This is a genomic window from Acinetobacter sp. YWS30-1 (assembly GCF_033558715.1).
Taxonomy (GTDB): Bacteria; Pseudomonadota; Gammaproteobacteria; order Pseudomonadales; family Moraxellaceae; genus Acinetobacter.
Window position 1 is genome coordinate 1,211,103 of sequence record NZ_CP114606.1, and the last position, 461,373, is coordinate 1,672,475.

General features: G+C 41.9%; 424 protein-coding genes, 8 tRNA genes, 1 other RNA gene, 11 pseudogenes and 1 riboswitch (1 of these 445 cut by a window edge). Of the genes and pseudogenes, 236 read left to right on the plus strand and 208 right to left on the minus strand.

Annotation, left to right across the window (positions count from 1 at the left end):
* The 3 genes from O4M77_RS05595 to clpB all read left to right on the plus strand — a co-directional run.
* Positions 1-402 carry the final stretch of an NADP(H)-dependent aldo-keto reductase gene (locus O4M77_RS05595; protein ID WP_323713985.1) on the plus strand. Its footprint begins 648 nt before the window's first position, so the window shows 402 of its 1,050 coding nt (coding positions 649-1,050); the start codon falls outside the window, past its left edge; it ends in the stop codon at positions 400-402.
* Between the two features lie 144 nt (positions 403-546).
* A complete protein-coding gene (locus O4M77_RS05600; RefSeq protein WP_323713986.1) occupies positions 547-912 on the plus strand; it encodes an antitoxin Xre/MbcA/ParS toxin-binding domain-containing protein in 366 nt (121 codons plus the stop codon).
* A 253-nt stretch (positions 913-1,165) separates the two neighbouring features.
* The gene (clpB, locus tag O4M77_RS05605; RefSeq protein WP_180139282.1) at positions 1,166-3,745 is read left to right on the plus strand and encodes an ATP-dependent chaperone ClpB; all 2,580 of its coding nucleotides are present in this window, start codon (positions 1,166-1,168) and stop codon (positions 3,743-3,745) included.
* 67 nt (positions 3,746-3,812) lie between these two features.
* On the opposite strand, the gene rlmKL is transcribed toward clpB, so the two are convergent.
* Positions 3,813-6,017, minus strand: a complete 2,205-nt coding sequence (rlmKL, locus tag O4M77_RS05610; protein ID WP_323713988.1) for a bifunctional 23S rRNA (guanine(2069)-N(7))-methyltransferase RlmK/23S rRNA (guanine(2445)-N(2))-methyltransferase RlmL — start codon at positions 6,015-6,017, stop codon at positions 3,813-3,815.
* Positions 6,018-6,671: 654 nt separating this feature from the next.
* Between rlmKL and O4M77_RS05615 the strand changes: the two genes are divergently transcribed.
* The 4 genes from O4M77_RS05615 to O4M77_RS05630 all read left to right on the plus strand — a co-directional run bounded on the left by O4M77_RS05615 (position 6,672) and on the right by O4M77_RS05630 (position 11,179).
* On the plus strand, positions 6,672-7,004 hold the full coding sequence (locus O4M77_RS05615) for a hypothetical protein (RefSeq protein WP_034170006.1): 333 nt from the start codon (positions 6,672-6,674) through the stop codon (positions 7,002-7,004).
* A 223-nt stretch (positions 7,005-7,227) separates the two neighbouring features.
* The gene (locus O4M77_RS05620) at positions 7,228-8,244 is read left to right on the plus strand and encodes an aspartate carbamoyltransferase catalytic subunit (protein WP_004782500.1); all 1,017 of its coding nucleotides are present in this window, start codon (positions 7,228-7,230) and stop codon (positions 8,242-8,244) included.
* A 10-nt stretch (positions 8,245-8,254) separates the two neighbouring features.
* Positions 8,255-9,493, plus strand: a complete 1,239-nt coding sequence (locus O4M77_RS05625; protein ID WP_323713989.1) for a dihydroorotase — start codon at positions 8,255-8,257, stop codon at positions 9,491-9,493.
* Positions 9,494-9,685: 192 nt separating this feature from the next.
* Entirely contained in the window at positions 9,686-11,179 is a 1,494-nt protein-coding gene (locus O4M77_RS05630) for an OmpA family protein (protein WP_004782497.1), read from the plus strand.
* A gap of 58 nt (positions 11,180-11,237) precedes the next feature.
* Here O4M77_RS05630 and O4M77_RS05635 read toward each other — a convergent pair whose 3' ends face one another.
* The 8 genes from O4M77_RS05635 to O4M77_RS05670 form a co-directional block, all read right to left on the minus strand.
* Positions 11,238-12,650 (minus strand): short-chain fatty acid transporter, encoded by a 1,413-nt coding sequence (locus tag O4M77_RS05635; RefSeq protein ID WP_004782496.1) that lies wholly within the window; start codon positions 12,648-12,650, stop codon positions 11,238-11,240.
* Positions 12,651-12,747: 97 nt separating this feature from the next.
* The gene (locus tag O4M77_RS05640) at positions 12,748-13,386 is read right to left on the minus strand and encodes a CoA transferase subunit B (protein ID WP_323713990.1); all 639 of its coding nucleotides are present in this window, start codon (positions 13,384-13,386) and stop codon (positions 12,748-12,750) included.
* A gap of 2 nt (positions 13,387-13,388) precedes the next feature.
* Positions 13,389-14,093, minus strand: a complete 705-nt coding sequence (locus O4M77_RS05645) for a CoA transferase subunit A (RefSeq protein WP_323713991.1) — start codon at positions 14,091-14,093, stop codon at positions 13,389-13,391.
* A 100-nt stretch (positions 14,094-14,193) separates the two neighbouring features.
* Positions 14,194-15,096, minus strand: coding sequence for a hydroxymethylglutaryl-CoA lyase (locus tag O4M77_RS05650; protein ID WP_313659199.1), 903 nt, complete (start codon positions 15,094-15,096; stop codon positions 14,194-14,196).
* On the minus strand, positions 15,093-17,087 hold the full coding sequence (locus tag O4M77_RS05655; RefSeq protein WP_323713992.1) for an acetyl/propionyl/methylcrotonyl-CoA carboxylase subunit alpha: 1,995 nt from the start codon (positions 17,085-17,087) through the stop codon (positions 15,093-15,095). The genes O4M77_RS05650 and O4M77_RS05655 overlap by 4 nt, the downstream gene beginning before the upstream one ends.
* 19 nt (positions 17,088-17,106) lie before the next feature.
* Complete coding sequence (locus O4M77_RS05660) at positions 17,107-17,901, minus strand: enoyl-CoA hydratase/isomerase family protein (RefSeq protein WP_323713993.1); 795 nt, start codon at positions 17,899-17,901, stop codon at positions 17,107-17,109.
* Between the two features lie 12 nt (positions 17,902-17,913).
* Positions 17,914-19,515, minus strand: coding sequence for a carboxyl transferase domain-containing protein (locus O4M77_RS05665; RefSeq protein WP_323713994.1), 1,602 nt, complete (start codon positions 19,513-19,515; stop codon positions 17,914-17,916).
* Positions 19,516-19,550: 35 nt separating this feature from the next.
* Positions 19,551-20,723 carry an isovaleryl-CoA dehydrogenase gene (locus O4M77_RS05670; protein WP_004782484.1) on the minus strand — a complete coding sequence of 391 codons (1,173 nt, stop codon included), beginning with the start codon at positions 20,721-20,723 and terminating at the stop codon, positions 19,551-19,553.
* Positions 20,724-20,869: 146 nt separating this feature from the next.
* On the opposite strand from O4M77_RS05670, the gene O4M77_RS05675 reads away from it, so the two are divergent.
* The 5 genes from O4M77_RS05675 (at position 20,870) to O4M77_RS05695 (ending at position 25,925) form a co-directional block, all read left to right on the plus strand.
* A complete protein-coding gene (locus O4M77_RS05675; RefSeq protein ID WP_004782481.1) occupies positions 20,870-21,505 on the plus strand; it encodes a TetR/AcrR family transcriptional regulator in 636 nt (211 codons plus the stop codon).
* A 97-nt stretch (positions 21,506-21,602) separates the two neighbouring features.
* Positions 21,603-23,291, plus strand: a complete 1,689-nt coding sequence (locus O4M77_RS05680) for an AMP-binding protein (RefSeq protein ID WP_004782479.1) — start codon at positions 21,603-21,605, stop codon at positions 23,289-23,291.
* Positions 23,292-23,533: 242 nt separating this feature from the next.
* The gene (locus O4M77_RS05685; protein WP_180033999.1) at positions 23,534-24,205 is read left to right on the plus strand and encodes a class I SAM-dependent methyltransferase; all 672 of its coding nucleotides are present in this window, start codon (positions 23,534-23,536) and stop codon (positions 24,203-24,205) included.
* A gap of 62 nt (positions 24,206-24,267) precedes the next feature.
* Positions 24,268-25,065 (plus strand): thioesterase family protein, encoded by a 798-nt coding sequence (locus O4M77_RS05690; protein ID WP_262738361.1) that lies wholly within the window; start codon positions 24,268-24,270, stop codon positions 25,063-25,065.
* Positions 25,066-25,148: 83 nt separating this feature from the next.
* On the plus strand, positions 25,149-25,925 hold the full coding sequence (locus O4M77_RS05695; RefSeq protein ID WP_323713995.1) for a F420-dependent NADP oxidoreductase: 777 nt from the start codon (positions 25,149-25,151) through the stop codon (positions 25,923-25,925).
* A 43-nt stretch (positions 25,926-25,968) separates the two neighbouring features.
* Here the strand turns inward: O4M77_RS05695 and trmB are convergent, their stop codons facing one another.
* A complete protein-coding gene (gene trmB, locus O4M77_RS05700; RefSeq protein ID WP_004782474.1) occupies positions 25,969-26,685 on the minus strand; it encodes a tRNA (guanosine(46)-N7)-methyltransferase TrmB in 717 nt (238 codons plus the stop codon).
* Between the two features lie 150 nt (positions 26,686-26,835).
* Positions 26,836-28,281: a SulP family inorganic anion transporter gene (locus O4M77_RS05705; RefSeq protein WP_323713996.1), complete on the minus strand. Its 1,446-nt coding sequence runs from the start codon at positions 28,279-28,281 to the stop codon at positions 26,836-26,838.
* Between the two features lie 216 nt (positions 28,282-28,497).
* Between O4M77_RS05705 and gstA the strand changes: the two genes are divergently transcribed.
* The 3 genes from gstA to O4M77_RS05720 all read left to right on the plus strand — a co-directional run bounded on the left by gstA (position 28,498) and on the right by O4M77_RS05720 (position 30,176).
* Entirely contained in the window at positions 28,498-29,109 is a 612-nt protein-coding gene (gene gstA / locus O4M77_RS05710; protein WP_323713997.1) for a glutathione transferase GstA, read from the plus strand.
* A 158-nt stretch (positions 29,110-29,267) separates the two neighbouring features.
* Entirely contained in the window at positions 29,268-29,849 is a 582-nt protein-coding gene (locus O4M77_RS05715; protein ID WP_323713998.1) for an NAD(P)H-dependent oxidoreductase, read from the plus strand.
* Positions 29,850-29,864: 15 nt separating this feature from the next.
* Positions 29,865-30,176, plus strand: coding sequence for a putative quinol monooxygenase (locus tag O4M77_RS05720; RefSeq protein WP_323713999.1), 312 nt, complete (start codon positions 29,865-29,867; stop codon positions 30,174-30,176).
* A 40-nt stretch (positions 30,177-30,216) separates the two neighbouring features.
* Here the strand turns inward: O4M77_RS05720 and O4M77_RS05725 are convergent, their stop codons facing one another.
* The 6 genes from O4M77_RS05725 to O4M77_RS05750 form a co-directional block, all read right to left on the minus strand.
* Positions 30,217-30,942 (minus strand): hypothetical protein, encoded by a 726-nt coding sequence (locus tag O4M77_RS05725; RefSeq protein WP_323714000.1) that lies wholly within the window; start codon positions 30,940-30,942, stop codon positions 30,217-30,219.
* 234 nt (positions 30,943-31,176) lie between these two features.
* On the minus strand, positions 31,177-31,959 hold the full coding sequence (locus tag O4M77_RS05730; RefSeq protein ID WP_034702140.1) for a thiazole synthase: 783 nt from the start codon (positions 31,957-31,959) through the stop codon (positions 31,177-31,179).
* A 17-nt stretch (positions 31,960-31,976) separates the two neighbouring features.
* Entirely contained in the window at positions 31,977-32,174 is a 198-nt protein-coding gene (thiS, locus tag O4M77_RS05735) for a sulfur carrier protein ThiS (RefSeq protein ID WP_005235073.1), read from the minus strand.
* Positions 32,175-32,213: 39 nt separating this feature from the next.
* A complete protein-coding gene (locus O4M77_RS05740) occupies positions 32,214-32,579 on the minus strand; it encodes a DUF423 domain-containing protein (protein WP_180013185.1) in 366 nt (121 codons plus the stop codon).
* A gap of 136 nt (positions 32,580-32,715) precedes the next feature.
* Positions 32,716-33,585 (minus strand): RNA polymerase sigma factor RpoH, encoded by an 870-nt coding sequence (gene rpoH, locus O4M77_RS05745; protein WP_004782464.1) that lies wholly within the window; start codon positions 33,583-33,585, stop codon positions 32,716-32,718.
* A gap of 141 nt (positions 33,586-33,726) precedes the next feature.
* Positions 33,727-33,960: a sulfurtransferase TusA family protein gene (locus tag O4M77_RS05750; RefSeq protein ID WP_323714001.1), complete on the minus strand. Its 234-nt coding sequence runs from the start codon at positions 33,958-33,960 to the stop codon at positions 33,727-33,729.
* Positions 33,961-34,342: 382 nt separating this feature from the next.
* Between O4M77_RS05750 and O4M77_RS05755 the strand changes: the two genes are divergently transcribed.
* Together O4M77_RS05755 and rhlB are read left to right on the plus strand one after the other, a co-directional pair.
* A complete protein-coding gene (locus tag O4M77_RS05755) occupies positions 34,343-34,558 on the plus strand; it encodes a cold-shock protein (RefSeq protein ID WP_004782461.1) in 216 nt (71 codons plus the stop codon).
* 96 nt (positions 34,559-34,654) lie between these two features.
* Complete coding sequence (rhlB, locus tag O4M77_RS05760) at positions 34,655-35,806, plus strand: ATP-dependent RNA helicase RhlB (RefSeq protein ID WP_004782458.1); 1,152 nt, start codon at positions 34,655-34,657, stop codon at positions 35,804-35,806.
* A 60-nt stretch (positions 35,807-35,866) separates the two neighbouring features.
* On the opposite strand, the gene O4M77_RS05765 is transcribed toward rhlB, so the two are convergent.
* Positions 35,867-36,244 (minus strand): hypothetical protein, encoded by a 378-nt coding sequence (locus O4M77_RS05765; protein WP_034170065.1) that lies wholly within the window; start codon positions 36,242-36,244, stop codon positions 35,867-35,869.
* A 265-nt stretch (positions 36,245-36,509) separates the two neighbouring features.
* Between O4M77_RS05765 and O4M77_RS05770 the strand changes: the two genes are divergently transcribed.
* The 13 genes from O4M77_RS05770 (at position 36,510) to O4M77_RS05830 (ending at position 49,443) form a co-directional block, all read left to right on the plus strand.
* Entirely contained in the window at positions 36,510-37,088 is a 579-nt protein-coding gene (locus tag O4M77_RS05770; protein WP_034169994.1) for a nitroreductase family protein, read from the plus strand.
* Between the two features lie 33 nt (positions 37,089-37,121).
* Complete coding sequence (locus tag O4M77_RS05775) at positions 37,122-38,195, plus strand: NAD(P)H-dependent glycerol-3-phosphate dehydrogenase (RefSeq protein WP_005235078.1); 1,074 nt, start codon at positions 37,122-37,124, stop codon at positions 38,193-38,195.
* 73 nt (positions 38,196-38,268) lie between these two features.
* On the plus strand, positions 38,269-38,724 hold the full coding sequence (gene sixA, locus O4M77_RS05780; RefSeq protein ID WP_200230420.1) for a phosphohistidine phosphatase SixA: 456 nt from the start codon (positions 38,269-38,271) through the stop codon (positions 38,722-38,724).
* Between the two features lie 29 nt (positions 38,725-38,753).
* A complete protein-coding gene (gene gspL, locus O4M77_RS05785; protein WP_323714002.1) occupies positions 38,754-39,896 on the plus strand; it encodes a type II secretion system protein GspL in 1,143 nt (380 codons plus the stop codon).
* Complete coding sequence (gene gspM, locus O4M77_RS05790) at positions 39,896-40,375, plus strand: type II secretion system protein GspM (protein ID WP_323714003.1); 480 nt, start codon at positions 39,896-39,898, stop codon at positions 40,373-40,375. The genes gspL and gspM overlap by 1 nt, the downstream gene beginning before the upstream one ends.
* A 90-nt stretch (positions 40,376-40,465) precedes the next feature.
* Positions 40,466-41,467: a quinone-dependent dihydroorotate dehydrogenase gene (locus O4M77_RS05795; protein ID WP_005235085.1), complete on the plus strand. Its 1,002-nt coding sequence runs from the start codon at positions 40,466-40,468 to the stop codon at positions 41,465-41,467.
* Positions 41,468-41,472: 5 nt separating this feature from the next.
* Positions 41,473-42,054, plus strand: a complete 582-nt coding sequence (locus O4M77_RS05800) for a CvpA family protein (RefSeq protein WP_005235088.1) — start codon at positions 41,473-41,475, stop codon at positions 42,052-42,054.
* 24 nt (positions 42,055-42,078) lie between these two features.
* The gene (gene purF, locus O4M77_RS05805) at positions 42,079-43,614 is read left to right on the plus strand and encodes an amidophosphoribosyltransferase (RefSeq protein ID WP_004782444.1); all 1,536 of its coding nucleotides are present in this window, start codon (positions 42,079-42,081) and stop codon (positions 43,612-43,614) included.
* 91 nt (positions 43,615-43,705) lie between these two features.
* Positions 43,706-45,595 carry a M48 family metalloprotease gene (locus O4M77_RS05810; protein ID WP_171431267.1) on the plus strand — a complete coding sequence of 630 codons (1,890 nt, stop codon included), beginning with the start codon at positions 43,706-43,708 and terminating at the stop codon, positions 45,593-45,595.
* 208 nt (positions 45,596-45,803) lie between these two features.
* Entirely contained in the window at positions 45,804-46,451 is a 648-nt protein-coding gene (locus O4M77_RS05815; protein ID WP_323714004.1) for a hypothetical protein, read from the plus strand.
* A gap of 22 nt (positions 46,452-46,473) precedes the next feature.
* Positions 46,474-47,454: a D-glycerate dehydrogenase gene (locus tag O4M77_RS05820; protein ID WP_323714005.1), complete on the plus strand. Its 981-nt coding sequence runs from the start codon at positions 46,474-46,476 to the stop codon at positions 47,452-47,454.
* 85 nt (positions 47,455-47,539) lie between these two features.
* Positions 47,540-48,982 carry a M48 family metalloprotease gene (locus O4M77_RS05825; protein WP_323714006.1) on the plus strand — a complete coding sequence of 481 codons (1,443 nt, stop codon included), beginning with the start codon at positions 47,540-47,542 and terminating at the stop codon, positions 48,980-48,982.
* 101 nt (positions 48,983-49,083) lie between these two features.
* On the plus strand, positions 49,084-49,443 hold the full coding sequence (locus tag O4M77_RS05830; protein WP_323714007.1) for a hypothetical protein: 360 nt from the start codon (positions 49,084-49,086) through the stop codon (positions 49,441-49,443).
* 79 nt (positions 49,444-49,522) lie between these two features.
* On the opposite strand, the gene O4M77_RS05835 is transcribed toward O4M77_RS05830, so the two are convergent.
* Both O4M77_RS05835 and rpsU read right to left on the minus strand, forming a co-directional pair.
* Complete coding sequence (locus O4M77_RS05835) at positions 49,523-49,969, minus strand: GatB/YqeY domain-containing protein (protein ID WP_180053543.1); 447 nt, start codon at positions 49,967-49,969, stop codon at positions 49,523-49,525.
* 33 nt (positions 49,970-50,002) lie between these two features.
* Positions 50,003-50,218: a 30S ribosomal protein S21 gene (gene rpsU, locus O4M77_RS05840; RefSeq protein ID WP_001136722.1), complete on the minus strand. Its 216-nt coding sequence runs from the start codon at positions 50,216-50,218 to the stop codon at positions 50,003-50,005.
* Between the two features lie 146 nt (positions 50,219-50,364).
* Here rpsU and tsaD point away from each other — a divergent pair, with 146 nt between their 5' ends.
* Positions 50,365-51,381 (plus strand): tRNA (adenosine(37)-N6)-threonylcarbamoyltransferase complex transferase subunit TsaD, encoded by a 1,017-nt coding sequence (gene tsaD, locus O4M77_RS05845; protein ID WP_323714008.1) that lies wholly within the window; start codon positions 50,365-50,367, stop codon positions 51,379-51,381.
* A gap of 39 nt (positions 51,382-51,420) precedes the next feature.
* On the opposite strand, the gene O4M77_RS05850 is transcribed toward tsaD, so the two are convergent.
* Positions 51,421-52,389 (minus strand): Lrp/AsnC family transcriptional regulator, encoded by a 969-nt coding sequence (locus O4M77_RS05850; protein ID WP_323714009.1) that lies wholly within the window; start codon positions 52,387-52,389, stop codon positions 51,421-51,423.
* A 97-nt stretch (positions 52,390-52,486) separates the two neighbouring features.
* On the opposite strand from O4M77_RS05850, the gene O4M77_RS05855 reads away from it, so the two are divergent.
* Together O4M77_RS05855 and O4M77_RS05860 are read left to right on the plus strand one after the other, a co-directional pair.
* On the plus strand, positions 52,487-53,782 hold the full coding sequence (locus tag O4M77_RS05855; protein ID WP_323714010.1) for an MFS transporter: 1,296 nt from the start codon (positions 52,487-52,489) through the stop codon (positions 53,780-53,782).
* On the plus strand, positions 53,779-55,122 hold the full coding sequence (locus O4M77_RS05860) for an amidase (RefSeq protein ID WP_323714011.1): 1,344 nt from the start codon (positions 53,779-53,781) through the stop codon (positions 55,120-55,122). Before O4M77_RS05855 ends, O4M77_RS05860 begins: the two co-directional genes overlap by 4 nt.
* A gap of 69 nt (positions 55,123-55,191) precedes the next feature.
* Here O4M77_RS05860 and O4M77_RS05865 read toward each other — a convergent pair whose 3' ends face one another.
* Positions 55,192-56,064, minus strand: coding sequence for an ATP-binding protein (locus tag O4M77_RS05865; protein WP_323714012.1), 873 nt, complete (start codon positions 56,062-56,064; stop codon positions 55,192-55,194).
* A 189-nt stretch (positions 56,065-56,253) separates the two neighbouring features.
* Here O4M77_RS05865 and O4M77_RS05870 point away from each other — a divergent pair, with 189 nt between their 5' ends.
* From O4M77_RS05870 to O4M77_RS05910, 9 genes are all read left to right on the plus strand, one after another.
* Positions 56,254-57,762 (plus strand): DUF3336 domain-containing protein, encoded by a 1,509-nt coding sequence (locus tag O4M77_RS05870; protein WP_323714013.1) that lies wholly within the window; start codon positions 56,254-56,256, stop codon positions 57,760-57,762.
* Positions 57,725-58,573 (plus strand): protein kinase domain-containing protein, encoded by an 849-nt coding sequence (locus O4M77_RS05875; protein ID WP_179993338.1) that lies wholly within the window; start codon positions 57,725-57,727, stop codon positions 58,571-58,573. The genes O4M77_RS05870 and O4M77_RS05875 overlap by 38 nt, the downstream gene beginning before the upstream one ends.
* A 107-nt stretch (positions 58,574-58,680) precedes the next feature.
* Positions 58,681-58,765 (plus strand) — tRNA-Leu (locus O4M77_RS05880).
* Positions 58,766-58,798: 33 nt separating this feature from the next.
* A tRNA-Trp gene (locus O4M77_RS05885) sits at positions 58,799-58,872 on the plus strand.
* A 40-nt stretch (positions 58,873-58,912) separates the two neighbouring features.
* Positions 58,913-58,997: transfer RNA gene (locus O4M77_RS05890), tRNA-Leu, on the plus strand.
* Between the two features lie 384 nt (positions 58,998-59,381).
* Positions 59,382-59,467, plus strand: a tRNA-Leu gene (locus O4M77_RS05895).
* Positions 59,468-59,819: 352 nt separating this feature from the next.
* A tRNA-Leu gene (locus O4M77_RS05900) sits at positions 59,820-59,904 on the plus strand.
* Positions 59,905-59,937: 33 nt separating this feature from the next.
* A tRNA-Trp gene (locus O4M77_RS05905) sits at positions 59,938-60,011 on the plus strand.
* Between the two features lie 39 nt (positions 60,012-60,050).
* A tRNA-Leu gene (locus O4M77_RS05910) sits at positions 60,051-60,135 on the plus strand.
* A gap of 145 nt (positions 60,136-60,280) precedes the next feature.
* Here O4M77_RS05910 and O4M77_RS05915 read toward each other — a convergent pair.
* Positions 60,281-60,484, minus strand: coding sequence for a hypothetical protein (locus tag O4M77_RS05915; RefSeq protein WP_004786362.1), 204 nt, complete (start codon positions 60,482-60,484; stop codon positions 60,281-60,283).
* Positions 60,485-60,902: 418 nt separating this feature from the next.
* On the opposite strand from O4M77_RS05915, the gene O4M77_RS05920 reads away from it, so the two are divergent.
* On the plus strand, positions 60,903-61,175 hold the full coding sequence (locus O4M77_RS05920; protein WP_323714014.1) for a hypothetical protein: 273 nt from the start codon (positions 60,903-60,905) through the stop codon (positions 61,173-61,175).
* Between the two features lie 11 nt (positions 61,176-61,186).
* On the opposite strand, the gene gloB is transcribed toward O4M77_RS05920, so the two are convergent.
* Together gloB and O4M77_RS05930 are read right to left on the minus strand one after the other, a co-directional pair.
* Entirely contained in the window at positions 61,187-61,921 is a 735-nt protein-coding gene (gene gloB, locus O4M77_RS05925) for a hydroxyacylglutathione hydrolase (protein WP_180139714.1), read from the minus strand.
* A 120-nt stretch (positions 61,922-62,041) separates the two neighbouring features.
* Positions 62,042-62,626: a flavin reductase family protein gene (locus O4M77_RS05930; protein WP_323714015.1), complete on the minus strand. Its 585-nt coding sequence runs from the start codon at positions 62,624-62,626 to the stop codon at positions 62,042-62,044.
* A 116-nt stretch (positions 62,627-62,742) separates the two neighbouring features.
* On the opposite strand from O4M77_RS05930, the gene O4M77_RS05935 reads away from it, so the two are divergent.
* On the plus strand, positions 62,743-63,564 hold the full coding sequence (locus O4M77_RS05935; protein WP_323714016.1) for a PhzF family phenazine biosynthesis protein: 822 nt from the start codon (positions 62,743-62,745) through the stop codon (positions 63,562-63,564).
* Between the two features lie 141 nt (positions 63,565-63,705).
* The gene (locus O4M77_RS05940; protein ID WP_323714017.1) at positions 63,706-66,471 is read left to right on the plus strand and encodes a pitrilysin family protein; all 2,766 of its coding nucleotides are present in this window, start codon (positions 63,706-63,708) and stop codon (positions 66,469-66,471) included.
* 215 nt (positions 66,472-66,686) lie between these two features.
* On the opposite strand, the gene O4M77_RS05945 is transcribed toward O4M77_RS05940, so the two are convergent.
* Together O4M77_RS05945 and O4M77_RS05950 are read right to left on the minus strand one after the other, a co-directional pair.
* On the minus strand, positions 66,687-67,751 hold the full coding sequence (locus tag O4M77_RS05945; protein ID WP_180016650.1) for an amidohydrolase family protein: 1,065 nt from the start codon (positions 67,749-67,751) through the stop codon (positions 66,687-66,689).
* 107 nt (positions 67,752-67,858) lie between these two features.
* Positions 67,859-68,254, minus strand: a complete 396-nt coding sequence (locus O4M77_RS05950) for a DUF3144 domain-containing protein (protein WP_004786347.1) — start codon at positions 68,252-68,254, stop codon at positions 67,859-67,861.
* 110 nt (positions 68,255-68,364) lie between these two features.
* On the opposite strand from O4M77_RS05950, the gene O4M77_RS05955 reads away from it, so the two are divergent.
* The gene (locus O4M77_RS05955) at positions 68,365-68,997 is read left to right on the plus strand and encodes a hypothetical protein (protein ID WP_004786345.1); all 633 of its coding nucleotides are present in this window, start codon (positions 68,365-68,367) and stop codon (positions 68,995-68,997) included.
* A gap of 22 nt (positions 68,998-69,019) precedes the next feature.
* On the opposite strand, the gene O4M77_RS05960 is transcribed toward O4M77_RS05955, so the two are convergent.
* Positions 69,020-70,471 carry a CYTH and CHAD domain-containing protein gene (locus tag O4M77_RS05960; RefSeq protein WP_323714018.1) on the minus strand — a complete coding sequence of 484 codons (1,452 nt, stop codon included), beginning with the start codon at positions 70,469-70,471 and terminating at the stop codon, positions 69,020-69,022.
* A gap of 120 nt (positions 70,472-70,591) precedes the next feature.
* Complete coding sequence (locus O4M77_RS05965) at positions 70,592-72,049, minus strand: inorganic triphosphatase (protein ID WP_180104808.1); 1,458 nt, start codon at positions 72,047-72,049, stop codon at positions 70,592-70,594.
* Between the two features lie 331 nt (positions 72,050-72,380).
* Here O4M77_RS05965 and O4M77_RS05970 point away from each other — a divergent pair, with 331 nt between their 5' ends.
* From O4M77_RS05970 to O4M77_RS05985, 4 genes are all read left to right on the plus strand, one after another.
* Positions 72,381-72,764, plus strand: a complete 384-nt coding sequence (locus O4M77_RS05970) for a DUF962 domain-containing protein (RefSeq protein WP_180104809.1) — start codon at positions 72,381-72,383, stop codon at positions 72,762-72,764.
* 835 nt (positions 72,765-73,599) lie between these two features.
* Entirely contained in the window at positions 73,600-74,220 is a 621-nt protein-coding gene (gene thiE, locus O4M77_RS05975) for a thiamine phosphate synthase (protein ID WP_034706393.1), read from the plus strand.
* A gap of 39 nt (positions 74,221-74,259) precedes the next feature.
* Positions 74,260-75,561: a glutamate-1-semialdehyde 2,1-aminomutase gene (hemL, locus tag O4M77_RS05980; RefSeq protein ID WP_323714019.1), complete on the plus strand. Its 1,302-nt coding sequence runs from the start codon at positions 74,260-74,262 to the stop codon at positions 75,559-75,561.
* Positions 75,562-75,688: 127 nt separating this feature from the next.
* Positions 75,689-76,105 (plus strand): heme-binding protein, encoded by a 417-nt coding sequence (locus O4M77_RS05985; RefSeq protein WP_323714020.1) that lies wholly within the window; start codon positions 75,689-75,691, stop codon positions 76,103-76,105.
* Positions 76,106-76,158: 53 nt separating this feature from the next.
* Here the strand turns inward: O4M77_RS05985 and O4M77_RS05990 are convergent, their stop codons facing one another.
* From O4M77_RS05990 to O4M77_RS06000, 3 genes are read right to left on the minus strand one after another with little or no spacing between them, the layout of a single operon-like run.
* On the minus strand, positions 76,159-76,533 hold the full coding sequence (locus O4M77_RS05990; RefSeq protein WP_180104811.1) for a hypothetical protein: 375 nt from the start codon (positions 76,531-76,533) through the stop codon (positions 76,159-76,161).
* Positions 76,533-77,075 carry a type VI secretion system amidase effector protein Tae4 gene (locus O4M77_RS05995; RefSeq protein ID WP_323714021.1) on the minus strand — a complete coding sequence of 181 codons (543 nt, stop codon included), beginning with the start codon at positions 77,073-77,075 and terminating at the stop codon, positions 76,533-76,535. The genes O4M77_RS05990 and O4M77_RS05995 overlap by 1 nt, the downstream gene beginning before the upstream one ends.
* 2 nt (positions 77,076-77,077) lie before the next feature.
* Complete coding sequence (locus O4M77_RS06000; protein ID WP_180104812.1) at positions 77,078-77,680, minus strand: PAAR domain-containing protein; 603 nt, start codon at positions 77,678-77,680, stop codon at positions 77,078-77,080.
* Positions 77,681-77,925: 245 nt separating this feature from the next.
* Between O4M77_RS06000 and O4M77_RS06005 the strand changes: the two genes are divergently transcribed.
* The 5 genes from O4M77_RS06005 (at position 77,926) to O4M77_RS06025 (ending at position 83,734) form a co-directional block, all read left to right on the plus strand.
* Entirely contained in the window at positions 77,926-78,636 is a 711-nt protein-coding gene (locus O4M77_RS06005; RefSeq protein WP_323714022.1) for a phosphopantetheine-binding protein, read from the plus strand.
* 130 nt (positions 78,637-78,766) lie between these two features.
* Positions 78,767-79,411, plus strand: coding sequence for an RluA family pseudouridine synthase (locus O4M77_RS06010; protein WP_166135116.1), 645 nt, complete (start codon positions 78,767-78,769; stop codon positions 79,409-79,411).
* A gap of 143 nt (positions 79,412-79,554) precedes the next feature.
* Positions 79,555-82,392: an RNA polymerase-associated protein RapA gene (gene rapA, locus O4M77_RS06015; protein ID WP_323714023.1), complete on the plus strand. Its 2,838-nt coding sequence runs from the start codon at positions 79,555-79,557 to the stop codon at positions 82,390-82,392.
* Between the two features lie 146 nt (positions 82,393-82,538).
* On the plus strand, positions 82,539-82,805 hold the full coding sequence (locus O4M77_RS06020; RefSeq protein ID WP_004786323.1) for a PAAR domain-containing protein: 267 nt from the start codon (positions 82,539-82,541) through the stop codon (positions 82,803-82,805).
* Positions 82,806-82,933: 128 nt separating this feature from the next.
* Positions 82,934-83,734 carry an alpha/beta fold hydrolase gene (locus O4M77_RS06025; RefSeq protein ID WP_004786322.1) on the plus strand — a complete coding sequence of 267 codons (801 nt, stop codon included), beginning with the start codon at positions 82,934-82,936 and terminating at the stop codon, positions 83,732-83,734.
* 47 nt (positions 83,735-83,781) lie between these two features.
* Here O4M77_RS06025 and fabR read toward each other — a convergent pair whose 3' ends face one another.
* On the minus strand, positions 83,782-84,459 hold the full coding sequence (fabR, locus tag O4M77_RS06030) for an HTH-type transcriptional repressor FabR (protein WP_004786319.1): 678 nt from the start codon (positions 84,457-84,459) through the stop codon (positions 83,782-83,784).
* Positions 84,460-84,612: 153 nt separating this feature from the next.
* Between fabR and O4M77_RS06035 the strand changes: the two genes are divergently transcribed.
* Together O4M77_RS06035 and O4M77_RS06040 are read left to right on the plus strand one after the other, a co-directional pair.
* The gene (locus O4M77_RS06035; RefSeq protein ID WP_125279328.1) at positions 84,613-85,677 is read left to right on the plus strand and encodes a ferredoxin reductase; all 1,065 of its coding nucleotides are present in this window, start codon (positions 84,613-84,615) and stop codon (positions 85,675-85,677) included.
* A gap of 14 nt (positions 85,678-85,691) precedes the next feature.
* Positions 85,692-86,786 (plus strand): fatty acid desaturase family protein, encoded by a 1,095-nt coding sequence (locus tag O4M77_RS06040; RefSeq protein WP_004786314.1) that lies wholly within the window; start codon positions 85,692-85,694, stop codon positions 86,784-86,786.
* Between the two features lie 53 nt (positions 86,787-86,839).
* Here the strand turns inward: O4M77_RS06040 and O4M77_RS06045 are convergent, their stop codons facing one another.
* Both O4M77_RS06045 and O4M77_RS06050 read right to left on the minus strand, forming a co-directional pair.
* Positions 86,840-87,505: an HAD family hydrolase gene (locus O4M77_RS06045; RefSeq protein ID WP_323714024.1), complete on the minus strand. Its 666-nt coding sequence runs from the start codon at positions 87,503-87,505 to the stop codon at positions 86,840-86,842.
* A complete protein-coding gene (locus tag O4M77_RS06050; RefSeq protein WP_323714025.1) occupies positions 87,472-88,677 on the minus strand; it encodes a DUF1615 domain-containing protein in 1,206 nt (401 codons plus the stop codon). The genes O4M77_RS06045 and O4M77_RS06050 overlap by 34 nt, the downstream gene beginning before the upstream one ends.
* 695 nt (positions 88,678-89,372) lie before the next feature.
* Between O4M77_RS06050 and O4M77_RS06055 the strand changes: the two genes are divergently transcribed.
* From O4M77_RS06055 to O4M77_RS06070, 4 genes are all read left to right on the plus strand, one after another.
* Entirely contained in the window at positions 89,373-90,242 is an 870-nt protein-coding gene (locus O4M77_RS06055; RefSeq protein ID WP_302699799.1) for an IS982 family transposase, read from the plus strand.
* A 209-nt stretch (positions 90,243-90,451) separates the two neighbouring features.
* Positions 90,452-90,847 (plus strand): transposase family protein, encoded by a 396-nt coding sequence (locus O4M77_RS06060; RefSeq protein ID WP_079281082.1) that lies wholly within the window; start codon positions 90,452-90,454, stop codon positions 90,845-90,847.
* A complete protein-coding gene (locus O4M77_RS06065) occupies positions 90,795-91,265 on the plus strand; it encodes an IS5/IS1182 family transposase (RefSeq protein WP_039254797.1) in 471 nt (156 codons plus the stop codon). The genes O4M77_RS06060 and O4M77_RS06065 overlap by 53 nt, the downstream gene beginning before the upstream one ends.
* Positions 91,266-91,390: 125 nt before the next feature.
* A complete protein-coding gene (locus O4M77_RS06070) occupies positions 91,391-92,695 on the plus strand; it encodes an IS4 family transposase (protein WP_159124039.1) in 1,305 nt (434 codons plus the stop codon).
* 949 nt (positions 92,696-93,644) lie between these two features.
* Here the strand turns inward: O4M77_RS06070 and O4M77_RS06075 are convergent.
* Positions 93,645-93,989, minus strand: a pseudogene (locus O4M77_RS06075) (site-specific integrase); the annotation flags it as partial.
* Between the two features lie 171 nt (positions 93,990-94,160).
* On the opposite strand from O4M77_RS06075, the gene dusB reads away from it, so the two are divergent.
* Positions 94,161-95,138, plus strand: coding sequence for a tRNA dihydrouridine synthase DusB (dusB, locus tag O4M77_RS06080; protein WP_323714026.1), 978 nt, complete (start codon positions 94,161-94,163; stop codon positions 95,136-95,138).
* 245 nt (positions 95,139-95,383) lie between these two features.
* Positions 95,384-96,061, plus strand: a complete 678-nt coding sequence (locus O4M77_RS06085; RefSeq protein WP_180016640.1) for a hypothetical protein — start codon at positions 95,384-95,386, stop codon at positions 96,059-96,061.
* 59 nt (positions 96,062-96,120) lie between these two features.
* On the opposite strand, the gene O4M77_RS06090 is transcribed toward O4M77_RS06085, so the two are convergent.
* A complete protein-coding gene (locus O4M77_RS06090) occupies positions 96,121-97,164 on the minus strand; it encodes an NAD(P)H-dependent flavin oxidoreductase (protein WP_180018679.1) in 1,044 nt (347 codons plus the stop codon).
* A 208-nt stretch (positions 97,165-97,372) separates the two neighbouring features.
* Between O4M77_RS06090 and O4M77_RS06095 the strand changes: the two genes are divergently transcribed.
* The gene (locus O4M77_RS06095; protein ID WP_159123756.1) at positions 97,373-98,632 is read left to right on the plus strand and encodes a putative DNA modification/repair radical SAM protein; all 1,260 of its coding nucleotides are present in this window, start codon (positions 97,373-97,375) and stop codon (positions 98,630-98,632) included.
* Positions 98,632-99,411, plus strand: coding sequence for a TIGR03915 family putative DNA repair protein (locus O4M77_RS06100; RefSeq protein WP_180018677.1), 780 nt, complete (start codon positions 98,632-98,634; stop codon positions 99,409-99,411). The genes O4M77_RS06095 and O4M77_RS06100 overlap by 1 nt, the downstream gene beginning before the upstream one ends.
* A 50-nt stretch (positions 99,412-99,461) precedes the next feature.
* Here the strand turns inward: O4M77_RS06100 and O4M77_RS06105 are convergent.
* Positions 99,462-99,872 (minus strand): annotated as a pseudogene (locus tag O4M77_RS06105) (transposase family protein); the annotation flags it as partial.
* A 37-nt stretch (positions 99,873-99,909) separates the two neighbouring features.
* The gene (locus O4M77_RS06110; protein ID WP_004783114.1) at positions 99,910-100,314 is read right to left on the minus strand and encodes a transposase family protein; all 405 of its coding nucleotides are present in this window, start codon (positions 100,312-100,314) and stop codon (positions 99,910-99,912) included.
* A gap of 111 nt (positions 100,315-100,425) precedes the next feature.
* Here O4M77_RS06110 and O4M77_RS06115 point away from each other — a divergent pair, with 111 nt between their 5' ends.
* Entirely contained in the window at positions 100,426-100,935 is a 510-nt protein-coding gene (locus O4M77_RS06115) for a hypothetical protein (RefSeq protein ID WP_180018675.1), read from the plus strand.
* Between the two features lie 45 nt (positions 100,936-100,980).
* Here O4M77_RS06115 and O4M77_RS06120 read toward each other — a convergent pair whose 3' ends face one another.
* The 3 genes from O4M77_RS06120 to metK all read right to left on the minus strand — a co-directional run bounded on the left by O4M77_RS06120 (position 100,981) and on the right by metK (position 104,290).
* Positions 100,981-102,192 carry a YeeE/YedE family protein gene (locus tag O4M77_RS06120; RefSeq protein ID WP_180018673.1) on the minus strand — a complete coding sequence of 404 codons (1,212 nt, stop codon included), beginning with the start codon at positions 102,190-102,192 and terminating at the stop codon, positions 100,981-100,983.
* Positions 102,193-102,442: 250 nt separating this feature from the next.
* Positions 102,443-102,787 carry a hypothetical protein gene (locus O4M77_RS06125; RefSeq protein ID WP_180013114.1) on the minus strand — a complete coding sequence of 115 codons (345 nt, stop codon included), beginning with the start codon at positions 102,785-102,787 and terminating at the stop codon, positions 102,443-102,445.
* A gap of 336 nt (positions 102,788-103,123) precedes the next feature.
* The gene (metK, locus tag O4M77_RS06130) at positions 103,124-104,290 is read right to left on the minus strand and encodes a methionine adenosyltransferase (protein ID WP_004786281.1); all 1,167 of its coding nucleotides are present in this window, start codon (positions 104,288-104,290) and stop codon (positions 103,124-103,126) included.
* A gap of 472 nt (positions 104,291-104,762) precedes the next feature.
* On the opposite strand from metK, the gene O4M77_RS06135 reads away from it, so the two are divergent.
* From O4M77_RS06135 to O4M77_RS06155, 5 genes are all read left to right on the plus strand, one after another.
* Positions 104,763-105,146, plus strand: a complete 384-nt coding sequence (locus tag O4M77_RS06135) for a pilin (protein WP_159123753.1) — start codon at positions 104,763-104,765, stop codon at positions 105,144-105,146.
* Positions 105,147-105,588: 442 nt separating this feature from the next.
* Entirely contained in the window at positions 105,589-107,577 is a 1,989-nt protein-coding gene (tkt, locus tag O4M77_RS06140) for a transketolase (RefSeq protein WP_180018671.1), read from the plus strand.
* Positions 107,578-107,712: 135 nt separating this feature from the next.
* Entirely contained in the window at positions 107,713-107,928 is a 216-nt protein-coding gene (locus O4M77_RS06145; RefSeq protein ID WP_004786275.1) for a hypothetical protein, read from the plus strand.
* Positions 107,929-108,110: 182 nt separating this feature from the next.
* Positions 108,111-108,566: a GNAT family N-acetyltransferase gene (locus O4M77_RS06150; protein WP_180018669.1), complete on the plus strand. Its 456-nt coding sequence runs from the start codon at positions 108,111-108,113 to the stop codon at positions 108,564-108,566.
* Between the two features lie 127 nt (positions 108,567-108,693).
* On the plus strand, positions 108,694-109,287 hold the full coding sequence (locus O4M77_RS06155; RefSeq protein ID WP_180018667.1) for a YceI family protein: 594 nt from the start codon (positions 108,694-108,696) through the stop codon (positions 109,285-109,287).
* 180 nt (positions 109,288-109,467) lie between these two features.
* Here the strand turns inward: O4M77_RS06155 and O4M77_RS06160 are convergent, their stop codons facing one another.
* Positions 109,468-110,187, minus strand: a complete 720-nt coding sequence (locus O4M77_RS06160) for a glutamine amidotransferase (RefSeq protein ID WP_323714027.1) — start codon at positions 110,185-110,187, stop codon at positions 109,468-109,470.
* A 225-nt stretch (positions 110,188-110,412) separates the two neighbouring features.
* Between O4M77_RS06160 and yfcF the strand changes: the two genes are divergently transcribed.
* Together yfcF and O4M77_RS06170 are read left to right on the plus strand one after the other, a co-directional pair.
* Entirely contained in the window at positions 110,413-111,060 is a 648-nt protein-coding gene (gene yfcF, locus O4M77_RS06165; protein ID WP_323714028.1) for a glutathione transferase, read from the plus strand.
* 197 nt (positions 111,061-111,257) lie between these two features.
* Positions 111,258-112,208: a cation diffusion facilitator family transporter gene (locus O4M77_RS06170; RefSeq protein WP_180018209.1), complete on the plus strand. Its 951-nt coding sequence runs from the start codon at positions 111,258-111,260 to the stop codon at positions 112,206-112,208.
* Between the two features lie 55 nt (positions 112,209-112,263).
* On the opposite strand, the gene O4M77_RS06175 is transcribed toward O4M77_RS06170, so the two are convergent.
* The 5 genes from O4M77_RS06175 to O4M77_RS06195 form a co-directional block, all read right to left on the minus strand.
* A complete protein-coding gene (locus tag O4M77_RS06175; RefSeq protein ID WP_180018207.1) occupies positions 112,264-113,241 on the minus strand; it encodes a fatty acid desaturase family protein in 978 nt (325 codons plus the stop codon).
* A 94-nt stretch (positions 113,242-113,335) separates the two neighbouring features.
* The gene (locus O4M77_RS06180; protein ID WP_180018205.1) at positions 113,336-114,124 is read right to left on the minus strand and encodes a PaaX family transcriptional regulator C-terminal domain-containing protein; all 789 of its coding nucleotides are present in this window, start codon (positions 114,122-114,124) and stop codon (positions 113,336-113,338) included.
* A 383-nt stretch (positions 114,125-114,507) separates the two neighbouring features.
* Positions 114,508-116,220 carry an electron transfer flavoprotein-ubiquinone oxidoreductase gene (locus O4M77_RS06185; protein ID WP_180018203.1) on the minus strand — a complete coding sequence of 571 codons (1,713 nt, stop codon included), beginning with the start codon at positions 116,218-116,220 and terminating at the stop codon, positions 114,508-114,510.
* A 114-nt stretch (positions 116,221-116,334) separates the two neighbouring features.
* A complete protein-coding gene (locus O4M77_RS06190; RefSeq protein ID WP_180018201.1) occupies positions 116,335-117,576 on the minus strand; it encodes an MFS transporter in 1,242 nt (413 codons plus the stop codon).
* Positions 117,577-117,633: 57 nt separating this feature from the next.
* Complete coding sequence (locus O4M77_RS06195; protein ID WP_180018199.1) at positions 117,634-118,788, minus strand: acyl-CoA dehydrogenase family protein; 1,155 nt, start codon at positions 118,786-118,788, stop codon at positions 117,634-117,636.
* Between the two features lie 307 nt (positions 118,789-119,095).
* On the opposite strand from O4M77_RS06195, the gene O4M77_RS06200 reads away from it, so the two are divergent.
* The 21 genes and pseudogenes from O4M77_RS06200 to O4M77_RS06295 all read left to right on the plus strand — a co-directional run bounded on the left by O4M77_RS06200 (position 119,096) and on the right by O4M77_RS06295 (position 139,958).
* Positions 119,096-119,875, plus strand: coding sequence for an enoyl-CoA hydratase (locus O4M77_RS06200; RefSeq protein ID WP_180018197.1), 780 nt, complete (start codon positions 119,096-119,098; stop codon positions 119,873-119,875).
* A 3-nt stretch (positions 119,876-119,878) separates the two neighbouring features.
* Positions 119,879-121,396 (plus strand): 3-hydroxyacyl-CoA dehydrogenase, encoded by a 1,518-nt coding sequence (locus O4M77_RS06205; protein ID WP_180018195.1) that lies wholly within the window; start codon positions 119,879-119,881, stop codon positions 121,394-121,396.
* A 12-nt stretch (positions 121,397-121,408) separates the two neighbouring features.
* Positions 121,409-122,611 carry a 3-oxoadipyl-CoA thiolase gene (locus O4M77_RS06210; protein WP_180018193.1) on the plus strand — a complete coding sequence of 401 codons (1,203 nt, stop codon included), beginning with the start codon at positions 121,409-121,411 and terminating at the stop codon, positions 122,609-122,611.
* A gap of 15 nt (positions 122,612-122,626) precedes the next feature.
* On the plus strand, positions 122,627-123,844 hold the full coding sequence (locus O4M77_RS06215; RefSeq protein WP_180018191.1) for a CaiB/BaiF CoA transferase family protein: 1,218 nt from the start codon (positions 122,627-122,629) through the stop codon (positions 123,842-123,844).
* Between the two features lie 130 nt (positions 123,845-123,974).
* Positions 123,975-124,826, plus strand: coding sequence for an IclR family transcriptional regulator (locus O4M77_RS06220; RefSeq protein ID WP_125279305.1), 852 nt, complete (start codon positions 123,975-123,977; stop codon positions 124,824-124,826).
* Positions 124,827-124,995: 169 nt separating this feature from the next.
* A complete protein-coding gene (locus O4M77_RS06225) occupies positions 124,996-125,634 on the plus strand; it encodes an autotransporter outer membrane beta-barrel domain-containing protein (protein WP_166135198.1) in 639 nt (212 codons plus the stop codon).
* 106 nt (positions 125,635-125,740) lie between these two features.
* Positions 125,741-127,045 (plus strand): IS4 family transposase, encoded by a 1,305-nt coding sequence (locus O4M77_RS06230; RefSeq protein WP_159124039.1) that lies wholly within the window; start codon positions 125,741-125,743, stop codon positions 127,043-127,045.
* A 326-nt stretch (positions 127,046-127,371) separates the two neighbouring features.
* Entirely contained in the window at positions 127,372-128,793 is a 1,422-nt protein-coding gene (cysS, locus tag O4M77_RS06235; RefSeq protein ID WP_200230531.1) for a cysteine--tRNA ligase, read from the plus strand.
* Between the two features lie 65 nt (positions 128,794-128,858).
* Positions 128,859-128,934 (plus strand) — tRNA-Gly (locus tag O4M77_RS06240).
* A 273-nt stretch (positions 128,935-129,207) separates the two neighbouring features.
* Positions 129,208-130,185, plus strand: coding sequence for a KpsF/GutQ family sugar-phosphate isomerase (locus tag O4M77_RS06245; RefSeq protein WP_004786235.1), 978 nt, complete (start codon positions 129,208-129,210; stop codon positions 130,183-130,185).
* 3 nt (positions 130,186-130,188) lie between these two features.
* Positions 130,189-130,728, plus strand: coding sequence for a KdsC family phosphatase (locus O4M77_RS06250; RefSeq protein ID WP_034170294.1), 540 nt, complete (start codon positions 130,189-130,191; stop codon positions 130,726-130,728).
* A 33-nt stretch (positions 130,729-130,761) separates the two neighbouring features.
* Positions 130,762-131,310, plus strand: coding sequence for an LPS export ABC transporter periplasmic protein LptC (gene lptC / locus O4M77_RS06255; protein ID WP_034705852.1), 549 nt, complete (start codon positions 130,762-130,764; stop codon positions 131,308-131,310).
* The gene (lptA, locus tag O4M77_RS06260) at positions 131,294-131,860 is read left to right on the plus strand and encodes a lipopolysaccharide transport periplasmic protein LptA (protein WP_159122791.1); all 567 of its coding nucleotides are present in this window, start codon (positions 131,294-131,296) and stop codon (positions 131,858-131,860) included. The genes lptC and lptA overlap by 17 nt, the downstream gene beginning before the upstream one ends.
* Positions 131,860-132,603: an LPS export ABC transporter ATP-binding protein gene (lptB, locus tag O4M77_RS06265; protein ID WP_004786227.1), complete on the plus strand. Its 744-nt coding sequence runs from the start codon at positions 131,860-131,862 to the stop codon at positions 132,601-132,603. Before lptA ends, lptB begins: the two co-directional genes overlap by 1 nt.
* 218 nt (positions 132,604-132,821) lie before the next feature.
* Positions 132,822-133,013 carry a hypothetical protein gene (locus O4M77_RS15920; protein ID WP_416359249.1) on the plus strand — a complete coding sequence of 64 codons (192 nt, stop codon included), beginning with the start codon at positions 132,822-132,824 and terminating at the stop codon, positions 133,011-133,013.
* Between the two features lie 54 nt (positions 133,014-133,067).
* A pseudogene (locus tag O4M77_RS06270) lies at positions 133,068-134,285 on the plus strand (TolC family outer membrane protein); the annotation flags it as partial.
* Entirely contained in the window at positions 134,282-136,420 is a 2,139-nt protein-coding gene (locus O4M77_RS06275) for a type I secretion system permease/ATPase (RefSeq protein WP_180018181.1), read from the plus strand. The pseudogene O4M77_RS06270 and the gene O4M77_RS06275, both read left to right, overlap by 4 nt.
* Entirely contained in the window at positions 136,417-137,604 is a 1,188-nt protein-coding gene (locus O4M77_RS06280) for an HlyD family efflux transporter periplasmic adaptor subunit (protein ID WP_004786223.1), read from the plus strand. The genes O4M77_RS06275 and O4M77_RS06280 overlap by 4 nt, the downstream gene beginning before the upstream one ends.
* Before the next feature lie 114 nt (positions 137,605-137,718).
* Positions 137,719-138,318, plus strand: coding sequence for an IMPACT family protein (locus O4M77_RS06285; protein WP_302700666.1), 600 nt, complete (start codon positions 137,719-137,721; stop codon positions 138,316-138,318).
* Positions 138,311-138,928, plus strand: coding sequence for an acyltransferase (locus O4M77_RS06290; protein ID WP_302699721.1), 618 nt, complete (start codon positions 138,311-138,313; stop codon positions 138,926-138,928). The genes O4M77_RS06285 and O4M77_RS06290 overlap by 8 nt, the downstream gene beginning before the upstream one ends.
* A gap of 187 nt (positions 138,929-139,115) precedes the next feature.
* Entirely contained in the window at positions 139,116-139,958 is an 843-nt protein-coding gene (locus O4M77_RS06295; RefSeq protein ID WP_034703837.1) for a universal stress protein, read from the plus strand.
* Between the two features lie 170 nt (positions 139,959-140,128).
* Here the strand turns inward: O4M77_RS06295 and O4M77_RS06300 are convergent, their stop codons facing one another.
* The 23 genes from O4M77_RS06300 to O4M77_RS06410 form a co-directional block, all read right to left on the minus strand.
* Entirely contained in the window at positions 140,129-140,794 is a 666-nt protein-coding gene (locus tag O4M77_RS06300; RefSeq protein WP_180018177.1) for an O-methyltransferase, read from the minus strand.
* Positions 140,795-140,926: 132 nt separating this feature from the next.
* The gene (locus O4M77_RS06305) at positions 140,927-141,640 is read right to left on the minus strand and encodes a D-Ala-D-Ala carboxypeptidase family metallohydrolase (protein WP_004786214.1); all 714 of its coding nucleotides are present in this window, start codon (positions 141,638-141,640) and stop codon (positions 140,927-140,929) included.
* 139 nt (positions 141,641-141,779) lie between these two features.
* Entirely contained in the window at positions 141,780-142,103 is a 324-nt protein-coding gene (gene fdxA, locus O4M77_RS06310; protein WP_004786212.1) for a ferredoxin FdxA, read from the minus strand.
* Between the two features lie 204 nt (positions 142,104-142,307).
* Positions 142,308-144,932 carry a DNA mismatch repair protein MutS gene (gene mutS, locus O4M77_RS06315; protein ID WP_180018175.1) on the minus strand — a complete coding sequence of 875 codons (2,625 nt, stop codon included), beginning with the start codon at positions 144,930-144,932 and terminating at the stop codon, positions 142,308-142,310.
* A gap of 276 nt (positions 144,933-145,208) precedes the next feature.
* A complete protein-coding gene (locus O4M77_RS06320) occupies positions 145,209-146,513 on the minus strand; it encodes an IS4 family transposase (protein WP_159124039.1) in 1,305 nt (434 codons plus the stop codon).
* A gap of 110 nt (positions 146,514-146,623) precedes the next feature.
* Positions 146,624-148,630, minus strand: a complete 2,007-nt coding sequence (locus tag O4M77_RS06325) for an esterase/lipase family protein (RefSeq protein WP_323714029.1) — start codon at positions 148,628-148,630, stop codon at positions 146,624-146,626.
* 124 nt (positions 148,631-148,754) lie between these two features.
* The gene (locus O4M77_RS06330) at positions 148,755-149,705 is read right to left on the minus strand and encodes an ABUW_2363 family tetratricopeptide repeat lipoprotein (protein ID WP_004786208.1); all 951 of its coding nucleotides are present in this window, start codon (positions 149,703-149,705) and stop codon (positions 148,755-148,757) included.
* Between the two features lie 122 nt (positions 149,706-149,827).
* Positions 149,828-150,637 carry a serine O-acetyltransferase gene (gene cysE, locus O4M77_RS06335; protein ID WP_159122783.1) on the minus strand — a complete coding sequence of 270 codons (810 nt, stop codon included), beginning with the start codon at positions 150,635-150,637 and terminating at the stop codon, positions 149,828-149,830.
* Positions 150,637-151,485 (minus strand): RNA methyltransferase, encoded by an 849-nt coding sequence (locus O4M77_RS06340; protein WP_034703830.1) that lies wholly within the window; start codon positions 151,483-151,485, stop codon positions 150,637-150,639. The genes cysE and O4M77_RS06340 overlap by 1 nt, the downstream gene beginning before the upstream one ends.
* A 35-nt stretch (positions 151,486-151,520) precedes the next feature.
* Positions 151,521-155,093, minus strand: coding sequence for a DNA polymerase III subunit alpha (dnaE, locus tag O4M77_RS06345; RefSeq protein ID WP_180131083.1), 3,573 nt, complete (start codon positions 155,091-155,093; stop codon positions 151,521-151,523).
* 396 nt (positions 155,094-155,489) lie between these two features.
* A complete protein-coding gene (locus O4M77_RS06350) occupies positions 155,490-156,236 on the minus strand; it encodes an IS5-like element ISAba31 family transposase (RefSeq protein ID WP_180033306.1) in 747 nt (248 codons plus the stop codon).
* Between the two features lie 314 nt (positions 156,237-156,550).
* Positions 156,551-157,246 carry a methionine ABC transporter permease gene (locus O4M77_RS06355; protein ID WP_004786199.1) on the minus strand — a complete coding sequence of 232 codons (696 nt, stop codon included), beginning with the start codon at positions 157,244-157,246 and terminating at the stop codon, positions 156,551-156,553.
* Positions 157,243-158,268: a methionine ABC transporter ATP-binding protein gene (locus tag O4M77_RS06360; protein ID WP_034170305.1), complete on the minus strand. Its 1,026-nt coding sequence runs from the start codon at positions 158,266-158,268 to the stop codon at positions 157,243-157,245. The genes O4M77_RS06355 and O4M77_RS06360 overlap by 4 nt, the downstream gene beginning before the upstream one ends.
* 72 nt (positions 158,269-158,340) lie before the next feature.
* Entirely contained in the window at positions 158,341-159,216 is an 876-nt protein-coding gene (locus O4M77_RS06365) for a MetQ/NlpA family ABC transporter substrate-binding protein (protein ID WP_005235248.1), read from the minus strand.
* 540 nt (positions 159,217-159,756) lie between these two features.
* Entirely contained in the window at positions 159,757-160,296 is a 540-nt protein-coding gene (locus tag O4M77_RS06370; protein ID WP_180130376.1) for a GNAT family N-acetyltransferase, read from the minus strand.
* A 127-nt stretch (positions 160,297-160,423) separates the two neighbouring features.
* Complete coding sequence (gene purD, locus O4M77_RS06375; protein ID WP_180130374.1) at positions 160,424-161,707, minus strand: phosphoribosylamine--glycine ligase; 1,284 nt, start codon at positions 161,705-161,707, stop codon at positions 160,424-160,426.
* 158 nt (positions 161,708-161,865) lie between these two features.
* The gene (gene purH, locus O4M77_RS06380) at positions 161,866-163,440 is read right to left on the minus strand and encodes a bifunctional phosphoribosylaminoimidazolecarboxamide formyltransferase/IMP cyclohydrolase (RefSeq protein ID WP_180068496.1); all 1,575 of its coding nucleotides are present in this window, start codon (positions 163,438-163,440) and stop codon (positions 161,866-161,868) included.
* A 94-nt stretch (positions 163,441-163,534) separates the two neighbouring features.
* The gene (fis, locus tag O4M77_RS06385; RefSeq protein WP_001086304.1) at positions 163,535-163,804 is read right to left on the minus strand and encodes a DNA-binding transcriptional regulator Fis; all 270 of its coding nucleotides are present in this window, start codon (positions 163,802-163,804) and stop codon (positions 163,535-163,537) included.
* Between the two features lie 401 nt (positions 163,805-164,205).
* On the minus strand, positions 164,206-165,066 hold the full coding sequence (locus O4M77_RS06390) for a DUF3426 domain-containing protein (RefSeq protein WP_180130373.1): 861 nt from the start codon (positions 165,064-165,066) through the stop codon (positions 164,206-164,208).
* 17 nt (positions 165,067-165,083) lie between these two features.
* Positions 165,084-165,989 carry a 50S ribosomal protein L11 methyltransferase gene (gene prmA, locus O4M77_RS06395; RefSeq protein ID WP_159122777.1) on the minus strand — a complete coding sequence of 302 codons (906 nt, stop codon included), beginning with the start codon at positions 165,987-165,989 and terminating at the stop codon, positions 165,084-165,086.
* A 123-nt stretch (positions 165,990-166,112) separates the two neighbouring features.
* Positions 166,113-167,012: a bile acid:sodium symporter family protein gene (locus tag O4M77_RS06400; RefSeq protein ID WP_323714030.1), complete on the minus strand. Its 900-nt coding sequence runs from the start codon at positions 167,010-167,012 to the stop codon at positions 166,113-166,115.
* Positions 167,013-167,099: 87 nt separating this feature from the next.
* Positions 167,100-167,987, minus strand: a complete 888-nt coding sequence (locus O4M77_RS06405) for a bile acid:sodium symporter family protein (protein ID WP_179992304.1) — start codon at positions 167,985-167,987, stop codon at positions 167,100-167,102.
* A 146-nt stretch (positions 167,988-168,133) separates the two neighbouring features.
* On the minus strand, positions 168,134-168,523 hold the full coding sequence (locus O4M77_RS06410) for a hypothetical protein (protein WP_051065385.1): 390 nt from the start codon (positions 168,521-168,523) through the stop codon (positions 168,134-168,136).
* Between the two features lie 249 nt (positions 168,524-168,772).
* On the opposite strand from O4M77_RS06410, the gene mnmG reads away from it, so the two are divergent.
* Positions 168,773-170,653 carry a tRNA uridine-5-carboxymethylaminomethyl(34) synthesis enzyme MnmG gene (gene mnmG, locus O4M77_RS06415; RefSeq protein WP_159122801.1) on the plus strand — a complete coding sequence of 627 codons (1,881 nt, stop codon included), beginning with the start codon at positions 168,773-168,775 and terminating at the stop codon, positions 170,651-170,653.
* A 42-nt stretch (positions 170,654-170,695) separates the two neighbouring features.
* On the opposite strand, the gene O4M77_RS06420 is transcribed toward mnmG, so the two are convergent.
* Positions 170,696-171,730, minus strand: coding sequence for a hypothetical protein (locus tag O4M77_RS06420; RefSeq protein ID WP_180130371.1), 1,035 nt, complete (start codon positions 171,728-171,730; stop codon positions 170,696-170,698).
* 118 nt (positions 171,731-171,848) lie between these two features.
* Here O4M77_RS06420 and O4M77_RS06425 point away from each other — a divergent pair, with 118 nt between their 5' ends.
* On the plus strand, positions 171,849-172,175 hold the full coding sequence (locus O4M77_RS06425; protein ID WP_323714031.1) for a hypothetical protein: 327 nt from the start codon (positions 171,849-171,851) through the stop codon (positions 172,173-172,175).
* 56 nt (positions 172,176-172,231) lie between these two features.
* On the opposite strand, the gene glnG is transcribed toward O4M77_RS06425, so the two are convergent.
* Positions 172,232-173,713 carry a nitrogen regulation protein NR(I) gene (glnG, locus tag O4M77_RS06430; protein WP_005235270.1) on the minus strand — a complete coding sequence of 494 codons (1,482 nt, stop codon included), beginning with the start codon at positions 173,711-173,713 and terminating at the stop codon, positions 172,232-172,234.
* Positions 173,700-174,809 (minus strand): nitrogen regulation protein NR(II), encoded by a 1,110-nt coding sequence (gene glnL / locus O4M77_RS06435; protein WP_125278343.1) that lies wholly within the window; start codon positions 174,807-174,809, stop codon positions 173,700-173,702. The genes glnG and glnL overlap by 14 nt, the downstream gene beginning before the upstream one ends.
* A 350-nt stretch (positions 174,810-175,159) precedes the next feature.
* Between glnL and rimO the strand changes: the two genes are divergently transcribed.
* The 12 genes from rimO to lpxA all read left to right on the plus strand — a co-directional run bounded on the left by rimO (position 175,160) and on the right by lpxA (position 187,604).
* Positions 175,160-176,503, plus strand: a complete 1,344-nt coding sequence (rimO, locus tag O4M77_RS06440; RefSeq protein WP_004786172.1) for a 30S ribosomal protein S12 methylthiotransferase RimO — start codon at positions 175,160-175,162, stop codon at positions 176,501-176,503.
* A 46-nt stretch (positions 176,504-176,549) separates the two neighbouring features.
* The gene (gene pyrH / locus O4M77_RS06445; protein ID WP_004786170.1) at positions 176,550-177,278 is read left to right on the plus strand and encodes a UMP kinase; all 729 of its coding nucleotides are present in this window, start codon (positions 176,550-176,552) and stop codon (positions 177,276-177,278) included.
* A 79-nt stretch (positions 177,279-177,357) separates the two neighbouring features.
* Positions 177,358-177,912 (plus strand): ribosome recycling factor, encoded by a 555-nt coding sequence (gene frr / locus O4M77_RS06450; protein ID WP_005235283.1) that lies wholly within the window; start codon positions 177,358-177,360, stop codon positions 177,910-177,912.
* Between the two features lie 7 nt (positions 177,913-177,919).
* Positions 177,920-178,672 (plus strand): polyprenyl diphosphate synthase, encoded by a 753-nt coding sequence (gene uppS / locus O4M77_RS06455; RefSeq protein WP_179992307.1) that lies wholly within the window; start codon positions 177,920-177,922, stop codon positions 178,670-178,672.
* Between the two features lie 5 nt (positions 178,673-178,677).
* Positions 178,678-179,502: a phosphatidate cytidylyltransferase gene (locus O4M77_RS06460; RefSeq protein WP_034702638.1), complete on the plus strand. Its 825-nt coding sequence runs from the start codon at positions 178,678-178,680 to the stop codon at positions 179,500-179,502.
* Positions 179,503-180,699 (plus strand): 1-deoxy-D-xylulose-5-phosphate reductoisomerase, encoded by a 1,197-nt coding sequence (ispC, locus tag O4M77_RS06465; protein WP_180130365.1) that lies wholly within the window; start codon positions 179,503-179,505, stop codon positions 180,697-180,699.
* Positions 180,700-180,702: 3 nt separating this feature from the next.
* A complete protein-coding gene (gene rseP, locus O4M77_RS06470; protein ID WP_004786165.1) occupies positions 180,703-182,058 on the plus strand; it encodes an RIP metalloprotease RseP in 1,356 nt (451 codons plus the stop codon).
* Positions 182,059-182,141: 83 nt separating this feature from the next.
* Entirely contained in the window at positions 182,142-184,682 is a 2,541-nt protein-coding gene (bamA, locus tag O4M77_RS06475) for an outer membrane protein assembly factor BamA (protein ID WP_416359252.1), read from the plus strand.
* Between the two features lie 80 nt (positions 184,683-184,762).
* Positions 184,763-185,254: an OmpH family outer membrane protein gene (locus O4M77_RS06480; protein WP_200230556.1), complete on the plus strand. Its 492-nt coding sequence runs from the start codon at positions 184,763-184,765 to the stop codon at positions 185,252-185,254.
* Positions 185,255-185,257: 3 nt separating this feature from the next.
* Positions 185,258-186,328, plus strand: coding sequence for a UDP-3-O-(3-hydroxymyristoyl)glucosamine N-acyltransferase (gene lpxD / locus O4M77_RS06485; protein WP_200230558.1), 1,071 nt, complete (start codon positions 185,258-185,260; stop codon positions 186,326-186,328).
* 5 nt (positions 186,329-186,333) lie between these two features.
* A complete protein-coding gene (gene fabZ, locus O4M77_RS06490; RefSeq protein WP_171064833.1) occupies positions 186,334-186,819 on the plus strand; it encodes a 3-hydroxyacyl-ACP dehydratase FabZ in 486 nt (161 codons plus the stop codon).
* Entirely contained in the window at positions 186,816-187,604 is a 789-nt protein-coding gene (gene lpxA / locus O4M77_RS06495) for an acyl-ACP--UDP-N-acetylglucosamine O-acyltransferase (RefSeq protein WP_004786156.1), read from the plus strand. Before fabZ ends, lpxA begins: the two co-directional genes overlap by 4 nt.
* Positions 187,605-187,672: 68 nt before the next feature.
* On the opposite strand, the gene O4M77_RS06500 is transcribed toward lpxA, so the two are convergent.
* Complete coding sequence (locus O4M77_RS06500) at positions 187,673-188,476, minus strand: YbgF trimerization domain-containing protein (protein ID WP_323714033.1); 804 nt, start codon at positions 188,474-188,476, stop codon at positions 187,673-187,675.
* Between the two features lie 295 nt (positions 188,477-188,771).
* On the opposite strand from O4M77_RS06500, the gene ffs reads away from it, so the two are divergent.
* An RNA gene (gene ffs, locus O4M77_RS06505) (signal recognition particle sRNA small type) lies at positions 188,772-188,868 on the plus strand.
* A gap of 307 nt (positions 188,869-189,175) precedes the next feature.
* Here ffs and O4M77_RS06510 read toward each other — a convergent pair.
* From O4M77_RS06510 to O4M77_RS06525, 4 genes are all read right to left on the minus strand, one after another.
* Entirely contained in the window at positions 189,176-189,790 is a 615-nt protein-coding gene (locus O4M77_RS06510; protein WP_180053924.1) for a regulatory protein RecX, read from the minus strand.
* A 75-nt stretch (positions 189,791-189,865) separates the two neighbouring features.
* Positions 189,866-190,909 (minus strand): recombinase RecA, encoded by a 1,044-nt coding sequence (gene recA / locus O4M77_RS06515; RefSeq protein ID WP_004786150.1) that lies wholly within the window; start codon positions 190,907-190,909, stop codon positions 189,866-189,868.
* A gap of 145 nt (positions 190,910-191,054) precedes the next feature.
* Positions 191,055-191,495 (minus strand): RNA-binding S4 domain-containing protein, encoded by a 441-nt coding sequence (locus tag O4M77_RS06520; protein WP_180104303.1) that lies wholly within the window; start codon positions 191,493-191,495, stop codon positions 191,055-191,057.
* The gene (locus tag O4M77_RS06525; protein ID WP_179992315.1) at positions 191,488-192,174 is read right to left on the minus strand and encodes an HAD-IA family hydrolase; all 687 of its coding nucleotides are present in this window, start codon (positions 192,172-192,174) and stop codon (positions 191,488-191,490) included. Before O4M77_RS06525 ends, O4M77_RS06520 begins: the two co-directional genes overlap by 8 nt.
* A 12-nt stretch (positions 192,175-192,186) precedes the next feature.
* Between O4M77_RS06525 and O4M77_RS06530 the strand changes: the two genes are divergently transcribed.
* The 3 genes from O4M77_RS06530 to O4M77_RS06540 all read left to right on the plus strand — a co-directional run bounded on the left by O4M77_RS06530 (position 192,187) and on the right by O4M77_RS06540 (position 194,092).
* The gene (locus tag O4M77_RS06530) at positions 192,187-193,038 is read left to right on the plus strand and encodes a 3'(2'),5'-bisphosphate nucleotidase CysQ family protein (RefSeq protein WP_180053926.1); all 852 of its coding nucleotides are present in this window, start codon (positions 192,187-192,189) and stop codon (positions 193,036-193,038) included.
* A gap of 60 nt (positions 193,039-193,098) precedes the next feature.
* Positions 193,099-193,848 carry a histidine phosphatase family protein gene (locus O4M77_RS06535; RefSeq protein ID WP_179992317.1) on the plus strand — a complete coding sequence of 250 codons (750 nt, stop codon included), beginning with the start codon at positions 193,099-193,101 and terminating at the stop codon, positions 193,846-193,848.
* 121 nt (positions 193,849-193,969) lie between these two features.
* On the plus strand, positions 193,970-194,092 hold the full coding sequence (locus O4M77_RS06540) for a hypothetical protein (protein ID WP_323714034.1): 123 nt from the start codon (positions 193,970-193,972) through the stop codon (positions 194,090-194,092).
* A gap of 140 nt (positions 194,093-194,232) precedes the next feature.
* Here the strand turns inward: O4M77_RS06540 and rpsT are convergent, their stop codons facing one another.
* A complete protein-coding gene (gene rpsT / locus O4M77_RS06545; protein ID WP_004786139.1) occupies positions 194,233-194,502 on the minus strand; it encodes a 30S ribosomal protein S20 in 270 nt (89 codons plus the stop codon).
* A gap of 213 nt (positions 194,503-194,715) precedes the next feature.
* Between rpsT and O4M77_RS06550 the strand changes: the two genes are divergently transcribed.
* The 5 genes from O4M77_RS06550 to O4M77_RS06570 all read left to right on the plus strand — a co-directional run bounded on the left by O4M77_RS06550 (position 194,716) and on the right by O4M77_RS06570 (position 199,630).
* Positions 194,716-195,381, plus strand: a complete 666-nt coding sequence (locus tag O4M77_RS06550) for an NAD-dependent epimerase/dehydratase family protein (RefSeq protein WP_034702612.1) — start codon at positions 194,716-194,718, stop codon at positions 195,379-195,381.
* A 12-nt stretch (positions 195,382-195,393) separates the two neighbouring features.
* Positions 195,394-195,903, plus strand: a complete 510-nt coding sequence (gene rraA, locus O4M77_RS06555; RefSeq protein WP_125278329.1) for a ribonuclease E activity regulator RraA — start codon at positions 195,394-195,396, stop codon at positions 195,901-195,903.
* A gap of 101 nt (positions 195,904-196,004) precedes the next feature.
* On the plus strand, positions 196,005-196,802 hold the full coding sequence (locus tag O4M77_RS06560; RefSeq protein ID WP_034702605.1) for a glutathione S-transferase N-terminal domain-containing protein: 798 nt from the start codon (positions 196,005-196,007) through the stop codon (positions 196,800-196,802).
* A gap of 222 nt (positions 196,803-197,024) precedes the next feature.
* On the plus strand, positions 197,025-197,708 hold the full coding sequence (locus O4M77_RS06565) for a LuxR C-terminal-related transcriptional regulator (protein WP_034702603.1): 684 nt from the start codon (positions 197,025-197,027) through the stop codon (positions 197,706-197,708).
* Positions 197,709-197,767: 59 nt separating this feature from the next.
* A complete protein-coding gene (locus O4M77_RS06570; protein ID WP_180053928.1) occupies positions 197,768-199,630 on the plus strand; it encodes an ATP-binding protein in 1,863 nt (620 codons plus the stop codon).
* A gap of 85 nt (positions 199,631-199,715) precedes the next feature.
* On the opposite strand, the gene O4M77_RS06575 is transcribed toward O4M77_RS06570, so the two are convergent.
* Genes O4M77_RS06575 through O4M77_RS06585 form a run of 3 tightly spaced genes read right to left on the minus strand, consistent with a single transcriptional unit; the run spans position 199,716 to position 201,886 of the window.
* On the minus strand, positions 199,716-200,885 hold the full coding sequence (locus O4M77_RS06575; protein WP_323714035.1) for a cupin domain-containing protein: 1,170 nt from the start codon (positions 200,883-200,885) through the stop codon (positions 199,716-199,718).
* Between the two features lie 24 nt (positions 200,886-200,909).
* Complete coding sequence (locus O4M77_RS06580) at positions 200,910-201,503, minus strand: Maf family protein (protein WP_034702599.1); 594 nt, start codon at positions 201,501-201,503, stop codon at positions 200,910-200,912.
* Entirely contained in the window at positions 201,503-201,886 is a 384-nt protein-coding gene (locus tag O4M77_RS06585; RefSeq protein WP_034170328.1) for a DUF2237 family protein, read from the minus strand. Before O4M77_RS06585 ends, O4M77_RS06580 begins: the two co-directional genes overlap by 1 nt.
* Before the next feature lie 141 nt (positions 201,887-202,027).
* Between O4M77_RS06585 and O4M77_RS06590 the strand changes: the two genes are divergently transcribed.
* The 4 genes from O4M77_RS06590 (at position 202,028) to O4M77_RS06605 (ending at position 205,741) form a co-directional block, all read left to right on the plus strand.
* Positions 202,028-203,215 carry a phosphoglycerate kinase gene (locus O4M77_RS06590; RefSeq protein ID WP_034702596.1) on the plus strand — a complete coding sequence of 396 codons (1,188 nt, stop codon included), beginning with the start codon at positions 202,028-202,030 and terminating at the stop codon, positions 203,213-203,215.
* 149 nt (positions 203,216-203,364) lie between these two features.
* Positions 203,365-203,643, plus strand: a complete 279-nt coding sequence (locus tag O4M77_RS06595) for a hypothetical protein (RefSeq protein ID WP_166136611.1) — start codon at positions 203,365-203,367, stop codon at positions 203,641-203,643.
* 120 nt (positions 203,644-203,763) lie between these two features.
* Positions 203,764-204,801: a class II fructose-bisphosphate aldolase gene (fba, locus tag O4M77_RS06600; protein WP_104426189.1), complete on the plus strand. Its 1,038-nt coding sequence runs from the start codon at positions 203,764-203,766 to the stop codon at positions 204,799-204,801.
* An 85-nt stretch (positions 204,802-204,886) separates the two neighbouring features.
* On the plus strand, positions 204,887-205,741 hold the full coding sequence (locus O4M77_RS06605) for a DMT family transporter (protein WP_034702593.1): 855 nt from the start codon (positions 204,887-204,889) through the stop codon (positions 205,739-205,741).
* Here the strand turns inward: O4M77_RS06605 and O4M77_RS06610 are convergent.
* Both O4M77_RS06610 and nfsB read right to left on the minus strand, forming a co-directional pair.
* A complete protein-coding gene (locus O4M77_RS06610) occupies positions 205,704-205,931 on the minus strand; it encodes a hypothetical protein (protein WP_004786112.1) in 228 nt (75 codons plus the stop codon). The two genes, O4M77_RS06605 and O4M77_RS06610, sit on opposite strands and share 38 nt — an antisense overlap.
* Before the next feature lie 107 nt (positions 205,932-206,038).
* Complete coding sequence (nfsB, locus tag O4M77_RS06615; protein ID WP_166136614.1) at positions 206,039-206,692, minus strand: oxygen-insensitive NAD(P)H nitroreductase; 654 nt, start codon at positions 206,690-206,692, stop codon at positions 206,039-206,041.
* Positions 206,693-206,937: 245 nt separating this feature from the next.
* On the opposite strand from nfsB, the gene hpaI reads away from it, so the two are divergent.
* Positions 206,938-207,732 (plus strand): 4-hydroxy-2-oxoheptanedioate aldolase, encoded by a 795-nt coding sequence (gene hpaI, locus O4M77_RS06620; RefSeq protein ID WP_125278322.1) that lies wholly within the window; start codon positions 206,938-206,940, stop codon positions 207,730-207,732.
* A 651-nt stretch (positions 207,733-208,383) separates the two neighbouring features.
* Positions 208,384-208,602, plus strand: a complete 219-nt coding sequence (locus O4M77_RS06625) for a hypothetical protein (RefSeq protein ID WP_004786100.1) — start codon at positions 208,384-208,386, stop codon at positions 208,600-208,602.
* A 37-nt stretch (positions 208,603-208,639) separates the two neighbouring features.
* On the opposite strand, the gene O4M77_RS06630 is transcribed toward O4M77_RS06625, so the two are convergent.
* Together O4M77_RS06630 and O4M77_RS06635 are read right to left on the minus strand one after the other, a co-directional pair.
* Positions 208,640-209,365: a UDP-2,3-diacylglucosamine diphosphatase gene (locus O4M77_RS06630; protein WP_180130346.1), complete on the minus strand. Its 726-nt coding sequence runs from the start codon at positions 209,363-209,365 to the stop codon at positions 208,640-208,642.
* A gap of 119 nt (positions 209,366-209,484) precedes the next feature.
* Positions 209,485-209,994: a peptidylprolyl isomerase gene (locus O4M77_RS06635; RefSeq protein ID WP_004786097.1), complete on the minus strand. Its 510-nt coding sequence runs from the start codon at positions 209,992-209,994 to the stop codon at positions 209,485-209,487.
* Positions 209,995-210,424: 430 nt separating this feature from the next.
* Here O4M77_RS06635 and O4M77_RS06640 point away from each other — a divergent pair, with 430 nt between their 5' ends.
* Both O4M77_RS06640 and O4M77_RS06645 read left to right on the plus strand, forming a co-directional pair.
* The gene (locus O4M77_RS06640; RefSeq protein WP_323714036.1) at positions 210,425-212,152 is read left to right on the plus strand and encodes a glutamine--tRNA ligase/YqeY domain fusion protein; all 1,728 of its coding nucleotides are present in this window, start codon (positions 210,425-210,427) and stop codon (positions 212,150-212,152) included.
* Between the two features lie 66 nt (positions 212,153-212,218).
* Entirely contained in the window at positions 212,219-213,130 is a 912-nt protein-coding gene (locus O4M77_RS06645) for a bestrophin family protein (protein ID WP_166136623.1), read from the plus strand.
* 117 nt (positions 213,131-213,247) lie between these two features.
* Here the strand turns inward: O4M77_RS06645 and O4M77_RS06650 are convergent, their stop codons facing one another.
* From O4M77_RS06650 to putA, 4 genes are all read right to left on the minus strand, one after another.
* Positions 213,248-213,811 (minus strand): lecithin retinol acyltransferase family protein, encoded by a 564-nt coding sequence (locus tag O4M77_RS06650; protein WP_125278319.1) that lies wholly within the window; start codon positions 213,809-213,811, stop codon positions 213,248-213,250.
* A gap of 382 nt (positions 213,812-214,193) precedes the next feature.
* Positions 214,194-214,418, minus strand: coding sequence for a hypothetical protein (locus tag O4M77_RS06655; RefSeq protein WP_004786091.1), 225 nt, complete (start codon positions 214,416-214,418; stop codon positions 214,194-214,196).
* 241 nt (positions 214,419-214,659) lie between these two features.
* On the minus strand, positions 214,660-215,742 hold the full coding sequence (trmA, locus tag O4M77_RS06660) for a tRNA (uridine(54)-C5)-methyltransferase TrmA (protein WP_180053849.1): 1,083 nt from the start codon (positions 215,740-215,742) through the stop codon (positions 214,660-214,662).
* 178 nt (positions 215,743-215,920) lie between these two features.
* Positions 215,921-219,676 carry a trifunctional transcriptional regulator/proline dehydrogenase/L-glutamate gamma-semialdehyde dehydrogenase gene (putA, locus tag O4M77_RS06665; protein ID WP_323714037.1) on the minus strand — a complete coding sequence of 1,252 codons (3,756 nt, stop codon included), beginning with the start codon at positions 219,674-219,676 and terminating at the stop codon, positions 215,921-215,923.
* A gap of 118 nt (positions 219,677-219,794) precedes the next feature.
* On the opposite strand from putA, the gene O4M77_RS06670 reads away from it, so the two are divergent.
* Positions 219,795-220,292, plus strand: a complete 498-nt coding sequence (locus O4M77_RS06670; RefSeq protein ID WP_004786082.1) for an Lrp/AsnC ligand binding domain-containing protein — start codon at positions 219,795-219,797, stop codon at positions 220,290-220,292.
* A 54-nt stretch (positions 220,293-220,346) separates the two neighbouring features.
* Here O4M77_RS06670 and putP read toward each other — a convergent pair whose 3' ends face one another.
* Positions 220,347-221,861, minus strand: a complete 1,515-nt coding sequence (gene putP, locus O4M77_RS06675; RefSeq protein WP_323714038.1) for a sodium/proline symporter PutP — start codon at positions 221,859-221,861, stop codon at positions 220,347-220,349.
* A gap of 413 nt (positions 221,862-222,274) precedes the next feature.
* Between putP and aspA the strand changes: the two genes are divergently transcribed.
* The 5 genes from aspA (at position 222,275) to O4M77_RS06700 (ending at position 230,002) form a co-directional block, all read left to right on the plus strand.
* Complete coding sequence (gene aspA / locus O4M77_RS06680) at positions 222,275-223,723, plus strand: aspartate ammonia-lyase (RefSeq protein WP_179992326.1); 1,449 nt, start codon at positions 222,275-222,277, stop codon at positions 223,721-223,723.
* 124 nt (positions 223,724-223,847) lie between these two features.
* Positions 223,848-224,207: a hypothetical protein gene (locus tag O4M77_RS06685; RefSeq protein ID WP_166136640.1), complete on the plus strand. Its 360-nt coding sequence runs from the start codon at positions 223,848-223,850 to the stop codon at positions 224,205-224,207.
* A 124-nt stretch (positions 224,208-224,331) separates the two neighbouring features.
* A complete protein-coding gene (gene mfd, locus O4M77_RS06690) occupies positions 224,332-227,793 on the plus strand; it encodes a transcription-repair coupling factor (RefSeq protein ID WP_323714039.1) in 3,462 nt (1,153 codons plus the stop codon).
* A 226-nt stretch (positions 227,794-228,019) separates the two neighbouring features.
* Positions 228,020-228,454, plus strand: coding sequence for an HIT domain-containing protein (locus O4M77_RS06695; protein WP_004786072.1), 435 nt, complete (start codon positions 228,020-228,022; stop codon positions 228,452-228,454).
* 57 nt (positions 228,455-228,511) lie between these two features.
* A complete protein-coding gene (locus O4M77_RS06700; protein ID WP_159122747.1) occupies positions 228,512-230,002 on the plus strand; it encodes an adenylate/guanylate cyclase domain-containing protein in 1,491 nt (496 codons plus the stop codon).
* Between the two features lie 72 nt (positions 230,003-230,074).
* Here the strand turns inward: O4M77_RS06700 and fdx are convergent, their stop codons facing one another.
* The 8 genes from fdx to O4M77_RS06740 all read right to left on the minus strand — a co-directional run bounded on the left by fdx (position 230,075) and on the right by O4M77_RS06740 (position 236,277).
* Positions 230,075-230,413, minus strand: a complete 339-nt coding sequence (gene fdx, locus O4M77_RS06705) for an ISC system 2Fe-2S type ferredoxin (RefSeq protein ID WP_034702567.1) — start codon at positions 230,411-230,413, stop codon at positions 230,075-230,077.
* Between the two features lie 15 nt (positions 230,414-230,428).
* A complete protein-coding gene (gene hscA, locus O4M77_RS06710; RefSeq protein WP_180068533.1) occupies positions 230,429-232,288 on the minus strand; it encodes a Fe-S protein assembly chaperone HscA in 1,860 nt (619 codons plus the stop codon).
* Positions 232,289-232,327: 39 nt separating this feature from the next.
* Entirely contained in the window at positions 232,328-232,843 is a 516-nt protein-coding gene (hscB, locus tag O4M77_RS06715; protein ID WP_104426170.1) for a Fe-S protein assembly co-chaperone HscB, read from the minus strand.
* Positions 232,844-232,974: 131 nt separating this feature from the next.
* The gene (gene iscA / locus O4M77_RS06720) at positions 232,975-233,295 is read right to left on the minus strand and encodes an iron-sulfur cluster assembly protein IscA (RefSeq protein WP_004786063.1); all 321 of its coding nucleotides are present in this window, start codon (positions 233,293-233,295) and stop codon (positions 232,975-232,977) included.
* Positions 233,296-233,331: 36 nt separating this feature from the next.
* Positions 233,332-233,718 carry a Fe-S cluster assembly scaffold IscU gene (iscU, locus tag O4M77_RS06725; protein WP_180068535.1) on the minus strand — a complete coding sequence of 129 codons (387 nt, stop codon included), beginning with the start codon at positions 233,716-233,718 and terminating at the stop codon, positions 233,332-233,334.
* Positions 233,719-233,822: 104 nt separating this feature from the next.
* The gene (locus O4M77_RS06730) at positions 233,823-235,040 is read right to left on the minus strand and encodes an IscS subfamily cysteine desulfurase (RefSeq protein WP_166136649.1); all 1,218 of its coding nucleotides are present in this window, start codon (positions 235,038-235,040) and stop codon (positions 233,823-233,825) included.
* Position 235,041: 1 nt separating this feature from the next.
* On the minus strand, positions 235,042-235,515 hold the full coding sequence (locus O4M77_RS06735) for an Rrf2 family transcriptional regulator (RefSeq protein ID WP_179992330.1): 474 nt from the start codon (positions 235,513-235,515) through the stop codon (positions 235,042-235,044).
* A gap of 111 nt (positions 235,516-235,626) precedes the next feature.
* Positions 235,627-236,277, minus strand: coding sequence for a hypothetical protein (locus O4M77_RS06740; RefSeq protein ID WP_323714040.1), 651 nt, complete (start codon positions 236,275-236,277; stop codon positions 235,627-235,629).
* Positions 236,278-236,482: 205 nt separating this feature from the next.
* On the opposite strand from O4M77_RS06740, the gene O4M77_RS06745 reads away from it, so the two are divergent.
* The 3 genes from O4M77_RS06745 (at position 236,483) to O4M77_RS06755 (ending at position 239,388) form a co-directional block, all read left to right on the plus strand.
* Positions 236,483-236,962, plus strand: coding sequence for a phasin family protein (locus O4M77_RS06745; RefSeq protein WP_323714041.1), 480 nt, complete (start codon positions 236,483-236,485; stop codon positions 236,960-236,962).
* 157 nt (positions 236,963-237,119) lie between these two features.
* Positions 237,120-237,392: an HU family DNA-binding protein gene (locus O4M77_RS06750; RefSeq protein WP_004786051.1), complete on the plus strand. Its 273-nt coding sequence runs from the start codon at positions 237,120-237,122 to the stop codon at positions 237,390-237,392.
* A gap of 130 nt (positions 237,393-237,522) precedes the next feature.
* Positions 237,523-239,388, plus strand: a complete 1,866-nt coding sequence (locus O4M77_RS06755; protein ID WP_323714042.1) for a SurA N-terminal domain-containing protein — start codon at positions 237,523-237,525, stop codon at positions 239,386-239,388.
* A gap of 113 nt (positions 239,389-239,501) precedes the next feature.
* On the opposite strand, the gene O4M77_RS06760 is transcribed toward O4M77_RS06755, so the two are convergent.
* Entirely contained in the window at positions 239,502-240,374 is an 873-nt protein-coding gene (locus O4M77_RS06760) for a DUF2797 domain-containing protein (RefSeq protein ID WP_323714043.1), read from the minus strand.
* Between the two features lie 35 nt (positions 240,375-240,409).
* Between O4M77_RS06760 and O4M77_RS06765 the strand changes: the two genes are divergently transcribed.
* Both O4M77_RS06765 and O4M77_RS06770 read left to right on the plus strand, forming a co-directional pair.
* Positions 240,410-240,880 (plus strand): DUF6231 family protein, encoded by a 471-nt coding sequence (locus O4M77_RS06765; RefSeq protein ID WP_004786043.1) that lies wholly within the window; start codon positions 240,410-240,412, stop codon positions 240,878-240,880.
* A gap of 113 nt (positions 240,881-240,993) precedes the next feature.
* Positions 240,994-241,668 carry a YidB family protein gene (locus O4M77_RS06770; protein ID WP_179992334.1) on the plus strand — a complete coding sequence of 225 codons (675 nt, stop codon included), beginning with the start codon at positions 240,994-240,996 and terminating at the stop codon, positions 241,666-241,668.
* A 58-nt stretch (positions 241,669-241,726) separates the two neighbouring features.
* Here the strand turns inward: O4M77_RS06770 and O4M77_RS06775 are convergent, their stop codons facing one another.
* Genes O4M77_RS06775 through O4M77_RS06785 form a run of 3 tightly spaced genes read right to left on the minus strand, consistent with a single transcriptional unit; the run spans position 241,727 to position 243,695 of the window.
* Positions 241,727-242,347, minus strand: coding sequence for an OB-fold-containig protein (locus O4M77_RS06775; RefSeq protein ID WP_323714044.1), 621 nt, complete (start codon positions 242,345-242,347; stop codon positions 241,727-241,729).
* Positions 242,348-242,367: 20 nt separating this feature from the next.
* Complete coding sequence (locus tag O4M77_RS06780; protein ID WP_323714045.1) at positions 242,368-242,691, minus strand: Rieske (2Fe-2S) protein; 324 nt, start codon at positions 242,689-242,691, stop codon at positions 242,368-242,370.
* Entirely contained in the window at positions 242,691-243,695 is a 1,005-nt protein-coding gene (locus O4M77_RS06785) for an adenosine kinase (RefSeq protein WP_323714046.1), read from the minus strand. Before O4M77_RS06785 ends, O4M77_RS06780 begins: the two co-directional genes overlap by 1 nt.
* Positions 243,696-243,956: 261 nt before the next feature.
* Between O4M77_RS06785 and O4M77_RS06790 the strand changes: the two genes are divergently transcribed.
* The 3 genes from O4M77_RS06790 (at position 243,957) to O4M77_RS06800 (ending at position 248,658) form a co-directional block, all read left to right on the plus strand.
* The gene (locus O4M77_RS06790; protein WP_034170350.1) at positions 243,957-244,406 is read left to right on the plus strand and encodes a GNAT family N-acetyltransferase; all 450 of its coding nucleotides are present in this window, start codon (positions 243,957-243,959) and stop codon (positions 244,404-244,406) included.
* A gap of 147 nt (positions 244,407-244,553) precedes the next feature.
* Entirely contained in the window at positions 244,554-247,493 is a 2,940-nt protein-coding gene (locus O4M77_RS06795; protein ID WP_323714047.1) for an insulinase family protein, read from the plus strand.
* A gap of 22 nt (positions 247,494-247,515) precedes the next feature.
* On the plus strand, positions 247,516-248,658 hold the full coding sequence (locus tag O4M77_RS06800; protein ID WP_159122738.1) for a phospholipase A: 1,143 nt from the start codon (positions 247,516-247,518) through the stop codon (positions 248,656-248,658).
* A 64-nt stretch (positions 248,659-248,722) separates the two neighbouring features.
* On the opposite strand, the gene O4M77_RS06805 is transcribed toward O4M77_RS06800, so the two are convergent.
* From O4M77_RS06805 to ilvA, 3 genes are all read right to left on the minus strand, one after another.
* Positions 248,723-250,063, minus strand: coding sequence for a TrkH family potassium uptake protein (locus O4M77_RS06805; RefSeq protein ID WP_004786026.1), 1,341 nt, complete (start codon positions 250,061-250,063; stop codon positions 248,723-248,725).
* Positions 250,060-250,716: a potassium channel family protein gene (locus O4M77_RS06810; protein ID WP_104426160.1), complete on the minus strand. Its 657-nt coding sequence runs from the start codon at positions 250,714-250,716 to the stop codon at positions 250,060-250,062. Before O4M77_RS06810 ends, O4M77_RS06805 begins: the two co-directional genes overlap by 4 nt.
* A 162-nt stretch (positions 250,717-250,878) precedes the next feature.
* Positions 250,879-252,417 carry a threonine ammonia-lyase, biosynthetic gene (ilvA, locus tag O4M77_RS06815; protein ID WP_323714048.1) on the minus strand — a complete coding sequence of 513 codons (1,539 nt, stop codon included), beginning with the start codon at positions 252,415-252,417 and terminating at the stop codon, positions 250,879-250,881.
* A gap of 104 nt (positions 252,418-252,521) precedes the next feature.
* Here ilvA and rpiA point away from each other — a divergent pair, with 104 nt between their 5' ends.
* The 8 genes and pseudogenes from rpiA (at position 252,522) to O4M77_RS06855 (ending at position 260,380) form a co-directional block, all read left to right on the plus strand.
* Complete coding sequence (rpiA, locus tag O4M77_RS06820; protein ID WP_159122734.1) at positions 252,522-253,193, plus strand: ribose-5-phosphate isomerase RpiA; 672 nt, start codon at positions 252,522-252,524, stop codon at positions 253,191-253,193.
* A 144-nt stretch (positions 253,194-253,337) separates the two neighbouring features.
* On the plus strand, positions 253,338-254,018 hold the full coding sequence (locus O4M77_RS06825; RefSeq protein ID WP_323714049.1) for a SprT family zinc-dependent metalloprotease: 681 nt from the start codon (positions 253,338-253,340) through the stop codon (positions 254,016-254,018).
* A gap of 199 nt (positions 254,019-254,217) precedes the next feature.
* A complete protein-coding gene (gene argC / locus O4M77_RS06830; protein ID WP_180003247.1) occupies positions 254,218-255,273 on the plus strand; it encodes an N-acetyl-gamma-glutamyl-phosphate reductase in 1,056 nt (351 codons plus the stop codon).
* A 76-nt stretch (positions 255,274-255,349) separates the two neighbouring features.
* Positions 255,350-256,096 carry a DUF6776 family protein gene (locus O4M77_RS06835; RefSeq protein WP_200230614.1) on the plus strand — a complete coding sequence of 249 codons (747 nt, stop codon included), beginning with the start codon at positions 255,350-255,352 and terminating at the stop codon, positions 256,094-256,096.
* Between the two features lie 18 nt (positions 256,097-256,114).
* Positions 256,115-256,528: an ATP-dependent Clp protease adapter ClpS gene (gene clpS / locus O4M77_RS06840; RefSeq protein ID WP_034170359.1), complete on the plus strand. Its 414-nt coding sequence runs from the start codon at positions 256,115-256,117 to the stop codon at positions 256,526-256,528.
* A gap of 9 nt (positions 256,529-256,537) precedes the next feature.
* Complete coding sequence (clpA, locus tag O4M77_RS06845) at positions 256,538-258,814, plus strand: ATP-dependent Clp protease ATP-binding subunit ClpA (protein ID WP_034702512.1); 2,277 nt, start codon at positions 256,538-256,540, stop codon at positions 258,812-258,814.
* A gap of 107 nt (positions 258,815-258,921) precedes the next feature.
* A complete protein-coding gene (locus O4M77_RS06850; protein WP_159122730.1) occupies positions 258,922-259,275 on the plus strand; it encodes a YnfA family protein in 354 nt (117 codons plus the stop codon).
* 142 nt (positions 259,276-259,417) lie between these two features.
* A pseudogene (locus O4M77_RS06855) lies at positions 259,418-260,380 on the plus strand (IS30 family transposase).
* A 53-nt stretch (positions 260,381-260,433) separates the two neighbouring features.
* Here O4M77_RS06855 and O4M77_RS06860 read toward each other — a convergent pair.
* The 3 genes from O4M77_RS06860 to O4M77_RS06870 all read right to left on the minus strand — a co-directional run bounded on the left by O4M77_RS06860 (position 260,434) and on the right by O4M77_RS06870 (position 262,696).
* Positions 260,434-260,907, minus strand: a complete 474-nt coding sequence (locus tag O4M77_RS06860; protein ID WP_179992341.1) for a hypothetical protein — start codon at positions 260,905-260,907, stop codon at positions 260,434-260,436.
* Positions 260,908-261,010: 103 nt separating this feature from the next.
* Entirely contained in the window at positions 261,011-261,931 is a 921-nt protein-coding gene (gene argF / locus O4M77_RS06865; protein ID WP_004786004.1) for an ornithine carbamoyltransferase, read from the minus strand.
* Positions 261,932-262,045: 114 nt separating this feature from the next.
* Complete coding sequence (locus O4M77_RS06870; RefSeq protein ID WP_323714050.1) at positions 262,046-262,696, minus strand: TetR/AcrR family transcriptional regulator; 651 nt, start codon at positions 262,694-262,696, stop codon at positions 262,046-262,048.
* A gap of 229 nt (positions 262,697-262,925) precedes the next feature.
* Here O4M77_RS06870 and prpB point away from each other — a divergent pair, with 229 nt between their 5' ends.
* Entirely contained in the window at positions 262,926-263,810 is an 885-nt protein-coding gene (prpB, locus tag O4M77_RS06875) for a methylisocitrate lyase (RefSeq protein WP_004785998.1), read from the plus strand.
* 4 nt (positions 263,811-263,814) lie between these two features.
* Positions 263,815-264,954, plus strand: a complete 1,140-nt coding sequence (gene prpC, locus O4M77_RS06880) for a 2-methylcitrate synthase (protein WP_005235399.1) — start codon at positions 263,815-263,817, stop codon at positions 264,952-264,954.
* 77 nt (positions 264,955-265,031) lie between these two features.
* Here the strand turns inward: prpC and O4M77_RS06885 are convergent, their stop codons facing one another.
* Together O4M77_RS06885 and O4M77_RS06890 are read right to left on the minus strand one after the other, a co-directional pair.
* Complete coding sequence (locus tag O4M77_RS06885) at positions 265,032-265,646, minus strand: aminotransferase (RefSeq protein WP_323714092.1); 615 nt, start codon at positions 265,644-265,646, stop codon at positions 265,032-265,034.
* Positions 265,647-265,753: 107 nt separating this feature from the next.
* Complete coding sequence (locus O4M77_RS06890) at positions 265,754-266,227, minus strand: CinA family protein (protein ID WP_323714051.1); 474 nt, start codon at positions 266,225-266,227, stop codon at positions 265,754-265,756.
* Between the two features lie 254 nt (positions 266,228-266,481).
* On the opposite strand from O4M77_RS06890, the gene O4M77_RS06895 reads away from it, so the two are divergent.
* Together O4M77_RS06895 and O4M77_RS06900 are read left to right on the plus strand one after the other, a co-directional pair.
* On the plus strand, positions 266,482-266,712 hold the full coding sequence (locus O4M77_RS06895) for a hypothetical protein (protein ID WP_034702487.1): 231 nt from the start codon (positions 266,482-266,484) through the stop codon (positions 266,710-266,712).
* 625 nt (positions 266,713-267,337) lie between these two features.
* A complete protein-coding gene (locus O4M77_RS06900) occupies positions 267,338-267,580 on the plus strand; it encodes a hypothetical protein (RefSeq protein ID WP_034705379.1) in 243 nt (80 codons plus the stop codon).
* Between the two features lie 93 nt (positions 267,581-267,673).
* Here the strand turns inward: O4M77_RS06900 and O4M77_RS06905 are convergent, their stop codons facing one another.
* The gene (locus O4M77_RS06905) at positions 267,674-268,015 is read right to left on the minus strand and encodes a hypothetical protein (protein ID WP_323714052.1); all 342 of its coding nucleotides are present in this window, start codon (positions 268,013-268,015) and stop codon (positions 267,674-267,676) included.
* A 581-nt stretch (positions 268,016-268,596) separates the two neighbouring features.
* Here O4M77_RS06905 and O4M77_RS06910 point away from each other — a divergent pair.
* The 4 genes from O4M77_RS06910 (at position 268,597) to O4M77_RS06925 (ending at position 270,355) form a co-directional block, all read left to right on the plus strand.
* On the plus strand, positions 268,597-268,743 hold the full coding sequence (locus tag O4M77_RS06910) for a hypothetical protein (protein ID WP_179992345.1): 147 nt from the start codon (positions 268,597-268,599) through the stop codon (positions 268,741-268,743).
* Between the two features lie 550 nt (positions 268,744-269,293).
* Positions 269,294-269,584, plus strand: a complete 291-nt coding sequence (locus O4M77_RS06915) for a type II toxin-antitoxin system HigB family toxin (protein ID WP_034706646.1) — start codon at positions 269,294-269,296, stop codon at positions 269,582-269,584.
* Position 269,585: 1 nt separating this feature from the next.
* Positions 269,586-269,987 (plus strand): helix-turn-helix domain-containing protein, encoded by a 402-nt coding sequence (locus O4M77_RS06920; protein ID WP_004785978.1) that lies wholly within the window; start codon positions 269,586-269,588, stop codon positions 269,985-269,987.
* A gap of 215 nt (positions 269,988-270,202) precedes the next feature.
* The gene (locus O4M77_RS06925) at positions 270,203-270,355 is read left to right on the plus strand and encodes a hypothetical protein (RefSeq protein ID WP_171431294.1); all 153 of its coding nucleotides are present in this window, start codon (positions 270,203-270,205) and stop codon (positions 270,353-270,355) included.
* A 97-nt stretch (positions 270,356-270,452) separates the two neighbouring features.
* Here the strand turns inward: O4M77_RS06925 and O4M77_RS06930 are convergent, their stop codons facing one another.
* From O4M77_RS06930 to O4M77_RS06940, 3 genes are all read right to left on the minus strand, one after another.
* Entirely contained in the window at positions 270,453-271,751 is a 1,299-nt protein-coding gene (locus O4M77_RS06930) for a Y-family DNA polymerase (protein WP_214001275.1), read from the minus strand.
* Positions 271,748-272,305: a translesion error-prone DNA polymerase V autoproteolytic subunit gene (locus O4M77_RS06935; RefSeq protein ID WP_323714053.1), complete on the minus strand. Its 558-nt coding sequence runs from the start codon at positions 272,303-272,305 to the stop codon at positions 271,748-271,750. The genes O4M77_RS06930 and O4M77_RS06935 overlap by 4 nt, the downstream gene beginning before the upstream one ends.
* A 119-nt stretch (positions 272,306-272,424) precedes the next feature.
* Positions 272,425-273,060, minus strand: a complete 636-nt coding sequence (locus O4M77_RS06940; RefSeq protein WP_323714054.1) for an SOS response-associated peptidase — start codon at positions 273,058-273,060, stop codon at positions 272,425-272,427.
* A gap of 320 nt (positions 273,061-273,380) precedes the next feature.
* On the opposite strand from O4M77_RS06940, the gene O4M77_RS06945 reads away from it, so the two are divergent.
* From O4M77_RS06945 to O4M77_RS06955, 3 genes are all read left to right on the plus strand, one after another.
* Positions 273,381-273,521 carry a hypothetical protein gene (locus tag O4M77_RS06945; RefSeq protein WP_323714055.1) on the plus strand — a complete coding sequence of 47 codons (141 nt, stop codon included), beginning with the start codon at positions 273,381-273,383 and terminating at the stop codon, positions 273,519-273,521.
* Positions 273,522-273,791: 270 nt separating this feature from the next.
* Positions 273,792-274,133, plus strand: coding sequence for a hypothetical protein (locus tag O4M77_RS06950; protein WP_034170370.1), 342 nt, complete (start codon positions 273,792-273,794; stop codon positions 274,131-274,133).
* A 2,662-nt stretch (positions 274,134-276,795) separates the two neighbouring features.
* On the plus strand, positions 276,796-277,962 hold the full coding sequence (locus O4M77_RS06955; protein ID WP_323714056.1) for an MFS transporter: 1,167 nt from the start codon (positions 276,796-276,798) through the stop codon (positions 277,960-277,962).
* A gap of 15 nt (positions 277,963-277,977) precedes the next feature.
* Here O4M77_RS06955 and O4M77_RS06960 read toward each other — a convergent pair.
* Positions 277,978-279,468, minus strand: a pseudogene (locus O4M77_RS06960) (amidase).
* Positions 279,469-279,517: 49 nt separating this feature from the next.
* Complete coding sequence (locus O4M77_RS06965; protein ID WP_180031401.1) at positions 279,518-280,948, minus strand: diguanylate cyclase; 1,431 nt, start codon at positions 280,946-280,948, stop codon at positions 279,518-279,520.
* A gap of 325 nt (positions 280,949-281,273) precedes the next feature.
* Between O4M77_RS06965 and O4M77_RS06970 the strand changes: the two genes are divergently transcribed.
* Entirely contained in the window at positions 281,274-281,720 is a 447-nt protein-coding gene (locus tag O4M77_RS06970; protein ID WP_171065466.1) for a hypothetical protein, read from the plus strand.
* A gap of 62 nt (positions 281,721-281,782) precedes the next feature.
* Here O4M77_RS06970 and accC read toward each other — a convergent pair whose 3' ends face one another.
* Genes accC through aroQ form a run of 3 tightly spaced genes read right to left on the minus strand, consistent with a single transcriptional unit; the run spans position 281,783 to position 284,060 of the window.
* Positions 281,783-283,153 carry an acetyl-CoA carboxylase biotin carboxylase subunit gene (gene accC, locus O4M77_RS06975; protein WP_180053626.1) on the minus strand — a complete coding sequence of 457 codons (1,371 nt, stop codon included), beginning with the start codon at positions 283,151-283,153 and terminating at the stop codon, positions 281,783-281,785.
* Between the two features lie 18 nt (positions 283,154-283,171).
* Positions 283,172-283,588 carry an acetyl-CoA carboxylase biotin carboxyl carrier protein gene (accB, locus tag O4M77_RS06980; RefSeq protein ID WP_004785952.1) on the minus strand — a complete coding sequence of 139 codons (417 nt, stop codon included), beginning with the start codon at positions 283,586-283,588 and terminating at the stop codon, positions 283,172-283,174.
* Positions 283,589-283,604: 16 nt separating this feature from the next.
* Complete coding sequence (gene aroQ / locus O4M77_RS06985) at positions 283,605-284,060, minus strand: type II 3-dehydroquinate dehydratase (protein ID WP_004785950.1); 456 nt, start codon at positions 284,058-284,060, stop codon at positions 283,605-283,607.
* 1,033 nt (positions 284,061-285,093) lie between these two features.
* On the opposite strand from aroQ, the gene ybaK reads away from it, so the two are divergent.
* The 3 genes from ybaK (at position 285,094) to O4M77_RS07000 (ending at position 287,584) form a co-directional block, all read left to right on the plus strand.
* Positions 285,094-285,561 (plus strand): Cys-tRNA(Pro) deacylase, encoded by a 468-nt coding sequence (ybaK, locus tag O4M77_RS06990; RefSeq protein WP_159122961.1) that lies wholly within the window; start codon positions 285,094-285,096, stop codon positions 285,559-285,561.
* A gap of 222 nt (positions 285,562-285,783) precedes the next feature.
* Positions 285,784-287,037, plus strand: coding sequence for a YncE family protein (locus O4M77_RS06995; RefSeq protein WP_034705621.1), 1,254 nt, complete (start codon positions 285,784-285,786; stop codon positions 287,035-287,037).
* Positions 287,038-287,101: 64 nt separating this feature from the next.
* On the plus strand, positions 287,102-287,584 hold the full coding sequence (locus O4M77_RS07000; protein ID WP_125279646.1) for a hypothetical protein: 483 nt from the start codon (positions 287,102-287,104) through the stop codon (positions 287,582-287,584).
* A gap of 109 nt (positions 287,585-287,693) precedes the next feature.
* On the opposite strand, the gene O4M77_RS07005 is transcribed toward O4M77_RS07000, so the two are convergent.
* Genes O4M77_RS07005 through tusD form a run of 4 tightly spaced genes read right to left on the minus strand, consistent with a single transcriptional unit; the run spans position 287,694 to position 289,085 of the window.
* Entirely contained in the window at positions 287,694-288,005 is a 312-nt protein-coding gene (locus O4M77_RS07005) for a TusE/DsrC/DsvC family sulfur relay protein (protein WP_005235445.1), read from the minus strand.
* A gap of 14 nt (positions 288,006-288,019) precedes the next feature.
* Positions 288,020-288,304 (minus strand): hypothetical protein, encoded by a 285-nt coding sequence (locus O4M77_RS07010; RefSeq protein ID WP_180017991.1) that lies wholly within the window; start codon positions 288,302-288,304, stop codon positions 288,020-288,022.
* Positions 288,305-288,321: 17 nt separating this feature from the next.
* Positions 288,322-288,672 carry a hypothetical protein gene (locus tag O4M77_RS07015; protein ID WP_005235449.1) on the minus strand — a complete coding sequence of 117 codons (351 nt, stop codon included), beginning with the start codon at positions 288,670-288,672 and terminating at the stop codon, positions 288,322-288,324.
* A 44-nt stretch (positions 288,673-288,716) separates the two neighbouring features.
* Positions 288,717-289,085: a sulfurtransferase complex subunit TusD gene (gene tusD, locus O4M77_RS07020; RefSeq protein WP_166135495.1), complete on the minus strand. Its 369-nt coding sequence runs from the start codon at positions 289,083-289,085 to the stop codon at positions 288,717-288,719.
* A 69-nt stretch (positions 289,086-289,154) separates the two neighbouring features.
* Here tusD and O4M77_RS07025 point away from each other — a divergent pair, with 69 nt between their 5' ends.
* The 7 genes from O4M77_RS07025 to O4M77_RS07055 all read left to right on the plus strand — a co-directional run bounded on the left by O4M77_RS07025 (position 289,155) and on the right by O4M77_RS07055 (position 294,839).
* Entirely contained in the window at positions 289,155-290,165 is a 1,011-nt protein-coding gene (locus tag O4M77_RS07025; protein ID WP_323714057.1) for an NAD-dependent epimerase/dehydratase family protein, read from the plus strand.
* A gap of 135 nt (positions 290,166-290,300) precedes the next feature.
* Positions 290,301-291,695 carry a class II fumarate hydratase gene (gene fumC, locus O4M77_RS07030; RefSeq protein WP_323714058.1) on the plus strand — a complete coding sequence of 465 codons (1,395 nt, stop codon included), beginning with the start codon at positions 290,301-290,303 and terminating at the stop codon, positions 291,693-291,695.
* A gap of 236 nt (positions 291,696-291,931) precedes the next feature.
* Positions 291,932-292,105: a hypothetical protein gene (locus O4M77_RS07035; RefSeq protein WP_005235541.1), complete on the plus strand. Its 174-nt coding sequence runs from the start codon at positions 291,932-291,934 to the stop codon at positions 292,103-292,105.
* A gap of 339 nt (positions 292,106-292,444) precedes the next feature.
* Positions 292,445-292,936, plus strand: a complete 492-nt coding sequence (locus O4M77_RS07040; RefSeq protein WP_005235543.1) for a hypothetical protein — start codon at positions 292,445-292,447, stop codon at positions 292,934-292,936.
* A 419-nt stretch (positions 292,937-293,355) separates the two neighbouring features.
* The gene (locus tag O4M77_RS07045; RefSeq protein ID WP_034706681.1) at positions 293,356-293,958 is read left to right on the plus strand and encodes a nitroreductase family protein; all 603 of its coding nucleotides are present in this window, start codon (positions 293,356-293,358) and stop codon (positions 293,956-293,958) included.
* A 131-nt stretch (positions 293,959-294,089) separates the two neighbouring features.
* Positions 294,090-294,455 (plus strand): hypothetical protein, encoded by a 366-nt coding sequence (locus O4M77_RS07050; RefSeq protein WP_034706678.1) that lies wholly within the window; start codon positions 294,090-294,092, stop codon positions 294,453-294,455.
* A 15-nt stretch (positions 294,456-294,470) separates the two neighbouring features.
* Positions 294,471-294,839 (plus strand): hypothetical protein, encoded by a 369-nt coding sequence (locus O4M77_RS07055; protein WP_034706676.1) that lies wholly within the window; start codon positions 294,471-294,473, stop codon positions 294,837-294,839.
* Positions 294,840-294,873: 34 nt separating this feature from the next.
* Here O4M77_RS07055 and O4M77_RS07060 read toward each other — a convergent pair whose 3' ends face one another.
* Positions 294,874-295,155, minus strand: coding sequence for a damage-inducible protein J (locus O4M77_RS07060; protein ID WP_323714059.1), 282 nt, complete (start codon positions 295,153-295,155; stop codon positions 294,874-294,876).
* Between the two features lie 681 nt (positions 295,156-295,836).
* Here O4M77_RS07060 and O4M77_RS07065 point away from each other — a divergent pair.
* Positions 295,837-296,604: an alpha/beta fold hydrolase gene (locus O4M77_RS07065; protein ID WP_323714060.1), complete on the plus strand. Its 768-nt coding sequence runs from the start codon at positions 295,837-295,839 to the stop codon at positions 296,602-296,604.
* A gap of 37 nt (positions 296,605-296,641) precedes the next feature.
* Here the strand turns inward: O4M77_RS07065 and O4M77_RS07070 are convergent.
* A pseudogene (locus O4M77_RS07070) lies at positions 296,642-297,596 on the minus strand (M15 family metallopeptidase).
* A 481-nt stretch (positions 297,597-298,077) separates the two neighbouring features.
* On the opposite strand from O4M77_RS07070, the gene O4M77_RS07075 reads away from it, so the two are divergent.
* The 3 genes from O4M77_RS07075 (at position 298,078) to O4M77_RS07085 (ending at position 304,265) form a co-directional block, all read left to right on the plus strand.
* On the plus strand, positions 298,078-299,340 hold the full coding sequence (locus O4M77_RS07075) for a carbohydrate porin (RefSeq protein WP_323714061.1): 1,263 nt from the start codon (positions 298,078-298,080) through the stop codon (positions 299,338-299,340).
* A gap of 166 nt (positions 299,341-299,506) precedes the next feature.
* On the plus strand, positions 299,507-301,909 hold the full coding sequence (locus O4M77_RS07080) for a glucose/quinate/shikimate family membrane-bound PQQ-dependent dehydrogenase (protein ID WP_323714062.1): 2,403 nt from the start codon (positions 299,507-299,509) through the stop codon (positions 301,907-301,909).
* Between the two features lie 232 nt (positions 301,910-302,141).
* Positions 302,142-304,265: a TonB-dependent receptor gene (locus O4M77_RS07085; protein ID WP_323714063.1), complete on the plus strand. Its 2,124-nt coding sequence runs from the start codon at positions 302,142-302,144 to the stop codon at positions 304,263-304,265.
* A 287-nt stretch (positions 304,266-304,552) separates the two neighbouring features.
* Here the strand turns inward: O4M77_RS07085 and O4M77_RS07090 are convergent.
* Positions 304,553-304,956, minus strand: a pseudogene (locus O4M77_RS07090) (tautomerase family protein).
* 183 nt (positions 304,957-305,139) lie between these two features.
* Here O4M77_RS07090 and O4M77_RS07095 point away from each other — a divergent pair.
* Together O4M77_RS07095 and O4M77_RS07100 are read left to right on the plus strand one after the other, a co-directional pair.
* Positions 305,140-305,430: a hypothetical protein gene (locus O4M77_RS07095; protein WP_004785797.1), complete on the plus strand. Its 291-nt coding sequence runs from the start codon at positions 305,140-305,142 to the stop codon at positions 305,428-305,430.
* Between the two features lie 182 nt (positions 305,431-305,612).
* Positions 305,613-305,993 (plus strand): annotated as a pseudogene (locus O4M77_RS07100) (IS1595-like element ISAcra1 family transposase); the annotation flags it as partial.
* A gap of 29 nt (positions 305,994-306,022) precedes the next feature.
* Here O4M77_RS07100 and tnpC read toward each other — a convergent pair.
* The 3 genes from tnpC to O4M77_RS07115 form a co-directional block, all read right to left on the minus strand.
* A complete protein-coding gene (gene tnpC, locus O4M77_RS07105; RefSeq protein WP_046890010.1) occupies positions 306,023-307,648 on the minus strand; it encodes an IS66 family transposase in 1,626 nt (541 codons plus the stop codon).
* Between the two features lie 74 nt (positions 307,649-307,722).
* Entirely contained in the window at positions 307,723-308,058 is a 336-nt protein-coding gene (tnpB, locus tag O4M77_RS07110) for an IS66 family insertion sequence element accessory protein TnpB (protein ID WP_035270816.1), read from the minus strand.
* Positions 308,055-308,438 carry a transposase gene (locus O4M77_RS07115; protein WP_019383553.1) on the minus strand — a complete coding sequence of 128 codons (384 nt, stop codon included), beginning with the start codon at positions 308,436-308,438 and terminating at the stop codon, positions 308,055-308,057. The genes tnpB and O4M77_RS07115 overlap by 4 nt, the downstream gene beginning before the upstream one ends.
* A gap of 86 nt (positions 308,439-308,524) precedes the next feature.
* On the opposite strand from O4M77_RS07115, the pseudogene O4M77_RS07120 reads away from it, so the two are divergent.
* Positions 308,525-308,815: pseudogene (locus tag O4M77_RS07120) on the plus strand (IS1595-like element ISAcra1 family transposase); the annotation flags it as partial.
* A 90-nt stretch (positions 308,816-308,905) separates the two neighbouring features.
* On the opposite strand, the gene O4M77_RS07125 reads toward O4M77_RS07120, so the two are convergent.
* From O4M77_RS07125 to O4M77_RS07140, 4 genes are all read right to left on the minus strand, one after another.
* Positions 308,906-309,355 (minus strand): BLUF domain-containing protein, encoded by a 450-nt coding sequence (locus O4M77_RS07125; protein WP_323714064.1) that lies wholly within the window; start codon positions 309,353-309,355, stop codon positions 308,906-308,908.
* Between the two features lie 215 nt (positions 309,356-309,570).
* On the minus strand, positions 309,571-310,578 hold the full coding sequence (locus O4M77_RS07130) for an HlyD family secretion protein (RefSeq protein ID WP_323714065.1): 1,008 nt from the start codon (positions 310,576-310,578) through the stop codon (positions 309,571-309,573).
* A 34-nt stretch (positions 310,579-310,612) separates the two neighbouring features.
* Complete coding sequence (locus O4M77_RS07135; protein WP_166137203.1) at positions 310,613-310,813, minus strand: DUF1656 domain-containing protein; 201 nt, start codon at positions 310,811-310,813, stop codon at positions 310,613-310,615.
* Positions 310,814-310,816: 3 nt separating this feature from the next.
* A complete protein-coding gene (locus O4M77_RS07140; protein ID WP_323714066.1) occupies positions 310,817-312,892 on the minus strand; it encodes an FUSC family protein in 2,076 nt (691 codons plus the stop codon).
* A gap of 424 nt (positions 312,893-313,316) precedes the next feature.
* On the opposite strand from O4M77_RS07140, the gene O4M77_RS07145 reads away from it, so the two are divergent.
* Complete coding sequence (locus tag O4M77_RS07145) at positions 313,317-314,111, plus strand: IclR family transcriptional regulator (protein WP_034170898.1); 795 nt, start codon at positions 313,317-313,319, stop codon at positions 314,109-314,111.
* 360 nt (positions 314,112-314,471) lie between these two features.
* Here the strand turns inward: O4M77_RS07145 and O4M77_RS07150 are convergent, their stop codons facing one another.
* Positions 314,472-315,401 (minus strand): LysR family transcriptional regulator, encoded by a 930-nt coding sequence (locus tag O4M77_RS07150; protein WP_323714067.1) that lies wholly within the window; start codon positions 315,399-315,401, stop codon positions 314,472-314,474.
* Between the two features lie 134 nt (positions 315,402-315,535).
* Here O4M77_RS07150 and O4M77_RS07155 point away from each other — a divergent pair, with 134 nt between their 5' ends.
* The 3 genes from O4M77_RS07155 to O4M77_RS07165 all read left to right on the plus strand — a co-directional run bounded on the left by O4M77_RS07155 (position 315,536) and on the right by O4M77_RS07165 (position 317,260).
* Positions 315,536-315,964 (plus strand): DMT family transporter, encoded by a 429-nt coding sequence (locus O4M77_RS07155; protein ID WP_034170896.1) that lies wholly within the window; start codon positions 315,536-315,538, stop codon positions 315,962-315,964.
* 12 nt (positions 315,965-315,976) lie between these two features.
* Entirely contained in the window at positions 315,977-316,441 is a 465-nt protein-coding gene (locus O4M77_RS07160; RefSeq protein ID WP_034170895.1) for a DMT family transporter, read from the plus strand.
* 120 nt (positions 316,442-316,561) lie between these two features.
* Positions 316,562-317,260 carry a DUF1826 domain-containing protein gene (locus O4M77_RS07165; protein ID WP_323714068.1) on the plus strand — a complete coding sequence of 233 codons (699 nt, stop codon included), beginning with the start codon at positions 316,562-316,564 and terminating at the stop codon, positions 317,258-317,260.
* A gap of 65 nt (positions 317,261-317,325) precedes the next feature.
* Here O4M77_RS07165 and O4M77_RS07170 read toward each other — a convergent pair whose 3' ends face one another.
* The 7 genes from O4M77_RS07170 to O4M77_RS07200 form a co-directional block, all read right to left on the minus strand.
* Positions 317,326-317,820: a flavin reductase gene (locus O4M77_RS07170; RefSeq protein WP_323714069.1), complete on the minus strand. Its 495-nt coding sequence runs from the start codon at positions 317,818-317,820 to the stop codon at positions 317,326-317,328.
* Positions 317,821-317,907: 87 nt separating this feature from the next.
* Positions 317,908-318,936 carry a methionine synthase gene (locus tag O4M77_RS07175; RefSeq protein WP_180001986.1) on the minus strand — a complete coding sequence of 343 codons (1,029 nt, stop codon included), beginning with the start codon at positions 318,934-318,936 and terminating at the stop codon, positions 317,908-317,910.
* 42 nt (positions 318,937-318,978) lie between these two features.
* A complete protein-coding gene (locus tag O4M77_RS07180) occupies positions 318,979-319,977 on the minus strand; it encodes a putative oxygenase MesX (RefSeq protein ID WP_323714070.1) in 999 nt (332 codons plus the stop codon).
* Between the two features lie 283 nt (positions 319,978-320,260).
* Positions 320,261-320,953, minus strand: coding sequence for a metallophosphoesterase (locus tag O4M77_RS07185; RefSeq protein WP_323714071.1), 693 nt, complete (start codon positions 320,951-320,953; stop codon positions 320,261-320,263).
* Positions 320,954-321,361: 408 nt separating this feature from the next.
* Positions 321,362-322,678, minus strand: coding sequence for a sorbosone dehydrogenase family protein (locus O4M77_RS07190; protein WP_323714072.1), 1,317 nt, complete (start codon positions 322,676-322,678; stop codon positions 321,362-321,364).
* Positions 322,679-322,855: 177 nt separating this feature from the next.
* A complete protein-coding gene (locus O4M77_RS07195) occupies positions 322,856-324,580 on the minus strand; it encodes a bifunctional protein-serine/threonine kinase/phosphatase (protein WP_323714073.1) in 1,725 nt (574 codons plus the stop codon).
* A gap of 52 nt (positions 324,581-324,632) precedes the next feature.
* Positions 324,633-325,442 (minus strand): formate/nitrite transporter family protein, encoded by an 810-nt coding sequence (locus O4M77_RS07200; protein WP_125278664.1) that lies wholly within the window; start codon positions 325,440-325,442, stop codon positions 324,633-324,635.
* A 280-nt stretch (positions 325,443-325,722) separates the two neighbouring features.
* On the opposite strand from O4M77_RS07200, the gene cynS reads away from it, so the two are divergent.
* Positions 325,723-326,172 (plus strand): cyanase, encoded by a 450-nt coding sequence (gene cynS, locus O4M77_RS07205; protein WP_323714074.1) that lies wholly within the window; start codon positions 325,723-325,725, stop codon positions 326,170-326,172.
* Positions 326,173-326,218: 46 nt separating this feature from the next.
* Here the strand turns inward: cynS and O4M77_RS07210 are convergent, their stop codons facing one another.
* Positions 326,219-327,523: an IS4 family transposase gene (locus tag O4M77_RS07210; RefSeq protein WP_004784488.1), complete on the minus strand. Its 1,305-nt coding sequence runs from the start codon at positions 327,521-327,523 to the stop codon at positions 326,219-326,221.
* Between the two features lie 400 nt (positions 327,524-327,923).
* Here O4M77_RS07210 and O4M77_RS07215 point away from each other — a divergent pair, with 400 nt between their 5' ends.
* The 4 genes from O4M77_RS07215 to O4M77_RS07230 all read left to right on the plus strand — a co-directional run bounded on the left by O4M77_RS07215 (position 327,924) and on the right by O4M77_RS07230 (position 332,651).
* Entirely contained in the window at positions 327,924-330,080 is a 2,157-nt protein-coding gene (locus tag O4M77_RS07215) for a TonB-dependent siderophore receptor (protein ID WP_323713246.1), read from the plus strand.
* Between the two features lie 72 nt (positions 330,081-330,152).
* Positions 330,153-330,764, plus strand: a complete 612-nt coding sequence (locus tag O4M77_RS07220; protein ID WP_323713247.1) for a DUF4198 domain-containing protein — start codon at positions 330,153-330,155, stop codon at positions 330,762-330,764.
* Positions 330,765-330,809: 45 nt separating this feature from the next.
* Positions 330,810-331,088 carry a hypothetical protein gene (locus O4M77_RS07225; RefSeq protein ID WP_166138842.1) on the plus strand — a complete coding sequence of 93 codons (279 nt, stop codon included), beginning with the start codon at positions 330,810-330,812 and terminating at the stop codon, positions 331,086-331,088.
* A gap of 3 nt (positions 331,089-331,091) precedes the next feature.
* On the plus strand, positions 331,092-332,651 hold the full coding sequence (locus O4M77_RS07230; RefSeq protein ID WP_323713248.1) for a PepSY-associated TM helix domain-containing protein: 1,560 nt from the start codon (positions 331,092-331,094) through the stop codon (positions 332,649-332,651).
* Between the two features lie 378 nt (positions 332,652-333,029).
* Here O4M77_RS07230 and O4M77_RS07240 read toward each other — a convergent pair whose 3' ends face one another.
* From O4M77_RS07240 to O4M77_RS07265, 6 genes are all read right to left on the minus strand, one after another.
* Positions 333,030-333,923: a copper resistance protein B gene (locus tag O4M77_RS07240; RefSeq protein WP_323713249.1), complete on the minus strand. Its 894-nt coding sequence runs from the start codon at positions 333,921-333,923 to the stop codon at positions 333,030-333,032.
* Positions 333,910-335,802: a copper resistance system multicopper oxidase gene (locus O4M77_RS07245; RefSeq protein ID WP_323713250.1), complete on the minus strand. Its 1,893-nt coding sequence runs from the start codon at positions 335,800-335,802 to the stop codon at positions 333,910-333,912. The genes O4M77_RS07240 and O4M77_RS07245 overlap by 14 nt, the downstream gene beginning before the upstream one ends.
* A gap of 39 nt (positions 335,803-335,841) precedes the next feature.
* Complete coding sequence (locus O4M77_RS07250) at positions 335,842-336,267, minus strand: hypothetical protein (RefSeq protein WP_179993033.1); 426 nt, start codon at positions 336,265-336,267, stop codon at positions 335,842-335,844.
* Between the two features lie 118 nt (positions 336,268-336,385).
* Positions 336,386-337,261 (minus strand): MBL fold metallo-hydrolase, encoded by an 876-nt coding sequence (locus O4M77_RS07255; protein ID WP_180012222.1) that lies wholly within the window; start codon positions 337,259-337,261, stop codon positions 336,386-336,388.
* A 2-nt stretch (positions 337,262-337,263) separates the two neighbouring features.
* Positions 337,264-337,680 carry a DUF6691 family protein gene (locus tag O4M77_RS07260; RefSeq protein WP_034170881.1) on the minus strand — a complete coding sequence of 139 codons (417 nt, stop codon included), beginning with the start codon at positions 337,678-337,680 and terminating at the stop codon, positions 337,264-337,266.
* A complete protein-coding gene (locus O4M77_RS07265) occupies positions 337,681-338,097 on the minus strand; it encodes a YeeE/YedE family protein (protein WP_179993036.1) in 417 nt (138 codons plus the stop codon).
* A 99-nt stretch (positions 338,098-338,196) separates the two neighbouring features.
* Between O4M77_RS07265 and O4M77_RS07270 the strand changes: the two genes are divergently transcribed.
* Complete coding sequence (locus tag O4M77_RS07270) at positions 338,197-338,508, plus strand: ArsR/SmtB family transcription factor (RefSeq protein WP_125278654.1); 312 nt, start codon at positions 338,197-338,199, stop codon at positions 338,506-338,508.
* A 63-nt stretch (positions 338,509-338,571) separates the two neighbouring features.
* Here the strand turns inward: O4M77_RS07270 and O4M77_RS07275 are convergent, their stop codons facing one another.
* The 3 genes from O4M77_RS07275 to O4M77_RS07285 are packed head-to-tail and all read right to left on the minus strand — an operon-like array spanning position 338,572 to position 341,739.
* Positions 338,572-339,303 carry an ABC transporter ATP-binding protein gene (locus O4M77_RS07275; protein WP_125279884.1) on the minus strand — a complete coding sequence of 244 codons (732 nt, stop codon included), beginning with the start codon at positions 339,301-339,303 and terminating at the stop codon, positions 338,572-338,574.
* Entirely contained in the window at positions 339,296-340,519 is a 1,224-nt protein-coding gene (locus O4M77_RS07280) for an ABC transporter permease (protein ID WP_323713251.1), read from the minus strand. Before O4M77_RS07280 ends, O4M77_RS07275 begins: the two co-directional genes overlap by 8 nt.
* Positions 340,516-341,739 (minus strand): efflux RND transporter periplasmic adaptor subunit, encoded by a 1,224-nt coding sequence (locus tag O4M77_RS07285; RefSeq protein ID WP_323713252.1) that lies wholly within the window; start codon positions 341,737-341,739, stop codon positions 340,516-340,518. Before O4M77_RS07285 ends, O4M77_RS07280 begins: the two co-directional genes overlap by 4 nt.
* Positions 341,740-342,117: 378 nt before the next feature.
* Between O4M77_RS07285 and O4M77_RS07290 the strand changes: the two genes are divergently transcribed.
* The 3 genes and pseudogenes from O4M77_RS07290 to O4M77_RS07300 all read left to right on the plus strand — a co-directional run bounded on the left by O4M77_RS07290 (position 342,118) and on the right by O4M77_RS07300 (position 344,231).
* Positions 342,118-342,987: an SDR family oxidoreductase gene (locus O4M77_RS07290; RefSeq protein ID WP_323713253.1), complete on the plus strand. Its 870-nt coding sequence runs from the start codon at positions 342,118-342,120 to the stop codon at positions 342,985-342,987.
* A gap of 228 nt (positions 342,988-343,215) precedes the next feature.
* Positions 343,216-343,379, plus strand: a pseudogene (locus tag O4M77_RS07295) (hypothetical protein).
* A 174-nt stretch (positions 343,380-343,553) separates the two neighbouring features.
* Complete coding sequence (locus O4M77_RS07300) at positions 343,554-344,231, plus strand: type 1 glutamine amidotransferase domain-containing protein (protein WP_323713254.1); 678 nt, start codon at positions 343,554-343,556, stop codon at positions 344,229-344,231.
* Between the two features lie 104 nt (positions 344,232-344,335).
* Here O4M77_RS07300 and aliA read toward each other — a convergent pair whose 3' ends face one another.
* The 4 genes from aliA to O4M77_RS07320 are packed head-to-tail and all read right to left on the minus strand — an operon-like array spanning position 344,336 to position 348,833.
* Complete coding sequence (gene aliA / locus O4M77_RS07305; RefSeq protein WP_323713255.1) at positions 344,336-346,003, minus strand: cyclohexanecarboxylate-CoA ligase; 1,668 nt, start codon at positions 346,001-346,003, stop codon at positions 344,336-344,338.
* A gap of 54 nt (positions 346,004-346,057) precedes the next feature.
* A complete protein-coding gene (gene aliB / locus O4M77_RS07310; RefSeq protein ID WP_034706207.1) occupies positions 346,058-347,215 on the minus strand; it encodes a cyclohexanecarboxyl-CoA dehydrogenase in 1,158 nt (385 codons plus the stop codon).
* Positions 347,216-347,227: 12 nt separating this feature from the next.
* Positions 347,228-348,010 carry a 2-ketocyclohexanecarboxyl-CoA hydrolase gene (badI, locus tag O4M77_RS07315; protein ID WP_262737504.1) on the minus strand — a complete coding sequence of 261 codons (783 nt, stop codon included), beginning with the start codon at positions 348,008-348,010 and terminating at the stop codon, positions 347,228-347,230.
* Positions 348,011-348,068: 58 nt separating this feature from the next.
* Positions 348,069-348,833 (minus strand): glucose 1-dehydrogenase, encoded by a 765-nt coding sequence (locus tag O4M77_RS07320; RefSeq protein ID WP_302700615.1) that lies wholly within the window; start codon positions 348,831-348,833, stop codon positions 348,069-348,071.
* 504 nt (positions 348,834-349,337) lie between these two features.
* Between O4M77_RS07320 and O4M77_RS07325 the strand changes: the two genes are divergently transcribed.
* Entirely contained in the window at positions 349,338-349,826 is a 489-nt protein-coding gene (locus tag O4M77_RS07325) for a MarR family winged helix-turn-helix transcriptional regulator (RefSeq protein ID WP_302700614.1), read from the plus strand.
* 43 nt (positions 349,827-349,869) lie between these two features.
* On the opposite strand, the gene O4M77_RS07330 is transcribed toward O4M77_RS07325, so the two are convergent.
* The 4 genes from O4M77_RS07330 to O4M77_RS07345 form a co-directional block, all read right to left on the minus strand.
* Entirely contained in the window at positions 349,870-350,739 is an 870-nt protein-coding gene (locus tag O4M77_RS07330; RefSeq protein WP_323714093.1) for an IS982 family transposase, read from the minus strand.
* Between the two features lie 153 nt (positions 350,740-350,892).
* Positions 350,893-352,128 (minus strand): MFS transporter, encoded by a 1,236-nt coding sequence (locus tag O4M77_RS07335; protein WP_323714094.1) that lies wholly within the window; start codon positions 352,126-352,128, stop codon positions 350,893-350,895.
* 255 nt (positions 352,129-352,383) lie between these two features.
* Positions 352,384-353,583 (minus strand): acyl-CoA dehydrogenase, encoded by a 1,200-nt coding sequence (locus tag O4M77_RS07340; protein WP_005235711.1) that lies wholly within the window; start codon positions 353,581-353,583, stop codon positions 352,384-352,386.
* A gap of 32 nt (positions 353,584-353,615) precedes the next feature.
* Positions 353,616-354,770 carry an acyl-CoA dehydrogenase family protein gene (locus tag O4M77_RS07345; RefSeq protein WP_323713256.1) on the minus strand — a complete coding sequence of 385 codons (1,155 nt, stop codon included), beginning with the start codon at positions 354,768-354,770 and terminating at the stop codon, positions 353,616-353,618.
* Between the two features lie 569 nt (positions 354,771-355,339).
* On the opposite strand from O4M77_RS07345, the gene O4M77_RS07350 reads away from it, so the two are divergent.
* The gene (locus O4M77_RS07350) at positions 355,340-356,176 is read left to right on the plus strand and encodes an IclR family transcriptional regulator (RefSeq protein WP_004785687.1); all 837 of its coding nucleotides are present in this window, start codon (positions 355,340-355,342) and stop codon (positions 356,174-356,176) included.
* Positions 356,177-356,339: 163 nt separating this feature from the next.
* Here the strand turns inward: O4M77_RS07350 and O4M77_RS07355 are convergent, their stop codons facing one another.
* From O4M77_RS07355 to betI, 5 genes are all read right to left on the minus strand, one after another.
* Positions 356,340-358,538: an OsmC domain/YcaO domain-containing protein gene (locus O4M77_RS07355; RefSeq protein ID WP_323713257.1), complete on the minus strand. Its 2,199-nt coding sequence runs from the start codon at positions 358,536-358,538 to the stop codon at positions 356,340-356,342.
* Between the two features lie 355 nt (positions 358,539-358,893).
* Positions 358,894-359,664, minus strand: coding sequence for a hypothetical protein (locus O4M77_RS07360; RefSeq protein WP_323713258.1), 771 nt, complete (start codon positions 359,662-359,664; stop codon positions 358,894-358,896).
* A 127-nt stretch (positions 359,665-359,791) separates the two neighbouring features.
* Positions 359,792-361,447, minus strand: coding sequence for a choline dehydrogenase (gene betA, locus O4M77_RS07365; protein ID WP_034585192.1), 1,656 nt, complete (start codon positions 361,445-361,447; stop codon positions 359,792-359,794).
* Between the two features lie 10 nt (positions 361,448-361,457).
* Positions 361,458-362,933 (minus strand): betaine-aldehyde dehydrogenase, encoded by a 1,476-nt coding sequence (betB, locus tag O4M77_RS07370; RefSeq protein WP_323713259.1) that lies wholly within the window; start codon positions 362,931-362,933, stop codon positions 361,458-361,460.
* Positions 362,934-362,954: 21 nt separating this feature from the next.
* Entirely contained in the window at positions 362,955-363,533 is a 579-nt protein-coding gene (gene betI / locus O4M77_RS07375) for a transcriptional regulator BetI (RefSeq protein ID WP_005235723.1), read from the minus strand.
* A 271-nt stretch (positions 363,534-363,804) separates the two neighbouring features.
* Between betI and O4M77_RS07380 the strand changes: the two genes are divergently transcribed.
* Complete coding sequence (locus O4M77_RS07380; protein WP_159122945.1) at positions 363,805-365,841, plus strand: choline transporter; 2,037 nt, start codon at positions 363,805-363,807, stop codon at positions 365,839-365,841.
* Between the two features lie 28 nt (positions 365,842-365,869).
* Positions 365,870-366,478, plus strand: coding sequence for a MarC family protein (locus tag O4M77_RS07385; protein WP_159122944.1), 609 nt, complete (start codon positions 365,870-365,872; stop codon positions 366,476-366,478).
* A 66-nt stretch (positions 366,479-366,544) separates the two neighbouring features.
* On the opposite strand, the gene O4M77_RS07390 is transcribed toward O4M77_RS07385, so the two are convergent.
* Together O4M77_RS07390 and O4M77_RS07395 are read right to left on the minus strand one after the other, a co-directional pair.
* A complete protein-coding gene (locus tag O4M77_RS07390; RefSeq protein WP_159122943.1) occupies positions 366,545-368,710 on the minus strand; it encodes a TonB-dependent receptor family protein in 2,166 nt (721 codons plus the stop codon).
* Positions 368,711-369,195: 485 nt separating this feature from the next.
* A complete protein-coding gene (locus O4M77_RS07395) occupies positions 369,196-369,348 on the minus strand; it encodes a hypothetical protein (protein ID WP_180002021.1) in 153 nt (50 codons plus the stop codon).
* Between the two features lie 393 nt (positions 369,349-369,741).
* Between O4M77_RS07395 and O4M77_RS07400 the strand changes: the two genes are divergently transcribed.
* Together O4M77_RS07400 and O4M77_RS07405 are read left to right on the plus strand one after the other, a co-directional pair.
* Complete coding sequence (locus O4M77_RS07400) at positions 369,742-370,320, plus strand: ANTAR domain-containing response regulator (RefSeq protein ID WP_004785667.1); 579 nt, start codon at positions 369,742-369,744, stop codon at positions 370,318-370,320.
* Between the two features lie 10 nt (positions 370,321-370,330).
* Positions 370,331-371,335, plus strand: a complete 1,005-nt coding sequence (locus O4M77_RS07405; RefSeq protein ID WP_159122941.1) for an ABC transporter substrate-binding protein — start codon at positions 370,331-370,333, stop codon at positions 371,333-371,335.
* Between the two features lie 71 nt (positions 371,336-371,406).
* On the opposite strand, the gene mtlD is transcribed toward O4M77_RS07405, so the two are convergent.
* On the minus strand, positions 371,407-373,533 hold the full coding sequence (mtlD, locus tag O4M77_RS07410) for a bifunctional mannitol-1-phosphate dehydrogenase/phosphatase (RefSeq protein WP_323713260.1): 2,127 nt from the start codon (positions 373,531-373,533) through the stop codon (positions 371,407-371,409).
* A gap of 405 nt (positions 373,534-373,938) precedes the next feature.
* On the opposite strand from mtlD, the gene O4M77_RS07415 reads away from it, so the two are divergent.
* The gene (locus O4M77_RS07415) at positions 373,939-374,649 is read left to right on the plus strand and encodes an HAD family hydrolase (RefSeq protein ID WP_159122939.1); all 711 of its coding nucleotides are present in this window, start codon (positions 373,939-373,941) and stop codon (positions 374,647-374,649) included.
* 69 nt (positions 374,650-374,718) lie between these two features.
* Here the strand turns inward: O4M77_RS07415 and O4M77_RS07420 are convergent, their stop codons facing one another.
* The 5 genes from O4M77_RS07420 to O4M77_RS07440 all read right to left on the minus strand — a co-directional run bounded on the left by O4M77_RS07420 (position 374,719) and on the right by O4M77_RS07440 (position 379,926).
* Positions 374,719-375,069: a hypothetical protein gene (locus tag O4M77_RS07420; protein ID WP_159122938.1), complete on the minus strand. Its 351-nt coding sequence runs from the start codon at positions 375,067-375,069 to the stop codon at positions 374,719-374,721.
* 250 nt (positions 375,070-375,319) lie between these two features.
* On the minus strand, positions 375,320-376,486 hold the full coding sequence (locus O4M77_RS07425; protein ID WP_166138677.1) for a fatty acid desaturase family protein: 1,167 nt from the start codon (positions 376,484-376,486) through the stop codon (positions 375,320-375,322).
* Between the two features lie 40 nt (positions 376,487-376,526).
* Entirely contained in the window at positions 376,527-377,549 is a 1,023-nt protein-coding gene (locus O4M77_RS07430; protein ID WP_180002026.1) for a flavin reductase family protein, read from the minus strand.
* A gap of 317 nt (positions 377,550-377,866) precedes the next feature.
* A complete protein-coding gene (locus O4M77_RS07435) occupies positions 377,867-379,504 on the minus strand; it encodes a long-chain-fatty-acid--CoA ligase (protein WP_104426117.1) in 1,638 nt (545 codons plus the stop codon).
* Positions 379,505-379,764: 260 nt separating this feature from the next.
* Positions 379,765-379,926: a hypothetical protein gene (locus O4M77_RS07440; RefSeq protein ID WP_162835335.1), complete on the minus strand. Its 162-nt coding sequence runs from the start codon at positions 379,924-379,926 to the stop codon at positions 379,765-379,767.
* Positions 379,927-380,115: 189 nt separating this feature from the next.
* Here O4M77_RS07440 and O4M77_RS07445 point away from each other — a divergent pair, with 189 nt between their 5' ends.
* Positions 380,116-381,537, plus strand: coding sequence for a PLP-dependent aminotransferase family protein (locus O4M77_RS07445; RefSeq protein WP_323713261.1), 1,422 nt, complete (start codon positions 380,116-380,118; stop codon positions 381,535-381,537).
* A gap of 42 nt (positions 381,538-381,579) precedes the next feature.
* Here the strand turns inward: O4M77_RS07445 and O4M77_RS07450 are convergent, their stop codons facing one another.
* From O4M77_RS07450 to O4M77_RS07460, 3 genes are all read right to left on the minus strand, one after another.
* Positions 381,580-382,941, minus strand: coding sequence for a DcaP family trimeric outer membrane transporter (locus tag O4M77_RS07450; protein WP_180069514.1), 1,362 nt, complete (start codon positions 382,939-382,941; stop codon positions 381,580-381,582).
* A gap of 112 nt (positions 382,942-383,053) precedes the next feature.
* Positions 383,054-384,424, minus strand: a complete 1,371-nt coding sequence (locus O4M77_RS07455) for an aromatic acid/H+ symport family MFS transporter (RefSeq protein WP_323713262.1) — start codon at positions 384,422-384,424, stop codon at positions 383,054-383,056.
* A gap of 229 nt (positions 384,425-384,653) precedes the next feature.
* A complete protein-coding gene (locus tag O4M77_RS07460; protein ID WP_166138516.1) occupies positions 384,654-385,565 on the minus strand; it encodes a LysR family transcriptional regulator in 912 nt (303 codons plus the stop codon).
* Positions 385,566-385,680: 115 nt separating this feature from the next.
* On the opposite strand from O4M77_RS07460, the gene O4M77_RS07465 reads away from it, so the two are divergent.
* The 12 genes and pseudogenes from O4M77_RS07465 (at position 385,681) to pcaD (ending at position 396,905) form a co-directional block, all read left to right on the plus strand.
* On the plus strand, positions 385,681-386,790 hold the full coding sequence (locus O4M77_RS07465) for a muconate/chloromuconate family cycloisomerase (RefSeq protein WP_180017345.1): 1,110 nt from the start codon (positions 385,681-385,683) through the stop codon (positions 386,788-386,790).
* A 15-nt stretch (positions 386,791-386,805) separates the two neighbouring features.
* Positions 386,806-387,096 (plus strand): muconolactone Delta-isomerase, encoded by a 291-nt coding sequence (gene catC, locus O4M77_RS07470; RefSeq protein WP_166138511.1) that lies wholly within the window; start codon positions 386,806-386,808, stop codon positions 387,094-387,096.
* Between the two features lie 155 nt (positions 387,097-387,251).
* Positions 387,252-388,172: a catechol 1,2-dioxygenase gene (gene catA / locus O4M77_RS07475; protein ID WP_104426110.1), complete on the plus strand. Its 921-nt coding sequence runs from the start codon at positions 387,252-387,254 to the stop codon at positions 388,170-388,172.
* 75 nt (positions 388,173-388,247) lie between these two features.
* Positions 388,248-389,636 (plus strand): annotated as a pseudogene (gene benA, locus O4M77_RS07480) (benzoate 1,2-dioxygenase large subunit).
* The gene (benB, locus tag O4M77_RS07485) at positions 389,633-390,124 is read left to right on the plus strand and encodes a benzoate 1,2-dioxygenase small subunit (RefSeq protein ID WP_323713263.1); all 492 of its coding nucleotides are present in this window, start codon (positions 389,633-389,635) and stop codon (positions 390,122-390,124) included. The pseudogene benA and the gene benB overlap by 4 nt, the downstream one beginning before the upstream one ends.
* A 90-nt stretch (positions 390,125-390,214) precedes the next feature.
* Positions 390,215-391,231: a benzoate 1,2-dioxygenase electron transfer component BenC gene (gene benC, locus O4M77_RS07490; protein WP_323713264.1), complete on the plus strand. Its 1,017-nt coding sequence runs from the start codon at positions 390,215-390,217 to the stop codon at positions 391,229-391,231.
* A 21-nt stretch (positions 391,232-391,252) separates the two neighbouring features.
* Positions 391,253-392,038: a benzoate diol dehydrogenase BenD gene (gene benD, locus O4M77_RS07495; RefSeq protein ID WP_323713265.1), complete on the plus strand. Its 786-nt coding sequence runs from the start codon at positions 391,253-391,255 to the stop codon at positions 392,036-392,038.
* Positions 392,039-392,096: 58 nt separating this feature from the next.
* Entirely contained in the window at positions 392,097-393,317 is a 1,221-nt protein-coding gene (gene benE, locus O4M77_RS07500) for a benzoate/H(+) symporter BenE (RefSeq protein WP_323713266.1), read from the plus strand.
* Positions 393,318-393,354: 37 nt separating this feature from the next.
* Positions 393,355-394,026 carry a 3-oxoacid CoA-transferase subunit A gene (locus O4M77_RS07505; RefSeq protein ID WP_323713267.1) on the plus strand — a complete coding sequence of 224 codons (672 nt, stop codon included), beginning with the start codon at positions 393,355-393,357 and terminating at the stop codon, positions 394,024-394,026.
* A gap of 15 nt (positions 394,027-394,041) precedes the next feature.
* Entirely contained in the window at positions 394,042-394,695 is a 654-nt protein-coding gene (locus tag O4M77_RS07510; protein ID WP_323713268.1) for a 3-oxoacid CoA-transferase subunit B, read from the plus strand.
* Positions 394,696-394,827: 132 nt separating this feature from the next.
* Positions 394,828-396,033 carry a 3-oxoadipyl-CoA thiolase gene (gene pcaF, locus O4M77_RS07515; protein ID WP_323713269.1) on the plus strand — a complete coding sequence of 402 codons (1,206 nt, stop codon included), beginning with the start codon at positions 394,828-394,830 and terminating at the stop codon, positions 396,031-396,033.
* A 92-nt stretch (positions 396,034-396,125) separates the two neighbouring features.
* Complete coding sequence (gene pcaD, locus O4M77_RS07520; protein ID WP_323713270.1) at positions 396,126-396,905, plus strand: 3-oxoadipate enol-lactonase; 780 nt, start codon at positions 396,126-396,128, stop codon at positions 396,903-396,905.
* Between the two features lie 56 nt (positions 396,906-396,961).
* On the opposite strand, the gene O4M77_RS07525 is transcribed toward pcaD, so the two are convergent.
* Both O4M77_RS07525 and O4M77_RS07530 read right to left on the minus strand, forming a co-directional pair.
* Positions 396,962-397,849 carry a DMT family transporter gene (locus O4M77_RS07525; protein ID WP_323713271.1) on the minus strand — a complete coding sequence of 296 codons (888 nt, stop codon included), beginning with the start codon at positions 397,847-397,849 and terminating at the stop codon, positions 396,962-396,964.
* A gap of 233 nt (positions 397,850-398,082) precedes the next feature.
* Positions 398,083-398,541: a GNAT family N-acetyltransferase gene (locus tag O4M77_RS07530; protein WP_323714095.1), complete on the minus strand. Its 459-nt coding sequence runs from the start codon at positions 398,539-398,541 to the stop codon at positions 398,083-398,085.
* A gap of 457 nt (positions 398,542-398,998) precedes the next feature.
* On the opposite strand from O4M77_RS07530, the gene O4M77_RS07535 reads away from it, so the two are divergent.
* A complete protein-coding gene (locus tag O4M77_RS07535; protein WP_159122920.1) occupies positions 398,999-400,087 on the plus strand; it encodes a zinc-binding metallopeptidase family protein in 1,089 nt (362 codons plus the stop codon).
* A 73-nt stretch (positions 400,088-400,160) separates the two neighbouring features.
* Here O4M77_RS07535 and O4M77_RS07540 read toward each other — a convergent pair whose 3' ends face one another.
* From O4M77_RS07540 to O4M77_RS07550, 3 genes are all read right to left on the minus strand, one after another.
* The gene (locus O4M77_RS07540) at positions 400,161-401,657 is read right to left on the minus strand and encodes a succinate CoA transferase (RefSeq protein ID WP_323713272.1); all 1,497 of its coding nucleotides are present in this window, start codon (positions 401,655-401,657) and stop codon (positions 400,161-400,163) included.
* A gap of 125 nt (positions 401,658-401,782) precedes the next feature.
* Entirely contained in the window at positions 401,783-402,958 is a 1,176-nt protein-coding gene (locus O4M77_RS07545) for a thiolase family protein (RefSeq protein ID WP_312209483.1), read from the minus strand.
* 78 nt (positions 402,959-403,036) lie between these two features.
* Positions 403,037-404,818, minus strand: a complete 1,782-nt coding sequence (locus tag O4M77_RS07550) for an acyl-CoA dehydrogenase C-terminal domain-containing protein (protein WP_323713273.1) — start codon at positions 404,816-404,818, stop codon at positions 403,037-403,039.
* A gap of 563 nt (positions 404,819-405,381) precedes the next feature.
* On the opposite strand from O4M77_RS07550, the gene O4M77_RS07555 reads away from it, so the two are divergent.
* Positions 405,382-405,990, plus strand: a complete 609-nt coding sequence (locus O4M77_RS07555; protein WP_323713274.1) for a TetR/AcrR family transcriptional regulator — start codon at positions 405,382-405,384, stop codon at positions 405,988-405,990.
* A 53-nt stretch (positions 405,991-406,043) separates the two neighbouring features.
* Here O4M77_RS07555 and O4M77_RS07560 read toward each other — a convergent pair whose 3' ends face one another.
* From O4M77_RS07560 to cysK, 4 genes are all read right to left on the minus strand, one after another.
* Positions 406,044-406,241, minus strand: coding sequence for a heavy-metal-associated domain-containing protein (locus tag O4M77_RS07560; RefSeq protein ID WP_034704558.1), 198 nt, complete (start codon positions 406,239-406,241; stop codon positions 406,044-406,046).
* A 54-nt stretch (positions 406,242-406,295) separates the two neighbouring features.
* Entirely contained in the window at positions 406,296-406,730 is a 435-nt protein-coding gene (gene cueR, locus O4M77_RS07565) for a Cu(I)-responsive transcriptional regulator (protein ID WP_159122916.1), read from the minus strand.
* Positions 406,730-409,420 carry a heavy metal translocating P-type ATPase gene (locus O4M77_RS07570; RefSeq protein WP_179992605.1) on the minus strand — a complete coding sequence of 897 codons (2,691 nt, stop codon included), beginning with the start codon at positions 409,418-409,420 and terminating at the stop codon, positions 406,730-406,732. Before O4M77_RS07570 ends, cueR begins: the two co-directional genes overlap by 1 nt.
* A 183-nt stretch (positions 409,421-409,603) precedes the next feature.
* The gene (cysK, locus tag O4M77_RS07575; protein WP_159122914.1) at positions 409,604-410,602 is read right to left on the minus strand and encodes a cysteine synthase A; all 999 of its coding nucleotides are present in this window, start codon (positions 410,600-410,602) and stop codon (positions 409,604-409,606) included.
* Positions 410,603-410,893: 291 nt separating this feature from the next.
* On the opposite strand from cysK, the gene O4M77_RS07580 reads away from it, so the two are divergent.
* The 5 genes from O4M77_RS07580 (at position 410,894) to O4M77_RS07600 (ending at position 415,948) form a co-directional block, all read left to right on the plus strand.
* Positions 410,894-411,214: an ArsR/SmtB family transcription factor gene (locus O4M77_RS07580; protein WP_104426093.1), complete on the plus strand. Its 321-nt coding sequence runs from the start codon at positions 410,894-410,896 to the stop codon at positions 411,212-411,214.
* 206 nt (positions 411,215-411,420) lie between these two features.
* On the plus strand, positions 411,421-413,169 hold the full coding sequence (locus O4M77_RS07585; RefSeq protein ID WP_323713275.1) for a SulP family inorganic anion transporter: 1,749 nt from the start codon (positions 411,421-411,423) through the stop codon (positions 413,167-413,169).
* A 313-nt stretch (positions 413,170-413,482) separates the two neighbouring features.
* Positions 413,483-414,679 carry a serine/threonine transporter SstT gene (gene sstT / locus O4M77_RS07590; protein WP_004785593.1) on the plus strand — a complete coding sequence of 399 codons (1,197 nt, stop codon included), beginning with the start codon at positions 413,483-413,485 and terminating at the stop codon, positions 414,677-414,679.
* 42 nt (positions 414,680-414,721) lie between these two features.
* A complete protein-coding gene (locus O4M77_RS07595; protein ID WP_104426089.1) occupies positions 414,722-415,396 on the plus strand; it encodes a YoaK family protein in 675 nt (224 codons plus the stop codon).
* Positions 415,397-415,411: 15 nt separating this feature from the next.
* A complete protein-coding gene (locus tag O4M77_RS07600; protein WP_104426088.1) occupies positions 415,412-415,948 on the plus strand; it encodes a DUF2058 domain-containing protein in 537 nt (178 codons plus the stop codon).
* A 195-nt stretch (positions 415,949-416,143) separates the two neighbouring features.
* Here the strand turns inward: O4M77_RS07600 and O4M77_RS07605 are convergent, their stop codons facing one another.
* Positions 416,144-416,473, minus strand: coding sequence for a hypothetical protein (locus tag O4M77_RS07605; RefSeq protein ID WP_257227194.1), 330 nt, complete (start codon positions 416,471-416,473; stop codon positions 416,144-416,146).
* A 385-nt stretch (positions 416,474-416,858) separates the two neighbouring features.
* Between O4M77_RS07605 and O4M77_RS07610 the strand changes: the two genes are divergently transcribed.
* From O4M77_RS07610 to O4M77_RS07630, 5 genes are all read left to right on the plus strand, one after another.
* Entirely contained in the window at positions 416,859-418,118 is a 1,260-nt protein-coding gene (locus O4M77_RS07610) for a mechanosensitive ion channel family protein (RefSeq protein WP_175967720.1), read from the plus strand.
* A 246-nt stretch (positions 418,119-418,364) separates the two neighbouring features.
* Complete coding sequence (locus tag O4M77_RS07615; protein WP_323713276.1) at positions 418,365-420,221, plus strand: ABC transporter ATP-binding protein; 1,857 nt, start codon at positions 418,365-418,367, stop codon at positions 420,219-420,221.
* A gap of 376 nt (positions 420,222-420,597) precedes the next feature.
* Positions 420,598-421,626, plus strand: a complete 1,029-nt coding sequence (locus O4M77_RS07620) for an AraC family transcriptional regulator (protein ID WP_313482804.1) — start codon at positions 420,598-420,600, stop codon at positions 421,624-421,626.
* A gap of 82 nt (positions 421,627-421,708) precedes the next feature.
* Positions 421,709-422,083 (plus strand): glycine cleavage system protein GcvH, encoded by a 375-nt coding sequence (gcvH, locus tag O4M77_RS07625; RefSeq protein WP_104426083.1) that lies wholly within the window; start codon positions 421,709-421,711, stop codon positions 422,081-422,083.
* 252 nt (positions 422,084-422,335) lie between these two features.
* On the plus strand, positions 422,336-423,511 hold the full coding sequence (locus tag O4M77_RS07630; RefSeq protein WP_323713277.1) for an MFS transporter: 1,176 nt from the start codon (positions 422,336-422,338) through the stop codon (positions 423,509-423,511).
* Positions 423,512-423,584: 73 nt separating this feature from the next.
* On the opposite strand, the gene O4M77_RS07635 is transcribed toward O4M77_RS07630, so the two are convergent.
* From O4M77_RS07635 to O4M77_RS07655, 5 genes are all read right to left on the minus strand, one after another.
* Positions 423,585-424,781, minus strand: a complete 1,197-nt coding sequence (locus O4M77_RS07635; RefSeq protein WP_005235842.1) for a PilT/PilU family type 4a pilus ATPase — start codon at positions 424,779-424,781, stop codon at positions 423,585-423,587.
* A 403-nt stretch (positions 424,782-425,184) separates the two neighbouring features.
* On the minus strand, positions 425,185-426,363 hold the full coding sequence (locus O4M77_RS07640) for a PilT/PilU family type 4a pilus ATPase (RefSeq protein WP_323713278.1): 1,179 nt from the start codon (positions 426,361-426,363) through the stop codon (positions 425,185-425,187).
* A 238-nt stretch (positions 426,364-426,601) separates the two neighbouring features.
* Positions 426,602-427,651: a 3-deoxy-7-phosphoheptulonate synthase gene (locus O4M77_RS07645; RefSeq protein WP_180011009.1), complete on the minus strand. Its 1,050-nt coding sequence runs from the start codon at positions 427,649-427,651 to the stop codon at positions 426,602-426,604.
* A gap of 552 nt (positions 427,652-428,203) precedes the next feature.
* On the minus strand, positions 428,204-428,734 hold the full coding sequence (locus O4M77_RS07650; protein WP_312087321.1) for a hypothetical protein: 531 nt from the start codon (positions 428,732-428,734) through the stop codon (positions 428,204-428,206).
* 208 nt (positions 428,735-428,942) lie between these two features.
* Complete coding sequence (locus O4M77_RS07655) at positions 428,943-430,055, minus strand: S-(hydroxymethyl)glutathione dehydrogenase/class III alcohol dehydrogenase (protein WP_323713279.1); 1,113 nt, start codon at positions 430,053-430,055, stop codon at positions 428,943-428,945.
* 120 nt (positions 430,056-430,175) lie between these two features.
* Between O4M77_RS07655 and O4M77_RS07660 the strand changes: the two genes are divergently transcribed.
* The 3 genes from O4M77_RS07660 to O4M77_RS07670 all read left to right on the plus strand — a co-directional run bounded on the left by O4M77_RS07660 (position 430,176) and on the right by O4M77_RS07670 (position 433,094).
* The gene (locus O4M77_RS07660; RefSeq protein ID WP_323713280.1) at positions 430,176-431,729 is read left to right on the plus strand and encodes a phospholipase D family protein; all 1,554 of its coding nucleotides are present in this window, start codon (positions 430,176-430,178) and stop codon (positions 431,727-431,729) included.
* Positions 431,730-431,992: 263 nt separating this feature from the next.
* On the plus strand, positions 431,993-432,430 hold the full coding sequence (locus tag O4M77_RS07665) for a hypothetical protein (RefSeq protein ID WP_125278624.1): 438 nt from the start codon (positions 431,993-431,995) through the stop codon (positions 432,428-432,430).
* 172 nt (positions 432,431-432,602) lie between these two features.
* On the plus strand, positions 432,603-433,094 hold the full coding sequence (locus tag O4M77_RS07670; protein WP_180011014.1) for a pyridoxamine 5'-phosphate oxidase family protein: 492 nt from the start codon (positions 432,603-432,605) through the stop codon (positions 433,092-433,094).
* A gap of 60 nt (positions 433,095-433,154) precedes the next feature.
* On the opposite strand, the gene O4M77_RS07675 is transcribed toward O4M77_RS07670, so the two are convergent.
* The 7 genes from O4M77_RS07675 to O4M77_RS07705 form a co-directional block, all read right to left on the minus strand.
* A complete protein-coding gene (locus O4M77_RS07675; RefSeq protein WP_180011016.1) occupies positions 433,155-433,739 on the minus strand; it encodes a uracil-DNA glycosylase family protein in 585 nt (194 codons plus the stop codon).
* Positions 433,740-433,771: 32 nt separating this feature from the next.
* Positions 433,772-434,482, minus strand: a complete 711-nt coding sequence (locus O4M77_RS07680; protein WP_323713281.1) for an SGNH/GDSL hydrolase family protein — start codon at positions 434,480-434,482, stop codon at positions 433,772-433,774.
* A gap of 208 nt (positions 434,483-434,690) precedes the next feature.
* Positions 434,691-435,749 carry a fatty acid desaturase gene (locus O4M77_RS07685; protein WP_323713282.1) on the minus strand — a complete coding sequence of 353 codons (1,059 nt, stop codon included), beginning with the start codon at positions 435,747-435,749 and terminating at the stop codon, positions 434,691-434,693.
* Between the two features lie 400 nt (positions 435,750-436,149).
* Positions 436,150-436,893 carry an SDR family oxidoreductase gene (locus tag O4M77_RS07690; RefSeq protein WP_004785546.1) on the minus strand — a complete coding sequence of 248 codons (744 nt, stop codon included), beginning with the start codon at positions 436,891-436,893 and terminating at the stop codon, positions 436,150-436,152.
* A 50-nt stretch (positions 436,894-436,943) separates the two neighbouring features.
* Positions 436,944-437,642 (minus strand): histidine phosphatase family protein, encoded by a 699-nt coding sequence (locus O4M77_RS07695; protein ID WP_166138154.1) that lies wholly within the window; start codon positions 437,640-437,642, stop codon positions 436,944-436,946.
* Positions 437,639-438,760, minus strand: coding sequence for a phosphotransferase family protein (locus O4M77_RS07700; RefSeq protein ID WP_302700568.1), 1,122 nt, complete (start codon positions 438,758-438,760; stop codon positions 437,639-437,641). Before O4M77_RS07700 ends, O4M77_RS07695 begins: the two co-directional genes overlap by 4 nt.
* A gap of 54 nt (positions 438,761-438,814) precedes the next feature.
* Complete coding sequence (locus O4M77_RS07705) at positions 438,815-440,056, minus strand: acyl-CoA dehydrogenase family protein (RefSeq protein ID WP_159122898.1); 1,242 nt, start codon at positions 440,054-440,056, stop codon at positions 438,815-438,817.
* Between the two features lie 94 nt (positions 440,057-440,150).
* Between O4M77_RS07705 and O4M77_RS07710 the strand changes: the two genes are divergently transcribed.
* Positions 440,151-441,068 carry a LysR family transcriptional regulator gene (locus tag O4M77_RS07710; RefSeq protein ID WP_125278631.1) on the plus strand — a complete coding sequence of 306 codons (918 nt, stop codon included), beginning with the start codon at positions 440,151-440,153 and terminating at the stop codon, positions 441,066-441,068.
* A gap of 161 nt (positions 441,069-441,229) precedes the next feature.
* Positions 441,230-441,847 (plus strand): thermonuclease family protein, encoded by a 618-nt coding sequence (locus O4M77_RS07715; protein ID WP_159122897.1) that lies wholly within the window; start codon positions 441,230-441,232, stop codon positions 441,845-441,847.
* Positions 441,848-442,042: 195 nt separating this feature from the next.
* Here O4M77_RS07715 and cydB read toward each other — a convergent pair whose 3' ends face one another.
* The gene (gene cydB / locus O4M77_RS07725; protein WP_034702762.1) at positions 442,043-443,047 is read right to left on the minus strand and encodes a cytochrome d ubiquinol oxidase subunit II; all 1,005 of its coding nucleotides are present in this window, start codon (positions 443,045-443,047) and stop codon (positions 442,043-442,045) included.
* The gene (locus O4M77_RS07730) at positions 443,044-444,489 is read right to left on the minus strand and encodes a cytochrome ubiquinol oxidase subunit I (RefSeq protein ID WP_159122896.1); all 1,446 of its coding nucleotides are present in this window, start codon (positions 444,487-444,489) and stop codon (positions 443,044-443,046) included. Before O4M77_RS07730 ends, cydB begins: the two co-directional genes overlap by 4 nt.
* Positions 444,490-444,749: 260 nt before the next feature.
* Between O4M77_RS07730 and O4M77_RS07735 the strand changes: the two genes are divergently transcribed.
* The 4 genes from O4M77_RS07735 to O4M77_RS07750 all read left to right on the plus strand — a co-directional run bounded on the left by O4M77_RS07735 (position 444,750) and on the right by O4M77_RS07750 (position 447,071).
* Positions 444,750-445,193, plus strand: a complete 444-nt coding sequence (locus O4M77_RS07735) for a MarR family winged helix-turn-helix transcriptional regulator (RefSeq protein ID WP_323713283.1) — start codon at positions 444,750-444,752, stop codon at positions 445,191-445,193.
* The gene (locus tag O4M77_RS07740) at positions 445,190-446,389 is read left to right on the plus strand and encodes an MFS transporter (RefSeq protein WP_323713284.1); all 1,200 of its coding nucleotides are present in this window, start codon (positions 445,190-445,192) and stop codon (positions 446,387-446,389) included. The genes O4M77_RS07735 and O4M77_RS07740 overlap by 4 nt, the downstream gene beginning before the upstream one ends.
* A 149-nt stretch (positions 446,390-446,538) precedes the next feature.
* Positions 446,539-446,745, plus strand: a complete 207-nt coding sequence (locus O4M77_RS07745; protein ID WP_034702754.1) for a helix-turn-helix transcriptional regulator — start codon at positions 446,539-446,541, stop codon at positions 446,743-446,745.
* Complete coding sequence (locus O4M77_RS07750; RefSeq protein ID WP_323713285.1) at positions 446,742-447,071, plus strand: hypothetical protein; 330 nt, start codon at positions 446,742-446,744, stop codon at positions 447,069-447,071. The genes O4M77_RS07745 and O4M77_RS07750 overlap by 4 nt, the downstream gene beginning before the upstream one ends.
* Positions 447,072-447,116: 45 nt before the next feature.
* On the opposite strand, the gene O4M77_RS07755 is transcribed toward O4M77_RS07750, so the two are convergent.
* On the minus strand, positions 447,117-448,097 hold the full coding sequence (locus O4M77_RS07755) for a GlxA family transcriptional regulator (protein WP_125278637.1): 981 nt from the start codon (positions 448,095-448,097) through the stop codon (positions 447,117-447,119).
* A gap of 78 nt (positions 448,098-448,175) precedes the next feature.
* Between O4M77_RS07755 and O4M77_RS07760 the strand changes: the two genes are divergently transcribed.
* A complete protein-coding gene (locus O4M77_RS07760) occupies positions 448,176-449,999 on the plus strand; it encodes an acyl-CoA dehydrogenase (RefSeq protein WP_323714096.1) in 1,824 nt (607 codons plus the stop codon).
* 56 nt (positions 450,000-450,055) lie between these two features.
* Here the strand turns inward: O4M77_RS07760 and O4M77_RS07765 are convergent, their stop codons facing one another.
* The gene (locus O4M77_RS07765; RefSeq protein ID WP_323713286.1) at positions 450,056-451,270 is read right to left on the minus strand and encodes an alkane 1-monooxygenase; all 1,215 of its coding nucleotides are present in this window, start codon (positions 451,268-451,270) and stop codon (positions 450,056-450,058) included.
* 188 nt (positions 451,271-451,458) lie between these two features.
* Between O4M77_RS07765 and O4M77_RS07770 the strand changes: the two genes are divergently transcribed.
* Complete coding sequence (locus O4M77_RS07770) at positions 451,459-452,409, plus strand: AraC family transcriptional regulator (protein ID WP_159122888.1); 951 nt, start codon at positions 451,459-451,461, stop codon at positions 452,407-452,409.
* Here the strand turns inward: O4M77_RS07770 and lpxB are convergent.
* A complete protein-coding gene (gene lpxB, locus O4M77_RS07775) occupies positions 452,398-453,570 on the minus strand; it encodes a lipid-A-disaccharide synthase (protein ID WP_159122887.1) in 1,173 nt (390 codons plus the stop codon). The two genes, O4M77_RS07770 and lpxB, sit on opposite strands and share 12 nt — an antisense overlap.
* 408 nt (positions 453,571-453,978) lie before the next feature.
* Between lpxB and O4M77_RS07780 the strand changes: the two genes are divergently transcribed.
* From O4M77_RS07780 to O4M77_RS07790, 3 genes are all read left to right on the plus strand, one after another.
* Positions 453,979-454,869, plus strand: a complete 891-nt coding sequence (locus O4M77_RS07780; RefSeq protein ID WP_159122886.1) for a sulfite exporter TauE/SafE family protein — start codon at positions 453,979-453,981, stop codon at positions 454,867-454,869.
* Between the two features lie 127 nt (positions 454,870-454,996).
* A complete protein-coding gene (locus tag O4M77_RS07785) occupies positions 454,997-456,088 on the plus strand; it encodes a 3-deoxy-7-phosphoheptulonate synthase (protein WP_125278643.1) in 1,092 nt (363 codons plus the stop codon).
* Positions 456,089-456,152: 64 nt separating this feature from the next.
* A complete protein-coding gene (locus tag O4M77_RS07790; protein WP_125278644.1) occupies positions 456,153-456,677 on the plus strand; it encodes a protein tyrosine phosphatase family protein in 525 nt (174 codons plus the stop codon).
* A 2-nt stretch (positions 456,678-456,679) separates the two neighbouring features.
* Here O4M77_RS07790 and ispF read toward each other — a convergent pair whose 3' ends face one another.
* The gene (ispF, locus tag O4M77_RS07795; protein WP_180054024.1) at positions 456,680-457,168 is read right to left on the minus strand and encodes a 2-C-methyl-D-erythritol 2,4-cyclodiphosphate synthase; all 489 of its coding nucleotides are present in this window, start codon (positions 457,166-457,168) and stop codon (positions 456,680-456,682) included.
* A gap of 99 nt (positions 457,169-457,267) precedes the next feature.
* On the opposite strand from ispF, the gene O4M77_RS07800 reads away from it, so the two are divergent.
* The gene (locus tag O4M77_RS07800) at positions 457,268-457,921 is read left to right on the plus strand and encodes a hypothetical protein (protein WP_323713287.1); all 654 of its coding nucleotides are present in this window, start codon (positions 457,268-457,270) and stop codon (positions 457,919-457,921) included.
* A 189-nt stretch (positions 457,922-458,110) separates the two neighbouring features.
* On the opposite strand, the gene O4M77_RS07805 is transcribed toward O4M77_RS07800, so the two are convergent.
* The 3 genes from O4M77_RS07805 to O4M77_RS07815 form a co-directional block, all read right to left on the minus strand.
* Complete coding sequence (locus tag O4M77_RS07805) at positions 458,111-459,355, minus strand: D-amino acid dehydrogenase (RefSeq protein ID WP_323713288.1); 1,245 nt, start codon at positions 459,353-459,355, stop codon at positions 458,111-458,113.
* 134 nt (positions 459,356-459,489) lie between these two features.
* Positions 459,490-459,577, minus strand: a riboswitch (glycine riboswitch).
* Between the two features lie 291 nt (positions 459,578-459,868).
* Positions 459,869-460,777 carry an AEC family transporter gene (locus O4M77_RS07810; RefSeq protein ID WP_323713289.1) on the minus strand — a complete coding sequence of 303 codons (909 nt, stop codon included), beginning with the start codon at positions 460,775-460,777 and terminating at the stop codon, positions 459,869-459,871.
* Positions 460,778-460,937: 160 nt separating this feature from the next.
* Entirely contained in the window at positions 460,938-461,372 is a 435-nt protein-coding gene (locus O4M77_RS07815; protein ID WP_180017441.1) for an Imm44 family immunity protein, read from the minus strand.
* Position 461,373 lies beyond the last annotated feature (1 nt).

Below are 461,373 nucleotides of genomic sequence, written 5' to 3' on the forward strand. Positions count from 1 at the left end.
ACTTATGAAATTGGTATGTCGGAAATTGCCAAATACGAAGGTATAGGTTTGCTGGCTTATTCTCCACTGGCATTCGGTTATCTGACTGGTAAATTCCGAAATGGTGCACGTCCAGCCAATGCACGTGTGACTTTATTTTCACGTTTTAGCCGTTATAGCAATCCGGAAAGCGAGTGGGCCGTCGAGCAATATGCACAACTGGCTGAGCAGCATGGCCTGACCTTAACCCAGTTGTCACTGGCTTTCATTAAACAGCAGTTCTTCGTGACCAGTACCATTATCGGTGCGACCAATCTGGATCAGCTCAAAGAAAACATTCAGGCGTTTGACGTGAATCTGTCTGAAGAAGTCTTGCAGGGCATTGAAGCCATTCACCGTCAGCAACCCAATCCGGCACCATAATTGTTCAAGTGTTCTCTTTAAATGCCCTTCAAGTGAGGGCATTTTTGTTTCAATAAAGGATCAAATTTAATGATAAACAACATAGCGAGAAAAGGATAAAGGCAGCATAATCAAAACAAGATTCATCAATAGGATTTAATAAAAATGAATAATGAAACGGATATTTCTAAATCCCAAGTATTAGCCAAAGCTATATTCAACTTAGCTGAACAGTTGCAATTGCAAGAATCCGAGCTTGCATTAGTTCTGGATCTATCTAAAGCAGAATTATCGTCAATCATAAATCAAAAAGAATTAGAACCAGATACTAGCGCAGGTAAAAGAGCAATAACTTTAATCAATATCTATCAAGCGTTATTTAGCTTGAATGGTGGGGATTTGAGCTGGATGCGCCAGTTTATCAATTCGCCTAACAAGCTTTTGGATGAGCAAACGCCAAGATCCTTGATGCAAACAGAATATGGTTTGAGTGCAGTATTGCGATTACTAGGACGCTTGCAACCGCACTAAAGGTCTTTCTCTATTTTCTACCCATCCGAAAAATAGCAGAGTAAATTAAATCAGATATTCATTATTGATCTTCACTTTAAAAATTCTACTTTCGCTCACTTGAAATATTTTCATTGAATACCAATATTAATACTGATAACTCTGTCTTTTATTTAATTAAATTTTTGAAAAATATATAAAAAATTATTTGAAATTTTATTTCCAGCACCCATATATCCATCAAGTAGAAAATTTGTTGTGAGGAATAACAAGAATGCGTTTTGAGAAATTTACCAATCGCTTACAGCAAACCCTTTCCGATGCGCAATCTCTGGCAATGAGCAAGGATCATGCTGCCATTGAAGGGATTCACATCTTGTCCACCTTGATGGAAGAAGCATCGAATGTGAGCTTGCTGCAACAGGCAGGAGCGAACCTGCGTGACCTGCAAAGCAAAGTACAAACTGCGCTGAACAATGTAGCTACGCTCGGTAATCCCTCTGCCGATATCAATATCAGTCAGGAAGCAGCCAAAGCCCTGCATCTAGCGGACAGTTATGCACAAAAAGCAGGAGATGAGTTCCTGTCCACTGACTGGGTATTACTGGCACTTGCAGAAACGGGTGCCACCAAAACCTTATTAAATAGTGTTGGCGTAAAAACTGAAACTTTACGACAGGTCATTAATCAAATTCGAGGCGATGAAAAAGTCATGAGCAATAATCATGAAGATCAACGGGACTCACTGAATAAATATACGATTGATTTAACTGAACGTGCCATGGCTGGCAAACTGGACCCGGTGATTGGTCGTGATGATGAAATCCGTCGTACAATTCAGGTGCTGTCACGCCGTACCAAAAACAACCCGGTACTGATCGGTGAGCCAGGTGTCGGTAAAACTGCGATTGTCGAAGGTCTGGCACAACGTATTGTTAACGGTGAAGTTCCTGAAGGCTTGAAAGGCAAACGTGTCTTATCTCTGGACTTAGGTTCATTGCTGGCAGGTGCCAAATATCGTGGTGAGTTCGAAGAACGTCTGAAAGCCGTTCTGAAAGATCTGGCTAAACATGAAGGCGAAATCATCCTGTTCATTGACGAGCTGCATACATTGGTCGGTGCCGGTAAAGGCGATGGCGCCATGGATGCGGGTAACATGCTGAAACCTGCATTAGCGCGCGGTGAACTACGCTGTGTCGGTGCAACGACTCTGGATGAATATCGTCAGTACATTGAAAAAGATGCAGCTTTAGAGCGTCGTTTCCAGAAAGTGCTGGTGGATGAACCAAGCGTGGAAGATACCATTGCGATTCTGCGTGGTCTGAAAGATCGTTATGCAACTCACCATGGTGTGCAGATTCTGGACTCAGCAATTATTGCTGCGGCGAAAATGTCGCACCGTTACATCACAGATCGTCAATTGCCGGATAAAGCCATTGACCTGATTGATGAAGCAGCATCTCGTATCAAAATGGAGCTGGATTCTAAACCTGAAGCGCTGGATAAACTCGAACGTCGTCTGATTCAGCTGAAGATGCAGCTTGAAGCGGTGAAAAAAGATGCAGACTCTGGTGCACAGGGCGAAGTGAAACATCTGGAAGAGCAGATTGCCACTGTAGAGAAAGAGTACAGCGAACTGGAAGAAATCTGGCGTGCCGATAAAGCGCTGGTAGCAGGCAACAAAGATATTCAGGTGAAACTGGATCAGGCTCGTATTGCCTTAGAAAAAGCACAGCGTGAAGGTGATCTGGCTGAAGCAGCACGTTATCAGTATGGTGTGATTCCGGAACTGCAAAAACAGTTGGAACGTATTGAAGCGGCTGAAGAAAGTGAAGCACCAAAACTGCTACGTGACAAAGTCACTGACAACGAGATCGCTGAAGTAGTCAGTGCTGCGACCGGTATTCCTGTAGCGAAAATGCTGCAAGGTGAGCGTGACAAACTGCTGCATATGGAAGACTTCCTGCATAACCGTGTTGTTGGGCAGGAAGAAGCCGTAGTGGCTGTGTCTAACGCTGTGCGCCGTTCACGTGCTGGCTTGTCAGATCCAAATCGTCCAAGCGGTTCATTCCTGTTCTTGGGCCCAACAGGTGTAGGTAAAACAGAATTGACCAAAGCCTTGGCGAACTTCCTGTTCGACAGTGACGATGCCATGATCCGAATCGACATGTCCGAATTTATGGAAAAACATTCGGTGAGCCGCTTGGTCGGTGCACCTCCGGGCTATGTCGGTTATGAAGAAGGTGGTGTGCTGACTGAAGCGGTGCGCCGTAAACCATATAGCGTGGTGTTATTCGATGAGGTCGAAAAAGCGCATCCGGATGTATTTAACATTCTGCTGCAAGTGCTAGATGATGGTCGTTTGACTGACTCGCAAGGTCGTGTGGTGGACTTTAAAAATACCGTGATTGTGATGACTTCGAACCTGGGTTCACAGGATGTCCGTGAACTGGGCGATAAAGCAACTCGTGAAGAAGTCCGTACAGTGGTGATGAACGCGGTATCGGAACATTTCCGTCCAGAATTTATCAACCGTATTGACGAGCTGGTGGTGTTCCATGCGCTAGAAAAAGACCAGATCCGTGGTATTGCCGATATCCAGTTGAACCGCTTGCGTCAACGTCTGGCAGAACGCGATATGCGTCTGTCTGTGGATGACAGTGCTTTCGATCAGTTAATCGAAGCTGGTTTCGATCCGTTGTATGGTGCGCGTCCATTAAAACGTGCGATCCAGCAACGTATTGAAAATGGTTTGGCACAAAGCATCCTGGCAGGTGAGTTTGGCCCTGGTGATACCATCGTCGTTCGTGGTGAAAGTGGCGAGCTGGTCTTTGAAAAAATGAAACTCAGCTAATAGAAGTTCTCCTCGCAACAAAAAAACCCAGCCTAGGCTGGGTTTTTCTTTATCTTATATTCACACCTTACATTTTTGGATGAGTAATTTTCCAGGCACGGTGAATTTTCTGGTTACGCTTGAAGTCTGGACCAATGGTTTCATGCGTGATTTCTTCCAAGTCATATAAACCTTCAATCATTTCATCCATTTCGAAACCACGGTAGTTGTTCGAGAAATACAACGTACCGTCAGTGGTTAAACGGTTCATGGCACGTTTCAATAAAGAGACGTGGTCACGCTGAACGTCGAAAGTCCCGTAGAATTTTTTCGAGTTAGAGAATGTCGGTGGATCGATAAAGATCAGGTCATATTGTTCATGACCTTCTTTCAGCCATTCAAAACAGTCAGATGCAAAGAATTGATGTTGCTGATCGGCATGGTCTACAGTCAGGCCGTTTAGAACAAAGTTCTCTTTTGACCAGTTCAAATAAGTATTAGACAAATCGACACTGGTGGTACTCGCTGCACCGCCTAAAGCTGCATGTAAGCTCGCGGTAGAGGTATAGCTGTACAGATTCAGGAAGTGCTTGCCTTTGGCTTCTTTGGCAATACGCAAACGCATCTGACGGTGATCCAGGAACAAACCGGTATCCAGATAGTCGGTCAGGTTGACCAGAATCTTGGCTTGGCCTTCCTGGACGATAAAACGTTTAGACGCTGTACTTTGTTTGGTGTACTGGTTTTTACCTTCCTGACGGGCACGCGTCTTGATAAAGATCGCATCACGGCCCAAACCGGTCACGGCACGAATTGCCTGTAGAGCCAGGTTAAAACGTTTTTTTGCTTTTTCAGGATCGATTTTTTTCGGTGGTGCATATTCCTGAACATGCAGACGTTCGCCGTATAGATCAACTGCTACATTAAAGTCCGGCAGGTCGGCATCATACAAACGCAGGCAGTGAATATTTTCTTTTACCGCCCATTTTTTCAGGGTTTGCATATTCTTGGTCAGACGGTTAGCAAATTCCATCGCACCTTCAATCGGCTCGAATTGTTGCGGCTGCCAGCTTTCCAGGAAAGGACGTGTGACTGCTGCCGGTTTTACCGTACCGAAACGGATATAGATCGGCAGTTTACCGTTCATCAAACGCAGAATTTGTGGATCATTGAACGCCAAGACATCGGCCTGTTCCACCTGAGCAGCAATGACTGCGGCTTTTTGATTCGGGAAATTCTTTTGCAGCAGATTAGACAAACCCAGATACAAGGCACGGTTAGATGCCTTATCGCCCAGACGCTCACCGTACGGCGGGTTGGTGACGAAGAAGACTTTTTTGCCTTCCGCCTGGAAATCTGGCCAGTCATTTAAAGTACGCTCTTCGATCTTGATCTGATCGAGGGCTGATTCAAAACCTGCCGCAATAATGTTCTGTTTAGTGGCTTTCACCGCTTCCCAGTCGGCATCAAAGGCATAGAATTTGGGTAATGGGTTTTCTAGCGCAGCTTTATGACGTTCAGCCGCTTCAGCTTTAATCCCCATCCATAATTCATGGTCATGACCATTCCAGCCATTAAATCCGAAACGACGCACCAGACCTGGGGCGCGATCCGTCAGAATCATCAGGGATTCAATAATAAACGTCCCTGAACCACACATTGGATCAACCACAATATCCGGGTTGATGTCTTTCAGGCCACCTTTTTGCAGGATCGCAGCCGCCAGATTTTCCTTGATTGGTGCTTCAGTCATAAAGCGGCGATAGCCACGTTTATGCAGGGAATCACCGGATAAGTCTAAACAATAAGTATGTTCTTTTTTACCTGCCAGAATATACATGGTGATTTCTGGCTGTTTGGTATCAATACTTGGACGTTTGCCCACAGCTTCCATAAAGGAATCGACAACACCATCTTTGGCACGTAGAGTTGCAAACTGGGTGTTGACCTTAATATCACGTTCAACGTGCAGACGAATTGCGAAGGTGCTTTGTGGTGCAAAAATCAGTGACCAGTCGAAGCTCATCGCACCTTCATAAAGCTCTTCTGCAACATCACGCGCATCGTGGGAGAATTCGATTTCATGCGTGTGAATTGGCATCAGGACACGAGAAGCCAGACGAGACCACATACAGATGCGGTAAGCATTTTCAAGCGTGCCTTTGAAGGTCAGACGACCTGGGAAACGTTCAATATCCTGAACACCTAAACCTTTGATTTCTTCTTCTAATAAGGTTTCCAGACCATCGGCACAGGTGACCCAATAATTGCTTAAACGTGAAGAGGTATTCATAAAATAGAGAGACCGGAAAAGAATAAATAAAAACTGCGCTCAGTTTAGCGTATTTTGCCTGTTAAAGCTTTGGAAATTTTTTAAATTCGAGCACATGCAGCCTAGTTTTACTCATCATAAAAAGCGCTAAATGTTGACTTAAAAAGCAAACTGAAAATTTACGAGATATGTAGAACTAAACAGTGACAGTAAGGCAAATTTATTGAGTAAATCTTTTTATTTTACAGATGGGTATGTGATGATTATTAAACTAATTCGCAATCTAGATCTTCAATTGCAGCCATGTTGTATGTGTGATTTAAAAAATAAATAATCGGGTTATTGATGTGATGGATCTGATGCCGGATCGTTTATATACACCTCATGGCATCAACATTACTCTAAAAGTAAAAGCTAAAATTTGGTCACTCATGTCAAGTGATCGAGACTAAGAATTGATTAGCCAGACGAGGAGTGAATCTAAAACAAAAAAGACACTGATCTACGATTGCTCGAGGTAGAACAATTTTCATTCATATCAATTTATAACTCACATAACTTATTTATTAATTTTGGTACGTTTATTGCTCTATCTAATATCAATGAAGCTGTAATGCTGAGGGGAATCATTACAGCTTCATCTTTATTCTTAATTATTATTTCGGAGGGGCTTAGATGTTGGATCTTCAATTACGCAGGAATGAGGCATTTTCAATCGCTACCTTGATCTATGCACGTTTAAGACGAGTGACTGGGCGAGTAATTGATGCCATGTATCTTGCAGAAAATATCCACTATGCAAAGCATGTGATTGGGCTGGCAGAGCAGACTGAAGATCCTGAGTTATTACATCTGGTCAATCGTTTAAAAACCACTCTGGATTTATCGTCATTTTCAGAACTGCAGGCTGAAGAACAGGCGGAAAAGGAACTGATTTCTGTGGAACCAAGTGAAGAAGATATCTATCGCGCACAGGTTTCACATCATTATATTGGCGCATTGCGCTAATTGGGGGATTGAGTGTGGATGCTCCAGACTGAAGCACTCATGTTTAAATGAAAAAACAAGCATATAGATAGACAGGTTAAATTATCTTATTGAAAAAATACATGGGAATTTTAATTTCCATTCTTATTACCGAGATGGTTTTTGTACAACCGAGCTCTTTATCAACTATAAAGATTCGCTAATCTCTGTATAATACGTTGACTTAACGTATAAGGAATCTCTCATGCACTTGGCGGCATTGCATACACCGAGCCAGATTCAACTCAACAAAGCAGGTAATCTTAAACATTTCCTGACCATCGAAGGTCTTTCTAAAGAAACTCTTACAAAAATACTGGACACTGCGTTGTCCTTTTTTAATGACCAAAATCAGCTGATCACCAATAATTTGCTCGAAGGCAAAACGGTGATGAACCTATTTTTTGAAAATTCTACCCGAACGCGTACTACTTTTGAGGCAGCGGCCAAACGTCTGTCTGCCAACGTGCTGAATATCGATATTGCCCGTTCAAGCACCTCTAAAGGTGAAACTTTACGTGATACCTTGTGGAATCTTGAAGCCATGGCGGCAGATATTTTCGTGGTACGTCATTCATCTTCAGGTGCAGCGCACTTTATTGCCAAAGATGTCTGTCCAAATGTCGCCATCATTAATGCAGGCGATGGCCGTCATGCCCATCCAACTCAAGCGATGCTGGATATGCTGACCATTCGCCGTGAAACCAATAAAAAATTCGAAGATATGTCGATTGCGATCATTGGCGATATCAAGCATTCGCGTGTAGCACGTTCAGATGTGGCGGCACTGCAAACCTTAGGCTGCAAAGATATTCGCGTGATTGCACCGAATACGTTATTGCCATACGGTTTTGATGACTACAGTGAAGATGTACGCCTGTTCAATAATATGGAAGATGGCATCAAAGACTGTGATGTGATCATTACCTTGCGTATTCAAAACGAGCGTATTGATTCGCCAGCGCTGTCTTCTCAGGCTGAATTCTACAAAATGTATGGCCTGAATAAAGAACGTCTCGCCATGGCCAAGCCGGATTGTATCGTGATGCATCCAGGACCAATGAACCGTGGTGTGGAAATTGATTCCAGTATTGCAGACGGTCCGCAATCCGTGATTCTGAAACAGGTTACTAACGGGATTGCAGTACGTATGGCGGTACTGGCTCTTGCGATGCAGGGTCAGTTACAGGAACAGGGTTTGATTGAAGCGATTGCGGTATAAGGAATAAGTCATGTCTATTGTAAAAATTGAAAATGTCCGTGTTCTTGACCCAATCCAAAACACTGATTCAGTCGAAACGGTTTATCTCGAAAATGGTAAACGTGTTGCAGAAACTGCCAACGTATCTGAAACCATTGATGGACAGGGCAAATGGCTGATGCCCACTATGGTGGATCTATGCGCACGTTTACGTGAACCGGGCCAGCAGCAACACGGAACTTTAAAGTCTGAAGGTAAGGCTGCACGTGAAAACGGTATTCTGCATGTCTTTACCCCGCCAGATTCCAAACCGATTGTGCAGGATAATGGTGCGCTGATTCATGGTCTGGTTGAAAAAGCCATGCTGGATGGCGGTATTTATTTACAGGTGATCGGTGCGCAAACCCAAGGTTTGCAAGGTCAGCAACCGGCCAATATGGCTGGTTTAAAAAAAGGCGGTTGTACTGCGGTTTCTAATGCCAGTGCGCCGTTTGCCAATGATGATGTGGTATTACGTACACTTGAATATGCAGCGGGTTTGGATCTGACTGTAGTGTTCTATGCAGAAGAGCCGCAAATTGCCAAAGATGGTTGTGTGCATGAAGGCTTTATTGCTTCACGTCAGGGCTTGCCAATGATTCCGGCACTAGCTGAAACTGTAGCAATTGCCAAATACCTGCTCATGATTGAAGCGACTAAAGTACGCGCTCATTTTGGCTTGTTATCTTGTGGTGCATCAGTAGAACTGATCCGTATTGCTAAAGAAAAAGGCTTGCCAGTAACTTGTGATGTTGCAATGCACCAATTGCATCTGACTGACCATCTGATTGATGGCTTTAACTCTCTTGCACACGTACGTCCACCATTACGTTCTGAATCTGACAAAGAATTACTGCGTCAAGGTGTGAAATCTGGTGTGATTGATGCGATCTGTACCCATCATGAACCCCTGAGCAGCTCTGCCAAAATGGCACCCTTTGCGGAAACACAGCCTGGCTTTACCGCGTTTGATACCTACGTACCGTTCGGTATCCAACTAGTGAATGAAGGCTTCTTTACGCCGTTGGAATGGGTGGAGAAAGTCACAGTTGCTCCTGCGAAAGTCGCCAGTATGTTTGAGCGTTGGAAAGCGGAAGCAGGCTGGGTACTGGTTGATCCAGAACAGGAGTGGACATTAAGCAAAGAAACGATCGTTTCTCAAGGTAAAAATACACCACTGCTCAATCAAAAAGTGAAAGGTAAAGTGCTGCAAACTTTTATTGCTGCATAACACTTACATTTCGCGTTTACAAAAGTCAGCTTCGGCTGACTTTTTTATATCTTAATTAAAATAGTAGAAAAGTTAGCCCTATATAAACAGTGAAACTTTATGATATCAGTACAATTATTAACATTCCAAAGAGGGGGGATCGCTACACTGATTAAATATTAAACATTATAAATCAGAATAATGGTGATCTTGATGAATACAGATTTAATTGAACGTTTAAAGAGTGATGTGACCGCCATTGTGCTGCAAGGTGAAACAGAACATCTATTTGCCAAGGATCAGGCCTTAGCCCAATTCTATCCTGTATTGTTAAGTATTCTTCGTGCAAGACCGGCCTGGATTGAAAGTCTGGGTCAGCAACTTAATCCCAAGATTGATGAATTATTTAATAATAATCCGACCCTAAAACAACAATTCCTGGCTCAGTTAGATTCAACTGCACCTCAAGATGAAATTGAACAGACCCTGAACCGGGCAATTGTTCCAACCATGAACTTCTTGCAAGCAGAAGCGGGTGCACCCACTGCTGAAGCAGTAGGCCATTTGCTAGATACCCATGCAGACTCGATTCAACGGGCATTACCAGTCTGGGCTGGCCCTATACTGGCATCTCTAGGCGTATCTCCGCTGGCGGGACAAAATCTGAACCGCGCACCGGGTCTGGCTTCCGAACCGGAAGCAGAACCAGTACTGACTGAAGAGAAAAAGGCAGTGGTGTTCTGGCCTTTTATTCTCCTCGTGATTATTGCGGCGATTATCTTATTCTTCTTCCGCGGATGCCTGCGTGATGATGATCCGGATGAATTGCGAAATGCCCAAGCAGTGAGTGAAGCTGCTGCAACGAACCCTGCAATTCTCAAAATCAGCACCGGTAGTCAGGGTGAAATCGTCAACTGTCAGGTACAGATGAATGATCCGAAATATATGCAGATTCTGCAAAATGAAATTAAACAGATATTTAACTACAGTATCGGCTGTGGTGCAGTAGCGAATGAAAATTACCATTCCGAATTCATTGATCAGGATACGATTCCTTCAGTACTGAAACTGCTGCAAGGTATGTCAAATGTGACTTTGACTTGGGCGGGTAATCAGGTATCTGTACAGGCAGCGAACAGTGCAGATGCACAACGTTTGGCGGGTCAGATTCGTGGTCTGGCTAAAAATGTAGAAGTCGTGACTCAAAAACCAGTTGATATGGATGAGGCAATCAATACAGCCAATACCGAGGCTAAAAAAGCTTTAGATGAACTTCAGATGGAAAATATTGAGGCATTGGATGTTGCTACTGCCTTAAACCTGCAACTTATTCATTTTGCGACAGGTTCTACTGAAATTCCTGAAGTGAATAAAAGCTTGCTGGATCAGACTGCAGCTTTATTGCAATATGCCAAAGATGTACGTCTAACCGTGATAGGCCATACTGATACAGAAGGCAGCAGCACTCAAAATCAGGAGCTATCTTTAAAACGTGCTCAAGCCATTGTGAATTATCTGGTACAGAAAGGGGTGAATCCGGCACAATTACAACCTGTCGGTATGGCGGCGAGTCAGCCAGCTCAACCGAATGCAACCTCGAACGGGCAGTATCAAAACCGCCGTGTAACTTTTGAAGTTATGAGTACCGAAGACGGTCGTGTCCATACTGTGGATAATGAAGGCGTAGTTGAAAAGAAAGCCAGCTAAATAATTCTTTCATCATAAAAAAAGGACGAATGATTCGTCCTTTTTTATTTGTTATGAATTAAGAGAAGACAGGTGGGGTATAAGTCAGGGTTCTTCCTAGGAACCAGAGCAAGAATAGTACCAATGGAAGATGAAAGACCAGTTGGGTCACTGTAAAACCAATCACATCTTTGGCTTTTAATTTTAAGATACCCAGCATAGGGAGCATAAAGAAAGGATTGATCAGATTGGGCAAGGCTTCGGCCGCATTGTAAATCTGGACAGACCAGCCCAGATGCACTTTCAGGTCATGTGCAGCCTGCATCACATAAGGCGCTTCAATAATCCATTTTCCTCCACCAGAAGGAATGAAGAAGCCTAGAATCGCTGAATAAATTCCCATCACCACTGCAAAGGTTTCCTGCGAGGCAATCGAAACGAAGAACTCGGCTATATAGTGCGATAGGGACAGGTCAGCAGAATTCAGGGCATTGGTCATCATAAAGGCGATGCTGCCATAAAGCGGAAACTGGATCAGCACCCCTGAAATGGCCGGCACAGCTTTGGACACAGCATTGAGAAAATTACGTGGTGTACCATGTAAAGCTACACCCAAAATCAGAAAGATAAAGTTATAGGTGTTTAAGCTGGAGATTGCCAGAATAGGATTACTTTTGGAAAACTCGTTAAACATCCAGACCAGACCCAGAACCACAATCAGAATACTTAAGATTGGCGAGTTTTCCAGCCAGTCACCCGGCCGTTTATGGGTCACGGTTTCAGTCTTTTCTTCTTCAATCTGGATCGGGAAGTGATCAATAGTTTTAATATGATTGCCTTTGGGCGCAGACCAGTAGGCAATGGCAATCGAAGCAATAATCAAGACTGCTGTCATGATCATGGATTGCGGCAGGAAAATCGTTTCAGTAAATGGAATCACACCAGTCAGATTATAAAGTGGTTCTGGTAGACTGGATTTGTTGGCTTGTAATTGCGCTGCTGAAGAGCTGATACCCAGTGCCCAGGTTGCGCCCATCCCGATAATCGCTGCTGCGGCAGCCGCACGGTAATCCATATTCAGTTCTTTACGCTGCGCTAGCGCAATCACCAGAAGTGCGGTTAGAACCGTACTCATCGCCCAGTTAATCAGGGAAATCAGTAGACTAACAGTGGCGACGAGAACGATGGCTCCACGTCCAGAATGAGGAATGCGCGCCATTTTTTGAATCAGTAATTGCATCGGTTTGGAAACCGAAACTACATAACCCACCACGATCAGCATACACATCTGTAAGGTAAAGGGAATCAGACTCCAGAATCCGTCACCAAATGAAATCGCGACGTCTTGTGCCGGCGCACCAATGCCAATCGCGGCAATCGCAACGATGATGACACCGAGTAGGGCAAAGATATAAGAGTCCGGAAACCATTTTTCAGACCAGTCGCTGACGCGCATGGCAAAGCGCTGCAAGATATTTTGTTGAGTTTGCATGATTAAAATCCATTTATTCTGCATTTGTTATTAAGAAGTGGCTTTCTTCAGCCAAAAAGAAACCCTTAAAAATTTTCATTTTAAGGGCTGGAAAAAATCAGGCTGCTTTACGGAGTAAAGGTACGCCGGTGACTTTCTGAATTTCATCAAAACTGACATCGGGTGCCAGTTCTACAAGTTGAATACCTTCAGGTGTGACATCCAATACACCTAAGTCAGTAATAATCCGGTTCACTACGGCCTGACCAGTAAGCGGAAGACTACATTGTGAGACAATTTTAGGCGTACCATCTTTGGCGCAGTGTTCCATCAGCACCACAACTTTTTGCACACCTGCGACCAGATCCATGGCACCACCCATGCCTTTGACTTTCTTGCCTGGAATCATCCAGTTGGCTAGATCACCATTTTCTGAGACTTCCATAGCCCCCAGAATGGCGATATTGACATGACCGCCACGGATCATGGCAAAGGAGTCGGCACTGGAAAAGAAAGATGCACCTTTGCGGGCAGTTACCGTCTGTTTGCCAGCATTGATCAGGTCTGCATCCACAGTATCGGCCGTTGGAAATTCTCCAATCCCCAGCAGACCATTCTCAGACTGAAGCCAGACATTCATATTCTCTGGAATATAATTTGCGACTAAGGTTGGCAGACCAATACCCAGATTCACATAGAAACCATCTTCAAGTTCCTGTGCGGCGCGCTGCGCCATTTGATTACGTGTCCAAGCCATGATCAAGCCTCCGCCTTTAAAGTCATCTGTTCAATGCGTTTTTCCGGTTGGGTATTCAGTACAATCCGGTTCACATAAATGCCGGGAAGATGAATTTCATCTGGATCAAGGGCACCGATCTCGACAATTTCTTCAACTTCAGCAATGGTCACTTTACCAGCCATGGCACAGACCGGATTGAAGTTCTGGGCAGTTTTACGGAAAATCAGGTTGCCGGCTTTATCGGCCTTATAGGCTTTCACCAAAGCTACATCAGCAGTTAAGGATTCTTCCAGAATATAAGACTTGCCATTGAATTCGCGGACATCTTTACCTTCAGCAATGACGGTTCCAACACCGGTCGCGGTATAGAAAGCGGGAATACCTGCACCACCGGCACGTAATTTTTCTGCCAACGTGCCTTGTGGAGTCAGTTCAACTTCGAGTTCGCCGCTTAAGTATTGGCGTTCAAATTCCTTATTCTCGCCCACATAGGAAGAGATCATCTTTTTAATCTGTTTGGTTTCCAGCAATAGCCCCAAGCCAAAGCCATCGACACCGGCATTATTAGAAATACAGGTCAGATTTTTGGCACCGGTTTCTTTTAAAGCTGCAATCAGGGCTTCTGGGATACCACATAGACCAAAACCGCCTACCGCCAGGGTATGTCCATCCTGGATGATGCCGTCTAAAGCGGCTTTTGCACTGTCATACACTTTATTTGACATTTTTACCTCGATTTATTCTTCTCTTACAGATCTCTTTTATCTAAAGATCTGCTGATTTCTATCCATGAGGACTTATAGAGTGTCCGGCTATTTCAAGTTTTTAAGCACAGGCTTTTTGCCAATAGGCATTGGCATAATTGGAGGGATTATTGCGTTGTAGAACCTCACTGATATTACGGCTGGTCTGCATCAGAGTATCCAGTTGAATACCGGTTTCAAAGCCCATCTTGGAGAGCAGGTAATACAGGTCTTCAGTTGAAACATTGCCGGAAGCACCTTTGGCATAAGGACAGCCACCGAGGCCGGCAATAGAGGAGTCAAATACCCGAATACCTTGTAATAGTGACTGGTAAATATTAGCGATGGCCATGCCATAGGTATTATGAAAATGGCCAGCCAGCACTTTACTATCAATTTCTGAAAGACAGGCATCCCAGACGTTCTTCACGCGATCTGGAGTTGCCGTACCAATGGTTTCACCCAGTGATACTTCATAGCAGCCCATATCTAGTAAGCGCTGCGTAACTTTTACGACCTGCTTCGGATCAATTGCACCTTCATAAGGGCAGTCCACCATGCAGGAGACATAGCCACGAACCTTGACATCATTAGCTTTGGCAGCGGCCATCACATCTGCAAACTTCTCAAAGCTTTCATCAATCGAGCAGTTGATATTCTTGTGGGTAAAGCTTTCAGAAGCTGCGGTAAATACCGCAACTTCTTTACAATCCACAGCCAGCGCTGATTCAAAACCTTTCATGTTTGGCGTCAGCAAACTGAACTGGATATTCGGATCTTTAGGCAAGCTGGCAAATAGCGTATCGCTATCTGCCATCTGTGGAACCCATTTGGCTGAAACACAGGAGCCGACCTCAATCGCCTGCAAACCTGTTTTCATCAGGTCCAGAATCAGATTTTTACGGTCATCTAGTGTTAAAGGTGTTTTTTCATTTTGCAGGCCATCGCGTGGCCCGACTTCTACGATTTTAACGAAATCTGTCATGCAACTTCCTCCGCTAGAGGCTGAAACTCAACCAGTTCATCACCGGCTTTAACCTGATCACCTTTCTGGAAGTATGAGTTTGCGATAATGCCATCATGCGGAGCGCGAATGGTATATTCGATCTTCATTGCTTCCAAGGTCAGCAGTACATCGTCTTTTTTCACTTTGTCATTTGCCGCGACCAGAACCTGAGTAATCACGCCAGGCATTGGCGCAGTCAAGTTATTTTCAGTCCCTTGTTCATCCTGGTTATTAAAGTCATTTTTCAAATAATTGAACTTGTAGCTTTGACCATTCTGGAACAGGGTAATGCCATGCTCAGTCTGGCTAAATGCCAGTTTCTGCTGCTGACCCGCAAGATTTAACTGGAGTAGGTGTTGATCAAGCAGCTCACCCTGGATGGTAAGTGTCTGGCCTTCATAATTTGCCAGGAAACTATTTTCTAGCGCTTTAAAGCTCACCACACGTAAAACGTCATTACATTGTAATTTAATTGTGTAGCTATTTTGCTGATTCAGACGCCAAAATGCCTTTTGCTGCCAGACGGGATTATTGCTAGTCGGGTTTTGAGCCAGACGCGATAACAGTTCAACCAAGGCTGCAGTGACCACTAATTCTGCACTGATATCAGCAGATGGTTTGAGTAGGAACTCTTCTTCACATTGAATCAGGCCAGTATCGAGATGGGCATTTTTAAATGAATCACATAATACTAAGCGATCAAGAAAAGCGATGTTATTGCCAAGACCATCGACATGAAACTGACCCAAGGCATGATGCATCTGGGTTAAAGCAGCTTCACGGTTTTTGCCCCAAACAATCAGTTTGGCAATCATCGGATCATAATAGGTGCTGATTTCATCACCTTCGACAATGCCACTATCCACACGCACGCTGTCATTTTGTTCTGGATAGTGCAAATAGCTGATCTGACCGATGGCAGGAATAAAACCTTTTTCTGGTTCTTCGGCATAAACACGGGCTTCCAGTGCATGACCGTGTATCTGTAATTCATGCTGCTGTTTCGGTAAAGGTTCACCGAACGCTACACGTAACTGCCATTCCACCAGATCCTGACCGGTGATCATTTCAGTGACTGGATGCTCAACCTGCAGACGGGTGTTCATTTCCATGAAGTAAGCAGTACCGTCTTGCTCAACGATGAACTCGACTGTACCGGCACCGACATAATTTACAGCACGTGCAGCATCAATTGCGGCTTGGCGCATCGCCTCAAGTTTGTCTTCTGGCATTTTAGGTGCAGGTGCTTCTTCCAGAACTTTCTGGTGACGACGCTGCACGGAGCAATCACGTTCAAACAGATGCACATAATTGCCATGTGTATCACCAAAGACCTGAACTTCAATATGGCGTGGCTGCACGACATAGCGTTCAATCAGCACATCTTCATTGCCGAAGCTGGAACGTGCTTCGCTTTTACAGGAAGCGAGTGAACTCAGGAAATCTTCACTACGCTCGACCAGTCGCATGCCTTTACCGCCACCGCCAGCACTAGCCTTGATCAGTACTGGATAGCCAATACTGTCAGCTTGTTGTTTCAAGAAATCGGCATCCTGATTGGTACCATGATAGCCGGGGGTTAAAGGTACACCAGCTTTTTCCATTAAGGCTTTAGAGGTCGCTTTCAGACCCATTGCTAAGATCGCATCCACTGGCGGACCAATAAAGACAATGTTGTTATCCTGACAGGCCAGGGCAAACTGGTCATTTTCAGACAGGAAACCATAACCTGGATGAATGGCCTGAGCACCGGTAGTTTTTGCTGCCTGAATAATACGTTCAATCTGTAAATAACTTTGTGCAGCAGGCGATTCACCAATATGGATGGCTTCATCTGCCAGTTTGACATGCTGTGCCTGTGCATCGGCATCGGAATATACGGCAACGGTGGCAATCCCTAACTTTTTCGCTGTACGAATCACACGGCAGGCAATTTCACCACGATTGGCAATTAAAATCTTTTCAAACATCCTACGATCCTTCTTGTTGTTATGCCGTGGTCTTAATCCAGGCCGGGCTTTGTTTGTTTAAAAATGCATTCAGTCCATTTTTCGCCTCATCTCCCTGGCGAACATGGGCAATATGCTGTGCGGTTTTAAACAGCAGATCTTCAGTCAGGACCTGTTGATCGACCAGTTGAATCAGCTGTTTTGAGGCGTTTTGCGCTGCTGGTCCACCGAGTAAGAGCGCTTCCACAATCTCATCAATTTTGCTGTCGAGCTGTTCTGGTGCAGTCACTTCATGTGCCAGACCAATGGTTTTCGCCTGTTCAGCTGAGATTCGCTCAGCAGTCAGGAAATAACGTGACGCCTGACGGGCGCCAATCGCACGAATCACATACGGACTAATGGTCGAAGGGGCTAATCCTAAACGTACTTCAGACGTTGCAAACTTGGCATCAGTGCTGGCGATACAGATATCACAAGCGGATGCCAGTCCCATACCGCCGCCAAAAGCAATTCCATGGACACGGGCAATCGTCGGTTGTTTTAATGTCGCCAGACTTTGCAACATTTTTGCCAGTTTGAGAGCATCGGCTTCATTGTCTGCCTGTGAGGCCTGACCGGCCTGTTTCATCCAGTTCAGATCTGCACCCGCAGAGAAGCTTTTGCCTCGGCCTGCCAGAATCACCACGCGTACGTCATCACGCTGATTTAAAGACTGGAAACAGGCATGTAGCTCTTCAATGACCTGGGTATTAAACGCATTATGCAGTTGAGCCCGGTTAATCCAGACCGTTGCCACCTGATTCTGCTGTTCGAGCTGTAAAAATTGATAGTCCATTTTTGTCACCTCTTACATGCGGAACACGCCGAATTTGGTTGGCTGGATTGGTGCATTCATCGCTGCAGCCAGACTTAGGGCCAGGACTTCACGCGATTGCGCTGGATCAATGACACCGTCATCCCATAAACGCGCAGAAGCATAATAAGGATGGCCTTGGCGTTCATATTGGTCACGAATTGGCTGTTTAAACTGGTCTTCTTCTTCAGCTGACCAGGTTCCACCTTTTTGCTCAATCTGATCGCGTTTCAAAGTCGACAATACGCTAGAGGCCTGTTCACCGCCCATCACTGAAATACGCGAGTTTGGCCAGGTCCACATAAAGCGTGGCGAGTAAGCACGGCCACACATGCCATAGTTACCGGCACCAAAAGAACCGCCAATCACCAGAGTCAGTTTAGGCACATTGGCTGTCGCGACGGCCATCACCAGCTTGGCACCATTTTTGGCAATACCTTCATTCTCATACTGACGACCCACCATAAAGCCGGTGATGTTTTGCAGGAAGATCAGCGGAATATTGCGCTGGGTACATAGTTCAATAAAATGCGCGCCTTTTTGTGCAGACTCAGAGAATAAAATTCCATTGTTGGCAATAATTCCAACTGGCATTCCATAGAGCTTGGCAAAGCCAGTGACCAGGGTAGTCCCAAAGCGTGCCTTGAATTCGTCAAAGCGTGAACCGTCGACAATACGCGCAATCACTTCGCGGATATCAAAAGGCTTGCGCGCATCACTCGGCACAATGCCATACAGCTCTGAGCTGTCAAAACGCGGTGCTTCGATTTCATCTGCAGTTTTATTTGGCTTTTTGTTCAGGTTCGCCACAATGTTGCGGGCAATGGCAATTGCGTGTTCATCATTTTCTGCCAGATGATCGGCAACCCCAGATAAACGAGTATGTACATCACCGCCACCGAGATCTTCACTAGAAACCACTTCACCAGTAGCTGCTTTCACCAGAGGAGGGCCACCGAGGAAAATAGTACCCTGATTACGCACAATAATGGTTTCATCTGACATCGCTGGCACATAAGCACCACCTGCAGTACAACTACCCATCACCACTGCAATCTGTGCAATACCTATACTCGACATACGTGCCTGATTGTAAAAGATACGGCCGAAGTGATCACGATCCGGGAATACTTCATCCTGTAAAGGCAAATAAGCACCGCCAGAATCGACCAGATAAATACATGGCAAATGATTCTGCTCAGCAATTTCCTGGGCACGTAAATGCTTTTTCACTGTAAGGGGATAATAAGTACCGCCTTTGACTGTGGCATCATTGGCCACAATCATGCAGGTCACACCATTCACCTGGCCCACACCAGCGACTACACCTGCTGCAGGAACATCATCCTGATAAACCTGATAGGCAGCCAGTTGACCGATTTCCAGAAAAGCCGTGCCTGGATCAATTAAATGATTAATCCGTTCACGCGGCAGTAATTTGCCGCGATCCAGATGTTTCTGGCGGGCAGTTTCTCCGCCACCCAAGGCAATTTTTTCTACTTTCTGTTTAAGATCATCGACCAGTTGCAGCATGGCAGCCTGGTTGGTCTTAAACTCTTCACTACGTATATTGATTTTGCTCTGTAACTGATTCATGACAAACATCCTTGTTTTATTCTAAGTGTTCAGGTTTAGGCTGTTTCGTTGAAGAGCTCACGGCCAATGAGCATGCGGCGGATTTCGGAAGTTCCGGCACCAATTTCATAGAGTTTGGCATCGCGCCATAAACGGCCTGCAGCAAATTCATTGATATAACCGTTACCACCTAAAGTCTGAATAGTTTCGCCTGCCATCCAGGTGGCTTTTTCAGCGGCATATAAAATGGCACTGGCAGCATCTTTACGCAGGCTACGGCTATGATCGGCCTTGTCACATTCAGCACCAACGGCATACACCAGTGCCTTACATGCCAGCCAGGTAGAGTACATGTCAGCAATTTTGCCTTGCATCAACTGGAATTCACCGAGTGCCTGACCAAACTGTTTACGGTCATGAATATAAGGAATCACGGTATCCATGCAGGCATCCATAATGCCCAGTGGACCAGCACTGAGAACCGCACGTTCGTAGTCCAGACCACTCATCAGCACTTTAGTCCCATTGCCGACACCGCCAAGCACGTTTTCTTTCGGAACTTCGACATTGTCAAAAAACAGGGGATAAGTATTGGAACCACGCATACCCAGTTTGTCTAAATGAGTGCCGTGACTAAAACCTGGCATATTTTTCTCAACCAGGAAGGCGGTCATGCCTTTGGCGCCAGCTTGTAAATCGGTTTTGGCATAGACGACAAGTACATCGGCATCACCACCATTAGTGATCCACATCTTGGAACCGTTGAGTAGATAATGATCGCCTTTGTCTTCAGCTTTCAGTTTCATGCTAACCACATCTGATCCGGCATTCGGCTCAGACATTGCTAATGCACCGACATATTCGCCAGAAATCAGTTTTGGCAGATAACGCTGTTTTTGTTCTTCATTACCATTTCGCTTAATTTGGTTTACACATAGGTTAGAATGGGCGCCATAGGACAAACCAATGGATGCTGAAGCACGGGAAATTTCCTGCATGGCAATAATATGGGCCAGATACCCCAGATTGGTACCGCCATATTCCTCACTGACCGTTAAACCAAGTAGACCCATATCACCAAATTTTTTCCAGAGGTGAGCCGGGAATTCATTGTCACGGTCAACCTGCTGGGCAATTGGGGCAATTTCCTTGGCGCAAAATGCGGCCACTGAATCACGAAGCGCAATAAGAGTTTCATCCAAACCGAAATCTAAGCTTTGTAAATTCATTCTTCATCCATCCTGAGATTATATTTGTTGTGTCCAAAAGCATTTTTGTTGTGCTTGTTTTTTTAACATACAACGAAAAATTAAAAAAGTGAACCTATATTCACAAAATGATTTACAATTCATTTTATCTGGTTGAGAATAAGATTATGAGTTATAAAAGATCATCACTGATGCAGGAACGAATGGAACAAAATCGTTTGTCGATTTTACAGTCTGCTCGTGAACTGATTACTCAAGGGGGCTTTAAAGAGGCGTCGATTCAGGCGATTGCAGAACGCGCAGGCGTTTCTACAGGGCTGGTCTATCGATATTTTGAAAACAAAAGCCAGATTTTGATTGAGGTTTTGTCGGCAGCGATTCAGCATGAAGTTGGAATTCTTGTTTCCATTGCCGGGTCGGATTTATCGCCAAAACTGAAATTGCAAAAATCTGTTACAACTTTTGTGAAACGTGCCATGAATAGCCCCCAGTTGGCGTATTCACTTATGTTTGAACCGGTTGATCCGGAAATGGAACATGAGCGTTTTCGCAGTAAACAGCTGCTTAAACAAAGCATTAAGGAAATCCTGGCCGAAGGAAAGGTGAATGGAGAGTTCGAGTTTGAAGATTTAAATACGGCAGCTTTGGGTGTGGTCGGTGCCATGACCTTTGTCGTGATTGAACCTTTAAATCCGTCCCGTAATGTAATGTTTGATCAGAACTACAAGGATCACTTTGTCAAACAGATTGCCGATTTTTGTGTTAACGCAGTACATCGACAGGAGGGAAATTCAGCAGCATAGACGCACAAAAACAGGCACATAGACAAGGTCGTCGTGGTCATAAAACAATTAGTAAAGTTGAAAATCAGAATTACAAAGAATCAAGGAGATCGATTCAATGACACAAGTACGGTTAAGCTATGCCTATGGAACCAGCAGCCAGCCTTTATTGGGTATGACGATTGGTGAAAAATTTGATCAGGCTTGCGAACAATATGCAGATCGCGATGCAGTTGTCAGTATGCATCAGAACATACGCCTGAGTTATCGGCAGCTACAGGATCAGGTCAATGCCTTTGCCTGTCAGCTGCTGAAATTGGGTATGCAAAAAGGTGACCGTCTGGCGATCTGGTCGCCGAACTGTGTGGAATGGACTATTACCCAGTTCGCAGCTTTCAAGGCAGGCATTATTCTGGTTAACCTGAATCCGGCCTATAAAAGCAATGAGCTGGAATATGTCTTGAATAAAGTGTCCTGTAAGGGACTGGTCATTGCATCGCAGTTTAAAACCACGGACTATCAGGAAATCCTGACCAAAATTGCGCCTGAATTAAAACAGGCTGAAAATAAATTACTAAATGCAGAACGTCTCCCACATTTAAAGCATGTCATTAAAATTGATGAGCAGCAGCATACTGGCATTCATCGTTTTCAGGATTTAATGCCTACACCAAGTGCTCAAGAGCTGGAACAGCTGCAACAGATCTCCACTGATTTGCAGTTCGATGAAACTATCAATATCCAGTTTACGTCGGGCACCACAGGGAATCCTAAGGGTACGATGCTGACCCATAACAATATTTTAAATAATGGTTACTTCGTCGGTGAAGCGATTCACTTAAGTCCAGAAGACCGTGTCTGTATTTCTGTTCCACTATTCCACTGCTTTGGCATGGTAATGGGCAATCTGGCCTGTATTACCCATGGTTCAGCCATGATTTATCCATCTGCCGTATTTAATCCGCTGGAAACCTTAAAAGCCATTCAGCAGGAAAAATGTACGGCAGCTTATGGCGTACCGACCATGTTTATTGCCGTACTGGAACATGAGCAGTTTGACGAATTTGATCTATCCAGTCTGCGTACCGGCATTATGGCGGGTAGCCCTTGTCCGCAGGAAATTATGCAGCGCGTGATTGAGCGGATGCATATGTCCGAAATTACCATCTGTTATGGCATGACTGAAACTGCTCCGGTAAGTGCCCAGAGTTCTACTGAAGACAGTGTTGAACGTCGTGTCAGTACAGTTGGCCGTGTCCATCCGCATCTGGAAGTGAAAATTGTCGATGAAAATGGCAAGGTGGTGCCGCGCGGTCAACTGGGTGAACTCTGTGTGCGTGGTTATTCCGTGATGCTCGGTTATTGGGAGGACCAGGACAAGACGCAGGAAGTCATTGATGCTGCGCGCTGGATGCATACTGGTGATATTGCCGAAATGGATGATGAAGGCTTTGTCAAAATCAAAGGTCGTATCAAGGATGTGGTCATTCGTGGCGGTGAAAACCTGTTCCCGAAAGAAATTGAAGATTTCCTTTATACCCATCCAGCGGTTTCGGATGTGCAGGTGATTGGTGTGCCAGACCATAAATATGGTGAAGAGCTTTGTGCTTGCATCATCTTACATGAAAATGACCCATGTACTGAAGAAGCCATCCGTCAGTATTGTGCTGAGCATATTTCTCACAATAAAGTGCCACGTTATGTGCGTTTCTTCCATGAATTCCCGATGACAGCTTCAGGTAAGGCACAGAAGTTCAAGTTGCGTGAATTTATGCGTGAAGAATTAAATTTAAAAGAGATTGCTTAAATTAATTAAAGCTAAGTTTAAATAGTATTTGATCAGATGACCTGGCGGCATGGATGCCGCCGTTTCATTGTATGGCAAGGATGCCATATCAATGAAACAGAGGGGTTTGGTTACTTTGCCCAGTCAAAGTAACGAAGCACCTGCACAATGGAAGAAGAATCCATCTTGCAAATTGAGGTCATGTATTTAGCAATTTCTTTAAATAGATAAAAATCTATTTCTATATAAATCAGAGTAAACAGATGGCAAAAAACTTTCACAGTGAAGTGGTGGTCGCCAGTTATGATGATCATATCCGTAAACTGATTCCTGGCTATGAACTGGTGCATCAACAGATTGAAGCAATACTCAGTACTGAGCTTCCAGAAAATGCACATATCCTGATCGTGGGTTGCGGTACTGGTTATGAGCTATCTTATTTATTGCAGCAGCATCCCAACTGGACATTTACTGCGATTGATCCTTCCGCTGCGATGCTTGAACAGGCAAGGAAGCATCTGGCTTCTATTGGAGCTGAACAACGAGTTCAGTTTATACAGTGCACCACTCAGGAACTGGATCAGCAGGATACTTTCGATGCTGCACTCGCTATTTTAGTCGCCCATTTTATTCCTGAACCTCAGAAATCTGATTTTTTTCAGGCTATCTATCAGAGCCTTAAAGCTGGCGGGATCGCATTGACCTATGATCTGATGCAGCCAGAAGGTGAGAATGAATTAAAGGTGATGCAAAAAATGGCACAGCAAACCGGACTTAGTGTGCAGCAAAGCGAAAATATGCTGGCCAGATTGCAGCAGGACTTTTTTCTGATTTCAGCGGAAGATTCAAATGAACTTTTAACAAAAGTCGGATTTAAACAGCACAAAATTTATAGTCAAATCATGAATTATTATGGTTTTTTACTCAGAAAATAAAGATCATGAAACTTTATATGAATTTTAAAGTTTAAGAGAATAATCAAGGAAGTTTAAGAAGAATGTCAGCATATTATAGTTTGATCCAGCGCGAGCAGCATACAGATGGCAGTACTACTGCCTATTATCGTTCCAATATTCATGCTCAAGGTGCGTGGAATCCTCATGAACAGCATATGGCACCGGCAACCGGTATTCTATGTGTTGAACTGGAACAGTTTCAGCCTAGATCAGAAATGCGCATTGGCCGGGTTGGACTGGATATTTTTGGGCTGATTGCATTTGGTGAATTTTCTATTACTACACGCATGATCCGTCCTGGCAAAACTATTGAATTGATTGAGGCAGAAATGTGTGCCAATGGAAAAACCTGTATTGTTGCACGTGCCTGGAGGATGTTGACTTCAGATAGCCGGGCCATTGCAGGTATCGAAGATTTTCCGATAGAAAGCCCTGATTCTTTACCGGTTTGGGAGGGTATGAGTTGCTGGCCGGGTGGTTATATTCAAAGTATTGAAACCCGTGCACATACCGACCATCGTGCAGGTAAAGGTATTGTCTGGCTTAGAAATTCATTGGATATGGTAGAAGGACAACCGACTACAGATTTTAGTCGTTTACTCGGTATGGTCGATACCGCGAATGGCATTGTGCCACGTCAGGATCCAAATGCGGGCTGGGGATTCCCGAATCTGGATTTGCAGATTCATATGCACCGTCTGCCGCAAGGTGAATGGCTGGGGCTGGAAGTGGTGCAACAGTATGGTGAAGATGGGATTGGTCTCACCAGCGGTGTGCTGCATGATATTCACGGGCCTTTCGGTCGCAGTGAACAGATTCTGACCTTACGAAAATTCTAAAACTGATTTAAAAGCAAAAGGATGAATTGATTCATCCTTTTTTTATTGGCATGCTGTGCGCAATGGTTCAGGAATATTGATGAATGCGGATTAGTATTATTGGGGCAGGGCGTGTGGCTTATCATCTTGCCCGTGTATTGTCAGCACAACATGAAATTGTACAGATCTACAGCCGGACTCTGGATAAAGCACAGCAACTGGCTGATCAATTTAAAGCGCAAGCCATCGCTCAACCTGAAAATCTGAATCAGGATATAGACTTGATGATCATTGCCGTGAGTGATCAATCAATTGCTGAGGTCATCAGACAAGTCTATTTTTACTTGCAAGATGTGCTGATTGTCCATACTTCAGGCAGTTCTCACCTGAATGTTCTAGCAGATGTACATGCAAAGTCTGGCGTCTTTTATCCATTGCAAACCTTTAGTCTGGAACGTGAAATTGACTGGGAAAATACGCCTTTATTTATTGAAGCGTCTGAGCCAGAAGATCAAGAAATCTTAACTCATTTAGCAAATAGCCTAAGCAAACGAGTTTATCAATATAGTTCGGACCAACGTTTGAGCTTGCATCTGGCTGCAGTATTTGCCTGCAATTTTAGCAACTACTGTTATGACATGGCCAAGCAGATTGTGGATGCACAGCAGGTAGACTTTAGCCTGCTTTATCCATTGATTCTGGAAACAGCCAATAAAGCGACGAAAAATGATCCTCGTCAGGGGCAGACTGGACCTGCGATGCGTGGTGATCAGAATATTCTGAATATGCATCAGCAGATGCTAGAGCAATCTGAACGACAAGACTTGGCAGATGTATATAAATTATTCAGTCAGCAGATTTTAGAACGCCATAAGAGCTAATAAAAAAGCGCTGAATAATCAGCGCTTTTTAGACTTATAGATATTAAGAAATTTTCTTAAAGATAAAGTCATTAATCTTGTGGCCAGCTTCGATCCCGCGACGTTCAAACTTGGTTTGTGGGCGCCATTCAGGGCGAGGGTAGCTGTTGCCTTTACCTGCCAGGTTTTCTAAACGTGGACGTTCTTCCAGAACTTCCAGCATCCACTCAGCATACGGTTCCCAGTCTGTTGCAGCATGGAAAGTACCGCCAAGTTCCAGCTTTTGCTCAACCAATGGCATGCGGTCATGAGATACAAAACGGCGTTTAAAGTGACGTTTTTTCTGCCATGGATCAGGGAAATACAGCTGAACGGTGTTGATGCTATTGTCTGGCATTTCACGAAGTACCTGAATCGCATCAGCATCCAGTACACGTAAGTTCGTCACGCCAGCCATACCTGCTTCATACACGCACTGCGCAATACCCGGTACATGCACTTCGATTCCGACAAAGTTACGCTCTGGATTCGCTTTCGCCATGAGAACCAGAGAGCGGCCCATACCAAAACCGATTTCGACAGTCAGCGGACGTTCAGGGTGTTCAAAATGCTGACGCAAATCACCTACCGGATATTCCAAAATTAAGTGACCATATTGTTCAAGCGCAGTACGTTGAGAGGTATTTAATGGCGCTGAGCGGCGCATAAACGTTACAATTTCACGGTGCTCGCTTAAATTGTCCAGCTCCACGACTTGCTGGTCTAATTGATCGTTCGACATAATTTTGGCAAATCTAAAAATTCAGAATGCGGTATTTTAAGTCCTGAGCGGTGCAAGTCAAACTTTTCTCGGTATTTCTCCATAAAAATCGAGCCAGAGATCTCAGACAAAATAAAAGAGCCAGTTGGCTCTTTTATAGATCAAGCTTGATTAGGTACTAAAACGGTCGATCAAAGTGCTACTGGCTTCATTTAAACCGATTACAGTCACGTCTATGCCTTGGGCTTTAAACTTCTGGATGACGTTATTGAGCATATTTACTGAAGTCACATCCCAGATATGTGCATACGTCAGATCCAGCTCAACATGATCCAGTTTTTCTTTAAAATCAAAAAACTGGTAGAACTTTTCTGTACTACTGAAAAAGATCTGTCCAGAAATCACATAGCTACGTGAATTAGGCTTATGCAAATAAGTCGAGACATGTACAGTTCTTTCCAGTTTATTAATAAAAAACAAGGCAGAGAGCAATACACCGACAAATACACCGAGCGCCAGGTTATGAGTAGCAAGCACAACAATAATCACCGCAATCATCACGGTATTAAATTCTAGCGGATGCTTGCCAAATTGTTTTATTGCACCCCACTGGAAAGTAGTAAATGACACCATAATCATAATGGCAACCAGCGCAGCCATAGGAATATAAGCCAGCCAGTCTTTCAGGAAGACCACCAGACACAGTAAAAACACCCCAGCCACCAAAGTGGATAAACGGGTACGTGCACCTGAAGAGACATTGATAATCGACTGGCCAATCATGGCACAACCGGCCATTCCGCCCATAAAACCGCTGACAATATTGGCCATACCCTGACCACGACATTCCTGATGTCGATCACCTTCAGTTCCAGTCACTTCATCAATCACTGTAGTCGTCATCATACTTTCAAGCAGACCTACAGTGGCTAAAGTAAAGGAATAAGGCAGGATAATCTGCAAAGTTTCCAGATTCAGTGGAATTTCTGGAAGAAGAAAGACGGGTAAGGTATCTGGAAACTGTCCCAGATCGCTCACGGTGCGTATATCCGCACCAAGCAATAACGCAAGTGCAATTAGCACGACGATACAGATCAGAGGCGATGGAATCGCTTTACCGATTTTCGGGATATAAGGAAACAGATAGATGATTACCAAACCTACTGCAATGAATAGATAACCCGTACTGTCCATCCGGTTAATTTCCGGGATTTGTGCCACAAAAATCAGGATCGCGAGGGCATTCAAGAAACCATACACCACAGCCTGCGACACAAAACGCATCAGTTTGGCAACTTTAAAAAAGCCAGCAATCACCTGAATGATTCCAGTCAAAATCGTAGCTGCAAGCAGATATTGCAATCCATGATCCTTGACCAGCGTAATCATCAATAGTGCCATTGCACCAGTCGCCGCAGAAATCATAGCAGGACGACCACCGAAAAAGGCAATGGACACGGCAATACAGAAAGAGGCATATAAGCCGACTTGCGGATCGACACCTGCAATCGCAGAAAAGGCAATAGATTCAGGAATCAGGGCCAGTCCAACCACCAGACCTGCCAGTACATCAGTCCGGATATTGGAAAACCATTCTTCTTTTTTCAGGTTAATCACGAAATATCATCTAAATTTTGAGAACCTGCGTATCTTAAACAGATACAGATAAAAATCTACACAAGATTGACTTGCAAAAGCCTGTAAATTCCTCAATATTGGATATGTAACTGTGCTGAATGACAGTTACGCTTTTTTGCAATTTACAGGTTTGATCACTTGAAAGTTTGTCAGAAGCGATTTAAAACATTGAGAAGTGTATAACAAGGATCAGAAATGAAGCTTTACTATTCGCCAGGCGCGTGCTCTTTGGCAGCTCATATTATTTTAAATGAAATTAATGTCGATTTTGATTTGGAACGTGTTGACTTAAAAACCCATAAAACAGAAAAAGGTGCAGATTATTACGAAATTAACCCAAAGGGTTATGTACCAGCATTAGAAATTAATCCGGGTTTAATTCTTACAGAAAATGTTGCAATTTTACCGTTTCTTGCTCAACACGATCCAAAACAAGATCTGATTCCACCTTCTGGCATGGGACGTGCCAAAGTGTTGGAGTGGTTAGGTTATCTCAACTCAGAACTGCATGATGCTTATGCTGTATTCTTCACTGGAAAATTATCAGATGAAGCCAAAGAAAAAGCCTATGCAGAAATTGACCGTTTATTGAGTTATATCGATAAGGCCATTGGTGAATCGGACAATGATTATCTGGTCGATGATAATTTCGGTCCGGCAGATGCTTACCTGTTTGTTCTGACCAACTGGTCGAACCAGATTGAACATGATCTGAGTTCATATAAAAATATTATTCATATCCGCAATAAGGTTGCAGAACGTCAGTCTGTACAGATTGCAATGCGTGATGAAGGTTTGATTCCTTAATCTCAAAATTTTGAAAAAGCGCCATAGGGCGCTTTTTTTTATTGCTTTCAAAGTGATTATTGATATTTAGTCAATAATGATTTGCAGATTTACTACTTTTTAGCAATAAGCAGAGTCTATATAGTGCCTGCATAAATTTTTGGTTTCAGGTTCTTCCTATGAAAAATATTTTATTAATTAATGGTGCTAAAGCTTTTGCCCATTCGAATGGTCAGTTAAATGATACTTTGGCCGAACTGGCACAAGAAGTATTAACAAAGCTCGGGCATCAGGTTCAGGTGACTCGTGCTGATAGTGAATATGATGCAAAAGCAGAAGTGGAAAAATACCTCTGGGCAGATACGGTCATTTACCAAATGCCAGGCTGGTGGATGGGTGCGCCGTGGCCAGTGAAAAAGTATATTGATGATGTTTTTACCGAAGGGCATGGCAGCCTGTATGCAAATGATGGTCGCTCACGTTCAGATGCTTCAAAAAAATATGGCTCAGGTGGCCTGATTCACGATAAAAATTATATGTTATCTCTTACCTGGAATGCACCTATGGATGCGTTTACGGATACCGAGCAATTTTTTCATGGCGTAGGCGTAGATGGCGTTTACCTACCTTTTCATAAAGCCAACCAATTCTTGGGGATGCAAGCTTTACCAACATTTATTGTGAATGATGTAATTAAAGCCCCTGAAGTTGAAGCGTATATCGCACAGTACCGTGAACATTTAACTCAAATTTTTGCTTAATCAGGAGATATGACCATGCTAACCGTTATTGCTGAAATCATCTGTCATTCGGAACAAGATATGAAAATAGTGCTGGATTCATTTAACAACATCCGCGCACAGGTATTACAAGAGCCGGGCTGTCATCTTTATGATATCTATATTGATCATCCAGCGGTTGAGAGCCGATTACAGACTAAAGTGCCTTTTTCAATCATGATGTTTGAAAAATGGGAAAGTATTCAGCATCTGGAAACCCACATGCATAGTGTAAATATGCAGCAGCATGCTAAGGCCACTAAAGGTGCGGTTGAGAGCGTAAAGATTCGAATTTTAGAAGCGCTTTAAGCTGTAAGTCTCAGTTTGAAAGAGTTTGTGATATTTAATTTTATTCGAACTCTTGTGGCTGATTAAATTGAACCTGTTCAAATTTTAATGCGTAGCGGTGTTTTAAGGTGGACCATTGAACTTTGGCAGGTTGCGTCTGTTCTGAAAATTCATTTTCATCTGTTGTAGTTTTTACCTTGCCTGTTAAAAAGTTAATGCTTCGTGCTGTACTCTCACCCGAGGCACGGTGAAAATCATCTACATCATAGCCAATCAATTTAAAAGCATTATCCTGGTATCGAAAGGTATAAGTATGATTGGTTACATACCATGAACCACAGCTTAGCCAGTAATGTAAATGAACCCGAAGTACACCTTTTTGAATGCTTAAGGCTTCGGATTCACCAAGTGGATCAGCGAGGCAAGGCGACTCTACATCACCTTCGGTTGGCAAAGTAGTATTACTAGCTACAAGCTGATAACTATTTTCTTGCTTGAATAAAATCAAAAGTTTTCGTTTGTTGCTATTCAGAACATGATTGCCTACACCTGCATTTGCAACAAAGTTTTCGGGATTAGTATCTTCAATAATCAGCGTTAGATCTGCTTGACCGTCCTGATTTAAATCGCCTTGCGCTGTTTCCAAAATTTTCCAATTTTTCGGAACAAATGACTGATAGCTTGATTTTAGAGAACTGCCTGTCTGAGGTGTTGCACATGCACTTTGTGTAAATGCTATACACAGCAGGGTGCTAAATAGGAAAGGCAGTTTGATCTGATGAAGCATCGGTTTAAATTCCTTTTATTTATAATTTTATTGATGGTCAAAGCTGAGTGATAAGTTTAGCAAAATAGGTTGAGTCATCTCTTTGAATATTGGATAGATATTTATGGTGAACTTTTAATATTCAATCTTCAAATTTAAATTGGGTATCTAAATTTAAAAGTTCAGGAGTTTGCTGGAAACTCCTGAACAGATTGATATGATTTAAATAATTTTTTGGGCCTCTAGCCTCGATTATTATTTAAAGAAATAACCGGTTTCAGGTGAGCTGGCATTGGCCATGCGTTTGCGTGGCATACGACCGGCTAGGAATGCTTCACGACCTGCTTCAACCGCTTTACGCATCGCAGAGGCCATTAAGACCGGATTTTGTGCTGCTGCAATGGCTGTATTCATCAGTACGCCGTCACAGCCCAGTTCCATGGCAATCGCTGCATCACTGGCAGTACCGACACCCGCATCGACCAGCACAGGCACTTTGGCATTTTCTTTAATGATTGAAATGGTATGTGGATTCAGAATCCCCAGACCAGAACCGATCAGGCTACCCAAAGGCATGATTGCTACGCAGCCCATACTTTCCAGTTCTTGTGCCACGATCGGATCATCTGAGGTATAGACCATGATTTCAAAACCGTCATCAATCAGGGTGCGCGCTGCTTTCAAGGTTTCAGTAATATTTGGATAAAGAGTCTTTTCATCACCCAGAACTTCTAGTTTCACCAGGTTATGACCATCCAAGAGTTCACGTGCCAGCATACAGGTACGTACTGCGCTATTGGCATCAAAACAGCCTGCTGTATTTGGCAAAATGGTGTATTTTTCTGGTGGAACCACTGAAAGCAGATTAGGTTGGTCTGGATGCTGACCAATATTCACCCGGCGAATAGCAACCGTTACAATTTCTGCACCGCTGGCCTGAATGGCCTGATCTGTTTCATTTAAATCTTTATATTTGCCTGTGCCTACTAAAAGACGAGACTGGAATTGGCGTGAACCGATCTGTAATAAATCTTGCATAATTGTTCCAAGTGTTATTAGCCGCCACCGACTGCGTGAATAATTTCTATTTTGTCCGCTTCACAAATGGGCGTTTCACCCAATCTGCTTTTAGAAATAATCATTTCATTGACCTCAACTGCAAAGCGCTTACCCTCAAGCGCCAGACTTTGAACCAGCTCCAGCAGGTTCTTGCATTGAGTTTCTTGTTGTTCGCCATTGATATATACCAGCATCTTGGCAACCCTCCATGATTATTGATTAAAGCATCAGACCTATTTGAGGTATTTTACGGCATTCCAGGCCAGAATTAACCAGCCAGCAATCATTAAGGCACCACCAATTGGCGTAATTGCACCTAAACCGCGCGGCAGACCCATTGCCATGACATAGAGTGAGCCACAGAACAGGAAAATTCCCGCCTGAATCAGGAGAAAACTCCATTTGATTGGCAATTCAGGAATCACTCGGCTGATCACTGCCAAAAGGAGTAACCCAAGAGCATGGTAGAAGAAATAATCTGTGGCCGTTTGCCACCAGGTCAACTGTGCTTCAGTCGCTCGAGTCTTTAAACCATGGGCACCAAATGCGCCGAGCATGACTGCAAGCGCAAGATTCAGTGCTGAAATCGCAATCCACATTTGAATTGATCTTCCCAATAAAGTTTGCGCTTAACCTTAGCATAAAAGCTAAGGCTGAAACACGGCATTAAAAGACAAAAAAGCCTTCATATATGAAGGCTTTTTCTTAAGATTAGTAGTTTATTAATTCAATACATCAGTTTGAAGACATTGCCACTTTGATTTTTTCCATTGCATTCTTTTCAAGCTGACGGATACGTTCGGCGGAAACGTTATATTCAGCTGCCAGTTCATGCAAGGTTGATTTTTCATCATCCAGCCAGCGACGCTGCAAGATATTGCGAGAACGGTCATCTAGCTGTTCCATCGCTTCATGCAGGGCAGAGGTACTTTGTTCCTCATAGTCTTCATTTTCAATCAGACGTGCCGGATCATAACGATTATCTTCCAGATATAGTGCTGGAGCAACGTGAGTTGAATTTTCGTCATCATCATCACCTGATGCTTCAAATGCTGCATCATAAGCCGTCAATCGGCCTTCCATTTCCAGTACCTGTTCTGGTGTTACATTCAGGTCATTGGCAATCGACTGAGCTTCTTCAAGCGTTAACTTTTTAGAAGACTTTTTCAAGCTACGTAAATTGAAGAACAGTTTACGTTGCGCTTTAGTGGTCGCAATTTTGACAATACGCCAGTTACGAATTACATATTCATGAATTTCAGCTTTGATCCAGTGCACGGCAAATGACACCAGACGTACGCCCATACTCGGGTCAAAACGCTTAACGGCTTTCATCAGGCCAAGGTTGCCTTCCTGAATCAGGTCACCTTGAGGCAGGCCATAACCTGCATAACTACGTGCAATATGTACCACGAAACGCAAATGAGACATGACCAGCATTTTTGCTGCGTCTAGGTCTTGGTCGTAGTAATAGCGTTCAGCCAACTCTTTTTCTTGTTCGGCCGTTAAAATAGGAATTTGATTGACAGTGCTAATATAAGCACCAAGATTGACACCTGGCGCCGATAATGACAGGGGCATCAATTGATTGCGGCTGTCACTCATGTGTTCTCCTTGAAGTGCGGGGGATTTAACCCTTAACTAGGTTTTATCTTAATCCAAACTCTCCTCAAATAATGGATATTTGGGTAGAGAAATGTAAATTTTTATACGAGTATGGAGAGCATCCAGTTTAATTGAAAATTTTTAAGATTCAATCAGGTAGTGATACTCGGTTGCAGAAATCTGTTGAGATTCGCATTTTAACTGATGCATATGGCAATACCGTGTAACATCAGTTTGACTATGTGGATCTGATGACTTTAGCAAGAATGTTTTGCCCTGATCTGCTTTTAATGCACGCTTTAACATCAGGAGCGGCATCGGACAGGGTTTACCCATGGCATCAATAATATGCGCTTGACCGTGGTTATCACTCATTTCCGTTTTATTCATATCGCAAAAAAGGCTATAAATATTAGCAAATAGGATGCCAAAACCCAACTATTTGGCTAAAAAGTTACATGAAATAATATATATAATTTTTCTGATATATATTGTGAAAAAAAATAACTAAATCAAAAGGAACAAAGCTAAAAAATATCTATTAATTGTCATAAACCCATGTTAAGCTCGTTGCGTATTTAGGATTTTAGATAAACAAATTGATTGTTTTTCGCCCTATACACAATGGATGTAACCGGGATTTTGTTAATAGTTTTACAGAATGATTACAAGCTTAAAAATAATATTTTCAAACTTGTTTGCTCTGCTGTTTGCAACACCGGGTGGTCCTTTTTTTAGTATCAATGAGGATTAACTTATGACAGCTGCTCGTGAACAAGGCGTAGTTAAATGGTTCAACGACACTAAAGGCTTCGGCTTTATTCAACGCAACGGCGGTGATGACGTATTCGTTCATTTCCGTGCAATCCAAGGTGAAGGCCACCGTTCACTTCGTGACGGCCAACGTGTTGAATTCAGTGTAGTTAAAGGCCAAAAAGGCTTCCAAGCTGAAGAAGTTCAACCATTAGACTAATCTTCGGATTAAGCTAATAAACGCCCCAATATAAATTGGGGCGTTTTTTGTTTATACTATTCCATCTTAGTGATTATCAAATTAGAGCAGCGCTTTATGTCATCTGGTTTTGAAACCTTAAATTTACATCCCCAACTGAAAAAGGCAATTGATGCTTTAGGCTTTACTTCCATGACGCCGATTCAGCAGAAGGTTTTAAAATTCACCTTGGCAGGACATGATGCTATTGGTCGTGCACAAACGGGTACGGGTAAAACAGCCGCATTCCTGATTAGCGTGATTAATGACTTGCTGAATAATCCGGTAAAAGAACAGCGTTATCGTGGTGAACCGCGTGCTCTGATTTTGGCACCCACTCGTGAGCTGGCATTACAGATTGAAAGCGATGCACATGAGCTGACCAAGTTTACTGACCTGAGTGTCGTAACACTTCTAGGTGGTGTAGATTTTGACAAGCAGAAAGCTCAATTGGATAAAGCGCCAGTGGATATCATGGTTGCTACTCCAGGGCGTCTGATTGATTTTGTCGAGCAAAAAGAAGTCTGGCTAGACCAGATTGAATTCCTGGTGATTGATGAAGCTGACCGTCTACTGGATATGGGTTTTATTCCATCAGTAAAACGTATTGTGCGTTTCTCGCCACGCAAAGAGCAGCGTCAGACGCTGATGTTCTCTGCAACTTTTAGCTATGATGTCTTGAATCTGGCACAGCAATGGTTATTTGAACCGGTCACTGTCGAAATTGAGCCAGAGAAAAAAACCAATGCCGACGTAGAACAGCGTGTGTATATGGTGGCGAAAGCAGACAAATATAAGTTGCTGCAAGACATTCTGCGTGATGAGCCGATTGAAAAGGTCATGATTTTCGCTAACCGTCGTGATCAGGTACGTAAGCTATATGATCATTTAAAACGTGATGGTTATAAGGTGGTAATGCTGTCAGGTGAAATTGCCCAAGACAAACGCTTAAAAATGTTAGACCAGTTCAAAAATGGTAAACATAACATCATGATTGCGACAGACGTTGCCGGTCGTGGTATTCATGTGGATGGCGTATCTCATGTGATTAACTTCACTTTACCTGAACAGTCCGATGATTACGTACACCGTATTGGTCGTACTGGTCGTGCGGGAACGCGTGGTGTAAGTATCAGTTTCCTGGCGGAAGATGATGCGTTCTATTTGCCAGAGATTGAAAAAGCGATTGGACAGAAATTACCGCTGACCCGTTTAGAAGGCTATTGCTAATCTAAACTGCAAAAAAACCGCTCTTCAAGAGCGGTTTTTTATTACTGCACATGTTGAAGCTTATTTTGCTTCACAGCGGAACGTTAAAACAGTCTGATAATCATCATTCTGGTTCAATCCGGTGTTGGTGCCGGCAATATTGCCTAATACAGTCGCAGCAGCCTGAATCATTTGTCCGGTCTGTTCATCGACTACACCTTTTAGTGCACCATCATAAGAAGTTTTTTCATCCAGAATAATCGCAGTTGCTTTGGAGCCACAGGTTTTGCTGGCGGCATTCACTGCATTATTTTTAGAGGTTAACTGGTTTTTACCTAATCCTGTTACTTCAAACTGATTATTTTCCTTTTGAACCGCCACTGAAGTCGGGTTAGATGCACAGGCAGTTAAAAGTAGAGCTGAAGCTGCTAATCCGCTGATCGCAATTGTTTTTTTCATCATAAAATCTCGCTTGAAAACAGAACTGGGAATATTGAAACACAGTAAAAAGCACAGAATTAGGAGCTGTTGTATAAGTTTGGCAATTTTTGATGTTGCTCTATGAGAGAAAAGTGAATGAAAGAGACCTTTTATTGATTCCATAGAAAATATTGTAATCTTTCTTAAATATTTTCAAGGTAGAGGTATTTGCAAGTTTCTAGAGTATTACTAGTGGAATATGCTAATCTTGACCGTAGTTTTTAAGTTATAGATCTATAAAGCAATGACGGAATCTGTGGTCGACATCGTTCATCAAAATATTCACCAACGTCAATCAATAGGACATTTGCTGGCACCTGCGCCGAATGCAGAACAGTTAGAAATGGCATTTAAAGCTGCTTTGACAGCACCGGATCATCACCGGTTAAAACCTACCACTTTTGTGATCATCCCGGATGCGCAACGTGAAGCATTTGGTGAACTGTTATCGCAAGCACTGATAGATCTGGGTCAAACTGAATCAGCTCAGATTGAACGGGTCAAGAATCATCCTTTTCGTGCACCTTTGCTGGTACTGGCATTAACCCGTTTGCAGGATCATCCGAAAGTGCCACATTTTGAGCAGATTTTGAGTTCAGGTGCCGCTATTCAAAACTTCTTGCTGTCTTTGCAGGCTCAAGGTTTTTCAACTATGTGGCGTAGTGGCGCAGTAGTAGAATCAAAATTTTTCAAGCAGTCGCTCGGCATTGGTAAGGATGATCTGGTTTCTGGCATTATCTATATCGGTACGGCGGCAAAAGCGATTGCACCACGTGCTGAAATCCAGACCCAGAATTATGTAAGTTATTGGAATCAAAACTAAGGCATTTCAAGACACAGGATATTAGAAAACAAGATGTCAGAATTAAATTTTACCAATTTGATTGAACCGGTTGCGGTCAACCAGAATACGGCTTTAAGAATTACAGTTTTAGGCGGTGGTAGTTTTGGTACTGCAATGGCCAATACCGCGGTTCGAAATGGCTGCGATACCATGATCTGGATTCGTGACCCGGAAGTAGCTGAAGATATTAATGCAACACATATCAATAAGCGCTATCTTCCGGATTTTAAGCTGGAAGAAAATCTGCTTGCTGTGTCCGATCTGGAGAAGGCTGTTCGTGATCGCGATATTATTCTAGTTGCGATTCCAAGTCATTCTTTCCGTGATGTATTACAGCAGATCAAGCCTTTTATCACATCTCAAGCGGTGATTTCCCTGACAAAAGGGATTGAGGCCAATACCTTCAGCTTTATGAGTGACATCATTCGTGAAGAATTACCGGAAGTGCCTTATGGTGTGTTGTCTGGTCCAAACCTGGCCAAGGAAATTGTCGCAGGTCAGCCGGCAGGTACGGTGATTGCCAGTGAATCTGAACTGGTACGTTATGCAGTGCAACAGGCACTCCATAGTGCATTATTCCGTGTCTTTGCCAGTGATGATGTGCATGGCGTAGAACTGGGTGGCGCATTGAAAAATATTTATGCGGTCGCGATGGGAATGGCGGCTGCCTATAATGTCGGTGAAAATACCAAAAGTATGATTCTGACCCGTGCGCTAGCTGAAATGAGCCGATTTGCAGTCAAGCTGGGTGCAAATCCGCTAACTTTCTTGGGGCTTTCTGGTGTAGGTGATCTATTTGCCACTTGTAACAGTCCGCTGAGTCGTAACTATCAGGTTGGTTATGCATTAGGTAAGGGTAAAACCTTAGAGCAGGCGACGACTGAACTAGGGCAGACGGCAGAAGGGATTAACACTATTGTGCAGGTAAAAGCACGTTCAGAGGAGCTGGATGTGTATATGCCGATTACAACTGCTTTGTATGAAGTGATCTTTGAAGGAGCGCCGCCGCTGACGATCGCTTTATCCTTAATGAAAAATGGTCATCGCAGTGATGTCGAATTTGTCTTGCCACATCATCAAGTCTGATCTATAACACAGGAAGTGCGATGATTATGATGCTGACTGATGATCGTGGCGACCAAATAAATAGGGAAATAAGATGCAACTGACTTTAGTGCGACATGGCGAAGCCGCGCCACCGGTGAATGGGAATGATACCAAACGTCCCCTAACGGAGCGCGGGCATCAACAGGCGGAACAGACAGCGCAGTATTTAAAGGACATCATCAAACCGGAAGTATTTGTGGTCAGTCCTTTATTGCGTGCACAGGAAACTCTGGCGCATTTACAGCACTATTTTAAAGATGTACCCGTTGTGATCTGTAATACTATCAAGCCTGATGATGATGCTAAAGTTGCAGTTGAATGGTTATCGCAGTTGCCGTATGAGTCCATTGCGGTGGTTTGTCATATGAATGTTGTGGCGCATATTGCCTCCATTCTCGTGACTGAGTCTTTTCATCCATTTCATTTATCAGAAGCACGTATTTATGATCAGGCCGTGATTGCACCAGGCTTATCAACACAAGTTAAAAGCTTTATTCCAACAGTATAAAAACCAATTAAAACGGTAGAACACAATCGATGTTGTATTTATGGATGCCGGAAGCCAATGGGGTTTGGCAATGGTCAAAGGGGGAGTTCTGGAACACTGCTGCAACACTTGAGCAGCTGATTCAGGATATTCAGGCTTATCATGGTGTAGAGGCGACGGTCTTTTTTCCAAGTCGTCATGTGCAAATTTTGCAGCAGACTTTGCCAAAAAGCCAATATAAAAAAATGGGCAATGATGGCATTAAATATCTGTTAGAAGAATATGTAGTACTGCCTGTCGATACCATGAAAGTGCTGCATCATTTTCAGCAGCCTGACCAGATCAGTATTCTGGGGATTGCAAATTCTACAGTTGAAACTTTGCAGCATGCTCTGAATTTGATTCCTGTTAAACTCGCTGCGTTACTGCCAGACTTTCTGGTTTTGCCAGTGCCTGAACATGCGCAGCAGCGCGTTATTGCACAAATTGGTGGGCATTTGCTGGTACGTGAAGCTGAATATATCGGCCAGTCAGTGGATGATCTGAGCCTTTATCTGGATTTTCAGTCTAAAGATCTGGAATATCAGGTCAGCAATCTCAGCCCTGAACAAATGAGCAGTTTTGAAGCGGTAGCAACACGTGAACAATTAAACTCGTTCCAATATACGTTGCCAATGCTAAAAAAACCGAAACAGCATCCATTTAATATCCTGCCAAAGGGTAAATCGGATCATACTGTTTCTGGTTACTGGAAAGCCTGTGCGGCGGTTTTTCTTGGGATTTTAGTACTACAGTTTACTTATGATGCGGTGCGCTGGTATCAATATAAAAAAGTCGCCAATACCACTGCGATGCAGGCGATTGACCAGTTTAAATACTGGTTCGGACAAAATTATCCGGTCACTGAGCAGAATATTAAAAGTCAGTTTGAAGCCCAGCTTCGTCAAAGTCAGACTGCGGATACTCAGGCTTTGCAGCTCATTAGCCGAGTCGGGCCGGTGTTGATGCAAAACCAGATTGTGGCACAGCGCGTCAATTATGATCCGTCTGGATTGAGTTTACAGTTACAGTCCACTTCATCTGAAGGTTTAAATACTTTGACCAAACAACTGGGGCAGCAGGGCTTTAAAGTAGAATTGGGGAATATACAGGCGAATGGAACAGGCGCCGTAGGACTGGTGAAAATACAATAATGAAAGCCATTGAAACCTTACAGAACCGCATGGATCTGCAAATTGAAAAATTGACCGATTATCTGGATCGTTTGTCAGCACGTGAACGCATTCTGGTAATCTTTACCACAATTTTTGTACTGGTTGCCGCTGTTGCGAGTGCACTCTGGGCAATGCATCAGGCAGCAGATACCCAACAAAAACGTTTAAATGATCTAAAAGATACGCTGGTCTGGATGCAAAGTAATGCTGTTACTATGAAGCCGGCAGGAGACTTGCAATTAGATGCAGCAGAAAAAGTGCAGCGTATTGCCCAGCAACAAGGTCTGTCGGTTGCATCGCAGCAAATGGATGGAAAAATTCAGTTGATGCTGTCTCACGAAAATTATTCTGTGCTGGCCAACTTCCTGACGCAGCTAGCACAAATGGGGCTAAGTATCGAGAAAATGGAACTAAATAATGAAGTAGGGCAGATTAAATTAACAGCGACTGTGCAATAACTGGTAAAAATAAAGATTTGCAAAGCATGGTTTTTTTGTCAGCCTATGCCTATAATATGCCGACTTAAAAAGCAGTAGACTTTTCTAGATATGTTGTATTCTCTAGCCCGCCCTTTGTTGTTTTCTTTAGCACCAGAGCGTGCACATGAGCTGACACTATCACTATTAAAATCATCCCATAAAATGGGCATGATGCGTCAAAATGTTGCTGTGAAACCTGTGACCTGTATGGGAATCGAATTTCCTAATCCGGTCGGTCTTGCAGCAGGGTTAGATAAAAATGGTGCCTATATTGATGCCTTGGCCAGTCAAGGCTTTGGTTTTATTGAAATTGGTACCATTACTCCACGCCCGCAACCTGGTAATCCTCATCCACGTTTATTCCGTCTTCCGAAAGCCAAAGCGATTATTAACCGTATGGGTTTTAATAATGATGGTGTGGACAAACTGATTGAAAACGTTAAAGCTGCAAAATTTAAAGGTGTACTGGGAATCAATATCGGTAAAAACGCTGATACTCCGGTAGAAAAAGCAGTAGATGATTACCTTATTTGTTTAGAAAAAGTCTATAATTATGCTTCCTATATCACCGTTAATATTTCTTCTCCAAATACCAAGAACCTGCGCAGTTTACAAAGTGGCGATGCACTGACTGAATTGCTGGAAACGCTAAAGAATCGTCAGCTGGAACTGGCTCAGGAACATCAGCATTACGTTCCTCTGGTATTAAAAGTTGCACCGGATCTTGAAGCTGAAGATATTGCCTTTATTGCCAAGCAGTTATTGCAATACAAGATTGATGGTCTGATCGTGACCAATACCACATTGTCACGTGAAGGTGTGGAAGGTCTGGAGCATGCAGAAGAAGCGGGCGGTTTATCAGGCGCGCCAGTCTTTGAGAAAAGCACGGCATGTCTGGCTGCATTTGCAGAGGAATTAAAGGGACAAATTCCATTGATTGGTGTGGGTGGTATTCTTTCAGGTGCGGATGCGCTGGCCAAGAAAAAAGCTGGTGCAAGCCTTGTACAAGTCTATAGTGGCCTCATATATACTGGGCCGGAACTGGTTAAAGACTGTGTAGCCGCGCTTTAAATCCTATGAATGCCATTGATATCTTTCTACTGATTATCTTGCTCATTGGAGGGCTCAACGGTTTGCGCCAAGGATTTATTAAAGCCTTTGCGAACTTAGTGGGATGGATTTTTGCCTTGATTATTGCGGCGAAATATTCAACACTACTTGCGCCCTCAATGGTTGCTCTCAGTACAGATCCAGTGGTACAGAAGATTGCAGCCTTTGCCTTTATCGTTCTGATGATTGTGGTACTCACCTGGATTGTCACCTTTCTGCTCAACCGCATTTTAAAAACCTTGAAACTTGGTCCGCTGAATCGTCTTGCGGGGGGTGTTTTCGGCAGCCTGAAAGGTTTGCTGATTGTCCTGATTACCATGCAGGGGATTGGCCCTTGGGTGGAAAGTTCGCCGCACTGGAAGCAGTCCAAATTTATACAGGTCTTATTGCCATATGCGCCTTGGGCAACAGAGCTCTCCAAAGAAGCCGCAAATGGCGCCCTGCAACATATCAAGTCTGAAGGGGCACAGAAACCTTCAGATTCCTCATCTGAACCGGCATCCAAGGCCAAGAGTTCAGATGCGTCAACGAATAATCCTTTTTATTAATCCTAGCTTGTCTGCGAGGTTGCTATGTGTGGAGTAGTTGGTATAGCTGGTAAATCACCTGTTAACCAAATGTTGTTTGATGCATTAACGATGTTACAACATCGTGGACAAGATGCAGCTGGGATTGTGACTTGTCAGGAAGGCCGCCTGTTCCTGCGTAAAGATGTCGGTATGGTCCGTGATGTATTCCATACCCGTCATATGCGTGCTCTACAGGGTAATTATGGTATTGGTCATGTGCGTTACCCAACGGCGGGTACTTCAAGCAGTGCCGAAGCGCAACCATTCTACGTAAACTCACCTTATGGGATTACACTGGCGCATAACGGTAACCTGACCAATGCTGAAGAAATTCATGATGACCTGTTCAAAACTGACCTGCGTCACATGAATACTGATTCAGATTCAGAAGTGCTATTAAACGTACTGGCGCACGAATTACAAAAACGTGGCAAGCTGGTACCAACATCTGAAGATATTTTCCAGGCTGTAACGCGTGTACATGAGCGTTGTAAAGGTGGTTATGCCGTTGTTGCGATGATTACCGGTCAAGGTCTGGTAGGCTTCCGTGATCCAAACGGTATCCGTCCATTAATTTACGGTTCGCGCGAAACAGAAAATGGTATGGAATATATCATTGCTTCTGAATCTGTAGCGATTACGGCACTAGGCTTTAAGGTTGAACGTGATATCGAACCAGGTGAAGCAGTTTTCATTGATTCTGACGGTAACTTCTTTACCCAGCAATGTGCAGCGAATCCAGAATATCGTCCATGTATTTTTGAATATGTGTACTTTGCCCGTCCAGATGCAACCATTGATGGGATCTCTGTCTATAAAGCCCGCCTGAAAATGGGTGAGAAACTGGCACAAAAAATCCTGCGTGAGTGGGGCGATGAGCATGACATCGATGTGGTGATTCCAATTCCGGATACTTCACGTACTTCTGCACTTGAACTGGCTAATATGCTAGGCGTGAAATTCCGTGAAGGTTTCATGAAAAACCGTTATATCGGTCGTACCTTCATTATGCCAGGTCAGCAACTGCGTAAAAAATCAGTACGTCAAAAACTGAACCCGGTTGAGCTCGAGTTCCAGGGCAAAAACGTTCTACTGGTCGATGACTCGATTGTGCGTGGTACGACTTGTAATGAAATTATTCAGATGGCACGTGATGCGGGTGCGAAAAAAGTATTCTTCGCTTCTGCGGCACCTATGGTGAAATATCCAAACGTATACGGTATTGATATGCCGGCGAAATCTGAACTGATCGCTTCTGAACGCAGTGTAGAAGAAATCCGTGAAATCATTGGTGCTGACCGTCTGATTTTCCAAGATCTGGAAGACCTGAAAGATGCAGTACGTACCAAAAAAGTTCCTCATTTGCGTGAATTTGACTGTTCTGTATTTGATGGTGTGTATGTCGCAGGTGGAATCAATGCTGAATACCTCGATCAATTAGAGCAAAAACGCAGTGATGGCGCCAAAAAAGGCGACAATTTTATTGATGTGAATATTGATGCAGCATCAGTTGACCTGACCGGTGTACGCGAAGTCTAAGCAATTAAAATCATGATGAAAAAGCGGGAATTTCCCGCTTTTTTGTTTTATGATGTGCCCAAGGAAAGACCAGATCAGTTAGGGTGGTAGATTGAAAAGCGTAGGATATGCTTTGGTCAAAAACAAGAATATGCTATTGCTAGCCAGCTTTTGTCTGATTGCGATACTATTAACAGTTCTGATTATCAATACAGTGGTTGGCCTGTTTGTTTTCTATGCTGATCCTGGCCAGTCGATATGGTGGCATGTCCTTAGTCCTTATCTGGTAGCACTGGTTTTGTTCTTGATGATTATTTCGGTCATCTATGAATTTTATACGTTTCGTGCCGGCGGCTATTCTTTAGCCCAGCAAATGGGCGCGCGTCGACTGAACCAGATGGAAAGTATCCCGGAAGAAAGTGCTGCACTACGGATCAATACTCAACTGGCAGATACGTTCCTGATTGAACCGCCAGCTATGTATGTCCTGCCGAATGAAGTCGGGGTCAATGCGTTAACAGCGGGTTTCAGTCCACGTGATACCGCTATTATTCTGACTTGGGGTGCATTACAGACTCTAGATGAAATTGAACTTTATGGCTTGCTTAGCCATGAATTTAACAAGATTCTATCTGGTGAAACAGCTGAAAATACCCGCCTGAAAATTCTATATAGTAGTCTGACCACTTTTAGCCAATGGGGCAGCAAGATTGCGAAGTTGGGGTTTTATCGAAATGATGTACCTCGCGAAAATAAGTTTGAAACTTTCTATGTTTCAATCGGAGCAGTCATCTGGTTGATTGGCAGCTTGGGTATTTTGATCACGCGTTTTATTAAATATATTTCATTGGGCGGACGTACCTATAAAAATGATCAGAAAACCCGACGCCTGATTCAGAATGATGCCAATATTCAGACTTTATTGCGCATTCATGTGCATCATTCAGGTTCACAGATTTATAGTGAATATGCCGAATCCATTTCGCATATGTGTTTTGCCAATTCTTTAAGTCCACAGAACTGGCTGAATATTCATCCAAATATTAATCAGCGTATTTATGAATTAAATCCTGCCTTGATTCAAGATCTGCAGCTTGAAAATCTGAAGAAATTAAAAAATCAGCCTTTGTTTAGTCTGTTTCGCTCACTCGAAGATGTTGTACCTGAAAGCACAGCAGTCTGGGAATCCCCACAGCCTTTACCTTTATTGCGTTTGTCCCCAATTAGCTTCGCCATTAAAGATGCCATCAAGCCATTGAATCCTGAACTACGTGCCAATATGCCGCGTCCGGAACTGATTGAGCGTGCTTTGCAAACTTCGACCGGTTCACGTGAGGTGATGGTCGCGATTCTGATGATCCGGCAATATCGTGAATTTATTCCAACCGAGGCAGAAGTCAGTCGTGCGATTATTGATTCATTATTAAATCTGGATGGACGGGTACATATCTCGATTTTCCAGCAAGCCTGTAAAAATATTGGTGGAATGCCAACCACGGTGGCACGGCAGTTTTTAATGAAGCTGGCAAGGATTATTCAGGAAGATGGTGAAATCGGTTTGCTGGATGCCTTATTGCTAGAGCGGGTGAAGTATGAACTGAATTTGCTGCCGATGCATACGCCAACGTCTTTAGATGAGGTCAAACCACAGATTGTACGTCTGATTGATGCCTTGCTGCATGTGCAGCAGATTAATAGCGATAATCAGCTGGAGGTTCGGGAAAAGATTTTAAATCGTATTCTTAGCCCGCGAGAACTTGATCTGTATAGTGAAATCTCAGATGAGCCGATTGATTTGGCTGAGATTTTAAATGATATTGCAGGATTGTTATTGCGTGATCGTCTGAGCATGTTAGGAATTGCAGAAGTTTGCCTCTGGAGCGACCGGATCATGACTCAGGATGAGCTGGATGTGATGGAGCTTTTATACTGGCGCTTGGGCTTTGAATCCAATGAAATTACCCAGCAAATGCTTAAGAAAAACAGCTTGATGATTATCTAGTATTTTTAAATTAATAAGATGTATTTAAGTCCAGTCTTTCCAGAACTGATCTATAAACAAACTTGCAGTAGAAAAAAGTAATCTTATAAACTGATTTCTATTTTGAGTTAAAATGACTCAAGATAGAGAGTGAAAAGCTGGAAATAGTTCGGCAAAGAAAAGCGAATCCCGTTAAAATGTTCAACCTGAAATAGGTGATGAAGAAAAGATGATTGGGCATCAGCGTGACATACTGGCAACATTAGGAATCGATATCTGGATTCCCAAGGGCGACGTATGTCAGCAGCATCAGGTTTCGATCTGGCGTGATCAGGCCCCAGCAGAATTACATAGCGAAATCATCCTGCCACAACCGACTCAGATTGCTCCGGTAGAAAAAGCTCCTTTAATTGCGCCTGAGCCTGTTACAGTTGAAGCAAAAGCTGAAGTTAAAAGTGAAGTACCAGTAATTGTTGCATCAATTCAGGAACAGCGGGAAATTCTGCATATTCAGCCATTCAACTTGCAGGCTTTAAGCTTGGAACATTGCACGATTGTCATCGATGCCACAGAAATGACCGAGCAAACCCAGCATTTATGGAGCAATATCCAGCGTGCTCTGCAAAGTGAATTTTATGAACTGAACTGGCCATTTCCATGGATGAATCTACAAGATGGCCGGGGTGTTGAATCTTATATTCAGGGTTTTCTGGACATGATGAGCCTGGAAAAAAATATCATTTCCCTTGGCTCTATTCCGCATGTGACACATAATAAAATGATTCAACTGGCATCTTTACAGGAAATGCTGGATCAGCCCATACTTAAAAAACGCTTATGGCAGTTTATGCAAAACAGGCCAGAGAACTCAGAATAATATTGATGTGGAATAGGGACATATGAAACAAAAAGTGATTGTATTTAGCCAGATCGATCAGGATGTCCAGAAAAAACTCGAACAAAATTTTAATGTAGTAACTTTACAGCCGAAACTGGGCAATGTACATGAACAGTTGCTGGAACATGTGCGCGATGCCGATGGCATGATTGGGGCAGGCCGACTGCTCAATCGCGATAATCTGGCACCAGCAACCCGACTTAAAATCATTTCTAGTGTCAGTGTAGGGTATGACAACTATGAAGTTGATTATCTGAATGAAAAAAATATCTATCTGACCAATACTCCACATGTCTTGACTGAAACCACGGCAGATCTGGGATTCACACTGTTAATGGCAGCTGCACGCAAAGTGGCTTATCTGGATCACTGGACCAAACAGGGACAATGGCACCGCACGACACGTGAAGCACAGTTTGGTATGGATATTTTCGGAAAAACGCTAGGGATAATCGGGCTAGGGCATATTGGGGCAGCAGTTGCACGCCGTGGGTTTTACGGTTTCAATATGAATATCCTTTACCATAATCGCCATGAAAAACCGGAATTGGCTCAAGGGCTCAGTGCACAGTATTGTTCTCTGAAGGAGCTTTTGCAGCGCTCAGATTTCGTGGTGGTTACCGTGGATTTAAATGCTGAATCAAAAGCTTTGATTGGAGTAGAACAACTGGCACAAATGCAGCCACATGCGGTGTTGGTGAATATCTCCCGTGGGCCTGTGATTGATGAGCAGGCTTTGATCGAAGCTTTAAAAGCCAACCAAATCTTTGCTGCGGGTCTGGATGTTTATGAGAAAGAGCCTTTAAAAGAATCAGAATTATTTGAACTGGATAATGTCATTACCTTGCCCCATGTCGGTTCGGCCACAGTGGCGACACGTCGAAAAATGGCTGAGCTGGCTTATCAGAATCTGGTTGATGTACTTGAAGGGCGGGTGCCACGCTATGTGGTGAATCCTCAAGTGATTGGTTCATCTAAGTAATATTAAATAACATTTCCCTGCATCTATGCTCATTTTTCGATGCTATATTCGAAACAGGTTGAAACTGAATTTTAGAGATTTTTCATTGAAACGTTTGGTATTGGCGTGCGGGTTAGGTCTGTGTGCAACGGCAGGACATAGTGATAATAATTATTTTAATCAGCCTGCTGCACAATTTTCTGTACCGGATATTGGTGCGGGCGTCGGATTGATCGATCAGCAAAAAGAACAAATGATCGGCGAAAAGGTCTATCGTCAAGTCCAGAAACAAATGCCTGTGATTCAGAATCCATGGCTTGAAGATCAGTTACTTTCCATATTTTCCCACATTCTCAGTCAGACCAAATTACAGCAGCCGATTGGGTTAATGGTAATCAATGATCCGCAAATTAATGCTTTTGCAGTACCCGGCGGATTATTTGCTTTAAATGCTGGCCTGATTAATTCAGCCCGGAATACAGACGAAGTGGCAGGGGTGATGGCACATGAAATTGCACATGTTACACAACGTCATTACAGTCGTTCGCAAGAAACCTTTAAAGGACAAGGGTTATTAGCCTTAGCAGGGATTCTGGTGGGGGCATTAGTCGCTTCACAGGCAGATGGTGATGCAGGTGCAGCAGTGATGATGGGTTCTCAAGCAGCACTACTGGATCAGCAATTGACTTATAGCCGTAATCAGGAACGTGAGGCGGACCGGATCGGGATGCAATATATGTATGCTGCCGGCTATAGTCCGCACAGTATGGCGGATTTCTTTGAAGTGATGCATCGTTCCACTAGCCGTTTAAGCTTTATGCCAGATTTCTGGCTGACGCATCCTTTAACTACTGAGCGTATGAGTGAAGCGCGTTTGCGCGCCAATCAGTTGCCTGCGGTTAAGCGTAATTTAAATGATCAGGATTTTGAAATCATTAAATGGTATACGCGGGTGCTATCACGTCAGACCACTGAACAACAGCTCAACTTAATGGTGCAACGTAATGATTTTCCTGGCCAGCTGGCTTTAACGGCTTATCAGCTTCAGCAGGGAGACTTTCAGGCGGCACAAGTCGCACTGGATCAAGCCAAAAAGCACAATAACATGCATCCTTTGCAGGTGTTATTTCAAACTGATATTTATCTGGGACAAAATCAGCTGGATAATGCGCTAAAAAGCATTAGTTCAGCCGCACGGATCATGCCGGAAAACCGTGCTTTAAATTATAAATATGCTGAAACCCTGATTCGTGCTAAACAGCCTGATCAGGCCAGAACGATTGTGCAGCGCTTTTTAAATAGCAATACCCGTGATGTTAGTGGCTGGAGATTAATGCAACTGGCAGCGAATGCAGCACCTGATTCATCGATAAAAACCGCGAATGTCTTGCGTTATCGGGCTGAAGTGGAGTACTGGTCAGGCTATGAAGAAACTGCGATTAAGTCCTTAATACATGCTCAACGCATCAGCAAAGGCAATCAGTCTTTATCGGCAACGATTGGCCAGCGTTTAAAACAGATGCAGCAAACGCGACAGTTTAAAATTTAAGTCTATTTTTCTAATGATTTTTAGCTTCAGTAGATATAGCCGAAGTTCACTAAATCACGCTACAATCCGGACAAAGCTAAGTTGTCTATTTTAATTATTTTATGAAAAAAATATTATTGGGTTTATTGATATTGGGGTGTAGCGGAAATGTATTGGCGGCTAGTGCGGCAGAATACGTGCAGTCCGTTGAGCAGATTAATGCTGATTATCAAAAAGAATCACGTCAGTTTTTAAAAGGTTTAAATCCGCAGCAGCAAGGTTTTAGCGCATCACAGAATCAGCAGTTTTGTGCGATTGTGCAGCGTTATGTGGATCGTTTGTATAAGGCGGCAGACCAGAACCGGGCTTATCTGGATCGTCAGTATCAAAATGTAGGCAAACAGGATGTCATACTGCAGGTAAAATCTTCAAAAGAGATGCAGTTGCTGAAACGTTATAATGTGGATTGTAATTTGCAGTAAGAATAAATAAGAAAATGCTGAGAACTGTCCGGAATGGAGGCAGTTCAACGCAGATTTAGATTTGAAATAGAATGGGAAATTAAGCAAGTTTTGCTTTAATTTTTGATGAAACTTGTGCAGGATCGGCGCGCCCGGCTATGAGCGGACGCAGAGAATTCATCACCTTACCCATATCTTTCATGCTAGTAGCTTGTTGCGCTTCAATTGTTTGCGCAATCAGGGAATCAAGTTCTTCCTCAGTCATAGCTTCTGGTAGAAATTGAGAGAGAACCTCAACTTCGGCTTGTTCCTTACTAGCTAAATCATCTCGACCAGCGCCTTCAAAGGCTTTGATCGATTCTTTACGTTGTTTAATTTGCTTTTCAATGACCGCAAGAACTTGAGCATCGTCAAGTTCTTTACGCTCATCGACTTCGATTTGCTTAATTGCTGCTTGCAGACTACGAATGACCGTCAACTTTGACATATCTTTGGCACGCATGGTGGCTTTCAATACGTCAGTAATCTGGTTTTTTAAAGTAGTCATTATTTATTCCAAGCAGTCAATCACAAATTAATCTTAGTAAAGGCGAGTAGTACGTACTGATTCACGCGCCAATTTCTTTTGGTAGCGTTTAACAGCAGCAGCTTTTTTACGTTTACGTTCTTGAGTTGGTTTTTCGTAGAATTCACGTTTACGAACGTCAGCAAGAACACCCGCTTTTTCGCATGAGCGTTTGAAACGACGGATAGCTACGTCTACTGGTTCGCCTTCTTTCAATTTAACTTGTGGCATGAAGAATCCTCATTAAGTTATGGATAAGATCAGGGCCGAATTGCCCTCGATCACAAGTGAAGGTCAGTATTTTACTCATTTACATCTCATATCACAAGTCTATAATAGTTGCTGCAATAGATTTGATACAGGTTATAGGCAGTTTAATGATCGTTTTAGGCTTGGAAACGTCGTGTGATGAAACAGGACTTGCGCTGTATGACAGCGAGTTGGGTTTGCGCGGACAGGTGCTGTACAGCCAGATTAAACTGCATGCTGAATATGGCGGCGTCGTACCAGAACTGGCTTCGCGCGACCATGTGCGTAAACTCATTCCCTTACTGAATGAACTGCTTGAACAAAGTGGCATCAAAAAATCAGAAATTGATGCGGTGGCCTATACCCGTGGTCCGGGCCTGATGGGCGCGTTAATGACTGGCGCACTGTTTGGTCGGACTTTGGCCTTTGCCTTAAATAAACCGGCAATTGGTGTGCACCATATGGAAGGTCATATGCTGGCACCATTACTTTCTAAAACTCCACCAGAATTTCCATTTGTGGCACTTTTAGTCTCTGGCGGACATACTCAATTGATGGCTGCTTATGGAATTGGTCAATATGAATTATTGGGTGAGTCGATTGATGATGCAGCAGGTGAGGCATTCGATAAAGTCGCTAAAATGATGGGTCTACCATACCCAGGTGGTCCAAATATTTCGAAATTGGCGATCAATGGCGACATCAATGCCTTTGAATTTCCACGTCCAATGCTACACCAAGGTTTAGATTTTTCATTTAGTGGTTTAAAAACTGCCGTTTCAGTTCAATTGAAAAAAGTTGAAGGCGAAGGTCGTGAGGCGGATATCGCTGCATCATTCCAAGAAGCGTTGGTTGATACATTGGTGAAAAAATCAGTGAAGGCCTTAAAACAAACGGGTTTAAAACGTTTAGTTATTGCCGGTGGTGTAAGTGCAAACAAGCGTTTACGTGAGCGCTTAGAAGCTGACTTGGCAAAAATCCGTGCAAATGTGTTTTATGCAGAACCTGCGCTGTGTACAGATAATGGTGCAATGATTGCGTTTGCAGGTTATCAGCGTCTTAAAGCGGGTCAGCATGATGATTTGTCTGTTACAACTACACCGCGTTGGCCGATGACGGAATTAAGTAATCCAAACGAAGCGTAAAAATCGTTAAAAAAAGAACCGCATTTGCGGTTCTTTTTTTTAATCTAAATTTGAAAATAACTGCGCGCTGCTGATTTTTCGCATAAATCCTGCACGTTTTAATGCCAATGTCACCATGTTGGTATTGCAAGATTGAATGCCTTCAAAATTACCAAGATCTTCTGTAATGAGTTTCCATAAATCACTTAAATCATTACATAGGACATGCCAGAAAAATTGTGAATCTCCACTAATGCCAAATAGGCAGCGTGTGTTTTTAAGTTCAGACAAGGTCTTGGCAATTTGATTTGCTGCATCTGGACGAGCTTTAATCAAAATAATCGCTTCGGACTTATAGCCCATCAAACTGGGTTCTACATCGACACGAATGTTGAAAATGCCTTCTTCCAATAAATCATTCAATAATTTCTGAGTTTTATGTTCACTGAGTTCGATTTGCTCTGCCAAACTTTTAATAGATGAACGCCCATCAATAGACAGAGCATGAATCAGTTTTAACTCTATTTCAGTCAAACTTCTAAAATTGACGTTTTTATCGCTTGTACCTTCTAAAGCTTTGGGTTTGCTTGCCCAAGTAAATGGTTTTAATACGGCTTGGGTTTCTACGGTTTTAATATCCGGAATATGCGTAACAAAATCATGCATCCAAACAGAGAGATCGGCGGCCTTTTCTAATCCAATTTCAAGGAAAATATCGGCAAGTCCTGTGGTTAGAAAAACAATGCGTACTTCTGGACGGTTTGCAAAAAATTGCGCAACTTCTTTTTCCTTCCCAAATTTCACACTGATCCAGACATGAACGGTGTAACCCTTATTAGCAACCACAGGATTTAATTCAATTGCAGTTCGTATAACTTGGTCATCTAGCAACTTACCTAGACGTCGAGACAACTTTTTTTCAGGGACATCACTAATCTGGCTCAGTTCTCGCCATGATCCTCTCGGATTGGAGATAAGAGCTTTGATGCATGCAGTATCGATTTCGTCGAAACTAGAAGATTCACTCATGATGATTGACTTGTCTAAAAACTAATTATAATCTAAATTTAAGTCTAGAAAATAAAATACAACCTGTATTTATGTCTAAATATTAAATGAGACGCTTATGGATGAGTCAAAAATGCAAAACTCAATTTCCACACAAGGAAATGTATCACAAAAGAAAGTTATTCTTGCAGGAACTGTAGGAAATGCTATCGAATGGTTCGATTGGACGATTTATGCAACTTTTGCAGTATTTTTCGCGAAACAATTTTTCCCATCAGATGATCCAACTGCATCCTTGCTTGCGACCTTCGCAATTTTTGCTGTAGGTTTCTTCATGCGTCCATTAGGTGGAATCGTATTGGGGATCTTTTCTGACCGCTATGGTCGAAAAGCAGCTTTGGCCGCAACCATCATAATGATGGCAGGTGGTTCTTTGATGATTGGTCTTTCACCAACCTATGAATCAATTGGTATTTTTGCGCCGATTATTTTGGTATTAGCGCGATTACTTCAAGGTTTATCTTTGGGTGGTGAGTTCGCTTCAGCGGCAACTTATCTTTCAGAGATGGCACCAAAAAATAAACGCGGATTCTATTCGAGCTTTATGTTTTTTAGTTCAGCGATTGGTATTTTGATGGCCTCAGGTCTTGCTTGGGCTTTAACAAGTGCTTTAACTGAAACGCAAATGAGCGAATACGGATGGCGTATTCCGTTTATTTTGGGTGCGATTGGCGGCTTAGTGGGTATGTGGATTCGTAAATCAGTACCTGATAGCGAAATGACCCATAAAAAAGAATCAGTGAAGAACCCTTTGGCCGTACTGATTAAACGTCATCCGAAAGAAACGCTTCGTATTGTGGGTATTTCTATCTTAACAACATTTGCATTCTATATTTTTGTGGTCTATGTCCCGACCTATGCCATTAAAGTTTTAGGCGCAGAGCCACAAACAGCCTTTGCTGCAAATACTGTTGGCTTAATTATCTTTATGCTGTGTCAGCCTGTATTTGGCTGGCTATCAGACAAAATTGGTCGTAAACCACAGTTGATCGTATTTGCCGTGGGATATTTAGTGTTCTTTTATCCAATCATTAAATGGATGGATGGTACTTTTGTATCTATTTTATTGGTCGAGCTTTTTGGCTTGGTTTTATATGCTTTATATACAGCCATTGGCCCAGCAGTCATGTCTGAACAGTTTCCGACAGAAGTTCGTGCAGTTGGCATTGGCGCACCCTACAACTTGATGGTGGCTTTACTCGGCGGCACAACACCGTATGTGCTAACTTGGCTACAAAGTATTGGTAAACAAGATTATTTCTACTTTATGGTATTGGTTGGCGCATTATTAACATTAATCACATTTATGAAAATGCCTGAAACGGCAGGAAAAGGTTTGGAAGATATAAAATGAATATTGTGAATTTATCTGCACTTGAACTTGGTCGCCAGATTGCCTGCAAAAAGATAACTTCAGTAGAGACAGTTCAATTTTATATTGATCGAAACCAAACATTTAAACATCTAGATTGTATTTCGGAATTATTTGAAATCGAGGCTTTGCAACAGGCACAACATTTAGATGAGTTGCTTCAGCAAGGCACACGATTGAGTCCATTTCATGGTGTGCCAATTTTACTAAAGGATAATCTGGATGTAGCGGGTCATATCACCTATGCAGGTACGGTTTATTTAGATCAAAAAGCGCAAGCGAACTGTAAACTGGTTGATCAATTGCAAGATTTAGGTTTTGTGATTTTAGGTAAAACTAAAATGACCGAGTTGGCTTTTGGTTTGTCTGGTCAAAATCCAATGCAAGGCACACCTAAAAACCCGTGGGCAGAGCAGCAATTTGCACCGGGTGGATCATCTTCAGGTTCAGCGGTTGCTGTGGCTAGTGGTCTTAGTCCTATGGCCTTTGGCGGTGATACAGGTGGTTCAATTCGCACACCAGCAGCGTTGAATGGCATATTTGGTTTTAAACCTTCAGCTCATAAAATTGTCGACACGGGTGCAGTACCTTTATCTAAAACTTTAGATACTCTTGGACCTTTTGCAAGATTTGCAGACGACATTAGTGCATTAGTGAAATTATTGACGGATGCAAATGTTAATGCGGTATCAAGTCAAAATGTAATTTATGCTCTAGATGAATCTGCATTTCCATATCCGCTTGAGCCTGATGTATTAACACTTTGGCGCGAAGGGCTAAAACGCATTGAATTATTGGGAATCGAAATTAAAAACTGGCAACCACCTGCACATTTCGATTTTCATAATTTATCGGACCGGACGTCTGACATTATTGCTTATGAAAGTTATTTATATCATGGCGATACAGCTGAAAATGCTGAAACACAGATGTGGGAATTAGTTCGTCAGCGTGTGCTGCGCGGTAAGAGTGTTACACAGGAAAAATACGAGTCATTGATTGCAGAACGAACTGAGTTTCAGCAAACATTTAAAGCTTCTTTAAATGGTCAATGTTTGCTGTTTCCAGTGAGCCCATTCCTTGCAGCTGTGTCAAGCTCAATGGATACCGAGTTTAGTCATGTGGGTGAATACACGCGTCCATTTAACTATTTAGATGCACCAAGTTATGCTTTTCCAATGGCTCAAAGTGAAAGCGGACTGCCGATGGGTATTCAGTTGGTTTCATATCAAGCTAATGATATTAATGTGGTAAACACAGTGCAGAAAATTGTCAATGGTTTAGGTATTCGTTCTGTGCTTCCACCTATTTGTCAGAATTAAAGAATCATTTGTCATATTCAATAATAAAGAACCGCTATAGCGGTTCTTTTTTTATTTAGTTTTTTGGCTCTAGGCTTGTTTAAGTTGTTCTGACCCAATCCAATGCTTTGAAAATTGATAAGCAGCACGCCCTGAACGTTGACCACGCGCCTGACACCAGCGTAATGCTTCAGCACGGGCTTCAGCTGTCATTTGCATATCTGCCTTTTTCAGATAATGCTCGACAATTTCCAGATACAGGTTTTGATCCATTGGGTAAAACGACAGCCATAAACCAAAACGATCCGACAGGGAAATTTTTTCTTCAATGGCTTCTTGTGGATGCAACTCGGTATATTGGGGTACATCCACTTTGGTTACCGGGGTATTTTCATGCATAAATTCCGGCAATAGATGACGACGGTTACTGGTCGCATAGATCACAAAATTACTTGAACCGGACTGTAATGAACCATCTAGCACACTTTTCAGACTGCGATAGTTTTCATCTTCCGCATTGAAGGCCAAGTCATCACAATAGACAATAAACTTTTCCGGACGACCGGCGATCAGTTGCTGAATTTGTGGAAGATCTGACAAATCATCGCGTTCAATTTCGATCAGACGTAAGCCCTGATCTGCATATTCAGTCAACAATGCACGCACAATCGAAGATTTGCCTGTACCGCGAGAGCCAGTCAGTAAGACATCATTGGCAGGTAATCCTTTTAGAAACTGCAAAGTATTCTGAATGACTTTTTCTTTTTGTCGCTCAATACCTTTTAAATCTGCCAGTTCAATCTGTTTGAGCTGGTGAATGGGTTTGAGTTCTCCAGCCTGCCATTTATAGGCATAAGCAGAAAAATCAGGACTTTGTTTTAATTCAGGCAGGCTTTGCTGGAGCTGGAGAAGAACAGTAGAAAGAGCATTTAAGATATTGTCAGGTAAATCAATTTTCGCCATGATTTGAGCAGTACTTTTACAATTATGGCTAGAATACTATCACTGTAAAATTCACAGTCAAAGTCTGGAAAGTGTGATAATTTGCTTAAAGTGGTGAATTTTCGTTATTGTAGTACAAAGAAAATAGATGCCTGTTTTTTGTTCATGGCTGCAGGATGTCTGAAAATTACAATATAGGGAAGAGGGCAGATGCTGTTTAAAGATTTTACTCAGGATATCAATCCACATCAGGCCTATCGTATCAAAAAGCTGAAGCAGCAATTGCAACAGGCTGAAACTTACGAAGAATGGAAATATATTGCCTTAAAGATCGACGAAGAATCTGGGGCACAAGAATGGAAACTGGATAATAGTTCACCGTATTTTGATGCCGAGGTGATTGCGCATCGACTGGGGAAATTAAGACGTTACCGTCAGCAGAAACGTACTCGTGATCTGATGTATATCCTGCGTGAAGGACTGAGTTACGATATTGCCAATATTGCCCATCCTTTATTATTTACCGTCACATATGTTGGCACTAAAAAAATTATTGAGGATTATGTAGAAGAAGTCAGTCTCGGCCTGGCTTATATTGCTTCTGCACAATGTACCTGTCTGACTCTTGAAGAGAAAATTGAATATTTTGAGCACTGCCAACGTGCTTATGGTCAGCCAGCTTTAATGTTCTCGGGCGGTGCAACCCTCGGCTTATTTCATACCGGTGTATGTAAGGCGTTAATGGAACAAGATCTGTTACCTCGAGTGATGTCGGGTTCCAGTGCTGGTGCAATTATGACAGCGATGTTAGGCGTCTCCAAACCTGCGCAGTATGTAGATATTTTAAAAGGCCATAACTTTTTCCATGAAGCCTTCCATTTCCGTACCATGAGTGAATTAATGAAGGGTAATGGTGGTCTGGCGGATGTCAAATACCTGAAAAAATTCCTGATTGAAAACCTGGGAGATATGACCTTTGAAGAAGCACTAAAAACTTCCGGTCTACATATCAATATTGCAGTCGCACCTTATGATGCTGCGCAGGATGCCCGGATCATGAATGCCTATACCTCTCCAGATGTACTGGTCTGGAGTGCGGTACTGGCATCTTGTGCCGTGCCGATTCTGTTCCCACCGGTACGTCTCACCAGTAAACGCCATGATGGTCAATATACGCCTTATATGGGCGCAACACGCTGGGTAGATGGCAGTGTCCGTAGTGATTTCCCGCAGGAGAAAATGGCGCGGCTGTACAATATCAATTACACCATTGCCAGTCAGGCCAATCCGCACATTGTGCCTTTTATGCAGGATGATATTTCACGCTTCCGTAAAGGGACTTTAAGCTGGCCGAAACGCATTGTACGCCGTCAGAGTGTGGTATTTACCAAAGGGATTATGGATTTTGCCCGTGAGCATGCGGGCAGTTTGCCGCCAGTCCGCCGTTTGCTGGATCATGGTTATGGCGTAGTGGATCAACGTTATTATGGTGATGTGAATATCGTCGGTAAATATAGCCTGCGTCATTACAGCTATATGCTGCAAAATCCTCGTCCGCATTTGTTCAAGGTGCTGCAACGTGAAGGTGAGCGGGCGACCTGGCCAAAAATCTCCCTGATCGAAACTCAGGAGCGGGTAGGTAAAACTATTCAGCATTGTCTGGAACTGCTAAATTATCAGCATGCACCAGATACCAAGCAAGAATATATTGTTACTTAACCCCGCCAAACTGCATCAGCTTGATTTCCAGCTTAAGACCAAAGCCCGAAGTCTGGGTTTTGGTCGCCGTCTTTATTATCTAGAAGTTAATCCGGAGACCGCGTCAGCACTTTGGTTAAAAACCCAGAATCTTGATTCAACGGCTATTTCTCGGTATGCCCAAACTGGCTTAAGTCATGAGCTGGACTTTTATGAAGCTTATGGTGAGCAAGAAGGGCGGACTTTCATGCTTCCGCATCAAATTATTCGAAAGCCATTTCAGATTAGGAATGAATTTTTCAATCAGGCTTTGATCTTACCTAATGCGCCAGCACATTTTGATATATGTCCTAAGCTGTTCTCGATTCAAGAAATTCGTCAGCATATGCTACGAGCATTAGAACCGTTGATAAGCTTACAAGAACTCGGGTATCTGTATGCTGATCTCAAACGAGAGCATTTTGTTATTTATCAGAAATGGGTCTGTTTGATCGATTTTGAGCAAGTTCAGCCAATCAATTCTTTAAACCAAGCAATGAACGCTACACCACGTTATATGGCACCTGAACTATTTCAAGGGCAAGCCAAGTCGCTACAGAGTGAAGTTTATGCGCTGGGTATCATTTTTTATGAATGGCTTACAGGGCAGCGCCTAGAAGCGACAGATTATCAGGATTGGGCCTTATTGCACTGTCAGCGTTTTAAACCTGAGCTACCTACACAATTCCAAGCTTTGCAAAGCCCGATACAAAACATGCTTCGAAAGCATTCACGAGATAGATTGTCTGATTTCAAGGCCGTAAAACAGGCCTTACTTACTGAAATTGCATGAGAAAAATACAATAAATTGTATATTGTTTTTTATTTAATCAAACGAGTGGTTTTTTCTTAAAAAGAGCTTGTCAGGTGAAATTGATCCCTATAGTATACACAGCCATCGGGGACGTGGCGAAATTGGTAGACGCACTGGATTTAGGTTCCAGCGCCGCGAGGTGTGAGAGTTCGAGTCTCTCCGTCCCCACCAATTTACTCAAGAGATTGAGTAAAATGGCCGAGTAGAGGATTGGTGTAATGGTAGCATGACGGTCTCCAAAACCGTTCGTCAAGGTTCGAATCCTTGATCCTCTGCCAAAGTTTGAAAAAAAGTCCAGCACTAAGTTGGTACCCTGATGGGGACGTGGCGAAATTGGTAGACGCACTGGATTTAGGTTCCAGCGCCGCGAGGTGTGAGAGTTCGAGTCTCTCCGTCCCCACCATCAAAAGAGACAAGGTTGATGCCTTGTTTTTTTTTGCCTGGAATTTAAGGCTGAGCCATCTTTTAATCTCATTTTCATTATTCGCTTACTTTCGATGAGTAGATTTTAAATACTCAAACTAAGTATCAGTGAAGGTGAGAAGAGGGAAGTCCTTTAAAATATCCAATCAATTGGCTGATCTAAACACTATTAAAATTAATATTCAGCACTCTTTCAAATAACTTGATTTTTTAAATTGGAGAAATGAAATTAAGCGGTTTTATTAAAAATAAGCCAGTATTTAATCATCAAAGAATTAACTGATTAATTTTTGATATAAAAACACCGAGTTGATCATAGAATCGCTTGTCAAGCAGATGCGATCGCTATAATATACACAGCCACGGGGATATGGCGGAATTGGTAGACGCACTGTGTTCAGGTCGCAGCGCCTTCTGGGCGTGAGAGTTCGAGTCTCTCTATCCCCACCATATATGAAGAAACAAGGTTAATGCCTTGTTTTTTTTTGCCTGAAATTTAGTGCGACATTTTTATTGGCTTGGCTTTTTATTCTTTGTATTGGATTCATTTATTGTTTAAACAACATGCTCGATCAAGATAAGTGAGGTTCTAGAGGTCTGATCTGCTGAGACTGAGCTAGACAAGCTTAGAGATTAAGTTCAAAGCAGTAGCAAAGAAACCTCATAAGGCTGAGTTTTCTTGTTAAATCTTATAAAAAATAAAAAAATTGTATTAACTGTTTAATTTATAGCGGAATAGGCAGTGATTGCTTGTAAAATCACTTGTCAAGCAGATGCGATCGCTATAATATACACAGCCATCGGGGACGTGGCGAAATTGGTAGACGCACTGGATTTAGGTTCCAGCGCCGCGAGGTGTGAGAGTTCGAGTCTCTCCGTCCCCACCAATTTACTCAAGAGATTGAGTAAAATGGCCGAGTAGAGGATTGGTGTAATGGTAGCATGACGGTCTCCAAAACCGTTCGTCAAGGTTCGAATCCTTGATCCTCTGCCAAAGTTTGAAAAAAGTCCAACACTAAGTTGGTACCCTGATGGGGACGTGGCGAAATTGGTAGACGCACTGGATTTAGGTTCCAGCGCCGCGAGGTGTGAGAGTTCGAGTCTCTCCGTCCCCACCATCAAAAGAGACAAGGTTGATACCTTGTTTTTTTTTGCCTGAAATTTTACGGACGAAAAAAAGCCCATCGAAATGGGCTGATTATAGGAATAATAGAATTTTACTCAAATAAAAGGGTAAATCATGAGTGTACTGATTAATCTAATTTAAGCTTTCAGATGGTCTTCAAACTCCTCACCCAGCTGCATGGCCAATGCATTACCTGAAAGATCGCAGGTCACCAGACCATATTCTTTTTTAAAACTGAAACTAAAACCACGATTGTCTGCCAGGGTGCGAACCGAATACCCCAATTTTTCTAACCAAAGTCTAAATGCGAGAACGTTTTTTGCTTTAACCACTTTTTTCACGAGATAACTCCTTCATCAGTTAAATCATAGATAAGGGTGAGAATTTTCGTTTTAAAGGGCAAATACCCTTATTTAAATTAATTTAATTGAATTTGCGGATTTAATGAACAAGATAATATAGACGAAATATAGGGTTTTTAATCTAAGTCTATGTTTTTTATTATTTTCAAGATGTTGTAACTAAATATTTTAATTTTAAGCCTAAATAATTTTTTGAATAGTTATTAATATTCAAATATTTAAATCAATAATTGTTTATTTGTTATTCATTTTAAATTAGGAATTAGCGTGGTTTAAGGTTTTAGAGTTTGAGTAACGCTTAAAAATATACAATCCAGTAAAGTCTCAGAGTATTCAGGTCATGGTTTTAGGCTCAACCCTTTATACTGACATTGATGTAATTTAAATAAGATTGATGATGACTGAATTAAATATTGAACAGTACGTCAAACAGCAAATTGAACTTATGCAGCAGCAAGGGCAGGAGCCTGTAGCTGTGATGCTGGGTCATGAAGACTGGCTGGATTTTTCGGTACAGTCCAAGGTGGCGTATACACCATTTGGCAGTGCGCGCCGTTATCAACCCGCTTTGGATGGATTATTGCTGGTCAGAATTGATGAAATGAATGCGGTACGAGTGGTCACCCAGCAGGAACTGGATGACTATGCTCAGAAGCATCAGCTGCTCTAAGCAGCTATAGTTTAAAACGAGTCTTTCATCACGCGTAAATGTTGAAACTCTTCGACACTGTCTGCGCGTAAAAAAGGATTGGTTTCCAGTTCTGCTGCAATCGTACTGGGTAAGGTGCATTGTCCAAGCATGCGCATACGCTCAACCTGTTCGAAACGCTCCAGAATTGCTGGATTATCCGGTTCTACATGTTTGGCAAACTGTGCATTCGACAGCGTATATTCATGCGTGCAATAAACCTGGGTACGTGGCGGTAAGGCAGCCAGACGAGTCAGAGAGTGGTACATCTGCTGATAAGTGCCTTCAAATACCCGCCCACAGCCCATGGCAAACAGGGTATCGCCACAGAACAGCACATCAATAGCATCCAGGAAATACACGATATGGCCTAGGGTATGTCCCGGTACGGCAATAATCTGTACCTCAACACCATGAAAACTGAACTGGTCGTCATGTTCAAGTGGATGGTTAATAAACGGAATTTTTTCCAGCTCAGCTTTTGGGCCATATACCGGTAATGATTGCTTTTGAATTAAATCCGGAACGCCCCCGATATGGTCTTTATGCCAGTGGGTGAGCCAGATCTGACTCAGCTCAAGCCCATGTTCGGTACAATAATCTTGAACTAGCACAGCTTCAGTGGGATCAATGACCGCGACCTGATGCGTCGGTGTATGTTCAAGTAACCAGATATAATTTTGTAATGAGTTTTTGACATCAATACAGTGGATTTTAAACGGCATCATAAGACATCAGACCAAACAGATATTATGGATAAAGTAGCATAAATTCAGGCAGTCTGACTGTGGTCAAAGCTGCCTGTTTGCAAGAATTTTTTATATGATTTGTTTAAAAAGATCAGTTATTTATTCTGCATCTTTTACTGCGACAGCTTCGCCAATGGTATAGAAGTGGCCGCCGGCGACATGATGAATACTTTTCCATTCTTCGCTGACTTCATGATAGTACCAGTGTCCATCACGGAACACCCGGTCATCAGCATAAGCGGCAATGACCTTACCAATAAACAGATCATGGGTCTGCTGGTTATGTGGCTCGGAAATCAGCTCACATAAAATCCATGCGGCACAACCCTCTACAACCGGAATCTCTTGATCTGCGAATTTGAATAACTGCACACCAGACTGCTCCAGTTTGTTTGGGGCATTGTACAGACTCAATGTTCCCAGGCTATAGACCATTTCCAGCTGTTTAAGGGTCGGAATCTGCAGGGCAAAGTAGCCAGAATTTTCAATTATTTTTCGGGTCTTGGTGCTTTTATCCAGCACTACGGTGACTTTTGCTGGACTGAATTCGAGTGCACATGCCCAGGCAGCGGCCATGACATCAGTGTCTTGTCCATCATTGGCAGACACCAGTACTGTTGGACCGTGTGTAATCAGGCGATAGGCTTTTTCTAAAGGTACAGTTTGAATATGTGAATTGTTCATAAAGAACCTTAATAAGTGAAAAGGGAGAAAAATAAATCATCTGATCCACAGCATATAAAATTCCCCTTCTGGAAAAAAGCTTTTAAACTAAACACCTACATACAGGAGTAAAGAAAATGAAAATGTACCAGGTGGATGCTTTTACGACGGCCCTATTTAAGGGAAATCCTGCTGCAGTCATCGTACAGGATGCTTGGCTGGATGATCACCTGATGCAGAATATTGCCTTGGAAAATAATCTGTCTGAGACCGCTTTTGTCAAAGTGCTGGATGCAGAAAATTATGAAATTCGCTGGTTTACACCGACCAAGGAAGTAGATTTTTGTGGACATGCCACATTGGCTAGCAGCTTTGTATTGTTCAAGGACTTTAGCTCTGCAAAAACCATTTATTTTCATGTCAAAGATCTGGGTATTTTTACAGTACGCCAAGATGAAGATGGCAAAATCCGGATGAATTTCCCGATCCGTCAGCCTGAACTCATTACAGAATATCCGGAAGCCTTAAGACAGGCGCTGACGAAGCCTTTTAAAAATGTTTATCTGAATACGCAAGGTTATATTATTGAATATGAATCAGTAGAAGATGTGCTGGATGAGCAACCCAATATTGAATTGCTGAAGCAGCTGAATGGAAAAAGAACCGCGATTACAGCGGCGGGTCCATTACTGGATGTCGCGATTACCGCTGGCGATACGCAATATGATTGCATATCACGTTATTTTGCACCGAGTAACGGGATTAATGAAGATCCGGTAACGGGTTCAATTCATACCGGGATTGCACCGATCTGGGCGGAGAAATTAAATAAAACTGAACTGGTGGCTTATCAGGCCTCTCAGCGTGGCGGTGTATTGTATTGCGCATTAAAAGAACAAGGCCGCATTGAGATTTCAGGTTATGCCAAACTGTTTATGCTGGCCGAACTTTATATTTAGCTAGCATACTCAATAAAATACCGTGAAATTGCGCGGTATTTTATTTGGCTTCTCATAAAATAGGCTATTCATAATAAAGACTTTTCTCTAAGATCAAAGTGACTGTAAATAAAAATTCACACTTAAAAATTTGGATGAACAATGCAAATACGCTTTAAACGTTTAAGCTTGGCGATTTTATTATCTGGCTGGACAGCGGCCAGTTTTGCACAGCCGGTATTGGTGAGAACAGAACAGAATATCGAAGAATATCGACTGGAAAATGGCTTAAGAATTATTCTTGCGCCCAATGATAAAGAAAATAAAGTGTTTATGAATACGGTCTATCTGACCGGTTCACTGAATGATCCTCAAGGCAAAGGTGGGTTAGCGCATCTGCTTGAACATCTGGCGTTTAAAGGCACGGAAAATGTGAAGGGAGATGAGTTTCAGCGCCGTCTGGATCAATATACCTTAATGACCAATGCCAGTACCGACTATTACTCAACCAAATATACCAATGTGATTCGTCCTGAGCAGACTGCGGTCAATGAAGTGATTTTCCTTGAAGCAGAACGCATGGACAAGCTGGTCCTGCAAGAAAAGTATGTACCGACTGAAATTGATATCGTGAAACGTGAGCGTGAAATCCGTCTGGATCAGCCATTTTCCGTACTGATGGATCAGGTATTTAAATCAGCTTATGGCAATCAATATCTGGGACGATTACCGATTGGCGATTTGAACGAACTGCAATCGATCAAGATGCAGGAGCTGAACCAGTTTTATCGTCACTGGTATGCACCGAATAATGCCCTCATGATTATTTCAGGCAAATTTAATAAGGCAGAAGTGCTGAAGCAGATTGATACCCATTTCAGTCCAATTCAGTCCCGCAAAGTGCCTGAAGCGGTGAAAGTGCCTGCGCTAAAACCTGAACAGATCAAACAGCGTGAATTTACCGTGCAAAAGGGTAGTGATCTGGCCAAATTTAATATTTATCTGAACCAGTCAGAAGAAAGTATTAAAACCACGCTGGCCATGTCTCCAATCTTATATACATTGCAACCTAGCGGACACCTGTATCAGAGTCTGGTCGAGACGGGTAAAACTACTACGGTGCAGTCTATGACCTGGCTGGATAAAGATTTTAATCTGGTGTTTATGGGTGCCATCTATGCGCCAAATCATCAAGTCAAGCAGGTTGAGCAGGGCTTGATTCAGGGTGTAGAGCAGAGCCAGCCATTTAACGAAACCGAATTAAACCGGGCTAAAAGTTTGACCCGAAACCAGGCGGACAATGTTAAAAACAGCGCAACCGCTTTAGGTTCGCGTTTAAGTGAATATATAGTGGCTTATTCAGGTGACTGGAGCCAGTATTTTAAAGATCTGCAAGCCATAGAAAAGCTGGATGTTAATCAGGTCAACCAGGTGTATAAAGCATTCTTTAAGCCGGAATATCGTATTTCTGGCAATATCTTGCCGACACCAGAAGATCAGAAAAAAGCACAGGAGTTGACCCAGACTGAAGTGCCGGCTCAAACTCTGGATCAGCAGGCTGAAGCAGCAGAACCGCTGAAAGATGTCAGTGTCTATCAGGCAGAAGTAAAGCAGTATGTGGCGCAGTCCAAGCAATATTTACAGGCCAAGGACAAACAGATTCAACGTGGCAAACTGAAGAATGGTATTAAATACGCTTTATTCCCGACCCAGACTCAGGATGACAAAGTTTATGCCACCATTGCGCTTAATTTCGGCACGGCACAAAGTTTGTTCAATAAAGGCGAGATTCTGGATCTGACAGCTTACTTACTGCTGCGTTCTTCTGAAACCCAAAGCTTGCAACAGATTGCCGATAAAATTATTGAGTCCGGTGGTTCAGCCACGGCCAGTTCCTCTGAAAATGGCATGAGCATTCAGATCAGTGCCAAAAAAGAGAAGTTTGAGGAATTTTTCCAGTATGTGCTGGATGTGCTCAATAAACCGGCCTTTGAGCAGAGCCAGTTTGACCTGATTAAAGGACAAAGCCTGTCTGCGTTAGACCGTCCTTATACTGAGCCCAATATGGTGGCCGGCCTGACCATGTCTCGCGCGACCGAGATTTATCAGCCGGGTGACCTTCGCTATCATTTTGAACCTGAACTGGCAAAAAAACAGATTCAGGCTGCTACTCGTGAACATGTCGTAGCGTTATATCAGCAGTTCTTTAATACGCATCATGCCCAGATCGCAGTGACAGGGGAATTTAATCCGAAGTCCGTGAGCAAAGTCCTCAAAAATAACTTTGCGAGCTGGAAAGCGAAGCAGCCTTATGAGCGCTTAAGTGGTCAATATACAGTTTATCCGGCACAGAAAATCCATGCGTTGTCTGAACAGCGCGAGTTCGGTCATTATCAGGCTGTCATGACATTCCCGGTCGGTGCAGAACATGTAGATTTGCCAGCCATGCTGGTCTTCCGGCATATTCTGGGTGATTCTCAGTTGTCTTCACGTTTAGCACAGGAATTACGTGAGAAAAATGCGCTGGTTTATGGTTTTAGTGCCAATGCTCAGTATGATGAATGGATTGATTCAGGCGCATTAGGCATTCAGGCGAATTATACGCCTAGCCGATCAGCACAGATGTCACAAGCGGTGCATAAGGTATTGAATGAGCTTCTGGCCAAAGGGGTAACCGAGCAGGAAGTTGAAGCAGCGAAAGCCACGATTTTGAAACAGCGCGTCACTGCACTAGAAGATGATCGCCGTATTCACAGCATGCTGATTCCACAACTGGAAAAAGATCGTAATCTGATCTATCGGGAGAAACGTGATCAGGCGATTGCCAAGCTGACCAAGGCAGATGTCGATGCCGTTATCAAAAAATATGTTAAACCGGATCAATTGGTCGAAGTCATGGCGGATCAGTATGGGAAAGAAGTGAAATAAACTCTGTAATTTTTTATAAGTCTATGACGGTCTCTTTTCATTTTAAATAAATGTTTAGATGTCTATATGGCTACTTTTGCTTCGGCAAAAGTAGCCAAAACCATTTGTCATCCGCAAAACTCGTCCACCACCTTCACGAAATAAATTTATTGTAGAAACAATCCTCTTATGATGTAGTCCTACCTCAACCAGTTACGGATGACGTTTCCGCGTATCTATAGGCGATAAAAGCGTTTGGCATTCTCATAAAAAACCGGCTTTATAGCATGTTCGTCATAGCTCTGCACAATATCGCTAAAGGCATCAATGATGGTGACCAGATCTGTGCTGACACGATCCATCGGGAAATTAGAAGCAAACATGATGCGATCTTTAGCGAAGCATTGTAGGGCATGCTGGATCAATGGAGCCGCGAGCTGAATCAGTTCATCTTTTTTTGCCAGTTTTCGCTCTAAATGAAAACGATGACCGAGTACAGGCATAAACAGACCGGAAATTTTGCTATACACATTTGGGCATTTTGCCAGTTCAGCCAGGTCTTCTTTCCAGGTCTGAAAAATATAGTCTCGCTGCTGTGCTGTTTGTCCTGTTGCTTTACCGACTTTCCCAAAGATGCCGGCAGGTGTGCCCAAGTGATCCAGCACAATCGGCGTTTCAGGAAATGTTTTGGCCAGATGGGCCACATCAGAAATTTGGGTAGAATAAACCCAGGCATCAAAACTTAAATTGGCTTTGGCTAATTCCTCAAATCCTTTCAGAAATTTCTTATTGCAGTATAAATGCGGTTCATCGGTCCAGGCATGAATGCCTTTATCGGCATGGAACGATGCCATTTTACGAATACCACGTAATTTAGGCGAAACTTCCTGATGTAATTGCAGCAGCTGTTTAAAGTTTTTTTGACGAAGATCAGCTGTAGCCACAATGCCGCCTAGCTGAATATTCTGTTCAGCAAAAGGCAGCCCGGCAATAAACCTGGTTTCATTAACCACGCCAGTACCTTTATGCTCATGCCAGCTTGCTTCTATATGAACAATCTGTTCCACCTGATAATGACCGATGTCACGTTTATAATTTTCAGGTAGGTAAGGCGCGGTCAGATGTTCGGTCAGACCAATGGTATCGATCACCGCTTTGGGCTTGATCAGTCGCACCATTTTGTTCAGCAGTTTGGGATGTTTGCCAAATAATTTTACGGCTGAGGCTGCGGCATGCGGTGTGGTATAAGGGTCCCATTGATGAATATGCGGATCTATAATCGGAAAGGGCAGTTGTTGCATGATATTTTTGGTCATCGTTTAATTTTTATTCATTTTTTATAGGATGAATCCAGTATTAAAGTCAAATTAAAAATCAAAGATTTAAAAAAAGCCCCGTAGGGCTTTCATTAATGATCGTGGTCGTGTTGATGCTTGTTGGCATGAAACTCTTCATTACGACGGAAACGTAAATAGTTCTCAAACTGCTCACAGTATTCATCGTAGTTATCTTCCAGCATCATCTGAAATTGCTGCAAGATATAAGACATGACCTGATCTTTAGCGTCGCGCATCTCGTTGCCATCTTTGAAATTGTTGGCAGCGACCCAGGTATTAAAGCGGGCAGTACCAAACAGCATTGCAGCGCTGACTTGACCACGTTTTTCTGCCGGGTTTTCCTGAGAGCCTTTTTCTACACGGCTAAATTCGTTGGCCTGTTTAATAAATTCATCAGCACGTTCAAAGAATGCAGCATTTAACGCTTCTTCTTCGGTTACATCGGTTGCTTCAATCTTTTGAACCATGAATTTTTCCTGATAATAAAATCTTAATCACTAATTATAGGCAAAGCCTTGCAGAAACTAAACCTTTGCCTTAATCTAAAAATAGCCTAAGCAATAAAAATGTAAATCTCATGCAAGATGCAATTGCTGTACAGAGTCTGAAAAGTGATATTGCCTTATTACGCCAGAATATCTGGCCACCAGCAAATCTGGCCAATGTGGAAGGATTGCCAATTTATTATGGCACCAAGTCGCAGGTCGAAGAATATTACAAGCAATGGCTGGGTCTGATTGAAAGGGCACAAGACCTGTTTCAGCCTTTTATGGAAGATGAAGTTCTGGATGCGATTCATTTGCCAAGCCATTTGAATCTGCCTTTATTCTATTTTCATGTGGACCGCATCCGGATTAATAAAACCCGTGCCAAAGAATCCAAAACTTTTCGTGGCATTGCCAGCCTGATTGAAAAATGTGGGCAATTTGAACCGGAACAGATTCAGGCCATGCAACGCTGGCTAGACAGTGATGAGACAGCGGCACTTGTGGCACATCGTGAATTTGTAGATCTGCGTACTTATGTATTCCAGCATGGTCAAAGTGAATACACCCGGACTCGGTTCTATGTGAATGGCATCGTCCTCAGTGTCGAACCACATTTTGAACTGGTTGATGCCCGTGATAAGCCGCGTAAGCAGCGCAGCGATAGTTATAGCGATCCATTAGCTGATAACAATACCTGGAAAGTATATGGAAAATATCGCTAGAGCAATTTTGTCTATTTATCTCTTACCAGAATGGCTGGGTGTGAGAAAATTTTTGTAACTGCTCGGCAGCCTGTTCCGACAGATGCTGCTGTTCTGCGGTGAGCCAGCCGATGACAAACCATGCCTTGGAATGTTTTTTGGCATAAGGCCTATACAGGCTTTCTGCGACAAACAGGTCATTATAATGACCTAAAGTCTCCTGTAAGGGCTTTAACGCTTTCAGATATCTTTTGATTTCCTTTTCCGGAAACAGGCTTTGCAGAAATTCCACATTATAACGCAAGCGTTTAACCCGCTTGCGGGTTCGGTGGCGTGATTCAATATCCAGTTCCTGATAATTCTCTGCATCTGCACAGACTTTCTGATGCAGTTTGCTGAGTCCTTTACACAGGATTTTATGCGAGGACTTTTGCTGGTTTGCACTCTGATCCTGACTAAATTGTAGTAGCTCCAGTATCAGCTCCATCGTAGCTGGCTTTCTGAATAATTGGCTAATATCTGCCTGATCCTGTTGGGCTGGAGGCAACTGCAATACTGGTGAACCCGCAGCTTCTAGCTGAGGAAGCAGACTTTCAGCTAAAGCATCGCGATCCCGAGTAGAGCCTAATTGCTGGAAGATATTGCGTAACTGATCCTGCCATTCCTCTGGCAAATCCTGATGATAGGGCTGGAAGATTTTTAAGGCACTGCGTAAACGCCGGATAGCGACGCGGGCCTGGTGCACATGGTCACTATTGTAATTCTCTAGCGCAATCGCCGTCGCATTGGGAAACAGGTGCGTCAGACAGTTGGTGATAATTTTTTGCAAGATATGATGAATATCGTCTTTAGCTGCGAGCTCTAAGGTTGTCTGATGCTGGACCGGAAGATCAGTTTTATTATTCAGCAGAGCATAACCACGTTCAGATTTGCTGCGTACATCCAGCCATAACTGATAACGTTGAATCCAGGGTTTAACAAAATCAATTAAGTCATCAAGTTTGCCACTTTTGAGCTCAAATTCAACTTCATAAATATCCAAGGTCTGGCCATTAGAACGAATCTCACCTCTATCCAGTGCAATTTCAATCTGACTTCCTCGGTAATTTTCAATCCAGAGATCCCGCTCTACATCAGTTTCAAATTGTAGAGTCAGAGACGTATCTAGGGTGTGAAGTGCCTGTTTTAGAATCTTCCGAGCCTGTTTATGCTTGGCATAAGCTTTTAAATCACAGTTGTCCGGTGCGGTATCCAGTCTTTCTTCCAGCTCAAAGCGTTCAAATTGATGCTGGCTCGGTGCTTTTAAGGTCTGAAACCATTGCTGATCTTCCAGACGCTGCCGGAGTGCAATTTTGTGCTGCTGTAACTGCTGATCGGCAGTATCAAAGTATTTTGCACATAAATGATGTCGAGTTGGCCTGTACTGCTGAAAATCTTGTTCGAATTGGTGACGTATACTTTGCGGAATCTGGAATTTGAGTTCGATTTCTGCCATCGGGCCATTCCTTCTCGATGAAGCTCATAACAATCAATATAGACCAAACAACAAAAGTATTGTGATGTGCTTGTGCAACAAAAAGCACGCCGTAGCGTGCTTTGAAAGTCAGTTAAATACTTATTTAAGAAATTTGCGGCTGACCAGAAACTGTTCTGTCGCTTCCAGTAAGCGCTGTGCATAGACTTCCTGCTTGGCAGTCAGCCAACCCAACACAAACCAGTCACTGGCTTCCAGCTCGGTCTGTTGAATATAGGCTGCAGAAGAGGCCAGCGTCTGATATTCATTTGCTGCCTGCTGTGCATCATTTAAAGCCTTGCTGTATTTTTGTAGGTTTTTGACATCATAAATCGTGGTCAAAATTGGGAAGCTGAATTTTAATTCCTGAATGCGAATTGCTAGCTGATCCAGACTCTCAAAATTGGTAATATCAGTCTGGTTCATCTGTTCCTGCAAGACTTTGTATTGTTGCTGCAGGGTAGTTTGCGCTGCAAATTTTAATTCCAACGGTTTAGCTTCATCTGTACTTAAGCTGAAGATCAGCAATTCCAGATAGTGATGCACATTCTGGGTGGACTTCACCAGATTGCTCAGCTTCTCTTTGGCATAGAGAATATCTTTAGTCAGGTTCTCTGCAGTCGTAGGATTTTGCAGGAAGCCAGCTAGGGTGTTTTGCATGTGCTGTAAATGTTGCAGATGTTCAAACTGATGTTTAAATGCAGCAAGCTGATGCGCCCATTTGTCTGAAACCTGAGTATGCCAATCTTTAAACAAAAGTAGGGTCAGATAGAGATGATCCAAGGCCTGTTGTGCCTGATCAATATGTTCCTGCTCTGCCAATTGCGCGGAGATTCCCGCGATATTGGGCAATAGATGCTGCATTTGCTGGGCCACCAGATGACACAGGTTTTTACCCGCACTATCTTTTTTGCTGATCTGGAATTCTTTGGCAAAAGTAGCGGGACTTACATTCTGATGAGTCGCTAACAAATTCCCGATTTCAGCCTTACTACGTACATCCAGCCAAAGCTGATATTTTTTGACCCATTCAAAACTAAAGGCCAGCAAATCCTGAATTGAGCCATGCTTTAACTCGAATTCAACTTCATGCACCTCCTGCTCAGCATGAGGCGTGCGAATACAGCCAATATCCAGGCTGACTTCGATTGATGTGTTTTCATATTCAATCACGCGCAAGGTACGGGCAATATCGGTTTCAAACTGCAATTGCAGCTGGTCAAACTGATCACCTAAAGCACGATTAAGCAAGGCTTGCGCTTCAGCAGACTGCTTGTAAATACTCAGGTCCAGCTCAGGAGACTGTTCTAATTCACCCAGATCATGATTATGCTCGAAACGTTCAATGTGGCTTTTGCCTGCCGCTTTTAACGTCTGAACCCAACGACTGCCTTCTAATCGCTGACGTAGGGCAATTCCATGCTGGGCCAGTTGACGGTCTGCAGTATCATAGTATTTGGCTTGAAGCTGGATCTGTTGAGATTTCTTGGGATCAAGTGCCTTAAGCAGGGCAGTACGGCGTGCCGCGGGAATCTGGAACTTGAGTTCAACTTCAACCATGATAATCATCCTGTCTATTCAATTTATTGAAAAATATTAAAAATAAATTGAATTTTTATTCGCTTGCATGAAATTCCGATATGAAACGGAAATATTTTTAGACTTTTGAGCGGCTGATTGTAACGAAAAACCAATCTGATGTAAGACTTGACCGATTGAAAAAAATGGAAATGGAAAAATTAAGTTACTGATCTCATTCGCCGGTTTTTATTGAAAGCATGACAATTCAATATCTAAGCTAAATTCAGGAGCAGAATTGCATGAAAATAAAGGTACTTTTAATTGCCTAAATTATGCGCTAAGGTGAAGAAAAAAGATCAGGATGATGATAATGAATGCACAGGTGCAGCCGAGCAATGAGATTGCAGAACTGACTTCTCCAAAAATGCCGATTCGTGACTATCATGAATTTTACCGGTTTTATCTAACCGAACATCGCCATATCATGAGCCGCCGTTTGCATGTCGCCGGCAGCAGTATCGGTATATATTTTTTTAGCAAAGCCCTTCGTCAGCGTAAAGCCAAATATCTGGCCTATGGACTACTCTCAGGTTATGCCTGTGCCTGGATTGGTCATTTCATTTTTGAAAAGAATAAACCGGCCAGCTTTAAACAGCCGCTATACAGTTTTATTTCAGACTGGCGTATGTTTGCCGATGTATTACGTGGTAACCTGAGTCTGGTTGATCGTAAGCACGACAAAATTCCAAGTTAGGGCTTATGACGTTTTATCGGATTTATGCTTAAGTATTGCAATAAAAACGATAAAAACACTTGCAAGTGTAGAGTTATTATTCTATTAATTGTTTTATTGCTTATTCAGTATTTTATCAAAGAGTATAATTCACTGAATAAATCAGTTTTCCAAGCCTGGAGCGACCTTCTCCGGGCTTTTTTTATATTTAAAAAAACAGAAAGATCTGCATTGACGTATTTTTAATTTATCTGAATGATTTAGAAAATATTCACGAGATGAATGAACCAAGTTTGAGAGATAAGATGGTCAGTTCTGCTTAGATGGGTCGATCCTTTCTAGCTTTGACACGTCTCCCCATAAACGGTTTACCCAAAGCTAGAAAGGATCTGGTAGATAAAACACAGCTTTTGCTTTTCTATTTATGTGTTGTGTTCGAACTTATTTAAATCCTTTAATGCATGTAGACCTATCCCTGAAATTGGGTATTTTAAAGTTTTCTTTAAGTTTTGTGATTAATGGTATTCAAGCAATTTTATACACAGGAATCGTAAAATCCGGACATAAAAAAATCGCTTTCAGAATTTTGCAACTTCTCCACTAAGTTATCTGCAAAATCCTAAAAGCGTTTGTCGGAGGGCGTAAGCATTAACACTTTATCATTATTGTTATAAAACCATTAAAACGTAAATTCTCGCAGTCGCCTATCACTGAAAATAGGGATATTGATCAATCACCTGTATAAAAAGTACAAATAATAATCTAATCCCTGAATCGGGTATTATTCAGTGTTTAGGATGGGGAAACTCGCCCATTTATGCCTATAATAGCGTATGTATTTTGAATGGCGGCAGTCATGCGCGGTTTATATTTAATTACCAATGATGATCCTATTGAACTTCTCCTAGCAAAACTTGAAGGTGCAATGGCGACTTATGAAGTTGCGGTACTTCAGTATCGTCGTAAAAAAGTAGCGAAAGAAGATCAGGCTTACGAAATCGAATATATGAAACAAATGTGCGAACAGTACAAAGTTCCATTTGTGATTAATGACGATTTAGAAACTGCAGTAAAATATGGCGTAGGCGTGCATTTGGGTCAGGATGATGGCTCAATTCAGGAAGCTGTTGAACGTTTGCCTAAAAATGTATTGATTGGCCGCAGTTGCAACAACTCACTTGAGCTTGCTGAACAAGCCATTGCTGATGGGGCTAATTATGTAGCTTTTGGCGCGATCTATGCGACTGACACCAAGCCAGAAGCAGGTAATATTGGTCTGGAAACCTTAAAACAAGCCAAAAGTAAATTAAATGTACCGATTTGTGCTATTGGTGGTTTAACGGTGGAAAACTCGAAAGAGGTCATCGAGGCCGGTGCAGATCTTTGTGCAGTCATTAGTGATGTTTTAGGTCGTTCAATGTCTACTGTCGGTCAACGTGTGTATGACTGGTCAGAACTATTTGCTGAACAAGCTTAATTTTTATTTCTTATTGTATTTTTGAGTTGAGTGATTCTCATGAGTTTATCTCCAAAGCAAGAACAACTATTTAAACAAGCCAATAAACATATTCCAGGTGGCGTAAACTCACCTGTACGTGCTTTTAACGGTGTAGGCGGCACGCCAGTCTTTATCGAAAAGGCACAAGGTGCTTATCTATACGATGTCGATGGTAAACGTTATGTGGACTATGTTGGTTCATGGGGCCCAATGATTCTGGGTCATGCGCATCCATCAATCATTAAAGCGGTGCAAGATGCAGCTGTTGATGGTTTAAGCTTTGGTGCACCAACCGTGCATGAAACCACTTTGGCAGATATCATTTGCGACATCATGCCATCCATTGAATTGGTACGTATGACGAATTCTGGTACTGAAGCGACCATGACTGCGATTCGTCTGGCACGTGGTTATACTGGTCGTGACAAGATCGTAAAATTTGAAGGTTGTTATCACGGTCACTCTGACTCGTTGCTGGTAAAAGCAGGTTCTGGCTTGTTAACTAAAGGCGAAGGTGAAGCGACTTCTGCGGGTGTACCTGCTGATTTTGCCAAACATACTTTAACTCTTCCTTATAACGACATCGCCACTTTAAAAGAATGCTTTGCCAAGTTCGGTTCAGAAATTGCCGGTGTAATTGTAGAGCCAGTAGCAGGAAACATGAATCTGGTGAAACCGATTGATGGTTTTCTACAAGCTATTCGTGATGTCTGTGACGAACATGGTTCAGTCTTCATTATTGATGAAGTGATGACAGGCTTTCGTGTGGGTCTTGGTGGTGCTCAAGCACATTATGGCGTGACTCCTGATTTAACGACTTTGGGTAAAATTATTGGTGCGGGGTTGCCAGTCGGTGCTTTTGGCGGTAAGCGTGAAGTGATGGAATGCATCGCGCCACTAGGTAACGTGTATCAGGCAGGTACTTTGTCCGGTAACCCGCTAGCAATGCGTGCCGGGATCGAGATGTTTAAACATCTGCGTGAGCCAGGTTTTTATGAAAAACTGACTGCTCAACTTGAAAAACTTCTTGCAGGTTTACAAGCAGCTGCGGATGAAGCCGGTATTCCATTCAAGACCCAGCAAGTGGGCGGCATGTTTGGCCTGTACTTCACTGATCAAGAAGACATCACCAGCTTTGATTCAATGCTGAAATGTGACGTAGAAGCTTTCAAGAAATTCTTCCATGGCATGTTAAGTCGTGGTGTGAACCTGGCTCCATCTGCATTTGAAGCAGGATTTATTTCAGCTGCGCATAGTGATGAAGATATTGAATTTACGATTCAAGCGGCTAAAGAAACTTTTGCTGAAATGAAAGGGTAATACAACCTCTCCCTAACCCTCTCCTAAAAGGAGAGGGAACATAAGCCCGAATTCCTTCGGGCTTATTTTATTCTTTTAATTAGACCGCAAAGATTTGAAATTGATAAATTAGAAATTGGATAGTTGAATGAAAACCAAACATTATCTGACCTTAAGCGATGCTGAGTTTTTATTAAATCAGGCCTATGAATATGCGCTAGAAAATGGCTTTAATGTCAGTATTGCTGTCGTTGATGAAACTGGTAATTTGCTGGCAATGAAGCGTATGGATGGGGCTTCACCGATGACAGCAAACCTGTGTCTGGAAAAAGCACGTTGTTCTGCAATGAGTCGCCGACCATCTAAGCTGTTTGAAGATATTATTAAAGGCGGCCAGATGGGCTTTCTGACAATAGATACCTTCTCCGGTATGTTGGAAGGTGGTGAGCCGATTCTGTATCAAGGGCAGTTGGTGGGTGCGATGGGTGTATCTGGTGTGAAGTCATTTGAAGATGCGGAGATTGCACAGGTGGCGATTGAGAAGTTTTTAGCGCAGCAGAGCTAGACATTAGGCACTTGAGAATGGTGCTGACATTCTCAAGTCGAGTATAAAAATCACTATCGGATGAGATAGTGATGCTGCTGTTTAATCATTTCCTTATATTCTGTCGAATTATACAGATCTAAACAATGCATTAATATCGCAGGCATTGCTTTACTTTTATATACCTTAGTTTTAGTTTTCATGTATTGATTTATATATTTTTTTAAATTTTTATAGGCAGGTTCTTCATACGAGCCATGTTGGAAATATCCGCCCATCGCTAGAGCTGCCTCCGAACTAAGAGCTTGATCTTGAGTCATCGTCATACAATAACTAAATCCAAAATTTTTGATATTGAGCTCATCTGCATTTGATATGGATTTATTTAAATCGTTTGCATAACATGCACTCATCACTAGAAAACTAAAAAATATGGCAATAATTTTCATTATCTTAAATTCCAAAACAGAATATCTGTGGTTTTTATGCTAGGTGTATTATGAATAAAGTAACAGCTATCTCCACAATCATTTCCATTCCATAAAGTGACATGTCCAGAAGCATCTCCCCAACCAGACACTTTAAAAACAATAATTCCTTTTTTTCCTTTTAATTGTGATGATAAATCTTGGTTATTTTGAGGCTTAAAGGAGAGATCCGCATTTCCTAAATTTTGTTCAACAAAGGTGATCATTTCGCGAACCCTCAGTAAATAAGGTTTATGATCAGCTCCTCTGACTTTATAACCTCTCGTTGACTGTTTAATTGGCATTCCACCGTAGTTGAAGGATCTACTTAATCTTAAAGCACAGGCATTTGCATACCCGGTAGGATTTTCTTGATATAAAGCGATCGCCTGGCCTCCCACCATAGAATACACATCACTTGCTGGCATCTTTACGGGATAATATTTCCATAATTCGGAAAATAAAGGTCTTTTTGCTTGTATGGTTGAAGAACGCCCACCAGCCCTTGCAGTTATACTCACCATATTTAGTATTCCGTATCAATTATTATTGTTTTTCCTTGAAAAATATTTTTAAGTAGCCCCTTACCTTCAGCATCAATATCAAGTGAAATAGTAAAAGGGTTAAATGCGTTTATTTCGGAAGGTTCTGGTTTTATTTCGATAGTAATAATATCGCCTTGTGCATAACCAGAAGTTTCAATATGCAAATTTAAGTCATCAAAAAATCTGGACTTTTTTTCTAAAAGAATAAAATTGTCTCCATAGCTCCAATAAATATTATTGATAGTCTTTACTTTTTTTTCTTCAATATATTTATCAGCTATATAGGGTGTTGATTGATCACTTTTACTTGAGAACATACCATTATTCATGACAGCCAAATCAGAAATTTTCAGGAATTTTGAACCACAAGTTGACCTGTCTCCTACTGCAACAATACTTCTACCGAGCACAACCATAAAACCCCGATTAGAAGCAAGTGCTTTGGATAGGACATTACATTTAGGACAATAATGTACCATTCCATCCAAATGCACTGCTTTCCCAGCTACCAAAAAAGAAGGATCGCCAAGAGTAATGATTCCGCCATGATCAGTTTTACAACCAACTGTTATTAATGCTTTCATTGTTATTTTTTATTAATCTTTTATAAAATTAATAATAACATAACCATATAAAATCAAAGGTTTGGTTTAAAATTCATCTTATCAGTTTGCATATAACTACTATAATGGCTGAGTGTAGATATAAGTCCTTTTTACTTTGTTTAAATCTTATCCTGCTGACTTTTTAAGTATTGAGTACCTTTCAAACTCAGTTAGCATATACCCTCACCATAAATGCTGACTGTCTTAAGCCCAAAGAGAATTCTATGCTGTACCCAATGCCTAAAAAAATCCAACTCGCACCATCTCAAGCCAAATGGCAATTGGCATCAGCACAATCTGTTTTAGTTCTTGTAGGCTTACAAAATCTACGCATGATACAGGGCATTCAAGACAGTGTGCTTATGCACAACCTGATTCAAATCAGCAACAAAGCCAAAGCACTCGATATTCCCATTGTCGACCTGTACGGTGATGATTTAATGCAGGGTATGCAGCAACTTGGAGAATATGCTTCAACTCATCCACAACTGATTTTCGCCGGACAAATTACACCGATGCTGAAACAAATCCTGCCACATCTGCAAAGTGTGACAGAACAAATTTGCATAATTAATGATGCAATTTTGATGCCTAATCAGGAACAGCATATCCAGTGGATTGAGAATATATCGGCACAAGCTTTGCATCATATGAATAGCTATAGTCTGACCCGATTGTGGAACTTAAGTGCGCCGTCAGAATATGTGTTGTCAATCAAAGGTATTATGTTAGCAGTAGCTGAACAGCTGGATATGGATGCGCTGGAAATTGATCCTTATGCTGACTTAAAACAGTATGGACTGGACTTGGTTGCGGTAGTGAGTCTGGTTGGCACATGGCGTGCGCATGGTGCTGAGCTGCGTTATGAAGATGTGCTGGAACACCCGTCATTACATGATCTAGCGAGCTTTGTAATGCAATCTGCACGTCGATAATCGGTAATTGGGTAATTTTCTTAAAATAATCGGAAATTTCATCGCCATTTACATAAATGCGCATTGTAATTATCACTCAAGCTTTCTATTATGGCCGCCTTGTTTTTCGCGATCAGCGTGGGATTGAACTTTGAGTAATTTTCTAACCGAACATCTGATACATCGTGATGAAGATTTTATGGTCATCCATAAGCCTGCAGGCTTACTCACAGTGCCCGGTAAAACAGAAGATTTACAAGATTGCCTGATCAATCGCCTCATCAAATTAGAACCTAAAACTTTACTGATCCATCGTCTGGATCGAGACACTTCCGGTATCTTAGTATTTGCTTTAAGCCGAGAAGGGCAAAAATCCATTTCTCGCCAGTTCCAGGAACGCCAAACCGATAAAACCTATCAGGCCATCGTGGCTGGAACATTAGAAGGCAAGGGTACAGTTGATGTGCCTGTCATTTATGATCCAAGCCGTCCACCACTGCATATTGCTGAACCGAATCATAATAAGCCGGCAATTACAGAATGGCTGGCCATCGAACATTTTGAAATTCAGGGGCAAGCAGTGACTCGGGTGAAACTGACTCCGATTACTGGTCGTTCACATCAGCTCCGTGTACATATGCAATATCTCGGACATCCGATTATTGGCGATACCTTGTATGCGACGCCAAAGCAGCAACAGCTTAGTCCACGTCTGTGCTTACATGCTGAGCGTTTAAGTTTTTATCATCCTAAAACACAACAGTTAGTTGAATTTAATTGTCCGGCTGAATTCTAGGAAATACTTGTTTAATCGACGTGAATTATGCTCACTTTTTAGTGGGCTTTATGTCAAAATACATTGCTTGAAGGTGTGAAATTTTGCTCAAATGACGTTTCGTGATTGAGCCTGATATTCATAATCTTGTACTTAAGATAAAGGTGGAAAAATTGCAGCAATTTGCTATTGGTCAACGTTGGTTATCAGATACTGAAACAGAACTCGGTTTAGGGGTTCTCATTGATGTTGATGAGCGATCGGTCAGCATTTTATTCCCAAAAAGCGATGAAACTCGCGTCTATGCTCGCAGTAACGCACCCTTATCTCGTATCGTATTTAATGCGAATGACGAACTGCAAGATCAGGAAGGTACGATCTGGACCGTTGAGTCAGTTGAAGACCGCAATGGTGTAGTGCGTTATCACGTGGTTCGTACTCTTGAAGATGGTACAGAAGAACGTAAAGCTTTAAATGAAACCCGTGTAGGTGCAACGATCCAGTTGTCTAAACCTTTAGATCGTTTACTGGCTAGCCAGATTGACTATAAAGAGTGGTATGACCTGCGTATTGAAGCCTTGCTGATGCAAGCCAATATGCAAACCAGTCCATTGCGTGGTTTGGTCGGTTCGCGTGTGGGTCTGATTCCACACCAGTTGTATATCGCACATGAAGTCGGTCAGCGTTTCGCGCCGCGTGTTTTACTGGCCGATGAAGTAGGCTTGGGTAAAACCATCGAAGCAGGTCTGATCATTCATCAGCAACTTAAAACTGGCCGTTCTGAACGTATTCTGATCTTGGTCCCGGATTCACTGCAATATCAGTGGATGATTGAGATGCGCCGTCGTTTCAATCTTGAATTCTCCCTATTTGATTTGGCTCGTACTGCATCGATCAAAGAGCATGATCCTGAACTAAATCCATTCCTGACCGAACAGCGCATTATTGCTTCTGTGGACTTGATGGTGGATCACGAAGATCTACGCGAACAGGCGATTGAAGCGGGCTTTGACCTGTTGGTTGTCGATGAAGCGCATCACCTGATGTGGTCTGAGGAAGAAGGCGGCAATGACCGTTATGATCTGATCGAAGAGCTGGCAGAGAAAACACCGGGCGTATTGTTATTGACTGCAACACCAGAACAGCTCGGTGTAGAATCTCACTTTGCACGTCTACGTTTACTTGATCCGCAACGTTTCAGTTCATTGGATCGTTTCCTAGATGAAGAAGAGCAATATCAGCATACCGCTAAAATCGCTGAAGTACTGATGTCAGACCTTCCACTGGAAGCTGAGCATTTCACTGCGATTGAAAGCCTGCTTGGTCATGCGATTGAAGATACCCCAGATCAACGTTTCCGTGCCATTCATGAATTGCTAGACCGTCATGGTACGGGTCGTATCCTGTTTCGTAACACACGTGAAGCGATTCAGGGCTTCCCGGGTCGTGACTGTCAGCCAGCACCATTGCCAGCGCCAGAAAACTGGTCTAAAGATGGCAAACTACGTGAACAGATGTGGCCGGAAGAATCTCAACTTGATGGCTCGTGGATGGAAACCGATCCGCGTGTAATGTGGTTGATGGAAAAGCTGCGTACTGATCTGAAACACAAAAAAGTATTACTGATTGCCCGTAGTGGTCCAGTGGTTGAAGCACTGGAAAATGTATTACGTCTGCATGCAGGTATCCGTACTGCCATGTTCCATGAAGGCATGAGTCTTTTGGAACGTGACCAGGCAGCAGCTTATTTTGCTGAAGAATCTTATGGTGCACAGATTCTGTTATGTTCTGAAATCGGTTCAGAAGGCCGTAACTTTCAGTTTGCATCAGACTTGATCCTGTTTGACTTACCGGCCAATCCGGATGTTTTGGAACAGCGTATTGGTCGTCTGGATCGTATCGGTCAGGAAAACCGTATCCAGATTCATGTGCCTTATCTGGTGGGTACTGCGCAGGAGCGTATGTTCCGTTGGTATAACGAAGCGCTGAATATTTTCAGCAACATTTCTCCAACGGCGCAAACGCTGCAAGAAAACTTTATTGTTGCCCTGAAAGATTGCTTGCTGGCAGATAAAGGTCAGGAATTTGAAGATCTGCTGGAAGAAGTTAGCGTACAACGTGAAGCGCTTGAAGCCGAGTTGCAGGAAGGTCGTGACCGTCTGCTTGAGTACAATTCTTGCCGCCCCGTCGTGGCACAGGAAATTGTTAATGCGCTTGAAGACTATGATGACAATACCACCTTGCCAATGTTCATGAAGCGTTTTATGGCATCGACCAATATCGACTTTGATGAGCAAAGCAATGGTACGGTGATCATCAAGCCAACGGATCAGATGCAGGTACAAGGTTTGACCCTGGATGAAGAGGGTATGACAGCCACCTTCTATCGTGACCAGGCTCAGATCCGTGAAGATGCTCAATATCTAACTTTAGAGCATCCATTCACTGAAAGCGTGATGGAAATGATCAATACTCAGGGCTTTGGTAGTACCAACGTTGCGGTCTTAAAGTCTGCAGCATTGCCACAAGGTTCTGTATTGATGGAAGTGTGGTTCAAGGTTGATGTGGTTGCACCAAAAGCACTGAACTTACCGTCAAGCTTGCCACAGCAGCTGATCCGTGTATTGCTGAGTGAAAAAGGTCAGGATCTGTCTCAGAAGATTGCGCCTGAAATCCTGAAACCATATCTACATCATTTAGATGGCAATAGCTGCCGTCAGGTGGTGAAAGCACGCCGTGAAGTGATTGAAGCGCGTTATCAACAGGCATTGGAATTAGCTCGTTCAGCATTGCCAAACTTCAGGCAGCAGGCTAAAGAAGCGTATGGCAATAAATGGCAGTATGAAATTGACCGTCTGACTTACCTGAAACAGTTCAACCCAAGTATCCGTGAAGATGAAATCGCACGTTTACAGAAGCTGCAAAAAGAAGGCTTGAGTTTGTTAGAAGGTTTATCTGTAACACCTGAAGCGATTCAAGTAATGGTCGTGGTTAAGCCATAAGATCTAATGAATTATGAAAGCAGCTTTCGGGCTGCTTTTTTATGGCTGGAATTAAAGTCATGATTGAGCTTTTGGTCGGGCTGTGCTAGCTGATATTTTCTGTATTGTTTAAAATCAGCACCTCTAAGAATAAGAAATAAAATATCATGTCCAAAGCATTGATCACTATTGGCGCGAAAACCAGCCATGGCGGTATGGTCACTGAATGTGAAAACTCTTTTTTAATTAATGGCATGGCGGTGCATCTGAATGGCATGAAGCATTACTGTCCCAAGTGTCAAACTACCGTGACAGCTATTGCTAGTGATTTATCTACAATAGTCAAAGGCAGGGCTGTAATCATTGCTGGAGATAAAGCCAGTTGTGGAGCCACTTTTTTGCCGATGCAAAACCTGACTATTTCCAAAAAATAATCATCTATATCCAGACATGAGTTCATAGTGACTTAAAGGTCATAGATTGATGAATTTGGTTCTGTAGAATTTTGCATTTCAATATTAAGCTTCTTTCAGACTTTATAAAGAAATGATCAAAGAAAATAATGAAACAGGTTTTGCATTTTACTCATGCCAATGGCATTCCATCGGCAAGCTATCGCAAGTTTTTAAATTATTTTCAGGATGAATATCAGGTCAAGGCAATTCCGCTGATCGGGATGAATCCAGCCTATCCAATTACTAAAGACTGGCGTTATCTAGTAAATGAAGTGATACAGGATATCCAGCAGCAATCTCCGGATCAAAAGGTGATTGGGCTGGGACATTCATTTGGTGGTTTGATAACTTTAATGGCAGCCTATCAACGTCCGGATTTATTTTCCAAACTGGTGATCATGGATCCACCTTTCGTGATTGGTAAAAACAGTGCACTGTTTGAAGTGGTGAAAAAGCTCAACTTAAAAAGTATTGACCGTTTCACTCCGGCAGGTATTACCCTAAAACGTAAAGATTACTGGCCATCTAAACAGGACGCCGTTGAAGCGCTGAGATCGAATCGTCTGTTTAAGCATTTTGATGAGCAATGTTTTCAGGATTATATCGAAAGCGGGATTGTGCCTGATCAAGAGCGTGGAGGGGTAACTTTAGCCATTCCCAAACAGATTGAGGCAGAAATTTTCCGGACTGTACCGGCTTGGTGGTGGCGTACACCAAGAAAACCACCCCAGGTTCCGATACATTTAATCACAGCAGAGCGCAGCCAGTTTTATCAGCAAGGTTTACCACAAGGCATGCATAAGGTTTACCAAATTCATTATTCGGTGGTGCCGGGCGGACATATGTTTCCACTAGAGCATCCGGAAATGACGGCAAACCATGTTAAAGCCAGATTGAATAAGCTTTAATCTTGGTAATAAAAAAGACTCACTAAGAGTCTTTTTTTACAGCTGGCTTAACGGATCTGAGATTGATCCAGATGACGGGCACCTTCCAGAATCATGCGAATCATGATCATGGTCTGTTCCGCAATTTCCTTACGGTCTTCAGGTGCCATATCGATCACATTGGCACCCATATTAAATACCAGTTGGGTAATCGCTCTGGCCGCAATCTCGGGATGAAATAATTTTTTATTATTTAGACGTTCCAGGCGGATCAAATCTTCCTGAAGCTCCTGCTGAAAATAATTCAATTGGCGTTCGACTGCCTGTTTATAAGATTTTGAACCGGTATAACCTTCACGTAATAACAGGCTTAAATTACCTTCATCAGCATCCAGCTGGGCAATAAAGACCTCAACAGAGCTACGAATAATACTGTTCTGTTTCGATGCTTTTAGACGAGATTCATTGAGAATCTGACGCAGCACAATCCCGGCACGATCAATCAGCTCAATCGCCAGTTCATCGATATCTTTAAAATGACGATAAAAACTGTTCGGAGCAATTCCAGCCTCACGAGCAACTTCACGCAAGCTTAAAGATGAAATACTTTTTTGTGGTCCGATCAGGTTTAAAGCAGCCTGGAACAGTTCTTCCTTGGTAATGGTCGCTTTACGGCCCACACTACGGACAATAATGGGCTCATCAATGCTTTTCGATGGTAAAGACGCGTCACTGCTTATTTTCATTGAAGGCTCATTCATGAGGTGATTAGTAAAAGGCATTAACACATTATAACGAAGGCAGTCCAGCTTGTGAAATGATTAGAAACAATACAAATGTATATACAAATATATATACAAGTGTATAATAATTAAAAATCCAAGGTGATGTCTAAAACGATGCCTGTACTCGAAAAGCTTAAAACGCCATTAAATACGCTGAAAGAGAGTGTGATTGATCCATATGCGATTAATTTCTGGATGCAGAAATTAAATCCTTTATGGTCAATGAATCAGCCCTTAGGCAAGATTGTGCGCAAAGAACATGCTGCGCAGGATATGCTGAGCCTGACGATTCGTGTCAATCATTTATTCCAGTTCGGTCAGGCGGGCCAGCATCATCCTGTATTTGTGGTGGTGAACGGCATTCGTTATGAACGTAGCTATAGTCTGACCCGTATTGATCAGCAGCATATTTTATTGACGGTTAAAAAAGTGAATGCGGGTAAAGTTACTACCTGGTTTGCTGAACAGGCTGAAGTCGGCGATATCATTGAATTCGGTCAGCCTTTCGGTGACATGACTTTGCCAGAACAGGACAGCCCATTGCTTTTGCTTGCTGCGGGTAGTGGTATCACCCCAATGCTGAGTATGCTGGAAGCTTTAAAAGATAAAGCTGAACTGGTTGCACCAGTAACTTTATGGTACTGGGTTAAGAAAAACCAGGATGCTGCTTTCATTGCGCGTTTTGAAGAGCTGGCACAAAAGTTTTCAAACTTTTCTTATCAGGTATTTGCAACTCAGGAACAACCGGCTGCGCCGCGTCTTGATGAATCTTATCTAGACCAATTGCAAGCATTGGAACAAAGTACAGTCTATGCATGTGGACCATCAGGTTTTGTTGCGACTGCAGAACGACTGTTTGCTTCAGCGAAACTGTTCAAAAGTGAAGCGTTCAGCATGAGTCTGAATGATGAAGCTGATACCGGTTTTGTCAATGTAACCCTGACTCAATCGAAAAAAATCGTCACGATTCCTAAAGGCCAGTCGATTCTGGTGAGTCTGGAACAACAGAATATCCGACCGACCCATGGCTGTCGTATGGGCATCTGTAATAAATGTGCCTGTAATAAAGCGGAAGGTTCAACCAAGAATCTGGTCAATGGCGCACAAAATACCGAGCCGGGTAATCTTTTAAAAATTTGTGTTAACTCAGCGCAGACTGACCTTGTCATCGACTTATAAGCGAGTTTTATCCTATGAATATGCCAGTAAAATTACAGTATTTTAAAAATCCTAAAAACCGTGAACTGACCCAGTCTGAGCTAGATGAACTTGCACGTGAGCTTGATGCCATCAAACAGGAAGTGCTGGATGATTTAGGTGAAAAAGATGCCAAATATATCCGTCGCGTATATTCGAGCATCCGTTATTCATCAATTGCAGGTCGTGCCTTATTATTTGCAGGATGGTTCCCGCCAGCATGGTTGTTGGGTACAGGCTTATTAGGCTTTGCCAAAATCATGGAAAATATGGAATTGGGTCATAATGTCATGCACGGTCAATATGACTGGATGAATGATCCGAAGCTCAATGGCCAAACCTACGAGTGGGATATTGTCGGAACTTCAGACAACTGGCGTCAAACCCATAACTTCAAGCATCATACCTATACCAATATTAAAGGCATGGATGATGATATTGGTTATGGCTTGTTGCGTTTATTTCCTGAGCAACGCTGGAAACCAGGCTATTTATTACAGCCAATTTACAGTATTCCATTTTGCTTGTTATTCCAGTGGGGCGTAGCTATTCAAAACCTTGAACTGGGTAAATACTTCAAAGGCCGTAAAACCAAAGAACAAACCCTTGAAGAATGGAAGCCAATGCAGCGTAAAATTGGCAAGCAATTATTCAAAGATTATGTATTCTTTCCATTGATTGCAGGTCCTGCAGCATTACCGGTATTGACAGGTAACCTGGTGGCAAATGGCCTTCGTAATATCTGGACTTTTAGTATTATTTTCTGTGGTCACTTTACCAAAGATGTAGAAGTGTTTCCGAAAGCTGTGATGGAAAATGAAAGTCGTGGTCACTGGTATATGCGCCAGATTCGTGGTTCTTCAAACTTAACCGGTTCAGAAGCGTTTCATATTTTGACTGGACATTTAAGCCATCAGATTGAACATCACTTATATCCAGATGTGCCTGCACGCCGTTATCGTCAAATGGCGCCAAAGGTAGAAGCGGTATGTAAAAAATATGGTCTGAACTATAACAATGCTAGTCTGGTAAAACAGTATGGCAGCGTAATTAAACGTATTGTGAAATATGCTTTTCCGTTTAAGAAGTAAGATGGATTTCAATAAAAAACCGCTTTTCATAGCGGTTTTTTATTATTCTCAGTTTAATTAATTATTTTAAGCTCAGACTCGGGTAAATTCATTTCAAGTAGTGGAAGTACTTTATCTCGTCCTTCCAGATAAGCATACTGTGCAAGGCATAACATTGCCTCATCTTCTTCGCTATTTCCATAAGCATAAATTTCAGCATAATCTTCTAAATTATATTTTTCCAAGATTCTACTTTTCTTCTGATCCTTACTACAATCAGGTGTGTTGTATAAACCTGTCATTTTGCCTGTCAGAATTTCTACTTCACTACAAATCAGGTCAATGCCTAAATAAGTACAAACCGGTTTTAAATATAAATCCAGTGAAGCAGAAACGAGAACGATTTGATGCCCGAGTTGCTGATGTTGTCTAAGTTGCTTTAATAGCTTGGGATTTAATCTTAAAACAAGCTGCTGTGCATATTCTTCGGCAAGCTGCTGAATTTCATGCGCATGACTATTTTTGAACATGGTGTAATACAGCTTTGGGCGCATTGCATGAGCAGGATAGAGCTTAAGATAGTAAGCCTGAATCCAAGGCAGAATACGAATGCCACGTTTTAAAATCTGCCTTTTCTTTAAAGCATAGAAAATGAACCCTGTAAAACTGTCATAAGGATACAGGGTTCCATCAAAATCAAATAAGGCTAGAGTTTTATGTTTTTGATGCGGCGCATGCATGTTTGATAACGACCATCGACACGGCTGGCAAACCAGTTAGTATTATACTCACGACTCAATTTTGGGCCTGAGATCACGACTTCTGGCATCATTGCATACATTGGTTCTTTACCGGTTTTTTCTTGATAAAGTTTACTGATGCCACGATAAGTCATAGTATCTTCAAAATCTTTAACTTTTTCTTTTTTTAAATCCGCTCGAATCTGACGTTCAGTAATAATAAAATTATTTTTTGCAAAAACGCTGATGAGCTCTCGTTCAGATTGACTCTTTTGTGAGCGAATCGCGCCATCTTTAGTATATAGTAGTAAATCGCCATCCAGGCTCAATTCGGCATCGGTTAAGTTATTTAACATGCTCTGGAATGCTGCATTACGGCTGGAATACATCCCAGAGTTATAATCAGCAAAACGATAAATCGGTTTTTCATAATCCGCAGGGTACATCATCAATCGATGAATCCCATAATACAGTCCACCATACTGGCTATACAGGTCACTACGCAAATCAGCAATACTGCCCCCTTGACGTTTATATTCCTTGGCATAGCTGATATGAACCTGCATGGAACCCAAAGTTGTAATCGGATTCATTTTTTCGCCAATATTTTGTCCAAATAGTTTGGCTGCACCTGTCAGTGCACTTACATGATAATGCTTGGCCATGTAATCAAAGATTTCACGATAAAGTTCATCTAATTGACGTTCGGTTTTGACCCGGCGCATCTGGCTGAGATAATTGTCTTCTGGGCTTGGCTGGTTTTTCAGTACATCCTGGAAATATCCTGCAACTGTTCCACCGATACTTTCACCAAGTTTATCTTTAAATTTTTCTTCCAGACGTTCCTGAACTTCTTTAACGGCTTTTTCACCAAGACCAGGAACTACCGGGTCTGCATTAAAGTTAGATTCCTGATCGACAACTGCCACGATTGAACAGATATTCTCTTTGGTTTGTGGAATACCGAGCTGGTCAGTGATGTCATAAATATCTTGTGCCCAGGATTCACGCTGGCTGACACGACCTGGAATGGCTTTGCGAATATGTTCAACTTCAAGAGTGGGTTCATCATTTGACCACCAAGAACCATTGCCACACCCTACAAGGCTAATAGATAAAGCAAGTATGGATATGGACTTAAGAGAAAAAACTTGAGCAAAATATTTGTTCATGGTGTCGTAAATAAATTGAAAAGATGAGTGAACAAGGCAGATGAAGTATACTATGTCCATCAGAAAAGTGATGAATTTATATCTATATTGATTGGGGTTAATAGTCGGTTTCTCAAGCGTAGATGTCTAAAGTCCATGGAAGCATATTTACAAAATAAAATTTTTTCTAAGATATAGAATTTAATAAATAAATTTATTGTAAAAAAAAGCCCACTAAATATGGGCCTATCTTTAATTTTAATGTTACTCCCTGAAAGGGTCACTTTTCCATGACTTAATCTCAGCAAAAACTAGAAGGGTAATGATGGTAAATAAGACACCAATTTCCAGAAAAAAAACATCTTTAGCTAAACCAGCTAGACTAAATGTGATTAAACTAGTAATAGAAGATATAAATAGCAGAAAAAATATAAAAGTACGTTTCATTTAACAATAACCTGTTAAAATGGTTGATAAATCACGTAAATATTATATGTGATAAATGCTACAATGGATAATAATAAAATTCATTTAATTATTTTATGTAAACTATAAGATAAAGTAATAATTTTATATCTAAGTAATTTATATTTGTAATCTCTTATTTCAGTAAAGTATATATTTAACCCGAATCGCGGATAAAAAATTGACTTGAAAAATAAGAGGACTAGAGCCATCAGTTGAGTTACCACACAAAACTTAAAACTCTAGTCCCGATGTTTAATAGTACCGAATTATTTTGCGTAATTGATGATTTCTTTCTTAAATTTGAAGCAACCTACTGGAATTTCCTTAAACAAAGTCGTCGTTTCTCCAGAGTCCGAACCGCTCACTTGAGTATCTCAGAAATCACTTTTATCGCGATCTGGTATAAATGTTCTCATTTCACTAATTTCAAAGCATTTTTCACATGGTTGAAACAGGATAAAAATCATTTATTTAAAAGCTTACCCTGTTACCAACGGATGATTCATCTGATTAATAGACATCAATTAGCTCTACACGCTTTACATGTGGCGCTAATGAAAGGCCAAGGTACACAATATTTATGGATTGATTCAACAACTCTGCCAGTTTGTAAAAATCAACGTATTCAACGCCATAAATCATTAGTCCAAATTGCATCACGTGGTAGAAGCTCAATGGGCTGGTTTTATGGCTGTAAATTACATATTGTGATGAATCAATTTGGTGAAATTGCTTGTTCTGCTTTATCCAATGGACATTTGGCTGATATCAAAATGGTTGAGAGACTCGTTAAAGAGATGGAAGCAAAGTTGTATGGAGATCGTGGCTATATTAGTCAAGAACTGAAGAGTAGGTTGAAAAAGCAAGGTATTGATTTAATTACCTATCATCGAAAAAATATGCAGGCTATACAACTTTCTGAGTCAGATAAATATCACTTAAAACAGCGCAATAAGATAGAGACTTTATTCAGTTTATTGAAAGGTCAGTACAATTTAGTGACAAGCAAAGCACGTAGTGTTCATGGATTTCTAGGAGGGATTTACGCGCCCTTGTGTGCATATCAACTGATCCATAAAAATAAGCCAACAATTCAAATTATGAAGTCATCGGCTTAAGCAGGATTCGGGTTATATTTATGCTTTTAAATTTAGGTATTTAATTTCTTTATGGTAAAAATAATATGCAATATTCTATCTATTTAATAAATAGTTATTGTCCTTGCATGGTACGTGATGAATAGATCTCTTTCATAAATCAAAAAACGATCTTCTTTTTGGTTAATATTTGCACTCCAGATTTCTTGGCATTCATGCATAATCTGCGGATGAAATACATCGATTCAAACAAGCTTTCTGATCCTCAGTTCAAGCGATACACGGGCATCTCATGGTCAACCTTTGATTTAATGGTTGAGCAATTGAAGAAACATGTCCCTGCCAAAGGCAGACCGCCCAAGTTAAGCCTGGAAGACCAGGTTCTGCTCTGTCTAAGCTATTGGCGGGAATACCGAACCTTATTTCACGTTGCGACGAGCTACGGGGTTTCAGAGCCCACAGCCTCAAGAATTGTCCGTCATGTTGAAGACTGCCTGATTCGGTCCAATCTGTTTAATTTACCCAAAGATTTACCCGAGGGCGAAGGCATCGATTGGAATGTTGTGATCGTGGATGCCACAGAAATTCCAATCCAAAGGCCTAAAAAAACAGAAGAAAAGCTATAGCGGCAAGAAAAAGACCCACACTTTCAAAGTACAGGCCATCATTCATTATCAAACTCAAAAAATCCTGAGTTTATGTACGAGTCGTGGTGCCGTACATGATTTCGAACTCTTCAAACGTAACTTGAATCAGATTCCTGCAGGTGCATTTATCCTTGCGGATAAGGGTTATCAGGGAATTTATACAGTGTATCCAAATAGCTTGTTGCCATTAAAAGCAAAGAAGCGCTGTAAACTGGATTCCGAACTAAAAATCTATAATCAGGAAATCAATAAAAGAAGAATTGGAATTGAGCATGTATTTGGCAGTTTGAAAACCTTCAAAATTCTTGCTGAGCGATATCGCAATCGAGGCAAAAGACTAGCATTAAGATTCAATCTAATTGCTGGAATTTATAACTTGGAGCTGAGTGAAAAATGACTTATGAAAGAAATCTACACTAGAAATTGTATAAAAAAGCCTCCTGTAGGAGTAATGCCAGTCAGTTAAGCAGACATTAGAAAAATGTAGTAAAAATGAGTGTATGCCAATACGCTCATTTTTTTATGACTTTATCTGAAAATTTAGATTGTACTCTTCAACATTCTCTACCTTCACTTAGCCATTTCAGTGAATTCATTGATTTAAATTGGATTGAAGAGAGCCTGCGTCAAACAGGTAAGGCTTCTATCAGGAGAAGAAAATTACCTGCCGAACATGTGGTATGGCTGGTGATTGGGCTTGCCCTGTTTCGAGATCAACCGATCGGGTATGTGGTAGAGCAACTAAAACTTGTGTTTGGTACCACAGAATATTGCGTTCCCAGTGCAGCAGTACAAGCACGACAACGCTTAGGGCGAGAGCCCTTGAATGCCTTGTTTTCTCTACTCAGCCAAGCCTGGTTTGAAGAATCCCAACAGCAATACTCAAACTTTCATGGCCTTAGTGTATGTGCTGTTGACGGGGTGGTTTGGTCTATGCCTTATACAGATGAGAATTTTGCACACTTTGGCTCATCTAAGGGTAAAACTGCGGTAGCACCTTATCCGCAAGTGAGAGCAACCTGTCTGGTGAATACCAACACCCATGAAATCATTGATGCCCAAATAGGTAGCATGGATCAAGGTGAACTTACACTGGCAAATCGATTATGTCCTCCATCGCATAGTATTACTCTGTTTGATCGAGCCTATTTTTCTGCTGATTTTCTAATAGGATGGCAAACACGTGCAGAGGCAAGCCATTGGCTTATGCGCGCAAAAGATAATTTACGCTATGAGATCATTAAGCGTAATTCCCAGCATGACTTTCATATCAGGATGCCAATATCAGCAAGAGCCAAGAAGCTGAATTCAACATTAGGGGATTATTGGGAAGCGCGTTTGATTGAAGTTGAGCAGGCAGGAAAAATTAGACGCTATATCACTTCATTAATAGATTCAAAGATATATCCACTGCTAGCCTTAGCAAAGCTTTATGCTCAGCGCTGGGAAATAGAAATGTGTTACCGAGAAATCAAAAGTGATTTACAGGAAAGTAAGCATTTGAGGAGCAAGCAACCTGATTTAATTTATCAAGAATTATGGGGTGTCTTCATTGCTTATAATATTCTAAGAAGACAAATGAAATATATGGCTCAACGTGCAAAAGTCAGTCCTTTGAGAATCAGCTTTCATATTGCATCTATCGGCATCCTTAATATATTAAGATTCGACTCTTTAGACTCCGCAGGGAATTTACCCAAACATCTAGAAAGTTTACTGGAGAAATCTAGGAGGTATGTTTTGCCTGAGAGGAGGGTTAGAAGTTGCCCAAGAGTTGTGAAAGGTAAACCACTGAAATACCCAAGAAAATGCCAGTCAATTTCTTAACTGACTGGCATTATCCTGTAGGAGGCTTTTTTATACTTGATTTTTTTGTCAATTAAATATCTATGAAGGACATTGCATAAATTACAAACAAAATAAAAAATTAACTTCAAAAAAAGACTTTATTGAAGAAAAGGATCCTTCTTGATTAGCTTAATTTCTAGGTGAGTTAAAATTGCAATTAGAGCAATCAGTCCTGAAATTTCCAAGAAGAAAATATCTTTAAAAACTATTGATAACCCTAAACAAATTATGCAGGAAAGTACCCAAAAATTAAAACTTACTAAAAAAAACAATCTAGACATGAACTCAATCACAATATTGCAAATTATGTTGAGAAAAATAGCAGAATTATTAATTAATTGATAACTTATTTTAAACGGAAAATATACATATTTAATACAAATTGATCTGTTTTTTTTATCAATAGAGCTATTGCTCTTAAATTTACTGGAAACTTGAATCATGAAGAACCTTAACCACATTAAACTTTATAACGATTTACTTCCTAAGTTGGATGTATAAATATTTATTTGATTTTAATAATATTTTTTATGTTTTTTTAACTATATATGTTAATATTAATTTAAAGTATTAAAGTTTTTTGGTTATATTTTGATCTTGTAAAAATTTTGAAAGTCGTGGGAGGTTATTGAACTCAACAACAATGTGAAAGGCTCTAAAGATCAACCACTGTAGCTATACTGGAGAATCAAAATATAAATTTATCTATTTTAATTTTTTACTTTTCCCTTAAAAAGTATAATTTTGGTTTAAAAAACCATTAATTTCAATGTAAACAAGTTTTCCATCATGTTAGGTTTTTTAAATTAATAAAAATATAATTTGTACTTTTGACATACTTATAATTACTGGTGGTGAATGAGTATTAGTAACTCCCTAAGAATAATCCTTTAATCCCATCATTTTTCTTTCAAAATCCCATCATTTAGAAGTACTCATAGGTTAAGGAATAGATATCCTTGTTAGAAATATCTAAACTAGCGATATGCTGTAGTGCTCCTGTTTTTGTCCTAGCAAAACTGTCCGCTTCATCCAAATACTGAAATATGAGTTCTCTAAGGGTTTTGTGCTTAAGTTGCATCTCAGGGTTCAATATTTTTTCAGGGTGCAATTCAATCTCGGCTTCCGTGCGTTTGATTCATTCCTCAGCCAATGATTTTTTGCTGAACGTTTTGGATTGCTTAAATTCAGGGTAGCCTTGACGTTATATACGGATCTGAGCTCTATACCGAGTTGTACCGTCTTTTGTTTGTCGCTTAGTGACCATGCCCATGAATTTGCACCATAAAAATGTAGTGGTGCAAATAGGTTGCAAATAAAGAGCGTTAAAAGTCAATACGGAGCGACTAAACGAAGTTAAATGAGGTTAAAGATTTTGAGTAAAAATAATGTAATTTCAGAATTGTTTGATAGGTCAATAGATAAGAAACTTTGGGTCGCTCCCATGGCAGGTGTCACCGATCGTCCATTTAGAACCTTATGCAAGTACTTCGGTGCGGGTCATGCGGTCAGTGAAATGATGACTTCTGACAAGACCTTGCGCATGAGCAAAAAGAGCTTATATCGGGCGAATTTTGATGGTGAGCTGGCACCAATCTCAGCGCAGATAGCTGGTTCTGATCCGCATGACTTAGCTGAGGCAGCACGCTATCAGGTCGCAAATGGGGCACAAATTGTTGATATCAATATGGGATGTCCAGCAAAGAAAGTCTGTAATAAGCTGGCCGGTTCTGCCTTGTTAAAGGATGAAGATCTGGTTGCACGTATTTTAGATGCAGTTGTTGCTGCAGTTGATGTTCCTGTTACTTTAAAAACCCGTTTGGGCTATCTCAACGGTCATGAAAATATTCTGCGAGTTGCAAAACGTGCTGAAGACGCGGGGATTGCAGCGCTGGCATTACATGGTCGTACTCGTGAAGATATGTACCTCAATACGGCACGGTACTCCTTAATCAAGGAAGTGAAAAGAATACTGAATATTCCCGTGATTGCGAACGGAGATATTGATAGCCCTGAGAAAGCCAAATATGTACTGGACTATACAGGTGCAGATGCCATTATGATCGGCCGTGCTGCACAAGGCCGTCCCTGGATTTTTCGTGAAATTGCACATTATTTAGAAACTGGAGAGCATCTTGCTGCGCCAAGTATTGCTGAAGTGAAAGATGTGTTATTAGGACATCTATCTGAGCTTTATGAATTTTATGGTGAATATTCAGGTTGCCGTATTTCGCGTAAGCATATTGCCTGGTATACTAAAGGACTACGTTCGAGTAATGAATTCCGTCAAAATATGTATCAAGTAGAAAACACTGCCGATCAATATAAAGTGGTGGAAAACTATTTTAATGGATTACTGGAACATGGACATATCATGAGCGATGTACAAATAGATCAGGTAAATCTGTTAGAAACTAAATAAAAAGATAGATTTCCTACTTATTTCAAAAGGTACTGTAGTAAATACAGTACCTTTTTTATCTTATAGCTAAAATTTTATATGCTTCCGTTACATTAAAGACTGTAGTGAACATAGCCGCATATTAAGTTCACTGAAACTGGACAGGATATGGACATTGTTTACGTGAAATTGCTCTAAGCTGAATTTCTAGCATGGCAAGATGTTTATTCAATCTTGTTCATTCTCATGATCAAGGGAGATCTATAATGACAAATACCAATCGTCCAGTTACAGACTTTGGCAATAAAACCTCGACTGAATTACCAGAGGAACGTAGTGACGCATTAAATCAAGATGCAACAGATGCCAGTGCTCGACCAGATTTGAATTCACCTCAAAAAGATAATCCTCGTGTGCCAGATATGAATGAAGGTGAGGATAATGTACTTGCTACCAGTGCAGGTACTTTAGGCGGGGCAGCAGTTGGAGCGACTGCCGGTCTGGTAGGTGGTCCTCCAGGGGCAGTAGTAGGCGGTATCATTGGCGGTGTTGTAGGCGGTATTGCAGGGAATGATATTGCTTCACCTGATCATCCGAAACAAACGGATAACTATGAGCATCCAGAAAATCATCCAGAGGCAGATAATTATCAGCATCCGGACACGATTAAGCAGGAAGATGATTACTGGAGAAATGAGCATACCAACCGTCCGTATTATACCGAATCACGTACTACTTACAGCGACCTAGACTATGATCGTGACTATCGTGGTGCTTATCGAGTGGGTTATGAAAACCGTCCACTATATGACCGTCAGACTGACTTCGAACATGCCGAACCTGAATTACGAACCAAATGGGAACAGGTAAAAGGTGAATCCCGTTTGAATTGGGAAGAAGCAAAATTTGCGATCAAAGATGCTTGGCATCGTATGACTCGTTAAAGAATCGATATAAAAAACCTCTCCGTGGAGAGGTTTTTTATTTTAAAAATAAATTTTTTTTATTTCTGTTTCATTTCCAGCACTAACTGATTAATTAAATCAGAAGCTTCCATCTCACGAATTTGCGCCACATTCGAACCAGCCCAAAACGCGCCATAACCCTGATCACCATGTTTGGACGCTGCTGCATGTAACTGCTTGGCCAGATCATAAGTATATGGATAGGCAGGTACATCCAGACGATCAGGAGTGTCGATGTCTATATGCCAGTGATTAATGATGCCACGCGCTGGACGGCCGGAAATGCTGGCACTAACTTGAGTCAGCGGCTTGGACAGTAGCGCTTTACGATAGGCGTCATTGGCATTGGAAGATTTACACTGAACAAATGCCGTGCCTAATTGTACTGCTTCAGCGCCGAAGTCCATCATCTGACGTGCTTGTTCACCATTCATGATTCCGCCTGCAGCAACCACTGGCAATGAAAAATGCTGTTTTATTAACTTGACCAGATTAGAGGTTTTGACTGAGGCATCAAACTTGGTGCTAAAGATACCCCGGTGACCTCCAGCCTCAATACCTTGAGCAATGATGATATCAATCCCTGCCTCTTGAATGGCTTTCGCCTCAGCAAAATTGGTGGCAGATACCATCGTCAGAATACCGGCATCTTTTAGAGCCTGAATCTGGTGCGGAAGAGGAATACCAAAATGAAAGCTGACCGCACATGGTCTGGTTTCAAGAACCAGATTCAAGAAATCATCATTGTCTTTAAAACTTGGGTAAATACAGTGTAATTGAGTGGGTGGATTAATTCCGTATTCAGCAAATTTATCTTTAAACTGGTTAATCCAGGCTTGGGCTACGTTTTCATCAAGAGGCTGACTGTCATGACAGAAAAAGTTAACCTGAAACGGACAATCTGTAAGTTCCTGAGTTTTTAAAATCTGCTGGCGCGCAGACTCTACGCTGCTGGCTCCCAAGCCCAGCGAACCCAGACCACCTTGATTTGAAACTTCCGCTGCCAGTTCAGGTGTCGAAACGCCTGCCATAGGGGCCAAAAAAATAGGATGTTTTATTCCGAGTTTTTCTAATAAAGACATAGATTTGCTCCCTGTTACTCTATCTACTTTGCCTATAGCCGCAGAATTAAGCAAATCATATTGGTTATTTTATTTTGAAATAATGCTGTATGGATAACGGTTCAATTACATTTCTTACGACATGAGATGTCGCTATAAAGACAGGAAAGCTATAGTGCATAACGGGGAAAATTTATAATAGGTTTTTAGCCAACAACTTGCTGAAATCATGTCTGATCGTATCCGAGAAAAACTACAAATTTTAGCTGATGCTGCCAAATATGATGTGTCCTGTTCATCGAGTGGCAGTAACCGTAAAAATAAAGACAAAGGCTTGGGCAATACCGGAAATGGAATCTGTCATAGCTATACCGAAGATGGTCGCTGTGTCTCATTACTGAAAATACTGTTTTCAAATGTCTGCATTTTTGACTGTGCCTATTGTGTCTCTCGTCGTTCCAATGACGTAAAACGTGCTGCATTTACCGTGCAGGAAGTGGTCGATCTGACCATGAATTTTTATCGCCGTAATTATATTGAAGGGCTGTTTTTAAGTTCGGGAATTTTTAAATCAGCAGATTACACCATGGAGCGGATGTTGCAGGTGGTGAAAAAGCTGCGTCTTGAAGAAAATTTTAATGGTTATATTCATCTCAAAACCATTCCCGGAGCATCGCAGGAGATCATTACTGAAGCGGGTTTATATGTCGACCGGATGAGTATCAACCTGGAAATGCCAACCGAAGCAGGCTTGCAAAAGTTTGCTCCAGAGAAAACCCATACAGAAGTGCAAAAAGATCTGGGAATTGTACGGGATCGCTTAATCCAGTTGAAAGATGAACGTAAGATCATCAAATCCGTTCCCAAATTTGTTCCCGCAGGACAGACCACGCAAATGGTGGTCGGTGCGCATAGTGAAACGGACAAAGATATTATTTTGATGGCTGATCGGCACTACAAGGAATTTAAGCTGAAACGCGTGTATTTTTCTGGCTATATTCCGATTAATCCCGAAGAAAAAGCCTTACCTGCAATCGGCTCAGCGCCACCCTTATTAAGAGAAAATCGTCTATATCAGTCTGACTGGCTGATGCGCTTTTATGGTTTTGAAGCAGATGAAATTGTGGATGACCAGCATCCAAATCTGGATCTGGATATTGATCCAAAACTGAGCTGGGCTTTACGCCATCCGGAGGCCTTCCCGGTTGATATTAACCGAGCCGACTACAAGATAATATTACGCGTGCCTGGCATTGGAGTACGTTCTGCCAAAAAGATTGTACAGGCACGCCGTTTTGGTCAGATTCATATCGATCAACTAAAACGGATGGGCGTGGCGTATAACCGGGCGCAGCATTTTATTCGCTGTGCAGATACACCGAAATTTAAAAAGGAGCAGCAATCCCAGCAGATTCGCCAGCAGATTTTACAAGCGGGTCAGTCCAAATATCAGCAGCAACTGTCACCTCAACTGGGATTTGGTTTCTGATGGCACACTACTGTTTTGATGGCACCATGACCGGTTTATTAAGCTGTCTATTTCGGGCTTTTGAATTTAAAGAGTTTGATGTCAAAGTGACTGCCAATCCGCAGGCACAAAATGGCTTATTCGATGATTTTATTCATGTGGCCTCGAATGAAAGTCAGGGACAGCGGGTCTGGCAAGGCTTAAAACAGAAAGTATCATACAGCAGTTTAAAAGCCTTTTATTATGCCTTTCTTTCTGAAAAAGAACAGGCGTTTCAGAATCTGTTTGATTTTGCGGTCTATGTATTTCAAAACCAGTGGCCGGTTGATAAAGATTATGGCCATCATGCAGTCATTGGAATGTCACAATGGTGCAAACAGGTCGGGCGTGAAAAGCATCGTATGGAAGCTTTTGTCCGCTTCAAAAAGGCCAAAGATGGATTGTTTCTCAGTCTGGTCAAACCGGATTTTAATGTACTGCCGATTATTTCCCGACATTTTAAGGAACGTTACCAAGACCAGCGTTGGCTAATTTATGATGAGCAGCGCCAGTACGGCATCTATTACGATTTAGATGATGTACATCAGATAGAAATGAATGCAGAAATAGTTGATCCACAAATCCGGATTGGACATAGTCAGTCTTTTAGTATTGAACTGGATGATGAAGAAGTACTCTATGATCAGCTTTGGAAAGATTATTTTAAAAGCGTGAATATTCAGGCACGACAAAATATGAAACTGCATATCCAATATGTACCTAAGCGCTACTGGCGTTATATGAATGAGAAAGTACTTTAAATAAAATCTTCGCCCAGGTTTAAGGCATAATGACAGCTAATAGACTTCCTTCATAAATCATTTTTCAACCAATTTAATTGTTTATCTTTCACCCAATCTAAATTGTATATGCCAGCAAGTAAATTAAAACGCAGGTTTAATCGTTTACGACGATTTCTATATACACAAGATAAAATCTTAAAACATTTCATCCTTCCAAATACATGCTCTACTTGAATTCGTCTACGACCAATCTCTTTATTTAACTTTTTTAATTCAGAATCTAGTTGTTCAGTTTTCTTTGCTTTAGATGGCATGAGGCATCCAAAACCCAATTTCTTTATCCCTAAATACCCCTTATCAACGATAAAAAAGGGCTTAAATTTTAATTTCCTCATGCTTTTTTTGAATATTTTAAAATCATGCATGCTTCCATGACTTCCACATACACTCAGTATTTCACCTGTTGTATAGTGCATAGATAGCTGAAATTTAAAGGTATGTCGCTTTTTTTTACCGCTATACCATTTCTTCTGTTTTTTTTGGACGTTGAACTAATATTTCAGTTGCATCAATCACAACAACTTCCCAATCCACTTCATCTCGATTAGGAAGTTGTTTTGGCAAGTTAAATTTTCCAGAACGGATTAAGGTATCTTCAATAACACGTGTGATACGAATTGCACTCGTTTCAGATACACCGTAACTCATACCAAGATGAAAAAATGTTCGATATTCTCTCCAATATTCTATACATAAGAGCAAACGATCTTCCAACGGTAATTTATGCGGTCGTCCTTTACCAATATGACAAGGTAAATGCTTATTTAGCTCGGCCAACATGAGGTTAAATGTAGCCCAACTAACACCGGTAAGCCTACGAAATTTAACGTCTGATAATTTTTGAATATCTTTGAATTTCATCCAAGAATTATCCCTTGAATTAAATAATTTTGCTGATTAATTTAAGATCAAATAAATTGTACGTTTTTTGATTTATGACGGAAGTCTAATATTTAGATCGAGTGTATAGATATGAAGGTATGGCTGGCATCATTAGCTATGGTAACTGGATTGGCCGCATGTTCAGCAGAGCAACAGAAAGTAGCAGTAGATCCAGGTAAATATCAGGTTAAAAGTGCACAGGAATTACAGCAACGTTTTGATGATCTAAACAGTAAGTTGGCACAAGACTTTCAGCAATTTAAAAAAGTAGAAAGTATTGCCTTTTCTCATCAGCTGCCTTTGGATGTGAATAACCTGCAAACCTTGAATCAGCATCCTGTCAGCCGGACTGCGCTAAAATCCAGTAAAGTCGCCTATTGTGACATGATGAATGGCTATTTTGCCGAGATGTATCGCTTGGGACATTATAATCTGAATCTGATCGACAAGATCCAGTTACCTAAAGCCGAGAATGAAGACCTGAAATCCAATTTTGCATCTAGCGATCAGTTCTATACTTTTATTCTGGATCGTTATACGACTTATCGCCAAGTTCAACAGACCATGAATTATGGCTGTAACTTAAAAGCTGCGTTGTAAGTATTAAGCTATAAAAAAGCCCATCACAAAGATGGGCTTTTTTATTTAGCAACCAGTCAGTTTTTCTGGTTGAGGTTTCTCACCGGGGAAGAAAATTGGACGAAGTTTTACCCCAAGCCCATTTCCAATGAATGCGAAGACCAGCCATAACCAGCCATGTACACTGCCAGAAGCAATACCACTAAAATAGGCACCAATATTACAGCCATAAGCCAGACGAGCGCCGTAGCCAAGCATCAAACCGCCAATAACCGCAGCAACCAATGAACGTTTTGGAATATTGAAGTTCGGAGCAAATTTACCTGCCAGACTGGCAGCCAATAATGCACCAAGCATGATGCCAAAGTTCATCATAGACGTAATATCGAACCAGAGCGATTCAGATAAGGCTTTGGCATTGGCTGGTTGCTGCCAATACGCCCAAGAGGCTACATCAATTCCAACAAAACTTGCAGATTTCGCGGCCCAGACAGCAAGGGCAGAAGTAACCCCCCATGGACGACCAGCCAGCGCCAAAGTAGCAAAGTTAAGCAGGGTTAAAATGATTCCACCCCAGATTAATGGCCATGGACCACGCAAAAAGCGTTTCCAGCCCTGATGCTGGCTTTGAGGTTCAACTTCTAAATTGCCATGACGTTTCTTTTCAAAAAAGATAGTTGCAGTAGCAATAACAGCAAAAATGACAAAGCTCAAAACAAGTGCAGGAATGACACCAAAACTTTCTACAATGGAGATAGGTGCGAAATGAGGCAGGTTAAACCACCAGTCAATATGCGAAGTCGCAATCAGTGAGCCGGCACAGAAGAAGAACAGGGTTACCAGCATACGGGCACTACCACCACCAACGGTATAAAGTGTGCCTGATGCACAACCGCCACCGAGCTGCATGCCAATCCCGAAAATAAATGCCCCGATTACCACAGAAAGCGAAACCGGACTGACAAAGCCTTGAACTGGATTACCGAACAGTTCACCTGCGCCTAAAGCAGGAAAAAATAGCAATACAGCAAGACCCAGCATGATCATTTGGGCACGTAAGCCACGACCACGACGTTCTTTAATAAAGACGCGCCAGCTGGAGGTGAAACCAAACGAGGCATGATACAAGGTCATACCCAGTGCACCACCCACCAGAAATAATAGAGCCTGGTTCAGGCCCACGATGTGATAGGCACCGACAGTTCCTAATACAAGTAAAATAAAAGCCACCCAGACCGAGAGATTCGATCGCTGGGAAGACGCAGCAATAACAAACATGGGAGATCAAGTTTTAAAAATAAAGTCGCGTATATTACGCAATTTCTCACTAAAATGGGCTGATCTAGAATTTCTAAGAGCCAATTAAATATCCTGATAACTGATAATAATTATGACTTTAAATGATATAAGGTCGTGATTATTTCAGAAGATATCATTTTAATTAGAACAATCACCCGTCTAATAGTGAAACGTATAAAAAGTTTAAAAGCCTGCAAAGCAGGCTTTTAAAGATTGAAAGCTTTAAAAATTAATTTTCAGCTTTCTCACGTACTTTGCCTGCGCCTTCTTCAATAGCACCGGCAGTTGCAGCAGTCGCGTTTTTAGCGGCTTCAGCAGTTGCATCTGCTGCTCGAGAAGTCGCAGCGGCGGCTTCATCAGCGGCACGGGAAGCATTTGCAGCCGCATTATCCATGGCTTGGTCAGTTTCCTGAGAAGCCTCATGAGTGGCATCTTCCATATCATGGCCGGCTTGAGTAGCAGCATTTTCTAAATGCTCACCTGTAGTCGCGCCAGTCTCAGGCTGTTTTTCTTTACTACAACCCACCAGTGTTACGGTAGCAACTAAACCCAAAGCAACAAGTAATTTATTCATCGTGTCATATCCTTTGTAGTTGTAAGGTCGAAAACAGTCTAGCGAGTATTTATTTGAATTTATGCTAATAATTAGATCAGAATTTGTTCGCTAAATGTAATTTTTATAAAGGCTTATACAATTTTTGCTAGATATAAATTGTCTGATTATTTGAATGTATTTTCTTACAACCCTTATATGGATTGCTTCTCACTGCTTATAAAAAATAAGTTTATCCGTTTTAATATGAGTTTTAGATGTAACAAAACACAACTATTTCCAGCTCAATTTTTGTCAGGCTAAAAGTAGAAGCCATAAAAAAAGCCCGCATAAAGCGAGCTTTTAAAACTTGAAAACTTATAGACCAGCAGATGCTTTAAGTGCTTCGACTTTGTCAGTTTTTTCCCAAGTAAATGCAGTATCTGAACCTTCACGACCAAAGTGACCATAAGCCGCAGTCTGTTTATACATTGGCTGGATCAGGTTCAACATACGGGTAATACCATATGGACGCAGGTCAAAGTGCTCACGAACCAATTGAACGATCAATTCATCCGACACTTTGCCTGTATTGAAGGTATTGATTGAAATTGAAGTTGGCTCGGCAACACCAATTGCATAAGACACCTGAATTTCACATTTATCAGCAAGACCCGCAGCGACAATGTTTTTCGCAACATAACGGCCTGCATAAGCAGCAGAACGGTCAACTTTTGATGGATCTTTACCAGAGAATGCACCACCGCCGTGACGTGCCATACCGCCGTAAGTATCTACAATGATTTTACGGCCAGTCAGACCACAGTCACCTACAGGACCACCGATCACAAACATCCCGGTCGGATTGATGTGGAATTTGGTGTCTGCATGGAACATGTCGGCAGGAATGATTTTTTTCACGATTTCTTCAATCACAGCTTCTTTTAAATGAGCTTGTGAAATTTCAGGATCGTGTTGAGTTGAAAGCACAACAGCATCTAGACGAACAGGTACGCCATTTTCATAAGCGAAAGTCACCTGGCTTTTTGCATCTGGACGTAACCAAGGCAATGTACCGTTACGGCGTAATTCAGCCTGTTTTTCCATTAAACGGTGCGCATAAGAAATTGGCGCAGGCATGAGTACATCAGTTTCACGGCTGGCATAACCAAACATCAAGCCTTGGTCACCGGCACCTTGATCTTCAGGTTTCTGACGGTCTACACCCTGAGCAATTTCAGGAGACTGCTTACCGATCATGTTGATGATCGCACAAGTCGAACCATCAAAGCCAAGGTCAGAATGATGATAACCAATACTGTTAACGGTATGGCGGACAACCGCTTCAAAATCGATGTTCGCAGTTGTTGTGATTTCACCGGCAAGTACAACCGCACCTGTTTTTACAAGCGTTTCACAAGCAACCCGTGCGTATGGGTCTTCTTTTAAGATTGCATCCAAGATAGCATCACTGATTTGGTCAGCCATTTTATCTGGATGGCCTTCGCTTACAGATTCCGAAGTAAATACAGCGTACTCGCGCATAGTCCTATCACAGTTAAATTTAAAGACCCGATATGTTACATCGACTTGTGCTCTAGGACTAGCGCAACTCGACAAAATTGCACGAAATTGTTTCAAATTATTGTGCTTTTATTTGATTATTGGAATTAAAAAAACTGATATGCCTAATTAAACAGCAGGGCGGATTCATTTAATAAACTTAATAAATAGTCTGTGAATTGATAAAGGACGCTTATTAAGCAGTGATATTTCTAAACAAATTTGCATAACTAAATACTAAGAAAAATATAAAAATTAAAGTGCCTAAAATATCAAGGAAAGTGATCATTCTATTAATAAATTAAGAAGGGGGTATTGATCGTACGACAGACAGCCTTGCTGCAAATAGTCCGATTCTGCATAGTAGTTTCAAGTCTTCAGAAACCGCCTGTCAGGAAGTGGCGAAATCTTTTGGTATGGACTTGTTTAAAAGACTGTACGGAGATGGAAAAGCATGTATCAAAAGGCGTTTACCTTGATTGAAGTCATGATTGTACTCACAATTATTGCCATTCTGGCGACAGTAGCTGGCATGAGTTATCACAGTTATGTAGTGCGAAGCCAACTAGCGGAGGTTTTTGAGCAAGCGGGTAGCTATCGAACTCAATTTATTGCCTCTGATGGTCACTGTGATGCAGGCCGTCAAATTGGCAGCGGAACCCAATATATTGAAAAAGTCGTGATCAATGCAGCTTGCCGGATTGAATTTAAGCTACGGCAGGATGGGATAGATACGGCAATCCGTGGCAAATCCATCGCCTTTGATGTCTATGGCGGCAGTTGTTCTTCGAGCGATATCAGTCAGCGTTATTTACCTAAAGAGTGTCGAGGACAATGATTTTCGTGGTATCGACTAGCCTGATTGAACTTCAACCTTTATCTTTTCATGTCTGATGATCTTGGGCAGACATTAGATATTCACATATGCATTTTTATGGACTGGAAAAAGATCACTTATTTAAGTCTGGATCTTCTGTTTTGACTCCTAGCTGGAGGTATCCTGAAGAGGAATTCAACATATTGTAAAAGTTTAATTTATAAAAAATAGTTAAGAATAATCCCAGATTTATCATCTTATTAGAATTTAACTTAGACTCTAGTCAATCAATGCACCTTAAAAGTGCAGAATATTTATCCGATAGGTAAATACAAGATCAATAAATTGATAAATATTGTAGGCTAGTCTTTACCCCTCGCTGTTTTTTTAAGACAATAGACGGCAGTTTTGAAAGTCTTTTCATCATTTCCTATTTCTTCTGAATTTATTTGGACGCTGATTTATGACAACCCCGCTTAATGAACGTCGTATTGCAAACGCAATTCGTGTATTGGCAATGGATGCTGTGCAAAAAGCAAACTCAGGACATCCAGGTGCTCCAATGGGGATGGCAGATATCGCTGATGTGGTTTGGCGCGAATTCTTAAACCATAACCCAACAAATCCGAATTGGGCTAACCGTGACCGTTTCGTATTGTCGAATGGCCATGGCTCTATGCTTCAATACGCACTTCTTCATTTAACGGGCTATGATCTTTCAATTGAAGATCTTAAAGCATTCCGTCAACTTCATTCTAAAACTCCAGGTCACCCAGAATTGGGCTATGCACCGGGTATTGAAACAACCACTGGTCCTTTAGGCCAAGGTATCGCAAATGCTGTTGGTTTTGCACTGGCTGAAAAAACTTTAGCAGCGCAATTCAACAAGGAAGATATCAAAGTTGTAGATCACTACACTTACTGCTTCCTGGGCGATGGTTGCTTGATGGAAGGTGTTTCTCACGAAGCATGTTCTTTGGCAGGTACTTTAGGTCTGGGTAAGCTGATTGCTTACTATGATGACAACGGTATTTCGATTGACGGTGAAGTTGAAGGTTGGTTCTCTGACGATACAGAACAACGCTTCAAGTCTTATGGCTGGCAAGTGATCAAAGTTGACGGTCATGATGCTGATGCAATCCGTCAAGCCACTGTTGAAGCAAAAGCTGAAGCGAACAAACCAACCATCATCATGTGTAAAACAGTGATTGGTTTAGGTTCACCAAACAAACAGGGTAAAGAAGACTGTCACGGTGCTCCTTTAGGTAATGACGAAATCGTATTGACTCGTGAAGCTTTGGGTTGGTCAGATGAAGCGTTTGTCATTCCTGAGGATGTATACGCAGCTTGGGATGCCAAAGATAAAGGTTCACAAGCTGAAGCAGCATGGAATGAAACTTTTGCCGCTTATGCAGCAAAATATCCAACTGAAGCAGCTGAATTAAAACGTCGTCTTTCTGGTGATCTTCCAGCTGACTTTGTTGCAAAAGCGGATGCTTATATCGCTGAAGTAAATGTAAAAGAAGAAACCATTGCTACACGTAAAGCGAGCCAAAATACGTTACAAGCCCTTGTGCCTTCACTACCAGAAGTACTAGGTGGTTCTGCTGACCTTGCAGGTTCTAACCTGACACTTTGGAAAGGCGCGCAAGGCGTACAGGACAATCCAGCAGGTAACTATGTTCACTACGGTGTACGTGAATTTGGTATGACTGCGATTGCCAACGGTGTTGCACTGCATGGCGGTTTCATTCCTTATGTAGCAACATTCCTGATGTTTATGGAATATGCACGTAATGCAGTACGTATGTCTGCACTGATGAAACAACGTGTGATCCATGTATATACTCACGATTCAATCGGTCTGGGTGAAGATGGTCCTACACACCAGCCAATTGAACAAATCGCATCTTTACGTGGTACACCAAACCTGAATACATGGCGTCCATGCGACACTGTTGAAGCAGCGATTTCCTGGAAATCTGCTTTGATGCGTTCAGAAGGCCCAACAGCGTTAATCTTCTCTCGTCAAAACCTGCCATTCCAAACGCGTACTCAAGCACAAATTGAGAATGTAGCGAAAGGTGGTTATGTTCTGGCTGAAGAAAAAGGCGAATTGAAAGCGATCATCATTGCGACTGGTTCTGAAGTTTCTCTTGCAATGGAAGCTTATGCACAACTCGAAGGTGTACGTGTTGTATCTATGCCATGTGCTGAAGAGTTCGTGAAACAGGATGCTGCGTATCGTGAAGCGGTTCTTCCTTCAAATATTCGTGCACGTGTAGCGGTTGAAGCTGCACATGTAGATTACTGGTGGAAATTTGTAGGTCTGGATGGTCGTGTGATCGGCATGACCACTTATGGCGAATCTGCACCTGCTAAAGACCTGTTTAAACACTTCGGCATTACAACTGAAGCTGTTGTAACAGCTGTAAAAGAGATTACTGCTTAATCAACTGATTAAGTCGTTTTTTAAGGGCGCCCCAGTTTTGGGGCGTCTTTTGTTTTTCCGCTTTCTAGCCTTGTTTTCATGTGGCAACCGCTAAAAAGTGTTCTCCCATAATTGAAATGAAAGAGTGAGATAAACATGAGCTTGTATGAACAAATTAGTGATGAAATTACTTTAATGGATGCAGGCGAGCAGAAATGGATCGGGCAGGATCTACCCCTTGAAGCAATGGTTGCGGTTGAGCTATTACTTCAGGAAATGGCTGAAGAAAAAATCATTAAAGTACGTCGTAAGAACCATGAAAAGCATTCTGGTTTGAAACAGGTGGATCGTATTCTGGTTGAAAAACTTTAACAGAAAATACTAAAAGTCCCTGAATGGGGCTTTTTTTATGTCGGATGATTTCCTCTGACAGTTGCTTATGAACATTAGATGAGATAAATCTAAGTTCGTGCCATCATAAAAACCTAATGACTCATATCGTAAATAATTGACTTAAAGATAATTAAAGACATAAACCAAAGAAGTTACTCAATATGGAAATATCATCCCAGATCCAGATCAAATCTCTAGAGCAAATATCACAGCCCGAATGGCTATTTTTATGGCAAGACTATCAACGCTTTTATCAGACCCAAATTTCGGATGAGGTAAGTAAAAATACCTGGGATAAATTAACCAATTATGAGCTAGATTCAATGTACGGTTTTGCGGCGCTGATAGATGGAAAGGTCGTTGGGATTGTGCATGTCATCGAACATAACAGTAGCTGGACCATGCGTCCTTATGCCTATTTGCAGGATTTATTTGTTCATCCGGATTATCGCGGGCAGGGCGTAGCACGTGTACTGATTCAGCATATCTATGATGTAGCAAAGCAGCGTAATTGTGATCGGGTGTACTGGCTGACCCATGAATCGAACCATAAAGCCAGATTGCTCTATGATAAAGTGGCCAAAAAAACCGGATTTATCCAGTATCGTATGTCTTAAATGCTTAGATTTACACGAGAATTTACAATTTTATCGTTTCATAGTTGCAACAAAACGTTTTATCTTTAGGGATGTAAACGGTTCAAGATTCTATAAACTGAAGTTAATTCAGACGAGAGATAACAACATGAATTTGAAAACATTAACTTTAGGCTTGGTAGCCGCATCTATTGCAACTTTTAGCTTTGCAAAACCGGTGACTTATACAATTGATCCGAGTCATACTGCGACGGTATTTAGCTGGAACCATTTTGGGTTTTCTACGCCATCTGCAAACTTCAGTGACATCCAAGGCACCATTAATGTTGATAATGAAAAACCTGCGAATTCTTCGGTCAATGTGAACATCCCGGTTGCAAGCATTAATACGAATGTGAAAGCACTGGATGACCATATTAAGACAGCAGAATTTTTTGATGTTGCCAAATATCCGAATATTACTTTTAAAAGTACTAAAGTTCAGGCTTTAGGCAAAAACAAATATAAAATCACCGGCAACTTAACCGTGAAAGATGTCACTAAACCTGTGGTACTGGATGCGGTGTTAAATAAACAGGGTGAACATCCGATGGCAAAAGTTCCGGCAATTGGTTTTAATGCCACAACATCATTTGACCGTTCTGCATTCGGCTTAGGCGCGAATGTTCCGCATGTGAGTGACAAGATTACTGTTCAGATCACCACTGAAGCGACCATTCCGGCAGAACCTGCAAAGAAATAAGATTTATTTCCATTCTGCATAAAAAGAAAAAAGCACCTTTATAAAGGTGCTTTTTTCTTGGGCCAATAGATGAGTTATGAATCAGAATTGGCATTTATCTGAAACTAAAAAATCTTAGCTATGATTCCATTAATCTATTTTGCAAACTTTTAATCATAAATATTTATCCAGTACCTTTGATCAAGATACTAGTTTTAACTGAGTCAGATATTGCTCTAGGACAGATTTAGAAGTGCTTTCCAGTGCAGGCGCAAATTGAAGATTGGCTGCCCGAAGAACTGGGATATTAATTTTAGCTTGACGTAATTCAGAGGTATGACCAACTAGCCATTTTTCCAAGCTATCGCCAGCGACTTCAGGATGAAATTGCAGAGCCAGAATATTTGATCCTATCCGGAAAGCCTGATTTGGATAGAGATTGGAACTGGCTAATAATTCAGCCTGTTTAGGCAGATCAAAAGTATCGCCATGCCAATGTAGCACTTCAATATTTTCCAAGGCTTGTAGTGGATTATTCTCAGTGGCTGGAAGACTAAGTTTAGACCAGCCAATTTCTTTGCTATGTCCTGCATAGACTTTAGCATCGAGTGCATGAGCCATGAGTTGAGCACCCAGACAAATACCTAAAGTGGGTAAATTCTTTTCTAAACGCACTTTAAGTAAGTCTATTTCTTGTTGTAAGAAAGGGTAGTCCTCCGTTTCATAAACACCAATTGGACCCCCTAAAATAATTGTCAGACCTTTATATTCATACGCTTTACGCAGGTCATCAATACCGGCTTCAAAATAGCGAACACGTAATCCCAACTGATAAAATACATCTTCCCAGGCACCTAGGTCTTCAAAAGCCAGATGTTGAATGGCATATACGGTATCGGGGAAGTGATCAAGGTTCAGCATAGCAGTCAGGTCTAAATGGAAAATATTTATTTAACGTTATTCTGCAAAAAATTAGAAGTCTTTTTAATCCGGTGATTTAGCCTTAGGTAGGTGATTCATCCGAATCGGCAATCCTATGTAAGACTATAACTCCGCTTTGTATCAATATGCAGCGATATTTTCCTTTTCTATAAAAAAGGCGTTAGAGTAGAAAGCAGTGGATAATCATAAGAGGCAGGATAAGAAATGCACAATATCTGCTTATATGTCGATAAAAAACGTATCAGTCCTTATGCCATGTCGGTTTATGTGGCTCTAAAAGAGAAAGGACTCAACTTTCAGGAAAAAATGATCGATCTGAATCTGCTGGAACAGCAATCTTTGGCTTATCGTAAAATTTGTCCGAGTGGCAAAGTTCCTTGTCTGATCATTGATGATTTTCATTTATTTGAATCGTGGGCGATTACTGAATACCTGGAAGATGCTTTTCCGGCACCGGATTATCCTGCTTTATATCCTGCAGAGATGAAAGCCAGAGCAAAATGTCGCGCCGTTCAGGCTTTGATTAAAACTGATTTTTCCTCTATCCGGCAGGATATGCCCTCAACTTCGATCTTTGTTCCACCTAAAAGGCCTTTAATCGCATCGGCTGAAACCATGCAGGATATTCAGCGCTTACTGGCAATCACAGAAATTTTAGTTGAAGAGTTGTGGCTCACCGAACGATGGTCAATTGCAGACTTTGATCTAGCCTTTATGCTGCATCGTCTGCTTAGTCATGATGTTGAGCTTCCCGAAAAGATTCAGGCCTATATCCAGCGTAATTTTCAGCGATCTTCAGTGCAGTCCTGGATTTTGGAAAATGAAAAATTGAGGACTCATGCTGAGTTTTGATTCTATGTCCGGTAGAGAGGTTAATTTAATAATTTAAGTACTAAGTTTGCTTAATGAATAGACATGGATATTTTAAAAGAGAGCCAAGTTATACAAAAAATTGCTTAAATATCAGCAGAGCAAGCGTAGTATAGAAAGTATAGGTAATAAGAAGTAGCTAAAACTTAGAATCAGATTCAAATGAAAAGGAGTATAAGGTGGGTGGATCACATCATCATGATCATAGTCATGTAGAAGTTAGTGCGAAGAATGCCAAAAAACTGTCCATCGCCTTAGCCCTGACGACAGCCTTTTTAATTGTAGAAGTTATTGCCGGTTTTATGACTCAGAGTCTGGCCTTGCTTTCTGATGCAGCACATATGTTTACCGATGCCGCTGCATTGGCGATTGCACTGGCTGCGATTAAGATCGGGCAAAAACCCGCAGATGATAAACGTACCTTTGGCTACCAGCGATTTGAAATTCTGGCAGCTTTGTTTAATGCGATTATGCTATTTCTGGTGGCGATGTATATCTTGTTCGAAGCTTACCAGCGCCTGAGCCATCCCCCTGAAATTGAAAGTCTGGGCATGTTGATTGTCGCCATACTTGGACTGGTCATTAACCTGATCTCCATGAAAATTCTGGTTTCTAGCAGTCAGGAAAGCTTGAATATTAAAGGAGCTTATCTGGAAGTACTGAGTGATGCACTAGGTTCGGTGGGTGTCATTATTGGCGCAATCATCATCTATTTCAGCGGCTGGATGTGGATTGACACCGTGATTGCGGTCATGATCGGATTCTGGGTCATTCCACGGACATGGATTTTATTGAAACAGAGCATCAATATTCTGCTGGAAGGAGTTCCCGATGAAATCGATATTGAAAAACTGCGCCATGACCTACTGGCGCTAGACGGTGTTGAAGATATTCATCAGCTAAAAGTCTGGGCGATTACTTCCAAGAAAGTCATACTGACCGTTCATCTGGTTGCGCCAGAAGTTGACTATAAAAAGTTGCATCAGGAGGCGTTTGAGATGTTGCACCATGAACATCACATTACTGAGATGACATTGCAAATTGAAGCAGAAGATTGTCCCCCAGAACAGCATCGGCAATCAGCCCATTCGCATGAGCATCATGACCATAAAGAAAGCCATCAACATTAAGTTTAAAAAATTTTGCCATCACACTTAATGTATTTTTAAACTTCGATCTTTTATTTTAGCCTTTTAATAATGAAACAATTACATCTTTATAACTCGGTGGCGCTTTCACGTAATCGCGCTCTCGCAACATCTGATGCATTTTGGGCAGATTTTGATGCGGAACAGAGGCCATTAAATGATGTTCAATATGATAATTTACATGAATCGGTGCAACGAAAGCCCGCGCTAGCCAGCCTGCATGGGTGGTACGGGTATTAGTCAGTGCAGAATGGCTGGTTTCCAGGCCTGCATGTTCAGCCATTGCCCGTATACGGATAAACAGTGGGAAAGGAGTGATATAAGCTAACGGCCATAATAAATAAAGTTTTGGATGACCGCTGGCCCAAAGTGCGGAAAATAGGGCAGCATTGGAAATCAGCATGCCCGAGCTATTTTTTAACAGATTCTTTGCCAGTTCCAAGTTACTGCGATTACCACGAGGAATTGGTTTCGGATCATTGGAAACACTCCATTCCAGAAGTTCTAAATCCATCAAGACTCGGCCAGCCAGAAATTTTAGGCCGGATTGACCATTTAAATCTCTAAAGAATTTTCTAAATAATGATTGTTTAGTAATTGGAAAGTTTTTCACCAAACCTAAATCTGGATCATCAGGTTGAGAGGTGCGGGCATGATGTTTCAAATGATAAGGACGATATTTACCGACCTCATTCCAGATCGGACGGGCGCACAACCAGTCAGTGAAGTGTGTGTTTAGCCACTTGGTTTTAAACAGACTGTGGTGTGAGGCATCGTGCATTAAAATGGCCATAGCCAGCTGACGACCTGCCAGAATGGCTAATGCCAAGGCACATATCAATATTTTTCCCCAGACTGGTAAATATTCCCAGCTATAAGCGACTGTGCCAAAGGTCAAAACAATCACAGCCCAAGTTGAGCCTACTGCCAGAGCCCCCTGTAAGTCGGATGGGGTGGTCAGCTCTTTGATTTCTTCACGGCTAAATAGCTCTGTGACACTCACTTTACTGTTCATTATTCTGCCTTGATCTAGTTCTTGTATTTCTTGTCACTATATTTGAATTAAAATATTACAGTCAATTTATTTTTGTGAGTGTGTAGGAAATAAATTATACGCCTTGCTGCTGAAAATATTGCTGCCATAACTGCTGGCCTTGCTCTTCCATACGCCGTACAGCCAGTTCAAACTTTTGTCGGGCTGGAGCGTCTAGCCACTCTTCAGGCAATAATGGATCTGCACGCAGACTAAATACGGCAGATTTCGCCAGATAAAAGGCAGTTTTAGCTGATTCAGCCAAGGATAAATATTCATGACTTTCAAACCACTGCTCAATTTCCTGACTAATATTTAAATAGGTTTGATGGAGACCATGAATATCCCAAAGTGCAGATACATGGGTGTGCTGATCGATCTCGCTAACCTGAAAAAATCGTGCGCCTTGATCTAGGCCAAACTTGACGGCTGCTGATTTAAGCTCGTTCAAACTGAGTTGTAAATTATCCGGGCGGATAAACACATTCTGTTCCAGCTCCTGAAATCCATAATAACGCAGGGCTTTTTCCCGTTTAGATAAGGCCGTACGATCTACTCGTCCCAACGCACCGGTATAAACCAGAATGTATTTGCCATCCCAAGCCGTAGCAGTCTGCATATTGGGATGTTTGTTCAGGCTGATAAAAGAAGTATCAAATTTTTTTTCAATTAACTGATAAATGCCGCGTTCTACTGACTGAATGATCTGATCCTGATTGAGTCGTGCGACTGCAACCCGCAAGCTGTTGTCAGAGATTCCTAATAAATCTGCTGCACATAACATCTGTTTGATGCTAACAGTAGAGTTATGTGAGGCATAGAGCAGGTCTAGCACCAGATGTCGGGCATTCAGTTTATAAGTCATGAAACTAGATCGTGATTAGAAAATGAGAAATTGGAAACTTTTTGTACAATAGCATTTTGAATAGGAAGAACCAAAGAGGAATACGACTAAAGTGTTTGTATATTCAGGCAATTAATTTTAATTAAAGGTAATGTTTATAAATAAAAATGACTAGATAAGGTCTTGGTTTTTTACTGGGACACAATATTTCACAATCAATAAGCTGGTCTAAGCAGCAAGTCAGCGAAAAAGACCTGAATCTGTTTTTATTTTTTTATTCTTGATTATTTTTAATCCCAGCTCCCTTGGGAGCTGGGATTACCTAAAAAAATAAATGAAGCGTTATTCCTAACGTCTACATGTTTGGGTATGAGAGGCAATGCCTCGCAAGAATTATCCTAACATTACATGTTAGGATAATTCGGACCACCAGCACCTTCCGGCACCACCCAGGTGATATTCTGAGAAGGATCCTTGATGTCACAAGTCTTGCAGTGTACACAGTTCGCCGCATTGATCTGGAAGCGTTTAGAACCATCATCATTTTCCATGATTTCGTAAACACCTGCAGGGCAGTAGCGCTGCGCAGGCTCATCCCATTTTGGCAGGTTGACGTTTACTGGAATTGAAGCATCGGTCAGTTTCAAATGTGCTGGCTGGTTTTCTTCATGGACTGTATTCGATACAAAGACTGAAGATAGACGGTCAAACGTCAGCTTGCCATCCGGTTTTGGATAGTTCGGCTTGAAGTTCACTGCATCCACCGTTTTCAGTGCACTGAAATCAGGAACTAAATCATGGAGCGTGAATGGAACTTTAAACACGTTCTGGTCGATGAAGTTGAATGCACCGCCCATCCATTGACCAAATTTGTGCATTGCCGGGCCAAAGTTACGTGCGCTATATAACTCTTCTTTCAGCCAGCTATTGTTGAACTTGTCTGTATAAGACGTGAGTTCTTTAACGAAGAAGTCTTCACCTTCAGTCACACGTGCAACTGCAAGATCACCACCTTTTTCTACACCAGCTTTGATCGCTTCAAAGACTGCTTCACCACATAACATGCCTGATTTCATCGCAGTGTGTGAGCCTTTGATTTTCGCAAAGTTCAGGAATCCAGCATCATCACCAATCAGTGAGCCACCCGGGAAGGTGAATTTCGGCAGAGAGTTGAAACCACCTTTGGTTACGGCACGCGCACCATAAGAAATACGCTTACCGCCTTCCAGATATTTTTTGATCAGTGGATGGGTTTTCCAGCGCTGCATTTCCATGAACGGGTACATGTGTGGGTTTTCATAAGAAAGATCCACGATCATGCCCAGAGTGACCTGGTTATTTTCAGCGTGGTATAACCACCAGCCGCCTGAAGAACCTGTTTCAGATAAAGGCCAGCCAGCACCGTGCATTACCAGACCTGGCTTGTGTTTGGCCGGATCAATTTCCCAAAGTTCTTTAATACCGATACCGTAGTGCTGAGGATCAGCATCTTTATCCAGATTAAACTTCTGGATTAAACGTTTACCTAAGTGACCACGGCAGCCTTCAGCAAAAATCGTATATTTCGCGTGAAGTTCGTAACCTGGGGTAAAGTTATGCGTTGGTTCACCATCTTTACCAATGCCCATATCACCAGTTTGGATGCCTTTGACTGAACCATCTTCATGATACAGAATTTCAGCAGCAGCAAAGCCCGGGAAGATCGAAACTTCCAGTTCTTCCGCTTTCTGGCCTAACCAACGCACCACGTTACCAAGAGAGATGACATAGTTGCCATCGTTGTGCATGGTTTTCGGTACCATCCAGTGAGGAGCTTCTTGTGATTTTTCATCTGAAAGAAGGAAGAAAGTTTTATCCTCTGTCACAGGAACATTTAAAGGCGCGCCTTCTTCTTTCCAGTTCGGGAACAGCTCGTTCATGGCACGAGGTTCAAGCACAGCACCAGAAAGAATATGAGCACCGACTTCGGAGCCTTTTTCCACGACACAAACGGACAGATCATTCAGGTTGTTTTCAATTGCAAGCTGACGGATTTTGATTGCCGCAGAAAGACCCGCAGGGCCTGCGCCTACGATGACTACGTCAAACTCCATCGATTCTCTAATAATATCTTCCATAATAAGAAATCCTGTTTCGCTTAGCGGTATTTTACCACAGTGAAAAAGTTTTTAAATAGAAAGTTGGGAATTGATTATGAAAAAAGCCTCCTAGGAGGCTTTTTCTAAAACGGATTAAGATTTTTGAGGATCGTAGAGTTTTTCTTTGATGAACAGGGCAGGAAGCAGACCACAGATAAAGTATGCAGCACCCATTACTAAGAAGCCAAGACCGATCGAACCGCCTGTTGCCAGATAACCAATCGTAGCTGGGGCAATTGCCGCACCTAAACGACCGACATTATATGCACCACCAATTGCTGTGCCGCGTACGTTGGTTGGGAAGCTTTCAGTCATATAAGTCGCATTCACACCATATGGAATACCATATAGGAAACCGAAGATCACCAATAAGTATAGAATGTTGTCTGGTGAGTTATAGAATACGATCAGTGGTAGGAAGATCGCAGTACCAATCGCACCGAAGGCATAAGTAAAACGACGTCCGAATTTATCTGCCATTAAGCCTGCAAGGATTTTACCTAGAATCATCGCGGTATAGGTACCGACCATGTAGGCAGTCATTTCCTTGAACTTCATACCCAGTTCACTTTCAAGGTATGTTGGCATCCAGTTGTTTACGCCATAGTAACCAAACTGAAGGAAACCGGCAGTCAAAGCCCATAAGATAAACATGTTACGGTTTTTCTTATCTTGGAAAATCAGCTTCCAGGTCGACTCAGTAGGTTTGTCAGTCACTTCAACTTTCTTGAAGCGGTTTTCTTGCCATGCCGCTGGTTCTGGTACCAGAATGTGCATCAAAATAGCCAAGGCAATTGGAATCGCAGCTACATAGAACAGCATGCGCCAGCCGTGATCTGGAATTAACCAGCCCGCAAGCAAGGTCGCAACGATATAGCCAACTGTCCAGCCAGCCTGTAATGTACCTAAAACGGTAGTACGATATTTAGTAGGTACGTACTCAGCCATTAAAGTATTCGATGCAATATACAAAGAACCCAAGCCAAGAGAAGCGAAGAAACGTAATGCACCAAATTGAGCAAAGCTTTGGGTAAAACCAAGACCACAAGTCAATGCCGAAAATAAAAGGATTGAGACAACGACGGTACGTACACGACCGAATTTATCACAAGCCCACCCTCCGAATATACCTCCAACTGCCATACCTGCAAGGGTAAAGCTTCCGAGCATCCCAGCTTCGACAGAGGTTAGGCCAAATTCAGCTTTAATACTGTTTAAGCTGTAGGAAAGCAGCATTAAATCCGCACCATCGACCAGCAGGGCGAGGAATGCAAAAATAAATGCGATTTTCCAGGTATTTGGGCCAATTTTTGAAATTGTATTCGTTATAGCCATCATCCATTACCTATAAAAAAGGCCTGATCGCAAGGAGAGTTGATCAGGCCAAACTTGTTACTGAGTCGCCTCGCGAATCATATTGCGAGCAATAATGACTTGCTGGATTTGCGTGGTTCCTTCATAAAGACGGAATAAACGCACATCGCGGTAGAAGCGCTCAATTGCATATTCACTGATGTAGCCCGCGCCACCATGGATTTGCACACCACGGTCAGCGACACGGCCACACATTTCTGTTGCAAACATTTTTGCGCATGATGCTTCAGTACTTACATTCTGGCCGGCATCACGACGACGCGCTGCATCAAGCACCATGCATTTCGCTGCATAAATTTCAGCTTTAGAATCTGCCAGCATGCCCTGGATCAGCTGGAAGTTGGCAATCGCCTGACCGAACTGCTTACGTTCAACGGCATATTGCAATGAATCTTCCAGCATACGGGTTGCAGCACCCACGCTCAGTGCAGCAATGTGGATACGGCCTTTATCCAGAACCTTCATCGCAGTTTTAAAGCCAACGCCTTCTACACCGCCAATCAAAGCTGATGCAGGGATACGGCAGTTTTCAAAGATCACGTCACAGGTATGTGCGCCTTTCTGGCCCATTTTCTTGTCACGTTTACCCAGTGAAATACCTGGCAAGTTACTGTTAACGATGAACGCTGAAATAGCTGCAGCACCTTTTAATTCAGGATTGGTACGTGCCATTACTGTGAATACACCCGCATGTGGCGCATTGGTAATGAAACGCTTGGTACCATTCAGAATGTACTCATCACCATCTTTTACAGCAGTAGTTTTAAGCGACGCTGCATCAGAACCAGAATCCGGTTCAGTCAGACAGAACGAGCCAATAATTTCACCGCTGGCAAGTTTTGGCAGGAAGTGCTGTTTTTGCTCTTCAGTACCATCGATGATCAGGCCAGATGCGCCGATACCGTTATTCGTACCAATCAATGAGCGGAAAGCAGGGGAAGTACGGCCCAGTTCAAAAGCGATATAGACTTCTTCTTCCATGGTCAGGCCAAGACCGTCATATTCTTCAGGAATGGTTAAACCAAATAAGCCCAACTCTTTCATTTGTTGCACGATTTCTGCTGGAATTTCATCCGTTTCTGCAACAATTTCTTCATTTGGGATTAATACGCCTTCTACAAACTGGCGAATCATATCTACCAACTGGTCTAAGGTTTCCTGATCACGAATCATGTCCTAACTCCGTATCTAGGATTTCGTTCTGTCCACATCTTGTCCAATGTGAATAAAAACTCATCACTAAGCTAAATTTATGCGGATACTAATTAAAATTAAAACAAGGATCAATATATACGAAAGTATATTTCGCTGTGCGATATTTATGTTTTACTTTAAAATTGGCTTTAAATAATTGATTTAATGTGATTAATGCTGTTTTTAAGGCGTTATAAAATATTTTTTGTTCAAATTTGAATAGTTTACTTTGAACTAAATTTATGTATATTGTTAATTAAATACCGCTGTGCGAAATGAGAAGATTATGGAAAGCACTGAAATTTTAAAATTGACTGTACAGGAAGATGGCGTCGCAATTGTTCAAATCCATCGCCCGGAAGCACGTAATGCCTTGAACCTGGAATTACGTCAGCAACTCTCTGAAGCATTTCAATACCTTTCAAAATTAGATGCTGTAAAAGCGATTATTTTGACCGGCGGTGAAAAAGTATTTGCTGCGGGTGCAGACATTAAAGATTTCACCACTGCAACTACAGCCCAAATGTATTTACGCCATACTGAACAATATTGGCAAAGCATTACTGATTGTCCGAAACCGATTATTGCAGCAGTCAATGGCTATGCACTCGGTGGTGGCTGTGAACTGGCCATGCATGCGGACATCATCATTGCCGGTGAAAGTGCCAAATTTGGTCAGCCTGAAGTGAAACTGGGCTTGATGCCAGGTGCAGGTGGGACACAACGTTTACTGCGCGCGATTGGTAAATATCAAACCATGCTTTGGGTATTGACCGGTAAATTGGTGAAAGCTGCTGAGGCTGAGCGTATGGGCTTGGTTTCTGAAGTCGTGGAAGATGAAAACACCATTACCCATGCGATTGAGATTGCTCAAACGATTGCGTCTTTCTCTCCAATTGCAGTGCAGCAAATTAAAGAAGTGACCAATCTTGGCCAAGATCAATCTTTACAAGGTGCTTTGGCATTGGAACGTAAAGCTTTCCAGATTTTATTTGATACCAAAGATCAGAAAGAAGGCGTGAATGCGTTCTTTGAAAAACGTCCTGCACAATACACTGGAGAATAAGACATGACCATTCAATCTATGGCGCTCATTGGTACTGGTGTAATGGGCATGGGTATCGCGCAAATCGCAGCCCAGGCAGGTCTGGAAGTGCGCTTATTCGATGCCAAAGCAGGTGCGGCAGAAGCAGGTTTGGCTAAACTTAAAGCTACGCTTGAAAAGCTGCAAGCCAAAGGTAAATTTACTGAAGAAGTTCTGAATGCAACTCTGGCACGTTTCAAAATCCTGAATAGCATTGAAGAAGTGGCTGGTGTTGATCTGGTGGTTGAAGCCATCATCGAAAATCTGGACATCAAGCAAGGTTTATTTAAACAGCTGGAAAGTATCGTATCTCCAGAAACCATTCTGGCAACCAATACCTCATCACTTTCAGTGACTGCTATTGCATCCAACCTTGAGCATCAAGGTCGTATGGCGGGATTCCATTTCTTTAATCCAGTGCCCTTGATGAAAATTGTCGAAGTGATTGCTGGCCTAGCAACAGATGAACAGGTCGTTGCAGATCTACTCGAACTGGCACAACGTATGGGGCACTTCGGTGTGCGTACCAAAGACACGCCTGGGTTTATTGTTAACCATGCCGGCCGTGCTTATGGTACGGAAGCACTGAAAATCCTAGGCGAAGGGATTGTCTCAGTTTCAGAAATCGACCGTATTCTGCGTGAAGGTGCCGGTTTCCGTATGGGACCACTGGAATTGTTTGACCTGACTGCACTGGATGTTTCTCATCCAGTGATGGAATCGATTTTCAACCAGTATTATCAGGAAGATCGTTATCGTCCAAGCGCTTTAACCCGTCAAATGCTGGCTGGTAAAAAAGTCGGTCGTAAAGTCGGTGAAGGCTTCTATAAATATCAGGATGGTCAAAAGACCAATGAAGCTCCGGCTCAGATTGCGCCTGAAGTAACTGAATTCAGCCCAGTCTGGATCAAAGCAGATCTTGAGCAGGATGCCAGCATCTTGCGTGACTATATCCGTGAGCAAGGCTTGATCATCGACAGTGCTGAAACTCCGGCAGCTGACAGTCTGATTCTATTGGCCACTTATGGTGAAGACACGACAACAGCTGCATTACGTTTTGAGGTTGATGCGACTCGTGCAATCAGCATTGATATGCTGACTGATTTTGCCAAGCACCGTACCATCATGCCTTCGATTGCAACTCAAAAAGCCTATATCGACCAGGCACATGCATTGTTTGCTAAAAATGGTCATGGCGTATCGGTAATTGCTGAAAGTATTGGCTTTGTCGCACAGCGCGTATTGGCAATGGTCGTGAATCTGGCTTGTGATATTGCCCAACAACAAATCGCAACTGCAGCCGATATCGATAAAGCAGTAAAACTTGGTCTGGGCTACCCACATGGACCAATTTCATGGGGTGATGTTTTGGGCGCAGAACGTATCCTGTTGATCCTGGAACGTATCCTGGCGAATACTGGTGACCAGCGTTATCGTCCAAGTACATGGTTACAACGCCGCGCCCGTTTAAAACTATCTCTTCTTCACACTGCAGCAGTTTAAGGAATCAAACTCATGTTAAATGCATATATTTATGATGGATTACGTACGCCATTTGGCCGTCATGCAGGAAGCCTGGCAAAGGTTCGTCCAGATGATTTAGCTGCACATGTGATTAAGGCATTGGTTGCAAAACATAATCTACCTGCTGATATTTTTGATGATGTGATTCTGGGGAATACTAACCAGGCCGGTGAAGACAGCCGTAATATTGCACGTCATGCAACGTTATTGGCGGGTCTAGATGTGAAAACGCCAGCACAAACTGTGAACCGTCTATGTGCTTCAGGTTTAGCAGCGGTGATTGATGCAGCTCGTGCGATTACTTGTAATGAAGGGGATATCTTCCTTGCAGGTGGTGTCGAGTCGATGTCTCGTGCACCGTTTGTCTTTGCCAAATCTGAAACACCATTTAGCCGTGATTTTAAAGTATTCGATTCAACCATCGGCGCACGTTTTCCGAACCCTGCCATTGAAAAACAGTTCGGCAATGACACCATGCCGCAAACTGGCGATAATGTAGCAGTAGAATACGGTGTAACCCGTGAAGATGCAGACCAGTTTGCTGCAGCATCACAAGCCAAATATGAAGCAGCTAAACAGGCAGGTTTCTTTGCTGACGAGATCGTGGGTGTTGAAGTGCCTCAAGGCCGTAAATTACCAGCAAAATTGGTCGATCAAGACGAACATCCACGTCCATCTTCTAACTTGGAAGCGCTACAGAAACTACGTCCACTGTTTGAAGGCGGTGTAGTGACTGCGGGTAATGCTTCTGGTGTCAATGATGGTGCAGCAGCGCTAATCATTGGTTCTGAAGCCGCTCAGGAAAAACTGGGCATCCAGCCAATGGCGAAAATCATCGCTTCAGCGGCTGCGGGTATTGAACCACGTATTATGGGCGCCGGTCCGGTTGATGCGATCAAACTAGCATTAAAACGTGCCAACTTGACGTTGGATGACATGGATATCATTGAAATCAATGAGGCATTCGCATCACAAGTTTTAGCATGCTTAAAAGGTCTGGGTGTGGCATTTGATGATGCTCGTGTGAACCCGAATGGTGGTGCGATTGCAGTTGGGCATCCACTCGGTGCTTCAGGTGCTCGTTTAGTGCTCAGCACCGCTCGTGAATTGCAGCGCAGCGGCAAAAAATATGCTGTGATTAGTCTGTGTATCGGTGTGGGCCAAGGTCTGGCACTGGTCATCGAACGCGTATAAACAAAGGAAAAACACATGGGTGCATTAGAGGGTATTCGCGTACTGGATTTAAGTCGCGTACTTGCAGGTCCTTGGTGTGGTCAAATCCTCGCGGATTTAGGCGCTGAAGTGATTAAAGTTGAACGTCCTAAAACGGGTGATGATACCCGTATGTGGGGACCACCTTGGATGAAAAATGACCATGGTGAAAATACACGTGAAGCGGCGTACTACCAGTCAGCCAACCGTAATAAAATGTCAGTTGCGATTGATATTTCAACGCCTGAAGGTCAGGAACTGGTCAAAGCACTGGCTGCTGATTCAGATGTGGTGATTGAAAATTACAAAGCAGGTTCATTGAAAAAATACGGTCTGGATTATGAAAGCCTCAGCGCGATTAATCCGAAACTGGTGTATTGCTCAATTACTGGCTTTGGTCAAACTGGCCCTCGTGCACCTGAACCAGGTTATGACTTTATCATCCAGGGGATGGGCGGTTTAATGTCTGTCACTGGTGAGAAAGATGACTTACCAGGTGGTGGACCACAAAAAGTTGGCGTGGCTTTTGCGGATTTGACGACGGGTTTGTACTCGACCATTGCCATTCAGGCTGCTTTGCTGAATCGTCATGTGACTGGCCTGGGTCAGCATATTGATATGGCACTGTTGGATGTGCAGGTTGCTTTGCTGGCAAACCAAGGGATGAACTACCTGGCTTCAGGTAAAATTCCAGGTCGTTATGGTAATGCGCATGCCAATATTGTGCCTTATCAAGTGTTCCGCGCTGCCGACCAAGACTTCATTATTGCCTGTGGTAATGACAAGCAATTTGTTGCCTTGAGCGCTGCAATTGGTTTGCCTGATTTACCGCAAGATCCACGTTTTGTGACCAATGCACTGCGTATTCAGCATCGTGCAGAAATCACAGAGCTGCTAGCCAAACATTTCTTAAGCAATACTGCGAAGCATTGGGTAGAAGCAATTCATGCAGTGAAAGTTCCGGTAGGCCTGATTAATAACCTTGAACAAGCTTTCCAGGAACCACAAGTGCAAGCGCGTAATATGCTGGTTGAGATCCCCCATCCGTTAAAAGAAAAATTAACGGTGATTGGCTCACCAATTAAATTATCGCGTACACCAGTGGAATATCGTAAAGCACCACCAATGTTAGGTGAGCATACGAATGAAATTCTTTCACGTGTCGTGGATGAGGAAAAACTGGAGGCCCTAAAAGCTCAAGGTATTGTTGGTTAATAAACAAGAAAACCCATAAGTCCAATAAAGAAGCAACTTAATCAAAGTTGCTTCTTTGCTATATACAAGATAATTATTTATAATTTCGCAATGCGAAACACTTATTATGAATTTGAAGGACGGTGAAGACATGTCTGATGATGTACCTGAAACCGATCAGTCGGAAGAAAAATTAATTGCGCCTTTGCGCCATGAGTTATTGCATCCGATCGAAGATATGCAGGATGAAAATGACCGTCAATTTATTACAGCTTTAGCACGTGGTCTGGAGTTACTGCGCTGCTTTAGTCCAAAACATCAGCATCTGGGCAATCAGGAACTGTCACAAATGACAGGTTTACCTAAACCGACGATTACTCGTTTAACCCATACCTTGTCCCGTTTAGGATATTTGAAGCAGGTTCCTAATTCGAGCAAGTTTCAGCTCTCAGTCGGCGTACTGTCTTTTGGTTATTCGATGCTGTCGAATTTATCCTTGCGATCGGTTGCTCATCCATTAATGAAAAATCTGGCAGACTATGCTGAGGCAGCTGTTGCGATGGCAACCCGTGACCGTCTGAATATGATTTATCTGGATGTGGTGCAGGGCAAAGGCAATGTCACCATGCGTCGTCAGGTAGGAACCCATTTGCCGATTCATTTAAGTTCAATGGGGCGTGCCTGTCTGGCTGCAATGCCAGAAGATGAGCGTGATTTTCTGCTTGATGCGATTCGCCGTAAACATGTTGAAGAATGGCCACAGATCCAAAAAAATCTGGAGAAGTCATTTAAAGACTATCAGGAATATGGTTTCTGCTTTTCAATCGGTGAATGGCATAAGGATGTGAATTCGGTTGCAGTTCCTTTTGTCCATGAACAGCATGGTCTACTGGTGTTTAACTGCGGCGGTCCAAGTTTTCTGCTCAATGAAGAGAAAATCAAAAATGATATTGCACCACGCTTATTACATATGGTGAATAATATTAGAAATGAATTGGGATAATACATTTCTCAATTGATTAATTTTAGAAAATAGTAGGTATTTCAATTAAATACCTGCTATAAAATATCTATAAAATTCATTGAAAATAATAATTCTTTTACCTGATAATAATTTATCATTATTTTACAAATACTTAATTAATTCCTCTTCAAGATCCGTCACCAACATTTTGGCTGATGCTTCAACTGAAACTGATGTAACTGGTCTGGGCGCTTATGCAAAATGGCAATCTGACAAGGGTGTATATGTTTCAGGTAATGTGCAGCTTGGTTTCGGTGATGTTGAGTTTAACCGTACTGTGACTGATGGGCTTGATTCGGTGAAAGAATCCAATAAAGCTGATCTGTTTAAATACGGTGCTTATGCTGAACTGGGTTATGACTTCTTCGCTGACCGTCTGACTGTTTCACCATACATGGCTTTAAGCTATAACGCTGCAAAACTGGATGCGGTCAAAGAAGATACTGTTATTGGTCTGACTGTAAGTGATGTAGATGTGGCTGAAACTAAAGCGCATGTGAGTGTGCGTTTTGACTATGAGCTAAACCAGAATCTTTACCTGACTGGTTATGGTGAGTATGCCGATGCCTTTGATCGTGATAATGGCATGGTCACAATCTCGTCCAATGTAGATAATACAATCCAGTATGGTTATCAGGCTCCGCCCTTTGACAAGGATTACTTCTTATATGGTGTCGGTTTGAACTATACCAGTGGCAGTAAATGGAACTGGTTTGGCGAGTTGACAGGTAATGCATCTAAATCAAGCGATTACCTGATTCAGTTAGGCTTGAAATACCACTTCTAGGTCCTGAAATGAAAAAGCCCTCTTAAGATAGAGTAATGCCAGTCAGTTAAGCAGACATTAGAAAAATGTAGTAAAAATGAGTGTATGCCAATACGCTCATTTTTTTATGACTTTATCTGAAAATTTAGATTGTACTCTTCAACATTCTCTACCTTCACTTAGCCATTTCAGTGAATTCATTGATTTAAATTGGATTGAAGAGAGCCTGCGTCAAACAGGTAAGGCTTCTATCAGGAGAAGAAAATTACCTGCCGAACATGTGGTATGGCTGGTGATTGGGCTTGCCCTGTTTCGAGATCAACCGATCGGGTATGTGGTAGAGCAACTAAAACTTGTGTTTGGTACCACAGAATATTGCGTTCCCAGTGCAGCAGTACAAGCACGACAACGCTTAGGGCGAGAGCCCTTGAATGCCTTGTTTTCTCTACTCAGCCAAGCCTGGTTTGAAGAATCCCAACAGCAATACTCAAACTTTCATGGCCTTAGTGTATGTGCTGTTGACGGGGTGGTTTGGTCTATGCCTTATACAGATGAGAATTTTGCACACTTTGGCTCATCTAAGGGTAAAACTGCGGTAGCACCTTATCCGCAAGTGAGAGCAACCTGTCTGGTGAATACCAACACCCATGAAATCATTGATGCCCAAATAGGTAGCATGGATCAAGGTGAACTTACACTGGCAAATCGATTATGTCCTCCATCGCATAGTATTACTCTGTTTGATCGAGCCTATTTTTCTGCTGATTTTCTAATAGGATGGCAAACACGTGCAGAGGCAAGCCATTGGCTTATGCGCGCAAAAGATAATTTACGCTATGAGATCATTAAGCGTAATTCCCAGCATGACTTTCATATCAGGATGCCAATATCAGCAAGAGCCAAGAAGCTGAATTCAACATTAGGGGATTATTGGGAAGCGCGTTTGATTGAAGTTGAGCAGGCAGGAAAAATTAGACGCTATATCACTTCATTAATAGATTCAAAGATATATCCACTGCTAGCCTTAGCAAAGCTTTATGCTCAGCGCTGGGAAATAGAAATGTGTTACCGAGAAATCAAAAGTGATTTACAGGAAAGTAAGCATTTGAGGAGCAAGCAACCTGATTTAATTTATCAAGAATTATGGGGTGTCTTCATTGCTTATAATATTCTAAGAAGACAAATGAAATATATGGCTCAACGTGCAAAAGTCAGTCCTTTGAGAATCAGCTTTCATATTGCATCTATCGGCATCCTTAATATATTAAGATTCGACTCTTTAGACTCCGCAGGGAATTTACCCAAACATCTAGAAAGTTTACTGGAGAAATCTAGGAGGTATGTTTTGCCTGAGAGGAGGGTTAGAAGTTGCCCAAGAGTTGTGAAAGGTAAACCACTGAAATACCCAAGAAAATGCCAGTCAATTTCTTAACTGACTGGCATTACTCTTAAGATAGAGGGCTTTTTTTAATTACTGAATTATGATTTTTCAATAATCAGGTGTAGCTTTCACGGATCATGCTGATGGTTTTACAGGTGGTATTTAGTAGATCATTATGGACTTTATTTCTGAAAGTCCTTAATTTCTTTACTCATACTGCAAATTGCAATTTAAGGCTCTTACGTTCCATGCATGATCTGTCTATGTAATAAAAAATAACTGCAGAAAAAAACCTTGAAAACTTTTCTTAAAACTTTATGAAAAATAATGCTTAGGTTAAGATGAGCCATCATTTGTAAAAGCATTCTAGAAGACCTATGCAACCATTTGTTCTATATAACTCAGAGCAACGTAAAAAAGTAGAATTTGTGCCTCGTAAAGAAGGTCAGATTGATCTGTATGTTTGTGGGATGACGGTCTATGACTACTGTCATATTGGACATGCACGTACAGTGGTTGCATTTGACTATATTATCCGTTTCCTGCGCAGTCAGGGCTGGAAAGTAAAATATGTCCGTAATATCACCGACATTGACGACAAGATTATTAAACGTGCCAATGAAAATGGGGAAAGCATTTCATCACTGACCAGCCGTTTTATTGATGCCATGAATGAAGACTTTGCCAAATTAGGCTGTCTTGCACCGGATGAAGCACCAAAAGCCACTGATTACATCAATCAAATGCAAAACATGATTGGTACGCTGGTGGAAAAAGGGACTGCATATCCGGCAAATAATGGCGATGTTTATTTCGAAGTTGAAAAATTCGCCAAATACGGCCGCCTTTCAGGCCGTAAACTGGAAGATATGCAGGCAGGCGCTTCTGAACGTGTAGACGTCGAAGTTGAGAAAAAACACCCATTTGACTTTGTACTTTGGAAACATGCCAAAGAAAATGAACCTTCTTGGGCTTCACCATGGGGCAATGGTCGTCCAGGATGGCATATTGAATGTTCTGCGATGTCAACCTGCTGCCTGGGCAATCATTTTGATATTCATGGTGGCGGTGCTGATTTAAGCTTCCCGCATCATGAAAACGAGATTGCACAATCTGAAGCAGCGACAGGTGAGCAGTATGTGAACTACTGGATGCATGCCGGCTTCATCAATGTTGATGGTGAAAAGATGTCGAAGTCTTTGGGTAACTTCTTTACCATCCGTGATGTGATTGAAAAATTCCATCCGGAAGTGGTGCGTTACTTTATCGTATCCTCACACTACCGCAGCCCGGTGAACTATTCAGATGTAGCTTTAAAAGAAGCGAAAAATACGCTGATGCGTTTCTATCATTCTTTTAAAGCTTATCAGGCAGTGTATGGCGAACAGCTGGTTGATACGTTAGATCAAGGCTTTGTTGAGCGTTTCAATACAGCCATGTGTGATGACTTCAATACACCAGAAGCCATTGCTGTATTGTTTGAACTGAATAAAGAGCTGAACCGTGCAGTAAAAGATCAGAATCAGGAACAGGCTGCTGTTTATTATTCTACTCTGCGCCATCTCACCAATATTCTGGGTCTGGTACAGCACAATGTCGACGAATTCTTAAAGTCTGATATTGGTCAGGAAGCTTTAGGCTTGTCTGAAGAGCAGATTGAAGATCTGATCCAGCAACGTAAAGATGCCAAAAAAGAGAAAAACTTTGCTCGTGCCGATGAAATCCGCCAGTCTTTATTAGACCAAGGAGTGGTGCTGGAAGATACCCGTCAAGGAACTGTATGGCGTCGTGCTGATTAATTCGACAGTTGAATCAATAGAGAGTTGACAGTTAGCAGAAACTCTCTATAATTCACTCCCATATTGCGGGAATAGCTCAGTTGGTAGAGCACAACCTTGCCAAGGTTGGGGTCGCGAGTTCGAGTCTCGTTTCCCGCTCCAAAATTCAAAAAACCCTGATCGAAAGATTGGGGTTTTTTATTGCCTACGCAAAATAAAAAGGAAAATCAGAACTGATTAACATAATGAAATTCTGAATAATGAAGAGCTTTTGGTCAGGGAAATTTCTAAACATTCTGTTTAAGTTTTATGAAAAGCTCTACATTTTGAAACCTGACATTTGCATAGATATGATAAAATTGCGAAAATTATTTTTTGCTAGACTGAGTCAACTCTATATAGAGTTAAGGTAAACCTACTTTGAACCCACCAAATATGCCAAATCAAATAGACTTCCAGAAAGTTGCACTTGAAACCTTGCGTATCGAAGAACAAGCATTACAGATTTTAGCCACGCAGATTGATGAGCGTTTTAGTCAGGCATGTGAAATTATCCTGCAGTGCAAAGGTCGTCTGGTGATTACCGGGATGGGGAAATCCGGGCATATTGGCCGTAAGATGGCGGCAACTTTTGCATCTACGGGTACGCCTTCATTCTTCATGCACCCGGGCGAGGCAGGGCATGGTGATCTTGGGATGCTGGTACCGGGTGATGTACTGATTGCCATTTCAAACTCAGGCAAAAGCGATGAAATCATGATGCTGATGCCTCTGATCAAGCGTCTGGAAATTCCCTTAATTACCATTAGTGGGGATGCCAAAGGCCCAATGCCACAAAATGCTGATGTGGCTTTAACTCTAGGTCATCTTCAGGAAGCCTGTCCACTTGGCCTGGCACCGACTTCGAGTACAACAGCAACTTTAGCGCTGGGTGATGCACTGGCTGTCGCTCTTTTAGATGCACGTGGTTTTACTGCTGACGATTTTGCCTTGTCACATCCAGCAGGTGCCTTGGGTAAACGCTTATTGCTGCATGTAAAACATCTCATGCATACAGGTTCCGAGCTACCAAAAGTGTCACCAGATACACCGATGAATCAAGTTCTATACGAGATTTCAAATAAACGCCTAGGTTTAACCACAATTGTGGATCAAAATGACCTATTACTGGGTATTTTCACTGATGGTGACTTGCGCCGCCTGATCGACAAACAGCAAGGTTTTGATGTCAATTTACCGATTCAGGAAGTAATGACCAAAAATCCGCTGACGATTTCTCAGGAAGCGCGTGCTGTCGTTGCACTGGAAAAAATGAACGAACGTAAAATTAATCAATTTGTTGTGGTTGATGATGCCAATAAAGTCATTGGTGTAATTAGTATGCATGACCTGATTCAGGCTGGGGTAAATTAATAGATGGCATCTTATGTATTATTAGAGCAGGCACGTCATATTGAGGCACTGGTACTTGATGTAGATGGTATTTTAAGCGACGGTTTTGTCACATTGACCAATACGGGTGATGAGATCAAGTCTTTTGATATCCGTGATGGGCTGGGTATGAAACTGGTACAGCAAGCCGGAATCAAAGTGATCATTATCACTGGACGTCAAAGCAATATCGTACAAAAACGTATGTCGGATTTAGGTGTAGATCTGGTTTATCAGGGCCGCGAAGATAAAGGGACTGCTTTACGTGAAGCGTGTACTCAGCTCAATATCGACCCTGAAGACTGTTTATACATGGGTGATGACTGGCCTGATCTGTCTGCCTTCGCGATTGCAGGCATGAAAGTGACTGTTCCAAACGGGCATGTTGAAGTACGTCGTCGTGCTGATCTGGTAACGCAGGCCTATGGTGGTCGTGGTGCGGTACGCGAGATTTGTGACATGTTACTGATGTCCAAAGGTAAGTACCAAGAGTTACTTGAAAAATATACTCGTGCGCCTTATTAATAAGTCATACATCCTGGATTAAGTACACCGCTTATGGACACTAGAGTTTTATATCTTACGGCTATTATCATTGCCGCAATAAGTGGTGGTTATTACTATTACAGCGGTAAAGGCAACAAGTTGCAGACTGATTCTGCACGTAGCATGACCTATTCTGCGAATAATATTAACTTAACCCAAACTGATGAAAAGGGCATGTTGTCTGTTCGTGCCCAGGTCGACCAGCTTGAACAAAACCTGCAGCTAGAGACTTCAAGTCTCAAAAATCTGCAGGCAACGACCTATAAAGACGGTCAGATTGATGCGACATTCTTTGCCAAACAGGGCAACGGTTATGATGACAATACAAAAGTTGTACTTTCTCAAGAAGTGCTGGCGACCAAGATCATGCAAAATGGAAAAATGCAGTTCCGTACCGAGGAGCTGACCGCTTTTCCGAAAACACGTGAAATTGAAACCGATAAAACTGTCATTGTTGAATCTCCACAGGCTGAATTTATCAGTCAGGGCCTAAAAGCCAATCTTAATGATGGTCAATACGAATTCTTTAATATTCGAGGAAAGTATGAACCAAATTCCTAGAGCTAAAATGATGAAAACTTTCCTTAAGCGCGCTGCGTTATTAAGTCTGGTTGCATTGGGTTCAGCCACTGCGTTTGCATTGCCATCTGACCGTAACCAGCCGATTACCTTATTAGCTGACCGTGCGACTTTTAATGAGCGTACCGGAGTCACGACTTATTCAGGTAATGTCATTATTGAACAGGGCACCATGAAATTGCAGGCCAATTCGATTGTGGCGAATCTGAATAATAAAAAACAGATCAGCCTGATTACGGCAACAGGTAGCCCGGCTCAATTTCAGCAGAAAGTTGATCCTGCCAAAGGTTTGGCCAAAGGTCAGGCACAGAAAATTGTCTATAATGCGGAAACCGGGATTATTACCCTATCTGGAAATGCCTACTTGCAGCAAGATGGCGCTAGTATCCGTGGTAATACGCTGAAATACAGCATGAATAAAGGCGATATTGAAGCAACAGGTACACCAAATAAAACCGGTTCAGCAGCAGGTCGTGTACAAATCGTGATTCCGCCTTCATCTTCGAAATCCTTTCCGGGAGCACGTGATTAATGGCACAGACGCATCAGGTTCAAACTTTAACCATTAAGCATCTGGCGAAAAATTATAGTAAACGCTGGGTAGTCAAGGACGTTTCCTTCAGTATGGAAAGTGGGCAGATTGTTGGGCTTTTAGGGCCTAATGGTGCAGGTAAAACTACCAGTTTCTATATGGTGGTGGGTCTGGTGCGTATGGACAAGGGTGAGATCCATCTGGATGATCTCGATTTATCTGACTTGGCAATGCATGAACGTGCGCGTAAAGGTATTGGCTATTTACCGCAGGAAGCTTCTATTTTTAGAAAACTAACCATTTCTGAAAATATTATGGCGATTCTGGAAACCCGTAAGGATTTAAGCAAAGCTCAGCGTCAACAACGTTTAGCCGAATTACTAGCAGACTTTAAAATTACCCATATTAAAGATTCATTGGGTATGAGCGTGTCGGGTGGTGAACGTCGTCGTGCTGAAATTGCTCGTGCTTTGGCGGCCGACCCAAAATTCATGTTACTGGATGAACCTTTTGCCGGGGTTGACCCGATTTCCGTGGGTGATATTAAAGATATTATTACGACGCTGAAAGATCGTGGAATTGGGGTATTGATTACCGATCACAACGTTCGTGAAACTTTGGCCATCTGTGAACATGCCTATATTGTCAGCGAAGGTTCAGTTATTGCTGAAGGCACGGCACAAGAAATTCTGGCCAATGAAACGGTACGTAAAGTTTATCTGGGTGATGACTTTACTGTATAGAAAATTTTCATTATCAGAAAAACCCGCATTAAGACTTTAGTCGTCAAATGCGGGTTTTTTTTACTTAACTTAAGACGAAAAAGCTATCTTTTTGTATGATTTGATATATTGTTAGGCTAAAACACGAAACATTCATTATTATGCAATTTAGGGTGCAGCACTTAAAAAATATTCAGGGGATAATAGATAAAAATAAGGGAATATGGATCATTCTTCTTTTGCCTTTATCTGTGCCATTCGTACATGCAGAAAATTCACAGAATTATTTTAATAATATTAAAAGTGGGTTAGGAAAACTGATTGCTCCAGAGCCAACGCGATCAGCGCAGACGATTGATATTAGCTCACTGAGTCAGTACTCACTGGATACCTCAAAAGTAGCCGAACTGCCACAGATTAGTCGGCCGTAGCAGGGACAATCTTCAATTCGACCTATAAATGCTGGTATTCCTGCAAAAATGAGTCTGATTGAGGCGGTTCATACAGCAGTTCAGCGTCGTCCGGAAATTGCCCAGAGTATTTCGTCTTTATCTGCACAGGCCGCCAATATTGATGTGGCCAAAGCAGCCTATTATCCGCAGTTATCTGGCGGTGTAGGTACCGGAGATTTGACCTCAGGTGAACGTGGACGTCAGGTGGTTTCTCTGAATGCAACCCAGATGCTATATGACTTTGGCAAGATTAAAACCAATGTCAGTGTTGAAGAGGCGAGATTGGCAGAAGAACAGGCAAGAGTATTGGTGAGTCTGGATCAGGTGGCACTGGAAGTAGCGGATGCCATCGTCAATATTAAGCGCTATCAGGAAATTACCAAGATTGCCGAACAGCAGATTCAGGGCATCGCACGCATTGCAGAAATTGCCAATTTACGTGCCCGCGCCGGGATTAGCACACAGGCCGATCCGGTTCAGGCGCAGTCGAATCTGGAAGCTGCACAATCTAACCTGATCGTGCAACAGACCCAGTTAAGACAATATCAGCAACGTCTACGAACTTTATTGGGATTTGATGTCTCTGCAATCCAATGGGAAATTTCAGATCGTATCGTGACCCAGGCTGATCTTTATCAGGATCCTGAATTTACCCAGATTCCAAGCATGATCTTGGCACATTCAGGGGTAGATGTAGCTCGATTGCAAAAAGATCAGGCACGTTTAAGCCGTTATCCGACCATTAATCTGAAAAGTAGCTTAAGTCAGGCAGTCAATGGTCGAAATCCAAATAATAATGAAGATGATGGCTTTTATAATTCAATTATGATTGAAGCTAGCAGTAATTTTTATCAGGGGGGCGCTGTTCGGTCTCAGGCACGTGCTGCCAGTTATGCTGAAGAGGCTGCACGCGCACAGGTGAATACTGTCTATCTGGATGTGCTGGATCAGGTTCGCTTAATCCGGGAACAGATTGAAAATAAACAAAGACAAATGAATGTCCTGGCTCAGCGCCGTGAAACTACCGTACGAACCAAAGAGCTATATCAAGAACAATATAAATTGGGCACTCGGACAGTAGTGGATTTATTGAATGCAGAACAGGCGATTCACAGCGCAGCACAGGAAATTGAATCAGCGCGCTATGACATCTATTCGGCGATTGTGCAATACATTCAGGTAACAGGCCGTACACGGGATATTTACGCGCTTAACCGTATTTCCATTCAGGGGTTTGAAGTTCAGCCATGAGTACTATAATAAATTATCAGCCGTGGCTTCAGGCAGTTTTGAATATTGCCAAGCATTATCGGATTGAACCATCTGAGGAACGGATTCGTCTGCAACTGGACTGGAACCAGCATCATGACATTGATGAAATGCTCAAGGTTGTCAGCCGTCAGATGGGATTAAATGTCCGCAAAAATAAATTTGATAGCAGTCTGCTAAATCCTTGGCGTTTGCCCTTATTGGTTGAATTTGATAGCGGAGATGTCGGTGTTATTGAACGTATCGACACACAAGGTAATGTCAGTGTACAACTGAGTGGAGATGCTGGTTTATCGCAAAGTTTTACCATCGAGCAGTTAGAGGCTGGTGCGAAGCATGTTTATATCCTGCGACCAGAGTCTTCTGTACCGGATGCGCGTGTCGACGAATATATTAAACCCTTTGAGAAAAACTGGTTCTGGTCAATTGTTCTGAAAGACTGGAAACGCTATATCGATGTGATGTTTGCCTCTTTAATCGCCAATATTCTGGCTTTGGCAACTATTGTCTTCTCGATGAACGTTTATGACCGTGTCATTCCTTCACAATCGATTCCAACTTTGTGGGTGTTGGCTGGTGGTGTACTGATTGCGGCCATTTTCGAATTTGTATTGCGGGTATCCCGCATTTATCTTTCAGATATTATTGGTAAACGGGCTGACCTGAAAATATCTGACCGGGTATTTGGTCATTCCTTAAGAATTAAAAATAGTGAGCGTTCCAAATCGACTGGAACGTTTATTTCACAGATTCGTGAACTCGAAGGTGTGCGTGAACTGGTCACTTCCACTACCGTGACGGCAATTGCAGATCTGCCATTCTTCTTCCTGTTCCTGGGAATCTTTTGGATTATTGGCGGCAACCTGTTCTGGGTCATGCTACTGGTAGTACCACTCATGATTCTTCCTGGGATTCTGGCACAGAAAAAACTGGCCAAGTTGGCACAGTTGGGGATGCGTGAATCTGCAATCCGTAATGCCTTATTAGTGGAAGCTGTACAAGGGATTGAAGATATCAAGCTGTTAAGAGCTGAAACCCGCTTCCAGAACCAATGGAATCACATGAATGAAGTCTCTGCTGATGTCAGCATGCAACAACGTAAAATTGTTGGCTTAATGACAGCATGGACCCAAAAAATTCAGGGACTCACCTTTGCCATTGTGGTCTTGGTCGGTGCATTTGCGGTGATGGATGGTGAGATGACCACGGGTGCTTTAGTTGCCTGTTCGATTTTATCATCACGGATGCTGGCACCTATTTCACAAATCACTGGTGTCTTGGGGCGTTTACAACAAGCCAAAGTTGCTAAAGGCGGTCTGGATGAATTGATGAAAAAACCGGTGGATCAACCGGACTATTCACATCTGATTCACCGTCCTGTATTGGATGGTCATTATGACCTGAGTGGCGTGGTATTCAAATACGGCGATGATGATCCCAAACCGAGTCTGGTCATTCCAAAACTGGAAATTAAGCCAGGTGAAAAAATTGCAATTCTGGGCCGTAACGGTGCAGGTAAATCAACGCTGTTACAACTGTTGTCGGGCATGCAAACCCCAGCACAGGGTAAGGTCAAACTGGATGGTATTGATCTGACTCTGATCGATCCTTCAGATGTACGCCGTGATATGGGCCTGCTCAATCAGAATTCACAACTCTTTTACGGCAGTATCCGTGAAAACCTGACTTTGGGTGCACCGCTCGCTACGGATCAACAGATTCTGGAAGCCTTACAAATCACTGGTGCACTTAACTTTGTTCAAGAGAAAAAAGAAGGTCTGGATCATATCATTCTGGAAGGTGGAGTGGGCTTCTCTGGTGGACAGCGTCAAGCCTTATTACTCGCACGACTCCTGATCCGCCAGCCTAAAATTTTGTTGTTAGATGAGCCAACTGCAGCGATTGATGATGTTTCAGAAAAGCAGTTAATTGATCATCTGAAAGGGTATCTGTCCCATCGTACACTGGTAGTGGCAACGCATCGTCGCGCCGTACTGGAGTTAGTTGACCGTATTCTCGTGGTCAATGATGGCAAAATTGTCATGGATGGTCCACGAGACCAAATATTAAATCAGTCACAGGTAGGAACTAAACGGGTCGTGGGAGCAAGCGCATGAGTGAACCACAAACATTAACGCGTTCAAACAAAGTGAGCTTTCAGGAACCGCCATTACCGAAATCCAGTTTGATTATCTGGATTGTGGGCATTGGCTTGTTAATTCTATTGACATGGGCCTGGCTATTTAAACTGGAAGAGGTCTCGACCGGTACGGGTAAAGTCATTCCATCTTCCAAAGAACAGGTGATTCAGTCTCTGGAGGGCGGCATTCTAACCAAGTTAAATGTTAAAGAAGGCGAGATTGTAGAACGTGGCCAAGTCTTGGCTCAGCTTGATCCAACCCGCTTTGAATCAAATGTCGGTGAATCAGAATCCTTACTAATCGCTTCACGTGCGACTTCCGCCCGTTTACGTGCAGAAGTGAGTGGTACGCCATTGTCTTTCCCTGAAGAAGTGCTGAAATATCCGAAACTGGTTAAAGAAGAAACCGCACTGTATCAGTCACGTCGTGCCAATCTGGAAGAATCTCTTGCCGGCTTGCAACAGGCATTGGTACTGGTACAACAGGAACTGGAAATGACCGCGCCATTGGTGGCTAAAGGGGCAGCCAGTGAAGTTGAAGTTTTACGGTTGAAGCGAGAAGCCAATGACCTGCGTAACCAGATGAATGATATTCGTAACCAGTACTATGTTAAAGCACGGGAAGAACTGTCCAAAGCCAATACTGATGTGGAAACTCAGCAACAGGTGGTACGCGGCAAGTCAGATACCTTGAACCGGACCATTTTTAAATCCCCAGTTCGTGGCGTGGTCAAAGAAATTGATGTCATGACTTTGGGTGGCGTGGTTCCGCAAAATGGCAAGCTGATGACCATCGTGCCTCTGGACGAGAAATTACTTGTTGAAGCCCGAATTTCACCACGTGATATTGCTTTTATCCGTCCTGATCAGGAAGCACTGGTGAAGATTACTGCCTATGATTACTCGATTTATGGCGGTCTAAAAGGTAAAGTGACCGTGATTTCGCCAGATACCTTGCGGGATGAAGTCAAACAGGATCAGTTCTACTATCGTGTGTATATCCGTACCGATAGTGACAAATTGAGAAATGCCGCCGGGCAGGAGTTTAATATCACACCAGGTATGGTGGCCTCTGTTGACATTCGTACCGGCGCAAAAACGGTAATGGACTATCTGATCAAGCCATTCAACAAGGCTAAAGAAGCATTGCGTGAACGTTAAATTTAAAAGTAATTAATAAAATTAAATTGAATCAAGCCTCTCGTATAGAGAGGCTTTTTCTTTGCCACCTCAAAACAGGTATACTGCACAGGTGAAATTTGAATGCCTGAAGTTATGCCATTTACCATTGCCAGCCTTGTCAGTTTTGAGGAAGACATCAAAAAAAGCCGATTTCAGGCCTTTGCCACACCTGTAGAAAATGAGCAGGATGTGAAGGATTTTCTGGAGGTCTATCGTGATCCGACCACCACTCATCAATGCTGGGCCTGGAAAATCGGTCATCATGTACGCTTTAATGATGATGGTGAGCCATCGGGTACCGCTGGCCGACCGATCCTCGCGACTATTGAAGGCAATGAGCTAACCAATGTACTGGTACTGGTGAATCGCTGGTATGGCGGTATTAAATTAGGCACCGGCGGACTGGTCCGTGCCTATGGCGGCTGTGCTGGACAATGTTTGTTATTAGCTGAAAAAATTGAGCTGATTGAAAAGAAAAAGGTCGAATTTGCTTGCCAGTTTAATGAGTGGGCGATTTTTCAGTATGAGCTGAATCAGCAGCAGATTGATTATCAGGAAGAATATATGGCTGAAGGTGTACAGGTTCAGGCACAATTTCAGAAACATCAGATTGAACCTTTTGCTCTGAAGATTCAGGATGTTACTCGCGGACGTGAACAATTAAAAATCATAGAAGAAGCCACAGATGACTGAACCAGATCCATTACTGAAATATCGTGAGCAGCATAAACACCGCCTGAATTATATGCCTTGGCTATATTGGTCCTTAAAACCCAAGAATCGTGGTTGGGCTGAAGCTTGGCAGAAAGAATATCAGACCTATCTGATGGAGATGGAAACAGTCGAAATTGGCGAAAACTGTTTTATTTCGCCGTTGGCGCATATCTTTGCTGAGCCGGGTCGTAAAATTAGTATCGGAGATAATACCTTTATTGCGGCAGATTGTACGCTACATGGTCCTTTGGAGATAGGGAGCGAAGTTGCAATCAATCATCACTGTATTCTGGATGGTGGTCGGGTTGGGATTAAACTGCATGATCAGGTACGCATCGCAGCCTATTGTCATCTTTATGCCTTTGATCATGGGATGGAACTGGAGCAGGCGATTTATCAGCAGCCAGTCAGGTCCAAAGGGATTGAGATTGGTCGGGATGTCTGGCTAGGTGCCCATGTCGGCATTAAAGATGGGGTGAAAATTGCCGATCAGGCGATTATAGGGATGAATAGCATGGTCACGAAAGATATTGAAGCGCGTGCAATTGTCGCCGGAAATCCGGCAAAATTGATTCGATATCGGGATTAAAATAGTGAAAGAAGTTCTTGGAAAAAGGATTTATATCAGGTGCTTAATATTCGGTAAAGGCCTTAGAACATCACATAAAAGTTAACATATTTCAATTCAAGCCTTACAGATTTCAGTGCACATTTACTAATGCTTGTGCTAAGTTAAAAATAACTAAGAAATTTTTATTATAAAAGAGAGGCTGAACATGAAACGTGTCATTGCCTGCATAGACTCCTCACCATGCACGAACGCACTTGCAGATGCGGCTGCATGGATTGCCAAACAGACCGGCCGTGAACTGGTTTTATTACAGGTTCTGGATTATTACCCGGCCAGTTATCATCTTGGGGAAATTAGCGGTGTGATTGGCTTTGAAAGCAATGCCATGTTGCTTAAAGAGCTGGCTGAGCTGGAGCAAAAGCAAAGTGAAATTGCGCTTAGTTATAGCAATAATCTGCTCCAGCATATTTCGGATCGTATCTTTAAAGATTATGGCATCCGCACCACCCATATTCAGGAAAAGGGTGATTTTCTGGAACAAAGTTTTCAGATTCTAAAACCTGATGATATTGCTGTAATCGGACTACTCGGTGAGCGTTCTGCCGAGAAAAACAAGCCAATCGGCACCAATGTAGAAAACTTTATCCGTGGTGCTAACTGTACAGTGATGACTGTAGGGGAACACTTCAGACCACCGACACGTTTTATCTTTGCTTATGAATATTCGCCGACTTGTGTGAAGATGATGAAACGCATTGCAGAAAGTGATTTATTAAGACAATTACAATGTCATCTGCTTTATATCGGGGATCATGTGGAAATCCTGAATGAGCCTCTGCAATATTTGACAGAAGCAGGACTAGAGGTCGTTCCAGAATACCGCTATGGAGAAGTAGCTGAAAATATCCTGTCTTATCAGCAGGAACATGGGATTCAGTTAATTGTCTTGGGGGCATTCAGTCACAGCAAGATCCACCAGTTCTTCTTGGGCAGTATTGCGACAACGATTTTCCGAAATTCTAAAGTGCCATTATTGGTAGCGAAGTAGAAAGAGGGTGATAAAACCTACAGAAATGTATTTTTTGATAAATTGTTACAGCTTGAATTAAAAATAACCAGAGTTATCCTCATATATTGTGGATAACTCTGTGGTTACATTCTGTAAGATGATGTTATTTATCGAGAATACTTTATTGGCTGATTTTTGTTCTAGTCGTATTATTTGACAATTGCGAGTGCAAAACCATCATGTCCTTTACTGCCAACGGTCTGTAAAGCAGTACAAGATAAGATACGTGGATGATTTTCCAGCGCTTTAAACATGTCACGAATGCCTTCAATACTTGGTTTTTTATTGTCCGGATTGATGATATCACCGGCACGAATCACATTGTCCAGGAAAATAATGGTACCGGAGTGGGAAAGGTTTAAGCTCAGCTCCAGATATTCAGGATAGCTTTGCTTATCGGCATCAATAAAAATAAAGTCGAAAGCTTCAGTATCTTCAGGCAGGGCACGAAGCACATCTGCAGCACGGCCACATTTCAGCTCAACTTTCTGTTTTAACTGTGCACGATCAATATTTTCCTGTCCCATGGCAGCATGCGTATCACGGCCTTCAATGGTTAGAATATAACCGTCTTCAGGGAGGGCACGAGCCAGCCACATGGTGCTATATGCAGCAAAGGTTCCCAGTTCCAGTATACGTTTGCACTTATTCATCTGAATCAGCATTTGCAGCAGCATGCCCTGATTCGGCGCAACAGCCAGATGATCTGGAAAACCATGTGCAGCAGTATTTTCAAGAGTCTGATTCAGAATAGGATCTTCAGGAATTAAATGTGAATCAATGTAGCGGTCAATATCTGTCCACATTTGTTGCATAGTACTCGCACCTTTGTTGTGATGCGTGCATTTTAAACTTTTCCGGGCACAGCGCAATTTATTGTTCTATATTCGCTGGTTTTTTAGGCTATACAAAGCCAAAAGCTGGCTTTGTATAGTAAATGGAATGACTTAGTAATTACACATTGATGAGCGACGGCTTAAATCCGGACCCCAAGTGCGATAACCTTGGGTATCAATATGGATTTGGCCAGAGGCATATAAACCGAGCCCCATATTCAGGCTTTGTCCATGCTGTAACCAAAACTGGCACAGTTTGAACTTGGTATTTTCAATTGCTGCATAATCCTGAGCCTGTGGGTACTCAGGTCCGATCCGAAAATCAATTGCCGAGTTAAACAGGTGACGTGAAGAATTGGCTCCACCGGCACACTGATTTAAAGGCAGGTCACGATAAACCGAAGTGACTTCAAAATCAGTCAGTACATTGGCAGCAACCAGATATTTGAAGACACGTAAAGTAGGCACCTGATTTGACCAGAGCTCACGGCTTGGAATCATATATTGCGATCGACCACATTTAGCCCAATCCCGTGCAGTACGCATCAGCTCAAAACTTGGAATAATATTTCCGACCCCTTGCTGGGCCAAAAAGTTTTCATATTCACGTACAAGAGACAGGTTATTCAGTGCCGATACCCAGTGAGTATAGACATAAGGAACCGGTTTAGGCTGTGGTTTATGGTTGTACTGGACTCGTTCTTCTGGGATGTAAATCCTTTTATCTGGAGTTACCTTACCAGACTGTTTTGTGGTGGTAGCACATCCTACAAAGACAAGCGGGATTATACAAACACTCAATAACCCCTTTATTAAATGCTTCATTGATAGCAATTCAGATATTTTAAAATAGCGCTATTTTAGTCCACTTTTACGGAGAAAATCAGGATAAATTGCAATGAAATGTGTGGATGGGGTATAAAAAAGACCAGTCTATGCTGGTCTTTTTTTAAGATTTGAAAAATTATTTTTCAAGATATTGTAATTTATCAGTTTTACCATTCCACTCTTCACGGTCAGCAGGTTGCTCACCAATTTGTGTGATGTTCGGCCATTTTTGAGACAGTTCAGCATTTAGCTCGATAAAGACTTCTTGACCTTCCGGTAATTCATCTTCAGAGAAAATTGCATTCGCAGGACATTCAGGCTCACATAACGCGCAGTCGATACACTCGTCCGGGTTAATCACAAGGAAGTTAGGACCTTCATAGAAACAGTCTACTGGGCAAACTTCAACACAGTCTTGATATTTACATTTAATACAATTTTCAGTGACAACGAAGGTCATGGCGACAGCTACCTAAAAAATATGGTTCTAATGACGAATACCGTATTTTAGGCAAAAATAGAGGGAACAAACAATTCCTTTTATTGATATTTGTTATATATAGGGCTGTTAAATTTGAAAAAACTGCGATGATTGGATGAAAGGCTTAGGGAATGAGAATCATCATCAGCTAAGCCCTATGCGGGATAGGGCTTAGAAGAGATTTTAACTTGGCTGTTTCATGAGATCTTTAAGAGCATAAAGTTGCTGTAATGCTTCACGTGGGCTCAGATTGTCGACATCAATGTCTTCTAATAATTCAAGCGCTGCTGAAGGCTTTTCAATCTCGATGACTTTTTCGATGATTTCAGGCATCGCAAACAGATCATGCTGCGGACTCTGTGGTTTGGCCTGATGCTGCTTTTCCAGAATCTTCAAGCGATGCTGAGCTTCTTTAATTACAGCCGCAGGAATACCTGCCAGTTTAGCCACTTGTAAACCATGACTCTGGCTAGCTGGGCCATGTTGGACTTTATGCAGCAGAATAAGGTTGCCATTTAGTTCTTTGGCTGTGACATGATAGTTATCAATTCCTGCTTCTTTGTCCAGTTCGGTTAGCTCAAAATAATGCGTTGCGAACAGACATAGACATTGAATCCGTTTAGTCAGATCCAGCACACAAGCCCAAGCCAGGGACAGCCCGTCATAGGTACTGGTTCCACGACCCACTTCATCCATCAGGACTAGCGACTGGCTGGTAGCATGATGCAGAATTTGCGAAGTTTCCGTCATTTCCACCATAAAGGTTGATTTGCCAGTCGACAAATCATCTGCAGAGCCAATCCGGGTAAAGATTCGGTCAATTGGACCCAGTGTTGTCGATTGCGCTGGCACATAACTACCGCAATAAGCCAGTAGGGCAATCAGGGCAGTCTGGCGCATAAAGGTGGATTTACCACCCATATTTGGACCGGTGATAATGGCCATACGGTGCTGATAATCCAGCTGGGTATCATTTGGAGTAAAGGCTGCTTTGCTTAAGGCTTCAACCACAGGATGACGGCCGGCAACGATTTTCACACCAATTTCAGGGCTGAATTTTGGTCGTGCCCAATTGCGTAAACGTGCCTGATGGGCAAAGTTTGCCAACAGATCGATCTGGGCAATCGCACTGCTCATCATCTGTAGATTGCCAATATCCTGACGCAGTTCATCCAGCAACATTTCGAATAGCATTTTCTCGCGAGCAAGTGCACGGGATTCGCTAGACAATACTTTATCTTCAAAAGCTTTTAGTTCAGGCGTGATATAACGCTCAGCATTTTTCAGCGTTTGGCGACGGATATAATGTTCAGGTGCCTGTTCAGCTTGTGCACGAGTCAGTTCGATATAATAACCACTGACACGGTTATAGCCGATTTTCAGGGTAGGAATGCCACTTTGCTCCCGTTCCTTAATTTCCAGATCAATCAGGAACTGGCCGGCATGATCACGGATTTTACGCAGCTCATCCAGCTCGCTATCGAAACCTTCTGCAATGACATTGCCATCACGTAGCAGTACCGGCGGATTTTCAACAATAGCTGACATCAGGCGCTGATGCAGGCCATGAAAATCGCCCAGTTCTTCATTCAGCTGTTGCAATAATTTCGAATTCTGCTGACTTAACAGCGGTTGTAACGCATGGCGTAAAAATGGAATCTGTGCACAAGCTTGACGTAATTGAACCAGATCGCGTGGACGAGCACTACCTAAAGCGATACGGCTGAGTACACGTTCAATATCACTGATTTCTTTTAAGACAAGACGGACTGGCGATTCATGGAAACCTTCAAGCAATGCCTGTGTCGCATCCAGTCGCTCATCCAGTATCGCAGTATCACGAAGCGGTTGCATCAGGGTGCGGCTAAGCAGACGGCCACCCATAGCGGTCTGACAGTCATTGATCAGCTGAAACAATGAAGTGCCATGTTCAAATAAAGGCTCAATCAATTCGAGGTTGCGACGGGTGACTGGATCCAGTGCAATAAAGTCTGAACTTTGTTCCAGTTGAATGGTTCGGATATGCGGTAAAGCCGTTTTCTGGGTTTCTTTAGCATAGTGAATCAATGCAGCCGCAGCAGCTTTGGCCAAAGGCAGATGATCAATTCCGAAACCTGAAAGTGTACTTACTGCAAACTGGTCGCATAAGGTCTTCTGGGCATTGTTCTGGTTGAAGTCGACATTCGGACGTTTACTGATTGGAACATCTAGTTGTTGTTTTAAGTGTTTTACCAGAGCTTGATCTTGCAGATTTTCATCAATCACAATTTCGCTTGGCATCAGGCGTGCCAACTCAATGGCTAACTGACTTAAGTCATAATCGATTTGCTGGACTTTAAATAAACCCGCACTCAGGTCGAGAAGTGCAATTCCGATTTGTTGGTGTTGAACACACAGAGCAACCAGGTTGGAGGTTTGATGCGCACCTAATAAGGCATCATCAGTTAAAGTCCCGGGAGTGATAATTCGGACGACCCCACGTTCAACTGGACCTTTACCAGTCACTTCACCGATCTGCTCGCAGATCACCACCGTTTCGCCTTTTTTTACCAGACGAGCCAGATATCCTTCAGCAGCATGGAAAGGTACACCGGCCATCGGAATTGGCTGACCATTGGCTTTACCGCGATGGGTCAGGGTAATGCCTAAAATTTTGGCGGCCTTATGGGCATCTTCAAAGAACAGTTCATAGAAATCACCCATGCGATAGAACATCAATGAGTGTGGATGCTGCATTTTGACCGACATGTATTGCTGCATCATGGGCGTTAAGCTAGAGAGATCAGCCACAAGTTCTGAACTGGTCATTAAGAAAAAATCCTTTAAATATATAAAGCAAAACCGAAATCTTTTTCCGAAACACTATCCTCGGAAAACCTGGAAAATAGCCTAAGCTAAAATCCTGTAAAGACTGGTTTGAATGTCAAAAATAATTGTCTCAAGTCTAACAAATTTAATTTTTAGAAAGAAACATAAATCCGCAGGAATCTGTATTTGTACGGACTTAGTCGATATAAAGAATAAAAGGGTATTGATACATGGGTTGCCCATAAAAAAAGCCACCGATAGGCTAATGCCAGTCAGTTAAGAAATTGACTGGCATTTTCTTGGGTATTTCAGTGGTTTACCTTTCACAACTCTTGGGCAACTTCTAACCCTCCTCTCAGGCAAAACATACCTCCTAGATTTCTCCAGTAAACTTTCTAGATGTTTGGGTAAATTCCCTGCGGAGTCTAAAGAGTCGAATCTTAATATATTAAGGATGCCGATAGATGCAATATGAAAGCTGATTCTCAAAGGACTGACTTTTGCACGTTGAGCCATATATTTCATTTGTCTTCTTAGAATATTATAAGCAATGAAGACACCCCATAATTCTTGATAAATTAAATCAGGTTGCTTGCTCCTCAAATGCTTACTTTCCTGTAAATCACTTTTGATTTCTCGGTAACACATTTCTATTTCCCAGCGCTGAGCATAAAGCTTTGCTAAGGCTAGCAGTGGATATATCTTTGAATCTATTAATGAAGTGATATAGCGTCTAATTTTTCCTGCCTGCTCAACTTCAATCAAACGCGCTTCCCAATAATCCCCTAATGTTGAATTCAGCTTCTTGGCTCTTGCTGATATTGGCATCCTGATATGAAAGTCATGCTGGGAATTACGCTTAATGATCTCATAGCGTAAATTATCTTTTGCGCGCATAAGCCAATGGCTTGCCTCTGCACGTGTTTGCCATCCTATTAGAAAATCAGCAGAAAAATAGGCTCGATCAAACAGAGTAATACTATGCGATGGAGGACATAATCGATTTGCCAGTGTAAGTTCACCTTGATCCATGCTACCTATTTGGGCATCAATGATTTCATGGGTGTTGGTATTCACCAGACAGGTTGCTCTCACTTGCGGATAAGGTGCTACCGCAGTTTTACCCTTAGATGAGCCAAAGTGTGCAAAATTCTCATCTGTATAAGGCATAGACCAAACCACCCCGTCAACAGCACATACACTAAGGCCATGAAAGTTTGAGTATTGCTGTTGGGATTCTTCAAACCAGGCTTGGCTGAGTAGAGAAAACAAGGCATTCAAGGGCTCTCGCCCTAAGCGTTGTCGTGCTTGTACTGCTGCACTGGGAACGCAATATTCTGTGGTACCAAACACAAGTTTTAGTTGCTCTACCACATACCCGATCGGTTGATCTCGAAACAGGGCAAGCCCAATCACCAGCCATACCACATGTTCGGCAGGTAATTTTCTTCTCCTGATAGAAGCCTTACCTGTTTGACGCAGGCTCTCTTCAATCCAATTTAAATCAATGAATTCACTGAAATGGCTAAGTGAAGGTAGAGAATGTTGAAGAGTACAATCTAAATTTTCAGATAAAGTCATAAAAAAATGAGCGTATTGGCATACACTCATTTTTACTACATTTTTCTAATGTCTGCTTAACTGACTGGCATTACACCGATAGGCAGCTTTTTTATATCGCTTATCAAAATTTAATCAGAATCATACAATCCCAGGTCGACCAGATGTAATCTGAGAAGGCGGCGGAGTTCCAGTACAGCCTCGGGAGTTTCCTGAACGGAATGTCCACCTTTGATAATTTTATTGGAAGCCGCACCTTCAAGATATGCACTCTGATAAGCGACGACATCATCAGTCATAATATTTTCATCATCGCTATCTGTATTGTTGCCAATAATCGAGTGAAATTTGAAACCTGGTGCCGGATTAATATCTTTAGTCAGTGCCGTGAATTTTGATTTCTTACTAAGATCACTCGGCCCATTCTGAATCAGGTCACGACCAACTTCATGCAGAAAATCACTTAAGCCAATTTCACCTTGGACAGTATCGGCAAATGCACCCAAAAAGGCACTCGGCACACGAATAATTTTACGTGCCAATTTGGTATGCCAGCGATCTGCATAATCGGTCCCTTTATGCGGTGCTGCCAGGAAAATAGCACGACTGAAATTCGGAACAGGCTGCATTTTGAAACGCGCTTTAAAGAGTGGATTGTCCCGGAACTTGGTCAGCTTTGAATTTTTTACAATATTAAAAGCGGGTTCAGTAATATCTGCATCACTCACCAATAGACGGGCAATAACACCACCCATACTGTGTCCGACGAGGACAGCTTCTTTTTTGGCTGGTGCATTATTGCTAATACGCGCGAAACCTTGTTGAAGCAGCGCATTAATCTGGAACCGGCTTTCCAGTATAGGCATGTTTGTTGAGTAGAAGACCTGCCACACCTGGAAATTTTCTCTTAAGACCGGATCACCCATAATATCATTCGTTAAACGAATCCAGGCTTCCGGGCTGCTGGCCAAACCATGAATCAGCACTAAAACCTTTTTATTTGGATTATAAGGTTCCAGCATAAACAGATGCGGCATGACCAGATTATCGTCACGATTGATCAGTGTCAGATAAGCTGCGCGTCCCAGATTGTTTTCTGCCAGCCATAGCCCATAAGGCGCTGAAAAGTTTGCCGCTAAAGCATATTCCTTATTGGCAACTTTAATCTTGTCATATTTATACGGGTCATAAAGTTTTAAATGGAAGTTGCTGTTATTTAGAATCTGTTCTACAGAGTTTGCTGATTCTGGAATGGCGGTAATCGTGGTTGCCAGATAACGTGCTGAATGAATAAAAGGATTTACGCCATTTTGATATTGGTGATTTAGTGGATCAACCAGATATTTTTTATCTTTTTTGGAAATTTCTTCTTCTGGCAAGACCACCAGAAACTCAGAGCCGAAACCGTCACGACGGGTAATTGAGCGCAGACCAGAGAAGTTCATGTTATAGGTCGACATTAACTGTTCAATTGGCTGATTCTTGAGCTGGGGAAAATTGTCCAGATTAATGGTATAGACGCTGTTGCCAACCTGCAGACGTTGTCCGGCTTCTTTGGTTTTATAACGTTCTGCGTAGATCTGGATTAAATGAGCAATTGCCAGGTTATAAAAGTCACGAATCTGAACTTGTCGGTTGTCGAAGATCCGGTCCTGTGGTGCACGTTCAGTCTGAAACAGATAGGCATAACTGTAGCGGATACTTTTATCCAGCATTTGTAACTGCTGTTCCTGACATTTTTGCAGGTTCTGGGTTTGCAGTTGCTGTTTTTCTTCAGATCGGGTCTTAGCCAGAGCACTGGTTTTACATTCAGCCGATTTACCAAGCTGGAGTGATTTAGCTAGATATAATTCACTCGATGTTGAAAGTAATTGCTCATCCAGAATCTGTGGAATTTCTTGTAGCTCTTTCACACATTCTTCTGGATTATTTTCACAGACTTGTGCTTCACGTCCGGTCATGGACAGGACATTCAGACTGGCTTCACTCAACTTATCGCGTGTAAGAATGCTATCGCGTTCATTATTGATGGTGACATTAATAGCCTGCTCTTTAACACTCACCACCTGACAGCCACTCAGTACAGCTGTCATGAGTACAGTGCAAAGTAATGCTATCTTATTTATTTTCTCGTGCATAAAGACTTTGAACACTCATTTAAAATTATAAAGCTTGATAATGCTTTGTATTTTACTAATTTTTTCCCATAAAAATAGACCGCCGGAGCGGTCTATTTGTAATATTATGAATCTGAAATATAGCTTATTGTGCTGGTGTAGGCGCAGGGGTTGTTGGTGCAGGAGCGGCTGTTTGCATGACTTGCCATACGTTCCAGCGACCCTGTTTTTCAATTTCCTGAATCAGACGATCAGCGACTTCAGCTTCTTGCGGATATTTAATTTTGTAATTATTCAGAACCTGAACAGCGTTCTTTTTATTCTCCATGGCAATGTAGTTATTTGCCGCAGATAAATAAGCTTCTTGAACACCTGCCTGCATTGCCTTGTCCAGATACTGAATTGCTTCGCGGTGACCACCACCTTCAGACAGACCAAAACCGAACCAGAAGTTTGCTTCAGCATCATCCTGGTTAATACGAAGAATGCGCTGTGCATAGGTCATTGATTTGGTGGTATAGATAGAACCCAAATCAAGATTACGTGCCATCACGCTGGCCTTAAATGCACGCATTAAGACATCAAATGAAGCATTCGGACGTGAAGCCAAAGTATCCAGCTGTTGAGAAACTTCGCGAAGTTTTGCTTCAAAACCACGGCGTTCCTGACGGTCGCTAAAGCGGGGTGGATAATGACGCGCTTTACCTTCTACCATCTGCAAGAAATCATCGATTTCGGTAATGTCGATTTCATTTTCATTGGCAAGTGCTGCATAACGCATACTGCGTGTATTGCTATCCACCATCGGGATGATCAGCTTGTTCACATCTAGGGTTAACTGTTTAGACGGATCTTTAGGATCAGTGACCACCATTTTCGTCACTGGCTGCGCAGCGGCTTTTTGCAAATGAACTTCAAATGGAGGTGGTTCGTTATAGTTAAATGGATTTAAAGCATAAAATGGCGGAGTAAGTTCAGGTTCAACAAAAACTACCTGATCAGCTGGTTTCTGTTCTTGTTTGCTTGAGGTCGGTGCCATAGAGCACGCCGTCATGGTAAAAGCTAAGCAAGCAATTGCTAAGGGCTTCAAGGTCATAATATCCGTCCATTCATGTTATTTTTTAAAACATCTATTCAAAAAATGCATGATCGTCAGTCTATGAAAAGTGCTGCGATCATGCAAGCAAATGCGTGTTACAAAAGAATTACGATTTATAGTCAGGCCTTGGACTGACTGGTTTGTGCTTCGCACTCACGGCGCGCATCTTCCAGAATTTTAAGTTCTTCCTTGCTAAACGGCTGTTCATTTAACTGGTTTTTCTTAAAAGTCGGGTCAAGCAGAGACAGGCGGTTGCACAGTGTATTCATGCGTTTTTCATTTTGTTGAATACGGTCAAGTAGAACACGCATACCTTCTAGAATCGGGTCTGTCTGATCCTGTGTAGTTGCATAAGGCTGGAAACCAATGCTTTCCGCATAATCACGACGACGTGCTTCAGCATCCTCTTTTGGCTGGTCTTTGGTAATAAATCGGGCAGGATTGCCGACCGCTGTGGTATTCGGCGGAACTGCTTTGGTAACCACAGCATTGGAACCAACCTTGGCATTTTTACCTACCGTGAATGGCCCCAGGATTTTAGCACCTGCACCAACAACAACACCATCTTCCAGAGTCGGGTGACGCTTGCCTTTATTCCAGGTGGTACCACCCAAAGTCACACCATGATACAAGGTGACATCATCGCCAATTTCCGCAGTTTCACCAATCACAACGCCCATGCCATGATCAATGAAAAAACGTTTACCAATCTTGGCACCTGGGTGAATTTCGATACCTGTTGCAAAACGGCTAAAAGAGGACAAAACACGCGCTGTACCTTTACAGTCTTTTTTCCATAGCTCATGTGCCATGCGATGCATAATCAGTGCATGGATGCCAGGGTAGGTGGTTAAGACTTCTAAGGTATTGCGTGCTGCAGGATCGCGCGCAAAGACAGCTTGGATATCTTCTTTGAGCTGTTTTAGCATTAGTTTTGATCCTCATCCTGTTGTGATGTATGGGAAGATTTTTTCCAGGTGCCGTTATTCAGTGCCTGAACACGAGTGAAAATACCACGAAGTAAGTGATATTCCATACGATCTAATTGTATACGTCCGAAAAGGCGACGCAAGCGTAAAGGAAGTAATCGTGGGTTTTTTGGATCCATAAATTCAATTTCTGCCAGCATTTTTTCCAGATGCGGGTAGAACTGTTCCATCTGTTCATGGGTCACCAGTGGTTCATCCCATTCCATTTCAATGCCATCAATGACTTGCATGGTGGCTTTTGGATCACGTGGGTGTTCAACCTGATCCAGTGCTGCCATACGCAGTTCATAGCAGATCACCTGAATGGCTTGAGCAACATTCAAAACACCATAATCCGTATTCACAGGAATGGTTAAGTGATAATTCGCCATTGCCAGTTCTTCATTGGTCAGACCGCGGTCTTCACGGCCAAACAGAATCGCAATTTCCTGTTTTTCTTGCACCACAGCAGAAAGTGCTTTTTCTGCCGCTGGACGGACATCTAGTAAAGGCCATGGAATGGTGCGGCTACGCGCACTGGTCCCAAAGACGATCTGGCAATCCTTAATGGCTTCTTCTAGCGTTTCTACGATTTCAATCTGCTCGATCAGATCGGTTGCACCTGCAGCTAGGGCATCAATGTCCGGATGTGGGTAGGTTTTAGGCGCAACCAGAACCAGCTTGCACAGGCCCATGGTTTTCATGGCACGTAAGGCACTACCAATATTGGCAGGCAGGGTAGTATTAACCATGACAATACGCACATGGGAGAGATGTGCTGAAACAGCAGCATTGTCAATTTGACTCATGATGATTCCAGTTTGGATATATTAAAATGGGAGATTTATGAATACTGCGGCTGAGATTCAGCTTCATATTGTGCCAGAGCATCGTCCATACTCATGTCAGCAGGTGGAGGCGGAACCTCGACCGGCTTGGCTTGTTCATAAGATACGGCACGTGCAGCTTTAGACTTCACCTGATACTCGATATAGAGCGCAGTCTTGCCAAAATAATCACGCAGCTTGGCGAGAAGATCATCCAGCGGCGCAACTTTCCAGCTTAAACCCAGATGCAGTTCGGCCGTGGCATAGCCATAATCCAGATATAGAATCACGGGAATATGCGTGCTCATGTCCACATTGGTATATGGCACTAGAATCTGCTGCAAGTCACGGCTGAGGGTTTTGCTGTAATGTTCAGCTTGCAAGGTAATCTTGATGCTGTTAGCACGTTTCTGACGGATTTCATTCAGACTAAAGGCCTTAGTTAAACGACCAAGTGGACGGTCAAAACCTTCACGTTCGTAGATTTCACCTTCAATCACTACCACTTTATCGACCTGAACGATGTCTTTAAAGCGCTGGAAGCGTTCATGGTTGGTGGAAATTTCGATACGTGCCGTACCATCATCTAATGTCACCATCATCCGGTTCGGGAAGTTAGCGACATCGACTACCAGACCGGCAAACACAGTCGTTACACCACGACGGGTTGGGGTTAATTCATTGATCTGACAAGGTACAAAAGCTTTTAGTTCATTACGATATACATCAATTGGGTGACCAGTCAGGTATAGACCTAAGGTATCTTTTTCACCTTTGAGCCGCACTTCATCTGACCAAGGTTTCACCGGTTTGGCAGGTTTACGTTGGACTTCTTCAACTTCCCCGAACAGATCCATGATCCCGGTTTCACGGTTCTGACGCGCCTGATCCGCAGCTTGTACCGCTTCAGGCAATTGTGCCATTAGGTCAGCACGTTCAATGCCTAGACAATCTAGTGCACCCGCACGGATCAAGGCTTCGAGCGTACGTTTGTTGATTTTCTTCAGGTCAATACGGTGACAGAAGTCAAACAGGTCTTTATATGGACCTTCTTTCTGACGTGATTCAATCACGGACTGCATTGCCGCTTCACCGACGCCTTTAATCGCACCTAAACCATACACAATAGTTTTTGGATCACTGGCATGGAACTGGTAAATCGACATATTCACCGATGGTGGTAATACTTCCAGTCCGTTATGACGGCAATCATCAATCAGGAACACCACGTTATCAGTGTTCTGCATTTCCGAGGTCATCACCGCTGACATGAATTCAGCAGGATAATGCGCTTTCAACCAAGCTGTTTGATAGGCGACAAGTGCATAGGCTGCAGCATGCGATTTGTTAAAGCCATAGCCTGCGAATTTTTCCATATAGTCGAAGATATGGTTCGCCGTTGCTTCATCGATATCTTTTTTCGCAGCACCTTCAATGAAGATCTTACGCTGCTTGACCATTTCTTCAGGTTTTTTCTTACCCATCGCACGACGAAGTAAGTCCGCACCACCCAAGCTATAGCCGGCACAGAACTGTGCCGACTGCATTACCTGTTCTTGGTATACCATGATCCCGTAAGTCGGCTCTAATACCTTTTCCAGTAATGGATGCAGGTATTCAAACTCGCCACCATGCATACGATGGATAAAGTCAGGAATCAGATCCATTGGACCCGGACGATATAACGATACGAAGGCGATAATTTCTTCGAACTTGCTAGGACGTGCTTCCTTCAACATCTTTTTCATGCCGACGGATTCAAACTGGAATACCGCGGTGGTATTCGCCGTCGCGAAGATGTTATAGGCTGGCTTGTCATCCAGCGGAATATAGGAAATATTCACCGGTTCGGTCACGTCTGGGCGTGCATTGATGTGCTTGATGGCATCTTCAATCACGGTCAGGTTACGTAGACCCAAGAAGTCGAATTTCACTAGACCGGCAGCTTCGACATCATCCTTATCGAATTGAGCAACACGTGCAGTACCATCCGCATCACACATCACGGCTGAATAGTCGGTCAGCTTGGTCGGTGCAATCACTACACCACCGGCGTGTTTACCGGTGTTACGGGTAATGCCTTCAAGCTTAAGTGCCATTTCCCAGATTTCAGAAGCATCGTCATAATCTGGATTTGATGGATTGGTGACGATATCTTTGAGCTGTGGTTCCGCTTCTAGAGATTCTTCCAAACTTAAACCCAGAGGCTTGGTTGGAATCAGTTTAGAAATACGATCGGCCAGACCATACGATTTACCCAATACACGTGCCACGTCACGAATCGCACCTTTGGCCGCCATGGTACCGAAAGTCGCAATCTGCGATACCGCATCACGGCCATAAGTCCGTGCCACATAGTCGATCACGCGGTCACGACCAGCGATACAGAAATCGACGTCAAAGTCGGGCATCGAAACACGTTCCGGGTTCAAGAAACGTTCGAACAGCAGGTCATAGCGCAGAGGATCAAGATCGGTAATTTTCAAACTATAGGCTACGAGGGAACCCGCACCTGAACCACGGCCCGGACCTACCGGTACGCCATTTCCTTTGGACCATTGAATGAAGTCCATGACGATCAAGAAGTACCCTGGGAAGCCCATATCCAGAATAATTTTGATTTCAAACGCCAGACGTTCATCATAAGGCTGACGGATTAAAGGCCAGTCTTCTTCACGTTTTTCTGGTGGATACAGGAAATTCAGGCGTTCTTCTAAACCTTCTTCACATAAATGTGCGAAGTAGGTGTCAATAGTATGGCCTTCAGGAATTGGGTAATCTGGTAAGTCGTTGAAACCTAAACGTAGGGTGACATTACAACGTCTTGCGATATGGAAGGTGTTTTCAATCGCGGTTGGAATATCGCTAAACAGTTCCGCCATTTCTGTTGAGCTTTTAAAATATTGCTCAGGGCTATAGGTTTTAGGACGGCGATTATCACCAAGCACATAACCATCTGCGATACAGACACGCGCTTCATGTGCTTCAAAGTCTTCGCGTGCAATAAAATGCACATCATTATGTGCAACTACACCAATATTATATTTCTTTGCGAGCTTTACCGCTTCTTCAATGAAAGTATCTTCATTAGCACGGCCAGTGCGGGTGAGGGCGAGATAAACACGATTTCCAAATTTCTCTACCCATTCTTGCAGTAGCGGTTCAGCTTTATCGGGATTTGAAGTAATCAGCATTTTGCCGACATCGGACTGCATACCGAGCAATACGATCATGTCATCGTGCTGATTCAAGATCCAATCTTTTTGTACGCAAGGAATATCCAGTTGCTGGCCGCTGATATAACCTTCAGACACCAGTTCGGTCAGGTTGCGCCAGCCTTTGTTGGTCATGGAAAGCAGGGTAACCCGATGCTCAGCATCATTCAGACGAATTTCAGAGCCAAGAATCGGTTTGATGCCTTTATCCAAACATTTTTTATAGAATTTAACAGCAGCATGTAGATTGGATAAGTCAGTCAGCGCGAGTGCTGGCATCTCGTCATTCGCAGCAGCTTTGACCAAGTCAGGTATACGTACGATGGATTCAGTAATCGAAAATTCTGTATGAATACCAAGATGAACAAAGTGCATAAATGAGTCCCTGCAAAAACCACTCGATAGTTTAGCACGGGATTTATTGTTTCAGTTTGAAATTGAGGGGAAATGCTGAACTTTTAGATTGTGAATTAGAATTGACTTAAAGTCATGTTTATCATTTTATCGGAATAGAACTACGTATCCAAATTGAATTTGTATGAGGCGACATGGATGTCGCCGTTGGCTTGTGATACAGGGACGTATCATCAAGCTAACAGAAGATTTTTGTTACCTTGCATAGCAGTGCTATTCATCTTTCAAAAGTAAAAGAAGAATTTCAAGTGTCAGTAAGTTTATTCATAAAGTTATTTGAAAATTAGAATTTCATTATTTTTACTTTAATTTAAATTTTGAGTAGGGTCTGTTGACACTTACTGTTCATAATTAACCCTATAACGGTAGCCATAAAAATATACAGGCTAAGGCAACAGAACTTTGATAATTTCTTTTGAGCTTGTCATATCGAGTAGCTATTCCTCTAAATTGCTTTAATCTACAAAACATATTTTCAACTAAATGCCTGATTTTATATAAATACCAGTCCATATGGTCATTGTTCGATTGGCTATTCGTTTTCTTTGGTATATTCGCTTTAGTCCCTGTTTTCCTGATCTGTTCACGCAGTGGTTCTGAATCATAGCCTTTATCTGCACATACCACTTTTGTCTCTTTTAAATCTAATGTTGATATTAAATCAGGTGCAACTTTAACATCATGTGTGGTTCCATCGGTAATCATGAAATCAATAGGATTGCCATGTGCATCAACAATCAAATGTATTTTTGAGGAGTTTCCTCCTGCACTTTTAGAAATAGATTGATTCGCTATGCCGGCAGAATGTTGATGAGCACGTACATGAGAGCCATCAATAAAAATCCACTCCATATCGGGGCATGAGGCTAGTAATTTGAATAATCTAAGTAACTTACCGCTGCTTGACCAACGATTAAAACGTTTGAAAATAGAGTTTGAATGACCAAAACAAGAAGGAATATCTCGCCACGGACAACCTGTCCTAATTCTATAGAGAATAGCTTCAATAAAATTGCGTAAATTTGAGTTGTGGTGAATGGATAAATTACGCAGAATAACTTTCAACTTTTGCCAGTGTTGATCTGTCAGCATGGTACGAGTCATAGCGAATAGTAAAATTGGGTTTGGCGATTTGATTTTACTACTTCGCTATTTTTTTTAAGCTAAAAGTGTCAACACACCCTAGTTATGCCTTACTTTTGACGGGCCAAAAGTAACAAAACCCCTCGTTGATCTGATGGCACTTCCTGAGCAAGCTTTAAGCATTGCTTTAAAGCTTGTGTAAGACAGATCAACGGCAGCATCCATGCTGCTAAGCCATGTATCAAATGTTCGCTTCGATGTTTAAGATGCAGATATTTTTATGGGTAGAAAATAAAACCCTCAAAAAGAGGGCTTTATTTACTTAGGAATTTAGCTTAACGAAGTCGCGATAACCAGTCGCCAACACTTTGTACAATCTGCACCAGAATCAATAAGACAATCACGGTCATGATCACCACAGATGTATCAAAACGCTGATAACCATAAGAGATCGCTAAGTCACCAATACCACCAGCACCAACGGCACCCGCCATTGCGGTTGCACCAATCAGGCTAATGGTTGCTGTGGTCAGGTTCAGAATCAGTGAGCTACGTGCTTCTGGCAGAATAAACTTAAAGATAATCTGCATTGGTGTTGCACCCATGGCTTGTGCAGATTCGATAATCCCCTCATTCACTTCTAGCAGAGAAGTCTCGACTAGACGACCAATATAAGGACCGACATAAATAGTCAGAGGCACAATCGCTGCCCAAGTACCAATTGATGTTCCGACCAAAAACTTGGTTAGTGGAATCACTGCAATCAGCAGAATAATAAAGGGTAGGGAACGTAGTGCATTCACAATCGGGTTTAGAGCATGATAAATCACACGGTTTGGCAGAATCCCGTTTGGGCGAGTGACAAGTAAAATGATCGCCTGAATAAAGCCCCAGATACAGCCAAACAGCATTGCGAAGAACACCATGTGAAAGGTTTCTTGCAGTGCAGTAACAAACTGATCCATCGATAGTGAACTTTTCCAGAATGGCGCAGTAATAGTGGTCAACCACTGTACAATTAAGTCTCTCATTCTTGTACTCCTGCTTGATCTACTTGTACGCCGTTATCTCTCAGATATTGCATCGCTGCTGTGATTTGCGCTGGATCGCCTAAGAGCTGAATAAACATCTGGCCAATCACCGACCCATTAATTTCTGTCATATTGGCAAACAGGATATTCAAGCTGATATCAAACTGTTTGATCACACCCTGAATCACGGTTTCCTGCGCTGAGCTGCCCAGGAATTTTAAACAATAAATACTGTGATGATTCTGATTTTCCAGATTCGCCAGAATATTTACTGGCAAGTTCTGCTGGAGTACAGTTTGAATGAAGTTTTTCGTCGTTGGATGCTGAGGTTGACTAAAGATCTGCAGGGTAGAACCGGTTTCAATCACATCACCTTTTTCCATCACGGCCACATAATCGCACACGGTTTCGATCACATCCATTTCATGGGTGACCATGACAATGGTAATGCCTTGTTCCTGATTAATGCGTTTCAGCAATTGCAGTACGGATTTAGTCGTTTGCGGATCTAGAGCAGAAGTTGCTTCATCACACAGCAGAATTTTCGGATGATTCGCGAGGGCACGCGCAATACCGACACGCTGCTTTTGACCGCCTGATAACTCGTCCGGAAAAGCATGACGCTTATGTTTCAGGTCAATAAAATCCAGCAGTTCTTCGAGACGTTTTTCCCGTTCAGCTTTACTCCAGCCAAGCAACTTCATTGGCATTTCGATATTGGCAGCCACTGTTTTAGTCTGCATTAAGTTAAAATGCTGGAAAATCATGCCGATCTGGGTACGTTCCTGACGCAATGATTTGGCATCCAAAGCAGTAAAGTCCGTGCCATTGATAATCACCTGACCAGAAGTAGGGCGTTCAAGCAGATTAATTAGGCGGATCAGGGTACTTTTACCGGCACCACTATAGCCAATAATGCCAAAGATACTGCCGGTTGGAATCTGTAAATTAATCCGATTCAAGGCACGTAAGGTTTGACCCTTGAGCTCATACTGTTTGGAGATGTCTTTAAATTCAATCATAGTGTCAAATACTGCATCAAGAATAAAAAAACAGGCAAGAAATCTTGCCTGTTCTGAATATTGATTATTGTATTACTTTTCTTCGGTTAAATAAGTCACTGGTTTATTTACAGCAACTTTAGTACCACCGAAGTGTTCATCAACATAGGCTTTCACAGCAGGAGTATGATACAACTGGCCAACTTTTTGAAGTACAGGATCATTTTGACGGTCAGCAGCGACAGCTAAAATGTTAACATTCATTTTAGTACTTTGATCAATCGCTTCGTAATAGATCGCATCTTTCAATACGTTCAGACCACCTTCCATTGCCAAAGTATTACCTAGAACAATCGCATCTACTTCATCTTTCACACGGACTGCAGTCGCCATTTGAATTGGCTTGATGACAATCTGTTTCGCATTTTCAGTGATGTCAGCAGGCGTACCTTTTACCAGGTCAAAGTTTGGTTTAAGTTTTACCAGACCCGCAGATTGTAAAAGTAACAATGCACGTGATTCATTCGCGCCATCGTTAGGAATAGCAATTGTCGCACCTTGCTTAAACTCTTCAACTTTTTTCACTTTGCTTGAGTAAATCCCCATTGGCTCAAGATAAGTCGTAGAAAGTGGAGCGATCTTTTGAGTATTGGCGTCGTTATAAGCCACCATATAGGCATAAGACTGGAATGCGTTAACATCAATTTCTTTGTTGGCAACCGCAGTGTTCATCGCAACATAATCAGTGAAGTTTTTCACATCAAGTTTGATGCCGGCTTGTTTAGTTTCAGGCAAAGTTGAAATGTAGCGCCATACGTCAGCATCTGAACCAGTGGATGCCATAGTAACTGTTTGAAGTTCACCTGAGTCTTTGTTTTGTGCTGCGTCCGTTGCAGGCGCTTCTTGTTTTCCGCATGCAGTTAGTGTCAATACAGATGCACTGAGTAAAACGCCAAGTAGCTTTTTCATAAAGATGTCCTAATTCTCGTGTTGCCTAAAGTATATGCATTTTAAGGTCATGTTAAAGTGGAGTTTTATTACACTTTCATCTGACCCTGGATCGATGTCGCATGTGGCTCCGGCAGGGAAAATGCAAATGTACTGCAACAGTTCACGTTAATTCGATCGGGTCAGAGTTCACCAAACCACTATATCGGTTTTCTATTTGGAGAGAGTAAATAGAGATTTTATAAAAGATATAGTCAAATTTGGTGCTCTGAATGGGCGCAATCATAGCAATTATTATTTATTCGATATAGTGGATAAAAACTATCTACTTATCTATTTAGTAGAATATATATTAGATGAAAATGATTAAAATATTAATGAATACAATATATTATTTTTATTGAAGATAAATCAGAATTACATATCGCTTAAAGATTGATCTTTATAAGATTTTATCCAATAGAAATCATAAAAATGAATAAACATAGGTAAATCTACTAGCTCATTGAGCTACTGAAAAATCTTTTTTAATGAATGGTTAAGGAGGATTTAAGTCGACTCTTATTTACTTGAATAATTGCTTTGATTAATTTCATACAATACATGCCAACATAAAGGATGATCCTTAGGCAAGCGTGGATGCTGAAATTCTTGAGTCTTTACCATGCCTATCTTTTTCATCACCGCTTCGGATGGTGTATTGACTGTGGCAGTGAAAGATACAACTTTATTCAAACCTAAAGTATTGAATGCGTAATCCAATACTGCGCGAGCACCTTCAGTGGCATAACCTCGATGCCAATATTTTTTGGCAAGACGCCAGCCAATTTCAACACAGGGTGTAAACTCAAACAGATCAGGCTGCGGTTGCAGGCCAATAAAGCCAATAAATTCTTTAGTCTCTTTTAGCTCAACTGCCCATAAACCCCAACCATACTGATCAATCTGTTTAGTTACTTTTTCAATAAATTGTAGACTTTGTTCAGGTGTCAGTAGGCTGGGAAAATAACGCATAACTTCAGGATTTTGCCCCATAGCAATAAAAGCTGGATAGTCCGATGCTTGCCAAGGTCGAAGGATGAGGCGTTCTGTTTCTAACATTTCTAAAAATGGAGTTTAGTGATCTAGCTATTTATAAAACTATAAAGCCAAGCATGAGTAAAGTTGAAATTCTTCACTATAAAAAAACCCCGCATTCAGCGGGGTTTTTATTTAATCTAAATATAGATTAAGCATTTTCACGCGCAATTGCACGGTAACCAATATCTTTACGGTATTGAACGCCGTCGAATGTTACTTTTTCACAAAGCTCTAATGCTTTCGCTTGTGCTTCACCAATGGTATTACCCAAAGCAGTCACACAAAGTACACGACCGCCAGCAGTGACAATATCACCATTTTCATTGGCTTTGGTGCCTGCATGGAATACTTTGGCATCAGTCATTTCAGTATCTAGACCTGAAATCACATCGCCATTGCTAGAAGTTTCAGGATAGCCTTTAGATGCCAGTACGATACCGACAGTTTTACGCTCATCCCATTCAGCTTCTGCAGGAAGATTGCCTTCAAGACCTGCTTGAACCAAATCTACCAAAGATGATTTTAAGCGCATCATGATCGGTTGAGTTTCTGGATCGCCAAAACGACAGTTGAACTCGATTACTTTTGGTTGACCTTTATCGTCAATCATCAAGCCTGCGTATAAGAAACCTGTGTATACGTGACCATCTTTTTTCATGCCTTCAACAGTCGGACGCATCACTTCATTCATGGTTTTTTCAAATACATCTGCAGTCACCACAGGCGCAGGAGAGTATGCTCCCATACCGCCAGTGTTCGGACCTTGGTCGCCTTCAAAAATACGCTTATGGTCTTGTGAGGTCGCCATTGGCAGGATGTTGTCGCCATCAATCATACAAATGAAAGATGCTTCTTCACCAGCAAGGAATTCTTCAATGACTACACGAGAACCCGCATCACCAAATTTGTTGCCTGCCAGCATGTCATCAATCGCATCAAATGCTTCTTGATTGGTCATGGCAACAATCACGCCTTTACCGGCAGCAAGACCGTCAGCCTTGATTACGATTGGCGCACCATTTTTCTCGACAAATGCTTTAGCCGCATCGACTTCCGTGAACACGTCATAGAAAGCAGTTGGAATGTTGTGGCGTTTTAAGAAGTGCTTCGCAAATGCTTTAGAGCCTTCCAGTTGTGCAGCAAATTGCGTTGGACCCCAAATTTTTACCCCAGCTGCACGGCAAGCATCCACAACACCATTTACAAGCGGTGCTTCTGGACCAACTATAATCAGTTCAACTGCATTATTTTTGGCAAAATCAATAATGGCAGGGTTGTCGAGAATGTCTAAAGCGACATTTTCACATTTATTTTCAGTTGCAGTACCGGCATTACCTGGCGCTACAAAAACTTTTGTAACTTGATCGTCTTGTGCGATTTTCCACGCCAATGCATGCTCACGACCGCCACTACCCAAAACTAAAATGTTCATCTAAAAATCCCTCAAAGAATAGAATCCCTCCCAACCTCCCTTTAAAAAGGGAGGGGTATCGCAAATAAAAACACAGTTCTATGATGCGAAAAGTCCCCCTTTTTACAAAGGGGGATTTAGGGGGATTAATAAATACGACTTCTAATTAATTTAGTTAATTAGTGACGGAAATGGCGCATGCCAGTGAACACCATTGCAATACCAGCTTCGTCAGCTGCAGCAATCGTTTCTTCGTCACGCATAGAACCACCCGGTTGGATAATGCATTTGATACCAGCTTTGGCAGCGTTATCAATACCATCACGGAATGGGAAGAATGCGTCAGACGCCATGACTGCACCTTCAACCACAAGACCTGCATGTTCAGCTTTGATTGCAGCAATACGAGCAGAGTTGACACGGCTCATTTGACCTGCGCCCACACCAATGGTTTGACGATTTTTCGCATAAACAATCGCGTTAGATTTCACGTATTTAGCAACTTTCCAAGCGAAGATCATGTCATCGATTTCTTGTTCAGTTGGAGCGCGTTTAGTCACAACTTTCAGGTCATCTTTAGTGATCATGCCCAAGTCTTGATCTTGAACCAATAAACCACCGTTTACGCGTTTGTAGTCAAGCTGTGGAGCACGTTCGTTAATTGCTGGAAGTTCACCACATACGAGTACACGTACGTTTTTCTTCGCGCCAGTCACTTCAAGTACGCCGTCAGCGATGCTTGGTGCAATGATCACTTCAACGAATTGACGATCCACAATTGCTTGTGCAGTTGCAACGTCTAATTCACGGTTGAATGCAATGATGCCACCGAATGCAGATTCAGGGTCAGTTGCATAAGCAAGATCATAAGCAGCTTTGATGCCGTCTAGAGAAACTGCAACACCACATGGGTTCGCATGTTTTACGATCACGCAAGCAGGTTTCGCAAATGATTTCACACATTCAAGTGCAGCATCAGTATCCGCGATGTTGTTATAAGAAAGTTCTTTACCTTGTAGCTGCTTAGCAGTCGCAACAGAAGCTTCTTTTGCAGCAGGATCTACATAGAAAGCAGCAGACTGATGCGGGTTTTCACCGTAACGTAAGTCTTGAGCTTTGTTTAATTGAGTATTGAAAGTACGTGCAAATTTGTCTGCCTGACCTTCTTCTTTACCTACGCGAGCGCCTAAGTAAGATGCGATCATACCGTCATATTGAGCAGTATGTTCGAATGCTTTAACCGCAAGGTCAAAACGGGTAGCATAAGATAAAGCACCTTCAGCTTTAAGCTCAGCAATTACAGTTGCATAGTCAGCAGCATTTACTACGATACCAACAGACGCGTGGTTTTTCGCAGCAGCACGAACCATTGTTGGACCACCGATGTCGATGTTTTCAATTGCATCAGCTAGTGAACAGTTTGGTTTCGCTACAGTTGCAGCAAATGGATACAGGTTAACAACGACAAGATCGATCGCATCGATGTTGTGTTCAGCCATCACAGCTTCGTCTAGACCACGACGAGCCAGGATGCCACCATGAATTTTCGGATGTAGCGTTTTTACACGGCCGTCCATCATCTCTGGGAAACCAGTGTGCTCCGAAACTTCTACTACAGCAACATTATTGTCTTTCAACAATTTGTATGTACCACCTGTAGATAAAATTTCTACCCCAAGAGCAGCAAGGTCTTGTGCAAATTCCACAATACCGGTTTTATCGGAAACAGAGATTAAAGCGCGTTTAATAGTCATGATCTTCGTCACAGTTACCAAGGAACAGATTAAATCTAAATAGCTAATTAACAGTCAAAAAAAATGCCTGCGGTAGCCGCAAGCATTTTATCATTTATTCACTCATTAAACCGTGAGCTTTTAACTTTTTACGTAAAGTACCGCGGTTTAGTCCGAGAATCTCGGCAGCGCGTGTCTGATTACCACGCGTATATTCTAGAACGACAGATAATAAAGGCTTCTCCATTTCTGCCAGCACCATGTCGTACACCTGAGAAGGTTGCTCGCCTTGCAGTTGTGCAAAGTAGTGGCGAACTGCGCGATCTACGTGAATACGAAGAGCGACATCAGATTGTGCAGTAAAAATAGGAGATTTGCTATTCATGCGAATTAATCCGAAAAATCAAATATCACTTGGGTAAAGCGATATATAAAAGTGGTCTAGAAATTGAAATGAACTCCATTTTAGATCCTAAAACTGGAGTTCTAAAACTTGGTCATTACATTGAGCTTGTAGCTTGCCACATCTCGACGATTTGGTCGAAAAATAAGCGTAACAATAGTTAAAGTTTTGTTACTGACCAAAATCAAAACAAAAAAATCTGCTCGATACGCAATAAGTTTTATAGCGCATTAGGCAAGACTGTATTTGTTGTGAAAAAGTAGCGAGGAGTTTGCAGCACATAGCTTTCGTGGCGCGTATAATACCATTGTCTCGGGAAAAGTGAGCAAGAAAACTGCATTTTTTTTAACTTTTTTTTCGTTTTTTAATAGTTTTTATCAATATTAAGGTCGAATTATTTCCAAACTGTAATTATCGAAGTCTTTACGGTCGACAGGAAGCACAAATTCAAATTTAAATGGGCTGTTTTGGGGAATACGTTGAATCTTAACCAGGCTTTCGATCAGGTATTCCTGAGGTTTTAAATTATAAGTCGCCAAGACTACACCCTGATCTTTAAGGTGAACTCTTAAGTTTGGCATTTCCAGACTGCGCTTGTGGAAATTGATTAGCTCACCACTAAACTGGGTTTTATCTGTGGCAATCGCTTTGGCTTTGACCTTATTGGTATTGATCAGATTGTAATGTTCTTCCAGATTGGAACAGTTGAACACTTCACAGATATTGTTAAAAGCCACACTCATCACATGGCTATTCTTAATATAGTGTGGATTGAACCAGAAGAATTGAAATAAAAGTAAGCCAAATAAGAACAGGTTTAGGCTGGTCCAGCCTAAATAATAAAGCGGGCCTTTATTGTGCTGTTTATCAGCCTGATCATCCCAGTTCATGCTAGGCAGTACTGCAATCGGTTCAGTACTGAAATAATTCAGGTTGTTCAGATAGGTCTTCAGATCAATATTGGAGTTTTCAACTTTTTCATCAAAGATGTTCAGTAAATAGTGCTGATCTGAAGAATTAGCTGAAGAAGTAGATTCAGCGAGGCTTCTATTAATATAAGAAACATGACTTGGCGTATGAGTAAGGGCGACCGAATTCTGTGCTTCGGTCACCAGATGCGATAAAGCATTAAAGGTCGTACTACATTTTGGGCAGCAAACCATGCCTTGGGCAATGGTTAATTGCGCAACCGTAACTTTATAGGTTGTAGAGCAGGTCGGGCAGTGGGTTCGCTTGTCACTCATAAATGTTTATAGACTCTTTAATTCTTATGGCGTTTCCCCGAGATACGGCACCAGTGTTCATCGCGTTTTTCTACTTCTAATATATCAAAATGTTTTGAGTAAATGCTAGTAACATCAGCAACTTGCTCTTCAATAACACCTGCGAGTGCGAACTCTGCCTCAGGTTTGACCAATTCTGCGAACTCAGGCTCAAGCATCATGAGTGGGCCAGCCAGAATATTGGCAACAAACACATCTGCTTTCTGCTCGCCAAGCTCTGTGTTGAACTCTTCCGGTAAACCAACATAAAGTCGATCCAATACGCCATTCAGTTCAGCATTCTGTTTGGTGGCTAAAACAGCTTGTGGGTCAATATCAGTTGCATAGGCATATTTGGCACCGAGTAACAGGGCCGCGACAGCCAGAATACCTGAACCACAGCCATAATCGATCACGATCTTGTCTTTTACATCGGTTTTGCCCAGCCATTGCAGGCAAAGGAAAGTAGATGCATGGTTACCTGTACCAAAAGCCAAACCTGGATCAAGCTTGATATTCACTGCATCTGCTTCAGGCGCTTGCATCCATTCTGGAACAATCCAGAATTTTTCAGAAATCTGGATTGGCTCGTAGGCATCCATCCAGGTACGTTCCCAAGCTTGATCTTCCAGGAATTCATGGCGGATCGGTGCTTCAGGTAGTTGTGCGCGAATAAAGGTTTCCAATGCAGCTACATCGATTTCTTCTTCGTCATCTTCCTGAGCATAGATGCCAGTCACGATCACTTTATTCCAGAGCGGTGTTTCTCCTGGAAGTGGTTCCAGTAAATCCTGGTTTTCAGCATCATCCAGAGTGACACTTACGGCGCCCAGTGAGCTAAGTAATGTTTCAGTAAAATCTACCTGAGCTTGATCAACTGTAATATGAATTTGTAACCACTTCACAGAAATAACCTTTATACATTTTTTCAAAAAGCTATTGTAACGGAAGTTCGGCTTGAAGGTGTGATCTTCTTGAGACGGAGTCAAATAAAAAGGATGCTTTCGCATCCTTTTTATGAAAACCGGTTAAAACGCATTTTCCTGAGTGGGAGAAATGCTAGGACGTGCAGTTACTGGAGCAAAGCGATTCAGTAATAATCCAAAAATAGCCGCGAAGATATACATGAAGATGGAATAGACCGCAGCAGGCATGGCAACCACAGTGCTGGACATGACAGTAAGTGCAATGGTCATGGCGAGTGTACTGTTATGAATACCGATCTCGAAAGCGCTGGCACGTGCCTGAGCAGAATTGATGTTCATTAGTCGTGGAACAAAATAGCCAATCATTAAGCTGAAGAGACAGAACAGGGCGATTGCTAAACCTACCTGAGTCAGATATTCGGCAATATTGGCGCGTTCACTATAAATTGCTCCGGCAATAATCAGCACCAGAAAGAGGACTGCAAAAATGCGAAGAGGCTTATTCAGCTTTACAGTGAGTGCTGGGGCATAATGACGAATCAACATACCAATCGCGACCGGTATAATAATGATACCAAACACTTGTAGGATCTTTCCGAACTGCAAGCTGATCTGCTGACTGTCCTGCATAAAATGCATGATCGAGAAATTCATGATTAAAGGCAAGGTAAATGCAGCAACCACCGAATTGATCGCAGTCAAGGTAATATTGAGGGCTAGATCGCCTTTAAACAGATAGCTGAACAGATTTGCGGTACTGCCACCTGGCGATGCGGCCAGCAACATCAGACCAACAGCGAGTAAAGGTGGTAAAGTCAGAACTTTACATAGAATGAAAGCAATGCTTACCAGTAGAATTAATTGACAAAACAAGGCAACCAGCACTGCTTTAGGGTGCTGGCTTACCCGGGCAAAATCTTTGAGCGTGAGTTCGAGTCCTAATCCCACCATGATGATGGCGAGTGCGAGGGGGAGGAATATTGTTATGATGCCAGAGTCCATCTGCATGCTCCTTATAGAAATTTATTTTAATAGTTTTAAATTTTCTATAAAAAGCATACAGCTTAAGCAGGCATTTGACTTAGGAAGTTACAAATCTGATAAACGACTCTTGCCACTATAGCTAAGCTTTTGCTGACTAATCATAAAACCAAAAATACCGGCAAAAACGTACATGACAATTGAATAAATACCCGCAGGGATGGCAATGGTGACATTATTGAGGACAGAAATCGCAATCGTCATTGATACAGTTGTGTTGTGAATGCCGACTTCAAAGGTACAGGCGCGTGCCATCTTGTCTGGGATATCCATTAATAAAGGCAGGCAATAACCGAGAAACAGGCTGGAAAAACATAATATGGAAGTAGCAATCCCGATACTGGCAAAATATTCGATGATGTTAAAGCGCTCTTGGAAAATGGCATAAATCAAGAGCATGCTTAAAAAAGCGATAGATAGAAACCGCATTGGCATATGTACAATATCTGAAAGCTTTGGAAATTTTGCCCGAATCAGCATGCCGATCACAACCGGAATAATTGTAATCAGAAAAACCTGGGCCATTTTTTCAAGCGGTAAGCCGATGCCGGTATCCTGTCCTATAAAATAGTACAGGGACAGGTTCATAATAAAAGGTAAGGTGAAAATAGAAATAATCGTATTGATGGCGGTTAACGTGATATTAAGCGCCACATCACCTTTATAAAGATAGCTCAGCAGATTGGCAGTGGCACCTCCTGGAGAGGCAGCTAGCAGCATCATGCCTACAGCAAGCAATGGTGGCAGATCCAGTACCAGACAGATTAAAAAGGTTAAACCGGTTAAAATGACCAGTTGTGAGAATAAGACAATAAAAATCACCTTGGGATAACGACTAACATGCAGAAAATCCTTGACTGTTAACTGTAGTCCTAACCCCATCATCGTAATTGCCAAAGTAATCGGCAAAAACAAACTAAAAAACCCCGAATCCATGAAGTTTCCTTTTTATTATTCATTTTTTAGGTATGTTTTGAGTTTAGCGTAGATGAATAAATAAGCAATATAAAAACGGGTAAAATTTATGCATTTTACCCGTTAAGTTTCTGATTAAAAATATATTTAATCAGCTATATAGTGATTTACATCCCTGATTGAGATGGGGTTTGAGGCTGAGTTTGCATTTGTGACTGTGGACGTGGAGGGGTAAAGCCTAATGCACATTTACCATTGACCTGAGTGCCATTAATGGTTGCTGAAGTTTTGCCGCCTGAACTACAAGATGTATAAAGTTCAGGTTCATCGCCTTTGATATTGGTTGATGAGGAAGGGAAGAACTGTTGCTGACAGGTACCATTCCAGATAATGCCGCGGTAAGCAAAACTTACAGGAGCGCCCTCTGATTTACCTTTACAAACTTGCTGGTATTTTTGGGCATTATAAACCTTCTCGACTTTATCATTTGCTGAGGCTGCAAATGGAGCGAAACATAGACCGCAGAGCGCTGTTGCTAGGAAAATATTCTTATTCATCATGTATACCTTTGTTTGTAATGTGACCACTTTATAGATTAAAAACTAATCAATATTAAACAATATGAGTCGGGTAACTTTTTGAGTTTAGATGTTTAATTTATATAGTAAGTATGCAAAGTTTAATTACATTGCTTTATTGGCTGGCAGAGTAAATTCCGAAGGATAAATTCAAGTGATTTTGTCAACTTTGGAAGGAAGTTTGCTATAATGTTCAGCTATCCTTTTTCTATCTCTCTATTTACCACTATGCACTATCCTAAAGTATACGATGTCATTGTTATCGGTGGCGGTCACGCAGGTACGGAAGCAGCACTGGCTGCAGCACGTATGGGTCGACAGACATTACTCTTAACTCATAACATTGAGACTTTAGGGCAGATGAGCTGTAACCCGGCCATTGGCGGGATCGGTAAATCACATTTAGTGCGTGAAATTGATGCCTTGGGCGGTGCGATGGCGCTGGCTGCCGATAAAGGCGGTATTCAATTCCGTATTCTGAATTCACGTAAAGGTGCAGCAGTACGTGCAACTCGTGCGCAGGCTGACCGTGTTCGTTATAAAGCAGCGATTCGTGAGACTTTAGAAAATCAAGCGAATCTGGATATCTTTCAGCAAGCAGCAGATGACCTGATTGTTGAAGGCGATACTGTTAAAGGTGTCGTGACCCAAATGGGTATTCGCTTTGATGCGAAAACTGTGGTGCTAACTGCAGGTACATTCTTAGGTGGTGTGATTCACATTGGCTTAAACAATGCTTCAGGCGGTCGTGCTGGCGATCCTCCTTCAATTTCATTGGCACATCGTTTACGTGAGTTAAACTTACCTGTAGGTCGTTTAAAAACAGGTACACCGCCACGTATTGATGCACGTTCAGTCGACTTCTCTGTCATGACACCGCAGCCGGGTGATTTCCCGTCTCCAACCATGTCATTTATGGGTGATGTGTCTATGCACCCTGAACAGGTGAACTGCTACATCACGCATACCAATGAACGTACCCATGAGATCATTCGTGGCGGTTTAGACCGTTCACCGATGTACACTGGTGTGATTGAAGGTGTAGGTCCACGTTACTGTCCATCAATTGAAGATAAAATTCATAAATTTGCTGATAAAGATTCACACCAAGTATTCCTTGAGCCTGAAGGCCTGGATACACATGAGCTTTATCCAAACGGTATTTCAACTTCTTTACCATTTGATGTTCAGTTTGAATTGGTGCGTTCAATCCGTGGTATGGAGAATGCACACATTCTTCGTCCAGGTTATGCAATCGAATACGATTATTTCAACCCTCAAGCATTAAAGTTCACTTTGGAAACAAAAGCGATCAATAACCTGTACTTTGCTGGTCAAATCAATGGTACAACCGGTTATGAAGAAGCGGGCGCACAAGGCTTGCTTGCAGGCTTGAACGCTGCACGTCGTGCATGGGATCAAGAACAATGGACACCAAAACGTGATGAAGCATACATGGGCGTACTGGTTGATGACCTAATTACTTTAGGTACTAAAGAACCGTATCGTATGTTCACTTCACGTGCGGAATACCGTTTGATGTTGCGTGAAGATAATGCGGATCAGCGTTTAACACCAATCGGTCGTGAAATGGGTCTGGTTGATGACGAACGTTGGGCAGCTTACTGTGAAAAAATGGAAGCTGTAGAGAAAGAAACAGGTCGTCTACAACATCTTTGGGCTGCACCAAACAACCCAATGGGTAAAAAATTCGTTGAGATGACAGGTGCGGATCTTTCTAAAGAATGTTCTGCAATTGATTTGTTAAAACGTCCAAACATCACCTTCGCTCAAATTGCAGAGCTCACAGGTTCTGAAGTTTCACCACAAGTGGGTGATCAAATTGAGATTGCGGTGAAATACGAAGGTTATATCAACCGTCAGCATCAAGACGTTGCACAAATGAAACGTTTAGAGGAAACCAAGATTCCTGCTGATTTTGACTATGATGTTGTTTCAGGTCTTTCTCGTGAAATTACATTGAAGTTAAAAGATATTCGTCCTGAAACACTGGCTCAAGCAAGCCGTATTCCGGGTGTAACACCAGCAGCCGTTCAATTGGTGATGATTACGATTCGTAAGAATGCCCAAGCGAAAAAATCTGCTTAAGATTTTGAATTAAAGAAGCCCGCAATCTGCGGGCTTCTTTGTTTAAGTATTTTCTATTTTTACATAATGGTATGAGATTGGAATTTTTAAATATTTTTCTAATGATTTAAGAAATCTTTTCTCATTAATGTGAACTGGATCATTAACGTCAAAAATAGATACGATATTCATTTCTTTGACATTTTGATATTGTAAGGTGAAAGAGTATTCCAATAATTGTCCTATGGATTGACGTATGGCGTCACGTAAATTTCGGGCAATTTTGATTTCATAAAGTATAAAACTTTTTGATTCATCTTGAATTGCAATATCTACACGAGTGTTATTGTTCAAAAAATATTCTGAAAATATTTGATCTTTTTTGAAATTTAACTTTAAATCTTTAATTAATAAATTATGCACTATAGAGTGTATTTTTTGGAAGTTGGCGGCTTCTATGGTATAAGTTTTTCTATAAAAATTCTCTTTTTGATTTGGATTATTCGCATCCAATATATTATTTTCTATATCATTAGGTAATGTAGTGAAGTTTAAAAAATTATAATAGTTCGATGTTACAGCAGGATTTTTGTGATCAAAACTTAGTGGTTCCTCTAGAAGATTTACGTCTTTTAATTTATATCTAATGTTAAAAAATTGTTCAGCATAAATATCTAATAGTTGGAAGTAATCGATTCCTAAATTTTTTAATTGGTCAAATCTTTCATTTATCCATCCATTTTTTTCATAAATGGCATAAATTTCTTTTGATTTTGAGGTGTTAACAAGTTCTACTTGATTAATCGTACCTATCCACCATCTTTGATTATACTTTTTTTGATTTTCAATAGTGTAAAGGGATAGGGTAAAAATAGGATCTATAGTGTTTGATATACGACCTGCTGAGGCAGCTGGAATGTATCCATAAATATAGCCATCGATAACCTTGGATAAATCAAAATTCCATTCTTCAAATCCAAAACCGTATATGTTTTCGAAGGAGTTTATATCTTTTGACTTTCCAGTAATTCCGGAAGGGGCAGTCCAATGATTTGAATTCCAACAAATTCGAGCGACTTTATGGGGTAATTTTTTCATCTAATAAATACTTATAATTATGTCTCGAAATTTATACCAAGAAATTTGAAAAATTAGTACACTTTTAAGATATTTATCTATTATAGAATCTTGATAGTACATTTATGAAAAAATTAAGATGCTTTACCAATTGATCGAAATCGACATCCAAGCCACTGACAATATCGCTTGCCCACATTGCCATCAAGAAATTATTAACTGGCAAGAAGAACAGTATGTTCAACCCTGTGAACATACCTTATTTATTGCCATGGATATCGGTTTTGAATACATCACCGATGAATTTGAGCAAACTATGCGAAAAACAGTGGATGAACTGCATGCCAATGATGACATTGTCAACATGTTCGAAGAAATCACCACAAGTACTTATCCAAATTATCTGATTTTAAAGTCTGATTTGGGTGCAGCAGGTTATTCACGTTATATTGGTTTAACAGTGTAAGAATCTAATTATTATATATAAGCAATAAAAAAGCACCCAAGGGTGCTTTTTTAATTTCAGGCCTGGCCTTCGACTTCTTCTACTTCATCGTCATCTGCACTGTCCATGCCGAGCTCTTTCAGCTTACGGGTGAGGGTATTACGTCCCCAACCTAAAAGCTCCGCAGCATGACGCTTACGACCACGGGTTTGTTGTAGTGCAGCATTGATGAGTGTGCGTTCAAACATTGGTGTAGCCACATCTAACAGCTTCATTTCACCGTTTTTCAGTTTCTGGATTGCCCATTGACCCAGTAACTCATCCCAATGATGCGGTGCAATTTGATTCAGGTTTGGAATTGGAGCACCCGGATCTTGTTGCTGAATTGGAATCTGTTTTAATTCAGGTGGGAGATCTTCAGGGTAAACTTCACGACCGGTAATCATCACTGTGAGCCAGCGACAAGTATTTTCAAGTTGACGTACGTTACCTTGCCAAGGCAGCTTCTGCATATATTCCTGAGTTTCAGGACGCAAGATTTTAGGATTAACGCCTAATTCTTTACCTGCACGCGCCAGGAAGTGCTGCGCCAACATCGGAATATCTTCAGAGCGATGTGCCAGTTTAGGTATATGAATACGAATCACGTTTAGACGGTGATACAAGTCTTCACGGAAGCGACCATCATGTACCAGCTTTTCCAGGTCCTGATGCGTTGCAGCCACAATACGTACATCAACTTTAACCGGAATGTGACCACCAACACGATAGAATTCCCCATCAGCTAGGACACGTAACAAACGAGTTTGTGTTTCAAATGGCATGTCACCAATTTCATCCAGGAACAGCGTACCGCCGTTGGCCTGTTCAAAACGGCCTTGACGTTGCGTATTTGCACCGGTAAAAGCACCTTTTTCATGACCAAATAATTCAGTCTCTATCAGGTCTTTTGGAATAGCCGCCATGTTCAGTGCAATAAACGGTTTATTGCTACGCGGTGAATGGCGGTGTAGGGCATGCGCTACCAGTTCTTTACCTGTACCGGATTCACCATTAATCAGCACGGTAATGTGTGATTGAGACAAACGACCAATGGCACGGAAGACTTCCTGCATGGCAGGCGATTCACCAATGATCTCAGTCGATTGAATGGTTGGTGCAGATTTGGCAGATTCTTGCTGCTGTAATTTGGTGATATGTAAAATCGCACGATTGACCAGTGCCAATGCTTCATCAATATCAAATGGTTTTGGCAGGTATTCAAAAGCACCTGTTTGATAACTGGATACAGCAGATTCCAGATCCGAATGCGCCGTCATAATAATAACCGGCAAATCAGGATTGGTATTTTTCACCTTGCCTAAAAAGGTCAGACCATCAATACCTGGCATACGGATATCGGTTAGGATCACATCAGGTGCATCTACGCCCAACTGATCAAGTGCTGACTGGGCTTCTTCAAAACTAGTAACGTCGAAACCTTCTTCTTTAAATGTTTTTTCTAGTACCCAACGCATGGCACGATCGTCATCAATCACCCATATTTTATTTCGCGACATGATCTGACTCCCAAGGTAAAAATAAGCTAAATACGGTTTTTCCTGGAACTGACTGGCATTCAATCATTCCGTTATGTTGATGCATAATATTTTGAGCAATGCTGAGACCTAGTCCGGTACCTTTGGCACGGCTGGTCACAAGCGGGTAGAACACGGCTTCGATAATATCGTCTGGAACACCAGGGCCATTATCTTCAATGTCGATTCGAACCACAGATCGGTGAATCACACCACTAATGGTATAAAGACGCTGAATCCGGGTTCTTAAAATAAGTTCCGGTTGATGCTCGACAAAGAAATCCTTGTTTTCTGTCATCGCCTGAACGGCATTCACGCAGATATTTAGCATGACCTGAATCAGCTGATCGCGATCTGCCAGAACTTCCGGCAGGGACAGGTCATAGTCCCGGGTAATTTTAATTTTCTTTTTAGTCTGGTTCACAATCAGTGAACGGACGCGTTCTAAAGGCTCATGCACATTAACCATTTCATAGCTTGGTAACTGGCGTGAACCGAGCATGCTATCTGCCAGATTTCTCAGGCGATCCACTTCACTAATAATAATGTCAGTGAACTCTTTATATTTTGGATCTTCAAGGCTACGTGCCAGAAGCTGGGTTGCACCACGAATGCCACCAAGTGGATTTTTGATTTCATGTGCCACGCCACGAATTAATTGGCGCGCAACTTGATGCTGCTGGATATAGTTTTCTTCACGTGAGATTTTCAGCATACGGTCACGCTGATTCAGCTCGATCAACAATAAAGGATGATTTGGCTTGCCCGCATTGAGCAGGGAAACCGTATAGTCCACATGAATGTCTTTAAAGTTAACGATGATTGTCGCCTCACGGCGAGTATAAGGTTGGCCAGTATGCAGCGTGTTATAGAGTGATTCTTCAGTATTGAATTCATCTGTCGGCGCTTGCAGTATATTTAATACCGGCGTGCCTGATGCGCGTAACAGGCTGACATCAAACATAGCCTCGCAGGCTGTATTTAAGTAATAAATATTCAGATGACTATCAACCAGCATAATGGCAGTGGTCAGGTTGTCCACCAAAAGGCGATAGTCGATGGAAAGAGGCTGATCCATTAGCGGTGGTTTTCCTGTATTAAAATGGCGCAATGGCATCTTCATAAAGCAAAATAACAATTTCAAAGTTCAGATTTGAGGCAAAATAAGCAAGATGCACGCCAACTTTAGAACTCTTGTTAAAATTTTGCTGAAAAATGCACGAAATCTGACAGGGATGCCCAATCAAACTCAGGTATAACGGATTAAATTGAGGCTGTAAACCTAAAATGATTCATTTTGGTGCATAAGCTTTTATATTGAATATTTTATGGCGTTATTTTAGTGCGTGATGCAAAGAGTGGCCATTTCAACTATTTTTATGATGCGAAAAGACATACAATACGCGCATTCTAGTGGAGCGCAGATTCATGAAGTCCCCCAAAGTCGGTTTTGTATCTTTAGGTTGTCCTAAGGCATTGGTAGATTCTGAACGAATTTTAACTCAGTTAAAGACTGAAGGTTATGATGTCGCATCGGATTATGACGGTGCTGATTTAGTAGTAGTAAATACCTGTGGTTTTATTGAATCTGCAGTACAAGAGTCTTTAGATGCCATCGGTGAAGCGATGAGCGCGAATGGTCGTGTAATCGTAACAGGTTGTCTAGGAAAAGACGAAGATAAAATTCGCCAAATGCACCCGAACGTCCTGAAAGTGACAGGTGCAGCGGCCTATGAAGAAGTGATGGATGCGGTACATGAATATGTTCCTGAGCCGCCAAAACACAATCCATTTATTGATTTAGTTCCTGAGCAAGGCATTCGTCTTACTCCGAAACACTATGCGTACTTGAAAATATCAGAAGGCTGTAACCACCGTTGTACCTTCTGCATCATTCCAAGTATGCGTGGTGATCTGGTTTCCCGTCCAGTTGGTTCTGTGCTTGAAGAAGCTGCAGCACTGAAACGTTCAGGTGTCAAAGAAGTACTCGTGATCTCCCAAGATACTTCTGCTTATGGTGTCGACACCAAATACAAACTGGACTTCTGGAACGGCCAGCCAGTTAAAACCAAATTCTATGACATGTGTGAAGCATTGGGTCAATTGGGCATCTGGGTGCGTCTGCACTATGTTTATCCATATCCACACGTAGATGCCGTGATCGATTTGATGGCTCAAGGCAAAATCCTGCCTTATCTGGATATTCCATTCCAGCATGCCAGCCCAAGAATCCTGAAACTGATGAAACGTCCAGCGCACAGTGAAAATACACTGGAGCGTTTAAAAGTATGGCGTGAGAAATGTCCTGACCTAGTCATCCGTTCTACATTTGTGGTGGGTTTCCCGGGCGAAACGGAAGAAGATTTCCAGATGCTTCTGGACTGGCTGAAAGAAGCACAGCTAGATCGTGTGGGCTGTTTTACTTATTCACCAGTTGAAGGTGCGACAGCGAATGATCTTCCAGACCATGTGCCGGAAGAGATCAAGCAAGAACGTTATGAACGTTTCATGCAGGTTCAGCAGGAAATTTCAGCAGCGAAGCTACAAAAACGTATTGGCCAGAAAATGACTGTGCTAGTCGATGATCTAGAAGAAGAATTCCCGGTTGCTGTAGCACGCTCATATGCGGATGCGCCTGAAATTGATGGTAATGTTTTTGTTGAAGATATCGACAAAAGTGTGATTAAGGCAGGGGATTTGCTTGAAGTCGAAATCACTGATGCAGATGAATATGATTTATTTGCTAAGCTGATCTCAATCAAGTCTGCTTAAGATTTTGAATTAAAAGAATTTAGATTAAATAATTTGGAGTTTTATGATGTTGGATTCTAAAAAGCCACGATTTGGTCGCATCCTGCTAAAGCTATCTGGTGAAGCACTGGCAGGGAACAAAGACATGGGTATCGATGCACAAGTGCTCGATCAGATGTCACTTTCTATTGCGCATCTCGTGGGTTTGGGTGTACAAGTCGGTATCGTCGTGGGCGGTGGTAACCTGTACCGTGGTAGCCAGTTGCAAAAAGATGGTCTGGTAGGTCGTGTAACCGGTGACCAGATGGGTATGCTGGCAACTGTCATGAACGGTCTGGCATTACGTGATGCTTTGGTACGCCGTAATATCAAAACCCGTTTGATGTCTGCATTACCGATTGGTGCAGTGGTTGAATCTTATTCTAGCCGTGATGCGATTCGTCATCTGACTCAAGGTGAAGTGTGCGTATTTGTAGCGGGTACAGGTAATCCGTTCTTTACTACGGATACAGCAGCTTGTTTGCGTGGTATCGAGATTGAATCTGACCTGATCCTGAAAGCTACTAAGGTTGATGGTGTTTACAACAAAGATCCAAGCAAATACGAAGATGCCGTGAAATACGACACATTGACATTTGATCAGGTGTTGGACGAGAAGTTGGGCGTCATGGATTTAACTGCGATCTGCTTATGTCGTGACCACAATGTGCCACTTCAAGTATTTGACATGAACAAATCTGGCGCATTGCTTTCAGTGGTGATGGGTGAAAAAGAAGGAACTCACGTCACCAATTAATGACGTGAGCTACAAAGCCCTTTATACTACCTCCTAATTTAGTAAATACATCTTTTAAGAATTAAGTAAGGAAGATCATATGATTAACGATCTTAAAAAAGACGCAGAAGAGCGTATGAACAAGTCTCTTGACTCGTTAGAACATGGTTTCGCTAAAGTTCGTACCGGACGTGCGCATCCATCAATTTTGAACGGCGTCATGGTTCCTTACTACGGCTCTGATGTGCCATTGAATCAGGTTGCAAACGTAGGCGTGGAAGATTCACGTACATTGCTGGTTCAACCATTTGAACGTTCAATGGTTGCTGCGATTGATAAGGCGATCCGTGAGTCTGATCTTGGTTTGAACCCGATTACTGCTGACGCGATCCGTGTACCAATGGCCGCATTGACTGAAGAAACTCGTCGTGACATGCAGAAAGTTGCACGTAACGAAGCTGAAAATGCCAAAGTTGCGATCCGTAACATCCGTCGTGATGTATTGGGTGACATCAAAGCATTGTTGAAAGAAAAAGAAATTTCTGAAGATGATGAACGTCGTGCATCTGACGAAATTCAGAAAATCACAGACAAATTTGTTGCTGAAGTTGACAAGCGCTTGGCTGCGAAAGAAGCTGAATTGATGAAGGTCTAATTCATCAATGACCGCTTCTGAAGAAAATTCCCGTCTTCCAAAACATGTTGCCATCATCATGGATGGCAACAATCGTTTTGCCAAAAAAAATCAGATGCAGAAAGGCGATGGACACCGTGAAGGAAAAACGGTTCTAGACCCGATTGTTGAACATTGTAGAAAAAGAAATATCCAGGCTTTAACGGTCTTTGCATTCTCCAGCGAAAACTGGAACCGTCCCCAATATGAGGTCGACTTACTCATGAAGTTGTTGGAAGACACGATTCATGAACAGTTGCCACGTATGCAAAAATTTAATATTGCTTTACGTTTTATTGGTGATCGGTCGCGTTTATCTCCTGAACTGCAAGCATTGATGTTGCAAGCAGAACAAAGGACTGCTAATTTCGATAGTATGACGCTTACTATTGCAATCAGCTATGGTGGAATGTGGGACATGGCACAAGCTGCAAAGCAGATTGCTGCGGATGTTTTAACAAATAAATTAGATCTTGAAGCAATTGATACTGATGTGTTCGGTCAATATGTCAGTTTGAGTGACTTGCCGCCTGTTGATCTGCTGATTCGTACCGGTGGAGATTTCCGCCTGTCCAATTTCCTGCTCTGGCAGGCAGCATATGCAGAGCTGTATTTTACTGAGACCTTATGGCCAGAATTTACCGTAGAGGAATTCGATGACGCACTTGCTGTATTTGGCGGGCGCGAACGTCGTTTCGGTAAAACATCAGAGCAGATTCTTCAAGAAAGACTTGAGAATTAATACACATGTTTGAGCGGATTATAACCGCATTGGTGCTGGTTGCAGTCGTACTGAGCTGTATGTTTGCGACCAAATCACAATATCCAATGTTCGCATTGATGGTTGTGGCTGCCGGGGTGGCAGGCTATGAGTGGTTTAAACTCATGCCACGAAAATGTAAAAATGTAATCAAGCCAGTGGCGTGGGGCTATGGTCTGTTGACTGCAGCCTTATCTGCACTGGCTTTATACTATTGGGATGTGGCTTTATTATTATGGTCTGCATCTATCCTGACCTGGTTGCTGAGTATCTACTGGGTTAAAACCTATCCTGATTATGATGGCTGGTACAATGTCAGCTTGCACGGCATCGGGATTGTACTGGTTTCTGCTGCTGTTACAGCAATCTTCTCGGTTTGGCTAAACTCCCCATGGTGGTTGATGTACCTGTTTCTGCTGGTATGGGGTGCAGACAGTGGCGCTTACTTTGTTGGACGCAAATTCGGCAAGAAAAAACTCGCACCAAATGTCAGCCCAAACAAGTCGGTAGAAGGTCTATACGGCGGTATTCTTACCTCCATGCTCATCGTGGTTGTCGTCGCTTCACTTTATCTGGATATGACCTGGCCAGAGCTATGTCTGTTCCTGATCCTTTCTGTTATTACCGTGTTTAGTTCAGTGCTAGGTGACTTGTTTGAATCCATGATCAAGCGTCGTGCTGGAATCAAGGATTCGGGCCGTATTTTGCCGGGTCATGGTGGTGTACTAGATCGTATTGATTCTTTGCTTGCTGCAGCTCCTATCTTTGCAACAGGCATATATGTTTTAAAACTTATTGGCGTAGATTTATAAATGTCACAAGCTGTTTGTATACTGGGTGCTACAGGTTCAATTGGTCAAAGTACTTTAAAAATTTTGCAGCAACATCCTGAAGCTTACTCGGTTTTCGCTGTGACAGCGCAAAGTCGTATTACTGAGCTGGCAGAAATCTGTCAGCAGTATCGTCCTAAAGTGGCGGTAGTACCTGCAAATAAAGTCGATGAACTTTCTCAGTTGCTACAAGTGCAGGGCTTATCAGATATCGAAATTCTTCAGAACGAAGCGGGCTTAATTTCAGTCGCAGAGCATGCGGATGTTGATATCGTGATGGCAGCAATTGTCGGGGCGGCAGGTCTGCTTTCTACATTGGCTGCAGTCAAAGCGGGTAAGCGTGTCCTATTGGCCAATAAAGAAGCCTTGGTCATGTCTGGTGACATCATGATGCAAGCCGCGCGAGATTATGGTGCACTCTTGTTGCCAGTCGACTCTGAACATAATGCTATTTTCCAGTGCCTGCCTCAAAACTACTTTGATGCCGAACGCAATGGTCAACCTAAGCTCGGTGTTCATCAGATTTTACTGACTGCTTCTGGCGGTCCATTCCTGAACTATTCTCTTGAACAATTGCATGATGTGACACCTGCCCAAGCCTGCAAACATCCAAACTGGTCAATGGGGCAAAAGATTTCCGTAGATTCAGCTACTTTAATGAATAAAGGGCTGGAACTTATCGAAGCGTGTCATTTGTTTGCAGTTCAAGAACAATTTGTTACAGTTGTTGTGCATCCACAGAGTATTATTCATTCCATGGTGCAATATGTGGACGGGTCGACATTGGCACAAATGGGTAACCCGGATATGGGCACGCCAATTGCACATGCTTTGGCATGGCCACAACGGATCAGTACCCATATCCCGGCTCTGGATTTGTTTAAGCATTCACAACTGAATTTTCAGGAACCGGATGTGGTTCGTTTTCCGGCACTGAAATTAGCGCGTCAAGCCATGAAGAGTGGTGGAATTGCGCCTACAATTTTGAATGCGGCCAATGAAATTGCAGTTGCTGCATTTTTAAATCAGCAAATCAGATTTACCCAAATTCCTCAGGTGGTTGAAACTGTCCTGAACCAGATGGACAATCAACCAGCACACGATCTGGATACTATCCTGCATGCAGATCACACAGCACGAGGTTTATCACAGCAATATGTTGTGAATAAAGGAAGTTAAGACATGAACGCCTTGTTTATTATTGCAGCCGCAATCCTATTACTCGGTCCCTTAATTGCGATTCACGAGTTTGGTCACTACATTGTGGCACGTAAACTGGGCGTTAAAGTACTGGTCTATTCCATTGGTTTTGGACCAACCCTTCTAAAGTGGACTTCCAAAAAATCCGGTATCCAATATCAGCTTTCAGCTTTGCCTTTGGGTGGTTATGTCAAAATGCTGGACGAGCGTGAAGGCAGTGTGGCAGAAGAAGACTTGCCTAAAGCCTTTAACCGTCAGCATCCCTGGAAACGTATTGCCATCGTTGCTGCGGGTCCTCTCATTAACCTGCTTTTAGCTGTTGTCCTGTTTTGGGTACTTTTTTTACCTGCACAGGAACAGCTGAATACTCGTGTAGGTAAGGTCTTACCAAACACACCTGCAGCCGCGGTACAGATGCAGCCGGGCGACAAGATTGTCGCTGTAGATGGTACACAAGTCGAAACTTGGGAAAAACTGAGTTATGCCTTGGTGGATCGTGTGGGTGAAACTGGTGTGGTCTCGATTCAGGCGGACCGTGCGGGTGAAAACAAGATATTCCAGTTACCAATTCAGGACTTTCTTAAAGATCAAAGTCAGTCACCTCTTGATACATTAGGTTTCTTGCCATATCGTCCGGAAATTCCGGCTGTGGTGAGCAAACTGAGTGAAGATGGTGCAGCCATTCGTCAGGGGCTTAAAGAAGGTGACAAGATTCTGGCCATTGATGGTGTACAGATGAAAGACTGGTTCGATGTGGTACAAGTGGTACAGGCATCACCAGAAAAATTACTTAAGATAGATGTATTACGTGGTAATCAGGTCGTGCATCTTCAGGTCATGCCGCAAGGCAAACGTGACAATATGGGGAATGTAACCGGTATGCTCGGAGTTCAAAGCGATCCGGGCAAGGTGACAATTCCTGCTGAATATAAACAGACGATTCACTATACGCCTGTTGAGGCGATGGTGATGGCCTTTGACAAGACAGCACATCTGTCTTCAATGATTCTGAACTCGATCGTCAAAATGGTACGTGGTCTGATTGGTCTGGATAATCTTTCTGGCCCGATTACCATTGCCAAAGTGGCGGGACAAAGCGCGGAAATGGGTTGGGAAACTTTTATTTCCTTTATGGCGCTAATGAGTGTAAGTTTAGGGATATTAAACTTATTGCCAATCCCAATGCTTGATGGCGGACATCTGGTTTATTATTTTATCGAATTAATTCGTGGTAAACCTGTTTCTGAACAAATACAATTGGTTGGATTAAAAATTGGTATGGTACTGCTCGGCAGTATGATGCTTTTGGCATTATTTAATGACTTTATGCGTTTATAATAACGTAAATGGAATAATTAACAGCGGAAAAGACTGGCATGCAGCACACACATTTATTTATGCCTTTGGCACTCGTTAGTGCAATGGCAGTAGCACAACAAGTATATGCGGCAGAAGACTTCATTGTACAAGATATAAAATTTGATGGATTGGTACGTTTAACTCCTGAAAATGTGTACGGCTTGGTGCCAATCAACAGTGGTGACCGGGTGAATGATCCGATCATTGCCAATGCGATTCGTAGCCTGTATGCATCTGGACTATTTGATGACATCAAAGCCGTTCAACAGGGCAATACCTTGGTATTCCAGGTCGTAGAACGTCCGGTAATTTCGAAAATTGAGCTGAAAGGCAATAAGCTGATTCCAAAGGAAGCGCTGGAAGAAGGCCTGAAAAAAATGGGTCTGGCTGAAGGTGAGGTACTGAAGAAATCTGCACTGCAAACAGTCGAAACCGAGCTGGAACAGCAATATATGCAGCAAGGTCGTTATGATGCCGATATTACGGTAACAACGACACCGCGACCAAATAACCGCGTTGAAGTGCTGATTGATTTTGTTGAAGGTAAAGCCGCTAAAGTTTTTGATATCAATATTATCGGTAATACTGTCTTTAAAGAATCAGATATCAAACAGGCATTCGCTGTTAAAGAAAGTGGCTGGAGCTCGGTCATTTCGCGTAATGACCGTTATGCACGTGAAAAAATGGCTGCGAGTTTGGAAGCTTTACGTGCGATGTATCTGAACCGCGGTTACATCAACTTCAATATTACCAATTCAAGTCTGAATTTGAGTGAAGATAAAAAGAATGTCTTTATTGAAGTTTCAGTCAATGAAGGCGAACAGTTTAAGTTTGGACAAACCAAATTCCTGGGTGATGCGCTTTATAAACCTGAAGAGCTACAAGCTTTGCAATTGTATAAAGAAGGCGACACATACTCTCAGGAACGAGTGAATGCGGTCAAGCAGCTATTGCTACGTAAATATGGTAATGCTGGTTATTACTATGCTGAAGTAAATGTTGTACCTCAAATCAATAACGAAACTAAACAGGTTGACCTGAACTATTATATTAACCCAGGTCAACAAGTCACTGTGCGTCGGATCAACTTCACAGGTAATTCTAAAACTGCCGATGAGGTATTACGTCGTGAAATGCGCCAGATGGAAAGTGCGCTGGCAAGCAATGAGAAGATTGACCTGTCTAAAGTACGTTTAGAACGTACTGGTTTCTTCAAAACAGTTGATATCAAACCTGTTCGTATTCCGGGATCACCAGATCAGATTGATTTGAATGTGGCAGTTGAAGAGCAGCATTCAGGTACAAGTACTCTAGCTGTTGGTTTCTCTCAAAGTGGTGGTGTAACGTTCCAGGCTGGTCTAAGTCAGACTAACTTCCTGGGTACAGGGAACAGCGTTTCGATTGATCTGTCACGTTCCGAAACTCAAGATTATTATAACTTGAGTGTAATGGACCCGTACTTCACGATTGATGGTGTACGGCGCGGTTATAATCTTTACTACCGTAAAACAAAGCTTGATGATAATTACAACGTAAATAATTATGTTACAGACAGTTTTGGTGGTGGTATTAATTTTGGTTATCCAATTGATGAGAACCAAAGTGTAAGCCTAGGTCTGAATATAGATCAGACTGAAGTGACCACAGGGCCATACGTATCTACATATGTACGTGACTATTTACTGGCAAATGGTGGTAAACCTAAAGGTGAAGGGCAATATTGTTCAAGTAATATTATAAAATCTCAATGGGATATTGATAGAGAAAGAGACCCGTCACTACCACGACCTACAAACCCACCTGAAGGTTATTTTGATCTTCTTTGCCGAGATCAAGGTAATGGAGATATTGGTTTTACATCATTCGATGATAAGTTCGGTGGGGAATTTTTAACTTATAATTTAAATTTAGGTTGGTCTTATAACACCTTGAACCGTCCAATGTTCCCGACTACAGGTATGTCACATCGTGTCAATGCAGAAATTGCCTTGCCAGGTAGTGATGTGGAATATCAAAAACTCACTTATGATGCACAAGCTTTCTTCCCATTAGGCAAAGATTTTGTTTTGCGTGGTTATGGTCGTTTAGGTTATGGTAATGACCTGCCTTTCTACAAGAACTTCTATGCCGGTGGTTATGGTTCAGTACGTGGTTATGAAAATAGTACACTTGGACCTAAATATCCTGGAGTAACTTATAATGAATCACGTAAAAAAGATTTTGATCCAGAAGAGGTAGGTGGTAACGCTTTAGTCCAGTTTGGTACTGAATTAGTCCTTCCTGTACCATTTAAAGGGGATTGGGCACGTCAGGTTCGTCCGGTACTCTTTGCTGAAGGAGCTCAAGTATTTGATACCCAATGTGATGTACCATCTGGAAAATTATATTTAACGGGTGATATTAATGATCTGGGTATCAATGCAAAACAATACTGTAAAGATAACTTTGGTTTCGATGCAGGCAATATGCGTTATAGCGTAGGTGCTGGTTTCACCTGGATTACCATGATTGGTCCATTATCACTAAGCTATGCATACCCGTTGAATGATAAAGACGGTGATGAAACTCAAAATATTCAGTTTGAAATTGGGCGTACTTTCTAAGAACACTTTGATCTTAAATATAAATTTTGCTCATGAAGCCATCAGGTTTTGTGAGCAAAATTTTTTGAATGGGTAAAAACATGAAAAAAATGATGATGGCAATGGGTATTGCTTTAGCGGGATTAACTTCATTGTCACATGCAGATGATTACGGAATTGTTGATCTGGAAAAAGTAGTACAAAACAGTATCTATTTAAAGCAGCAAAATGCCACTCTGGAAAATGAAATCAAGCCGCAAACCGCACAGATTGCACAGTTTCAAAAAGACCTTGCTGCAATCAAGCAAAAAGGCCAGACTGCAAAAACACCAGCAGAACGTGAAAAAATAGCCAAAGAATTTGAAGGTAAAGCGACTCAACTGGCAGGGGTGCAGCAACAGGTACAGGCAACCGTGCAAACGCGTATGCAAAGTGTAAATAAAGCTTTTGAAGGAAATTTGAAGCGTGCTGCTGAACAATTACGCCAAGAAAACAAGCTAGATGTGGTTTTAAATAAAAATTCCGTACTTGCTTATGACGCGAAGTATGATTTAACTGATAAAATGATTCAAAAGGTTAATGCAATTAAATAATCGATGAATTATCAAAAACTTCAGTTAGCTGACCTCGCTCGTCTTGTCCAAGGTGAGTATGTAGGTCAGGCAGATTTATGTTTGAGAGGTTTGGCAAGTCTTGAAAATGCAACCTCTCATGACCTTGCATTTGTCAATGCAGATAAATATCTGGAACAGGCAGCTCAGAGTAAGGCGGGCGCTTTAATTGTGACTGCTGAATTAAAAGAGCAGCTAACTTCCCAGCAGAACTTCATTGTCGTAGCCAATCCTTATCTGGCTTTTGCAATTCTGACTCACGTTTTTGAGAAAAAACATACGATTCAGGGAATTGAAAGTACCGCACAAATTCATCCATCTGCCATCATTGCTGACAGTGCCTATATTGGCCACTATGCCGTTATTGGTGAGAATTGTGTGGTGGGTGAAAATACGATTATCCAGTCACACGTTCAGATCGACGACCAGGTTGAAATTGGTCGGGACTGTTTTATTGATGCACATGTGACTTTAACAGGTGCTACAAAAATCGGTAATCGTGTTCGGATCCATGCCAATACCGTAATTGGTAGTGAAGGTTTTGGGTTTGCACCTTATCAAGGGAAATGGCATCGAATTGCCCAGTTGGGTTCAGTCTGTATTGCAGATGATGTCCGGATCGGTTCAAACTGTAGTATTGACCGAGGTGCACTGGATGACACAATTCTGGAGCAAGGTGTCATTATTGATAATCTTGTGCAAATTGCCCATAACGTCAAGATTGGTGAAAACACTGCGATCGCAGCTAAATGCGGGATTGCTGGTAGTACCACGATTGGCAAAAACTGTATTCTCGCGGGGGCTTGTGGGGTAGCAGGACACCTACATATTACCGATAATGTGACCTTGACAGGAATGTCAATGGTGACAAATAACATTACTGAAGAAGGTACTTATTCTTCAGGCATGGGATTGTTGCCAAATCAGCAATGGAAACGCACAGTGGTTCGCTTAAGACAATTAGCAGATGTGCCATTGACCCAGTTAGTGAAACGATTGGATCATATGCAATCTCAAATTGAGTCCATTGAATCAACATTTAAGTTGCGTAAATAATTATGATGACAGAGTCGAATTTGCCTACATTCACGAAGCCTGAATTGCCAATGAATATTCAAAAGATTCGTGAATATTTGCCCCATCGCTATCCATTCTTACTGGTTGATCGCGTTGTCGATATTACCGAAAATGGCATTGTTGGTTATAAAAACGTCTCAATTAATGAAGAGTTTCTGCAAGGCCATTTTCCGAACTATCCAATCATGCCAGGCGTATTGATTGTAGAGGCATTAGCACAGATCTCAGGTATCCTTGGTTTTGTCATGAATAATGAAACTCCAAAAGAAGGTTCATTATTTCTTTTTGCTGGCGCTGAGAAGGTTAGATTTAAAAAACAAGTGGTTGCTGGCGACCAATTAGTACTTAAATCTGAATTAGTGATGCAAAAACGTGGCATTTATAAATATAATTGTATTGCCACAGTAGATGGCATTGTCGCAACAACCGCGGAAATTATGGTTTCCCATCTGAAAGTCGAGCAGGCATGAGCAATAACCCCCTAATTCATCCAACTGCCATCATTGACGCATCTGCAGTAATTGCTGCAGATGTACAGATTGGCCCTTACTGTATTATTGGGCCAAATGTCACGATTGGTGCTGGTACCAAACTGCATTCACATGTCGTGGTGGGTGGTTTCACACGTATTGGTGAACATAATGAAATTTTTCAGTTCGCCAGTGTCGGTGAAGTCTGCCAGGATCTGAAATATGCAGGCGAGGAAACCTGGCTGGAAATTGGTGATTATAACAAGATTCGTGAACACTGCAGTCTGCACCGTGGTACGGTGCAAGACAAAGGTATTACCAAGATTGGCAGTCATAACCTGTTAATGGTAAATACCCATATTGCACATGACTGTATGGTTGGTGATCATAATATTTTCGCAAATAATGTCGGTGTGGCGGGTCACGTACACGTAGGCGATTATGTCGTGATTGGTGGTAACTCAGGTATTCACCAGTTCTGTAAAATTGACTCTTACAGCATGATTGGGGGCGCTTCACTGATTCTGAAAGATGTTCCTGCCTATGTGATGGTATCGGGTAATCCGGCACATGCATTTGCCATGAATGTGGAAGGCATGCGTCGTAAAGGCTGGTCAAAAGACGTGATTAACGGTTTACGTGAATCCTTTAAGCTGATTTACAAATCTGGCTTAACGACTCAGGAAGCCATCGAGAAAATCCGTAACGAGATTCTTCCAGAAGTTTCTGAAGCACAACGTCTGATTGATTCACTCGAACAATCAAAGCGTGGCATTGTGCGCTAAGCTAAAGAAATGAAAGTAGAATTAAAAAAAGACACCTTCGTGGTGTCTTTTTTTATGGGACTTTTTATTTACTTCAAAAATTTAACTTCTTCAGCTTTCGGATAGTTCTTGAGTAGTTTCGCTTTATATTGCGAAGCAAGAGTAGTGTTCTTTTCTACATCCTTACTAATATTATAAAGCTGATAAAGGGCAGTAGAGGCTTTTGCAGAATTTGGATAGCGGTCAACCACAATCAGATAATTCTTCTTTGCTTCATTAAAATTCGGTGGGTCAATCGACAGGTTAAATTCGGCTAACCAGAAGTGAGCATTGCTGATATAGACGCTATTCGGATTATTCTTGATGAAATTCTGCATGGGTGCAATGGCTTTAGCTGCACCACCATTTTTATAGGTATCCAGTGCAATGGTATAAGCCGCTTTTTCCTGCTCACTCGGCTGTTGCGTTGTAGATGCCTGATTGGTCGCTACTGGAGCATTAGAGCTTACACTGGGAGAAATATCCTGTTGGTTATCCTCCGCGGGAGTATCTTCAGCAGGTTCAATTTTTTGCTGCAATAGTTCCAGACGTTGATCTAGATCGGCATAGCGGTTGGTTAATTCGCTCTTTAATCTCTCGATCTCATTTTCTTGTTCTTCGATTTTTCCACGTAAACTGCGTAGATCATTTTCAAGCTGCTGGTTTTTTTGCATAAGCTGCCAGCTGGTATTGGTCTGAGGTGCATCTGCGCCTGTAGCAATGGCAGATTGAGTGCTGATATTATTTGATTGAGCACCTTGGCTGAGTCCACGTGATTCGATAGGAATCGCAGCAAAAAGAGAGGTTGTACAGAGTGCAGTGAGGGCACACAATACCTGTTTCTTAAACATCATATAAGTTCCATGATTCTTGGCGAGATTATGTATCCGCAGCTCATTTATTCTAAAAGAGATAACCCGTTTATAGCTTCACATTTAAAACGGCATTTTTAGAAATTGCAACAAGGTTTTACAAAGATCATGTGAATTTCGATATTCATGAATTAATTGTGAAGAATATTAAAAAATCAGCATCTTGGGGTATATTGTTTTTAAAATAATCAAACGGATAGCTTATGCCGAAAATTTGAAATACAGGCCTTGCAACTTCAATAAAAATCTCTATACTCTGTTCCTGTAATGGTAGCCCTGCCGGTTACTTCGCAATTGTACTCTATGAACCCCGCCAGGACCGGAAGGTAGCAACGGTAGTAGATCTATGATGTGCCGGAGCTTTGCTGGTAGGGTTGCCACCAGATTTATAATTATAAAATTTCTCTATTCTCTCTTTATTTTTCAATCTTAATTTCTATTGTTTTCTATTCCTTTTAATCTTTACTTTCAATCTTCTATTCACAGCTGCTTTCGTGGATGCCATATTGTTTGGAATATTGAAATTCAATCTTTTGAATAGACTATCTTAATTTGAGCTTTTGAAAGCTTTTTGTTGTTCGGGATTAATTGTAAATTAAGGGAAACTATTTAAGTTAAGCAGGATGGCAAAGAGGAAAATAAAAAAATAGCCTAAGCATATTTTTCACAAATACAAAAGAATTAATCTTCGGCTTTGCGGCTAATCGCTTTCATGATCGCATCCATTTCAAAACCACGATACATTAGAAAACGGATCTGTTTGGCTTTAAGTTTTGGGTCTTTCGTCACTTCTGGACCATATTTTCTAAGCTTCAGTTCATAAGCCTGTTGTACCCAGTCCGTTTCTTTTAGTTCTTCACTGATCAGGGCAGTATCAATTTTTTTGCTTTTCAGCTTCATTTTAATCTGATTGGGACCTTTGCCTTTACGCTTTTGGCTCGATAACATGATTTCAGCGACACGTTGATCACTTTGATAGTTTTCTCTAGATAGCTCTTCAACCAAAGTGACCACTTCATTTCGATCTTCTGCATAAAGCGCCAGTTTCTCAATGAGTTCAGCTTTGGAGTATTCTTTGCGAGTTAGTACAGCAAAGGCATAAGAACGCAAACGGGTGCCGGTTAGACCGGGTTTCTTCTGCTCTTTATCGGAGTTACCAAATAAGCTGTCTTCCGGATCAAATTCTGGCAAAGTCTGTGGCTCAACAGGTGCAGGAGTGACTGAATCTTCAGCATCACCAAACTGCTGTTTAATCGCGTCATAGTCCAAAAGTTTGCTGAATTTTGCGTCTGACATATTGATCTCGATAAAAATATCTATTCCATAATAACAAAAACGCCCCGTAGGGCGCTCTGTTATGACGTTCAAGGATTATGCATCCAGAAAGTCTGCTGGTTCTTCTTCATCTTTATCTTCGACTACTTTGCCTGTAGTAAGCAGTTGCTCACGGATCAGTTTTTCAATAGTATCCGCCAGCTCTTTGTGTTCTTCCAGATAACGGATGGTATTGTTCTTACCTTGGCCAATCTTGTCGCCTTGATATGAATACCATGCACCCGCTTTCTGAACAATTTCTTGCTGTACTGCAAGGTCAATCAGTTCACCAAGATGGTTAACACCTTTACCATACAGAATCTGGAACAGAGCTTCTCTGAATGGAGGCGCCATTTTATTTTTCACAACTTTGACTTTGGTTTCAGAACCTACAATCTCGTCGCCTTCTTTCACCTGACCGATACGGCGGATATCCAGACGTACAGAAGCATAGAATTTTAGTGCATTACCACCAGTAGTTGTTTCCGGGCTACCGAACATTACACCAATCTTCATACGGATCTGGTTAATGAAAATCACCATACAGTTTGAACGCTTGGCATTACCGGTAATTTTACGCAGTGCCTGGCTCATCAAACGTGCTTGCAGACCCATATGTGAGTCACCCATTTCGCCTTCAATCTCGGCGCGAGGCGTCAATGCAGCAACAGAGTCGACTACAATCAGGTCAATTGCGCCAGAACGTACCAGCATGTCAGCGATTTCAAGTGCCTGTTCACCGTTATCTGGTTGAGAAACCAGCAGGTTATCAATATCTACACCGAGTTTACGGGCATATTGAGGATCAAGCGCGTGCTCGGCATCGATGAATGCACATGTACCGCCAGCTTTTTGACATTCAGCAATCGCTTGCAATGTCATTGTGGTTTTACCTGAAGATTCAGGACCATAAATCTCGATAATACGGCCTTTCGGTAAACCACCAATACCGAGTGCAATATCAAGCGTTAAAGAGCCTGTAGATACAGCTTCAACTGCTTGCACGGTATTGTCACCAAGACGCATCACTGTGTTTTTACCAAACTGTTTTTCAATCTGGCTTAAGGCAGCATTGAGCGCCTTGTTTTTATTCTCATCCATCTTACAACCTCAATACGATGTCACAAACTTAGTACTCAAGTGGATGTCTTACATTAGAGCTTCGTTCCACAGGAATATAGTGACAGAAATTTCCCTTGTGTTCTATAAAATCCAGCAGTGTTACGACACATGCTGACGCTTGAATTTAATCATCATTATATGACCAATGTTGATCAAAGTTCTGACTATTTTCATTCTTGAATCGACTGATGTCTCGACGTTCTTTTTTGCTTGGCCGATGATCGGGACGCGCTAGATTATGCAACTTTCTTTGTGATGCAATCAATTCCCGGCGAGCGATACTGACTTCAGTTTCTTCATACAGTTTCTGTGCCACAGGTGCAGGACCACGAACATCAGAAAGTTCTTTTACAACTACGGTTTTTTTGTCGATACCTTGCTGAATCGTCAACTCCATACCCACACGGACTTCGCGAGATACTTTTACACGCTCACCATTATGGTGGACTTTACCGCCCTCAATAGCATTCTTGGCAATTGAACGGGTTTTAAAAAAACGTGCCGCCCACAGCCATTTATCTATACGCATGCCTACCGCATCTTCGGGTAAAGACGATTTACGCATATTGCTTGTTTACCTCAGACTGATTTAAATGAGTGATTAAATCTGTTAATTGGTGCAGCATCGGGTAATTACAAGTCTGGCGTGCAACTTTACTGGAAGATGGTTGCTGGATACAGAACAGGTTCTGGATGCCATAAGCCTTGGCACCATTCAGGACTTTTTCGGTATCATCAATAAAATAGACCTGCTCAGGATCAAAGGGGTGCAAAGCATTCAGACCTTGCCAGAATTCTACAAATTCCTTGGCATGTCCAATGCTTTCCGAGCTGACAATCACATCAAAATAATCTTTGAGATTCAGATGATCCAGTTTGAAGGCGAGTCCTGCACAGTCGGCATTGGTGGCAAGCCAGATGGGATAGCCATTATTTTTAAGATAATCGAGTAATTCGAGGCAATAAGGGCGTAAGCTAACCTTATCTTTATGCTCAATTTGCATGGCCAGAACGTCGACTTCGACTTTAGCCGTCCAGAAGCGAGAAGAGTACCAGTTTAGGGTATGATTATGTTGCTGATAGAATGCATAAAGCGTTTCTCGGCTCTGTTCCAGACTACAGCCATGTGTTTCGGCATAACGGACCGGTAATAACTCGTTCCAGATGAAATCATCGTAGGCAAGATCAAGTAAAGTTCCGTCCATATCAAAAATGACAGGCGGTTTTTCTGAGCAATTCGACATATAAGGTTTTCTATGTTTAAAGCGACAATAGCACCACAAGATCCGATGATTTTGCAGTTTGTGCCCATTTTGACACAGGCCTGTGAAATTTTGCGAGAAGAATATCAGCGTTATTGTTCAGGTGCTGCGTTTGATATTGTCAAGAAAAGTGATGATTCTCCTGTGACCCAGGCAGACTATCGGGTGAATAGTTATTTAACCCAAGCTTTAGCGGAAATCTCAGAATTGCCTTTATTGTCAGAAGAGGGGCAGCAGGATCAGCGTCATGCCTGGACAGATTTCTGGTTACTAGATCCTCTGGATGGCACCAAAGAGTTTTTGCATCAGCGCCCAGAATTCACGATTAATCTCAGTCTGGTCAGAGGCAGTCTGACTACTTTTGCCATTTTGGCGGTTCCTGCACAGCAGCTAATTTATTTCTGTCCTGAAGAAGGCTTGCCGATTAAATACGATATTCAGAATCAGGCATGGTTTGGCTATGAGTCAGCTACCGATCATCAGGATGTCTTTGTCGGTCTGAGTCAGAGCAGTCAGCAGAAGCCAAAATATATCGAGTATCTGCAAAGTCTGGCTAAACTTAGCGCGTACACCGAGTTCAAGGCAGGAAGTGCCTATAAATTCTGCATGATCCTTGAAGACCGAGTAGACATCTATCCGCGTTTCCATCCAACCTCTGAATGGGATACCAGTGCCGGTCAATGCATGCTCGAGCGGATTGGTGGAGGGTTGGTTGATCTGGAAGGTCGGCCATTCATCTACAATCAGCGCAAGACCTTACTGAATGGCGGGTTTATCGCCTATAAGAATGAAGCAATGAAAGCACTGGCTTTACGGGCACTGGCAGACATGCAAGACAATGATTGAGCTCATAGCCGTTCATGGTATAGTGAGGAAGATTCCGTTGATAGATCAGTTGGCAAGATTGTGGCATTAAAACTGCTTCCACCAAGTATGCTCAGTGCAATAGATTTATTGCCTGATACCAAGACACCTGTGACTCTGTTTACGCGGCATTCTCTGCGTGAAGATGTCGCTGGTCAGGGACTGGCAGGTTATGATTTGCAGTTGACGCCGCAAGGACGTGATCTGGCGCAGGAATGGGGCGCTTATCTGGTCAATCAGACAGATCGGCATATCCAGCATTGTATATCGAGTCCGATTCAGCGCTGTGTAGATACCGCAGCATTGATGATCGAGGGGGCAGATGCAACGGATAAAGCACCGCATACCCATAAGATTGAAATCGTTGAACAGGGTTTGCTAGTTGAGCCAGGCAGCTTTGTACTGGATATTCAAAAAGCAGGGCCATATTTCAAAAAACAGGGGGCATTGGGCTTTATCAATAGCTTCGTCAATAATGCCTTGCCCGGAATGAAACATCCCATTAATGGCGTAGTGGATGTACTGGAATTAATTTACAACACTCATCCGAAAACGCTGTATGGACTCAGTCTGGCGGTCAGTCATGACACCATTCTGGCAGCTATGATTGCAGTGATGTCTGGGCATCAGGAAGTCAGTCGTGAAGACTGGCCGAAAATGATGGAAGGTCTGTTTGTCTGGTTTGAAGGCGATGTATTTGAGGAATCTAAACTAAAATGGATCTGGCGTGGCAAAGTGCATGAGCTGGATATTTCCCAATTTCAGAATGCCGAATTAAAGGTAAATAAATAATTCAAAGGCTCAATCATTTAGGTTGAGCTTTTTTACATTTATCGTATGAAAGTGAAATAGAGTAACGATGAAATATCACTATGCTGATATTTAAACCAATTTTGGAAGCATAGGAGTCATCATGAAAATAATCACAATTTTAAGTCTGGTCGTTATGCTGGGATTAACTGCCTGTCAGCGTGATACAGACAATGTACAGCAAGACCAGACCACAACACCTCATTCTATGGATAAGGATGAATAATGTATTCTATTTTTATTTAAGTAAAAGATTTCTATAACTAGGATTGGAAAAAATTCTGGTATTCATCATTCTTTATTGTTGAATTGGTATTAAATTTCAGGCACAAAAAAAGCCCTAAAAGGGCTTCTTTTGATTTGCGATTAGTTAGAAGCTAATGCTTTAACTTGCGCGTTCAAACGGCTCTTATGACGAGCTGCTTTATTTTTATGGATGATACCTTTGTCAGCCATACGGTCGATTACTGGAACAGCTTTTTTGTAAGCTTCAGTAGCAACAGCATAGTCGCCAGCAGCAATAGCAGCTACTGTACGTTTAAGATATGTACGAACCATAGAACGCAAGCTTGCGTTGTGTTTGCGTGCTTTAACGTTTTGACGAGCACGTTTTTTTGCTTGAGCAGAGTTTGCCACTCGTGCACTCCTTGAAATAGATTGGTCTGGGCGGGCTGAAACTCAACTGAAAACCACATCAGAAGAACTATCACCAGCCCGTAAACAAGTGCCATATTTTGAGGAAACTATGGGCTTAAGTCAAGTCTTGACATGCTTTGACAACATTTTAGTTGCAGAAAAATTCTAAAGAAAACGTTAGATTAGTATCTAAGCAGGGAGATCGTACAAAAAATGACTAAAACCATTACATATCCTATCGTGATTGGCGCTACAGGCTTGGTCGGAAAGACTTTGGTACAACAGCTGGTAAATGAACCTAGTTGTAAGCGTATTAGCGTCATCGTGCGTAAACATCAACCAGAATTTGAACAGTGGCACAAGGTCAAGCAGGTGGTCGTTGAGGATTTCTTAATGCTCAATGATCAGGATGTCAGTGGCCATACTCATGCCTTTAGCTGTCTGGGTACCACGCTAAAGAAAGCCGGCTCCAAAGAAGCTTTTTATAATACCGATTACACCATCAACGCCCATTTTGCCGAACTGGTGCAGCAAACGGATGCTCATTATCTGTTGATTAGTGCGATGGGTGCCAATTCAAAATCCAGACTGTTCTATAACCGGGTAAAGGGTGAATTAGAGGATTATATCCAGACCTTGTCTCTGGAGCGTATCAGCTTGTTCCGACCATCTTTGTTGATTGGTGAGCGGGATCATCAGCGTTTACTGGAAGACGCGGCACAGAACCTGTTTGACAAGTTTTCGCATTTTATCCCCGATTCTTTTAAATACAAGCCAGTGACAGCAGAGCAGGTGGCTCATACTATGGTATATGCAGCGCTGAATCAGACTGTGAAATTTGAAATTTATGATAATTTAGCCATACAAAAAATGAAATGAGGGTAAAAAATCGTGTCCAGCGTACCATTTGTAACTTGTGACCTGCTTGATGACAATCCGGATAAAAACTTGCAGGTGGTCACCCCATGCCTGGATGGCAAATTCTTTAGAAGCTATGGTGCACGTAAAAGCTTTGGCGGCCAGATTGTGACCGTAAAATGTTTTGAAGATAACTCTCGAGTAAAAGAGTTATTGGCGACAGATGGTACCGGCAAGGTTCTGGTTGTAGATGGTGGTGCTTCGATGCGTTGTGCATTGATGGGTGACCTGATTGCTGAGTCTGCGGTGAAAAACCACTGGAATGGTGTAATTATCTACGGCTGTGTCCGTGATGTCGATGCGATTGCTGAGCTTGATCTTGGTGTACATGCTTTAGCTTCTATTCCTCAAAAGAGCAACCGTAAGGGGATTGGTGAGGTAGATGTGCCGCTTTATTTTGGTGGCGTGACCTTTAAATCAGGCGAGTATGTCTATGCTGATAACAACGGCATTGTCCTGTCCAAAGAGCAACTGGTGGACTAATTCCGGTTATTGAAAATATACAAAAACAAGCTATACCGTGGAAGTCAGGCAGTTTAGATTGCTGCTTTCACGGTTTGAAAATAATAAAGAGGACAGACGATATGTTAGGCCATCAGATTAAAGTAGCACAGGCATTGGCATCCGCATTTCTGGAAGGTGGACGTGGTACCACTGGAACACCATTTCCGAATCAGCCTGAAAAGCCTCTCAAGCTTTATGAATATGAAGGATCGCCATTCTGTCGTCGTGTCCGTGAGGTCATGACTTTACTGAATCTCGATTATGAAGTGTATCCGTGCCCACGAGGCGGTAAACGCTTTCGTCCCGAAGTGAAACAGCAAGGTGGCAAACTTCAGTTTCCATTTTTAGTAGATGAAAATACCGGAGATAAGCTATACGAATCTCAGGATATTATTCATCACCTGTTTAAGCATTATGGCAAGACAGGTAAGACTCCAGCCAAATATTCAAATTATCCAAAAGTGCCGGTTGCTGCCATTGCAGGTACGATGGTGAATGGTCTACGTGGTGGCATGGCTAAACCGTTGTCGAAGAATAGCCCTGCGCCTGAACAGCTTCTTGAGCTGTGGGGCTTTGAAGCCAGTCCATATACCCGTATTGTCCGTGGCGTATTGTCTGAACTGGAAATCCCTTACATCTATCATAATGTGGCAAAAGAACGTTGGCAGGATCAAGGTCTGGCAAAACTGCGTTTAAAACCGGGGAAATATGAACCTTTACCGGGTGGTAAGCGTGAACAGGTCTTAAAAGTAATGGGAGATAATATTCAGGTTCCTTATCTGGTTGACCCAAATACCAATACAAAAATGTTTGAGTCCAAAGATATTGTGGAGTATTTGAAGCAGCAATATGGTCCTGAGAAGAAAAGCAAAAAATAAACTGCTCCTAATATTTGGAAGATAAAAAATTGCCATCTGAAAATAGATGGCATTTTTATGGTTTATAAATTTAAATTTTCCAAGAACAAGAACTCTGCTTTCAAAATTATTCATACTTAGAGCTACTCACAATAAAGTTAAAAAAACTCATGATTTTTCTTCTTTTTTTGTTTATATTTTAATTTCAATGGGGTAATAAGAATAACGATAAGGGGTGTGCTTATGACAGCACAAGACGCCGTACTACCGGTACCTGTATTAATTGTTGAAGACGAATATGTCATTCAGTGCCGTTTAAAAAATATTTTGAAGGATCTGGGATATAGTGATGAGGTATTGCTGTTCGCCAATAATGTCAGGGAAGCCGAATATCTTCTGCAACAAGAACCGTTCTGTTTAGCACTGATTGATCTTGGACTGCCAGATGGAAATGGCATTTCCATTATTGAAAAAATACATGAGCTCGGTTCACAAACCTTAATACTAGTGGTATCTGCCTGGAGCACTCAGGATAGCTTGTTAAAAGCAATTAAGGCGGGAGCAACCGGTTATGTACTCAAGGAACGCGATGATACAGAAGTAAGTCTGGCAATTCGTAGTATTTTGCGTGGCGGTGCACCCATTGATCCTTTTATTGCACGGGAAATTCTCAAGCAGATTTCCAGTTCAGAGCCATCTTCCTCTTTGGAGCAGATCGTACTTGATCCTGAACAGGAAAGCTTGACTCAACGGGAAAAAGAAATTCTTTCATTGGTGGCACAGGGGCTCAGCAATCGTGAAATTGCTGATGAACTCTGCGTGTCACGTTATACCGTTGAAAGTCATATCAAGCATATTTACCGCAAACTCTCTGTTAGCAAGCGGACCAAAGCAGTCAGCACCGCCCGGCATTTAGGTATTCTTTAGTGCGAATGCTGTCTGTTAGCAAGATGTTTGGGCAAAGACTAAGGCTCTTCGCTCTATTAATGATAGGGAGCTGGCTGAGCCTATTCTCTTGCATCAGCTTGGCACAGAATAATTTTCAGATTAACGAGCTTTGTCAGGTGAACATTGAACAGCAACAAAAAGTTCAAGTCCCAAGTCATCTCGAAATTCCGGATGCGGGCTGGCAACCTGTAACATTACCGGATAACTGGAAAAATAACTGGCCGAAATATAATGGGGGTGCCTGGTATAAAATTCGCTGGGGTTGGTCTTGTCAGGACAATATACGTCTCGCTGAACCCATTGTTTTTGGTATTGATTATCTGAACTCTGCTGGAGCTGTTTTCCTGAATGATGATCTGCTGTGGTCGGATCAAAACCTGCAAGAGCCTTTGTCTAAAAGCTGGAATGTACCACGTTACTGGATTTTGCCCATTGCGGGCTTGAAGCAGACAGACAATGAACTGCTGATTTATGTACGAGGCTATAGTTTCCAGGGTGCAGGGCTTGGCAGAATTGAATTTCATAATGTCATGGCCAACGACCAGCATTATTCAAAAAAGATATGGGATCGCCGTACGCTCTTTCAGATCAATATGATTCTATCCGGTACGATTGGAGTCATTAGCCTGATTATCTGGCTATTCCGACATTCAGAAACCACTTTTGGCTGGCTGGCGTTGAGTTCATTATTGTGGATTCTGTTTATCTCCAATGTATTAACCACAGAGAATTTTCCTTTTCCCTCCAGTATATGGGCCGGTAAAGCCAATCTGATTTTCTTTATCCTCTATATGCACTGTTTTTGTCTGTATCTAATTCGGTTCTTGAAGCAGAAATTTCAGCGTTTGGAGCGGGGACTTATCGGGGTGACTGCTTTATTCAGTCTATTCATCATAGTCAGTTCTTTAGATCATTTAGAAGCAGTGCTAAGTGTTGCTTTTGTCTGCTATGTGCTGCTTTATATTAGTTGTGTCATCTATGTTAGCTACTGGGCAATTAAAACTCGAAATGGCGAATATCTGTTTCTGATGCTTTGTCTGTGGGGAATTTTGCTGTGTGTCATTATAGATCTGATCATTCTGGGTCAAACGGCGGTTAGTGAATTCTCACCTTTATCACCTTATACATCACCGATTATTATCCTGTTTGTCGTGCTAATTATGGGGACACGACTGAATCGTAATATTAAAAAAATCGAAAAATTTAATACGCAGCTGGAATCCAAAGTACGGCAAGTCAGTGCAGATCTAAATAAAAGCCTGAGTGATCAGCATAAGCTGGAACTGGATAATGTGCGTTTGCAGGAACGGATTAATCTGTCACATGAACTGCATGATGGACTAGGTGGCTCGATTGTGCGTTCCATGATTCTGGTGGATCAAAGTACCGAAAACATTTCCAATCGACAGTTTTTATCTATGCTGAAGCTGCTTAGGGATGACCTGCGTCAAATCATCGATAGCGGTTCTTCTATTGACAATAAAGTGCCTGAAACGCCAGTGATCTGGATTGCGCCAGTACGTTACCGATTTACTCAATTGCTGGAAGAAATGGATATCGCCGTAGAATGGTCATTTCCTAAAGTCTGGCAGCGTGAACCTACGGCTTTACAATGTCTGACCCTGATCCGTGTGGTAGAAGAAAGCTTGACCAATATTATCAAGCATAGTCAGGCCACAAAAGTGAGTGTGAGTATGGAATATACACAACCACATCAACTGACTTTAAAAATTCAGGACAATGGTATCGGTTTTAATCCGGAGATGGTGCAGAAAAATGGCATGAGCATTGGTATGCGCAGTATGAAAATGCGTATTGAACGCATGGGTGGAATGCTGGATATTCAGTCTGCGAAAGGCGATACTTGCGTACACGTGGTGATGGAACTCTATCAGCCTTAATCATCTCAAAATTATACATACATAAAAAAGGAGGATCATATGATCCTCTTTTTTTTATAGATTTAAATGACCAAGATATAAAAACTTACTCTTCTTCAGCCGGTGGCACTAGCATCAGTACAGAATCATTCAATAGCTCAGCAACATCCTCCAGCATATCTTCATCAGCGAAATCTTCATCCAATAAGACACGCGCACCATCAGCAATCTGCTTCAGTTTTGAAGTAAATGCTTCAGAAATACAGATTCCCTCACCATTGGCCCAGAATAAGGTTTCACCATCTTCTTCTGTATAGAGTAAGCGTGAAGCGGGTTCAAGCATCAGGCTATAGCCCTGATCAAGTGCTTCTTCCAGATCACCTGTACCAATTTCTTCAGCTTCCGGAATATTCTCTTCATATTTTGGTTCTGACATCAGGCTCATGATGGCATCTTCAAGCACATTGGAGTTATGCAACTCCTCCATGATTTTGCCTTTCAGATATTCAAGTTCATTGCCTGTGACTTCACCCGCAGCACTGATATGATCGCGAATGATGTCAGTCAATGGATTGCGTAAGACTTCATTTTCCGAAAATTTATCGCCTACACGGTCCATCATGTCACTGACATTTGGCATACGGAAACCAAAAGAGAAAGTCAGACAGTCATCTTCTGCTACGCCGTAATGAGACAGACCGGGTGGAATATACAGCAAATCACCGGGTGCAAGAACTTCATCAAAATGCACATCCATTTCTGGCAATAATTTTAATGGCTGCCCCGGTACAAGTTCGGTCTCGGCATCACACATTTGCCCCAGTTGCCAGCGGCGATGACCATAGCCTTGAACCAGAAAAACATCATAAAAGTCGAAATGTTGACCGACTGAACCGCCTTGAGGTGCATAAGACACCATGATGTCATCACGACGCCATTGAGGGATAAAGGCAAACTTTTTCCAGAGTTCAGACAGGTCGAAAGAATAGTGATCCACAGCCTGAACCAGTAAAGTCCAAAGCTTAGGCATCTTCTGGAAGTCAGCTTTTAATAAAGGAGATGTCTTGACCGACCACTGATTTGGATCACGATCTTTCTGCTTGATCAGACGTGCAGTGACATTTTCTTCAAGTGCTAGCTCCATCACATCATCAGGCTCTAGCAGGCCTGCGATTTCAGGCATGGCATTACGTACCAGCAGCGGTTTTTTTTGCCAGTATTCGGCAAGGAATTGTTCAGCGGTAATACCGCCTAAAACGTCTAGAGGTAGGGACATAAATAAAGCCTAAAATAAAGGAGATTAAGGAACTAAAATCTTTAGCTCACGAAGAATATTACATAGCTGAATCATTGGCATACCCATCAGGGTAGTTTGATCCTGACCGATCATGGTTTCAAACAGACTAATCCCAAGGCTTTCACATTTAAAACTACCGGCACAATGCAGCGGCTGTTCGATCTCTACATAACGCTCAATTTCCGCTTGAGACAGTTTGCGGAATTTGACTTTGTAATGTTCTACCAGCGTACGTTCAAAACCGGTAGATTTCTGCTGAACGCTGAGCGCTGTACTGAAATACACAATCTTGTCCGAATTGGCCTGCAGCTGGCGAATGGCCTTTTCTATTGTTAAAGGCTTACCCATAAAGATATCTGGTGCGCCTTCACGCCAGGCTACCTGATCAGAACCAATTACAATCGCATCAGGATGTAGCTCAGCGATATGACGAGCTTTTTCAAAAGCCAGGCGTTTGGCTAATTCATCCGCATGATTTTCACCTTGGGGTGATTCATCTATGTCCGGGACGACCGATACGTAATCAAGACGTAGACGGTTCATCAGTTCTTTACGGGTCTGGCTTGAAGAAGCCAAGATGATTTTTGCGGTATTCATTAGACAGCGTATTCTTCTAAAATATGGAGAGGAACGTAAGCAAGGACAGCTTTGTGACAGGCTTGCAGCTTGATCGGTGGCGCTTGTCCAGCTTCATAAGCTTCTACCCAGCGTGTAACGCAGATACACCAGAAATCACCAGGTTGCAGTCCAGGAAATCCCAGTTCTGGTAATGGTGTAATCAGGTCATTGCCCACTTTCTGGGAAAAATTCAGAAATTCAGAGGTCATCTGTGCACAGACAGTGTGCTGTCCCAGATCGGTAGGTGCGGTATGGCAAAAGCCATTACGGAAATACCCAGTAATGGGATCAAAACAACAGCTTGCCAAAGGCTCGCCCAGAACATTAAGACGGTTAAGATTAGGATCAGGATGTATCGACATAGGTACTGAATCTGGAAGAAGCTTTTTTCTATCATAACAAAACTTTGGCATTCATAATGTTTTCTGCAAAAGATGCTAACCTTTTTCTGCATAATCATTTAAAATCGCCTCGTTTTTAATATCTATAAAGAGAGCTCTACAATGAACTTTCAGCGTATGACTGACCTTGACCTGACGGGTAAACGTGTTCTGATCCGTGAAGATTTAAATGTACCGGTTAAAAATGGTGTAATCACTAGCGATGCGCGTCTACGTGCTGCATTACCAACAATTAAAGCTGCAGTAGAAAAGGGCGCGGCTGTCATGGTGTATTCACACCTTGGTCGTCCAGTTGAAGGTGAGCCGAAGGCTGAACAGTCTCTTGCGCCTGTAGCAGCTTATCTGACTGAAGCATTGGGTCAGGAAGTAAAACTTTTCACAGACTATCTGGACGGTGTTGAAGTTCAGCCGGGTCAAGTGGTTTTACTGGAAAACTGCCGCTTCAACGTAGGTGAAAAGAAGAATAATCCTGAACTTGCAGCAAAATATGCAGCACTTTGCGACGTATTTGTGATGGATGCATTTGGTACTGCACACCGTGCAGAAGCATCAACTGAAGGTGTCGCTCGTTTAGCTAAAGTAGCAGCAGCAGGTCCTTTATTGGCAGCTGAACTGGATGCATTGGGTCGTGCATTGAAAACGCCTGAAAAACCAATGGTTGCGATCGTTGCGGGTTCTAAGGTTTCTACCAAGCTTGATGTTTTGACTTCATTGTCTGATATCTGTGATCAATTGATCGTTGGTGGTGGTATCGCAAATACGTTCCTTGCAGCTGCTGGTTACAATGTAGGTAAATCACTGTGTGAAAATGACCTGATCGATACAGCGAAAGCGATTGCAGCAAAAGTTTCAGTTCCGCTTCCAACTGATGTAGTTGTTGCTGATGCATCTGAAATCAACTTTGATGACTTCCTGGGTTCATTAGCTGCAGCGAAAGCGACTGTGAAGAAAGTTGAAGATGTTGCAGACAATGACATGATCCTTGACGTGGGTCCAGAAACTGCAAAAGCATTTGCTGAAATCCTGAAAACGTCTAAAACCATCCTTTGGAATGGTCCAGTCGGCGTATTCGAAGTAGATCAGTTCGGTGAAGGTACTAAAGCACTGTCTTTAGCAATTGCTGAATCTGAAGGCTTCTCGATTGCTGGTGGTGGCGATACTTTAGCTGCAATCGACAAATACGAAGTTGCTGACAAAATTGGCTACATCTCGACTGGTGGCGGTGCATTCCTTGAATTCGTTGAAGGCAAAACACTTCCTGCAGTTGCGGTATTGTTAGAACGTGCTTAATCGCATGTCCTAATGTAAAAAGCTGGCTTGATGCCAGCTTTTTTATTTTTATCGCTTATTTATTCCAGATCTGTTCATCACTGATTCATTAAAGTGCAATAAAGCTGTCATAAGATGCAGACAAAAGAGTATGGAGATGAGATCTTTTGATGAAACAGCACCTCACTTTAGCTGCATTGCTGGCAGCATCTTTTATGTTTACTGCCTGTACCCAGCAGGAAAATACACCAGCCGAGGACGTAGAAAATACAACAGCTGTAAATGAAGAGTTCATTAGTCCGGAACAGCAGGCCGCAATTGATGCAATTGATAAACCGGTTCTGGATGAAAAAAATACAGATGTTCCAGCTGAAATTGCCAATGCACCTGCAGATGCTGCGACTGTAGATCAATCTGTATCAGGCGCTTCCGAGCCTATGACACCATAACTCAGACTATGCAAGTAAAAATCCCTGCTTTTGCAGGGATTTTTTATAAAATATTGTATTTTTTGGCTGTATTGCAATAGTTGAACATGTAGAATATGGCCCATTACCTGGGAGGATATTATGGCTCTTATTTCGATGCGCCAGCTCTTGGATCACGCCGGCGAACATGCTTACGGCGTACCAGCGTTTAACGTAAACAACTTAGAACAAATGCGCGCAATCATGCTCGCAGCAGATGCAACGAATTCACCTGTAATCGTGCAGGCATCTGCAGGTGCTCGCAAATATGCAGGTGCACCATTCTTACGTCACCTTATCTTGGCTGCAGTTGAAGAATGGCCACATATTCCAGTGGTAATGCACCAGGATCATGGTACTAGCCCTGACGTATGTCAACGTTCAATCCAGTTAGGCTTTACTTCAGTCATGATGGACGGCTCACTGGGTGAAGATGGTAAAACACCGACTTCATACGAATACAACGTTGATGTGACTCGCCGTACTGTACAAATGGCACACGCATGTGGCGTTTCAGTAGAAGGTGAAATCGGCTGTCTGGGTAGCCTTGAAACAGGTATGGCAGGCGAAGAAGATGGCGTAGGTGCTGAAGGCGTACTTGACCATTCTCAACTGCTAACTTCAGTTGAAGAAGCTCGTCAATTCGTTGCGGATACCAATGTTGACGCATTAGCTATTGCAGTAGGTACTTCACACGGTGCGTACAAGTTTACTCGTCCACCTACAGGCGATATTCTTGCAATTGACCGCATTAAAGAAATTCATGAAGCACTGCCAAATACTCACCTTGTAATGCATGGTTCTAGCTCTGTGCCACAAGAATGGCTGGCTGTGATTAACCAGTATGGCGGCGACATCAAAGAAACTTATGGTGTTCCTGTTGAACAACTGGTTGAAGCGATCAAACACGGTGTTCGTAAAATCAACATCGATACTGACTTGCGTTTAGCGTCTACAGGTGCAATGCGCCGTATGATGGCTGAAAAACCAAGCGAATTCGATCCACGTAAATTCTTCAGCGCAACTGTAGATGCAATGAAGCAAATCTGTATCGACCGTTATGAAGCATTTGGTACTGCAGGTAATGCAGACAAGATTCGCCCAATCTCTTTAGAGAAAATGGTTGAGCGTTATAAATAATTCCTTGTGAATAATTTATAAGAAGAGCCCACAGCGAATGTGGGCTTTTTTATATTTAAATAAAGATGAAGAATAAGAGCAGCATATGGAACTGATTTTTATTGCAGCATTATGTAGTGTTGCAGTCTCGATACTCTTAAAAATTGCTAAAAATAGAGGCTTGAGCCCCATCCACATGATTAGCTGGAATTATGTTACAGCCAGCGTATTGTGTTTTTTCTGGTTCAAGCCAGACATCCAGCATATTTCCATGAGTCAGACTCCATGGCTACTGATTCTGGCGCTTGGCGTTTTATTGCCGAGCGTATTTCTATTTCTGGCCAAGTCATTACAGACAGCAGGAATCTTAAAAACTGAAATTGCCCAGCGATTATCGGTTGTACTATCACTGGCCGCTGCTTATTTCATTTTTCAGGAACAATTTAACCAGCTCAAGATGCTGGGTATTGTCTTAGGCATAAGTTCCGTACTGTGCATTCTATTCTCACACCGTCAGGCATCAGAAAGCTCCAGGCAGGGAATGTTTTTTCTGGGTCTGGTGTGGTTTGGTTATGCACTGATTGATGTCTTGTTGAAATATACCACCAGCCTTGGTCTACAATTTGCTGTGGCACTGAACTTGATGTTTATCTGCGCCATGATTCTGTCGATGATCTATCTGCTGCTGCAATATCGTCATCTGGGTTCTGGCAAGGATATTGGTTTCGGTCTGTTATTGGGTGCGTTGAACTTTGCCAATATTGCTTTTTACGTCAAAGCACACATGATGCTCAAAGATACGCCAGCGATTGTATTTGCGGGCATGAATATTCTGGTGGTGATTTTTGGTGTGATTGCAGGATTGCTCATCTTTAAAGAACGACTCAAACCTGCAAGTGTGATCGGGTTGATTCTAGGTGTGATTAGTGTTGTTTGCCTAGCATATGCAATGTCTGTTTAACATAGGAAGATGCAAATTCAAGCGGATAACGTAACAGGTCTTCTTTTTCAGCCCGTCCAAGCAATAAGCCTGCCTGTTTGCAGTCTGGACAATGCGGATAACGATGCTGGGCATTAGCATAGTGATGTAAATAGATCTTATCGCAGTGTTTGCATTCGAATTTTAAAGAGCTGGATGGTAAAACAGACATGGGTACCTCTAATTGTTATTCTAGTTGGATGTTTGGAGAATAAAGCAAAAATTAGGCCCGAATTGACAAGAAAAGGGGCACTAGACCCCTTTTATACCATAAAATGCTTACAGTTTGGTGAAAATATCTTCAGCTTGCAGACGAGATTTAGGCAATTTGGCATTGAAATCATTTTCACTGCGATAACCTAAAGTAAGCAGTACTGATGGAATCAGGCCTTGTTCAGCTAACTGTAATTCCTCACTCAGAATGTCTTCATCAAAACCACCGATCGGTGTGGCATCAATACCTTCACTTCCTGCAGCCAGTAAGATCTGTCCCAATGCAATAAAGGTCTGGTTTTCTGCCCAGCGCTGAATATCGCCTTTTTCATTACGATAATAATGTACATAGCCGGTACGGGTATTCTTTTGACCTTCTTTGGCGCTCTCATCTTTAAAACGACCACTGAGATCATCACGATTTAACAGGTTGTCCAGATGTAACTCGTCAATATCGGCTTTGGTACAAAATAAAATAGTATGTGAAGAGTCCAGCACTTTGGGAGCATTGTAGGCATAAGTTCCAACTAGTGCTTTGGCAATACGCTGTTTAGCGGCATCATTGTCGGCAATAAAAAAATGCCAGGGCTGGATATTAATTGAAGATGGCGTCAGGCGTAAGATTTCTAATAAACGTTCAAATTGTTCTGCTGGAACCTTCTTGTTAGGGTCGTAAGCTTTAGTGGTATAACGGGTTTGAGCGATCTTGAGTAAATCCATTGATGGACTCCAATCTTTTGATAAGGCGTTTAGAAATATGCTTTAGGCATCTAGATTTTTCTGATCAAAAGATTATTACAATAAAAACATCATCGGCAAAGTCTATATTTATATAATCTTGAGTGAAATTTTATGAAAAACTAAGAGTTAAATCAGATAAAAAGCAAGCTTTTGTATATTGGCAGTTTCTGGTAACAGGAGTTTAATAAGGACTTCAGGCAATAGCATGCAAGATAGGTGGGCCGATGCAATATACCAATTACTTTAAACGTAAATTAAAGACGCAGCAGCAAATTGGCTTGTGGGTCGGACTGGCTGATGCGTATGGGACAGAAATTGCGGCAAATGCAGGCTATGACTGGCTCTTGATTGATGGTGAGCATGCCCCAAGCGATTTAAGAACAACGCTCTCTCAATTACAGAGTATCGCTGCTTATCCATCTCAAGCTGTAGTACGCCCCCCAATAGGCAGTGTGCAACTGATCAAGCAGTTACTCGATATTGGCGCACAGACCTTATTGATTCCTATGGTAGAAACTGTGGAGCAGGCCGAATTAATGGTCAAAGCAGTCCGTTATCCACCGGAAGGAATTCGTGGTGTGGGTGCTGCGCTGGCACGTGCGACACGCTGGAACAGTATCCCGAATTATTATCAGACTGCTCATGAAAATATCTGTTTGTTAATTCAGATTGAATCGGTGACAGGTCTGGAAAATCTGGATGAAATCCTCAAGATTGAGGGGATTGATGGTGTATTTATTGGGGCGGTAGATCTTTCAGCGACTATGGGTTATCAGGGGAATCCGAACCATCCTGAAGTACAAAAAGCAGTAGTAGACGCTATTCAGCGGATTCGTGCATCAGGTAAGGCTGCTGGGATTTTATCGACGCAGCATGAAGCTACCCAGAAATATCTGGCGCTTGGAACTGAGTTCGTTGCAGTAGGGGTTGATACCAGTGTTCTGATGAATTCGCTTCGTGAACTTTTGGCGAAATATAAACCTGATGCTGAAGTCATCAAGTCAGAAGGCGGTTATTGATTATAAAAATATCAGAGAGTCGTAAATTGTGGTTTCTCAATATTGATTACTTACATAGAAGATATTTTATAAAAGCTCTGATTTGTCAGAGCTTTTTTATTTACTTTAGCTATAGTAGTTTAAAAAATAAGATGGGTGGGATGGTAAAATGAAACCAGAAGAAATTGAAATATTTTTGAGCAGCAAAAACAGATCCATGAGCAAAAAAAGCAACAACGTTATCGTTTAGGGCAACGTATCTTATTCGTTTTCATGGTGATTTATACTTTGTCTACTGGATATCTGACAGTTGTAAACTTTCTTGATTCAGGTGATTTGATCTCTGGCTTTAGTATCATGATGTTGATCGGTGTGTTTTATATGTTGAAATACTTCTTTACTGGACATTTAGATATGCGAAAAAGCATCTGAAAAATACTACTCTTGACATATGTCATTACAATGTAATTTTGCTATTTGGTCAAAAAAGAGTTATAAGATAATTACTTTAAAGCGAATACTGTTTTCGCTGGTTTATTTTTAGCTGATTGTGATACACGAAAGACAGGTTTTCCTGTTAAAAAAACTCTAGCAAACCCAGAAATAAGATTTATTTTTAGTCTATAGCTCTCCTTGTTTAATCACAAAAAGCTCATATTATGAGTGAATATTTTGAAAAATTTAAATACATGGTCTATCGCGACCGCCATTAATGGTTGTGAAATTCAAGTCAAAGTTGTTCCAATGCAACGTCAGCAAAATACCATCAATGGTATGATTATGGTCAATGTGGGCAAGATGATTGAACTTGAAAACGGTGAACAATATCCATTTAATCTGGATGGTAAAAGTTTCTATACTGGTTTTAACCAGTTATACCGTTTAAGTTAAATAAAATATAAGAAGCAACTGTTCGCAGTTGCTTTTTTTATGAGTAATACCAGATTTTTAGCTGAATTTTATGAATATCAATATCAGAGCTATTGAGCTCTAAAATCTCAGCATAATCAGCTTTCCAATCTCCTAAAACAATTCTTTTTTTACCATTTACATCATGGATTGCAGCGCGGTGAGTATGTCCATGAATCAGCACATCTGCTTCTTTGAGTGCTGCTTCTACCGCAGATGGGTTTACATCCATAACCTCATAGCTTTTCAATTGCTGTGCTTCATGGCTTTTCTTGCGGAAACCATTAGCGAGTCTGGCACGGAAACTTAAAGGCATTTTTCTTAAAAAATCTAACATCCAAGGATGACGGATGATTTTTCTGAAACGTTGATAGGACACATCATCGGTACAGAGTGCATCGCCATGTTCGATCCGGTATCGGATCGAACCGATATTTAAACTGGTCATTTCAGGTAAAAGCTGTCCGGAAAATTGATCCAGAAAATCTTGGCCTAAGGCAAAGTCACGGTTACCGATGAGAAAATAGATCTGATTGCCGGCCTGGTTAAACTGTTTTAAAGCACTGACGATTTCATCCAGCCAGGGAGCAGTGTAGTCATCTCCAATCCAGGCATTGAACCAGTCGCCCAAAATATACAGTTGGGTATTTTTATGCTGATAAGCTGCCAATAAATCTAAAAACCCCCGAACGAGTCGAGGGTGATCAGGTGACAAATGTAAATCTGAGATAAACAGATAGGTCACAAATCTTTTCCTTATTTTTTAATCCCTCCCGACCTCCCTCTGCAAAAGAGATGAAAAAAACCATTTTTAAAAATGATGGTTCCCTCCTTTATTAAAGGAGGGTTAGGGAGGATTTAAAATTACTCAGAAATGATTTTTGCAGATTCGATCACAACGTTCTCTAGAGGAACGTCAGCGTGGTAGCCACGGTTACCAGTGCGAACGCCTTTGATTGCATCAACAACGTCCATGCCTTCAACTACTTTACCAAATACGGCATAACCCCAACCTTGAGCAGTTTTACCAGTGTGGTTAAGGAAAGAGTTGTTTTTCACGTTAATGAAGAACTGAGCAGAAGCAGAGTGAGGTGCTTGAGTACGTGCCATTGCAATGGTGCCTACATCGTTGCTTAAACCGTTGTCAGCTTCGTTTTCAATCGCATCACGTGTTGCTTTTTCTTTGAAGTTTTCATCCATGCCGCCGCCCTGGATCATGAAACCATCAATAACGCGGTGGAAAATTACGCCGTCATAAAAACCGTCACGTACATATTGCAAGAAGTTAGCTACTGTTTTAGGTGCTTTTTCAGCGTTTAATTCAAGAACAATACGACCTTTATTGGTGTTTAATTCGACTTGAGGAAAACTCATTGTGTAATCTCCTAATCATGGACTAATGCCATGGTTTTTTCTGAATGAAGGAAGCATAAGCAAACTACAATCGACAAGGCAAGCAAAAACATAATTTTCTTTGTTAAAAACATAAAAATCGTATCTTATTTATGCATTGATTTACAAAGTCATTTCTTCTAGATCATCCGTCTTCATAAAGCTTGTCTGACCCTAAGAGCATGCACTGATCTGCTGGCTCAGTCAAAAGCGGATATTTTACGATTTGGTAAGCTATTGTATTTTCCAATTTGAAAATGAACGAATTGAAATCAAATACCTAAGTTAACGGTTGAGAGATCATTCACCTATAGTTAAACTAAAGAACCTTTATTTAGTGAATACAGTTAGACCGCGTGAGCTACTGCATATTCATTAATCCCTTTTTAACTTTAGAAGTGAATGATTAATCATGAAGCCAAATGATGTTGTGACGTCTCTGCCCGACAACCCGACCCAAAATAAGAATGCAGTCGATTCAGCGCAGCAGCAGGAACAACAACCAGGCTTAGACTTTGTACGCCAGGTGATTACTGACGATCTAGCAGCTGGCCGTACCCAGCAAGTGGTCACCCGTTTCCCGCCTGAACCAAATGGTTATTTGCATATGGGTCATGTTAAAGCGATCTGCTTGAACTTCGGTATTGCTGAAGAATTTGGTGGCCTGTGCAACCTGCGTTTTGATGATACCAACCCCGATGCAGAAGAGCAGGAATATGTGGATGGTATTGCCAATGATGTAAAATGGCTAGGTTTCCAGTGGAATGGTGAACCACGCTATGCATCAAGTTATTTTGACCAGTTATATGCATGGGCAATTCAACTGATTGAACAGGGCGATGCCTATGTGGATCTGCAAACTCCGGAAGAGATCAAGCTGAACCGCGGTAACTTTGTAGAGCCAGGTAAAAACTCGCCACAACGCGATGCGACTGTGGAAGAAAACCTCGAGCGTTTCGAAAAAATGCGCACTGGTGAATATGCTGAAGGCGAAGCGGTATTGCGTGCCAAGATAGATATGAACTCGCCAAATGTGCATATGCGTGATCCGATCCTGTATCGTATTCTGTATTCTGCGCATCACCAAACTGGCGATAAATGGAAAATTTATCCAATGTACGACTATGCGCATCCATTATCAGATGCGATTGAAGGCATTACGCATTCACTTTGTACACTGGAATTCCAGGATCACCGTCCATTCTACGACTGGGTGGTGGAAAAAGTTAAATCGCCATCAGTTCCACGTCAATACGAATCTAGCCGTCTGAATGTTGATTACACCATCACGTCTAAACGTAAGCTGCGCAAGCTGGTTGAAGGCGGTTATGTTAACGGGTGGGATGATCCACGTATGCCGACTGTTGTCGGTATGCGCCGTCGCGGTTTCACGCCTGAAGGTCTGCGTGATTTCTGTAAGCGTGTAGGAGTATCTAAAGTCGATGGCAGTATCGTTGATGTAGCAATGCTTGAATATTGCATCCGTCAATCTTTAGAAAATACTGCAGCTCGCGGTATGGCAGTATTGAATCCACTGAAAGTGACTTTAACCAATTTGCCAGCGGATATGGATCTGACTCATTCACGTCATCCAAACGTAGATATGGGCGAACGTATTATTCCGCTCACTTCAGAAATCTATATCGACCATAAAGACTTTGAAGAAGAGCCACCTAAAGGCTTCAAACGCCTAATTCCGGGCGGTGAAGTGCGTCTTCGTCATGCTTATGTCATCAAATGTGATGAAGTGATTAAAGATGCGAACGGTGAAGTGGTTGAACTGAAATGCTCAATCGATCCTGAAACTTTAGGTAAAAATCCTGAAGGCCGTAAAGTAAAAGGTGTAGTTCACTGGGTATCTGCAACCAAAGGTATTCCTGCCGAAGTTCGCATTTACGATCGTCTGTTCACTGAATCTGATCCAGAAACTGGGGATGACTTCCTGGCGAATCTGAACCCTGAATCATTGAAAGTGGTTCAAGCAGTTATTGAGCCTGCGCTGGCTGAGGCAAAACCGGAAGATCGTTTCCAGTTTGAACGTGAAGGCTATTTCGTAGCGGATCAATATGATCATTCAAGCGACAAACCAGTGTTCAACCGTATTCTAGATTTGAAAGACAGCTTTAAACCTGGCAAATAATTTAAGCTAAATCCCTAAAAAGCCCAACTCCGGTTGGGCTTTTTCAATCGTGGCAGGAAAGAATGAATGATTGTTCGTGATAAAAGTAATAGCTTTAGTCTGCTGTTTGCATGGCATGGCACAATTTTGCCTAAAGTTCTGCCTGCCTTGGGGCTGGTAATTTTTCTTTCAGGCTTGCTGGTCTATCTGCGTCAGGCGCATTTTTTTAGCTTTCCTGCAGTGCCGGCCATAGGCTTTACCATCTTCGGGGTGATTCTGTCGATTTTTCTCAGCTTTCGTAACACCGCCTGTTATGACCGTTGGTGGGAAGGGCGCAAGCTGTGGGGAGCGCTGATTGCTACGACACGTCATTTATGCCGTGATAGCTATGTCCTTGATGATCAGTCACGTGAAATCCTGTTGTATCGAATGATGCTGTTTACTCATTTATTACGTGACCGTTTGAGACAGAAGCAGCAAAGTATTCAGCATTACCAGGCCCACACTAATTTTGAAGTTGCTGCATTTGATCAATTGCCCACGCATATCAATGCATCACAATGGGTACTGGAACAAATCCAGAAAGATTTGGTTCTGCTCTATAAACAAGGCAAGATTACAGACATTATTTATAACAATCTGAATCAGCATACAGTGGCTTTAGGCGATATACAGGCGGGTTGTGACCGGATCCTGTCGACGCCGTTACCATTTTCCTATTCGGTGCTGTTGCATCGTGCTGTTTATTCTTTCTGTTTTATCCTGCCATTTAGTCTGGAAGCCAGTCTTGGTTTATGGACTCCGATTCTAGTCGGCCTGATTGCCTATATGCTGTTAGGGTTAGATGAACTGAGTGCGGAACTGGAAGAGCCTTTTGGATTTCAGGATAATGATCTGCCTTTAGACTCTATTGTAAGATTGATCGAACGTGAAACCCTGAGTTCTTTAGGACAAGAATTACCTGAAGCGATTAAAGCTAAAAAAGCTTATTTAACTTAGGTTTAAACTGATTTTATTGAAAAGCTAATCATTAAATAAATTAAATGAAAATCATCTTATTTTTAAATTATTTTTGAGTGGCTGGCTTAAAAATTTTAAAAGCAAGAAACTATGACCCTAGCGATGTTTTAAATGATTGCCAAGATCTGGGCTATTGTTTTTAACCTGCTCATGTAGCTCACGATATTGCTCTAAACGTTGTTTGGCCTTGTCACGTAGCTTTTTCTTGATATAGAGAGCTAGAGCGAAACAGGTGGTCGTCAAGGTCAGGAAAAGGCTATTCATAAAGCTCATCATGGAGCTGATATAACCGATCGTCGTCAGGCGATTCATCATCTGAATGACTTGTGGGCTGCTTTCTACACCAGTGATTGCCCAGGTACAGAGATGCTCACAATTATTAATAATCAGGTGATAGTTATTTTCATGCATTCTGGAACGCATACGGCGAACCACTTTACGGCCTTTATATTTTGCTGAAGCATAATACTGGATCTGAATCGGTTTGCCATTGCTGAATTTCTCAATTGAGGTGATTTCAATTGGATGCTTCTTAAATAAATGTGCAAAACCAGAATAGTGGATGACACGACCACGCCCGGCATAAATCCCGTGATGAGTATAACCGAAATGTTTAACCATAAGATGCGCACCTATGGGAAACCGTTTAGTTCGCTGCATGTAAAGATTAAGCCATTTAATAACAAGTGTATTTTAAACAGCAAGTGTACTGTTTTTTTGTGAATTAATCGATGTTTTAGGGTTCAATTCTATCCAGAATTCGTTGTCTAGACAGTCATCTTTAAATTTTTCGAACTTTATAAATGCTGTATGTGAACTGATTGAGGCAGATCTTAAACTATAATGTCTAAATAGCCTAAGCAAATATGAAAAGTCATTTATCTGCATATTTGAAAAGAAATAAAGATATAGACACTTAGGTTTAGATAGAAGGAGTAGGTTCCACCTGATTAAAAGCAAAGAAGGGTAGGCAAAAATCCAAATGATAGATATAAAAAAAGCATTTGCGTATGCAAATGCTTTTTATCAAGACCTAAGCTGCTTATTGCAGCGGCAGGTGCTGAAGTTCATTGAGTTCTTTACGGCTATAACCGCGAGAAGCTAGAACTTTTTTGATTCCGATAATGATATCTTCATCAGTTGCTTTAGACAGTGCTTCAAGGAGCTGTTCATTTGTCTTGCAAGAGCAATCATTTTCAACACAAGCAATCTGGTTCTTGTGTTCATTTTGTTGTTCATCTGAAAACAACTTCTGCCAGAAACTCATAGAGCCTTCATACACAACCTAACATAGGGTGAAATATATCCAATTTAATAAATAAAGCAATAGGACCTATGTGATAAAAGCAGCAGTCAGTATTTCAAATTTTCGATTGCAGAAGACATTTTGAACGATATTATTTGATTGAAACAAGATAATTCATGCATAAGTTACTAATTTTATGTATAAAAATGGAGCTAACAAAAGCTCCATTTATGTAACAAAAAAATAAATTGAAACAATATTTTTAGCGTTTTTCCAGCAGTACGCCTGACTCTACATGGTGGGTATAAGGAAACTGGTCGAACAGGGCAAACTTGGTAATTTTATGGGTTTGGGAAAGTTGTTTCAGATTGTCGTGTAATGTGTCCGGATTGCAAGAAATGTAGATGATTCGTTCAAAGCGCTGTAGCAGTTTCAGTGTTTCATCATCGATCCCTGCACGTGGCGGATCAACAAATACCGTATCAAAGTCATAAGTTGACAGATCAATATTGGCTTCTTGCAGACGGCGGAAAGTACGTTCACCATTAAAAGCTTGCGTAAATTCTTCAGCAGATAGACGTGCTACCTGAATATTGTCGATACCGTTCTGTTCGATATTCCATTCAGCTGCATAGACAGATGACTTGGCCAATTCAGTTGCCAATGCACGACGGAAACGGGTAGACAATGGCAGGGTAAAGTTACCATTGCCACAATACAGCTCTAACAGATCTTTGTCAGATTGCTGCGCGGCATTACATGCCCATTCCAGCATTTTCTGGCAGACTTGCGCATTCGGCTGGGTGAAGCTGCTTTCGATCTGTTTGTACTGATATTTACGGTCAAATACAGTGAGTTCTTCTACGACAAACTCATCGCTCAAGACAAATTTCTGGCCACGGCTACGACCAATCAGCTTGATCTTCAATTTTTCAGCCAGTGCTTTAGCTGCAGGTTCCCAGCTTTCATCCAGCTTGCGGTGATAGATCAGGGAAACCAGTACTTCACCTTTTAGTGTTGCCAGGAAATGCACTTCAAATAGGCGGTGGCCCAGAGTTGCATCGGCTTTGAAGGCTTCTAGCAATTGCGGCATTAAGTCATTAATACTGCGGTCAGCCACAGGGAACTCATCAATACGGATCACTTTCTTGTTATTGTTCTGATCACGTTCAAACATGGCATAGAACAGGTCATCTTCAGTATGCCAGATCCGGAATTCAGCACGCATGCGATAGTACTGTTCAGGCGACTCAAATACTTCAAGGGCAGGTGGTTGATATTCGGCAAATTGCGCGCTAATGCGTTCAACTTTGGCATCCAGTTGTTGCTGATAAGATGAGGTCATATGCAGTAAAAAATCGCAAATATTTTGAAAGCCAAGATGGTAGCAAAAATTTGCTGTTCTGCCTAAGACTATTCAGGGAAACAGGCTTGAAAAGCTGTTAAAAAAGGCCAAATCTTCAAAGGGGAGAGATTTGGCCATAAGAGGAAAGGGATTAAAATAATTTAAGTACTAAAGCTGTTTATAGGCCTGACATGGTCATGAGACTGGCATTGCCACCTGCAGCTGCGGTATTGATACTGATTGCACGTTCAATCACGAAACGCTCCACTGGAATATCATAATTACCGGAACTTAGGTGCGTGATACCTACAATAGCTCCTTGTCGTCTTGCAATACGTTGCTGCAAATCCATCAATGCAGTGGTCTCGCCATGATGCAGTACAGCCTCAAAATCACCTGATTCAATATCTTTGATAACTTTAATAGCTTTCACCATACTCGCGGGCATGCTTTGCAGATACTTGAGTATAAAAGTATTGTCTGCCAGTACAGCTGGGCGGCTACCCACCGATAAAATTGCCAAGATTTGCTGAATCTGATCTACGTCATTGTCTGCTAGAGAGAGCACACTCTCACGCGGCAAGATCATGTACTGATTCTCTTCACCCGTTGGACCTTGCAGGCTAAAGCTATGTCTCGTTGCAATCTGAGCTGGAGCCTTCAACGAAATGCTTGAGAAAGTCTTGTTTACCCAAGCCTTAAAGTCCTGCATTACCGGATTTTCAAGGGAAACTTGGGCAGGCTGCATTGCATAAGGCTGAGCCAGCTTCTTCTCAGACACCTGATGCATTAAACGGTAGATATAAAGTGGACCCCCGGCTTTAGGACCAGTTCCAGACAGGCCTTCTCCGCCAAAGGGCTGTACACCCACTACAGCACCGACAATATTGCGGTTGATATACAGGTTGCCGACGTGCGCTTTTGAAATCACGGTCTGCATGGTTTCATCGATTCGGGTATGTAGTCCCATGGTCAGGCCATAACCTTTGCTGTTGATCTGATCCAATAACTGTGACAGTTCACCAGCTTTATAGCTAATCAGATGCAACACTGGACCAAAGACTTCACGTTCTAGATCATTCAAATTCGGCAGTTCAATCAAGGTCGGTGGAATAAAAGTCCCTTGAGCCAGATCAGAAGCATCTTGATTAAACATCAGCTGATGAACTTGATGACCTTTACTGCGCATCTGATCAATATGTTTCTGGATATTCTGCTGTGCTTCGGCATCAATCACTGGACCAATATCGGTTTTGAGTAGAACCGGATTGCCGACACGTAGCTGTTGCATGGCTCCTTGTAGCATCTTACGCACAGTATCTAGATTGTCTTCCTGCACACAGAGCACACGCAGGGCAGAACAGCGTTGACCGGCACTATCAAAGGCTGAGTTAACTACATCCAGTACAACCTGTTCGGTGAGTGCTGATGAATCTACGATCATGGCATTTTGACCGCCAGTTTCGGCAATTAAAGTGACGCTTTCGCCAAACTGATTCAGGCGTGCTGCGACAGTTTTTTGCAGAATCTTCGCTACTTCGGTTGAACCGGTAAACATGATGCCCTGGATGCGTGAATCTTGGCTGAGTTGAGCACCAATAGTTTCACCACGACCCGGCAAGAGTTGCAAGACATCCTGAGGAATACCAGCTTCCCAGAGTATCTGCACAGCTTGAGCGGCAATCAATGGAGTCTGTTCAGCCGACTTGGCAATCACGGTATTACCAGCAACCAATGCCGCCGAAATCTGTCCGGTAAAGATCGCTAACGGGAAGTTCCAAGGACTAATGCAGAGTACAGTTCCTAAAGGCTGAATATGTACATCATTAGACAGGTCCAGCATCTGGCCAGCATAGTAGCGTAGGAAGTCAATCGCTTCACGGACTTCCGCAATCGCATTTGCATAAGTTTTACCGGCTTCACGAGACAGTAGAACCATCAGTGGTAACAGACGTTCCTGCATCAGGTCAGCGGCTTTATTGAGACAGGCAGCACGTTCATTCTTTGGCAAGTTGCTCCAGAAACTTTGTGCATTTACGGCCTGAGTCAGGGCTATTTCAGCCTGTTCAGTCGTTGCTTCATATACAGTACCCACCACATCCTGATGCTGGGCTGGATTGATAACCTGTATAGCATTGCTAGTATCTAGTTCTGAAAATGCAGTACCCATTGCAGCAGCCTGGAATTGGCTATTCGCCAAGTCAGTTGCAACTTCATTTAAGGCTTGCAGGTCTGCGTCATTGGCCAGATCCAAACCAGACGAATTTGATCGTAAAGTACCATATAAATCTTTTGGGTAAGGGATTTGCGGATGTTTAGCACCTAAGGCATTTTCCTGTTGAGCTGCTTTTAAAATGGTTTGACGCGGATTTTCAATCAGGTCTTCGACTTTTAAATTCTTGTCGGCAATGCGATTCACGAAAGAGGTATTCGCGCCATTTTCCAGTAGTCGACGCACTAGATAAGCTAACAGGGTTTCATGGTTCCCGACCGGTGCATAGATCCGGCATGGAATACCAAGTTTACCAGCCGCTTTATCACCTACCACATTTTCATATAGCGGTTCACCCATGCCATGCAGACATTGGAATTCGTATTGACCGGCATAATAGCGGTCTGGATTAGCGAGCTGATAAATCGTGGCAACAGTCTGCGCATTATGTGTCGCAAATTGTGGGTAAATATAGTCCGGCTCTGCCAGTAGTTTACGTGCGCAGGCAATATAGGATAGGTCAGTATGCACTTTACGGGTAAATACCGGATAATCAGACATACCTTCGATCTGGGCTTTCTTGATCTCGCTATCCCAATACGCACCTTTCACCAGACGAATCATCAGGCGTTTCTGGCTGCGTTTAGCCAGATCAATGATGTAATCCACGACATAGAAGCAGCGTTTCTGGTAGGCCTGAATCACAAAACCAATGCCTTTCCAGTTATCGAGTTCAGGTTCAAAACACAAGCGTTCTAAAAGCTCTAGGGAAATTTCCAGACGCTCAGTTTCTTCGGCATCAATATTCAGGCCGATATTATAGTTTTTCGCCAGAACTGCCAGATTCAGTACCTTGCTATACAGTTCATCATTCACACGATCCATTTGTGAACGTTGATAACGTGGATGCAGTGCAGACAGTTTGATGGAAATACCGGGACCGTTATAAACATCCTTATCTGTTGATGCCTTGCCGATAGCATGAATGGCGTCATGATAGTCCTGATAATAACGCTCCGCATCTGGATCGGTCAGCGCTGCTTCACCAAGCATGTCATAAGAATATTGGAAACCTTTATCTTCTAGTCGTTCTGCATTTTTCAGGGCTTCATCAATGGTTTCGCCAGTGACAAACTGCTCACCCATCATGCGCATTGCGACGTCCACCGCTTTACGGATGATGCCACGGCCACTACGTGCTAAAAGACCGGTTAATAAACTCGACAAGCTTTTCTGCTGTGGTGTTTCCATCAGCTTTCCAGTGAGCATCAAACCCCAGGCTGCAGCATTCACGAACATCAGTTGGCTTTGGCCGAGATGTTCTTTCCAGTTGCCCTGATTGATCTTGTCGCGGATCAGCAGGTCACGGGTTGCTGTATCTGGAATACGCAGTAAGGCTTCTGCCAGACACATCAAGGCAATCCCTTCCTGAGAAGAGAGCGAAAATTCCTGAAGCAGTCCTTGTACGATACCGGCTTTACCACCAGAGCCTTTACGCTCGCGTAGGGAATGTGCCAGATCAAAAGCCAGGCACTGAATTTTATCTGTCAGTTCTGAAGAAATTTCACTATGTTCCAGCAGCGTTTCCATGCACTCGGACTCGGCACGTCGCCATGCGGTATTGATGCGCTGTTCATATTGGTTTTTATCCTTAAATTCAGCAATGTAATTCGATTGCTTCACTGCATTCGAGTGCGAATTCGGGCGTATTGTGGTGGACATAGTGACTTCCTGTACTGCGTCAATCGGTTCTTTGAGTTGAATGAGTTTTAATCTATAATCCCAAAATAATTGACGAATATCTCACTATAGTTTGTATCATTTTTAGAGAATAATTCTAATGAATAGCCCATATTTAAGCCTTGACCGAATAGATATTCGCATCCTTGATTTGCTGCAGTCTGAATCGAAAATTTCCAATATTAAACTGGCAGAGATGGTGAATCTTTCACCAACTGCGGTACTGGCGCGTGTACAAAAACTGACTAAGGAGGGATTTATTCTCGGTTATGAAGCGCGACTTAATCCAATTATGCTGAATAACGGTTTTGTGGTCTTTGTCGAAATTCTGCTGGATAAAACCACACCGAATGTGTTGGAAGAATTTTCCGAGGCGGTACAGCATATTCCCGATATCGTGGAATGTCATATGATTAGTGGAGGCTTTGATTTTGTGGTGAAAATCCGCTGTGCCAATATGGATGAATTCCGAAAAATCTCCGGTGATATTTTGTGGCAATTACCGGGGGTAAAAGAAACCCGTAGTTATCCAGTAATGGAAGTGATCAAGGAAACCCAGCAGATCAAGCTGAAAATGCCGGCTAAAGCTAAGGTATAAATTCAGACAAAACAAAAGGGACACGAAGTCCCTTTTTAATTTAAAATAGAAAGATTATTTATTCATTTCAGCCATTTCTTTCTGATATTCGGCTTTTGCCAGTTCAAAACGATTAACGACATCGTGACTTGGCGCTTTATCCAACAGACTCACAATTACAATGCTCAGCACTGCCAGAATAAAACCTGGAATAATCTCATATAGACCGGTATCACCCATATAATTTTTCCAGGCAATTACGGTTACAGCACCGACAACCATTCCGACAATCGCGCCGTTGAGGGTCATGCGTTTCCAGAACAGTGAGAAAATGATCAGTGGACCAAAGGCAGCACCAAAGCCAGCCCAGGCATAAGCCACCAGACCTAGAACTTTACTGTTTGGATTGATGGCCAAGGAGATTGCAATCAAGGCAATCACAATCACCATGCCACGACCCACCCAGATCAGTTCTTTTTGTGAAGCATTTTTACGCAGGAAGCCTTTGTATAAATCTTCAGTCAGGGTAGTCGAGCAGACCAGTAACTGACAGCTCAATGTACTCATAATCGCAGCCAGAATTGCCGCTAATATGATGCCTGCAATCCAAGGGTTAAACAGGATTTTGGTCAATTCCATAAACACGGTTTCAGGATTCTGGTTGACGATTGCAGCAGCAGGAAGGTCAGGATTTGCTGCAAAATAAGCAATCCCGATATAGCCCGCCGACATTGCACCCACCAGACACAGAATCATCCAGGTCATGCCGATCCGGCGTGCAGTAGGAATAGTTTTGACCGAATCTGCCGCCATAAAGCGCACCAGAATATGTGGCTGACCAAAATAGCCTAAGCCCCAAGCCAAGCTAGAAATAATCGCGACAAAACTTAGGCCTTCCAGCATATTGGATGCATGTGGACGGGCAGTTTCCAGCAGGGTGCCCACCTGTTGAGCGTTATCACCCAATGCCAGATAGGTAATGATGGGTGTAATAAGCAACGCAAAGATCATTAAGCCAGCCTGAAAGGTATCGGTCCAACTGATTGCCAGGAAGCCGCCAATACACACATACAGAATCGTGGCCACTGCACCGAGCCAAAGTGCTGTCGTGTAATCCCAGCCAAACAGGCTTTCGAACAGACGCGCACCTGCGACCATGCCGGAAGCACAGTAAATTGCAAAGAACACCAGAATCACAATGGCTGATAGTAAGCGTAAGATTCGTTTCTTATCCGCAAAACGGCTGGTGAAATAATCAGGCAGGGTCAGAGCATTGTTCTGAAATTCAGTATGGGCACGCAGACGGCCAGCTACCAGTAACCAGTTCAGCCAGGCGCCAATAATCAGGCCAATCGCAATCCAGACTTCTGACAGACCGGAAAAATAGATGGCTCCGGGTAAGCCCATCAGCAGCCAGCCACTCATGTCGGATGCACCTGCGGAAAGCGCAGTCACTACACTGCCCAGACTTCGCCCACCCAGAATATATTCATCAAAATTGGACGTCGCACGATAGGCATATAAACCGATCCCAATCATGGCGACGATATAAAACATAAAAGTAATCAGTGTTGGGTTAAGCGAGCTCATAGGCAGAGTATCCTTAAATTTTAAACATCATCATCCGGGATGATTTTTGAACTGCATTCACAGGGCAGTGATTCAAACATGGTTTAAAAATTACACTCTGTAACAGTTGAGCAGCTTTTGTGTATATTTTATGTAAATTAAGAATTTTCTCATATAAATGAAGAATTAGTAGAGGGTTATAAAATACAAAGTTACACATGGTTTTGAAGAAAAATAAATAATTTTAATAAACAGTTAAATTCATTGAACTTTTGTATTTTAATTACACAATTTTACAAAAATAACAACAATCTCGAATTAGACATATTTTGTTTCAAATCCTGCTTAAATCACTTCTATTTGTTTTTAGGGCCTCTCTTCATAGTGAATGAATGCCATTCTGAATGGTGCATCATTGCTAAGAGTAATATGACATGGACAATATGTTGCAAATAGAATCAAGTCGAATTGAACAGGATTTATTGGGGAAAAAACAAATTCCCCAGCACAGCTATTATGGTATTCATACTTTGCGTGCGATTGAGAATTTTCAGATCTCAGGTCTGGCAGTAGGTCAGCAAGCACACTTTATTCGCGCATTGGCGCAAGTTAAAAAAGCAGCAGCACAAACGAATTTACATTTTCAGAAAATATCAGAACAACAAAGTAGTGCTATTCAACAAGCCTGTGATGAATTAATTCATCAACCTCAGGACTGGCAGGAGGCATTTCCGCTTGATCCTTATCAGGGTGGAGCTGGTACTTCTATCAATATGAATGCGAATGAGGTTATTGCAAATCGGGCGCTAGAATTGCTCGGGCATCGTAAAGGCGATTACCATATCCTGCATCCAAATGATCATGTGAATACTTCACAATCAACCAATGATGTCTATCCCACGGCACTACGTCTAGCGACTTATACACGTCTGGATGAACTGCTTCATGTACAAAAATCGTTGATTGATACTTTATATAGCAAGTCATCAGAGTTTCAATATGTGATCAAGATGGGGCGTACCCAGTTACAGGATGCAGTCCCAATGACTCTGGAACAGGAATTCCGTGCTTTCGCAACCTTATTAAAAGAAGACCTGAAGCTGATTGAGCAAATGCGTCAGTTATTGCTGGAAGTGAATCTGGGTGCGACCGCCATTGGAACCGGCGTGAATACTCCAGATGGTTATGCCAAACATGCAGTACAAACTTTAGCGAAAATTACTGGCCTACCTTTAAAAGGCGCGGAAGATTATGTCGAAGCGACCAGCGATTGCGGCGTGTTTATTATTCTATCAAGCAGCCTGAAACGTCTGGCTGTTAAATTATCCAAGATCTGTAATGACTTGCGTCTTTTAAGTTCTGGCCCGCGTACCGGTCTAGCGGAAATCCGTTTGCCAGAATTACAGGCGGGTTCTTCTATCATGCCAGCTAAGGTCAATCCGGTTATTCCAGAAGTAGTCAATCAGATTGCATTTCGTGTGATTGGTAATGACCTGACTGTGACAATGGCAGCAGAAGCAGGGCAATTACAGCTTAATGTTATGGAGCCGGTCATTGCAGTATCCTTAAATGAATCCATCCAATTATTAACTCAAGGTATGCAGACCCTACAACAAAAATGTATTGCCGGGATTCAGGCCAATGAACAGAACTGTTTAAATGCAGTGATGCGCAGTATCGGGATTATTACCTTACTGGAGCCACTTTTAGGTCATGCCACTTGTGATGAAATCGGTAAACAATGTATCCGTGAAAATAAAACTGTACCAGAAGTCGTGCTGGAACTGGGTTTATTGAGTGAAATTCAGCTGGATGAAATCTTTGCTTTTGAAAATCTGGTTTCAGAAGTCCCAATGATGAATCAATGGGAACAGGTATCCTGAAAGTTTAAGGATGAGTCCAATATAGACCCGTACTGATTTTAACCATTTGCCTCAAATTCCGCCTGTGGGTTTGAGGCATTTTCATCTAGACTATATCGATGACACAATGAATTGAGTGCATAGCATGTTTGATAAAATCAGCAACTTATTTAAATCAAATAAACCTGATCCGGCTCAGATTTTTCTGGAAGAGAATCATATCCAATATGTAGAAGGGATCGGCTATATTGTGGATGGGATTAATTTAAATGAGGAGCTGGGCGAGCGGCTGGAATATTTGTCTAACCGACGCATGAAAACTTTTGATGATTTAAAAGCGCTTTATTCGACTGCAATGATCATTAATGAAAAAATTGATCTGGAAATTGCCAATCAGCGTTTTAATGCAAGATTAGGAAATACTGAAGAAAACCTGCTGCAATTTAAAATGATTGTGAAAAAGTTAAATGACTATTATCGTAACTTTTTACGTGATAAAAAATAACTGAATCATAGGCTGATTTTATCCTATGCAGTCAATCTGTAACGACTGCATAAAAATAACGAAATAGCACCAGATCATCGTGATAGTATAAGCTTCATGTTGTTTAGACTTTAAAGCTATATACATGTTCCAACAAGAAATTTCCCAACTTAATTTACCCAAGCTCAAGGCAGGCGAGAAACGCTGGTTAGGCAATCTGCAAGGCTCGTCTACTGCATTATTGCTGAAAGAAATTATCAAGCAGCAGCAATCGCGCCTATTTGTCATTGTTGCGCGTAATAACCAGCATTTGGGTCAACTGGAAAGTGAACTGGAATTTTATGGGATTAAACCGACCATATTTCCAGACTGGGAAATTTTGCCTTATGACCGTCTGTCACCGCATCAGGATATCGTCTCTGAACGTCTGGCAATTTTATCTAATATGCCCCAAAGCGGCGTATTGTTGCTGGCAGCTTCTACATTGGCACAGCGTGTTGCACCTACTTCATGGGTGCTGGGTGAACACTTCGATATTCGAGTCGGGCAAAAGCTGGATCTGGAACAGCAAAAGAAAAAACTGATTCAGGCTGGTTATCATCTGGTCGATACCGTTTATGACCATGGCGAATTTGCAGTTCGCGGTAGCATTATCGATATATATGCTTCAGGTCAAGATGCACCGATCCGGATTGACCTGTTCGATGATGAAATTGAAACCCTGAAATTTTTTGATCCGGAAACGCAACGTACTACGCAAACTCTAGAACAATTTACCGTATTACCTGCACAAGAATTTCCACTGAAGGAGGGTCGTGCTACTTTCCGTGACCGTTATGCAGAATTTTTCCCCACAGCTAATCCAAAGAAAAATCCAATTTATCAGGATGTAATGGATGGCATTGCTTCACCGGGAATTGAGTTCTACCTGCCTTTATTCTTTAGTCATGAAGCGATGCAAGGGCAAAGTACCTTAATTTCGTATTTACCCAAGAATGGCATTGTCATTACAGATAAGGCGTTGGAGCAGAGTTTAGAACAGTTCTGGCAGGACGTAACTCGCCGTTATGAAGATCGCCGCCATAATATTGATCAGCCGATTCTGCCGCCTGAAGCACTGTTCTGTCCGACCAATCAGCTTTTAGAACAGCTAAATCAGTTTAGTCGCATCATTGCGGCACAAGAAGCTTTTGATGAGAAAGCCGGAGTGATTAATCTGGATACCCAGTTACCACCACGCTTGCCTGTTGATCCAAAACGTGAAAAGCCCTTTACCGAAGTCAAAAAATATATTGATGCGGCCGATCATCCGGTTTTACTGGTTGCTGAAAGTGCCGGTCGTCGTGAAACCTTAAAAGATGCGCTGCGCCCAAGTCTGGGCGATATTCCGACCGTAGAAAACTTTGATGCTTTTGTCGATTCTCTGCATGCGATTGCGATTACCAGTGCACCATTGGAACGTGGTCTGGTTCTGACAAATCGGATCAGTGTGATCTCGGAAAATCAGCTTTACGAACATCGTGTGGTCCAACGTCGTCGCAAGCGTCAGCAGGAAGTATCAGAAGAATTCCTGATCCGCAGTCTGACCGAGCTAAGCATTGGTGCACCAGTGGTACACATTGATTATGGTGTAGGACGTTATGCAGGCTTAATTACTTTAAGTATCGATGATCAGGACCATGAATTTCTGCAACTGGACTATGCTGAAGGCGCTAAAGTCTATGTGCCGGTGACTAACCTGCATCTGATCAGCCGCTATAGTGGTGGCGATCCAGATCTAGCACCTTTACATAAACTGGGTACAGATGCTTGGAATAAAGCCAAGCGTAAAGCTTTGGAACAGATTCATGATGTCGCAGCCGAGTTATTACATATTCAGGCACGTCGTTCATCTAAGCCGGGGATCAGTTTTGAGGTTGATCAAAGTCTGTATATGCAGTTTGCTAGCGGCTTTGCTTATGAAGAAACACCGGATCAGGCCAATGCGATTGAAGCCACACTATATGATATGCAACTGGCAAAACCAATGGACCGTCTGGTCTGTGGTGATGTCGGTTTTGGTAAAACTGAAGTCGCCATGCGGGCAGCCTTTGTCGCAGTTCAAAATAACCGTCAGGTTGCGGTATTAGTGCCTACCACTTTGCTGGCACAACAGCATTATGAATCTTTTAAAGACCGTTTTGCGGACTGGCCAGTTCGGATTGAGGTGCTTTCCCGTTTCGGTTCATCTAAAGCGCATACCAAAACGATTGAGGATTTAGCGGATGGCAAAGTCGATATTGTCATCGGCACCCATAAGCTTTTACAGGAAAATGTCCAGTTCCATAATCTGGGACTGATGATTGTCGATGAAGAACATCGTTTCGGGGTGCGTGATAAAGAACGTATTAAGGCCCTGCGTGCCGATGTGGATATGCTGACCCTAACAGCAACGCCAATTCCACGTACCTTAAATATGGCCTTTAGCGGAATGCGTGATCTGTCCATTATTGCAACACCACCAGCACGCCGTCTGGCTGTAAAAACTTTTGTGCAGGAACATACCAGCGACACTATTCGAGAGGCGATTCTGCGTGAATTACTGCGTGGTGGTCAGGTCTATTTCCTGCATAATGAAGTGGATACCATTGAACGTGCTGCAGAAAATATCCGAAATCTGGTGCCTGAAGCACGTGTCATTGTGGCACATGGTCAGATGCGTGAACGTGAGCTGGAGCAGGTAATGCAACAGTTCTACCACAAGGAATACAATGTCCTGGTGTGCTCGACCATTATTGAGACCGGGATTGATGTGCCGAATGCCAATACCATTATTATTGAGCGGGCAGATAAGCTTGGTCTTGCACAGTTACACCAGTTGCGTGGCCGGGTTGGGCGTTCGCATCACCAGGCCTATGCCTATCTGTTAGTGCCATCCCTAAAAGCCTTGAAAGGCGATGCAGAAAAACGTCTGGAAGCGATTCAACGTGCCTCGACTTTGGGTGCAGGCTTTATGCTGGCCACCGAAGATCTGGAAATTCGCGGTGCAGGTGAACTTCTAGGCGAGCAGCAAAGTGGTTCGATGCAGGCGATCGGTTATAGCCTGTATATGGAAATGCTGGAAAAGGCGACTAAAGCCATTCAAAAAGGTAAAACGCCGAATTTTGATGCACCCTTGTCTTTAACTGCGGAAATCAACCTGCATATGCCAGCCTTGATTCCGGACGATTATCTGGGTGATGTACATCAGCGCTTGCTGTTCTATAAACGCATCAGTAATACTGATACTCAGGAAAAACTCGATAATATCCGTATGGAACTGATTGACCGTTTTGGCATTCCGCCGCAACCGGTGAAACAGTTATTTGCTGTGCATCAGCTACGTCTTAAAGCTGAGCAGCTGGGCATTACCAAAATTGACATTGGTGGGCAGGGTGGCCATATCGAGTTTGCGCCAGATACACCAGTTCAAGCCATGAGTATTATCCAGATGATGCAGAAACATCCGACCTATTTCAGGATGGAAGGCGGTCAGCGATTAAAAGTGATGGTGATGCTGGAAGATTATCAAAAAAGAATCCAGTTCATCAGTGATTTATTGGATAGCCTATTAAAAGAGCTAAATTAATAGTTTTAGATTTTATAGAATGTGAATATTCACACTATATTTCATTTTTATAAATATAGTGTGAATATCAGCTTGTTTTCATATGAAATTATTTAAGCTAATAGTTTGCCGTTTTGTCCTTCACAATTCATACAAAATTGCCCTAAAGCGCCCGCTTACAATACTCAGCCGCAATTGTATATGGTAGTATTAGCCATCATTCTAATTTTGCATCATTTATAAAGATATGTTTAGTTTGCATCCACAACTTGCTCAAGATACGTTTTTTGTAGGCGACTTTCCTTTATCAACATGTCGTTTGATGAATGATATGCAATTTCCGTGGTTGATTCTGGTTCCGCGTGTACCAGGCATTACCGAATTATATGAATTGAGCCAAGCTGACCAAGAGCAGTTCTTACGTGAATCAAGCTGGTTATCGAGCCAGTTAGCGCGTGTATTTCGTGCCGACAAAATGAATGTCGCAGCTTTGGGCAATATGGTGCCGCAACTGCATTTTCATCATGTGGTTCGTTATCAAAATGATGTGGCATGGCCTAAGCCGGTATGGGGCACTCCAGCAGTTCCTTATAGCAGTGAAGTATTGGCACATATGCGTCAAACCTTGATGCTGGCTTTACGCGGTCAAGGGGATATGCCATTTGACTGGCGTATGGATTAAGCGTTGACATACATTTTATGGTCCATTCAGGATTTTGGACTTTAAGAGAGTAATTGAGTGCAATTAGACGACTGGATTCATCAGGAACCAAAACAGTTTGAATATTTCCATCGGATGATGGGATATATCATGCTGTCTCTGGTTCTGATCGTCTATCACTACACGGAACCGGACACCAATTACCAGATTTTTGTTCCGTTATTTCTGGCACTGGTTTTGGTGATCACACCGAAATTATCCCGGTGGATGATTTATAAATACGACTATAATTTAAAACGTAATTTCTTCTTTGTTCTAGATGTGATTATCGTATCGGTTGTACTTGCAGCTGTGCATCTGGATCTGGTGTTGTCTCTACTGGCAGTGGTCACATTGCTATATACCGCCATTAATAACAAGATTTCGTTCATGATGGTGTCACTGGCTGGCCTGATTGGCACCATGATCTTTTATCTGTCTACCATTGGCATTTTTGGGTTTACCAGCTATTTCAGTCCCACCAGTACGGAACTCACCGTACTAGGTTTCATCTGTTTGATTACTTATTTTGGTGTCGGAAATTTCTATCAAAGCGGTCGTATGCAATATATGACCCAAAAGAAAAATCATTATTTTGACCAGATGAACCGTTATATGGAATTTGCTAACCAGCTCAGCCGTTATGCGCCAGTGCAGTTATGGCAATCCATCATGAAAGGCGAGTCTGAAGCTAAGATCGAATACAAACGTAAAAAACTCACGATTTTCTTTTCGGATATTCAGGGATTTACAGAGCTTTCTGAAACTCTGATTCCGGATGATTTGGCTTTCCTGTTGAATGACTATTTAAGCCATATGACTGAAATCGCCAAGAAATATGAAGCAACGGTCGATAAGTTCATGGGGGATGCCATCCTGATCTTCTTTGGTGATCCGCATTCAGATGGTGTAGAGCAGGATGCTAAAAATTGTCTGGAAATGGCGATTTCAATGCGTCAGCAAATGAAATTACTACGCGAACGCTGGATTAAAATGGGTTATCCGCCATTACATATCCGTATGGGGATTTCGACCGGTTATTGTCACGTGGGGAACTATGGTGCCAATCACCGTATGGCCTATACCATTGTTGGTCGTGATGCTAATTTGGCTGCACGCTTACAAAGTGCTGCGGAAGTTGATGAAATCCTGATTTCTGAAGATACCCATAACCTGATCAAAAATGACTATCTATGTGCACCTAAAAAGCCAATTTTCCTGAAAGGGATTAAGGCACCGGTTCGCACTTGGCAAGTGATGGAAAAATATGCCTTCCAGAAAGTTGAATATCAGCGCTGGTTTGATTATGAGTATAAAGGCTTTCATTTACTGCTAAATCTGGATGAAGTACAAAACTATGATTATCCAGAGTTGTTGCATGTGCTAGAAAAAATGATTAAACGCATTCAAACCCAGCAGCAACTGACCAACTCTCAAGGAATTGTGAAATTAAAACTTGAAGATGAAGTCATTGAACCTTTATCTGCTGAAGAAGCATTTCGAGCAGCTGAACGATCAAAAGTCATCTAATTTTTATGATTTAAATAAATGATAAAGACCATAAAAAACCACGCTTAAGCGTGGTTTTTTGATTTCAGAATCTTAGTGATTTTCTGAAGCATGATTAATGGTATATTTTGGAATTTCAACTTCCAGATCTTCATCCACAATCTTCACTTGGCAAGACAGACGGGAATCAGGCTCTAAACCCCAAGCACGATCGAGCAGATCAGCTTCGACATCATTCATTTCTTCAAGGCTGTCGAAACCGCGACGAACAATTACGTGGCAAGTGGTACATGCACATGACATATCACACGCATGTTCAATCTTGATTCCGTTTTTCAGCATGCTTTCACATAGATTGGCATCTTGTTCAACTTCAAACTCAGCGCCTTCAGGGCAAATTTGCGCATGTGGAAGAACTTTAATACGTGGCATAGTCTTTACCTTAAATTAGTTTGAGTTTGACCAATCGTCGAGTTTAGTGCCTTTAAGGGCAGCATCAATATGTTGATTCATACGCAGAGCAGCAAATGCATCACTATGTATTTTAAGCTGTTCTACTGCATATTCAATGGCTTTGATATCTGTACCTTGTAGCTCGGACTCAAGTCGTGCTTGCGCAGCAGTCAGTTCTGCCAATTGCTGTTCATTCATCAATTGAGCATCTACTTTCAGTGCCTGAATCAGTGCTTCAAGTTCACGTTGTGCTTCCACCTTGGTTTCCTGCAGATGACGAAGATTTTTATCTTCTTCAGCAAACTGATAACCTTCTAACAGCAGACGCTCAGTATCTTCACTCGACAAGCCATAAGATGGTTTGATATCGATTTGTGCAGTCACACCTGAAGTCATTTCTTTGGCAGAAACGGTTAATAAGCCATCCGCATCCACTTGGAAAGTCACTTCAATACGTGCCTGACCTGCGGTCATTGGTGGAATACCATGCAGGACAAAACGGCCTAAGCTACGGCAATGTTCTACCAGATCACGTTCACCTTGTACCACATGAATCAGCATAGCGGTTTGGCCATCCTGATACGTTGTAAATTCCTGGCGACGTGCAACTGGAATTGCGGTATTGCGTGAAATCAGACGTTCAACCAGACCGCCCATGGTTTCCAGACCAAGAGAAAGTGGAGTCACATCTAATAATAATGATCCATCTTTGCTGTTACCAATGAGCTGATTCGCTGTAATTGAAGCACCAATCGCAACCACTTCATCCGGGTTAATGGTGCATAGAGGCTCTTGGTTAAACACATCACGTACTGCTTTTTGCACGGCGTACGAGCGGGTAGAACCACCTACAAGCACCACATTCTGAATATCATCAAGTTCCAGCTTGGCATCACGCATGACACGCTTACAAACGCTGATGGTTTTATCCAAAGCAACCTTGATGATTTCTTCAAAAGTCGGGCGATCTAAAGTCAGGCTTTGATCAAGCAGCTTTAATTCAACTGAGTCTGCATCAGATAATGCTTCTTTAGCTTTACGCGCAGCAGTAATGAAATGCGCATATTCAGCATCATCTAGGGTTTCGATATTAAGCTGTTTTTTAGCCCATTTTAAAATCAGACGATCCAGATCGTCACCACCTAGAGCAGTATGGCCACCAGTCGCTAATACTTCGAACACACCTTGAGAGAAACGCAGAATGGATACGTCAAAGGTACCGCCGCCCAAGTCATAAATCACATAGTTGCGATCTGTGCTCAAGTTGGTTTCCTGATCCAATCCATAAGCCACCGCAGCAGCTGTTGGTTCATTCAATAAACGCAGAACGTTTAAACCGGCCAGTTGCGCGGCATCACGTGTTGCCTGGCGTTGTGCTTCATCAAAGTATGCAGGAACCGTAATCACGGCACCATTAATCTCATTTTTTAAGCTGGCTTCAGCACGTTCTTTAAGCTGCTTTAAAATTTCCGCAGAAATCTCAACTGGCGTTTTACGTCCTTGCGCAGTTTCAAATGCCGGCATTTCATTCGCTTCGCCCACCAAGGCATAAGGATGCTGGAATTTAATATCTGCTTGGGAGCGACCCATAAAACGTTTTACGGATACAATCGTATTTTTAGGATCGGTGGTAATAAAAGGTTTGGCATCATCGCCATATTCAGTGCTTTGTGCTGCATAATGAACGATAGAAGGAAGTAACACACGACCTTGTTCATCTTTGAGTACTTTGGCTTGACCTGAAAGAACCGTGGCAACCAAAGAGTGGGTGGTGCCTAAATCGATACCAATCGCAATGCGGTGTTCATGTGGTGCACTTGATTGACCTGGTTCTGCAATCTGCAAGAGAGCCATAGTGTTACATCCTTTGCACGTTAAAATTAAATAGAAAAATTAAAATTCATCATCAAGATCAAAGCTGTCATCATCCAGGAAACGGTCTTCCGCTTTGTCGATGTCTGCCATGACTTTAACAAAGAAACGCAGTTTACGCACGGTATCGCGAGCTTCACTCCAGTCTTCATCTTCATAGTCGATTTTGAACTCACGAACCAGACCATCAATCCATTGCTGAACTTCAACTTTCAGAGAAGAAAGATCTTCAGCCGATGAGGCTTCATCTAATTGTTCGCGAATTTCCAGCGCATCCTGAAGAAATTCAAAATCGCTAATAGACTGATCCAGATGATAGTCTTGTTTTTTTAAAGACAGTAAATAAGCTGCACGGCTATCAACCGCTGACAAAGCCTTGAATGCCTGGTTGATCTCGCTTGATTTAATCAAAGCCTGATCTTTATCTTCAGCTTTATCGGGGTGATATTGTTGCTGCAACTTTAAAAACTCTGCTTTTAAAGTGGCTAAATCAATATCGAGTGCTACAGGAAGATTGAACAACTCAAAATGATTCATGGGAGATAGAGTCCGCGATTAATATGCAAAAATGATTAAACTTGATGACAATTAAAATAACTGCCTAAATGCAATTAAAACAGTGTATTTCACACTGTTTTAATGCTGAAAAAAGAGAATTATTGCTGCAATCAGACAGTGAATGACTCACCACAACCACATTCGCCTTTTTTATTTGGATTATTAAATTCGAAGCCTTCGTTCAAGCCGTTTTTCACGTAGTCCATTTCTAGACCTTCGAGATAAACCAGACTTTTTGGGTCTACGAAAACTTTAACACCAAACTGTTCAAAGACCTGGTCATGAGTATCGACTTCGTCGACAAACTCAAGAACATAAGCAAGACCAGAACAGCCTGAAGTTTTCACACCAACACGAATGCCTTCACCCTTACCGCGACTTTTGAGGTAATTGCTGATATGAGTTGCTGCATTTTCAGTTAAGTGGATCATGAAAACTCCGTGAATCTTTCTTCAAAAAACGAATGATTAAACTTTAGACTTCTTGTTACGGTAGTCTTCAACAGCCGCTTTAATTGCATCTTCAGCCAGTACAGAGCAGTGCACTTTTACTGGTGGAAGAGCCAATTCATTTGCGATATCAATGTTTTTGATCGCTTGTGCTTGGTCTAAGGTTTTACCTTTTAACCATTCAGTCACTAATGAACTTGATGCAATTGCAGAACCGCAACCATAAGTTTTAAAACGTGCTTCTTCAATCACGCCTTCATCATTTACTTGGATCTGTAAACGCATTACGTCACCACAAGCAGGTGCACCGACCATACCAGTACCAACGTTTTCTGCATTTTTGTCTAAAACACCAACGTTACGTGGGTTTTCGTAATGATCAATTACTTTTTCGCTATAAGCCATGTTGCTTCTCCAAAACTCGGGGTCAGCCTTAATATAAATATGGGGATTAAAAATTTTTTATCAATGAGATAGCAGTGTAAATACAGCTATCTCAGAGTCAAAAATTAGTGCTCAGCCCATTCAACTGTAGAAAGGTCGATACCTTCTTTGTACATATCCCAAAGCGGAGAAAGTTCACGTAATTTCTCAACAGCAGCTTTAGTGATATTTAAAACGTGATCGATATCTTCTTCAGTGGTGTACTTACCAAAGCTGAAGCGGATCGAACTGTGTGCAAGCTCATCAGAAAGACCTAATGCACGAAGTACATAAGATGGTTCAAGTGTTGCAGATGTACATGCTGAACCTGAAGATACGGCTGCATCTTTCAGTGCCATCATCAATGATTCACCTTCAACAAAATTGAAACTTACGTTTAAGTAGTTTGCAACGTTTTGAGTTGGGTGACCGTTCAGGAATACCTGTTCAAGACCTTGTAAGCCATTCCAAAGCTTGTCACGAAGGACACGTAAACGAGCTTGTTCAGACTGTAAATTTTTGCCTGCAAGTTCAAATGCTTCACCCATACCAACGATCTGGTGAGTTGCAAGAGTACCTGAACGCATACCACGTTCATGACCGCCACCATGCATTTGTGCTTTTAGACGTACACGTGGTGAACGACGTACGAACAGGGCACCAATACCTTTAGGACCATAGATTTTATGTGCAGAGAAGCTCATCAAATCGACTTTCAATTGAGAAAGATCGATTTCAACTTTACCCGCAGCCTGTGCAGCATCAACGTGGAAGAAAATCTTTTTCGCACGGGTGATTTCACCAATCGCAGCAACATCAGTTGTCGTACCGATTTCGTTGTTTACCATCATCAGGGAAACAAGAATGGTGTCTGGACGGATTGCTGCTTCAACCATTTCTGGAGTAATTAAGCCAGTTTTTGGTTGCGGCTCAAGATAAGTAATCTCAAAACCTTCAGACTCAAGCTCACGACATGTATCCAAAATTGCTTTATGTTCAATTTTAGAAGTGATGATGTGTTTGCCTTTAGATGCATAGAACTGAGCCACACCTTTCAATGCAAGGTTGTCAGATTCAGTCGCACCTGAAGTCCATACGATTTCACGCGGATCAGCTTTTACTAAATTCGCCACTTGTTCACGGGCGTATTCAACTTTTTCTTCCGCTTGCCAGCCATAAGCATGTGAACGAGATGCTGCATTACCGAAGGTGCCTTCGAAAGTTAAGCATTCCATCATACGTTCTGCAACTTGAGGATCTACCGGAGTTGTTGCTGCATAGTCAAGATAAATCGGACGTTTCATGTCAAATACCTGTAACCGATAAAAGGGCTGAATCAATGTTTGCTGAATTTTGGCGTAATGACACAGTTTGTACGTTGTCACGAGCTACAAGGTCAGCAAGGGTGATTTTTGCGAGATAATCGGCAATGTGGTGGGAGAGTTCTTGCCATAAATCATGAGTCAAGCACATCGCGCCATTTTGGCAGTTGCCTTTATGGTCACAGCGAGTCGCATCAACTGTTTCGTTTACAGCTTCAATAATTGCTAACACAGTAATTTCATCTGCGCTGCGTGCTAAATGATATCCACCATTGGCACCGCGAACACTCGAAACTAGACCATAACGTTTTAGTTTCGCAAATAACTGCTCGAGATAGGCAACAGAAATAGTTTGACGTGCTGCAATTTCAGCAAGCGTGATCGTTTGTTCAGATGGCTGCAAAGCTAAATCAAGTAGAGCAGTCACTGCGTAGCGACCGCGAGTGGTTAGGCGCATGATTCGATACACATGGTTAGACTAGATGTGTAGATTTTATGAATCCCGACTAAATTAGTCAAGTTATTTTTGTGAATGGCGAGCGTATTTAATTTTCTGAAAATGAAAGAATTACGCGCTGATCCAATTATACACTAATAACGCAATCAAAAGCACTGTGATTATACTAAAGACCATATTGATCCGCTTTTGACGGCGTTCCATACGTTTAATGCGGTTGCGATACTGTTTAACTTCAACTTGCAGGCTATTAATTTTAGAACGCTGATCTTCAATTTTCTTTAATAAAGGCGCAATACGTTTTCTTGATGAAACAATATCGGTCTCATCTGCCGGTGGTTCAGATAACCAGTGTTTCCAGTCGGACAATACTTTAGGTAAGGCAAATAAAGTCAGTAAATCACGGAACTCGTCTTTTAAAACCTGATTGCCATCAATACGCATCGCACGAATGCTTCTGCGATTGCCAAAGATAAAGATCTTAATCAGATCCATTAAAGTAGTGCGAACATCCAGATCAATAACTCTGCCTGGTGCTTTATAGTCAAATAACAGCCCGTCTTTGGTAAACTGGACATAGAAATCAAAATATGGAATATAACTATTGATTTTTATTGTAATATTCTCATCTACAAACCTCTTCGCCTGAAGAGCAACAACACGGTCATGTTTGAGAATGAACGTGAATATTGTTTCTAAAACGATTAAAGTCATCGTAAGCAACAAATGTGGTTGATTTTGACTTTGTTGCGATTCACTCATATATACAACCAATCCTTACCTGAAAATTAAAATGAAAAAGCATCCTGCTGAGTAAAAGATTTCAGGGTTAAATCAAATTAGACTTGAAATAAAGTGCTTTGTAGAACAGTTTAGCAAATCTATCAAGCCCTAAATTTGCTATTATGCGGTGATTTTGTAGATAATTTTATGATATTTGCATAGAAAATAAGCAGGAGTCGTGTACATGGATAAAACAAAAACGACACAAGATACAGATCAGGAATTGATTGAAAAACCAGTGAAGAGTAAGTCAAAGTCTGCTTCAGAGCGACGTTCAATGCTGGACTTTCGTAAATATACTAAGCAGATCTGGTTGGCTGGCCTTGGGGCATTTTCCCGGGCAGAGGAAGAAGGCAATAAACTGTTTGACTCGCTGGTCAAGGTCGGAGAAGAGCTAGAATCCAAAACACTCGATATTGCAGATCAAACTGTGGAAAAAGTCTCCGAAAAAGCACGCGAATCTGTGACAGATACCAAAGATAAGGTTGAAAAACTGATCGACAACTCTGTTCATCATTCCTTGAATCGTATAGGATTAGTCACACTGAAGGATGTACAACATCTGGAGCGTTTAATTCTTCAGTTGCATGCCAAGGTTGATGAATTGACCTTGCAGCAAGAAAAAATACAGAAAGAATTATTGGAAAAAATACACACAAAATGATTTTCTTCATAATTCAATGTTTTTTTCGCATATATTTTGAAAAAAAAGAGGTTTATAAGTATTGCGTTTATACCTAAAGCATTGCTATAAAGGCGTTATGGTAGTTTAAACAAATTCTTGGACCTTAAATAAACGATATTAAGAGGACGTAGTTTTCATGAATAAATCAGAATTAATTGATGCAATTGCAGAGAAAGGGGGATTATCTAAGGCTGACGCAGGTAAAGCTTTAGATGCTACAATTGCTTCTGTTACTGAAGCTTTAAAAGCGGGTGATACAGTAACTCTAGTTGGTTTCGGTACTTTCGGCGTTAAAGAGCGTGCTGCACGTACTGGCCGTAATCCACAAACTGGTGCTACTCTTGAAATTAAAGCAAGCAAAGTACCTAGCTTCAAAGCAGGTAAAGGCTTAAAAGACGCTGTTGCTTAAGCTGCTTCAATCCTAAAACGCGCCTTCTTTGGCGCGTTTTTTATTGATAGATTTAATTGTTTTGATTAACACATTCATTCAATGGGTTTTTTCGGTTAAAATCCTCTGCAAATAAAATATTGGAATACTTATGGAATCTTTTCGTAAAGTTATTAAGGGTTGGTTGGGCAAGGTCTTGCTCGTTCTGTTTTTAACCCCTTTAGCGCTTGTAGGTATTGAAGGATATTTTAGCGGCGGGAATTCTGATGCAGCAAAATCAGTCAATGGAACTGATATCTCTAAACAAGAATTAGAGTCACTGACAAAATCATTCAAACAACAATACTTAAGTTATGCCAATGGTGATGAAACCTTATTAAATCAAAGCTTCATCGATCAAAAAGCGATGGATACCCTGGTTGCGCGTACATTGCTCTTGCAACAGGCTGAAAAACTCGGGATTAGCCTGAGTGACCAACAAATTGCACAAATGATTTCTCAGCAACCTTCTTTCCAGGAGAATGGCAAATTTTCTAATGCTTTATATGAAAATTACCTGAAATCAATCGGCATGACTAACAATGCTTTAGTAGAAAGTTTACGTAAAGATCATGCACTGAAAATGCTGTCTTCTACTTTTATGGATTATCCACTGGTCAGTCCGGTTGAGATGCAGCAAATTGCAGATCTGCAAACTGAACAGCGTCATATTCATATCGCTAGCGTGAATCTGGACAGCTATAAAAAAGCAGTAAAAGTATCAGAAGCTGATATTGCAGCATATTATGAAAAGCACAAATCCCAGTTCAAGCAACCGACTAGCGTTGATGTGGATTATGTGGTGATCAAGCCGAGCAATATTGATACTGCCAATGTAGCCGTCACTGATGCAGAATTGCAGGAAGCTTATAATAAATTTGTGGCTGACCAGAAGCAGAATGTGAAACCAGAGGTTAAACATATTCTAGTGACTGCAGATAGCCGTAGCGATGCTGAAGCCAAAAAACTGGCAAACGAAATTGCAGCTAAAATCAAAGCTGGTACCACTTTTGCACAAGCAGCAGCTCAATACTCTGAAGATCCTGAATCTAAATCTAAAGGTGGTGCTATCGCTGTCTATGAAAAAGGCGTGTTCGGTACTACATTTGATCAGACTGTTGCATCTTTAAAATCTGGTCAAGTTTCAGCGCCTGTTAAAACGGATTATGGCTACCATATTATTTCAGTCCAACTGCCTGATGTAGCAGTTCCATCGTTTGAATCTCAAAAAGCACGTTTATCTGAAGAAGTATTGGCAGCGAAAAAATCTAATGCATTCTCTGATACGGTAAACAGTCTGAATGACATGGTCGTAAGTGCGGACTCGCTGGATGTTGTTGCTCAGGAAGTGAAGGGCGTTCAGGTTCAGAAAGCAAATGGTGTGACCCTTGCGACACGTGATCCATTGCTAAGTGATGCGGCTGTCAAAGTTAAACTGTTTAATGATGACGTGAAAAATGGCGACCGTAATGCATCTTCAAGCATTCAGTTAGCCAATGGTGATGTGGCTTGGGTAAAAGTTCGCAATTATCATGCAGCGGGTGAGCAGACACTGGCAGAAGCTAAACCAGCAGTAAAAGCTAAACTGATTCAAGATAAGGCATTTGCTGCGGCCAAAGCTGAAGTTCAAACTGCATTGAATGAGTTTAAAACCAAGCCTGCAGCATCAGTTACGAAAGGTAAACTGGTATTTGAAGATGCAGGCATCTATACACGCGCAGAAGGTCTGCTTAAGCGTGATGTACAACGTGCAGCATTTAGCGTACCAGCGCCTAAAGCAGGTCACTGGTCAGTAACGACAGCAAATATGCCAAATGAATTGGTGGTTGTGGCAGTTTCTGAAGTGAAGAAAAATCCGATCGATGTTTTAAGTGCAGAGCAACGTAGTGAACTAGTGAAATTGTATCAACAGCTTCGTGGTCAACAAGAATTTGATGACTATACGCGTTACTTAAAATCTCACGCAAAAATCAAATAAGATTTGATTGTAAAAAAACCAGCCTGAGGGCTGGTTTTTTTATTTTCTTAAGTAAGAAATAATATCCAAAAATAAGAAGAGAGCATACAGCTCTCTTCTGAAATCAGGTCATTTTATTCCGCCCGGAAAATCAGCTCATAACCTGTATATTTACGGATATTAATCACGCCAGTATCCAGAATCAGATATTGGCCTTTAATCCCTTGTAGTTTGCCTCGGATCACTGGGGTTTTGTCCAGATTGTGAGATTTGATTTTCTCTGGATATTGCTCTACCGGATAGATGAACTCGCGCGGTAATTCCTTATCCAAAACCTCAATATTCTCATTAAACTGCAAATTCTGATTAAACTCTTCACGGATAGTTTGGATTTTCGGTGCAAATTCTTCAATCAGCTGATCGCGAACCTCAATCAGATTTAAAGGTTCCGCTTCACCTTTGAGTAATTTACGCCAGTCGGTTTTATCTGCGACCTGACTACCAAACATCACTTCCAGTTTACCGGAAAGACGGCGAGAACCCACTTTCATGATAGGAAGGGCTTGAGTTGCACCTTGATCCAGCCAACGAGTCGGCATTTGATTAATACGGGTGATTCCGACTTTCAATGCACTAGAATTGGCCAGATAAACAATATGTGGCTGGAAGCAGACATTCTGTGCAAACTCATCTTCCCGGCAAGTACCTAAATGATAATGGCAGGTTTCCGGTTTCATGATACACATATCACATGACGCTTTAGTTTTAAAACATTTAAAACAGTGGCCTTGTGAGAATGATTTAGAAGTTTTTTTGCCGCAAGAAACACAATAGATATTTCCTGTCCATTCAATCTCGATTTCCTGACCTAACTGGAATGGAAGGTTAATTTCTGATCCATCTAATATTAATTTGTATTCAACATTTGCCCGCTGGGTATTTTGATCAGTTACACTAAGGTCTGTAAGACCGACGTGCATTTTATGGCAAATGCCCTGAAGTTCCATAAAAAATTACTCACTTAAATCATAAGGATGCAGTCATGGCTGAACAGAATGTCATCACTTCAATGCTAGACGACTTCGCCAAAGAACAGCCAATTCATACTGCTATTTGTATCGGGCAGGATTTAACCCAATCTCAGTTTCAGCAATCTATTCAATGGCACTATTTTAACGTATCTGAGGTTTTAAATCTGCCTTTTCAACAGCGTTATGACCTGGCAGTAGTGATGCTGGATACTCCTGAAACCTTAGCATTGTCAGAACAGCAGAAGAGTCAAATTCTGGTTAAAATGCGTGATTTATTTGCAAAACGTCTGGTTGTGGTGAGTCGCTTGCAGGATGAAAAACTGCTCAGGTCTTTAGGTCTGACCCAGTTGATTGACAAGACGGTTCATGGGGCGGATTTTGCACTCTGGCAATTCAATATTTTAACTTATAAACATGTGCCAGACTGGTTTAACTCTAAATTCTGGGCTAACCCTGAAAACTGGGATAAATATCGCTGGTAAAATTGGAAAGCTAGGAAGGACTTATATCAGTATTGCAAATATTAACAAAATCCTGCATGGAAAATATGAACTCACACTCTATTCTGTAGAGAAGGCGTATACAGGAATGAGTTATGACCAATCTTAGTAGTATTGTAGAAATGCTGGCCAAGCAAGCTTTAGGAAATAACCAAGCTCAATCCCAGCAGCGTTCATCCCAGCAAGGGGGATTGGCAGATATTCTTGGATCAGTATTGGGTCATATCAATAATGCTAATCAGCAAAACCAGAATCAAAATCAGCAGCATCAAAACTCACAACAGCAAAACAAGCAAAATGGCCTAGGTGCAATTTTAGGTTCTGTACTCAGCCAGCTCGGCGGTGGGAGCCAATCTTCCGCTCGACCAAGTTCTGGACTGGGTGGCAGTTCAACAACAAAGACTTTATTGATTGCTGTCTTGCCACTGGTCTTGGCCTGGATTCAGAAACAGGGCGGTTTGCAAGGAGCATTGGATAAGCTCAAAGGACAAGGTTTAAATAGCCAGGTTGATGACTGGGTCTCTACTGGCCCGGGTGAAAATGCCAATGTTGATCCGCAGCAGGTGCAAAACCTGTTTGATGATCAGGAAGTGGAACAGGTCGCAGAACAGACCCATGTGCCTAAACAGGATGTCTATAGTGCCATTTCTCAGGTCTTGCCGCAGATTATTGATTCACTGACACCACAAGGTGAGCAAACCAGCAAGCAGGAAGCCAATAATGATATTCAGAATGTATTGAATATGGTCTCAGGCTTGTTTAAAAAATAAATCTATCTATCCAATAAAAAATCCCGACTTTTAGCCGGGATTTTTTCTATTGAATTCTTTAAGCTTCTTCCAGATTCAAGCTAAAGAGTCGGTTGGATTTACAGATCTTCTTGGCCACATAATGCGATTTTCTAAGACGGATTAAAATAATCTGAGACTGAAATTCCAGTTCGCCAAATTCAGGTTCAACCTGAACATAGTGTAACTGACCATACTCATCCCGAACTCGTGCTTGGGCAGAAAAGCCAGGACGGGCATTACCGCTTGAAATTGTAGCTAAACGGCCTAATAGGTTTACATCATTCTTTTTATATTTAGGTGGAATAACCTGATCCAGACAATGAATCATAAATACGGTAAAGAAAATCGCAATGATCAATGCCGGTAGAATGATGTAATAGGCAGGTAAGAAATGATATTCCTGTGAATAGATCAGAAACTGAAGAAAATAGCCGGAAAAGCTAAAATTCATCAGGAAGAAAAAAACAATCAGGGTTTTGGAGAATTTAACATTCAGCCATTCAACATTCTGAAAGTCATACGGAGAAATGCGTTTCAGGAGTTGACTGGGTTTAAGCTTAAAATAGAAGGCAACTGTTTTTGCCATGCCAAGCAGAATGATGAACAATAAACTGAGATGAAATGGCATCAGGTTATAGTCAAGTAAAAACTCAGGCATGGCAAAATCCGTTTTAGCTATTATTCTGAAAGATAAATTCCGCCATCAGAATGCACGGTAATATCAACTTTTTCAAGTGATTGACCTTGGCAAGGTCCAGAAATACATTCACCGCTTTCGACTACGAACAGTGCACCATGAGTAGAGCATTCAATAAACTGCTGATCACGGTCCAGAAACTGGTTTTCCAGAAATTCCAGTTCTACCTGTAAATGTGGACAAATATTCTGGTAAGCATAAAATGAACCATCACGCTGGGTGATAAAAATTGTATCCCCATTTGGAAGTTCGAAAGAGCGCGCTTCACGCTCTGGAATATCGTCAGTCATGCAAATTTTTAACATTAAGCACATTCCTTAAGAACATCTTTTAATAATGCGGTGTATTCTGAAACAGCCAAACGTGGACCAAATTGCGCTACTACTTGACTAGACACTAAAATTGCCAGTTCTGCTGCTGTTTTTAAGCCAAGACCCGCATTAAGTGCATATAAAAAAGCACCCGCGAAAGCATCGCCAGCACCATTCGCATCCAAGGCAGTTACAGCACGGCCCGGTACAGTAAAGGTTTCACCATTATTGGAAATAAGCGCACCCTCAGCTGACATTGTAATGACAACGTATTGACTTAATTCTTTAAGTTTAACCAGAGCGGCTTCGACGGTATCTGTTTCGGTATACATCAATGCTTCTTGCTGGTTGCAGAACAAGAGATCTACACCATCTGCAATCATTTCATCCAGACCGGCACGGGCATATTGCACCATCGCAGGATCAGAAAGGGTAAATGCGATTTTAACCCTATTGGCTTTGGCAATTTCACGCGCCTGTTTTACGGCCTGACGTGCTGTTTCGGAAGTGGATAGATAACCTTCGATATAGAGCCATTTAGCAGTTGTTAAAGGCTGGAAGTCAATCTGTTCATCTGTGAGTTCAGCAGTAATACCTAAATAGGTATGCATGGTACGTTCAGAATCTGGGCTGACCAGAACCATACAGGTACCTGTTACGCCTTCACTAATCGATTGGGTTGTAGTTTTAATGCCAGCTTCATTTAAGCCATGCAGATAGATATGACCCAAATCATCATTACCGACACGGCAGGCATAGAATGCAGAGCCGCCCAAAGCTGCAAATGCAACTGTAGTATTGGCTGCTGAACCGCCTGAAGCCTGACCTTTATAAGTTTGAGTTGCTTTTAAGTTTTGATACAGAGTAGCCTGAGCTTCACCATCCGCAAGTTGCATGGTGCCTTTTTGCAAGTGATGTGCAGTTAAAAACTCATCAGAAACTTTAAATTCCTGGTCAATCAGCGCATTGCCAATCGCAAAAAGGTCAACAGTAGACATATCCAAATATCACATTAAAAATGAAAGTGCTAAGTTTACACGATTGCTCGGGTTTGCTGTAGTTCACTGAAACATTTTCAGAATACTTTAAAAAATACTGTAACTTATTCAGCTTGAATCTTTGGTCTAAGAATTGATTTATTTTTAAACGGTAGCGAGTGCAGCCATTGATTTAAAGGTTGGATTTTATTTATAAGATTAGAGTACCAAGCAGTTATACTGGTGCGACATTTGAACAATCATCTAAAACAGTGTGGGTATATGGATATTAAGATTGTAACAGCCGAGCAGCTCCCTGATCAGATTGACACTTTAGCGACACTGGCGCGTAAAGAAGGTTATGACCTGATTGATAAGTTAATTGAAGAATACCGCACTGGAAAAAACTGTTTCAGTCAAAATAATGAATTTCTGGCCTGTGCCTATGATGGCAATAAACTGATTGCCTGTGGCGGCTTAAACCAGCAATGGGGCGATAACGGCATTGAAGAAAGAATTGGCCGGGTACGTCGCTTCTATGTGCATCCAAAATATCGTCAACATGGTGTAGGTAAGCAGCTTCTAGCTTATCTGGAGCAGTTGGCACGACCATTTTATTCAGCACTTTGTTTACAGACCGATACCAAACTGGCCGCCAGTTTCTATCAAAAACAGAACTATGTCTTTGTTGAAAACCACCCGAGTTATAACTATTTCAAGTATATGATCTAGAGATCATTGCCAAACCTGATCATTTAAAAATCAGATGATCAGGTTTACTTAATTCGATCAAAATCCTCGGTTTTCTGCGTGAATAATTCAAACAACTACAGCTATAATGCGAATAATAATTTTTTAATTTAAGCATTAGGAGATCGCATGACTGTAGATGTCACTGAAACCATTTCTCAAACTGTACATCCTGCGTTTCAGTTGGTACGTCAACAACATGTTGAAGCTTTAGACATTTTAGTGTCTGAATATAAGCATAAAGTGACTGGCGCCACCCATTATCATCTGGCGACCAATCATGATGAAAATGTTTTTCTTGTTGCGTTTCGCACTCAGCCAATGGATTCGAAAGGTGAAGCGCACATTCTGGAACATACTGCACTGTGCGGCTCAGAAAAATTCCCGGTACGTGATCCGTTCTTCTTGATGATTCGCCGTTCGCTTAATACTTTTATGAATGCCTTTACAGCGGCAGACTGGACGGCTTATCCATTCGCAACTCAAAATGATAAAGACTTCCAGAACTTATTAGAAGTTTATATGGATGCGGCCTTTGCTGCGAACCTGAATCCGCTGGATTTTGCTCAGGAAGGTATCCGTATTGAGCTGGAAAATGGCGAGCCAGTGTATAAAGGCGTGGTATTTAATGAAATGAAAGGGGCAATGAGTTCACCTTCAGATCAACTTTATCATACTTTGGCGCATCACTTATTCCCGGACACTACCTATCACTACAACTCAGGCGGCGATCCTAAAGATATTCCAAACCTGACTTATGAAGAGTTGGTGAATTTCTATAAAACGCATTATCATCCAAGTAATGCAGTATTTATGACCTTTGGTAATAAATCTGCTGCTGAGTTACAGGAACAGTTTGAAAATCTGGCACTGTCTAAATTTGGAAAAGGTGAAACACTTTATTCAACGCCAGAAACCCGTTTAACTGCGCCACTCAATGTAACAGAAACCTATGCAGTTGATGGGGAAGATCTGAAGGACAAGACTTATCACGTATTGTCATGGTTATTGCCAGAAGCGAGTGATATCAAGTTACGTTTAGGCTTGCGTCTCGTAGAAGGGATTTTGCTGGAAGATTCAGCATCTCCCTTACGTCATTACTTGGAAACCTGTGGTTATGCACAGTCAACTGGCCCATTCATGGGCGTAGATGATTCCAACTTTGAAATGACCTTCTACTGCGCGGTTCAAGGTTCAAACCCGGAACATGCTGAAGAATTCAAAAACGGAGTTTTCAAAGTTCTGGAAGATGTTGCCTCTAAACCTGTTGATCAACAGGCAGTAGATGCGATCCTGCATCAGATCGAATTGCATCAGCGTGAAATCAATGGTGATGGTACACCGTATGGCCTAAGCCTGATCTTGAGCGGTTTAAGCAGTGCAATTCACCATCGTGATCCGGTTGAAGTCTGGGATGTGGATTCTGCGATTGCTTCAGTAAAAGAAGAGTTGCAAGATCCAATGTGGCTGTCGAATCTGATTAAAGAGCATCTACTGGATAATCCGCACCGTGTTCAACTGACTCTGGTTCCGGATGCAACTAAATCTGCCAAAGAAGTGGAAGAAGAAAAAGCACGTCTGGCTGAAATTTGTAAAGCTTTAACTGAAGAGCAAAAAGCAGAGATCAATGCTCAAACTGAAGCGTTAAATATCCGCCAAGATACTCCAGATGATTTGAATCTGTTACCTAAGGTGGGTCTGGAAGATGTGCCTGCGGAATTGCAGATTGTTCAAGGCCAGTTGCGTGAGATTATCTGTAACCGCGTAGATACGCCGTTGAATCTTTATCATGCAGGTACCAATGGGATTTATTACCAACAGGTATTGGTGAAAATTCCAGATGAAGTGGTGCAATCACCGTATTTCAACCTGTTGTCTATTTTAATGGGTGAAGTTGGTGCGGGTGAATATGATTACCTGCAATTCCAGCAACTGCAAACAGCAGTCAGTGGTGGTCTGGGCATGGGCGCTTCATTGCGTTCTAAAGTGGATGACAAGAACAAGATCAGTGCGTGGTTAACTTTAACGACTAAATCTTTGGCTAGCCATCTGGATGCGATCCGTCTGTTAAAAATCGGTTTCGAGCAACTTCGCTTTGATGAAAAAGGCCGTATTATTGAGTTATTACAACAGCGTAAAACTCGTTGGCAGTCGCGTATTTCCGGTTCTGGTCATAGCTATGCGATGCAAGTGGCATCACGTCAGCATAGCGCTCTAGCCTTGCGTGATTATCATAATACCGGTCTGGGTGCTTTGAACTGGCTGATTAACTTGGTCAATCAGGCTGAAAAAGATACAGCAGCTTATGATGCCATGATTGAGGAATTAAAACGCATTCATACAGTCTTGCTACAAGCACCAAAACAATTCCTGTTGGTGTGTGAAGAACAGCAGTCTGAGCGTCTGATTGAAGAAATTCAAAACGTGTGGGACAAACTGGAAGTGAATACTGCACCTGCAGAATTGACTCAGGTTGAAAAAGTTAATCATAGCAATGATGAAGCCTGGTTGATTCAGACTAATGTGCAGTTCTGTGCAGCAGCTTATCCTGCGGTAGAAGTTTCACATCCTGATGCTGCTGCTTTGATGGTATTGGCAGGCTACTTGCGTAATGGTTATCTGCATAGCGCAATCCGTGAAAAAGGCGGTGCTTATGGTGGTGGCGCAAGCTATGACGGAAATGCATGTTCTTTCCGCTTCTATAGTTATCGCGATCCACGCTTAGCAGAGACTTTCCAGGACTTTGATGCAAGTATCCAATGGTTGCTTAACGCACCTCAACAACCGCATCAGCTGGAAGAAGCCATCTTGGGTTTAATTGCCAGTATGGACAAACCGGGGTCACCAGCAGGTGAAGCGATTACTGCCTGTTATGCCTACCTGCATCAACGTACGCCAGCATTCCGTAAACAGCTTCGGGAACGTTTGTTGCATGTCACTCTAGATGATTTGAAACGTGTCGCACAGACTTATCTGGTTGAACAGCAAGCTTCAAAAGCGGTGGTTGCGCCATTTGCCAAACGAGAAACTTTAGAACAACTCGGCTTTACAATTCAGCAAGTTCAATAAATAAAAACAATGAGGATAGAGGATGGCGCTTAATTCTATTAAGCGCTCAACTTTGCAGCTGGGCGTTTTGCTTGGCTGTGTAGTTGGGACGCAAGTTAATGCGGAAGATAAAACTGTAGCGAGTAGTCCGATGCCGGCAACGGCGGAGGCTTGCTCTGCGGTTGAAACCAATTCAGAACGCTTGGCCTGTTATGATGCGGTATTTAAAATACCGGCCGATAGTAAGCCAGATATTGTTTCTGAACGGCGTGCAGCCATAGAAATTGCGCCCGAACCTGATAACCTCAAAGCAAAAATTGAACAAACCGTTTCCAATATCTATGCTTCAGAAGGATCAAAGCTGACTCCGACTTTATCCTTGCTGGATAGTCGTTGGGAATTGTCGCCGGAAAGTAAACTGGGTACCTGGAATATCCGTTCTTATCAGCCGATTTATCTGATGCCAGGATTCTGGACTTCCAAGAAAAACGAGTTTCCGCAAAGTGAAAACCCAAATAACACGGTTGAAGAAGACCAGAATTTGACCTCGATTGAGGGGAAATTCCAGTTATCTTTAAAAACCAAGGCGGTTGAAAATATTCTGGGTGACAATGGTGATCTCTGGCTGGGCTATACCCAGTCTTCACGCTGGCAGGTATATAACTCGGAAGAGTCCCGACCATTTCGTGAAACCAATTATGAGCCTGAAGCCAGCCTGATCTTCCGTACCAATTATGATCTGTTTGGTTTGAACTGGCGTATGCTGGGACTAACCCTGAATCATCAATCTAATGGCCGTTCCGATCCATTATCTCGTAGCTGGAACCGGGTAATGCTGAATCTCGGTTTCGAAAAAGACAACTTCGCCATGATGCTGCGCCCTTGGTATCGTATCGAAGAAGATCGTGCAGATGACAATAATCCCGAGATTAAAAACTATATCGGGCGTGGGGATTTAACTGCATTTTATCGTCATAATGCCCACGATTTTTCCCTGATGTTGCGTCATACGCTAAAAGGTGGGGATGATAACCGTGGTGCGGTACAGTTTGACTGGTCATTTCCGATCAGTGGGCGTCTACGCGGCCAATTCCAGCTCTTTGATGGTTATGGTGAAAGTCTGATTGATTATAATCACCGTGCGACCTATGTGGGCTTGGGTGTATCCTTAATGAATTGGTACTAATCTGTTTCATGTAAAAAACCACGCTTAGGCGTGGTTTTTTTGCTTATACCTATTCATTTAAATCTTAACCAATCTGAATTTCTGAAGGCGGATGTTTAAGACGGCTTTTCTTCGGTGTTGCAATTAAATAGGCAAGGGTCAAAGGTCCTAGACGACCCGCATACATCATAAGCATCAGAATGATTAAACTCGCTGGTTGCAATTCTCCAGTAACACCACGCGTTAATCCGACCGTACAGGCGGCAGAAACCGCCTCAAACAGTAAATCTAAAAAATCATGATCGGGTTCTAGAATGAGTAAACTCATAAAACCGGTCATGACCAGACCTGCGGTAATACACACAACCGCTAAAGCCTTAAAAGTGGTTTTTTCAGAAATAGAATGATTGAACAAGCGAATTTCATCTTCACGGCGTAGAAAACTGATTACGCTGATCACCACAATAATAAAGGTGCCAACTTTAATTCCACCCGCCGTACTTAAGGAGCCACCACCAATAAACATTAAAAAAATGGTGACTAGACTTGAGGCATCGCTCATCTGGTCCATGGGCAGACTATAAAAACCCGAAGAGCGGGGAACAGTGGCATGGAACCAGGCATTGAGTGCCTGATCACCTACACTCATCAGCGCTAAAGTCTGTGGATTAGAGGCTTCTAATAGCCAGAGTACAATAAAAGCACTCAGGTTAAGGCCCATAATCGTCGTTAGAATCAGCTTGCTATTCGGGCTAAGCTTGCGCCAGCTTTTATTCTGTTTTACATCCATCAGAACCAGAAAACCGATCCCGCCAATGATATACAGCATGCTGATCGTAAAGGTCACGAAATACTGGCCGGAAAAGCTCATCAAGCTATTGGGGAAAAGGGAAAATCCGCCATTATTAAACGCAGAAACACTATAGAAAGCTGCATAAAACAGTGCTTCACCAAAAGGATAGTCTTCCAGCCACGCCAAGGTTAAAATCAGGGTGCCAATGGCTTCGAAAAACAGGGAATATAGGAATACCGCTTTAATGGTAAAACTGACTTTCTTCAAACTGGTCTGGCCAATAGATTCCTGTGCCATCACTTGCTGTCTTAAGCCAAGTTTAGGCGATAAGCTCATGAAGGCGAGTATGGCAAAGGTCATAAAACCGAGGCCACCACATTGCAGCAGGAACATAATTACAACCTGCCCAAAGGGTGTATAAGCTTCACCAACATTGACCACAGATAGCCCGGTAATTGTCACTGCAGAAGTTGCTGTAAAAATCGCTTCTAACCAGCTGATTTCAGTTTGATGCGCAAAGGGCAGCATCAGTAATAAAGAACCAATAAAAATCAGTCCGAGAAAACCTAAGGCCAGCAGACTCGGTGGACTGAGATTGACAATCCTGTTCTGGTTTAAATTTGAGCTTTTCATATGGCCTTAAAATGCTTGGACAAACGGCGTAGAGGCTCTAGTAATCCTTCGACCACCAGAATGTCACCTTCCTTAAGTAGCAGCTCAAGATCCACGATATGTTGTATTTCAGTGCCGCGTTTATGTAAAAGAACTTTAATTTCGGGAACCTGACTCATTAACTGGTGTAAGGGAGTGTCATGATGATCGGCATGAATCTCGATTTTGACAATATAATGATCATCTTCAAGTGACATATAACGGCTAACCATCGGGTAGCTGAGTGATTGTGCCACACGAACGCCCATATCTTCTTCTGGGTGAATAATTTTTTCGACATTCAGATGAGTCAAAATCATATGATGGGCTTTGGATTTGGCTTTGGCCCAGATTTTTTTTACACCCATATTTTTTAGATGCAGTACACACAGAATGCTGGCTTCAATATCTTCACCAATCGCGACTACGACTGCTTCACAGCGCTGGATATCCAGTTCATCCAGGACATGCTCATCGGTTGCATCGGCAATCACCGCATGGGTAAGCTGATCGGAAATATTTTCCACATATTTTTTATCGAGATCGATTCCAATCACATCATGTTTCAGGCTGATCAGTTGAGTCGCTACTGTTGCACCGAAGCTGCCCAGCCCAATGACTGCAAATAATGCCATGCATATTTCCCTAAATCTTTTTATTTCAAATCAGTTCATGTCTAAGTACGTATCTTAAAGATTTTTATAGTTTTCAGCTATCTGGCCTTACATAAATACTTCATACATTTTTTTAGCTGGACATAAAAAAACCGCCTCGAAAGGCGGTTTATATCAAACTGATTATTTCAAGAAACGCTGATAACCCAGGTTGTTGGTGATTTCTTCATATGGATAAGTAATGCTTTCCAATGTCTCAATCAAACCATCTGGATTTTGCTGTGCATCTTCTGCTTCCAGGCCGACCAGTACGCGACCTTCTGCAGCGCCGTGGTTACGGTAATGGAACAGGGTGATGTTATGCGTTGGGCCAAGACATTCCAGGAACATTAGCAGGGCACCTGGACGTTCCGGGAATTCCACACGGAACAGACGCTCATTTTCAATATCAGCATGACCGCCAATCAGGTAACGGATATGTAGTTTTGCGACTTCGTCATCAGACAGATCATCAACATCGTAGTCGAATTTCAGGTTTTCATAGATTTCCTGACGTTCTTTTTCACCATTTTTCAGGCTGATACCGACAAAGACCTGAGCTGCAGAAGCATCACTTGAACGGTAGTTAAACTCTGTGATATTACGGCCTTGTAGTGCACGGCAGAATTTCAGGAATGAACCTTTTTCTTCTGGAATAGTTACGGCAAAGATAGCTTCTTTGCGTTCGCCGAGTTCTGTACGTTCGGCAATATAGCGCAGACGGTCGAAGTTCATGTTCGCACCGCAAACAATCGATACGATGTTTTTGCCTTGAATGCCGTGTTCAGCGACATATTTTTTAATCCCTGCCAACGCCATTGCACCTGACGGTTCTACGATGCTACGGCATTCATCATAAGTATCTTTAATTGCTGCACAGACTTCATCGGTATTGACCAGTACCACATCAGGTTCAACAATTGGGCCAGAATTATCTGATTTTTGCAGACGGATCACATCAAATGGTTTTTCACCAATTTGTGCCACCGCAGTACCATCGGCAAATAAACCGACTGATGGCAGAATCACACGTTCATTGGCTTCTAAGGCCGCTTTTAAGCACGCGGATTCATCATATTCCACAGGAATCACTTTGACATGCGGAGCCACATCTCCCAAGTACGCTGCAACACCGGCAATCAGGCCACCACCACCAACAGCAACGAAGACATATTCTACATCGCGCCATTGACGCAGGATTTCATTGGCAATCGTACCTTGACCGGCCATCACCAGTTCATCGTCATAAGGTGGAATAAAGGTCATGCCATCTTCTTGGGCACGTTGAATGGCATATTTATTGGCAACGTCAAATGAATCACCATGTAATACTACTTCACCCCCTAAACGTTTTACTGCTTGGACTTTAATGTCGGGCGTGGTCTTTGGCATCACAATAATCGCGCGAATACCCAGCTTTTTCCCTGACAGTGCCACGCCTTGGGCATGGTTGCCTGCTGAAGCTGTGATAACGCCACGTTCGAGTTGTGATTTCGGTAATTGACTAATACGGTTATAGGCACCGCGTAGTTTAAATGAAAAGACCGGTTGTAAATCTTCACGTTTAAAGCGAATGTTATTATTTAAGCGTTCGCTAATTCGTGGCGCTGCTTCGAGTGGGGTTTCGATTGCAACATCGTAGACCGTTGCTTGTAAAATTTGTCGAACCAAACGAGACAGCATGTTAATTTTCCATCTAACAGTTTAAAATAAGACTCTATTGTAACAAACCACACGGCTTTGCGGTTTAAAATTACTGCAAAAGTCCAAATTAGTTGAGTGATGTCATGAGTCTATATGCAACCCAAGATGAGAAAAAACAAGCTGCAGCCAAAGCGGCTTTAAAACACTTACCAAAAGGGGGCATTTTAGGCGTAGGTACAGGTAGTACCGTTAACTTTTTAATTGACCTTTTACCAGAACTGCAATTGGAAGCTGCTGTTGCAAGTTCTGAAGCGACTGCACAGCGTCTGAAAAAATTAGGCATTGAAGTGGTTGATATGAATAGCGTGGGCGGTTTAGATGCCTATGTCGATGGTGCTGATGAAATTGACCGTCATATGCACATGATCAAAGGTGGTGGTGCTGCGCTTACACGTGAAAAAATCGTGGCGTCGATTGCGAAAAAATTCGTATGTATCGTCGATGATTCGAAATGGGTAGAGCAGTTGGGTCGTGATTTCCCATTACCTGTTGAAGTGATTCCAATGGCACGTTCAGCAGTCGCACGTAAGTTGGTGGCATTAGGTGGTGATCCTGCTTACCGTGAAGGTGTAGTGACTGATAATGGAAATGTTATTTTGGATGTGCATAACCTGAATATTCTGAATGCGCTTGAGCTGGAAAAAACGATTAATGACATTCCAGGCGTCGTATGTAACGGTATTTTCGCGATCAATAAAGCGGATATTGCGATTGTTGCGACCAATAATGGTATTGAAGAGCGTACAGCGATTTAAGAAATCCTCCCTGACCCTCCTTTTTCAAAGGAGGGAAAAGTCTTTAATTTGATAAAGCTCCTCGAAACTTCTATAAGTTTGAACTTCCCCCTTTATTAAAGGGGGATCGAGGGGGATTAGTAAAATAACGATTAAATATAAAAAATGACCCTAAACGACCTGCCCGAAATCCAAATCACCCGAAATGTTCGCTCAACACGTCTCAGACTGCGTGTAGAGGGTGATCAAATCCGTTTAACCGCACCTGTATTTTGTAGCAAAAAACAGATTCAGAATTTTATTGACCAAGCGGAAAGCTGGCTACTGAAAACATGGAAATTGCAGCAGGAAAAAAATCAAAGTATTGATAGATCTTTACCAGCAGAATTGCAGCTTTTCAATCAGGCTCAGCCAATCCAGATCGTGTATCAAAGTCAAAAGCAAGACTTTGTTTTTGATGCTAAATTATTACAGCTATCGATCAGTGACCGTCATCCTGAAACCTATTTAAAAGCTTTTGTGATTACCTATGCTAAAGAACAGTTGCCTGTTTATCTGAACAAAGTAAGCCATGAAACAGGATTATCATTTAACATTTGTAATGTTCGCCAACCGAAAACACGATGGGGTAGTTGTTCTGCCAAACATGACATCATGCTAAATAGTGGCATCATTCTGTTTCCTGAAAATATTGTGCGTTATTTATGTGTGCATGAACTGGCCCATACCCGGCATTTTGACCATAGTCCACGATTTTGGGCAGAGGTAGCAAAGCATGATCCAAATTATTTAATTCACCGTAAAATTCTGAAAAATACTGTCATGCCATATTGGTGGGCAGCTTAAGAATATCTTTAAAGGAACGAGGATAGTATTTATTTACTTCCAAATAGCCTAAGCAATAGGTATCATCCTCTCAAATTTTTTAAAAACACTCAAAATAAAAGGGGTAAATAAAAAACCATCAATCCCTAGTGAAACAGTTTAGAAAACCTCAAGTTCCTGTCATACTACAGCCCATAAAGGAAACATCTAGTTTGAGGTAATCATCGTGATTTCAGTGGGTATTGTGGGTGGTACAGGTTATACAGGCGTTGAACTTTTACGTCTATTACTGCGACATCCGAATGTAGAGGTTAAAGCACTGACATCACGTACTGAAGCAGGCCGCCGTGTCGATGACATGTTCCCGAGTCTGCGTGGACATACGGATCTTCAGTTTTCTGACCTCAGCCTTGATCTTTTAAAAGCATGTGATGTGGTATTTTTCGCGACACCACATGGGGTTGCCATGAAACATGCTGAAGAACTTGTCGCAGCCAATACCAAGGTAATTGACCTTGCAGCTGATTTCCGTTTGCAAAATCTGGCACAGTTCGAAAAATGGTATGGCATGGAACATGCTTGCCCAGAAGTGTTAAAAGATTCTGTTTATGGTCTGTCTGAACTTAACCGTGACCAGATCAAACAGGCGAGTGTGATTGGTAATCCGGGCTGTTATCCAACGACAGTTCAGCTTGGTCTGGCACCAGTATTAAAATCAAGTGAGGCCTTGGTAAAACCAGAAAGCATTATTATCGATGCAAAATCTGGGGTATCAGGTGCGGGCCGTAAAGCCAGCCTGGGCATGATCTATTCTGAAAATGCTGATAACTTTAAGGCTTATGGCGTTGCGGGCCACCGTCACCATCCTGAAATCGTAGAAGCATTAGAAAACATTTCAGGTCAAAAAGGCGTGTTTGACCATATCCTGTTTGTGCCGCATCTAGTGCCGATGATTCGTGGGATGTTATCAACGATTTATATCGATTTGACTGAAGCAGGTCAGGCAGCTGACTTGCAGTCACTGTACGAGCAGTTCTATGCCAATGAACAGTTTGTTGATGTAATGCCAGCAGGCAGTTCGCCAGAAACCCGTTCGGTGCGTGGTGCTAACCAGTTGCGTATTGCACTATACAAACCACAACCAACCAAGCTGGTGATTCTGGTGGCTCAGGACAATCTAGTCAAAGGTGCAGCTGGTCAGGCAGTACAGAACATGAACCTGATGTTTGGCTTTGCAGAAAATGCAGGCTTGAATAATATTGGTTTATTACCATAAAAAACGTATTAGAACTTCACACACATTTAGATTTGGATTTAAATGTGTGTCTTGAACAAAGTATACAGAGATCAAAATGCCGAATAATGAGTCAAACATGACGATCCAGGAACCATCTACAAAGAAACCATTGATGAAAGGCAATACACCTTTGGTAATCGGTGCTGCTGTGTTGATTCTGGGTAGTGGCTTGCTGGGCTATACGGTCGGGCATCGGCAAGGTTTGACTGCGGTGGGCTTTGAGGCGGATGCAGAACAATTGGTTGAAGTAGTACAAAAACAGAAAACCAGTCTGGAAACACTGAATAAATCTCTGAATACAGCGGTACAGGAACGTGATTTGGCCGTTAGTAATGCCAATGATCTTTATCTGGCTGCAAATAAGGCGCGTGATGCTCAAGAGCAGGCTGAAAGCGTTGGTACGATCTATCGTGAGATCTTGCGTCAACGCGGTGGTCTGGCGCTGACAGTTCAACATCTGGGGATTAAAGCCTTGCCTGATAATGCCTTCGAATACCAGATTGATCTGATTCAGGTCAGCCCGGGCAAAAATCGCGCCTCTGGTACAGTGGAGCTACGTTTGATTAAGGGTACTGAAATTCTGGTCGTGCCGCTTGAAGATAAAAACTTTAATTTCGACAATTATGAACGTTTGACTGGTCGCTGGACCATGCCTAAAGGTTTTAAACCAGAATTTATTGAAGTGCGCCTCTCAGGGACTAAGCCTGTGATTCGCCGTTTTAGCTGGGATCAGGGGAAAGCTGTTGAAAGCCAGTCAACAGTCCTGTCAGAGATTCCAAAAACTGAAGCAAATGCAAATTAAGTGTGAAATAGAAATCGTATGCCAAGCAATAAACGTCCAAAATGTTTAAGTGAGATCAAAAATTCTTTTTACGAGTCCGGCATGGTTGATTGGCATATTAGCCCGCGTTTAACAGACGAGCCTTTTCACGATGATGACGCTGACCTTGCAGTCCAGACTGCACCTCCTGAACTGAAGCGTCCACCGATGTATGCAGTGGTATTATTGAATGACGACTACACTCCAATGGAGTTTGTAATTGAAATTTTACAACAATACTTTGCAATGAATCTTGACCAAGCTACACAAGTAATGCTAACTGTACATTATGAAGGAAAAGGTGTAGCTGGGGTCTATCCTCGAGACATTGCGGAAACCAAAGCGAACCAAGTCAATAATTACGCTCGATCTCAAGGTCATCCTTTACTTTGCCAGATTGAGCCGAAAGATTAAGGGGGTTGCATGCTCAGTCGTCAATTAGAAGTATCACTACGTTTGGCTGTCAGCATGGCTCGTCAAAAGAGACATGAGTTCCTGACCGTAGAACATTTATTATTAGCTTTACTCGACAATGATTCTGCCGTGAATGCCTTAAAAGCATGTGGTGCAGATATTATCGTTTTGCGTAAAGAATTAGAAGAGTACGTAGAACAACATACCCCTAAACTCGGTGAAAATAGTGATCAGGCACCTCATCCTACAGAAAGTTTTGACCGGATTTTGCAACGTGCAATTTTCCATGTTCAATCCAGTGGCGGTGATCGTACTGTAGAAGGTGCCGATATTCTGGTTGCGATGTATTCTGAGCGTGATTCTTTTGCGGTTTATCTGCTTAAACGTCATCAGATTAACCGTCTGACTTTAACCCAGTATCTTTCTCATGGTACACGTAAAGACGAAGTGCAGTCTGAAGAAGAAATTGAAGAGCTAGATGGTGAATCGGCTTCTTCCAATAATTCTGGTCCACTAGAGTTATATACGACAAACCTGAATCAGGAAGCTCAACGCGGCAAGACAGATCCATTGATTGGCCGTGAAAAAGAAATTGAGCGTGCAGCACAAATTCTTTGCCGCCGTCGTAAAAATAATCCCTTACTTGTCGGTGATCCAGGTGTAGGTAAAACTTCAATTGCTGAAGGTCTGGCTTGGTTAATTGTCAATGGCAAGGCACCTAAGCCACTGGAAAATGCTGAAATCTATAGCCTAGACATCGGCGCACTGGTGGCGGGAACTAAATACCGTGGTGATTTCGAAAAGCGTTTAAAACAACTATTAAATGCCTTGAAGAAAAAACCAGATGCAGTACTGTTCATTGATGAAATTCATATGATCATCGGTGCAGGTTCAAGCATGGGCAGCACCATGGATGCATCGAATCTGATTAAGCCTGCATTGGCAAATGGTTCGTTGCGTTGCATCGGTTCAACCACATTCCAGGAATACCGTCAGGTCTTTGAAAAAGATCATGCCTTATCACGTCGGTTCCAAAAAATAGATGTGAATGAGCCTTCGATTACAGAAACAATTGATATCTTGCGTGGCCTGAAATCTAAATTTGAAGATTTCCACCATGTGCAGTATGACGATCAGGCACTGGTTTCTGCGGTTGAACTGTCAGCGAAATTTATTAATGACCGTTTCTTGCCAGATAAAGCGATTGACGTGATTGATGAGGCCGGTGCACAACGCCGTTTGAAAGCTGAGCAAGATGACAGCCTGATTACAGTTGAAAACATCGAAGACATTGTGTCCAAGATTGCCCGTATTCCACCGAAAACGGTTTCTAAAGATGACAAGTCTGTACTGGAGAACCTTGAGCGTGATCTGAAACGTGTAGTCTTCGGCCAGGATGAAGCAATTGAAGCTTTGGCTTCTGCGATCAAACTGTCACGTGCGGGTCTGAAATCGCCTGATAAGCCAGTGGGTAGCTTTGTATTCGCAGGTCCAACGGGTGTAGGTAAAACTGAAGTCACCAAGCAATTGGCGAAAATTCTGGGTGTAGAGCTGGTACGTTTTGACATGTCCGAATACATGGAACGTCACGCAGTCTCTCGTCTGATCGGTGCGCCTCCAGGTTATGTCGGTTTTGACCAAGGCGGTTTACTGACCGATGCGATTCACAAAAATCCGCATTGTGTATTACTTCTAGATGAGATCGAAAAAGCGCATCCGGATGTATTTAATCTGTTATTACAAATCATGGATCATGGTTCATTAACGGATAATAATGGTCGCAAATCCGATTTCCGTAATGTGGTGCTGGTTCTAACGACTAATATTGGTGCGGAAAGTATTTCCCGTGTCAGCATTGGTTTCATGGAACAGGACAACAGTAATGATAACCAGGAAGCGATGAAGAAAGCGTTCTCGCCAGAATTCCGTAACCGTCTGGACGGTGTGATTCAGTTCAAGGCATTGCCGAATACCATTATTGAAAATGTCGTGGATAAATTCCTGACTGAACTTCAGGCACAACTGGATGAGAAGAAAGTGGTGCTGGAGGTGGATCAAAGCGCACGTGAGTGGATGGCTGAAAATGGCTATGATCGCTTGATGGGTGCTCGACCAATGCAGCGTCTGATTCAGGAACATCTGAAAAAACCACTGGCTGAAATGATCCTGTTTGGTGAACTGGCTGAAAATGGTGGTAACGTTTCAGTTTCTGTGAAGAAAGAAAATGGTAAGTCTGTCGGTCTGAAACTTGAAGTCTTCGAAGATCAGACTGCTGAACCAGCTTAATCATTGAATAGATCATCATCAGACCCGTGTTCGCACGGGTTTTGTTGTTTTATTTACCCTTAATTTATGTACTCTTGGTTTAAAGAGTTTCTGATTTAGCGAAATATATGGATATTCAGATTAGCAAACTTTTAACTACGTTTTTTCTATTTTTATTGACGGCATTGATGGAAATTTTGGGCTGTTATTTTCCCTACCTGATTTTAAATCAGGCTAAGAGTCAGTGGTTATGGATTCCAACCGCATTAGCTTTAGCTGCTTTTGTCTGGCTTTTGACTTTGCATCCTGCCGCTTCTGGGCGTATTTATGCTGCTTATGGGGGAATCTATATTTTCTCAGCATTAATGTGGCTGAGATTCATTGATCAGGTTAGCCTTTCACGTTGGGACCTGCTTGGGGGAATTGTGGTCATTCTAGGAGCACTGATTATTATATTACAGCCACAAGGTTTGATCCGTTGACCGTCTGTTTGTATTTACCAAAATAGAATTTATCAAAACGTGGATTCAAATCCCAAGTGCAACACATTTGTAGTTAGTTGAAAAAGTTAGGTGTATTCATAGAATCATTAGACTTTTTCAACTCGCAATTGGAAAGCACACAATGAAGAAATACACCCAACTTTCTCAAGATGAAAGATACGAAATTTATGCTACTTTGAAAAGTAAAAGTTCAATCGCTACCCTTGCTCGGGAATTAGGACGTTCACGATCAACCATCTACCGTGAATTAAAAAGAAATACTGGGCAACGTGGATATAGAGCTCAACAGGCAGCTAAATTTGCAAGTCAAAGACGGTACCGTCCTTCATCATCAATGACAGCATTTGCCTTCGCTTATATTGATTATTTGATTGGTTTGGACTGGTCACCCGAACAAATTTCAGGTGCTTTAACACAACGCGGTTAGCTGGATATACCTTCACATGAGTGGATTTACCAGTACATTTATCAAGATAAATCAAAAGGCGGTAAACTTCATCTACATTTAAGGCATCAGAAGAAATATCGAAAACGCGGTTACAAAAACACGGATCGTAGGGGTCAAATCATTGATAAAACAAGTATTCATTGCCGAGACCAGGTCATTGATCAGCGACAACGTTTAGGAGATTTCGAAGGTGATACGGTAATTGGTAAACATCATAAAGGAGCTTTATTAACCCTCGTTGATCGAAAGAGCCTGTACGTACATATTGTTCATTTAGGGCCAACGAGAGAATCCTCTAAAACGATTACTTGTGCATTAGATCGTTTACGAATGAGCCATGCTTATAGTGTAACATTTGATAATGGAAAGGAATTTGCCGAACACAAAAGAATTACTGATGTCGGCATAGATACTTATTTTGCTGATCCTTACAAGTCTATTCAGCGAGCTAGAAATGAAAATACGAATGGTTTAATCCGGCAATATCTGCCAAAATCATCATCGTTTGATGACGTGTCAAACGATGAAATAGAGCAGATAGAATTTTCACTCAACCATCGTCCTAGAAAAACACTAGGTTGGTATACACCGAGTGAAGTTATGGCTGGTTTTTATACTGTTGCACTTGCCGCTTGAATCCGCCAAATATAAAAGGCAGCCAAAGCTGCCTTTATTGATTCTAGACAAGATTATTTTACATTACAGTCTTTTTGGGAGAGATCTACATTATAAGTGTGTGTTTGGGAGCTGAGGCTAAGTTCAATTTTATAAGGATTGACGATCTGATAGCGATGTTCAAAAAAGATCTGGCAGTTATTTAGAAGATTATTACGAATCACTTTAAGAACTTCTTTACGGCCTAAGTCTTTCTCAAACTGGCTAAAGTCGGGTGTCGTGATCATGCCTTTAAGCGTGGTTTTATTGGCTGTAAGTTGTAACTGCTCTATGATTGTATTCTGATCGATCTGTAGCGGTAAAGTCTTGGAATCTTCCGCACTTAGCACGGTAAGCAGCTCGTTCAGCTCAGCTTTTTTCTCAATTTTAAACTTGCTGTCCAGAATGCCTTTTCCTTGGAGATACTGGTCGAATTCAGAAGCATACACCGGTAAAGCAGCACTACTAAAACCTGCCAGGAGTGCCAAAGTCCAATATTTTTTTTGCATTGTATCGCATCACTTTTTATGTCATTTCAATTCTGATTATAAGAGCTGAAACAAAAAAAGCACCAGAGATTGGTGCTTAATTTGTGAAGATTTTTTGAAGGAATCAGTCTTTTTTCAGGTTTTCATTCAACAGGAATTCAACCAGTGCTTTTTGTGCATGAAGGCGGTTTTCTGCTTCATCCCAAACCACAGCATTTTTGTGGTCCAGCATGTTTTCAGAAATTTCTTCACCACGATGCGCAGGTAAGCAATGCATGAACAGGCAGTCTGGGTGTGCAAGATCCATTAGGCGTTCATTCACCTGATAATCTGCAAAAGCTTTTTCACGGATTTTCTGTTCTTCTTCCTGGCCCATACTTGCCCAAACGTCAGTGACGATCAGGTCGGCATTGACTGCTGCATCTTCAGCAGTATCGACCAGTTCTACACAGTGTGCGAATTCAGACAGGAACTGTTCTTGAGGCTCATAGCCTTTCGGTGCAGCCACTTTTAGCTTGAAGCCCCACATGTGCGCTGCTTCGATATAAGAGTTACACATATTATTGCCATCGCCGATCCAGGCAACAGTTTTACCTTCGATCGAACCGCGATGTTCCAGATAAGTCTGCATGTCAGCAAGTAACTGGCAAGGGTGATGATCATCAGTCAAAGCGTTGATCACTGGAACTTTTGAATAAGAAGCAAAACGTTCTACGATATCGTGACCGAAAGTGCGGATCATCACAATATCCAGCATGCTGGAAATCACACGTGCAGAATCTTCAATTGGCTCACCGCGACCCAGTTGGGTATCGCGTGAAGACAGGAAAATTGCGCTACCACCAAATTGGCTCATGCCAGCTTCAAACGAAACACGCGTACGGGTACTCGATTTTTCAAAAATCATACCCATCACTTTACCAACAAATGGTTGGAACACTTCATTGTTATGCTGTTTGCGCTTAAGCTCAATTGCGCGTTGCAAAATCTGGTTAAGTTCTAAAGTTGATAAATCGCGTAAGGTGAGAAAGTGACGGAGAGCCATTCGTTACTCCACAATAATTGCCGAAAAACTCGATCAACAATCAGTTGTTGGTTAGTTTAAGAAAAAATACGGAATCGGCTAATATACTATAAGCAATGAAAAATGCAAAAAAAACTAGACTTTTTGATGACCGTCTAAAAATCGATCCACACAATAACTGATGTATTTGTCGATTTCCTGATCATCTTCCTGTACCGGAATTCCCATCAGAATCCGCCATTCCAGATTACGCAAGATGCCAAAATATAACTGGGCCGAATATTGCGGATTCTCGCAATGCAATAAACCTTGCGCATCTGCTTGTTCTAAAGCCGTGGCAATCGCACTTTGTACATGTACTGGGCCTCGTTCATGAATATGCTGCGCGAGTTCCGGATTACGCTGACTCTGTTCCAGCACCAGACGCATAAAGGCTGAATTTTCCGGTTGCATGATCTGATGATAAAAATTAAGCAGCGTATGTACCAGATAACTACGAAAATCCAGAGCCATCAGCTCGATCGGAATACTGATATCTTCAAAAAACTTGATACGACGATAATCGCAAATGGCCTTAAACAAGCCTTCTTTGTTGCCAAAGTACTTATAAATAGAAGCCTTGGAACCGCCTGCATGCTGGACAATATCATCAAGAGAAACTGCATCATAACCATGTTCCAGAAACAGTTCGGTCGCAGAGACCAGCAGCGCAACGGAGCGCTCATGACCACGTTTGGTTTGTGGCAGATCTTTGGCGAGTGGTTCCAGATGAACAAGGTTTTGCATAGAGGATGGTATATCAACAGGTTATATAAACTTGGTAGTTCATCATAACAAATATATCCGCAGATTTCACAATCGGACCGGATGAAGGCGGAATTTATTCAATGAATCAAGTAAAACTTAAAAGTTTGACTAAAGTTTTAGAGTTTTTATTCTATTGGCTTATAGCATCATGGTTTCAAATCGGTATACTCAAATCTCAATAATTATAGCCAAGACTGTGGAAGGGAAGATGACAGAACAAATGTCTGCAGGTTTAAAGTTTAGACAAGCGCTTGAAGTCGAAAAACCATTACAAATTATGGGCACAGTGAATGCCTATGCTGCCATGATGGCCAAACAGGTCGGTTATAAAGCCATTTATCTCTCTGGTGCCGGTGTTGCCAACTATTCTTACGGTCTACCTGATCTAGGCATGACCAGTCTGGATAATGTTCTGGAAGATGTGCGTCGCATTACTGAACGTGTAGATACACCCTTACTGGTCGATATCGATACAGGCTGGGGCGGTGCATTTAACATCGCACGTAGCATCAAGCAGATGATTGCTGCTGGCGCTGCAGCTGTGCATATCGAAGACCAGGTTGCGCAAAAGCGTTGTGGTCATCGTCCGAATAAGGAAATTGTGACCCAACAGGAAATGGTTGACCGGATCAAGGCGGCAGTCGATGCTAAAACCGATTCAAACTTTGTGGTGATGGCACGTACCGATGCATTACAGAAAGAAGGTCTGCAGGCAGTGATTGACCGTGCTTGTGCCTGTGTCGAAGCAGGTGCAGATGCCATTTTTGCTGAGGCAATGACGGATATTACGATGTATCGCACCGTATGTGATGCAGTTGGTGTCCCAGTATTGGCCAATATTACCGAATTTGGTGATACCCCATATTACACCACTGAAGAACTGGCTGAGCAGGGTATTCGCATGGTACTTTACCCGCTATCAGCCACCCGTGCGATGCAAAAAGCGGCACTGGAAGTGATGCGCTCAGTGCGTGAAAATGGTACACAGGTGCATGTTCTGGATAAAATGCAACCGCGTAAAGAATTATACGAATTTTTAGATTATCACAGCTTCGAAAACACATTAGATAAACTGTTCAAGCAGGAGAATTAAAACAATGGCTGAAGGAAAAGTACTCACTGGCGCAGGATTGCGCGGACAAGTCGCAGGCAAAACTGCACTTTCAACAGTAGGCAAAAGTGGTGCAGGCCTGACCTATCGCGGCTATGACGTACAAGATCTGGCAGAAAACTGTCAGTTTGAAGAAGTCGCTTACCTGATTTTCTTTGGTGAATTACCAACTTCAGAACAGTTGGCAGCCTATAAAGCAAAACTGAAATCTTTGCGTGTACTGCCACAAGCATTGAAAGAAGTACTTGAGCGCATTCCAGCGGACTCACATCCAATGGATGTGATGCGTACTGGCGTATCGATGCTGGGCAACCTTGAAACTGAACAGTCTTTTGATCAGCAACAGGATGTTGCAGACCGTATTCTGGCGACGCTACCAGCAATTATCTGCTATTGGTATCGCTATAGCCATGACGGCGTACGCATTGATGAAAATACCGATGATGATTCAATCGGTGCTCAGTTCCTTCATTTGCTACATGGCAAGAAGCCAAATCAGCTGCATGAACAGGTGATGAATGTATCCCTGATTCTGTACGCAGAGCATGAATTTAATGCTTCAACCTTCACAGCGCGTGTTTGTGCATCCACTTTGTCTGACTTGCATTCATGTATTACCGGTGCAATTGGTTCACTACGTGGCCCATTACACGGTGGTGCCAATGAAGCGGCAATGGATATGATTGAAAACTGGAAATCTCCAGAAGAAGCTGAGCGCGAAATGCTGGGCATGCTGGAGCGTAAAGAAAAAATCATGGGCTTTGGTCATGCGATTTATAAGGACAATGATCCGCGTAATGGCATTATCAAGCAGTGGTCTGAGAAACTGGCAAAAGATGTAGGTGATACTGTACTGTATCCAGTTTCAGTGCGTTGTGAAGAAGTCATGTGGCGCGAGAAAAAACTGTTCTGTAATGCAGATTTTTTCCATGCTTCTGCTTATCACTTTATGGGTATTCCAACTAAACTGTTTACGCCAATCTTTGTGATGTCACGCGTCACAGGTTGGGCGGCGCATGTGATGGAACAACGTGCAGATAACCGTATTATCCGTCCGAGCGCGGATTATACCGGTCCAGAATTGCGTAAAGTGGTTCCAATTGCTGAGCGCACTTCTGCTGCATAAGCCAGAAATATTCTAAATATAAAAAATAAGGTCTCTATGAGGCCTTATTTTTTTGCTGATTGTTTATTGACGTTAGTTTAACGACTTAATAATGCTGGATCTTCAATATGATAACCGGTTTCGAATGGGAGGCCTAAGTATTTTACCGTCACCAGTATTTTATTCTGTTTCGGTACTTTATAAGTCTGGTTTAATCTTAAATCTGCTTTATAGCTGACTGCTTGTTGAACAGGACTTTTATACTGGCCAGATTGCACTCGATATTGATAAGTCCATTTTGGAACTTTCTGTTTAGGGTCATGCCATGCAGGGGCGGTACCTTTGCTGGTCTTTAATAGCTTAAGCTGGATGGCTTGCTTTCTCAGTGGTACCAGCGGAATTAGTCGCTTTTTAATTTTGGCAATTTCCTGATCAAATTTGCGACTGTTCTGATCATAGTCAATCTGCTTGGTTTGCGGATTGATATACAGGGAATTTACCTGAATTAGCTGATTCGGAGTTTTGGATTTAAAATTATAATAATACAGTTGAGGTAGGCGTCCGCGACCATCGAGATAATGCCGCAACAGATAAAGTTTCTGGTCTTTGACTTCATAACCCAAAACTTCAATATTCTGTGGGCCACCGACAGTGGCGAAAGCGGATACGGGAATGCCAAGGGCGAGCAAAAGGGCTGCAATTCTTATTTTCATCACTGATCAGGCCTCATTAAAGAAACGTACTTTTATAGAAATAATTTAACTATAAATACAGTAGAAATAATGAAGTTTGATCAGCACTCATATGAACAGTTTTGGCTTTAGGTGTTGAGTAGATTAATCATGTCATGTGCGATGACGGCTGCCAGTTTATTGAGACGTTCCTGTGGAGTGCCTTTAATATAATACTGGAACTGGTGAGTCTGAAGACCATCATAAACAGTAGCGAAGAAAGTACCTTCCGGTTTATCAGGTGTCGCACTACCGCCTGGTTTAAGCAGGCCAGTACAGGCAATAATCCAGTCAGCTTCCTGAAACATTTTTTTGCCTGCCTCAGCCAGAGCAACCGTTACAGGCATGGATTCAGCTGAATGGGTACTAATCAGATTCGGAGAAATTCCCAAGACATTAATCTTCACAGACGGATCGTAGCACACTAGACCACCCAGCAAGATTTCAGCACCTTCATTTTTGCAAATTGAAAACTGACTGGTTAAATAGCCAGAACTTGCACTTTCAATAAAAGCAATCTTGATGTTTCTTTGTTCCAGCAGGCCACAACATGTTTTAATCATAATGTCTATTTTGTCTTAGAAGGTAATCTTTATTCCAATGTAGTCCCATTTTGCTTTTGTATCAACTGTGAGATTATTTCTTTATTATGATGAAAGGTAAAATATTTTTGTAATTTTAGTATTCCAAACGTAAGTTTGGCAGTTATTGAATTGATTGCTTAATGCTTGGACAATATTTGAAATTAATGGTTTTAACTTGCTCTAATCAGTGGTAAAAATAAAAATAAAGTGCGTAAGGAAAGTAGGTTGTAAGAATGAAAACCACAGTAAAGTATTCCGTATTAAAAAGTCTAGATTATCAACTGGGTACTCCTTTATTTCAGGAAGAAATTGAGGCAGATGGTCAATATTTTGATCAGATCCCAAGCATCATTCACTACCAGAATTTAAAGTTTAAAGTTAAAAGCAAAGAATTAAAGCGTTTATATCTAGCCGAAGAGCAAGAAGAAAGCCAAACCATTATTGTAAAAGTGGTCGCAATCTAAAAATAACTTATTAAAAATAAGCCTCTTAAAATAAGAGGCTTATTTATTGGATAAAGGTCGTTAAAATAAAATTTTATTAGATTTTATAAAAAAATCTAAAAATAATTTTAAAAATATAAAGTCAAGGTAAATTGGCAACTGAAAAGGCCTTATTTGTGATTCTATGTAATATATTCTGCTAGTTAAAAATGGTTTTTTTCGTTTTTATATTTAATGATCTAATTTTTAGAAAATTAGGTTAAACATGTATAAGAAATTATAATTTTAAATAATTAATAAAATTCAATATCTTATAAATATAATAATATTTTATATAAGTAGCAAAATGTATTTCTAAATTTTATTTTAAATTTAAGTTTATATACAATTTTTTGATTAAGTTATGACTTTAATTGAAAAATAAAATTTATAAAAGATAGAAAGCTTTCAATATGTGTTTATTCTATTATTAAAAGTAATTTATGTTTCTTATAAATCCAGACTTCAATTACTTAACTTACCTTTTTTTACATTGAATTAATATGTAACAGGTAATAACTTGGCGAATTTTTAAAAATAGGTAGAGTAAATATTAAGTCGAAACCTAATCATCGGCGATTTAAAGCAAATAGTAAGGAGTTACACCATGGCTAATAATCAACAGCAAAATCAGCAAGACCAACAGAACCAACAACAACAGCAACAGCAAGACCAACAACGTCAGCAAAACCAGAATCAAAATCAGCAACAGCCGAACCAGCAGCAACAACAGCCGCAGGGACAGCAAAACCAACAGCGTCAGCAGGGCCAACAGGACCAGCAACGCAATCAGCAACAACAGCAACAGCCACAACAAGATAACCAGCAGCAAAATTTGCGTAATCAATAAGATTAGTCAAAGCTGCAGCGTTCATATCTAAGCTGTGTAATCTCTACAAAAAACCGCCTTCTTTAAGGCGGTTTTTTTATTGTTCAGAATAAATCAGCATTGAATATTGGCTTTTACTTTATAAAAGTCGAGCGCATTTTTCAGATCTTTCAGTAATTCCTGCTCCTCATATTCTTGTGGCATTAGTTTTATTAGGGCCGGCATATAATGAGTTTTATATTCTTTAGGATAATCCTCACATAAAATATGTGTTCTTTCCTCAAGGCTAATAGTAGAAGAATCTAATTTATCTAAATAAGCACTCAATCGGGCATCTGATTGTTCAAACTGAGCTTTCACTGCTGGATCAGGTTCAGCTGATACATCTGCCTGTTGTTTCTGGCAGCCTGTGATCGCCAATGCCAATAGGGTAATTATGAATAGTGATATTTTCATGGCAACAATATATTGTTATCAGTCGTTGGAAAAATTATAAAGAGAAATGAGTGAAAGAGCACCTGCCTTTAAACTCATTGACAGCTGAGAAAATAGAAAATTAAAAGGACTTTGATAAAATAAATAAAATATCTACCAATATGTATAAGTTGCATCTCTGCTTTTATGACTCACTTGATTGAATGAAAACTGAATGAATCAAAGTTTTTTGTATTTAATTGCATCTAAGTTGATGAAAAATAGCCAATAAAATATAAAACATAACCTATATTCAACATTTGGTAAAATAGCCTCTATATTTCATATACATATTAGATGCATGACAAGTGGTACTTTATCACCACTATAACAACTCAGATAAAATAATTTAAAATCAGCAAGTTAAAAAGCCTTGTTTAATCTAGACAGTTAAACAGGGCCCATTTTTTAGATCATAAATATGTCTAAATCAGATGATTCTCCGATATTTATCCTTCACATAAGTTTTCATATACAACATAAAACCTGAAAATACGTTCAAGTGTGAAACATGAATAGATGTTATTTATATATCTCTTTTCATGAAAAGACAGGGTAGAGCTATGATGAGATGTATCTGTGCATTTGGTATGGGTGTCATGGTGGGATGTTGCTTTAAATCTTGCAAAGAAAAAATGTGCCGGATGATGAGCAAGGATCAGGGTACCAAAGACCAAGCGCCAAAACATGAAGAGAGTGTACAAATTTAGAGGCTATAGCTTGCCTGTGCGATCGCAGTACAGGTGAGTGATTCAATCGTTTCAAGGTAAATAAATCGTGGAGCTGTAAGCCATTATCTTTAAAGCAACTAAGCTCGATCCATGATCGAGCTGTTCACAGTCAGGAGAAACACATGTTCCAATTTATATGTTGTTTATTTGGTCTTCATGGTGCGACTGAAATTGATTACACAGTCGATGATTTCGAAGTCAAAAAGTGTCGTGATTGCTTGAAAGATTTAAATTAACTCTCTAGACCTTCGCGGTATAGATGGATGTTGAACCCCCGTTTGATATAGCTCGACGGGGTTTTCATTTTTTATTATTGATATTTGAAAATAGAACCAACATATCAGCGCTATATTTTTATAAATTATTGACAGTTAATTAATAAAGATTATTAAAAATAAGAATTTACTTATTTTTAGCTTATTATTTGATCCTACTAATATCCATCTCAACTAAATTCATGCTTTAAGTGTTATTGCAATATGCGATATTTAGGTTATACTCTGAATATAGCAAAATGCGATAAATAATTATGCATGTGATCACTCACGCTCGGATTCTGGAAGCAATGCAAAAGTGGCCACACGCTGAAACTGCATTGGATGGTTGGTATCGAATTATCAAGGCCAATGATCCTAAGGACTTTGCCGACATGAAACGATTATTTCCCGCAGTCGATAAAGTCGGGAAATTTCATGTCTTTGATATTGGTGGCAACAAGATCAGGTTGATCGCAGTTGTGATGTATCAGGCAAAACGTGTCTATATTCGCCATGTCTTATCCCATCAGGAATATGACAAAGGTCATTGGAAGGAGGCTTAATATGAATGCAATGATTAAACAGGCCGTTGATCACTGGCGTTATGTTGCACCTTTGCTCAGCAAGCCAGAAACTGAAGAAGACTTTAATACCCTTACTGAAGCTTTAGATGAACTTCTGGATATTGTAGGTGATGATGAGTCGCATCCCTTAATGGGACTGATTCTTCAACTGGGTGATTTAGTCTCAGCTTATGAACATGAACATTTGCCGATGCCAGAAGGCGATGGTCGTACTGCACTCGCTTTCCTGATGGAACAGCATGGCCTCAGCCAATCAGACCTATCTGATATAGCTACCCAGTCGGTCATTTCTGAAATTCTGAATGGTAAACGTCAGCTCAATATCCGCCATATTAAAGCTTTGTCTGAACGTTTTAACGTTTCTGCAGATACTTTCTTTTAAGTAATAAGAAACCAAATTTTAAATTGATCTATGAGCTGTGCTTTCTGGAAGCAGGTTGCACAGCCAGACAGATTTTGATTAGAACAAGAAGTCTATATAAGCTCTGATTAGAAGAATATATGTTTATTAAAATGTATGGAAAACATAAATATTATTGATGTTTAACCTTATATGTCCTAATAATTTTCTAAGCATCTAGAGGAAAGGGAATATATATGACAACTCATGCAGAACACCAAACAGAGCAAGAAGATAATCCGCAAAAAGAATCTAATGATGATAAAGGCAATCAAGCAACCTATAAGGGTGTAAAGCCTGAGAAAAAGCCTAATGCCGAGCCTGAGCATCCGCTGAGGGAGCAAAAGTAAGATATTGATATCAGAAAGCCCTAATTGAATTTAGGGCTTTTTAGATTTTGATTTAAGTTTCGGAAAATTTCTGCTTTACCTTACTGGGAAGATGAAATTAACGATCAATCTTTAACAGTCCATCCCAACTAAAATAATTCTGGCTTAGATACTGTTGAGACATGGCCCAGCTCCGGTCAGGAATTTTAGCTGCTCCAATTGCCAGCTTTTGATCCCCAAATCTTTCTTTTACTTTTTCTAGCGCTTGTTGAAGCTTCTCATTTTTCTCGATTTGAGCATGGTCCGAGAGCAAGTCATAGACATAGGCCGATTTAGGTTCAAGCGCCGTTAGAATAACCCCACATTTTTTAAACTCAACACCTTCTGAAAACAGTTCATGCATCTGTTGCATTAATGCCCGGTTCATGACAACAGCAGAATCAGTAGGTTCAGGAAAAGCGATATCGATAGATTTATGATAAAAGGATCTGTTCTTGTCAAAAGGATTGGATTGAGCGAAAGCAATGATGCAACCACATAAGGATTGATCTTCTCTCAAGCGTTTGACGGCATTTTGCAGGTAATCACTCATAGCCTCCGTTAAAGCTTCAAGATCTGTTACTCGGCAACCAAATGAGCGTGAAGAAATAATCTGCTTCTTGGGCTGGCACGCCTGTTCCAGTTCAATACAGGAAATTCCCTGTAATTCCATCACAGTTCTTTGCATAAGAACTGAAAATAATTTTCCGATTCGATGGTAATCGGCCTGAGCTAAATCAAGAACAGTATGTATACCTAAGTTCTTCAACTTTTTACTCTGCTGGCGCCCAACCCCCCAGACTTCAGCAACATCAATCAAGCTCCAGAAGTAATCTCTATGTTGTGGATGCATAGAAGAAAGATCGCAAACCCCATTAAAGCGTTTGGCTTTCTTGGCCATATAGTTGGCTAATTTGGCCTCGGTTTTGGAACGACCAATACCGACACAGACGGGTAGGCCAATCCATTGCAAAATACGCCGTCGCATATCCTGACCATATTCTGTTAAATCATGATCTTTTGCATAAGCTGTAATTTTCAGAAAGCATTCATCTATGGAATAAACTTCCTGTTCATCAGGGGCTACATATTCAGACAGAATAGAATGAAAACGTTTGGACATTTCTGCATATAGGGCATAGTTGCTGGATAGTACTTGAACTTGATGCTGTTCGACAATATTGCGTATCTGGAAGAATGGAACAGCCATTTTAATGCCGAGATCTTTTGCTTCCTGCGAACGTGAAACTACACAGCCATCGTTATTTGACAGCACGATCACAGGTACCTGATTCAGTTTCGGATTGAATAGGCGCTCACAACTGACATAGCAGTTATTGACATCAATCAGCGCATAGATTTCCTGCTGATATTTCATCTGAATTTTTTAATGACGTTGGTGACCACACCCCAGATTTCAAATTGCTGACCTTCTACAGGATGAATATCGGGATAGTCGTCATTCTCGGCTTTTAGCCAGCAACCCTTTACATCGATAATCAGCCGTTTGACAGTAAATTCGTTATCTACACAGGCAATCACAATATCTCGATGTTGCGCTTCAATGCTACGATCCACAATCAGGGCGTCATTGATATCAATACCTGCATTCAACATTGACAGCGAATTGGCACGAACAATGAAAGTGGCATTGGCGTTATTGATCAGGAATTCATTCAGGTCGAGTTTTTTATCAATATAGTCTTGAGCGGGTGAGGGAAAACCAGCCTGAACGCGTTCAGTAACTAAAGGAATTTCCATTTGAGTAACAGGATCAAACTGGCGAATATCACTGATTTCATTTTCATTTTTTAATGATTTTAAGTATGCTTTGATATCCAGGACTTTAGATTCAGGTACACGAATTACTTTGGTTTCTTCGGCCTTTTTTCTGCCTGCACCAATTCTGAAGCCCCCATGCGAATTTGTCATAAATCTGCTATTTCTTGATTGTTGTTACATTAATCAAGATTGTAATGATTGCTTTATTTTTATACAAATAAAATAAATGATTTAAAATCAGATATTAATAATTAAACTGCTTTTATATTTCAGTTTTCCGACAAACGGGGATCTCGTGGCTTTGCAATAAATTCATCCCGCATTTCGAAGAAAAACTCACTTGCTTCCTCATGATTGCAGTGCAGCCAGTCCTGTCTTGACTCTTCTGGTATCACAATAATCGAGCGTTTTTCATCATTGGGATTATGGAACTGTTTCATAAAAGGATGCTGATTTGCATTAATCGTGAGCATTGAAAAAGATCGAACTTTTTCACCTTCAATGATTGCATCATCATAAATGGCTGCAACAGTAACAGGGTCACCGTCTTCGCGAGAAATAGCATACCAATGAGATTTGCCATCAATGTATTTGGGTTCATAGAACGTATCTACAGGCACCAAGGCAAACTGATTATTTTTCCAGGCATGTCGAAAACTTGCTTTTGAGGCGACTGTTTCAGTTCGGGCATTATAAGTATGCCGGCCAAATTTTAATTCTTTGGCCCAGGAAGGGATAAGTCCGAAACGTGCGATATCCAGTTCAAACTCGTCAGCACCGCGCATAATGATGGGAGCGGGAGCTAAAGGATATACATGTGTTTTCATATCCAGTTCAAGCTGTTCTTCATGAATATCTAATAAAGAGAGACGGCTTTTTGAGGGGAATTCATAGTTTGAACACATGGGCGAACGCTCTCATGATGATCTATCATGAAAATTAAAATATAAGAGAGATAAGTGCAAAACAATTTGAATATCGTAAGTTGGATTTTGACCAGCAAGCAGAATTTTTATTTTATAAGTATATATTTAGAGCCTAAAAATATTTAACTCAATAATATTTTAAGTAAATTTAATATTATGAAAAGATTAAACTTTTATTTAATCTATACAGATATACATAATTTAACTTTTTATTTAAAAAAACACTCCAAATGGCTTTGGAAAGCTACAAATATAGATGTTAGTTATATAGGCTTGCATTTATGAGCATGAGGTGAAAGATGAAGTTATTAACGTTAATTGGTGCAGGTGTACTTGCGAGTTATTGTTATAAGAAAATGAAATACAAAAAGGACGGTTCAAACAATCCTACTCCTCAGAATGAACAGGTAGACAGTCAAGCAGCAAACTCTGTTGAATAATGCCTTTAAAGGGCCTCACAACTAGCAAGAAAAGGTTGTGAGGTCTCCCATTCTTTCAGTAGAGTCATCTCTGACAAGTCTTATATAATATTCAGAACTTTGATATTTTCAGAGAAACAGCAAGCTCTTTTTAGCTATTATACCTTTTCATCTGTTCTAAATTTTCCTGATTAAATTTATTGATAAAGTTGAATGGTTTACAAAACTATTCATTTTAATAATAGCCATACTTTAAAAATAATGTGATCCTCTTTCTCAGGAGGACAGCTTATGAAAAAACTAATTATCTTGCCTCTTGTAGCTTTAATACTTCTGGGGTGTAGTCAACCAAATACACAGCAAGAAGCTGACTCTAAGATCCTACAGGATGAGGATTTAAAAAAATTTAGGGAGATGGTAAGGAATGCTTTACCGAATTCAGACCTGGTTCAATTTCATCAACAAGAGGGAGAATGTGGTGAGGTTAGTTTCAGAGATAAATCTACGAATGAAATGAAGCATCGGAGGTTTATTGTAGTGAATAAAAATATTGTGCTGATTGAAAGACGGCAGGTCGATCAGGAATATTTTGACCTTTCATGGAGGAATGCATGTCGTGATTATTTCGGGTAAAGAAAGAATATTTATTAAAATTCTTATTTGAAAATAGTGACCGCTATAATTGAATATCAATAAAAACATTTGATCATTGAGCCACTTTTTAGAGTGGCTTTTTAATGTCTGGATTTCTGAATTTTGTTCGAAATATGGTTACTGAATAGATCTGTATTTCATATTCTGGCTTCGTACAAATAGATAGAATGTTGATCAATTTATATAGATGATAAATATAAAAATTATTTAAAAAAGGAACAAATATTGATTCTTGAAAGTATAGTTTTTGCTTTAGGTTCTGGATATGTATCTCTTTAAAATATGCGGCATTATTTTCCTTGTCATCCTTGCTGTTTCTCTCATGGTTTTAGGTCTTATTTATCAGGATCCTTTATTTGCTTTGATAGGGCTCTTGTTTGCTGTTTGCGCAGTATTATTATTTTCCATGATGAAGGAAAGTCTTGCTGACTTTTAGATCACTCATTTCGTTTAAAAGCTTAAAGATTTGGACTAGAGATCAAGGTGAATAGCAGGATGATAGTCATCAATATTATGCACCGAGATGGAATCAACAATTTAGAAAAATAATTGTGTTGAAAAGTCTTTGGATTAATCAGTGTAATAAGGAAGACTTATACGGGCAACCAGTCATGTGGATTAGATTGATAAGATGATCTGATAATACACTCATTGCTGGGTGCTATTTTGCAGAAGTTCATCGAAAGATGGGCTTTTTTGTTACCTAAAATAAAGCTTTATCAAGTTCATACTAGAAATTATTGACTCCAAAGATCACAATTTAGACTTTTTATATATGGATATATATTTAATTTCTATATATATTTATATTTGTCATGAATTGGCTATTGTTTGACCGTTGTACATTTCGTCAACAATCCTGAATCAGCGCAAAATGATAAAGGGGAAGAGCCCACAGCAATGTGGGCTTTTTTATTGCCTAAAGAAAAGTTTGGCTTAATTTCTTACTAGGTATCTGGCTTGAATAGCTTAGCTAAGTAATAGATCTGGTCAAAGAGACGGAGATTAACTAGAAATTTGAATAAGTGACTTATTTCTATTTTATCGGTCAATATGATTGTTAATCATCGACTTAATATCAAAGTGTGATTGACTGCATACAATATTTTCATTATATTTTACCATATGTTCAAAAATCTCCACGTTTTGAATTTAGAGTTCTGCCCACATCGTCCCCAATGATGTGGGTTTTTTTGACTAGAATAGCTAAGTGATATTTTCATTAACCTATAATTAAAGAAGAGGGTAGCACCTAGTTCTGTGAAGAGGCTATTTTTACATCAATAGGTATGATAGATTAGGGTTCTGGCGGTAACTGCCTATACGGATCAGTCCAGCAAGTTCATCTTGTGACACTCCCGTCGTTTGAAGTGTTACTATGAAGAAGCTCGCCAAATGGTGGGCTTTTTTCGCATCGATAGGTGTGATAAATTATATTTAAGCTGGCAACCAGCGTTGCGGGTCAGTTTTTCAAGTTTATCTTGATTGACTCCCGACTTAAGAAGCGTTGCTATGAAGAAGCTCATCGAAAGGTGGGCTTTTTTGTTGGTTTATTAAACAAAAGGGTTCATACTAAGGCCCGTGCTTAAATTAAGTTGAATCTTTTGAAAAACAAAAGAGTTGTAATTTTAGGCGGAGTATTTTTGGCATTTATATTCTTTCTGTGTTTCCATTTATATAATCTTTCTAGCGAACAAGTGCTACTTTTAAGGTTCTCCAAAATTGATGATGAACAAGTTAAAAACTACAATGACGTGTTAAAGCCTACCCGCTTAACCTCCCCAAGTTAGGCGGGTTATTTTTTGTCTGGAAAAAAGTATGCTCCGATTAATATTCTGCTTATTCTGCCTACATGGTGCGACTGAGATTAGCGACGGTAAGAAAGAATGCCGGGATTGTTTGAAAAAAATTAAATAAAAAAACTCCATTATATAATGGAGTTTGAATCTTAATAAATCGCCTAGCTTTTACTTAAAATTAAAGGGATCGTACTTTTTATCTATGATTTCTAAATACACTAGGAATGCCGATATGGCGAGTAAACCTACAACTACTAAGAAAAATATATCGTGTGAAATTAGTGCTACTGCTAAAAAAGCCACAAGCATACAAATAAAAATGCCAAATAATGCATAAAGTATATAAGTTTTCATGAATAGGAGATTCCTCTATATTAAAGAGTGATCAAATTAACATAAAAATTAATTGAAAATTAACGTAAATACTACAATATTAATACATTCTTATCGAGAATTTAAATTTAAGAATGAGAATCTTTCTTATTCTAAGTTTCGAAAAGGGGTTTTCTTATCAGTAATATCTATTTCAGATAAAGTCCAAGTAAAACTTAGATTTTTGCAGTGCTGAGCTGTCTAAGTATCATAACCTCAGTCATTTTAATTCTTAGAACCATCAAATGATTACGATTGATAAGCTCATGATTGAACTAAAAGAATAAATTAAGAATTTAGCTAATGTATTAAGTTAAAATCTAACTTTTCTCAAATTAGTTAAAGAGCTTTGAAGAATCTATAGATGATTATCTTATAGATTATCGAGATCTAACCGAGACCCAATCAATGCAACTAAGCGCAACTTATATTTATTTTAAGTTATTAGAAATAGAAGAGAATCTAGTCTGATGCAATCTCTAGCTATTCATTACAGACTCAGTTTTTTCTACTTTTTTTATTATGCGATTGTGGGCGCATTCATGCCTTTCTGGAGTCTGTATCTGGAAGATCAAGGCTTTAATTATCAGGAAATTGGGATTTTATCTTCGATTGCGATTGTCACCCGATTTTTTGCGCCATTTATTTGGGGGTGGATTGCAGACAAATCCGGAAAACGCATGTTGCTGGTGCGTATAGCTACCTGGATGGAAGCCTGTATCTGGTTCATGCTATTTATCACTCCAAATAGCTTCCAGTCAGTCGCTTTGCTCATGCTGATTTTCAGTTTCTTTCAAAATGCGATTTTGGCTCAGTTTGAAGGCGTAACTTTATTCTGGTTAGGTGAAAAAAGGGCAGAGCTCTATGGCAAAGTCCGTAAGTGGGGATCTATTGGATTTATTATTGGCGTATTTGGTTTAGGGGCAATTTTTGAAATTATCAGCATCAGTATGCTACCAATCTTATTGCTCTGTATTTCATTTCTGGCTTTTCTCTGGTCATTTACCATCAAAGAACCTACAGCAGCACCCACAGCTCAGAAAAAACTCGAAGCTTTATGGCCGATCTTCAAGCGTCCGGTGGTATACAGTTTTTTCCTGATTGAACTGATCATGCTGTTTTCACATGCGCCATTTTATAGTTTTTATAGTAACTATCTCAGCCAGAATGGATTCAGTACCAGTCAGATCGGATTACTCTGGTCGGTTGGGGTTATTGCTGAAATCATTATGTTTGCCTACGCTACATTTTTTCTGACACGCTGGTCATGGCGTCATCTGGTGATGTTATGCCTGTTAATGACCGGTTTAAGATGGCTGACTGTAGGCCTATTTCCATCGTTATTTCTGGCACAGTTTTTTGCCCAGACCATTCATGCCCTGAGTTTTGGCTTATTTCATATGATTGCCATGCGGGTTATTTTCCAGAACTTCTCGGCTGGACAGCAAGGCCGTGGACAGGCACTGTATAGCACCATGTGGGGCTTAGGCGTGGCGAGTGGGAGTATTCTTGCCGGTCGTTATTGGGATCAGGTCGGTGGAACATCAATCTTTATTGCTGCTGCGCTATCGACCTTGCTGGGCCTATTGCTGGTATTTGGCTTACCCAACAAAGTCGAACTGCAAAAGCAGGTTTAAGATACGATTGAATAATTAAATGCGGATTTTGGAATATTGATCAAACCAGGGCTGAGCCTGTTCTAATTGAGCGGCCAGTTGCAACAGTAAATCTTCACGAGCAAATGGTGCAATAAATTGTGAACCCAAAGGTAAGTTATCTTCATTCCAGTAAAGCGGTACGGACATTGCTGGAAGGCCGGTAATATTGGCTAACTGAGTGAATGGCACCCATTTTAGGTTTTCTTTTACAATCTGATCGACCAGCTTACCTTGTGCCAATAAATGTGCCTTATTCATTTTTAATAAAGCTTTAAGAATCGGCTTCTGCCAGTTTGGTGTCTTGACTTCGCCATTTTTGGGTGCAACAGTGGCCGTGGCTGGTGTCAGGTAGAGATCATAATCATCAAAGAAATGATTCATCTGGGTCACATATTGTCCCCAGTTGGTCAGATTTTGGATATATTCAATTGCCGTCGTTTTGGCACCAAAAGCAGCTAGCGCCAGAGAATCCAGTTCAAAATCGCCTGATCTGGATGGATAGCCTTTCTGGATTTCGTCCAGCATATAAGAAAACTGGCTAAACCACGTCGTAATAAAATCTTTAGCCAGTTGCATACCATCAATCTGCGGTTGATCCTCAACGACTGCATGACCTAAAGATTCCAGTAAACGGGCAGTTTGTTCTACCGCTTTAATAGCATCTTGAGAAACAGGCGTATCAATGCTGGAACGGGTATTAAATGCGATTTTTAATTTTTTTGGTGGTTGCTGAATCACTTCCAGATAATGTGTATGCGGACGTTGGATCGTAAACAGCGAACTGCGATCTTCACCGTGGGTGGCATCCAGCATTGCCGCACTATCCCGAACAGTTTTGGTGAGTACATGTTGAATGGCAGCACCGTGCATTGCCTCACTCATTTGCGGTCCCCACGGCGTACGTCCACGGCTTGGTTTTAAACCAAACAGACCACAGTAGGAAGCCGGAATACGAATTGAGCCACCACCATCACCTGCACCGGCAATTGGCACAATGCCGGCTGCCACAGCAGAAGCAGAACCGCCTGACGAGCCACCACTGTTATGTCTTAAATTCCACGGGTTTTTACAGCTTCCCCAGGCATCTGGCTCTGTAATGCCTTTAATTCCGAATTCAGGGGTGTTGGTACGGCCAAAGGTCACAATACCTGCCTGTTCCCAACGGTTAACAATCTCGGCATTGGTTTCAGCTATATACCCAATGCGCTTTAAACCCTGACATCCATAAGACGTCGGATAACCTGCATATTCCTGAAACAGGTCTTTGACTAGAAATGGAACACCGGCAAAGGGACCAGACAGTTCTTGCTAGGTACGCTGCAAAGCATGCTCATGCATGGGAATAATAATGGCATTGATTTCAGGATTAATATTTGCACTGCGTTCTAAAGCAACTGATAAAAGTTCACTTGAATGTACTTGTTTATTTTTAACCAGTTCAGCCAGTCCTAACCCATCGTATTGTAAGTATTCTTCAAATTTCATCTGCATTCCCTAGCGTTAATATTGTTATAAGGTTGTAGAAGGTTTCAGTTCAGGATGCAAGCACCACCTGATTACGTCCCAAGTGTTTAGCTTGATATAAGGCCTGATCCGCGGTATTGATCAGTTGCTGTAAATCCTGAGAAAGTGGGGCATGTTGATGCGTAATCCCGAGACTCACAGTAATCGACAAAGGTGATCCATCAGGTTGATACATTGGCGTTTTAGCTACCAGTTCACGAATACGCTCGGCAATAAACTGGGCTTTGGACGGTTTAGTATCCCAAAGCAAAATCACAAATTCCTCACCACCAATACGTGCAAACAGATCCTGAGAACGTAAATTGGAACGGATGATTTCAGCAAAGTGTTGCAGTACTTTATCGCCTACATGATGGCCAAAATGATCATTTAAACGTTTGAAATGGTCGATATCCAACATAATCAGGGAAAACTGCACACTCTTGGAATGTTGCAGTAAATATTCACCTTTCTGGAAGAAAAAATGCCGGTTCATGGTCCGCGTCAGACTGTCATGATTGGCCAAATACAATACGCGTTTAAATAGGTCGTTACGGTTCTGACTGATAATACACAGGATCAGCGGCGACAATGCCAGCATAAACAGTCCGATCCTTAATGAGATATAAATGGTTGAGTCTGCCAGCGTATCATGTGTAGTGGCATAAAACTGGGTCAGGCTGTAATACATCAAAATGATTACAAAGGCATTAATAATTGCAATTGTGAAGATGCGATAGGTCAGTGCTGCCCAGATTAAAGCTGCCAACGGATAAAGCAGGGCACCTGGACCGACAAAAATATTACTCAGGATAATACACAGGATTACCGTACCTGCTGGCAGCAGATAACTAAAAGAGTTCTGCTTCTTTCTGCGGTTTTTAAATAAATACTTGAGATCTTTGGTTCTAGGAAAGGCTAAAAAAAGCGGCAAGACAATAATGTAATTTACCATTTCGCCTGTCCACCACAGCCCAAAATCAATCCATAAATTTTCCTTGGTCATAAAGGAATAAGGAAGATTGGGTAAGGTCGCAACGGCAAAAACTGCACTAGCCAGGCATCCTGCAAATGCACAGATGCCGAACATATGCACGAAAGTGAAGCCAGTATTGTAATACTTATAATTGATCTGGAAATATCGGATAAAAAACAGCGATACAATCGTACTAATCAGGTTGGCAAGTGTTAGAAACAGGCTTTGTAATAGATTATTACCTGTTGCCAAATCGGCAAACATGAACGCACAGAAAGCACCTAGCCACCCGCCCATATTGTTTAAATGGGGGAAGCGTAAGAACATAGCCAGCAAGGCAGCATTGGCAGGCCAGAGTATGGCTAAATAATCCTGTGTTCTGGTCATAATGCCAATCAAACAAGTCACTAAAATAATGAAAAGAATGACCAAGTAGGCATATGTTTCAGGATTCAAGTTCTGGTCTGTGATTCGAGGTATTCGCAAATCTAAGTCCTGTATCTAATTTTTATTTGTGAAATATCACTTTGTTTGGGAAATGCTTTTTACCCAAAAGTACAACTTTATTCTTGGAATAATCTGTTTTTACTTACGTTATCAATATACGTTTGTATACGAAATATATACAAAAAAATTAAAAAAGGAAATCCATGTTTTTAAACTATAATGATAAAAATTTGTTTTATTTCGGTATTTAAACTGATGCAGAGCAGAATATGATCCCGAAAAATATGATAAGTTAAAATTAATTATTAGGATTGAAACGAAGCCTGTGAATATGAAAAAAACCTGTCTTAGCCTTGTCTTGCTCATGAGCTCATCTTGGCTAATGGCAACAGAAAATAATAATCAAGCTGCAAATAGTATTGCGAAACCTATCGAAGTTCCGAATACCTTTACCATTAATACCCGTCCTGAAATTGTCGGGCTATGGGGAATGGAAATTCCAGATAATAAGAAATGTGTTGAATACTATAATTTTAAAGGCAATAACAACGTAGTGATTAAAAGCGGTTCAGAATGGACCACAGGGCTGTATGACTATCAGCCTTCACAAGATCCTGCTGCACAGATTCCAGCGCTGATTATGCAGGTTAAATACGACAATAATGAAAAAGACTGTTCCGGCAATCAGGTAGATCAGTCAGGTGAGATTTCGCAGTATTTTGTGAAGTGGCAGAATTCAAATACCATTAATTTCTGTGCCAATGAAAAAGCAGAACAATGTTTTGCTGTGCTTCGACGCATTTTGCCTTGATTGAAGGCTAGATATAAAAAACCGCTGAATTCAGCGGTTTTTTTATTAGATCAATTACTGGATCAAGCTTTTTCTTTGTCTTCAGCACCTTCAAGCTGCTTCAACAAATGTTTTTCCAGATAGTGAATATCCATCGCCTGTTCACAGAAATTTTCATCCTGAAGAATCAGATCTTTGTGTAATGGGATATTGGTTTTCACACCTGTCAGAATCATTTCATCCAAGGCCTGTTTCATACGTGCAATTGCAGTTTCACGGTCTTTACCATGGGCAATTAGCTTGGCAATCATTGAATCATAATACGGTGGGATGCTGTAACCTGGATAGATATGAGAGTCTAAACGGATACCTGCACCACCTGGCGCATAGAAAGTCTCGATTTTGCCTGGAGATGGCATAAAGTTCGATGGATCTTCTGCATTGATACGGCATTCGATCGCATGACCTTGAACACGTACATCTTCTTGCTGGATATCCAGACCTAAGCCAGCCGCAATACGTAACTGCTGTTCAATGATGTCGATACCGGTGACCATTTCAGTCACAGGGTGTTCTACCTGAACACGGGTGTTCATTTCGATAAAGAAGAATTCGCCTTCTTCAAACAGGAACTCAAATGTACCGGCACCACGATATTGCATCAATTTACAAGCATTGACACAGGCCTCAAGAATGTCAGTACGAGCCTGTTCTGGCAGGTTAGGCGCTGGCGCTTCTTCAAGTACTTTCTGGTGACGACGCTGTAAAGAACAGTCACGGTCATACAGGTGGATCGCATGACCATTACCGTCGCCTAGAACCTGTACTTCGACGTGACGCGGTTTTTGCAGGAAACGTTCCATATAAACCGTGTCATCGCCAAACCACATTTCAGCATCACGCTGCGCAGCTTGTACTGATTCAAGCAGGGTATCCACACGTTCTACGATACGCATACCACGACCACCACCACCGGAAGCCGCTTTCACGATGAGCGGGAAACCAATTTCTTTGGCTTCAGCAAGCGCATTGTGAATCGTCACCGCATGATCACAGCCAGGTACAGTTGGTACACCCGCTTTTTTCATGGCAATAATCGCAGAAACCTTGTTCCCCATCAGGCGAATATGTTCTGGACGTGGACCAATGAAGATAAAACCAGAGCTTTCTACGATTTCAGCAAATTCAGCATTTTCAGACAGGAAGCCATAACCAGGGTGGATGGCATCTGCGCTGGTGATTTCAGCAGCTGTAATCAGGGCTGGAATATTCAGGTAACTGTCGCTACTTGCGCCAGGACCAATACACACGGCTTCGTCACAGAAGCGTAAGTGCATCAGGTCTTTGTCAGCGTCTGAATAGACACCGACTGTTTTAATTCCTAAAGTTTTGCAAGCTCGGGCGATGCGCAAGGCGATCTCACCTCGGTTTGCAATTAAAACTTTTTGCAACATTATGAATCCCCGAAGTGATTAGGCGCGGTAACGGAAAAGTGGCTGACCAAACTGAATCACTTCACCATTTTTCACCAGAATTTCTTCAATCACGCCGCTTTGAGTTGCTTCAATCGGGTTCATGATTTTCATTGCTTCAATGATACCCAGTGTTTCGCCAGCAGAAACAGTTTGGCCAATTTTTACAAAAGGTGCTTCGCCTGGGCTTGGAGCCGCATAGAACACGCCAACCATTGGAGATTTTTCAACTGCACCACGAGGAGATTTAGCTGCAGGGACGTCAGCTGCAGGTGCAGGCATTGCAGGAACAGCTGCTGCAACTACTGGATTACGACGAGTCAGAGCAATCGACTGATCACCTTCCTTAACTTCAATCGCCTGTAAGTCAGATTCAATCATCAAATCGATGAGCTTCTTGATTTTACGGATATCCATGAGACAGTATTCCTAATTAAGATTGTTTAGAAGATTGTATTTTTTCAATGACATAGTCGAGTGCGGCAGCATAGCCTTTTGCACCTAGACCACAGATCACGCCAATAGCTTTATCGGATAGATATGAATGATGTCGGAATGCCTCACGTGCATGGACGTTAGACAGGTGGACTTCAATAAACGGGATTGCCACGCCAAGAAGTGCATCACGAACTGCAACTGAGGTATGTGTCAGGGCAGCAGGATTAATAATGATATATTGCACGCCGTCTTGTTGGGCTTGATGAATTCGGTCAACAATTGCGCCTTCCCAGTTGCTCTGGAAAGTGTCAAGTTGTAAAGTAGCTTTTTCAGCCTGAGCAGTGAGCTGCTGATTAATATCTTCTAGAGTTAAATAACCATAAACTTCGGGTTCGCGCTTTCCTAGCAAATTTAAATTCGGTCCATGAATAACCAAAATGGTCGAAGTCATCTATGGTGCTCCAGTTAAAAAGTTTCAGGATAGGTTTGCAAGATGTCTACAAACTTCGCCTATTATGGCATGAATTCCTACATTATTTTTATAATTTCTTTGAATTGACATAGAAAAGCATGTACCACGCAGTGGCCATATAATGAAAACTTTGCAAGCATTTAGCAATGTTCAAAACTACCAAATCTTCGTCTTTTACATCATTTTTATATTTTAGATGAATTGGCTGAATTGTTACATTTATGCTGTGTAAGTTAGACCTCAATGTTTATTCATAATTCTTTTAAATTGAGTGTTTATTCGGCAATGGCTTGTCAAAAATAAAAATTATTACTCGAAGTCTCTGCTCATATCAAAAATTGTGGTGATCGGTAAAAGACCGGGTTTTCATTATACTTTTGGATGAATCAAATGTTTATTCTATTCATTATTCTGCAAACTAAAATATCAAACTTGGAATAAAAATCAAAAAGTTATTTGATAAATGGTATGAACTGAAGTGTAGTATTAAATGGATTTTATGTCGCTAGTAAAGCAAATAACACATTATCTTTCTGCAAAAAGAGATAGGCTCATTGCTACTGAACATTGGCTAAATGAGACTGGCCGTAAAAGTAAAATTAAAAACTTATGATTCTTCATTAATCTTTTACTGGCCTCATCTAATATTGACGAATGTGCTCAATTTTCTAAAGCTTACCTTTATTTGTCATTCTTTATGTTCACTCAATAACATTGGCAAAATGGCACTTCATGTATAGGCGTTGTTATTCATCTGAATGTTGCCTATGTTTTTAAATGATGAATTTTTAAGCTTAAGAACAAGATGGTATGCGGAATTACAATGATAAATGGGATAGTTAAGTTCAGTTAAAGTGCAATATGAATAGATATTCTGGATTAAAAGCTAATGGTATCTGATTGTATTTTGAACACATATTGATTATATAAGCTATTCAGAATCACAGAATAAAACCCAAGCAGACTTGATAAGCTATAATGAAGATCCCGTCAAAATACTATCGAAGCTGTTATGACACCTGCATGCAAATTATTAAAATCTCAAAAAATTGAATATAGCATTCACGAATATGAACATGATGCTAATGCCAAAAGCTTTGGTCTGGAAGCGGCAGAAAAGTTAGGACTAGCAGTAGAAGAAGTATTCAAAACTTTATTAGTCACGGATGAGAAGCAGTATTTTGTAGCAGTTCTTCCAGTCAACCATCAGTTAAACCTGAAAAAAGTAGCATCAGCCTTTGGTTGTAAAAAGCTACAAATGGCTGATCCCAAACAGGCAGAACGTCTAACCGGTTATCTTGTCGGTGGGATTAGTCCGGTTGGGCAGAAAAAACGCCTGAAAACTGTCATTGATGCATCTGCAGAACAGCTGAATAAAATCTATGTCAGTGGGGGTAAACGCGGTCTGGATATTGGTTTAAAACCTGCGGACCTAGCTAAGGTTCTAGATGCTCAATTCGTTGATGTATTGGATGTCTAAAGTTCAAAGCATTTTTCAATAAAACTATCTTACTGAGAAGCGTTCATATCAATGGATGCTTCAACTTTTTTGGGTTCTCATATTTCTATTCTGTCGGAAAATTCTGTCGGAAAATTCAGCATGGTTTTTTCTTCATTGTATAGTGGATGATTGAGATCCACGGCCTGACTGTGGATTGAACAAAGATAAAAACAATAAAATAGAAAATATGGAGAATACCGCATGGAAATCCAGAAAAAACGATTATCACGGTTCTGTATGAGCTTGTCCGCGATGGCCATGCTCTCAGTCTTTTCAACTGCACAGGCAGATTCGTCTACCTTGCCTCAACCGCCCAATTCCCAGCAAGTTTTCTTTGTGGGTAATAACTGGGATGGAACAGTTACAGTGATTCGATCTTCAGGTGACTTTGGCAAGGTTGGTGTGATCAACATGATTCCTGATCGTAAGGAGCGTCTGAAAGAGATTCACCTCAATCCCATTAAACTGATTGCCTATACCTATATTCAAGCTACTGCGGGTGAAGGTAATGATCAGCTGGTCGACGATATGTACTCCACGCCAGATGGACAGTCAGTGGTCGCATCCCGTCCAAGTTTTGCCGATGTGGTCTCTATCAACATCAAGACAGGCAAAATTAACTGGCGTACTCCAGTTGAAGGCTTCCGCGCGGATCATATGGCAGTTTCACCAGATGGCCAGCGTGTCGCGGTTTCCGCATCTTCCGGAAATGTGGTGCATGTACTGGATATTCATACTGGTAAGGAACTTGGTCGATTTGCGACGGGTGATAAACCGCATGAAAATATCTACTTTGATAATGGCAGAAAAATTCTGAACTCGGCCATTGGTAATGTAGAAACCTCTCTTGATGCGCAGTGGCAGGATTTCACCAAGGGTAAACGCTATATCACCATTGCAGATGCCAATACCCATCAGGTGCTTAAGAAAATTGACTTTAGACCGGCATTGGATGCGTTTGGTCGAAAAGATTTATCTAATTCAGTGCGGCCGATGGTCTTTAGCAAGGATGAAAGTAAACTCTATGCTCAGGTATCATTTTTTAATGGTTTGATTGAGTATGACTTAAACCAGAATAAAGTGACCCGTATTGGGCAGTTGCCAGGTAGCGATAGCATTCCCAAAGATCGTACCAAATGGGTGAATGATTCCCGCCATCATGGTTTATCGATCAGTGCTGATGGTGAGAAGCTCTGTGTTGCGGGCACGATGGATAATTACGCCACCATTGTCGACCGTCAGAGTCTGACTGCCGGAAAATTGATTCCTGCAGGTAAGCCATACTGGGCTACCCGAAGTCCGGATGGCCGTAGCTGTATCATTTCAGAAAGTGAAACGGATGTGGTGACCGTAATTGATTTCGCGACAGGCAATAAAGTGACCAGTGTACCTGTAGGCAATCATCCACAGCGTGTCCGGATCGGTTATGCCCCAGCAGACTGGTCTACACCGTAGCAAATAATGGCTTAAAAAGAGCAATGTGTTATGAACGTTGCTCTAAGCATTGTAGGTGGCATATATGAGGAACAAAACACTTACTTTATATCTGCTGGCGGGAATGTTATTGACCGGTATTCTGGTTGGGATTGCTTATCAGGTTCATAAGGATATCTATAAGGCAGAGTTCAATATACTGAAACCTGATGATCAGATGACTTTTCCAGCAAAGTCACTGATTACTTCGAATTTAAATCCTAAAACAGCTGTACCGGCAAGAACGGCTAGACACTCGGAAGTGGATTCTGAACAGCAGGTCTTATTACAACAGAGAGACCAGCTTTATCTGGATTTTACCCAAATGATGAATGGCTTAAGTCAAGGTGAAAAGCCAGACTATCGCCAGCTAGATCATTTGCTGGTACAGCAGCAGAATCTGGTGAATGCCCGGGTCGTTGCTCCGGAAGAGGCGAGAGCTCAAATAGAATTTTTGCAGAAAGTTCTGCCTGAAATCTCTCCACAGCTTGATCAAGCCTTAAATGCATTGGATCAGAAAAGTTTTTAATCTTCCGGTTTAAAGCTTTATTTAGTTGTGAATACAGATCATAGATAAGCTTAATAAGAAAAAGCCCGTAGAAACGGACTTCTTCTTCATTCATTTTTTAGATTAAAACTTATAAGCAGTTCGCGGGTTTCGGGATACCAGCCAGTCGGCTTAAATGACGTGCCACTAAACCCGTATTAAACTTTTCCTGCAATAAGGCATTGTTAATTTCCGGGCTGACTGTCTTCATCAAAAACTTAATTAGCGGACGGGTTGCAGGAGAATGCCCAAACTGCTGATAAAATTGACGGACTGCCTGTAGCACTTCAAAATGCCAAGGAGTAAGTTGAAGTTCTAGTGTATCTGCCAGTACTTGGGCAACGTCTTCATTCCAGATGGTGTAATCGACTAAATGACCATCTTGGTCCAGTTCTAGATTCATATGTGACTCATGGATTATTTCATTGAGATGCAACGACTAAATTTCAGACATAGATCTGCAAATTCGGAGTAGTCGAGTAAAGCAACATTTTCCGATAAAGGTGAGATCAGAATTTCTGCATCATTTTTTAGGATATAAACTTGCGGTAGTTGCTGTACGAAGGCATGGTCCAGATACAGCACAGATTCTCCCATCAGGACCACCTGATTATCTAAAGCATGGAGCTGTGCTAATTGATCAAGGACTGACGCCGTCGCTGCATAATCTGACTGGATCAGGTAAAGGGTTTGATCTGACATTTATTTATCCTTTGTCCTTACCAATACAATACGTGATCAAATTTTTGAACGAATTCTGAATTGAGTTCAATCAACTCAATCTCCTGCTCGCTTTGCTTTACAAAAGGAGAGTCCTGATTTTTCTGCTCAACCAGAATTGGGGTCAGGTCATAAAATTCGAAACTATCCACCAGATTTGAAGCCAGTTTAAAGGCATGTTTAAGCTGGTCAAACTGGAGCTCAGAACGTAAAAGACTCAAGGCCGCGCCTTGGAGTAATACTTTAACTTCAGCGCCGAAGGTCGCCAGTACCATCGTGGCAGACAGGCTTTCATGCACCTGTAAGCTGTTTAGGTTGGCTTGGGTTAATATAACAAGTACAGATTTCACACAAGATTCCTTTTAAAAGCAACACATCCTGAAAAATGAAGCATCTAGAATTGAATTAGACGTTGTGAGGACTGAACAGCATCAGCAAGCTCGCCTAGACCGACCAATTCAAAACCATCAGCAAGATTATGTTGCTGAATATTGTGACGTTGAGCATTTTCCTGATCTGTAATCCCACGCGCTAAGGCTGCACTGACACAAACGGGTAAGCGGATCTTCAGATCCTGCCAGGAACGTGTGAGATGACGCTGGTCGTCGGGCACCCATTGCAATGCATTTGCGACCGACACGCCATCTTGATAGAAAAATACACGGAAAGCTTCCTGTTTATGTTGTAAAGCTTGGGCGAGTCCAAGCGCATGCCAGGCATAAATAGAAGTCGGTGCGGAGGTAACAAGAATTAAGGTGCTCATCGAAATTCACTACAGGCTTGATCAACGCGGGATGATGATCTTGGCTACAAAGAAAGTAGGTAGTATACAATGATTTTAGTGACGGGTGGTTTAGGCTTTTTAGGCTCACATATTGCTTTAAGTCTGATGGCACAAGGACTAGAGGTCATTGTGGTCGATAATCTGGCCAATGCCAGTCTACAGACCTTAGAACGCCTTGAATTTATTTCCGGCCGCTATGTGCCTTTTGTCAAAATTGATATCCGTAACACTCCAGCATTAAATAAAGTTTTTGAACAGAATTCAGTACAGGCTGTCATTCATACTGCCAGCTTTAAATCATTAGAAGAATCAGTTTTAAAACCACTTGAATATTATAATGATAATGTCAGCTGTATCATGAGCTTGATGCGTGCCATGCAGCGTACTGGAGTACGCAATCTGGTGCATTTGTCTTCATTGGCTGTATATGGCCATTCCGGAACGGATTTAAAAGAAGATCAGGCTTTCAATTACACTTATCCAAATCCTTATATTAAATCACAGCAGATGGTGGAAGAAATCATCCGGGATACTGCCAAGACGGATAATGAATGGCGTATTGCGATGTTACGTCTTTCCAATGTCGCGGGTGCTTTTGAAAATGGCATTTTAGGTGAATGGGTGCCACCTTTACCAAAGAATATTGTGCCTCTGGCCATGCAGGTGGCTGCGAAGCAGCGTGAATATCTGGAATTGCGCCGTCAGGCCAAGACCGAAGACTATACAGTAGAACGTAGTTTTCTACATGTGATGGATGTCTGTGATGCGGTATTCAAGTCGCTACATTGGCTGTCTCAACAGCAACAATGGACTTGCGAAGCCTTTAATATTGCTGGAGAGCTAATTTCAATGCAGACTTTGCTGGATCAGGTTGCAGAAGTCACCCAATCTGCTGTTCCTATAGTAGATGCTTTGCCATATCCACATGCCGAAATGGATCAACTGGGTGCTAATACGGATAAAGCCCAACAGTTGTTACATTGGCAGCCACGCTATACCTTAAGGAAAATGTTAGAGGATGAATGGCTGTTCTATCAGAATACGTTAAGAGGGCAGTGATTAAGAATCCTACAAGTTAATTATTGATAATAATTATCATTTGCAAAATTAATCAAACTCATTAAGATGAATAGAGTACAGCATTGAAGCTGCTGTCTAAATGAGTAAAACATGGAATAACAATTGAGGTTGAGCATGCAAACACGTATTGAACATGACACGATGGGAGAAGTCGCTGTACCGAGTGAAGCACTTTGGGGCGCACAAACTCAGCGTAGTCTACAGAACTTCAATATTGGCAATGAGCATTTGCCACGCGCCATGATTCGTGCCATGGGCTTGGTCAAGAAAGCAGCTGCGATCACCAATGCCGAGTTAAACCAGATTCCTCATGAGTTATCGACCTATATCATCGGTGCTGCGGATGAAGTGATCAGCGGTCAATGGGATAGCCAGTTCCCGCTAGTGGTATGGCAAACCGGTTCGGGCACGCAAAGTAACATGAACTGTAATGAAGTGATTGCCAATATTGCTAACCAGAAGCTGGGTAATCCTTTAGGTGCACAAAAGCCTGTGCATCCAAATGATCATGTCAACCGCGCTCAATCGACCAATGACTCTTTTCCGACTGCGATTCATGTAGCAGCTAGCTTACAGATCAATGAACTGCTAATACCGGCAGTGACACGTTTACGTGATACCTTGCATGCCAAATCTCAGGAATTTACCGAGATTGTAAAAATCGGTCGTACCCATCTTCAGGATGCCACACCTTTAACTTTAGGTCAGGAATTCAGTGGATATGTCTCTCAACTGGATCATGCTTTAATTCGACTGTATCAGGCTTTGCAAGGGTTATATGAACTGCCATTAGGCGGAACCGCCGTCGGTACAGGCCTCAATGCACATCCAGATTATGCTGTTAAAGCTGCGGATACTCTGGCTAAATTAACAGGCTTGCCTTTTGTCACCGCTCCTAACAAGTTCGAAGCTTTGGCCGGCCGTGATGCAGCAGTTTTTGCTTCAGGTGCTTTAAAGACTTTAGCGGTTAGCCTGAATAAAATTGCCAATGATATTCGCTGGTTGGCGAGTGGACCACGTTGTGGTTTTGGTGAATTACGTATTCCTGAAAATGAACCGGGTTCAAGTATTATGCCGGGTAAGGTGAACCCGACTCAAAGTGAAGCCATGACTATGGTAGTTGCCCAAGTCTTAGGGAATGATACGACGATTAATGTGGCCGGTGCATCAGGGAATTTTGAGCTGAATGTCTTTATGCCAGTGATTGCTTATAACCTGTTGCAGTCAATCCAACTGCTTGGCGATGCATGTAACAGCTTTAACGATAACTGTGCAGTCGGAATCGAGCCTAACCGTGACAAGATTGAGCACTTCCTGCATGATTCATTAATGCTGGTCACTGCATTGAATCCAGTCATTGGTTATGAGAATGCAGCTAAAGTGGCCAAGACCGCCTATAAAGAAGGTAAAACCTTAAAACAGGTCGCAGTAGAACTCGGATTGGTAACTGCAGAACAGTTCGATCAGGTGGTTCGCCCTGAAAATATGGTGGCTCCAAACGTAAAATAAGTCTTCTAATTATGGTTAAATAATAAAGCCCTCTAAATGAGGGCTTTATAATATCTAAGGATTATTCATACAAATTTTAATAAAATCAATTGCACATGTTTTTTCTGGAAAATTCTCATTCAATTAAGCTTGCTTATTAAATGCTATGAACCATCTATCGTTCATGTTTTGACAGATATGCAATGACGGATTACTAATAGAAATTCCCTGATAACTAGAAAAATGAGGTAAGGGTGATGACTGACTTTGATGATGATTTTGATCTGGACGAACCCTATCCAGATGAGGATTTATATCCAGATTATACAAAAAAGAAGTGTAGCAGCTGTAGCGGTACCGGCTATAACGTTGTGGAAGCTAAACAGTGTATCGAATGTATGGGAACCGGCAAAACTGGTGAGATAGATTAACTCAAAATTATAAATATTTATTAAGCCTGCTCTATGAGTGGGCTTTTTTATTCTCCTCATCAGAAGTTCTTAATTTTATAGATTCATGAGCAAATAAAAGAAAGAATCTAAAATTACGGGTGAAATCGTATTAGAAGGATGGTTAGAGATAACTATTGAAGTTTTTTTAGTGCTAAAGCCTATCCTCATGGCTTCTCATACCGAATTAACATTGAATAAGCGTATATAGCTGCTAAAATGCAGTTCGTTTTTACTGCTGTTTTGTCGTTTATTCCGCATGAGTTTCTATAGCATATGAATAAACATCCATAAAATGGCAGGTTGTTTAAGGAAAATTTAATGCTTGATATTTATTTAACAGATGTTCAAAAAAAGGTTCAATTCAAGGATTATCCAGGTGAGCATCCTGTTAAATTTATTCTGAATTTTAAAAAGATTTTTCCAAGTGTAATGGAACTTCTTTTACCTGTTCTCCCGGAAAATGAAAATCTTGATGAAATGACCTGGGAATCAACCACTCAGGACTTTGAGACATTTCAGATGTTATTAACAGGGTGGGGCATTATTGAATTGCGTTTAAATGCGATCACCCAGTATAAAGATAAGACATTTGCAGATCAGTTGGTGAAAGAGGCGCAGCAAAAACGCAGAGAATATCAGAAGAAACATCTTAAGCTTTCTAGTGTGGATCTGGATTATCTATTTATGCATGATGTGCATGGCTTGATTGATGCTGAACTGGTAGAACTGGGTGAAAAATTCTATTTACCAACCTTACGTGATCTTTGGAAAAATAAAGTCTCTGCTCAAGTGCTTAATGCTAAATTCTAAGAAAATTTAAGCTGATTCATTCAATTTCATCCTCCAAATTGGGGGATGATTTTTTTATAGCGATTTCTAAGGATTGACATTTCCCTTATGACAATAAATAGCCTAAGCAAATTTCTATATTTATCATCAAAACAACTTTCTGCTACATCATTGAACATGGTGACTTATTTTAAAACAGAAATTGGCTCAGAAAAGGGCATTTATTTTATCGTTTGATAAAAAATAAATTAAAAAACTATTCTTTATCAAAAGAATATATAAAGATATTGCTTTAATAATATAGCTATTCCAGTCATATTTTTTTAAGCTATCAGTACTTGTGAGTAAATGAATCACAGAATTCTTATTCATTAGAATTCCTTCATAAAAATAAGTGAAGGTTCCAGTTTTCCCGAAGATATATCCAAGGATTTAACCGAATGTCGAATCAGTTTTTAGATTTAATTACAAAACGCCGTACTATTTATGCCATTGGTAAAAATGTAGAACAGTCTCCTGAATATTTAACTGATTTGATTCAAAATGCGATCAAGCAAAGTCCGTCATCTTTTAACTCGCAATCATCTCGCGCCGTTATTTTATTTAATGGCGAACATGAAAAATTCTGGGGTTTTGTCGCTGATAAATTAAAAAGCTATGCCAAAGATGAAGAAAGTGCTGCAAAAACGACTGCAAAAATGGCAACCTTTGCTGCAGGTACGGGTACAGTTTTATTCTTTGAAGATCAAAATGTAGTAAAAGGCTTGCAAGAGCAATTCCCATCTTATGCCGAGAATTTCCCAATCTGGGCAGAACATTCAACTGCTATTGCTCAGTTCTCTACCTGGACAGCATTGCATACTGAAGGCTTGGGTGCATCTTTACAACACTATAATCCGATAGTAGATGAGCAGGTTCATGCAGAGTGGGATATTCCAGAAAACTGGAAACTTCGTGCTCAACTGGTATTTGGTTCAGTTGAAGGTGAAGCACGTGCGAAAGATTATCTGGAAGATGATCAACGCTTCAAAGTTTTCCAATAAGCTTAATTTCCGATCTGTCTTTAATCATTTTTAAGGACAGATCTCCAGGTTGTTTATAAAAATACGCATTAGATTTTTTAAAACTAGGCTAAACTAAAGCGGTATTTAAAGAATTTAATGAGTCAAACCGAATGTCGAAAAACACGCAGAAGTTATCACCATTACAGGAACTGATTGCAGAGCAGAAATTGCTGTGTGAAGAGGTCGGTTCTGCCTATGTAGAAGTAAGTGGTGATGATGTCGTTGCAGTGGCTGTACATACCCTGAAGCAGGATCCAATTGTCGGAATCCGTAGAAAGCCTGAAACAGAAGAAAATATTAGCTGGTATATTTATGGTGGTGAACTGGCTTCAAATGAAGATGCTTTTGAAACCATGACTGTGCGTGAGTTACAGGATATCGCCCCTGAAGTTTTACCTTATCTGGCTTTAGAGCAGGGCTACCGCTTCATGATTGATGCAGATGATTATGAAGATGTCTGGAAAGAAGAAAACTAAAAGAAGACCTTCGAAATGATCAAATCCTCATCTTTAATATGTACTTTCTTTATTTGCATGCAATTGAACAATATGGCTTTTGCCGAAAAGCTTTCACAAGCGGACTATGATCAGTTTATTGCCAAACAAACAAAAATAGTCAATGAAACCAAACATATTTTAGATGAGCCAGATCAGAATGCAGATGCACAAAGTCAACGTCAGGCATTCTGCCAGCGTTTAACGGCTTATGAAGAGATTCAAAAAGTTTCTGAAGAAAATCATGAACTCAATATGGCGTCCACAATGGCGATGATTGCTAAAAGCTTTCTGGATCGACAAGCACAGAGCATGAATAATTCAGGTATGACCACCGCAATATTTTGTAAGAGTAGGGAAGTGTAATTAAGCTATAAAAGCAAGAGCATCGTCTTGAGTTTTAATAGCCACCATCATCATTTAAAAATGCATCCTTCTGTTCTGGAATGGAAACTTTGACAGTTGGAATAGAGTAACTCGCTGCTGTTAATCGAGCTATATTGAAATCCTTAGTTCCTACTTGAGGGATAATAGGTATTTGACCTGTTCGAACAATTTCACCATAAACTATCGTGATCAATTCTGCTGGAGTTAAACCCGCTTCTGCTATTACACATTCTGCTGATTCAACAACGTCTTGTTCCACTAAGAATTTAATACTTTTTTTAACTAAATTGTTCATAAGATAGCCTTAGAATACATTTTATACACTACTTTAAACTATCAGATATGAAGCATATAGAAGCTAATGAAATTAAATATTCATATCTTATTTAGGGATGTTGGCCTGAATGAAGGTATATGAATCAAAAGGGTAGGGCCAAAAAATTAGCTCGTTTTTTCGACTCTCAGCTTGCTTATAAAATGCATAAATACTCTGATACGTAGCATAAGGATTTCAGTGCTTTTTAAATTACTCATTAAATAAACTTTATAAAAATCTATTTATATACAAATTTTACCGGGTATATATCAGCTACTTTTGAAATTTATTAAGAAATATTAAATATTTATGTGTTTCTTTTTTACTCAAACGAAGGGCGGTAAAATCATTGCACGCTAAAATAGCCTAAGCAATTTTCTACTTTATATTTATTCTCGCAAAATCCATATCCCATAATTAAAACTTAATATCAAATAAACCTCTAAAACTCATATATTTCCTAAAAATTTTAAAATATTTTTTTTATTAATGATCTAGTGTGACACTCAATTATGAGCAGATATTGCAATTTAGCTTAAGCAGATTTTACTTTAATCAAAATAGCCTAAGCAAAATTTTAATTTTTGTCATTGGCGATTGATTAACTTCCAATATAACTCCACTATTAACACTTAACATAAGAAATCACGGAATTCTCAAATGATCCTGAATTATCAAACACAAACCTATGAAACATCAACTTTAGCACCAATAGTATTTATTCATGGTTTATTTGGTAGTTTAAGTAATTTAGGTATGCTAGCTAGGCATTTTTCAGAGCAGACAACTACGATTCAAATTGATGTCAGAAATCATGGTTTATCTGGCCATTCTGATGAAGTAAATTATCAAATCATGGCCGAAGATATTTTAGAAACTTTAGCCAGTTTAAATATTAAAAAATTTATTGCAGTCGGGCATTCGATGGGCGGAAAAATTGTCATGAAGCTGGCAGACCTAGCGCCTGATCAGATTGAAAAACTGGTTGTACTAGATATCACACCAATTCAATATCAAGAAAATCATCATTCTGAAATATTTAAAGCCTTGTTTGCAGTCCAGCAGGCGCAAGTTGCTTCACGGAATGAAGCAGCAAAAATTATGCGTGAATATATTCAAGAGGAAATGGTCATCCAGTTTCTTTTAAAATCATTCAATAAAGGGCAGTGGTTGTTTAATGTGCAAGCACTGTTTGATTATTATGAAGATATTACTGCTTGGGAGAAAATAGAAAAAAATGAACTTCCAGCATTATTCTTAAGAGGTGGAGATTCATCGTATATCTCTAAACCTGAACATTTTGAAGCCATCAATCAGCAGTTTATTCATGCACAGATTGAAGTGATTGAAAATGCAGGGCACTGGCTACATGGTGAAAAGACGGCGGAAGTTTTGCAGCATATGCAAAATTTTATTGATGAAAAATAAATTATATTGATGAGCAGATTTACCTTCTGCTCATTCTTTATGGCTGAGATATTATTGCATGAGTTTGCAACTGACTTTCATTTATTAATTGATAAGCCATTTCAGGAGTTTTCTTCAGACCAGGCATACGATATTCCGTATGTCCGTAATCCTGAATGGATTTCCAACGTCCCCCCCCAAGTGAGTCCTACTGATTCTGCGATCTGTCCATATAACTGGTAACCACGCATAGCCCATGGATCACGTTCACTAATTACTACTTTGCCATGACGCTTAAAAGCAATATCTGCAGCCAAACCAAACTGGTGATAACTCTGAAAACCTTTGGCTCGGGTAATATTACTATTGGCCGCCAGTGAGTTCTGTCTTTCTGGGCTCCGATATCCTTCAAGCAATACCAGTTCATAGCCATACTGTTCCTGCATGATTTTAAATACCATCAATAAACGCTGCTTAAAACGCGGATTCATCTTGTGCCATTTGCGATCAGCCTGATTCAGATCTTGAGAGTGGTTTAAATGTATATCCTGAATATTGGAATTAAATCGTTGCGCTGAAATTACCGGTTGATGGGCATATTGATCTTCCTGCAAAGCTTCAAGAATGAGAGCTTCATCAACTTCTTCAGGTGGAGTCAAAATTTGACCTTCCAAAAGTGCATATATTTGCGGGTCGACTTTTTGTAAATAACGTGCCTCAGACATACTGGCAGAAACAGGCCGAGTCAAAGAAAACATCAGGATACTGATAAATAATATAGATCCTGCAATCAAGATCCACCATTGTTGTAAATACCAATGTGATTGTAGATAGTCTGGAGATCCAGCCAGTTTAAATTGATGTATAAATTGCTTAATTGTGATGAACTGTTTTTTAGTTTGTGGCAGCCATGCAATTAAAGAGTTCTGTATATGCTGCCTAAGCTCATAGAATTGCATCAAAACCAAAATACAGCTGAGAAGAATAAAGCTGCTAATAATGATAAAAATCATCTAGCAGTCATCCCATTCGAGCAGTTTAATATTAGCTTGATATTAAAATATTCATAAATTAAAGCATTTTTTTCCAGTAAGAAATGACACATTATTTGATATAAATAGATCTAGTTTTTTCTCAATTTTCCTCGCTAAGAAACCCAAGAATAGAAAAGCGACGACCATTAAATTTTAGTATAAAAAATAAGCAAAAAGGCCAGGTATTTTTTTATTACACAATTCGAATTGGTAATTTTTTGTACAAAAGAACTGATGTAGAAAAATTATTTATAGATAGTATTATTTTTATTAATATTATATTTAATTCCTCTTAAATTATTGAATTTAAAATTTAAAATTTTCTTAAATTAAAATTAACAAAAGGATTAGATTAGCTAAACTTCATAACATTATTAATACTTTTCCTTCATTATTTGAAACTAAAAAATTAAATGAGTGTACTATATTTAGTAAAAACGTAATTAAGGTGAAGCATTTAATGTCTATTTCTCCCTTATCTAAGGCTGTCTATACATCCTTAGTTGGATTGCTATTGGCAAATACAACTACTCAGGCCGCTGATGCATTTAGTGCAGAAAGTCCGTGGATGTTGGGTGACTGGAATGGTCAACGTATTCAGCTTCAAGAGCAGGGCTATGATTTTAGCTTTGGATATACAGGTGAAATGGCAACTTTACTTGACGCGAAACGCTCAAATAGCCATGGCACAGAATATACAGGTCAGTTAAACCTGGGTACTCATCTGGATCTGGAAAAAATTGCTGGCTGGCAAGACACTGAAGCACAAATTACAGTAACTCATCGCGATGGTCGCAACCTTTCGAATACTTCTGATGCGCTTACAGGACATTTAAGTTCAGTTCAGGAAGTATGGGGGCGCGGTCAAACTTGGCGTCTAACAGATTTCTGGATCAAGAAACAATTCTTGGATCAAAAACTGGATGTAAAAGTCGGACGTTTTGGTGAAGGTGAAGACTTTAACAGTTTTGATTGTGACTTCCAGAATCTGGCATTGTGCGGTTCACAAGTGGGTAACTGGGTAGGGGATCAATGGTATAACTGGCCAGTTTCTCAATGGGCTACGCGGGTTAAATATAGCCTTACCCCGGAAGTTTATACTCAGGTAGGGGTTTATGAATACAATCCTGAAAATGCTGAGAATCGTGGCAAAGGCTTTAACCTGAGCACAGACGGATCTAAAGGCGCGATCATTCCTGCAGAAGTGGTGTGGACACCGAAACTGGGTGAGCAAAAACTGCCAGGTGAATATCGTGCCGGGTATTACTACAGTACCGCTGATGCCAAAATATTTGATGGCGTGACTCTACAAGATGAACAAACCCAAAATGGTCATCATCACGGGGGGTGGATTGTAGCTAAGCAACAGCTGACTTCACATCAAGGGGATACATCACGTGGTTTAAGCGGTTTCGTGAACGTCACTGTTCATGACTCTAAAACCAACCAAGTTAGTGATATGCAAAATATCGGTCTTGTCTACAAAGGTGCGATGGATGCCCGTCCACAGGATGAAATTGCTTTGGGTGTTGCCCGGATTAATATGAACAATGATGTATTGGGTAACCGTAGTGAAGAAGTCGATGCGGAAATCTATTACGGCATTCATGCAACTAACTGGCTAACCATCCGTCCAAACCTGCAATATGTCCATCATGTCGGCGCATATAAAGACGGTGAAAATGTCTGGGTAGGCGGAATCAAGTTTAATACGTCGTTCTAATCGGAGTTTTTAGTTGCAAATACACAATTGATTCTTCCATTACTTTGGGGCATTGATGAACTGATACTCCAAGTATTCATGTATTTATAACTAAGAACTTAACAATATGGTGTCTATGCCGCTTAAGTGCTTAGACGTTCAAGAAATCAAAAAAAAGGTGTTCAATATGAATACTTCGTCTTCAGGTTCAGTACTGAAAACGATTCTGGCAGCTATTGCTGCCATTTTCGGTTTGGTTCTGCTATTTGGAGGAATATATCTGGCAACACTTGGTGGGTCTTGGTACTACATCATTGCCGGTCTGTTCTTCCTGGCGACAGCCGTGTTATTACAAAAACGTAAAAGCACAGCCCTTATTGTTTATGCAGTATTGGTCCTTGGTACAGTGGTATGGGGTCTTTGGGAAGTGGGTTCAGACTTCTTTGCACTGGCACCACGTCTAGATATTTTAGGCCTGTTTGGTCTGGCCCTGCTGATTCCTGCAGTAACTCGCGGTTTTGGCGACAGCAAAGCGGCAAAAATGGCGCTGACTGGCTCCTTGGCAATTACGATTGCTGTCATGATTTACTCTGTATTTAATGACCCGCAAGAAATCCGTGGCGAATTAAAATCACAGCAACCTGCAGTGCATCAGTCTATTCCAGGTATTGCTGACGAAGACTGGCCAGCCTATGGTCGTACTCAATCCGGCCTACGTTATTCTCCATTGAAACAGATCAATTCTGAAAACGTAAAAGATCTTGAACTGGCTTGGGAATTCCGTACTGGCGATACTAAAACAGATAAAGACTCTGGTGAAACCACCAATCAGGTGACTCCAATTAAAGTGGGGAACAACCTGTTCATGTGTTCAACTCACCAATATCTGATTGCACTTGATCCTGCGACTGGTAAGGAAAAATGGCGCTTCGATCCTAAACTGAAAGCGGACAATACCTTCCAGCATTTAACTTGTCGTGGCGTATCTTATTATGATGCGAATAATACTGCAGGTTTTGAAAGCAGCCTGGCTGCACGTTCAACAACTTCTGCTGAATGTCCTCAGAAAGTGATCTTACCAGTCAATGATGGACGTCTGGTCGCAGTGAATGCGACTACTGGTAAAGTATGTTCTGACTTTGGTAACAATGGTGAAGTTGATCTGCAAAAAGACATGCCATTTCCATATCCAGGCGGTTATAACCCGACTTCACCTCCAGTGATCACAGGTACAACCATCATTATCGCGGGTTCAACGACGGATAACTACTCAACTGAAGAACCTTCAGGTGTAATCCGTGGTTATGACGTAAATACCGGTGAATTATTATGGGTATTTGATACTGGCGCAGAAGATCCAAACGCGATTCCAGCTCCTGGTCAAAAATTCGTAAATAACTCACCAAACGCATGGGCACCATTGGCTTATGATGCACAGTTGGATATCGTCTATGTACCAACAGGTGTAGGCACACCGGATATCTACGGTGGTCACCGTACTGAGCTAGACGAGCGTTATGCAAACTCTATGCTGGCACTGAATGCGTCTACCGGTAAGTTGATTTGGAACTTCCAGACTACTCACCACGACTTGTGGGATATGGATGTACCCGCTCAACCGACATTGACTGATATCAAAGACAAAAACGGGAAAATGGTTCCAGCGATCTATGTGCTGACCAAAACCGGTAATGCCTTTGTGTTAGACCGTCGTACAGGTGAAGCGATCGTTCCGATTACTGAAAAACCAGTACCTCAGTCAGTAAAACGCGGTCCGCAAACTAAAGGCGAGTGGTATTCAAAAACTCAACCGTTCTCTGACTTTAATCTGGCTCCTCAAGATAAATTGACGGATAAGGACATGTGGGGTGCCACTATGTTTGACCAGTTGATGTGTCGTGTATCGTTCAAGAAATTAAACTATGACGGTATTTATACACCTCCATCTGAAAATGGTACGTTGGTGTTCCCAGGTAACCTCGGTGTATTCGAATGGGGCGGTATGTCAGTCAACCCAGATCGTCAAATTGCATTGACCAATCCAATTGGTTTGCCATTTGTATCTCGTCTGATTCCGCAAGATCCGAACCGTAAGCAGACTGCCAAAGGTGCAGGTACTGAAGCGGGGGTACAGCCAATGTATGGCGTGCCTTATGGTGTTGAAATCAGTGCCTTCCTGTCTCCATTCGGCTTACCATGTAAGCAACCTGCATGGGGTTATGTGGCTGGTGTTGATCTGACCAATCATGAAATCGCTTGGAAACGTCGTATCGGTACGATTCGTGACAGTATGCCGGGCATTCCATTGCCTCCATTTAAAATGGGTGTACCAATGTTAGGTGGTCCAATCTCGACTGCAGGTAATGTGATGTTTGTCGGTGCAACTCAAGACAATTACATCCGTGCGATCAACGTGACTAATGGTGATGAGCTGTGGAAAGGTCGTCTACCTGCAGGTGGTCAAGCGACGCCAATGACTTATGAAGCCAATGGTAAGCAGTATGTTGTGATTATGGCGGGTGGTCACGGTTCCTTCGGTACCAAAATGGGTGATTCTTTGGTTGCCTATGCACTACCTGACAATAAATAATGAAGTTTTATAGTTAAGTAAAAAAGCCTGATTCGTCAGGCTTTTTTATGCAAAATACAGGCTGTTATGACAATAAAGCTTGATTAGAAAATCATGAACCTTTAGCTCAGCTTTCCTGCAAGTATTCAGTTTGATCTTATGCAGATGCTGAGTCTTTAAAATTAATAAGACACTTTTAAAACGTTTGAACTCCCATGGCATGAGTGAATGCCAGATATCAGGAATATTAGCTATGCACCTTCATACCACGCGGTTGCCGATGAAATCGACTTTATCCTGTCTGATTGCTTGTATCAGTCAAGGAATTTATGCGGAAGAACCGGTTACAGAGGTACAGCGACTGGCTCCCATTGTGGTTGAAGCAACCCGTACAGATCGTTCCATTCTGGAAACCCCGGCATCTGCCTATTATCTGAATCAGGAACAACAAAATAGCTTAAATGTAAACCTGTCTGAAACCTTAAAAGGTGTACCAGGTTTGCAACTCAATAACCGCGAAAATTACGCTCAGGATCTACAGATTTCAATGCGGGGCTTCGGTGCACGTTCGACTTTTGGTGTGCGAGGAGTACGTTTATATGTAGATGGTATTCCAGCCACCATGCCAGATGGGCAGGGGCAAACCTCGAATATTGACCTGAATAGTCTGGATCATATTGAAGTGCTGAGTGGTCCATTTTCCTCGTTATATGGTAATTCTTCTGGCGGAACCATCCTGACACAAAGCCGTGAAGGGCAGGGACCGGATTCAATCACTTTGGGATATTCGGGTGGCAGTCAGAATAAAGGCCAAACTAACCTGGTACTACAAGGTGGTTCAGAAAATGCTTCTGAACCAAGCTATATCATCAGTTCATCTTATTTTGATACGGATGGTTTCCGTGATCATAGTGGTGCACATAAAGTACTGAACAATGCCAAGCTGACTTGGGATCTGGACGATGGCTCTAAAATTAACTGGGTCAATAACTATGTCAAAATTGCAGCAGATGATCCAGGTGGTTTAGAAAAAAAGGATTGGAAAGCTAATCCGAAACAAGTTGTTGATAATGTACGTGATTACAATGCTCGAAAAGAAATTGAGCAGTTTCAGACCGGTCTGACTTGGAACAAACCAATTGGTGATCAGCAAGAACTATATGGTATGGCATATTGGGGGCAGCGTGAAGTTACTCAATATCAATCAATTAAAAATGTTGCTCAAAATAAACCTCAACAAGCTGGTGGTGTCATTGATTTTGATCGTCAGTTTTATGGCGCAGACCTGCGCTGGACAGGTAAAGATATTTTTCCTAATACCAAACTGATTGCTGGTGTTGCAATTGATGGCATGACTGAAGATCGTAAAGGATATAAAAACTTCGTTGGTAGCACTTTAGGGGTTAAAGGTGAGCTTCGTAGAGATGAAGATAATACTTTGTGGAGTGCAGACCCTTATTTACAAGCTTCTTATAACTTTGTACCTGATTTAACGCTGGATACTGGATTGCGTTATAGCAATGTACATTTTAAAACTGAAGATCATTATATTGTAGGTGAAAATAAAGATAACTCAGGTAAAACTACTTATGAGAAACTTTTACCTTCAGTTGCTTTAAGCTGGAAAATTCTTCCTGAATTAATCACTTATGCAAGCTATGCACAAGGTTTTGAAACACCAACATTTACCGAAATGGCTTATCCAGCAGATGGAAGTACACGAAAATTTGACTTAAAGGCATCAGAAAGTGAAACCTATGAAATTGGGACGAAATCTGATACTTCATTTGGACAATTTACCGCTGCAGCCTTTTATACAACAACTGAAAATGACATTGTCTCTGCTGGAAGTGATAATGGACGTTCAACCTTCCGTAATGCAGATAAAACCCTAAGAAAAGGATTAGAGCTATCTTGGAGTAAAGACCTGTGGCGTAATCTGGCAGCACAAGCCAGCTATAGCTATATTGATGCAAAATTTGATGCAAATATTCCCGCTGAGGGGGCTGTAGCTGCAGTTCCAAAAGATAACTATATTCCCGGCATTGCTAAGAATCAGGCTTTCTTAAGCTTGGGTTGGAAACCTGAAAATGGTTTAAGTGCAGGTATAGATGTTCGTTATAGTGATAAGATTTATGTAAATGATGTGAATTCAGACTTTGCACCCAGCTATACAGTTACTGCAGCAAATATAGGATATAGCTGGACAGTGAATGATTGGGCTTTTAATACTTTTACACGTATAGATAACTTATTTGATAAAAACTATTCAGGCTCAGTTGTTGTGAATGATATGACCAAACCAATAGGCCGTTACTTTGAACCAGCAGAAGGTCGTAACTGGAGTGCTGGATTAAGCGTGACAAAAGAGTTTTAATTTAAATGTGACTTAAGCTTTCTCAATTTATTCAAGATCCATGTTCACATGTGTATGTCCGCCAAGATCAGCAATAAGTGCGAATCTAAGGCGGACATTTTTACTTTGGAGAAACCGGACATTTCTATTTTGGGCTTACAGATTCATTTCGTATAATGTATATTATGTTAAATAAGATATTATGCATATAGCCTATTCCTGTATGTAGCACTCACCAATTAGTTAATATGTCTTTTTCATCCTAGTCATGTTAAACGTAGATATTAAGATTAGTCTTAAGGTTTTCTTTATACATAACTTACTAAGATATTTACCTCGTAACCTAGATGAAGCTCATCCGCAATTTTCCCTCGAACACCCCAATTTTCTTTTAGGAGTTTCAAATATAGTTATTTGAATATCATTAGATTTAATTTCACATAAATGACTTATATTTTTAAATAAAGCCTAAATAAATACTCTCTTGGTCTCTTTGTTCTTCCTTCAAACATTCAAATCTCGATAATGATCTAAGATCTGGATCGATCCTTTGAGTAAATAAAATTTTCAGACTCTAAAGGTATAAATCGTTGAAAAATCTTTTCTCGGGGCAATTTAGCTCTTTGACTAAAGCTTGATGAATAGCTTTACTCAGTTCTATTCTATGTAGTTCGATTGTTTTATTTAAAGCATAAATTTTTATTTGAGACATTGTTTTCTACGCTCTTATAGTTACAGTTTTAATTATAGTGTGCGCTTTAATCTGGCTAGCGTTGTTGTTCAGCATCATTCATAAAAAGTTCAATTATTTATACAAAACAACTAAATGCTGTCCTGTCTAAATTGATAAAATTCTGGTCCTCTATAAAAAACTTGAAGATCGATAAGGACTAAAGTGAACAGACAACATGATTTACCTGAACTAAGTAAATATAGTGAGCTAAGTAGCGATGAACAAGTAGCTATTCATCAAATGCTTATCTCTTACGTACGCTCAGATCACTTTTATAATATTATCTTGACTCACAATGTTGAACCCTATGACTTGGTTAAGCTTGTAAGTATTAGTTTTGAGAATAGAGACGCAGCTATCTGGGTTCATTTCGAAACAATAACTGCTGAAAGACTAACTATGCCTCTCGATTTTATTTCAAGAATAGAAATATGTAATCAGGAAATATTTTAAATATTGAGACTTGAAGTGCTGGAATTTATTTAAGTTGTCTCGGAATTTTAAATCTATTAAAAAATAGAGACGGTTAACCATCTCTATTTTTTAAAACTGAAAATTTAATTATTTTATAAATTTCAATAACTTAAAATTATAAAGGCTCTAGACTAGCAAAATGATTATGTTAGTCTAGAATCATGATAGAAAACAGTAAATTAAGTCACTACAAGATTAAAAAAATTATTCAATGCTTTTGTGTTGATATTCCTGCTTCCAAAACAGCCTTATTACTCAATTTAAATCGTAATACGATTAACTATTGGTACATGCTTTTTAGAGAAACTATCTATGATCATCAAACAGATTTAAGAGCTAAGTTTGTTGGTTCAATAGAAGTAGATGAAAGCTATTTTGGAGCGAAAAGGCAACGTGGGTTTCATGGAAAGTTAAAGCGTGGTCGTGGGACTCTAAAACAGCCAGTATTTGGAATATTCGAACGTAATGGGCGCGTCTATACTGAAATCGTACCTGACTGTAAAATGAAGACTTTACAAGAGGTTATCATTGGTAAAGTTTCGTAAGCGTCCGCTGAATCCCATACCAATTTTTAATTCGATTTAGGTTTCCAGCAGTGTGGCAGTAACTCTTCAATCTGGGTCACTTTATGTGTCGGCAGCCTTTTCAGCACATCACTTAAATAGGCATACGGATCCAAGCCATTCAGCTTTGCTGACTGGATTAAAGTCATGATATTCGCCGCTCGCTGGCCGCTGCGCAGCGAACCTGCAAACAGCCAGTTCTTGCGCCCCAACGCCCAAGGTCGCATTTGATTCTCGACCCAATTATTGCAAATAGGTAGATTGCCATCATCCAGATAGCGGCTTAAAGCTGGCCAACGCTTCAGAGTGTAATTGATAGCCTTGGCGGTAGGAGAACTCGATGGCACTGTCAGATGATGTTGGTTGAGCCATTCATATAGTTGTTGCATCACTGGTTGACTATGCTGTTGTCGGTATTCGCGGCGGTCTTCCGCTGTACCATCGGTCTTTTTCCTGAGCTCTGCTTCTATCGCATACAGTTTCTGAATCAGCACTAATGCCTGTTCAGCGACCTGACTTTTCCCAGTTACATGCAGTTCATGGAATTTACGACGTGCATGGGCCATGCAGCCCACCTCTATGACCTGGCCTGATTTAAAGCGTGCTTTATAACCACTGTAATCATCACAGACTAGATAACCCTGCCAGCCTTTCAAGAACTCTGCAGCATGCTGGCCTGAACGACTATCCTGAAAGTCATAGATCACCGCCTGAACTGGATTGTACTGTGTAGTGGCATAGGCCCAGACATAACCTTTCTTCGGTTTTTTATCATTCTCCCCCATCCGCATGATGGTGACCGGTGTTTCATCTGCATGCAGCACCTGCTGTTGCAGCACCACCTCTTTTAAGGCATTGGCCAGAGGTTCCAGTTCTACACCGCAGCGACCTATCCAGTCAGATAAAGTTGATCTAGAAAGTTCGATTCCCGCCCGCTGATAGATCAGACGTTGACGGTACAGCGGCAAATGATCGGCATATTTCGATACCAAAACATGGCTGAGCAGTTCAGGTGAAGCAATGCCTTTATCAATCACATAGGCGGGCATCGCTTGCTGAGTCAGGGTGTCACACTGATCACAGACCCATTTACCACGCACATGCTGTTCCTTATAGAACTGTGCCGGTCTGAAATGCAGTTTTTCACTGACATCTTCGCCGATACGCCGGAGTTGGCATCCACAAGCACATTGGGTTGATGCAGGTTCATGCTCAATACGGATGGTGTGTAGATGATCTGGCAGTGGTCGACGTTTAGGTTTATTGGTTTTGGCTTTCTGTGTCGCTGCATTGGTTTTATCTGCATTTAGCCGTTCCAATTCTAGATCAACCGCGGCAATATCTTCTTCAACCGCTTCATCCCACAGATGGATTTGTTTTGCCGTTAAGTGTTCATTCTTTTGGGCGAATTTGTGCTTTTTAAACAGCGCCAGTTCATGCTCGTATTTTTGATTGAGAATAGAAAGATGTTGAACTTTAGAATCTAATTGCTGATTGGTGACTTCAAGATGTTGAACTCTGGCATCTAATTGCTGGTTTGATTGTGCTAGAGACTGATGCTGCATCGCCAACTGCCGGGTAAATTCCAGCAGTTGTTCATGGGTCAGTTGGCTTAAGTCAGGCAGCGTATTCATGACCGCAGTATGCCTGAGGTCATGAGAAGAATGAAATAGAACGTTTGGAGAATAGCAGAATGGAACAGCCTGGTTTAAAGCATCGTCACCACCTGCTGTCGTCCAATGCGCTGCCAGGGCAAACCTTGGATCAGTGCCTGTAACTGTTCCGGGCTGAGGGCCACGGTTTCACCTTGGTGAACTTGAGCCCAGTGAAATTTGCCCTGTTCCAGCCGCCGGGCACACAGCCAGATGCCCAGTCCATCATGTACCAACACTTTCATGCGATGGCCACGTTTATTACAGAACAGGTAAGCACAATGCGGTTTGATGTAGCCAAAGGCTCTCACCACCTGAGCCATGACAGTATCCATTCCTGCTCGCATATCCATGGGCTGGGTAGAGAGCCAAATTTCATTGATACGGATCATGTTGCCAGTGCCTTGAGTAATTCTGCCAAGGCAGGTATTTCTGATGTCTGCCATTTTAGCTGAATATCATTATTCGTATGAGGCACGGTGATACACAACGTGATCCTCTCATCAATAGGTTGGCTGATTGCAGCAGTGTAAGGCAAAGCAATAAATGCTGGATTCACATGAGTAGGATCCTGCACGGCACCATCATGATGGCTGAAGATCCTGATCCAACGACTGACAAGGTTGGCATTAATACTATGTTGCAGTGCGACCGAAGCGATCGAGGTATTAGGATTTTTGCAGGCATTGACAATACTGAGTTTGAATTCTTTGCTGTATTTTCGGCGTTTTTTAGCAACAGGAGGTGTTGCTGAATATATATCCATGTTCATGGATTAAGTCCCCACTTGTTTTTAGGTGGGGACTAAATTAAGGCTTATAGGATCGCTTGGTAAGGCTGTGTTAGCCGGATGCTTACAAAGTTTCACTTGAGAGTGTGATTTATAGTGATGGATGGCGTGGCTATAATGGTCTTGTTGATGTGGGTTATTCAAAGCATTTTAGGGTAAATCACGGAGCAAATGAGTTTGCTAGAGGAGAATGTCATATAAATGGAATAGAATCATTTTGGAGCTTTTGTAAAAGAAGGCTAGCAAAGTTTAACGGCATATCAAAAGAGTACTTTGATTATCATCTTAAAGAAACTGAATGGCGTTGGATGAGGGAACCTAATGAGTTAGCAACTGAGCTGTGGAACCTCATTAGGTAAAATTAAGTGTAAATCTGCTAGTCTAGAGCCATTATAAATATAACATGTAATATAGCAATTTCTTTAAATTAACATATCACATGTTACATCTTAAGCTGACGCCATCACCTGAGCTTTGTATAAATTATCTTCGTGCTGTCTGAGTAATTCTATAAAAGCAGGAATAGTATCTGGATCCAGGAGATAAGGATTAAATCCATCATGATGATTCTTGATAAAGAACTCAATGAGATCATTATGGACATTGGCATACTTCATGTGCCAGCTAGAGAAAAGATATGAGTCGATTAGTTCATAAGAGAGAATTTCACAGTTCTTATGGCGTGGATCTTTGACTATTCGATTATAGAAAAGGTCTTTTACACTTTCTTCAGTGCCTTCCAAACACTGGACAAAATAATTATTTCCGAAATAGAGTGCGCCAAAGATTTTGTGTAACTCATTAAATTTTAAGGCTTCTGTTAAAATATTATAAAGTTCAGAAGTAGAGTATTTCTCATCTTTGAACTTACTTACATATAAAAGCCTTACATCATTCATAATAAAAATTTCCTCCTGCTTAAAAAAGGTCCATATGAAAATATAAAAATTTGAACGAATGGTCAATAAAAATGTAATGACAAGGTAATTTAATGGTCAAATTACATACTTCTTATTATTACTTTTTTTATATAGCTGTTTGATCTTTTAAATCAGGATTCATAATAAGGTTCTCTTTTCGTCAAGAACCTTATGTTATTGGATTACAGGTCAGTTTATTTTTCTTGCTTTTCTATATGCACTGTTGCTGTTCGCCCTGCAACGAAGGCAAGTTCATTCTTTGGTAACTCATCCAGAATAATCTTAACAGGGACACGTTGGGCTAAACGTACCCAGCTAAAGGTTGGATTCACATTCGCTAAAAGTCCTGAACCAGCCGTACGTTCGCGATCTTCAATCCCCGAGGCAATACCTTGCACATGGCCCTTAAGTTTTTGCGAATCACCCATCAGCTGAATGATGGCAGGTGCTCCCACGTAAATTTTATCTAGTTTAGTTTCTTCAAAATAACCCACTACATAGAGTTGTTTGCGATCTAGTAATGCGGCAACCGCTTGGCCAACTTTGACATAGTTCCCTTCTTTTAATTCAAAATTTGATAATGTCCCATTTGCCGGAGCAACAACTTCTGAACGATGTAAATTAAGTTGCGCGAGATTGAGGTTATTTTCAGCGACTTGTATTAATGCCTTTTGCTGTTCGATATTCGCTTTGGCCTGTTCGATTGCAGCTAAGGACTGCTCATGCTCGGCATATGATTCATCTCGTGCAGCAAAAATCTGATCCTGTTCCTGTTTTGAAATAGCACCATCCATTAAACTTGAATAACGGCTCGCATTCTTGTCTGCCAGATGAATACTTGCTTGGGATTTCACGACATTGGCTTTAGCATTCACCAGTTCAGCCTCAGCTTGCGCTAGACCTGCTTTTGCTTTCGCAAGATCCGCACGAGCTTCTTCAACATCCAGTTCTTGACGTTCAACATCAATTTTAAATAATGGCTGCCCTTTCTTGATGGTCTGGTTATCTTGCACCAGTACTTCTGTGACCAGGCCTGAAATATCTGATGACACCTGAATAACATCACCACGTACACGCCCGTCCCTCGTCCATGGCTCAGAATTATAATAATTCCAGATATGTCGAATCACTAAAATGGCGAGAACAGCCACTACCGTCAAAAGTACAGGTCGCAAATATTTGCGTAAATTGACAGATGTCATATACGGTTTTCCTCAATCATTTTAATATCAGGCCTCATAGTAATAAGCCTGCCCAATGGACGGCGCCCAGCAAAAGTACGTAAATGCATAAGTAGAAGATATTTGGCATGATGATCCAGTCATTCGCGATTAGCCTGTCTAGCCATTTCATCAAGATTCTAAGCAGAACATAGGCAATCACAGCTTGAATTAATAAAATCGGCACATACACACCATAGATATTCAGCTCTCCCATGTATTAATCTCCTGCGCCTACATATCTTGGCGGTGTCTTGATATGACATAAGCTGCTACGAATATTGTTGAGTGAAATATGCAGCCGTTCTACAATATCTGTATGTTCCTGCATGATGAGATCTGCTTCTAGAGCCTGTATGTTGTTAATTAACTGTGTGAAGGCAGCATCATAATTTTGTCCAATTTCTTTGGCACGAAAATATTCATCCAGCTGTATTTGAAGATCTTCGAGTTGCTGGGTCAAAGGCTGCTGTTCAGGTAACTTGAGTATGAGTTCCTGTAACCGTGCCAGATCCACGACGGCGCTGGATTCAATGAGTGCCTGATTGATTTTATTTTTCAGATCTTCAGATTCTACTGCTTTAGTATTTAATACCCCGATGCGGTCAATCATCGTACGTAAATGAATACGGAACCGTACCCCATAAGGAATATACAGTGCCTGACGAATGGCTCGATTATGAATAGCCAAAATGCGCTGTACGGTTATATCTGGCGACATTGCACGGATCATATGGATAATAAATACAGCGATGATTGGCCCGATCACTGTACCAATTGCTGCATCGAAGAAAGAAATTTGATCCAGGGTATAACGGTTCTGAAAATTCAGCCCCATGATCGTCCCCATCAACAAAGGCAAACCAATTCCAACTAAGGGTGGATGCAAAAAAAGCATCAGGCAATATACGCAGAATGGTGCAAGTACAAGTGCTAACTGCCAAAATTCTATAATGTTTGGAAAAATTCCATAGGCATATATGAAGATCACGATCGAAGCATATAAGCTACTGCGAATAAACAGCTTCAATGCAGGCACCGGATTATCCAGCGCCGTTAAGATACATGCACTGATCGCAGCCATTTCAGCCAGCATAAATCCAGCTTTCCAGCCGCTTAAGATCCAAAAGGCAGTAGCAATAAAAACTGTGAGGCATGCAGAAACCCCGCCCCGCACTGCTACGCCATGATCACGATGTAAAGTTGGATAGTTTGTAGTAAGTGGAACAATCATTTCAGGCAGTGAAGTATCCCCCTGTTGGATTCGCTGCCAGATCAACTTAATTGCATGGATATTCTGAATGAAATGGCGGATATCCATTTTCAAGCTTTTCAATATCACAATTTGACCATCTTTTGAATGTTCAAAAATTTTCAGGAAATCTATTTCAAAATCAGTAGGAAGCTGATTCAATTCAGACTCTTTCAATAGATGTTCATCTGTTAGATATGTATTAATTTTGGAATGTAAATCTGCCAATGACTGGCGATATCCTGTATCAATGAAGTCTAACTGTTGCATGCGTTCAGACATCGCCACCAAATTACTCACCAGCATTGTGATCTGGTTCAGCATTTCCTGCAGTGGTTTGGTCATTCCCTGTAGAGCTGATTTTTCATAGCTTAAATGAACAGCCATGACATGAATATCTGCAATATCTCCAGCCAACTTGCTTAAAGCTTTTGTATAGTTCTGATCTTGACGTGGTTCCAATAGAATTTTATTAAAAATCTGCTGAGTATCCGCTAAGGTTTTACTGACACGACTTTTCACTGCGGGGCCAATATGCATTGGAAATATGGTCGTCGTCACAATCGCGCTGCAAACGACGCCAATAGTAATTTCCAGAAAGCGTCCTACCGCCATATCAAATAATGAGGCAGTATCAATAAAGTAAATGATATTAAAGCAGATGATGACTGTCGTATATCCAGCCAGCATCAGTATATAACTGCGCGGTGTACGATCAAGCAGAGAGAAATATAAGCAAAGACCAACCCAACAGGATAAAAACAGCGTAAACAACCACGGGGTATTGATTAGCCAAGGAGTAACTGCAACTGCCACAATTGCGCCTAATAAAGTACCTAGTACACGATAGATACTTTTTGAAGCGGTCATTCCCGTATAAGGATTGGCAATAACGAAAACTGTGCCAATAGCCCAAATCGGATAAGCAAGATCCAAACTCAACGCAACGTAGAGCGCCAAAATACCAGCCACAAACGTTTTAGTCGCAAAAATCCAGTCCATTTTATTTGGACGAAATGCGAGTAAAGATTTTATAAGCAGCATGGTTTCTCTCTAAGAGCTTATTTTATTTTCTAAAGCAAATAACCTGCCCACCAAGCCCAAAGAACTCAGTGACAAAATTTTTACTTGTTGAAAGTCTATAAAATTAGAATATTCAGCTGATTAAACTGAAACTGGTTGATGAAAATATAAAAAGCAAAAGATAATGCTTTGCTTAATTATTCATCATTGGATATTTGTGTAAGTAATTTTTTCAAATAAACGCTTTATTGTCAATAAAAATATCTTTATATGAGAATAAGTATGATTTTTTATCATTGCACAGGCAGTTAGGCTGAATATTTGTATCTTTTCTTCCTCTATCCTCATGATTCGAGAATTTTAGGTAAATAGTTGCCTCTACTACCCTCTTTTAAGCTAAAGTGAGTCATAACCTTTTTCAATAGTCAGCACTTCAGGTTTTTTTATGGCGCAAGCAAGTTTTGGAAAAATTCTTACTGTTCTCGATCTATTTTCATTATCACGTTCAGTGATTAATGTAGATATCATCAGTGAAGAATTAAACCTCTCCAAACCCACCAGTTATCGCTATTTAAAAGAATTGGTGTCGGCTGAATTATTACAGCGAATCAGTGGCACATCAGGTGACTACACCCTGGGTTCAAAAATTGCTGTTCTAGATTATATTTCAAGAAAAACTGATCCTTTGGTACAGATCAGCATTCCCTTTATGCAGGAAATCGTCGAACGGACTGAGTTCTCTTGTATATTGACTCATCTCAATTATGATTCTTGTATCGACTTACATGATGAAGTCTTTAAAAATGCACATCTGCTTTCATTTGGACGCGGTTGTCCACGTCCGGTCTATGTAGGTTCATCTTCAAAAGTCATCATGGCACATTTACCGAAACAAGCGTTGCTTGACTATTATCAACGTTATGCAGATGCATTTGCAGAAGTGGGATTTGTGCAGAATGAAACCGCTTTTCTGGAACAAATGAGAAAGATCAAAAAACAGGGATATTATTATTCTAGTGGTGAACTTGATCCTCAAGTTGCAGGTTTGTCTGTACCAGTTAAATTCTCTCTTAAAGAGCCACCTTTAGCGCTTACTTTATTAGCTTCAAAAAATAGATTTGATTTTGTAAATCTGGAAAAATTAGTACAAATTCTTCAGGAGAAAGCACAGATTATTGAAAATAAGTTCCTCCACCATCCTGAAAGCACCAGTGATATTCGTAATAATTTAATCAAATAAAATTTAAATTATGTTTGAAAAACTATTCATATTCTCATAATATGATTATCAGTCTTTAAGCCATAGTATTCTTACTGAATTAAATGGCGAGAAGATTCCTCAGAGGTAAAAAAGCCTATTTCGAATGAGATAGGCTTTTTTATTTTAATTTTGGATTTATAGCAATAATGCAGATACATTTAAGGAAATTTAAGAATTTTACAATTGCGATGTGTAGATAAAATCTAAAGTTAGAAATTTGAAATCATATAAGTTCTTCCATTTTATGCTTTTCATCTTAGCTCTTCCTTAGAATCCTTCTTGATCAAAAAAGATAACTAAGAAACCAATTAAGCTTTTTATAATTGGATCATAAAAATTTTAAAACTTAAGAATATTATCCCAGTACGGCGGATCTCCAATTTCTTTTAAAATGAAATCAAGCACAGTTCTAACCTTTTGCGAACGAATTCTGTTTTCAGGAGAAACCAGATGAATCCCTATAGAATAAGGCTCTACTGTACTGATCCAGTCAGGAAGAAGTTGAACCAGTTTATGTGTTTTGAAATAGTCTTCCGTAAAAATCCAGGTTGGAAATAATACAATCCCCCGTCCTTCCAATGCCGCATGTACCAGGACTTCTGCATTATTACTTCTTAAAGGCCCTTGTGGCTCAATTAAAATCGGAGTGTCATGCTCCTGTTGACGGAAATACCAGCGTTGGCTGCCTGAAACGCCCTTATACACCAGACATTGATGATTCTGAATCTCGTGTGGGGAATGTGGAGTTCCATATTTTTCAAGATATGCAGGACTCGCACACAGTACATATTGTTGATCACAGACCTTGCGTGCAATTAATGCTGAATCCTGTAATGAGCCAATCCTTATCGCAATGTCTACGCCTTCTTGTACAGGATCAATAAAAGTATCCGTCAAGATCAGCTCGACTGAAAGATCCGGATAGCTATCATGCAATTTATTCACTATACGCGATATATGTAGCCTTCCCAACGCAACCGCTGTATTGATACGAATTAACCCTCTGATTGCATTTTTACCAGAAATTTCTTCATTGGCTAGATCTAGCGTATCAAGCACTTCCTTAATTTGCACAAAGTACTTTTCTCCTATGTCAGTTAGCCGAACAGAGCGTGTATTACGATAAAAAAGTTGTTGCCCAATTTCCTGTTCAAGTTTGGAAATAAAACGAGATACTGAGGAAGATGGAACCTGAAAATGCTTTGCCGTAGCTGAAAAACTGCCTGTCGTTGCCACCATCACAAAATAGCGTAATGCATTGAGTTGCATACTTGATCTATCCCTGAATTTAATTCAATCATTTTATTATTGTCATAATAGCAATTATGTTTTGAAAAATTGCGGAATTGTAGCTTTTAAATAAGAGAATATAATTCGTTGCTTTCTTCCTTTGGAAAGCATATATGAAACAGTTGTGGATTTTCCCATTAGTCGTTCTTGCAGGTATGGGGTTATCTGTTGAAGCGGGTTTACTGGGTCCACTCGGGGAAGAAATTGGGCATTTCTGGGCGACCTTGGGAATTTTCGCGATCGGATCACTGCTCTTAACCTTGGGGTTGATCTTCAGCCGTCCAAAGCTTTCTCTCATGTTCAAGCAGCCACGGTGGCAACTGACTGGCGGTATATTAGGCCCTATATATGTAGTGGCTTTAACTGTAGCGACACCTCATATTGGCGTTGGCCTGACCATGGTGGGCATCCTGTTTGGCCAGGTTGCAACCAGTCTTATTATTGATCACTGGGGTTTGTTAGGTAGCCATAAACGGGCTGTAGACAAATATCGTATTGGCGCGCTGGTAGCTATTTTAGCTGCATTATGGCTTATTCAATAAGGAAGCTTCTCCATGATTTATATAATGTTATTAGTCGTTATTTTTGGCGGAGCAGTTTTATGTGCTCAATCTTCAATTAATGGTCGTTTGGGCGCTAAAGTAGGTGTATTAGAAAGTTCTTGGCTGACATTTGTCTTAGGTGCTCTAGTCAGTTTTCTAATCGCTTTCTTTCTTGAACCCAACCATGCATTGAATTTATTCACCGCACCAAGATGGCAATTAACAGGTGCATTTTTTGGCGTGGCCTATATGCTTACGATTGTATTTGCTATGCCTAGACTGGGCGCTGCTGCCACCACTGTCGCCGTCATTAGTGGCCAGTTATTAATGAGTCTGCTCATCGATCATTTTGGATGGTTGAATAATCCGGTGATTCATTTAGATGGATCCAGACTAGCAGCAATTGCCCTATTAGCTGTTGCACTATTTTTTATCTATAAAAGTAATATTGCAGCCAAAGCACAAGCTGAAAATTAAGATACTGTGAAAGGAAAGAGATTTTAGGTTTTAAAATCTCTTTTTTTATGAGCTCATAAAGTTATTTTGAGGAATCTAAGGGTAATATTAGGCATAGTTCATAAGTCATTTCACTTAAGCATGCATAATCAATTTTCAGGCAATAAACAAATTCGTGTAGTCTCAAACTTTTCAGAACTCGTTAATTCGGATTTTAAGGGTGCGATGAATGCGATTTGCTGGTCTAGAAATTTAGCGGGTGATTTTGCCGAGATCGTGAATAAGCTTCATTTACAGGAAAATATGACTGAAGTTTCAATTGATGATCTTATGAAACTCCAGCTGTCAGAAAGCGGTCATCTGGCAAGAAAGATTATCTTAGAAGATATACACCTACTGACTGACTACGGCGCTTCCCCTTCACTCAATCTGCTCAAATGCTATGAACGGGATAATGAGCTCGATTTCATTACTACAGATGTCTATTCATTCCATGTCGATCGCTCTCCGATTGAAACAGATACTTTCTTATGTACCTATCATGGTGCTGCAAGCGATATCTTGCCTAATGATCAGGTGGAACAAAAGATTCTGATTCCAGAAATCAGGGCAAAGCTGAAAGAATTATATGATGGCCCAGAAGCCGGATTTGAAGGTTTTCTGGAAGAGTATTTCTTTGATCTGCATTATCAACCTAAGCCTAATGCAAAACCTGTAAATTTAGGTCAGGGACATCTTTGGCGATTGGCAGTCGATCATCCAGCCCAAAGAGCCCTACCTTGTGTACATCGGGCTCCGGTTGAAAATGAGGGTGAATATCGATTGCTTTTGATTTGTTAAATTCGATACAAATCTTAAAAATGAGAAAATCCACATTATCTTATTGTCATTTTTCTCATTTTCATTCAAGCAAATTCTAACTGTCCAACCGAATGGTAAGTACGATTAAAATACACCAGGCTCTGATCTTGTTCTCTCCGTTGAATCGCAACCACTCGACACATAAAGATACTATGTGTCCCTACTTGCTGGATATTCTCGATTTCACAGTCAAAACTCACTAATGCATCGCCTAGTACAGGTGAGCCTGTTTTTAGTATTGTCCAAGAACCTAATTGAAATCTTCGTTCAGAACTGAATTTGCTGGATGCGAATGCATTAGAAATCTGTTCGTGCTGTGGACCTAAGACGTTCACTGACAAAATTTTGTTCTCAATAAAATGCACATGTGAACGAGATGACTGATTCATACAGACCAGCAATGTCGGTGGTGTATCAGTCACGCTGCATACTGCAGATGCCGTAAAACCATGCATTCCTGTCTCACCCGAGGTTGTAATGACATTCACTGCTGTGGTGAGTAAGGACATGGCATTTCTAAAGTCAGTCGCTTCAATCATCTCTTAAATCCCTAATTGACTATCGCTTTGATGAAGAGCGGTAAAAGTACATGTATTCCTTATACAGCTCTTAAGACAAATGAATACTCAGGCTGTCAGTTCTTGACGAACAATAGCTGCGCCAGCACTTAAAGCATTCAGTTTGCCTTGTGCGACTTGACGCGATAAAGGTGCCATACCACAGTTGGTTGAAGGATACAGCTTGTCAGCATCCACGAACTGAAGCGCCTTTCGTAAAGTATCTGCAACCTGTTCTGGTGTTTCAATTTGATTGGTTGCGACATCTATGGCGCCGACCATGACTTTTTTGCCACGAATCAATTCAATCAGATCCATTGGTACATGAGAGTTTTGGCATTCAAGTGAAACAATGTCGATCTTAGACTTTTGCAGTTTCGGAAAAATTGCTTCGTATTGGCGCCACTCTGAACCTAGAGTCTTTTTCCAGTCCGTATTGGCTTTGATACCGTAACCATAGCAGATGTGTACTGCTGTTTCACATTTCAAACCTTCAAGCGCTCGTTCTAATGTGGCAATGCCCCAGTCATTTACTTCATCAAAGAATACATTAAATGCAGGCTCATCAAACTGGATGATATCTACACCTGCTGCTTCGAGTTCAAGTGCTTCCTGATTCAGGATTTTTGCAAATTCCCAAGCCAGTTTTTCACGGCTCTTATAATGAGCATCATAAAGCGTATCGATCATGGTCATTGGACCCGGCAACGCCCATTTGATTGGCTGCTTAGTTTGACTACGCAAGAACTTGGCATCATCTACAAATACAGGTTTCTTGCGAGCGACAGCACCCACGACGGATGGCACACTCGCATCATAGCGATTTCGAATACGCACCGTCTCACGCTTTTCGAAATCCACACCTTCCAGATGTTCAATAAAGGTGGTCACGAAGTGCTGACGGGTTTGTTCGCCATCACTGACGATATCAATGCCTGCCTGTAGTTGCTCATGTAGGGACAAGCTCAAAGCATCTCGCTTGGCTTCAAGGAGCTGCTCGCCTTCCAGTTTCCAGGGTGACCAAAGTTGCTCAGGTTCGGCAAGCCAAGACGGTTTCGGCAAGCTGCCAGCTGTAGATGTTGGGAGTAAAATGCTCATGTCTAATCTTCTATCTCTATATTCGTTAATTTATTTCTTCATTCAGGCAGCATGCTCTTGATGAGCATTGTCTACAGTAAAATTTGCAGCCCAATTTTCAAGAATGTCTTTATACGGCTTAATAAAATTTTCTTCCGTCCATTTGCCCTGCTTAACCGCTAATTGACTACGCTCTACACGGTCGTAAACGATTTGTGTCAACGAATAATCCTGATAATTTAAGCTTGGTTGATAGATCAAACCTGCAGGCGAATTGGTGTTGTAAATTTCAGGACGATAAATCTTCTGGAAACTTTCCATAGTACTGATCGCACTGATAAGTTCGAAGTCCGTGTAATCACGCAATAAGTCACCGGCAAAATAGAATGCCAACGGCGCATTGCCATGTTCAGGATTGAAATAGCGAACGCTTAAGCCCATCTTCTTGAAGTATGCATCTGTACGTGAATAATCATCATTTTTATATTCCACACCGAGTACAGGATGCACATGTGCAGTACGGTAATAGGTTTTCGTGGTAGATACACTCAGGCAAATCACCGGCTGTTTCTTAAACTCGGCTTTAAACACATCTGAATGAATTAAATGCTGATAAAGTTTGCCGTGCAAATCACCAAAGTCGTCAAGCTTTGCATCAGTTTTATCGCTGATGGATGGCAATACAACGCTAAAGTCATAATCACGTACATAAGATGAAAAGCTATTGCCAATCATGCCTTCAATGCGCTCATTGGTTTTATGATCAATGACGGTACTTTTCAGCATTTCGATAAATGGGAAAGTTTGACCATTGCCTTCAACATCAAGTTCCGCAGAGATAATGTCAATTTCAAGGGAATAACGGTCGCCTTTGGGATTATCACTTGTTGCTAATGAATTAAGACGATGATTAATCATGGCCAAAGTTCTGCGCAGATTTTCCTGTCGACTTTCACCACGTGCCAGATTAGCAAAGTTTGTGGTTAAACGTGTGTTGTCTGCTGGTTGATAATTTTCATCGAAACGGATGCGCTTGATTGAGCATGTAAATTGATTATCCATGGAGATTCACTATCCTAAATTTTTAAATAAAGCCAAATTTCTGTATAACTTCATTTAAACGTGAATCTAGAGATGAGTAAAACGATATAAATTCAGTAAAAGATGAGAGAAATTCACTATAGATGAATTAATTGTATGAATACTTACTCAAAATTAAATAGAACAAAATACAGTTTCTCATTCAAAAATAAATATAGATCGCCTTTTATAAAAATGAGTTATCAATTTAATTTTAAAGGTAAAAATTATTGATGTGTCTTTCAATTGGCTCTTGCTGTAGCACCTAGTTTGCATCATTTATTTTAACAACACACAACTTCTGCGTATAAGCAGAACCGACATCGATATAGTGGCAATTATCAATTTGAGTATGGTTTTTTACAATCGTATGACCCAGATAGATCTCATCGATATTTTTAACGGTTCCATAGCGATAAGAATGATTGCGAATTCTCCCTCTACCCCAAAGAGCATTGGTATATGCTGAAGTTAAGCCTGGAATTCTATTTTCACCTTTTGCAATTTTCTTTTTAAATACATTCCAGTCATTAAGCGCAATATTTGCGTGTAAAATGCCAATCTTTTTATACTCGAGGTTTAGTTCAATGGCCAAAGGAAGTGCAGAAAAAATTTCACTGAGTTCATCCTGTTTTTCGGTTGATAAAAGATAGAACCACTCACCACCATTCTGCGCATGCATATCTTGAATCCATGCATCGTCACGGCCCTTGATACACATTTCCTCATGATTGCCGCGAACACAATAAAACCAGGGCTGACTTAGCAATGAAACGCATTCCAGGTTTTCATTACCACGATCGACCAGATCTCCGGTACAAATCAGTAGATCTTTCTCAAAATTAAAATGAACTTTCTCTAATTCTTGCATGAGCAAGCTATAACAACCATGCAGATCTCCAACCACATATATGGCAGAGAAATCAGATCCATCAATTACCTTAGTTAAAGTGTTCATAAGTATCTTCTATAACATGGAACCCTGTCTGCCAAACCTGAAGCAAAAGATGATTTTTTAACATTATTTATCTACTACAATTAAATTATTTTTAGTCATAAAGCCCTTTGTAAAATATAGGAAAGTTCACATAATGTTAACTTTTGTATAAATATATTATTTTTTTGTAAGTTTAAGCTTACATCGATTGGAGCAAATACTCTATATCCTGTTTCCTCAATTTTTGACATTATGTTTCACATAAAGAGTCAGCAAGGAAAGCTGATAATAATCGCATTACAATGATAATAAAGTCGAAAGACAGCGAACTTACTGGGATGGTAAGTGATAAAAGTAGAGACTACAGCCGCTAAGCCTTATAGTTTTGGGAGAGACTATAAGGCTTTTATTTTATTAGCATCTACTTATTTATTGATTCGGTGATACTCGCCAAATCACGTTCCCTACATCATCAGCAACTAATATTGCGCCTTGAGCATCTGTAGCTACACCCACAGGCCGACCAAATGCATCTCCATTTTTGCTTAAAAATCCGGTCAGAACCTCTTGAGGCTGACTAGAAGGCTGACCATTTTGAAATGGCACAAAAATAACTTTATAACCACTATGAGGTTTCCTATTCCAGGAACCATGCTGGCCAATGAGTGCACCATCACGATATTGGGATATTAAATTAGCCTTATAAAATGTTAGTCCCAAAGAGGCAGTATGATTCCCCAATGCATAATCTGGCTTAATTGCTTTCGCGACCAGTTCAGGCTTTTGCGGTTTTACCCGGGTATCCACATGCTGGCCATAATAACTATAAGGCCAGCCATAAAAAGCGCCATCTTTTACTGAGGTCATATAATCAGGAACCAGATCATTGCCCAGCTCATCACGCTCATTCACTACAGTCCATAAGGCTCCACTCTGAGGCTGCCAGTCCATGCCATTGGGATTACGCAGGCCTGTAGCAAACGGCCGGACTTGACCTGTAGAAAGGTCCAATTCCATGATCAGGGCGCGTCCTTCTTCCTGAGCTATGCCATTTTCAGCCACATTACTATTGGAGCCTACCGTAATGTAGAGCTTCGTGCCTGCAGGATTGGCAATAACATTTTTCGTCCAGTGATGATTTAAAGGGCCTGCAGGCAAGTCTAATACATTAGTTCCTTTTTCTTTGATCTGGGTCATACCGGGCTGATAAGAGAATCGAACTAAGGCATCTGTATTTGCGACATAAAGCATATTACCCACTAAGGTCATTCCAAACGGCGAGTTTAAATTTTGCAGAAATACCGTTTTCTGGTCAGCAATGCCGTCTTGATTACTGTCACGCAGCAGGCTAATACGGTTGGCGCTTGGATAGGATGATCCTGCTCTTCTCATCACCATTTTCATGATTTTACCTTTAATCCCTTTACTGTCTTCAGGCTTAGGTGGAGCATCAGTTTCAGCTACCAGTACATCTCCATTCGGCAATACATATAACCAGCGCGGGTGTTGAAGGCCTTGTGCGAATGCTTGCACTTTTAAACCTGGTGCTGGCGTCGGCATGACACCTTCAGACCAACCTTTTGCAGGGGCAATGTTGACGACCGGAAACAGTCTTGATTTTGGTTCAGGTAAAGACGGCTGAGCGCCATAACTATCTGTTACAGGTGTTTTGGATGAAACTGTACAGCCGGTAAATGCCAATATGATTACGGTACTTAAGGCTGATAGGAGAAATTGAGCCGCCATGGTATTTCCTTGCTTTTTGTTTTTATCTCTCCCATTTTAAAAGGTGGTTGAAATCGTAATGATATAGTTCTTGTAGTTTCTGGTTGTGGATTGATTGCCGTAAATATACTAGTGACGCAAGTTGCCTAAAGCATAGAACGCTGTCTAATTTTTTTACTTATATTCACTCCAACCTTCTTAAATAAATGGCCATGCAATACTTAATAAAAGTAAAAGTCCTAATACAGCACAACTGATTTGCCAGAAACGTAAAGGATCACGTTCAATGATGGTAGGGGCTTTGGATTTTAATAATTCCTTGGATGGGTGTTCCAGATCATGGATCAATTCAGTCAATGCCTCATAACGATACATTGGCTCGATACTCAGAGCCTTTTTTAGAATCTGGTCTAACCAAAGTGGTAAATCTGGCCGATATTTTTGAATGGAATGATATTGAACTTTCTTTAGCTGCTTCAGCGTATTACAACGAGCCAAATCTGTACCATAAGGAAGCTGTTTAGTCAGTAAATAATAAGCCATTGCCGCCAAAGAAAATTGATCAGACTGCACGGATGGTGAATGTTCAATGAAATATTCAGGTGCCATAAATGCCAAGGTACCAAGTGGCCGATTCACATGTTTAGGATTAATTTCGACTAAACCTCGTACAGCAGTTGAACCATAATCAATCAGTTTGACTTTAAGTGTATTATCAACGTTTAAGACCATAATATTTTCAGGACGTACATCTTGATGCAACATTTCCAGTCGGTGCATTGCATTTAAGGCCAATGCTGTTTGCTGCAAAATAGGGAGAATATCTTCCATCTGCAAAGGCTTTTTCTGTTGATGCAGCCAGCGATCTAAGGTTTCTCCCTGCAAATATTCATAACTCTGGAATAAATATTTTTTCTCTGATTGATGCGTATAACATTGCAGCAGATTTTCGTGCTTAAGACGCTTTGAAACCCAGTCTTCAAGTTGAAACTGTTCAACAGCCTGTTCATCTTGTTGTAAATCTACTGCCAGAGTTTTAATCACTAGCGGTTGCCGATCATGATCGTGTGCCAAATACAGGCAACTGCGGTGATTTTGGTGCAGGATTTTGTCAATGGCATAGCCTTCAAATGCTTCACCTTTGCTGAGCTGGGGTGGAAAGACATAATCCTGGTGCATATAAAACTGATCTGGTTCAGGCAACTGCTCAATACGGAGCACTTGAAGACTTAAATTATCATCACTGCCCTGTTTTAAAGCCTGTTCAACCAGGAATTTGGCAAGCTGATTTAAGTGATCTGCTGCTAAGGTGAAATCTAATAATTGTTGGTCTGTAACAAACTCATAAACCCCATCAGTCATGAGTAGAAAGACATCTTTTTCTTTTAGTTCAAGGCTTTGATAATCAATTTCAATACGATAATCCACGCCTAAGGCACGACTGAGATAATGTTCTGTCGAAGACAGACAGACGCGATGATCATGGGTTAATAATTCAATTTCACCATCTCGGATTCGATAAATACGACTATCACCGACGTGAAAAATATGCGCCTGATGCTGCTTTAAAATCAGTGCGGATAAGGTACAGACATAGCCCCGATCTTTATCGAAACGTCCCTGACTTTGTTGAGTTTGTGCATATAACCATGAATTAGTGGCACGAATCACCCGTGCTGCTGAAGTCTGAGTGCTCCAGGCATCCGAAGTCGAATAATAATCAGAGAGAAAACTGCTAACGGCTGTTTCTGCGGCAATGTGACTGACATTGCTACTGCCGATCCCGTCGGCAATCGCACAGGCTATACCTTTTTGCTTCAGTACATGACCTTCTGGCAAATAGATGCCATAAAAATCCTGATTCTGATCTTTAATACCAGCCGTAGAATATTGTCCAATAGCGACTTTTAATGTTTTTTTCATACTTAAAACTCAAAAAAGGGATCATATTGATCCCTTTAAAAATGATTCATTATTAGAATTCTTTTTTCGCGCCAGTACGTACGTGTGTGGTATAAAGTGCCAGACCTGTTAAGGCTAAACCACCGACCAGATTACCTAAAGCAACCGGTAATTCATTCCACAGGAAATAATCTGCAATCGAGAAGTCACCACCCATCATCATGGCAAATGGGAACAGGAACATGTTTACCACTGAATGTTCAAAGCCCATGGCAAAGAACAGCATCACTGGCATCCACATTGCGATGAACTTGCCACTCACTGTAGTTGACATCATCGCACCAATCACCCCTAAAGACACCATCCAGTTACACAGCATGCCGCGAATAAAAATAGTTATCCAACCTGAGAAACCATAAGCCGCATAACCTAAGGTACGGTCTTCACCAATATGAGAAATCTTTTCACCGACTGGATTCGGATCAGTCGCAAAGCCCATGGTATAAACAGCAGCCATCAGTACTGCAACGACTAAACACCCAGTAAAGTTACCTAAAAATACCAGTCCCCAGTTTTTTAAAATGCGTGCCCAGGTTACGCCAGGACGTTTATCCAGCCATGCCAGCGGTGTTAATACAAATACCCCGGTTAGCAAGTCATAGCCCAATAAATACAACATGCAGAAGCCGACAGGAAACAGTAATGCGCCAATCAGTGGCACACCAGTTTGCACTGCAATCGTAATTGCAAATACGGCTGCCAAGGCCAAAATCGCACCTGCCATAAAGGCACGAATCAAAACATCACGGGTTGCCATATGAAGCTTGGATTCACCCGCATCTACTACTTTTTTTGCAAACTCCGCAGGAGCAAGATATGCCATGTTGTCGTCCTCTTTTTCAATATACGGACCTGTTTTTCGAAAAAAAGACGCCTAAGATCATTGAAGACCTTAGGCGCCGTTGCCTTGAATATTAGAACAGGTAATGGTGAATGGCGTCGTTGCCATGTATATCGAAATAGAAGCAAAAGCTATGCCACAAATAATTAACAATCACTTAAATATTCATTTTCTATTTAGCATGAACTCTAGAATGCTGTTGGCATGATATCTGCATTATGCGTTCTGCATACATTCATTTGAGAATAATTTGGAGAGGATTATGATTACCCATCGTCAACAAGTAACTGACATAATCATTTCAGCGAAAGTTTTAAAGTCAATTAAGTGGTCAGATGTTGCCAAAGAGATTGGTCTTTCTAAAGAATGGGTAACCGCTGCATGTTTAGGTCAGATGGCGTTTAATAAAGAGCAAGCAGAAAAGATTGGTCAGATTTTTGGCTTAAGTGATGAAGCCGTTGCATGGCTACAGATCGTGCCATATAAAGGTTCCCTGCCAACCAGCGTACCGACCGATCCTTTAATTTATCGTTGGTATGAAGTGGTGAATGTATATGGTTCTACCATTAAAGAACTGATTCATGAAGAATTTGGTGACGGTATTATGAGCGCGATTGATTTTAGTATGGATATTCAACGCGAAGAAAATCCGAATGGCGACCGTGTCAATGTCGTATTGTCTGGCAAGTTCTTGCCTTATAAAACTTATTGATCAATATCATTTATAAAAAGCCATCAATGTGATTAATGCCAGTCAGTTAAGAGATTGACTGGCATTTTTTTGGGTATTTCTGTGGTTTCCCTTTCACAACTCGTGGGTAGTTTCTACTTCTTTTTTTCGGTAAAACATACCTTTTAGATTTTTCCATTAAACTTTCTAGATGTTTAGGCAAATTGCCTGCGGAAGCCAAAGAATCAAACTTCAATAGGTTAAGGATAGCAATAGAGGTAATATGAAAGCTCATTCTCAAAGGACTGACTTTTGCACGTTGCGCCATATATTTCATTTGTCTTCTTAGAATATTATAGGCAATAAAGACTCCCCATAATTCTTGATAAATCAAGGCAGGTTGTTTACTCCTTAAATGCTTCCCTTCCTGTAAGTTACTCTTGATTTCTCGGTAACACATTTCTATTTCCCAACGCTGGGCATAGAGTTTTGCTAAAGCTAATAATGGATATCTCTTTGAATCTATTAGTGAAGTGATATAACGTCTAATCTTACCTGCCTGCTCAACCTCAATGAGACGTGCCTCCCAATAGTCTCCTAAGGCTGGATTAAGTTTTTTAGCTCTTGTTGATATCGGCATTCTAATATGAAAGTCATGTTGCGAATTACGCTCCACAATCTCATACCGTAAATTATCTTTTGCACGCATAAGCCAATGACTTTCTTCTGCACGTTTTTGCCACCCGATGAGAAAATCTGCAGAGAAATAGGCTCGATCAAATAGGGTAATACTGTGTGAACAAGGAGATAATTGGCTTGCCAGTGTGAGTTCACCTTGATCCATACTGCCTATTTGAGCATCTATAATTTCATGGGTCGCGGTATTTACTAAGCAGGTTGCTCTCACTTGTGGATAAGGAGCATCAGCAGTTTTTCCTTTAGATGAACCAAAGTGTGCAAAATTCTCATCTGTATAAGGCATAGACCAAACAACACCATCAACAGCGCACACACTCAGACCGTGAAAGTTTGAGTATTGCTGCTGAGATTCTTCAAACCAGGCTTGGCTAAGTAAAGAAAATAGCGCATTTAAAGGTTCTGATCCTAAACGTTGTCGTGCTTGTACTACTGCGCTAGGAACACAATATTCTGTTGTACCAAATACAAGTTTTAGCTGTTCTACGACATATCCGATAGGTTGATTTCGAAATAAAGCGAGTCCAATGACAAGCCACACCACATGTTCAGCAGGTAACTTCCTTCTTCTAATTGATGCCTTACCTGTTTGATGCAGACTTTCCTCAATCCAGTTGAAATCAATAAATTCACTAAAATGGCTAAGTGAAGGTAAAGAATGTTGAAGGGTGCAATCTAAATTTTCAGATAAAGTCATAAAAAAATGAGCGTATTTACATACACTCATTTTTACTACATTTTACTAATATTTGCTTAACTGACTGGCATTAATCAATGTGATGGCTTTTTTTTATTTCATTTTTCTTTTTATATTTGAGCATTAATCTCATTCTCTACATGAAAAAAATTTAGCGAATATACTTTATAAATTTAAAAAATTAATATGAAGTCAATAATTTACATATTATTTTACTAAAATAAATCGTTTTTATTTTAAGCAAAATCTTAACCCCTTCTTCTTTTAATCTGCTTTAACTGCAAAGTATTCCCCTATAAATGAGTAATTTTTAATTTAAATTTCCTATTGTATTTAGATTGATTTAAAAATATCTAATCAATAACATTAGCGATAATTATTATCATTTACATTTATTAAAATGTTTTATACCAATCATCTAACTTTCAAGCTATCTTTGCTCAGTTTTGCCATTTTGCTGACCCAGCAAAGTTTTGCAGAAAATAGTCAGCAGCTTCCTACCATCACGATAGTGACTGATGCAGCACAAACAACAGAAAGCTCTGAACAGACTAAAAGCTATATTATTCAAAATTCTGCAACAGCTTCTAAACTAAATATTCCTCTTAAGGAAACGCCACAAACAGTGAATGTAGTGACGCGTCAACAATTAGATGACTTTGCACTGGATAATACCCGTGATGTACTCCGTAACTCACCGGGGATCACTGTAAGTAACCAGGAGACCGAACGAACTTCCTATCTATCACGTGGTTTTGAAATCTCAAACGTATTGGTAGACGGCGTTGGGATTCCGCTTGAAGGCTATAACTACAATAATGACAATCCAGACAGCTTTTTATTTGACCGTATTGAGATCGTTAAAGGCGCAAATGCCTTAAATAATGGTATTGGCGATCCGGGCGCTACCATTAATATGATTCGAAAACGCCCTACTCAGGAGCTTCAAGCCGCGTTTAATACCAGTTATGGTTCATGGAATACCCAACGTTATGAAGCAGATGTTTCCTCTCCCCTGACACAGGATGGAAAAATCAGAGGCCGAGTATTTGGCTATCAGCAGACAGGTGATAGTTATCTGGATCACTATGAACTCGAAAAAAATGGCATTGGTGCAGTTGTTGAGGCTGACCTGACTGATTCGACCTTAATAACTGCTGGTTATACCGAAACGAATCATAATCCAAATGGTGTCAATTGGGGTTCCAATCCTTTAATCAATACTGAAGGTGAACAGTTAAGCTATTCAAGAAATTATAATTACAGTCCGGACTGGGCCTACTGGGACAGTAATATTAAAAACTATTTTGCCGAGATCGAACAACAACTTGGTGCTGATTGGAAAGCTAAACTGAGTTATGAGGAAAAACGGACTGACCGGGATTCAAAACTTTTATTCCTGTCCGGTAAACCTGGTGCTGACGGTACTTCAGGTATTTTCTTATATCCAGGTATGTATATTGATGACAACAAGGAACAGCAAGCTAGTCTGAGTTTTAGCGGCACCTATCCACTTTGGGGACAACAACATGAAGCATCTTTTGGCTATATCTGGGCTGAAAATAATCTGGATGAGTTAGGTTATGCAGGCAGCTTTACCAACCCACTTACCACAGATCTATCCAGTTTTACGCCGCCCGAACCAGTTTGGGATATGTCAAAAACCAGTGGTGAAATGCACATCCGGCAAAAAAACCAAAGCCTATATGCCGCCACCCGTTTACATATGACTGACGATCTGAAACTGCTTTTAGGTGTGAACTACGTTCAGGCTGAAAGCAGTGGCAGTAGTTATGGAAAAGATACTGTTTATGATGAAGATAAAGTTTTACCCTATGCCGGTCTGACCTATAATTTTAGCCCTGAATATACAGGCTATCTGAGTTATACCTCGATTTTCCGTCCGCAAACCACCAAAGCAGATGATGGCAGCATTAACAAACCGATCGAAGGTGAAAGTTATGAAGCTGGGATTAAAAGTTCCTGGCTAGATGATAAGCTCACCGCCAGCATGGCCGTATTCAGAACAGAGCAAAGCAATTATCCGTTGCGAGATTCTGACGGTATCCCGACTTTACGTAAAACCCAGGTGAGTGATCTACGTTCACAAGGTTATGAATTTGGTTTGGCTGGTCAGTTAACGGATCATTTAAATCTAAGCTTTGGCTATACTCAGTTTAGTCTTAAAGATCTGATCAACGGTGGTGATGCCCGTACCTTTAATCCTAATCAGTCTTTTAATCTTCTGACCACCTATCAGGTGCCACAGATTCCAAAACTGAAACTGGGCCTTGGTGTGCAATGGCAGGATAAAACTTATCTAGAAGTTCCTGAAGCTGCTACAGAGGGTGTTGTTACCCAACAAGCAGGCATTATCAAACAGGATGCATATGCGCTTGTGAATCTGATGGCCAGTTATGAACTCAATGATCACATTACTTTGCAGGCCAACGGGAATAATCTGACCAATGAAAAATACTTATTTAATTTCCCGAATCAGCAAGGCTTCTATGGTGCACCGGCAAATTACAGTGTGGCCGTAAAATTCAAATATTAATTTTTCGCTTGAGCTTTGAAAGAATATTCGGAGCTCATTTTCTTATATGTAAACAATAATCAGGTAGAATTCATGAAAAAACTCATTACTTTGACAATTGGACTGTCACTGACCCTTTCTGCTCAGGCCCATATGCTTTGGCTAGAACGTGCTTCAGATGCAAAAACACATGCATTTTTTGGTGAATATAGTGAACAGCTCAAAGAGACTCAAGAAGGTGCCTTAAAGTCATTCAGCCAAGCAAAAGCGATTCAGACTAAAAAACAATTTAGTCCCCAACTACACCAGGATCATCTGGTCTACTCTACAAAAGATCAAGCAGATGTAGAGCTCTATCATGAACTGATCTATGGGGAATCCTTACTCAGCTATCACGCGAAATCCGGCAGACAAAACCTGAAAGCAGACTCAGAGCTGGATATCGTACCGGTTCAACCGAACAGTAATACTTTTACAGTCATGTATCAGGGTAAACCCGCTGAGGATGTCAAAGTGACTGTCTATTCCCCACAGCACTGGCTTAAAAACTATACGACCAACAAGCATGGCCAAATTAATATTGCTACGCCATGGAAGGGTCAATATGTACTAGAGGTGAGTCAAGAAGTAGACAAGACAGGAAAATTGAATCAGCAAGTGTATAAGAAACAGTACCTGGTCACTACCTTAAGCTTCGTGCATTAAGTTGCCTCAATATTTATTTATACAGATTCATATAAAGGCCTTTCCATGATTTCTACCCTTCAGCCACTTGCTATCCTGTATCGATTAGGCATGAGCTTTGGTATTGGTTATTTATGTAGTTATCTGATTGCTCTCGATCTGGCCTATTTTTTACAGGCGAGTTTACCCAAAGCTGAATCGGTTTATCTGGCTGCCTTTATTGCCCTCATTTTTTATGTCTGTTTTGTGATTGGAATCTTCTGTATCCAAAGTCTTAAAACACTTTCAGTCTATAGCCTGATTCCTCTCATTGTTTTATTTGTCATTTCCCGCTTCATAGGTTAAACCATGCATAAATCTGTCCGTCAATCTATGGCATGGCTACATTCATGGCTAGGTTTAAGTTTTGGCTGGCTCCTCTTCGCGATCTTTTTAACAGGTGCGGTTACCTATTATCGCCATGAAATTACAATGTGGATGCAGCCACAATTTGTCATGATGCAGGTGAACCAGGAAACAGCTTTAAAAACTGCTTATAGCTATTTACAGCAACATGCACCTGATGCACAGAACTGGTATATCGGGGTAGCAAATCATGATTTACCGGTTAATAAAATTTATTGGCAAACTGCAGAGGGTGCTTATCAACTTAAAACCCTGGATGCTATGACAGGTAAGGAATTAACGCTTTCGGCTACACAGGGCGGAGATTTTTTCTATAACTTTCATTTTCAGCTATATGGCGTACCTTATACCATTGGCCGTCTGATTGTCACCATTGCTGCATTCATCATGTTGATGACCCTGATTTCCGGAATCATTACTCATAAAAAAATTCTGACCGACTTCTTTACTCTGAGAGCTTTTAAAGGACAACGTTCCTATCTGGATTTTCATAATGTCAGTTCCGTCATTGCGCTACCGTTCTTTTTAACTATGACTTTTACTGGACTGGCTATTTTCTTTTATATTGTTTTGCCTTCTGGCATGAAGCAGCTATATCCAGAAAATCCATTTCAATATTTTGGAGAAATCCGAACCATAAATGTGCTTGCTCCCTCTGCTGTGCCCATTAAAACGGAGATGTTGCCGATTCAACATTTTATCACTACAGCGCAGCAGCACTGGGGAAAATCAGAATTTGACAATATTACCGTGAAGCAGCCGAATACCCAGCTGGCAAAGATTACCTTAACCGAATTGAAAGATCATTCTATTACCCGCAATCAGGCACAACTCGTATTAAATGCGACGACAGGCAAATTGCTTGAAAACACCCGTAATGACAGTGCAATTGCTACCCTGAATGCTGGAGTATATGGTTTGCATATGGCACGTTTTGCCGAACCTGTTTTACGTTTCGCCCTATTTTTCTCAGGCATATTAGGCTGTGCCATGATCGCTTCCGGATTATTGCTCTGGAGCCTGAAACGACAGATGCAGAAAAAATCGGATCGTTTTCACTTTGGATATTATCTGGTGAATCGTCTGAATATCACCATGATAATTGGTTTACCTATTGCCATGCTGGCTTATCTTTATGCAAACCGTTTGATTCACATTCCTGTGGGCACCACAAATTATGAAATCTATATCTTCTTTAGTATTTGGCTGAGTAGTTTTATCTTGGCCTGTTTAACGCCACAACAGCATTTATGGAAAACGCAGCTTAAAATTCTCATCTGTGCCGCTTTTATGCTTCCACTCATCGACCTGTATTATTTGTGGTCCCAGCATTATCTGGATTCTTTTGCGAACTATTGGCTGTTTTTGCGTATCGATCTGATGCTCTGGATCTTGGCACTTCTCGCTTACTTCCTACATCAGAAAATTACACCTATCCAGCAAAAAGCTGTTCATAAAATTCAGGCCAAGCTTAAAACTGCACAGCAGGAGTCTTCTTCATGATATGGATGGCAATAGTAGGACTGATCTGGATGGCCTGTTTTGGTTTTTATGCAGTGAGTGAAAAACAGATTTTAAAAACCAGACAGTCTCGATATTCTTTTCTGGTGAGTTATCCGGTCATCGTTAAATTGATCTCAGGCAGTCTTTTACTATTGGTATTGTCCCTTTTACGAACTCAATTCAGTAGTAGTATTAGCTTTATGGCACTTTGGGTTTTTATAAGTCCAATCGTATTTATATTTATTCTGAAGATAAATAATTTAAAACAAAGAAAAATTTAAAAGTTTATAAAGGCCTTAAGAATAAAATATAGCTGAGTATATGAGGCGAGAAAATGATTTTTCCGCCTCATAAATATTAGCTTATATAGATATCTGTTTAGAACATCACTCTTAAACCGATTCCATAACGCCCGCCCTGTTCAGAATCAGATGCGTCCTGCCATGAAGTTTTCTCGTTGCCCTTGGAATATTCATAAGCAATATTAAGGTAAGGCATGATCTTTTTATTGATCTCATAACGAGTTTCCAGACCGAATGCTGCATGACTTATTCCAGTCTTTTTAGCATTGGCTGCTTTATCCTTCAAAATGAGGTCAACTTCAACATAAGGCTGCAAAATCAGTTTTTGTGTGAGTAGCAGATCACGTTCTGTTTCTAGCTCAAGTCCGATAAAATCATCTTGACCAAGATACAGATGTGCATTGGTTTCAAAGAAATACGGCGCCAACCCATGGAATCCAAATATTGCATCTACATGTTCAATATTTTGCCCAGCATTAGGCTGACCCAAATTTTCCTGACGGTAGCGAAGACCCGCCTGAGCATCCCAGAAATCTGAAATATTCCGGCTATACAGAGCTTGGACTGCATATTCTGTTGCTCTGGATTCCTGCTTGTCAGCTTTGAGTTTAATGAACAGTTTATTTTCATCCGTGCCAATCCGAAGCTCATTCTCAGACTGTAAGCCTCCCTCACCTTCTGAGTTTTTGATCCATTTATTGTCCAGTTTGACCCGCGTATAAATTTGCCCTCCATGTTCCTTGCGATGATCATGTTCGCTGGAATAGGTTGAAGCTGAATCTGGAATTAAATTTTCAGTAACTTCCAGTGCTGCTGAAGTTAAATGATGCTCTGAAGATTGGATAAATTGTTGATGATGCATCGAATGATCAATATGCTGTTGAGAACTTTCTTCAGCAAAAACAGCCATATTTCCCAACGCTAATACACTAGCCAAAACAGGCTTCAAACAAAGATTAATGGTGCACATGAGCATCTCCTTGTTTTTCTACTGGTTTTGTCATGTGATGATGGGAATGATCTTCCCGCACAGTATCCTGAGTCGAAACGCCATTTTCCTGAACATTTGCTACAATCAGTTTATTCATCATTCCGGCAGTCATGTGATACAACAGATGACAATGAATCGCCCATTCACCTAGTTCATCTGCAGTCAGCAAAGTCGTAACGGTTTTTCCAGGTGGGACAATCACTGTATGTTTATTCGGCATATCTATTGCAAACTGGCCATTTTCGAGCTGCATGAACATGCCATGTAAATGCATCGGATGTGCCATCATACTGTCATTGATAAATTTCAGCCTGATCCGTTCCCCAAATTTCACTTTGAGCGGCTCTGCTTCATTAAATTTCTTGCCGTTCATGGTCCAGATATACCGTTCCATGGTGCCGCCTAAACGAATCACCAATTCGCTTTCTGCGTCGCGAATATCTTTTTGCGGAGTTAAAGATTTGAGGTCGCTATATTGCAAAGCTTTATGCCCTACCGGTGTAGAGGCATTGGCCCAGCCGTAAACTGGTTGCTGCGTAAAAGTTTTGGCATCTTTTTCATGTTGCATATCCCCGGTCATATTTGAGTGATTCACATGATCTATAGCGGATGAAGTATCTGAATGCTCGGTATGATTGTCCTCTCCTTGTTCGATAATTTTGGCTGATGCATGCTGCTTATGTCCCATCATCGAATGTTCAGTATCTTTTTTAACATTTATGTCATGGCTAGCATGATTCTGATGATTCATCTGCTCGTGTGCTTCACCCTGCATATTGCCATGTCCCATATCTTCCATGGTCAATAAGGCACGAGGACGGGATATAGGTTTGTGTATGGCATGATGAGCTGGCTTTAATTCATTCTGTAAGCTGCCAATCGCAAAACCGGAACGGTCAATCGATTCAGCTTCAATCTGATAATGTTCCGCAGTGGGCTCCACAATCACATCATAGGTTTCTGCGGCACCAATGCGGAATTCATCGACAACTACAGGTTTGACAGGCTGTCCGTCTGCACTGACCACCGTCATTTTCAACTGTGGAATACGCACATCAAAAAATGACATGGCAGAGGCATTGATAAAACGCAGTCGCACTTTTTCATTCGGTTTAAACTGTCCCATCCAGTTCTGTTCAGGCGTTTTTCCATTCACCAGAAAGGTATAGCCGGTTACATCAGACAGATCAGTTTTCAGCATGCGCATCTGATTCCACATTTTGCGATCATTCCAGGTGGCTTTAAGCCCTTCCCGTTTGATTTGCTGAAAAACATCGCTCAGAGTTTCACGCTGATTTTGATAATACTCGGCAGATTTTTTTAAATTATTCATGATCTGCTGGCCGGACTGCTCATGAAATTCTGAAAGCATGACCACATAATCACGCTCGGTCTGCTCATGTGCAGGAACTTCCGCCTGGTTTTTGGGATAGATTACAAAGGCGCCGTAAAGGCCGTCCTGTTCCTGCCCCTTGGAATGGGCATGATACCAGTAGGTTCCACTCTGACGAATTTTAAAGCGATAGACAAATTCCTGATTAGGTGCAATGCCCTGAAACCCGTTAAAACCGGGGACACCATCCATCAGGCCGGGTAGCAATAAACCATGCCAATGCAGAGAGCTTTCTTTATTCTTTAGCTTGTTTTTGACGCGAATAACAGCTTCATCACCTTCCTCAAACTCCAGTAAAGGTGCAGGAAATTTTCCATTCACTGTAATACGTTGTACGGTTTTACCGGTGATATTGACTGGACCTTCATCAATAACCAGCTGATATTCTTTTACAGCAGCCAATAATGAAGACGAGATCACTAAACTTAAGCCCAATAACAGGCTTTGACTAATTTTAATCGACATAACTTAATCCTTGATTTATTAAAATATAAATAACGAGGATTAAGTTTTAGGTGGGCGCAGAATTTCCTGCCAATACCCGGCAAGGTGCTTGGCTTGATAATTAGAGATAAAAGTGGTTTCTAAGGCATGAATCTCAGGAAGAGTTAACTTCGAGATTTCCACATCGATCCAGCTACTCAGGTTATGGCAAGAGCTATAAATACAATCCAGACAGTCATCTTTGTGTTCATTTAAATCGGAGTGGCAATCCATGTCCTGACTCATATCATGAGCAGAATCATGCATAGCTTGATGCTGGCGATGTAACTTCTCTATTTTTTCCATTTCCTTACAATGGGAACCCATCTGCTTGGTTGACGTTTCCAGATGCATCGTTTTTGCTGAAGCAATCGACATGCCGCTCCAGCTTACGGCGAATACCATAAGCATCACAAACCAGATCTGTTTAAAGAACTGTCTGAGCACGATGCACCCTGAAAATATAAAAATGAGTTAACCCAAATAGCATAGGGTGGAATATTAAAATTCGCAAACTTTATAAGCGCTTAATTTAAAGATTAATATTTTGTTCCTGATAAATTGATCACTTCTTAAAATAATTTAGCGGCAGCTTCACATAAGACACACCATTGGCTTCTGGCATTGGGAACTGTCCGCCATTCATATTAATCTGGATCGCAGGCAAAATCAGTTTAGGCATACTTAGACCTGCATCACGCTGCTGACGCATCTGTACAAATTCAGATTTGCTAATCCCTTCACGGATATGAACGTTTTGCTGTTTTTGCTGCTGAATCGTGGTTTCACATTGATATTCATGACGTGACTCTGGCAAATAGTCATGACACAAAAATACACGGGTGCTTTCCGGGAGCTGAAACAGCTTGTGAACAGAATCATATAAAACCGAGGCACTGCCATTTGGAAAATCACAACGAGCCGTGCCATAGTCCGGCATAAACAGTGTATCCCCTACAAAGACGGCGTTACCAATCACATAGCTTAAACAGGCAGGTGTATGTCCTGGCGTAGGAATATTATAAACTTCCAGCTTGCCAATCTTGAAATGCTCACCATCCTCAAACAGATAGTCAAAAGGCTGATGCGCATTGATCTGTTTCATGTCCAGATGATAAATCTCGGCAAACGTTTCCTGTACCAGCGCAATTTTTTTACTGATTGCAATCTTGCCGCCTAATTGCTGTTTCAGATATTGGGCAGCTGTCAGATGATCAGCATGTACATGAGTTTCCAGAATCCATTCCACCGTCAAACCTTGTGATTTCACATAGGCAATCATCTGATCGGCATGCTCGGTCGATGTGGTGGCAGACGCAGCATCGTAATCCAGCACGCTATCAATAATGGCACATTGGGCAGTTTGAGGATCGCTCACCACATAACTAAAAGTATTGGTATTTTTATCAAAAAACGCTTTGACGTTTGGCTGCTGTGTCATATTTATACTCCTGCCCATTTACGGTGAATCCAGACCCCAAGCAGCATAGCTGCAATAAAATACAAGGCTTGATAATGTCCCAAACCAATCAGGGTAAAACTGGGTGCCGGACAAATGCCTGCAATTCCCCAACCGATACCAAATAATAAACTACCCGACAGCAGTTTAGGATCAATCTTTTGATTCTTTGGTAAATCAATGGGTTCATTAAATAAAGTGGTCGGATGTGGATTATGTTTAGCTTTCTGGAAAGGAATAAAAGCCACCAGAATTGCCCCCATCATGACAAAGGCAAGACTGGCATCCCAATCCCCAAACAGATCCAGAAAATCCAGAACTTTTTCAGGATTAGACATACCTGAGAGCATTAAGCCGACTGAAAACAGGCCACCAAATAGAAAAGCGAATAGATTTTTCATTTAGATAGCTCCAACCAGATGACGAACAACATAAACCGTGATAAATCCCGCCAGCATAAAAGACCCGGTCGCAATAAAGGAGCGATTTGACAGACGGCTAATCCCACAGATGCCATGTCCACTGGTACAACCTGAACCTAAACGTGTACCAAAACCAACCAGCAAACCGGCAATGACCATCATCCATGGGCTGGCATTCAGCTCAATTTCTGGCTGAAACAATACGCCGTAGATAAATGGAACTATAAATAGTCCTGCTAAAAACCAGACCGCAGGAGTTTTGAAAATGGTCTTTCGATTAAGTACCTGCCCAACCAACCCACTCACGCCCGCAATACGGCCATTCACATACAGATAGCCGACCACTGAAAGACCAAGCAGTAATCCACCGAGAAACGCTGCCAAAAAGTCATGCATGAGCATATTCCACTTAAAATATATAATTTTATATTATATAATTATAAATATTAATCAAGACGGTTTTTAAATATTGTGTGACTAATACAGGTTTTTTATATGACAGCAGATGAAACTCAGACACGTATTGATTTTTCTCAGGCTCATGTGGTAAGCGAACGCTTAAAAGTGTTGTCGAATTCTGACCGACTGAAAATTCTATGTGTACTGGTCGATAGTGAAATGAATGTGCAACAGATTGAGCTACAAACAGATATTCACCAACCCACTCTCTCACAACAACTTACGGTGCTCCGAAAAGCCGAAATGGTCAGCACGCGTCGTGAAGGAAAGCAGATTTTCTATCAGCTTTCCGACCCCAAAGTACTTACCCTGATGCAAACCTTGTATCAGCTTTATTGCAAGGCTTAAGTGATAAGAAAAATCTTTATTTATCCATAATTGGAGAATACAAATTCTTAAAATATTTAAAAATTAAGTATTTTCAGGAATATCTGCTGGAGCTGTTCTGGTATCACTTTGAATCAGGCCGTCAACTAACTTGATGGTGCGATCACAACTAACAGACAAGCGCGGATCATGAGTCACCAGCAAAATGGCACAGCCCTGTTCCTTATTTACTTTACGAAACAGTTCAAAAACTTCAGACGCGGTCTGGGTATCCAGGTTCCCGGTCGGTTCATCGGCCAGTAACAAGGCGGGTTCTGTAATCAGTGCCCGAGCAATTGCAACACGCTGTTGTTGCCCGCCGGAAAGCTCATTCGGTTTTCGATGTGCATACTTTTCCAGCCCGACTGCAGCCAGAAGTTCATGAGCGCGGTCTAGAGCTTTTTGATCCGGTTTACCATGTGCCATCATTAACGGCATTAGGACATTGTCTAATGCATTAAAAGCTTGAATCAGATGATGAAACTGAAATACAAATCCAATACTGCTGCCGCGTAATGCGGTACGTGCAGCGTCATCCATACGGCTGGTGGGTTGACCAAGCAGATATAGTTCACCGCTAGTTGGCTGGTCCAATAGACCCAGAATATTCAATAAAGTACTTTTCCCCGAGCCTGAAGGACCAATTAGTGCTGCAAAGTCATTACGTTCAATACACAAATCAATGCCATGCAGAACTTCAACCTCATTGGGCTGACCAATATTATAGGATTTACGTAGTGCTTCCAGCCGCAGAACCTCATTCGATGAATCAGACATGACGAATCGCCTCCACAGGATCAAGTGCCGCAGCACGACGGGATGGTATAGCCGCTGCCACTACACCAGTCAATGTGGCCAGCAATAAAGCCAGCAATAGCAGATTGATTGAAATTGGAATATAGAACAGGCCTGGGCCAAATTCATTAAAGATCCAGACCAGTAAATAACTGACTGCACTGCCGATAATAGACCCCAACAAGCCAAAAATTGCGCCCTGAAACAGGAAAACGCGCAGGATTTGTCTTTGTGTAGCCCCTGTCGCCCTTAAAATGCCAATTTCACGAGTCCGTTGTACGACACTGACTGACAAGACGCTAGCAATACCAAAAGCAACGGATATGGCCACAAAAATAATAATCATATTGGTGGAAAGGCTTTGCGCTGAGATGGCATTCATTAACTGACCATTGGTTTTAATCCAGCTTTCTGCCTGTAAGGATGTCAAACGCCCGACCTGCGTTGCAATATTTTCTGCTTCAAAAATATCTTCTACCGTCAGGTCGATTACGGTGATCCCACCTGGCAGGCTGAGTAAGGACTGCGCCTGCTTTAAATCCATATAGACATAGCGCGAATCCAGCTCACGTACTCCGAGTTCAAAAATCCCGGCAATATTTACGACAGTACTGTTATCCTGCCCAGTATCTAATCGTAGCTTGCTACCCACCTGTACACCCAGATCTTTAGCCAGCTGACTGCCAATCATTACATCATCTGCACCGACACGTAACTGCCCACTGATCATATATTCTTTGAGTGGAATTATTTTCTGATAACGTTCTGGATCCATGCCCACCAGCGCAACCGATTCCTGAGCTTCACCACGCTGTGCGAATGCAGGTCCAGAAACTACTGGAGAAACAGCTGTCAATAAAGGCACCTGATCCAAGGTCGTCACGACCTCTTGCCAATTATTGATAGAGCGTAGTCTTTGGGCCCGTTTATCTTCTAGAACCAGCTGCACAGTGCCTGCGGGTGCGGGTATAACTTGGTTCACTTCATCGGGAGACAATAAACGGATATGTGCCTGTGTCCCTAAAGTCCTTTCGATGATATTAGACTGCAAGCCCTGTATCAGTGCCGAGATAAAAACAATCACAGACACCCCTACAGCAACACCCACTGTAATCATCAGAGACTGCATTCGGCCTTCTCGCAAAAAACTGATTGCGATCTTCCATTCGATCCAGAGACGCCCTAGTAATTTTTTCACTCGAATTTCACCGGTAATTCGTTTTTATTGCTGACATCATTGTTCTGGTCGGCATAGTTGATTTCTTCGGGCTTAAATCGAACTCGTGTGCCATCTTTTAAAGTTGAAGTTGCATCTGACAGTACCTGGTCACCCACTTTTAAACCGGAAATCACTTCAGACATGGCAAGTCCGCGCAGACCCAGTTTCACTTTTTGTCGCTGGATTTTGCTATCACGTACCAGTAATACGGTGGCCTGATCGCCCTGTACTTTCCCTAGCGCATCATTCGGAATCGCTAAGGTACGATCACGGCGACCTGTCTCGACATTAACCGATACCGTCATATCCTGACGCAGGAAATCAGGTACCGGATCAACCGATAGACGCACTTCTACCGTGCCGCGTTGAGGATCGATACTCGGTGCAATAAAATTAATCCGGGCTGGGAAAGGTTTATCCGGGTAAGCATCGGCAATTGCAGCCGCTTTCTGGGACAACGCCAGTCGTGACAGATTACGTTCATCCAGTGGTACACGGATTTCGGTATTGCCATCCATTGCAATGGTAAATAAGGTACGTCCTGGCTGAACCAGATCGCCAGGCTCAACATCACGGGTCAGCACCGTTCCAGCAACAGTTGCCCGGATTTTAGTTTTAGCCAGTTGAGCCTGTGCCACCGAAAGCTGCTCACGCAATGAGGCCTCTTCTACCTGACCCGGTGCCAGTGCAGCTGCTTTTAAACGCACAGTTTCATAATTATTACGTGCTACCCTTTCTGCCTCTACAGCCTGTTCAATTTCTTCTGCCGAAAGGATGCCTGCTTCGGCATTGCGACGACGCGTCGCTTCACGGCTGGCCTGTTCCAGCTGAGCTTTTGCTGAAGCTAACTCTGCTGAGGCTTGTGGACGGCGATTGGTTGCCAGTTCATTCAATGCGACTTCTGCCTGACGAACTTGGGCTGCCAGTTCATCCGATTTAAGTACAACTAGCAAATCGCCCGGTTTGACCCGATCGCCTTCCTTGACCCGACGTTCTAGTACCACGCCGGTTACTTCACTACCGACTTGAGCACGTGAAACGGTGATGACCTGCCCGGTGGCAACCACTGATTGCACCAGCGGCATCGGCTCTAAGGTATAACCTGTGACTTGTGGCCCTTGCCACCAGCGAAATACACCAAATGCAACGAGCAAAATTAAAAGGATCAGGACAATATATTTATAGCGGATAGCGCGCAATGTGCTTCTCCATTCTGGTTAAAAGCGCAGTTGTAAAGAAATACTTGTAGCTTATCTAGCTGTATATTTTAGATTTATTTGGTTGTAAATAAGTTATTGGTTTTATTTTGCAGATTGGTTCCTAAATCGACTTAACTCTGCTGCAATCTACTGAAGGTATGTTCCTGCTTATCGCTCTTTTTCTTAAAAAGAAACCCGATATTTCATTCTAGAAGTCGACTTTAAATAGCTCAAACATACAGTTTTAAAGTGTCAATTTAAGCTAAATGTATAAATGCTAAATCTTGCACAGGTTCTGTTATGAAATGTTGAGTCTAATTTAATCCCAACTAAAAGCTCCTAATATATTTTTTCATCAAGAGCAATCAAGGAAAGAATATGAATAACTATCCTGAAACTCCAGCTTCAACTGAAACCCAAGCCCATCAACCGGGTGGCCAGACTAAAATGGATCCTATCCCGGAAGTCATTAAAGAAAATTATAAAGGTAGCGATAAATTAAAAGGTAAAGTAGCACTCATTACAGGTGGTGACAGCGGGATCGGTCGCTCTGTATCAGTCTTATTTGCCCGCGAAGGTGCCGATATTGCCATTTGCTATCTGGATGAAGACCGAGATGCGCTTGATACCAAAAAAATGGTTGAAGCAGAAGGACGCCGTTGCCTGTTGATTCAATGTGATTTACAGCATCCTGATGAAATCAAAAAAATGGTTGAGCAGACCCTTCAGGAATTTAAAACCATTAATATTCTGGTAAATAATGCAGGTGTACAGTATCCGCAGGACAGTATTACTGATATTTCTCCAGACCAGTTATTCAAGACCTTTAATGTCAATATCCTGTCCATGTTCCATCTGACTCAGGCGGTGCTTCCGCATATGCAGGCAGGTGACAGTATTATTAATACGACCAGTATCACCAGCTATCATGGACATGACACGCTGATAGACTATTCGAGTACCAAAGGCGCAATTACTTCATTCACCCGCAGCTTATCTACCAATCTGGCGAAGAATAAAACCGGAATTCGTGTGAATGGTGTTGCACCAGGCCCAATCTGGACACCACTCATTCCAAGTAGCTTTGATGAAGAACAACTGGAAGATTTTGGTAAACAGACACCAATGGGACGTATGGGACAACCGAGTGAGGTCGCTCCTGCCTATTTATTTCTGGCCAGTGAAGAAGCCAGCTATATTTCAGGTCAGGTCATTCACGTAAATGGTGGCAGTATTATTAACGGCTAATCAAAGTTTGAAAGTAGATTGCGGTCTTTCTAGCCGTTATCTACTTTCTTCTAAAATATTTAATACGTTTTAGTTTAGACATCTTTAAAAAAAAAGAATTTGATGGATATCTATAAAATCCATCTTGTAGCTATAAAACAATTTAAACAAATCCTGACAGATGATTACCCGCATAAAAATCATCCCTTGTTATAGTGATTTCAGACCCTACCTGATGAGGATAGTAAAATGCCTAGAGGTGATAAATCAGCTTATACCGAAAAGCAAAAACGGCAAGCTAAGCATATTGAAGACAGTGAAAAGATCGTGGTCGCTCTGAAGACGAAGCAGAGCGTATTGCCTGGTCGACTGTGAATAAGCAGGACGGCGGTGGCAAGAAAAAGAAAAACTGAGCTATCCAAAGTTCAAGGAAAGTGATGCTATTGATTTAGCATCATTTCAACTATCCAGATTTTATTCTTTTTATTTTTAAACAATCGAAAAAGTCTGATGGCGTTAGATATTCAGATTCTTCCGTCTGTTTCTACTGTTTCATCAAATCATTCAAGATAATTTTAAGGAAAAATATGAAAATTCTGATTGTATTAACCTCCCATGATCAACTTGGCGAAACGGGTAAAAAAACCGGATTCTGGCTCGAAGAACTCGCTGCGCCTTATTACACTTTTATTGACGCAGGCGCAGACGTAACTTTGGCTTCTCCCGTGGGTGGCCAACCACCGCTTGATCCAAAAAGTAATGAACCTGATGCGCAAACCGAAACTACCAAACGTTTTGAAGCAGATGAAGTGGCCATGCAGGCTCTTGCCAATACACATAAATTAAGTGAAGTACTAAATCAGGATTTTGATGCGGTCTTTTATCCGGGCGGTCATGGACCGTTATGGGACCTAGCCAATGACCAGAATTCTATTTCCTTAATTGAACAGACTCTACAGGCCAATAAACCTGTGGCACTTGTCTGTCATGCACCGGGTGTACTTCGCGATGTTAAGAATGCAGAAGGCCGACCTATCGTCGAAGGTAAATCAGTGACTGGCTTTAGTAACACTGAAGAAGATGGTGTTGGCCTGACTGATATTGTGCCTTTTTTAGTTGAAGATACACTGAAAGAAAAAGGCGGACAGTATTCCAAGGCTGAGGACTGGCAGGTGTATGTACAGCAAGATGGCCTGGTAATTACCGGACAAAATCCGGCATCTTCTGCTGCAACGGCTGAGGCCCTATTAAAGTTATTAAAATAAGATTTTATCCAGATAAAAGTCATTGTAGGCCAGTTACTTATTTGCTGGTTAAAAACCCTGATGTCATGTCACATCAGGGTTTTTATTAGTTTTATACCGAGATTCTAATTCGCTACTGCTGCTGTTGATGCAATATGCTGGGCCAGTAACTCTCTGAGTTTAAATTTCTGGATTTTCCCAGATGGTGTCATCGGAATCTCATCCCAAATTTCCAAACGTTCTGGAATATATTGCACTGCCAGATTATGGGTTTTCAGGAAATCCACCAGCTCATTAAAACTTAAAGACTGTGTCGGATCTTTCAACTTGATAATCGCACAGGCACGCTCACCCAGCCGTTCATCTGCATAAGCCACTAAAGCGACCACCGCCACATTGGGATGTTTATATAAAAGTGATTCAATTTCTGCGACCGGAATATTTTCACCGCCACGAATGATTACATCCTTTTTACGGCCACAAATCCGAATATAACCTTTTTCATCCTGATAGGCGATATCGCCCGTATCAAACCAGCCATCTGCATCGGTATCATTTAAATGAGCCCGTTTGAGGTAGCCACCGAATCCAGAACAAGCACGAATCATCAAACGACCAGACTCATTTACCGGCTTGGTCTTCCCTGTTTTATCGACAATTTTGACGTCTACACCCGGTAAGGCAATACCATCAGTATTAAAAGAACGTTCATCGTCATCTTCTGGACAGGTAGTAGTGACCGCACCACATTCGGTCATCCCCCAAGCTGAAATCACTTTAACCCCTAAAATTTCCCGGGCTTTTTGTACCAGTGGTCCAGGAATTGGCGCACCGGCACAAAGGAAAATTTTCAGTGAGTCGACTTTGTCATGCTGTTCAGCCACAGTATTGGACAGGTCATTCAGGAATGGTGTTGAAGCCATGGTGAAATTCACCTGATGCTGATGAATCAGATCCACGGCTTTGGAGACATCCCAAACATCCTGTAATACCACTTTGGTATTGAGCTGAATTGGCATCATCAGACCATACATAAAACCGGTCTGGTGCGCCATCGGTGATGCCATGAGCACCACATCATTTTCAGCTAAATGCAGTCGCTCTGCATAAGGCACAATATTGGAAAATAAGGTATTGGCGGTATGCATCACGCCTTTCGGTTCACCCGTGGTGCCTGAAGTAAAGATCAATTGGGTAATATCATCCGGGCCAGATTCCAGCCTATCTAGTTCAGCAATGGCTGCAGCATTCTGTTCCAGACCATGATTCACTAACAGGCAATCAAAATTATTTTCGCCTTCACCATTTACTACGACGACATGTTGCAGGGTTTCCAGCTTGCTATGTAGCTGATTGGCCAACTGTTCATGGCTAAAATTGCGGAAAGTTTTAGGCACAACAAAAACTTTAGATTCGCCATGTTTAAGCATGAATTCCAGTTCACGCTCACGAAATATCGGCATGAGTGGATTCAATACAGCGCCAATACGACTACAAGCCAGATACAGCAAGGTAAATTCCCACCAGTTCGGCAACTGGCAAGACACCACATCATTTTTCTCAACACCCAACTGTTTCAAGCCCAGCGCAATTTTGTTGGTCATGTCCCAAATCTGCTGGTAGCTGAAGGTCTGTTCAGTTTGATTCTCGATCTTAAAACTCACTAAAGCTGTTTTGTCCGGATTTTTTTCTACCGCACTGCGTAAAAAATCGAGAATTGTTTGATTGAGCCAGTGTCCCTGTTTGAGCATGGCCTCTTTTCTTGTCGGGATTAGAACCGCATCGAAATCCATTCGCTTACTCCTCATTTTTTATAATAGTCTTATTCAGGCTGGGGCGTATTTTCCTTAAGCTGGTACAGCCTTACGTCCTGCCTTATGCCGAGCGATAATTGTTTTCATGATCTGTGCTGTGCCATCACCAATCTGGAAGCCCAGTACATCACGCATGCGCTGTTCCATCACACCACGGTCATAACCGGCATGACCGAAAGTCAACAGGCATTGATGAATCACATCATAGGCCAGTTTCGGCCCCCACCATTTACACATGCCAGCTTCAGAGGTATGTGGCAGATGATTGTCTTTAAGCCATAAGGTTTGCAGGCACAGTAATCGTGCAGCTTCCACCTGAGTTTCATATTCTGCTAACGGATGAGAAACACCCTGGAAAGCAGTAAGTGGCTGACCAAAAGCTTCACGTTGTGCAGCATATTCCCATGCCTCATCCAGACTGACGCGTGCAACCGCCAAAACTTGCAAACCAATCAGGGCACGCGAGAAATCAAAGCCTTGCATGACCTGAACGAAACCTTTGTTTTCATCGCCTAAACGGTGATTTACTGGTACACGAACATTATCAAAGAAGATCGAACCGCGACCAATCGCACGCTGGCCATGACAATCAAAACGTGTCGTGCTAATGCCTGGTAAATTCATTGGTACCAGTAAGGCGGTTACGCCATGTGCGCCACTTTCATTTGAACCAGTGCGGCCGAAAACCACTGAAGCATCTGCCTGATCGGCTGCTGAAATCGAAGTCTTTTCACCGTTAATGACATATTCATCGCCATCACGTTCAATCTTTAAACGTAAGTTGGCAGCATCTGAACCACCACGCGGTTCGGTCAGCGCAATTGAGAAAATCGCTTCACCAGCGGTCAGTTTTTTTAACCATGGCTCCACCACTTCAGGCTGTCCATGTTCTGCCAGAATCTGACCATTTAAAGAAGCCAGCAAGTTGATATAGGAAAAACTTAAGTCTGCTTTGGCAATGGCTTCATGGATAATCCCTGCCGCCAGTCGGCCCATGCCCTGACCGCCGTATTGTTCCGGCAGTTCTGGTGCAATAAAGCCCATTTCACCCATCTTTTTCACCAGATCACGATCAAAGACTCGGCTTTGGTCGCGCTCCAGAAATCCCGGAGCCACATATTTCTGGGCAAACTTTTCTGCCGTTTCAGCTAAAAATTCTAGATCTTCGGTGATATAAGGATTCTTTTTCATTGATCAGTCTCCTTATTTGGCATATTTACGGAATTCAGGCTGACGTTTTTCTTTCAGTGCATTGACGCCTTCACGAGACTCTTCGGTATCGTAATAAAGTTTTAGCGCATACATGCCCATGCCAGCGATCCCTGCCTGATGTGCGGTATCCATATTGAAACTGCGTTTGGCAATCGCGATTGCGGTCGGACTACGCTGACAGATTTCTTCGCCCCATGCCTGAACTTCTGCATCAAGTTGATCTGCCGGCACACATTTATTGGCCAAGCCAATTTCAACCGCTTCCTTACCAGAATAACGACGGCACATATACCAAATTTCACGGGCTTTCTTCTCACCCACGACACGCGCTAAAAATGCCGTGCCATAACCAGGATCAACAGATCCCATCTTTGGTCCGACCTGACCGAAAATGGCTTTATCTGAGCAGATCGTCAGATCACAAATGGTTGCCAGTACATTACCACCACCAATTGCATAACCTTGTACACGCGCAATCACCGGTTTTGGGACATCACGAATGGCGGTATGCAATTCTTCCATCGGTAAACCAATGGTACCGCGACCGTCATAATTTCCATCATGCGCAGACTGATCACCACCGGTACAGAAGGCTTTTTCACCCGCGCCAGCCAGTACAATCGCACCAACGTTACGGTCATAGCCTGCCTTATTTAAAGCCTTGATCAGTTCATCACAGGTCGTACCACGAAAGGCATTCATTTTTTCTGGACGGTTAATCGTGATCCAGGCTACACCGTTTTTTACTTCATATAAGATATCTTCAAAATTCATGTTCATTACGTCCTGTACTGTTTTATCTGTCTAATTTATTGTCGATTAATTTGATGCTTTAACCGTTCATGGTCAGGCCACCAGAGACACTAAGCACCTGTCCGGTAATAAAGCTGGCATCTTCGCTCAAGAAAAAGGCAATCGCAGAGGCTAAATCATCCGGTTGGCCCAAACGGCCCAGTGGAATGGCACGAACAAAGGCTTCACGTAATTTTTCCGGATTCGACGCACCTTCAGTCACGCCTGCAAGTAAAGCGGTGTCTGTTGGACCTGGGCAAATCACATTAATTTTGATGTTATGGCGTGAATGTTCGCGTGCCAGAGTTTTGGAGAAAGATAGCAATCCTCCCTTACAGGCTGCATAAACTGCTTCGCCTGAAGAACCAACACGAGCTGCATCTGAGGCAATATTAACGATGCTGCCAGCATTACGCTCGACCATGCCTTTCAGCACAGCAAAGTGCATATTCAGCATACCAACCAGATTGATCTGGATGAGTTTTTGCCATTCATCAGGCGTACTTTTGATGAAAGGTTTGAAAATGTCCCATCCGGCATTATTCACCAGTCCATCGATCGGGCCCAGTTCGGCCTCCGTTTTTTGGACTGCCTGTTCAACGACGTCACTTTGGGTAATATCACACTGAATTGCTAACGCCTGACCGTATTGATTAATTTCATTTGCCAGCTTCTCGGCAGCTTCCAGATTCATATCAAAAATGGCAACTTTTGCACCTTCTTCAGCCAGACGTCGGCAGGTTGCGGAACCAATTCCGCCTGCACCGCCTGTCACAATCATGACCTTGTCTCTTAATCCTTTCATTGCTTTATCCCTACGCTATTTGTTGTCGAATTTAATCAGCTGTTGTTCTAATTCGGTGTGTTTTATCTAAAATAGAAAGAGATTGAATTTATGTCAATATATTTACATAAAATAATATTTATATTTTTATAAATATTTAAATAACAATTAGTTAATAATTTTATTTATTCAATGTATTGACCTATATTGACTTTTGTCTTTAGAGTAACTCATATCTAGTCCCAGCTTATAACTAAGCTATTTCTGTTTCATGAAGGATGTTTTATTTCTTTAGATTGCTAGATGGCTGCCTTGATATTCAGCTAGGGAACGAACTGAGACCGTGAATATCAAGAGAGATATTTTGAATTATTCAACTGCTTAGTACAGAATTTAAAGGTGCAGATTTCTGCTAAAACACTATGATTTTTAAAACAAATTATAAAAGAAACTGATTTATGCGAAAAAGCGATAGGTTATACTTTGCTCCGTTTGGCTATTTCAGTTTTGAGGATGTTGCATATAGTGAGTGATACTTTGTCAAAAAAATATGATCAATCCTTATATTCCGCTCATAACCGGCTGTTTTTCCGTCTGTTTCAGGTGGGAAACAGTCTGGATCGAAAGTGCTTAAATGAGCTAAAAATATCTCCTGTGCATTGGGCTGTGCTGGGTGCCCTGTCTCGTCCTAAAGTTAAATCTGGTATGTCTTTTTCAGATCTGACCGAATATCTGGGTGTAAGCCGACAAAATCTGGATGCCGTCTTAAAACGACTGGAACGTGATGGACTGGTAGAGCGTGTTATCAATGAACAGGATCGACGTGCCAAAATTGTTGCGCTTACCACTGAAGGTTTTCAGACCTGGGATGGTCTGCAGAATGATTTTTTTGAATTTTATGGACAGGCCTTAAATAAACTGGCTTTTGATGATGTGATTACCCTGATTCATTTACTCAATAAAGTAAATGATGGTCTGAAAAGTATTCATCTGCAAAAAGAGTCGGACCAATAAAAAATAGAAATCTTATTTTTAAATTAAATAACCCGAATCCTGCTTAAGCCGATGACTTCATAATTTGAATTGTTGGCTTATTTTTATGGATCAGTTGATATGCACACAAGGACGCGTAAATCCCTCCTAGAAATCCATGAACACTACGTGCTTTGCTTGTCACTAAATTGTACTGACCTTTCAATAAACTGAATAAAGTCTCTATCTTATTGCGCTGTTTTAAGTGATATTTATCTGACTCAGAAAGTTGTATAGCCTGCATATTTTTTCGATGATAGGTAATTAAATCAATACCTTGCTCTTTCAACCTACTCTTCAGTTCTTGACTAATATAGCCACGATCTCCATACAACTTTGCTTCCATCTCTTTAACGAGTCTCTCAACCATTTTGATATCAGCCAAATGTCCATTGGATAAAGCAGAACAAGCAATTTCACCAAATTGATTCATCACAATATGTAATTTACAGCCATAAAACCAGCCCATTGAGCTTCTACCACGTGATGCAATTTGGACTAATGATTTATGGCGTTGAATACGTTGATTTTTACAAACTGGCAGAGTTGTTGAATCAATCCATAAATATTGTGTACCTTGGCCTTTCATTAGCGCCACATGTAAAGCGTGTAGAGCTAATTGATGTCTATTAATCAGATGAATCATCCGTTGGTAACAGGGTAAGCTTTTAAATAAATGATTTTTATCCTGTTTCAACCATGTGAAAAATGCTTTGAAATTAGTGAAATGAGAATATTTATACCAGATCGCGATAAAAGTGATTTCTGAGATACTCAAGTGAGCGGTTCGGACTCTGGAGAAACGACGACTTTGTTTAAGGAAATTCCAGTAGGTTGCTTCAAATTTAAGAAAGAAATCATCAATTACGCAAAATAATTCGGTACTATTAAACATCGGGACTAGAGTTTTAAGTTTTGTGTGGTAACTCAACTGATGGCTCTAGTCCTCTTATTTTTCAAGTCAATTTTTTATCCGCGATTCGGGTTAAATAGATAAAAAATGAGCCCTTATGAGGCTCATTTTTAACATCATTGTTTAAAATGATCATTATGCTTTTTGTGGGTCATATTGACGATCTTTGATAAAGATCCCAGACACTGCACCACACAAGAAATAGGCACCGCCCATAATCAGGAAGCCCAAGCCAATTGAACCACCACTCGCTGCTGCACCAATAATCGCAGGTGCAAACATCGCACCAATACGTCCTGCATTATAAGCACCACCGACGGCTGTACCGCGGATCGAAGTGGCAAAGCTTTCGGTCATATAAGTGGCATTAATTGCATACGGAATACCATAGAGGAAGCCAAAGAAAATCAGCAGATAGGCAATATTATCCGGGGTGTTGAACAGCACAATTACCGGTAAGAAAATCGCTGTACCAATCGCGCCAAACGAGAAAACGGCGCGTCGACCTAAACGGTCTGCAGCAAAACCGGCCAGAACTTTACCAAAAATCATGGCAACATAGGTTCCGATCATATAACCCGCCATTGATTTAAAGTTCATATGTAATTCAGATTCTAGATAAGCTGGCATCCAGTTATTTACACCGTAATAGCCAAACTGCAGAAAACCAGCCGTGAAAATCCATAAAATAAACATCTTGCGATTCACAGGATCTGCAAAGATTTCTTTGACGGTACTTTTCTTAACAGGCCGTTTGGTGGTTTCTTCAGCGGGTGCATATAAACGCAGTAATCTTGCACGCTGCCACGATTCAGGTTCAGGAACCAGTTTCTGGATAAAAATCGCCATAACGGATGGGATAATCGCGACAAAAAACAGTGTACGCCAGCCATATTCAGGAATAATCCAACCTGCCAATACAGTAGCTACGATATAACCAACCGTCCAACCTGCCTGTAAGGTACCTAAAATTGTAGTCCGGTATTTGGTTGGTACATATTCAGCCATCAGTGTGCTGGCTGCAATATATAAAGACCCGATCCCGAACGCAGACAGGAAACGTAGTACAGCAAATTGTTCATAGTTTTGGGTAAAGCCCAAGGCCGCAGTTAATACTGAAAAGATTAGAATTGAAATAACGACTGTACGTACCCGGCCTAAACGGTCGCAGGCCCAGCCACCAAAAAAGCCACCAATGGCCATACCAGCAAGTGTCCAGCTACCGAGTGCACCTGCCTGAATACTACTTAAAGAAAATTCTTGTTTGAGGCTGGTTAGACTGTAGGCTAATAGTGCAAGATCTGCACCATCTACCAATAATGCTAAAAATGAAAAGATAAAAGCCAGAATCCAGACCTTTTTCTTAGGCATATTTTCTTCTGGTAGAAGGTTTTGTTGTGAATTAAGCGTATTCATAATGTCCTTTACACTTTGCTGGCACTCCTGTGCCCTTTAGAAGTTTATGTTTCACCTAATTAATTAAATGAAACATAAAGGGTTTGATTGATCTTTAATTCTGAATCTGACTAGATTTTTAAAATCTATCCCAGAACTGGATTGGCTGACTTTAATTAAAGTCAGCCAAAACAAACTAGCCAGCAATGCTGGCTAGAAGTTGATCTGCATTTAGTTGGAAAAAGCAGCAATACCTGTTTGCGCACGACCTAGAATTAAGGCGTGTACATCATGGGTACCTTCATAAGTGTTGACCACTTCCAGGTTTACCAGATGACGTGCCACACCGAATTCATCAGAAATGCCGTTACCGCCCATCATGTCTCGCGCTAAACGGGCAATATCTAAGGCTTTACCACAGTTATTACGCTTGATCAGTGAAGTACCTTCCACTGAAGCAATGCCTTCGTCTTTCATACGGCCAAAACGTAAAGCCACTTGCAGACCCAACGCAATTTCAGTTTGCATATCCGCCAGTTTTTTCTGGATCAGCTGATTCGCAGCCAATGGACGACCGAACTGTTTACGGTCCATGGTGTATTGATGCGCTGTATGCCAACAGAATTCAGCTGCACCCATCGCACCCCAGGCAATACCATAACGGGCACTGTTCAGACAGGTAAATGGACCTTTTAGACCACGAATTTCCGGGAACGCGTTTTCTTCTGGAACAAAAACATTGTCCATCACGATTTCACCGGTAATCGAAGCACGCAGGCCAACCTTACCGTGAATCGCTGGTGCAGAAAGCCCTTCCCAGCCTTTTTCTAGAATAAAGCCACGAATATCACCGACATTGCCTTCAGGAGACACTTCTTTTGCCCAAACCACAAAGACATCAGCAATCGGACTGTTGGTAATCCACATTTTCGCGCCCGTCAGACGGTAACCACCATCCACCTTTTTCGCACGGGTAATCATGCTGCCCGGATCTGAACCATGATCTGGTTCAGTCAGACCGAAACAACCGATGTATTCACCGGTCGCCAGTTTTGGCAAATATTTCTGTTTCTGTTCTTCAGAACCAAATTCATTGATTGGCACCATCACAAGAGAACTTTGCACACTGGCCATAGAACGGTAACCGGAATCCACACGTTCTACTTCACGGGCAATCAGACCATAGCTGACATAATTTAAACCTGCACCACCATACTGCTCTGGAATGGTTGGACCCAGCAGACCCAGCTCACCCATTTCACGGAAAATGGTGGGATCAGTTTTTTCATGACGGAACTGTTCTAGTACACGTGGCATCAGCTTATCCTGACAGTACGCATGCGCGCTGTCACGGATCATGCGTTCTTCTTCGGTCAGTTGCTGCTCCAGTAAGAATGGATCTTGCCAGTCAAATCTAATTCTTGTGCTCATTTTAATATTTCCAATATTCTAAAATTTGCTGCTTAAGCGGTTGCTTGTTTAATCATTTCACGTGCAATGATGATTTGCTGGATTTGAGTTGTACCTTCATACAGACGGAACAAACGCACATCACGGTAGAAACGTTCAATTGAATATTCACTGATATAGCCCGCGCCACCATGAATTTGCAGACAGCGATCCGCTACACGGCCACACATTTCAGTGGCAAACATTTTCGCGCATGAAGATTCTGTGGTCACATTCTTACCTTCGTCACGCAGACGAGCAGCATCTAGAACCATACATTTGGCTGCGTAAATCTCAGCTTTAGAGTCTGCCAGCATGCCTTGGATAAGCTGGAAACTCGCAATCGGTTGACCGAACTGCTTGCGTTCCACTGCATAATTTAAAGCGTCTTCCAGCATACGCTCTGCCATACCTACGCTATAGCCAGCAATGTGCAGACGGCCTTTATCCAGGACACGCATTGCAGTTTTAAAGCCAATGCCTTCAACACCACCGATCAACTGATCTTTATGAACTTTACAGTTGTCAAAAATCACGTCACAAGTGTATGAACCGTGTTGACCCATTTTTTTATCAATTTTGCCCAGACTTAGGCCCGGTGTATTCGCTTCTACCAGGAATGCAGAAATGCCGCTTGCACCTTTGATATCAGGATTGGTACGCGCCATCACCGTAAATGTTGTTGCACGCGGTGCATTGGTAATAAAACGTTTGGTACCGTTTAAAATATAGTAATCGCCATCTTTAACCGCGCTGGTTTTTAAAGATGCTGCATCTGAACCTGAATCTGGCTCAGTTAAACAGAATGAACCAATGATTTCACCAGTCGCATAACGTGGCAGGTATTTCTGTTTTTGCTCTTCTGTACCGTCAATCACGATCCCGCTTGAACCGATCCCGTTATTGGTCCCGATCAAAGAACGGAATGCAGCCGATGTACGGCCTAATTCCATTGCGACCAGAATTTCCTCTTCCATGGTGATACCTAAACCGCCGTATTCCTCTGGAATGGTTAGGCCAAACAGACCCAATTCTTTCATCTGCTCGACAATACGCTCAGGAATCGCGTTACTTTCTTCAACTTCATGTTCTAAAGGAACTAGTTCATTTTTGACAAAGTTACGAATAGTCGAAAGAAGTTGCTCAAGCATTTCCGGATCGCGAATCATAGGGATCTCCATGTTATTTAGTTCATCTGGGTAAATTCCTTTACCCTTTAATTTTAGTTTCGTAATACGAAATAAATAATCATAAAAATTCATTTTGAGCAAGAAAAATTATTAAAAATTTTATTTTTTAACCAAAAAAGCAAATTTTTCTGGATTTAATGAAAAATTATAGTTAGAATTTTATTTCACAATGCGAAATTTTTAGATTATTAATAGATTTAGAAAAGAGTTAGATGATTTGAATCAGATCATAATTCCTTCTATAAAAGCGTAATGAGATAACAAGATTTCAATTAAATCGTGCTAATGATATTAGTTTTGATTAGCCCCATTTCCCTGAAATTTTTCTCTAGCGCACTTTAAATTTTCTAAAGATACTTAAAGATCATTACAGGTCTTAAATATTTATAAATCTTGCATTATTTTTAGCTGAATAGCGCTAATTGACTTAAATACAGATAAAGTGAGCACTTTTTTATTTATTTTTATCATTAATAGAAGTGTTTTATTTTGTATCGTGAAATTTAATTGCTATCATATTTATTAATTTACCTTTAATTGCTCTGACCATGACAAAAAATAAAACTGGCGAAATACCTAATTTTGATGAGATCCGTTTAGATCCGATTTCACATATTCATAGAGAAAATAACCCACAATTTATCGCGTCTATTGCACGTGGTTTAGAAATCCTCAGATGTTTTTCAGCAACGAATCAATTACTGGGCAACCAGGAAATTGCACAACTGACTAATCTACCAAAACCGACTGTTGCCCGGATCACCAGCACGCTGGTTTCTTTAGGTTATCTAAAACAGTTACCCAATACGACCAAATATCTGTTGGACGTTGGTGTATTGGCTTTGGGTTATGCGGCGTTAAGCAATATTTCGGCACGTACACAGGCTTATCCATTTATGGAAGAAATGTCACGTTATGCGCAAGCGCCTGTTGCCATGGCAACCCGTGATCGTCTGAGCATGATTTATCTGGAAGTGGTTCATACAGAGTCTACTTTGACCATGCGTCGTCCAGTTGGCTCTACCCTGCCAATCCACAGTAGTGCGATGGGCCGTGCCTGCCTGGCTGCGATGGAAGTTAAAGAACGTGAATATTTATTTGATGCGATCAAGAAAAGAAATGAAGATCAATGGCCAACCATTAAGCGTAATTTAGAACGTGCCATCCGTGACTATCAGGATTATGGCTATTGCTTATCTCTCGGTGATTGGGCCAAAGATGTGAACTCTGTTGCAGTGCCATTGATTCATCCTAAACATGGTATTCTGACCTTTAACTGCGGCGCGCCAACTTATTTACTCAATCAGGAAAAACTGGAAAATGAGATTGGTCCTCGTCTGATTCATATGGTTAATAACATTTCCCTGACTTTAAATAATATTTAAGCTGTTATTTAAGATTTAAATGGGCGGCAAGGATCGCCCTTTATTTTTTCTTTTTTTAATTACTCCTAAGATGTTAGAGCAATATAAAAAATAGCCCATTCTAAGATGGGCTATTTTTTTAAAGATTTAAAGACTAGCAAAGTCAGCTAATCATCTTCACTTACTAAGCTGCTACAAACTTGGCACGCGCTGCATGCAGTTTCTTGTAGCTGTCAATTAAACGTAGATGACGATCCAGACCTTCAAGCTGCATATTGGTTTCAGCTAAACCGTAGAAACGTACTGTGCCTTCTACTGAACCGAGGACTGCATCCATACGGGCATCGCCAAACATACGACGGAAGTTGTGTTCATAGTCTTCCAGTTCCATTTCATCATCCAGAATGACTTCAAGCACTACATTCATGCACTGATAGAACAGGCCACGTTCAACCGTGTTGGTATTGTATTGCAGGAACTGCTCAACCAGATCTTTAGCTTCTTCAAATTGCTGTAACGCCAGATAGATCAGCAGTTTTAGTTCCAGAATGGTTAACTGACCCCATTCGGTATTTTCGTCAAATTCAATCCCGATCAGGGTACGGATCTCGGTGTAATCATCTTCATCTGCTTCTTCCAGACGTTCAACCAGAGCTTCCAGCTGTTCATCATCCAGACGATGCAGGTTCAGAATATCTTCACGATATAACAGCGCCTTGTTAGTATTGTCCCAAACCAGATCTTCCACCAGATAGATTTCTGAATAACCCGGTACCAGAATACGGCAGGCTGTTGCTCCCAGATGCGTATAAACCGCCATATATACTTCTTTATCCATATCTTGCAGGATGTTCAGCATGGCTTCAGCTTCTTCGGCATTGCTGTTTTGACCGTTATTGGTAAAGTCCCACTCCACGAATTCATAATCCGCTTTGCTGCTAAAGAAACGCCAAGACACGACACCACTTGAGTCAATAAAGTGCTCAACAAAGTTATTTGGCTCAGTGACTGCATTTGAACTGAAGGTTGGTTTTGGCAGATCATTTAGGCCTTCAAAACTACGGCCTTGTAGCAGTTCAGTCAGACTGCGTTCTAGTGCTACTTCAAAGTTTGGATGTGCGCCAAATGAAGCGAATACCCCACCAGTACGTGGGTTCATCAGGGTGACACACATGACTGGGAATTGACCGCCTAATGAGGCATCTTTGACCAGTACCGGGAAGCCCTGTTCTTCCAGACCTTTAATCCCTTCAACAATCTTTGGATATTTGGCTAGTACATGTTCTGGTACATCTGGCAGGGTCAATTCACCTTCCAAAATTTCACGTTTCACCGCACGTTCAAAGATTTCAGACAGACATTGTACTTGAGCTTCTGCCAATGTATTACCGGCACTCATACCATTACTCAGGTATAAGTTTTCAATCAGGTTCGATGGGAAATATACGGTTTCGCTGTCAGACTGACGCACAAATGGCAGTGAACAGATGCCGCGTGCTTTATTACCTGAGTTAGTGTCATATAAATGTGTACCCAGTAACTCACCTTCCGGATCGTAAATTTCACGGGTGTAGTCATCTAAAACTTCAGCTGGCAATTCGCCATTTGGACCTGGCTGGAACCATTTTTCATCTGGATAATGAACAAACTCGGCATTGGCCAGGTCTTCACCCCAGAACTGGTCGTTATAGAAGAAGTTACAGTTCAGACGTTCAATAAATTCACCCAGCGCCGATGCCAGTGCACTCTCTTTGGTCGAGCCTTTACCATTGGTAAAGCACATTGGTGACTGTGCATCACGGATATGCAGCGACCAGACATTCGGCACGATATTACGCCACGAAGCAATCTCGATCTTCATGCCCAGACCAGCCAGAATGCCAGACATATTGGCAATCGTTTCTTCCAGCGGCAGGTCCTTACCCGGAATCATGGTGCTCTGACCAGAAGCCAAGTTTGGCATTAGCAAGGCCTGTGCATCAGCATCAATGCTTTCGACTTCTTCAATGACAAATTCAGGACCGGTCTGGATTACCTTTTTCACAGTACAACGGTCGATTGAACGCAAAATGCCTTGGCGGTCTTTTTCAGAAATATCAGCTGGCAGTTCAACCTGAATTTTGAATATCTGTTTGTAACGGTTTTCCGGATCAACAATATTGTTTTGCGACAGACGAATATTATCGGTTGGGATATTACGTGCCAGACAGTAAACTTTTACGAAATACGCTGCACATAAAGCTGAAGATGCCAGAAAATAATCAAATGGGCCTGGCGCAGAACCATCACCTTTATAGCGGATCGGCTGATCGGCGATTACCGTGAAGTCATCGAACTTGGCTTCCTGACGAAGATTATCGAGATAATTGACCTTAATTTCCATGTGGATACCTAAATATTCTTATGTGCCGCCACGGACAGATAAGATGCTAAATCTGAATATACAAGCCGAATCACGGAGGAGAATTTGACTCAAAAATAAAAATAACCCGGGTTAAACCTTCAACTAGTTAGTTTGAGGATTAGCTCGAGTAAGAATGGGCGCTATTATAGAATCATTTTATGAAATTGATAATGTTTGCTCGAATTTCCTGCAGATTTATCAAAATATCTGTTAATTAAATATTCAGGAAATCTGGCTTTAAGCCGGGAACAGGCTGTTTTTATTGATACTTGCTGTTCCCGACTGGATTTTATGGACTGCGAAATGCGTCTTTTAAATCAGATCAAGATCCAACTTAAAAGTCATAGCCAATACCAAACACAGCGAGATCGCGCTGTTTATCACCAAAACGGTCGTAACCACCGAAGATATAATCACCAGACAAGGTCAATTTCGGCGCAACTTCATAACTTAATCCAGCAGTTGCATAACGGAAAGCATGCTGTTTTGTGGTATTACCTAGCTCATTACCTTCATATTTACCTTCATCATTAAAATAACCACCTGCTGCACCGACATGCGCACCAAGCTTGTTATTAATCTGATGGGTTAAATCCAGGGTATAAAAAGTATCACCTTGATTGGCATAGGCGACATCATATAAATAGGTCGATACACCCGCTGTGACGCTGGTCTTGTCATTCAGTGCACGACTTACATTCAAACCTAATTCATTTGAAGTGGTATGGCTGCCACCCGGATAATAGTAGGTCGCATCCCAAAAATTCCAGTCGTAGTTTTCACTGCTATAGGTATAGCCCACGATAAAATCATGTTCGACTTTATCGCGACGATGTGACTTCTTGCCTTCCAGTTCCGGATAGGAATAACCTAAGGTTGAGCCCCAGTAACCGACATAAAAATTACCATAAGCCAGATTCAGCGCCGCCTGTAAGGCAACGTCATCATTTTCTGGCGCATTGGTCAGACCACGGGAGATGTATTTAGAAACTACACTGATGTTTCCACTGGTTTCAATTTTTTTTGCTTCTGCATCATCTGCAAAACAATAAACACTAGAAACAGCAGCACAGCCGAAAAGGACTATTTGTTTGAAAATTCTCATAAAATATAAATTATATTAAGCAAAGAATGGATAACACTGAAACCGATGACAGCCCTATCCAGCTTTGGGTAAAAATAAATTTCGCTATATTCCTTGATGTAATAAGCAACAGGAATATAGCCATGACTTAAGCGCGTGGGGCCCGGTAGAAAGGCGCTGTAGAAGCAGGTAATGCCTGCTTGCCACGGATATGATCTGCAAGCTTTTCAGCCATCATGATCGTGGTTGCATTGAGGTTGCCTGTAATAATAAGCGGCATAATTGAAGCATCGATGACACGTAGGCCTTGCATCTCATGCACACGCCCATAACCATCGACAACTGCCATATCATCCTCACCCATTTTACAGCTACAGGACGGATGATACGCTGTTTCTGCATGATTACGAACAAATTCATCAATTTCTGCATCAGTTTGCAGATTTTTGCCTGGACTGATTTCCTCACCACGATAGGGATCCAGGGCGGGCTGATGCATAATTTCACGGGTAATACGGATAGCATCCCGGAATTCGCGCCAGTCCTGTTCAGTGCTCATATAGTTGAACAGAATGCTTGGATGTTCAAATGGATCTTTGGATTTCAGGCGAACCCGACCACGAGATGGTGAACGCATAGAACCGACATGGGCCTGGAAACCGTGCTCATGAATAGCATTGGTCCCATTATAGTTAATCGCCACTGGCAGGAAGTGGTATTGGATGTTTGGCCATTCAAACTCATCCGAAGAACGGATAAAGCCACCAGCTTCAAACTGGTTGCTGGCACCAATGCCTTTGCCCAGGAATAACCATTCTGCGCCAATCATGGGCTGGTTATACCATTTCAATGCCGGATATAAACTGACCGGTTTTTTGCACTTATATTGTAAGTACATTTCCAGATGGTCTTGCAGGTTTTCACCCACACCCGGCAGATCCTGAACCACGGGAATATCCAGACTTTTTAATAACTCAGCCGGACCTACACCAGAGCGTTGCAGGATTTGTGGAGATGCAATTGCACCTGCACATAGTAGAACTTCACGATCCGCAAAGACCTGAATCGGCTGTAAGGTATTTTGACCTTCAAAATATTCTACGCCAATCGCCTGATTGCGATTAAACAGAATTCGGTTGGTCATGGCATGGGTAATAATGGTGAGATTATCCCGGCCTTTGGCCATATCCAGATAACCACGTGCCGTACTGGAGCGACGACCTTGTGGTGTCACAGTACGATCCATTGGCCCGAAGCCTTCCTGTTGGTAGCCATTCAAGTCATCGGTACGTGGATAACCGGCTTGAACCCCAGCTTCCACCATGGCATGAAACAGCTCATTATTACCATTCTTAGGCGTTGCGACTGAAACCGGGCCTGAATCGCCATGATAGTCATTGCCGCCAATATCGCGGGTTTCAGCTTTTTTGTAATAGGGTAGACACTGCGCATAGTTCCAGTGTTCCAGACCTTTAAGGCTGGCCCACTGTTCCAGATCCATAGCATTACCACGGATATAGCACATGCCATTAATCAGTGAAGATCCGCCCAGACCTTTACCACGACCACATTCCATACGGCGATTGTTCATGTGGGGTTCTGGATCAGTCAGGTAGGCCCAGTTATAACGGCGTCCTTGTAAAGGATAAGCCAAAGCAGCCGGCATCTGGGTTCTAAAATCCAGACGATAGTCCGGACCACCTGCCTCAAGTAATAGCACTTTAGTATCTGGATCTTCAGTTAAACGCGCTGCCAGAACATTACCCGCAGAGCCCGCACCGATAATAATATAGTCGTAATTCATCAAATCCCCCTTATGCGCTAAATACAGACTGGAAAGGACTGAGTTCGACCTGAACCGATTTGGTCTGGGTGTAGTGCTGCAAAGTGACTAGACCATTTTCACGTCCGACACCGGAATGCTTATAGCCACCGACCGGCATTTCTGCAGGTGATTCACCCCAGGTATTGATCCAGCAGATACCTGCTTCTACCTGATGAATAATTCGGTGTGCACGGGCCAAGTCTGGTGTGACGACACCTGCAGCCAGACCATAATCAGTATCATTGGCACGACGAATGGCTTCTTGCTCGGTGTCATAACTCAGGATGCTCATGACTGGACCGAAGATTTCTTCACGCACAATGGTCATGTCATCACGGCAGTCGGTAAATACGGTCGGCAGGACATAAGCCCCCTGGGCAAATTGTTCATCCTCAGCACGGCCGCCACCACATAGTAGGCGTGCCCCTTCTATCTTGCCTTTTTCGATATAGCCCAGCACTTTTTCCATATGCTCAAAGCTGGAAACCGGGCCGAAATTGGTTTCAGGATCGAGAGGATCACCCATACGGATATGTTCAACACGCTGCAAAATCTTTTCTTCAAATGCTGCTTTCAATGCCAAAGGTACAAAAACACGAGTACCGTTGGTACAGACCTGACCAGAGCTATAGAAGTTGGCCATCATGGCAATATCAGCCGCTAGATCCAGATCGGCATCTTCACAGATAATCAGCGGAGACTTACCGCCCAGCTCCATAGTGACTTCTTTCAAACTAGAATTGGCAGCTTGCGCCATGACCTTTTTGCCGGTAGAAACACCACCAGTGAACGATACTTTGGCAATATCAGGATGCGAAGTCAGATAACCACCAATTTCACCACTACCAGTCACCACATTAAAGACACCATGCGGTACACCAGCTTCAGTATAAATTTCTGCCAGTTTCAGCGCAGTTAAAGGCGTAACTTCACTGGCTTTGAAAATCATGGCATTGCCTGCAGCGAGTGCCGGTGCAGATTTCCACAATGCGATCTGAATCGGATAATTCCATGCGCCAATTCCAGCGACAACACCCAAAGGTTCACGGCGAGTATAGACAAAGGAACTGCTTCTCAGCGGGATTTGCTGGCCTTCAAGAACCGGTAGAATCCCCGTATAATATTCGAGTACATCTGCACCTGTCGTAATATCAACAGTCGATGTTTCACTAAAGGCTTTACCGCTGTCCAGACTTTCTAATTTTGCCAGCTCATCGTTGCGCTCGCGTAAAATGGCCACTGCCTTGTTCAAGATGCGCGAACGTTGAATCGCGGTCATTTCTGCCCAGACTTTTTGCCCTTGTTGTGCAGATTCAACCGCACGATCGATATCATTTTTTGAACAGACCTGCACTTCAGCCAGGACTTCGCCTGTTGCAGGGTTAATAGTTTGAAACGTGCTATTGGACGTTGCATCGACATATTGTCCATGGATATAAGGACGTTGCAGTTTGAATGTTGTCAATGGAATTCCCTCGCAGATTGGTTATTTGAGTTGTTGCCGGATATATTCACTACACAGTTCAATCGGCAGTTCTGGATCAATTTCGCCACTTACTAAAGCACCTCTTAGCCAGAATCCATCAATGAGTGCAGCCAGACCTTGTGCTGCCTTCTCAGCTTGATCCTTACTCAGCTTTTTCATGAATTCATATTTAAGATTGGAATGTAAGCGGTAATGGTTTATTTGCTGTAAACGATGTAAATCGGGCTGATGCAGACTGCTGGCCCAAAAAGCCAACCACACCTTCATGGCCGCTTTATCCGTTTGTGGAGCAGTAAAATTGCCACGCACAATCGCCAGTAAGCGTTGTTCAGGAGCGTCATTCACCTGTGACTTGATTTCAGCAACAGATTTACCCAATTGCTGCAATAAGTAACGCATTGTGGCTTCAATTAACCCATTTTTACCTTGAAAATAATGACTTATGATGCCGGTTGAGACACCTGCCCTCTGAGCAATCTGACTAATTGAAGCTTCTGCAAAACCTAGCTCATTCACTGCAGCTAAGGTGGCATCGATCAGTTGCTGACGACGGATCGGTTGCATACCAACTTTTGGCATAGGACTAACCTGAATAACGGATGTAACAATAAAAAATCACTCTGCTAAAGCAAATAGCTGAATAATGTAACAATTCATAAACGCTTTTTTAATTGAACGTTCAATTAATAAAAATTATAGTGCCAGCTCACCCTTGATGTACAGCGCAGTTTGTTTTGGATTTGCAAAAGTTTGTAATTCACGAAAAAAAGGAAGCTTTAGGGCCAGTTTTTGCTTTTAAATCACACTGCACTGTAGATCATCCGGCAACAAAAACGATGGTCAGAGATTTATGCAAAAGAAAAACGAAGAGGTGCAAGATAGTCTGAATAAGGTAGTCTTTTATTGTTCGGCGACGCTTATTCTGCTGTTTTCTATCATCACGATTTTATTTAATGAACAAGCCAATCTAGTCATTATTAATATTTTAAACTGGGTCAGTAGTACCTTTAGCTGGTATTACCTGCTGGCGGCAACGCTGTATCTGGTCTTTATTGTCTTTATCGCCTGCTCACGTTATGGCGAAATCAAGCTTGGACCGAAACATTCTAAACCCGAATTCAGCCTGCTGAGCTGGTCGGCCATGCTGTTCTCAGCCGGAATCGGGATTGACTTGATGTTCTTCTCGGTCGCTGAACCCCTGTCGCATTATATGAGTCCACCAGTCGGTGAAGCTGAAACCTTTGAAGCCGCACGTCAGTCCATGGTCTGGACCCTGTTTCACTATGGTCTGACCGGCTGGAGCATGTATGCGCTGATTGGGGTTGCATTGGGATATTTCAGTTATCGCTATAATTTACCGCTAACTATTCGCTCTGCGCTTTATCCTATTTTTGGAAAAAGAATTAATGGCCCGATTGGCCATACAGTAGATACCGCTGCAGTACTCGGTACGATTTTTGGTATTGCCACAACCTGCGGTATTGGTGTGGTTCAGCTGAACTACGGTCTGCATGTCCTGTTTGGCTTGCCGGAAAATATCTGGATTCAAACTGCATTAATTGGTGTTGCAGTTATTATTACCATTATTTCGGTCACTGCGGGTGTCAATAAAGGTATCCGGGTTCTTTCTGAAATTAATATCTATGTATCAATCGGGTTACTGCTCTTTATTCTCTTTATGGGAAATACCGAGTTTTTATTAGCGGCTCTAATTCAGAATTTTGGTGATTATCTCAGCCAGTTCCCGAAACTCTCTTTAAGCAGTTTCCCTTTTGAGCAGCCTAAAGAATGGATGAACAGCTGGACCCTGTTCTTCTGGGCATGGTGGATTGCCTGGTCGCCGTTTGTAGGTCTGTTCCTGGCACGTATTTCTCGTGGTCGTACCATTCGTGAATTTGTCACCGGGACTTTAGTTATTCCTCTGTTATTTACCCTCACGTGGTTGTCTATTTTCGGTAACAGTGCTTTATACAGCGTGATTTTTGATGGTAATACTCAGCTTGCGACAACTGTTTTAGAAAATCCGGCACATGGTTTTTATGACCTGCTGGCACAATATCCAGGTTTCACATTTCTCGCAGGTGTCGCCACCATTACAGGTTTGCTGTTCTATGTGACTTCAGCGGATTCAGGGGCATTGGTATTGGGGAACTTCACTACTAAATTCACTAATATTGAGCATGATTCACCACGCTGGCTCAGTGTGTTCTGGGCGATTGCGATCGGTTTGCTGACTTTGGCAATGCTCATGGCGAATGGCGTGACTGCATTACAGAACACTACCATTATTATGGGGCTGCCTTTTAGTTTCGTGATTTTCTTTGTGATGGCCGGTTTGTATAAATCCTTGCGGCTTGAGGATTTCCGTCAGGCCAGTACCAGTCTGAATGCTGCACCAGTCGTCGGTAATGTTGACATCTTTAACTGGAAGAAACGTCTGAGCCGGGTGATGTTGCATCCAAGCCTTTCACAGACTCGCGCCATGCTGGATGACGTCTGCAAGCCGGCCATTGAGGCAGTTGCGACTGAGTTAACCGATAAGGGTATTCAAGTGAATATTCAGGAAAAACCGCTTGAGGAAGAACCTGAACTGTATCATCTGGATCTCACCATTCAGCTGGATGAAGAAGAAAACTTTGTCTATCAAATCTGGCCAGTACGTTATGCCACACCGAACTTTAGTTCACGGGGTAAACGGACTAAACGCTATTACTATCGTCTGGAAAGTTACCTGTTTGAAGGATCTCAGGGCAATGATCTGGTCGGTTATAGCAAGGAACAAGTCATTAACGACATTCTAGATAAATATGAACGTCATATGATGTATCTGCACATCAACCGGATCAGTCCGGGTAAACGTCCACTTTTCCCGGATCGTGAAATCTAAGATCACTCAACTACGGAAGGATTGAATGATGTCAGCAAGTTTAAATGCCTTTGCCCTGTTTTTTTCGTTACTCAATCCATTTTTGATGAGTATCTATATGCTCGGAATTATTCGTAATTCCGAAGCAAAGGTCTTCAATATGGCATTGATTCAGGGCAGCCTGATCAGCTTTATTGTTTTCATCATTTTTGCGAAAACAGGTGAAGCCTTCTTCAATGAAGTGCTACATGCTCGCTTTGAATCCTTCCAGATTTTTGGTGGTCTGATTTTTCTGGTGATTGGTTATCGCTATGTCTTTGAAGGTGCGGATACCATTGGGGTGATGCGGGGTGCGCCGAATCATCTGGCGGGTACGATTGCCATGCCTTTTATGATTGGCCCCGGTACCATTTCAGCTTCAGTTATTACTGGTGTACAGCTCAGTTTAATGCAGACTATTCTGGTGATCTTTTTCACTTTATTTTTAACCTGCAGCTTACTGATCCTGATGAAATATCTGCATGATCATATGCAACACAAATATTCCAATTATATTGACCTTTATGTCGATATTGTTGGTCGTGTCGCAGCACTTTTAATCGGTACCATTGCCATTGATATGATTGTGACAGGTGTCAGTGGAATTCTGGAAGGCTAGTTTTATACAAGCTGACAGGATAAAAAAAGCGGGTAAAATGCCCGCTTTTTTTATGAAGTGATGATTTTAAAATTTAAACGACACGCCTGCATAGGTCGAAAAGCCTTCACCCGGTGAAGATCGTGCTCGATCTTCACCTTTGTCGTCATAACCTGGAATCACCACTGCTGCATATTTTTCATCGGTGATATTCTTGAAGTTAACCCAGGCACTCCATGACTGATCTTCTGGTGCATATCCCAGATCAATACCCCAGATCTGATAATCATCACTGAAGCGGCTATTGGCATAATCATGTGCCATTTTCGATGCATATTCAGTATTTAGCCCTACATAAAGACCGTTATTCAAGGCATAACTGAGCTGCGCCTGATAAAGGTGTTTTGGAATTCCCGGCAGCTGGTTTTTGCCAAATAAAGGATCGTTTTTATATTGGAAATCACTCAAGGTATAAGCTTGACGTAGACGAAGCTCGCCCTGCTGTGATGCATATAATGGTGTATCCAGACTGAGTTCTACACCTTGATGAAGGGTTGGAGTCGCATTGGATTCAACGGCAATTGGCTCAGAAGGTCGTTCCGATCCATCCTCATAGGTTTTGATCAACTCTGAGGTTAATAACTCGTTTTTAACTTTGGAATAATAGTAGCTCAGTGCCCAATCACCCCAAGCTGACTGACCCCTGCCACCCAGTTCTAAAGTATTTGCAGTTTGCGTGTCCAGATAAATAGGTTCACGTACCCGCCCTGAAGCGACACCAGTGTCAAAATAGTATGGCGAAGACCATGCCATCGCCCATGGATGTGCCGGTTCAATACTACGGCTTAAATTGGCAAACCATTGTAGTGTTTCATTTGGCTGATAAGTCAGGCCAATACGCGGGGCGAAATTCCATTCATAGCGGCTAACTTCAGGACTAGCCACAGGATAAGTCACTTCACTCTCACGGTGGGTATAGGCTGCTGCCAATCCTAGATCAAGCTTAAACTGATCATTCAACTGAGTTTCCTGATCAAATTGCAGCACATTGTCTGAACCACGATAAGTATAACGGCGTGTTACGGTATCTGCCGGATAAAGCGTGCCATCAATTGTAGTATCGCGTCGAATTGTTTCGGTTACACCACTATTCGGACGGTGCGTGGTACTTCGAAAAGCAACTTTTCCTTGATGTTCAAGACCGAATAACTGATAAGGTTTCTCATACTGAACCCGCGCACTAATATCCTCATAATCGACATTGGTACGATAACTACTTTCACGTAGATCCAATGGATAATGGTGATAAGCCAGACTACCGGTCAGTTTGGCATCATCCTGCAAGTTCCAAGTGGTAGTATTTGCCAGCCAGGTACTGCCCGGTTGAATCCGCTTGGCATCTACAGCCAGATTAAAATCATTGGCTGCTTCAGGATTATTCTTGAGCTGTTCCTGGGTAATGCGCCCTGGCGTTAAATGTTTGCTTTCACGGTAACGGGCATAAAAGCGGGTCTCAATATCTGGACTGATCTGATAACCCAGATTAAAAACTAGACCTTTACCATCACCTTCGGCATGATCCTGAATCCCATCAAACTGTGAACCCGTTACTGTCAGATAATAATCTAACTTATCGAGTTGTCGGCCAGTACTAAACTGGTATTTCTGATAGCCATGGCTACCCGTTTCATATTTTAATTCAGAGCCATTCTGCTCTGCACCGGTCTTACTTTTATAATTAACTGTTCCACCTAAGGACAATCCGCCCTGTTTTAAACCATTGGCACCACGGTACACCTCAACATGATCAATCCACCATGGTTCAAGCAGTTCATAAGCTGTACCACCCGGTCCGGTAAAGGGAATATCATCGATCATGACATAAGTTCCGGATGCATGTGCACCAGAAGTACGGTTAATGCCAGAACCACGGATAGAAATTTTGGCTCCTTCATTGCCCGGCGATTGGGCATAAATGCCGGGCTGGAGACGGAAGACGTCAGCAATGGTTCCCAGACGCTGATGTTCGAGCTGCTGATCTGAAATAAAATTGGTTCCTCCCGAAACGCTGGCAAGTTCGGCCGCAGTCTGTTGCTGGGAATTTGTATTTTGCTCAGTGGTCACCACAATAGTTTCCAGTTGCTGAACACTATCCTGTGCTAGCGTAGTTTCAGCATAAAGATGGCCTGAAAATGCCGACAGTATCATCAGGCTAAGCGGATTTTTCTTGAGAGGGATTTTTGTCATATTCATGGCGAATTTATACAATCCTGTATAAGTGATCCTGATCTGCTTTAGGACTTGGCTTAAAAATTTAAGCTGTAGCATAAATGAAGCATGTAAAATTAAGCAGATATTTTCTGCCAAAATATCTGACTGGTGCGGCAATATTTTTAATTTTTTCTATACAAAAAATCTGTCAGTACTTTACAAGATCACAGACAGATTCATACAAGTTCTGAAATCTAATTTATTAAGTATTTGTAATTTATAGATATGTATTTTTTTCTTGTAACCATCTAATTCGAGTTGGCAAAAAGTGATTTAAATTAAAAATTTTGAAGATATAAACAATATTCTGATTCATCAAGATCAGTTTAATAGACAGGTTTCTAGACCAAAATCTTAGTCATAACTAGAAAATAGAATTCTTATTTTTTGAACTATGGCTTATAGATTTCAGCCCAAAAAAGAAACCCTCCTGCTGGAGAGTTTCTTCATGTATTCTGGCTATTATTTTATTTAGAGGCATTTTCGATTACTTGTGCTTGTAATGGTACAGCTTGCTGGGTTTCAGCTGATTTTTTCTTGGTTTTCATTTCTGCCACTTTGGCCAGAGTTTTCTCGGTAAAACGTAAACCACCATCTTCTGCCATCACATTACCCGCCATCAAAAGACTGCTTATTACTAGCAGTGATGGTATAAGTTTTAATTTCATGTCTATTCCACCTTTTTATTTATAGTGGATTAAAAATAAGCAATTATTATTCCAATATTTTTATCTATATTTGATTTTTTTATTTTTCCCGATCATCTTGATGAAATTAAAATTGATCTAAGCGGTAATTTTTATATTCTTTATTGCCTTAAAACTCCTTATTTTAGTGCGATTATTTCAACAACGCCTTATTTTAGTCAGGTTAATTCGGCCTTTTAAGTTCCTCTGCACTATTTTTATGACACTTTTAACCTGATCTCCTGATTTTTTGCACCAAATTGCATGGTATGTTTTTTGCATAAGTCCTCATAGAATATTCCCCGATGTACTAGTTAAAAATCTTGCATGTCTAAATTACGAATTGCCCTGATTGATGATGATCCAGAACGCGCTGAATTTATTCAGGCTTCTTTACTTGCGCATGATTTTCATGTGGTGGCTTGTGTCATTCTGAATGACCTCAACATTGTTGATATCAAAAGCCTGCATGCCGATGTCATTCTGTTAAATATGGATCATCCTCATCGCGATATTATCGAAAGCTGCGTGAGTCAGTATGAATTACCTACGGTTCTATTTACCCAAAATTCCAACAAGGACACCATCAGAAATGCCATTGATGCCGGAGTCACGGCATATATTGTGGACGGGATTGATCCAACCAAACTGGAAAATATTCTGGAAATATCGATTGAACAATTCCAGAAACATAAAAAACTGTTACATGACCTGAAGGAAACTCAGGAAAAATTAAGTGATCGCAGGGATATTGATAAAGCCAAAGTCCTGCTGATCCAGCTGCATGGACTGAGCGAAGAAGAAGCATTTGCCCTGTTGCGCAAAAATGCCATGAGTCACCGGATTACCATTGGCGATATGGCAAGGCGCTTACTTGATGCACAAAAACTGTTATCCGGCCAATAAGGAGCATTCAATGACAACATTAGAAAAAACAGAACTCAATATTGGCTATATTCCACTGCTTGATTGTGTTGCCATTCTTTGGGCGGAGCGACAAGGTTATTTTACTGAACAGGGTTTAAAGGTAAACCTGATCCGTGAAGCCTCCTGGTCCAGCTTACGCGACCGTCTGGCCTATGGCTTTCTGGATGCTGCCCATTGCCTGTCTGCCATGCTTCCCGCGGCTGCTTTGGGCGCAGACCAGTTACAAGTCGCTTTGCAGACTCCATTAGTCCTCAGTATCAATCAGGCATTTATCAGCTTAAGACAGGATCTGTGTTATGAACTGGGCATTCAGCCTGAAGATAATGAACAGATCACGTCGCAAAAGCTGGTCAGTGCCTTAAAGCAGCAACATAAAGTAGGTCTGGCTCATGTTTATAAATACTCCATTCATCATTACTGTTTAAGAGAATGGCTGGCTTTAACTGATGCGCAATATGCTAAAAATATATTGCTCAAGACCTCACCTCCCCCTTTGATGGTCAAAGGGATTGCAGCACAGATTTTTGATGGTTTTTGTGTGGGTGAACCTTGGAATATTCAGGCCAAGCTTGAAGGTTATAGCCTGATTGTCGCAGCAAGCCAAAATGTGATTCCTAAAGTGGCAGATAAAGTACTAGCAATAACTCAGGAATGGGGCGAGTTGCATCCACTGACTGTAGAGGCCTTAGTCGCAGCTGTAAATAAAGCCCAGATGGATTTAAAGCATGCTACGGATCTTTCTGAAGTCTGGGACATGCTGATGGATTATCAGATTATCCAGTTTGAATGTTCAGCTTCTCGACACGTTTATGACTTCCATAAGATTCAGAATATTATTCGTAACCTTGCAGGTGAAAGTGTTGAGCCTCAATTCACCGATTTTATCTGGCTATTAGAGCAGATGGAAAAATGGGAAAATATTGATCTGTCCGCAGATGATCAGCAACAGATTGCCCAATCCTGTATTTATCAGCAAGAATCCACGACTGTATAAATTATAAATTTATAAACTTCCATAAAAAAAGACCCAGAATCGTTCTGGGTCTTTTTATTTACTGCTGATATTTAGCTGAGCGCTTGCTGCAAATCCAGTTGCATGAATTTTTGTAAGGACAATTTTCCAGCAATCATCTGATTGATGAATTGTGACATTTCATCATACAAGGTCTCATATAGCTGCGGCTCTAATGCCATATGTCTTAACTGGATTTGTAAATGCATCAACAGTTCCTGCTGCTCGCATTCACCCTGTTCCAGAGCATAGATATAACCTAACACTGCGCCTTTTAAAACCACATCAAACGGTAAACTATATTTAAGCAAGGTCGATAATGAACCCATAACCCGTTCATTGTGTTTCAGCTTTCTTAAGGGTTCACGCCCTACACGTGCACATGGGTCCTGATAAGCATAGGCACAGGATTCAGTAAAACTTTGTGCCAGACGTTCCAGATCTGAAGCATGCTTAGGAATCTGGTAACAGAGACCATGCTTCACCTGCGCTAAGGCCTGCTGCATGAATTTTCTGACCGCATGATCTGACATGGCCACGCCAATGGTCTGATGACCGCGCAGGCTGGCATACCAGGCCATCATCGCATGCACACCATTCCATAAGCGGTTTTTAATCAGCTGGATATTGGCAATATCATCTACCAGAATCATTTGGCGCATTTTAGCCAATAATGGACTGTTATTTTCCACATAGATTGGCATATCCGTTTCGGCATTAAACAGAATCAGGTCCATCGACTGCAGAATATGACTTGGCTGAAAATTACGGCGCAGGTCTTCAATATATAAGCCCGCCTGATGTTCCTGCTCTGCATTCAGGGCTGTAGAATCATCCAGATCCACTACGGACAGATCTTCATCCAGCTGATACTGCTTGAACATGTTGTATTTGATGCGCAGCTGACGGTACAGTTTCTGGTCGGACAGTTTGGAGACCATACGGTTCACCACTGTGTCACAGAAATAATGCTGATCCATAATGTGCTGCGCTGTCTGTTCATCCGTAATCTGTTTCAGACGGCTCAGAATCTGCTGCATCACCAGCTGTTTGGCCCCGATTTTATTCAGGATAATTAACAGCGTCAGCGGCTGTTCCTGCTGCTCGTAGGCCAAGTATCGCGCATATAAACCCTGTGCAATTACTTCTGCTTCAGAAACCAGAGCTTCCTCAGGGACACAGACTGCCACCAGACTGGATTCAATATACATGTTCTGCATTTGCTCCAGATCATGCGCATCAATCACACTCATATTTTCAATACGCTGGTCAAAAGAGTTCTGACCATAACGAATGCAATAGGTGCCAAACGCATTTACGGCAGATTGATAGAGTGGATTACGCGTTGAGGCAATAATTTTGCGTGGACGCGTATAGCCATCCCAGTGTGATAACACCTGAGCCAGATAACCACCGCCAATTGCACCGAAGCCGTGAATCCCAACTGTTAACTGATTCAGCGTTTGCGGAAATGCAGTCTCAAGTTCAGGCATTTCCAGAACCGGAACAAACTGGTTCAGATCTATCAGAAAATCTTCCATCGTTTCATAATAATACTGGGCTTGTGCCAGCATCGACTCATTCGGCGTTTTAATGTCTTTGAAAAGTACCGTCATGCCACCTGCATCATAGGCAGATCGCAGGCCATTTTCAGAATCTTCAAACATCAGGCATTGAGCCGGACTTAAATTGATTTTTTCGGCTGCACTGATAAAAATTTCTGGATGAGGTTTCCCCTGTTTAATCTCATCGCCACACACCAGTACATCAAAAAATTTATAGACATTGGCATTGATCATATATTCTTCTGCAATGGCACGTCGACTCGAAGTCGCCACAGCCATTTTTAGGCCTGCCTTGCGTAGGCGTTCCAACACCTGTAATAAACCTTTTTTAATTGGAACACCATAATTGCGTACATGTTCTAGTTCCAGCACATCAGCACGCTGGCGGATCTCGGCATAAGGAACATCTTGTCCATAACGCTCTTTGGCCAGCTGCTCGGCACTACGGGCACTTAAGCCCAAACACTGCATTAAATAGTTTTCAGAAAATTCGACACCGATCAGCTCACGTGAAGCCTGTTGCAAGGTTTGAAAGCGCAAACGTTCTGTATCAAACATGGTTCCATCCATATCGAAAATTGCGCCGTGTACGATTTGATTTTTAAATTCTAGCATTGCTCCCCTTTTATAATTCAATGAGTTAAGAAGTGGACAATACCTTAAGGAAAATAAGAGATTAAATAAACCGATGTAAAGATATGAAATAGTTCTGACTATAAATTGATCAATAAAGACTAAATTAAATAGTTTTAGGTTTTCTTATGTAACAGTTAGGTAACAAAAAGTAACCAGCAAGTTGTTTCTTATAAAAAATAAATATTCAAATTAGGAGGTGTAGATAAATTCAAATGCTGTGCCAATTTAGTATTACGATTTTTATTATGAGTAATACTTAGAATGCTCAAAATAAGTTCATTTTAGGAATTTAATGATAAATACAGTCTGGATGTGCACCCAAACTGGACTTTTTATCTCTTTCTAAAAACGGGATAATGGCGGCGAAAGAAAAATGGGGGTGACATGTTTAAAGATAAAAAGCTGGTGTGTTTTGACCTAGATGGAACCTTAATTGATTCAGTGGGGATCTGGAACCAGGTCGATGCTGCCCTGATTCTGGAATTATCGGGGATCGAAGTCGGTCTGGATCAGATTCAGCAACTGCGTGACCTGCAACTGAAAGCCTTTAGACATATGCCCGATCCTTATCTGGAATATTGTGGCTATTTAAAAGAGCTCTATGGTTTTGAACCCAGCAAGGAAGAGGTTAAAAACCGTCGTTATCATATTTCACGGCATTTTCTGGATCATGTGATAGAACTCAAACCGCAAGCTGAGCTGCTGATTCAAGCCTTAAAACAGCAAGGGATACAATTGGCACTCACGACTACCACCAGCTTGTTCAATGTGCAGCGTTATCAGGACAATAATCAGAAGATTAATCAGAAAATCAGTTTTGATGATGATTTTGCGATTATCTTGACTCGCGAAAATGTTGAGAATATCAAACCGCATCCAGAAGTGTATTTAAATGCGCTCCAGCATTTTGAAATTGTGGCCAAAGATTGCCTGATTATTGAAGACTCTTTAATTGGGGTGGAAGCTGCCAACAATGCGGGGATTGATGTCGTGGCAATTTACGACCAGTATTCTGCACATGAAATGGATTTGATCAAAGCCAAGGCAGATTATTTTGTAGAAGATTTTGCTGGTCTCATAAAATTGGTGAATTAAAAAAATGCCATGAATCCTTTCTGATCATGGCATTTTTCGTGTTATCTCTGAATTGATTAGATTAGAGCATTATTTGGCTTTTTTATAGACGGAGCCTGAGCCGACCAGATTGCCAGTTTTTTCGTCAATCGCGAAATCAACGACACCTGTACCTGAATTAATCTGAAGCAGACCATTATCAGCGACTGAAGCGGGCATCGGATTTTTCTTGTCGGTTTTGCCGCTTTCTTTGTCTTTAATAGTATTGGTAATGAAATAGTTTTCACCATTTTTGGAAATTACCAGGATATTTTCCAATTTTGGATTTTCCAGTGTATTTTTCCAGTTCCCCTGATAATCTGGTGCTGGAGTTTCCGGGGTATTACACGCGGTTAACAGCAATAAAAGTGAGATGCCTGAAAAATATTTAAGATATTTCAAAACTGAGACCTTGAATGATAGAACGCGGCCATTATAAAAAGAACCTCCTTGAGGTAAACGCTTAGCTTGTAGGCGAAGCGTTTCAGCGGTAGTAAATCTGTCCCGCCTTCGTCATTTTTTGAAAATCATCTTCATATTTCATTCATAAATTCGTGTGAACTGACCACTTTTTAACAGATAAAAAAATCCTCAATAGACCATCCAAATCTATTGAGGAGTACCAAACTGGATAATAGAGAAACCCTAAAAATTAATTTACAAGCTTAGATTTAAAGTAACGAAACACCGATTTAACTGCATGAGTTTTTTCTGCAATTTGCTGATTCCATTCATTTGGCAGTGAGCATTTCGCCAGTCTGACCCATACAGTCGAGAACTGTTTCATAAAGCTGGCTTCGTTATAGTGAATCCCGTACTCAGCACATAAGGCTTTGATTTTTGGTGCTACTTCGGCATAACGGTTTGCTGGCATATCTGGGAACAGATGATGCTCAATCTGATGGCTTAAATTACCACTCAGAATATGCAACCAGTTCGCGCCACTGAAGTTGCTCGAACCACGGATCTGACGCAGATACCATTCCGCACGGGTTTCATTGTCGGTATTGTCCATTTCAAAGGTTTCTGCATCTTCAGTGAAATGTCCATTAAAGATCACCGCAGACGCCCATAGGCTACGAATCACATTGGCAACCGCATTCCCGGTAAATACTGGAATGGCATTTGGACCGGCAATCAGTGGGAAAAATACATAATCTTTCAGGACCTGACGGCGCATTTTTTTGCGTAAAGGCGCTGCTTCTTCCCAGACCTGTTTCCAGGTTTTGGTTTTATAGGCAATTACATCTTCCAGATGCAAACGCTGTACACCCACATACCATTCAAAGAACACCATCAACTGAATGGTTAAAGGAATATTCCAGATAAAACGTAGTTCCCACGGCTGAGATTCACTGACACGGATCAGACCATAACCGACATCGTGATCCATACCGACAATATTGGTATACGTGTGGTGAATATAATTATGCGTGTATTTCCAGTCATCCCCAGTGGAAATAGTATCCCAATCATAAGTCGAACCATTCAGACCCGGATCATTCATCCAGTCGAACTGGCCGTGCATCACGTTATGGCCAAGTTCCATATTTTCCACGATTTTCGAGATACCCAATAAGCCTGTGCCCGCTAACCAGACTGGCGGCAACCAGCCTGCAAACATCAACATGCCGCGGGAAGCAATCTCGCTATAACGTACAAAATTACGGATTTTATAAATATATTCTGCGTCTTTTTCGCCCAAATCTTCCATTACTTCACGGCGGATAGCATCAACCTTGGCACCGAACTCTTCAACCTGTTCCGGGCTTAGAAATTGAGATTTACTGTGTTTTTTAAAATCAATTTGCATATTCATGGGAGCACCTTCTTATTCGTTTAGTAATGGTTGAAATAGCTTATAAATTAATCACCACAGGACTGACGGCCTGTGAAATACAAAGTTTGATTGGAGTATTGCTGCCGTGGTCGATCTCACCCGTCAGCATGTTTTTAACTGAACCGCTGACTTTGGTACATGAGCAAGTATTACAAATGCCCATACGGCAACCATGCGCTGGACGAAGACCCGCCTGCTCTGCACTTTCCAGCAGATTAGATTCTGCCTGGAATTCCTGCTGCGATCTTAAAAACTGTACAGGCTGTGCTTTCACTTTTTCATCCATCGCAATCTGGAAATATTCAGAATGGAAACTGGATTTCACCGCCAGTTTATCGGCAATTTTGAGTGCAGTTTTCATCATTCCCGCTGAACCACAGGCATAGATTTCACGCTGTTCAAAGTCTGGTACCAGCTTGTTTAGCAATTGCTGACTCAAATGCTGCTTATGCTCGACTGTATTAAAATGATGATATTTCAGATGAGGATGCATCAACGCCAGTGTTTTGATCTCGGCATGAAACGCATCATCACGGGTAAAGTAGATCAGATCAATCGGATGCTGAAACTGCACGACTGCTTTTTGCAATAAGGAATAAATTGCAGTAATGCCACTGCCTGATGCCAGAAACAGAATCGGTTTAGGAGAGTTTAATAAGGTAAATTCGCCCTGTGGCTGAGACAGCTCGACCACTGCACCTAGTTGCAATAAAGTTAGGGCACGCGACACTTTACCTTGCTGCTTGACTGCAATAATCACATCACCATTTTTTAAAATGGTCACGATAGAATAATGACGTTGATGACGTACTCCATCCAGACGCAGAGTCACCGCGATATTTTGACCGGCCTGAAATGACCCGCGGTTAAAGTTATAATTTGGACGTAACTGGATTTTGAAAAAGTCTGGGCTAACCGCCTGAATATTCACGACCGATGCTTTGACTTTTTTGAGTGCCCAGGTTGGATGGATTTTTTCACCAACAAAATCAATGAAATCTTCACGAATCCAATGCGGCTTGTAGGTTGTCATACTTGTCATTTTTATCCCCTCTATTCCGCAGACAGTATTAATGTACAACTGTCTATTTATTATGTAGTCCAGAATAAAGAATTCTGAAGCTCGCACCATGTCAATGTAGGTCAAATTATGTGCTTAGAAACCATAGTTAGACTTTTTGTAAGACAATCCTAACCAGAAAGTGCTGTTAAAACTGTATGAACCGAATAAATTGCTTTTTTGGTCTGTATATTTTTAGCAAAAACATATAAAAAACTGACCTCTATATAAGAGATCAGTTTCTGTTTTAAATATTGGGTGAGTTAAAAAGGCAAAAATTTACCTTTTAAAAAAATAGCTTAACCTACGGCCTGTTCCAGCAAGATAGAACCATAAAGTTCACGCAGGTCTTTTTTCAGCATCTTGCCGGTTCCACTTAACGGAATAGAATCTACAAAGATCACGCGATCCGGGATCTGCCATTTAGCGACTTTGTCCGCATAGTAATCCAGAATTTCAGCTTCACTCACATGACTCTCTGGCTTTTTAATCGCAATCAGAACGGGACGCTCATCCCATTTAGGATGCTGTGCCGCAATCACGGCAGCCATGGCAATTTCAGGATGTCCCATCGCCATATTTTCAAGATCGACTGAAGAGATCCATTCACCGCCTGACTTGATCAGATCTTTGGAACGGTCACACAGCTTCATAAAGCCATCTTCATTTAAGGTAGCAATATCTCCGGTATCAAACCAGCCATCTGCTGTGAGCGCAGATTCTTCCTTGCCAAAGTAATGATCAATGATCCAGTGCCCTTTAATCTGCAGATTACCTATGGTTTCACCGTTGCGGGCAATTTCCTGAGTTCCTTTTTCTTCATCGGTTAAGCGTAAATCAACGCCAAACGGTGGACGACCTTGAGACAAGCGAATCTGCATTTTTTCTTCATCCGCCAGATCAAGGTGTTTGGTTTTCAGCTGATTGGCACTCCCGAGTGGACTGGTTTCAGTCATTCCCCAAGCATGAATAGTTTCGCAATTAAACTGCTCTTTAAAGGTTTTCAGCATAGCCGGTGGACAGGCAGAACCACCGACCACATTCCGTTTCAGGCTTTCCAATTTTGAACCACTTTGCTGGGCAGCCGCAATCAGCCCTTGCCAGATCGTTGGAACGCCTAAAGCCACAGAGACTTTATACGTATCAATCAGATTGACCAGACTGGCTCCATCCAGGCCCGGCCCCGGCAGCACTAGGGTACAACCGACCATGGCAGCGGCATATGGGGTGCCCCAGGCATTGACATGGAACATTGGTACCACTGGCAGCATGATGTCACGCGCTGCCACATTCAGGGAATCCGGCATGATGATGGCATAACTATGTAATACCGTTGAGCGATGGCTATATAAAACCCCTTTCGGATTTCCAGTCGTACCAGAGGTATAACACAATGAACTCGCTGTATTTTCATCCAGTTCAGGCCAGTCAAATTCTGCAGATTGCTGGGCAAGCAAATCGTCATAAAACTGAACTTCCGGAATGGCTTCACGAATCGACGAATCTTCAGCATCCAGACAAATATACTGTTCTACAGTTTTTAATAACGGTTTGACGGCTTTAATTAAAGGTGCAAAGGTTTTATCAAACAGCAGTACCCGATCGGCAGCGTCATTGATAATAAATACCAGCTGTTCCGGAAATAAGCGCGGGTTGATGGTGTGGCAAACCAGTCCACTTCCCGAAATGGCATACCATGATTCTAGATGTCGATGATTATTCCAGGCAATGGTCGCAACCCGATCGCCGAGTGTCAGACCGAATTGCTGTAATACATTGGCAAAACGTTTCGAGTTTTCCCGGATTTCTCCCCAATTGGTCTTTTTAATGCTGGTATCGGTATTTTTAGAAATGATCTCGGTATCGGCATGATAACGACCGGCATGTTCAATCATGCTGCTGATCAGTAAGGGCTGGAACATCATATTTCCGAGCATGCTTCACTCCTTTATCCTTGTTGTTTGTCCATCTGCTATATCGTTGTTATTTCTGTATGATGCGCTGGCGAAAAGCCTGTATTCATTTTTATCATCAAACAGTCTGAATCTAGCAAGGAAATCTGACTTTGTGAGTGTCAAATTGTGACAAAGTCATAGAGTGGATGCAGAAAAAGTAGAAAATAAAACTGGTAATGTGTGGCATAAAAAAAGCCCCAATTTAGATTGGGGCGATGATAGTGTTCAGGGAGAAGAGAATTTTAAAAGCCGCTCATCATAATTTTGTCTGCATTTACTACAAAGATAACGCCGAGGCAGAATAAACCGGCATAAAGTGCAAACCAGAGAATCATCTTCTTGAATGCTGCATCAGAAATACTGCTATCCGCATATTTTGGTGCTTTGTTGTCTTCTGAATTCATATGATCACCCATAGGTTGGTCTGGCGTTATGAGTTTTATTATCAGCAGACCTAAATCAGCTGTATAGATACAATATTCATTTAAAAAAATATAACAGTTAGCCACTTATTTTTTTGATTTGTTATATTTTAATAACTTATTCATAATATAATTCCGATTATATTAGTACAGTTTAGATTTTATTTTCTTATGTTCAAGTCTGAAAAGCTGGCCCAGAATATTCGCCAGATGATTGAAAATGGCGCATGGAAGGCGCATGACAAATTACCTTCATTGCGGGAACAGACTGAATTGTCCGGCTATAGCCTGATGACGGTGCTTAATGCCTATCAGGTGCTCGAATCGCAAGGATTGGTCTATGCCAAAGATAAATCTGGCTACTATATTGCGGAGCGACCACAAACCTATAGCAGCAAAGAGCCCGCGGTACAGATTGGCTTAAACTCCAAAGTTAAAATTAACTCTGTGGTATTTAATTATTTAAAGTCACTGCAAACTCCAAATATTGCGCCTTTTGGTTCAGCTTTTCCAAATGCTGAACTGTTATATAACAGCCGATTTATGCAGATTCTGGCGCAGCATAGCAAAAGAAAAAGCAGTTATAGCCATCAAAATCATATGCCACCAGGTAATCAGGAATTACGCCAACTAATTGCCAACCGCTATCAGTTACAAGGCATAAACTGCATTTCGGATGACATTGTCATTACTTCTGGTGCATTGGAAGCTCTCAATCTGTCTTTACAGGCTTTGACTCAACCGGGTGATTTTATCCTGCTCCAGCAAACCATTTTTTATGGTGCCTGGCAGGCGGCTGAACGTTTAGGCTTGCAGGTTATTACAATCCCTGAACATCCGCAGTTTGGTTTTGACCTGGAATCATTTGAGCAAGCACTTAAACAGTACCCGATCAAAGTCTGCTGGCTGATGCTGAATGCACATAATCCGATTGGCTTTACGGTAAATTCAGAGATCAAGCAAAGAATTGCAGAACTGTTAAATGAATATCAGGTATATCTGATTGAAGATGATGTCTATCAGGAACTCAATTATGGCGCTCATAAGCCGGTTTCCGTGAAATATTTTGATCAGCATCAACGGGTATTGCACTGCTCTTCATTTTCCAAAACATTGGGCATGGGTGCGCGGGTTGGCTGGGTTTTCGCTGGCCCATTTTCCGATGCAATCCAGCATTTACAGCTCATGAGTACTTTGACTGTTAGTCCGTTATTACAAAATGCACTGGTCGATTTTCTGTCCCATCATCATTATGAAAAGCATTTGCGTCATCTAAGACAGCAGCTGGAAAAGTATAAACAAAAGTTTTATCAGGAACTCAAAGCGCGTTTAGATTCAGTCTGTGAAATTTATTATTATTCCAGTGGCTATTTTCTCTGGATCAAATTGCCGGAACAGCTGGATGGTCAGGTTTTATATGAACAGCTGATTCAGCAGAATATTGCGATTGCCCCAGCTTTACTGTTTAAACCGGAACACACCAGCCAAAATTATATCCGGCTGAACTGTTCTTATGAGTGGACACCTGAGATTGAACACGCGGTGAATCTGCTGGCAAAAACGATCTTGCAAAATAGCAAAAGCGTGGATTAATTCATCCACGCTTTTATGGTAGTACTACTAGATCACCAAAGCTTAGAAACTATAAATGGCAACCGCATTAATTCGGTTGTCTTCGCCCTTACGACTGCTAATCGCATTACCTTCCGTATTTAATACAGGTCCATAGGCTTCACGTTCACCATAGACATATTCCAGACCCAAACTAAGTGGTTTGGTTGGGTTATAAAACACATTGGCCCATGCCTGCCATAAATCTTTATTGGCTTTAGTTTTATCTGTGGCTGATAAGGCGTTGATATAGTCTTGATCATCATCAAAATTCATATAGCCATAACCTAACGTGCCACGCAATTTGTCATTAAACTGCTGGGTCAAGCCGACAGTAATCGAATCAAATTCACTTTGGTAAAGATTTCCACCTGCTGCTATAACCCCAGGATTGGCATAAGAGACAAAACTGCTATCACCTTTGACATGATAATAATCTGCCTTAAGGCTGGTGCCTGGAACAAACTCGTATTTGGCACCTAAGCCCACCCCCCATGCAGTTTTTTCATCTTCATTCACGCGTTTTTCATTCCCCATCGCACGCGCGCTAACAGAAAGATTATCCGCAAATTTGTGGTTTAAGCGTGCAGTTAAAGCAGGTAAACGCTGTTTGATTCCCGTAATGGTCGCATCTTTCGGATCTTCTACTGCAAGCACCAGATTGGTCGCTGGACTCAAAGTACTGGTATGACGAATCTGAGGCGTCCGTTTAATTGAACCACCGGCATAAACCAGTGCATCTACCGTCTCAGGTATATAGTCTGGGGTCGCAAAGTTTGACCAAGTTTGACCAATTAACCAGTCAGCATAGCTGATATAGGCATGGCGGATACGCAGGTTATCAAAACTAGCCCCCCCCAGGAAATCGACCTCAACTTTACCACTTAAGGCTTTATCCCCAGCACCCACGGGCGCTTTAAAATCCATCCCTAAACGGGTGGCTGAAAGCGTGGACTTAAATTCATCACTGCGTTCACCTGTGCCTTCAAGAGGTACCGCATTAATCTGGTTATACATACGTGTCGCTGCACCGCCCTCAGCCTGATAAGAGGCATCAGCACGGATATTACCGTATAAATTAAACTCGGCCCCACTGGCAATTTTCATCACAGGTTTGCTCGCAGGCGCTACTGCTGTATTTGCAGGTGCCGGCGTTGCCGCTACAGGTGCAGTCACAGCAGCTGTCTGAGTTTGCTGCTGCTCAATCAAGGCACGTAGAGCTTGAACCTCCTGACGCAACTGCTCAATTTCCTGCTGATTGGACTGAGCTGGAGTTTGTGCCTGGGTAGACAAGCTAAGGCCCCCTAAACTCATTGCCATCATGCTCATCAGAACCGTGCGTTTTAATGTGATTGTTTGATTATTAAATAATTGTTTCGTGTTCATCCTAAACTCACTTTTTTATTATGCGTCTCGATTCTAGCAACAGATCACCACCGCTTACGATGGCGATCTCTATCATTAGAAGTGTTTTCTTTATTAATTGATATTTAATCCATTAACTTGCTTTTTCAGCGAGAGAATCAGTGCGAATCTCAGGTGTAGCAAGGGCTTGACCTTCTACAGACATCTTTAAGTTCACCAGGAAAATTGCCAGCGCAGCAATCAAACCGGGAATCGCAATTGCAAAGAAGTTCATTTGATGCGGTAAATTCATGGTGAGTAAAGCACCTGTCAATACCGGTCCAACGATCGCACCGATACGTCCAATTCCGGAAGCCCAACCCATGCCAGTGGAACGCACCGTTGATGGATAATATTGCGCCACGAAGGTGTAGAGCAGGATTTGAGAACCAATGGTTGCTGCACCGGCCACAGCAATCAAGCTATAAAGCACGAATTGCGGACTGTTATAACCGAGCAGGATTAAAGAAGCTGCTCCGCAAAGGAACATGATCGTCAGCACTTTTTTAATATGGAAACGGTCTGCCAGATACCCCCCACCAACAGCCCCGATCATGCCGCCAATATTCAGGGCAAACAGGAAGATCATGCTGGCACCCAGTGAATATCCAGCCTGGATCATCAGTTTTGGTAACCAACTGCCTAGTGCATAAACCATTAATAAACACATGAAAAATGCCAACCAGAACATAAAGGTACTAAATGTGCGGCCTTGCTGGAATAGTGCTTTTAAAGGTGCTTCATCGCCTTTTTGCACTTCATTCAGGACAAACTGGGTGTCAGATCCAATTATCTGTGTTGGCGAGATTTTCTGGATAATGCTTTGCGCTTGAGCAGTCTGCTGCTTATTGGTCAGATACATCAACGATTCTGGTAAATATTTCCAGAGTATCGGCAGGAACAGTAAAGGAGTACCCGCAAGTAAGAACATGATTTTCCAGCCAAACTGTGGCACCAGCCATGCGCCAAGTAAGGCAGATGTCATGCCGCCGATGGCATAGCCACTAAACATCAAAGCGACCAGTGTACTGCGAATCCTTTTTGGTGCGTATTCCGTCATCAGGGCAACGACGTTTGGCATCACGCCACCAATTCCGAGTCCGGCAAGAAAACGTAAAATCCCGAATTCGACAGGTGATGTTGCAAAGGCACCGATAAACGTAAAACCACTAAAGATCGCGACACAGATCATGATGGTTTTTTTACGTCCCAGTTTATCGGACAAAGTGCCGAAACTCATCGCTCCAAACATCATACCGAACAAGGCGGTGCTGGCTAACATGCCGGCCTGTACTGCACTGAGTGCCCATTCCTGCATCAGTAGCGGTAAAGCCACGCCGTAAATTACCAGGTCATAACCGTCAAAAATAATGATCAGCAAACACCAGATCAGGACGCCCCAATGAAATGGCGTGAACTTTGCTTCATCAATCAGCGTATTTATATTCACTTTATTTGTAGACATCTCCACCTCCTAATTGTGAAGTTCAATTTATGAGATTCACAATGCAGAAGATGTGCATAAATGTCCAAAACTGAATAGGCATGCTTCTATACCTATAAAGTCTGCCTTAAAGAAAAGGCTTTATTTACTATGCCTTAATGATATTCATCCAAAAAATGAAACCTTCATTCAATATTAAAATATGGATTCGCTTTATTCCCTATAAGATCCAGACAGGTATTGATCTGAATTAAAATACAGCACGATCATATTTAATCGCTTCAAGATCATAGACCTGATAGACCGCATCAAACAGATAACGAATATATTCACTTTCATCCATATTACGAATAGCCATAAAAACCGGACTGACCGCAAATTCATCTAATAAAGGGATAAAGTTTAAATGTGCTAGCCGAATATTCTGGGCACTTTCTGGCACAATACAGACGCCCTCTCCGGCAGCCACAAAACCAAGCGCCAGTTGCAATTCACTGACTGCACGGATATTTTTCGGTTCCAGCCCATACTCGGAAAATATACCGCGCACCTGGGTGGAAAAATTAGCCTTACCATTATTCGGGTATAAAAAGAGTGGCTGATCCACCAGTTCAGTCAGGTTCACGCCATCTCGATGGGAAAGAAAATGGCTGGAATGTGCTGCGACCATCAGCCTTTCTTCACGCAGTAACACCCGTTTCACTGCCGGATCTGAAATCCTTAAACGTCCGAAACCGACATCAATCCGCCCTTCTTTAAGTGCCTGAATCTGCTCTGAAGTATTCATTTCAACCATCTCAATTTTGAGCTGGGGATGTTGCTGCTTAAATAGAAACACAATACGCGATAGCAAACCGAACAATAACGAGCCAACAAAACCAATGCTAATGGTGCGATCCGCGATACCAATCCGCTTGGTCATCGATTTGATTTCTTCCGCATTAGACAAAAGTTTAACCGCATGTTGATAGAAGAATTGACCTGCTTCTGTGGTCTTAAGCGGTCGGCTACCTCTTTCAAAGAGCTGAATATCCAGTTCCTGTTCCAGATTTTGTATCTGTCTGCTTAAAGGTGGTTGAGCAATAAACAGTTTTTCTGCCGCCTTGGTAAAACTTTGTTCTTCGACGACTGCGACGAAGTAACGCAAATGCCTGAGTTCCATATTCATGCATACCTTTAAAGTATAAAAAAATGCTAAATCGATCTTAGACCAATCAAAATTATTCTTTTAAGGTATATCAAGTCAAAACATTAAAGCAAGAATGTGAAGCGTAATTATGTATAAGTCAGTTGAAACCTTGCTGGTTCAAATACCGACGATCCGTCCTCACAAGATGGCTGTCGCAACCATGCAAACCCAGACACTGGTCCTGGTCAAAATCACCACCGAAGACGGCTATGTGGGTTGGGGCGAAGCCACCACTATTGGCGGTTTAGGCTACGGTGAAGAAAGCCCAGAAAGTGTCAAAGTGAATATTGAGACTTACTTTGCACCGCTTCTGAAAACATTATCAGGTTTGAATGTTGCACAGACATTACAAGCCATCAAAAAAAATATTAATGGTAACCGCTTTGCCAAATGTGCCATTCAAACCGCACTGCTGGATATTCAGGCACAACGTCTGAATCTGCCACTGAGTGAAATTCTAGGTGGACGTTTACGTGACAGCGTACCAGTGCTCTGGGTACTGGCATCTGGCAATACCGAGAAAGACATTGCTGAAGCCCAGACAATGATTGCGGCCAAACGCCACAATATTTTCAAACTGAAAATTGGTTCACGTCCAGTGGAACAGGATGTTGAACACGTGCTTGCCATTAAACAGGCATTGGGCAAAGACATTTCGATCCGTGTGGATGTGAACCGTGCCTGGTCAGAGCTGGACGCGATTAAAGGCATTCAGTTACTCCAGGACGGCGGCATTGACCTGATTGAACAGCCATGTGCCATTGACAATCTGGATGCAATGCGACGTCTGACCCAGCGTTTTGATATCGCCATCATGGCGGATGAATCCTTGATGGGTCCGCAGTCTGCCTATCAGATCGCACGTCAGCATGGCTCATCAGTTTTTGCAGTCAAAGTGGCGCAATCTGGTGGCCTGATTGAAGGTTGTGAAGTTGCAAAAGTGGCACAGCTGGCAGGTATCGATCTGTATGGCGGCACCATGCTTGAAGGTCCGGTGGGCACGATCGCCTCTGCCCATGCCTTCTCGACTTTTGAAAGTCTCGCTTATGGCACCGAACTGTTTGGTCCACTGCTGTTAACTGATGAAATTTTAAGAACCCCACTCCAGTATCAAAACTTTGAACTTGAGATTCCGAAAGGACCAGGTCTGGGTATTGAGTTGGATGAAAACAAAATTGACAACTTGCGTCGTCAATAATTCCAGGAGAACCCCATGCTTTTCCAAGTACGAATGGACGTCAATATTCCAAAAGATATGCCGGTTGAACAGACCAATGAAATTAAGGCAGTTGAAAAAGCCTATTCACAGGATCTGCAACGTCAAGGTAAGTGGCGTCATATCTGGCGCATCACCGGACAGTATTCAAACATCAGTATTTTTGATGTTGAAAGCAATGAAGAGTTGCACAACCTGCTACAAGGCTTGCCGCTCTACCCGTATATGAACATCAAAGTTATGGCATTGAACCGCCATCCATCATCGATTCGGGATGATGACAAGTAATGAATAAATTCGGGAATGGAAATGAAAGAGTTTTCTTCCCCCCTTACACCTGAGGGTAATCCAAAAGGACTTGTGGCCAGCAAGATTTAGCCAGCCAAACGAATGCTAAAACATGCGCCACTAAAATATGAAAGACATACTTTAGGAGCAATAGTATGAACCGCCAAGAAATTGATGCACTGGTTAAAAAAATGAATGTCGATACAGCGACAGGACCAGTTGATGAGCGTGTACAACAAGTTGTTGTACGTTTATTAGGTGATCTTTTCCAGGCTATTGAAGATCTTGATATTTCTCAGACTGAACTCTGGAAAGGTCTGGAATACTTTACTGATGCAGGTCAAGCCAATGAATTAGGCTTACTGGCTGCAGGTCTGGGTCTGGAACATTACTTAGACTTACGCGCGGATGAAGCAGATGCCAAAGCAGGCATTACTGGCGGTACACCACGTACCATCGAAGGCCCGCTGTATGTTGCAGGTGCTCCTGAGTCAGTTGGTTTTGCGCGTATGGATGACGGTTCTGAAGAGGGCAAAATTCCAACCCTGATTATTGAAGGCACAGTGACCGATACTGACGGCAACATCATTGAAGGTGCAAAGGTTGAAGTCTGGCATGCCAACAGCCTGGGCAACTACTCTTTCTTTGACAAGTCGCAATCTGACTTTAACCTGCGCCGTTCTATCTTTACCGATCAAGACGGTAAATATGTTGCCCTGACTACCATGCCGGTCGGTTATGGCTGTCCACCTGAAGGTACTACCCAGTTCGTACTGGACAAATTAGGTCGTCACGGTAACCGCCCATCTCATGTGCATTACTTCGTATCTGCACCGGGTTACCGAAAGTTAACCACACAGTTCAATATCGAAGGCGATCAATACCTGTGGGATGACTTTGCCTTCGCCACACGTGATGGTCTGGTCGCAACCGCTGTTGATGTGACCGATGAAGCTGAAATCGCACGCCGTGGTTTAAATGGTCCATTCAAACATATCCAGTTCAATATTGAACTGGTGAAAGACCAGGCTGCAGCGCCAAGCACTGAAGTAGAACGTCGTCGCGCAAGCGCTTAATTCAAAATGGAATCGGGATGTCAGTCTGAGCAACATCCCGATGACTTCCCCTCCTTGGAAAGTCGGAGACTGGACATGCCTCGTATTCCTGTAATTAACACCAGCCATTTAGACCGTATTGATGAATTACTGGTCGATGATTTTGAATCTGGTGAATTTAAACTGCACCGTTCCGTATTTACTGATCAAGCCCTGTTTGATCTGGAAATGAAATACATCTTTGAAGGAAACTGGGTTTATCTGGCCCATGAGAGCCAGATTCCCAATAACAACGATTACTACACAACCCATATTGGCCGTCAGCCAATCATCATTGCACGTAACCGCAATGGCGAACTGAATGCCATGATCAATGCCTGCTCTCACCGCGGTGCACAGCTCTGCCGTTATAAGCGTGGCAATAAAGCAACCTATACCTGCCCATTCCATGGCTGGACATTCAATAACTCGGGCAAGCTGTTAAAAGTGAAAGATCCGGCTGATGCAGGCTATTCAGATTGCTTTAACCAGGACGGTTCTCATGACCTGAAAAAAGTAGCCCGTTTTTAAAATTACAAAGGCTTCTTGTTTGGCAGCCTGAATCCGGATGTTCCTTCTCTGGAAGAATACCTGGGTGAAGCCACCAAGATCATCGACATGATCGTGGGTCAGTCTGAGCAAGGTCTGGAAGTTTTACGCGGTTCGTCGACTTATACCTATGAAGGTAACTGGAAGCTGACTGCAGAAAACGGTGCCGATGGTTATCACGTCTCTGCCGTGCACTGGAACTATGCTGCAACGACTCAGCAACGTAAGGAAAAAGAAGCTGGCGATAATATTCGTGCCATGAGCGCAGGTTCATGGGGCAAACAAGGCGGTGGTTCTTACGGCTTTGAACATGGTCACATGCTGCTTTGGACACAATGGGCCAACCCGGAAGACCGTCCAAACTTTGCTAAGAAAGATGAATATACCGAGCGTTATGGCGAAGCCATGGCGAAATGGATGATCGAACGTTCACGTAACCTGTGTATCTATCCAAACGTTTACTTCATGGATCAGTTCGGCTCACAAATCCGTGTTCTGCGTCCAATCTCTGTCGATAAGACTGAAGTGACGATTTACTGTATCGGTCCTGTCGGTGAAGAGCCTGAAGCACGCACCCGCCGTATCCGTCAGTATGAAGACTTCTTTAATGCTTCTGGTATGGCTACCCCAGACGATCTGGAAGAATTCCGTGCCTGTCAGGCCGGTTATGCTGGGATCGCGCTGGAATGGAATGATATGTGCCGTGGTTCTAAGCACTGGATTCAAGGGCCGGATGATGCAGCCAATGAAATTGGCCTGAAACCAAAACTGTCTGGTATTAAAACAGAAGATGAAGGCCTGTACCTGGCTCAGCACCAGTACTGGTTAGAGCTGATCAAAAAAGGCATTGCGACTGAAAAAGAAATTGCTGCAAGCACTGAAGGAGAAACCGCATGAGCGACATCACTTTAGAAAATATTGCACAGTTCCTGTATCAGGAAGCCCGCTTTTTAGATGATGAGCAATGGGATGACTGGTTACAGTGCTACGCCCCTACTGCTTCTTTCTGGATGCCTGCTTGGGATGATGATGACCGTCTGACTGAAGATCCACAGTCTGAAATCTCACTGATTTACTACCCAGACCGTCAGGGTCTTGAAGACCGTGTGTTCCGGATCAAGACAGAACGTTCATCTGCCACCATGCCGGATACCCGTACTAGTCACAACATCTGCAATATTGAAATTGTGGAACGTGATGGCGACAAGGTCACTGTGCGCTTTAACTGGAATACCCTGAGTTTCCGCTACAAAACCAGTTACAGCTACTTTGGTATGTCACGTTATGAAATCGATTTTTCAGGCGATAAACCACAGATTTTAAGCAAATACGTGGTACTGAAAAACGATTACATCAATCAGGTCATCGACATCTATCACCTCTAAGACTGTTTTATTACAGCAAGGTCAAACCTTTCAGCCAGGGAAATATGGCTGAAAGGCTAAGTTTCAAAGATTTATATAGGATATTCAGCCATGTCAAACCACAATGTTGCACTCCAATTTGAAGATGGCGTTACACGTTTTATTAGTGTTGCCCAAGGCGAAACCCTGTCCGATGCAGCTTACCGTCAAAAGATCAATATCCCTCTAGATTGCCGTGACGGTGCATGTGGAACGTGCCGCGCTTTTTGTGAATCAGGTGCGTATGACATGCCTGAAGAAATGTACATTGAAGATGCACTGACACCAGAAGAAGCCGCAGAAGGTTTTATCCTGGCTTGCCAATGTAAACCGACTTCGGATGCCGTGTTCCAAATTCAGGCCTCCTCTGATGTCTGTAAAACCGAGATTCATGCATTTCAAGGTACGTTGGCCCGTGTAGAAAACCTGTCTGATTCCACCATTACCTTTGATATTCAACTCGATGATGGTCAACCAGATATCCATTTTCTGGCCGGACAATATGTCAATGTCGGCATTCCTGGCACCACTGAAACCCGTTCTTACTCATTCAGTTCCAAGCCGGGCAACCGTTTAACCGGCTTCGTGGTGCGCAATGTGCCGAACGGCAAAATGTCGAGTTTCCTCAGTAAAAATGTCAAAGCCGGCGACAAGATGACCTTTACAGGTCCATTCGGCAGCTTCTATCTGCGTAATGTGACCCGTCCGGTATTGATGCTGGCAGGTGGTACAGGCATCGCGCCATTCATGTCGATGTTACAGGTACTGGAAGAAAAAGGTTCTGAATATCCAGTACGTCTGGTATTTGGTGTGACCAATGACTTTGACCTGGTCGCAATTGAAAAGCTGAATGAACTGCAAGACAAATTCCCATGGTTCGAATATCGCACAGTGGTTGCAAATCCGGAATCTGCGCATGAGCGTAAAGGTTATGTGACTGGTCATATTGAAAATGAATGGTTAAATGGTGGCGATGTCGACATCTATCTGTGTGGTCCAGTGCCAATGGTTGAAGCGGTTCGCGGCTGGCTGGATGCGGAAGGTGTTAAACCTGCCAGCTTCCTGTTTGAAAAATTCTCTGCCAACTAAGTTTAGAAGCCGGAGAACCTCATGAACTGTAACCCAAGATTTGAAAATAAAGTCGTGATCGTGACTGGTGCTGCGCAAGGCATCGGTCGCGGTGTCGCGATTCAGGTGGCGAGCGAAGGCGCTCAAGTCATCATGGCCGATCTTTCTCCCTATGTAGAAGAAGTATTGGCAGAGATTGAAGCCACAGGTGGCGATGCCATTACTGTAAAAGCCGATCTGGAAACTTATGCCGGTGCTCAATCTGTCGTTGAAAAAGCCTTAGATACCTATGGTCGTGTCGATGTGCTGATCAATAATGTCGGTGGCGCGATCTGGATGAAACCTTTTGAAGAATTTTCTGAAGAAGAAATCATCAAGGAAGTGAACCGTTCATTGTTCCCAACCATGTGGTGCTGCCGTGCAGTGCTACCGCAAATGATCAAGCAGCAGCATGGCACCATCGTGAATGTGTCCTCGATTGCGACCCGTGGCATTAACCGGGTGCCCTATTCGGCTTCTAAAGGTGGAGTCAACGGCTTGACCGCTGCCCTTGCCTTTGAACATGCCAAAGACGGAATTCGTGTGAATGCCGTTGCAACAGGTGGTACGGAAGCACCGCCACGTAAGGTTCCACGTAATGCCAATCCATTAACAGAATCTGAAAAAGTATGGATGCAGCAAGTGGTGGAACAAACCATTGACCGTACGTTTATGGGTCGCTACGGCACAATTCAGGAGCAAGTAAATGCCATTCTATTCCTGGCTTCCGATGAATCATCTTATATGACAGGTACCGTAGTACCGGTCGGTGGTGGAGATCAAGGCTAGTCCTGATCATCACGATTTTTGACAGGCTCATGGTTCGACGCAAGGAGGCACATTACCAATGAACACCCTGTTTCAGACATTAAAAAATGACTGGTCAATTTCAGCGACTGTTGCAGGATTTCTAGCAGTGCTGATTTCCTATTCAGGACCACTGATCATTTTTTTCCAGGCAGCGCAGCAAGCCCAGGTTTCCCCAGACATGATGATTTCATGGATTTGGGGAATTTCTATTGGTGCGGCGCTCGCAGGTATCTTTTTATCGATTAAATACAAAATACCTGTTGTCACCGCCTGGTCTGCGCCCGGAACGGCACTATTGGTCACGCTGTTTCCCGATATTTCGCTCAATGAAGCGGTTGCGGCCTATATCACCTCTGCTGTGGTGATTTTTCTCATTGGGATTACCGGTTATTTCGACAAATTGCTGTCCTGGATTCCCCAGGAAGTCGCTGCCGGAATGATGGCCGGAATTTTACTGCAGTTTGGTTTAGGACTGTTCACCGCGACCGATACCATGCCCTATATCGTCTTTGGCATGCTGGCGGTGTTTTTGCTGGCCAAGCGTTTCAGTCCACGTTATGCCATGGTCTGGGTGCTGGTTGCCGGTGTGATTTTAAGCATGCTGCTGGGCAAGATTAATCCGGTCACGGCAGATTTCAGTCTGGCAATTCCGCAATTTATTGCACCGGAATGGACTTGGAGTTCCACCCTGAATCTGGCCCTCCCGCTTATTCTGGTCAGTCTGTCGGGCCAGTTCTTACCAGGAATGGCCATTATCAAACTCAGTGGTTATGACATGCCAGCCAAGCCGATTATTAGTGCAACCAGTATTGCCTCGCTTGCAGTCGCCTGTGTGGGGGGTATTACCATCGTACTGGCCTCGATCACAGCTGCTTTGTGTTTAGGCAAAGACGCACACGAGCTGAAAGAAAAGCGTTATATCGCTGGTGTGGCGAATGGGCTTTTTTACATTTTAGGCGGCTTATTTGCCGGCAGCATTGTCATGCTGTTTAGCCTGATGCCGAAGGAATTAATTGCAGCTTTGGCAGGACTGGCCTTACTCGGAGCAATTGCCACTAACATCTCTATGGCGATGGGCAAAGAGTCGCAACGTGATGCCGCACTGATCACCTTTTTAGCAACTGCTTCCGGCATGCATTTCTTGGGGCTGAGTTCAGTCTTTTGGGGGATTTGTATTGGCCTGGTAGCACATTTTCTGCTGTCACAGAAAGACCGTAATGCTGTTCCGGTTGCAACATCAGATTCAAAACGAATTTAAAGACATCCATTAGTTTAGGGTATGTAAGGACCAGATTATGATAGATAAAAGTTCATTATCATTGAAAGAAGCACTCTCCCAGATCAAGGATGGTTCTACCATTATGATCGGCGGATTTGGGACAGCGGGTCAGCCTGCTGAACTGATTGATGGTCTGATCGAATTGGGAATCAAGGATCTTATTATTGTCAATAATAATGCTGGTAATGGCGACTATGGTCTGGCGAAACTGCTTAAAGCGGGCGCTGTGCGTAAAATTATCTGCTCTTTCCCGCGTCAGTCTGATTCCTGGGTATTTGACGAACTCTATCGTGCAGGCAAGATCGAACTGGAACTGGTGCCGCAAGGTAATCTGGCTTGCCGTATTCAGGCAGCAGGTATGGGCTTAGGTCCAATCTATACCCCAACCGGTTTTGGTACCTTGCTGGCTGAAGGCAAACCAACCTTGAACTATGAAGGCAAAGATTTTGTCCTGGAAAATCCGATTAAAGCTGACTTTGCTTTAATTAAGGCCCATCAGGGCGACCGTTGGGGCAATCTGGTTTACCGTAAATCCGCACGTAACTTTGGTCCAATCATGGCGATGGCCGCAGACATTACCATTGCCCAAGTCGCTGAAGTGGTTGAACTCGGTGAGCTGGATCCGGAACACATTATTACCCCGGGCATCTTTGTCCAACACGTTGTCCAAGTACAAACGGCACAGTAATTCAGGAGCAAAATCATGAGCTATATCAAACTGACCCGCGACCAGATTGCTGAACGTGTTGCCCAGGACATTCCTGATGGCACCTATGTCAACCTTGGTATTGGCCTGCCGACCAAGATTGCCAGCTATCTGCCTGCAGACAAGGATGTTTTCCTGCATTCTGAAAATGGCTTGCTAGCTTTTGGCCCGCCACCTGCCAAAGGTGAAGAAGACCCTGAACTGATCAATGCCGGTAAAGAATTTGTGACCATGCTGACTGGCGGTGCTTTTTTCCATCATGGGGATTCTTTTGCGATGATGCGCGGCGGACACTTAGATATCGCAGTTTTGGGTGCTTTCCAAGTCGCTGAAAATGGTGATCTGGCCAACTGGCATACCGGTGCACCCGATGCAATTCCTGCAGTCGGTGGCGCGATGGATCTGGCCGTCGGCGCCAAGAAAGTCTTTATCACTACTGATCACGTCACTAAAAAAGGCGAACCTAAGATTGTGGCTGAACTGACTTATCCTGCGACTGGCCTGAAATGTGTCGACCGTATTTATACCGATCTTTGTGTGATTGATGTGACACCTGAAGGGATGAAAGTGATTGAGAAAGTTGAAGGTCTGTCATTTGAAGAATTGCAGTCGATGACGGGTGCCAAACTGATTGATGCAACACAAGGTTAAGTAATAAAGGAAAATTAAATCCCCCTAAATCCCCCTTTTTTCAAAGGGGGACTTTCGAAAATATATGACGGAAGCTCTCCTCCCTTTATCAAAGGGAGGTCGGGAGGGATTAGAGAACTGGAAATAGAAACAATGAAAAACGCATACATCATTGATGCCATCCGTACCCCATTCGGTCGCTATGCCGGTGGCTTGGCCCCTGTTCGTACCGATGACCTGGGTGCGATTCCGATTAAGGCCCTGATGGAACGTAACCCAAGTATCAACTGGGAAAAAGTGGATGACATTATCTACGGCTGTGCCAACCAGGCCGGTGAAGATAACCGCAACGTGGGTCGTATGTCAGCACTACTTGCTGGTGTACCTTATCAGGTGCCAGCAACCACGATTAATCGTCTCTGCGGCTCATCACTCGATGCGGTAGCGATTGCGGCACGTGCTATTAAAGCTGGTGAAGCAAATCTGATTGTGGCTGGTGGTGTGGAATCCATGTCACGCGCCCCATTTGTAATGGGCAAAGCGGAGACCGCTTATAGTCGAACACAAAAGATTGAAGACACCACCATGGGTTGGCGTTTTATCAATCCAAAACTAAAAGAACTGTATGGTGTGGAAACCATGCCGGAAACTGCGGAAAATGTGGCAACACAGTTCAATATCAACCGTGAAGATCAGGACAAGTTTGCCCTGACCAGCCAGCAACGTACTGCAGCGGCACAAGCCAAAGGTTTCTTTAAAAATGAAATCGTGCCCGTGGTCATTCCTCAGCGTAAAGGCGAACCAGTTGTAGTAGATACTGATGAACATCCTCGTGCTTCTACGACACTGGAAGGATTAACTAAGCTAAAACCAGTCGTCAAAGCAGATGGAACCGTGACTGCCGGTAATGCTTCTGGCATTAACGATGGTGCAGCGGCACTCCTGATTGCATCCGATGAAGCAGTTGCAGAATATGGTCTTAAAGCGCGTGCCAAAATTATTGGTTCAACGGTTGTCGGTGTAGAGCCACGCATTATGGGCTTTGGTCCGGCGCCTGCCATTAAAAAACTGCTGGCCCAGACCGGTTTGACACTGGACCAGATGGATGTCATTGAGCTGAATGAAGCCTTTGCTGCACAGGCATTGGCGGTAACCCGTGACCTAGGTCTTCCGGATGATGCTGCGCATGTAAACCCCAATGGTGGTGCGATTGCCATTGGCCACCCACTCGGTGCTTCCGGTGCGCGTCTGGTGACCACGGCATTGAACCAGCTGGAACAGACCGGTGGTAAATATGCTCTCTGCTCCATGTGTATCGGTGTGGGGCAAGGTATCACGCTGATTATTGAACGTGTGTAATGCACAATTAAAAATATAAACCCCTCCCTGAATGTAGATTCAAAGTACGGCTTTGAATCAAATGCAAGAAAGGGAGGCCGGGAGGGATTTTAATGCCAACATTTACATCCAACGATGCCCAGATCAATTACCAGACTTTTGGTGATGCCAGCAAATCTGCCTTAGTTTTTTCTAACTCATTGGGCACCAAATTCAGCATGTGGCAGCCACAAATTGAATTTTTCCAGCAGGACTATTTTGTTGTGTGTTATGACACCCGTGGTCATGGGGCCTCCTCTGCACCACAAGGTCCGTATAGCATCGATCAACTAGGTCAAGATGTTGTTAACCTACTTGATCATTTAAACATTGAAAAAGCGGCATTCTGCGGTATTTCAATGGGCGGTTTAACAGGTCAATGGTTGGCAATTAACCGTCCAGAACGCTTTAATCAGGTGGTGGTGTGCAATACAGCAGCCAAAATCGGTCAGGAACAAGCCTGGCAAGACCGTGCTGCGCTTGTCCGTGAGCAAGGTCTTGCTCCGATTGCTGCAACTGCAGCATCACGCTGGTTTACCAATCCCTTTATCCAGAGCAACCCGGCAGTCGTTGCAGAACTTTCAAACGACCTCGGAGCTGGCAGCCCAGAAGGCTATGCAAACTGCTGTGAAGCTCTGGCTAAGGCGGATGTCCGCGAACAACTTAGCAGTATTCAAATCCCTGTGCTGATTATAGCGGGTCAGCAGGATCCGGTGACGACTGTTGCAGATGGACAGTTTATGCAGCAACGTATTGCGAATAGCCAGTTGTTTGAAATCAATGCTTCGCATATTTCCAATATTGAACAACCGGAAGCCTTTAATCAGGCAGTACAAACTTTTCTTGCTGCTTAATTCATTCTTATAAAAAAGCCACGATAATTCGTGGCTTTCTTTTATTCGAGTATTTGTTAAGCCCAGATCACCAGCATCGCTGCAATCACCACCAGTCCTAAGCCCCAGTGCTCGGCACGCGCCAGTTTTTCTTTAAAGAAATAAGCTGAAATCAGCAGACTGAACAGGATTTCGATTTGTCCCAAGGTTTTCACGATTGGCACGCTCATCATACTCATGGCGGTAAACCAGCCGAGGGATGCTATAAAGCTGCAGAAGCTGACTTTAAAGGTTAGACCTAAACGTTGCCACATGGCAACTAAGGTTTTTCGACTAAACAGGCTCAGGTAAATCAGCATACTGAGACACTGGAAACCAATCACCGAAATCAATACCCATGAAGCACGATGCACGGTTGGTAACATCGGCAGTTCCAGACTGGCTTCACGGACCAAGAGTGAAGTAATGGCAAAGCTCAAACCACTGCCGATTCCGATGGCTAAAGTCTTGGTAGATAGGCCGGTGAGCTGATTGCCCTTACTCAGCAGGAATACCGCATAACCACCGATCAGCACCCCAATCCATGCCAGTACAGACAGATGATCTGACAGGAAAATTACTCCGATAATGGCTGCCAGAATCGCTTCACTTTTTGCCAGTCCAACGCCAATCGCATAATTTTTCTGTTTAAATAGCTGCACCATCAAGGCGGTTGCCAGAATCTGGCTGATACCCGCAATCAGGATATAGATCCAGTACTTCGGGCTAAAATGCACCACACTTTCTACCGGTTTGAAATGGTATAAAGCTGCAATGTAAAGCCCGGCCAGCGGCAAGCCAAACAGGAAACGTGCCAGTGTCACGCCCCAAATATCGACAGTAGTACTGAGCTGTTTTTGAAAGGCATTTCGCCAAGCCTGCATAAATGCAGCCATTAAAGTAAAGAAAATCCAGCTGATTGCCATACCCTGATCATTAGTACCGTAAAAGTGAATTAATTCTATGCCTTAGTACAATCTATGACTAATTAAAAAAGAGATAATGGCTAATAGCTAAAAGTTTAATTTTCTAATTTAGAAATAATTAAAATTTATCAATTTGACAGGGATAAAATTGATTTCTCAGATTCCAACTATGCTAATAAATAAGAAAATAACTCCTGATCTTTGATTAACTTATAATAAACGGCTCTTCTATTTTAAGAGACTGAAGATGTTTCATCAGAATAAACTTTTTCCATTGGAATAAAGCGAATGCCATGTTCGTGAGTAAGTTCACCTGTTTCTACAAAACCAAATTTTTTATAAATATTGAAGCCATATAAACTGGATTTGACTGTAATCTTTTGATGCCCTTGATTACGAATTTTTTCTTCTAAAAAATTCCACATTTGTCGTCCATGTCCATGCCCCTGATAAGCTGGATCAAGAAAAAAGTGCATGAAGTGTGCAGGTTCCATATAGGCCACCACGCCCACAATTTTTTGATTAATTTCTCCAACAAAATAATGAATATCAGCTCGATCAAAAATGGTCTGAAGAATTTCAGGTTGAAAACGCTTGCGTCCCTCTTCACTAGAAATCAAGACATCAACAAATGGGGCAATGACGTTCGCAATTGCTAGTGTGTCCTGAACAGTGGCTTTTCTTATCTTCATCATATTTTAATACCCCAAAAGCAGAACTATAAAATGAAAAATAATTTATTTTTCTGCACGATGTATGTTTTAACATTGAGGAAAATATATACCAATTAGGTCTTATGAAAAACGCTATTCAATCAATTTTTTTCAATAATTTTTGATCTCTAATTTTTTTATAGTTTGCATTATTCAGTTTTTTTAAATTGATACTCTCGTTTTTATTTAAGAAAAAAATACATAAGTCAGTTCATCGGTTTTTTTATTTCTGTCAGCTTTTCGTCTATAAACAGTCACTAAACTATAATTTAATGAATAATTGATCACACGCATTTTACAATTAATCAACATAGTGTTTTTTAAGAAATTTTTATGATGAATTTTTAAACAGGATAAAATTCCGCAATGCAATCTGAATATAAATTATAGAGTTTCAGTAATTCATTGTAATTCATTCATTTTGCAGGGAGTATCGATGAAGTATTTTGAATGTCCAGTTTGCGAACAGCAGATCTTTTTCGCCAAATTCGTATGTGATCACTGCCTTTCTCCTATCGGCTATATCGCATCCGAAAAAGAAATGACGACATTTAAAAAGCTGAATGCTCAGGAGTGGGTTCCCGTTGCCGAGAAGTATCAATATTCCCGTTATAAACCTTGTTATAACTATACCCATCATCAGGTATGTAACTGGATGATCCCTGTAGATGACGAGGAAGATTTTTGCGAATCCTGCCAGCTGACTCATGTAATTCCAAATCTGGAAAATGCCGAAAACATGATTTACTGGTATCGGCTTGAGGAAGCCAAACGCCGTTTTCTGTATCTGACCCAACGTATGAACATTATGCCTCGTCCAAAACATTCGGATGATGATCCATTGGGTTTGCGTTTTGATTTTCTTCTTCCTGAAAAAGACAAGCCAGTACTTACCGGCCATGCCAATGGGGTGATTACCTTAAATGCCTTCGAGGCCGATGTGGTTTATCGGGAAACCACCCGGGTCAATATGGGTGAAAATTACAGGACATTATTAGGGCATTTTCGTCATGAAAGTGGGCATTTTTATTTTAATGTCATCCAGCATCTACATCCGGAATTACTCGATGAACTTCGCCATTATTTTGGAGATGAGCGGCAAAATTATAGTGAAGCACTAGAGAGGCACTATAATCAAGGTGCGCCTATCAACTGGCATGAAAAATATATTAGTCCCTATGCCACTGCACACCCGTGGGAAGATTGGGCTGAAACCTGGTCACATTATCTGCATATCATGGAAACACTGGAAACTGCATTTTATGCCGGTCTACGCGTGGAAGGTAATGGCCGAAATCTAGCCAGTATGGACTTTAAAGAATGCCCGATTGGTGGACAGGATTTTGAACATATCCTGGAAAACTGGGTCACCCTGACTTTTAATTTGAATGCCTTAAACCGCAGTATGGGTCTGGAAGATGCTTACCCCTTTAAGCTGACTGAAGCTGTGAAAGATAAACTGCGTTTCATTCATCGGCATATCTTGGATAAAGTCTTTAATAACCCACGTCTGATTCAGAACTAAAATATTTATCTAGTACAATAAATAAAGCCCGTGATTCACAGGCTTTATTTTGGGCTTATTTTAAGAAAGAGAACTAAGCAATTTTCATTGAACCGGTTTCTTCAAACTGGGCATGCCAGGACAAAGCTTCATTTAACAAATGCGGTGTTTGCCCACCATGCGCACAGGCGCGCTCAAAGTAATCATTCAGACTTTTACGATAATCGGGATGAGCACAAATATCGATAATCTTGCGGGCACGTTCACGTGGTGCCAATCCGCGCAGATCGGCCAAACCTTGCTCTGTTACCAGAATATCCACGTCATGGTCAGTATGATCTGTATGGCTCACCAGTGGAACCACAGACGAAATCGCACCACCTTTGGCATAGGATTTAGTCACAAAAATCGCAATATGTGCATGACGGGTAAAATCACCTGAGCCGCCAATACCATTCATCATCTTGGTGCCAGCGACATGGGTTGAATTCACATTCCCGTAAATATCAAACTCCAGTGCGGTATTGATTGCAATTATACCCAGACGGCGAATCAGCTCAGGGTTGTTGGAAAGTTCTTGCGGGCGTAAGACAATTTTATCTTTGTACTGATCAAAATTCTTCATCACCCGTGCCGCACATTCATCGCTCAGGGTCATGGAACAACCAGAAGCAAAGGTCATTTTTCCTGAATCGATAAGCTGGAAAGTACAGTCTTGCAGGACTTCAGAATACATTTCCAGATGGTTGAAATTAGAATGTTCAAAACCTGCAAATACGGCATTTGCCACGGAACCTACTCCGGACTGCAGCGGCCCCAGATTTTCAGGTAATCGTCCTGCGGCGACTTCATTTTCAAAGAATTGAATTAAGTGGCTGGCAATCGCCAGTGTTTCTTCATCCGGCTCATCCATTGCGAAAGAAGTATCCGGAATCTCATTAATGACAATCGCAGCAATTTTTTCAGGTGCAACATGGATTCCGATTGTACCTATCTTGTCACTGGCTTGCGTCAAAGGAATCGGACCACGGTTTGGACGGGTTTTAGGCAAATAAATATCATGTACGCCTTCTAGCACCGGATTAACTGTTGTATCAATTTCAACAATGACCCGATCTGCCATTTCGATGAAATTCGCCGAGTTTCCACAAGAACCGGTCGGAATAATCTGGCCATCTTCAGTAATGGCCGTTGCGGCAATTATAGCTACATTAATCGCCGGCAGGTTTTTATGACGGATATTGTCTGCCAGTTCAGAAAGATGCTGATCGATATACATCACTTCACCATTATTGATGGCCTGACGTAAAGAAGGATCAGCCTGATAAGGATAACGGCGGGTAATAACATTGGCCTCATTGAGTTTTCCATCAATCCGATTTCCTAAACTTGCACCTGTCGCCAGTGTGATATGGATCGGATACTGCTTTGCATATTCTGCCAGAGCTAAAGGTATAGTTTTCGCTTCACCTGCACCACCAAAACCGCTTAAACCAATCACGTCACCATCTTGAATCACTTCCAGCGCTTTTTCTACAGGTACTACTTTATCTTGTAATGCGAGCAAACGAATACGCTCTAAACCGTTCATAAAAATTCTCAAAAATTAAAAATAAAGAGACGCCTGCTCCTGGCGTACCAGAAGCATTGTGGTCTAATTCAAAAAATATTTAAGTTTGCTACTTTAAGCATATGATCATGCAATTATGAAAAGACTTAAATCAGTTCTACAGCAATCGCTGTTGCTTCCCCACCGCCAATACACAGTGCTGCAATGCCTTTCTTGCCACCAGTACGCTTTAAGGCATGAATCAAGCTCACAATAATTCGGGAACCGGAAGAACCTAGGGGATGACCAAGCGCACATGCCCCACCATTAACGTTCACTTTTGCTGGATCAAGTTTAAAAGCATCTATTGCTAACATGGTTACCATGGCAAAAGCTTCATTAATTTCCCAAAGGTCTACGTCCTGAGCATCCCAACCCGTTTTTTGCAAGACTTTTTCAATCGCGCCCACTGGTGCAATGGTGAATTCTGATGGATGCTGCGAATGGCTGGCATAGGCCACAATATTAGCCAGCGGCTTTAAGTTGCGCTGCGCGGCAATTTCACTCGAGGTAATCACCAGTGCCGAAGCACCATCAGAAATGGAGCTGGCATTTGCCGCAGTAATTGTTCCATCCTTTTTGAAAGCTGGACGTAAGGTTGGAATTTTGTCAGCCTTGGCATTTAAAGGCTGTTCATCCTGTTCTACCACGACATCGCCTTTACGGCTACTGACAGTGACCGGTACGATTTCATCTTTAAAGAAACCTTGCTGCACCGCTGTCACGGCTTTATTTAATGAGCCAATCGCATAGGCATCCTGCTGCTCACGGGTATAGCCCTTTTTATCTGCCATTTCCTGAGCAAGGATTCCCATCGACAGACCTGTTTCCGCATCTTCCAGACCTTCCTGGAACATATGGTCAATGACTTTTCCATGCCCCATACGGAATCCGGCCCGTGCCTTGTCCATTAAATAGGGTGCGTTTGACATCGATTCCATACCACCTGCAACCACAATCTCTGCTGAACCGGCCTTGATTGCGTCTGCTGCTTGCATCACCGCCTTCATGCCTGAACCACAAATTTTATTAATCGTGGTCGCCCCGGTGGAATCCGGTAGACCCGCCTGACGCATGGCCTGACGTGCCGGACCCTGTTTTAAACCGGCAGGAAGAACGCAGCCCATAATCACTTCATCAATATCATTGGCTGCCAGACCTGCACGCGCTACCGCTTCCTTGATCGCTACAGCACCCAAATCTGGTGCCGTACAGCTTGAAAGTGAGCCTTGAAAACCGCCCATTGCGGTACGTACAGCTTCTACAATTACAATCATTCTAATCTCATCCTTTAACATCATTGTTATCAACACTGCAAAGTAATAGCTCTACAGTGTTCGTCCTTCGCAATATTTGCGGGTTTAGGCCTGTGCAGTGAAATATTCTTCTGGCAATTGCATCACCAGCTCCGCACCTGCCTGAATACGTTGAATTCTCGCACTCAAATCCGGGAGTACTTTAGCAATATAGTAATTAGCCAGTACCAGTTTATTCTGGAAATAGCTTTCTTCTTTGGTAGCCGCCGCTTTACTGATACGCGCATACATATAGACGAAGCTCAACAAACCTACGGCGTGCAGATAATCAACAGCAATGGAGTTGGCGAAATCAGGATTCTGCTGAGACTGCTCAACAATAAAATTGGTAATATCTTCCAGTTGCTGACAGGTATCTAAGGTTGCCTTTTTAATCGTTAAGGCATCATCTAGACTTTGGGCAAATTCACGGATTTCTGCAATATACTCTGCAATATATGCACCTTTACATTTCGTAGTTTTACGGCCAATCAGGTCAATTGCCTGCACCCCATTGGTCCCCTCATAGATCTGTGAAATGCGCAGGTCACGGATACATTGTTCCATGCCCCATTCACGGATATAGCCATGACCACCGAAGCACATTTGTGCTTCAAGTGCAGCATCCAGTGCTTTATCGGTGAGGTAAGCTTTGGCAATAGGCGTTAATAAAGCCACACGATCAGTTGCTTTACGTACCGCCTCAGGGTCGGTGGAGTATTTGGTAATATCCAGCTGCTGGCCGACATAGACTGCGAAAGCACGAGAAGCTTCATTATTGGCACGCACATTCAGCAACATACGGCGTACATCGCCATGGACCAGAATTGAATCGGCTGGTTTTTCTGGTGATTTAGCACCGGTTGATGCACGGCCCTGTAAACGGTCGGTCGCATATTGTGCGGCATTCTGATAAGCAAATTCTGCCGCGCCAATGCCTTGAATCCCCATCGACAAACGTTCGTAGTTCATCATCACGAACATGCCCGCCAGACCTTCATTTTCATTACCCACCATATAGCCTTTGGCACCATCAAAGTTCATGACACAGGTTGCCGAGCCTTTAATACCCATCTTATGTTCGATCGAACCGGCAGCGACCGCATTGCGCTCACCGAGTGAACCATCGGCATTAACCAGGAATTTAGGGACAATAAACAGAGAAATACCGCGTGAACCTGCTGGCGCGTTTGGGGTTTTGGCCAGTACCAGGTGAATGATATTTTCACTCAGATCATGCTCACCGCTGGTAATGAAGATTTTGGTCCCGGTAATGTTGTATGAACCGTCTTGATTTGGTTCAGCCTTGGTTTTGATAATGCCCAGATCTGTCCCTGAATGCGGCTCAGTTAAACACATCGTGCCTGACCATTCACCCGTATAGAATTTTGGCAGATAGGTTTCTTTCTGTTCCTGCGAAGCACGGTCATTGATCGCCATGCCAGCTCCCACGGTTAACAGCGAGTAAAGCATGAAAGAGGGATTGGTACTCCAGATCATTTCGTCTGCAAGTACAGTCAGCATTTTTGGCATGCCCTGACCGCCCCATTCTTCAGGAGCACCCAAGCCTACCCAGCCACCTTCGGCAAACTGTCTGAACGCTTCTTTAAAGCCTGCAGGTGTTTTGACTTCACCATTACTAAACTGAGCACCACCTTCTTCATCTGCAGGGCGGTTCAGATCAAGAATCACATTCTTGGAAAACTTGGCCATCTCTTCCAGAATTGCATTTGCAGTTGCCATATCTAAATGTGCAAGATTTTCATTGTCTTGCCAAAATTGTTCGGCCTGAAACACATCATTTAAAATAAATTCCATGTCTTTTAGCGGCGCATTATAAATAGGCATTTTCACATTCCTTCACTGGTGATACTCAATCCTGTTACTGAGTATTTTTTCATTATGGATTCGAGAAAATATTTTGAGGCTTTTTGCTCGAATCCATGCATGTCATTCAAAAATCATCATGTCGAATTAATCTGGTGATGAATTCATTGACATAAATTAGCGATATAAAATTTAAAATCACAAACTTTATACCTTTGGTATTTACTGAATCCTTAAAACTTAAATCCATTAATGAATGAAAAATTTAAGCTGTTAAAATGACTCTGGCTTCACTTCGCTAAACCTTGTCTGGTCTGGGTTTAAAACGAAAATATGATTCAGCTTTATGCCCTAAAACCATAAATCAAATATATTGAAAATGGAATTTTATTTAGCAAAGTTGATCTCAAGGGTTCAATTTTCTTGACAATATTTTTAGCGCAGCTGTATATGACTTTTTTCTACAAGAAATGTTGAATAAATATACAAATTTAGATAAATATCACGACCTTAGTTTTATAGCTATACCTGTGAAAATAGCATATTCTTAGTAGGTTCCTTTTCGAAAATGATGAGTCAAGAAGATGACGACTGTAAGACAGCAGAACTTCCTTCTTCGTAAAGAGAAGATCCTGAGCATGGCGGAAAGTCTACTGCTTGATAATAATCAGGACATCACCTTGAGTGAACTTGCTGAAGAACTAGACATCGCCAAAGGAACCATCTACAAGCATTTTAAAAGCAAGAACCAGTTATATTTAGAACTCATCATTCTGAATGAAAAAAGAATTCTGGCAATTTCCGATAAATATAATAACGATATTAAAAATTATGTTTCGCAATATATGCTTTATCACATGCTCAATTCAAACCGGACTATTTTGCTGCATGTTATTGAAGAGCGTTTAACCAATAATGAAAAAAACCTGAAAGAGTTATTTCAGGAACTCTATCGTATTCGTGAAGAACGGATTATCTGCATTAAAGATATGACCCATGATTATCTGGTATCTTTAGACAGTGCCATGTCAATCCGGGATTATTTATCTTATATCTGGACAGTCACTTATGGCGCTTCATTATTATTAAATTCGACCAGTTATCAAAAAGCGATTGGTTCACGTGAACGCCTGATTAAGCTATATATTAATCAGGCATTGATGACGCCAGATAAAATATCGGCAGTTTCATAAAAAATGCCTAATCATGATTAGGCATTTTAGAATTATTTTTTAAATGGCAAATATCAAGCCATAGTTTCAGGCGGGAAGCCATCTTCAGTTAATGCCGCGATAATCTCAGATTCGCTTGCACTCGATTCAACTTCCACCATTTTGCTGACCACATCAACATCTACTTTAGCATTTTCATCCAGCTCCTGAATGGTTGCCGTCACACTACGTGCACAACCACCACAAGTCATATTTTCAATACGGAATTTCATCTTGATCTCCCTTTGATCAGTTTAAATTTGGGTTAAGCGAATTTTAATTCAAGGCTATTGATCTGCTTTGATAGCCGTATGTGCAGTTTTCCCATGTGACACACCCTGCTCAATCTGTTTCAGAATCTGACAGTCAGATTGCTCATCTCCAGCACACTGTGCAACCGATTGCTGCAAAATTTTCATCATATTTTGCATGTCCGCAATTTTCTGTTGCAGTAACTCGATATGCTTTTGCGCCAACTGTTTGACATCACTGCTGTGTCTGGCATCGTTCAGCCACAGGCCGAGCAATTCTTTCATCTGTTCAGAAGAAAAACCCAGTTCACGCGCATGCTGAATAAAACTTAAAGTCTTGATGTCATCGTCACTATAGATACGATAACCCGAATCGCTACGTTTAGGATTGGGTAATAAACCGATATCTTCATAATAACGGATCATTTTGGCCGAGATCCCGGAGCGTTTCGCGGCCTGTCCAATATTCATTACACTGCCTCCTTCAACTGGATCGGCTGATAAGTCTTTAAACGAAGCGCATTGCTGACCACAAAAACTGAGGATAATGCCATCGCGCCTGCTGCAAACATCGGTGATAACAAAATACCGAAGAATGGATACAACAGACCGGCAGCAATCGGAATCAAGGCAATATTATAGACAAAGGCCCAGAACAGGTTCTGTTTGATATTGCGCATGGTCGCCTGACTCAGGCCAATACCGGTTGCCACATGCTGTAAATTTCCAGACATCAGCACCACGTCTGCTGCTTCGATTGCGACATCCGTACCAGTTCCTATTGCCATTCCAACATCGGCCTGAGCCAAAGCAGGTGCATCATTAATCCCGTCACCGACAAAAGTGACGATGCCATGTTGCTGTTGGAGTTGGCGTACCGCATCGACTTTTTCATTAGGCAGAACTTCAGCAATGACATGATCAATCTTCAACTGTCTGGCAATGGCCTGTGCAGTATGCTGGTTATCACCGGTGATCATGGCAATCTTTAAGCCTTGATCATGTAAGGCCTGAATCGCACTATAGGTTGTGGCTTTAATCGGATCAGCCACAGCAATAATGGCAGCCAACTGCTGATCTATCGCGACATATAAAGGCGTGCGTCCCTGTTCGCCCAACTGTTGTGCCTTCTCTTTAAAAATATCGACACTTAAACCCAATTGCTGCATCAGGCGTTCAGCGCCAATATGAATTTGCTGACCTGAAACTTGAGCTTTCACGCCTGCACCAGTGATTGAATCAAAATCACTGACTTCAGGTAGTTGCAACTGTTGTGCTTTCGCAGCTTCCACAATCGCATGAGCAATGGGATGTTCGGATTTGGCTTCCACTGCTGCGACCATTTGCAATACTATTTGCTGCTCAAAACCAGATGTCACTGCAAAATCGGTTAGGGCTGGTTTCCCTTCAGTTAAGGTTCCGGTTTTATCCACCGCCACAACTCTGGTTTGCTGCAAGAGTTGCAATGCTTCGCCTTTACGGAACAAGATACCCAGCTCTGCTGCCCGGCCGGTGCCGACCATAATAGATGTTGGCGTAGCCAGGCCCATTGCACAAGGACAGGCAATAATCAGTACTGCAACAGCATTGACCAGTGCATAAGTCAGATTCGGTTCAGGACCCAACAGGAACCAGACAATAAAAGTCAAAGTCGCGAGCAGCATCACAGCCGGTACAAACCATAAGGTCACTTTATCGACTGCCGCCTGAATGGGAAGTTTTGCGCCTTGTGCCTGTTCCACCATATGAATAATCTGAGCTAGAACTGAATCTTGTCCGACTGCTGTCGCCTTGATCTGCAAGGTGCCATTCTGATTTACCGTTCCGCCAATCACCCGATCTCCAGCCTGTTTAGCCACGGCTAAAGGTTCACCGCTGATCATCGCTTCATCGATATAACTTTGACCAGAAACGACTTCACCATCAACTGCGACTTTCTCACCCGGACGAATCTCGATCAGCATGCCCTGCTGTACATCAGCAATTTTCAGATCAACCCAGGTTCCATTTTGCTGTACTCGAGCAGTTTTTGGCTGCAAGCCAACCAGATATTGAATCGCTTCAGAGGTTTTACCTTTGGCTCGAGCTTCCAGATAACGTCCCAGTAAGATCAAGGCAACAATCACAGCCGCCGCTTCGAAATACACATGTACAGTGCTTTGCGGCAATAATTGCGGAAAGAAAGTGGAAATACAGGAAAATCCATAAGCGGCTATTGTTCCCACGGCAACCAGAGAATTCATATCGGGTGCCAGTCGCAACAATGCCGGAATCCCATGCTGATAAAACCGCCGTCCTGGAATCAGCAAAACCAGAGTCGTCAGTACAAACTGGATATACCAGCTGTTTTGGGTACCTAGCGTATGTGCAATCCAGTGATGAAAAGCCGGAATCAGATGTGAACCCATTTCCAGAATAAACACCGGAACAGCCAGAATTAGTGCTAACCATAAGTCACGTTTTAGCTGTTCAGTTTCAGCGGTTTTCTTTTCCTGAAATGCCGTCTGGGCATCGGTAGCCTGTGTATCTAATTTTTCATGGGCGTTATAGCCAGCTTTTTTGACAGCAGCAATTAAAGCTGGAAGCTGACTACGCGGCGCCTTGACCGAAGCTGTTTCAGTGGCGAGATTGACGTGTGCTTCACTTACCTGATCGACTTTTAATAAAGCCTTTTCTACACGTGCCACACAGGAGGCACAGGTCATTCCTTCAATAGCCAGTTCAATTCGGTCGGTTTGAATATCAAAGCCGGCCTTTTGTACCGCCTTAACCAGTTGGGAAACAGCGAGAGGACGAATTGCAGTGACGTGAGCTTTTTCGGTTGCCAGATTAACCTGCGCATCCAGTACCTGATCGACTTTTTTCAAGGCTTTTTCAACACGAGCTACACAAGAGGCACAGGTCATGCCTTCAATATTTAAATCAAACTGCTGGATCACGGCTTCAAAACCGATTTTATTGATAGCATTGACGAGTTGCGTTGCAGGAATAGGTTGTTCACTTTTTAAAAAAGCCTGTTCAGTGGAGAGATTGACGTTCGCTTCCACCACACCTTCAATTTTCTTTAAGGCTTTTTCCACACGTGCGACACAAGAGGCACAGGTCATTCCTGAAATCTGTACCTGCTGTTCGTACAACTGTGTGGTTGCTGGTTTATTCATTCTGCACTCTCCATTCACCCATTCACTGCCTATGCTATAGCTTAAACATTACCATAATGGGAAGGTCAAGCTTCTGGTTTAAATTCTTGATCTTTCATTATATGAAGGCATAAAGTCCAATAAAAAAGCCCAAAGATGACTTCAGGCTTTTTCGAGATTTAGTGAAACTAATTTGTTAAATATTTACTCAGCAGAAATATCTTCAAAAAGAATTGAAGATAAATAGCGCTCACCACCATCTGGCAGAATCACCACGATATTTTTGCCTGCATTTTCAGGACGTGCAGCCAGTTGCGCAGCTGCAGCCATTGCAGCACCACTTGAAATACCCACCAAGATGCCTTCTTGAGTCGCAGTTTTACGTGCCCATTCCACTGCATCGCTACTAGTAATGGCAATCACTTCATCTACCAGATCCAGATCCAGGTTCTTTGGAATAAAGTTCGCGCCAATACCCTGAATTTTATGTGGTCCTGGAGTGAGTGTCTCACCACGTTTTGCCTGACCAATAATGGCAGATTCAGCAGGCTCTACAGCAACTGAATAAATCGGCTTGTTTTTCACTTTTTCAAAAAAGCGTGAAATACCGGTAATCGTACCGCCTGTACCTACACCCGCTACCAGAATATCGACATTACCTGCAGTCGCTTCCCAGATTTCAGGACCGGTCGTCTCTTCATGGATTTTTGGGTTAGCTGGATTTTCAAACTGTTGTGGCAGGTAATACAGTTCAGGATTTTCATTCACCAGACGTTGTGCTTCTTCCACCGCGCCTTTCATGCCTTTGGCTGGATCTGTCAGTACTAAATTAGCACCTAATGCTTTCACCACTTTACGGCGTTCAATACTCATGCTGGATGGCATGGTTAAGGTAATATCATAGCCTTTAGCCGCTGCTACAAATGCCAGCGCAATACCGGTATTACCACTGGTTGGCTCAACAATGTGCATGCCCGGCTTCAATTTACCTGACTTTTCTGCATCAGCAATCAAGGCTGCGCCAATACGGCATTTCACCGAAAATGCCGGGTTACGGCTTTCAATTTTCGCAAGTACAGTCGCTCCGCCTGAAATGGCACGATTGATACGAACCAGAGGGGTATTACCAATTGCCTCTGCATTATTGCTATAAACCGCGATACCTAAATTGGCAGGTGTTGGAAAAGCTGAATCTGTAGTCATTAGAATATCCTTGATGTTATTCGCCAAGATGTATTTACATGATACAAGCATTTTCCGGCTTTGTAGATGCCTGAAACAAGATGGAATCACGATAGCAGTTTGAAATGAAACATCTTCTTCCTAAAAAACCGGAACACGATAAAATTATCTTATATTTTAATTAGTAAATTATAACTATTCTTGATAACACAATTCATTAAAAACCATAGTAATTCACGCTTTCTATCCATCAATTCACGCTGTTCGAGTCGTATAATTCGCGGGCTGTAATTGTATAAATGGACATAGTAAATGAAAACCGATCTTGAAATTGCCGCGATGCGGGATTCAGCTCAACAGGTTGTCGGTATTTTAAAGTTAATGGCCAATACGGACCGACTGCTCATTTTATGTCATCTCTCCCAAAATGAACTGAATGTCTCTCAAATTGAAGAGATTACCGACATCAGACAGCCAACCCTGTCTCAGCAGCTCATGATTTTGCGTAAAAGCGATGCGGTAAATACCCGTCGAGACGGTAAACAGATCTATTATTCGATCAAAGACCAGAACCTGGTAGAAATGTTAAAAAAGCTTTATCAAATCTACTGTGTAAATCAAGCAGTCGCTTAAAGCTGCAATTTACCTCATTCGTCCTGTTTTATTTTAAAGCGATCTGCCTGATTTAAATTTTCTTTACTGAGAGTTTTAAGTCTTTTGCCTTGATCCTTTGTCCCCTCATTCATTTTTTAAAATGTGAATGATCACCTATTTATATCCTAAGACTTCTTAGCAGAATTTGTGCATAATATATCTATATTTGTGATTTAGACCTGTATATGCCAAATTTTAAGTCTAGACTGCTCAATAGACTCCCTGCCTGGTCATGGTTAAGTCAGTACAGCCCAGTGAAATTAAAATCAGATGTACTGGCTGCCCTGATTGTCGTCGCGATGCTGGTACCCCAAGGGATGGCCTATGCCATGCTGGCAGGTTTGCCACCGATTATGGGACTCTATGCCAGTATTCTACCAATGATCATTTATGCCTTATTGGGCGGCAGTACGACCTTATCGATTGGACCAGTAGCCATCATTTCCATGATGACCTTTGCCACACTGAATCCATTATTTGAAGTGGGTTCTCCGGTCTATATTGAAGCGGCAACTTTATTGGCATTGATGGTCGGCATTATTTCCCTGCTTTTAGGTGTATTCCGTTTCGGCTTTTTAATTCAGCTGATCAGCCATCCGGTCATTCAAAGTTTTATTATTGCTTCGGCTCTATTGATTGCTTTTGGTCAGTTCAAGTTTCTGGTGGATTTACCTTTAAAAGCCAATAATATTCCCGAGCTGGTGAAAAGCCTGATTGAATATTTACCACTTTTGCATCTCCCGAGTCTGATCTTTGGCCTGCTTTCTATCTGTTTACTGGTTTATCTGCCGAAACTATTAAAATCTCAAGCAGTACAAAGCCGGATCGGTTCGACTGATTTTCTGGTTCGAGCAGTTCCACTGATTCTGGTTTTTCTCGGTATTGCAGCCGTTCTGTTTTTAGACTTAAAAGTTCAGGGCATTAAAACGGTCGGTGAAATTCCTTCTGGCTTTCCGCCCTTGTCTTTCCCACACTGGAACTGGGAGCTGGTGATGACCTTATTACCGGGTGCCAGCATGATTGCCATGATCAGTTTTGTGGAATCTCTCTCTATTGCTCAGGCAACAGCGCTACAGCAGCGTAGCAATTTAAATAGCAACCAAGAACTGATTGCGCTCGGTGTAGCCAATATCAGTGCCGGAATCAGTTCCGCCTTTCCTGTAACCGGTAGTCTGTCACGTACTGTGGTGAATGCTGACGCTGGCGCCAAAACACCTTTGGCTGGCGTATTGTCTTCTTTATTGATTGTCGTGGTTAGTCTGTTTTTTACCAGCTTCTTTGAGGATCTGCCGCTGACCATTCTGGCTGCAACCATTATTGTGTCTATCTGGAAACTGGTCAATTTCCAGCCTTTCGTCGATGCCTGGCGTTATTCCAAAGCTGATGGCATTGCCATGTGGATTACTTTTTTTGGTGTGGTATTACTGGATATTACTACCGGTCTAATCGTCGGGATTATTTCGACCTTTATTCTTATGCTATGGCGCATCAGCCGCCCTCATATTGCAGTCGTGGGTCTGGTGGAAGGCACCCAGCATTTCCGGAATATCCAGCGTCATCAGGTGATGACTTCTGATCGGGTTCTATCTCTGCGTATTGATGAAAACCTAAGTTTTTTAAATGCGCATACTCTTAAAGGTTATCTGATTAATCAGTTAAGTTTAAATGACAAGTTAGAGCATGTGATTTTGAACTGCTCTAGTATTAGTGCGATTGACTTGAGTGCTTTGGAAACGCTGGAAGAGCTCAATGCTGAATTATCCAAACTAAATATTCGCCTGCACTTTGCAGAAGTGAAAGGCCCGGTATTCGACCGCTTGCAAGCCTCCAAACTCATGACACATTTGAGTGGACGGATTTATCTAACCCATTTTCAGGCAATTCAGGATCTGGCTCCGGAAATCTTCGAGAAGCCTCAACATTATATGATTTAAGATTTTTTAATTCCTTGCATGATAGACATGCTGTCATGCAAAGAATTGAACTGAAACATAACTGGAAATGATTGATTTAAATTCTATATTCATTTAAAAAATAAAGATTAAAAACCAATCAGTAAATCTGGCTATTTCTAAGAATTTTGTATGGAAATAATACGATCAAGATAAAAAATCATCTTAATTATTTATTAATTTTCAGTCACTTAAATATTATCTAAAAATATATTTTAAGCGATCCTTAATTTAAGTATAAAATAACGCAAATTTTTTTCGCATTTAGCCCTCGTAATTTTCACAAGGCAACCTTATGTTTTCTGCCCTATCGCGTCTGAGTTTAGTCTCCCGAATCATCATCGCCATTATTCTAGGCGTTGGTGTGGCTCTGTTATTTCCTGAAGCTGCACCTTCCTTAAGCCTGTTGGGTGATCTGTTTATTAAGGCACTAAAATCCGTCGCGCCAGTTCTGGTTTTCATTCTGGTTCTTGCATCAATTGCAAATTTCCAGGTTGGCCAGACCAATTCAACGATAAGACCTATTATGCTGATGTATGCTGTCGGCATGTTCCTGGCAGCATTAAGCGCTGTGATCGCCAGTATTTTATTTCCAAGCACATTGTTCCTGGATATTGCAGCGCAAGGTGATTTACAGCCGCCAGGCAGCCTAGGTGAAATTCTCAAAAATCTGGTGCTGAGCTTTGTAGCGAACCCGGTGGTTGCCATTGCTGAAGCGAATTTTATTGGAATTCTGGCATGGTCAATTGCGTTAGGAATTGCCTTCCGTCATGCATCACACACAACTAAAACCTGTTTAAATGACGCTGCCAATGCCATCAATTATGTAATTCGTCTGGTGATCAGCTTTGCGCCAGTGGGTATTTTTGGTCTGGTTGCCGTGACTTTTGCTGAAGCGGGCCTAGATACCTTGACCAGCTATGCGCATTTATTAGCTGTTCTGCTGGGTACCATGGTATTTGTAGCCTTGGTGATTAACCCGTTAATGGTCGGTTTCATTACCCGTCGTAATCCGTATCCACTGGTCTTTACCTGCTTACGTGAAAGTGGCATTACTGCGTTCTTTACCCGCAGTTCTGCTGCCAATATTCCAGTAAACCTGGACTTGGCAAAACGCTTAGGTGTGAAAGAGACTACTTCAAGCGTAGCGATTCCTTTAGGTGCAGCAATTAACATGGCCGGCGCATCAGTGACGATTACCGTGTTGTCTTTAGCTGCAGTAAATACTTTAGGTGTTAATGTTGACTTCACTACTATGCTAATTCTTTCTATCGTAGCGACTGTGTCTGCGTGTGGTGCTTCAGGTGTGGCTGGTGGTTCACTATTGCTAATTCCCGTGGCTTGTGGCCTGTTCGGGATTTCTTCAGATATCGCAATGCAAGTGGTGGCAATTGGTATGGTGATCAGTGTATTGCAGGACTCTACCGAGACTGCACTCAACTCATCTACCGATGTTTTATTTACAACAGCAGTAGACCGCGCTACAGATTGATTTTATATTGAAGAATCAAGATGTTTTTCTAATGATATTGCCATGCCATTACAGCGTTTACCATCGTGGGTTCAATTGGGTGCATTCTTCCTTGCGGTAAATGCCGGAATGATTAATGTATTAGGACTGGTGACCGTGTTGCATCAGTCCGTTTCACATATGACCGGTAACGTCAGTATGCTGGCGATGGCGCTGCTGGACTGGCAACCACGCCAGATTTTGTATCTGATTCTGGTTACGCTCTGTTATGTGATTGGCTCGATGTATAGCGGGCTGATTTTAGGAAATAGTCACTTTCGCTTGGGACGCCTGTATGGTTATCCTTTAAGCCTGGTGGCTTTTTTTATATTCATTTGCTGGCTGTTATTGCCCTATTTCCCGCGTTATGCCTTGTTATGGGCCTGTGTCGCGATGGGTGTACAAAATGCCATGGTCAGCCACTATAAAGGTGCGATTATCCGGACCACCCATTTGTCTGGTGTACTGACCGATTTAGGTCTGGCTATGGGCTATCGCCTGCGTGGTCTGGTAGTAGAATCTCGTAAAGTGATCCTGCATATGCTGATTCTGGCCGGCTTTTTGGTGGGTGGCATACTTGCCAGCTGGATTTATCCTTATTTAAAATTAAATGCATTCCTGGTCCCTACAGTGTTAAGCCTGCTGCTTAGCCTGACCTATTGGGTGATCTATTTACGTTATCGACATCAACACGACTAATTTCTGGAAACTCTCATGGTTAAAAATGCATTACAGGCACAATTGTTAAAGGCAGGCCTGGTCGATAATAAAAAAGCCAAAAAACTGTCTAAACAGGCTGTACATGAAAAGCGCACAGGCGACAGTAAAGAAGCCGAAATCAAGGCCAAGATTGAACAGGACAAACAGGAAAAGCTGGCTAAAGACCAAGCCATTGAACAAGCGAAAAAAGCCCAGTTGCAGGAAAAAGAACTCAAAGCTGCCATCATGCAGATGATTAATCAGCATAAAATCCGCGATACGGATGGCGAAATTAGTTATCAGTTTATTGATGACAGCAAGATCAAGAAAGTTTATATCAACCAGCAGATTTATAATGCACTGGTCGCTGGCAGTCTGGTGATTGCACGTGAAAATGAGAGTTATGCCTTCCTGCCTAAAGCTCTGGCGGATCGCATCAATTCGAAAATGGAAGGCTTTATCATTGTGAATAATTCAGAGAAAAATGAAGAAACCACTGATGAAGAAGACCCATATGCAGCTTATGTGATTCCTGATGATTTAATGTGGTAAACACATTTTCCTTAAAAGGAAAGCATAAATAAAAAACCGGCATATTTGCCGGTTTTTTTAATCTGTTTCATTAAGTCTATGTCAGCTTGCCTTTTACATACTCTTGTTTTAATAGATAGCAAATTTCACTCAATTTAAATCTTATTTGGAAACTTCAGATTTCATATAAAGAGCCTTAAATGAAAGCGCTAATAACTAAAATTTAGTCTGTAAATATGCAATAAATCCCTCAATTTTCTTAATCACGTATAAGCAGATATGCAAAGGACTCACGTTATTTTGTTGAGCTTTTTCTACTCTATACTTTGCTCTTTCTAAGAGTGCTATTACATAATGTATAGAGCTTTTAAGAATTTTTTTCGGATCTTTTTTTGAATACAAGTAACAATCAATTTTTTCAAAAGATTCATCATTAACCACTATCTCCAATATAGTGTTATTGATCTCATGACTTATTGATTGCTCAATATGTTCCAGTTCATAGGAATGTAGAGCTGGTGCTATAACTATTTGAAGATTTTTCATTTTTAATGATTAAGATTATATGATTTTAATCCTAGCACTATCGTAAGTATATAAAATGTAAAATAAACATTAAGTTATGTCGAATTAACATAATTAAACGCTATATTAAATTCTTTAATTCACTTTGACATTTTTAATTTTTTAAAGTTAGAAAAAATACAAGCTAGGCTGTTCTATCAATTTTTCACGTTTCCTAGCCATTAACCAATCAATTTCCATTGATCTATTTAATCTGAATTAACCTGAAGGAAAAAATAAATGCCTGAATAGTGATTAAGTTCGCATCCTCTAAGAAAGATATGTTTTAAAAGGTTATCCAAGATTAAAAAATTGCGTTTAAACCTATAAACTCTAACAAATTTTTTGAGTTAAAGAGAAAGATCAGTTGGAACAGTTTAATTTTATTCAGAATATTCGAGATTGGGCCGATCAGTACCCTTGGCTGGAAATGTTATCTTCACTGAGTATTGTGATTTTACTGGCCATCCTTGCCAATGTGTTTGCCAAACAGATTGTCGTACGTGGCATCCGTCAACTGATTTCCAAAATGCCCTTTGCCAATAATCAGATTTTTGCTGAACATAGCGTGATACGCCGGATTTCCAATATTGTTCCAGCAGTCGTGATCATGAACGGGATTACCACAGTTCCACATTTATCCGACAAGGTACAAACTTTTGTACAAATGGGTGCTCAGGCATTTATTTTCCTGACCATTGCTCTGGCGCTCGGTGAATTACTGAATATCTTTAACCTGATTTATCAGCGCAATCCCAAGTCACGCAACAAGCCGATTAAAGGTTATTTACAGCTGGTTAAGCTGATCATCTTCATTGTTTGTGGCTTGATGATTTTAGGCACTTTCCTGAAAAAAGATGTATTCACCTTGCTCGCTGGCTTTGGTGCGATGGCCGCTGTCCTGATGCTGGTCTTTCAAAATACGATTCTGTCACTGGTCGCTTCGGTTCAGATTTCATCTTATGACATGGTACGTATTGGTGACTGGATTGAAATGCCGACCCTGAATGCCGATGGTGATGTCATTGATATGTCATTACATACCGTGACTGTGCAGAACTTTGACAAAACTGTGACCACGATTCCGACCAATAAACTGGTGACTGATACCTTCAAAAACTGGCGCGGCATGCAGGAGGCGGGTGCACGCCGGATCAAACGTTCAATTCATATTGATCAAACCAGCGTGCATTTTATGACGGCTGAAGAACAGAACAAACTGAAAAATTTCATCCTGCTGGATCAATATCTGAATACCAAATCAGAAGAACTAGAGAAGTTTAACCAGCAGCTCCAGCATCATTCACAATACAACCAGCGCCGTCTGACCAATTTAGGGACATTCCGTGCTTATCTGGAATTTTATCTACAACAGCATCCTGGCATTGCCAAAGATTTCTCATTGATGGTGCGTCAGTTACAACCGACCAGCGAAGGTTTGCCACTGGAAATTTATGCTTTCACCAATACGACGGTTTGGGCAGAGTATGAAAATATCCAGTCAGATATCATGGACCATATTCTGGCGATTATTCCAGAATTTGGATTGAAGGTGTATCAGGCGCCTTCTGGGAGTGATTTTAAGGAATCTTTTAACGCGAGTTCTTCATCTCCGATTATTACTTAAACTAACCTCTCAACTTAAGCCTGAAATAATCTCTTATTTCGGGCTTTTTTATTCAGTATTTAAAGCGAATTCAGGCTCTTATTTTTAGTCTTTACTTTAGCTGGCATAAATCTGGCATGAGTTTCTGCTATGCAACCTAAAGTTTGATTTAGTTAAACATTTGTGGCAATTTCACTCAAATTCAGGCTTCAAAAAGCAGAATCCTTTATAATCTTCGCAAAGAAAATACATGATAAGAGTACGTGAATGTTTCGATGGCTTGAACGGCTGGTAGATCCCTATCCCACCAAAAACCTGAATCAACCTTTACCCACCAGGTTTTTCCCCTTTGTCTGGCAGGCAGCCTATGGGGTACGCCGTTATTTGCTGATTCTAGTATTGTGTACCGCAGGTGCAGCCAGTTTTGAGGCCTTACTGTATTCGAAAATTGGCGATCTGGTGAACTGGTTGAGTCAAAGTCAGCCAGAGACTTTTTTAGATCAACATGCCAGCAATCTGACCTTATTGAGTATTATCTTGCTTGCCAATATCCTGTTTGCCAGTGCCCAGTCCCTGATCAAGCATCAGATTTTATACAGTAATTTCCCAATGCGTCTGCGTTGGCGTTTCCATAACTTATTGCTCAAACAAAGCCTAGACTTCTTCCATAATGACTTCGCCGGACGCTTATCGGCCAAAGTCATGCAAACGGCGCTGGCGATCCGGGAATTCTGGGTCATTTTAGGAGATATGCTGGCCTATGTGCTGATTTATTTCGTCACGATTAATATTGTTTTGGGTGCCATTTCCCCCTTACTCATCCTGCCGCTTATGGTCTGGCTATTACTGTTTATCTGTGCTGCCTGCTATTTCATTCCAAGATTAAGCAAGATTTCGTCCTTACAAGCGGATGCACGTGCAGTCATGACCGGACGTGTGACTGATGCCTATACCAATATTCAGACCGTAAAACTGTTTGCGCATGCAGGTCGTGAAAGCCAGTATGCCAAATCCTCCATGCAGGAATTTATGGTTACGGTATATAAACAGATGCGGCTGGGCGCTCAATACGAAATCAGCATTCTGATGCTGAGCGTTGTGCTGTATGCAGGTGTGCTGGGAACTGCGATCTGGCTCTGGATGCAAGGTCAGGCGCAGCTCGGGATTATTGCAGCCACTACAGCAATGGTATTAAAGCTGAATAGTATTGCTGAGTTTATGATGTGGCAGACCTCTGCCCTGTTTGAAAATGTCGGTACCATTCAAGATGGGATGAAAACTCTGGGCCGTCGGATCAATATTCAAGACAAAGAAGATGCGAAAGAACTGGAGCTAAAACACGGTGAGATTAAATTCGATAATGTCACTTTTGCCTATAATGAAAAACCGGTCATTGACCAGTTTAATCTGACCATTCGCCCAGGTGAAAAAATCGGGATCGTGGGGCGTTCTGGAGCTGGTAAATCGACCCTGATTCAATTGCTATTGCATTTCTATCATCTGAATCAGGGCCGTATTCTGATTGATGGCCAGGATATTGCCGATGTCACTCAGGACAGCCTGCGTAAAAATATTGCGCTGGTCACTCAGGATACGTCTTTACTGCATCGTACTGTAGCTGAAAATATCAAATACGGTCGTCCGGATGCAACTGATGAAGAGATGTTTGAAGCTGTACGCAAGGCTAAAGCAGAAGAATTTATTCCGAATTTGACTGATTTGCGTGGCCGTAGAGGCTATGACGCCTATGTAGGTGAACGTGGCGTGAAGCTTTCTGGTGGACAGCGCCAACGTATTGCCATTTCCCGGGTATTCCTGAAAGATGCACCGATTCTAATTCTGGATGAAGCCACAAGTGCTCTGGATTCTGAAGTTGAAGCGGCTATTCAGAATAGTCTGGATGATTTGATGCAAGGTAAAACGGTTATTGCCATTGCGCATCGTCTTTCTACCATTGCGCAAATGGACCGTCTGATTGTGATGGATCAAGGGAAAATCGCTGAGCAAGGTACGCATGATGAACTGGTTGCCTTAAACGGGATTTATGCGCAGTTATGGCAACGTCAAACAGGCGGTTTCTTGGTACAGCAACATACTAAAACTGACAACTTGCATGAAGCATAATTGCTCTCTATCCAGTAGTAGCTGACATCTACAACAGAAACCGAAGCATTCTATTTGAGTCACTTGAATAGTAATGCTTTGGTTTCCTTTTATGGGAATATCATCTACTCCAAGAGTATTTTTTTATTCTAGATTTTTCGAAAAACAGCTCTATTCTGAACTAGAAGAAATCTGTAGCCTTAAAATTAAATCCCTAAAACATCTCTGGTTTACATTGATTTCCAACTTTAAATTAGGCTACTCTGCTTGAAGTTGATTGAAATCTTATTGTGGAAATTGCCGCAGCTTTGTCCAACAATTTTTATCAAGAAAATGGCTTTTTCATGCCAATATGAAGTGAAAATAAAAAAATTTGAATGAGTGCAACGGATCGCGCATGAAAACAATAGCTCCACGCCAAGACCAAGGTATTCCAGGTGTATACGGTCTCTTGCTTCTCGATGTCATTTCCCGCTGGGGGTATAATAATGAGTCGCTTTTTAAGCCTTTTGGCCTGACCAGTGAACAGTTGGCAGATCCTGATTATCGTATTCCGACATCAGTGGCCAATGAACTGGTCAAGCATGCCCTGAAGCTCACTGGTGAACCGACACTGGGTTATCACTTAGGTACCCAGATGCGGATTTCGATTCATGGCTTTATCGGTTATGCCATCATGACGGCGAATAATATTACCGAAGCTCTGGTGCTGGCGAACCGATTCATTCAGTTACGTTTACCCTTCCTGCAGCTATTTTTCTCGACCTTTGGCGCTAAGGCAACCGTACAGCTGCAAACTGATATTCAGCTGGAACCGCTTCGCACCGAAATTTCAATTGCCCTGATGATTGGCCTGATCAGTATGGCCAAAGCCATTACCGGGGTTAACGATGCAACCGGTGAAATCGACTTTGATTTCAAAAAACCGGAAGGTTTTGAGCGCTTCATGGCGAAATTTCCTACGCATCAGTTCCGTTTTGAACAGCCGCATTTAATTTTAAGTTTTGATAAAAGCTACCTGATGAACAAGCTGGTACATGCTGATCCAATTGCCAGCCAGATTGCGATTAACCAATGTGAAGCCGAATTATCTGCTTTAGGTGAACGGCATCGGATTGCCATGCGGGTGCGGGATATTCTGACTCATTCCGAACAGCATTATCTGAGTATTGAAAGCGTAGCTGAACGGCTGCATATGTCAGATCGAACCTTAAAGCGTCAGTTGGCCGCTGAAGGTACTTCTTTTTCGACGCTGGTGGATGAAGTGCGCTACCGGCATGCCACTTCCTTATTATCCCGTACAGACTTTACTCTGGAGCAGATCGCTGATGAACTTGGCTATAGTGATGTGGCGAATTTTAGTCGGGCGTTTAAGCGCTGGAGTGGTCGTAGCCCGAGCAACTGGCGTAAAGATCCTTATTTATAAGCACGGATAAACCTTTTGTTTTGACCAAAAAGAATGTATAAAACATATCAAAAATGATCTTAAGATTTTTAGGGAGTTATCAATGAATCATCCTTCAGAATTAAAGTACGCAAGTACACATGAATGGGTACGCATTGAGGGTGATCTTGTTGTGACCGGTATTTCCGACCATGCACAGGATGCATTAGGTGATCTGGTTTATGTAGAAGCACCAGATCTTGACTCACATATTACTGCGGGCGAACAGGCTGGCGTGGTTGAATCAGTAAAAACCGCTTCTGATATTCATGCACCTGTCTCTGGTACAGTGGTTGAAATCAATGCTGCGCTTGAAGATGATCCTGACTTCATTAATGATGACCCGTATGGCAAAGGCTGGATCTATAAAATCAAACCGGACAATATGGCAGATGTAGAAAAGCTATTGTCTAATACAGAATATGAAGCTGGCCTATAAGCTACTTTGATTTAGTATGGAAAAATAAGAATCAGCCTGCGGGCTGATTTTTTTATGCATTGAAAACTTCGTATTTAAAGCTCACCATCAAATACAATGTATTTATATCGGAATTTTATTGTATTTTTCACACATTTTTCTTAAAGTCTTTGCTGTACCTGCTATCACTCGCATCAGATAGCTCAGGCTGCTTTATAAAAATAATATTCATGCTCATCGCAGCATTTCCCTATAGATCAATTTAGGAAAATTATGAAATCCAATCTATTGCCTTTATGGACCAAGCCTTTTGTGCTGTGTCTGGCCAATAACCTGTTTTTATTTATTTTCTATTTTGCACAAACCACGATTTTACCGATTTATATCCTGAAAGAATTAGGTGGAAACTTAGCCCAAGCTGGTCTGGCCATGACCTTGTTCATGATTTCAGCCATTGCGGTACGTCCATTTAGTGGCCTGATTATTGAAAAATTGGGTATCCGTAAAACCCTGATTGTTTCTGGAACCTTTTTCAGTCTATTTTCCCTAGCCTACTTGCTTGCCGATCAGCTGACGACCTTATTTATCATCCGTTTTTTGCATGGGATCTGGTTTAGTATTTTGACTACCGTCTGTGTTCCTGTGGTGAATCAGTTTATTCCAGAGCAGCGTAAAGGCGAAGGCATGGGCTATTACGTTATGTCAGTCAATCTGGGTATTGTTCTAGGACCATTGATTGGCTTAAGTCTGATTGAATACTGGTCTTATTTTCAGATCACAACATTGCTTATTGCATTAGTTTTTATCGGATTTGCTTTCTGCTTAATGATTCCGGTCAAAAGGCCTGAGAACATCATTCAAACTATTCCTGATAAAAAAGGACTGGCGTTGTCTGATTTTATGGAAAAGAAAGCGCTGCCTGTTGCTGTTCTGGCTGCTCTGATTTCCTTCTCTTACGCCAGCATCATGTCTTTTATTGCGCCTTTTGCTGCCAGTAAAAATCTGATGGCTTATGCCAGTTTATTCTTTGTTGTATTTGCCATTTCCATGATGAGTTTGCGTCCAATTACCGGAAAAATTTATGATCGTAAAGGCCCACAATATGTAATTTATCCTGCGCTCTTAGTATTTAGTTTAGGACTTTTTTTACTCAGTCAGATTCAGACTTTGTGGGGATTCTTACTGGCTGCGGTATTGATTGGTGTCGGTTTTGGCAGCGCACAACCTTGCATCCAGACACTGGCCATTCAACGTGCACCGAAACACCGGATTGGGTATGCGACTTCGACCTTTTATACCTTCTATGATGTAGGAATTGCGGTCGGCTCGCTACTGATTGGGGCGCTTATTGCGACTTACAGTTATCAGTTCGCCTTTATTCTGTGTAGTTTACTCACCTTATACAGTATTGTTTACTTTAAATTGGTCGTTCAAGTTAAGACTGCCTAATACAATTTAATGTCTAAATATAATAAAAAAAAGCAGATAAACTGCCTGTTTTAATTCTGACACGAAGAAGTATTTATTCAGATGCTGAAGTATTTTCTTGTTCTTTTTCTTCAGCTTTCGGTTCTTGCATCATCGTGAATTGTGTTGCTTCTCCAGCAGCAGGATTATCCTGGCGGTTGCTTTTCAGCTTGATCTGTAAACGTAATTCATTAGTCGAATCAGCATTACGTAATGCTTCCTCATAAGAAATCGCACCCTCGTTATACAGGTCAAATAAGGCCTGATCGAAAGTCTGCATGCCCAGTTCACGAGATTTGCCCATAATGGCCTTCAGCTCATGAAACTCACCTTTTAGAATCAGATCAGAAATCAAAGGTGTATTTAACATGATTTCAATTGCAGCCCGACGCCCTTTTCCATCCTGAGTACGAATCAGACGCTGGGAAATAATCGCCTTCATATTCGAAGATAAATCCATTAATAACTGATTACGGCGTTCTTCCGGGAAGAAGTTAATAATCCGGTCCAAAGTCTGGTTAGCATTATTGGAATGCAGTGTACCCAGACATAAATGTCCGGTTTCAGCAAAGGCAATTGCGTGTTCCATGGTTTCGGTATCCCGAATCTCACCGATCAGAATTACATCGGGGGCCTGACGCAAGGTATTTTTCAGCGCATTGTGCCAGGAATGGCAATCGACTCCAACTTCACGGTGAGTAATCATGGATTTCTTGTGTTTATGTACATATTCCACCGGATCTTCCACGGTAATGATATGCCCCGCCGAATTTTCATTGCGGTAGTCAATCATCGCTGCCAGAGAGGTCGATTTACCTGAACCCGTTCCTCCTACAACCAGTACCAGACCGCGTTTTTCCATAATCACGTGTTTCAATGATTCTGGTAATTTCAGTTTCTGGAAATTTGGAATTTCTGCGGTAATGGTCCGGATTACCATCCCGACCTGAAGCTGTTGTACGAAAACATTTACCCGGAAGCGCGATACGCCCGGCACGGTAATCGCGAAGTTACATTCCAGTTCAGCTTCAAACTCTTGACGCTGTTTGTCATTCATCAAGCTATAAGCAAACAGTTTGGTTTTTTCAGCAGTTAAGGTCTGTTGTCCAAAGGGCTTCATTAAGCCCTGATGTTTAATACTCGGTGGAAAATCTGCGGTAATAAATAAGTCTGAGCCCCCATATTCCACTACTTTGGTCAGCATGTGATGCATGAATTTTTTTGCTTCGTCCAACAGTTCTGCCGTGAACATTCTCTTCCCCTGGAAATACACAATTACATGAATTTAAATGCTTGATTCATGCCAATATCATTTGATTTTTATTGTGCAGCGTTTTTTTTAAAGCCTCAAATAGATTTGATTTATAAAGAAAATATTTTTGGAATATTATGTGATGAAGTTCAACAAAATATTAATTAAGTAGATATAAATTGCCTTTTAAAAACTATTGCATTTTAAAAGAATATTACGATGAAAAAGATCATATTCAGGATATAAATGCAGACAGGGTTAAATTAAATTCGTCAGGCAAGTAAGGATAGAATTGAATATCTAGATAGGTGGCTGAAAGCTGCCTTGCTTAAAAGCCACCATTAAAGAAGATTTATGACTCAGTTCTATTGAGCTGAATAGTAATCTGTTTATTAAAAAAAGATTAATCAGGAGAAAGTACACGCGATCCGGACTGTTCCAGAAGTGAAATCTGTGCATTTTCTGCCTGTAAAACAGGATTAATACGACTGCTCTTCAGCTTGATTTGCAAACGTAATTCATTGCTGGAGTCTGCATTATGCAAGGCTTCTTCATAAGAAATAATGCCTTGGTTATATAAATCAAATAATGCCTGATCAAAGGTTTGCATGCCCAGTTCCCGCGAACGAGCCATAATCGTTTTAAGTTCATGGAATTCACCTTTACGAATCAGGTCAGAAACTAAAGGGGTATTTTGCAGAATTTCTACCGCAGCCCGACGACCTTTACCATCTTCAGTGCGAATTAGCCGCTGAGAAATCACGGCTTTGATATTAGCTGATAAATCTAGCAGTAACTGATTACGGCGTTCTTCTGGAAAGAAGTTAATAATCCGGTCCAGTGCCTGATCGGCATTATTAGAATGGAGTGTTGCAAGACATAAATGGCCAGATTCAGCAAAGGCAATTGCATGCTCCATACTGTCTGTATCGCGGATTTCACCAATCACGATGACGTCAGGTGCCTGCCGCATGGTATTAATCAGTGCATTGTGCCAGGAAACACAATCCACACCAATTTCCCGCTGGGTAATCATCGACTTTTTATGCTGATAGACATATTCCACCGGATCTTCGATCGTAATAATATGCCCCTCAGTATGCGTATTACGGTAATCAATCATGGCTGCCAACGTAGTTGATTTTCCGACACCCGTTGCACCAACTACCAGCACCAGACCACGTTTCTGCATAATGACCTGTTGCAATGAAGCTGGTAAGCCTAGTTGCTCAAAGCTGGGAATATCTGTCGTAATGATTCGAATCACCATGCCTACATTGTGCTGTTGCTGAAAGACATTAACCCGGAAGCGCGACACGCCCGGGATGCTAATACTAAAATTGCATTCCATCACCGATTCAAATTCCTGAATCTGTCGCTCATTCATCAAGGCATAAGCAAACAAACGGGTCTTATCGGCTGTAAGTTTCTGCTGGCCGAACGGTTTCATTAACCCCTGCTGTTTGATACTAGGCGGGAAATCAGCTGTGATAAAAAGATCGGAACCACCATATTCCACGACTTTGGTCAGCATATGGTGCATAAATTTACGTGCTTCATCGAGTAATTCAGTTGTATACATAGCAAGCTTCCCGGGATCATTACTCATCCGCTGTTTAAAAACAGTATCAGGCTGACCTCTAATAAATTATTGTTATTGTTTATTTTTTATGAATTTTTTAAAATCGTTTTAATACTCATTGTTTTAATTTTCAAAATATCGAATTGTTGCTTTCAGCATTTAGAAAAATACTTCTGAACAACCATATCCGATCATAATATCTTTCCTCAACGAATTGAGGAAAGATAAGATCGTGAGTTTAAGCGCTACGCTTTAAACTTTCGCATCGCAGTGAATCAGCCATATTTAACAATAATTGCTCGGTTTTTGTCCAGCCCAGACATCCATCAGTCACTGACTGGCCGTAAACCATATCTTCAGAGATTTTCTGATTGCCATCGACCAGATGACTTTCGAGCATTACACCCCGCACATTGCTGTGCAAACGTTCAGCGACGATTTGCTCCAGCACTTCAGGTTGTAGCATTGGGTTTTTTGAACTATTACCATGACTGCAATCAATAACCAGGGCCGGCAAATCGGTTGAGTGTTTCGCTTTAATTTTTTCAATTTCAGACAACTGGTAGTTCGGACCACTATTTGAACCACGCAGGATCAAATGTGCTTTTGGATTCCCTTTTGAGCTCAGGATACACGGCAGACCCGATTGGCTCATGCCCATGAACTGATGTGGATTGGAAGCTGACTGAATAGCATCAAGAGCAATTTGAATCGAACCATCTGTCCCATTTTTGAAACCGATGCTGTACGGCATATGGCTGGAAATTTCACGGTGAATTTGTGATTCACTGGTACGCGCGCCAATCGCACCCCAGGCCAATAGATCATCGAAATACGCCGTTGCCATTGGACTTAAGATCTCTGAGGCAATCGGCAGGCTCATGCCAATCAGTTTTAGGTACAGTGCACGAGATTTTTCCAGACCCAATTGCATATTGGATGAGCCATCGAGTTCTGGGTCATACAGGAAGCCTTTCCAGCCTACAGTAGTACGTGGTTTTTCAATATAGGCCCGCATAACCAGGAAAATTTGATCAGAAACCTGTTCCTGAAGCTGTTTTAATTTTTCTGCATATTCCAGTGCGGAAGCTTCATCATGAATGGAACATGGTCCGGTAATCACCATTAAACGGTGATCTTTACCCTCTAAAATATTTTGAATAATTTGACGCTGTTCAGCGACTTGTACAGCCAATTGCGGAGACAGTGGCAATTGCTGCTTAAGCTGCTGTGGTAAAGCTAAAATGGTTTCTGTTTGATGTTGTTGTGATGTATGTGCAATATTCATGACTTTAAATCCTGGGACTGGCAATCAGTCCAAACTTTTATTTGAGCGTTATGGGTCTAATCGAAGATGTCGAAAGCGTCATTAGCTGGCTAAAGTAAGACCAATAAAAGTTGCTAAAGTATGAATAGTTAAAGTTTGTCATGGCTGTCTCCAAAAAATTGTTAAATCACATGCATAAAAAAACCTGATCAGGGTTGCCGATCAGGTATTAACTGGTGGGCAACCTTTTCATTGCCCAAACGCATTCAGGCAATTATCTAAACTGCCAAAAATAAAAATAAGCGTTTGAAATGATAGGTTGCTTTAACATGTTTATGTCTTTCATAAAAATGTGAATCTGAAATTAAAATACGCGCTCTATCCAGTTTTGACAAGTAGTAAATATAAAAAAATATTTATCAGTATTTGTACTTTTACTTATCGCCCTAGAATTCTAGCCTTTTAGTGATCAATTTTCAGATATTAATAATGAACAAAGTCGTGGAAGTCAGCGGACTTTGCCCATTTCCTTAAAACCAAGAGCATATTAGATCTTGATTTTGGCATTTGCAATTAACGGGTTACGCGATTCCATGCATCACGTACTGCAAATTTTGCCTGTTCCCAGTTCAGACGTGACTGGCCTTTTACTTGCTCCCATTTTACTTTCAGATCGCTTTCTACGTCTTCAAAACGGGTATTAGCATCATATGCCCCACGGTTTTCATAACCGACACGATAGGCCGCATTATAGTCACGATCGTAATCTAAATCGCTATACGTGGTACGGGCATCTGAATAATAAGGGGTTTCAACAGCATTATCTCGCCAGAAAGCTGCTTCTTCAGTCGGGTTCACAGCTTCGCCTACGCCTTTACCTGCCAGACCACCGACCACTGCCCCAACAACACCGCCTACTGCTGCACCGACCGGACCGCCTGCTGCACCGACCGCTGCACCTGCCGCTGCGCCACCTGCAGCACCAACACCTGTACCCACAGGATGAGCACCAGGTTCACCAGTAATTGGATCAGCATTTAAATCATCGCGGACATCTTTAGGCGCATTCTTAATTACATCACGATCAAAATTATCATTCGACATAGAGCTTATCCTTATTCTTTAAAATGGTTTTATCACGTATTTTCATACGTCCTATTTAATATAAGCATCTGGCATGTAATGACATTAGCAGGCGTGTGTTGTTTCAGTGACTCTCTGTGAGGCTTTCATGCACTAATGTATCTTGAATCAAGTGAAAGCCGCATAAAAAAGACCGGATTGGTACCGGTCTTTTTTAGATTAAAACAGCTTAGTCAAAATGAATGACTGTACGGATTGATTTACCTTCATGCATCAGGTCAAAAGCTTCATTGATCTGTTCTAATGGCATCGTATGTGTCACAAATGGTTCTAACTGAATTTCACCTTTCATGGCCTGTTCAACCATGCCCGGTAATTGAGAACGACCTTTAACACCACCAAATGCCGTACCCATCCATTTACGGCCTGTGACTAGCTGGAATGGACGAGTTGAGATTTCTTTACCTGCACCTGCTACGCCAATAATCACAGACTGACCCCAGCCACGGTGTGCACATTCCAGTGCTGAACGCATTACGTCGACATTACCAATACATTCAAAAGAGTGGTCTACGCCCCAACCGGTCATTTCCACAATCACTTGCTGAATTGGCTTGTCATAGTCTTTTGGATTCACAAAATCAGTAGCACCAAACTGTTTAGCCAGTTCAAATTTATCCGGATTGGTATCCACGGCAATAATACGGCCGGCTTTGGCCTGGCGAGCACCTTGTACAACTGCAAGACCAATACCGCCTAAGCCAAATACAGCGACGCTATCGCCTTCCTGTACTTTAGCAGTGTTATGTACTGCACCAATACCTGTAGTCACGCCACAGCCTAATAAACACACTTGCTCATGGTTAGCTTCAGGGTTAATTTTCGCCAGAGAAACTTCTGCAACGACTGTATATTCAGAGAACGTTGAACAGCCCATATAATGATAAATCGGTTGGCCATTATAAGAAAAACGGGTAGTTCCATCTGGCATTACACCTTTACCCTGAGTCGCACGAACCGCTACACACAGGTTGGTCTTACCCGATTTACAGAACAGACATTCACCACATTCTGCCGTGTAAAGTGGAATCACATGATCACCCGGTTTCAGACTCGTCACGCCTTCACCTACCTCAACGACCACACCCGCGCCTTCATGGCCTAAAATTGCTGGAAATACGCCTTCCGGATCATCACCAGACAAGGTAAATGCATCGGTATGACATACGCCTGTATGGCTAATTTTTACCAGTACTTCACCTGCTTTTGGTGGAGCAACATCTACTTCCACAATTTCTAATGGCTGACCTGGGCCAAATGCAACCGCTGCACGTGATTTCATGTAAAACGATCCTTTTATTACTGATTTACAGATGGTTAACAGTAACCTCTTTCTATTCAGAGATTCAACCATTAACATCACTAGTTGAGGAATAAAACCCCTATAACTAATGGAACATCAATGACTAAGCCCTCGTCAATTACATGTTTAAGTATTTTTGTTTTTAGTCTGACTATTTCTGGCTGTGAATTAGCTCCCAATACAGCAAAAGACGAAGCCATTACTCCGGTACAATCGGCCCACTGGATTAGAGAGGAACAACTGCCACAGATTCAGGAAGGGAAAACGGCTTATCTGCCTTTATATGACGGTTTTATGAGTATGGCGGCAAGGTTATATCTGATTAATCAAGCCAAATACCATCTCGACCTGCAATATTACATCTGGAAAGATGACTATATTGGCAACATGATCCTCTCCCAATTATTAAAAGCCGCAGACCGTGGCGTGAAGGTTCGGGTTCAGATTGATGACCAGAACGGGACTCAACTGGATGATAAGTTGCTGGCCTTAGCCCAGCATCCTAATTTCGAAGTCCGACTATTTAATCCTTATAAATTCCGTCAATTGCGTGCCCTGGATTACGGATTCCGTATGAAATATATTAATCCGCGTATGCATAACAAACTGATTATTGCGGATGGTACGGCAGCGGTCACAGGTGGTCGGAATATCAGTAGTGAATATTTTGATGCCAGTAAGGATTTTCAGTTTAGCGATGTTGATATTTTCTTTGCCGGAAAGCCAGCACACGATGCGAATCAAACCTTTATCAAATTCTGGAACGATGATCTAAGCTATGATATCCGACAAGTTCTAAATGATTCGGGTAATCCACAACTTTTAAAACGACTAAGAACTGAATTTAAAGAAGATGAAGTCGATAAAAATGAATTGAAACGCCGAGTCGGTATTGCGGAGCAGCAGATTGATGAACAACTGAGAAAGCGCCCGATCAAATGGGGAAATGCCTATTTTGTTGCCGATGCCCCTTCCAAGGTTCGTCTTAGCGCCCAGAATGGCGATTATATTTATACCCATATGCTGGAACTCATGGGTGAGCCCAAAGATCATCTGGAACTGGTTTCTTCTTATTTCATTCCTACTCAGGAAGGTGCGGATTATTTAAGTAAACGTGCCCAACAGGGTGTCAAAATCAGAATTTTAACCAATTCTTTCCAGGCAAATGATGTTGCTTTGGTTCATGCCTATTATCAGCAATACCGTAAACAGCTCCTCAAAAATGGAATTGAACTCTGGGAATTTAAACCCTATATTGAACGACCAAAACGGACCTGGTATGAAATTATGACCGGTAATATTATTCCGGCCAAAAATAAGAACAGTTCCAGTCTACATGCCAAATTCTTTGATCTGGATGGCATGGTATTTATTGGTTCCTTTAACTTCGATCCACGTTCTGCATATTTAAACACTGAAGTCGGTCTGGTGATTGAATCTGATCAGCTCCAAGATGAAATTACCAAGTCCTTAAACCAGTATTTACCCAGAATAGCTTATCAACTTAAGTTAAATAAACAGGGCGAGATCATTTGGCTGGAACATCAAAAAAATGGTTCAGTCATTCAGCATAATCATGACCCTGAAACGACACAGTTCCAGCGTTATATGATGAATCTGGCAACAAAATTCCCGGGAGAATGGTTAATGTAATGACAGATACATTGCAATCAAATTACATTTAATGTGATTTTTCCTTAATTGATAGTTGGCTTTGGATATTTTAAATCTTTATTGGTGATAAGCTGAACAATATAAAATTGACTAAATCTCTAAATCGGGTTCTTATACTTATATTTTTTAGCTTATTTCTTATACATTAATCAGATCAATACCTACAAAGGTTTTACCTATTCCGTTGATTGCTCTAAAATTACACTTTTCCAGTATTTTGCGAATTTTCGCTTTCCACTCCCATGCAATTTTTTGATTTAAGTCGTCAGTTCAAACTCAGTGATATTCTCACCCCTGTTAAGACCTTGCAGGATCTGTCTCAACAAGAATGGTTTTTAGCCAAAATACGGGTTGAACATGACTGCCTGTCTGATTCGGACTTGGTCGAAGGTCAGGTCGTACTTAAATCTAATCAGAATATCCAGGTCGAACTGGAATGGCTGATTCAGGATACCGGTTATGAATTACAGGTGCTATTCAAAGGTGTTGAAACCGAAGCTTCTGAAGAAACACTGGTGATGGTTAAAGGCGCGCAACTGGTCGATGAACAACAGCAACTGATTTCTGCACAAGCTTTAAGTTTATGGATTGACGGGACATTACTCCCGATGTTGCCGAATATCCGCAAAGAAATTAAAGCGCGCTTAAACCTGTGGGATTATGTGGAATATGATGGTTAATTCATTTTTCCATTTCTAAAATTTGAAAGAGCCATATCGGCTCTTTTTCGTTTACAGGGAATTTACCTAATATATTTAATTGGTTAAATTGCCCTTGCCTGAATATTTTTATGGCAATGCCTATTTTAGACATACAGATTAAGCTTGATTAAAATAATAAAGAGAAAACATCATGATTTCCCCTTCTGAATGGCAAAATATCCGTCAAGTTGTTGCAGATGCGCAGCGTGCAGCAATGCATTGTTCGATCGCAACCGTCAATCCCCAAGGCTTTCCTAGTATTACTCCGATCGGAACTGTCTTTCTGGATCAGCAGTCTAGTACAGGTTTCTTTTTTGATACTTACTCCACCACCTTCTCTGAAAATTTACAGCATCAGCCACTTGCCTGCATTCAGGCTGTGAATAGCAGCAAACTGTTCTGGTTAAGTTCCATGTTCAAGGGAAAATTTAAGCATTATCCCGGTGTACGTTTATATGCAGAGATTGGCTCTTTACGTCCTGCAACAGCGGAAGAGATTGAGAAAGTTGAATCTCGTATCTCTACATTAAAATGGAGTAAAGGTAGCAAACTGATCTGGTCCAGCTTTCATCATGTTCGGGATATTAAAGTTAAGGATTATCGCTGGGTCGAATATCCCAATATGCAGGTAGAAAATATTTAAATACTTTCTAAAAGTAAGCTTATTTCATAAATATACTTAATATTTATATTTTTTCATAACTCAAATTAGACCGACATGCTCGAACATCATCCGGTAACTATCTGCTTTCTTATCCAGAGCCAAAGGATAAGCCCGGGATGAAGATGGCATCCGGTATAGATACAGGTCACGGCCAAGAAAATGTGCCTGTGTTGGCTCACCTATACCGGGTTTCAACGTACCTTCAGGCATAGAGAGCATCAAAGTATCTGTGGCCTTGTCGCCTGTAGTCATGATGTGGTTGCAGTCCGGCATTTTCCCTAATAGATTTTGCAAATTCGTTGGCACTACAATTTCCAGAAATTTATCGGAAGCATTTCCCTTCAGGCGTCGGATCTGATAAGCACTGTCAAAAATCGCAATCCCCGTTTCAGTTAGAAACTCACGGATTAGATGTTCCTGAAATTTTTTATTAGGTAAGTCCAAAAAGTAATCTTTATTTTTAAAGAAAATTAACCCAAATATCCGCCACATATCATTTTGGTAATTCGGATAATAAAAATTCATTTTCCAGCGCGTTGCGGGTGGCGGAAAACTGCCCAACATCAATAATTTGGCATTGGGCGGTAAAAATGGCGGTAATGGATGGGTTTCAATATCCGACATAAACTGTTCCAGATTCAGGTATTTCAGTTATTTTAGAATGCCTGACGGATCTTGCTAGCGACTTCTTGTCCCCAAAGTGTATAAACTTCCTTACTTGGATGAAAACCATCTTTGGCCATTTGTAAATTCATGGCACGATATTTTTCAATATCGTATTCAATCCATTGCATGTTGATCTGCTTGTTCACAAATTTTTCCAGTTGTTGGTTCATGTGTTTGGCATATTGACCAAATAACCAGGCCAAAGGATTCGGTAAAGCTGGGAACATGTTCATTGGAGGGACACCGGCTGCAATGACCAGTTTTGGATTAAACTTTTGCTGGATTTTGCCATAAAACTGTTCCTGCTTCTTGATCCAGACATCGGCAGGCATGAGCTTAGTCACATCATTCACGCCGACTGAAGTCACGACCACACCATAGGATTTAGCTTCAATCTGGTCTAAAGTACGAATGACCTTTGAGGTGGTATCGCCCGTTTTTGCCTGTAACTTCCATTCAATTTCAAAGTCATTTTTTAGCTCATTCAGAATCGCGCCAAGTAAGGCATCATTCTGATGATCTACCCCGACCCCTGCTGCTGCTGAATCACCCACAATCAGTAATGAAAGTTTTTTACCTGTTCCTGTTTGGCCTTCACGTGCACCCTCTGGTTCTGGAAGTTTGATCGTATTTTTTTTGACACGGTTACCCTGAATTACGAGCGCGGGAATTAAGGCGATAGTGGCAACTTTGAGCAACATAATGGACTAATTTATATAAAGATATGATTAATTTTACTGCAATTTATGGATTACGAGTAATACCTCAGTAGTCATTTTTAATGAATATTCACATAACTCAGAATTTTGTCCGTACACTGCTTTCTAATATTTGTATATAAAATTCTTACTTAACGAGTGGATTAAAAAATCCCGCCATTTAGCGGGATTTTTTAATTTAGCTGATATATCAAACTTTATGATCATTCCAGCGGTTCATGCGCTTGAAAGTTCCGATATCATTAAAGCGTACCCCCACTTCCTTCATGACTTTATGCGCCGTTTTTGAGGTCAACTGGCGTATATAAAAGGGTTCTTTGACGACAAAATGATGGATCGCATGAGTTGAACCGAAATTACAGCAAAATAACTGGAATGGCACCATCCACCATGGATTCAGTACCTGAGTCTGCTTGATGACATCGCGTGGATCAATATCACCATAATAATGCATATTGGAGCTAATGAATTGCAGGCTAAAAGAACGGATAAAATTCGGAATGATCCAAATTACTGCCAAGAAATTCACGAGCAGCATGGCTTTGATGATACTTTGCGACCAAAGCATTTCATAACCAAAGAGTGGTGCAACGGCATTGCCTACATGAAAGACTACAAATAAATAGCACAGACCATAATAAATCAAGCTTAATGGGAAGAAGCCTAAGAGCTGAGAAATCATTGCAACTTTACGTTCTTTTTCAGGCTGTTTTTCCATAAAAAGATGAATCATTTTAAACATCTGAAAAGGACGTAAATAGACCGACATAAGTTGGTCACTAATCACTAGAATGCGGCGAATCCCCCATGGCATACCATTACTGATGCCACGTTCTTCAAGATCATATTCAGTGCCTGAATATTTATGATGATGCAAATGCATGCGTCGGCGAGCCCATGGGCTAATTGTATTTGGACGAGCCAGCCACACTAAAGCCAACATTAAATGATGTGCCCAAGGTGTTTTTTTGAAATACATATAATGAATCAGGTCATGTTCTAATTCATGTGTCAGTGAAGCAAAAATTGCAATTAGGGGAATGGTGAACCACGCAGAAAGATAACCATATCCATATGCCAATGCACATGCAATCATCCCCGTCCAGGCAAAACCTAAAATACTCGCACCAATGAAATTCTGATGTTTGAGTATAGGATAACGGGTACGTATTTCTTCCCCGGCCTGTGTAACGATATTTCTGACCTTAGAGATTCGCTGTTGGTCAGTCATATCCGAAGATGTAGACATATGGACAACCTTTAATTTCTGAACAGTTGTACATTAAAGGAATTTATAAAAAAGAGAAGTTATCTTTCCACTTTCGTAGCGAGTATGTCCAAGTTTTGGGCAGTTTTAGTAATTTTTTTAAGATCAAGAATAAAGCAGAAAAATAAGGAGATATTTTCTATAAAATTTATCGTCTAAAAATTATCTTCTTAAAAATTTAATTATTTCTATTCTGATAGAATTTTAATTTTATATAGAAATAAAATTTATTCATCATCAAAGTTTTAGCTATTTAGAGAATTTCAACTAACCTTATTCATCATATCTTTTACCTTTAAAGCCATTAGTAAACTTATCTCATCTAATTTTTTTAATTCTAGAAAGTAAAAAAGCCCCGAATGGAGCTTTTTAAATTGAGGTTTTAACCTAATTTATTGACTAATTTTAGCGGTAATACTTTCATTGCCAAACCGAGGGGCAACCAAGGCCATTTCGGCACATAAGCTTTGACTGGTGCTTTCTCAATTTCTTCTGCCAATAAACGTGAACCCGTTTTCTCATCCACTTCAAACGGTAATTTTTTCGCGCCTTCATTGATTTCAGTACGAATATAGCCTGGGAAAATGGTCGTGACTTTAATTGGTGTATCAATTAGCTCAGCACGAATGCCTTCAGCCAGATGTGCAACCCCAGCCTTACTTGCGCCATAAGCAGTCAAGTGTTTTGGCATACCACGCATTGCGCTCATCGATGAAATCATTACCAGATGACCGGAGTTTTGTGCGCGGAAAATTTCCACTGCAGCTTCACATTGTGCCAATGCAGAAATAAAGTTGGTTTCGACAGTGGCTTTATTGATTGCAAAATTACCTTTACCAATCCGGCGGCCTTCACCTACACCGGCATTGACAATAATTCGGTCAATGGTGCCAAAGTCTTCTTTAAAGGCACGGAAAACCTCAAAAACCTGATCATAATTGGTCACATCCAGTGTTTTGGCAATGACTTTAATATCATATTGGCTCTCGAGTTCCTGCTTCAAAGTTTCCAGACGTTCCAGACGACGTGCACAAATCGCCAGGTTATACCCTTTTTTTGCAAATTCACGTGCCATACCGGCACCAATCCCTGAACTTGCACCAGTAATTAAAATCGTTTTAGCCATATTTTTACCGTATCCCTTTATTTTATAAGGTGTTTTATCTTCAATAATTTTTAAATCCAGGTTAGCAGGTCTGGACGCTGTGCTTTAATAAAATGATGTTCATTCAAACTGAGTAGCTGGGGTTCATTTCCGACCAGACGCAATGTAGTAATGCTGGTATTGGTAATTGCCCAGTTTAAAGCGAAAGTTTTCTCCGGACTCAGACCCAGGATTTTGCCTACCGCCACAGAGATGACGCCACCTGAGGTATACACGATTGCATAGCGCGGTTTAGTTTGCACAAGCTGATCACATAAGTTCTGCAAACCGGTTTCTACGCGGCTTTTAAAATTTGGCCAGGATTCATCATATTCATGGTGATAATCATCACAGGTCCAGCGAGCAATCGCTCCACTAAAGATCTTGCTCAGATAATCCCGTGGATTGGCATGTTCTGAGACATCCTGCTTAAGCAGTTCAGGCTGATTAAAACGCGGTTCATAACGGGCAAAAACCTGCTGATGATTAAACTCATTCCAGGCACTATCGGTCAAAATCTCGCTTTCAGGAAAACATTCATCTAAAGATAACTGTGCCGTCTGTTGATGACGTTGCATAGAACCAGCCACTACATACGGTGCTTCTTTCAGAATTTCATCAAAATAACGACCGAGCAATTTTGCCTGTAGTTCCCCATTTGGCGAAAGCTGATCATAACTGGCTGCCCCGAAAGATGCCTGTCCATGCCGGATCAAGTAAATGGTGGTCATTTTGGCATTAACTCTTTAAATTTCAGGATATATTTTTGTGCAATGTCATTGGCTTCAAGCTTTTGTAGACCAATCAGTTTTAAGGCACGAATATGCAAGGCATGAATGACTACCCAAAAATCCTTAAAGGCCGGATTGTTGGTTTGTTTGTGGTAATAACGATAATAGATCTGCTGAGCAATCACCGAGAGACGGAAGATTCCAAACACTTCATAGAATGTCCAGTTTTCCGGTTGCAGACCGGTTCTCTCCAGATAGTAATCCACCACTTCTTTACGGGTAAACATACCTTTTAAATTGGTGGGCTGACGACGTGTTGCTTTAAAAATGGCATTGTCCGTATCTTCTACCCAATAAGCCAAGGCAGAACCCAAGTCCATCAGCGGATCACCCAGGGTGGCCATTTCCCAGTCCAGCACCCCAATAACTTCAGTTGGATTTTCTGGATCCAAAATGACATTATCAAAACGCCAGTCATTGTGAATGACACAGGTTTTAGAATCAGATGGAATATTATCTTTCAGCCAGTTACGCACGTATTTAAAAGATGGAACATTTAATGTTTTGGCTTTTTCGTAACGTGCATCCCAGCCTTCTACCTGACGACGGCAATAGCCTTCACCTTTGCCTAACTTTTCCAGTTCTGTACCAGTGTAAGGAACTTGGTGTAGTTCGATCAGCTTATCAATCACATTAATACATAGAGTCTGGATATCTGGTTCAGTCAGTTGTAATTCAGGCGGCAGCTTGGCACGCGGAATAATACCTTCAATGCGTTTCATCACATAAAAATCACAGCCAATGACTGATTCATCCTGACAAAGTGCCACCATTTCAGGTACGACTGGATAGTGTTCAGCCAAAGCTTTTTGTACATGATATTCACGTGCCATGTCATGCGCAGATTTGGCTTTAGTCCCTTGAGGCGGACGACGTAAAATTAAATCGGCATTGGCATATTGCAAACGATAAGTCCAGTTTGAAGCTCCACCGGAATATTGAGTAAGCTCTAAAGGACCTTCTACATTTACTCCTTGTTGATTTAACCAATCTGTGATGGCCTGTACATCCAGTTCCTCACCTTCACGAACTGATCCACCTACATCAATGACCGCCATAATTTTTCCTTAAAATCTTCTAATACGTTTCAATGTTCTGTATATAAAGCCAGCTTATTTTTTACGACGTGTGCTATAACCACGTTTTGCCAGTTCCAGCTTGGCAATCATACCTTTATGCACTTCATCCGGACCATCAGCCAGACGTAAGGCACGGGCTTGGGCAAAGAATCCGGTCAGCGGTGTATCACGAGAAACACCCGCACCACCGTGGATCTGAATCGCCATATCCACAACTTTTTCCAGTACACTTGGCGCAACGACTTTAATTGCAGAAATTTCAGTCAATGCTGCCATATTCCCTAAAGTATCCATTTTATAGGCAGCATACAAGGTTAATAGTCGAGCCTGATCAATGGCAACGCGAGCTTCTGCGACACGTTCCAGGTTACCACCCAGTTTTAAAATCTCTTTACCAAATGCGGTACGGCTCATACCCCGATCAATCATGAGTTCTAATGATTTTTCAGCAGCACCGATGCAACGCATACAATGGTGAATACGGCCTGGCCCTAAACGACCTTGGGCAATTTCAAAGCCTTGACCTGCACCCCCAATAAAATTCGAAACTGGAACACGAACATTATCGAAGCTGACTTCGCCGTGGCCATGTGGTGCATCATAATCACCAAAGACTGGAAGCATCCGTTCGATTTTTACGCCTGCAGTATCGACTGGAACTAAAACCATGGAATGCTGATGATGACGGTCTTTGGATTCATCCGGTGTATGTGCCATAAAGATGATGATTTTGGCATTTGGATCACCCAAACCTGAAGACCACCATTTACGACCATTCAAAACAATTTCATCACCTTCAACTACCGCCGTCGCCTGCATATTGGTAGCATCACTAGAAGCCACTGCAGGTTCAGTCATACAGAACACTGAACGGATTTTCCCTTCCAGAAGTGGCATTAACCATTGCTGTTTTTGTTCTTCAGAACCATAGCGCCACAATACTTCCATATTGCCGCTATCTGGCGCATTACAGTTAAAAACGGTAGGTGCAATTAGACTTCGCCCAGAAAGTTCAGCGATATGCGCATATTCCTGAACGGATAATCCCTGACCTAATTCTGGACAAGGCAAAAACATATTCCAGAGACCTGCCGCTTTGGCTTTATCTTTCAATGTTTCAAGTTCTGCCGGCCATTGCCATTTGGTCCAGTCACCGCCTTGATTCAGTTCATGCACCTGATGCCAGAAATCAGCCTCGACAGGTTCAATTTCATCAGTAATAAACTTTTTTGTTCTATTTAAATAATCCTGTGCACGTGCTGACAGCTCAAACATTGCTTTATCCCTCTGAATATTCTAATTCATACGCTTTACAACACCTTAACCCAAAACTTATTATGAATAAAATGATTTAATTCCATATAGTAGTATGCATAGTATTCATTCAAAAACCGTGATGGATCTACGAAATTTTCATCGTATTGATATTAATCTTTATCCACTTTTTATTGCCATTTACGAACAAAACAGTATTTCTAAAGCTGCGCAAATTCTATCGATAAGCCAGTCAGCGGCCAGTCATGCTTTACAACGTTTAAGACAGCATTTACAAGATGATTTATTTGTGCGAACTGGTAGCAAGATGCAACCTACGCCGTTTGCGGATCAGATCTATCCTGAAATTAAAAATGCACTTTTTACGATTCAGAATATTTCGATGCAGCATCAGCAATTCAGACCGGAATCGATTCATAGCTTAAAAATTGCTGTACATGACGAAATTGAACCCATGATCTTTCCTAAACTGGTTCAACATTTCCAAAAAATTAACCTGGATCTTCAACTGAGTAGCATGAAACTCGACCGTAAAAATATTGCTGCAGATCTCGCCTCTCAACAGGTCGATTTTGTTATTGATCTGGAGCAAAGTATTAGTGAAAAAATTCAGTTTGAACGACTGGTACAGGATGAATTCGTGGTCTGTACACAACGAACAGAAATGAATGAACAGATTTATCTGGCCTCACCTCATATTGGCGTTTCCTCACGCCGTACGGGAGTTTTAGTTGAAGATATATATTTAAGTCGAAAACATTATTCCCGACAGATTTTTTTACGTTGTCAGCACTATTCCACAGCCCTGCAAATTCTGGAACAGCAAAAGACTGCCATGCTGACAATTCCTAAAAATGTTTTGACTCATCTACAGTTAGCAAACTGTCTGAATATTTTTGACGTTCCTGTACAACTGCCGAAAATTAATATGGGGATGTATTGGCATAAAGATTTGCAGGAGAATAAAAGACATCAATTTTTGAGAAATGAAATTTATAAAATCTTTGCTTAGGCTATTTATGAGATAATTTAAACTTGCTTAGGCTATTTTTATTATCAGGTTTTAGGATTGAGATTGGCCTAATTTGATAGTGCTTAGGCTATTTTATCGGTACAAAACTAAACACTGATTGATGGCTTTTTAAGCCCTATGCGGAGTGGCTTTGATCTAAAATGGCTCAACTTTTAGCTGTGTTTATGCGGCTGTTTTTGCTGATTTGGATCTTGCCCTTGTTACATCTCTCCACCACCTGGCAAATTGTGCTGGGCTTCGCACTTCTGTGTTTTTCTTATTATTTGCTGCATAAAATTACGGTGTATTTAAAGGACCTATTTCGCCCCTTTAAGAAAGGTAAGAAATATTGGTGCCGGGTAAGTGCGGTCAGTGATGGTGACACCCTCACCTGCTACCGTTTTAATATCCGTCGCTCTGAGACCAAATTACGTTTTGCCTATGTCGATGCACCTGAATCTTCACAGGCCTATGGTAAGGAATCACTACGCCTGGTTCAAAGTATGGTTAAAAATAAAATGATTCGGGTACAAATTACGGATATTGACCGTTATGGTCGCTGTGTCGGTGTGGTCTATCGTTATCGCAAGAATATCAATGAAGAGATTGTGAAACGTGGTGCGGCATGGGTTTATGAGGAATATATCCGGGATAAAAACCATTTACGCTATATGATGGAACTACAGAATAAAGCCAAAAAGCAGAAAAAAGGGTTATGGAAAAACAGCCGCCCTGTCCGTCCAAGTGTTTATCGTAAACAGATCAAAGCCTCATCTTGATATTTTAAAAATCAAAAATTTAGCCTATAAAAAGGGATTTGTACTAACAAATCCCTTTTCTTTGTTCATTTAATATACCTAATAGGCCAAATGCACCAGAAAGCGGAATGCCCCTGCAATAAGTGCTAGTGTCAAAAAACCTGCAAGCCATAAGCCGACAAACCATACTATCTGTTTGCGTGTCATAACTGCTCCTTAATGATAACCATCATCACCAACACGCACCTTGTGCCGGAATACCCAATAGGACATGCAGGTATAAATCACGATAATCGGAATCAGGATCAATGCTCCAATCAAGGCAAATAACTGACTATTTTCATGTGCCGCTGCCTGCCAGATCGTGACTGATGGCGGAATAATATATGGCCACAGACTAATCAGAAAACCGGTATATGCCAGGAATACCAGCACCAGCATATAGGAAAATGGACCTAGTTCACTGCGTCTTTTACAGGCGCGTAAGGCCAGCCAGGTAAACAATATGACCAAGATCGGTACGGGCATAAAGTAGGTAAATTGTGGCTGGCTGAACCAACGCTCCGCAATTTGCGGATGGGTCAACGGCGTATAAACACTAACAGCGCCTAAAATAATCAGTAAGGCTATAATCAGCTTCGGCATCAGTTTAAACATACGATCCTGTAAATCATCACCGGTTTTATAAATGAGCCATCCACAGCCTAATGCTGCATATAGCACCACGACACTGACTCCGGTAAAGATACTGAAGGGGCTAAGCCAGTCCAGACCACCGCCCACATAGACACCATTTCGTGTTTCAATTCCCTGAATATATGCACCCAGGATCATCCCTTGCAAGAAACTGGTAACGATCGATCCCCCAATAAAGGCTTTATCCCACCAGTGTTTGCTTTTATTCGCCTTAAAACGGAACTCAAAAGCGACACCACGAAAAATCAAGGCGATCACCATCAGGATAATGGGCATATATAGCGCTGAGAGTACCGTCGAATAAGCCAATGGAAAGGCAGCAAATAATCCGGCGCCCCCTAGAACCATCCAGGTTTCATTACCATCCCAGACTGGAGCGACCGTATTCATCATGACATCTCGTTCATCCTGATGCGGGAAGAATGGAAATAGAATACCAATTCCCAGATCGAAACCATCCAGAATGGTATAGACCAGTACACCCAGGCCAATAATCGCAATCCAAATTAATGATAAATCAATCATTTTTTATCCTCCTGATCCGGATGTTCAGGAACTTCTTCAATACGTTCGCGAATACTGCTCAATGGTCGACGAGAAGCCTGAACCACATCGCTATCCGATTCATGGTGTGGTCTGGAATGAATAAATTCTGGACCTCTATGCATAAGGCGCAACATGTAGAAAATTCCCACACCAAAAACGACGCAGTAAACCACCACAAAGATAATCAGAGTTAGACCGACCTGTTCAGCAGACACTGGTGATAATGCATCTTTGGTCCGCATAATGCCGTAGACTACCCAAGGCTGACGGCCGACTTCTGTGGTAAACCATCCTGCCAGCATGGCAAGAAATCCGGATGGGCCCATGATGAGTGCAAAACGATGCAGACCACGTGACTCATAAAAACGTCCTCGGGTACGTGACCATAGCCCCCATAGTGCAAGCAAGAGCATCAACATACCCAGCCCGACCATAATCCTGAAACTCCAGAACACGACCAGTGAATTGGGCCGATCTTCAGGCGCAAAATCTTTAAGCCCCGTGACTTTTCCGTCCATAGAGTGCGTCAGAATCAGGCTACCCAATTTAGGAATACCAATGGCATATTTGGTTTCTTCAGCTTGCATGTCTGGAATCCCAAACAGGTATAAAGGCATTCCTTCATCATGATTGGTTTCCCAATGGCCTTCCATCGCGGCCAGTTTGGCTGGCTGATGTTCAAGCGTATTCAGACCATGCATATCCCCTACAAAAATCTGTAAAGGTGCAAGTGCCAGAATCAGCCACATGGCCATGGAAAATGAAGTTTTGACTAAAGGATCTCGACGGCCCTTGATCAGATGCCATGCCGCTGTTGAGGCTACAAGTAAGGCGGAGACCAGAAAGGCGGCCATTGCCATATGGGCCAGACGATAAGGAAAAGACGGGTTAAATACGATCGCTACCCAGTCTTGCGGGACGATCAGGCCATTTTCAATCGCAAAACCTTGAGGGGTCTGCATCCAGCTATTGGAAGATAAAATCCAGAACATGGAAATACAGGTGCCGATTGCGACCATTAAAGTGGAGAAAAAGTGCGCTCGTGGGCCAACCCGATCCCAGCCAAAGAGCATGATGCCCAGGAATCCGGCTTCTAAAAAGAACGCAGTTAAAACTTCATAAGCCAGCAAGGGTCCGGTCACACTTCCAGCGACCCGGGAAAACTCACTCCAGTTGGTTCCGAACTGATAGCTCATTACCACACCGGATACGACGCCCATACCAAATGCGACGGCGAAAATTTTGACCCAAAACTTGAACAGATCCTGAAAAATCGGATTTTTAGTCTTTAACCAGCGCCATTCCAGAATAGCCAAAAAACTTGCTAATCCGATTGAAATTGCAGGAAAGATAATATGAAAAGATACAGTAAAGGCGAACTGTATTCGTGCTAACTCTAATGCAGTTAAACCCAGAGTCATAAACTTCACCTATGCAGTGTTATTTGGCATATCTGCCCTTCAGTTATTAAGTGATGGATTTTTCTAGTGCTTAGGTAGCTTAGGCTGAATCATTCTTAAAAGTATGTAGTCTTTTGTTGATTGTTTTTTAATCAGGTTAAAGACTTGTAATAACTTAGTCAAAAAGACGTTAACCATGCAAAAATTTTCAAAATTTCCCTCTTGTCTAATTGAATAAAGAGGCGTAAATTAGGCACAATTTAGTTAGCCAGGTTAACTATATGTTTCAACCCTCTTCCAGATTTCGTTCACTGTTGCTGCGTTGCGCACGACTCATGAGTGATGAAATCAATACTATTTTGTTATCCTCCCAACTTAATTATTCCTTATGGCAAGTGCTCTATACCATTCAATCCCAACAGCAATGCACACTGGTTGATATTTCAAGCTATTTAAATGTTTCAAAACCAAGCATAACCAAACGTATCCAGCATTTAAGTGAACTCGACTTAATCTGCCAGATCGAAACCGAAGATAAACGTCAGAAATTATTCAAACTCAGCGAGCAAGGGATTAAAACCTTTAACCTGTGTTCTAAACAGATTGATGCTTTTGAAGATCAGTTACTGCAACAGATTGATGCAGATGATCTGCAAAGCAGTAAAAACACTTTGGTACAGCTGATTCAGCAATTACACCCTTCATCTCAGGAAAGACCACAATGAGCCAAGATCAAGCCCGCTTATGGACCTCTAATTTCGTCCTGGTCAGTCTGGTTAATTTCCAGCTCGTTCTGGTGTTTTACCTGCTGGTGATTGTGATTGTCGGTTTCTCGGTCGCTGAACTGGGAGCATCGACTGCACAAGCCGGTCTGGTATCCGGTCTGTTTATTGTCGGAACGCTAATTGGACGCTTATTTATTGGGAAATTGCTGAATCGTCTAGGACTGAAAAATACCCTGGTGATTGGCCTGACTGGCTTTTTGCTATTTTCCGGACTTTATATGATTCCGGCCAAACTAGAAGTGTTATTGGGTATTCGTCTGATACACGGCTTTATGATGGGTATGGCATCTACCGTACTCGGCACAGTAATTGCGCAAACCATTCCAGCAACACGACGTGGTGAAGGTATTGGTTATTTCAGTATGAGCAGTACGCTTGGTACAGCGATTGGTCCTTTTGTCGGGATTTGGCTGATGACGAATTTTAATTATCAGGTGATTTTTATCTTCACCACTATCGTTGCGTTCAGCTGCCTGATCTGCGGTCTGTTTATCCAGCCGCCGCGCCTTAAAGCGAGTGGTACATTGACTTCCTCTGTTCCACAATCTGCCAGTAAGCTCGCTCAGTATGTAGAGCCGAATGCCTTGCCGATTGCTGTCATTGTCCTGCTGGTGGCTACCTGTTATTCAGGCGTATTGTCCTTTATCCACTTCTATGCCAAAGACATCAATCTGGTCGAAGCAGCCTCTTTCTTCTTCCTGATGTATGCTTTTGCCATTCTGCTGTCGCGTCCTTTTACTGGCCCATTAATGGACCGTAAAGGTGAAAACATTATTATCTATCCTGCAATCGTGATTATGGCAGTAGGTATTCTGATGCTGAGTCAGGCACAAAACTCTGTGATGTTACTGGCGAGTGCCGCGTTATTAGGTTTTGGTTTCGGTAATATTCAGTCAGTGTGTCAAACTATTGCCGTGAAAAGTACCACCTTGCAACGGATGGGTCTGGCGACCTCGACTTTCTTTATTGCACTAGATGCCGGTCTTGGTTTCGGACCTTATTTCCTCGGTATGCTGCTGGATCAGGTGGGTTATCGTCAGCTTTATTTGTTTTCCGCAGTGCTTACCTTTAGTTGTCTGATCTGGTATTACCTGCTGCATGGCCGCAAGGTTAAATCGACCTCAGTCAAAGCTTAAACCAGCTGATTCAAAAATTTTTAAACGGGCATTTAGCCCGTTTTTTATATCTCAATCTTTTAAATAACACTTATTTTTATCATTATGAAATATATATTTTACATAATGTTAAATATATATTATATTTTGAATGATGTTGGAGTAAAGACATGTTAAAGAATGACATCATCGTGTTCCGTGCTAAAAAACGTTGGACACAACAACAGCTTGCTGATGCAGTGGCAGTCAGCCGCCAAACGATTGCCGCATTAGAAAAAGAGAAGTACAACCCTTCCTTGATTCTGGCATTCAAGTTAGCAAATGCACTTGAAACGACGATTGAGGAACTGTTTAGTTATGCCGAGGAAGTAACATGACACTATATTGGGTATTGATGGCTAGTATCTTAAGTATTGTGGTGGCTGTGATTTGCTGTGAAATATATAAAATACGCTTTGAATGCTCACAAGAAGCCAAAGACGAAAGAGGAACAATGATTTTATTAAAGCAGAAGTCATTGTCCTATAACATTTTATTTTTGGGGATTAGTTCAGCCTTTTTGATCATCATCGGATTTGAAGGTTTCGGACTAAAATGGTTAGAATGTGAAATTTTCATTTACTGGATTATGTTCACCGGCTTCCTGCAAAGCACAGCATCAACCATTTATACGCATTATTTACGTAAAGACGTCTTTAGCTAATATGTATGCCAAGAGAGATTTTCGAATCTTTCTTTTTATCAAAATTTAGAAACGTCGGCTAAAACGACGGCGATATTCTAAAGGTGTTAACCCTGTTTTTTTATAAAATAAACGCCGAAATGAACTTGGATCCTGATAGCCGACATTTTGCATAATCAGATCTATGGCCTGATCGGTTTCCTCAAGCCGTTTGCGTGCCGCTTCAATACGAATGGCTTGCAGATACTGATTCGGTGCAATATTTAGCGCCTGCTTAAAATGCCGGATTAAAGTACGAGTGGTGACATTAAAACGTTCTGCCAGCGCATTTAAAGTAAATTCTTCATGAAAATGCTGCTCTAACCAGTCCTGAACCTTTTGCACCAGTTCATCATGATGTGGTTGACCAATCTTCATTAAGGAATAAGACAATTGGCTATCGCGTCGATAATCAATCACAAAGGATTTGGCAGATTGCATGGCAACTTCAAAACCATAGAAACGTTCGATCAGATGCAAGCCTAGGTCAAACCAGGCCAAGCCTCCACCTGCACAGTAAATATTCTGATCCCGGCTAATCATCAGATCGGCATTGAGTTTGACCTGAGAATAACGTGCACGAAACATGTCCTGAAAGCCCCAATGCGTTGTCGCCACACGACCATCTAAAATACCAGCTTCTGCCAGAAAGAAATTCCCGGTGCAGTTTCCAGCGATTAAGGTGGATTGTGCATGAGCAGAAGTTAAAAACTGAATCAGGTCTGGATTTTCATCCAGTACCTCTTGTATAGGTGCGGCGATGGTCGGCACTACCAGAATATTTGCTGTTTGAATTTCTTGATATGAACAATGAGCTGGTAATTCCAGGCCGTTAATACAACGAATTGGTTGTCCATCTGGACTGGCGATCCTGACTTTAAACAGGCGTTGCACATCCTGCTGCTGAATCCGGTTCCAGCTGACGCCCGCCATAGCAAATAAATCGACGACACCCGTAATTGCTGAAGCTAAAGCACCATCAAAACCTAAAATCACTACCTGTTGCATATTGTTCTATTTGTCGTTTTTCACCCGTTTCATGTCATTATTGACAATCCTCCTTGATAAATGCAACTGCTAGTCTTGATGCTATCTCAAGGATTACATATTCAGGACCGTACCGTGACTCAGCTGATTAATGATAAAAACCTCAATTTTCTGCTTTATGATGTCTTCAAACTTGAAGCTTTAACTGAACTGGAACGCTATCAGGACCATGACAAAAATACTTTTGATAGCATCCTAGAAACGGCAAAAGGCATCGCGACCGATTATTTTGCGCCGCATAATGCCAAGGCTGATCACCAAGAACCAAGCTTTGATGGCAAACAGGTGAAGACCATTGATGAAGTGAAAATAGCATGGCAACAATTTGCTGATGCTGGTCTACTCTGCGCCCAGCATGATTACGCAGACGGCGGCATGCAATTGCCGACTTTGGTGAATATGGCCTGTAATGCCTATTTCATGTCGGCAAATCCTTCGACTGTTGCCTACTCTTTTCTGACAGCCGCTGCAGCAAATCTGATTCAAGCCTTTGCCTCTCCAGAACAAAAACAAATGTTCTTGCCGCATATGCTAAGTGGCCGCTTTGCTGGAACTATGGCGATGACCGAGCCGAATGTGGGTTCCTCTTTGGGAGATCTGACCACTAAAGCGATTCCTCAGTCAGATGGAAGCTACAAAATTAAAGGTCAGAAAATGTTTATTTCTGGCGGTGATCAGGACATTACTGAAAATATTGTGCATCTGGTTCTGGCTCGTATCCAAGACGCTCCGCAAGGGGTAAAAGGTATTTCCCTATTCATCGTGCCGAAATTCAAAACCAATACAGATGGCACTGTAGGTGAATCCAATGATGTCCATCTGGCTGGCCTGCTACACAAAATGGGCTATCGCGGCACAACTTCAACAGTTCTAAGCTTTGGGGAAAACGATCGTTGCTTAGGTTATTTAATTGGTGAAGTGGGGCAAGGTTTAAAATATATGTTCAAGATGATGAATGAAGCGCGCGTCGGTGTCGGTCTAGGGGCAGCCATGATTGGTTATCGCGGCTATCTGGAATCTATGGACTATGCTAAAAACCGTCCTCAAGGCCGTCCGGTTCATGAAAAAACACCTGACGCTAAACCTGTGAATATCATTGAGCATACGGATGTCAAACGTATGCTACTGGCACAAAAATCTTATGTTGAAGGTGCTTTGGCGCTGTGCTTATTTGCAGCTCGCTTAATTGATGAACATCAGGCTGCACAAGATGAAGAGAGTGCCATTTTACTCGATCTCATTATACCAGTGGTCAAGTCCTTCCCTTCTGCCTATGGTCCTAAAGCCAATGATCTAGCGATTCAGGTCTTGGGTGGTGCGGGCTATACGCGTGAATATCCGGTTGAGCAATGCTATCGGGATAACCGTCTTAATCCGATTCATGAAGGCACTTATGGGATTCAGTCTCTGGATCTATTAGGCCGTAAACTCTGGCAGCACAATGGCAAAGGCCTGACCCTGCTCATGCAACGCATCCAGAAAACCTTGTCTGAGATTCAGGATAGCAAGTTAACAGAACTGGCAGATGTCTATAAACAGCATCTTGTCACTGTGCAAAAAACCACACAGGTTTTAGGTCAGGCTCTGCATCAAGGCAAAGTCAGTGAAGCTTTAGCCAATTCTGGCCTATATCTGGATATGATGGGCAAAACTATTATTGCGTGGTTGTGGTTGGAAATGGCCAATCAGGCTCAACTTAAATTTGGCACATCTTCTCAACAGGAAGATCAAGCCTTTCTGGCCGGTAAAATTCAGGCAGCTCAATATTTCATTCATTGGGAACTGCCTGAAATTGAACATCAGGCCAAATTACTGATGAACTTCGATGACACCTGTTTGAAGATGCGGAGTGAGTGGTTCTAAATAAAACTCAATAAAAAATGCGCCATTCGAGGCGCATTTTTTATTGGTTTACATTATCAAGCCGGAGCGTCTTTTAGACCAAATTTCTTAAGCAGCTTGGCACGTTTCGAAGGCAGAATATTCGCTTTAGTCAGATTGCCTTGATAATGCTGATACACACGTTGATCCATCATCTTGTACCACAATGGTGGAATCAGTGCCGGAATCAGCATGGTGGCATAACCACTTGGTAATTCTGGTGCTTCATCAAAATGTCGCAATGCCTGAAATGGTCGGCTTGGATAGGCATGATGATCCGAATGGCGTTGTAACTGGTACAGGAAAAGGTTGGTCACGATGTTGTTATTGTTCCAGCTATGTTCGGGCAAGGTTCGCTCATAGGTACCATCTGCTTTTTGCCCGCGTTTTAATCCATAGTGTTCGATATAATTCACGATTTCAAACAGGCTGATGCCATAGAGGGCCTGGGTCAGCGTATAAGGAATAATTTTCTTGCCATACATTTTCAGCATCAAGGCATGATAGCCCGCACTCATCGCCCAGCCATGAAACAGCTCATTTTCCTGACTAAAGAATTTTAAGCCTTTACGTTCCAAACGTCTTTTTTCTATCTCAATTGCTGATTTCAAGCCACCCAATACAGTACGTGGCCAGAAACGGTAGAAGGATTCACCCATTTTCGAAGATGCCGGGTCTTCTGGCGTCGCTACCCGTTTATGATGTCCATAAGGATGCTCAATCCGGAAATGGTTATAGGCCAGCGGCATCAGGCTGGCATGTGACCAGTAGTGATCTTTTTTCTGAGGGCGATGGCTCAGCTCATGTGCAGTATTCACACCGATTCCATTGATCGCCCCCATAGAAACGCCAAGTAGAACCTGATCGACCAGAGAAACATTTGGACGGGATACGACATAGCCTGCAAAAGCATTGGCAGCCATTTGCAATGGGATAAACATCTTCACGATCCGGTCATAATAAGGATCTTTGACCAATGCCTGAATCTGCTCATCATTTGGATTATTGGCATCATCACCAATTAAAGCATCTAATGTTGGGATAATCACATGCAATAATAAAGGCCCACCCATCGCAAAGACTTTTTTAGTGGCTTTGGGACCAAAATGATAGCCAGCCAGAATTCCCATACCGATCACAGGCAAACCGGGACTGAGCAGCCAGCCAAAACGTTTTTTATCCAGTTGTAAACCTTTCAGCGCTGACGCATCCTGCGTGAACTGAGCTTTGCTAATTTGTGCAGGGGCATTCATTGCGACCCTCCTTTTTTATGTTACTCTGCACATATAGTTGAATATTTCAGCATTAGCGAACAGTATTGAACGTCCAGAAAAACTATGTCAGCGTCTTTGGCGCATTAGGCCAAATCTTGGCCTTAAATCACAAGACTGGGCTATTTAAATTTAATTAAATGAATTAAAACAAAAGAATAGAGTCAGGCATGGATGCTTTAAGTAAAATTTTTGATGATATTCATCTGGAAAAATCCGAATATCTCTACCTCAATGTGTTTCATCCAGGCGGGTTTGATTATCAGTATGAACCGTCCATGCTGGCTTATGTATTATTACAGGGTCAAGCGCAATTAATATTCAAAGATGGCGATCTGCTTGAGCTGCAACAAGGCGATCTGGTGTTATTGCCTGCTGGTTCTGCCCATCGGATTTCTAGTCCCGGTAATGCGGATTTTTCTGAACATCATTCGATCAACTCTTATTTTCAGACTCATGCACAGCAATGTGTGGATCTCAATATCACCCATTCAGCAGAACGCAGTTTTATCCTGGCGATTCGTTCCAATCTGGATATCCAGATGGCGAAACCGCTACTGAGTGCTTTACCTAAATTTCTGCACATTCAGCATATTCTGGGAGATACAGCACCAGAGTGGTTACAGGTTGGTTTGCAATTTCTGGCGCTGGAAACCCAGCAACTTCGTCCGGGACGGGACAAGATTCTGGATCATCTGGTCAGTATTTTACTGATTGAATGCGTGCGAGATTATATTTTGAATCTGGAAAATGCTTCGAGCTGGCTGAATGCCCTTTCGCATCCTGAACTATCTAATGCCTTGGCAGCAATTCATGGCAAACCAGAACAGCCTTGGACCGTAGAAAGCCTGGCTGAACAATGCCATATGTCGCGTTCCAAATTTGCCCAGCTGTTTACCCAGATTGTTGGTGAGCCACCATTGGCTTATCTGCAACAGCATCGACTTCGCCTGGCAGCACAATATCTCAGAAATAGCGGATTTAGCATTCAGCAGATCGCCTATCTGGTGGGCTATTCTTCGGAAACGGCGTTTAGTCAAAGCTTTAAAAAACAGTTTGAACAAACCCCGACCCGATACCGTATTGCCTGTCAAAAAAGCAAGACGCCTTTATTGGACTAAGGCTAGTACCGCTTTGACAGGATCTTCACTGTTGCCGGAAAGCAGCTGCTTGTGCATGGTGAGATGCTGCATCACCTGAATTTGAGCTGCTTCAATATCCATCAATTTTTCAATTTCAGCAGCCAGGTTTTCAGGCGTTGCTTCTGACTGGATTAATTCTTGAATGACTTTTTTACCAGCAATGATATTTGGCAACGAGAAATAAGGAATTTTGACCAGCAATTTGGCAATCTGATAAGTCAGCCAGTGCAATTTATAAAAGGTCACCATCGGACGATGCAATAACATGGCTTCCAGTGTCGCAGTGCCTGAAGCTAACGCAATTATATTAGATGCATTCATCACCTGACGGCCAATTTTTGACTCACTACTGGTATTTTCCATCAGGCGGATATGTGCTTTTAAACTGTCCGGATATTGTGCCAGCAAGTTTTCAATCTGCTGTTTACGCATCTCATTAATGGCGGGAATCAGAAACGTATAATCCGGATATTTCTGATGCAGAATTTTGGCTGCATCCAGTACCAATGGTCCTAAGCGTTCAATTTCACCACGGCGGCTACCTGGCAGCAGTGCAATATATTTTTGTGCAGGATCTAAGCCCAGTTCTGCCTGCGCTTCAGCCAGATTATTGTTGAGGGGTAACTGACTTGCCAATGGATGACCGACAAAAGCTGCCGGAACATCCCATTTTTTGAAAAATGCTTTTTCAAATGGAAACAGGCACAGTACCAGATTAATGCTGGCCTTGATGCCATGCACACGTCCCTGACGCCATGCCCAGACCGAAGGGCTGACATATTGCACGGTCTTAATCGGTAACTGTTTTTGCTTCAGGGTCTTGGAAAGTCGCAAATTAAAATCAGGCGCATCAATTCCAATGAAAACATCGACGGGATCTTTCGTCCAGGTCTCGACCAGACCATCACGAACCGCGAACAGTTTTTTAATATCTTTCAGGACTTCAACAATGCCCATGACCGAGAGAATATCCATTGGATAGTAGCTCTTGAAGCCTTCAGCCAGCATTTGCGGCCCACCAATCCCTTCAAATTCTGCATCAATACCCTGCTCTCGAAAACTACGGATGAGCTTCGCACCAAGCGTATCTCCCGATACCTCTCCCACCACGATTCCGATTTTAAGTTTCCGATTCTGCAAGTGTATTCCCTCAAATGAGACAAATTAATTCCGTTCAGATTCTATCATAAAGCATGATTTGAGCATGCCTAAGTGTTGAACTCACAAATCTTGGCTACCTCAAATAATTAAACTACTGGAATCTGGACAATGCGCGCGCCTTAGCCCAGCTTAAAAATTAAAATAAATTTAAAGCGGCTGATCTTTAAACAAATAAATAAAAAGGCATTTTGCAGAAGCTTTATCAATTTTCATACTTAGCAATAGAAAGGTATGCTAGATGATTCAAATTAAAATATAAATCAGGATGAATTACTTTAAATTTTATAGTCTTTATCTCTTTTTAGAATAAGCAAATCAATAATCAAGACAACGACTTATATTTAAAAGTCATAAGATATGCTCGTTTTTTGATTTTGGCATATATGCATGTTTGGTCCGATTGAATTTATTTTAGCAGGTGTATTGGTTGGTTTCTGTGTTGGGATTACCGGTGTCGGTGGCGGTTCGTTGATGACCCCAATCCTGATTACACTGCTTCGGGTTGAACCGCATATCGCGATTGGTACAGACCTTCTTTATGCCGCAATTTCTAAATTCTGTGGTTCACTGGTTCATGCTAAGAAAATGAATATTGTCTGGCCCATTGTGATCTGGCTGGCGATCGGCAGTATCCCTGCCTCATTTGTGACCCACTGGGTACTAGAGAATTATCTCAGTCAATCGACACATTATAAAGCAACGCTGACCATGGTATTGGGCTTTATGCTGACCCTTACTGGTGCATCTATTGTATTCCGCAATTCTATTGAAAAGTTCTTTAATAAATACCGCAAACAAGAACTGCCTGATATGACTCAGGATCTAGACAAAGTTGACTTTAAATCTGGCAATAAACGTGTCTTGATCGTGATCATGGGTATTGTACTGGGCGTGTTTGTGACCCTGTCATCTGTCGGTGCCGGTGCTTTCGGTATTATGGCCTTGATCCTGATGTTCCCGAATCTACCCATGATCCGTATTATCGGTTCGGATGTAGTACATGCTGTACTTTTAACTTTAGTCGCAGGTCTGGGCCATATGAGTGCAGGTAATGTAGACTTTACTTTATTAGGCTGGTTACTTTGCGGTTCTATTCCAGCGATTGTGATTGGAACACTGATCAGTTCACGTATGCCAGAGAAAATTATCCGTAAAATTCTTGGGATTACCCTGTTCTGTCTTGGCGTGAATTTCATTGTGAATCCAGTCAAGTCAAAACCGGTGCAACCCGCCCAACCTGAATTGGTAACAGCAGTAGAAAAAACAGTTGCTGTTTAAACTAAATCATGGATTCATCACTTTTTTTTCAAAGAAGTATTCATCTTTTTTATAACAAAGTGACGCATCATTCATGTTATATTCAGGCTATTAAACAACCTTTTGTATGATCAAACCAGTGACGGCAATGAATACACTACAGTCAAAACCTATTTCAGCATCAGATATTGATGACGTGAATATCCAAAGCATGATTCCTTTGGTAACACCTGCTCAGTTGAAAGCAGAGTTACCTTTGACTGAAACTGCTTATCAAACCGTACTGCATGGTCGTGAAACGATTCGTAATATCCTGGATGGCAAGGATAAGCGTATTTTTGTAGTGATTGGTCCATGTTCAATTCATGATCCAGCGGCTGCGCATGAATATGCTGAACGTTTAAAAGCTTTAAGCGAAAAAGTAAAAGATAGCCTGTATATCGTAATGCGTGTTTATTTTGAAAAACCGCGTACAACTGTAGGCTGGAAAGGTCTGATCAATGACCCTGATATGAATGACTCTTTCAATATTGAGAAAGGTCTGCGTATCGGTCGTAAACTGTTACTGGAGCTGAATGAACTTGGCCTGCCATGTGCGACAGAAGCACTGGATCCAAACTCTCCACAGTACTATCAAGATCTAATTTCATGGTCAGCGATCGGTGCACGTACTACCGAGAGCCAAACTCACCGTGAAATGTCTTCTGGCCTGTCTTCACCAGTCGGCTTCAAAAATGGTACAGACGGCGGCTTAACTGTTGCGACCAATGCAATGCAATCTGTTAAACATGGTCACAGCTTCTTGGGCCTTAACGATCAAGGTCAGGTTGCAGTGATTCGTACTTCAGGTAACCCATATGCACACGTGGTTCTACGTGGTGGTAATGGCAAACCTAACTACGATGCAGGTTCAGTTGCAGATGCTGAGGCAGCTCTTGCGAAAGCAAAAGTCAGTGGCAAGATCATGATTGATGCCAGCCACGCAAACTCAAATAAAGACCCGTACTTACAACCGCTTGTCTTAAAAAATATTACTGAACAAATTCTTGATGGAAACAAGTCAATTGTTGGTATTATGGTAGAAAGTCACCTGAAAGGTGGCCGTCAGGATATTCCTGCCAATCTTTGTGATCTGGAATATGGAAAATCAGTGACTGATGGCTGTATCGATTGGGAGACCACAGAAAAAGTGTTGCTTGACATGCATGAGGCATTGAAGGACGTTTTACCTAATCGTTAAACGAACTGACAAACGCCATCGACAAGATGGCGTTTTCATTTCTGAACAAGGAAAATTTTATCTGATGAATGAAATTGAAACTGCATTAAGTCAAATTGAAAATTTTCAGTTCATCCATGACCATCTGTTCAGCTCTGGTCAGCCGACAACTGAACAACTAAGGTTGATTAAAGAATACGGCGTATCCACCGTAATCAATGTGGCATTAACAGATAGCGATCATCATCTGTTACATGAAGATAAAATTTGTCTTGATCTTGGCTTGAACTATATCCAATTGCCCATCTCTTGGGAAACTCCCTCAGATAGTCAGTGCCTACTGGTACTGGATCTGATTGATCATCTGGTCAAAGAACAAATGGTCTGGGTACATTGTACGCAGAATTATCATGTCAGCTGCCTGATGTATTTATATCGACAATACTATATGGATATGGACATGCCGACTGCACAGGAATATCTGCATCAGCTATGGGAACCGAATGAAACCTGGACCGGTTTAATTCATGCGGTTGCCCTACAGCTGCAAGGCCGTAAAGCAACACAGGAACTGGAGTTATCCCTGATTCATCCCAATAACTTCGGTTGATGTTATTTATAGTGGCTGATCAGAACAGTTGCCATAGACAGAATACCTTCCTGACGGCCAGTAAATCCTAATTTTTCAGTGGTTGTGGCTTTAATACTAATTTGAGTCACATCCACATCCAGCACATTGGCAATGCTCTGACGCATTTCCAGATTATGTTTAGCCAGCTTTGGACGTTCACAAGCTACAGTGATGTCAGCATTATTTAGGCGATAACCACGATCCAAAATTAGCTGATAGACATGCTTTAATAAAACCTTGCTGTCTGCACCTTTAAACTGCGGATCGGTATCTGGAAAATGCTGGCCAATATCGCCTAGCGCCAAGGCACCTAGCAAAGCATCACAAAGTGCATGTAAAACCACATCACCATCAGAGTGTGCTTTCAAGCCATGCGTATGTGGAATCTGAATACCTGCCAGAGTGACAAAATCACCTTCTTCAAATGCATGTACATCCAGTCCCTGACCAATACGAATTTGTGCAATCACTTTTATATCCTTTAGAAATAACTGATTGAAATCTTGTACACGACGTTTCTATTTCGCTATAGTTAGACCTAGCGTAACACAGTGAAAGTATAAGCGATCATGCTACTGAAAACTGATATAAATATGATGAAAATAATGGGACTTTTACTCGGGACAGGCCTTTTTGCTAGCAGCATTCATGCTGAATCGCTGGACTGTAACAGTCATCATAACAATAACGCAGCCATGAAAAAGATCTGCTCAGCCTCTCTTGATGAACCGCGTGAAAAACTGACAGATCAATATTTTACCGCTTTTCTGATTACAGATGCGCCTGTTCGCTTATTACAAGATACTCAGCAGCTATGGAGTACACGCTTACAGCAATGTAAGACGCTGGACTGCTTTAAACAGCAATTTGACCAGCGTCTGGATGACCTCAATATTTATATTTCCCTAAATCAGAGCCTGACTCAGCACTATCTGAAGTTTGAACAGGGACAAATGGCCAAGCAGCCGATTCATCTTAAGATTCATCAGCTGACGAAAGATCGCATCAAGATTGAAGGGGTCGCCTACCGTAATCCGAACAATCGTGCAGAAACCCAGACCATTCCTTTTCTGGCTTATACCACGACGGAAACTAAAAGCCAGATTACGGATAATGAGCATGACTGCAAATATAACTTTAACTATAGCAAGGCAATTTTGGCGGTCAGTACCGAACAAAAAGGCTGTGAGCGCTTTAGTGGTATTTATCGTTTATATGATTAAACAGCCGACTTTTATTTTTATCTATCAATGTCCTAATTAATATTTAAAAATTTAAACTAGAAATTTCCTCTCCTTATAGGAGAGGTTTTTATAAAGATTCCCTTGACCCTAATTTTTTGCTCAGGTAGAAGGAGCTTAATGAATAATTATTTTTTGATCTTTAAAATAACCCGAAAGCGGGCTATTTACTTAGGCTGGATAGTGCTGAGCTATTTCCTGACTGATCATCGCTGCGGTTGCCGCTGATAATGTCCAGCCCAAGTGTCCATGACCGGTGTTGTAAAAGACACGTTCCTGTCTACCACGGCGCACCACTGGCATCATGTTCGGCATCATGGGACGCAGACCTGCCCATGGAACCACATGTTCAGTACACAGATCGAAATTGCGTTGTGTCCAGTCAATTAAAGGCTGAATTCGGTCAACACGAATATCCCGATTATAACCATTAAATTCCGCGGTTCCTGCAACACGTAAGCGGTCTTTACCTAAACGTGACAAGACTATCTTGGCGCTCTCATCTAGCAGACTGACCCAAGGAGCATTTTGCTGACTTTGCTCATCATTCAGCTGTACGGTAATTGAATAGCCTTTTACCGGATAGACATTCACTCGCTCACCCAACAGATCTGCCAACTGATAACTGCTTACGCCTGCACATACCACAATGGCATCCGCCTGAATCTCGAGCACATCTTCAGCATTGGCACGCACATTTTCAGGGCTTGGTCTGCATTTAACCGTAATATGCTGTGCTTGGTGATCGACCGCAAATACATCCTGACCAAATTCGAAGTTCACCCCTTTTTTCATACAGGCATTTGCCAGTCCAGTACTGAATTTATGAATATCTCCAGTCGCATCACTCTGGCAATAAAACCCGGCATAATAATCTCCAGTTAATGCAGGTTCAATCTGCTTGATTTCTTCATTGCTGATGGCATTACGTTCCAGACCACCACTACACAACAGATCATTGACCTTAATTGCGACATCATAATCAGCTTTATTATGGTAGAAATGTAGAATTCCGCGCTTTTCCAGATCAAAATCAATCTGCTCAATTTCGGCAATTTCAAACAAACGTTTTCTGGCCAGTAACGCGAGTCTTACCGTTTCCCGGGTATTGGTTTCATAGTTTTTAATATGACCTAGAAATTCCATCAGCCAGCTATATTTATGCAGACTAAAAGAAGGATTAAGCAATAGCGGTGCGGTTTTTTGTGACATCCATTTGATGCCTTTCAACACAGTGGCTTTTTGATTCCAGACTTCTGCATTACAGGCAGAAAGTTGCCCGCCATTAGCAAAGGATGTTTCCATCGCGGGATAAAGATGACGGTCAACCACCGTGACCTGATAACCGAGTAAGGCGAGCTCATAAGCTGTTGTTACACCGGTAATGCCTGCCCCCACCACAATAACATGACGCATAGACACCTCTCCTCAATATGTGATGTCTTTCCCATCTGTCATGTGTACCTGAGAGCTTCGGTGACTGCATCATAGCTGTATGCAGCAACCTTCCCCCTTCGGTGAGTGATTCAACACTTCTCTCCAGAGTTTAATATATTATTGCAGTCCTTTTGCCTGAGAGTTTCCTGGGACCTTGCTCCTTCGGCGAATGCAGTAGCATTTCTCTCCTGCAATAATATTTTTATTATCCTGAGCAATTTATATACCATCTTATCGGAGACTACAGTTTTTTATTTATGTTAATTCACGTGATTTAAGTGGTAACGATACTTTCAATAAATTTAGAAGAAATAACACTATCTATTTCAAACGAATTTTAAGATTTTAATTTGGTTTTTTGCCTCATTTTCCTACGTCATGCTGCAATGCAAGGCATTTAAGAAAAGCAATAATGTTAATAATTGCTTAGGCTATTTATAGGATTGATTTAATATTAGACTTTAATATATGACCGACTTTCAGATCCTAAAATTAAATTAACCAGGAAAGAATCAACATGAGAGATCCAGCCGCGACTACCGTTTGCATACTGATAATACTGGCCATGAACTGGCTATCTCCGCCATAGACACGCGTCAGTACATAGGAAGCTGAAGCAGTAGGTAAAGCAAAGAACAACACCAGTACCTGTGTGGTTAAAGGATCAATATCAAATAATTGGCAGACAAAGAAAGCAGCAAGCGGCATTCCTAATAAACGCCCAAAAGTTGCGAGACCTAATGGGAAGATATCTCGCTGGAAGCCTTGGAACTGTAAGGCAGCCCCCACACACATCAAGCCCAGCGGCAAACTGCATAAGGCAATCTGTTTTAAGAATAATTCAAACCCAGCCCAGAGTGATAAGCCTGAAAGATTAAATAGGCCTCCAACAAGAGAACCTAGAATTAAAGGGTTCTTTAACAGATCAATCAGGATTTTGAAGATCTGCATATCTGAACTACGGGTAAATGCCAGTACAGATAAGATATTGACCAGTGGAATACATAACACCATCACTACGGCGAAAATGGTCATGCCCTGCTGATGAAATAAAGCATTCACTGCTGCAAGTCCGATATAGGTATTAAAACGCAGGAGTGCCTGCACATAGACCCCAAAACGTGCATAGCCAATCTGATAAATCTTGCGCAGCACATATAGAGCAATACTGACCGCCGCCATAAGGCTAAAGACCACCAGAACCACATCTTTAATGACTGCCATTTCAATCTTGGCTACGGCCAGATTTAAAAATAGCATGACTGGAAACAGGACAAAATAATTAAGTTTTTCTGCCCCACGCCAGAAACTATCTTCCAGCCATTTCCTTTGTTTTAATACATAGCCCAAAGTAATCAGGCCAATAAGCGGAAACAGTACAGTGAAGATAGTCTGAAACATTGAACAACTCATGATATGGGTTTTGCGGCAATCGCATCCAATTCAATTGCCTGTCAATGAGCAAGGATACAACAAGCGACTCGTTTCAGGATAAAAATAGTGGAAAATTCAATGAATAATAAATAAAAAACACTCTCGCTGGCTTTAATTAAAATACGCTTTAAATCCAACTTTCATCTTTTGCAACATTTAGTGCATCATTTTTTAGTCTTTCAAGCTCCTCATAAACCTTTGCATCAAGCTTCGGACGGAATTTTTCAAACTTAACTTTTAACAAATCTAGGCTTCTTAAGAGCATCCTAAAAATGAGTCTCTCACGGCCTAAATCATCTGTTGCCTTAAAAGTTGTTGGATCAATCCTTAAACGGAAATCCATATTTCTACGTTTAAATGAATAAAAAATACGTTCATCAAAACTATCATTTCCCATTATAATTTCAATGCACTTCCATTTATCTATAGGAATATCATACGACTTATTTTGTAGTTGAGCATTTAAGGCATTTTCTACTGCGTTACGTGCTTTATTTTCGAGATCAAGATGATCTTCTGTTAACACTTCCCTACTTAATTCAGCACTTAACCATACTTCCATT

Bases quoted from the DNA above. Each gene is read 5' to 3' on its own strand.
- O4M77_RS05600 (WP_323713986.1), top strand. From the start codon at position 547: ATGAATAATGAAACGGATATTTCTAAATCCCAAGTATTAGCCAAAGCT.
- clpB (WP_180139282.1), top strand. From the start codon at position 1,166: ATGCGTTTTGAGAAATTTACCAATCGCTTACAGCAAACCCTTTCCGAT.
- rlmKL (WP_323713988.1), bottom strand. From the start codon at position 6,017: ATGAATACCTCTTCACGTTTAAGCAATTATTGGGTCACCTGTGCCGAT.
- O4M77_RS05615 (WP_034170006.1), top strand. From the start codon at position 6,672: ATGTTGGATCTTCAATTACGCAGGAATGAGGCATTTTCAATCGCTACC.
- O4M77_RS05620 (WP_004782500.1), top strand. From the start codon at position 7,228: ATGCACTTGGCGGCATTGCATACACCGAGCCAGATTCAACTCAACAAA.
- O4M77_RS05625 (WP_323713989.1), top strand. From the start codon at position 8,255: ATGTCTATTGTAAAAATTGAAAATGTCCGTGTTCTTGACCCAATCCAA.
- O4M77_RS05630 (WP_004782497.1), top strand. From the start codon at position 9,686: ATGAATACAGATTTAATTGAACGTTTAAAGAGTGATGTGACCGCCATT.
- O4M77_RS05635 (WP_004782496.1), bottom strand. From the start codon at position 12,650: ATGCAAACTCAACAAAATATCTTGCAGCGCTTTGCCATGCGCGTCAGC.
- O4M77_RS05640 (WP_323713990.1), bottom strand. From the start codon at position 13,386: ATGGCTTGGACACGTAATCAAATGGCGCAGCGCGCCGCACAGGAACTT.
- O4M77_RS05645 (WP_323713991.1), bottom strand. From the start codon at position 14,093: ATGTCAAATAAAGTGTATGACAGTGCAAAAGCCGCTTTAGACGGCATC.
- O4M77_RS05650 (WP_313659199.1), bottom strand. From the start codon at position 15,096: ATGACAGATTTCGTTAAAATCGTAGAAGTCGGGCCACGCGATGGCCTG.
- O4M77_RS05655 (WP_323713992.1), bottom strand. From the start codon at position 17,087: ATGTTTGAAAAGATTTTAATTGCCAATCGTGGTGAAATTGCCTGCCGT.
- O4M77_RS05660 (WP_323713993.1), bottom strand. From the start codon at position 17,901: ATGGACTATCAATTTTTACAGCTCGAACAGCAGAATCAGGTGGCAACG.
- O4M77_RS05665 (WP_323713994.1), bottom strand. From the start codon at position 19,515: ATGAATCAGTTACAGAGCAAAATCAATATACGTAGTGAAGAGTTTAAG.
- O4M77_RS05670 (WP_004782484.1), bottom strand. From the start codon at position 20,723: ATGAATTTACAAAGCTTAGATTTCGGTTTGGATGAAACTCTTATTGCG.
- O4M77_RS05675 (WP_004782481.1), top strand. From the start codon at position 20,870: ATGAGTTATAAAAGATCATCACTGATGCAGGAACGAATGGAACAAAAT.
- O4M77_RS05680 (WP_004782479.1), top strand. From the start codon at position 21,603: ATGACACAAGTACGGTTAAGCTATGCCTATGGAACCAGCAGCCAGCCT.
- O4M77_RS05685 (WP_180033999.1), top strand. From the start codon at position 23,534: ATGGCAAAAAACTTTCACAGTGAAGTGGTGGTCGCCAGTTATGATGAT.
- O4M77_RS05690 (WP_262738361.1), top strand. From the start codon at position 24,268: ATGTCAGCATATTATAGTTTGATCCAGCGCGAGCAGCATACAGATGGC.
- O4M77_RS05695 (WP_323713995.1), top strand. From the start codon at position 25,149: ATGCGGATTAGTATTATTGGGGCAGGGCGTGTGGCTTATCATCTTGCC.
- trmB (WP_004782474.1), bottom strand. From the start codon at position 26,685: ATGTCGAACGATCAATTAGACCAGCAAGTCGTGGAGCTGGACAATTTA.
- gstA (WP_323713997.1), top strand. From the start codon at position 28,498: ATGAAGCTTTACTATTCGCCAGGCGCGTGCTCTTTGGCAGCTCATATT.
- O4M77_RS05715 (WP_323713998.1), top strand. From the start codon at position 29,268: ATGAAAAATATTTTATTAATTAATGGTGCTAAAGCTTTTGCCCATTCG.
- O4M77_RS05720 (WP_323713999.1), top strand. From the start codon at position 29,865: ATGCTAACCGTTATTGCTGAAATCATCTGTCATTCGGAACAAGATATG.
- O4M77_RS05725 (WP_323714000.1), bottom strand. From the start codon at position 30,942: ATGCTTCATCAGATCAAACTGCCTTTCCTATTTAGCACCCTGCTGTGT.
- O4M77_RS05730 (WP_034702140.1), bottom strand. From the start codon at position 31,959: ATGCAAGATTTATTACAGATCGGTTCACGCCAATTCCAGTCTCGTCTT.
- thiS (WP_005235073.1), bottom strand. From the start codon at position 32,174: ATGCTGGTATATATCAATGGCGAACAACAAGAAACTCAATGCAAGAAC.
- O4M77_RS05740 (WP_180013185.1), bottom strand. From the start codon at position 32,579: ATGTGGATTGCGATTTCAGCACTGAATCTTGCGCTTGCAGTCATGCTC.
- rpoH (WP_004782464.1), bottom strand. From the start codon at position 33,585: ATGAGTGACAGCCGCAATCAATTGATGCCCCTGTCATTATCGGCGCCA.
- O4M77_RS05750 (WP_323714001.1), bottom strand. From the start codon at position 33,960: ATGAGTGATAACCACGGTCAAGCGCATATTATTGATGCCATGGGTAAA.
- O4M77_RS05755 (WP_004782461.1), top strand. From the start codon at position 34,343: ATGACAGCTGCTCGTGAACAAGGCGTAGTTAAATGGTTCAACGACACT.
- rhlB (WP_004782458.1), top strand. From the start codon at position 34,655: ATGTCATCTGGTTTTGAAACCTTAAATTTACATCCCCAACTGAAAAAG.
- O4M77_RS05765 (WP_034170065.1), bottom strand. From the start codon at position 36,244: ATGAAAAAAACAATTGCGATCAGCGGATTAGCAGCTTCAGCTCTACTT.
- O4M77_RS05770 (WP_034169994.1), top strand. From the start codon at position 36,510: ATGACGGAATCTGTGGTCGACATCGTTCATCAAAATATTCACCAACGT.
- O4M77_RS05775 (WP_005235078.1), top strand. From the start codon at position 37,122: ATGTCAGAATTAAATTTTACCAATTTGATTGAACCGGTTGCGGTCAAC.
- sixA (WP_200230420.1), top strand. From the start codon at position 38,269: ATGCAACTGACTTTAGTGCGACATGGCGAAGCCGCGCCACCGGTGAAT.
- gspL (WP_323714002.1), top strand. From the start codon at position 38,754: ATGTTGTATTTATGGATGCCGGAAGCCAATGGGGTTTGGCAATGGTCA.
- gspM (WP_323714003.1), top strand. From the start codon at position 39,896: ATGAAAGCCATTGAAACCTTACAGAACCGCATGGATCTGCAAATTGAA.
- O4M77_RS05795 (WP_005235085.1), top strand. From the start codon at position 40,466: ATGTTGTATTCTCTAGCCCGCCCTTTGTTGTTTTCTTTAGCACCAGAG.
- O4M77_RS05800 (WP_005235088.1), top strand. From the start codon at position 41,473: ATGAATGCCATTGATATCTTTCTACTGATTATCTTGCTCATTGGAGGG.
- purF (WP_004782444.1), top strand. From the start codon at position 42,079: ATGTGTGGAGTAGTTGGTATAGCTGGTAAATCACCTGTTAACCAAATG.
- O4M77_RS05815 (WP_323714004.1), top strand. From the start codon at position 45,804: ATGATTGGGCATCAGCGTGACATACTGGCAACATTAGGAATCGATATC.
- O4M77_RS05820 (WP_323714005.1), top strand. From the start codon at position 46,474: ATGAAACAAAAAGTGATTGTATTTAGCCAGATCGATCAGGATGTCCAG.
- O4M77_RS05830 (WP_323714007.1), top strand. From the start codon at position 49,084: ATGAAAAAAATATTATTGGGTTTATTGATATTGGGGTGTAGCGGAAAT.
- O4M77_RS05835 (WP_180053543.1), bottom strand. From the start codon at position 49,969: ATGACTACTTTAAAAAACCAGATTACTGACGTATTGAAAGCCACCATG.
- rpsU (WP_001136722.1), bottom strand. From the start codon at position 50,218: ATGCCACAAGTTAAATTGAAAGAAGGCGAACCAGTAGACGTAGCTATC.
- tsaD (WP_323714008.1), top strand. From the start codon at position 50,365: ATGATCGTTTTAGGCTTGGAAACGTCGTGTGATGAAACAGGACTTGCG.
- O4M77_RS05850 (WP_323714009.1), bottom strand. From the start codon at position 52,389: ATGAGTGAATCTTCTAGTTTCGACGAAATCGATACTGCATGCATCAAA.
- O4M77_RS05855 (WP_323714010.1), top strand. From the start codon at position 52,487: ATGGATGAGTCAAAAATGCAAAACTCAATTTCCACACAAGGAAATGTA.
- O4M77_RS05860 (WP_323714011.1), top strand. From the start codon at position 53,779: ATGAATATTGTGAATTTATCTGCACTTGAACTTGGTCGCCAGATTGCC.
- O4M77_RS05865 (WP_323714012.1), bottom strand. From the start codon at position 56,064: ATGGCGAAAATTGATTTACCTGACAATATCTTAAATGCTCTTTCTACT.
- O4M77_RS05870 (WP_323714013.1), top strand. From the start codon at position 56,254: ATGCTGTTTAAAGATTTTACTCAGGATATCAATCCACATCAGGCCTAT.
- O4M77_RS05875 (WP_179993338.1), top strand. From the start codon at position 57,725: ATGCACCAGATACCAAGCAAGAATATATTGTTACTTAACCCCGCCAAA.
- O4M77_RS05920 (WP_323714014.1), top strand. From the start codon at position 60,903: ATGACTGAATTAAATATTGAACAGTACGTCAAACAGCAAATTGAACTT.
- gloB (WP_180139714.1), bottom strand. From the start codon at position 61,921: ATGATGCCGTTTAAAATCCACTGTATTGATGTCAAAAACTCATTACAA.
- O4M77_RS05930 (WP_323714015.1), bottom strand. From the start codon at position 62,626: ATGAACAATTCACATATTCAAACTGTACCTTTAGAAAAAGCCTATCGC.
- O4M77_RS05935 (WP_323714016.1), top strand. From the start codon at position 62,743: ATGAAAATGTACCAGGTGGATGCTTTTACGACGGCCCTATTTAAGGGA.
- O4M77_RS05940 (WP_323714017.1), top strand. From the start codon at position 63,706: ATGCAAATACGCTTTAAACGTTTAAGCTTGGCGATTTTATTATCTGGC.
- O4M77_RS05945 (WP_180016650.1), bottom strand. From the start codon at position 67,751: ATGCAACAACTGCCCTTTCCGATTATAGATCCGCATATTCATCAATGG.
- O4M77_RS05950 (WP_004786347.1), bottom strand. From the start codon at position 68,254: ATGGTTCAAAAGATTGAAGCAACCGATGTAACCGAAGAAGAAGCGTTA.
- O4M77_RS05955 (WP_004786345.1), top strand. From the start codon at position 68,365: ATGCAAGATGCAATTGCTGTACAGAGTCTGAAAAGTGATATTGCCTTA.
- O4M77_RS05960 (WP_323714018.1), bottom strand. From the start codon at position 70,471: ATGGCAGAAATCGAACTCAAATTCCAGATTCCGCAAAGTATACGTCAC.
- O4M77_RS05965 (WP_180104808.1), bottom strand. From the start codon at position 72,049: ATGGTTGAAGTTGAACTCAAGTTCCAGATTCCCGCGGCACGCCGTACT.
- O4M77_RS05970 (WP_180104809.1), top strand. From the start codon at position 72,381: ATGAATGCACAGGTGCAGCCGAGCAATGAGATTGCAGAACTGACTTCT.
- thiE (WP_034706393.1), top strand. From the start codon at position 73,600: ATGCGCGGTTTATATTTAATTACCAATGATGATCCTATTGAACTTCTC.
- hemL (WP_323714019.1), top strand. From the start codon at position 74,260: ATGAGTTTATCTCCAAAGCAAGAACAACTATTTAAACAAGCCAATAAA.
- O4M77_RS05985 (WP_323714020.1), top strand. From the start codon at position 75,689: ATGAAAACCAAACATTATCTGACCTTAAGCGATGCTGAGTTTTTATTA.
- O4M77_RS05990 (WP_180104811.1), bottom strand. From the start codon at position 76,533: ATGAAAATTATTGCCATATTTTTTAGTTTTCTAGTGATGAGTGCATGT.
- O4M77_RS05995 (WP_323714021.1), bottom strand. From the start codon at position 77,075: ATGGTGAGTATAACTGCAAGGGCTGGTGGGCGTTCTTCAACCATACAA.
- O4M77_RS06000 (WP_180104812.1), bottom strand. From the start codon at position 77,680: ATGAAAGCATTAATAACAGTTGGTTGTAAAACTGATCATGGCGGAATC.
- O4M77_RS06005 (WP_323714022.1), top strand. From the start codon at position 77,926: ATGCTGTACCCAATGCCTAAAAAAATCCAACTCGCACCATCTCAAGCC.
- O4M77_RS06020 (WP_004786323.1), top strand. From the start codon at position 82,539: ATGTCCAAAGCATTGATCACTATTGGCGCGAAAACCAGCCATGGCGGT.
- O4M77_RS06025 (WP_004786322.1), top strand. From the start codon at position 82,934: ATGAAACAGGTTTTGCATTTTACTCATGCCAATGGCATTCCATCGGCA.
- fabR (WP_004786319.1), bottom strand. From the start codon at position 84,459: ATGAAAATAAGCAGTGACGCGTCTTTACCATCGAAAAGCATTGATGAG.
- O4M77_RS06035 (WP_125279328.1), top strand. From the start codon at position 84,613: ATGCCTGTACTCGAAAAGCTTAAAACGCCATTAAATACGCTGAAAGAG.
- O4M77_RS06040 (WP_004786314.1), top strand. From the start codon at position 85,692: ATGAATATGCCAGTAAAATTACAGTATTTTAAAAATCCTAAAAACCGT.
- O4M77_RS06045 (WP_323714024.1), bottom strand. From the start codon at position 87,505: ATGCATGCGCCGCATCAAAAACATAAAACTCTAGCCTTATTTGATTTT.
- O4M77_RS06050 (WP_323714025.1), bottom strand. From the start codon at position 88,677: ATGAACAAATATTTTGCTCAAGTTTTTTCTCTTAAGTCCATATCCATA.
- O4M77_RS06055 (WP_302699799.1), top strand. From the start codon at position 89,373: ATGTTTAATAGTACCGAATTATTTTGCGTAATTGATGATTTCTTTCTT.
- O4M77_RS06060 (WP_079281082.1), top strand. From the start codon at position 90,452: ATGAAATACATCGATTCAAACAAGCTTTCTGATCCTCAGTTCAAGCGA.
- O4M77_RS06065 (WP_039254797.1), top strand. From the start codon at position 90,795: ATGCCACAGAAATTCCAATCCAAAGGCCTAAAAAAACAGAAGAAAAGC.
- O4M77_RS06070 (WP_159124039.1), top strand. From the start codon at position 91,391: ATGACTTTATCTGAAAATTTAGATTGTACTCTTCAACATTCTCTACCT.
- dusB (WP_323714026.1), top strand. From the start codon at position 94,161: ATGGCAGGTGTCACCGATCGTCCATTTAGAACCTTATGCAAGTACTTC.
- O4M77_RS06085 (WP_180016640.1), top strand. From the start codon at position 95,384: ATGACAAATACCAATCGTCCAGTTACAGACTTTGGCAATAAAACCTCG.
- O4M77_RS06090 (WP_180018679.1), bottom strand. From the start codon at position 97,164: ATGTCTTTATTAGAAAAACTCGGAATAAAACATCCTATTTTTTTGGCC.
- O4M77_RS06095 (WP_159123756.1), top strand. From the start codon at position 97,373: ATGTCTGATCGTATCCGAGAAAAACTACAAATTTTAGCTGATGCTGCC.
- O4M77_RS06100 (WP_180018677.1), top strand. From the start codon at position 98,632: ATGGCACACTACTGTTTTGATGGCACCATGACCGGTTTATTAAGCTGT.
- O4M77_RS06110 (WP_004783114.1), bottom strand. From the start codon at position 100,314: ATGAAATTCAAAGATATTCAAAAATTATCAGACGTTAAATTTCGTAGG.
- O4M77_RS06115 (WP_180018675.1), top strand. From the start codon at position 100,426: ATGAAGGTATGGCTGGCATCATTAGCTATGGTAACTGGATTGGCCGCA.
- O4M77_RS06120 (WP_180018673.1), bottom strand. From the start codon at position 102,192: ATGTTTGTTATTGCTGCGTCTTCCCAGCGATCGAATCTCTCGGTCTGG.
- O4M77_RS06125 (WP_180013114.1), bottom strand. From the start codon at position 102,787: ATGAATAAATTACTTGTTGCTTTGGGTTTAGTTGCTACCGTAACACTG.
- metK (WP_004786281.1), bottom strand. From the start codon at position 104,290: ATGCGCGAGTACGCTGTATTTACTTCGGAATCTGTAAGCGAAGGCCAT.
- O4M77_RS06135 (WP_159123753.1), top strand. From the start codon at position 104,763: ATGTATCAAAAGGCGTTTACCTTGATTGAAGTCATGATTGTACTCACA.
- tkt (WP_180018671.1), top strand. From the start codon at position 105,589: ATGACAACCCCGCTTAATGAACGTCGTATTGCAAACGCAATTCGTGTA.
- O4M77_RS06145 (WP_004786275.1), top strand. From the start codon at position 107,713: ATGAGCTTGTATGAACAAATTAGTGATGAAATTACTTTAATGGATGCA.
- O4M77_RS06150 (WP_180018669.1), top strand. From the start codon at position 108,111: ATGGAAATATCATCCCAGATCCAGATCAAATCTCTAGAGCAAATATCA.
- O4M77_RS06155 (WP_180018667.1), top strand. From the start codon at position 108,694: ATGAATTTGAAAACATTAACTTTAGGCTTGGTAGCCGCATCTATTGCA.
- O4M77_RS06160 (WP_323714027.1), bottom strand. From the start codon at position 110,187: ATGCTGAACCTTGATCACTTCCCCGATACCGTATATGCCATTCAACAT.
- yfcF (WP_323714028.1), top strand. From the start codon at position 110,413: ATGCACAATATCTGCTTATATGTCGATAAAAAACGTATCAGTCCTTAT.
- O4M77_RS06175 (WP_180018207.1), bottom strand. From the start codon at position 113,241: ATGAACAGTAAAGTGAGTGTCACAGAGCTATTTAGCCGTGAAGAAATC.
- O4M77_RS06180 (WP_180018205.1), bottom strand. From the start codon at position 114,124: ATGACTTATAAACTGAATGCCCGACATCTGGTGCTAGACCTGCTCTAT.
- O4M77_RS06185 (WP_180018203.1), bottom strand. From the start codon at position 116,220: ATGGAAGATATTATTAGAGAATCGATGGAGTTTGACGTAGTCATCGTA.
- O4M77_RS06190 (WP_180018201.1), bottom strand. From the start codon at position 117,576: ATGGCTATAACGAATACAATTTCAAAAATTGGCCCAAATACCTGGAAA.
- O4M77_RS06195 (WP_180018199.1), bottom strand. From the start codon at position 118,788: ATGATTCGTGATCAGGAAACCTTAGACCAGTTGGTAGATATGATTCGC.
- O4M77_RS06200 (WP_180018197.1), top strand. From the start codon at position 119,096: ATGGAAAGCACTGAAATTTTAAAATTGACTGTACAGGAAGATGGCGTC.
- O4M77_RS06205 (WP_180018195.1), top strand. From the start codon at position 119,879: ATGACCATTCAATCTATGGCGCTCATTGGTACTGGTGTAATGGGCATG.
- O4M77_RS06210 (WP_180018193.1), top strand. From the start codon at position 121,409: ATGTTAAATGCATATATTTATGATGGATTACGTACGCCATTTGGCCGT.
- O4M77_RS06215 (WP_180018191.1), top strand. From the start codon at position 122,627: ATGGGTGCATTAGAGGGTATTCGCGTACTGGATTTAAGTCGCGTACTT.
- O4M77_RS06220 (WP_125279305.1), top strand. From the start codon at position 123,975: ATGTCTGATGATGTACCTGAAACCGATCAGTCGGAAGAAAAATTAATT.
- O4M77_RS06230 (WP_159124039.1), top strand. From the start codon at position 125,741: ATGACTTTATCTGAAAATTTAGATTGTACTCTTCAACATTCTCTACCT.
- cysS (WP_200230531.1), top strand. From the start codon at position 127,372: ATGCAACCATTTGTTCTATATAACTCAGAGCAACGTAAAAAAGTAGAA.
- O4M77_RS06245 (WP_004786235.1), top strand. From the start codon at position 129,208: ATGCCAAATCAAATAGACTTCCAGAAAGTTGCACTTGAAACCTTGCGT.
- O4M77_RS06250 (WP_034170294.1), top strand. From the start codon at position 130,189: ATGGCATCTTATGTATTATTAGAGCAGGCACGTCATATTGAGGCACTG.
- lptC (WP_034705852.1), top strand. From the start codon at position 130,762: ATGGACACTAGAGTTTTATATCTTACGGCTATTATCATTGCCGCAATA.
- lptA (WP_159122791.1), top strand. From the start codon at position 131,294: ATGAACCAAATTCCTAGAGCTAAAATGATGAAAACTTTCCTTAAGCGC.
- lptB (WP_004786227.1), top strand. From the start codon at position 131,860: ATGGCACAGACGCATCAGGTTCAAACTTTAACCATTAAGCATCTGGCG.
- O4M77_RS06275 (WP_180018181.1), top strand. From the start codon at position 134,282: ATGAGTACTATAATAAATTATCAGCCGTGGCTTCAGGCAGTTTTGAAT.
- O4M77_RS06280 (WP_004786223.1), top strand. From the start codon at position 136,417: ATGAGTGAACCACAAACATTAACGCGTTCAAACAAAGTGAGCTTTCAG.
- O4M77_RS06285 (WP_302700666.1), top strand. From the start codon at position 137,719: ATGCCATTTACCATTGCCAGCCTTGTCAGTTTTGAGGAAGACATCAAA.
- O4M77_RS06290 (WP_302699721.1), top strand. From the start codon at position 138,311: ATGACTGAACCAGATCCATTACTGAAATATCGTGAGCAGCATAAACAC.
- O4M77_RS06295 (WP_034703837.1), top strand. From the start codon at position 139,116: ATGAAACGTGTCATTGCCTGCATAGACTCCTCACCATGCACGAACGCA.
- O4M77_RS06300 (WP_180018177.1), bottom strand. From the start codon at position 140,794: ATGCAACAAATGTGGACAGATATTGACCGCTACATTGATTCACATTTA.
- O4M77_RS06305 (WP_004786214.1), bottom strand. From the start codon at position 141,640: ATGAAGCATTTAATAAAGGGGTTATTGAGTGTTTGTATAATCCCGCTT.
- fdxA (WP_004786212.1), bottom strand. From the start codon at position 142,103: ATGACCTTCGTTGTCACTGAAAATTGTATTAAATGTAAATATCAAGAC.
- mutS (WP_180018175.1), bottom strand. From the start codon at position 144,932: ATGACCAGTTCAGAACTTGTGGCTGATCTCTCTAGCTTAACGCCCATG.
- O4M77_RS06320 (WP_159124039.1), bottom strand. From the start codon at position 146,513: ATGACTTTATCTGAAAATTTAGATTGTACTCTTCAACATTCTCTACCT.
- O4M77_RS06325 (WP_323714029.1), bottom strand. From the start codon at position 148,630: ATGCACGAGAAAATAAATAAGATAGCATTACTTTGCACTGTACTCATG.
- O4M77_RS06330 (WP_004786208.1), bottom strand. From the start codon at position 149,705: ATGACCTTGAAGCCCTTAGCAATTGCTTGCTTAGCTTTTACCATGACG.
- cysE (WP_159122783.1), bottom strand. From the start codon at position 150,637: ATGCTAAAACAGCTCAAAGAAGATATCCAAGCTGTCTTTGCGCGCGAT.
- O4M77_RS06340 (WP_034703830.1), bottom strand. From the start codon at position 151,485: ATGAGTCAAATTGACAATGCTGCTGTTTCAGCACATCTCTCCCATGTG.
- dnaE (WP_180131083.1), bottom strand. From the start codon at position 155,093: ATGCACTTTGTTCATCTTGGTATTCATACAGAATTTTCGATTACTGAA.
- O4M77_RS06350 (WP_180033306.1), bottom strand. From the start codon at position 156,236: ATGACTCGTACCATGCTGACAGATCAACACTGGCAAAAGTTGAAAGTT.
- O4M77_RS06355 (WP_004786199.1), bottom strand. From the start codon at position 157,246: ATGAGAGACTTAATTGTACAGTGGTTGACCACTATTACTGCGCCATTC.
- O4M77_RS06360 (WP_034170305.1), bottom strand. From the start codon at position 158,268: ATGATTGAATTTAAAGACATCTCCAAACAGTATGAGCTCAAGGGTCAA.
- O4M77_RS06365 (WP_005235248.1), bottom strand. From the start codon at position 159,216: ATGAAAAAGCTACTTGGCGTTTTACTCAGTGCATCTGTATTGACACTA.
- O4M77_RS06370 (WP_180130376.1), bottom strand. From the start codon at position 160,296: ATGTTAGAAACAGAACGCCTCATCCTTCGACCTTGGCAAGCATCGGAC.
- purD (WP_180130374.1), bottom strand. From the start codon at position 161,707: ATGAACATTTTAGTTTTGGGTAGTGGCGGTCGTGAGCATGCATTGGCG.
- purH (WP_180068496.1), bottom strand. From the start codon at position 163,440: ATGACTATTAAACGCGCTTTAATCTCTGTTTCCGATAAAACCGGTATT.
- fis (WP_001086304.1), bottom strand. From the start codon at position 163,804: ATGAATAGCAAATCTCCTATTTTTACTGCACAATCTGATGTCGCTCTT.
- O4M77_RS06390 (WP_180130373.1), bottom strand. From the start codon at position 165,066: ATGAGTGACAAGCGAACCCACTGCCCGACCTGCTCTACAACCTATAAA.
- O4M77_RS06400 (WP_323714030.1), bottom strand. From the start codon at position 167,012: ATGGACTCTGGCATCATAACAATATTCCTCCCCCTCGCACTCGCCATC.
- O4M77_RS06405 (WP_179992304.1), bottom strand. From the start codon at position 167,987: ATGGATTCGGGGTTTTTTAGTTTGTTTTTGCCGATTACTTTGGCAATT.
- O4M77_RS06410 (WP_051065385.1), bottom strand. From the start codon at position 168,523: ATGAATAAGAATATTTTCCTAGCAACAGCGCTCTGCGGTCTATGTTTC.
- mnmG (WP_159122801.1), top strand. From the start codon at position 168,773: ATGCACTATCCTAAAGTATACGATGTCATTGTTATCGGTGGCGGTCAC.
- O4M77_RS06420 (WP_180130371.1), bottom strand. From the start codon at position 171,730: ATGAAAAAATTACCCCATAAAGTCGCTCGAATTTGTTGGAATTCAAAT.
- O4M77_RS06425 (WP_323714031.1), top strand. From the start codon at position 171,849: ATGCTTTACCAATTGATCGAAATCGACATCCAAGCCACTGACAATATC.
- glnG (WP_005235270.1), bottom strand. From the start codon at position 173,713: ATGTCGCGAAATAAAATATGGGTGATTGATGACGATCGTGCCATGCGT.
- glnL (WP_125278343.1), bottom strand. From the start codon at position 174,809: ATGGATCAGCCTCTTTCCATCGACTATCGCCTTTTGGTGGACAACCTG.
- rimO (WP_004786172.1), top strand. From the start codon at position 175,160: ATGAAGTCCCCCAAAGTCGGTTTTGTATCTTTAGGTTGTCCTAAGGCA.
- pyrH (WP_004786170.1), top strand. From the start codon at position 176,550: ATGTTGGATTCTAAAAAGCCACGATTTGGTCGCATCCTGCTAAAGCTA.
- frr (WP_005235283.1), top strand. From the start codon at position 177,358: ATGATTAACGATCTTAAAAAAGACGCAGAAGAGCGTATGAACAAGTCT.
- uppS (WP_179992307.1), top strand. From the start codon at position 177,920: ATGACCGCTTCTGAAGAAAATTCCCGTCTTCCAAAACATGTTGCCATC.
- O4M77_RS06460 (WP_034702638.1), top strand. From the start codon at position 178,678: ATGTTTGAGCGGATTATAACCGCATTGGTGCTGGTTGCAGTCGTACTG.
- ispC (WP_180130365.1), top strand. From the start codon at position 179,503: ATGTCACAAGCTGTTTGTATACTGGGTGCTACAGGTTCAATTGGTCAA.
- rseP (WP_004786165.1), top strand. From the start codon at position 180,703: ATGAACGCCTTGTTTATTATTGCAGCCGCAATCCTATTACTCGGTCCC.
- bamA (WP_416359252.1), top strand. From the start codon at position 182,142: ATGGCAGTAGCACAACAAGTATATGCGGCAGAAGACTTCATTGTACAA.
- O4M77_RS06480 (WP_200230556.1), top strand. From the start codon at position 184,763: ATGAAAAAAATGATGATGGCAATGGGTATTGCTTTAGCGGGATTAACT.
- lpxD (WP_200230558.1), top strand. From the start codon at position 185,258: ATGAATTATCAAAAACTTCAGTTAGCTGACCTCGCTCGTCTTGTCCAA.
- fabZ (WP_171064833.1), top strand. From the start codon at position 186,334: ATGACAGAGTCGAATTTGCCTACATTCACGAAGCCTGAATTGCCAATG.
- lpxA (WP_004786156.1), top strand. From the start codon at position 186,816: ATGAGCAATAACCCCCTAATTCATCCAACTGCCATCATTGACGCATCT.
- O4M77_RS06500 (WP_323714033.1), bottom strand. From the start codon at position 188,476: ATGATGTTTAAGAAACAGGTATTGTGTGCCCTCACTGCACTCTGTACA.
- O4M77_RS06510 (WP_180053924.1), bottom strand. From the start codon at position 189,790: ATGTCAGACGCAAAATTCAGCAAACTTTTGGACTATGACGCGATTAAA.
- recA (WP_004786150.1), bottom strand. From the start codon at position 190,909: ATGGATGAGAATAAAAACAAGGCGCTCAATGCTGCCTTAAGCCAGATT.
- O4M77_RS06520 (WP_180104303.1), bottom strand. From the start codon at position 191,495: ATGCGTAAATCGTCTTTACCCGAAGATGCGGTAGGCATGCGTATAGAT.
- O4M77_RS06525 (WP_179992315.1), bottom strand. From the start codon at position 192,174: ATGTCGAATTGCTCAGAAAAACCGCCTGTCATTTTTGATATGGACGGA.
- O4M77_RS06530 (WP_180053926.1), top strand. From the start codon at position 192,187: ATGTTTAAAGCGACAATAGCACCACAAGATCCGATGATTTTGCAGTTT.
- O4M77_RS06540 (WP_323714034.1), top strand. From the start codon at position 193,970: ATGAAAATAATCACAATTTTAAGTCTGGTCGTTATGCTGGGATTAACT.
- O4M77_RS06550 (WP_034702612.1), top strand. From the start codon at position 194,716: ATGACTAAAACCATTACATATCCTATCGTGATTGGCGCTACAGGCTTG.
- O4M77_RS06560 (WP_034702605.1), top strand. From the start codon at position 196,005: ATGTTAGGCCATCAGATTAAAGTAGCACAGGCATTGGCATCCGCATTT.
- O4M77_RS06565 (WP_034702603.1), top strand. From the start codon at position 197,025: ATGACAGCACAAGACGCCGTACTACCGGTACCTGTATTAATTGTTGAA.
- O4M77_RS06570 (WP_180053928.1), top strand. From the start codon at position 197,768: ATGATAGGGAGCTGGCTGAGCCTATTCTCTTGCATCAGCTTGGCACAG.
- O4M77_RS06575 (WP_323714035.1), bottom strand. From the start codon at position 200,885: ATGTCCCTACCTCTAGACGTTTTAGGCGGTATTACCGCTGAACAATTC.
- O4M77_RS06580 (WP_034702599.1), bottom strand. From the start codon at position 201,503: ATGAATACCGCAAAAATCATCTTGGCTTCTTCAAGCCAGACCCGTAAA.
- O4M77_RS06585 (WP_034170328.1), bottom strand. From the start codon at position 201,886: ATGTCGATACATCCTGATCCTAATCTTAACCGTCTTAATGTTCTGGGC.
- O4M77_RS06590 (WP_034702596.1), top strand. From the start codon at position 202,028: ATGAACTTTCAGCGTATGACTGACCTTGACCTGACGGGTAAACGTGTT.
- O4M77_RS06595 (WP_166136611.1), top strand. From the start codon at position 203,365: ATGAAACAGCACCTCACTTTAGCTGCATTGCTGGCAGCATCTTTTATG.
- fba (WP_104426189.1), top strand. From the start codon at position 203,764: ATGGCTCTTATTTCGATGCGCCAGCTCTTGGATCACGCCGGCGAACAT.
- O4M77_RS06605 (WP_034702593.1), top strand. From the start codon at position 204,887: ATGGAACTGATTTTTATTGCAGCATTATGTAGTGTTGCAGTCTCGATA.
- O4M77_RS06610 (WP_004786112.1), bottom strand. From the start codon at position 205,931: ATGTCTGTTTTACCATCCAGCTCTTTAAAATTCGAATGCAAACACTGC.
- nfsB (WP_166136614.1), bottom strand. From the start codon at position 206,692: ATGGATTTACTCAAGATCGCTCAAACCCGTTATACCACTAAAGCTTAC.
- hpaI (WP_125278322.1), top strand. From the start codon at position 206,938: ATGCAATATACCAATTACTTTAAACGTAAATTAAAGACGCAGCAGCAA.
- O4M77_RS06635 (WP_004786097.1), bottom strand. From the start codon at position 209,994: ATGAGTTTTCCTCAAGTCGAATTAAACACCAATAAAGGTCGTATTGTT.
- O4M77_RS06640 (WP_323714036.1), top strand. From the start codon at position 210,425: ATGAAGCCAAATGATGTTGTGACGTCTCTGCCCGACAACCCGACCCAA.
- O4M77_RS06645 (WP_166136623.1), top strand. From the start codon at position 212,219: ATGATTGTTCGTGATAAAAGTAATAGCTTTAGTCTGCTGTTTGCATGG.
- O4M77_RS06650 (WP_125278319.1), bottom strand. From the start codon at position 213,811: ATGCAGCGAACTAAACGGTTTCCCATAGGTGCGCATCTTATGGTTAAA.
- O4M77_RS06655 (WP_004786091.1), bottom strand. From the start codon at position 214,418: ATGAGTTTCTGGCAGAAGTTGTTTTCAGATGAACAACAAAATGAACAC.
- trmA (WP_180053849.1), bottom strand. From the start codon at position 215,742: ATGACCTCATCTTATCAGCAACAACTGGATGCCAAAGTTGAACGCATT.
- putA (WP_323714037.1), bottom strand. From the start codon at position 219,676: ATGTCCACCACAATACGCCCGAATTCGCACTCGAATGCAGTGAAGCAA.
- O4M77_RS06670 (WP_004786082.1), top strand. From the start codon at position 219,795: ATGAATAGCCCATATTTAAGCCTTGACCGAATAGATATTCGCATCCTT.
- putP (WP_323714038.1), bottom strand. From the start codon at position 221,861: ATGAGCTCGCTTAACCCAACACTGATTACTTTTATGTTTTATATCGTC.
- aspA (WP_179992326.1), top strand. From the start codon at position 222,275: ATGGACAATATGTTGCAAATAGAATCAAGTCGAATTGAACAGGATTTA.
- O4M77_RS06685 (WP_166136640.1), top strand. From the start codon at position 223,848: ATGTTTGATAAAATCAGCAACTTATTTAAATCAAATAAACCTGATCCG.
- mfd (WP_323714039.1), top strand. From the start codon at position 224,332: ATGTTCCAACAAGAAATTTCCCAACTTAATTTACCCAAGCTCAAGGCA.
- O4M77_RS06695 (WP_004786072.1), top strand. From the start codon at position 228,020: ATGTTTAGTTTGCATCCACAACTTGCTCAAGATACGTTTTTTGTAGGC.
- fdx (WP_034702567.1), bottom strand. From the start codon at position 230,413: ATGCCACGTATTAAAGTTCTTCCACATGCGCAAATTTGCCCTGAAGGC.
- hscA (WP_180068533.1), bottom strand. From the start codon at position 232,288: ATGGCTCTCTTGCAGATTGCAGAACCAGGTCAATCAAGTGCACCACAT.
- hscB (WP_104426170.1), bottom strand. From the start codon at position 232,843: ATGAATCATTTTGAGTTGTTCAATCTTCCTGTAGCACTCGATATTGAT.
- iscA (WP_004786063.1), bottom strand. From the start codon at position 233,295: ATGATCCACTTAACTGAAAATGCAGCAACTCATATCAGCAATTACCTC.
- iscU (WP_180068535.1), bottom strand. From the start codon at position 233,718: ATGGCTTATAGCGAAAAAGTAATTGATCATTACGAAAACCCACGTAAC.
- O4M77_RS06730 (WP_166136649.1), bottom strand. From the start codon at position 235,040: ATGAAACGTCCGATTTATCTTGACTATGCAGCAACAACTCCGGTAGAT.
- O4M77_RS06735 (WP_179992330.1), bottom strand. From the start codon at position 235,515: ATGCGCCTAACCACTCGCGGTCGCTACGCAGTGACTGCTCTACTTGAT.
- O4M77_RS06740 (WP_323714040.1), bottom strand. From the start codon at position 236,277: ATGAGTGAATCGCAACAAAGTCAAAATCAACCACATTTGTTGCTTACG.
- O4M77_RS06745 (WP_323714041.1), top strand. From the start codon at position 236,483: ATGGATAAAACAAAAACGACACAAGATACAGATCAGGAATTGATTGAA.
- O4M77_RS06750 (WP_004786051.1), top strand. From the start codon at position 237,120: ATGAATAAATCAGAATTAATTGATGCAATTGCAGAGAAAGGGGGATTA.
- O4M77_RS06755 (WP_323714042.1), top strand. From the start codon at position 237,523: ATGGAATCTTTTCGTAAAGTTATTAAGGGTTGGTTGGGCAAGGTCTTG.
- O4M77_RS06760 (WP_323714043.1), bottom strand. From the start codon at position 240,374: ATGGAACTTCAGGGCATTTGCCATAAAATGCACGTCGGTCTTACAGAC.
- O4M77_RS06765 (WP_004786043.1), top strand. From the start codon at position 240,410: ATGGCTGAACAGAATGTCATCACTTCAATGCTAGACGACTTCGCCAAA.
- O4M77_RS06770 (WP_179992334.1), top strand. From the start codon at position 240,994: ATGACCAATCTTAGTAGTATTGTAGAAATGCTGGCCAAGCAAGCTTTA.
- O4M77_RS06775 (WP_323714044.1), bottom strand. From the start codon at position 242,347: ATGCCTGAGTTTTTACTTGACTATAACCTGATGCCATTTCATCTCAGT.
- O4M77_RS06780 (WP_323714045.1), bottom strand. From the start codon at position 242,691: ATGTTAAAAATTTGCATGACTGACGATATTCCAGAGCGTGAAGCGCGC.
- O4M77_RS06785 (WP_323714046.1), bottom strand. From the start codon at position 243,695: ATGTCTACTGTTGACCTTTTTGCGATTGGCAATGCGCTGATTGACCAG.
- O4M77_RS06790 (WP_034170350.1), top strand. From the start codon at position 243,957: ATGGATATTAAGATTGTAACAGCCGAGCAGCTCCCTGATCAGATTGAC.
- O4M77_RS06795 (WP_323714047.1), top strand. From the start codon at position 244,554: ATGACTGTAGATGTCACTGAAACCATTTCTCAAACTGTACATCCTGCG.
- O4M77_RS06800 (WP_159122738.1), top strand. From the start codon at position 247,516: ATGGCGCTTAATTCTATTAAGCGCTCAACTTTGCAGCTGGGCGTTTTG.
- O4M77_RS06805 (WP_004786026.1), bottom strand. From the start codon at position 250,063: ATGAAAAGCTCAAATTTAAACCAGAACAGGATTGTCAATCTCAGTCCA.
- O4M77_RS06810 (WP_104426160.1), bottom strand. From the start codon at position 250,716: ATGGCATTATTTGCAGTCATTGGGCTGGGCAGCTTCGGTGCAACAGTA.
- ilvA (WP_323714048.1), bottom strand. From the start codon at position 252,417: ATGCTGTCTCGTTTGGTTCGACAAATTTTACAAGCAACGGTCTACGAT.
- rpiA (WP_159122734.1), top strand. From the start codon at position 252,522: ATGAGTCTATATGCAACCCAAGATGAGAAAAAACAAGCTGCAGCCAAA.
- O4M77_RS06825 (WP_323714049.1), top strand. From the start codon at position 253,338: ATGACCCTAAACGACCTGCCCGAAATCCAAATCACCCGAAATGTTCGC.
- O4M77_RS06835 (WP_200230614.1), top strand. From the start codon at position 255,350: ATGCCGAATAATGAGTCAAACATGACGATCCAGGAACCATCTACAAAG.
- clpS (WP_034170359.1), top strand. From the start codon at position 256,115: ATGCCAAGCAATAAACGTCCAAAATGTTTAAGTGAGATCAAAAATTCT.
- clpA (WP_034702512.1), top strand. From the start codon at position 256,538: ATGCTCAGTCGTCAATTAGAAGTATCACTACGTTTGGCTGTCAGCATG.
- O4M77_RS06850 (WP_159122730.1), top strand. From the start codon at position 258,922: ATGGATATTCAGATTAGCAAACTTTTAACTACGTTTTTTCTATTTTTA.
- O4M77_RS06860 (WP_179992341.1), bottom strand. From the start codon at position 260,907: ATGCAAAAAAAATATTGGACTTTGGCACTCCTGGCAGGTTTTAGTAGT.
- argF (WP_004786004.1), bottom strand. From the start codon at position 261,931: ATGGCTCTCCGTCACTTTCTCACCTTACGCGATTTATCAACTTTAGAA.
- O4M77_RS06870 (WP_323714050.1), bottom strand. From the start codon at position 262,696: ATGCAAAACCTTGTTCATCTGGAACCACTCGCCAAAGATCTGCCACAA.
- prpB (WP_004785998.1), top strand. From the start codon at position 262,926: ATGACAGAACAAATGTCTGCAGGTTTAAAGTTTAGACAAGCGCTTGAA.
- prpC (WP_005235399.1), top strand. From the start codon at position 263,815: ATGGCTGAAGGAAAAGTACTCACTGGCGCAGGATTGCGCGGACAAGTC.
- O4M77_RS06885 (WP_323714092.1), bottom strand. From the start codon at position 265,646: ATGAAAATAAGAATTGCAGCCCTTTTGCTCGCCCTTGGCATTCCCGTA.
- O4M77_RS06890 (WP_323714051.1), bottom strand. From the start codon at position 266,227: ATGATTAAAACATGTTGTGGCCTGCTGGAACAAAGAAACATCAAGATT.
- O4M77_RS06895 (WP_034702487.1), top strand. From the start codon at position 266,482: ATGAAAACCACAGTAAAGTATTCCGTATTAAAAAGTCTAGATTATCAA.
- O4M77_RS06900 (WP_034705379.1), top strand. From the start codon at position 267,338: ATGGCTAATAATCAACAGCAAAATCAGCAAGACCAACAGAACCAACAA.
- O4M77_RS06905 (WP_323714052.1), bottom strand. From the start codon at position 268,015: ATGAAAATATCACTATTCATAATTACCCTATTGGCATTGGCGATCACA.
- O4M77_RS06910 (WP_179992345.1), top strand. From the start codon at position 268,597: ATGATGAGATGTATCTGTGCATTTGGTATGGGTGTCATGGTGGGATGT.
- O4M77_RS06915 (WP_034706646.1), top strand. From the start codon at position 269,294: ATGCATGTGATCACTCACGCTCGGATTCTGGAAGCAATGCAAAAGTGG.
- O4M77_RS06920 (WP_004785978.1), top strand. From the start codon at position 269,586: ATGAATGCAATGATTAAACAGGCCGTTGATCACTGGCGTTATGTTGCA.
- O4M77_RS06925 (WP_171431294.1), top strand. From the start codon at position 270,203: ATGACAACTCATGCAGAACACCAAACAGAGCAAGAAGATAATCCGCAA.
- O4M77_RS06930 (WP_214001275.1), bottom strand. From the start codon at position 271,751: ATGAAATATCAGCAGGAAATCTATGCGCTGATTGATGTCAATAACTGC.
- O4M77_RS06935 (WP_323714053.1), bottom strand. From the start codon at position 272,305: ATGACAAATTCGCATGGGGGCTTCAGAATTGGTGCAGGCAGAAAAAAG.
- O4M77_RS06940 (WP_323714054.1), bottom strand. From the start codon at position 273,060: ATGTGTTCAAACTATGAATTCCCCTCAAAAAGCCGTCTCTCTTTATTA.
- O4M77_RS06945 (WP_323714055.1), top strand. From the start codon at position 273,381: ATGAAGTTATTAACGTTAATTGGTGCAGGTGTACTTGCGAGTTATTGT.
- O4M77_RS06950 (WP_034170370.1), top strand. From the start codon at position 273,792: ATGAAAAAACTAATTATCTTGCCTCTTGTAGCTTTAATACTTCTGGGG.
- O4M77_RS06955 (WP_323714056.1), top strand. From the start codon at position 276,796: ATGCAATCTCTAGCTATTCATTACAGACTCAGTTTTTTCTACTTTTTT.
- O4M77_RS06970 (WP_171065466.1), top strand. From the start codon at position 281,274: ATGAGCTCATCTTGGCTAATGGCAACAGAAAATAATAATCAAGCTGCA.
- accC (WP_180053626.1), bottom strand. From the start codon at position 283,153: ATGTTGCAAAAAGTTTTAATTGCAAACCGAGGTGAGATCGCCTTGCGC.
- accB (WP_004785952.1), bottom strand. From the start codon at position 283,588: ATGGATATCCGTAAAATCAAGAAGCTCATCGATTTGATGATTGAATCT.
- aroQ (WP_004785950.1), bottom strand. From the start codon at position 284,060: ATGACTTCGACCATTTTGGTTATTCATGGACCGAATTTAAATTTGCTA.
- ybaK (WP_159122961.1), top strand. From the start codon at position 285,094: ATGACACCTGCATGCAAATTATTAAAATCTCAAAAAATTGAATATAGC.
- O4M77_RS06995 (WP_034705621.1), top strand. From the start codon at position 285,784: ATGGAAATCCAGAAAAAACGATTATCACGGTTCTGTATGAGCTTGTCC.
- O4M77_RS07000 (WP_125279646.1), top strand. From the start codon at position 287,102: ATGAGGAACAAAACACTTACTTTATATCTGCTGGCGGGAATGTTATTG.
- O4M77_RS07005 (WP_005235445.1), bottom strand. From the start codon at position 288,005: ATGAATCTAGAACTGGACCAAGATGGTCATTTAGTCGATTACACCATC.
- O4M77_RS07010 (WP_180017991.1), bottom strand. From the start codon at position 288,304: ATGTCAGATCAAACCCTTTACCTGATCCAGTCAGATTATGCAGCGACG.
- tusD (WP_166135495.1), bottom strand. From the start codon at position 289,085: ATGAGCACCTTAATTCTTGTTACCTCCGCACCGACTTCTATTTATGCC.
- O4M77_RS07025 (WP_323714057.1), top strand. From the start codon at position 289,155: ATGATTTTAGTGACGGGTGGTTTAGGCTTTTTAGGCTCACATATTGCT.
- fumC (WP_323714058.1), top strand. From the start codon at position 290,301: ATGCAAACACGTATTGAACATGACACGATGGGAGAAGTCGCTGTACCG.
- O4M77_RS07035 (WP_005235541.1), top strand. From the start codon at position 291,932: ATGACTGACTTTGATGATGATTTTGATCTGGACGAACCCTATCCAGAT.
- O4M77_RS07040 (WP_005235543.1), top strand. From the start codon at position 292,445: ATGCTTGATATTTATTTAACAGATGTTCAAAAAAAGGTTCAATTCAAG.
- O4M77_RS07045 (WP_034706681.1), top strand. From the start codon at position 293,356: ATGTCGAATCAGTTTTTAGATTTAATTACAAAACGCCGTACTATTTAT.
- O4M77_RS07050 (WP_034706678.1), top strand. From the start codon at position 294,090: ATGTCGAAAAACACGCAGAAGTTATCACCATTACAGGAACTGATTGCA.
- O4M77_RS07055 (WP_034706676.1), top strand. From the start codon at position 294,471: ATGATCAAATCCTCATCTTTAATATGTACTTTCTTTATTTGCATGCAA.
- O4M77_RS07060 (WP_323714059.1), bottom strand. From the start codon at position 295,155: ATGAACAATTTAGTTAAAAAAAGTATTAAATTCTTAGTGGAACAAGAC.
- O4M77_RS07065 (WP_323714060.1), top strand. From the start codon at position 295,837: ATGATCCTGAATTATCAAACACAAACCTATGAAACATCAACTTTAGCA.
- O4M77_RS07075 (WP_323714061.1), top strand. From the start codon at position 298,078: ATGTCTATTTCTCCCTTATCTAAGGCTGTCTATACATCCTTAGTTGGA.
- O4M77_RS07080 (WP_323714062.1), top strand. From the start codon at position 299,507: ATGAATACTTCGTCTTCAGGTTCAGTACTGAAAACGATTCTGGCAGCT.
- O4M77_RS07085 (WP_323714063.1), top strand. From the start codon at position 302,142: ATGCACCTTCATACCACGCGGTTGCCGATGAAATCGACTTTATCCTGT.
- tnpC (WP_046890010.1), bottom strand. From the start codon at position 307,648: ATGAATACGCTGCCTGACTTAAGCCAACTGACCCATGAACAACTGCTG.
- tnpB (WP_035270816.1), bottom strand. From the start codon at position 308,058: ATGATCCGTATCAATGAAATTTGGCTCTCTACCCAGCCCATGGATATG.
- O4M77_RS07115 (WP_019383553.1), bottom strand. From the start codon at position 308,438: ATGAACATGGATATATATTCAGCAACACCTCCTGTTGCTAAAAAACGC.
- O4M77_RS07125 (WP_323714064.1), bottom strand. From the start codon at position 309,355: ATGAATGATGTAAGGCTTTTATATGTAAGTAAGTTCAAAGATGAGAAA.
- O4M77_RS07130 (WP_323714065.1), bottom strand. From the start codon at position 310,578: ATGACATCTGTCAATTTACGCAAATATTTGCGACCTGTACTTTTGACG.
- O4M77_RS07135 (WP_166137203.1), bottom strand. From the start codon at position 310,813: ATGGGAGAGCTGAATATCTATGGTGTGTATGTGCCGATTTTATTAATT.
- O4M77_RS07140 (WP_323714066.1), bottom strand. From the start codon at position 312,892: ATGCTGCTTATAAAATCTTTACTCGCATTTCGTCCAAATAAAATGGAC.
- O4M77_RS07145 (WP_034170898.1), top strand. From the start codon at position 313,317: ATGGCGCAAGCAAGTTTTGGAAAAATTCTTACTGTTCTCGATCTATTT.
- O4M77_RS07150 (WP_323714067.1), bottom strand. From the start codon at position 315,401: ATGCAACTCAATGCATTACGCTATTTTGTGATGGTGGCAACGACAGGC.
- O4M77_RS07155 (WP_034170896.1), top strand. From the start codon at position 315,536: ATGAAACAGTTGTGGATTTTCCCATTAGTCGTTCTTGCAGGTATGGGG.
- O4M77_RS07160 (WP_034170895.1), top strand. From the start codon at position 315,977: ATGATTTATATAATGTTATTAGTCGTTATTTTTGGCGGAGCAGTTTTA.
- O4M77_RS07165 (WP_323714068.1), top strand. From the start codon at position 316,562: ATGCATAATCAATTTTCAGGCAATAAACAAATTCGTGTAGTCTCAAAC.
- O4M77_RS07170 (WP_323714069.1), bottom strand. From the start codon at position 317,820: ATGATTGAAGCGACTGACTTTAGAAATGCCATGTCCTTACTCACCACA.
- O4M77_RS07175 (WP_180001986.1), bottom strand. From the start codon at position 318,936: ATGAGCATTTTACTCCCAACATCTACAGCTGGCAGCTTGCCGAAACCG.
- O4M77_RS07180 (WP_323714070.1), bottom strand. From the start codon at position 319,977: ATGGATAATCAATTTACATGCTCAATCAAGCGCATCCGTTTCGATGAA.
- O4M77_RS07185 (WP_323714071.1), bottom strand. From the start codon at position 320,953: ATGAACACTTTAACTAAGGTAATTGATGGATCTGATTTCTCTGCCATA.
- O4M77_RS07190 (WP_323714072.1), bottom strand. From the start codon at position 322,678: ATGGCGGCTCAATTTCTCCTATCAGCCTTAAGTACCGTAATCATATTG.
- O4M77_RS07195 (WP_323714073.1), bottom strand. From the start codon at position 324,580: ATGAAAAAAACATTAAAAGTCGCTATTGGACAATATTCTACGGCTGGT.
- O4M77_RS07200 (WP_125278664.1), bottom strand. From the start codon at position 325,442: ATGGCATATCTTGCTCCTGCGGAGTTTGCAAAAAAAGTAGTAGATGCG.
- cynS (WP_323714074.1), top strand. From the start codon at position 325,723: ATGATTACCCATCGTCAACAAGTAACTGACATAATCATTTCAGCGAAA.
- O4M77_RS07210 (WP_004784488.1), bottom strand. From the start codon at position 327,523: ATGACTTTATCTGAAAATTTAGATTGCACCCTTCAACATTCTTTACCT.
- O4M77_RS07215 (WP_323713246.1), top strand. From the start codon at position 327,924: ATGTTTTATACCAATCATCTAACTTTCAAGCTATCTTTGCTCAGTTTT.
- O4M77_RS07220 (WP_323713247.1), top strand. From the start codon at position 330,153: ATGAAAAAACTCATTACTTTGACAATTGGACTGTCACTGACCCTTTCT.
- O4M77_RS07225 (WP_166138842.1), top strand. From the start codon at position 330,810: ATGATTTCTACCCTTCAGCCACTTGCTATCCTGTATCGATTAGGCATG.
- O4M77_RS07230 (WP_323713248.1), top strand. From the start codon at position 331,092: ATGCATAAATCTGTCCGTCAATCTATGGCATGGCTACATTCATGGCTA.
- O4M77_RS07240 (WP_323713249.1), bottom strand. From the start codon at position 333,923: ATGTGCACCATTAATCTTTGTTTGAAGCCTGTTTTGGCTAGTGTATTA.
- O4M77_RS07245 (WP_323713250.1), bottom strand. From the start codon at position 335,802: ATGTCGATTAAAATTAGTCAAAGCCTGTTATTGGGCTTAAGTTTAGTG.
- O4M77_RS07255 (WP_180012222.1), bottom strand. From the start codon at position 337,261: ATGACACAGCAGCCAAACGTCAAAGCGTTTTTTGATAAAAATACCAAT.
- O4M77_RS07260 (WP_034170881.1), bottom strand. From the start codon at position 337,680: ATGAAAAATCTATTCGCTTTTCTATTTGGTGGCCTGTTTTCAGTCGGC.
- O4M77_RS07265 (WP_179993036.1), bottom strand. From the start codon at position 338,097: ATGCATGACTTTTTGGCAGCGTTTCTCGGTGGATTACTGCTTGGTCTT.
- O4M77_RS07270 (WP_125278654.1), top strand. From the start codon at position 338,197: ATGACAGCAGATGAAACTCAGACACGTATTGATTTTTCTCAGGCTCAT.
- O4M77_RS07275 (WP_125279884.1), bottom strand. From the start codon at position 339,303: ATGTCTGATTCATCGAATGAGGTTCTGCGGCTGGAAGCACTACGTAAA.
- O4M77_RS07290 (WP_323713253.1), top strand. From the start codon at position 342,118: ATGAATAACTATCCTGAAACTCCAGCTTCAACTGAAACCCAAGCCCAT.
- O4M77_RS07300 (WP_323713254.1), top strand. From the start codon at position 343,554: ATGAAAATTCTGATTGTATTAACCTCCCATGATCAACTTGGCGAAACG.
- aliA (WP_323713255.1), bottom strand. From the start codon at position 346,003: ATGGATTTCGATGCGGTTCTAATCCCGACAAGAAAAGAGGCCATGCTC.
- aliB (WP_034706207.1), bottom strand. From the start codon at position 347,215: ATGAAAAAGAATCCTTATATCACCGAAGATCTAGAATTTTTAGCTGAA.
- badI (WP_262737504.1), bottom strand. From the start codon at position 348,010: ATGAATTTTGAAGATATCTTATATGAAGTAAAAAACGGTGTAGCCTGG.
- O4M77_RS07320 (WP_302700615.1), bottom strand. From the start codon at position 348,833: ATGAAAGGATTAAGAGACAAGGTCATGATTGTGACAGGCGGTGCAGGC.
- O4M77_RS07330 (WP_323714093.1), bottom strand. From the start codon at position 350,739: ATGTTTAATAGTACCGAATTATTTTGCGTAATTGATGATTTCTTTCTT.
- O4M77_RS07335 (WP_323714094.1), bottom strand. From the start codon at position 352,128: ATGCCTAAGAAAAAGGTCTGGATTCTGGCTTTTATCTTTTCATTTTTA.
- O4M77_RS07340 (WP_005235711.1), bottom strand. From the start codon at position 353,583: ATGAGCACAAGAATTAGATTTGACTGGCAAGATCCATTCTTACTGGAG.
- O4M77_RS07345 (WP_323713256.1), bottom strand. From the start codon at position 354,770: ATGATTCGCGATCCGGAAATGCTTGAGCAACTTCTTTCGACTATTCGT.
- O4M77_RS07350 (WP_004785687.1), top strand. From the start codon at position 355,340: ATGACAAAAAATAAAACTGGCGAAATACCTAATTTTGATGAGATCCGT.
- O4M77_RS07355 (WP_323713257.1), bottom strand. From the start codon at position 358,538: ATGGAAATTAAGGTCAATTATCTCGATAATCTTCGTCAGGAAGCCAAG.
- O4M77_RS07360 (WP_323713258.1), bottom strand. From the start codon at position 359,664: ATGAGAATTTTCAAACAAATAGTCCTTTTCGGCTGTGCTGCTGTTTCT.
- betA (WP_034585192.1), bottom strand. From the start codon at position 361,447: ATGAATTACGACTATATTATTATCGGTGCGGGCTCTGCGGGTAATGTT.
- betI (WP_005235723.1), bottom strand. From the start codon at position 363,533: ATGCCAAAAGTTGGTATGCAACCGATCCGTCGTCAGCAACTGATCGAT.
- O4M77_RS07380 (WP_159122945.1), top strand. From the start codon at position 363,805: ATGCAAAAGAAAAACGAAGAGGTGCAAGATAGTCTGAATAAGGTAGTC.
- O4M77_RS07385 (WP_159122944.1), top strand. From the start codon at position 365,870: ATGTCAGCAAGTTTAAATGCCTTTGCCCTGTTTTTTTCGTTACTCAAT.
- O4M77_RS07390 (WP_159122943.1), bottom strand. From the start codon at position 368,710: ATGAATATGACAAAAATCCCTCTCAAGAAAAATCCGCTTAGCCTGATG.
- O4M77_RS07395 (WP_180002021.1), bottom strand. From the start codon at position 369,348: ATGGCGGGTAATGTGATGGCAGAAGATGGTGGTTTACGTTTTACCGAG.
- O4M77_RS07400 (WP_004785667.1), top strand. From the start codon at position 369,742: ATGTCTAAATTACGAATTGCCCTGATTGATGATGATCCAGAACGCGCT.
- O4M77_RS07405 (WP_159122941.1), top strand. From the start codon at position 370,331: ATGACAACATTAGAAAAAACAGAACTCAATATTGGCTATATTCCACTG.
- mtlD (WP_323713260.1), bottom strand. From the start codon at position 373,533: ATGCTAGAATTTAAAAATCAAATCGTACACGGCGCAATTTTCGATATG.
- O4M77_RS07415 (WP_159122939.1), top strand. From the start codon at position 373,939: ATGTTTAAAGATAAAAAGCTGGTGTGTTTTGACCTAGATGGAACCTTA.
- O4M77_RS07425 (WP_166138677.1), bottom strand. From the start codon at position 376,486: ATGAATATGCAAATTGATTTTAAAAAACACAGTAAATCTCAATTTCTA.
- O4M77_RS07430 (WP_180002026.1), bottom strand. From the start codon at position 377,549: ATGACAAGTATGACAACCTACAAGCCGCATTGGATTCGTGAAGATTTC.
- O4M77_RS07435 (WP_104426117.1), bottom strand. From the start codon at position 379,504: ATGCTCGGAAATATGATGTTCCAGCCCTTACTGATCAGCAGCATGATT.
- O4M77_RS07440 (WP_162835335.1), bottom strand. From the start codon at position 379,926: ATGAATTCAGAAGACAACAAAGCACCAAAATATGCGGATAGCAGTATT.
- O4M77_RS07445 (WP_323713261.1), top strand. From the start codon at position 380,116: ATGTTCAAGTCTGAAAAGCTGGCCCAGAATATTCGCCAGATGATTGAA.
- O4M77_RS07450 (WP_180069514.1), bottom strand. From the start codon at position 382,941: ATGAACACGAAACAATTATTTAATAATCAAACAATCACATTAAAACGC.
- O4M77_RS07455 (WP_323713262.1), bottom strand. From the start codon at position 384,424: ATGTCTACAAATAAAGTGAATATAAATACGCTGATTGATGAAGCAAAG.
- O4M77_RS07460 (WP_166138516.1), bottom strand. From the start codon at position 385,565: ATGGAACTCAGGCATTTGCGTTACTTCGTCGCAGTCGTCGAAGAACAA.
- O4M77_RS07465 (WP_180017345.1), top strand. From the start codon at position 385,681: ATGTATAAGTCAGTTGAAACCTTGCTGGTTCAAATACCGACGATCCGT.
- catC (WP_166138511.1), top strand. From the start codon at position 386,806: ATGCTTTTCCAAGTACGAATGGACGTCAATATTCCAAAAGATATGCCG.
- catA (WP_104426110.1), top strand. From the start codon at position 387,252: ATGAACCGCCAAGAAATTGATGCACTGGTTAAAAAAATGAATGTCGAT.
- benB (WP_323713263.1), top strand. From the start codon at position 389,633: ATGAGCGACATCACTTTAGAAAATATTGCACAGTTCCTGTATCAGGAA.
- benC (WP_323713264.1), top strand. From the start codon at position 390,215: ATGTCAAACCACAATGTTGCACTCCAATTTGAAGATGGCGTTACACGT.
- benD (WP_323713265.1), top strand. From the start codon at position 391,253: ATGAACTGTAACCCAAGATTTGAAAATAAAGTCGTGATCGTGACTGGT.
- benE (WP_323713266.1), top strand. From the start codon at position 392,097: ATGAACACCCTGTTTCAGACATTAAAAAATGACTGGTCAATTTCAGCG.
- O4M77_RS07505 (WP_323713267.1), top strand. From the start codon at position 393,355: ATGATAGATAAAAGTTCATTATCATTGAAAGAAGCACTCTCCCAGATC.
- O4M77_RS07510 (WP_323713268.1), top strand. From the start codon at position 394,042: ATGAGCTATATCAAACTGACCCGCGACCAGATTGCTGAACGTGTTGCC.
- pcaF (WP_323713269.1), top strand. From the start codon at position 394,828: ATGAAAAACGCATACATCATTGATGCCATCCGTACCCCATTCGGTCGC.
- pcaD (WP_323713270.1), top strand. From the start codon at position 396,126: ATGCCAACATTTACATCCAACGATGCCCAGATCAATTACCAGACTTTT.
- O4M77_RS07525 (WP_323713271.1), bottom strand. From the start codon at position 397,849: ATGGCAATCAGCTGGATTTTCTTTACTTTAATGGCTGCATTTATGCAG.
- O4M77_RS07530 (WP_323714095.1), bottom strand. From the start codon at position 398,541: ATGAAGATAAGAAAAGCCACTGTTCAGGACACACTAGCAATTGCGAAC.
- O4M77_RS07535 (WP_159122920.1), top strand. From the start codon at position 398,999: ATGAAGTATTTTGAATGTCCAGTTTGCGAACAGCAGATCTTTTTCGCC.
- O4M77_RS07540 (WP_323713272.1), bottom strand. From the start codon at position 401,657: ATGAACGGTTTAGAGCGTATTCGTTTGCTCGCATTACAAGATAAAGTA.
- O4M77_RS07550 (WP_323713273.1), bottom strand. From the start codon at position 404,818: ATGCCTATTTATAATGCGCCGCTAAAAGACATGGAATTTATTTTAAAT.
- O4M77_RS07555 (WP_323713274.1), top strand. From the start codon at position 405,382: ATGACGACTGTAAGACAGCAGAACTTCCTTCTTCGTAAAGAGAAGATC.
- O4M77_RS07560 (WP_034704558.1), bottom strand. From the start codon at position 406,241: ATGAAATTCCGTATTGAAAATATGACTTGTGGTGGTTGTGCACGTAGT.
- cueR (WP_159122916.1), bottom strand. From the start codon at position 406,730: ATGAATATTGGACAGGCCGCGAAACGCTCCGGGATCTCGGCCAAAATG.
- O4M77_RS07570 (WP_179992605.1), bottom strand. From the start codon at position 409,420: ATGAATAAACCAGCAACCACACAGTTGTACGAACAGCAGGTACAGATT.
- cysK (WP_159122914.1), bottom strand. From the start codon at position 410,602: ATGACTACAGATTCAGCTTTTCCAACACCTGCCAATTTAGGTATCGCG.
- O4M77_RS07580 (WP_104426093.1), top strand. From the start codon at position 410,894: ATGAAAACCGATCTTGAAATTGCCGCGATGCGGGATTCAGCTCAACAG.
- O4M77_RS07585 (WP_323713275.1), top strand. From the start codon at position 411,421: ATGCCAAATTTTAAGTCTAGACTGCTCAATAGACTCCCTGCCTGGTCA.
- sstT (WP_004785593.1), top strand. From the start codon at position 413,483: ATGTTTTCTGCCCTATCGCGTCTGAGTTTAGTCTCCCGAATCATCATC.
- O4M77_RS07595 (WP_104426089.1), top strand. From the start codon at position 414,722: ATGCCATTACAGCGTTTACCATCGTGGGTTCAATTGGGTGCATTCTTC.
- O4M77_RS07600 (WP_104426088.1), top strand. From the start codon at position 415,412: ATGGTTAAAAATGCATTACAGGCACAATTGTTAAAGGCAGGCCTGGTC.
- O4M77_RS07605 (WP_257227194.1), bottom strand. From the start codon at position 416,473: ATGAAAAATCTTCAAATAGTTATAGCACCAGCTCTACATTCCTATGAA.
- O4M77_RS07615 (WP_323713276.1), top strand. From the start codon at position 418,365: ATGTTTCGATGGCTTGAACGGCTGGTAGATCCCTATCCCACCAAAAAC.
- O4M77_RS07620 (WP_313482804.1), top strand. From the start codon at position 420,598: ATGAAAACAATAGCTCCACGCCAAGACCAAGGTATTCCAGGTGTATAC.
- gcvH (WP_104426083.1), top strand. From the start codon at position 421,709: ATGAATCATCCTTCAGAATTAAAGTACGCAAGTACACATGAATGGGTA.
- O4M77_RS07630 (WP_323713277.1), top strand. From the start codon at position 422,336: ATGAAATCCAATCTATTGCCTTTATGGACCAAGCCTTTTGTGCTGTGT.
- O4M77_RS07635 (WP_005235842.1), bottom strand. From the start codon at position 424,781: ATGTTCACGGCAGAACTGTTGGACGAAGCAAAAAAATTCATGCATCAC.
- O4M77_RS07640 (WP_323713278.1), bottom strand. From the start codon at position 426,363: ATGTATACAACTGAATTACTCGATGAAGCACGTAAATTTATGCACCAT.
- O4M77_RS07645 (WP_180011009.1), bottom strand. From the start codon at position 427,651: ATGAATATTGCACATACATCACAACAACATCAAACAGAAACCATTTTA.
- O4M77_RS07650 (WP_312087321.1), bottom strand. From the start codon at position 428,734: ATGTCGAATGATAATTTTGATCGTGATGTAATTAAGAATGCGCCTAAA.
- O4M77_RS07655 (WP_323713279.1), bottom strand. From the start codon at position 430,055: ATGAAATCACGTGCAGCGGTTGCATTTGGCCCAGGTCAGCCATTAGAA.
- O4M77_RS07660 (WP_323713280.1), top strand. From the start codon at position 430,176: ATGACTAAGCCCTCGTCAATTACATGTTTAAGTATTTTTGTTTTTAGT.
- O4M77_RS07665 (WP_125278624.1), top strand. From the start codon at position 431,993: ATGCAATTTTTTGATTTAAGTCGTCAGTTCAAACTCAGTGATATTCTC.
- O4M77_RS07670 (WP_180011014.1), top strand. From the start codon at position 432,603: ATGATTTCCCCTTCTGAATGGCAAAATATCCGTCAAGTTGTTGCAGAT.
- O4M77_RS07675 (WP_180011016.1), bottom strand. From the start codon at position 433,739: ATGTCGGATATTGAAACCCATCCATTACCGCCATTTTTACCGCCCAAT.
- O4M77_RS07680 (WP_323713281.1), bottom strand. From the start codon at position 434,482: ATGTTGCTCAAAGTTGCCACTATCGCCTTAATTCCCGCGCTCGTAATT.
- O4M77_RS07685 (WP_323713282.1), bottom strand. From the start codon at position 435,749: ATGTCTACATCTTCGGATATGACTGACCAACAGCGAATCTCTAAGGTC.
- O4M77_RS07690 (WP_004785546.1), bottom strand. From the start codon at position 436,893: ATGGCTAAAACGATTTTAATTACTGGTGCAAGTTCAGGGATTGGTGCC.
- O4M77_RS07695 (WP_166138154.1), bottom strand. From the start codon at position 437,642: ATGACCACCATTTACTTGATCCGGCATGGACAGGCATCTTTCGGGGCA.
- O4M77_RS07700 (WP_302700568.1), bottom strand. From the start codon at position 438,760: ATGGCGGTCATTGATGTAGGTGGATCAGTTCGTGAAGGTGAGGAACTG.
- O4M77_RS07705 (WP_159122898.1), bottom strand. From the start codon at position 440,056: ATGTTTGAGCTGTCAGCACGTGCACAGGATTATTTAAATAGAACAAAA.
- O4M77_RS07710 (WP_125278631.1), top strand. From the start codon at position 440,151: ATGCATAGTATTCATTCAAAAACCGTGATGGATCTACGAAATTTTCAT.
- O4M77_RS07715 (WP_159122897.1), top strand. From the start codon at position 441,230: ATGGCTCAACTTTTAGCTGTGTTTATGCGGCTGTTTTTGCTGATTTGG.
- cydB (WP_034702762.1), bottom strand. From the start codon at position 443,047: ATGATTGATTTATCATTAATTTGGATTGCGATTATTGGCCTGGGTGTA.
- O4M77_RS07730 (WP_159122896.1), bottom strand. From the start codon at position 444,489: ATGACTCTGGGTTTAACTGCATTAGAGTTAGCACGAATACAGTTCGCC.
- O4M77_RS07735 (WP_323713283.1), top strand. From the start codon at position 444,750: ATGTTTCAACCCTCTTCCAGATTTCGTTCACTGTTGCTGCGTTGCGCA.
- O4M77_RS07740 (WP_323713284.1), top strand. From the start codon at position 445,190: ATGAGCCAAGATCAAGCCCGCTTATGGACCTCTAATTTCGTCCTGGTC.
- O4M77_RS07745 (WP_034702754.1), top strand. From the start codon at position 446,539: ATGTTAAAGAATGACATCATCGTGTTCCGTGCTAAAAAACGTTGGACA.
- O4M77_RS07750 (WP_323713285.1), top strand. From the start codon at position 446,742: ATGACACTATATTGGGTATTGATGGCTAGTATCTTAAGTATTGTGGTG.
- O4M77_RS07755 (WP_125278637.1), bottom strand. From the start codon at position 448,097: ATGCAACAGGTAGTGATTTTAGGTTTTGATGGTGCTTTAGCTTCAGCA.
- O4M77_RS07760 (WP_323714096.1), top strand. From the start codon at position 448,176: ATGCTATCTCAAGGATTACATATTCAGGACCGTACCGTGACTCAGCTG.
- O4M77_RS07765 (WP_323713286.1), bottom strand. From the start codon at position 451,270: ATGAATGCCCCTGCACAAATTAGCAAAGCTCAGTTCACGCAGGATGCG.
- O4M77_RS07770 (WP_159122888.1), top strand. From the start codon at position 451,459: ATGGATGCTTTAAGTAAAATTTTTGATGATATTCATCTGGAAAAATCC.
- O4M77_RS07780 (WP_159122886.1), top strand. From the start codon at position 453,979: ATGTTTGGTCCGATTGAATTTATTTTAGCAGGTGTATTGGTTGGTTTC.
- O4M77_RS07785 (WP_125278643.1), top strand. From the start codon at position 454,997: ATGAATACACTACAGTCAAAACCTATTTCAGCATCAGATATTGATGAC.
- O4M77_RS07790 (WP_125278644.1), top strand. From the start codon at position 456,153: ATGAATGAAATTGAAACTGCATTAAGTCAAATTGAAAATTTTCAGTTC.
- O4M77_RS07800 (WP_323713287.1), top strand. From the start codon at position 457,268: ATGCTACTGAAAACTGATATAAATATGATGAAAATAATGGGACTTTTA.
- O4M77_RS07805 (WP_323713288.1), bottom strand. From the start codon at position 459,355: ATGCGTCATGTTATTGTGGTGGGGGCAGGCATTACCGGTGTAACAACA.
- O4M77_RS07810 (WP_323713289.1), bottom strand. From the start codon at position 460,777: ATGTTTCAGACTATCTTCACTGTACTGTTTCCGCTTATTGGCCTGATT.
- O4M77_RS07815 (WP_180017441.1), bottom strand. From the start codon at position 461,372: ATGGAAGTATGGTTAAGTGCTGAATTAAGTAGGGAAGTGTTAACAGAA.